Raw genomic sequence first — 452,251 nt, 5'->3', positions numbered from 1 at the left:
CCGAGGAGGAGGTCGAACGCATGATCGGCTGCGACTGGCTGGTCTACCAAGATCTGCCGGACCTGGAGAAGGCGGTCGCGGGGCCGAAGTTCGAAGGCATGACCTTCGACAGCTCCTGCTTCAGCGGCGTGTACGCGACCGGCGTGGACCCGGGCTATTTCGAGGGCCTGCGCCAGCTGCGCTCGGACGACGCCAAGCGCCAGCGCCGGCTCGCGCTCTGAGCCCGGCGCGATGCCGACGCTGTTCGACGCCGCGCGCGAGTGCCTCGACGCGGCCGGCGTCGACGACAAGATCGCGCTGACGCGGCGCCACGCCGCCGCCTTCGCGCGCGGCGAGCTGGCGCTGCCGGAAGACGCCGCTGCGCCCGAACCCATCCGCATGCCCGGACGCCCGCCGCGACCGGCGCTGGTGCATCCGCGCGAGCTGCCGAGGCGCGGATTCGGCAGCGTGGCCGGGCGCGCCGCGTTCGTGCACTCCATTGCCCACATCGAACTCAACGCGGTCGACCTGGCCTGGGACGCGGCCTACCGCTTCCGCGGCCTGCCGAACGCGTTCTACGCCGACTGGGTGCGCATCGCCGACGACGAGGCGCGCCACTTCCTGCTGTTGCGCGAACGGCTGCGGGCGCTGGGCCACGACTATGGCGACTTCGACGCGCACAACGGCCTGTGGGAGATGTGCGAGAAGACTGCGCACGACGGACTGGCGCGCATGGCGCTGGTGCCGCGGGTGCTGGAGGCGCGCGGCCTGGACGTCACCCCTGGCATGATCGTGAAGCTGCGCGCGCTGGGCGAGGACGCGACCGCCGACGTGCTGGAGGTGATCCTGCGCGAGGAGGTCTCGCACGTGGCAGCGGGCAGCCACTGGTTCCGCTGGTATTGCGCGCAGCGCGGGATCGATCCGGAACCGGAGTTCCGCAGGCTGCTCGCCGCGTATGCGCGCGCCGTGCTGCACGGTCCGTTCAACATCGAGGCGCGCAGCGCGGCCGGCTTCAGCGAGGACGAACTGGCGGCGCTGGTGCAGGCCGCGGGGGTGGCTGCGTCCTAGGCGCGCTGCAGCGGCAGCTGGCGCAGGTCGAAACGCCCGCCCGCGGCATGCAGCACCGAACCCTGCGTGTACCAGTCGCCCAGCACGATGCGGCGGCGTTCGCGCCCCCCCACCGTGAGCTCGTGGATGGCAGGGCGGTGGGTGTGGCCGTGGATCATCGTATCCACGCCGTAGCGGGCGAAGGTGTCGTCCACGGTCGCCGGCGTCACGTCGGTGACCGTCTCCATCGTGCCGGCCTGCTGCAGTTCGCCCTGCCGCGCCATGCTGGCCTGGCGCGCCTGCGCGGCGAACGCCAGCCGTGCCTCCAGCGGCTGCGACAGGAAGGCCGCTTGCCAGGCCGGATCGCGCGTCTGCGCACGGAACTGTTGGTAGGCCGTGTCGTCGGTGCACAGCAGGTCGCCGTGGCCGAGCAGGACCGGCTGGCCGTCGAGCAGGATCACCGCCGGATCGGGCAGGATCGTGAACCCCGCGCGTGTTGCGTAGTCGCGGCCGAGCAGGAAGTCGCGGTTGCCGCGCTGGAAATACACCGGCACGCCGTGGCCGGCGAGCGCGCGCAAGCGGTCGGCGACGAAGGCGCCGGTTTCCGAGGGATCGTCGTCGCCGACCCAGGCCTCGAACAGGTCGCCGAGGATGTAGAGCGCGTCGGCGTCGCGCGCCTCGCCATCGAGAAAGCCGCCGAACAGGCGGGTGACGTCCCGGCGCGCGGGATCGAGGTGCAGGTCGGAAATGAAAAGCGTGGCCATGGCGCATTGTAGGGGCGGCGCCCCGCCGCGCGGCCGCCGACACCGGAACCGGCACCGCAATGCCGGTAAAATGACGCGATTCCACGCCCGTCCGAGCCTGTCATGAGCTGCCGTACCCGTTTCGCCCCCAGTCCCACCGGCTACCTGCACATCGGTGGCGCGCGCACCGCGCTGTACTGCTGGCTGGAGGCGCGCCACCGCGGCGGCGAGTTCGTGCTGCGCATCGAGGACACCGACCGCGAGCGCAGTACCCAGGCCGCGATCGACGCCATCCTGGACGCGATGGAGTGGCTGGGCCTGGACTACGACGAAGGCCCGGTCTACCAGACCCAGCGCCTGGACCGTTACCGCGAAGTGGCCGAACAACTCGTCGCCGAGGGCAAGGCGTACTACGCCTACGAGAGCAGGGAAGAGCTCGAGGCCATGCGCGAGGCGGCGATGGCGGCCGGCGACAAGCCGCGCTACAACGGCGCCTGGCGCGACCGCAGCGAGCCCAGGCGCGACGATCCCAACCGGGTCATCCGCTTCAAGAATCCGGTGGACGGCGTGGTGGCCTGGGACGACAAGGTCAAGGGCCGCATCGAGATCGCCAACAGCGAGCTCGACGACCTGGTGATCCTGCGCGCCGACGGCTATGCCACCTACAACTTCGCCGTGGTGGTGGACGACATCGACATGCGCATCACCGACGTGGTGCGCGGCGACGACCACGTCAACAACACCCCGCGCCAGATCAACCTCTACCACGCGCTGGGCGCGCCGGTGCCGGCGTTCTCGCACCTGCCGATGATCCTCGACGAGCACGGCGCCAAGCTCAGCAAGCGCACCGGCGCGGCCGACGTGATGCAGTACCGCGACGCCGGCTACCTGCCGCACGCGCTGCTGAACTACCTGGTGCGCCTGGGCTGGTCGCATGGCGACCAGGAGATCTTCTCGGTTGCCGAAATGCAGCAGCTGTTCGAGCTCAAAGACGTCAACGCCAAGGCCTCGCGCCTGGACCCGGCCAAGCTCGGCTGGCTCAACCAGCAGTATCTCAAGAACGACGATCCGGCCCATGTGGCGAAACACCTGGACTGGCACCTGCGCCAGTGCGGTTACGACCTGGGCAGGGGGCCGGCGGCGGTGGACATCGTGGTCGCGCTGCGCGACCGCGTGCAGACGCTCAAGGACATGGCCGAGCGCGCCGCGGTCTGGTTCGGTCCGCTCGAGCACTACGACGAAGCGGCCGTGGCCAAGCACCTCAAGGCCGGCGCCGATGCGCCGCTGCGCGACGCGCAGACGCGCCTCGCGGCGCTGCCGGCGTGGACGGTGGAGGGCATCGCCGAAGCCCTGCATGCCACCGCCGAGGCGCTGGGCCTGGGCATGGGCAAGGTGGCGCAGCCGATGCGCGTGGCGATCACCGGCACCCAGGTCAGCCCGGACATCTCGCACACCGTCTACCTCGCCGGTCGCGACGAGGCGCTGCGCCGCATCGAGGCCGCGATCGCGCGGGTGCCCGCCGCCGGTTGAGAACCCGGCGCGGCGGAGCCATCATCACTGCATGGGACTGCATGGCCACGACTGCATCGATCCGCACCACCACGTCCATGACGCCCAGGGCTTCGTGGACGCGGTGGAACGCGCCTGCCGCCAGCGCGGCCTGCGGCTGACGCCGATCCGCGCGCGCGTGCTGCGGCTGGTGGCCGGTGCCGGGCGACCGGTCAAGGCCTACGACCTGCTGGACATGGTGCGCTCGGGCGAGGGCGCGGGCGCCGATGCGCCACCGACCGTCTACCGGGCGCTCGATTTCCTGCTGGCCAACGGCTTCATCCACAAGCTGCAGTCGGTCAACGCGTTCGTCGCCTGCCACCATCCGGACAGCGCGCAGCATTCGGTGCCGTTCCTGATCTGCAACCGCTGCCACAACGCCGTCGAACTCGAGGACGCCGATGTGGTGGCGTCCCTGGACGAGCGCGCGCGCGCACTGGGCTTCGTGCCGCAGGCGCAGACGCTGGAAGTGCACGGTCTGTGCGCGCGCTGCGCGCAGCAGGACGGCGCGGCAGGCTGATTCCTGCCGCTGTTGCGGCGCCCCGTTCTAGCGGTTGTCGCGGCCGTCGCTCGATTCATGCCGCATGCGCCGGCGGATGAACAGGGCGGTGCCCAGGGGCAGGCCCAGAATGACCAGGCCGACGGCGATGGTCAGCCAGCCCACCGGTTCGGTCAGCATTTCCCGCAGGATCGGATGCATGCGCGTTTCCCCTCGTGTCGAGACGCGGCCAGTCTCGGCCGCGTGGGCGGAGCCGGCATTGCGTCCGATCAAGGCTCCGGCACGCGCCGGTGCCGGAGACTCGCGGGTTCGCCAGGCGGATGCCGTCAGAAGAACAGGCGCACGCCCGCCGCGATGCTGCGCCCCGGCAGCGGCGCCAGGTCCTTGAGGAAGGAGGTGTGCGGCCGCGCCTGCTCGTCGAGCAGGTTGGTGCCGTCCACGAACACCTCGATCGCGCTGCCGTCGGCGGTGTCGCGGTGCCAGGCCAGATTGGCGGTCACCAGGGTATAGCCCGGCGATTCGGTTTCGTGGGCGGCGACGCGGTCCTGCCGCGCGTGGCGGATGGCGCCGATGCCGGCGCGCCACGCGCCGCCTTCCCAGCGCAGCTCGGCGCCCGCGCGCCACGGTGCGATCCGCGGCAGGTAGCCCGACAGCGGCAGCTGCGCCGTGTAGGCGTGGGCGTGGTCGCCGTGCGGGATGGCGAAGTCCACCTCGCGCACCCCATCGCCGGCGAGGCGGGCGCGCACCGCGTCGCCGAATCCGCGCAGGGTCCAGCGTCCGCTGCCGTTGTCGACCAGGGTCCAGCGCAGGTCCAGCTCGCCACCGGTGAAGCGCGCGTCGGCCTGGGTCCACAGGCGCGCGGTGGCGCCGCCGTCCTCGATGCCGGTGTCGGCGAGGTAGATGAAATCTCGATAGTCCACCGCATACAGCGACGCGCCCAGGGTCAGCGGGCCGCGATGCCAGTGCAGGCCGAGCTCGACGCGGTTGGCGGTTTCGCGGCGCAGCAAGGGGTCGCCGAACTCGTGGCTGCGCGTGGCCACGTGCAGGCCGTCGGAATACAGCTCCTCGGCGGTCGGCGAGCGCTGCGCGCGGTCGAGGCCCAGGGACAGGTGCAGGTCTTCGCCGAAATGCCAGCGCGCCGCGGCCGACAGGCTGGTGGCGTCGACTTCGCGCGAGGCGCCGATCGCCGTCGCCGCGTCCACCTCGATGCGGTTGCGGTCGTGGCGCGCGCCGATTTCCAGGTCGAGCGCGTCGAAGCTGCGCCGGCCGATCCAGAACAGGCCGATGTCGCGCGACTGCGAGTCGGGCACGAAGGCCTCGTCGCCGAGCGCGCGGAAATCGCGCCGCGAGCCCTGCAGGCCGAACGCGCCGTCCCAGCCGGCCCAGTCGCGGTGCACCAGTTCGGCGCGCAGCTCGGCGCTCTCGTTGTCGAACACGGTGCCGACGGCGCGGCCTTCGTACTCGGTGTGGGTGTAGGCGGTATGCGCCAGCTTCACCCGCAAGGTGTCGAACGCGCCCAGGCCGTCGAGGCCGCCGCGCAGTTCGTACCGACGCTGGTCCATGACGATATGCACCGCGTCGTCCTCGCCGGCCTCCCCGTGTTCGTGTTCGTGCCCGTCATCGCCGTCGTGGCCATGTCCCTCGTCGTGTCCGTGCGCGTGGCCGGGCACGCCGTAGCGGCTGTTGTACAGGCTGCTGGCGGCGCCGAGGAAGCCGCGGTCGGCGATCCAGGACAGGCCGAAGGCGGCGCTGTCGGTGCGCACGGCGCTGCCTGGCAGGGTGCCGCGGACGCCTTCCCCTGGCGCGTGGTCGTCCTCGTCGTCGTGGTCCTCGTGGAGGCCCGCGCGTTCCGCGGTGCCCGGGATGTCGTAGTCGCCGGTTTCGCGATGCAGCGCGTCGAGGTGGAACACCAGGCGGCCCGAGGACGAGGTGCCGTCCAGGCGCAGCATGCCGGTACGCTCGTCGTTGCCGCTGCCCGCGCGCAGTTCGGCGCGGCCCTCCAGCGGCGTGGCGCTGGCCCGCTCGGGCACCCGCCCCTCGACCACGTTGACCGCGCCGCCGATCGCGCCGCTGCCGTAGAGCAGGGTGGACGGGCCCTTGAGCACCTCGACCTGGTCGGCCAGGAACGGCTCGATCGAGACGGCGTGGTCGACGCTCACCGTCGAAACGTCGCCGGCGGCCAGGCCGTCGCTGAGCACCTGCACCCGCGCGCCTTCCAGGCCGCGGATGATCGGACGACCCACGCCGGGCCCGAAGTAGGACGACTGCACGCCCGGGAGGCGGTTCACGGTCTCCCCGAGGGTGGAGGCGCGGACTTCGTCCAGGCGGCTGCCGGCCAGCACCTCCACCGGCCGGGTCAGGGTCTCGGCGGTCTGTGGCAGGGGGCTGGCGCGCACCACCAGCGCGTCCAGGTCCTTGACCTCGGCGTGGCGCGGGTCGTTCTGGTCGGCGAGGGCGGGGAGGGCGCACAGGGCGAGAGCGAGGGCGGACGCGAGGCGCCCATGGGCGAGCTTGGTGGACTGCATGTGGGGGAGCTGGCCGGCGATTGGGTAATGTTATACTATTACGTACACGGCCGCCCCGGCTGTCAACCTCCCGGACGTCATGACTCCCCGCCAACGGCACCACCTGCTCGACCGTTTCGGCGCCGCCGGTTCGCTGGCCTGCGCCGCGCACTGCGCGCTGCTGCCGCTGCTGATCGCCGCCCTGCCTTCGCTGGGCATCGCGGTCTGGCTGGGCGACGGCCTGGAGTTCGGTTTCGTGGTGTTCGCCAGCCTGCTTGGCCTCTTCAGCCTGGCCTGGGGCTACCGGCGCCATCGCGCCCTGCGCGCGCTGGGCCTGCTGCTGCCCGGGCTGGCTGTGCTGTGGCTGGGCGTGCTGTACGCGCCCCTGCACGAATCGGTGGTGCCGCACGCGGTCGCGATGACCCTGGGCGGCACCCTGGTCGGGGTGGGGCACCTGGTCAACCTGCGCCTCAACCACAGCCACGTGCACGACGCCAGCTGCGCGCACTGAGCACCGCCGCGGGCGTAGCGACGGGCCCGCGTGATAGACTTCGCCCCCTCGCGCGACCGCGCGGCGGCCCGGGCATCCGCGCCGATTTCCAGAGATTCCAGGAGCAAGACGACGATGGGCAAGGGCGACCGCAAGACCGCCAAGGGCAAGCGCTATTCTTCCAGCTATGGCAACGCGCGCCCCAAGGCCGTGGCCAAGGCCACGGGCAGCGCTGCCGCGCCGGTGGCGAAGACCGCGAAGACCGCGACCAAGACCCCCGTCCGCAAGGCGGTGAAGAAGGTCGTCGCCAAGGGCGAGTAAGCGCGCCCCGCGCGAAATGAAAAGCCCCGCGATGCGGGGCTTTTTTCGTGCCGGCGCTCAGCGTCGCGCCGCGCCCGCTTCCACCTCGCGCCAGACCCGCAGCAGGTTGCCGCCAAGGATCTTGCGCACGTCCGCTTCCGAATGGCCGCGCGACAGCAGGCCGTCGACCAGGTTGGGGAAGTCGGCCACCGAGCGCAGGCCCTGGGCCAGTTCGCCGCCGACGCCGTCGAAATCCGAGCCAAGGCCCACGTGGTCGACGCCGAGCAGGCGCACGCCATGGTCGATCTGGTCGAGCACGGCCGACAGCGGCGTGGTGGGCGTGGGGTGGTCGCGGTCCCAGGCCGCCTCGAACGCGGCGACGTCCTGCGTGGGTTGGCCGGCCGCGGCGAGCTCGGCGTTGCGAGCGTCGAACTCCGCGCGTGCGCGGAACCGCGCCTGCATGTCCGCGGCGGCCTGCGCGTTGACGAAGGCGGTGCCGAACGGCACCTGCACCACGCCGCCGCGCCTGGCGATGGCGAGCGCGAGTTCGTCGCTGATGTTGCGCTCGAAACCCGGGGTGAAGTGGCGGAACGCCGAGTGGCTGGCGATCACCGGCACCGTGCTCAGTTCGATCGCCTGCGCCGCCGCGGCGTCGGAGATGTGCGAGACGTCGACCATGATGCCGAGCCGGTTCATCTCGGCCACCACCTCGCGCCCGAACGGACTCAACCCGTTCCACTGGCGCTCGGCGCCGTAGGACGAGTCGGCCAGGCGGTTGGCCGCGCTGTGCGCCAGGGTGATGTAGCGGATGCCGCGGTCGAAGAAGGCCTGCACCTGCGACAGGTCGTCGCCCAGCGGCGCGCCGTTCTCCATGCCCAGCGGCAGCAGCACGCGTCCGCCCGCGCGCAGGCGCTCGACGTCGGCCGGCGACGTCAGGATGGCGAAGCGGTCGGAATGGCGGTGGACCAGGGCTTCGATGGAGTCGATCTGCGCGTGCGCCGACTGGCGGGCCTTGCCTTCGCTGTCCTCGCGCGCCGAGGTGTAGATCGACATGAAGGCGATATCCAGTCCGCCCTGGCGTGCGCGCGGCCAGTCGAACTCGCGGTCGGGCGCGGCCTCGCCGAGATCGGCCCAGGTCTCCGACAGGATGCCGGGCGCATCGATGTGGGTGTCGACGATGATCGCGTCCTGCGCCAGGGCGGTCGCGCGCCGGATCGCGCCGTCGTCGGCCAGCACGGTGGTACAGGACAGGGCGAGAGCGCAGGCAAGGGTGGTGCGCAGGGTCATGCGGGTCTCCATGGCGTCAGCAAAGTCGTTGTCCGCCGGCGTACACGGCGCGCGCAAGCGATCCGCCGAGCCAGTAGCACAGCCCGGCGGGACGGGCGACGTCCCAGTGCACGAAGTCGGCGCGCAGGCCGGCGCGCAGCACGCCGCGATCGTCCAGCCCGAGCGCGCGGGCGCCGTTGACGGTCGCGCCGCGCAGCGCTTCCTCGGGCGTCAGGCGGAAGTGGGTGCAGGCCAGCTGCATGGCCTGGCGCAGCGAGAGCAGGGGCGAGGTGCCCGGGTTGCAGTCGGTGGCCACCGCCATGGCCACGCCTTGGGCGCGGAACGCGGCGATCGGCGGCAGGGTGGTCTCGCGCAACACGTGGAAGGCCCCGGGCAGCAGCACGGCGACGGTGCCGGACCGGGCCATCGCCGCCACGCCCGCGGGCGAGGTATGTTCGACATGGTCGGCCGACAGCGCGCCGAACTCGGCGGCCAGGGCCGCGCCGCCGCCGTCGCTCAGCTGGTCGGCGTGCAGCTTGACCGCCAGGCCGAGGTCGCGCGCGACCTCGAACACGCGTCGCGTCTGCGCGATGCTGAAGCCGATGCGCTCGGCGAAGGCATCGACCGCGTCGACCAGGCCTTCCTCGTGCAGCCGCGGCAGCCAGTCGCAGACCGCGCCGATGTAGTCGTCCGCGCGGCCGGCGTATTCCGGCGGCAGCGCATGCGCGCCGAGGAAGGTGGTGCGCACCTCGACGCCGAGCGATTGCGCGATGCGCCGCGCGGCGCGCAGCATGCGCCGCTCGCCCTCCAGCTCCAGCCCGTAGCCGGACTTGACCTCGAGCGTGGTCGCGCCGTCGCACAGCAGCGCGCGTGCCCGCGGCAGCGACTGCGCCAGCAGGGTGTCCTCGTCGGCCTCGCGCACGGCGCGTACGGTCGAGACGATGCCGCCGCCGCTGCGCGCGATTTCCTCGTAGCTGGCGCCCTGCAGGCGCTGCTCGAACTCGGCCGCGCGGTCGCCCGCGAACACCAGGTGCGTGTGGCAGTCGACCAGGCCCGGCGTGATCCAGCCGCCGCCGGCGTCGACCACCATGTCGGCCAGCCGCTCCGGCGCGCCGGGCAGGTCCGCGCGACGGCCGACGAACACCAGGCGGCCGTCGCGCCAGCCCAGCGCGCCGTCCTCGATCGCGCCGTACCCCGCGTCGCCCTGCAGGGTCGCCAGGTGCGCGCCGAGCAGCAGGCCGTCCCAGGCCTCAGTCACCGCCGCCACCGTCGCCACCGGCATCGATCCCGCTGGACGCATCCGCCCGGCGGCTGCGCCGCGCGCCCGGCGTGCGCAGCCGCGCACGCGCCTTGGCCAGCACCAGCACCGCCGCCAGCAGGGCCAGGACGAGCACCGCGAAACCTTCGAGCATGCGCACCGCCGTGAATGGAACACGCCAGCGCGGTAGCCTAACCCACTCCCGCCGCAAGCCGCCCGTCGATGTCCAGCCCGTCGCCACTCCCGATCGAAGCCGTTGCCGCGGGCTGGCGCCTGCCCGGCATCGCCAACCTGCACTCGCATGCCTTCCAGCGCGCGATGGCGGGCCTGGCCGAGCGGCAGACGCACCCGTCCGATTCGTTCTGGACGTGGCGCGAGACCATGTACCGGATGGCCGCGCGCTTCGATCCCGACGCGCTGCACGCGGTGGCCTCGCAGCTGTACGTGGAGATGCTCGAGGCCGGCTACACCATCGTGTGCGAATTCCACTACCTGCACCACGCGCCGGACGGCAGTGCCTACGCGACGCCCACGGCCATGTCCGATGCGCTGGTCGCGGCGGCGCGCGAGACCGGCATCCGCTTGACCCTGCTGCCGGTGCTGTACATGACCGGCGGTTTCGACGGACGCGAGCTCAATCCGCGCCAGCGCAGGTTCGGCCACGACGTCGAGGGCTACCTGCGCCTGTTCCACGCGCTGCATGCGCGCCAGGACGCGATGCTGCGCGTCGGCTGCGCCCTGCACAGCCTGCGCGCGGTTCCGGCCGCGGCGATGCAGGCCGTGCTGGCGGCGCTGCCGGCGCAGGCACGCATCCATATCCACATCGCGGAGCAGGTCGGCGAGGTGCAGGACTGCCTGGCCGTGCGCGACCTGCGGCCCGTCGAATGGCTGCTGCGCAACGCCGAGCTCGACGCGCGCTGGACCCTCGTGCATGCCACCCACCTCAACGACGGCGAAGTGCGCGACCTGGCGCGGACGGGCGCGACGGTGGCGATCTGCCCCACCACCGAGGCCAACCTGGGCGATGGCCTGTTCCGCCTGCGCGACTACCTCGATGCGGGCGGCGCCTGGGGCATCGGGTCGGATTCGCACATCTCGGTGTCGCCGGTCGAGGAACTGCGCTGGCTCGAGTACGGCCAGCGCCTGCACACGCGGCGGCGCAACATCACGGTGTCGGCGGGCTCGCCGGGCGTCGGCATGACCCTGCTGCAGGGGACCCTGGCCAGCGCAGCGAATGCCACCGGCTTCGACGCGGTCGACGATGCGATGGTGCTCGACGGCGCGGCGCCGGTCCTGGCCGGCGCCGGCGTCGAGGACGTCGCCGAGCGCTGGATCTTCTCGGGCAACCGTCCACTGGTGCGGGAGGTCCATGTCGGCGGCCGCCGCGTGGTGGAAGACGGGCGGCATCCGCAGCGCGATGCGGTAGCGGCGCGCTACGCCCGGGCGATGCAGGGCTTGTTGCGCGACTGAGGCGCGCGCCCTTGGCCTCGGCGGCCGGGTCGCAGTCGAAGCTTGGGCGTGGCTGACCTGGATCAATGCCGCCGCCCGGCGCCGCCGACAGGCTTGCCCGACCATTCGACGGGAGGCAGGTGATGGATTTCGACATCGCGGTCGTGGGCGCGGGCCCGGCGGGGCTGTGCTTCGCGCGTTCGCTGGCGGGCAGCGGCCTGTCGGTTGCGCTCATCGAGCGGCAGCCGCTGGCGGCGATCGCCGAACCGGCGTTCGACGGTCGCGAGATCGCGCTCACCCATGCCTCGCAGGCGATCCTCGCCAGGCTCGGACTCTGGGACCGGTTCGATCCGGCCGAAGTGTCCGAACTGCGCGATGCGCGCGTCATCAACGGCGCTTCGGACAGCGGCCTGCACGTGAGGGCCTCCGACGGCCGCAGCCGCCCGCTGGGCTGGCTGGTGCCCAACCACCTGATCCGGCGCGCTGCCTACGAGGCCGTCGCGCCGCAGGCGAACCTGGCGCTGCTGGCCGGCCGGGCCGTCACGGCCGCGGTGCGTGGCGACGATGCGGTCGCGCTCACCCTCGACAGCGGCGAGACGTTGCGCGCGCGGCTGCTGGTCGCGGCCGACAGCCGCTTCTCCGGGCTGCGCCGGATGATGGGCATCGGCGCCCGTTCGTACGACCACGGCAAGCGCATGCTGGTTTGCCGGGTCGCGATCGAACGCCCGCACGGCCACGTCGCCTGGGAATGGTTCGGCTATGGGCAGACGCTCGCCCTGCTTCCGCTCAACGGCGACCAGGCCTCGGTGGTGCTCACCCTGGGCCCGCAGGAGATGGCCAGGGTCGAGGCGATGGACGACGCGGCGTTCGGCGCCGAACTCGAGCGGCGCTTCCTCGGACGACTGGGCGGCATCCGCCCGCTGGGCACGCGCCACGTCTATCCGCTGGTCTCGGTGTTCGCCGAGCGCTTCGCCGCGCCGCGCGTGGCGCTGGTGGGCGACGCTGCGGTCGGCATGCATCCGGTCACCGCGCATGGCTTCAACCTCGGCCTGCAGGGACAGGCGACGCTGGCCAGGGGGGTGCTGGAAGCGCATCGCCGCGGCGAGGAGATCGGCGATGCCGCGGTGCTGGCGCGCTATGGGCGGCGGCACCAGCGCGCGGCCTGGCCGATGTATGCAGGCACGCGCCTGGTGGTGCGCGTGTTCACCGACGACCGCGCGCCGGTGCGCGGCCTGCGCGAGGCGATCCTGCGCGTGTCCAACCGCGTGCCACCGCTGCGGCGGGCGATCGCGGCCCGCCTCACCCAGGCCTAGCCGATCGTCAGAACAGCGTGGCCGCGGCCTGGGGGAACAGGTCGAACTCCGCCGGCAGCGCGCCTTCGAGCTTAAGCAGGAACTGCTTGGTCGGGAGGCCGCCGCCAAAACCGGTGAGCGAGCCGTCCGCGCCGATCACGCGGTGGCAGGGCAGCACGATCGGCAGCGGGTTGCGGCCGTTGGCGGCGCCGACGGCGCGCATCGCGCTCGGCCGTCCCACCCGCGCGGCCAGGCCGGCGTAGCTGAGCGTCTGGCCGTAGGGAATCGCCGCCAGCGCGTTCCACACCGACAGCTGGAAGGCAGTGCCCTGCGGCGACAGCGGCAGATCGAAACTGCGCCGCCGGCCGGCGAAATACTCGTCCAGCTGGGCGCGCGCCCGTCGCAGCAGCAGGCTGTCGCCGGCGCGCCAGTCGTCGCCGCGGCGCACCGGGTGGCGGTTGTCGCGGAACTCGATCGCGCGCAGGCCGCGCTCATCGGCGGCGAGGAACAGCGGCCCGACCGGACTGTCGACGATGGTGGTGACCACGTTCATGGCTTGCTCCTCCGTATCGTGGTGGACCGGTCCGCGGCGACCGGCGGCTGTGCCAGCGCGGCTTCGCGCCAGGCGTGAATGACCGCGTAGGCGCGCCACGGGCGCCACGCCTCGGCGCGCCGGGTGAGGTTGAGCGTGCGCAGGCGCAGGTTCGCGTCGTCGTCGCCGGCGAGCTGCTTCTGCAGCACCAGGTCGCCGGCGGGGAATGCGTCCGGATGGCCGAGCCCGCGCATCGCGATGTACTGCGCGGTCCACGGCCCGATGCCGGGCAGGGCGGTCCAGCGCGCAACCATGTCGTCCAGCGTGCGTGCCGGGTCGAAATCCACGCGGCCGTCGAGCAGCGCCCGGGCGATGGCGCGGACGGTCGCGGCGCGGGTCGTGGTCAGCCCGAGGCCGTCGAGATCGCCTTCGGCGAGCCGCTCCGGCGTCGGGAACAGCCGCTCCAGTTCCGGCGCGCCGGTCAGTGCCGGCAACGCCGTGCCGTGGCGCTGGACGATGCGCGCGGTGATCGTGCGCGCGGCCCCCACGCTCACCTGCTGGCCGACCACCGCGCGCACGGCCACCTCGAATCCGTCCCAGGCGCTGGGCAGCCGCAGGCCCGGCCGCTTGCGCAGCAGCGGGCGCAGGCCGGCGTCCGCGCCGAGCACGCCGGCGATCGCCTGCGGGTCCGCGTCCAGGTCGAACATCCTGCGCACGCGTTCGACCACCGCCTGCAGCCGCGCCGGCGGGCAGCCGTGCAGCTGCAGCTCGAGCGCGTGTCCATCGCTGCCCGCGCCACGCGGCCAGGGCGCCACCTGCAGCCAGGCCGGCGCGGCGGCATCGCCGATCACGCGGCGGTAGGCCGTTGCGTCGACGTGCTCCACGCCGGGCAGGGCGCGGCCGCGCAGGAACTCGAGCATCGCCACGAAGTCGTAGGGCGGCCGGTAGTTCAGGCGCAGCGTCAGCACCTGGCCCGCGGCGGCCGCGGGCCGCTGGCGCAGCGCGCTGGGCGCCATGCCGTAGGCCTCGTGGAAGCAGGTGTTGAAGCGGCGCAGGCTGCCGAAGCCGGCGGCCAGCGCGACCTCGGTGATCGGCAGCGCGGTCTCGGTCAGCAGCTGCTTTGCGAACAACAGGCGGCGGGTGCCGTGCACCCCGATCGGCGGTGCGCCCAGGCGGTCGGCGAACAGGCGCCGCAGCTGGCGTTCGCCCACGTGCACGCGGCCGGCGAGGTCGGCGAGCGAGGCATCGGCCAGGAATCCTTCGTCGATCAGCTTGAGCGCACGCGCCAGCGCATCGTCGCCGCGGCGCCAGCCGCCCGCCGACGGCGACAGCTCGGGCCGGCAGCGCAGGCAGGGTCGGAACCCTGCCGCCTCGGCCGCCGCCGCGTTGGGGTAGTAGCGCACATTGTGCGGGCGCGGCGCCGGCGCCGGGCAGGTCGGGCGGCAGTAGATGCCGGTGCTCGAGACCGCGGTGAAGAACAGGCCGTCGAAGCGCGCGTCGCGGCTCAGGCGGGCCTGTTCGCAGATGGCGGGATCGGGCAGGGCGGTCGCGGGCATGGGGGCAGTCTAGCGCCGCCCCCGACCCCGCCACTCGCCGTTTCCGGACATCAATGTCCGGCGCGACGGACCCTGTCCAGACGGTTCATCGACTCTCCCCGGGCAGGCGCTGGCGGGCGGCGTGACCTGTCGCCAGCCGCATGCCTTCGCGTCAGCGGACGGGGCCTGCCTCGCGCAAGGCCGGCAGCAGGGTTGCGGGGTCGCCGTCGCGCGGTGGGTGATCCAGCCCGAGCAGGCGCGCCAGCAGCGGATAGACGTCCACATTGTCGAACGCCGGCAGCTCCACGCCGTTGCGGAACGACGGTCCGCTGGCGATGAAGATCGCCCGCATCTCGGCCGTGGCCGGATCGTAGCCGTGCGAGCCGCGCGTGCCCGCCGGGCGGCGCGCCAGCCAGGCGCGCGGAAGCGCATCCCAGCCCACGTCCATCTGGCAGACGATCGGCGGCACGCGCGGGTGGGCCCCGTAATGCCAGCGCGCCGGCAGTGCCTCGCGCCGCCAGCATTCGTGGTGCGCATGCCGCCCAAGCAGCTGGCGGGCCGCGGCATCCTCGCGGCCGGGCTCGGGGCGGAAGCCGACCACCTGCCCCGACGTCACCATCGTCGCGTTCGCCGGATCGACCATGTCCTCGATCGCGACCACCTGGCCCTCCGGCACCTCCGCCATGCCGTGGTCGGAGACCACGACGATGTCGGTATGGGCGCGCGCGCCGGAGCGCTCCAGCCGCTCGAGCAGCGCGCCGATTGCCGCATCCACCTCGCGCAGCGCCGCATGCAGCTGCGGCGAGCGCGGCCCGTGCGCGTGGGCCGCCGCGTCGGGATGCTCGAAGTACAGCGTGGCGAGGCGCGGCCGCGCGGCGGCGGGTTCGGCCAGCCAGCCCGCCACCGTGTCGATGCGCTCGGCGATCGGCCGGCTCTCGTCGTAGGGATGCCAGCGCCGTGGCCGGACCCCGTGCACCGCCGCCTCGCTGCCGGGCCACGACAGCGTCGCGGTTGGCAGGCCGGCCTTCTCCGCCGACACCCACAGCGGCTCGCCTTCCCACCACGTCGCATCGCCCACCGCCTCGCGGTTCTTGAGCGTGAACCAGCCGCTTCGATCGTCCCACATCGTGTTGTGGACGATGCCGTGGCGGTCCGGACGCAGGCCGGTCACGATCGTGTAGTGGTTGGGGAAGGTGAGGCTGGGATACGAGGGGCGCATCCACGCCGCGCGCACGCCATCGGCGGCCAGACGGTCGAGGTGCGGGGTGCCGCCCTGGCCCAGGAAACCGGGATGCACGCCGTCGAGCGAGACCAGCAGCAGGCTCGTGGCCGGCGCCGGGGCTGGCGAACTCGCGCAGCCCGCGAGCAGGAACAACAGCGGGAACAGCAGACGGCGACAGCGGATCATCGCGCCATCATAGGAAACCGCCACGACCCGTGAAATCTTGACGGATGCGCGCGCGCCTGCATCACCACGCTGACAGCGGTCTGAACCCGCGTGCGGCGTGGCATTGATTGCGCAGTGGCGTGCCTTATGTTGTGCGGTGGCCGTTTCCCGGCCGCGATCCTTCTGGAGGTCCCATGTCCCGTCACCTGCTGGCCGCGCTGCTGGCCGCCGCCACGCTGTCGCTCGCCGTTCCCGCCACCGCGCTGGCGCAGCAAGAGGAGCCGGAAGAGGCCGCCGCTTCGAAGAAGAAGGCCAATCCCGACGAACGGTTCTGCATCCGCGAGACGGGATCGCGCATCACCGCGACCCGCAACCGCGGCAAGAAGGCCGACGAGGAATGCGTGGGCGCCGCCGGGCGCGTGTACACCCGCGAGGAGATCGAGCGCACCGGTTCGGCGGACTTGCGCGATGCGCTGCGCCGGCTGGATCCCTCGATCTTCTGATCGCGACCCGCAGGCGCGCACCAGGACGCCCGGCCCACGCCGGGCGTTTTCGTTCGTTCCCCAGCTGCGGGCTTGCGGACCGCGGCCGTGGTCGGGCCCGGCACCGGTGCACAGGCGCGGAAGGCTTCGCCCCGGCGGCGATGCGGCGTGCGGGACGCGCCTGGCGGCAGGTCCGAGACCAGGCTCCCCAGCCGTCGATGCCGACCGCGATGCCTCGGCGACCGCGCGCCGGCGATCTTCGCCGGGTGCAACCCGTCGCGCATGGCGGGCATACGGCGGAACCGCCGTCACTCGCGCATCACCGCCACGCGCGCGAGCGGTCAGGCGTCGACCTCGAAGTCGCGGGCCGGCACCAGCCAGCCCGCGCACCCCCGCGGCGCGTGAGACCAGGCGATCGCGGACGGTGCGCCGGCGGCGACGGCTCCGGCCGCGTCCGCATCGGCTCAGGTTGGCTGCTTGAGCCCATCGAGCAGTCTCTCCAGCGATTCGCGGTAGAAGGCAGGGAAGCGGCGGTCGTCGTAGCTGAAGCGACCGGCGCGATACAGCGCGATCAGCCCGTGCGAATGCGCCCAGAGGGTCATGGCGATATCCCAGGCGTCGCCCGCGCGCAGCATCTTGGCCTGCTGCGCCTCGACCACGGCATCGTGGACCACGTTGAACGTCGGCGAGCGCCGCGCGCGGAAGTCGTCGGGGAACCGGCGCGCATCCTCGCGGGGCGCCAGGAACGCGTGATCGAACAGGTGTGGATGCGCCAGCGCGTAGTCGAGATAGATCATCTGGACGGCGATCAGCTGGGCCAGCGGATCGCCGCCGGACCTGCGTGCGTCCCAGTGCCGGGCGATCTCGCTGAAGCTGTCGTCGCCGATGCGCTTGAGCAGGGCCTCGCGGCCGGGGAAGTGGCGGTAGATCGCCATCGGCGTGACCCCGACCGCCTCGGCCACGCGTCGCATGCTGACCGCCGCCGGACCTTCGCGCTCAAGCAGCGCGCGGGCGACGGCGAGGATGCGCTGGGCGGTGTGGAGGCGAGCCATGTCTACAGCGTAGACATTGCGTCGCAAATCCTGCAAACCCTGGGGATTGCAGGGTCCCGGTGCGCCTGGCGCGGTGGCATCGCGCCCGCCCAGCCCGCACACTTTCCAGCCGTGTTCCTCGCCCTGGACGATTGGCATGAGCGACCCGCGCCACGACCCCTCCCGCACCATCCGCGCGCCCCGCGGTACCGGGCTGCATTGCCGCAGCTGGCTCACCGAAGCGCCGTTCCGGATGCTGCAGAACAACCTGGACCCGGACGTGGCCGAACGCCCGCAGGACCTGGTGGTTTACGGCGGCATCGGGCGCGCGGCGCGCGACTGGGCCAGCTTCGACGCCATCCTCGACACGCTGCGCACCCTGGGCGACGACGAGACCCTGCTGGTGCAGTCGGGCAAGCCGGTGGGCGTGTTCCCGACCCACCCGGACGCGCCGCGCGTGCTGATCGCCAACTCCAACCTGGTGCCGCACTGGGCGACGTGGGAGCACTTCCACGAATTCGATCGCAAGGGCCTGATGATGTACGGCCAGATGACCGCCGGCTCGTGGATCTACATCGGCTCGCAGGGCATCGTGCAGGGCACCTACGAGACCTTCGTGGAGATGGGTCGCCAGCACTACGGCGGCGACCTGAAGGGGCGCTGGGTCCTCACCGCCGGCCTCGGCGGCATGGGCGGGGCGCAGCCGCTGGCCGCGTCGCTGGCCGGGGCCAGCAGCCTGACCATCGAGTGCCGCCAGGGCAGCATCGACTTCCGCCTGCGCACCCGCTACGTGGACGAGCAGGCGGCCGACCTCGACGACGCGCTGGCGCGGATCGCGAAGTACACCGCGGCGGGCGAGGCCAGGTCGATCGCGCTGCTGGGCAATGCGGCGGAAGTGCTGCCGGAGCTGGTGCGCCGCGGCGTGCGCCCGGACTGCGTGACCGACCAGACCAGCGCGCACGATCCGGTGCACGGCTACCTTCCTGTCGGCTGGACCGTCGAGCAGTGGCTGGAGGCGCAGCAGTCGGACCCCGAGCGCGTGCGCGACGCCGCCAAGAAGTCCATGCGCGTGCACGTCGAGGCCATGCTCGCCTTCCACGCGCAGGGCATCCCGACCGTCGATTACGGCAACAACATCCGCCAGATGGCCAAGGACGAAGGCTGCGCCAACGCCTTCGACTTCCCCGGCTTCGTGCCGGCCTACGTGCGGCCACTGTTCTGCCGCGGCGTCGGCCCGTTCCGCTGGGTGGCGCTGAGCGGCGATCCGGAGGACATCTACCGCACCGACGCCAAAGTCAAGGAACTGATCCCCGACGATGCGCACCTGCATCGCTGGCTGGACATGGCGCGCGAGCGCATCAGCTTCCAGGGCCTGCCGGCGCGCATCTGCTGGGTGGGACTTGGGCTGCGACACAAGCTGGGCCTTGCCTTCAACGAGATGGTGCGCAACGGCGAACTGAAGGCGCCGGTGGTGATCGGCCGCGACCACCTCGACTCGGGCAGCGTGGCCTCGCCCAACCGCGAGACCGAAGCGATGCGCGACGGCAGCGACGCGGTCAGCGACTGGCCGCTGCTCAACGCCATGCTCAACGTCGCCGGCGGCGCCACCTGGGTGAGCCTGCACCACGGCGGCGGCGTGGGCATGGGCTACAGCCAGCACAGCGGCGTGGTGATCGTGTGCGATGGCACGCCCGAAGCCGACCGCCGGATCGAGCGGGTGCTGTGGAACGACCCCGCGACCGGGGTCATGCGCCATGCCGATGCCGGCTACGCGATCGCGAAGGAGTGCGCACGCGAGCAGGGACTGCGTTTGCCGATGCAGTGAGCTCCGGTGCCGGGCGACGCGTGTCGTTCACCCCGGCCCGACGGCGCACCCTCTAGCGTGCGCCCTGCGGCGCCCTCGCGGGCGTGCGCGCTGGCCCGATCGCATTTCAGGAGGTTCCCGGCATGGCCCTGCTAGACGACGTCGGCGCCGCGATCGCGCGGGAGCTGGCGCTGCCGGACGTGGACACGCTGACCACGCTGGTGGTGCGGGTCCTCGTGGCCGCCGTCCTCGGCGGCCTGGTGGGTTGGGAGCGCGAGGCCAAGGGCCGGGCGGCCGGGCTGAAGACCCACATCCTGGTCTCGATCGGATCGGCGCTGTTCGTCCTCGCCCCGCTGCTGGCCGGGATCGGGGCCGACGAGGTGACCCGGGTGATGCAGGGCATCGTCTCCGGGATCGGTTTCCTCGGCGCGGGCGCGATCCTCAAGCTCGACCGCGAGGAACGGATCTCCGGCCTGACCACCGCGGCCGGGGTGTGGATGACCGCCGCCATCGGCATGGCGGCGGGCATGGGCCAGGAGATGGTGGCGCTGATCACCACCGTGGTGGCCCTGCTGGTGGTCGGCGTGCTGCCGCGGCTTGGACACGGGCGCCACGGCGACGCGGCAGGCGGACCCGGACGCGATATCGGTCGCACCTGATCGCCGCGGCTAGCGCTGCAGGCACTCCCGGTAGCGCGCGTCGACGCGCTCGGCGAACCAGGCCGTGGTGAGTTCGCGGGTGATCTTGGGGCTGTCCAGGCGGATGCCCGGGACCAGCGCCCGCGGCAGCGGCGCACCCTCGTGCGCCTCGGCGATGGCGAACACGCGCCGGAACAGTTCACTGTCGTTGAACCCGAGGCGGTCGCCGAGTTCGAGCGCGCGCCGGATCCCGCGCTCGTCCATCCCGAGCTGGGGGCCGAGGCTGCGCACCGCGGCTTCGGTGCGCCCCGGACGATCCAGTGGTGCGCCGGGCAGCAGCAGGTCGCCGTCGAGTTCCAGCGGCAACCCGCTGGCGCGGCTGACCGCCGCCTGGAACGCCGCGTTGCGGCTGGCGTAGCGTCCGGCGTTGTAGTCGGCGAACCGGTGGATCTTGCGCGTGTAGGGGGTCTCGTAGCCGAGCAGGTGCAGGATTCCGAAGTACAGTCCGCCGCGGCGGCTGAAAACCTCGTTGCGGATCGATCCCTCGACCGGCCAGGGATAGCCGGCCGCATTGGCCTCGGCGAACGGGATCGACACCTGCATCGCGCCGCCGGTCTGCACCGGATTCCGCCCGCCGAACAGGCGATCGCCCATCGGCACGCGGCCGATCAGGTCTTCGTAGAGCTCGCTGAGTTCGCGCTCGGTGCGCACGCGCGACAGGCGTTCGCCATAGCTGCGGCCGTCGGTGGACGGCAGCCTGAGCGCGCCGTCGACCAGCACCCGGGGGAGGTGCAGCGCGGCGGCGCGACGGTCGATCTCGCCGCGGGCGATGCGCGGCAGCCCGGCCACCGGCGGGTCGGCCTTGTAGCCCGACTCCTGCTCGATCACCGCCAGCACGGCGCAGATGTTCTCGACGCCGGGCGCGATGCGCTGGGCGCTGAAGGCGACCTGGATATCGCCGGCCCAGCCGGACCGGTCCGGCACTGTCGCCGGAATCCGCCGCTGGATGTCGGCGCGCAGTGCCTGGGGGTCGGGCGCGGGGGTGGTGGGTGCACGCGTGGCGCAGCCGGAGAGCGCAAGCAGGACGGCCAGGGCGCAGGTCCAGCGTTGCTTCCACCAGCCTCCAGCGCCGGCGGCGGAGGCGGATTGCCGGGCGATGCACGCCAGTCCACGCGCCCCGCGCGCGCGCCCATCCCGGCCTTTCCCCGCGAGCGGGGGAAGGTGCAGTTCGCCGGGTGCGCGTTGATCGCGCGTCCGCGCCAGCCGTGCCCCTGCAGCCGCGAAGCGCCTGGCCGCAACAGCCCGTCGGATCCCCGCTTGCGTGCCCGCCGTGGACCACGGATACCTCACCTCGATCTCCTGTCCGGGGCTGCGGGCATGATGGCGCTGGCCCGCTGGACCCACAAGCGGGCGTCGGATGACCCGATGGCGACCGTCGCGCTTGTTCCGGGCATCGCGCGGCGTGTCGCCGCGCGGGGCCATGGCGGGGCCGGGAAGCGTCGTCCTGGCGGCCGCGTGCCGTCGGTCTCACGTGGCCGGCGCGCAGGACGGCATTGCCCGCGCCGGGACGGGCGCGCGATCTAGCGGCCGAGCTCGACCACGCATTCGAACCCGCCGAAGATCATCCGCTTGCCGTCGAAGGGCATGTCGGCCGCCCCAGAGGCCATGCGCGGGTCCTCCATCATCTTCCTGGTGCCGGCGTCGCGCGTGGCCTTGTCCGGCCATTCGATCCAGGAAAACACCACGGCTTCGTCCGGTCCTGCCTGCACGGCGCGGGCGAAATCGGTGAGCTTGCCGGCGGGCACGTCGTCGCCCCAGCCTTCGATCACGCGCGTGGCGCCGCACTCGAGGAACAGCGGATCGAAGCTGCGGGCGTGCTCGATGAAGGCCTGCCGGTTGGCGGTGGCGACCGCGATCACGAATCCGTCGATGTAGGGCATGGGAGGCTCCTGGCTGGAGCGGCGACGCGCTGTCGCCGCGTGAAGGCGGCACGTCGCCCGCCTGTTCCAGGACGACGAAGCGACAGGGCGTAGATCGACAGGAGCCGTACAGCGAAGCCTGGGCCGCGGGATTCATCGCGCGTTGGGTTGCCCGCCGGCCCTCGCCCTACACTGGCATGCCCTTCCGTCGCGTCGCGATGCCGCGCCGCGCCACCCGCGGACGTCCCTCCATGCCCAAGCGTTGGTCCCTCGTATTCCTGGCGTGCCTGCTCCTGCTCGGCTGCCGTGCGCAGGAGGGCCAGGAGGCGGCCACCATGGAGGTCGCCAGTCCGGAGGAGGGCGGTGCGGTGAGCACCGCGCCGGTGCAGGTGGAAGAAGTCGGGCCGCCCGAGGTCGATGCGTCCGAGCCCGTGCCCGACGAGCCGGAAGGCATCGACTGGTCCGGGCTCGACCTCTCCCCCGGCCAGGCCTCGCTGAGCTGCGAGCTGGACTATGCGCGCGAGGGCGACGGCACCCCGCTGGCGGCCTTCGACGAGGAGTCGTTGACCTCGGCGCTCGAGGCCTGCGCGGAACGCGGCGTGATGCGCCTGCGCTATGAGGGCAAGGTCAACGCCGCGTTCGCCGCGATGATGCAGCGCGTGACCCACGTGGCCGAGGCGCTGGAGATCGACAAGCGCGTGCTCGACATCGATTCCAGCGGCGGCATGGTCGAGGACGCGATCCGTGCCGGCGACCGCATCGCCGAGTCGCGCTGGACCGTGTGGGTGCGCGAGGACGCGGTCTGCCACAGCGCCTGCGTGTTCATCCTGGCGGCCGGCGACATGCGCATGGTCAGCGGCCGCATCGGTATCCACCGGATCATCCGCATGAGTTCCACCGCGTCCACGCGCATGGAGCTCAACCGCGAGCTGCGCGTGGTCTACGACCGCGTGCGCGACTACCTCGAGCGCAACGGCGCCGCCACCGCGGTGGCCGACCTGATGATGGCCGTGCCCAACCGCAACCTGCGCCTGCTGACCGGCGAGGAGCTGGGCCTGTACGGGCTGGACGGCATCAATCCGGCCCAGGACGACTTGGACCGGCTGCGGCTGATGCGCAAGTGCGGCGAGGATTTCGTCTCGCGCCGCGACGCCTTCGTGCGCGCCTTCGACGCGCGCTGCAAGACGCGCAACGCCGACCTGGAGATGCTCAACAGCTGCGGGCTGGAGCTGCGCACGGACTACGGATTCCCCGACGAGTCCTGCCCCGCAGAGAGTCCGCTGTCCGAGTTCGACGCCCTGCTGGTGGCGGACAAGCCCGAACACATGGGCCGGCGCGCCCTGACGCCGGTGCAGGACGGCGCGCAGGGGGGGCAGGCCCGGCGCGAGGACGGCGCGGGCGAGGGCGCCGGCGGCGAAGCCGGCGCGCACTGACCGGTCGCCCGGCCGCCGCGTCAGGCGTCGGCCGTGGCGGGCGCCGCCGTGTCCCCGCTGTCGATGAACCCGCCCGACTGGCGGGCCCACAGCTGCGCGTACAGCCCGCCACCGGCGATCAGCCGGGCATGGACCCCCTGTTCGACGATCGCGCCCTGGTCCATCACCACCAGCCGGTCCATCGCGGCGATGGTGGACAGGCGGTGGGCGATGGCGATCACCGTCTTGCCTTCCATCAGCCGGTACAGGTTTTCCTGGATGACGGCCTCGACCTCGGAATCCAGCGCCGAGGTCGCTTCGTCCAGCACCAGGATCGGCGCGTTCTTGAGCAGCACCCGCGCAATGGCGATGCGCTGGCGTTGGCCGCCGGAGAGCTTGACCCCGCGCTCGCCCACGTGCGCGTCGTAGCCGCGGCGGCCTTCGCTGTCGGTCAACTCGAGGATGAACTCGTGGGCGCGGGCCTGGCGCGCCGCCTCGAGCATCTCGGCCTCGCTCGCATCGGGGCGGCCGTAGAGGATGTTCTCGCGCACCGAGCGGTGCAGCAGCGACGTGTCCTGGGTGACCACGCCGATCTGCGCGCGCAGCGTGTCCTGCTGCACGGTGGCGATGTTGGTGCCGTCGATCAGGATGCGCCCGCTCTCGCAGTCGTGGAAGCGCAGCAGCAGGTTGACCAGGGTAGACTTGCCCGCGCCCGAGCGGCCGACCACGCCGATCTTCTCGCCGGGACGCACGTGCAGGTCGAGATGGTCGATCACGCCGCCGGCCTTGCCGTAGTGGAAGCCCACGCCCTCGAAGCGGATGTCGCCGCGCGCGCGCGGCAGTGCCGGGGCGCCCGGGGCGTCGTCCACCGTCGGCGGCAGCGAGATCGAGCCGATGCCGTCGTGCACCGTGCCGATGTTCTCGAACAGCGCCGACAGTTCCCACATGATCCACTGCGACATGCCGAGGATGCGCAGCACCAGGGCCACCGTGACCGCGATGGCGCCGGCGCCCACCGCGCCCTGGTGCCACAGCCACAGGCCGAGCGCCACCGTGGCGAACAGCAGCGCCATGTTCATGGCGTACAGCAGGCTGTAGACGTGGGTGGCCAGGCGCATCTGCGGATAGACGGTGGCCAGGAAGCCGTCCATCGCCTCGCGTGCGTAGGCCTGCTCGCGCCGGGAGTGGGAGAACAGCTTGACCGTGGCGATGTTGGTGTAGCTGTCGACGATGCGCCCGGTCATCGCCGAGCGCGCATCGGCCTGCGCGCGCGAGATCTTCTCCATGCGCGGCACGAAGTGCTTCATCAGCAGCGCGTAGGCCGCGATCCAGGCCGCGAACGGCAGCATCAGGCGCCAGTCGGCGGCGCCGGCGACGGCCAGGGTGCCGACGAAGAACACCAGCACGTAGTTGCCGATGTCGAGCAGCTTGACCACCGTCTCGCGCACCGCCAGCGAGGTCTGCATCAGCTTGGTGGCGATGCGCCCGGCAAACTCGTCCTGGAAGTAGCCCATCGACTGGCGCAGCAGGTAGCGGTGCACGTTCCAGCGGATCCGCATCGGGAAGTTGCCGAGCAGGGTCTGGTGCTGGACCAGCGAGTTCAGCAGCACCATCGCCGGCAGCGCCAGCAGCACCAGCGCGCCCATCCACAGCAGGCGTGCGCCCTCGGCGTCGAGGAACGTGGCCGGGGTGGTGCTGCCGAGGCGGTCGACCAGCGAGCCGACATAGGCGTACAGCGCCAGCTCGGCCACGGCGATGCCGGCCGTGGTCAGCGCCATCAGCAACAGCCAGGACTCGGCGCCGCGCGTGTAGTGGCGGCAGAACGCGTAGAGCGAGCGCGGCGGCTGCGTCGGCGCGTCGGGCGGAAACGGATCGAGCCGGGATTCGAACCAGCGATACATGGCGTGCTGCAGGGCGGGGGAGCCGCCGATTGTCGCCGATCACACGTGGCGGTGCCGCAGGCATCCTTGCTCCGGCCCGTGCAGGCGACAGCAAGACGCGGCCGGAAGGCGCGGTGACGGCGTCGAGCGCCTGCGCGGACTCCCGATGGCCGCGTGTCGCTGCGCCTCCGCCCGGACAATGCGGGCTGCCGCATGGCCGTGGACCGGTCCGAGCTTGGACCGCAAGCGAAGTGCCGTGGCTCAGCGTCCTCCGCCTCCGCCTCCGCCACCACCGCCCCCCGAGAAGCCGCCACCGCCCCCGCCGGAGGAACTGCCGGGCGGCGTCGACGAGGACGCGATCTGCGAGGCCAGGCTGCCGCCGACCGCCCTGGTGAAGCTGCCGACGTCGCCGATCGAGCCACCGGTGCCGTGGTACCAGGCCATCGCCGATGTCGCGGCGGCGGCCGCCGCCGCGCCGACCGCGAGCGTGAACTTGCTTGTCCAGGCGTCTTCGACGTCCAGCGCGACCGCATAGGGCAGCAGCGCTTCGAAGCGGGCGGCGTCGAGCACGGGTTCCGCGCCGTCCGGACGCTCGCCCGGCCCCTGCAGGCGCTGCAGATCCTGCTTCTCCGCCACGCCCAGGTAGCGGTGCAGGCCTTCGATGTGGTCCAGCACGCGCCGTCCTTCCTGCGTGGGGGCGCGCACGAGGAACGCGAACACCACCACCACCGCCAGCATCGCCAGCATCGGCAGGAACGCGAACGGCAGCCCACCGCCGGTCTTGACCCCGAGCACGATGGCGGCGGCGCAGAACAGCACCAGCAGCAGGCACGCAATCGCGCTGCTGCCCGTATTGTTGTGGAACATGCTGCCGCTGAAACGGCGCTCGAGCGCCTTGCTGTGGGCACTGGTGGCGGCCTGCAGCAGCTGCGCGTTGTCCTTGTCCAGGTCCACCGCCTGGTGGCGGGCAAACAGCGTCCGCGCCAGTACCGCCTGGTCGCCGGCAGGTGCCGGGCCGGCCCGTTCCAGCCGCCAGTGGTCGCGCAGCAGGCCCTTGTCGCGCTCGATCCGCAGCGCGCCCGCCACCGCCAGCGACAGCACGTCGGCCGAGAAGCAGCGCGAGTCGTAGCCCATGCGGCGGATGAAGCGCAGCCCAGCCGGACTGATGCCGTCTGGCGGCTGGTAGCGCACGATCACGGTGCCCGGCGGCGGGTCGCGACCGACCTGGTGCCAGCGCACCAGGCAGTAGCCCGACACCACCAGCAGGCCGAGCAGCGCCACCAGCAGCGCGGCGTTGTCGGCAAGCAGCCAGCGCAGCGCCTGCGCGCGCGAGGGTGCCGTGACCACCCCCTTGGGGAAGGTGAGCAGGATGGTCAGGCCTTCGCCCGGCTGCAGCGGCGTCGCCAGCTGCCAGCGGGCCCGGCCCGGCGAGGGCGTGGATGCCGCGAAGCCGGCGCCGCGCGCGCCCTGCTCACCGGTCCAGCCGTCGACCTGGAGCACGGCGACGGGCACCGGCTGCGGCAGGCGGACGTCGACGCTGCCCGCGTCGATCGCGAACGCCCAGCCGGTGCCGATCGCGTTCCAGTACAGCTCGTCATGGCGGTCGAAGAAACCGAGCTGGCGGGTCGTGCGATAGCGCAGGATGTAGCGGTAGGTCGCCGGCACCGGCAGCAGGTCGTCATTGCCGGTGTTGACGCGCACGCCGTTCTGGCGGCGCTCGGTGAACCACGGTTCGGGGCGGCCGTCGCGCAATACCTCGAGCACCTCGAACCCGACCACGACGCGGTTGCCGTGCCGATCGCGGTAGCGGGTCGGGAAGTCGCGGTAGATGCCGCGCCGGACCTGTTCGCCCTCGGCGCGCACGCGGATCTGCTCGGTGACCTCGAGGCTGCCATCGGTGTTGACCGCCACGTCGATGTCGTAGGACTCGATGCGCTCGACCGCATGCAGCGGCAGCGCGCAGGCCGCCAGCAGCGCGCAGGCCGCGGCCAGTCGGAGCAGGGCCCTCACGGCAGCCGCACCCGGACCGGCGCGCGCTGCGCGTCGCCGGCCTCGAAGAAGTCTTCCGGCGCGAACCCGGCGGCGCGCGCGACCAGCAGGTCCGGCACGCGCTGGGTGGCGTCGTTGTAGTCGCGCACCGCGCCGTTGTAGAAGCGGCGCGCGTACTGCAGGTGCTCCTCGACGTCGACGAGGTCGCGCTGCAGCTGCGCGAAATTGCCGCTGGCCTTCAGTTCCGGATAGGCCTCACGCAGCGCGAACAGTCGGCCGATGGCCTGTTCCAGCGCGGCCTCCACCTCCGCCAGCCGCGGCCTGCCCGGTCCGGCGAGCGCCTGCGCGCGAAGTGCGGTCGCGGCCTCCAGCAGCGCCTGCTCGTGGCCCGCATAGGCCTGCACCGCCGCCACCAGCTGCGGCACCAGGTCGTGCCGCCGCAGCAGCTGCACGTCGATGTCGGCCCACGCCGTACGGACCTGGTTGCGCAGGCGCACCAGCCGGTTGAACACCAGCACCGCCCAGGCGGACAGGGCCAGCAGCAGGCACAGCAACAACAGGAACAGGGGGTGCATCCGGTCGGTTCCCCGCAGGTGGTCGGGCAGGACCATGGACGCGGCCGCCCGCCCGGACGTGACAAGGGTAGCGGACCGGCGGGCCATGCGGCGGCGGCGCTCACCGGGGCGGTCGGCGGGTGTCGTACACTCGGCCGCCCGACCCAATCGCAAGGCCCGATCGAACATGAACAGACTGCGCCTGTTGTCGAGCATCGCCGCCCTCGCCCTGTGCGGAAGCGCCCTGGCCCAGCAGCCTGCGCCGCAGCCGGCGCCCGCCGCCCAGCCGGCGATGGAGCAGCTGACGCCGGAGCAGCGGGCGGCATTGGCCAAGCAGGATGCCGACATGGGCCAGGCCGCCCTGCAGGTGATGCAGCTGGTGGACGGCAACCGCATCGGCGAGGTGTGGGACGGCGCGTCGGCCGCGATGAAGCAGATGGTCAACCGCGACGAGTTCATCAAGCAGGTCACCATCGACCGCAATCGCCTCGGCGCCGTGGCCTCGCGCGCCGCGCCCGAGGTGAGCCGCTCGCTGTTCCGCGCCGGCCAGCAGGTGCCCGAAGGGCTCTACATCAACGTCCGTTCGGCGACGCGTTTCGCCAACAGCGCCGAGCCGGTGCGCGAGCTGGTGTCGTTCCGCCTGGACGAGGACCGCGTCTGGCGCGTGTCGGGCTACAGCCTGCGCTGATACCGCGTGCGCCGCGTCCCTGCGGGACGCGGCGCCTGCCGGCCTCCCGACCACTTTCAGACGCCGGGTGGTGGCGCATCGGGCGGCAGCACCTGGCCGTCCACCAGTGCGAACCCCCCGTCGTCGCCGACGCGGTATCGCGCCCGGTAGCCGGGTCCGGCCTCCGCGCCGCGCCCGGTGTCTTCGCGGATCGCGAAGGCCTGGGTGTTCTCGATGTCGTAGTCGCGCCGGTACAGCAGCCCCATCGCGCCCACCAGCAGGTGGTCGACCAGCACGCCGTCGTCGCGGCGGGTGCTGAACAGCACGTCGTGGTGCGCCGGCTCGAGTTCGGTGCCGGTGTCCGCGCGCAGCAGCCAGACGTCGGCGGCGGAGGTCGATCCGATCCGGAACAGCTGCAACCCCTCCGGTGCGAGGCCGCGCAGGTCGGTGGTGCCGTCTTCCTCGTGGTAGGCGAAAACTCTGCGGTAAGCGCGGTCGAAGGCCAGCGGCGACTTCAGCGTGCGTGGACCGAACATCGACAGCACGCAACGGCCCACGTGCGCGTCGCTGCGCGGCGCGTCGTGCGCGTAGGCGAAGCCTTCGCGAAGCGGGAGTTCGAGCGAGACCAGGCTGGTGGGCAGGCAGCCCAGCGAACGCAGGGGCTTCGCTTCGCCGGTCTGCGCGGGCGCGGCCGCATCGGTCGCCGGCCCGCTGCAGGCGGCCAGCAGGCAGGCGAGCAGGCAGGTGGCGGCGGCAGGGCGCGCTCCGGCGCGGAAGACTCCAGGCATGCGTGCGTGGGGGATCGAGCCAGCCGCGATGATACGCCGCGCCTGCGCCCGTTTCGAAGGTGGCGGCGTGTCGCGGCTTCGCGAGGTGCGTCCGCATGGCGCGCGGCGATGCGCGGCCCTAGTCGGCGATGCCTTTCGCCTCGGAGGTGCCGAGCACTTCCGGGTGTGCGATCCGCCTCGGCGGGTGCAGCAACGGATGCGCGAACACCGCTGCCAGCAGCACCGCCACGCCGGCGTAGAACATCGGCGTCAGCTCGTGCTGCTCGCCGAGCAGGAGCATCGCCAGCACGATCGCGTAGACCGGCTCGAGGTTGACCGCCATCTGCGCCGAGAACGCGCTGATGTGGCGCAGCGCCACCAGCGACAGCGCGAACGGGAACAGGGTGCAGGCACCGGCCAGCAGCAACAGCCAGACCAGGTCGCTGACCGTTGGCAGCGCCAGCAGCGGGCCGGCGAACACCGGGAACAGCAGCGGCATCAGCGGTGCGAGCAGGGTCAGCGCCAGCGTGCCCGCGCCGAGTTCGAGCGCGGTGACGGTCAGCGGATCGCCGCGTTCGACCAGGCGCTTGTTGAGCGAGCCGAACATCGCCACGAACAGGGCCGACAGCGCGCCGGCCACGATCCCCGCGCGCATGTCCGCCGAAACACCGCCCGCCACCAGCGCCACGCCGGGCAGCACCAGGATGCCGAGCGCCAGCTCGCGCGGCGAGAACGCCCGTCCCGCGACCCGCGGCTCGATCACGGCGACGAAGACCGGCGCGAGCGCCATGCAGGTGGCGGCGACCGAGGCATTGGCCAGCTTGATCGCGCCGTAGAAGGTCAGCCAGTGCAGCGCGACCAGCACGCCGATGCCGGCATAGGCCAGCAGCAGTCGCCCGTGCATCGCGCGCAGGCCGCGCCACACGCGGGGCACCAGCGCCAGGGCCAGGGTCACCAGGCCCATCCGCCACCACACCAGCGGCAGCGCAGGCAGCGTGATCAGCTTGCCGAGGATGGCGGTGAAGCCCCACAGCAGCACGCACAGGTGGATCTGCCAGTGGGCCTTCGCGGTGGGGCGCATGGGACGGAGGGGCGGGGGAGGGCGGTCAGCATGCCTGCCGGCGCGGCGATCGTCACGGGCCGGATCAGTCGACCGGCTGCGCCACCAGCCAGTCGATCACCCGGCGCACCACCGCGCGCGGGCGGTGGTGCGCCGGATAGGCGATGTAGTAGGCGTAGCGACCGGGCATCGGATCTCCGGGCAGCCTCCGCAGCTGCCCGCTCGCCAGCCAGGGTGCGACGATGCGCTCGCGCGCGAGCGCCGCGCCCAGGCCGAGGGAAGCGGCCCGAAGCATGTCGGTGCTGTCGCTGAAGACGAACTGTTCGTCCAGGCGGCCGCTGCGCACGCCGTTGCTGCGGAACCAGTCGTGCCAGCCCTGGTGGCTGAGGTCGGCGACCAGCGGCAGGCGCAGGATGTCCTCGGGCTTTGCGACCGCATCGAGTCCCCGCATCGTCGGCGCGGCCACCGGAAACAGGGTCTCGTCCATCAGGTGCACCGCCGCCAGGCCGGGCCAGCGCCCCGGACCATGGCGGATGGCGAGATCCGGGCCGGCCTCGTCCAGGCGGGTCAGCGCGATCTCCGTGTCCACGCGCAGGCGCAGGTCCGGATGCGCGCGGGCGAACTCGGGCAGCTTGGGGATCAGCCAGGTATAGGCGAACGAGTGCAGGGTGGTGATGCGCACGGTGCGCGCGTCGTCGCGGCTGCGCAGGTCCTGCATGGCGCCGTCGAGATCGTGGATCGCGTTGTTGGCCACGTCGGCCAGGTGCCGGCCTTCCGCGGTCAGCGACACGCCGCGCGCATGCCGCTGGAACAGCGCCACGCCCATGCGCGCCTCCAGCTTGCGCACGTGGTGGCTGACCGCGCTCGCGGTCAGGTGCAGCTCGTCCGCGGCGTGGGCGAAGTTCTGGTGGCGGGCCGCGGACGCGAAGGCCACCAGGGCGGGCAACAGGTCGGAACGCAGGGTCATGCGAGCCACAAATCCGGTTTGTGCCTTGGCCAAAAAGTATGCGCTTGTGGCGACGGGGCGGACAAGGAGAATTCCGGTTTCCCCCACGGAGATCCGCACCATGTCCTCCCCCAATGTCGCTGCGGCACCGGTGCCGATGCGCGGCGAGGCCGCCTGGCTGACGCCGCTGGAGCTGTGCGTGCTCGGCGCCATCTGGGGCGCCTCGTTCCTGTTCATGCGGGTGGCGGCGCCCGACTTCGGCGCCGCACCGCTGGTCGAGGTGCGGCTCGCGCTAGGTTCGCTGGTGCTGCTGCCGTTCCTGTGGCGTGCGCGCGAGCGGTTCCCGGCGCGGCTGTGGCCGAAGCTTGCGCTGATCGGCGCGATCAACTCGGCGCTGCCGTTCCTGCTGTTCGCCTGGGCCGCGCAGCGTGCGCCCGCCGGCATCGGCGCGATCGCCAACGCGATGACCGTGCTGTTCACCGCGCTGGTCGGCTTCCTGTTCTTCGGCGAGCGTATCGGTACCCGTCGCGCGGTGGCGCTGGTCGCCGGCTTCGTCGGCGTGGTGGTGCTGGCCAGCGGCAAGGTCGCGGGCATGAGCGTGGGCGCCGCCGCGCTCGCCGGCGCAGCCGCGTCGCTGCTGTACGGCCTCGGCATCAACCTGGTGCGGCGCCACCTCGGTGGCCTGCCGCCGGCGGCGGTGGCCTCGGCCACGCTGGGCTGCGCGGCGCTGCTCACCCTGCCGCTGGCGATCGCGACCTGGCCGGCGCAGCCGCTGCCCATGGCCGGCTGGATCTCGGCGGCGATGCTGGGCGTGCTGTGCACCGGGATCGCGTTCGTCATGTACTACCGCCTGATCGCCCGCGTCGGCGCCAGCCGCGCCTCGACCGTGACCTACCTGGTGCCGCTGTTCGGCGTGGCCTGGGCCTGGTGGCTGCTCGACGAGCCGCTGACCTGGACAATGGCGCTGGCCGGCGCGCTGATCCTGGGCAGCGTGGCTTTCAGCCAGGGCGGCCGCCGCTGACTCCCTGCGCCCCGACCCCGCTGCCTTGAGCGGGGGGCGGGGCGGGCTTAGCCTGCGCTGCAGGCCATAACCCGGGAGGACGCGATGCGCTGGATCCGTGCAAGGAAATGGATGGTGGCCGCGCTGCTGGCGGCGACGCCGCCGCTGGCCCATGCGGGTGCACTCGCGATCGTCAACGCGCGCATCCTGCCCGCACCCGACGTCGCGCCCATCGAGCGCGGCACCCTGCTCATCCGCGACGGGCGGATCCACGCGCTGGGCGCCTCGATCGAGCTGCCGGAGGGCGTGGCGCGCATCGATGCGCAAGGCGCGACCGCGGTCGCCGGCTACTGGAACAGCCACGTGCACTTCATCGCGCCGCCGCTGTCGGAGGCCGCGAGCCGCCCGGCCGGAGAACTGGGCGAGGCGCTGTCGGCGCAGTACCTGCGCTGGGGGTTCACCACGGTCTTCGACCTCGCCTCCATGTCAGGCAACGCCATCGCGCTGCGTCGGCGGATCGAGGCGGGCGAGCTGGCCGGGCCAGCCATCCTCACCGTCGACGCGCCGTTCTATCCCGAAGGCGGTACGCCGATCTACGTGCTGGAATTCGAGGGCATGGGCGAGGCCGCGCGCGCCGACGAGGTCGCCACGCCGGTGCAGGCGGGCGAGCGCGCGCGGCGGCAGCTGGCGCAGGGCGCGGACGGGGCGAAGATCTTCGCCGGTGCCATCGTCGGCGGCGACACCGGCGTACTGCCCATGCCCGTTCCGGTCGCGCGCGCCGTGTCCGACGCCACCCATGCCGCCGGCAAGCCGGTGTTCGCCCATCCCACCAACCTCGAAGGGCTGCGCGCGGCGCTGGACGGCGGCGCGGACGTGCTGACCCATCCGGCGCCGCACGTCGGAACCTGGCCGCAGGACCTGCTGCGCGACATGCTGTCGCGCAAGATCGCGCTGGTCCCCACGCTCAGGCTGTTCGAGATCGAGCTGGACAAGGACGGCGCGCCGCCTGCGGTGAAGGCGGAGGTGATCGGAATCGCGCAGCGCCAGGTCGCCGATTACGCGGCCGCAGGCGGCGAGCTGCTGTTCGGCACCGACTCGGGTTACATCGACTGGTACGACACCCGCGACGAGCTGCGGATGATGGGCGAGGCCGGGCTGGACTGGCGGCAGATCCTGGCCAGCCTCACGACGGCGCCGGCGCGGCGCTTCGGCAGCGGTGACCGGCAAGGCCGGCTGGCGCCCGGGCAGGCGGCCGACGTGGTCCTGCTCGATGCCGATCCGCGCGAAGACGTCGCCGGCTTCGCCGCGGTCCGCGCCGTCTATCGCGACGGCCGCCGCGTGTATCCGCCCGCAGGCGCGGACTGACCGGCCGCGCGTCAGCCGCCGGGTCCGGGCATCGCGACGCGCCGCTGCTGCGCGCGTCCCAGCCAGATGCCCAGCGCGGCCCAGACCAGGGCCAGCGGCACCACCACCGCCACCAGCCCGCCCAGTGCGAGGCCCAGCCGCCCCAGTAGACCTTCGGTCTGCGCGCCGACCACGTCGCCGGCGCGATAGACGAAGGTGTCGATGAAGGCCTTGGCCTTGTACTTGTCCTCGCGGCTGATCACGGTGAACAGCGCTTCGCGCGCGGGCCGGGTGAGGCCGCGCTGCACCGCCCGGTTCGTGGCCTCGAGCAGGATCAGCACCGCGAACGAGCCGTAGACCGCCAAACCGATGAATCCCAGCGCGGTCGCCAGCGGCAGCGCGGCCAGCGCGACGGCCAGGCCGAAGCGGCGGATGATGTGGCCGGTGAGCGTGAGCTGCAGTACCAGCACCGCCACCTGGGTCCACATGTCGATGTTGCCGAGCAGTCCGGTGCGCGCGTCCAGGTCGCTTTCGGCCGCCGCCACCATCTGCAGCCGGGTGAAATAGATGAAGGTCGCGACGATGGTCATCGCCAGCACGTAGCCGGCGATGCCCATCAGGTAGGGCGAGGAAAACAAGGCGCGGAAGCCGCCCCAGGCGCTGCCGCCGATGCGGACCTCGCTGTCCCGCGCGTCGGCCGGCGTTTCCCGGGCGTAGGCCGCGTCGCTGCGGATCCGCACCAGAAGCCAGGCCAGGGCCACGGCCAGCAGCAGGAAGGCCGCGGCCACCAGCAGCAGCGCCGGCGTGCCCAGCGGTTCGGCCAGGCGCGAGGCCAGCCAGGGTCCGAAGATCGCACCGAGCGTGCCGCCCACTGCGATCAGCGCGAACAGCCGCTTGCCCTGGTCGCTGCTGAAACGGTCGGCCAGCAGCGCCCAGAACACCATGGTCACGAACAGGTTGAACACGCTGAACCAGACGTAGAACACCTGCCCGCTGCGCGCGCCCACCGCGCCGGGCGCGAACACCAGCAGCGACCAGAACCCCACCAGGCTCAGCGCGAAGAAGGCATAGGTCGCGGTAATGAAGTGCAGCCGCCGCAGACGGCTCACCAGCCAGCCGAACAGCGGATTCACCAGCAGGGTGACCACTGCGGTGCCGATGAACAGCCAGCGCACGCTGTCGATGCCGCGCTCCATGCCCAGCGCGTCGCGCGCCGGGCGCAGCATCATCAGCGCGGTGAGGATGCAGAAGAAGAACAGGCCGGCGACCAGCACCGGCGCCTGCTCGCCGCGGCGCAGGTTGAACAGGTTCCGCAGCGATTCGCGCACGGCCGGCGGCTCAGCCGAACATCGCCACGAGTTCGGCCTGCTGCGCTTCGCTCAGCAGCGGTCCGACCCCGCCCTTGAGGTTGTCGGCCTGGCGCTCGGGCTTGCCGGTCGCCGGGATCACCACGGTCACCGCCGGATGGCTGACGACGAACTTCAGGAACATCTGCGCCCAGGAGTCGACGCCCACCTCGGACGCCCAGCCCGGCAGGGGCTTGCCGCGCGTGGCGGCGAACAGCTTGCCGTCGTCGAAGGCGCGGTTGACCATCACAGCGATGCCCAGGTCCTGCGCCGCGGCGAACACCGTGCCCGCCGCCTGCGGCGCGTTGACCGAGTAGTTGATCTGGACGAAGTCGGGCTTTTCCGCCCGCATCAGGCGCACGGTGTCGGCGTGCCCGCTCTCCAGGTAGTGGGTGATGCCGATGTACCTGGCCTTGCCCTGCGCCTTGAGTTCGCGCGCATACGGCATCGCCTCGGCCATGTTGCGCAGGTTGTGCACCTGCAGCAGCTCGACACGGTCGGTACGCAGGCGGCGCAGCGAATCGGCCCACTGCGCCTCGAGCGCCGCGCGGCTGTCGGCGGCCAGCTTGGTGGCCAGGAAGCAGCGATCGCGCCAGCCGCCTTCGGCGAGCAGGGCGCCAACCACGTCCTCGGCGTTGGAATAGTTGGGCGAGGTGTCGATCACGCTGCCGCCGCCGTCGAAGAACACCTTCACCACGTCCTCGAGCGCCGCGAATTCGGCGGACTCCAGCGGCACCTCGTAGCTGCCGGAGGTGCCGACCCCGATCACCGGGATGCGCTCGCCGCTCGCGGGAATGGCGCGCGACAGCAGGGCGCCGCCCAGCGGCACGATGTCGGCGATCGCGCCGGTGGGCTTGGGCCGCGGCGTGGTCGGGTCGGGGCGGTCCTGGCTGCAGGCGCTGAGCGGCGCGAGCGCGAAGGCGGCGGCGGCGAGGCCGGAGCTGGCGATAAAGTCGCGGCGGCTGGTCATGGCGGATCTCCTGTGCGGGGGCAGGGCGCGGGTGCCCGAGAGGGTAGGCACAAGTTCCGGCACGAATCCAGTGACGGCGGTTGGCCGATGCGCCGCGCCAGTCGGCGCACCGCGATGTTGCGATGCGCAAGGCTGTGGGACGGCGGTGGTACAGGCGCGACGCGAACCTGTACCGGGACGTCGACGCAGCTCCGACTGCGTCAGTCGTCGCGCGCGCCCAGCAGCCGCAGCAGCTCCATCGCAGCAGCCGGATTACGCTCTTTCGCCGCGGAGATGAAAAAGACGAAGACGTCGCGGGCTGGCCCAGGCTGCGCAGGAGCGTCCAGCAGCGGCGGGTCATCCGGTGCGTCGCCGCCGGCCCAGGCGCGGGCGCGCGCCGCCCAGGCGCGCAGTTCCGGCACGGGATATCCAGTGGCGACATCCGCCCGCGCGCGCATCAGCCGGGCATAGACGAAGTCGGCGGTGGCGTCGGCGAAGCTGGGATGCTCGGGCGAGTCGGTGAACACTGTGGCCATGCCGTGGGCCCGGGCGAGGGCGACGTAGCCGGCATCGACGAAACCGCGATCGCGCACGTCCAGCACATGGCGCAGCGGCCGCCCGCGCGCCTGGCGCGGCAGCAGGTCGAGGAACGCGGCGAAGGCGTCGCGGTCGATGCGGACGCCGGCGTCGAACTGCCAGACCAGGGCGGCCAGCCGGTCGTCGAGTTCGGCGATGCCGCCGACGAAATCCTCGACCTGGGCGCCGGTGGCCTGCAGGGCGCGCGACTGGGTGATGCGCTTGGGTGCCTTGGCGGTGAACACGAAGCCAGGCGGCGTCTCGTCGCGCCACTTCGCATAGGTGGCCGGTTTCTGTGCGCCGTAGTAGGTGCCGTTGATCTCGATCGCCGACAGCTGCCGGCTGGCGTATTCCAGCTCGCGCCGCTGCACCAGGCCGGCCGGATAGAAGTTGGCGCGCCAGGGCGCATACGTCCAGCCGCCGATGCCGACGCGGATGCCGTCGACCGCCGGAACGCCCGCGTCGGGCAGGTCGAGGCCGGGGCCGGCGACCGCCTCGCGCGTGCTCATGCCTCGGCTGCCCAGGGATCGTAGCTGCCGAACCACCACAGATGGCCTTCCGGATCGCGACAGGAGTAGCCGCGCCCGCCGTAGCCCTGGTCGGCGATGTCCTGGACCACCCGCGCGCCCGCGGCGGTCGCCCGCGCGTAGTGGGCGTCGACGTCGCGCACGATCACGCAGGGGCTCTGGGTCTCGCGCAGCCCGGTCTCGTCCGGTTGCGCGATCTGCCGCCCCCATTCGCTCCGGTTGTCGGCGGAGCCGAGCATGACCATGCCGCTGCCGAAGGTCAGCTGGGCATGGAGCACAGTGTCGTTCTCGGCATACACCGCATGCTTCTCGAAGCCGAAGGCCTCGCACAGCCAGTCGATCGCCGCCAGCGCGTCGCGGTAGCGCAGGCAGGGGATGATGGTGCTGCCGGTGGTGGAACTCTGGTTCATGCGGTCTCCCTCGATTGCGATGGCGCCGGGTGCGCAGTGCGAAAGCTGCCGCGGCAGCAGACCGGCGTCTTGTAGATTCCGGCACTCATGCCAGCGCCACGTGCCGCGTCCATTCGCCGCGCCGCGCCAGCCAGGCGGTCGGCGTCATGCCGGAGAAGGCGCGGAATTCGTGCACCAGATGGGCCTGGTCGTGGAAGCCGCCATCGGCGGCGATGCCGGCCCAGTCTACCCGGCCATCGGTACGGGCCGCTGCCAGCGCCGCATGGAAGCGCTGCAGGCGCGCGTAGCGCTTGGGCGACAGGCCGACCTGCTCGCGGAACAGGGCGCCGAACCGGCGCGGCGACAGGCCGCAGCAGGCCGCGACGGCGTCGATGCGCTGCACCCCGGGCGCGGCGTCGAGCAGCCGCAGTGCGTGGGTGACGGCCGGATGCCGGGCAGCGCACGCGGCCTGCATGCGCTCACTTGCCCACTGCTCGAGCAGCCGCAGTCGCGCATGGGCGTTGGGCGCCGCGAGCAGGCCCTCGCGCAGGCTCCGCCCCTGGCCCGGCGCAAGCGCGTCCAGGTCGAGATGCGTCTCGGCGATAGCATCCATCCGCTCGCGGAACAGCGGCGCTGCGCCGCCGGGATGGAAGACGATGCCGACCACGCGCACCTGCTCCGCGGTGTCGATCAGGACGCTGCGCGAGGCGGGCGCGTCGAACGCGGCACCGGCGTTGCGCGTGCAGCGCAGGTGTTCGTCGTAGACGCGGGTCTCGTCCTCGTCGAGGTTGATCACCAGCTGCGCGGCCGCCGAGGGCAGGATGCGGTCGTAGGCATGCGCCTGGCGCGGCAGGTCGCAGTCCCAGAGCGAGGCGACCAGGCCTGACAGCGGTGCGGCGGGCGTGACGACCAGCAGTCCCATGTCCAGGCCACGGGGGGAGTGGGGGCCAGCCTACCACCGGGCGGCGCAGGGCCATCATGGCGTTCTCGCCGGCCGTACTGCCCGTTCGCGTCTTCACCGCGGTGTCGCCTGCCCCAGCGTGCGCCGTGCCCTCGCGCATGCTGGTCCGGCCGGGATTGCCAAGCCAGCCGGCGGCTTGCCGGTGAGCCGGGCCCGCGTACGCATCGCGCGCATGCGCGGGCCAGGCGCCTGCCATGGGCATGGCGTCGAGACGCCGTCGGCCTGGCCCGCAAATCCGGCGCGGCACCGCCGAGGGTGCGACGGCGGGCGCGTGCGTGAAGGCGCTACTGGATCGGTTCGTCCAGCAGCAGCTGCCGCGCGAAGCGTACCGGCGGCGCTCCCTGGGCGAGGATGCCGTCGTGGTAGGCCTTCATGTCGAACGCGGCGCCGGCCTTGGCTTCGGCCGCGCGCCGCGCATCGAAGTGTTCCTGCGCGCCGACGAAGTAGGTTGCCAGCTGGGTGGACGACAGCTGCGCGCGCACCCACTTGCCTTCGGCCTCGCTGGCCTGCTGGAAGGTCTGGCGCACCATCAGGTCCATCGCCTGCTCCTTGCTCCAGCCATCGACATGCACGCCCTGGTCGAGGATGGCGTTGCCCACCGAGCGCGCATAGAACTTGAGCTGCATCAGCCGGAACAGCGGATCGCCGTCGAGGTAGCCGGCATCGGCGAGGACGCGCTCGGTGTACACCGCCCAGCCCTCGGCGAACGGACCGGAGCGGAACACGGCGCGCAGCGTGGAGGGGTGGTTGGCCGAGTGCGCGCCTTCCAGGTAGTGGCCGGGCATCGCCTCGTGGATCGACAGCACGTGGATCATGTAGTCGTTGTACTCGCGCAGGAACGAGTCCACCTGCTGGTCGGTCCACTCGTCCGGGATCGGCGAGATCGCGTAGTAGGTGTCCAGTCCCTTGTCGAGCGGGCCCGGCGAGTCGCAGTAGGCCACGGCCACGCCACGCTGGAACTCGGGCATCAGGATGATCTTCACCGGATCGTCGGGCACGGTGACGATGTCCTTCCCGCGCACGAACGCGGTCGCGTGCTCGAGCGTCTGCCGCGCGAAGTCGACCACCTCGTCGCGCGCGGGACGCTGCGCGTAGGCGTATTCCATCGCCGCCTCGATCGCGGCCTGCTTCTGCGCCTCGCTGGGCGCCTCGGGCGTCGGCGGGGCGCCGTCGCGGCCCGCGAGCACCTGCCGCGCCACCGCGTACATCTCGTCGCGTACCCGCGCCAGCTCGGCCTCGGCGCGCGTGCGGATCTCCTGGCGCGACAGCGAAGAATTGAGCGAGTACCGCAGCTGCTGGTCGTAGCGCTCGGCGCCGATGCGGAATTCGCCCCGGGCGTTCGGTGCCAGGGTCTCGTCCAGCCAGCGCTGGTGTGCGTCCACCGCTTCGCGCAGGCCGGCGACGGCGGCTTCCAGGCGGCCGCGTGCAGCGCCCTGCAGCTGGCCCGCATTGGGCGTGATGAAGGTGTCCACCAGCGCCAGCACGCCGCGGTTCTGGCGCGCCACCGTTTCGGCATGGGTGCGCGGCACGCGCGCCGGGTCGAGGTTAGCGCGCGCCTGCGCCAGCAGCCCCGGCAGCTTCTCCATGCGCGCGGTCGCCGCCTCGAGGCGCGCGGGCAGCGGTGCGAACTCGCGCGCCATCAGGCTGTAGATGGCGCCTCCGGCCAGGCTGCTGTAGACCAGCGGGTCCCAGGCCCAGGCCTGGAACTCGCGGCTGTTCCAGAGCGCGGATTCGAGCTGGTTGCGCAGGATCCGCGCGTCGACCTGGTGCTCGCGCGACAGCGCCGCCAGGTCGATGGACTCCAGTTCGGCGAGGTAACGCTGGTTGAACGCGTCGGCACGGGCGCGACCGGCTTCCGAAAGGTCGTCCAGTTCGGCGTCGAAGCGGTGGTCGCCGATGCCGGTGGCCGCCACCGGCGACAGCGCCATGGCCTCGTCGAGATAGCGGCGCGACAGGCCGGCGAACGCGGCGTCGGCCTGCGACTGCACCTGCGCGCCGGCCCGTCCGGTGTCGCTGGCGGCCGGGGCCTCGCCTCCGTACATGACCAGCATGGCGGCGGACAGGGCGGCGGCGAGCAGGGAAGGGCGCATGGCGTCGGAGGCATCGAAGGGAGGCGTGCAGCATAGCGCCGCGGGTTGGCGGGCGGCGCGTGGGCAGGTTCGGTCCGGCGACCCGTGCCGGAAGTCATGTCCGCCCGGCCGGCGATGCCGACTATGCTGCAACGGTTGTCCGGACAGTGGAGCGGTGGTGATGCAGCGACGTGGATTCCTGGCCCTCGGCGGCCTCGTGGCCGGTAGCGCGATGCTGCCGCCGCTGCTGATGGGACGCGCCATCGCGGCCGAGCAGCTGCTGGAGGCCATCGACCCGGCAAGGAAGAAGCGGCTGGCCGATGCCGCCCTGCAGGCCGCGACCGACGCCGGCGCCAGCTACTGCGACGTGCGCATCGGCCGCTACCTGCGCCAGTCGCTGCTGACCCGCGAGCACCGCGTGGAGAACGTGGCCAACGAGGAATCCGTCGGCGTGGGCGTGCGCGTGATCGCGGGCGACGCCTGGGGCTTTGCCGCCACCAGCCGGCTGGAGCCGGATGCAGTGGCGGCCGCCGCGCGCCAGGCCGTGGCGATCGCGCGAGCCAACGCCCGCATCCAGTCCGAGCCGGTGCGGCTGGCGCCCGCGCCGGGTGTGGGCGAGGTGGCCTGGCGCGCGCCGATCGCGCGCAACGGCATGGAGGTGCCGATCCGCGACAAGCTCGACCTGCTACTTTCGGTCAACGCCGCCGCGCTGGAAGCCGGCGCGAGCTTCGTCAACTCGCGCATGTTCCTGGTCAACGAGCAGAAGTACTTCGCGTCTACCGACGGCTCCTACATCGACCAGGACGTGCACCGGATCTGGGTGCCGTTCACCGTGACCGCGATCGACCAGGCCAGCGGCAAGTTCCGCACCCGCGACGGCCTGTCCGCGCCGATGGGCATGGGCTACGAATACCTCGACCCCGATCCGTCGCAGCGCTTCGAGCTGCCGGGTGGGGTAGTGGCCTACGGCAGCGCCTACGACATGCGTGCCGACGCCGTCGCCGCCGCCCGCCATGCGCGCGAGAAGCTCAAGGCGCCCTCGGTCAAGCCCGGCCGCTACGACCTGGTCATCGACCCGAGCAACCTGTTCCTGACCATCCACGAGAACGTCGGTCACCCGTTGGAGCTCGACCGCGTGCTCGGCTACGAGGCCAACTACGCCGGCACCAGTTTCGCCACGCTCGACAAGCGCGGCGAGTTCCGCTGGGGCAGCGACATCGTGAGCTTCGTCGCCGACCGCACCCGCCCGGGCAGCCTGGGCGCGGTGGGCTACGACGACGAAGGCGTGAAGTGCAAGCGCTGGGACCTGGTGCGCGACGGCATCCTGGTCGACTACCAGTCGATCCGCGACCAGGCCCATATCCTGGGCAAGACCGAGTCGGACGGCTGCTGCTATGCCGACTCCTGGTCGAGCGTGCAGTTCCAGCGCATGCCCAATGTCTCGCTCTCGCCCGGGAAAACGCCGCTGACGGTGCCGGAGATGATCTCCGGCGTGGAGAACGGCCTGTACATCCACGGCCGCGGTTCCTACTCGATCGACCAGCAGCGCTACAACGCGCAGTTCGGCGGCCAGCTGTTCTTCGCCATCCGCAACGGCGAGGTGCAGGAACTGGTGGAGGATGGGGCCTACCAGATCCGCACGCCCGAGTTCTGGAACGCCTGTTCGGGCATCTGCGACGAGCGCGATTTCCGCCTGGGCGGCTCGTTCTTCGACGGCAAGGGGCAGCCTTCGCAGGTCTCGGCGGTGTCGCACGGCGCGAGCACGGCGCGCTTCGACGGCCAGAACGTGATCAATACCGCACGTTCGCTGGGCTAGGCCCGGCGGAGGATGGTCGCTGCACGGCGGGCGGCGCGCCGACCCGTGCCGAAAGTCATTTGCACCTTCGACGCCGCGGCGTCGAGAATCGGGGTTCCACCGGCGCCGCGCGCTGCCGGAAGCCGGAGCGGCAGCGCTGCGGACACACAACGGAGAGACGGCCTTGCAACGACGTGATTTCCTGGCCCTTGGTGGCCTCGGCATGGGCAGCCTGGCGCTGCCGTCCTGGCTCGGCAAGGCGATCGCCGCCGAGCAGCTGGTCAGCACGCTCGACGTGTCGATCAAGAAGCAGCTCGCCGACGCGGCGCTGCAGGCGGCGCGCTCGTCCGGCGCCAGCTACTGCGACGTGCGCATCGGCCGCTACCTGCGCCAGTTCGTGATGACCCGCGAGGACAAGGTCCAGAACGTGGTCAACACCGAATCCACCGGCGTCGGCGTCCGGGTGATCGCCGACGGCGCCTGGGGCTTCGCCGCCACCAACGGCCTGACCAGCGACTCGGTGGCCGAGGCCGCGCGTCGCGCCACCGCCATCGCCAAGGCCAACGCCAGGGTGCAGACCGCGCCGGTCCAGCTGGCGCCCGCGCCCGCCCATGGCGAGGTGTCCTGGAAGACGCCGATCCGGCGCAACGCGATGGAAGTGCCGGTCAAGGACAAGGTGGACCTGCTGCTGTCGGTCAACGCAGCGGCCACCAACGCCGGCGCCAGCTTCGTCAACTCCACCCTGTTCCTGGTCAACGAGCAGAAGTACTTCGCCTCCACCGACGGTTCCTACATCGACCAGGACGTGCACCGGATCTGGGCGCCGATGACGGTTACCGCCATCGACAAGGCCACCGGCAAGTTCCGCACCCGCGAGGGCCTGTCCGCGCCGATGGGCCTGGGCTACGAGTACCTCGACGGCGATGCCTCGCAGAAGTTCGTCACCCCCAACGGCGTGGTCAACTATGGCCAGTCCTACGACATGCTCGAGGACGCCGTTGCCGCGGCGAAGCAGGCGCAGGAGAAGCTCAAGGCGCCGTCGGTCAAGCCCGGCCGCTACGACCTGGTGCTAGACCCCTCGCACACCTGGCTGACCATCCACGAGAACGTCGGCCATCCGCTGGAGCTCGACCGCGTGCTCGGCTACGAGGCCAACTACGCCGGCACCAGCTTCGCCACGCTCGACAAGCGCGAATCCGGCTTCCGCTACGGCAGCGAGATCGTCAACCTGTTCGCCGACAAGACCCAGCCGGGCAGCCTCGGCGCCGTGGGCTACGACGACGAGGGCGTGAAGACCAAGCGCTGGGACCTGATCAGGGACGGCGTGCTGGTCGACTACCAGACCATCCGCGACCAGGCCCATATCCTCGGCAAGACCGAGTCCGACGGCTGCTGCTACGCCGATTCCTGGTCGAGCGTGCAGTTCCAGCGCATGGCCAACGTCTCGCTGGCGCCGGGCAAGCAGAAGCTCTCGCCGGCGGAGATGATCAAGGACGTCGAGAACGGCATCTACATCATCGGCGACGGCTCGTTCTCGATCGACCAGCAGCGCTACAACGCCCAGTTCGGCGGCCAGCTGTTCTACGAGATCAAGAACGGGCAGATCACGCGGATGCTCGAGGACGTGGCCTACCAGCTGCGTACGCCGGAGTTCTGGGCGGCCTGCTCGGCGATCTGCGACGAGAGCGACTACCGCCTGGGCGGCTCGTTCTTCGACGGCAAGGGCCAGCCGGGCCAGGTCTCGGCGGTCTCGCACGGATCGAGCACGGCGCGTTTCAACGGCATCAACGTCATCAACACCGCGCGTTCGCTCGGCTGACGGCACAGGAGACCCTAGTACATGAGCATCTTCACCGAAGCCGAAGCCAAGGCCATCCTCGACAAGGTCATCGCCCTGTCGAAGGCCGACGAGTGCACCGCGGTGCTCTCGGGCAGCAACAACGGCAACATCCGCTTCGCCCTGAACAACGTATCCACCAGCGGCATCGTGGACAACGTCGAACTGGGCGTGTCGGTCGCGTTCGGCAAGCGCGTGGGCACCGCCACGATCAACGAGTTCGACGACGCCTCGCTGGAACGGGTGGTGCGCCGCGCCGAGGACCTCGCCAGGCTGGCGCCGGAGAACCCGGAATTCATGCCGGCGATCGGCAAGCAGTCCTACACCGCCACCAGCACCTACAGCGAGGCGACCGCGGCGATCACGCCGGAATACCGCGCCCAGGTCGCGGCCGACTCCATCGCCCCGTGCCGTTCGAGCGGGCTGGTGGCAGCGGGCTTCCTGGAGGACAGCCGCAGCTTCACCGCGATCGCCAACAGCAACGGCAATTTCGGCTACCAGACTGCGACCAGCGCCGACTACACCTGCACCGTCCGCACCGAGGACGGCCGCGGCTCGGGCTGGGTGGGGCGCAACGTCACCGACATCTCGCAGTTCAGCGCCGAGCGCGACATCGCCATCGCCATCCGCAAGGCGCGCGACTCGGCCGACGCCAAGGCGCTGGAGCCGGGCAAGTACACCGTGATCCTGGAGCCGCACGCGGCGGCCGGCCTGATCTCCTTCATGATGTTCTTCTTCGATGCGCGCCAGGCCGACGAGGGCCGCAGCTTCCTGTCGAAGAAGGGCGGCGGCAACAAGCTCGGCGAGCAGGTCTACGACCCGCGCGTCAACATCTGGGCCGATCCGAACGACCCGGACGTGCCGGTGATGCCCTGGGACGACGAGGGCATGGCGCGCAAGCGCATGCCTGTCATCCAGGACGGCAAGGTCGCCAACATGCTGTATTCGCGCTACTGGGCGCAGCAGCAGGGCAAGGAAGCGGTGGCCACGCCGGGCAACCTGATCATGTCCGGCGGCACCAAGTCCACCGCCGACCTGGTCCGCGAGACCGAGCGCGGCATCCTGGTCACGCGCACCTGGTACATCCGCATGGTCGATCCGCAGACCGTGCTGCTCACCGGCCTGACCCGCGACGGCACGTTCTACATCGAGAACGGACAGATCCGCCATCCGATCAAGAACTTCCGCTTCAACGAATCGCCGGTGATCATGCTCAACAACATCGACGAGCTGGGCAAGCCGGTGCGGGTGAGCGGCGACGAGTCGCGCTTCGCGATGATGATCCCGCCGATGCGGCTGCGCGATTTCACCTTCACGTCGCTGTCCGACGCGGTGTGACCAGTCGCCGTACCCGCTTTGCTCCCTCCCCCGCGCGCGGGGGAGGGCCGGGGTTGGTGCGGGCCCACGGCCGATGAACCGGGCCCAGTTCCTGCGCCGGGGCCTGGGCCTGCTGGCGGGCGCCTGGCTCGCTTCGCGATCCGGCACGCCCGCGGCTGCGAATGCGGCCAGCTACGACTTCTGGTTCACCCGCCTGAAATACGACTCTGGCGACTGGGACGTGGACGAGCGGATGCCGTCCAACCTGATCACCTCGCTGATCGACTACACCGGCCTGCGGGTGGATCCGAAGGAGCACGTGGTCGAACTGGCCGACCCGAAGATGCTCTCGGCGCCGTTCTGCTATCTCGCCGGGCACAAGCTGGTCGAGTTCAACCCGGCCGAGCGGCGCAACTTCGAGCGCTATGTGCGCAACGGCGGCTTCGTCTTCGTCGACGACTGCAACCACGACATCGACGGCCTGTTCGCCAAATCGTTCGAATCGCAGATGGCGTCGATCTTCGGGCCACGGGCGCTGGCGAAGCTGCCCAACCGGCATCCGATCTACAGCAGCTTCTTCCGCTTCCCCGACGGGCCGCCGGCCACCAGCTTCGAACTCAACGGCTGGGGCGACGACCTGGTGCACGACTATCTGAAGGGCATCAGCATCGACGGCCGGCTTGGCGTGCTCTACAGCAACAAGGACTACGGCTGCGAGTGGGACTACGACTGGCGCAACAAGCGCTTCCTGGCCGAGGACAACACCAAGTTCGCGGTCAACATCGTGGTCTATGCGTTGACGGCATGAGCATGGCGTTGTCGACTCTCGTTGGCTCCTGCCGTCATGGGGCTCCGATCGTTCTCCCGCTGAGGGCTTTTGCATCTGGACTTCGGACCGACGCCGCGCCCTGCGGGCCGAGGATCGCTCTCCGCTCGGTCAGGGCCGCTTCGCGGTCCGGCCCAGCGCAGCGCGCTGGGCGCTCGGGTGGATGCGCGGCATGCCGCGCAAGCGATCCACGCTCACCCTGCCCCGACTCGCGCGCAAGACATCCATGTTTTGCTTGTCGCGACCCCCGACCGTCAGGACGCGGCTCGCCGGGCCTGTCGGCTCGGCGCTTCGGCGTGGAGTGGATGCCTGGTGCTGATGATCGAAGCGAGCATGGCAAGAAGCCCGCGGCCGTCCCGGGCCGGGGGTTGCGGAGAGCAGCGCATGGATGCGCTGCGGCGGCGAGTCAGCCATGGATGGCTGACCGAGCCGAGGAGCGACCCCCGGCTCGGGACGGCTTCGTTCCGCAAGCCCGGGTCCGACCTGCGTTCCCGCCAGCTCGCTTCAAGCGCGGCTGGCGCTCCGTCGAAGACGGCATTTTTCTCCGACACGATGACCGTGCGAGCCAGTTGGACAGACGGCTTTTCGGCCGTGGATCCACAGCACGAGCTTCCGCCTCGCGGTAGAACAGGCGTTGCTCCCCACCTTCCCGTCAGCCATCGCTCTTGACCACGATTTGCCCATGACCTCCCTCACCGAATCCGACATCCAGTCCCGCGTCGCACGCCTGGGCGACCTGCGCGCCGCCATCGCCACCGCGATCGTCGGACAGCACGACGTCGTGGAGCAGCTGCTCACCGGCCTGCTCGCCGGCGGCCACTGCCTGCTCGAGGGCGTGCCCGGCCTGGGCAAGACCCTGCTGGTGCGCACGCTGGGCCAGGCGCTGGAGCTGCAGTTCCGGCGCGTACAGTTCACCCCCGACCTGATGCCCAGCGACCTGCTCGGCACCGAGCTGCTGGAGGAAGACCACGGCACCGGCCGGCGCGCGTTCCGCTTCCAGCAGGGCCCGGTGTTCACCAACCTGCTGCTGGCCGACGAACTTAACCGTACCCCGCCCAAGACCCAGGCCGCCCTGCTGGAGGCGATGCAGGAGCACACGGTGAGCTTCGCCGGCGTGACCCATGCATTGCCGGCGCCGTTCTTCGTCCTGGCCACGCAGAACCCGATCGAACAGGCGGGCACGTACCCGTTGCCAGAAGCGCAGCTCGACCGCTTCCTGCTGCATATCGCGCTCGACTATCCGGGCGAGGACGAGGAGCGCGCGATCATCGCCCAGACCACCGGCGCCGCGACCGCGCAGGTGCCGCGCGTGATGGGCGGCGAGGACGTGCTGGCGCTGCAGGCCCTGGTGCGTCAGGTGCACGTGGGCGACGACCTGCTGGCCTGGATCACCCGCATCGTGCGCGCCACGCGCCCCGGCGAGGGCGCGCCGCAGGTGGTGCGCGACTACGTGAAGTGGGGCGCCGGGCCGCGCGCCGGACAGTCGCTGGTGCTGGCGGCCAAGGCGCGCGCGCTGCTGCACGGCCGCCTGGCCGCGACCCGCGAGGACGTGCAGGCCCTGGCCGCGCCGGTGCTGCGCCACCGCCTGCTGCTTTCGTTCGCCGCCGAGGCCGAAGGCAAGCGCCCGGACGAGGTGATCGCCGCGCTGCTGCGCGACGTTCCGCACCCGGGCGCCTGAGCAGGCGCGCACGCATGTCGTTCGATCCCGTCGATCCGGGGCTGCGCGCGCAGCTGCGCGGGCTGCGCATCGCCTCGCGCCGCGCCAGCGCGCTGCGCGGCGGCGGCCAGCACCGCAGTCGCGACAAGGGCACCGGGCTGGAGTTCTCCCAGTACCGTGGCTATGAGCCGGGCGACGAACCGCGCCGCATCGACTGGAAACTGTACGCACGCAGCGACCGCTTCTTCGTGCGCGAGGCCGAACGCGACAGCCCGCTTGCGGTGTGGGTCGTGCTCGATGCCAGCGCGTCGATGGGCCAGGCCGACGAGACGCGTCCGGACTACACCCGGCTGGACGCCGCGCGCGTTCTGGCGGCGTGCATCGCCGAGGTGGCGCTGCGCCAGGGCGATCGCGCCGGGCTGGTCGCGCTGCGCGAAGACGCGCTGTCGCTGGTGCCCGTGGCGGCCGGCAGCCGGCAGCGCGAGCGCCTGCTGTTCGAGCTCGACCGGCTGCGGCCGGCCGGCGGCGTTCCCGGCGAGGCGCGGCTGCGTCCGCTGTGGGAGCGCGTCGCCGCCGACGACCTCGTGGTCGTGATCGGCGATTTCCTCGATCCGGCCGTGCCGACGCTGGCGGCGCGCCTGGCCGCCGCGCGCCGCGAAGTACTGGCGATCCAGATCCTGGCCGTGGCCGAGCGCGATTTCCCGTTCGACGACGGACGCCGCTTCATCGACCCCGAGACCGGAGAGGCGCTGCCGGGGGATGCGCGCGCGCTGCGCGCCGGCTTCCTGGCGCGCTTCGGCGAGGCCCAACGCGCGCTGCAGGCGCGCTTTGCCGAGGCCGGCATCCGCAGCGTGGTGCATGTGCTCGACGAATCGCCGCTGCGCCCGCTGCGTGCACTGTTCGCCAGCGGTCCTGGCGGGGGCGAAGCATGAACCCCATCCTGCTCGCGCCCGCGGCGCTGGCCGCGCTGGCCGCTCTGGCGCTGCCGCTGCTGATCCACCTGGCGCGGCGCCAGCAGCAGCGCCCGACCGTGTTCGCCGCGCTGCGCTGGCTGCGCGCGCAACCGAAGCCGCGCCGCCGCCTGCGCTTCGACGAGCCCTGGCTGCTGGCGCTGCGCCTGCTGCTGCTGGCCTTGCTGGCGCTGTTCCTGGCACGGCCGGCGCTGCTTGGCGTGAGCGACCTCCGACCGCGGCTGCTGGTCGTGCCGGGCGTGGACGCGGCGGCGATTGCCGAGGCCCGCGCGGACGCCGCGGTCGACGCGCGCTGGCTGGCACCGGGATTCCCAGCGCTCGACCAGCCGCAGCCGGAGGGTCGCGTTCCAGTCGCCAGCCTGCTGCGGGAGTTCGACGCCGACCTGGCCCCCGGCGCGCCGCTCGCGGTGCTGGTGCCGCAGCGGCTGGTGGGCGCCGACGGCGGCCGCCTGCGGCTGACGCGCGAGGTCGACTGGCGCATCGCGGCCGGCGGCGCGTGGCCCGAAGCGATGACGATTCCCGCGCCATCGATGGCGATCCGGCACGACGCCGCGCATCGCGAGGACGCCGCTTACATGCGCGCGCTCGCGCGCGCCTGGCAGGACGAGCCTAATGCGCCGGTCGATGTCGCAGACGCGGCGAGCCCACCCTCGGGCGAGGTCGATCTGGTGGCCTGGCTGCGCGAGGATCCGCCGCCGCCCGACCTGCTGGCGTGGGTGGAGCAGGGAGGACAGCTGCTGCTGCCCGCCGGTGCGTCGTGGCCCGTGGAGACCGATGGCGTCGCGGTCTGGCGCGACGCGGCCGGCGCGCCGCTGCTGCGGGCGGCCGCGCATGGCGAGGGCAGGGTGCTGCGGTTCACGCGGCCGCTTGCGCCGGCCGCGATGCCGCAGTTGCTCGATCCGACCTTGCCGCAGGTGCTGCGCGACGTGCTGCAGCCGCTGCCGGCGCCAACGGCGGTCGCGGCGGCCGACTACGCGCCGGAGGCGGGCGCGCCGGCGCCCGCGCCCGAGCCCCGGGACCTGCGCCCCTGGTTCGCGCTCGCCATCGCGCTGCTGTTCCTGCTGGAACGCTGGCTGGCCAGCGGTCGCCGGCGCGGAGCGATGGCGTGAGCGCGCGCGCCGCGCTCGATACGCTGCTGTCGCGCGTGCGCCGCCGTGCACTGCTGGCGGCGCTGGCGCAGTGGTCGCCGCTGGCCTTGGCGCTGGCGACGCTGTGCTGGCGCTTCGCGGGCGCAGCGGTCGCTGCAGCCGCGGGGGCGATCGGGCTGGTTGCGGTCGCTGCGCTGGCGCTGTGGCGGCAGCGCCGCTTCGACCAGGCCTGGCTGGTGGCGCGCCTGGATAGTACGCGCCGCGATCTCGAGGACAGCAGCGGTCTGCTGTGGCAGCACGACGCCGCGCTGTCGCCGCTGCAGCGCCTGCAGCGTGCGCGGCTGGAGCAGCGCCTGGACGCGCGGCCCGCGCCGGACCTCCGGCCATCGTGGCCGGCGCGCCCGATTGCGATCGCCTGGTCGCTGGCCATCGCGGCCTGCGCGCTCGCGGTGCTGTGGCCCGAAGCCCCGCCCTCGTCGACGCCGGGGCCAGCCGCGCGGGCAACCGTGGCCGCACCGGGCGTGCCGCAGCTGCAGGCGCAGGCGCTGCAGGTGCGCCCGCCGGCCTATACCGGCCTGCCGGAGGCGATGCTGCAGACGCTCGACGCGGAGGCCGCCGCCGGCAGCCGCCTGCGCTGGCGGCTGCGCTACGGGCCGCAGCCCGACGGTGTCGAACTGGTGTTCCACGATGGCAGGCGCCTGCCCCTGCAGCGCGAGGACGGGGAGTGGACCGCCGAACTCGTGCTGGAGGACTCCACCCTGTATCGCGTGGTGCCGGCAGGCGTGGCAGGCGCCGAGTCCTCGCCGCTGTACCGGCTCGATGCGGTCCCCGACCTGCCGCCGCGCGTGCGCGTGCTGGCGCCCGAGCGCGGCGTCACCCTGCGCGCGCCGGGCGGGGATGCCTGGATGCTGGCGTTCGAGGCACAGGACGATCATGGCGTCGCGCCGAACGCGCGCCTGCTGCTGACGCGCACCGAGGGCAGCGGCGAGAACATCCGTTTCCACGAACACGTGCGCATGCTGCAGGGCAGGGGCGACGCGCGCAGCCGGCGCTTCGAACTGCGGCTGCGGCCCTCCGAATTCGGCCTGCAGCGCGGCGAAGACCTGGTCGCCCGGCTGGAGGTGCTGGACAACCGCGCGCCGCAGCCGCAGCTGGCGCGCAGCGCCAGCGTGATCCTGCGCTGGCCGCCCGAACCGGTACTGGGCGCCGAAGGCCTGGACGGCCTCGCGAAGCAGATCCTGCCGGCGTACTTCCGCAGCCAGCGCCAGATCATCATCGATGCCGAGGCGCTGCTGCGCGAACGCCCAAGGCTGGCCTCCAGCGAGTTCGAGCGCCGCTCGGACATGCTCGGGGTCGACCAGCGCCTGTTGCGCCTGCGCTACGGACAGTTCCTGGGCGAAGAGAGCGAGGGCGGTCGCGCACCACCCACCAGCGACCTGCCGACCAGCGACGCGGCGAGCACCGCGTCCGGTGGGCATGGCGAAGACGACGGGCATGACCACGAACACGACCATGATGCCCCCACCGCGCCTGCGACCGGCGGCTTCGGCAACGTCGGCGACGTGCTCGAGGAATTCGGCCACACCCACGACATCGCAGAGGCCGCGACCCTGCTCGATCCGGAAACCAGGGAAATCCTGCGCAAGGCGCTGCGCGAGATGTGGCAGTCCGAACTGCACCTGCGCCAGGCCGCGCCCGACCAGGCCTTGCCCTATGCCAACCGCGCGCTGGAACTGATCAAGCAGGTGCAGCAGGCCGAACGCATCTACCTGCAGCGCGTCGGCACGCAGCTGCCGCCGATCGACGAGACGCGACGCCTGGGGGGCGATCGCACCGGCCTGGGCAACCGTCCGCTGCCGCCGCTGCCGGGGATCGCCGGCGAGGAGGCGTTGGTCGCGGCCTGGCGTTCGCTCGACGGCCCCGGCGCGGAGGCGCTGCCGGCCACGCTCGACGCGCTGCAGGCGTGGACGCAGGCCAATCGCGACCGGCTGGAAGATCCGCTGGCCTGGATCGCGGCGATCGATGCGCTGCGCCAGCAACCCGGCTGCGCGGACTGCCGCGACGCGCTGCGTGGCCTGGTCTGGGGCGCGCTGCCGCGCCCGGCCGGCGCATTCGGCCGGTCCGATGGCGACGCCCTGGGCCGACGCTACCTCGATGCGCTGCACGACGCGCAGGACACGCCATGACCCTGCCGCACTACGTCGCGCTCCTGCTTGCGATCGCCGCCGCCGTCGCTGCGCTGCGGCTATGGCGCGCGCATCGCGCCGATCCCCGGCGCCCGCGCGCCTGGCGCCTGGCGACCCTGCTCGCCCTGCAGCCGCTGCTGGCGGCCGCGCTGTACTTCGGCCTCTTCCCGCTGGAGCGTGCGCTCGATCCGGCCGAGCTGGTGGTGCTGACCGAGGGCGCGGACGCGGCCGCGGCGATGCGCAGCGGGGGCGTGGCGGTGGCTCTCCCGGAAGTCGCGGAGGTGGGCGGGCTCGAACGCGCGCCAGACCTGGCCAGCGCGTTGCGCAGGCACCCGGCCACCGCCCGCATCCGGGTCCTGGGCGCGGGCCTGGTGGCGCGCGACCGCGATGCCGCGGCAGGTATCCCGATCGCGTTCGATCCGCCGCCGCTGCCGGCCGGCCTGGTGCAGCTGTCGCTGCCGGAGCGGATCGTGCGCGGCGCCGGTTTCGACATCGCCGGCCGCATCGAGGGCGTCGCCGATGCCAGCGTCGCGCTGCACGATCCGGCCGGTCGCCGGGTCGACGCCACGGCGCTGGACGAGGATGGCGGGTTCGTGCTGCACGGCATCGCGCTGGAAGCGGGGCCGGCGCACTTCGAGCTGCGCGTGTCCGGCGGCGACGGGGCGCCGGTGGCGCAGTCCGCGGTGCCGCTGTGGATCGATGCGCCCGCCTCGCCGAAGGTCCTGCTGCTGGCGGGCGCGCCGGGCCCGGAAACGCGTGCGCTGCGGCGCTGGCTGGCCGACGCCGGCGCACAGGCGCAGGCGCGCGTTGCGCTGGGTGGTGGCCTGCAGCTCGGCAGCGCGTCACTGGATGCGAAGGACCTGGCCGGGGCCGACCTGCTGGTGGTCGATGCGCGCGCCTGGTCGGGACTCGGCGATTCCGGCCGCGCGCGCGTGCTTGCGGCGGTGCGCGAGGGCCTCGGGCTGCTGCTGCGCGCGGACACGCCGCTGGCGCAGGCGAGCCTGCGCGGACTGCGTGCGCCGGGCTTCCCGATCGAAGGCGGCAACGGCAGCGCGCCCTGGTCGTTGCCGCCGGCGCGCGTGGACGACGAGCAGGCGCTGCGGGCGCGCCTGGGCAGCGGCAGCCGCGATGCGCCCTTCGACCTCGCGCAGGCGCAGGCGCGGCCGCCCGCGCTCACCCGGCGCAGCTGGCGCGTGGGCGGTGCGCAGGCGGTGGCCTTCGCGTCCGCGGCCGACAGCCCTGCCGGCTGGTGGCGTGGCGAGGGCCGCGGCCGCATCGGGTTGTGGACCCTGCTCGATACCTATGTGCTGCCGCTGCACGGGCGGGGCGACCTGTTCGACGCATTGTGGAGTCCCACGCTGGCAACGCTCGCACGTGCGCGGCCCGATGCGCTGCCGGTGGTCGACGCCTGGGCGCGCGCCGGCGAACGCCTGCGCATCTGCGGCTGGCAGCAGGGCGCGACGGTCGAAGGCCCCGACGGCGCTGTGGTCCAGCCGATCGTCGATCCGCACAGCGGCGAGCGTCGCTGCGTGGGCCTGTGGCCCAGGCGCGCGGGCTGGTACCGGCTGCGGCTGGATTCGGCCGAACGCGGGTTCCATGTGGCGGACGCGGACGAGGCGCCAGCGCTGCGCCTGGCGACGCTGCGCGAGGCGACGCTGGCGCTGGCCGCGGCCGCTCCGCGGGCGCCCGCGGGACAGGGCGGGGCGCGTGCCGCGGTGCGCGGTCCGGCCTGGCCCTGGCTGCTGGGGTGGCTGCTGCTGGCCGGCCTGGCCTGGTGGCTGGAGCGCTCACGCCTGGGCCTGGCGGGAGCAGCGAGGAAGAACGACGCCGGACGGGCCGCGGCGGACGCCGGCGACTGAGGTCGATGCCCCAACGCGCGGCATGCCATCGCAGCGTCCAAGGCGCGAGTCGCCAGGCGACGGTACGGCAGGGCAGGGCGGCGACACGCGCCTGCGCGGGCTGCCGACGCGCCCGCTGGCGCATGGCGCGCATGCGATGCCGGCGCCCGGGTAGTACCCTCGCCACTTCCCCGGAAGGAGTCGATGCCATGGCGCGTTACCAGGGCAGCTGCCACTGCGGCAGGATCGCGTTCGAGGTCGAAGGCGAGATCGGACAGGTCTACGACTGCAACTGCTCGATGTGCAGGCGGCGCGGCGGATTGCTCGCGGCGTTCCCGCGCGATGCGCTCACGCTGAAGACGCCCGAGGCGCAGCTGTCGACCTACCGGTTCAACCGCGAGGCGGTCGCGCACCATTTCTGTGCGAACTGCGGCGTCGCGCCCTTCAGCGAGGGCAAGGGCTCCGACGGCGCGGCGATGACGATGGTCAACGTGCGCTGCCTGGCGGACGTCGACCTCGCGGGGCTGGACGTGGTGCCGGTGGACGGCGCCAGCTACTGAAGCGGCGCGTCAGGCCGGCGCGATCGCGCTGCGCGTGCCGCGCACCACGGTCACGGTGCAGTCGGCTTCGGCGACCACGCGTGCCGACACGCTTCCCAGGATGCGGCGCATGCCGGTGACGCCGCGCGCGCCCATGAGCAGGTGGTCGATGCCGTTGCCGCGTGCGAACGCCACGAGCGCCTCGGCGACGTCGCTCGATTCGAGCACGTGGAAGGTGATGCGGTGGTCGGGCAGGCGCAGCGCGCGTGCCCAGTGGCGCATCGCGACGAGGCGCTTGACGTGGCGGTTGCGGCCGGCCTCGTCGAGGTTGCTGTCCATGCCCACGCGCGCGGTGCGCATCACCGTCACGCAGGCCAGGCGCGCCCCGGGCGAGGTATGCACGATGCGCTGCACCACGTCGTTGAGCGCGGCATCGAGTCCGGCATCGCCCTGGCGCGTGTCCAGGGCCACCATCACCAGCGGCGCGTCGCGCGCGGCGTGCGCCGGCCCCGACTCCGCCGTGGCCGGCTCGCGGCCGAGCGCGCGCAGCCAGCGCCGCGCCACCTGCAGTCGCCCGTCGCGGCGCGCGCGCTCCGCGCGCTCGGTCAGCGGCACCTGCTCGGGATGGGCGAGGTCGAAGGCGAGCTGGGCCGCGCTGGGATGGCGCGCGTCGGGATCGACCTCCAGGCAGCGCAGCACGATCTCCTGGAACCAGCGCGGCAGGTCCGGCAGCAGCGCGCGCGGCGGTGCCGGGTCCTGGTAAAGCCGCCGGCGCAGGCCGCGCTGGCTGGTCGGGTTGCCGAACGGCCGTTGACCGGTGGCGAGGTGGTAGAGGCTGACGCCCAGCGCGAACAGGTCGCTGCGCGGATCGTCGCGCACGCCGAGTACCTGTTCGGGCGAGATGTAGGGCGCGGTGCCGAGCGGGATCCGGAACTGCTCGCTCAGCAGGTCGGGCAACTGGGCGTGGTGCGACAGGCCGAAGTCGATCAGCACGATCCGCTCGACGCCCGTGGCGGGGTCCACGTGCCGCATCAGGTTGCTGGGCTTGATGTCCAGGTGCACCACGTGCTGGCGGTGCAGGTCCTCCAGCGCGGTCGCGGCCAGCGCGCCCAGCGCCGCGACGCGGTCCACCGGCAGCGGCGCTTCGTCGAGCAGGCCGCGCAGGGTATCGCCGGGCACCTGCTCCATCACCAGCCAGGGCTGGTCGCCGTCGTCGCCGCTGGCGACGAAGCGCGGCACGTGCGGTCCGGAGAGCGCCGGCATCAGCATGCGCTCGACCTCGAAGCCCACCAGCTTGGCCACGTCCTCGCCATAGCCCAGGTGCGGCAGCTTCATCAGCAGCGGGAACGACTGCCGCGGATGCGAGACCCGCCACAGCGTGGCCATGCCGCCCTCGTGCAGCGGCGCGAGCAGGGTGTAGCCACCGATCGACTGTCCCGGCTGCAGCTTCATCTCAGGCTCCCGACAGCAGGCGAGTGGCGAAGATCCGCGGCAGGCCCGCCGCGACGATCTTCGCCGCCGCGCGCTCGTGGTCGTAGGGCACGCGCAGGAAGGTAAGGGTGGCGGCGTCGGTGTCGTACACCGCGCAGGCCGCGGCCGGGTCGCCGTCGCGCGGCTGGCCGCAGCTGCCGGGAATCGCCAGCCAGCGCCGGGCGCCGGGCAGCGGCACCGGGCGCCCTGCGATGGGCTGGAAATGGCCGGCGGGGCCGGGCTGGGCGTAGTACAGCGCCGGGCGATGCTCGTGGCCGCAGAAGGTCAGCCGCTGCGGCGTCGCCTCCAGGCTGCGGCTGGCCGTCGCGCGGCTGGAGACATAGCCCCATTCGCCCGGCGACCAGGCATTGGCGTGCACGTAGAGCCGATCGTCCTCCTGCACCTGCAGCGGCAGGCTGCCGAGGAAGGCGAGCTGGTCCGCATCGAGCTGCCGACGCGTCCAGGCGATGGCGTCGCGCGCCTCGGCCACCATGTGCGGCGAGGCGGCGTGCGCGACGGCCTGGTCGTGGTTGCCGAGCACGGCCACCGCGCCGTCCGCGACATGCGCGCGCACCGTGTCCAGCACCCAGGCCGGATCCGCGCCATAGCCGACGAGATCGCCGAGGAACACATGGCGGCCGCAGCCTTCGCGGGCCAGCGCGCCCAGGCAGGCCTCGGTCGCCTCGCGGTTGGCGTGCAGGTCGGCGAGCAGGGCGATGCGCATGGATGGGGGATCCTCCCGCCGCCCATGCTAGTGGCTGGCCACGCCCCGCGGTATGCGGCCAAGGTGGAAGGCGCGCACGTTGCTCCCGTGGCCCCGAGGGGCCAGACTCGGGACACCGTCCGCAACGCCGAGGATCCCGCCATGACCACGCGCCGCGATTGCCTGAAGTTCTCGATGGCCGCCGCCCTGGCGACCCTGCTGCCGCAGGGCCGTCTGCTGGCCGCCGACGACGCCCCGCTGCTGACGCGACCGATCCCGTCGTCGGGCGAGCAGCTGCCGCTGATCGGGCTGGGCAGTTCGGCCACGTTCTCGCAGGTCGCGCGCGGCGAGGACGCCTCCGCGCTGCGCGACGTGCTGCAGGCGCTGGTGGCGGGCGGCGGCAGCGTGTTCGATACCGCACCGGCCTACGGCGCATCGGAGGAGGTGGCCGGCGCGCTGGCGCGCGAGCTGGGCATCACCGACCGCCTGTTCTGGGCGACCAAGGTCAACGTCGCCGGCCGCGGCGAGGACGCGAAGGCCGACCCGGCGAAGGCGCGCGAGCAGATCGAGGCCTCGTTAAAGCACCTCGGCAAGGAGCGGCTGGACCTGGTGCAGGTGCACAACCTCGCCGACGTGCCGACCCACCTGGGCGTGTTGCGCGAACTCAAGGCGCAGGGGCGGGTGCGCTATGTCGGCGTCACCTCCACCAGCAAGCCCGCCTACTCCCGCCTCATCGACACGATGCGCAACGAGGAGATCGACTTCATCGGCGTGGACTACGCGGTCGACAACCGCGACGTGGAGGAGACCATCCTGCCGCTGGCGCAGGAGCGGAAGATCGGCGTGCTGGTCTACCTGCCGTTCGGCCGCACACGGCTGTGGAGCCGCATCGGCGAGCGTTCGCTGCCGGAATGGGCCGCGGAATTCGACGCCCACTCGTGGGCGCAGTTCATGCTCAAGTACGTGGCCGCGCATCCGGCGGTCACCTGCATCACGCCCGCCACCAGCAAGGCGCGCAACATGACCGACAACCTGGGGGCGGCGCGCGGACGCTTGCCCGACGCGGAACAGCGCGCGCGCATGGCCGCGTACATCGACGCGCTGCCGGCCGCCGGCTGATCCGGCGGCGGGACGCGTCACTCCTGTTCGTCGTCCTCGATCTCGACGAAGGCATCGAGTTCGAAGGCCAGCGCCTCGACCGCGTCGCGGACCTTGCGGGCGGTGGACGGGTTGGGAATCTCCACCTCGATCTCGTGGGTTTCCGCGCCGCGCGCGTCGTGCAGGCCGGCCGAACTCGAATCGGGGTCGTCCATGTGCGGCATCAGGTCGGCCACTTCCTCGACGTGCTCGATTCCCTCCAGGCTCTGCAGCAGGTTCATGATCGCGCGGACGTTGTCTTCGGAACTGACGATGCGGAGGCGGAGCTGGGCCATCGTGGCTTCTCGGGCGTTGGGGGCGTGGGCAGACTAGGCAGCGCCCGGCCAACGCCGCGTGAGGAAGCCCGCCGCGTCGTCAGCCTGCGTCCTCGCCCGGCGTGCGTACCGGGATTGCGATATTGCACAGGTCGATGTGGCCGGCCGGGCGGTGGTAGAAGTCGTCGCTGCGGTTGCGGCGCGATTCGACCAGGGCGTCGAAGGTCGGCGTGTCGGTGCGCAGCACTTCGATGCGCTCGCGCTGCGCCTCGGGAAGTTGGGAGGCCAGCGTGATCGACACGATCGGCGTGCGCTGGGCAGGATCCTCGTAGATGCCCAGCGGCGGCGGCCCGCGGCGGATCGCGCTGAGCAGTTCCATGCCGCGCAGCACGCGGCCGACCACGGTGATGTTGCGGTCGAGCTGGCGCGGCGACTGCCCGGTCACCACGTAGAGTTCGGCGCCCAGGCTGCTGTCGGGCGCGATGTCGCGGCCGGCGCCGACCGCGCCGTAGCAGTGCGCCATCCAGGCGCGGCCGTCGGCGCCCTCGCGCGCGGCGGGGAAGCCGTCGGCGAAGCCCACCTGCGCGGCCCAGCCGTCGGGATCCGGCAGGGCGTGGAAGGGCAGGCCGGCCGCGGCCCGTTCGAACTCGGCGGGTAGCGCCGTCTTCGCCGAGCCCAGGGGTTTCGCCTTCGCCGGGTCGTCGGCGTCGGCATCGCCGAACTGGACCACGAAGTTGTCGTGCGAGCGGTAGATGCTGGTGCCGTTCCAGAATCCCTCGGCCGCCAGGGTGCGGATGTTGGCCACGTGCGCGGGGGCGAACGCCGGCGCCAGCTCGATCACTACCCGTCCGCCCTCCAGGTCCATGTACAGCGTGTTGTCGGGCGCCGGCGTGCGCCAGTCGGACGGCTGCGAAGCATCGAGCACCTGCTGCGTGGTCGGCGGCCGGGCGGGTCCTTGCGGCCCTGCGGCGGCCAGCGGCGGCACGCCGCCGGCGGCGACGGCGAGGAGGATGGCGCGGGAAAGGAGTCGGCGCATGCGGGGGTCCGGTCGGTGGATCGACCGATTGTGGTCGCCGGAGAGGCCATGGACTAATGGCACATTCGCTATAGCGAAGTTCGCAATAGTCTGCCTGCAGTAGCGGGAGAGACGCATGGGCGGGGGCGAACCGAACGACGAAGCGCAGCTGCGCAAGTTCCAGAAGGAACTGAGCGCGGGCACGGTGTCGCTGGCGCTGCTGGCCGTGCTGGGCGCCTCGGGCGAGCCGATGTACGGCTACCAGATCGCCAAGACCCTGGAACGCTCGGGCGAGGGCGTGCTGAGCGGCAAGCAGAGCGCGCTCTATCCGGTGCTGCGCAACCTGCAGGCCGCCGGCCTGCTCGACAGCTTCGTCGAGCCGTCCGATGCCGGACCGCCCCGGCGCTACTACCGCATTACGAGCGCGGGGCGGACGGCCCTGCGCGACTGGGCCGCCGCGTGGCGCGCGACCCGGGACTCCGTCGACGCCGTCCTGGAGGGACACAGCGAATGAACAGCGAACGCCTGCCGACCACCATCCCGGAATACCTGGCGCACCTGCGGCGTTCGCTGGCGGGCGCCGATCCGGCCCTGGTCCAGGACGCGCTCTACGACGCCGAGGAATACCTGCGCTCGGAGCTGGCCGAGAACCCCGGCAGGAGCGAGGCGGAGGTGATCGCCGCGGTGGCCTCGAGCTACGGCGCGCCGGACGAGGTCGCTGACATTTACCGCGACACCGAGGTCAAGGTGCAGACCGCGCTGCGCGCCCCGCCGCCGCGTCCGCGCGGCTCCGCGCTCGGGCGCTTCTTCGGCGTCTTCGCCGACCCACGCGCCTACGCCTCGTTGTTCTACATGCTGCTGTCGCTGGCGACCGGCGTCTTCTTCTTCACCTGGGTTGTGGCGGGCTTTTCCGTATCGCTTGGTCTGTCGATCACCATCATCGGCGTGCCCCTGCTGATCCTGTTCTTCGGCTCGGTGCGGGTGCTCTCGCTGGTGGAAGGCCGCATCGTCGAGGTGATGCTGGGCGAGCGCATGCCGCGGCGGCCGCTGTACACCGCGCGCGGACGCAGCGTCTGGCAGCGCATCGGCGACATGTTCACCGACCCGCGCACCTGGAGCACGATGCTGTACTTCGTGCTGATGCTGCCGCTGGGCGTGGCCTACTTCAGCGTCACGATCGGCCTGTTGTCGATCGCGCTGTCGCTGATCCTGAGCCCGCTCGCCCTGTTGCCGGGAGTGCACCTGAACGTCTGGCTGTTCGGCCTGGACATCCCGGAGCAGGCGCCGTGGCTGCTGCCGTTCCTGGCCGTGATCGGCGCGCTCGTGCTGGCGGTGACCCTGCACATCGCACGCGGGATCGGCCGCATGCACGGCCTGTTCGCCAAGCATCTGCTGGTGAAGACGGCGCAGTTCACGTGACCCCTGGCCGGGCGGCCTGGCCTGCCGCGGCGCTTGCCGCAGGGCAGAGCGCGAGGCGGTCGTGGCACTCGAGACGAGGAGCACGATGATGGCAGGACCGTTTGGGCTGGCCGCGCACGGGCAGGGTTTGATGTTGTGGCTGCTGCTCGCTCCGTGGCTGGCGTGGGCCTCGGCTCCGGAGTTCCCGTTCGCCGTCGCGGCTCCGGGCGGCGACGAGGCGAACGCCGAGCGCGTTGCCATGCTGTCGCGCGACGTGCTCGATGCCGTCCGGCGTGGCGCGGTCGATGTGCCTCCGGCCGGCCTTGCGCATCTGCAGATCGCGTCCGGCCGGACGGCGGACACGGCGCAGGCGGTCGCCGCAGTCATGCGGCAGCTGGCGGCTGGCGGCGATGCCGAGCGGGCGCGGCGCTGGACGCCGTACCTCCTGTACGCACAGGCGGGCACCATGCGCGGGCAGTTCGACGATGCCTATGCGGATGCGTTCCGCGCGTACTTCGGCGGGCTGGAAGATCTCGAGGCGCAGCGCACCGCCTACTGGTTCGCGGCGGATGTGGAGGGCGCGAGGGCGGGCCTGCGCGCTGCACTGGCATCGCTCCACGGGAGAACCCGCATCGGACTGGAAGAGGCGGTGGGGCTGGCGCGCAGGCAGGCGTTTGTCGCCACCTTTGGTGCCGCGACGACGCTTGCACCGGCCCTGGTTGCAGCCGACGAGGACGAGCGCTATCTGATCGACGAAGGCGTGCTGGTCCGGACGCCGCACGGCGCGACGCTGTCGGCAGTGGTCGCGCGGGGCCGCGGGCTGCAGATGCCGCAACCGGCGGCAATGCTGTTCACCATCTACACCGATCCCGATGCCAATCGCGCCATCGCGGTGGAAGCCGCCGCGCGTGGCTATGCCGGGGTGGTCGTCGATGCGCGTGGCAAGCGTCTCGGCACCGATGCGATCCGGCCCTACGAGGCCGAGGCCGATGATGCCGCCGCCGCGGTGGAGTGGATCGCCCGCCAGCCCTGGAGCGACGGCCGCGTCGGCATGTATGGTGGCAGCTACTCCGGGTTCGCGGCGTGGGCGGCGACCAAGCGCATGCCCCCGGCGCTGAAGACGATCGTGCCCTACGCGGCGGCCATTCCGGGCCTCGGCCTGCCGATGGAGAACAACGTATTCCTCAGCGCCAACTACGCCTGGCCGTTCTACGTTGCCAACGATCGCCTGCTCGATACCGCAACCTACTTCGACCGCGAGCGCTGGCAGCGGCTACCGGAAGCCTGGTATGCCAGCAAGCGGCCGTACCGCCAGATCGACCGCGTCGACGGTACGCCCAATCCATGGCTGCAGCGCTGGCTGATGCATCCGGCCTACGATGCGTACTGGCAAGCGATGGTTCCCTACGGCGATGATTTCAGGAGGATCGATATTCCGGTCCTCAGCATCACCGGGTACTACGACGACGCACAGATTTCGGCGCTGCAGTACTTCAGGGAGCATCTGCGTCACCGGCCGGACGCGCGCCACTACCTGGTCATCGGTCCCTACGATCACTTCGGCGCACAGGCAACGATGAAGCCGGGATCGCTGCGGGGCTACGATCTGGATCCGTCCGCGCAGTTCGACACCCGGGAGCTGACGTTCCAGTGGCTCGACCACGTGTTGCGCGGCGGCGAACGCCCGCCGCTTCTGCGCGACCGGGTCAACTACCAGCTGATGGGCGCCGACGCCTGGGGGCATGCGCCCTCGCTCGCGGACGCGGCGGCTGCCGTCACCTTCCACCTGTCGGATGCGCGCGCTGGCAGCTACCGGTTGCTGTCGGAGGCGCCGGTCCAGCGGGCGGCCTGGATGAGCAGGCGCGTCGATCTGGCCGATCGGACGGGCGAGCATGGCGGTTACTATCCGGACCCGATCGTGATCGAGCGGATCGACGTCGACGGAAGCTACGCGTTTGCCAGCGCGCCCTTCGACCGCCCCACCGCGGTGGTCGGCAGTTTCTCCGGTGAGCTGAAGGTGCGCAGCAGCAAGCGCGATTTCGACTTCAGCGTGGTGCTCCATGAGCTGCGGCCTGACGGCAGCGCGATGCAGCTGTCGTATTACGTCGGTCGCGCCAGCCATGCCCGCGACATGACGCGGAGGGAACTGCTGGTGCCGGGCCAGTGGACCACGCTGCCGTTCGAACGCACGCGGATGACGGGGCGCCTTATGCCGGCAGGCAGCCGGCTGCTGGTGGTGGTGGACGTTCTCAAGGACGCCCGGCACCAGGTCAACATGGGCACGGGCAAGGACGTGAGCGACGAGTCCGCGGCGGACGCCGGTGAACCACTGGTGGTGGACTGGCACACGGACAGCGTGATCCGCGTGCCGCTGCGGGACTGAGTGGAGGCGGTGCCGGGCCGCTCAGCGCGGGGCGGCAGCCTTCCTGCGCGATGGGGGCCTGCCGGCGCGGCGTTCGCGCCCGGCCGGCGAGCGCCCGCGTTCCTCCGCCGCATTTGCGGCGATGAAATCGCGCACCTTCGGATAGACCTGCTCGCGCCAGCGCCGGCCGCTGAAGATGCCGTAGTGGCCGGCGCCCTGCACGGTCAAGTGCTGGCGGTCGGCCTGGCCGATGCCGGTGCACAGGTCGTGTGCGGCGCGGGTCTGGCCCAGGCCGGAGATGTCGTCGAGCTCGCCCTCGATGGTCATCAGCGCGGTGCCGGAGATCCTGCCCGGATCCACGCGCTCGCCGCCCACGTCCCACAGTCCGCGCGGCAGCAGGTGTTCCTGGAACACCACGCGGATCGTGTCGAGGTAGTACTCGGCGGGCATGTCGAGCACCGCGTTGTACTCGTCGTAGAAGCGGCGGTGCGACTCGGCGTCGTCGAGGTCGCCCTTGACCAGGTTCTGGTAGAAGTCCCAGTGCGACATGAAGTGGCGCTCGGGATTCATCGCCATGAAACCGGTGTGCTGCAGGAAGCCGGGATAGACGCGGCGACCCGCGCCCGGGTAGTTCTGCGGCACCGGGTGGATGACGTTGTTCTGGAACCACGACAGCGGCCGCTTCGTCGCCAGGTTGTTCACCGAGGTCGGCGACTGGCGGGTATCGATCGGGCCACCCATCATCACCATCGAACGCGGCACCGGCTCGCCGCGCGCGGCCATCAGCGAAATCGCGGCCAGTACCGGGACGGTCGGCTGGCAGACGCTCATCACGTGCAGGTCCTTCGCGCCGATATGGCGGATGAACCCTTCGATGGTGCGCACGTAGTCGTCCAGCGTGAACGGCCCGGCCTCGCGCGGGACCATGCGCGCATCGACCCAGTCGGTGATGTAGACCTTGTGATCGCGCAACATGGTGCGCACGGTGTCGCGCAGCAGGGTCGCGTGGTGGCCCGACAGCGGCGCCACGATCAGCACCGGCGGCTGGCCGCGCATCTCGCCGATGGTGCCGGCGTCGTCGGTGTAGCGCTTGAAGCGCAGCAGGTTGCAGAACGGCGTGGACAGCACCGTCTTCTCGACCACCGGATAGACCTCGCCTTCCCACTCGATGGAGTGGATGTCGAAGGCCGGCTTCTCGTAATCCTTGCCGATGCGATGGACCAGTTCGTTGGCCGCGGCGATGCGCTCGGCGCCGGGCATGCCCGACAGCCAGCTGCCCGGCGTGGAGAACGCGCGTGCGTTGGCTTCCGCCCAATAGGTCAGCGGGGCCATCCAGGAGCGGGTGAGTTCATGGAGCTGGTAGAGGAACATCGGCGTCACGGTCGGCGGCTGCTGCGTCGCAGCATAACCGATGGGCCGGGCGGCGCCGTCAAGGGGCCGAAGGGGAAGGACGCCCGGAGGTCAGGCGCCCGCCGGGGCCAGCTCCAGGGCGGCCGTACTGTCGGCCAGCCCCGGCGCGAGCCAGCAGTGCGACCCCACCTGGCGCAGCCCCAGCGCCTGGAACCGGCGCCGGTAGAAGGCGGCCGGGCGGGCCTGGAACTCGTCCTCGTCGCCCTCGGTCTCGTCCTCGCGGGCGAAGCATTCGAGGAAGGCCACGCCGCCGCACAGTTCCGCCAGGCCGGGCAGGCCGCGGTCGAGCTCCTTCAACGGCAGGTAGTGCATCACGTCGCTGCATACCAGCAGGTCCACCGGCGGGCAGGGACGCAGGCTGGCGAAATCGGAAAAGCGCGCCATGTGCAGGTTGCGCTTCGCGCCATGGCGGGCGATGGCGTACTCGCTGCTGTCGAAGCCCAGGTACCGCGCCTTCGGCCGCAGCCGCAGCAGCGGTGCGCGCCAGGCGCCTTCGCCGCAGCCGATATCGAGCACCGTGCGCAGCGGACGTTCGAGGTGGTACTCGGCCGTGGCCACCGCCAGCGCCACCTTGCGCGCCAGGCGCTGCGCGCCGCCGATGCCGCGGCGGCGGTACCAGGTGTCGAAATAGCGCTGGTCGTAACGTTTGCTCATGGCGCGGGCGGTGAGGAAGCGGCCGCTACAATAGCCCGTGTCACCGCCGCCGTCGCCGCGCGCGCCCATGGAATCCGCATGCAAGCCTATCTCTGGATCAAGTCCGCGCACCTGCTGTTCGTGATGGCCTGGGTGGCGGCGGTGTTCTACCTGCCGCGCATCCTGATCAACCTGGTCGAAGCGGGCGACCAGCCGCTGGTGCGCGACCGGCTGATGCTGATGGGCCGGCGCCTGTACCGCTTCGGCCACGTGATGCTGGGCCTGGCGGTGGTCGCGGGCCTGGTCCTGTGGCTGGGCTACCGGGTGATCCCGGACTTCCCGACCATGGTCGGCGCCGGCAGCGGCTGGCTGCACGCCAAGCTGGCGCTGGTGGCGCTGCTGCTGGCGCATTTCATCGTCGGCGCGCGCTGGCTGCGCCGGGCCGGAGAGCCGGGTGCGCTGCCGACGACGCGCGCGCTGCGGCTGTACAACGAGGTGCCGGTCTTCCTGCTGCTGGCGGTGATCTGGCTGGTGCTGGCGAAGCCGTTCTGACCGCCGGCTCCGGACCGCCGGTCAGGCAGTCGCTCCGGAGACCCGGTCGCGCCCGTCCTGCTTGGCGCGGTACATCGCACCGTCGGCGCGGCGCAGCAGCGAGGCGGGGTCCTCGTCAGCTGCGCACAGGCTGGCCAGACCGATGCTGGCGGTGACCTGCAGGCCCTCGATGCCCAGCGCCTCGCCGGCCTCGCGCACGCGCTGGCGCATGAGTTCGAGTCGTGGCGTCGCCATCGGCAGGTCGACGCCGGGCAGCACCACCAGGAACTCCTCGCCGCCCATCCGCACCACGTCGCCGCGGTCGCGCATCGACGCGGCCAGGGCCTCGGCCACCGCCACCAGCACCTGGTCGCCCACGTGGTGGCCGTGCACGTCGTTGATGCGCTTGAACAGGTCGATGTCGACGAAGCCCACCGTGAGCGGTTCGCCGCTGTCGCGGGCGGACTGGAACAGTTGCTCCAGCCGCGCCAGGCCGCTGCGGCGGTTGGGCAGGCCGGTCAGCTCGTCGGTCGCGGCCAGCACCCGCATCGCATCGTGCTGGCGGCGCAGGTGGCTGAAGCGGCGGGTCAGGGCGTAGCCCATCGCGATCAGGAACCAGGTCACCGCCAGCTGCAGGATCTCGATGCGGTAGGACGCCAGCAGGCGGCTGTCGGCCAGTTCCGCCGCAATGATGGCCAGGAACGGCACGATCGAGACCACGCCCAGGACAGCGCCACGGTCGCCGCGGCGCAGCGACAGGCCGGTGACCGCCAGCAGCGCCAGGCAGGCCATGCCGAAGCCGGTCTCAAGCCCCGCCATCAACGCGCGCAGGCCGGCCGGCGGCAGCAGCGGCACCAGCAGGCCGGCCAACGCTGCCGCGGCCATGGCCCAGGCGACCGCCCGCCGCACCGGTGCAAGCGTGCCGGCCACGCCCGACTGTCGCCAGATGCCGTAAAGCAGGGCCGCGATGCCGAAAGCGGTGAACGCGGCCAGCCACCAGGATTCGTGGTCGCCCACCGGCAGCCACGGCCGCGGGTAGCCGCTCAATCCGCTGAGCACGGCCTGGCCCAGCACCAGGACCAGGCAGGCGGCGGCCTGCAGCACGAAACTGCGGTCGCGCGTGCCGATGAAGCCCATCAGCGCGGACATCGCCAACGCCATCCCGATCGCCATGCAGGACACGCGCACCAGCAGGCGCATCGTGTCCATCTGCTGCACCGGGCTGGGCGCGCCCAGTACCACGGTGGGCCGCCAGTCCGCCTGCAGCGGCTCGGCCCAGGCCACCCGGATCGGCTCGCGGCTACCGGCCGCCGGCACCGCGACCAGTCCCACGCTGGTGCGGAAGCGCGAATCGCGCGTGCGCGCATCGTGCATGCGGCCGCAGACCTCGCGTTCGCCGAGCGCCACCATCACCTCGCCGGCGAACACGTTGAACACGTTGATCGCCTGCGGTACGCCCGGCCATCCGCCGGGGGGCGGCTCGATCCGGTGTTCGCGCAGGCCCTCGCGCATCCGTGGCGTGCAGGCGCGCATCGGCGCCGGCTCGGCCGCCGGGGCGCCGGCCAGCAGGAATTCGCCGGGCACGGCCGGCACCGCGGCCGCGCCGGATGCGGCGCCCAGCCCGGCCAGCAGCAGGCCCAGCGCGATGCGCCAGCGGGACTTGCCTTGCGTTGGGGACGGGGACATCGGTGCTCGCGCGCGAGGGTCGCTGCCGCCTGCCTGGCGGCGCGACCGGAGGATGGAAAACCCGCAGCCCTATCCGATGGCTGCGGCGCTCAGCGTGGGGCGAACGCCGACCGGTCGGGAAGTTCGACCGGGACGCCGTCGGGATTGCAGTAGCCCAGGGCGCACAGCCGGCCCCGCAGGGCCGGGGTCGCCTGGACGATGACGTGGTGGATGACGTGCTGCTCCAGCGTGCCGCGGAACGCCTCGCTGCCTGGACCACGGGCCCAGATCCCGACGTCGTCGCCCCCGTGGGTCTCCGAGGTTAACGGCACCAGGGCCTCCTGCATGAAGTCCGGATCGGCGGTGTCGACCTGCGAGAGGTCCGGACGCCCCTGCGCCGGCTCGAAGGTTCCGGGCCGGTGCAGGTGGCGCTTGGGGCCGGCCGGCTGGCGCGCGCTGGCGCCGGTGTAGCCGGGACCGTTGGCATAGACCAGGGTGGTGTAGGGCAGGCCGAGGGCGTCGCGGGCGTAGTGGTCGGGGTCGTCGTCCTCGCTGACCCGGCCACGAACCTTGCCCAGGATGTCGTTGCCGCGGCGCGGATAGCCGACGAAGTTGAGCGTGTGCGAATGGTCGGCCGTGACCACGATCAGGGTCTCCTCGGGCGAGGTCAGCCCGGCGGCGGCGCGGACCGCGCGCGACATCGCGACGGTCTCGTCCAGGGCGCGGTAGGCGTTGCCCTCGTGGTTGGCGTGGTCGATGCGGCCGCCTTCGACCAGCAGCACGAAGCCCCGGCCATCGCGCGACAGGTGCTCGATGGCGAAGCGGGTCATCTCTTCCAGGTCGGGCTCGCCCTCCGCGCCGCGGTCGCGGTCGTGCTCGTACTGCATGTGGTCGTAGCCGAACAGGCCGAGCACCGCACTGGCCTCGCCGGTCGCGCGCAGCTGGGCGCTGTTCCATACCCAGGTGGCGCCGGGGCGGCGCTGCACCCATTCCTCGGCGAGGTTGCGGCCGTCGCGGCGCTTGCCGGTCCAGTCCGCGTGCTCGGGGTCGGGCTGGGACGCGGGCAGGAATTTCGCGCGGCCGCCGCCCAGCACCACGCTGGGCCCGCGTCCGGCGGGGAAGTCGAGCAGCTGCGCGGCGATGTCGCGGCAGCCGGCCTCCGCGGCCGCGGCGGGAAGCTCGTAGTCGGCCTCCCAGTTGCGGTCCGGCACGTGCGCGTAGGTGGCGGCCGGGGTGGCGTGGGTGAGGCGGGCGGTGCTGACGATGCCCGTGGCCAGGCCGGCGTCGTCGGCAAGCTGCAGCCAGGACACCAGCTGGCGCTCCAGGCTGCCGGCGCAGTCGCTGCGCCCGCCCGCGGACACGCCGATCGCGCCCATGTGCGACTTCACCCCGGTGGCGATCGCGGTCATGGTGCCGGCCGAATCGGGCGTCTGCGAATCGGTGTTGTAGGTCTTGGAGAAGGCGGTGTGCGGGAAGCGCTCCCAGGACAGCAGGTTCTCCTCGCCCGGGCCGCCGGCGCGCTGGCCCTCGAGCACGCGCGCGGCCGCAACCGTGGTCAGGCTCATGCCGTCGCCGAGGAACACGATGACGTTCTTCGCCTTCCCGGCCATGGCGCCGTTGGCCGCGGCATGCGCGGCGCCGCTGCGGTACCACCAATCCGCGGTCTCGCCCTCCGGGCGGCTGATCGGCGGCACTTCCACGTGCCACAGGGCGGGCGCGGAATCGCGTGCGGGGGTGGCGCAGCCGGCGGCCAGCAGGACCGGCAGCGCGGTGGCAAGGAGTGACGTCAGACGGGGCATGGCGGATCCGGTGTGGCGGGGGCGCCGGACGCGACCTGCCCGTGCCGGCCCCGGGGTCGGGGAAGGCGATCGGGAGACGCGACCGGAAACCGCCCATTATGCCGCCGATGCCGCGGCACATGGCGCCTGCGCCTGCCCGCGCCCCGGCGGGCGTCCCGCTTGCGGGGCGCGCTGTTCCAGCGGTCGCATCGCGTCGCGTGGACCGGTCCGCTAAGGTGGCGGCTTCGCCTCCGGCGCCCCCACCTTCACCGATGCCCCCCGTCCGCGCCTGGTTCAAGATCCCCTTCTGGCAGCGCGTGGCCGCCGGCTTCGTGCTGGGCGCCCTGGCCGGCTGGCTGATGGGGCCGGCGGCGCAGACCTGGTTCGGGCCGCTGGGCACGGTCTACGTCAACCTGATCAAGATGATCGCGATCCCGCTGGTGTTCTTCGCGGTGGTCAGCGCGGTCGGCTCGCTGGCGGGGCAGCGCTCGATCGCGGCCCTGGCCGGGCGCACCTTCCTCTGGTTCGCCATCACCGCTGTGCTCGCGGTGGCGGTGGGCCTGGCGTTCGGAGCGGTGTTCAGGCCCGGACTCGGGGTGGACGCGGCCAGCCTGCACGTGGCCGAGAACTACCGTCCGCGCGAGGTGCCGGGTCCGCTGGACGTGCTGTTCAACATCGTCCCGGAAAACCCGTTCCGCGCGCTGGCCGCGCTGGGGGCGGGCAAGAGCGCCGACGGCCAGAACATCATCGTGCCGAGCAACTTCACCATCCTGCAGGTGATCTTCTTCGCCGGCCTCGCCGGGTTCGCCCTGGTGAAGCTGGGCGAGAAGACCGCCGGCCTGCGCTCGCTGGTCGACCAGGGCCGCGAACTGATGATCCAGGTGACGCGCTTCGTGCTCGAAGCCACGCCACTGGGCACCTTCGGCCTGATCGCGGCGCTGGTGGGCAGCTACGGCTTCGGCCAGCTGCTGCCGCTGGGCAAGTTCGTGATCGCGCTGTATGCCGCCTGCGCCTTCCAGATCCTCGTGGTCTACAGCGGCCTGCTGCTGGCGCACGGGCTCAACCCGCTGAAGTTCTTCCGCGGCGCGGCGCCGGCGATGCAGATCGGCTTCGTGGCCTCCAGCAGCTTCGCCGCGCTGCCGCTGTCGCTGAGCTCGGCCACCCACAACCTCGGCGTCGACAAGGACTACGCCAGCTTCGCCGTGCCGCTGGGCGCCAGCATCAAGATGGACGGCTGCGGCGCGATCTACCCGGCGCTGGGCGCGGTGTTCATCGCCCAGTTCATGGGCATCGAACTGTCGGTGGGCCAGTACCTGCTGATCGCCCTGGCCTCGGTGCTGGGCAGCTTCGGCACCGCGGGCGTGCCGGGCACGGCGGTGATCATGGCCACGGTGGTGATCAGCGCCGCGGGGCTGCCGCTGGAGGCGATCGGCATCCTCTACGCCATCGACCGCATCCTCGACATGATGCGCACGATGACCAACGTCACCGGCCAGGTGCTGGTGCCGGTGCTGGTGGCGCGGCAGACCGGGCTGCTCGACCGCGAGGTCTTCGAACGCGCCTCGAGCAACGTCGGCGTGGAGGCCGGGGAGAGCGGCGAGCGCGGCTGAGACCGGCGCAGGACCCGGACCGGCCGCCGCGGCCATGACTTCCGGCCACGGTGCCGGCAGGGCGGCTGGGGTAGGGTGTGGCGTCCTGGTCGGGCCGGAGGTGCCCATGAAGTCGATGCGTGCGGGAATGGTGCTGGGCCTGCTGCTGGCGGCGATGCCTGCCATGGCGGCTGATGACGACGGCTGGGAGATCCCGGTGGCGGTCAGGAAACTGGACAACGGCCTGACCGTGGTGGTGTCCGAGGACCGCAGCTCGCCGGTGGTAGGCGTGAGCGTGGTCTACGGCATCGGCATGCGGCTGGAGCCGCGCAACCGCACAGGCTTCGCGCACCTGTTCGAGCACCTGATGTTCGAAGGCTCGGAGAACGCGCCCGAGGGCATCTTCGACCGCGTGATCACCGGTGGCGGCGGCCGCAACAACGGCTCCACCCGCCCGGACTTCACCAACTACATCGAGATCGCGCCGTCTTCGGCGATCGAGCCGATCCTGTGGCTCGAGGCCGACCGCATGCGCATGCTCGACTTCAACCCGGCCACGCTGAAGAACCAGCAGGACGTGGTGAAGGAGGAGATCCGCGTCAACGTGCAGAACCAGCCCTACGGCGGCTTCATGTGGCTGGACGTGGGCTTCAACGCCTTCCAGAAGTGGGAGAACAACCACGACGGTTACGGCAGTTTCGAAGACCTGGAATCGGCCACGCTCGACGACGTCAAGGCCTTCCATCGCGACTACTACGGCCCCAACAACGCCGTGCTCGGCCTGGCCGGCGATATCTCGCCGGAAGAAGGCTTCGCCCTGGCGCAGAAGTATTTCGGCAGCATCCCGGCGCGCCCGGTACCCGAAGGCCCGGACTTCAGCGAAGGCCTGAACACGCAGGAAAAGCGCCTGGTGCAGCCCGACAAGCTGGCGCAGGTGCCGGCGGTGGCGCTGTCGTGGAAGATGCCCGACCGCGGCAGCCCGGACCAGCCGGCGATGTCGGTGCTCGGCGCGCTGCTCGCCGGTGGCGACGCCTCGCGCCTCTACCAGGGGCTGGTGAAGGGTCGCGAGCTGGCGCTCAACGTCGATTCGCTCTACGGCCTGACCAGCGAGTGGGAGTACAACGGCCCGACCCTGTTCACCGTGTTCGCGCTGTACAAGCCCGACACCGATGCCGATGCGATCGCCGGGGCGGTGGACGAGGAGATCGCGAAGATCGTCGCCGAGGGCGTCGACGACGCCACCCTGGCGCGGGTCAAGACCCAGCTGCTGGCGAACTGGTACAACGGCCTGGAGTCGTTCCTCTCGCGCGCCGACACCCTGGCCAAGCTGCAGCTGCTCTGGGGCGATGCCGATGTCGCCAACCGCATCCCCGGCTGGATCGGGGCGGTGACCTCGGCCGACGTGCAGCGCGCCGCGCGCACCTACCTCACCGCTCCCAACCGCACCGTGATCGACCGCGTGCCCGAAGCGATCCTCGCCGCGCGCACCGCGGCCGCGCCGGCGCAGGAATAAGGAGACGACCATGAAGAACGCAATCAGCCTCCTCGCCCTGTCCGTGTCGTTGGCCGTGTCCGGCGCCACCTTCGCGGGTCCCGCCGCGCCGCTGCCGAAGGATCTGCCGCCGTTCGGCGAGGACAAGCCGCTGCCGGTCGCCCAGATCGAGAAGCGGGTGCTGGGCAACGGCCTGGAAGTGTGGGTGGTGCCGCGCGACGGCATGCCGCACGTGGACTACGTGCTGGCGGTGCGCAACGCCGGATTCGCCGCCGACCCGGCTGGCGCCAACGGTTTCGCCAGCCTGTTCGCCGGCCTGCTCACCGAGGGCACCGCCAAGCGCGATTCGCGCGCCATCGCCGAGACCGCGCAGGGCTACGGCGGCAGCGTCGGCGCAGGCGCCAGCAACGACGGCGTCACGGTCTATGCCGACGCCCTGGCCAGCCATGCCGCGCCGATGCTCGAACTGCTGGCCGAGATCGTGCGCAGCCCTTCGTTCCCCGAAAACGAGGTGCGGCTGGCGCAGGCCAACGCACTGCAGGCGCTCAAGGCCAATGAGGCGCAGCCTTCGTTCAAGGCCAACCGCGCGCTGCTGGCCGCCACCTATGGCGACCATCCCTACGCGCGCACCCAGCCGACCGAGGCCTCGATCGGCGCGGTCACTCCCGACCTGCTGCGCCAGGCCCACGGCCTGCGCTTCCATCCCGACCGCGCGCTGCTGGTGGTCACCGGACGCATCGATGCGCAGGAAGCCTTCCGCCTGGCCGAGGCCGCCTTCGGCGACTGGACGGTGGCCGGCGCGGAACCCCCGGAAACGCCTGCCGCCCGGCGCACCGCGCAGCCAAGCCGGGTGCTGATCCAGCGCGACGGCAGCGTGCAGTCGACCCTGCGCATCGGCCGTCCGGCGATTGCGGCGACCGATCCGGACTACGTGCCGGCGGTGCTGACCGGCACCGTGCTGGGCGGCGGCTTCTCCAGCCGCGTCAACCAGAACCTGCGCGAGGACAAGGGTTACACCTACGGCGCCAGCGCCGGCTTCGCACCGTCGCGCGTGGGCGGCCGCATCCAGGCCGGTGCCGACGTGCGCAACGAGGTCACCGGCGCGGGGCTGGAAGAGTTCTTCAAGGAGTTCACCCGCCTCGCCGCAGAGCCGGTGCCCGAAGAGGAACTGACCGACACCAAGCGCTACGTGGCCGGCGGCTACCTGATCGGCAACCAGATGCAGGGCTCGGTGGCCGCAACACTGGCCAGCAACTGGCTGGTGGGCCTGCCCTCGGATTACCTGGCCAACTACGTCCCCCGCATCCGCGAGGTCAGCGCGGAGCAGGTGCAGGCGATCGCGAAGGAGTACTTCGATCCGAAGGACCAGTCGATCATCGTGGTCGGCGACGCCGCCACCATCGCCGGACAGCTCGAGCCCTACGGCGAGTTCGACGTCCAGCGCTGATCGCGTCGCGCAGCGCCGATGTCACTGCGGGGAGCCGGCCATGGCTCCCCGTTCCGTTTCCGGGTGGACCGCCCCGCATGCGATCGCGGTGCGCGGGCGCCGCCGTCGCGCGGACCCCGGCATCAGCCAGCGTCGCGCCTTGCCGCCCACCAGGCGAAACCGGCCGCGGTGAAGAACATCAGCAGGCTGTACACCGCGGCCGGCACCGACATCGCCGCATTGCCGAGCACGTTGAGCGCGATGAAGATCGCCAGGGTGCCGTTGTGGATGCCGATTTCCATCGCGATCGCCAGCGCCTGTTTCTTCGGCAGCCGCAGCGCCAGCGGCGCCGCGTAGCCCGCGCCCATGCTGGCGAGGTTGAACAGCAGGCAGGCCAGGCCGACCACCGCGAACCAGGCCAGCAGGGTGCTCCAGGCCTGGACCACCGCTGCCACGATCAGCAGCGCCAGCACCAGCACCGACAACAGCCGCACCGGCTTCTCCATCCGGGCCGCGAAACCCGGCGCGAAACGGCGCACGGCCATGCCGATCGCCACCGGCATCACGATGATTACGGCCACCTCGATGATCTTCCGCACCGGCGGCGGCACGTACTGCCCGGCGCTGAGGAAGTATTCGAGCGACAGGTTGAGGATCACCGGCAGGGTGGCCAGGCACAGCAGGCTGTTGATCGCGGTCAGGGTGATGTTGAGCGCCACGTCGCCGTGGGCGAGATGGCTGTAGATGTTGGCGGTGGCGCCGCCCGGCGATGCGGCCAGCAGCATCAGGCCGACCGCCAGCTCCGGAGGCAGCCGGAACGCCAGCGCCAGGCCCAGCGCGACCCACGGCAGCACGCCGGTCTGCAGGAGCAGGCCCACCAGCACCGCGCGCGGGTAGCGCGCCACGCGCCGGAAATCGTCGATGGTCAGGCCCAGCCCCAGGCCGAACATGATCACGCCCAGGGCAAGCGGCAGCAGCAGGGTCGTCAGCAGGGATGCCTGCATCGTGGGGCGCTCCTCGGTGGCGGGTCAGGGCGTGGGCGGAGCGGCGCGCGGCCGGGCAAGGCGCGCGCCCGACCAGGCCGCGGGCAGCGGCAACAGCACGCCCAGTGCCGTCATCCATGCCGGGTGCGGCAGCATGGCCACATTGGCCAGCACGCCGGCCACGATCAGGGCGCCGACGGCGAGCGCCTCCCCGGTGCGGCGACGCCCGGCACGCGTCGCGGTCCAGCCCCCGGCCAGGGCCGCGAGCGTCCAGCCCATCAGCACCCAGGCCTGCTTGGCGGGACTGGCGGAGGCGACGATGCGCGCGAGGTCTTCTTCGGTCTCGAGCGTGACGCCCGGCGGCAGCGGGAACAGCGACATGCCGATGTATTCGAGCAGCAGCATCGTCGCCAGCGCCACCAGCAGGCCGAGCAGCACCGCGAGCGTCGAACGGACCATGCTCCCTCCCCGGAGATCGCCGGCGACGGGCGCGCGGCGGGTGGCCGGATACTAGCATCGGCGCCGAAGTGGCCGGGGGCGCCGGGCGGCAGCGCGCTCGGCACGCCGCCCCGAATGCGTCGGCCGGACACGAGACCGCCCGGCGCCTCTCGCGAGGTTGCCGGGCGGCCGATGGCGGATCGCGGCATCGTGCCGCGGACCCGCGGGACCTTACTCCAGCACCAGCTCCGCACTGCCGGAGAAGGTTTCCATCCGGATTTCGCCGTCGCCGCTGCCATAGGTGTGCTCGAAGCTCGAGCCCGGGCCGAAGCCGGGACGCTGGATGCTGGCCTGGGGCGCGCGCAGGTCGCCGCTGAAGCTCTCGCCGTGGACGCGCGCCGAGAGTGCGCGCGGCAGGCTCAGGCGGATGTCGCCGCTGACCGATTCGGCGTTGATCCTGCCTCCGGCGGCGAGGCCGCCGACGTAGCTGGCGTTGCCCGAGACGCTGGACGTGTCGAGCTTGCGCGCGGGTTCGCCGCGGCTGTCGATACGGATGTCGCCGGACACGGTCTCGGCCGAGATCTCGCCGCTGATCCGGCCGCGCAGCGCGATGTTGCCGCTGACGGTCTCGACATCCACCTTCTGGCTGTTGAGGTTGAGCTGCAGGTTGCCGCTGACGCTGCTGATGTCGGCCTGCCGCGGCGCGCCGACCGCCACGATGTCGCCGCTGACGCTTTCGATCTCCAGCGAACGGCCGGCCACGCCCTGTACGTCGATCTCGACGGCGACGCCCTCGACCTCGAGTTCCGCCAGTTGCGGCACCTGCAGGACCAGCGTGGTGGCTTCGGCGCGGCTGCTGTTGCGCGGATAGCGCACCTTGACCTCCAGGCTCCTGCGGTCGCCTTCGATCTGCAGGCGCTCCACGCCGTCGCCGAGGCTGCCGGTGATGCGCACTTCGTCGCGGTCCCAGGCGCGCACCTCGATGCGCCCCTTCACGTTGGACACGTCGATGCTGCCGCGTGGATCCAGCGGGCGGGTTTCGTTGATGGGCGTGGCGGCGATGGCGGGCGCCGCCGCCAGTGCGGCCAGCAGGCTGAGGGACAGGACTTTCATCGGGGTTCTCCTGGAAGGTGGCGTGCGTCAGGCGCTGGCGAGTTGCCGGGTGAGCGCCAGGCGGCGGGCATGGATGTGCTGCAGCCGCTGCAGCAGGAAGACGGCGTCGGGATCCTGCGCCAGCGCCTCGCGCACGGCGGCGGCGTTGGCGTCGAGTTCGAGCAGGCTGGAATAACCCGGGGTAGCGGGCCGCGGCGCCGGCAGTTCGCGCAGTGCGCCCCGGTATTCGCGGGTCATGGCTTCGGCCACGACCACCAGCGGGGCACCGGTGGCGGGACCGATCATGTCGGACGCAGGTGCCGGGGACACCGCGGCCGGAGCCGGGGGCTGGTCACCGGGACGCAGCTGCCAGCCGAGGCCCAGCGCCAGCGCAAGCACCGCGGCCAGGCACAGCATCCGCGGCAGGCCACGCCAGCGTCCGCTGGAGGACGGTGCGGGTCCCTGCGCCTGCGCCGGCGGTTGCTCGGCCAGGCGTGCCGCGATGCCGGGCCACAGGTCGCGGCCGGGCTCCTGCGCCGCGTGCAGCGCCCGCAGCTGCATGCGCAGCGCCGCGGGCAGGTCGTGTTCGTTGCGGGGGGTGTTCATTCCGAATCTCCAAGCCTGGTGCGCAACAGCCTGCGGGCGCGATGCAGCTGCGCCTTGGAACTGCCGACCGCCATGTCCAGCGCGGTGGCGATCTCTTCGTGGGTCCAGCCCTCGATGTCGTACAGCACCAGCACGGCGCGGGCCCGCGGCGGCAGGCTGTCCACCGCCTGCTGCAGGTCCATCGACAGGGCGGTGCGATGGCCGGCGGTGTCGCCGGTGCCCACCATGTCCAGGGCCTCGTCGTCGGCATCGATCGCCGGACCGGCGCGGCGGGTGCGCAGCTCCATCAGCGCGGTGTTCGCCGCCAGCCGGTGCAGCCAGGTGCCGACCGTGCTTTCGAACCGGAATCCGGGCAGGGCCTGCCAGGCACGGACGAAGGCCTCCTGGGTCAGGTCCTCGGCGCGACTGTGCTGGTGTCCCACCAGCCGCAGGATCACGCCGTGGACCCGGCCGACGTGGCGCCGGTACAGCGCCTCGAACGCGGTCGCGTCGCCGCCGGCGGACGCGCGCGCCAGGGCGTGGTCCACGTCGGCCGCCGTCGCGGCCTCGTCGAGGGATGCATTCATCGTCGCCATCAGCATATCGAGTCCGATGCCGGGACGCGGCGCAGGGTTTAAACGCGCCGCGGCGGCTTCGGCGTCCGCGGCTGGCCGCATAGCGCTCGGGGTCCGGTACGCGGCGGGCGGCGGAAGCGGAACCGTGAACGCGAGGCGCCGCCTTGCACGGGGCCATGTCCGCGCGGTGGGCAGTGCCCAAGTCGCGACGAAGGGCCTTGCAATCGCGACGGCGGTTGCTATCGTGCAATCGATTGCATCCGAGCGGATTCGCGTGTCTGTGCCGGTTGGGAGGCCGGTGGAGCATGGGCATTTCGTCGACCAGGCCCTGTGCGGCCGGCGCACCTCGCGCGCGCGCACCGGTCACCATGATTCATGAACCCGTCTGCCGTGGGTTGCCCTGGCGGCCGCGCGGCGTATCGTCCGGGCCTCGTCGACCCGGTCGCCGGACCGGTGGACGGGCCGGCCGGCCCGTCCGCACGACCCGAACCGCTGCATGGGCTCGCCCGGGAGGCCTGACTTGAAGCACACGATCACCCGGCGCGACGCGCTTCGCGCCACGATGGTGGGCGGGCTGGGACTGGCGACGGCAGGGCTTGTGTCCGCCGCCGATGTCGCCGCGCGGCCGCTCACGGGCAACCTGAAGCATTCCGTGGCGCGCTGGACGTTCGGAAGGATGCCCATCGCCGACCTGTGCCGGACGGTGAAGCAGATCGGCTTTTCCGCCATCGACCTGGTCGGCCCCGATGACTGGCCCACGCTGAAGGCCCATGGCGTGCACAGCTCGATGTGCAACGGCGCCGAACTCGGGCTGGAGAAGGGCTTCGCCGATCGCCGTTTCCACGACGAACTGGTGGCGCGCTATACCCGCCACATCGACCTCGTGGCCGATGCCGGCTATCGCAACCTGATCTGCTTTTCCGGCAACCGCAACGGCATGGACCCGGACGAGGGGATGGCCAACGCGGCCGCCGGCCTCAAGCGGATCCTCGGCCATGCCGGGAAGCGCGGCGTCCGGCTGGTGATGGAACTGCTGAACTCCCGGGTCGACCACCCCGACTATCTCTGCGACCGCTCCACCTGGGGCGTGGCGCTGTGCGAGATGCTGGATTCGGAGCATTTCGGCCTGCTCTACGACATCTACCACATGCAGATCATGGAGGGCGACATCATCGCCACCATCCGCCGCGACCATCGCTGGTTCGTGCATTACCACACCGCGGGCGTGCCGGGCCGGCACGAGATCGGACCGGAGCAGGAACTCAACTATCCGGCGATCTGCCGCGCCATCCGCGACACCGGCTTCGACGGGTTCATCGCCCAGGAATTCATGCCCTCGGCACCCGATCCGGTCGCCTCCCTGCGCGAGGCCATCCGCCTCTGCGACGTGTAAGACAACGCAACCCCAGGAACCAGTCATCCATGGCGAAAAATCATTACGACGCGATCGTCGTCGGCTCGGGCATCAGTGGTGGCTGGGCCGCCAAGGAGCTGGCCGAGAAGGGGCTCAAGGTGCTCATGCTCGAGCGCGGCCGCAACATCGAGCACGTCAAGGATTACGTCAACGCCCACAAGGAAACCTGGGACTACCCGCATCGCAACGTGCCCACCCAGGCGATGAAGGAAGCGCACCCGGTGCTGCGCCGCGACTACCCGCTGTCCGAGAGCACCTACGGGATGTGGGCGGACGAGAAGGAGTGTCCCTACACCGAAACCAAGCGCTTCGACTGGTTCCGCGGCTACCACGTCGGCGGGCGCTCGCTGATGTGGGGCCGGCAGAGCTACCGCTTCTCGCAGATGGACTTCGAGGCCAATGCGCGCGAGGGCATCGCCGTCGACTGGCCGATCCGGTACGAGGACCTCGCGCCCTGGTACGACCACGTCGAGACGTTCGCCGGCATCGCCGGTACCGTCGAAGGCCTGGACGTGCTGCCGGACGGCAAGTTCCTGCCGCCGATCCCGCTCAACGTGGTCGAGAAGGACGTCGCCGCCCGCATCCGCAAGGCCTTCGGCGGCAGCCGCCACATGATCCATTCGCGCACCGCCAACATCACCGAGCCGCGCCCCGAGCAGGGCAGGACCAACTGCCAGTACCGCAACAAGTGCATCCTGGGCTGTCCGTTCGGCGCCTACTTCTCGACCCAGTCGGCGACCCTGCCGGCGGCGATGCAGACCGGCAACCTGACCCTGCGACCGTTCTCGATCGTCAAGGAAGTGCTCTACGACAAGGACCGCAAGCGTGCGCGCGGCGTGGAGATCATCGATGCCGAGAACGGACAGACCTACGAGTACACGGCCAACGTCATCTTCCTCAATGCCTCGACCTTCAATTCCACCTGGGTGCTGATGAACTCGGCCACCGACGTGTGGGAAGGCGGGCTGGGCTCCTCGTCCGGCGAGCTGGGCCACAACGTGATGGACCACCACTTCGAGGTCGGCGCCCAGGGCGTCGTCGACGGCTACGACGACAAGTACTACTCCGGGCGCCGCCCCTGCGGCTTCTACATCCCGCGTTTCCGCAACGTCGGCAACGACCGGCGCGACTACCTGCGCGGGTTCGGCTACCAGGGCGGGGCAGGCCGGGAGGGCTGGTCGCGGGCCGTGGCCGAGCTGGGCATCGGCGCCGGGCTGAAGGAGGCGCTGAGCACGCCGGGCGCCTGGACCATCGGCATGACCGCCTTCGGGGAGATCCTGCCCTACCACGACAACACCATCCGCCTCGACCACAGCGTGCGCGACAAGTGGGGCCTGCCGGTGCTGGCCATGGACGTCTCGATCCGCGACAACGAGCGGGCGATGCGCAAGGACATGGCGGCCGATGCGGCCGAGATGCTGGAGGCGGCGGGCGTGCGCGACGTGCGGACCTACGACGGCAACTACGCGCCGGGCCGGGGCATCCACGAAATGGGCACCGCGCGCATGGGACGCGATCCGAAGACCTCGGTGCTCAACGCGCACAACCAGGTGTGGGACGCGCCCAACGTGTACGTCACCGACGGCGCCTGCATGACCTCGGCCAGCTGCGTCAATCCGTCGCTGACCTACATGGCGCTGACCGCGCGCGCCGCCGACCACGCGGTGCGCGAACTCAAGGCGGGGAACCTGTGATGGAACGTCGTGAACTGCTGAAACTGATCGCATCCGCCACCGGCGTGGCGATGGTCGGGATGCCGGCCTTCGTCCTCGGGCAGGCGCCCGCCGCGCAGGCCGCCGCCGGCTTCACCGCGCAGGACGTGGCGCTGCTGGACGAGATCGCCGAGGCGATCATTCCGCGCACCGACACTCCCGGGGCGAAGGACGCCGGCGTGGGTGCGTTCATGGCGCGATTCGTCGCCGACTGCTACGCCAGCGAGGACCAGGACGCGTTCCGCGCCGGGCTGGTGGATCTCGACCGGCGCGCCGGCGGCAGTTTCCTGTCGTTGCCGCAGGCCGGGCGCCTGCAGCTGCTGACCGGCCTGGACCGCCAGGCGGGCGAGCAGGCCCGCAATGCATGGGTGGCCGCGGATGGTTCGGGCAGCGGCAGCGGCGTGCACTGGTTCACGATGGTCAAGCAGCTGGTCATCTTCAGCTTCTTCACCTCGGAAGTCGGCGCGACCCAGGTGCTGCGCTACGAGCCGGTGCCCGGCCACTACGACGGCGACCTGCCCTACGAGCCGGGTACGCCGGCCTGGGCGACCCGGTGATGCGCGGGCCCTCGTCCCGCACGCGGCGGCGGGTTTCGGCCATGCGCGCGACCCTGCTGGCGACCGGCGTGCTGGCCGGCGCGCTCGCGCTGGCCCACGATCCGACCGCTGACCCGGAAAAGACCGAAGCCTGGACGCCGGTGCCACCGGTCGTGGCCACGCCCGTGGGCGCGGCGCCGTCGGACGCGGTGGTGCTGTTCGACGGCAGCAGCCTGGCGGCCTGGGAGTCGGAGCAGGGCGGCGAGGCCCCCTGGAAGGTCGCCGACGGCGTGGCGACCGTGGTGCCCGGCAGCAGGGGCATCCGCACCCGCCAGTCCTTCTGCGACATCCAGCTGCATATCGAGTGGCGCTCGCCGGCGGACAGTCGCGGCCACGACGGGCAGGACCGCGGCAACAGCGGCGTCTTCCTGCAGGAACGCTACGAACTGCAGGTGCTCGACAGCCACGACAATCCCACCTACGCCAACGGCCAGGCCGCCTCGATCTACAAGCAGGCGATTCCGCTGGTGAACGCCTCGCGCCCGCCGGGCGAGTGGCAGAGCTACGACGTGATCTGGAAGGCGCCGCGCTTCTCCGAAGGTGGCGGGCTGCTTGCCCCGGCTCGCATCACGGTGCTGCACAACGGCGTCCTGGTTCAGGACGACACCGTGATCGCCGGCCGCACCGAGTACCGCGGGGCGCCGAGTTACGAGCCGCACGGCTGCGCGCCGATCGCCCTGCAGGATCACGACTCCGAGGTCAGCTTCCGCAATATCTGGGTGCGGGAGCTGTAGGAACGCGCGAGGTCGGGTCCCCAGGCTGGCGGCATCTGCCGGTGCAGGCGCCGCCCCTGCGTGCGGCAGCGCTCAGCCCACCGGGTAGGCGAATCCGCTCAAGCCGAGTTCCGCCAGCACCTTGTCCAGGTGCTGGTAGGCCTCCGGCGTAGGGCCGGGGTAATCCCCGGCGATCGCCACGTTGCCCAGGTAGCCGATGTCCTCCATGCCTGCGGGCGTGCAGAAGTAGGCGGCCAGGACCAGGTTGCGCAGCCGCGAGAAGGCGCCGGCGATGCGCTGGAACCGCCTTGGGGTCTGTTCGCCGTAGTAGGCGATGTCGTCGATGATCGCCAGCTGCTGCGCCGTCTCCAGCGCGGTGAACGGCCTGGAGAAGCGCAGCGCAGCTTCGTCGTCGAGCCAGGCGAGCGCGGACAGGATCGTCAGCCGGTCGCGCTGCTGGTCGGGATAGGGCGCGCTCACCCATTCGTCGACCACCGACGGCACCTGCACGGCCGACGCCGAGGGCGACTTGCCTTCCGCCGGCACGATGATGTCCGACAGCAGGGCCAGCAGCGACAGCTGGGCCGGCGTCAGCGTCAGCGGCCAGGGCGTGTCCGGCGGAGTCATCAGGTCCGGATCCTTGCCGTAGCCCTCGGCCGTGATCGGCTGGAGATCCAGCTCCGGCCAATGGCCGGCATCGCCATCTGGCCCAGCCGGCGGCGTCGATGCGGCGGCGGGCAAGGCAGGCAGCATGGCGCTGGCCGCCAGTGCGGCCAGCAGCTTCAGCGACTCGCGCCGGGTCAGCCTGTTCGCATAGGCGGGCTCGACGCCGTCGGTTCCGGCAGGCATGGTCTGGTCCTCGCGTGGTGCCCACATCACAGCGCTCCCGCCTTGAGCTGGTCGCCCAGCCAGGCGCTGTTGCGCATCGCCAGCGTCATGATGGTCAGGGTGCAGTTCTTGTGCGGGTTGGAGGCGAACACGCCGCCGTCCATCACGAACAGGTTGGGACAGTCCCAGGTCTGGCCCCACTGGTTGGTCACCGAGTCCTCGGGCGAATCGCCCATCCGGGTGGTGCCCACCTCGTGGATGATCTCGCCGCCCTTCTTGATCGCGTCTTCGGGCGCAGGCAGCTCGCCCACGGTCGCGCCCATCGTCTCCAGGATGGCCTTGGCGGTCTTCAGGCCGTGCGCGACCTGCTTGAGTTCATGCTCCGACCAGCGCCAGTGGAAACGCGGGACGGGAATGCCCCACTTGTCCGTGACCTGCGGGTCGATATCCATGTAGCAATGCTCGTTCGGCAGCATCTCGCCGCGCAGTGCGAAATGCACGTAGGCGCCGTAATGCGCGCGCACCTGCTGCTTCAGCGCGGGGCCGTAGCCCTGCAGGTCGCCGCTCACGTACGCCCCGGGTTCGCCGAAGCGCCCGCCGAGTTCGAAATGGTAGCCGCGCGGGAAATCCAGTTCGCCCCTGGCCTGGGCCTCGTGCCCCCACCACGGAATGAACAGGTGGTTGGCGGTGTGGCCGTCCTCGTTGTAGCGCGGCCGGTCCATCAGCGCCGGGACGAGCGCCGACAGGCCGGCGCCGGTGGAGTCCATCAGGTTGCGGCCGACCTGGCCGCTGGAGTTGGCCAGGCCATCGGGGTGGCGGGCGGTCTTGGAGTTGAGCAGGATGCGCGCCGACTCGCAGGCGCTCGCGGCCAGCACCACCACCTTCGCGTCCAGCCGCCGTTCGGTGCCCGTCTTCTTGTCGATATAGGTCACGCCCGTGACCTGGCCGCCGGCATCCGTGGCCACGGTCCTGACCATGGCGTCGGTGACGATCCGCAGGCGGCCGGTCGCCTGCGCCATCGGCAGCAGCGAGGTGGTGGTCTGGAACGCGGCGCCGATCGAGCAGCCGTAGCCGCAGGGCGTGGCCCAGAAGCAGGGCGCGCGCTCGTCCAGCGGCCGGGTCAGCACGGCCCGGTGCATCGGCACCGCGGCGATGCCGTGCTTCTTCGCCGCGGCGGCGATCAGCAGTTCGGGGATTCGCGGCATCGGGGGCGGTTGCAGCACGCCTTCCGCGGATGGCGGCATGTCGTCCAGGCCGGTGTTGGTGCCGCAGACGCCGATCAGTGCCTCGGTCCTGTCGTACCAGGGCGCGATGTCGCCGTACTCGAAGGGCCAGTCGGCGCCAAGGCCATCGCGGCTCTTGCCCTTGAAGTCGTGCTCGCTGAAGCGCAGCGAATAGCGGCCCCAGTGGTTGGTGCGACCGCCCAGCATGCGGGCCCGCCACCACAGGAATTCGGTGCCTTCGGCGGTGGTGTAGGGCTCGTCCGGCACCTCCCAGCCACCATGGACGGTGGAGTCGTAGAAACCGAAGTCCTTGTCCGGCGTGGACGCGCCCATCAAGGGCGCGTCGGCATTGGGCCGGAACATCGGCGTTTCCGTCCGCGGATCGTAGTGGCGGCCGGCTTCCAGCATCAGCACCTTGTGGCCCTGGCGGGTCAATTCGTACGCGGCCATGGCGCCACCGGCGCCGGAGCCGACGACCAGCACGTCGTGGGCGAAATCGTTCATCGCTTCAGTTCTTTGATCTTGAGGTTCTTGAACCACACCACGTCGCCGTGGTCCTGCAGGCCGATATGGCCGCTCTCGTTGGCGGCGAAGCCGGCCCAGCCGGCGAACTTGCTGGCGGCCACCAGCCGCTTCCACTCGGCGCCGTGGATCTCCACCGATGCCGTCTGCACGCCGTTCTGCCAGATCGTCAGCCGGCCCTGGTCGAGCAGGATGCGCACCCGGTTCCACTCGCCCGCGATCCTGTGCGAGGCCGCGGGCGAGGCGATCATGTCGTAGAGCGAACCGGACAGATGGGTGTCGAGCTTGTTGTCGGGATGGCGCTCGTTGTCCAGGATCTGGATTTCAGGCGCGTGCGAGTAGATGTGCTCGCCGGTTTCGTCGGCCAGGACGAAGATCCCGCTGTTGCCGCCTTCGGCGATCTTCCAGTCCAGGCGGAGGTCGAAATCCCGGTACTTGGCCCTGGTCAGGATGTCGCCGCCGCCCGCGCCGGCCAGCTTGATGGCGCCGTCCTCGACGACCCACTTGTCGCTCAGTCCGTCGCCCTTGAAGTTGCGCCACTGCGACAGGTCCTTGCCGTCGAACAGCAACCGCCAGCCGTCGGCCCGTTCCTGGCTGCTCAGCTGGTTGTCGCCGGCGATGCGTTCGCCGAGGAAGGCAGCGCCCGCCTTGACGACGGCGGCGGCATCGCGCGGAAGGTCGTGCTCGACGATGTACCAGGTCACGCCCGCGTCCGCGGCGGCGGGCAGGATGGCATCCCAGTCGAGCACGCCCTGGCCCACGGCGGTGAAGCCCTGTTCGTTTTCGGCCTGGCCCTCCGGCGCGTTGTCCTTGGCGTGGACCGAGTAGACGCGGCCGGGGAACTTGCCGAGGAACGCCGCCGGATCGCGACCGGCGCGCGCCACCCAGGCCAGGTCCAGTTCGACGGCAAGCGCCGGGCCGGCCGCCTCGAACAGCAGCTCCAGGCCCGTCGTGCCCTCGAAGTCGACCAGCTCGAAGTCGTGGTTGTGGTAGGCCAGCCGCATGCCCATCGACTGCAGGCGCGCGGCCAGCGTGCCCAGCTCGCGGCCCAGCGCGCGCCAGCCGTCCGCGTCGGCCGGCCGCTCGTCCTGCTGCAGCCAGGGCACGACGAGCACGCGGTTGCCGATGGCGCGGTGGAATGCCACTACCTCGTCCAGGTTGTCGCGGAGTTCGGGCAGCGACACATGGGCCGCGATCGCCTCGATCCCGTACCGGTCCAGCAGCCGCTTGAGATCGTCCGCCGTGGCGTCCTGCGTCCCGACCGTCTCCACCGCGCGGATGCCCGCGTCGTGGACGATCTTCAGCTGGTCCTCGAGCGAGCCGGCATTGCGCAGCGTGTACATCTGCACGGCGAGGGGGCGGGCGCCGGCATCGCCCTGTTGCGCGAGGGCCGGCAGGGTGGCGAAGAGCGCGAGCGCAGCGGCCGCAAGCCTGCGCAGGGTGGGGATCGTCATGGTGTCCTCCGGAAGTCGGGTGACGGCGGATGGGAATCCACCCCGCGCGTGTCGCGCTGCAGGCGGGCGGAACCGGCGCGGCCGGCGAGGGATCCCGGCGCGCGGCGGAAGATCAGGCGATCGGCGTCCACGCGCGCGACCGGGCCGAAGCGATGACGCGATCGACGATCAGCGCCGAGCGCAGGCCGTCCTCGAAGGTCGGCAGTCCTTCCGGGCGTTCGCGCGCGATCGCCTGGTAGGTGTCGGCGACGAAGGCCTCGAAACAGTTGGCATAGCCCTGCGCATGGCCGGCGGGCAGCACCGACAGCCGCCGCTGCTCGGCGCTGCCGGCGCCCGGCCCGCGCACGAACACTTCCTCGCGCTGGTCCGGATAGCCCATCCACAGCCGCTCGCAGTCCTCCTGGTCGAAGGCCACGCTGGCCTTCGCGCCGTCGATCTCGAACCACAGGCGGTTGCGGCGCCCCGCCGAGACCTGGCTGACCGTGACCGTCGCCAGCGTGCCGTGGCTGGTCCTGAACATGGCGGCGGCCACGTCCTCGCTGGACACCGCCTGGGTGCCGCCGCCGGCCGCGGGCGTGGTGAAGCTCTTGCCGGTGGCCGCGGCGCGCTCGGCGATCACGGTCTCGAACACCGCGCTGACTTCGGCGAAGCGCTCGCCGCCCACCCATTCCACCAGGTCGCACCAGTGCGAGCCGATGTCGGCGAACACGCGCGAGGCGCCGCCCAGGGCGGGATCCACGCGCCAGTTGTTGCTGGCCGGATCCAGCAGCCAGTCCTGCAGGTAGCTGCCGTGGATCAGCCGCAGCGGGCCGATCTCACCGGCGGCCACGCGCGCACGCGCCTCGCGCACCACCGGGTGGTAGCGATAGACGAACGGGACCGTTGCGACCAGCCCGGTCGACGCGGCCAGCGCCGCAAGGGCACGCGCGTCGTCCAGCGTGGTCGCCAGCGGCTTTTCGCAGACCACGTGCTTGCCGGCATCCAGCGCGGCCTGCGCCATCGGCCGGTGCAGATGGTTGGGCGTGCACACGTGCACGACCTGTACCTGCGGATCGGCGATCGCATCCTCGATCCCCCCGTAGGCGCGCGCCACGCCCCAGGACTGCGCCACTTCCTGCGCACGGGCGGGCGAGGACGCGGCGACGCCGCGCACCACCGCGCCCGCCAGCACCGCCGCGCGGCGGTGCACCGCACCGATCATCCCGGTGCCGACGATGGCGACTCCAAGCGTTCCCATCGCGCCGGCCTCAGTGCGCGGAGGCCGCGGCGGGTGCCCCGGCGCGCCCCTCGCGGAACAGCAGCAGGAAGGCCACCAGCACCACGAAGGCGACCCCGGCCGGGAACAGCCAGATCCGCTCCCAGTCCGGACCGGCCTCGGTGGTGTAGTACTCGACCACCGCGCCGGACAGGAAGGTGCCGATCAGCATGCCCACGCCGTAGGTGGCCAGGGTGATGAAGCCCTGCGCGCTGCTGCGGAATTTCTGCCCGGCGTGCGCGTCGGTGTAGATCTGGCCGGTGACGAAGAAGAAGTCGTAGCAGATGCCGTGCAGCACGATGCCGATCACCAGCAGGGCGAAGCCCGCTTCCGCGTCGCCGAAGGCGAACATCACGTAGCGCAGCACCCACGCCGCCATGCCCACCGCCAGCATCACCTTCACCCCCAGCCGCACGAACAGGAACGGCATGGCCAGCATCAGCAGCACTTCCGACACCTGGCCCAGCGACTGCAGCCCGGCCGCGCCGCGCACGCCCACGTCGTTGAGGAAGGGGTTGGTGAAGTTGTAGTAGAACGACAGCGGGATGCAGATCGCGATCGAGGCCAGGAAGAACACCAGGTAGGCGCGCGACTTGAGCAGGTGCAGCGCCGCATCCAGCCCGAGGATCTCGCCCAGCTTCGCACCCCGCTCGCGCGCCAGCGGCGGCGTGTGCGGCAGGGTCAGCGCGTACAGGCCCAGCACCGCCGAAGCGATCGCGGCCATCTTGAAGGTGAAGTCCAGGCGCTGGGTCTGCTCCCAGCCCAGCCAGCCGATCAGCACGCCGGCGACGATCCAGCCGATGCTGCCGGCCACGCGCACCGGGGGGAACTGCTTCTCCGGCGACTGCATGTGCCGCATCGCGATGCTGGTGGCCAGCGCCAGGGTCGGCATGAACAGCAGCATGTAGCCGAACACGAACCCGGAGAACGTATTGAAGCTGGTGGCCGTCGATGCGCCCCACATCAGCGCCGCGCCGCCCAGGTGCAGCAGGGCGAGGATGCGCTGCGCGGCGAAGTAGCGGTCGGCGATCAGCCCGACCAGGAACGGCGCGACGATCGCGCCGACCGACTGGCTGAGGAACGCCGTCGCCACCTGGCTGGCGCTGGCCTGCAGGGGGCCATTGACCAGGTACGTGCCCAGGGTCACGAACCAGGCGCCCCAGATGAAGAACTGCAGGAACATCATCACGCCAAGGCGCGACATCGTGGCCGTCATTGCATCCCCTCCCAGGGTGGTGCCCGCATCAAGCGGTATGGATTCAAAGCCCCAGCATGCCGCGCAGCGCCTTCGGGTCGGCGCCGCCATCGGCAAAGTCGTCGAACGCGCGTTCGGTCACGCGGATCAGGTGCTCGCGGATGAAGGCCGCGCCCTCGCGCGCGCCGTCCTCCGGGTGCTTCAGGCAGCACTCCCACTCCACGACCGCCCATCCGGGAAAATCGTACTGGGCCAGCTTCGAGAAGATCGCCTTGAAGTCGACCTGCCCGTCTCCGAGCGAGCGGAACCGGCCCGGGCGGTCGATCCAGCCCTGGTAGCCGCCATACACGCCGCTGCGCGCGTCGGCGCGGTACTCGGCGTCCTTGGCGTGGAACATGCCGATGCGCGCGTGGTAGCGGTCGATGAAGCCCAGGTAGTCCATCTGCTGCAGCAGCAGGTGGCTGGGGTCGTAGAGGATCTTCGCGCGCGGGTGGTGGTCGACCGCGTCGAGGAAGCGCTCGAAGGTCGCGCCGTCGTGCAGGTCCTCGCCAGGGTGGATCTCGTAGCACAGGTCGACGCCGCAGTCGTCGAAGGCATCGAGGATCGGGCGCCAGCGGCGGCCGAGTTCGGCAAAGGCCTCGTCCACCAGGCCGGGCGGGCGCTGCGGCCAGGGATAGAGGTAGGGCCAGGCCAGGGCGCCGGAGAAGGTGGCGTGGGCCGTGAGCCCCAGGCGCTGGCTGGCCTTGGCGGCCAGCTTGAGCTGGTCCACCGCCCAGGCCTGCCGGGCGGCCGGATTCCCGCGCAGGCGTTCCGGGGCGAAGCCGTCGAACAGGGCGTCGTAGGCCGGGTGCACGGCCACCAGCTGGCCCTGCAGGTGGGTCGACAGTTCGGTAATCCGGATCCCGTGTCCGGCCAGCATGGCGGCCAGGTCGTCGCAATAGGCTTGGCTCTGCGCCGCCTGGGCGAGGTCGAAGATGTGCGGGGTACTGGTCGGTAACTGGACGCCGCGATACCCGAGTCCCGCGGCCCAGCCCGCGAGGGTGTCCAGCCGGTCGAACGGGGCCCGGTCGCCAATGAACTGGGCCAGGAACAGCGCCGGGCCCTGCAGTGTCCGCATGCCGAACCACCCTGATGCAATCGATTGCATCCGATCCTAGCATGCGATGATCGGGGCACGCGTTGTGCACTGCATCGGACGCTTCGGGGACCGGGACATGGCCACCATCTACGACATCGCCAGGCACGTCGGCGTCTCGGCAGGCACCGTGTCGCGCGCGCTCTCGCGCCCGGAGAAGGTCCTGCCGGACACGCGCAGGCGCATCGAGCAGGCCGCCGCCGCGCTGGGCTATGTGCCCAACGCGTCGGCGCGGACGCTCAAGACCCAGCGCTGCGGCAAGATCCTGATCACGGTGCCGGATATCGGCAACCCGTTCTTCGCACGGATCCTCAAGGGCGCGGAGGAAGCCGCGCAGGCGGCGGGCTACGCGGTCCTGCTCGGCGATACCGAGCACCAGGCCGAGCGGGAGGAGCGCTACGCGCAGATGCTGCCGCGCAACCAGGCCGACGGCATGATCGTGCTCGGCCACCGCCTGCCGCCGACGGCGCGGGAGATCGTCCGCCAGCTCGGCGCCAAGGCACCCGTGGTCAATGGCTGCGAGTTCGATCCGACCCTGGGCATTCCCAGCGTCCACATCGACAACGCGGCCGCGGCGCGTGCGGCGATGGCGCATCTGTACGCGCTGGGGCATGCCAGGATCGCGGTGGTCGGCGGTCCGCCCGACAACCCGCTGCATCGCCAGCGCTTGGAAGGCGCCCGGGCGGCGGCGCTGGCGTACGGCCGGCTGGACTCGCTGGTTCCGGTGCCGGGGGATTTCTCGGTGGAATCGGGCTACCAGGCCGCGAGGCGCGTGCTGGGCGAACACGCCGCGCCGACCGCCGCATTCTGCTTCAGCGACCAGATGGCGCTGGGGGTGCTCGCCGCCTGCAGGGACCTGGGCATCCGCGTGCCGGAGGACTTCTCGGTGGTCGGCTTCGACGACCTGGCCTCCTCGCGCTACCTGAGCCCGCCGCTGACGACGATCAGCCAGCCCATGCACGAGATCGGCGTCCGCGCGGCCAGGCTGTTGCTCGCGATCCTGCGCGCCGAGGACGTCCCCCGCCAGCAGACCCTGGACTTCAGCCTGATGCTCCGGGGATCGACCGCACCGCCGCCAGGGCGCGCCTGACGGCCCGGGAGGGGTCGCGCTCGCCCAAGGGCGACGGCCGCGGGACGGCCGGTGGCGGGCCGAGGGTCGGCGACACCGGCCGCCGCTGGGAAGCAGCGGTGCGGCCATGGGCCCCACGGAACCGGAACGGGCGCGGCTCCCCGGCTAAAATGGGGGATTCCCCGCAAGCGCCGAGCCAGCCGTGAGCCACGCCCCCACCACCATCAAGCAGGACGACCTGGTCCAGTCGATCGCCGACGCCCTCCAGTACATCAGCTACTACCACCCGGTCGACTACATCCGCAATCTCGCCGCCGCCTACGAGCGCGAGGAGTCCCCGGCGGCCAAGGACGCGATGGCGCAGATCCTGATCAACTCGCGCATGTGCGCCGAAGGCCACCGCCCGATCTGCCAGGACACCGGCATCGTCACCGTGTTCCTGGAAGTGGGCATGGACGTGCGCTGGGAGGGCTTCACCGGCTCGCTCGAGGACGCCGTCAACGAGGGCGTGCGCCGCGCCTACAACCACCCGGACAACAAGCTGCGCGCCTCGGTGCTGGCCGATCCGGCCGGCAAGCGCCAGAACACGAAGGACAACACCCCGGCCGTGGTCAACATGAAGATCGTCGCCGGCGACAAGGTGGACGTGATCGTCGCGGCCAAGGGCGGCGGCTCGGAGGCCAAGAGCAAGTTCGCCATGCTCAACCCATCCGATTCGATCGTCGACTGGGTGCTCAAGACCGTGCCGACCATGGGCGCGGGCTGGTGCCCGCCGGGCATGCTCGGCATCGGCATCGGCGGCACCGCCGAGAAGGCGATGCTGCTGGCGAAGGAATCGCTGATGGAGCCGATCGACATCCAGGACCTGATCGCCCGCGGCCCGTCCAACCGCGCCGAGGAACTGCGCCTGGAGCTGTACGAGAAGGTCAACGCGCTCGGCATCGGTGCCCAAGGGCTGGGCGGCCTGACCACGGTGCTCGACATCAAGGTCAAGGACTATCCGACCCACGCGGCCAACCTGCCGGTGGCGATGATCCCCAACTGCGCCGCCACCCGCCATGCGCACTTCACCCTCGACGGCAGCGGCCCGGTTGCGCTGGACCCGCCCTCGCTCGAGGACTGGCCGACGCTGACCTACAACCCGCAGAACGCGCGCCGCGTCGATCTCGACACGATCACCCGCGAGGAAGTCGCCACCTTCAAACCGGGCGAGGTGCTGCTGCTCAACGGCAGGATGCTCACCGGCCGCGACGCCGCGCACAAGCGCATGGTCGACATGCTCAACAGGGGCGAGCCACTGCCGGTCGACCTCAACGGCCGCTTCATCTACTACGTCGGCCCGGTCGACCCTGTGCGCGACGAGGTGGTCGGCCCGGCGGGCCCGACCACGGCCACGCGCATGGACAAGTTCACCGAGCAGGTGCTGGCGCAGACCGGACTGCTGGGCATGATCGGCAAGGCCGAGCGCGGCCCGGCGGCGCGCGAGGCGATCGCCAAGCACAAGTCGGTCTACCTGATGGCGGTCGGCGGCTCGGCCTATCTGGTGTCGAAGGCGATCCGTGCGTCGAAGGTCGTCGGCTTCGCCGACCTGGGCATGGAGGCGATCTACGAGTTCGAGGTCAAGGACATGCCGGTGACCGTCGCGGTCGATTCCACCGGCGAGTCGGTGCACCAGACCGGGCCGAAGCAGTGGCAGGCGCGGATCGGCAAGATCCCGGTGGTCGAGATCGCCTGACGCGCTCGAGCGGAGCCGGCCAGGCGCCGGCTTCGCGCCGCCCCCGCGGGCGGCTCCAGCGTGCGGCGAGTCCTGCGGCAGGCCATACTCGGGCTTCCCGTCCGCAGGGCAGTCCCGCATGAGCGTCATCCTTTACGGTTCCCCGAGCACGGCATCGCTGGTGGTGCACTGGCTGCTGATCGAGCTCGGGATTGCACACGACCTGCGCATGCTCGATTTCGACCGGCGCGAGCAGAAAGCGCCCGACTATCTGGGACTCAACCCGCAGGGCCGGGTGCCGACCCTGGTGATCGACGGCCAGGTGCTGACCGAGTCGGCTGCGATCGCCATGCACCTGGCCGACCTGCATCCCGAAGCCGGACTCGCGCCGGCGGTGGGCACGCCCGAACGCGCGGCCTGGTACCGCTGGATGCTGTTCTGCGCCTATACCCTGATGCCGGCCTACCGGCGCTGGTTCTACCCGCACGAACCGGCGGGCGAGGACCAGATCGCGCAGGTGCAGGCGCGCGCGCTGGCCGAGATCGAGGCCGCCTGGGAGCAGGTGGACGCGCACCTGGCGCACAACGGCCCCTACCTGCTCGGCGACCGCCGCAGCGCCGCGGACTTCGTGCTGACCATGCTGATGCGCTGGTCGCGCAACATGCCGCGGCCCAGCGACAGCTGGCCGGCACTGGCCGAACACGCGCGGCGGATGAAGGCGCTGCCGTCGTTCGCCGAGGTCTATCGCCGCGAGGGGCTCACCGACTGGACCTGACCGCCACGGCCGCGTCGCGCAGGTAGCGGCTCGGTCGACGCGGTCCCTCGTCGCGTCGCCCGCGGCTGCGCCGCCGGCCGCTACACCTGCGAACGCAGCGGGCGGACCAGTTTCTCGGCTATCTTCTGCCGCAGCGGCCGGCGCTTCCAGGTGTCCAGGTCGTACTGGCGGGCCTGCTCGAGGTCGCGCTCGAAGGCCCCGGTCATGCGCGCGGCGAAGTCGCGGTCGTAGACGTTGAGGCTGGCCTCGTCGTTGAGCCGGTACGAGCGGATGTCGAAGTTGGTCGAGCCCACCGACACCAGTTCGCCATCCACCACCAGCAGCTTGACGTGGATCATCGTCGGCCGGTACTCGTGGATCTCGACGCCGCCGGCCAGCAGTTCGCCCCACGAGGCCTTGGACGCGTGGCGCACCGTCTCCGAATCGATGTGCTCGCCAGGAAGCAGGACGCGCACGCGCACGCCGCGCTTGCGCGCGGCCAGCAGGGCCTGGGCGATCAGCGGATCGGGCACGAAGTAGGCCGCGCACAGGTCGATGCTGGTGCAGGCCGCGGCGATCGCGGTCAGGTACATCAGGTGCATGCTCTCGCTGCCGCCGGCGGGCGAGGCGATGAACAGGTGCGCATCCATGTCGCCGGCCGGCTCGAGCGCGGGAAAGTAGTCCTCGCCGTTGAGCAGCTCGCCGGTGGTCTTGATCCAGTTGTCGTTGAATGCCGCCTGCATCTGCGCCACCACCGGGCCTTCGACGCGGAAGTGGGTCTCGCGCCAGTGCTCGGGATCCTGCGCATGGCCGGTCCACTGGTCGGCGATGCCGACGCCGCCAGTGAAGCCGATGCGTCCATCCACCACCAGCAACTTGCGGTGGGTGCGGTTGTTCAGGCGGCTGATGTTGTACCAGCGCAGCGGACGGTAGCGTTCGACCCGCACCCCACCGTCCTGCATCGTCTCCAGCAGCTCGTCGTCCATCTTCAGGCTACCGGCCCAGTCCACCACCAGGTGCACGCGCACGCCCGCCCGGGCGCGCTCGCACAGCGCGTCGGCGAGCTTGCGGCCGATGTCGCCCGACCAGTAGATGTAGGTCTCCATGGTGATGTTCTGGCGGGCGGCGCGGATGGCCTCCAGCATCGCCGGAAAGATCTCGTCGCCGTTGTGCAAGGGCTCGACGCGGTTGCCGTGCAGGATCCCGGGTCCGAGCAGTACCGACATCTCGCGCCGGAACTGCGGGTCGCACACGCCGTGGCGGTGTTCGACCTTGCGCTCGATCTTCTTCTCGGGCGTGGAGAAGTTCATCGCCAGCGCTGCCGCCACGATGGTCGCCACGATCGTCAGTGCGATGGTCCAGCCCATGTCGGGTTCCCGTGTATGCCGCGAGTGGGAGTCAGTCGGCGACCCGCGGCGCGAACCATTCCTGCAGCGAGATGCCGAGGCCCACGTAGGTCGCCTTGTGGTTGTAGTCGATCAGGCTCTCGCCATAGCCGTGGAAGACCTGCAGGCGACCGCGCATCGGCAGCGACTCGTGGATCGGAAAGCCCCAGTCGAATTGCACCGCACCGTGCGAACGGTCGCCGCCGCGCAGGGAGTGGCGCGCCATGAGCGAGAATTCGTTGCGCCCGCGCACGTGCGTGAGGGTGAGGTCGCCGCGGCCGACGTAGTCCTCGATGCCCGGGTTGTCGTCGTCGTCTCCGTCGCTGATGCGGATCCAGGGACGCAGCATCAGCGCCCAGTTGTCCCGGTCCAGACCGATGTTGAACATGATCCGGTTCCAGCTGCGCGAGAGCGGGTCGCCGCGGCCGTTGGACTGGTGGTTGATCCCGACCGCGGCCATGCGCCCGTTCCAGCCGCCGAGGCTGTAGCCGTTGCGGAACACCAGCAGCACCTCCGGCTCGTAGTTGGTCTCGCGGAACGGACGCGACTGCTCCGCGTTGTACACCTGCCAGCGCGAGCTCTGGGTATAGCCCAGCCAGATGTCGCCGTTGTCGCCGAACAGGTTCTCCACCGCCTTGGTCTTGAAGCTGAGCTGGAACTTCGTTTCCAGCGCGTCGAGTCCCTGCGGCGTGGTGACCGTGTTGTCCGGATTGGGCGAGGCGGGCGTGTCGTTGACGTCAGAAGTCCAGAACACCGGCATCAGGTAGACCGGCTTGTAGACGCGGAAGTTGAACAGGCCCAGCTTGGAGTCGCGCGCCAGCTCCCAGCGGCTGTCGAGCAGGGAACCGCGGCCGACGTTGGCCAGTGCCGATTCGTCCGGCTCCTCGTGCGCGAACAGGTTTCGGGCCCCGCGCTCGTCGCGCGCCTTGGCGGCGTCCAGCGCCGCCCGTGCGCGCTCCGCAGCGCCGTCGGCCTGCAGCGGGTCGGGCGCGGCGCGGCCGGCCAGCGCGTCGTAGCAGGCGAGGCGGGCCGCGTCGACCTCGAGCGCCGCGCAGGCCTCCAGGGTGGTCGGCGTCTGCGCCAGGCAGGGGGCTGTGGCCGCGGCCAGAAGGGCCAGGGCGGCGTTACGGGATGCGCGAGGGGTCATGGATTGCCGGTGGGAGGTTCGAGGAGGTTGGTGTCGGCAGCGGCCTCCTGCTGGGCCTGCGCCAGCTGGCGGTCGATGTCGCGGTTGACCGAGGTGTCGGCGATCGCACCGTTGACCGGTTCGACCTGCGCGGAAGGCGCATCGTCGACCGCCGTGCGCACGTTGAGGATGTGGTAGGTGGTGCGCGGCGCTTCGATGCCGGCCTCGGCGAAGGCGGCCTTGACCCGGCGGATGGCCTCGCTGCGCACCTTGCCCAGGTCGCTGCTGCGCTGGTCCACCCAGCCGAAAAAGCGCAGCACGATGCCGCCCGGTCCGTACTCGTGCACCGTCCAGGACGGGCCCGGATCCTGCAGCAGGCCGTCGATGCCGCAGATCTGTTCCAGCGCCAGCGACTGCGCGCTGCGGATCGACTGGGCCAGGTCGATCGGGATGGTGAAGTCGAAACGACGGTTCGGATTGCGCGAGTAGTTGAGGATGATCGCCTTGAACACCAGCGCGTTGGGCAGGCGCAGCTCGTTGCCTTCCATGGTCATCAGCACCGTGGTGCGCGAATGCAGGGCCACCACCTTGCCCTCGTTGCCGTCGATTACCACGTGGTGGCCGGGGGCGAAGGGCTGGCGCAGGCTCAGCAGGATACCGGCCACGTAGTTCTCGGCGATGTCCTTGAACGCGAAGCCCAGCACCAGGCCGACCACGCCGGCCGAGCCCAGCACCGCGGTGACCAGCGCGGTGGCGTTGAGCAGGTTGAGCGCGACCACCACGCCGAACAGCACGATCACCGCGCGCACCACGTTGCGGATCAGCCCGTTCATGTACGGGTTGTCGGTGCGCAGCCGGAGCAGGTGCAGGCGGCGCGAGACGAAGCCGGCGAGCCAGGCCGCGAAGGCGACGATCAACACCGCCACGGCCAGCAGCGGCAGCCATGCGATGAAGGCGGTCAGGCCGGCCGAGAGCTTGTCGAAGGCGAAGTCGAAGCGGCCGCGCAGGTCGGTCTCGGGCGGCGGCAGGGGCTGGGCGAGGTCCGTCGCGGTCGCGCCCCCGGCAGCGGGCTCGTTCGCGGTCGGCGCTGCGGGCGGCGCCTCCTGCATGGCCAGCGCGGGCGCGGCCGCCAGCAGCAGAATCGACAGCAGGAGGGCGAACGCGCGCACGGGGCGCCACGACGGTGCGGGCATGGGGGAGGGGCGTCGGAAAAGCGGCAGTCTAGCCATGCGATGGGAAGGCGGCGTCAATCGGCCCACCAGGCCAGGGCGAAGACGCCGACCATGGCGAAGGCCAGGGTCAGCTTGAGCACGATGCCGACGAAGATCCCGAACCAGGTGCCGATGCCGACGCGCGTGGCGTGGCCGAGGTGGCGGTGCGCGATGCCGCGCCGGTCGATCAGTTCGCCGGCCACCGCGCCCAAGAACGGCCCGGCGAACACGCCGACCAGGCCGAACAGCAGCCCGACCACGGTCCCGACCAACGCCCCGATCATCGCCAGTCGGCTGGCGCCCACCCGTCGGGCGCCCGCGGCGGACGCGAGGAAATCGACGCCGATCGAGACCATGGTGAGGACGGCCAGCACCAGCAGGGTCCAGCCGCCGATCTGCTGGAAGTCGCCGGCCCATGCCGCCAGCAGCATGCCGGCAAACACCAGGGGCAGGCCGGGAATCGCGGGCAGGACCGTTCCGGCGATCCCGACCAGGACCAGCAGCACCGCCAGCGCGTAATAGAGCGATTGGGTATCCATGGAAGCTCCCGTGGCGGCGCAAGCCGCCCCGGCATTCTGGCAAAAAAAGAGGGCCACCCCTCGGGGTGGCCCTCGATGCGGACCGGACGCGACGCCGCGCCATGCGACGTCGGCCCGGATACCTGGATCAATAGGCCCAGGCGCGTCCGTTCTGCACGCGTACGTACGAACCTTCGCGGATGCCGTCGAGGTCGGCCTGGTGCAGCGCGACGGTGCGGCCGTCGTCCATGCGGACGTGGACCGTATAGCCGCTGCGGTTGCCTTCGACGCGGTTCTGGATGGCGTTGCCGGCGATGGCGCCGCCAGCGGCGCCCGCGGCGGTGGCGACATTGCGGCGGCCCTGGCTGTCGGTGTTCTTGCGGGCCAGTTCCTTGGCGGCGACGGCACCGACGATGCCGCCCAGCACCGGTCCGGCGATGTTGGTGCCGGTATCGCGCGAGGCAGCCTGGATCGAGACGACGGTGCCGCAGTCGTAGCAGCGGCCCGACGGCGGGGCGGGGGAGGTCGTGCCATAGCCCGAACCGTAGCCGGGCGAGGTGCTGGCGCAGCCGGCCAGGGCCAGCGTGGCGACGGCGGCGACACAGGTCATGCGGATGTTCATCGGTGACTCCTGGTTTCCGGGGGGCCGGGCCGCGCGTGGCGGCACGGTCGGATACTGGAAGCGCAGCGGTGAACATCGCGGCAACATCGACGTCGCCGAGGCACCGGTGGGCGCGCCGGTGCAGTCGCGGTTCAGCCGCGCGGATCGCGCGGCGTGGACGTCAGCGGAAGTCCTGATGGCAGGCCTTGCAGGCCTCGCCGATCCTGGCGGAGGTCTGCTGCACGCCCTCGCAGCCGACCGCCGGCGCGCCGAGCGCCGCGTCCAGGGTGCCGCGGAACTGCGCCGCATGCTGGACGAAGCGCTGGTCGTCGCGCAGGTCCGGGAAAGCGCGTTCGAAATCGTTGCCCAGGCTGCGCAAGGACTGCAGGTGCGGCAGCGTGTCGGTGGGGCTGCAGCGGTTGGCGCCGGCGTTGTCGCGCATCTGCGCGGTCTGCGCCGCGAGCACGTGCATCAACGCCTCGGGATAGTGGTCGCGCCAGGTCTTGCGCGCCTCCAGGGTGCGCAACAGCATGACCAGCGCCACCACGCCGATGACCAGCCCGAGCAGGAACATGAAGAAATAGCGCGCAGCGGCGGACGGCGGCTTGCGCTCGGGGCGGGTTCCTGGAGGCGTTGCGGACATGGCGTCTGGAGAGGTGTGGACCGGGCGGCGACGATACCACGCGGCCCGCGCGTTTAAACTTGGCGCCATGGACGACACGGTGTGGAACGAGCGGTTCGCGGGCATCGACCGGCTGTACGGGCGCGGCGCGGTCGAGCGCCTGCGCGGCCGGCGCGTGGCCGTCGTCGGGCTGGGCGGCGTGGGGTCCTGGGTCGCCGAGGCGCTGGCGCGCAGTGCGATCGGGCACCTGAGCCTGGTCGATGCCGACGACCTGTGCCTGTCCAACACCAACCGCCAGCTGCCCGCGCTGGCGGGCGCCTACGGCCGCAACAAGGCCGAGGCGATGGCCGAGCGATGCCGCGCGATCAGTCCCGCGATTTCGCTCGACGTGGTGCCGATGTTCCTCACCCCCGCCAACCTGGGCGAACTGCTCGACCAGGGCTTCGACCTGGTGGTGGATGCCTGCGACAGCTTCCGCAGCAAGGTCGAGCTGATCGCCTGGTGCCGGCGACGCAAGCTGCCGGTGGTCACCGTCGGCGCTGCAGGCGGGCGCACCGACCCGACCCAGGTACGCGTGCGCGACCTCTCGCGCACCGAGCACGACGCGATGCTGGCGCTGATCCGCAAGAAGCTGCGCAGCGAGTTCAACTTCCCCAAGAACCGCGACCGTTATTTTGGCGTGCCGGCGATCTACTCGCTGGAGAACGTCAAGTATCCGCAGCCGGACGGCAGCGTCTGCGGCCTGCGGCCTGCGGCCGGTCCGGATGCCGCGCTCAAGCTCGACTGCGGGGTCGGCCTTGGCGCGGCCACCCATATCACCGGCGCTTTCGCCTTCGCCGCGGTGGGCAAGGCATTGGAGATCCTGCTCAAGCCGGGCACGGCCTGAGCCGCTTCGGCGGCCGTGGTCAGGCCGCGGGCAGGGCGAACAGCCGGCGCGCGTTCGCGGTGGTCGCAGCGGCGATCTCCGCCGGGTCGGCGTCGCGCAGGCGCGCGACCGTGTCCAGCACGTTGACCAGCCGCGCCGGCTCGTTGCGCTGGCCGCGATGGTCCGCGTCGGGCTGGTCCGGCGCGTCGGTTTCCAGCAGCAGGAACTCCAGCGGCATCGACGTGGCCAGCCGGCGCAGGCGCCGGGCGCGCTCATAGGTGAGCGGACCGCCGAGACCGACGAGGAAACCCAGCTTCCACAGCTGGCGCGCCTGCTCCTCGCTGCCCGAAAAGCTGTGCACCACCCCGCGCAGCGCGCCGCCGCCGATGCGGCGCAGGGTGGCGATGACGGCATCCACCGCCCGCCTCGCATGCACGATCACCGGCAGCCCGAAGTCCCGGGCCAGGCACAGCTGGCCCTCGAACCAGGCCTGCTGCGCATCGCGATCCAGGTCCTCGACGAAGTAGTCGAGGCCGCACTCGCCGACGGCGACCGGGCGTTCGCGCTCCAGCCACTCGCGCAGGCTGGCGAGATCGCCGTCGCGATGCTGGTCGAGGAACACCGGGTGCAGGCCATAGGCCGGGTACAGACCCGGCGCGGACCGGCAGGTCTCGCGCAGGCCGGGCCAGGCCTGCGCGTGGGTGGCCGGCACGACCTGCTGGCGCACGCCGGCTGCGCGCGCGGCCTCGACGACGGCGGCGCGGTCGGCATCGAACTCGCCGGCGTCCAGATGGCAATGGCTGTCGACGAGCTGCATGGCCCGGCCCGTCAGCGGCGCCGCGCCCGGCCTTGGACCGGCGACTCGACGCCGTGCTTGCGACTCTTCCAGTTGGCCAGCAGCAGGGTGCCGAGGCCCAGCACGATCTCGTCGATGAAAGGGATCGGATCGAACGGCCACAGCACGCTGATCGCGAACGCCGTCGCGGTGAGCTTGAACAGGGCGGGATAACGCAGGCCGCGCGCCCAGTTGAGCAGCGGCAGCAGGAGGGGATTGGCCATGGTGGCACCCGTGGTTCGGAACCGGCGACGCTTAAACGCTAGCACGGGGCCGGATGTGACGGAGTTCATGGCGCCGTCAGATTCGCGGGACGTTTCCGGGCCCTGTTCAGCTTCGAGGTGCTGCAATCTGTCCCGCACATGCAGCGGGCGTGGACCCCGAAGGAGACCCCGAATGAAGAGCAATACTCTCGCCATCGCCCTGGCCGCCCTGCTGGTGGGCGGCGTCGCCATCGGCGCCTACCACAACAGCCGCGATGCCGACCCGTCGGCGCCCGGCGCGGAGGCCGCGGCGGACAAGCTGGAATACGCCGACGTGATCGACGTGGTGCCGGTCACCGAAAAGGAAGAGCTGTTCGCCACCGTGATCGGTTCCGAACCGGTGCGCGAGACGACCACCTCGACCTCGCCGCGCGAAGTCTGCCAGGACGTCGTGGTGCAGGAGCGCCTGCCCGAGCGCGACGGCAACAAGGGCGGCGCGATCGCCGGCGCCGTGATCGGTGGCCTGGTGGGCAATCAGGTCGGCAGCGGCAACGGCCGCAAGCTGGCCACGGTAGCGGGTGCGGTGGGCGGCGGTTTCGCCGGCCGCGAGATCGACCGCCGCCACGTGGGTGGCCGGGTCGTGGAGCGCGTCGACCGCCAGTGCCGCACGGTCCAGGACAGCTCGCAGAGTTCCAGGGTCGTGGCCTACAACGTCACCTATCGCAATCCGGACGGCACCACCGGCACGATGCGCACCGGCGACAAGCCGGGCGACCGCATCTCGCTGGGCACCGAGGACCGGACCGTCGCCTACGACGTGACCTATCGTTACGACGGTCGCAACGACACCATCCGCCTCCTTGAGGACCCGGGCGATCGTCTGCCGGTGATCGACGGCGAGGTGATGGCGCGCGTAGCCCGCGCCGGCGGCGCCGACCGCAGCCTGGCGGGGGACAACCTCCAGTAATCGGCCCGCCACTGCCGGGCCCCTGACACGAACGCCGCGACCCGAGGGTCGCGGCGTTCCGCTTTCTGCGGTGGGCGAAACGGCCTATTCGGCCGCCTGCAGCCGCTGCATGTCGGCCTCGGCGGCGATGTAGCCGAACGCGGGCCAGCCCTGGCCTTCGAGAATCCTGGCCAGCACGGCCTTCGCCTTCTCCGTTTCGCCGTTCACCAGGTAGTAGTTGGCGACGCCGTAGCCCTGGGTGGCGATGTCGGTGGTGTCGTTAGACTCGGGGCTGAGCAGCGTGTCCGCGCTCTCCAGGCCCTTGTACATCAGCAGCCGGCGGTGGTAGCTGTCGTTCTCCAGGATGTCCATCTGCGGCGTGACCTTCTCCAGCAGGGCCGCCGCTTCGTCCTTGCGGCCCAGCCGCATCAGCGACATCCACATCCAGTCGGTGACGGCGACGATCGAGTCGTCGTTGTCGGCGGCCGAGGTCTTGAGCAGTTCCTGGTAGGCATCGAGCGCCTGCGCGTAGTTGCCCTGCAGGTAATGCGCGAGTCCCAGGTGGTACCAGATGTTGTAGGCCAGGGTGGTGCGCGGGATCCCGGCCGGATTGGGCGCGCCGTCGGGTTCGATCTCGTCCGGCTTGCCGGCGATCAGCTGCGCGGCCTTCTCAAAGTCGGCCTGCGCACGCGGGAAGTCGCGCACCGTGATGTAGCGGTGGCCGCGATGGCGGTAGATCCGCGCATCGTCCGGCCAGCGCGCGACGCCCTCGTCGAGGACGGCGATCGCCTCGTTGAAGCGCCACAGGTAGCCGAGGCGGCGCGCGACCCAGATCAGCGCGTCCGGATCGTCCGGGTTGGCGGCCTGGTTGGCGCGGGCTTCGGCCAGGTCGGCTTCCAGTTGCGCCTGGCGCGGCAGGGAGGCAGGCGCCGTCAGCTGCTGCCCGGACAGCGAGGTCACGGTGTTGTCGGCGGCTGGCGCGGCGGCCGGGGCTTCGGCGGCGTCCGCCGTGGGCGGAGCGGGGCTGTCGCTGCTGCAGGCGCAGAGCGCGGCGATGGTGGAGGCGAGGAGCAGCTTGCGGAACATGGTCTCTCCGTGGCCGGTGGATCGGGGCTGCAATGGACCGGCCCTGGTTGGCCCGTCCGCCCTGCAGGGCGGTGTCATCGTAGTGCCTGCCGGGCCGGGAAACCGGGACCGGCGGCAGCGCCGCCACCGCTGGTCTCCGGCGGGCGCATCCGGGCCCTCGGTTATCATGTCGCGATCCGACGGAGGACTTCGATGGCCCTGCAATCCCACGACCTGTACGACGTGCGCTCCCTGCTCAGCGACGAAGAGCGCGCCGTCCAGGACAGCGTTGCCCGCTTCACCGACGAACGCGTGCTGCCGATCATCGGCGCCTGCTTCGACGAGGGCCGTTTCCCGACCGAACTGATTCCCGAGATCGCCGGCCTCGGCCTGCTCGGCGCGACCCTGCCGGCGCAGTACGGCGGCGCCGAGCTCAACTACGTCAGCTACGGCTTGATCTGCCAGGAGCTCGAGCGCGGCGATTCGGGCCTGCGCAGCTTCGCCAGCGTGCAGTCCTCGCTGTGCATGTATCCGATCTACGCCTACGGCACCGAGGAGCAGCGCATGCGCTGGCTGCCGGACATGGCCGCGGGCAAGGTCATCGGCTGCTTCGGCCTGACCGAACCGCACGGTGGTTCCGATCCGGCCAACATGAAGACCCATGCGCGCCGCGACGGCGACGACTGGGTGATCAACGGTTCCAAGATGTGGATCACCAACGGCAACCTCGCCGACATCGCCATCGTCTGGGCGCAGACCGACGAGGGCATCCAGGGCTTCGTGGTCGAGAAGGATTTCGCCGGTTTCAAGGCGCAGGTGGTCAAGCACAAGATGAGCCTGCGCGCCTCGGTGACCAGCGCGCTGTTCTTCGACAACGTGCGCGTGCCCGAGGCCAACCGGCTGCCCAACGTCAAGGGCCTCAAGGGGCCGCTGGGCTGCCTGACCCAGGCGCGCTACGGCATCACCTGGGGTCCGATCGGAGCGGCCATCGCCTGCTTGGACGAGACCCTGGCCTATTCGAAGGAGCGGATCCTGTTCGGCCGTCCGGTGGCCGCCACCCAGAGCGCGCAGATCAAGATGGCCGACTGGGCCCGGCGCATCACCTCCGCGCAGCTGCTGAGCCTGCAGCTCGGCCGCCTCAAGGATGCCGGCAGGATGCAGCCCACCCAGGTCTCGCTGGCCAAGTGGAACAACTGCCGCATGGCGATCGACATCGCGCGCGAGGCGCGCGACCTGCTCGGCGGCGCCGGCATCACCACCGAGCACTGCCCGATCCGCCATGCGCTCAACCTCGAGTCGGTGATCACCTACGAGGGTACCGAGACCGTGCACCAGCTGGTGGTCGGCCGCGAACTCACCGGCATCAACGCGTTCTGATCCATCCAGCGCCCCGCGCCCGCGGGGCGGTTCCCAGGCGAAGGGGTGGCACGCCGTGGCCGATTCCGGTCCAGTGATCGAAACCGAGCGTCTCCTGCTGCGCCTGCCGCGGCTGGATGACTTCGAGCGCTACGCCGAACTGTTCGCGGACGAGGAGGCGAGCCGCCATATCGGCGGCCAGCTGGTGCGCGGGGCGGCCTGGCGGCGTTTCCTGCAGATGCCCGGTGCCTGGGCGCTGCAGGGCTTCGCGATGTTTTCGGTCGTGGAGAAGTCGACCGGACTGTGGCTGGGACAGATGGGGCCGTGGCGGCCCGATGGCTGGCCGGGCAACGAGATCGGTTATGCCTTCCATCCGCAGGCCTGGGGTCGCGGCTATGCGCTCGAATCGGCGGTGGCGGCCATCGACTGGGCCTTCGACACGCTGGGCTGGGACGACATCGTCCACTGCATCTCGCCCGCCAACCTGGCCTCGAAGAAGGTGGCGCAGCGCCTCGGCTCGCGCCTGCTGCGCCAGGGCCGGATCCTGCCGGCGCCAGCCGAAGAGGTGGAGGTCGAGATGTGGGGGCAGTCGCGCGGCGAGTGGCGCGCGCACCGGGACCGCGTCGCATGACCACCATCCACGGCTATTCGCCCTCCGGCAACTGCCACAAGCTGCGCCTGCTGCTGGAGCAGCTGGGCCGGCCCTACCGCTGGATCGAGACCGACAGCAGTCGCGGCGAGACGCGGACGCCGCAGTACCTGGCGCTCAACCCCAACGGCAAGGTGCCGATGCTGGTGCGCGAGGACGGCGGCGTGCTGGTCGAATCCAATGCCATTCTGTACTACCTGGCCGAAGGCAGTGCTTTCCTGTCGGACGATCCCTGGATGCGCGCGCAGGCGCTGTCGTGGATGTTCTTCGAGCAGTACAGCCATGAACCTTTCATCGCGGTAGGGCGCTTCATCTGCGGCTGGACGCCGCTCGACTCGCCCCGCCGGGTCGAACTGCCGTGGCTGCGCGAGCGCGGCCACCAGGCGCTGGCGGTGATGGAGCGCCACCTCGCCGCGCACGAGTGGTTCAGCGGCCCCCGGTACGGCGTCGCCGACATCGCGCTGTACGCCTACACCGGCGTGGCCGAAGACGGCGGGTTCGACCTCGCTCCCTATCCCGCGCTGCGCGCCTGGCTGGGACGGGTGCGCGCCACGCCCGGTTTCCTGCCGATGCCGCCTCCCGCGCCCGAGAACGCCGCGCTGATCGCGGCATCGCGCTGACCCACTCCGACACGCCGGCGCCGCGCCGCCCGTACTGCGAAGACACTGCATGTTCAACACAGTCCCCAATCCGATCCCGGCCCGCATGAAGGGTCTCAACCGCGCCGAGATCTGCGACGTCAACTTCCAGGAGTTCGTGCGCGGCTGGAACGGGCGTCCCGATGCGAAGCCCGCCGACGGCGAGGCGATCCTCGACGGGAGCGCACTGGACGCGCGCGGTTTCCGCGAACTGTTCGAATCGCAGCTGATCAGCCGCCACCTCGACCTGATGGCGCGCGTGCTGAGGGTGCAGAACAAGGTCTTCTACACCATCGGCTCCAGCGGGCACGAAGGCAACGCGATGGTCGCGCGGCTGACGCGGCATACGGATCCGGCCTTCCTGCACTACCGCAGCGGCGGCTTCATGGCCGAGCGCTTCCGCAAGCTGCCGGGCATGGATCCGATCATGGATTCGGCGCTGTCGTTCGCGGCTTCGAAGGAAGACCCGGCCAGCGGCGGCCGGCACAAGGTGTGGGGCAGCAAGCCGCTGTGGGTGCTGCCGCAGACCTCCACCATCGCCTCGCACCTGCCCAAGGCCTTCGGCACCGCGGTGGCGATCGAGCAGGCGCGCCGCATCGGCCATGCGCTGCCGATCCCGGACGACAGCATCGCCATCTGCTCGTTCGGCGACGCTTCGAGCAACCACGCCACCGCGCAGACCGCGTTCAATGCCGCCGCCTGGACGGCCTACCAGAAGCTGCCGGCGCCGGTGCTGTTCGTGTGCGAGGACAACGGCATCGGCATTTCGGTCAAGACGCCCGACGGCTGGGTGGCGCGCAACTTCGCGCAGCGTCCCGACCTCGACTACTTCTACGCCGACGGCCTCGACCTCGCCAGCGGCTACGCCGACGTGCAGCGTGCCGTCGAGCACTGCCGCCGTACGCGCCGCCCGACCTTCCTGCACCTGCGCACCACCCGGATCATGGGGCATGCCGGCACCGACTTCGAGGTCGAGTGGCGCAGCATCGACGAGCTGTGCGCGGTGGAGGCGGCCGATCCGCTGCTGCGTTCGGCCGCGATCGCGCTCGAGTCCGGGCTGATGTCCCGGGACGAGGTGCTGGCGCTGTACGAGGACACCCGCCGCAAGTGTTTCGTCGCGGCCGAGGACGCGGACCGCCGTCCTCGCCTGTCCACGCTGGAAGAGGTGATGGCGCCGCTGGCGCCGTATACACCCGACGCGGTGCGCGCGGAGGCGGAGCGTGTCGACCATGCCGAACGCAGGCCGCAGGTGTTCGGCGGCGAGGCGAAGCTGCCCGAGCGGCTGCCGCCGCGCCACCTGGCCCTGCAGATCAACGCCGCGCTGCACGACCTGTTCGCCAAGTATCCCGACGCCTTGCTGTTCGGCGAGGACGTGGCGCAGAAGGGCGGCGTGTACACCGTCACCAAGGGCCTGCAGAGGGCCTTCGGCCCGCGCCGGGTGTTCAACACGCTCCTGGACGAGACGATCATCCTCGGCCTGGCCCAGGGCTACGCCAACATGGGCATGCTGGCGATTCCGGAGATCCAGTACCTGGCCTACTTCCACAATGCCGGCGACCAGATTCGCGGCGAGGCGGCCAGCCTGCAGTTCTTCAGCAACGGCCAGTACCGCAACCCGATGGTGATGCGCATCGCCTCGCTGGGCTACCAGCGCGGTTTCGGCGGGCACTTCCACAACGACAACTCGATCACCGCGCTGCGCGACATCCCCGGCCTCGTCGTCGGCTGTCCCAGTCGCGGCGACGACGCCGCGACCATGCTGCGCACCCTGGTTGCGCTGGCGAAGGTGGACGGGCGCGTCTGCGCGTTCCTCGAGCCGATCGCGCTGTACATGGCCAAGGACCTGCACGAGCCCGGCGACGGCGGCTGGCTCACCTCTTACCCGCCGCCGGAGCAGGCGATGGTGCTGGGCGAAGAGCGCGTCTACGAGGCCGACGCGACCGACCTGGTGGTCTTCACCTTCGGCAATGGCGTGCCGATGAGCCTGCGGGCCGCGCGGCGCATCGGACAGGCGCACGGCTGGAAGGTGCGCGTGGTCGACCTGCGCTGGCTGGTGCCGCTCAACGAGGCTGCGATCGCGCGCCACGCCGGCGAATGCAGGCGGATCCTCGTGGTCGACGAAGGTCGCCGCAGTGCCGGCGTGGGCGAGGGGATCATCACCGCGATCGTCGAGGCCGGGTTTGGCGACAAGCCGCTGCGGCGCGTGGTCGGCGCGGACACCTTCACCCCGCTGGCCGGGGCCGCGTTCCTGGTGATTCCGTCGGACGACGAGATCGTGGCGGCGGCCAACGCGCTGGCGGGCTGAGGCCTCTGTCCGGCGGCACGCCTCAGCGTGCCAGTCCGCCGAGCAGGGGCAGGGCCGTGCATTCCACGCCGGCGGCCAGCCACGGGCCGGTGGCGTCCAGCGGCATCGCCGCCAGCGCTTCGTTGCCCGCCGCGCTGACGATGCTGCCGACCGCGCGCCCGGGATCGGCCGGTGCGCACACCGGGCCGACGGGGATCGCGGCTTCGGCGCGCAAGCGCACCAGTCCCCGTTTGGCCTGGCCGAGGAAATGGGTGCGCGCGACGATCTCCTGGCCGGGATAGCAGCCCTTCTTCACGCTGTACGCGCGCAGCCGGTCGAGCGAGAGCTGTTGCGGCGTCCACTGCGAGGCCTGGGTGGGGTCCAGGCGCGGCAGGCCGTGGGCCAGGTCGAAGGCGCGCCAGCGGGCCGCGGCCTCGGGACGCTCCGGTGCCGGCGCCGCGGAGACGGCCAGGGTGCGCGGTCCGCCGTCGCCGCCGAAATCGAGCTCCAGCCCGGCGGGCGAGACCGCGCCGGCGAACGCCGCGGCCGCCGCGGTCGCCGGCGCCTCGAACCGCCCGTGGACCGCCAGGCCAGTTTCATGGGCGATGCGCACCTTGCTGCGGAACACGTAGCGCGACAGTTCCGCCACGAACCCCTCCGGATCGGCGTCGGCGAGCAGCAGGAGCAACTGGTCCGGCTGCGCGCGCAGCAGGGCGAACAGGGCGACCAGCCGGCCCTTCGGCGTGAGCCAGCCGTTCCATTGCCAGTGGCCGGGCGCGAGCGCCTCGACGTCGCCCATGAACTGGGCCTGCGCGAAACGGGAGGCGTCCGCACCGTCCAGGCGGATCACGGACCAGCCGTCAATGGCGAAAAAAGCGCCGGAAGCGGGCGTTGGCTTGTCGGACATGGGCGCGGGATTTAAACTTTCGCTGGTGAAAAGCCAGGACATCTTAGGCGAACAAGGCAGCGGCGGCCCTCCGGAGGATCCGCCTGCCGTTGCCGGACCCGCTGCGGCCACGGAGCCGCAGTCGCCCGAGGTGCCGGAGTTCGGTGGCCGCGATGGCCCCGACCCCACCCGGTACGGAGACTGGGAAAAGAACGGCCGCTGCATCGATTTCTGATTCCATGCGGGGCCGGGCCTGATCGGCCAGCCCGATCCAGCCACGCGGCCCCGCCGCCAGCCAGGAGAACCGCCAGCGATGGCAAACCCCAATCGTCCCCTGTCGCCCTTCATGCTGGGGCAGACATACCGTTTCCAGCTCACCTCGGTGATGTCGCTCCTGCATCGCATCACCGGCATCTCGCTGGCGCTCGGCGGCATTTCCCTGGTGTGGTGGCTGATGTCGATCGCCATCGGCGGCGACGCCTACGAGTTCGCGTCGCGCCAGTGGTCCTCGCCGCTCGGAATGCTGTTCCTGTTCGGCTTCACGCTGGCCCTGGTCTACCACCTGCTCAACGGCATCCGGCACCTGCTGTGGGACGCGGGCTGGGGTTACGAGATCCCCAAGGTGTACGCCTCGGGCATCGCGGTGTTCGCGGTCGGCTTCGTGCTGACCGCGCTGATCTGGTACTTCGGCCTGCGGGGTGCGGCATGAGCGGCGGCGGCGAGACCTCGCGCGCGGCGCCGTACCGCACGCCGCTCAAGCGCGCCCGCGGCCTGGGTTCGGGCAAGTCGGGCACCCACCATTTCTGGACGCAGCGGGTCACCGCGATGGTGCTCGCGCCGCTGGCGATCTGGTTCGTCTGGACGCTGGTCACCCTGGTGGGCGTGGACCTGGACACGGCGCGCGCCATCATCGCCCGGCCCTGGAACACCATCATCTTCGCGGTGTTCCTGGTAAGCATGTTCTGGCACGCCAAGCTCGGCCTGCAGATCGTGATCGAGGACTACGTGCACACGCGCTCGCTCGAGATCGCCGCGCACCTCCTCAACAATTTCCTGTGCGGGCTGGGCGCCGTCGCCTCGCTGTATGCGATCGCCCGCATCGCCTTCTCCGCGTGAGCCTGCGATGACCTCCGCCTACAAGATCACCGAACACAACTACGACATGATCGTCGTCGGGGCCGGCGGCGCCGGCCTGCGCGCGACCTTCGGCCTGGCCCACAAGGGCCTCAAGACCGCCTGCATCACCAAGGTCTTCCCGACCCGTTCGCATACCGTGGCGGCGCAGGGCGGCATCTCCGCCGCGCTGGGCAACATGGGCGAGGACGACTGGCGCTTCCACTTCTACGACACCATCAAGGGTTCGGACTGGCTGGGCGACCAGGACGCCATCCAGTACATGTGCCGCGAGGCCATTCCCGCGATCATCGAACTCGAGCACCAGGGCGTGCCGTTCTCGCGCACCGCCGAGGGCAAGATCTACCAGCGTCCGTTCGGCGGCATGACCACGCACTACGGCAAGGGCACCGCGCAGCGCACCTGCGCCGCGGCCGACCGCACCGGACACGCGATCCTGCACACGCTCTACCAGCAGTCGCTGGCGCACCAGGCCGAGTTCTACATCGAGTACTTCGCGCTCGACCTGATCATGGACGAGGAGGGCGTGTGCCGCGGCGTGCTGGCGCTCGACATGGCCGAGGGCACCCTGCACCTGTTCCGCGCCCACGGCGTGGTGCTGGCGACCGGCGGCTACGGCCGCGCCTACTTCTCCGCGACCTCGGCCCATACCTGCACCGGCGACGGCGGCGGCATGGCGCTGCGCGCCGGCCTGGGCCTGCAGGACATGGAGTTCGTGCAGTTCCACCCGACCGGCATCTACGGCGCGGGCTGCCTGATTACCGAGGGCGTGCGTGGCGAGGGCGGCATCCTGCGCAACAGCAACGGCGAGCGCTTCATGGAGCGCTATGCGCCCAACGCCAAGGACCTCGCCTCGCGCGACGTCGTCAGCCGTTCGATGACGATCGAGATCCGCGAGGGCCGCGGCGTCGGCGAGCACAAGGACCACATCCACCTCGACCTGACCCACCTCGACCCGGCCGACATCCACAAGAAGCTGCCGGGCATCGCCGAGAGCGCGAAGATCTTCGCCGGCGTCGACGTGGAGAAGCAGCCGATCCCGGTGATCCCGACCGTCCACTACAACATGGGCGGCATCCCGACCAATTACCACGGCGAAGTGGTGCAGCTGAAGGACGGCAACCCGGACGCGGTGGTTCCCGGCCTGTACGCGATCGGCGAAGCCGCCTGCGTGTCGGTGCACGGCGCCAACCGTCTCGGCTCGAACTCGCTGCTCGACCTGGTGGTGTTCGGCCGCGCAGTGGCCAACCGCTGCGCCGAGACCATCCGTCCCGGCCAGCCGCACAAGCGCCTGGCCGGCGACGCCGCCGACAAGGCGATCGCCAACCTCGACAGGCTGCGCAACGCCAAGGGCGATACACCGACCGCCGTCATCCGCGACAACATGCAGCGCTCGATGCAGGCGCATGCCGCGGTGTTCCGCACCCAGGAGACGCTGGAGGAGGGCGTGAAGCAGATCCGCGACATCCACGCCTCGTTCGCCGACGTCAAGGTCAGCGACCGGTCGCTGGTGTGGAATTCGGACCTGATCGAGACGCTGGAGCTGCAGAACCTGCTGGGCCAGGCGCTGGTGACCATCACCTCGGCCGAGAACCGCAAGGAATCGCGAGGCGCCCATGCCCGCGAGGACTTCCCCGATCGCGACGACGAGACCTGGCACAAGCACACGCTGTGCTGGGCGGACGAGGCTGGCAACACCAGCATCGACTACCGTCCGGTGCACATGTACACGCTCGACGACGAAGTCGAGGTCGTGCCGCCGAAAGCGCGCGTCTACTGATCGGGACCGAACACCATGGCTGAATTCACCCTCCCGAAGAACTCGACGGTCCGCAAGGGTCGCCACTTCAAGGCGCCGGCGGACGCCAAGCGCGTGCGCACCTTCAAGGTGTACCGCTGGAACCCGGACGATGGCCAGAACCCGAGCACCGACACCTACGAGGTCGACCTCGACAAGTGCGGGCCGATGGTCCTGGACGCGCTGATCAAGATCAAGAACGAGATCGACCCGACCCTGACCTTCCGCCGTTCCTGCCGCGAGGGCATCTGCGGTTCGTGCGCGATGAACATCGACGGCACGAACACGCTGGCCTGCACCCGCGCCATCGACGACTGCAAGAAGGCCGAGGTGCCGATCTACCCGCTGCCGCACATGAGCGTGGTCAAGGACCTGGTGCCGGACCTGACCCACTTCTACGCGCAGTACGCCTCGATCAAGCCCTGGCTGCGTACCCAGAGCACGCCGCCGCCGGATCGCGAACGCCTGCAGTCGCCGGCCGACCGCGACAAGCTGGACGGGCTCTACGAGTGCATCCTCTGCGCCTGCTGCAGCACGGCCTGCCCGAGCTACTGGTGGAACGGCGAGCGCTACCTGGGCCCGGCGATCCTGCTGCAGGCCTACCGCTGGATCGTCGACAGCCGCGACGAGGACACCGGCGCGCGCCTGGACGACCTCGAGGATCCGTTCAAGCTCTACCGCTGCCACACCATCATGAACTGCGCGCGCACCTGTCCCAAGGGCCTGAACCCGGCCAAGGCGATCGGTTCGATCAAGCGGCTGATGCTGGAACGCCACGGCTGATGCCGTGGCCCCGCCCCGCCGCGTCGTTCGCGGCGGCCGGGAAGGGCAGGGCGCGACGACCCGCATGAGCGACACGTCCGACGATCCCGGGCTGCGCCGCATCCGCTGGCGCTGCCGCCGCGGCATGCGCGAGCTCGACCAGCTGTTCGAACGCTGGCTCGACCGCGAATGGGCGGTAGCCTCCGACGCCCAGCGCGGTGTTTTCCTACGCCTGCTGGACTGCGAGGACGATAGGCTCTGGCGCTGGTTCATGGGGTACGACACCGCCGCTGATGCCGAACTCGATGCGCTCGTCCGCCAGATGCGCGAACTTCCGCCCGGCTGAGGGCGGCAACGCCAGCATCGACTGGTGGCCCTCGCGCTGGCTCTCCTCCGCGTTGTTCCTGCTCGGCCTGCTGGCCGGCGTCTCCCTGCTGCTGTCGGACCTGCCCGAAGGCGTCGCGTGGCCCGGCGCACTGCTGGCGCCCGGATACGGCTGGTGGGCCGCCCGCCGCGTGCGGCGTTCGCCTGCGCGCAGCTTCGTATTCCGGGGCGAGGCAGTTCCGCTGGTCGACGGCGTGGCTGCCGACGGTTTCGTCCTGCAGTGGCGTGGGCCGCTCGCCTTCGCCCGCTGGCGCGATGCGCGCGGGCGGTGGGTGCATTGCGCCTGGTGGCCGGACACCCTTCCGGCGCCGCGGCGACGTGAACTCCGACTGGCCGCGCCCGGCGGTCGTGATGCCGGGCGCACGGGTTCGATGGCACCATAGGCGGCCCTTCACGCGACAAGACGCCGGACCGATGCCGCCGATGCCGAGACCGCTCCGACATGCCGCCTTCCGGCGCCGCGCCTCCGGCGCGCAGGCAGGCTGAGCGCCACATGTTCAAACCGGTTCCCGTCGCCATCGGCCTGCGCTACCTGCGCGCCAAGCGCCGCAACGGCTTCATCTCCTTCATCTCCCTGGCCTCGATCCTCGGCATCGCGATCGGGGTGATGGTGCTGATCACCACGCTGGCGGTCATGAGCGGCTTCCAGCGCGAGATCAAGGACCGCATGCTCGGCATGGTCGCGCACGCCACGGTCAGCGCCGACGGCCAGACGATGGAGGGATGGCAGCACGCCATCGACGTGGCGAAGCGCGACACGCGCATCTCGGGCGCGGCGCCGTACATCGACACCCAGGCGCTGTTGCGCGGGGCGCGCCAGGAGCCGGCCGCGATCCGCGGCGTTTCACCCGAAGCCGAATCGCAGGTCTCCGACCTGGCCGCATGGATGGTGCAGGGCTCGCTGGACGACCTGGCGCCGGGCGCATTCAACATCGTGCTGGGCAAGGAACTGGCGCAGTGGCTGGGTGCCCGCGTGGGCGACAAGGTGGTGGTCACCACCGACTTCCAGGTCACGCCCATGGGAGCGGTGCCGCAGCTCAAGCGGTTCACCGTCAGCGGCATTTTCGAAGCCGGCTACCAGGACTTCGACCGGCGCCTGGCGGTGGTCAACATCCAGGACGCGCAGCGGCTGATGCGGCTGGGCGATGGCGTGACCGGCGTGCGCCTGAAGCTGCACGACATGGATCGCGCCTGGGACGTCGCCGCCGACCTGGCGCAGGCGCTCGCCGCCGAAAGCCGCAGCTATTACCGGGTCAGCGACTGGAGCATGGAGAACGCCAACATGTTCCGCGCGCTCAAGCTGGAGAAGACCATGATCGGCATCCTGCTGTCGCTGATCATCCTGATGGGCGCGTTCTCGCTGCTCAGCTCGCAGGTGATGCTGGTGACCGACAAGCTGGCCGACATCGCCATCCTGCGCACGCTCGGGCTCACGCCCGGCGGGGTGATGCAGGTGTTCGTGGTGCAGGGCACGCTGATCGGGCTGATCGGCACCATCGCCGGCGTGATCGGCGGCCTGGTGCTGACCTTCAACCTCGAGCACATCCTGCGCGCGATCGAGCGCGCCTTCGACATGGTGCTGATGCCTTCGGACGTGTACTACGTCACCGGGCTGCCGATCGACCTGCAGGCCGGCGACGTGGTGGTGATCGCCGGCGTGGCCATGCTGATGGCCTTCCTGGCCACGATCTACCCTGCCTGGCGCGCGGCGCGCACCGCGCCGGCGGAGGCGCTGCGCTATGAGTGAGGAAACGGCCGTGGCGCAAGCGGATTCCACCGTGATCCGGGCCGAAGCGCTCGGCAAGACCTATGCCGAAGGCAGGATGCGCACGCCGGTGTTCGACGGCCTCGACTTCCGCGTGGAGGCCGGGGAGACCGTGGCCATCCTCGGCGCGTCGGGGGCGGGCAAGAGCACGCTGCTGCACCTGCTGGGGGGGCTGGATACGCCCACTTCCGGCGAGGTCTACGTGGCCGGGCAGAAGATGAGCGCGCTCTCGGACGCCGCGCGCGGCCAGCTGCGCAACCGCGCGCTGGGCTTCGTCTACCAGTTCCACCACCTGCTGCCGGAATTCACCGCGCTGGAGAACGCCATGCTGCCGCTGCTGCTCGGCGGTGCGGCAACCGACGCCGCGGCGGCGCGTGCGCGCGAGCTGCTGGAGGCCGTGGGCCTGGGCCATCGCATCGAACACAAGCCGGGCGAACTCTCGGGCGGCGAGCGCCAGCGCGCCGCGGTCGCGCGGGCACTGGTGAACCGTCCGGCCTGCGTGCTGGGCGACGAGCCGACCGGCAACCTGGACGAACGTACTGCCGGGACCGTGTTCGAGCTGATGCTGGAACTCAACCGCGCCCAGCGCACCAGCCTGGTGCTGGTGACCCACGACCGCAGGCTGGCCCGCAAGCTCGACCGCGTGGTCGAACTGCACGAGGCGCGGCTGCGCGAAGTCGCACCAGACCAGGTCTAGGCGACCGGCCGCGACCGGCGGCCGGTAGAACCTGGAGTGCAAGGGCCGACGCGAAGCGTCGGCGGACCTGCTGTCACCAACCAGCAGGAGACCCGGCCGCGTGGATCGACGCAGGTGGCGAGACACCTGCGTCCATGGGATCAGCGGTTGCCGCCGCGCGGGCCGCGATTGCCACCGCCAGGTCCGCGACCGCCGCCGCCCGGTCCGCGGGCGCTGCCGCCAGGGCCGCGGCCGCCACCGCCCGGACGCGGTCCCTTCGGCCGGTTGTCGCCGCCCGGACGCGGGCCGCGCGGACGCGCCGCGTTCGGGTTGTAGCCCGGCGAGGCATGGTCGGACGGGAAGCTCATCGCGCCGCCCGGATGGCCGTAGGGATGCGCAGCCTGGCCACGGGCGCCCTGGCGCCCCGCGCCCGCGCCGCCGCCGGGACCGCGCTTCTTGCCCGGACCGGGCTTGCGCGGGCCGCGCCCGTCGGCGTTGCGGTGGCCGGCCGGACCGGTGTCCACGCCATCGGGCACATACCAGGTGCGGAACGCCGCGGGGTTGCCGTCCGGCAGCGGCTTGGGCCCCTTGGGCGCGCGCTGCTTGAACGGCTTCTGCGACTGCTTGGCGGCCTGCTCGCCGCTGACGGTCAGGCCACCGTGCGGCTTCTTGCCGCCGCGGCCGCGACGGTCCTCGCGCACGTGGTCGAAGCGGCGCAGCTCGCGGCCTTCGTCGGCGGTATTGTGGCCGTTGACGTAGCCCTGCGGACGCCGGTCGCCGCTCACGTGCACGGTCGACTTGGCGGCCTTGCGCTGGCCGATCACCGGCAGCAGCGTCAGCGCCGGCGGCGGACCTTCCTCGAGCTTGAGCTCCTTGCGCAGCGCGTCGACCTGGGCATCCGGCAGCTCCAGCGACTGGCCGCGCAGCAGGGTCTGCGGCAGCGAGACCTGGCCGTAGCGGACGCGCTTGAGGCGACTCACCTGGCAGCCCTGCGACTCCCACAGGCGGCGCACTTCGCGGTTGCGGCCTTCCTTGAGCAGCACCTGGAACCATTCGTTGGAGTCGGTGCCGCCGATGCGCTTGATCTGGTCGAACTTCGCCGGCCCGTCGTCGAGCGCGACGCCGCGCGCCAGCCGGTCGACGATCTTGTCGGACACGGTTTCCTCGCCCTCGGGGGCGCGCACGCGGCAGACGTACTCGCGCTCGATCTCGTACGAGGGATGCATCATCGCGTTGGCCAGCTCCCCGTCGGTGGTGAGCAGCAGCAGGCCGGTGGTGTTGATGTCGAGGCGGCCGATGGCGATCCAGCGCGCGCCCTTGAGCGCCGGCAGGGATTCGAAGATCGTCGGGCGGCCTTCGGGATCCTCGCGCGTGGTCACTTCGCCTTCGGGCTTGTTGTACATCAGCACGCGCGCCGGTTCGGTCAGTGCGCTCGCGACGAACTGGCGGCCGTCGATCTCGATGCGGTCGCCGCCCTTGACCGACATGCCGGTCTGCGCGACTTCGCCGTTGACCTTGACCAGGCCGTCGGCGATGCGCTGCTCGAGCGCGCGGCGCGAGCCGAGGCCCGCCTGGGCCAGCACCTTGTGCAGGCGCTCCTCCAGGCGTGGGGCGTCGGCAGCCTTGTCTTCGCTGCGCTTGAGGGACAGCTTGCGGCTGCCGGTGGGGGTCTGCTTACTCATGGGTGCTCCGGGTGCTGTCGCCGTCGTCGGCGAGGGCGTGGTTCTGGTCGGCCGCGGCGTCGTCGCCGTCGGGGTGGGGGGTGTCGTGCTGCGGGTCCGCGCCGCCGGCGGCGGCGTCGGAGGGTTCGTTGGCGGCGGCATCGCCGGCCGGGGGCGCCTCGCTGGCGTCGGCGTCGTGCTGGTCCGCATCGTATCCGGCCGGGGAGGATGCTTCGGCGCCGTCGCCGGTGTCCTGCGTATCGCCGCCGTCGTCGGCGTCGTTGGCTGCAATCGCCGGCGCATCGCCGCCATCGGCTTCCGCGGCGGCATCCGTATCGGCATCCGCGTCCGCATTGGCCGCGATGCCGCCCACGGCGCGTTCGCCCTCGAACTCCAGCTGCGGTTCCAGTTCGCCGAAATCCTTGAGTTCGGACAGCGGCGGCAGCTCGTCCAGGCGCTTGAGTCCGAAGTAGTCGAGGAAGGCCTTGGTGGTGCCCAGCAGTTCCGGACGGCCCGGCATGTCGCGGTGGCCGACCACGCGGATCCACTCGCGCTCTTCCAGCGCCTTGATGATGTTGCTGTTGGTGGCCACGCCGCGCACCTGCTCGATCTCGCCGCGGGTGATCGGCTGGCGGTAGGCGATCAGCGCCAGGGTCTCGAGCGTGGCGCGGGTGTAGCGGGTCTGGCGCTCGGCCCACAGGCGCGCCACCCAGGCATGCACGTCGGCGCGCACCTGGTAGCGCCACCCGGAGGCCACTTCCACCAGTTCGATGCCGCGGTCGGCGCAGCCGGCCTGCAGGAACTCGAGTGCGGCCTGGATGCTGCCTTCCGGCGCCGGCTCGTCGAGCGGGAACAGCCCGGACAGCTGGACGGCCGTCAGCGGCTGGCTGGAGGCCAGCAGCGCGGCTTCGACGATGCGGTTGATGAGCGATTGATCCATCGGCAGTAGGTTGCAGGTGGCGGTAGGTGGAGGTGGTGCGTGCCGCGTGTTCGAAGGCCGCCAGGCGGCGGTCGCAGGCGCCGTGACGGCGCTCAGTCCTCCGGACCCCCGGCGGGTTCGTCGAACTCGCTGGAAAACTCCAGCGGCTGGTCGGGCGCGCGGTCCAGGGCCAGCGACTTCACGTAGATCGGCGCCAGCGGCGCTTCCTGCACCACATCGAGCAGCCGCTCCTTGGCCAGCTCGAGGATCGACAGGAAGGTGACCACCACGCCGAGGCGGCCCTCCTCCGGATCGAACAGCGCCTCGAAGCGGTGGAAGGCACCGTCCTCGAGCTTGCCCAGCAGCTCGCCCATGCGCTGGCGCACGCTCAGCGCGTCGCGGCGGATCGCGTGGCTGGTCAGCAGCTCGGCGCGCTTGAGCACGTCGTGCAGCGCCAGCAGCATCTCGCGCAGCTCCACCGGCGGCGGCGTGCGGACCGCCGCGCGGTCGGGCACGAAGGCCGCCACCGGCGCGGTATCGCGCTCCATGCGGGGCAGGGCGTCGATGTCCTCGGCGGCCTGCTTGAAGCGCTCGTACTCCTGCAGGCGCCGCACCAGGTCCGCGCGCGGGTCGTCCTCCTCGCCGTCCTCGCTGACCGGCCGCGGCAGCAGCATCCGCGACTTGATCTCGGCCAGGATCGCGGCCATCACCAGGTACTCGGCCGCCAGTTCGAAGCGCAGCTCCTGCATCACCCCGATGTAGTCCACGTACTGGCGGGTGATTTCCGCCACCGGGATGTCGAGGATGTCCAGGTTCTGCCGCCGGATCAGGTACAGCAGCAGGTCGAGCGGCCCCTCGAACGCCTCGAGGATTACCTCCAGGGCATCGGGCGGGATGTACAGGTCCTGCGGGATCTGCAGCACCGGCTGGCCGTGCACGACCGCCAGCGGCATTTCCTGCTGCTGGGGGTGGGCATGCGCCTGGGCGGCGTTGTCCTGTGCGGGTTGGCTCATGCGGGGTGCGGCCCCCTCCGGGCCGTCTTGCGTGTCGTCTGGCGCCCGGGCCGCGAACGGCCGATGGCTGCGCATGCGGGCGCGCACCGCCGGCATGCGCCGGTCCGGAACACCAGCACCTGGTCAAAGCATCTTGCGATCGGGCCGCCACGCACGGGCCATGCCGGGAGCCGGCAGGAAACCGCGAAGGGGGCGTCGGATCTGGCCGAAGGGCCGCGGCTGTGCGTCCTTGAGCGACGTGAGCGGCGTCCGGCTGTGAAACCTGTCGGCTAGGGTAAGCGCAGGGCGTGCGGGCTGTCCAGCGCGGGGCGCCGCTAGAATCGGCGCCGGTCAGAATGGGATATCCATGCATGTGGTACGCGATCGAGGGATACGACGGCGATTCGGTGCTGGAGCGGCGGCTGGCGGCGCGCGAACGACACCTCGCCCGGCTGCTGGCGCTGCGCGACGCGGGCCGCCTGCTGCTGGCCGGGCCCTGTCCGGCGATCGACGCCGAGGATCCGGGGCCAGCCGGATTCAGCGGCAGCATCGTGATCGCGGAGTTCGAGTCGCTCGAGGCCGCGCGTGCCTGGGCCGATGCCGACCCCTACGTCGAGGCGGGCGTCTACCGGCGCGTGGACGTGCGCCCGTTCCGGCCGGTCCTGCCGCAGCCGGCGACCTGATCCAGGCGATGTTGCGGCGTGCCATGCAGGCCGTGCTGGAAACGTTTACATTCCGCCCGGTCCCCGCTGCCCCCGCATGCCATGACCCGTCCGCGCCCCCCCCAGACGCCCCCCGCAACCTTCCTGGCGGGGCTGCTGGCCGCCGCCCTTGCGGCGCCGCTGGCCTGGGCGGAGCCGCCCCCGCCGCGCACCTCGGCGGGCGACCTGGATGCCGAGCGCGCGTTGGTCGATGCGCTGATGGCGAAGATGACCCTGGCCGAGAAGCTCGGCCAGCTCAACCAGCCCCCTGGCGTGGGCAACAACACCGGCCCGGCGGCGATGGCGGGCAGCGAGGACCAGGTGCGCCAGGGCCAGATCGGCTCCTGGCTCGGCACGCAGGGCGCGGCGCTGACCTGCCGGCTGCAGAAGATCGCGGTCGAGGAATCGCGGCTGGGCATCCCGCTGCTGTTCGCCTACGACGTGATCCACGGCATGCGGACGGTCTTCCCGGTGCCGCTGGGCGAAGCCTCGAGCTTCGATCCTGACGCGGCACGCGAGGCCGCGCGGATCGCCGCGGTGGAGGCCACCGCCCATGGCGTGCACTGGACCTATGCGCCGATGGTCGACGTGGCGCGCGACCCGCGCTGGGGCCGCATCGTCGAGGGCGCCGGCGAGGACCCCTATCTCAACGCGGCGTTCGCGGCGGCCAAGGTGCGTGGTTTCCAGGGCGATGACCTGGCCGCGCCCGACACCATGCTCGCCACCGCCAAGCATTTCGTCGCCTATGGCGCGGCCCAGGGTGGACGCGACTACGACGTGGCCGACATCTCGGAACGCAGCCTGCACGAGGTCTACCTGCCGCCGTTCAAGGCGGCGGTCGATGCGGGCGTGCAGTCGATCATGGCCTCGTTCAACGAAGTCGGCGGGATCCCGATGCACGCCCATGGCCCGCTGATCCAGGGCCTGCTGCGCGGCCAGTGGCGCTGGGACGGCCTGCTCGTGAGCGACTACACCGGCGTGATGGAGCTGATGCCGCACGGCATCGCCGCCGACCGCGAGGCTGCGGGTGCTGCCGGCCTGCGGGCCGGCGTGGACGTGGACATGGTCAGCGCGATCTACCTCAAGGACCTGCCGGCCGCGGTCGAGGCCGGGCGCGTGCCGCTGGCCGAGGTCGACGCTTCCGTACGGCGCGTGCTCAACGCCAAGTTCCGGCTCGGCCTGTTCGACGACCCCTACCGCTACTGCAAGGACGCCGGACGGCAGGAGGCGATGACGCTCACTGCGGAGCACCGCGCGGCGGCGCGGCGCATTGCGCAGAAATCGATGGTGCTGCTGGAGAACGAGGGCGCGGTGCTGCCGCTGTCGAAGTCGGTCGGCACCCTGGCCGTGATCGGACCGTTGGCCGACGAACCCTGGGCGATGCTCGGCAACTGGGTGGGCATCGGCCGCCCCGCGGACGCGGTCACGCCGCTGAAAGCCCTGCGCGCGTCGCTGGGCGACGGTATGCGCCTGCTCGTGGCCAAGGGCAGCGACATCGACGGCGATGACACTGCCGGATTCGACGAGGCGGTACGCGCCGCACGCCAGGCCGATGCGGTGGTCATGTTCCTCGGCGAGCACCCGGAAATGAGCGCCGAGGCCAACAACCGGACCTCGCTCGACCTGCCGGGCGTGCAGGAGCAGCTGGCGCTGGCGGTGGCCGCGACCGGCAAGCCGGTGGTGGCGGTGCTGCTCAACGGACGGCCGCTGTCGACCGGCGCGCTGCAGGGCAAGGTGCCGGCGATCCTGGAAGCCTGGTTCCCTGGCGTCGAGGGCGGCAATGCCATCGTCGACGTGCTGTTCGGCGACGTCGCGCCCTCCGGCAAGCTGCCGGTGACCGTGCCGCGCAACGTCGGCCAGGTGCCGATCTACCACGCGCGGCGCAATACCGGCCGCCCGCCGTCGAAGGACGACAAGTACACCAGCAAGTACCTTGATGTGGACTGGACGCCGCTGTATCCGTTCGGCCACGGCCTGTCGTACACCACGTTCGACCACGGCAAGCCGCAGCTGGCCAGCGCCAGCGTTTCGGCGGCCGAACCGCGCCAGCGTGTGCGCGTACGGGTGACGAACACCGGCAAGCGCGCCGGCACCGAGGTGGTGCAGCTGTACCTGCGCGACGACGTCGCCAGCGTCACCCGGCCGGTGCGCGAACTGCGTGGATTCCGGCGCGTCGAGCTGCAGCCGGGCGAATCGCGCGAGGTCGAATTCGAGCTGGGCTTCGAGGACATGGCGCTGTACGACGCGCGGATGCGGCGGGTGGTCGAGCCGGGCACGTTCACCGTGTTCACGGGCGGCAGCTCGCTGGCGACGCAGTCGGCCACGTTCGAGGTGGTCGCGCAGTAGCGGCGCGGACGGGCAGCGGGGAGGGCAGGATGAGCGTCACCATCAAGGATGTGGCACGGGAGGCGAACGTCTCGGTGGCCACCGTCTCGCGGGCCCTCAACGGGCATCCCAACGTCGCCGAGGACGTGCGCCAGCGGGTGCTGGGCATCGCCGACCGGTTGCGCTACAGCCCGCACCATGCCGCGCGCAGCCTCAGCAGCCGGCGCACCCAGACCATCGGCGTGGTGCTGCCGGACCTGTACGGCGAGTTCTTCTCCGAGCTGATGCGCGGCATCGACCAGGTGGCGCGCGAACGCGGCCTGCACCTGCTGGTGTCCAGCTACCACGGCAACCCGCGCGAGCAGGGCGCCGCACTGCGCACCATGCGCGGCCGCGTCGACGGGCTGCTGCTGATGTCGCCCTTCGTCGCCGGCGCCGAAGCGCTGGCCGCCGACCTGCCGCCGATGCCGGTGGTGCTGATGAATCCCGCGCTGGTGGTGGAAGGCCAGGCGTCGGTGGGCGTGGACAACCATGGCGGCGCGATGGCGATGGTGCGCCATCTGGTCGAGGCCGGGCATCGCAGCATCGCCTTCATCGCCGGACCGGAGGACAACTTCGACGCCGGGGAACGCCTGCGCGGCTATCGCGATGCGCTGTCGCAGCTGTTGCCCGGCGTGGAGCCGCAGGTGCTGCCGGGCGACTTCGGCGAGGCCTCGGGGCATCGGGCGGGACAGGCGCTGCTGGAAGGCCCGCAGCGCCCGGACGCCGTTTTCGCCGCCAACGACATGATGGCGCTGGGCTGCCTGTTCGCCTTCAGCCAGGGCGGTCTGCGGGTCCCCGGCGACATCGCGCTGGCGGGCTTCGACGACATACCGCTTTCGCGCTACGTACACCCGCCCTTAACGACGATGCGGGTCGAGATCGCCGAACTCGGCGCCCGTGCCATCCAGCGCCTGCTGGCGGACGAGCAGGACGGCCCCCATCCGTCCCGCTCCTGCGAACTGCTGCAGCCGAAGCTGGTCGTGCGTGCGTCGAGCCAGGCGGGAGGCAGCGGATGAGGTCATGCTCGCGGCGCCGGTTCCGCTGCCGGAGTTGAAGTGAGGCCTCGTCTTGTCGCGGCCTCGATCCCCCGTTTCGACGACGAATGCAAGCCCTGGGAGGGCAACACGATGAACCGCAAGTCCCGTCACGCATCGCGCAGGCTCGAGCGCAGCCTGCTCAGCTGCGCCCTTGCCGGCTGCATGCTGCTCGCCGCGCCGGCGATGGCCCAGTCCACCGCAGGCACCATCCGAGGCCAGGTGATGGCCGACTCGGCACCCGCCGCCCAGGCGCAGGTGACCGCCGTCAACCTCGCCACCGGCCTGACCCGCAGCGTGCAGACCAACGCCAACGGCAGCTACAACCTTGCCGGCCTGCCGCCGGGCACCTACCGCATCCAGGTCGAGGCGGACGGCCAGGCCAGTTCGCAGAACGTGACGCTGGCGGTCGGGCAGACCGCGACGCTCAACCTGGGGGTCGGCGGCGTGGCCGAGGCCGCGCCGGCCGGCGATGCAGTCGACCTCGACGCGGTAGTGGTGACGGGGACGTCGCTGGTGGAAACCAAAACCTCCGAGATCGCGACCTATGTGTCGCAGCGCCAGATCGAGTCGTTGCCCCAGGCCTCGCGCAACTTCCTTGCCTTCGCCGATGTGGTCCCCGGCGTGACGTTCAACACCGGGGCGGAAGGGTCCACGTCGCTGCGCAGCGGGCCCCAGCTGTCGAACGGCATCAACGTCTTCATCGATGGCGTCGGCCAGAAGGACTACGTGCTCAAGGGCGGCATCACCGGCCAGGATTCGAGCCGCGGCAACCCGTTCCCGCAGCTCGGCATCTCCGAGTACAAGGTCATCACCTCGAACTACAAGGCCGAGTACGACCAGCTCAGCAGCGCCGGCATTACCGCGGTGACGCGATCGGGCACCAACGATTTCACCGGCGACTTCTTCTGGGACCGGACCGGCGACGACTGGCGCAAGGCCACGCCCGCCGAGGACGCCGCCGGCGGCAAAGTCCGGTCGAAGGAAGAGCAGTACGGCATCGCGTTCGGCGGTCCCATCGTGCGCGACATGCTGCACTTCTTCGTGACCTACGAGGCCAAGGAGTACAACTCGCCGCGCACCATCACCCCCGGCCGCCAGTTCGCGATCGAGGACCTGCCGCCGGCGTTCCAGGACGCGGCCCGGCAGCCTGCCGCCGTGCCGTTCCAGGAAGACCTGTACTTCGGCAAGCTCAGCTGGACGCCGGGCGAGGCGCACCTGGTGGAACTCAGCTTCAAGCGGCGGGACGAGGAGGAAGTCACCAACGTCGGCAACGGACCCAACCTGCCCGAGCGCGCGACGCTCAAGACGGGCGAAGAGACCCGCGTGGACCTGCGTTACCAGTTCAACACCGAGAACTGGCTCAACGACGCCCACCTGACCTTCGAAGACGCCAACTTCGCGCCGCGCCCCGCGCTGCTCGCGAACGGCATCCTGTTGTACGTGCCGCGCCAGGGGCAGGAAAGCCAGAACAACCCCGAGATGGAGGAAGTGCTGCGCGCGGGCGGCGGTGGCGATTACCAGAACAAGGGGCAGAAGGGCTATTCCTTCCAGAACGACCTGACCTTCTTCGGTTGGGAGGGCCACACCCTCAAGATGGGCGTGAAGTACAAGCAGATCGACATCACCGCCTTCGAGCAGTCGCCCTACAGTCCCCAGTTCCGCTACGACATCGCGCAGGGCGCGAGCGTGCCGTACTTCGTGGAGTTCACCGCACCCGGCAACGGCAACCCGACCACGGTCGAATCCGACGTCTCCCAGCTCGGCCTCTACATCCAGGACGACTGGGAGGTGACCGACAGGCTGACGCTCAACCTCGGCATCCGCTGGGATTACGAGGAAAACCCCGCCTATGAGGAACACGTCACGCCGGACACGCTGTCGAGCCGGCTGCGCGACTACGTCGCGACGCGGCCCAACATCGACTACGACATCGAGAACTACATCAGCAACGGCCGCAACCGCGATTCGTTCAAGGATGCGTTCGCGCCCAGGCTCGGCTTCTCCTACGACCTGACCGGCGAGCAGCGACACGTGATCTTCGGCGGAGCGGGCAGGTCCTACAACCGCAACCAGTTCGATTACCTGTCCTATGAGCAGTACCGCCTGGCCTTCCAGCGCTACCAGTACTACTTCAACACGCCGGGCCACGACTGCACCGACCCGGAACGGCCGAACAGTCCCTGCATCGCCTGGGATCCTGCCTACCTGACGCCGGGGGCGCTGGAGGACCTGATCGTGCCGGGCACCAATTTCGGTGCCGAGGTGTTCCTGATCAACAACGAGCTCAAGACCCCGTATTCGGACCAGTTCAGCCTCGGCATCCGCAACGCGTTCGAACTGCTGGGCCACGAGTGGAACTCGTCGGTGACGCTGCAGCACATCCTCAGCCACGACGGCATCCTCTACCGCGTGGGCAACCGGCGAGAGGACGGCAGCTTCTACCCGCCGGGCGTCGTGTTCGGCAACGCGCCCGGCGCGGACCTGCCGGGCTACAACCGCTTCTTTCTCGGCGACAACGGGGTCGAGACCCGGCTGAACTCGGTGCTGGTGTCGCTGGACAAGGCCTATACCCAGGATTCGCCGTGGGCGGTGGGCCTGGCGTACACCTACAGCGACGCCAAGGAGAACATCCAGAACTCGGGCAACTTCACCTTCGACTACCCGGATCTGGAGGACGTGGCGTTCATCCGCTCGAACGGGATTCCACGGCACAAGGTGGTGCTGACCAGCATCGGCGACTTCCTGGGGCTGACCCTCTCGGGCAAGCTCACCTGGACCAGTCCGCCCGGCAACACAGGCCTGAACTGCTTCGAAGGATTCGATCCGGGCGCCTGCAACGTCGTCGGCCGGTTCGAGACCTATTACTTCGACGACCAGGACTTCTTCCAGCTCGACCTGGCGGCGCAGAAAGAGTGGGACACCGGCGGCGGCATCCGCTTCCGTATCCGTGGCGACATCCTCAACGTCACCAACGAGCGCAACTACAGCGACTTCGGAAACTGGCGCGGCGTGGGCCTGCAGCCCGATGCGAACTTCGGGCAGCGCACCGGCCTCGGGATCGCGGGGCCGATGCGGACCTTCAAGCTGACCATGGGCTTCAGCTGGTAGGACGGTCACGGGCCGGCCGCGCCGCGGCCGGCCCTTCTTTTCGAGCTTCAGAGAAATCGCTTACACAGGCCTCGCCTTGAAGATCTCCAAGACCGCAATCCTGCGCATCCTCCCGCTGCTGCTCCTGCTCGCCGCCTGCCAGCGCGAGGCGCCGCAGCCGGAAGAACCCGCGGTGGCGCCGCCCAAGCCCGGTCCCATCCCGCAGATCGTGCTGCCCGAGCCCGATCCGCAGGCGCAGGAGCCGCAGGGGCCGCCGGAACTTCCCGCGCTGTTCCGCGACATCGAGCGGCGCACCTTCCAGTTCTTCTGGGACACCACCAACGAGGTCAACGGGCTCACGCCGGACCGCTTTCCGTCGCGGCCGTTCGCGAGCATCGCGTCGGTCGGGTTTTCGCTCACCGCGTACCCGATCGGCATCGAGAACGGGTGGGTCAGCCGCACCCAGGCGGTGGACCGCACCCTGGTCACCCTGCAGTTCCTCGACGGCGCGCGAATGGGGCCGCAGGCGACCGGGCGCAGCGGACACAAGGGCTTCTTCTACCACTTCCTCGACATGCAGACCGGGGCGCGCTACGACTCCTGGGTGGAGCTGTCGAGCGTGGACACCGCGCTGCTGCTGATGGGCGTGCTGTTCGCGCAGTCCTACTACACCGGCGACGACGAACGCGAAGCCGAGATCCGCGACCTCGCCGACCGCATCTATCGCCGCGTGGAGTGGCCCTACCTGCAGCAGCGTCCGCCGCTGATCTCGATGGGCTGGTATCCCGAGCGTGGCTTCATCAGCCACGACTGGCGCGGCTACAACGAGGCCATGCTGGTCTACATCCTGGCGCTGGGCTCGCCCACGCATCCGGTGGAGCCCGAGGCCTGGGACGAGTGGACGCGCACCTACGAAGGCGACTGGGGCGTGTTCCAGGGCCAGGAGTACCTGAGCTTCGGCCCGCACTTCGGCCACCAGTATTCGCACGTGTGGATCGACTTCCGCGGCATCCGCGACGAGTACATGAAGAATCGCGGCATCGACTATTTCGAGAACAGCCGGCGCGCGACCTACGCCCAGCGCGCCTATGCAATCGAGAACCCGATGGGCTGGGAAGACTACGGCCCCAATGTCTGGGGGCTGACCGCCAGCGACGGCCCGCAGCGCACGACGCAGGACTACAAGGGCGAGCAGCGCGAGTTCCGCCACTACAGCGCCCGCGGCGCCGGCCTGTCGGACCGCTTCGACGACGGCACCATCGCGCCCACGGCGGCGATCGCGTCGATCGCGTTCGCGCCCGAGATCGTGATCCCCGCCACCGAGGAGCTCTACGAGCGCTACGGCGAGTACCTGTACTCGAGCTACGGCTTCCTCGACGCGGTGAACCCGAGCTTCAAGTACGACGTGCCGCTCAAGACCGGGCGCCTGATCCCGGGCCGCGGCTGGGTCGCCAGCGATTACATCGGCATCGACCAGGGCCCGATCCTGACCATGATCGCCAACTACCGCAACGACTTCGTGTGGAAGGTGATGCGCGGCAACCCCTACATCCGCAAGGGCCTGGAGCGTGCAGGTTTCACCGGCGGCTGGCTGGCGCCGCCGGGCGAGCCCGTGACCTCCGGCGAGCCCGATCCGGAGGCCGCCGCGGCCAGCGACATCGGCATGGCCCAGTCGCGCGCGCGCGAGGAAGAGGAGAAGGCGCCGGCCGAGCCGCGTGCCTCCGATCCGCCGCCGCAGTAGGCGGTCTGCCAGAATGACCGGCAGTGCAGTCGGCCGGCCGGCGCCGGCCGCGTGCCCTGGATACGGAGCCTGGTGTTCGATGGGATCGCGATGGCCAATCCTGCTTGCGCCGCTGCTGGCGCTGCTGCTCGGCGCCTGCACGCGCGACACGGGCACCACCGTCGTGCGCTTCTGGGCCATGGGACGGGAGGCCGAGGTGGTGGGCGAACTGCTGCGCGACTTCGAGCGCGAGCATCCCGGCATCCGCGTCGAACTGCAGCAGATTCCGTGGACGGCGGCGCATGAGAAGCTGTTGACCGCTTTTGCGGCGGACGGCCTGCCCGACGTCTGCCAGCTGGGCAATACCTGGATCGCCGAGTTCGCCACGCTCGATGCGCTGGAGCCGGTGCAGGGAAGGGTGGACGCTTCGCCGGTGATCGACCAGGACGACTATTTCCCCGGCATCTGGGCGACCAACGTGGTCGACGGGCAGCTGCGCGGTGTGCCCTGGTACGTCGACACGCGCCTGCTGTTCTACCGCAAGGACCTGCTGGCCGAGGCCGGGATCGACACGCCGCCGCGGACCTGGGCGGAGTGGGAACGGGCGATGGAGGCGATCGTGCGCGCGGCCCCCCCGGGGCGCCACGCGGTGCTGCTGCCGGTCAACGAATTCGAGCCGCCGCTGTCGTTCGCCCTGCAGACGGGCGATCCGCTGTTGCGCGAGGACGACGGACGCGGCAACTTCAGCGGTCCGGGCTTCCGCAAGGCGCTCGCGTTCTATGCGCGCATCTTCGAGAACGGCTGGGCGCCGCGCGTGTCGGACACGCAGATCTCCAACGTCTGGGACGAGTTCTTCCGCGGCTCGTACGCGTTCTACCTCTCGGGTCCCTGGAACATCCGCGAGTTCCGGCGGCGGCAGCCGCCGGCGCTGGCCGATGCCTGGGGCACGATGCCGTTGCCCGGTCCGGAGGGTCCAGGCGCGGGCATCGCAGGCGGTACCAGCCTGGTGCTGTTCCGGTCGGGGTCGGACAAGGACGCTGCCTGGCAGCTGGTCGAGTACCTGTCCCGCCCCCGGGTGCAGCAGCGCTTCCATGCCCTGATCGGCGACCTGCCGCCCCGGCGCAGCGCCTGGGACGACCCCGCGCTGGCCCGGGACGCGCTGGCGGCGGCGTTCCGCGACCAGCTCGAGCGTGTGCGGCCCACGCCGCAGGTGCTGGAATGGGAACGTATCGCCCAGGAGATGCGCCTGGCGACCGAGCGCGTCGTGCGCGGCGGACAGTCGCAAGACGCAGCGGTGCGCGAACTGGATTCGCGCGTGGATGCGATCCTGGAAAAGCGCCGCTGGGTGCGCGAGCGGGAGCAGGGTAGGCCGCACGCGGAGGCGGAGGATGCGGCCGTCGTCCGGTCGTCGCCGGAGGCGGACGATGCGACGTGATCTGGCCGCATGGACCTTCGTCGCGCCGGCGTTGCTGGTGCTCGGCCTGTTCTTCGGCCTGCCGGTGGCGTCCGCGCTGCTGCTGAGCCTGACCGATTTCGATCTCTATGCGCTGGCCGATCCGGCGCACCTGCGCTTCGTGGCGCTGGGCAACTACGTCGACCTGCTGCGCACGCCGCTGTTCTGGAAGGCGCTGGGCAATACCGTCTACTTCGTCGCGGTCGGCGTGCCGCTGTCGATCGCGGTGTCGCTGGGCGCGGCGCTGCTGCTCAACTCGCCGCTGGCGCGGATGCGCGCGCTGTTCCGGACCGCGCTGTTCGCGCCCGTGGTGACCACCCTGGTCGCCGTGGCGGTGATCTGGCGCTATCTGTTCCACACCGGCTACGGCCTGGTGAACTGGGCGCTGGGCCACGTGGGCCTCGGACCGGTGGACTGGTTCGGCGATCCGCGCTGGGCGATGCCGACGATCATCATGTTCGCGGTGTGGAAGAACTTCGGCTACAACATGGTGATCTTCCTGGCCGGGCTGCAGGCGATCCCGCAAGACCTGTACGAGGCGGCGCGCATCGACGGCGCCTCGCGCTGGCGGCAACTGCTGCACATCACCCTGCCGCAGCTGGGGCCGGTGCTGCTGGTGGTCGGCGTGATCACGGTGTCGGGCTACTTCCAGCTGTTCGCCGAGCCCTATGTCATGACCCGCGGCGACCCGCTGCAGAGCACGGTCAGCGTGCTGTACTACATGTTCGAGGAAGGCTTCAAATGGTGGACGCTGGGCCGTGCCTCGGCGGTGGCATTCCTGTTGTTCCTGATCATCCTCGGCACGACCGCGCTGCTGCTGCGCGCCGGGCGTCGCAGGGAGATGGTATGAGCCTGGTCGGTCGTACGCGCCGCGAGGCGCTGCAGGTGAACGGCGCGCTGCTGGTGCTGGCCGCGCTCAGCCTGGCGCCGCTGCTGTGGATGCTGTCGGTCTCGCTGATGGCCCGCGGCGAGGCCAGCCACTTCCCGCCGCCGTTCCTGCCGGCGCGGGCCACGCTGGACAGCTATCGCGAACTGTTCGGCAGCACCGGCATCGGTCGCAACTTCGGCAACAGCCTGCTGGTCTCGCTCGCGATCACGGTCCTGTCGCTGCTGCTCAACACCATGGCCGGATACGCCTTCGCCAAGCTGCGCTTCGCCGGCCGCGAGCGCCTGTTCCAGCTGCTGCTCGCCGCCCTGGTCGTGCCTGCGCAGGTGGCGATGCTGCCGCTGTTCCTGCTGATGAAGCAGCTGGGACTGGTCAACAGCTTCTGGGGCGTGATCGTCCCGGCCATGGCCTCGGTGTTCGGCATCTTCCTGGTGCGCCAGTACGCGCGCAGCATTCCCGACGAGCTGATCGAAGCCGCGCGCATCGACGGCGCGGGCGAGCTGCGCATCTTCTTCCAGGTGGTGCTGCCGCTGCTCAAGCCGGTACTGGTGACGCTGGCGACCTTCACTTTCATGGGCGCCTGGAACGATTTCATGTGGCCGCTGATCGTGCTCACCGACCAGGAGCATTACACCTTGCCGGTGGCCCTGGCCGCACTCTCGCGCGAACACATCATGGACGTCGAGCTGATGATGGCGGGCGCGGTGGTGACGGTGCTGCCGGTGCTGGTGTTGTTCCTGGCGCTGCAGCGCTATTACATGCAGGGGCTGCTGCTGGGGAGCGTCAAGGGATGAGCGGGATGGACGCGAGAGACGTGGGCGTGGCGGGGGGACGGGCATGAGCGGTGGGCGACGGATGGCGGCGTCCGGTGTCGTCCGGTGGCTGGCGGCCGCCTTGCTGTGCGCCGCGGGCCCGCTCGCCGCCCAGGCGCTGCCCGACCTGTTTCCTGTCGGCCCCACGCGCCTGCTCGACGGTTTCGAAGACCCGGCACCATGGCGCGTGGTGGCCTCGGACCAGGTCAGCGGCAGCATCCGGCCGGTGCCAGGCGCCGACGGGCAGGCGCTGTGCCTGGATTACGATTTCAACGGCGTGTCGGGACATGTCGGACTGCAGCGCGACCTGCCGATGGTCTATCCCGACAACTACCGTTTCTCGTTCCGACTGCGCGGCGAATCGCCGGACAACGACCTGCAGTTCAAGCTGGTCGATGCCAGCGGCGACAACGTCTGGTGGGTGAACCGGCCGCGCTACCGGTTTCCTCGCCAGTGGACGGAAGTACGCTACCGCAAGCGCCATATCGACAAGGCCTGGGGGCCGGATCCCGATCCGGCTTTGCGCGAAAGCGCGCGGCTCGAGTTCACCGTCTACAACAATGCCGGCGGCCGCGGCAGCGTGTGTTTCGACAGCCTCGCGTTCGAGCCGCTGCCGCCGGAGGATCGCAGCCCGCTGCGGGCCAGCGCCATCGCCACCGCGGGCGATGCGGCGCTTGCGGTGGACGGCCTGACCGCCACCGCCTGGAGCGCGGACGTGTCGCCCGTCGTGCCGCAACGGCTGGTGCTCGACCTGGGAAGCGTGCGCGAGTTCGGCGGGCTGCGCCTGCGCTGGGAGCGCGGGTTGCACGCCTCGCGCTACCGCGTTTCGCTGTCGGAGGATGGCGAGGCGTGGCGCGACGTGCGCCAGGTGGAGCAGGGCGATGGCGGCGACGACTGGCTGGCCCTGCCCGAATCGGAAGCGCGCTACATCGCGCTGGATTTCATCGACGGCCCGGGACGACGCTTCACCCTGGGCGAGGTCGATGTGCGGCCGCTGGCCTTCGGCGCCACCGGCAACGACTTCATCGGGGCGATCGCGGCGCAGTCGCGCAAGGGCCTGTATCCGCGCGGATTCAGCGGCGAGCAGCCGTACTGGACCATCCTCGGGATCGATGGCGGCACCGCGCAGGGCCTGATCGGCGAGGATGGCGCGATCGAGGTCGCGCGCGGCGGTTTCAGCATCGAACCCTTCGTGCTCGTCGATGGCGCGCTCGCCACCTGGCACGACGTGCGCGCCAGGCAGTCGCTGCTCGACGCCTACCTGCCGATCCCGACCGTGCACTGGGCGCGCGAGGATCTTGCCCTGGACGTCACCGCCTTCGCCCACGGCGAGCCCGCCGGCTCGCGCCTGGTCGCGCGCTACCGGCTCTCGAACCCGGGCGGCAGGGCACGCGACTACACCCTCGCGCTGGCGGTGCGGCCGTTCCAGGTCAATCCGCCGAGCCAGTTCCTCAATACCCGGGGCGGCGTCAGCCCGATCCGGACGCTGTCCATCGACGGCGGCACGGTGTCGGTGGACGGACGCGAGCGGGTGTTCGCCAAGCAGCTGCCCGACGCGGCGTTCGCCACCACGTTCGATGCGGGCATGGCGGTCTCGCACCTGGAGGCGCGCGGGCCACCGGCCTCGCGCAGCGTGGTCGACCCGACCGGGCTGGCCTCGGGCGCGCTGCTGTACCGCATGCGCCTGGCGCCCTGGGAGACGCGCACCGTCGAGATCATGGTGCCGCTGACCGGCAGCGCCGCGCTCGCCAGGCGCTGGTGGGATGCAGCGACGCTGCAGGACGAGGTCGCGACCGGCTGGCGTGGGCGGCTCGACCAGGTGTCGCTGCGCGTCCCGGCCAGGGTCCAGCCGCTGGCCGACACGCTGCGCACGTCGCTGGCGCACATGCTGGTCTCGCGGGTGGGACCGCGCCTGCAGCCCGGCACGCGCTCGTATTCGCGCAGCTGGATCCGCGACGGGGCCATGATCTCGGAAGGGCTGCTGCGCATGGGGCGGCCGGAGGTGGTCCGCGAATACCTGGAGTGGTACGCGCCGTACCAGTTCGACAGCGGCAAGGTGCCGTGCTGCGTCGACGATCGCGGCAGCGACCCGGTGCCGGAGAACGACAGCCATGGCCAGCTGATCTTCAACATCGCCGAATACTGGCGCTACACCGGCGACGACGCGTTCCTGGCGCGGATGTGGCCGCACGTGGAGGCCGCGTTCGGCTACATGGAGCAGCTGCGCCTGTCCGAGCGCACGACGGCCAACCGGCGCGTCAATCGCGCCTTCTACGGGATGATGCCGGCCTCGATCAGCCACGAGGGTTATTCGGCCAAGCCGATGCACTCGTACTGGGACAACTTCTGGGCGCTGCGGGGCTACAAGGATGCGGTGCAGGTCGCGCAGGCGCTGGGCCGCGAGGACGATGCCCGGCGCATGGCCGCCGCGCGCGACCAGTTCCACGCCGACCTGATGGACTCGCTGCGCGCCGCCACCCGCGCGCACGGCATCGACTTCCTGCCGGGCGCGGCCGAACTCGGCGACTTCGACCCGACCTCGACGACCATCGCGCTTGCGCCCGGAGGCGAGCAGGCGCGATTGCCGCAGGACCTGCTCCACAACACCTTCGAGCGCTACTGGGGCCATTTCACCGCGCGCCGCGACGGCAGGCTGGACTGGAAGGACTACACGCCCTACGAGTGGCGCAACGTCGGTGCGTTCGTGCGGCTGGGCTGGCGGGGGCGCGCGAAGGAAGCGCTGGACTGGTTCTTCGCCGACCGCGCGCCGCAGGCCTGGAACCAGTGGGGCGAGGTGGTTTCGCGCACGCCGCGCAAACCGTTCTTCCTGGGAGACCTGCCGCACGCCTGGGTGGCCTCGGACTTCGTGCGCGCGGCGCTGGACATGTTCGCCTACGCGCGGGAACGCGACGATGCCCTGGTGCTGGCGGCGGGCGTGCCGGCCGACTGGCTGGACGGCGAGGGCGTCGGCATCTCGGGCCTGCGCACCGCGCAGGGGCCACTGGCCTACCGCCTGCGGCGCGACGCCGACGGCCTGCTGCTGGAGGTCGACGACACCGGCCTGCGAATGCCCGCCGGTGGCCTGGTGCTGCCGTGGCCGCTGGACGGCGCGCCGGGCGGGTCCGTCGTCGAAGCGGGCGAGGCGGAACTCGACGACGGCGAGCTCCGGATCACCGCGCTGCCGGCGCGCGTGCGGGTCGGGCGACAGGACTAGGACGGTGACAGGCATCATCGCAACCGGGTTGCAGGGCATGCGCTGCACGGCGGCTCCGCAGCGAACGACGGCGCTCCTGCCTGGAAGGATCGACGTGCGATCCGCCCCGGCCGGGCGCAGGCACGCAAAGCGGTAGACGCGCATGCACGACCCGCCCGGCCACCCGTTCCCGCTCTGGCCACTGCCGGCGGCGATCGCGCTGCTGTTCACCGGCGCCGCGCACCTCGGCCTGTGGCTGTCGATCCGCCACGGGCATGTGGAGGCCTGTCTTCCGGTCATCGAGGGCTGCACCTCGATCAGCCGCGCCGCGCGCCACGGCCTGGCCAATCATGTGTTCCGCCTGCTGGTGCTGCCCTGCGCGCTGCTGGTGGGGCTGCACTGGTGGCTGGCGGCGCGCCGGCTCGGGAGCCGCTGGCGCGACGTGGCCTGGCTGGGCGGCGTCGCGGCGCTGGCGCTGGCGGTGTACGCCACCTTCCTCGGCACCGATGGCGAGGCCTACCGCTTCCTGCGCCGCTATGGGGTGGTCTGCTTCTTCGGCTTCGGTTACCTGGCGCAGCTGCGCTTCCTGCACGGCGTGGCGGGCGGAAAGCAGCCGGGCGACGGCATCGTGCGCGCGATGGTCGCGGTCAGCGTCCTGATGCTGCTGCTCGGCGTCGCCAGCGTTGCCGCCACCGCGCAGATCGCGGACGACCACTGGAGGGACCGGATCGAGAACGCGCTGGAATGGCAGCTGGGCTGGCTGCTGGCCGCGTGGTACGGACTGCACGCGGCGCTCTGGCGCCGGCAGCGGGTGCGGCTGGCGCCCGCTTGAAGCAGGCGGGTCGTGGCAGTCGCGCGGCGATTGCCGGTCGTGCGATCAGGAACGCGCGGCGGCGATGATCGCGGCCGCCTTCGCGGCGCTCTCGCGGACCTTGGTCCAGTCGCCCGCGGCCAGCCAGTCCTTCGGCACCATCCACGACCCACCGACGCACAGCACGTTCGGCTGGCCGAGGAACTCGGCGGCGTTGGCTTCGCTGATGCCGCCGGTCGGGCACAGCTTCAGTCCGGCCAGCGGGCCGGCCAGGCCCTTGAGCATCGCCAGTCCGCCCACCGCGTTGGCGGGAAACAGCTTGCAGCAGCGGAATCCGTGGGCCATCAGCTGCAGGAACTCGGTGGGCGTGGCGCCGCCGGGCACGGCCGGGATCGACGCGCGCGCCAGCGCTTCGGCCAGCGGGGCCGGGGTGCCGGGCGTGACCAGGAAGTCGGCGCCGGCATCGACCGAGCGTGCGATGTGTTCGGCGGTCAGCACCGTCCCGGCGCCGATCACGATGCCGGGCAGTTCCTTCTTGAGCGCGGCCAGGGTCTCCAGCGCGGCGGGCGTGCGCAGGGTGAGCTCCAGCGAGGTCAGGCCGCCCTCGAGCAGGGCCTCGGCGATGCGGCGGCCCTGGTCGACGCTGTCGGCGGTGATCACGGGCAGGATGCCGGCCTGGCGCAGCAGCTGTTCGGCACGGGTCTGGAGCGATTCGATGGTCATGGGCACGGTCGAAGAAGGGGCGGCGTTCGGGTGTTGCGTCCGGTGGACGACGCGCTCAGGCGTCGCGGAACTCGTGCGGGGCGAGCGCCGCGGCCTGCGGGTCGTCGCCGAGCTGGTATTCCTGGTCGTATTCCCAGGGACCGCCGTCGCGGGCGGGCGGACCGCAGGAAATCGAAAGTGCGCCCTGGTCGGCCGGCGCCACCATCGCCCGGTTGAAGGCGAACAGGTTGCGGCCGATGTCCCAGGCGCAGTGCGAGGTATTGGGCGCGAGTTCGCGCGCGGCCCATTCGGCCGGGTCGACCAGGGCTTCCAGGGTGCCGGCCTCTCCGTCCAGGCGCACGATGTCGCCCTCGCGCAGGCGCGCGATCGGGCCGCCGCGCGCGGCTTCCGGGGTGAGGTGGATGGCGGCCGGAATCTTGCCCGATGCGCCCGACAGGCGGCCGTCGGTCACCAGCGCCACCCGGCGCCCCTGGTTCTGCAGCATGCCCAGCAGCGGCGCCAGCGAATGCAGTTCCGGCATGCCGTTGGCCTTGGGCCCCTGGTAGCGCACCACGGCCACGAAGTCGTGCGGCAGCAGTCCCTGCGCGTGCAGCTTGTTGAGCGTGCGCGGATCGTCGACGACCACGGCGGGCGCTTCGATCGTGCGGTACTCGGGCTTGACCGCCGAGAGCTTGATCAGCGACCGGCCGAGGTTGCCGCGCAGCAGGCGCAGGCCGCCCTGGGCCTCGAACGGCGCGGATGCCGGCCGCACCACGTCCTCGTCGGCGCTGGTGGCGGGAGCGGGCAGGAAGCCCAGCGCGCCGCCGGCGAGGGTGGGCTCGTCGCACCAGGCGCGCATGCCGCCGGGCAGGATGGTCTCGACGTCGTCGTGCATCAGCCCTGCGTCCATCAGTTCGCGGAACACGAAGCCGATGCCGCCCGAGGCCTGGAACCGGTTCACGTCGGCCTCGCCGTTGGGATAGACGCGGGCCAGCAGCGGCACCACCTGCGACAGCGCGTCCATGTCGTCCCAGGTCAGCATGATGCCGGCCGCGCGCGCCACCGCCGGCCAGTGGATGGTGTGGTTGGTCGAGCCGCCGGTGGCCATCAGCGCCACCACGGCGTTGACGATCGCGCGCTCGTCGATCAGGCGGCCGAAGGGGCGGTAGTCGTCGCCCAGCGCGGAGATCTCGAGCGCCCGCTCGGTCGCGGCCAGGGTCAGCGCGTCGCGCAGCCCGGTGCCGGGATTGGCGAACGAACCCGGCAGCTGCACGCCCATCGCCTCCAGCAGCACCTGGTTGGAGTTCGCGGTGCCGTAGAAGGTGCAGGTGCCGGGCGAGTGGTAGGACGCGGCCTCGGCCTCCAGCAGCTCCTCGCGCGTGGCCTCGCCGGCGGCGTAGCGCTCGCGCACCTCGGCCTTCTTCTTGTTCGGGATGCCCGGCGTCATCGGCCCGGCCGGGATGAACACCGCCGGCAGGTGACCGAAGGCCAGCGCGCCGATCAGCAGGCCCGGCACGATCTTGTCGCAGATGCCCAGGTGCACGGTGGTATCGAACATGTCGTGCGAGAGCGCGATCGCGGTGCCCTGGGCGATCACGTCGCGCGAGAACAGCGACAGCTCCATGCCGGCACGGCCTTGGGTGACGCCGTCGCACATCGCCGGCACGCCGCCGGCGACCTGGGCGGTGGCGCCGAGCAGGCTGGCGTGCGCGCGGATCAGCCCGGGATAGGTCTCGTACGGCTGGTGGGCCGACAGCATGTCGTTGTAGGCGGTGACGATGCCGAGGTTGGGCGTCGCGCCGCCGCGCAGGCGCGACTTGTCGGACGGTCCGCAGGCGGCGAAGCCGTGGGCCAGGTTGCCGCAGCTCAGGCGGGTGCGGCTGGGACCAGCCTGGCGCATCGCCTCGATGCCGGCCAGGTAGGCCGCGCGCGAGGCGCGGCTGCGCTGGCGGATGCGTTCGGTGACGGCATGCAGTACGGGATGCAGTGTCATGGGCTTGGGGGCTGTCCCTGGCTGTGGCGCGCGGATCGGCCGATCACGGGCACCAGTGGATGTGCAGCGGCGCGCCCGGGGTGAGGAACGCGGTCCGCGCCGGGTATTCGAGCGGGTCGTCGCCGGCGAGCACGCGCTCGAGCAGCTTGCGCTTGCTCTCGCCCCGGATCAGCAGCAGGCGCGTATGCGCCGGCTCCAGGCCCGCGGGAGTGAGGCTGATGCGGCGCAGGAACTTGCCCGCGCCCGGGCAGCCGGTGGCGTCGACCGCGACGTAGGGCGCGCGCGACTGCAGCGCGCCCTCGAGGTTCTGCATGCGCGGGAACAGCGAGGCGGTGTGGCCATCCTCGCCCATGCCCAGCACGACCACGCCCGGCGGCGTCTGCGCGTGCAGGTTGGCCGCGCTCACCGCTTCCTCAATGCTGCGGCCGGGGCGGGTGATGCTCTCGAAGCGCGCGGCGGCGGCGCGGTCGCGCAGCAGCGATTCGCGGATCAGGCGCGAGTTGCTGTCCGGGTCGTCGGGCAGCAGCCAGCGTTCGTCGACCAGGGCCACGTCGACGCGCTCCCAGTCCAGCGGCGCCTTGGCCAGCGCTTCGTAGACCGGGGCGGGGGTGCTGCCGCCGGACAGCAGCAGGCGCGCGCGCGGCTTGTCCTGCAGGTCGCGGCCGAGCACCGAGGAGATCGCCACCGCCGCGCCCCAGGTCCACTGGGTCAGGGACTCGTAGGCATGCATCTGCACTGGCACGCGCTGCGCTCGGCCGCCTGCCGCGTCTGGCTGCTGCGCGCTCATTGCGGCGCGACCCCGCGCGTTTCGCTGCGGGCGATGGCGGCGGCGCCGAGCAGGCCCGCGTGCGGATGCAACACGGCCATCGACGGCACCCGGGCCATGGCCGGCGAGAACCGGCCCTTGTGCTCGAAGCGCTGGCGGAATCCCGAGTGCTGCAGGGCGTCGAGCACCTTGGGGACCAGGCCGCCGGTGAGGAATACGCCATCCCAGGCGCCGAGGGTCAGGACCAGGTCGCCCGAGACCGCGCCGAACACCGCGCAGAACACGTCGACCGCGCGCATGCAGCGGGGATCGCCGGCCTGCGCGCGCGCGGTCACGTCGGCCGGCTGCAGCGGGCCCGGATCCTCGCCGGCGATCTCGCTCAGCGCGCGGTGGATGTTGACCAGGCCCGGCCCGCAGATCAGGCGTTCATTGGACACGCGGCCGAACTGTGCGGACAGCTGGGCCAGGACCTCGAGTTCCTCGGGCGTCCCGGGTGCGAAACTGGCGTGGCCGCCCTCGGTCTCGAGCGGGAACTGCCGGCCGTCGCGGATCACCAGCGCGCCCACGCCCAGGCCGGTGCCCGGCCCGAGGATGGCGTAGGTGCGGTGCTGCGGTTCGCGCTCCGGCGTCCAGGTGGCGCCGCCGATGGGCACCACGTCGCCGGGCTGGAACAGCGGAATGGCCATCGCCTGGGCGGCGAAATCGTTGACCAGGCTGACGCGCTCGAACCCAAGCTGGGCCTGCGTGCGCCGCCGGCAGATCACCCAGGGATGATTGGTGATGCGCGCCTCGTCGCCGTCCACGCGCCCGGCCACCGCGAACACGCCATGGCGGATGCCCGCTTCGGCCTGGCCGGTCTCGACCAGGTAGTGGCGGGCGGTATCGGCCAGCGAGGGGAAGTCGGCGACGGCGAAGCGCTGCACGCTGTCGACCAGCAGCGGCGAGTCCGCGTCCGGGTCGGCCAGGGCGAAGCGGGCATTGGTGCCGCCGATGTCCGCCAGCAGGATCCGCGTCGCGCTCATCCGCGGCTGCCCGCCTTGCCGACGGTGCGCGGCAGGAAGCCGGCCGCGCCCGCGGGACCCCAGGATCCGGCAGGGTAGTCGTGCACCGGCGTGCCGGCCTGGGCCCAGGCGCTGCTGATACTGTCGATCCAGCGCCACTGCGCCTCGACCTCGTCGTCGCGCACGAACAGGGTCTGGTCGCCCTTGAGCGCGTCGATCATCAGCCGCTCGTAGGCGATGCGGCGCTTGGGCGGCAGCATCGCCAGGTCCAGCGACATCGGCAGCAGTTCGGTTGCGCCCCACTCGGGGGCCGCCAGCGAACCCATCAGGCCCAGTTCGATGGTCTCTTCCGGCTGCAGGCGCATGCGCAGGCTGTTGGGGCGCGCGTTGTCGCGGTCGGGGCGGTCGAACACCCAGTGGGTGACCGGCTTGAAGTTGACCAGCACCTCGGTGGTGCGCGAGGGCATGCGCTTGCCCGTCACCAGGCGGAAGGGCACGCCGGCCCAGCGCCAGTTGTCGATCCATGCGCGCAGGCCGACGAAGGTTTCGACAGCGCTGTCAGCCAAAAAACCTTTCGCGGCCGAGCCTTCGACGACGCCGGCCGTATAGCGGCCGCGGATGCTGTCGTTGGCGACCTCGGCGGCGGTCATCGGACGCAGCGCGCGCAGCACCTTGCGCTTCTCGTCGCGGATGCTGTCGGCATCGAGCGCGGCGGGCGGCTCCATCGCCACCAGCGCCAGCAGCTGCAGCATGTGGTTCTGCACCATGTCGCGCAGCGCGCCGTATCCGGCGTAGTAGCCTTCGCGACCATCGACGCCGGCGGTTTCGGCCACCAGGATGTCGACCGACTCGATGCAGCGGTTGTCCCACACCGCCTCGAGCAGGGTATTGCCGAAGCGCAGCGCCAGCAGGTTCTGCACCGGTGCCTTGCCCAGGTAATGGTCGATGCGGAAGATCCTCGACTCATCCAGCGCCGACTTGAGCGTCGCGTCGATCTCGCGCGCCGAGGCCAGGTCGTGCCCGATCGGCTTCTCCAGTACCAGGCGAGAGGGCGCGTCCAGCAGGCCGGCGGCCTTGAGGCCCAGGCAGGCGGATTCGAACAGGTTCGGCGGTGTCGACAGGTAGCTCACCGCGGGCCGGTCGGCGTAGCGCGAGAGCGTTGCCGCCATGCCGTCGACGTCGTTGAGGTTGAGCGGGTGGTAGCTGATCCGCCCCAGCAAGTTGTCCAGCGCACCGTTGTTGCGCGCCTCGCCGCCGATGCGCTCGCGCAGCCAGGCGCGGAAGCCCTCGTCGTCGTGCTCGGTGCGGCCGATGGCCACCACGCGGAACGACTCGGGCAGCAGCCGGTCGCGCAGCAGATGCAGGAGGGAGGGGAACAGGTAGCGTTGAGCCAGGTCGCCAGTGGCGCCGAACAGCAGGAGTGAGTCGTGCATTGACGCCCGCGTTGCCATCAGTAGGGAAGGGGATCGGACAGGCTTCGCCCGTGGCTCCGAATGATGCCAGAGTACCAGCGTGCGCTGTCCTTCGGGGTCCGCTCGAGCGTCCCGTAGTTGACGTGGATGATACCGAACCGCTTGGAATAGCCCAGCGACCACTCCAGGTTGTCCAGCAGCGACCAGGCCATGTAGCCGCGCACGTCCACGCCGGCGGCGATCGCGTCGTGGATCGCGGCCAGATGCTTTCGTAGGTAATCAATTCGCAAGGGGTCGCGCACGCGCCCTTCCTCGGCCACCGGCGGATCGAAGAAGGCGGCGCCGTTCTCTGTGATGTAGACCGGCAGGTCGCCGTAGGTCCGCTTGAACCAGAGCAGCAGGTCGGTCAGGCCCTGCGGGAACACCTCCCAGCCGGTCTCGGTGTAGGTGCCCAGCGGCTGGCGCACCACCGTCGTGCGCTGCGGGTAGCTGTCGCCGTCGCCGGTGACGCTGCGCGTGTAGTAGTTGATGCCGACGAAATCCAGCGGCTGGCGGATCAGTCCGAAGTCCGCCTCGGGAAAGTCCGGCCAGGCCTCGCCGAAAATGTCCCTGAGTTCGTCCGGATAGCGGCCGAGCAGGGCGGGATGCAGGAACTGCTCGTTCATGTAGGCGTGCGCGCGGCGCACCGCGGCCGCATCGGCCTCCGAATCGCCCGCCGGGTACTTGGGCTCGATGTTGACCACGAGGCCGATCTCGTGCGCGCCCTCGGCGCGGTAGGCCTGCACCGCCGCGCCATGCGCGCGCATCAGGTTGTGCGCGGCGATCGGCGCCTCGAAACGGCTGCGGTGGCCCGGGGCGAGCGCGCCGTGCAGGTAGCCGCCGTCGGTGACCACCCAGGGCTCGTTGAGCGTCACCCATTTCCTGACCCGTCCGTCGAGCGCGCGGTAGAGCACGCGGCCGTACTCGGCGAACCAGTCGGCGCAGTCGCGGTTGAGCCAGCCCCCGCGGTCGTCGAGCGCCGCCGGCATGTCCCAGTGGTAGAGCGTGAGCAGGGGCTCGATGCCGTTGGCGAGCAGCTCGTCGACCAGGCGCGAATAGAAGTCCAGGCCCTTCTGGTTCACCCGTCCGGTGCCCTCGGGCAGGATCCGGGACCACGACACGCTGAAGCGGTAGGCCTGCAGGCCGAGTTCGCGCATCAGCCCCACGTCTTCCTTCCAGCGATGGTAATGATCGCAGGCCACATCGCCGGTATCGCCGTTGAGGGTCATGCCGGGCGTGTGGGCGAAGCGGGTCCAGATGCTGGGGCCGGCACCGTCGGCCAGCGGCGCACCCTCGATCTGGTGCGCGGCGGTGGCGGCGCCCCAGAGGAAGCCCTCGGGGAAGCGGAAGTCCTTGGAGGCAAGGGAGCTCATCGGGTTTCGGCGTCCTGTCAAGTGGCCTGCGCGGCCTGAAAACGATTACATTGCGAGGATAGCGCAAGCGTCGGAAGCGCCGCGTGGAGGCGGTCGCACAGTGCGCGCGTGGCGGGCCTGGCGCGCGGCGGCTGCACGGACGACGGGACCCTACGAGCCGGGAGGAACGAGTGGCGCACGTGCAACTGGAGCAGCTGCGCAAAGTCTATCCGGACGGGCACGTGGCCGTGGCCGGGGCCAGCTTCGAGGTGGCGGACGGCGAGCTGCTGGTGCTGGTCGGGCCATCGGGCTGCGGCAAGAGCACCCTGCTGCGGATGGTGGCCGGGCTGGAGGCGATCACGTCCGGCCACCTGCGCATTGGCGGGCGGCTGGTGAACGACGTGGCGCCCGGCGATCGCGACATCGCCATGGTGTTCCAGAACTATGCGCTGTATCCGCACATGACGGTCGCCGAAAACCTCGGCTTCGCCCTGAAAATGCGGCGCATGCCAGCTGCGGAGATCGCGCGTCGGGTGGCGGATGCGGCGAGGACGCTCGAACTCGATGGCGTCCTCGGAAGACGACCGGCGCAGCTGTCGGGCGGGCAGCGCCAGCGCGTGGCGCTGGGCCGGGCGCTGGTGCGCCAGCCGCAGGTGTTCCTGCTCGACGAGCCACTGTCCAACCTCGACGCGCGCCTGCGCGCCAGCATGCGGGTCGAGATCGCGCGGCTGCACCGCCAGCTCGGCGCGACCATGCTCTACGTCACCCACGACCAGGTCGAGGCGATGACCCTGGGCCAGCGCATCGTGGTGATGCACGAAGGGCAGGTGCAGCAGGTCGACACGCCCCTCGCGCTGTACCGCAACCCCGCCAACCGCTTCGTCGCCACCTTCCTCGGGACGCCGGCCATGAACCTGGTCGGCGGGCGGCTGCTGCGCGAGGACGGCTGGCGGCTCGCGACCGGCGAAGGCAGTGCGCTGCCGCTGCCGGAGGACGTCGCCATCGATGCCGGTCTGGAGGGCCGCGAAGTCCAGCTTGGCGTGCGCCCCGAGCACCTGCTGCAGGGGGCCGCCGCCCGCGGCTTCGATGCGGTCGTCGAGGTGGTGGAGCCCATGGGCAGCGACGTGCACGTGCACGTGCGCGCCGGCGGCACGGCGCTGGTCGCGCGTCTCGCCCCCGAGTCCCTGCCCGAACCCGGGGCCACCGTCCGGCTGCGGATCGCACCTGCGCAGCTGCACCTGTTCGATCCGGCGAGCGGCGTCGCCTTGACGCCGAGGTGACGGCATCTTCATGGCACGGCTGCACCATTCGCGCCATCATGGTGGAATGATGTCCGACGGCCCCCCCTTCCTGCCGCCGCCACCTCCGCTGTCCGAACGCTGGGCGTTGTTCCTCGACGTCGACGGCACGCTGGTGCCGTTCGCAGACGATCCCGAGCAGGTCTACGTGTCGCAACGCCTGGTCGAACGGCTGGGCGCGTTGTCCGCCGCGATGGATGGCGCCCTGGCCCTGGTGAGCGGCCGTCGCGTGGAGATGCTCGACCGCTTGTTCTCTCCGCTGAGGCTGGCGTCCGCGGGCCTGCATGGCCTGCAGCGGCGCCGCGCGGGAGAAGCGCTCGGCGTCCCGCCGGATGCGCCCGCGGCCCTGGAACAGGTGCGGCTGGAAGCGCTGGACCTGGTATCGGCCTGGCCCGGCGCCCTGGTCGAGGACAAGGGCGAGGCCATGGCCCTGCACTGGCGCGCCCGACCCGAGGCCGGGGACGCGCTGCGCGCCTATGCGGCGCGGGCGGTGGAGCGCCTGCCGGGCTACCAGCTGCAGCCTGGCGACATGGTGGTGGAGCTGCGCCCGCACCGGGCCGACAAGGGAACGGCCATCGCGGCGTTCCTGGCGGAGGCGCCCTTCCGCGGGCGCCAGCCGGTGTTCGTGGGCGACGACCTGACCGACGAATACGGCTTCCGCGCGGTCAATGCGCAGCAGGGCATGGGCGTGCTGGTCGGCGATCGCGGCGGCAGCGCCGCGCGGTACCGCCTGCCCGACATCGCCGCGGTGCACGCGTGGCTGGGGGCGGGCGCTTGAACGGAGAACAACGCATGCGACAGACGCTCGACCTCGGCGTGATCGGCAATGGCAGCTTCGGCGCGCTGGTCGATCGCGAGGCGAGGGTGGTGTGGTCCTGCCTGCCGGCCTTCGACGGCGATCCCGCGTTCTGCGCGCTGCTGTCGCCGCGCGAGCACGAGGGCGGCGACCTCGCCATCGAACTGGAAGATTTCGAGCGCAGCGAGCAGCAGTACGTCACCAATACGGCCCTGCTGCGCACGGTGCTCCACGACCGCAATGGCGGGGCGCTGGAAGTGCTGGATTTCGCGCCCCGCTGGAAGCAGAACGGGCGCATCTACCGGCCGGTGTCGATCATCCGCCGGATCACGCCGCTGGCCGGCAGCCCGCGCGTGCGCGTGCGGGCCCGGCCGCTGGCCGACTGGGGCGCGCGCGTGCCCGACTGCACCTGGGGCAGCAACCACATGCGCTGGCTGCTGCCGGGCTTCACCCTGCGCCTGACCACCGACGTGCCGATCCGGTTCGTGCGCGAGCAGACCTCGTTCGTGCTCAACCAGGCGGTCCACCTGGTGTTCGGCCCGGACGAACCCCTGCAGCGCTCGCTGTCGGGCTATGTCGAGGAGGCCATTGGCCGCACCGACGCCTATTGGCGCGAATGGGTGCGCTACCTTTCCATTCCGCTGGACTGGCAGCAGGCCGTGATCCGCAGCGCCATCACCCTCAAGCTGTGCCAGTACGAGGACAGCGGCGCCATCATCGCGGCGATGACCACCTCCATCCCCGAGGCGCCGCATACCACGCGCAACTGGGACTACCGCTACTGCTGGCTGCGCGACGCGGCCTTCGTGGTGCGCGCGCTCAACCGGCTCGGCGCGACGCGCAGCATGGAGGAGTTCCTGCGCTACATCTACAACATCGCCACCCACGACGGCAGCCTGCAGCCGCTGTACGGCATCGACTTCGCCGAGCAGCTGGAGGAGGCCGAGGTCGAGAGCCTGGCCGGCTATCGCGGCATGGGCCCGGTGCGCCGCGGCAACCTGGCCTGGGTACAGAAGCAGCACGACGTTTACGGCAGCGTGGTGCTGGCCTCGACCCAGCTGTTCTTCGACCAGCGCCTGGTGCATCCGGGCGACGCCGCCGCGTTCGCGCGCCTGGAGCCGCTGGGTGAGCGCGCCTGGGCGCTGCACGACCAGCCGGACGCCGGCCTGTGGGAGTTCCGGGGACGCGCCGAGGTGCATACCTACACCGCGGCGATGTGCTGGGCGGCCTGCGACCGGCTGGCCAAGATCGCCGGACTGCTGGGCAGGGAAGACCGCGTCCTGTACTGGCGCGAGCGCGCCGATGCGATCCATGCGCGCGTGATCGAACGCGCATGGCGACCCGAGGCCAACCATTTCAGCGCCTCGTTCGACAGCGACTACCTCGATGCCTCGCTGCTGCTGCTGGCCGACATCGGCTTCCTCGCCCCCGACGACCCGCGTTACGTGGCCACGGTCGACGCCATCGGGCGCGACCTGCGTCGCGGCGATGCGCTGTTCCGCTACGTGGCACCGGACGATTTCGGCGAGCCGGAAACCAGCTTCACCATCTGTACCTTCTGGTACATCGACGCGCTGGCGGCCACCGGCCGCGCCGACGAGGCGCGGGCGATGTTCGAGCGGCTGCTGGCGCGGCGCAACCACCTCGGGCTGCTGTCGGAGGACCTGGCCTTCGACGACGGCGAAGCCTGGGGCAACTTCCCGCAGACCTATTCGCATGTCGGCCTGATCATCGCCGCGATGCGGTTGTCGCGCAGCTGGCAGGAGGCCTCATGAGTCGTCTGGTCGTGGTATCGAATCGCGTGGCGGTGCCCGGCGAGAACCGGGCCGGCGGCCTGGCCGTGGGCCTGGAAGCCGCGCTCGGCGCACGCGGCGGACTGTGGTTCGGCTGGAGCGGCAAGGTGGTGCGCGAGGACAGCGGACGCCTGCACGAGCAGGAGGCCGGCGACGTCAAGTACGTCACCATGGACCTCAACCGCGCCGACCACGACGCCTACTACAACGGCTTCGCCAACCGCACGCTGTGGCCGCTGCTGCATTCGCGCCTGGACCTGGTCGACTACGCCCGCGAGACCCGCGCCGGCTACCGCCGCGTCAACATGCTGTTCGCCGACCGGCTGGCGCCGCTGCTGCGCGACGACGACGTGCTGTGGATCCACGACTACCACCTGATCCCGCTGGCGGCGCTGCTGCGCGACCGCGGCGTGCGCTGCCGGATCGGCTTTTTCCTGCACGTGCCGATGCCCTCGGCCGACCTGGTCTCGGCGCTGCCCGAGCACGGCCGCCTGTTCGGCACTTTCTTCGCCTACGACCTGGTCGGTTTCCAGACGGTGCGCGATGCGGACCGCTTCCGCACCTACGCGCGCATCTTCGGCGGCGCGTCGGTGGACGCCGACGGCGTGGTCAAGCTGCCCGGCGGCGGCTCGGTGGCCGTGGGCGCGTTCCCGATCGGCATCGACGCGCACCGCATTGCCCAGCAGTCGGCCGCGGCCATCAACAAGTCGGCCGTGCGCGCGCTGCGCGAGAGCCTGAGCGGGCGCAGGCTGGCCATCGGCGTCGACCGGCTGGACTACTCCAAGGGCATGCCGGAGCGTTTCCGCGCCTTCGCCCGTTTCCTCGAACGGCATCCGGCCGAACGCGGCAAGCTGACCTTCCTGCAGATCGCGCCGGTCTCGCGCGGCGACGTGGCCGAGTACCAGCACCTGCGCGACCAGCTGGAAGGCATCGCCGGCCACATCAACGGCACCCACGCCGCGCCGGACTGGACCCCGCTGCGCTACGTCAACCGCAACTTTCCGCACCCCACGCTCACCGGCTTCTACCGCCTGGCGTCGGTGGGCCTGGTGACGCCGCTGCGCGATGGCATGAACCTGGTGGCCAAGGAATACGTCGCCGCCCAGGACCCGGACGATCCGGGCGTGCTGGTGCTGTCGATGCTGGCCGGCGCTGCGGCCGAGCTCGACGCCGCGCTGCTGGTCAATCCCTACGACCTCGATGGCGTGGCGGACGCCATCGCCCGCGCCGCGGCCATGCCCCTGGCCGAGCGCCGCGAGCGCTGGGAATCGATGATGCGCCCGATCACCGGCTACGACATCCACGCCTGGTGCCGGGCCTTCCTGGGCAGGCTCACCGGCTCCGCCGGCTGAGGCCGGGCAGGCGGGCGGCCCCGCGACGGGCGGGCGGGGCGCTCGTTATACTCGCGGGTCGGATCGGGATTGGGGTTCGCCCCATTCCATTCGAATCAATGACTTGAGCGTCATTTCTACCTTTTTGCAAGAACCATAGGAGCCGTGCCTGCGGGCGCGGCCGGGGCCCCGAACGCCGCATGCGCCTGTCCACGATCAAGCTCGCCGGATTCAAATCCTTCGTCGACCCCACCACCCTGCACCTGCCGACCAACATGACCGGCGTGGTGGGTCCGAACGGCTGCGGCAAGTCCAACATCATCGACGCGGTGCGCTGGGTGATGGGCGAGAGTTCGGCCAGCCGCCTGCGCGGCGATTCGCTGACCGACGTGATCTTCGCCGGCTCCACCGCGCGCAAGCCGGTCTCGCAGGCGATGGTCGAACTGGTCTTCGACAACTCCGACCACACCGTCGGCGGCGAGTACGCGGCCTTCAACGAGATCTCGGTCAAGCGCACGGTCAGCCGCGACGGCCAGAGCAGCTACTACCTCAACGGCGCGCGCTGCCGCCGCCGCGACATCACCGACCTGTTCCTCGGCACCGGCCTGGGCCCGCGCAGCTACTCGATCATCGAGCAGGGCATGATCTCGCAGGTCATCGACGCCAAGCCCGAGGAGCTGCGCGTCTATCTCGAGGAAGCCGCCGGCATCTCCAAGTACAAGGAGCGCCGCAAGGAGACGGAGACCCGCATCCGCCACACCCGCGAGAACCTCGACCGCCTCAACGACCTGCGCGAGGAGGTGGGCAAGCAGCTCCAGCACCTGGCCCGCCAGGCCCGCCAGGCCGAGCAGTACACCGCCATCCAGGCCGAGCGGAAGATCCGCGACGCGCAGTGGAAGGCGCTGGAATTCCGTGCGCTGGACGCGCAGCTGCAGGCGCTGCGCCAGGGCCTGGCGCAGGAGGAAACCCGCCTGGAGCAGCTGATCGCCGAGCAGCGCGAAGCCGAGCGCGAGCTGGAAACCGGGCGTGTGCGCCGCGACGAGGCCAGCGCCGCGCTCAGCCGGGTGCAGGCCGCGAACTACGAGGTCGGGGGGACGCTGGCGCGGATCGAGCAGCAGATCGCGCACCAGCGCGAGATGGCCGCGCGCCTGCACAAGGCGCGCGAGGAAGCCCGCCAGGCGCTGGAAGAGATCGGCGCCCACATCAGCGGCGACCAGTCGCGGCTCGAGGACCTGCAGGCGGCGATCGCCGATGCGGAGCCGCGGCTCGAGGCGCTGCGCGAGGACGACGAGGTGCGCCAGGAGGCGCTGCGTGCCGCCGAGGAGGCGCTGGCCGACTGGCAGCAGCGCTGGGAGGCGCACAACCGCGAACAGAACGAGGCCTCGCGCGCGGGCGACGTCGAGCGCACGCGCGTGGACTACCTCGACCGGCAGTCGATGGACGCCGACCGGCGCCGCGAGCAGCTCCAGTCCGAGCGCGGCGCGCTGGACCTGGAATCGCTGTCGGAGGCATTCGAGGCCATCGCCCTGCGCCACGAGGAGCAGAAGCTGGCGCTGGATGGGCTCAACGAGCAGCTCGAAGCGCGCAAGCAGGCCGCGCTCGACCTGCAGGACCAGCAGCGCAGCGCCCAGAACGAGCTGTCGGACGTGCGCAAGCAGGCGCAGGAAGCGCGCGGGCGCCTGTCCTCGCTCGAGACCCTGCAGCACGCCGCGCTGGGACAGGAGCAGGGCGCCGCCGTCGAATGGCTGCGCCGCCACGGCCTGGATTCCGCGCGCCGCGTGGGCGAGCAGCTCAGCGTCGAGCCGGGCTGGGAGAACGCGGTCGAGGGCGCACTGGGGCAGCTGATCGAAGGCGTGCTGGTGGAGGCGCCCGAGACCCTGGTCGAGGCCCTGGCCGACCTTGGCGAAGGGCGGCTGGCGCTGGTCGCGGCCGGAACCGGTGAGGACGCATTCGCATCGACCTCGCTGGCGGCGAAGGTGCAGGGCCCGCTGGCCATCCGCCGGATGCTGGCGCGGCTGCACGTGGCCGAGGACCTGTCCGAAGCCGCTGCCCTGCAGGCGCGGCTCGACCCGGGCGAGTCGGTGATCACCCGCGGCGGCGAGCGCCTGGGCAGCGGCTGGGTGCGCGTGGTGCGCTCGGGCGCGGCCAAGCAAGGCGCGCTGCTGCGCGAACGCGAGATCAAACAGCTGCGCGCGGACATCGAGCGGCTGCAGGCGCGCGAGCACGAACTGGAAGCCGCGCTGGCCTCCGGCCGCGAACGCCTGCTTGCCGCCGAGCAGCAGCGCGAGGACGCGCAGCGGCAGCTCTACGCCGCGCACCGCAGCGTGTCCGAGCTGGCCGGGCAGCTGCAGGGCCAGCAGGGGCGGGTGGACAATGCCCGCGCCCGGATCGAGAAGATCGAGGCCGAACTCGGCCAATTGGTCGAGACGATCGACAACAGCGCTGCGCAGGCGCGCGAAGCCCGTTCCCGGCTGGAGGACGCGGTTGCGCGCATGGCCGAGCTCGAGGCCGCGCGCAGCGCACTGGAGGCCGAGCGCCGCAGCCTGGCCGAGGCGCGCGACGCCGCCCGCGCCGCCGCCCGCGAGACCCGCGACGCCGCCCACGCACTGGCGCTCACCCTCGAATCGCAGCGTGCCCAGGTGGTGGCCCTGACCCAGGCGCTGCAGCGCATGGGCGGCCAGCGCGGCCAGCTGGACGCGCGCCTGGGCGAGCTGGCCTCGCAGCTGGCCGACGGCGATGCGCCGGTGGTCGCGCTGGAAGAGCAGCGCCAGGCGGCGCTGGAGCAGCGCGTGATCGCGGAGAAGGACCTGGCCGCGGCGCGTTCGGCGCTGGAAGGCGTGGACAACGAGCTGCGCGTGTTCGAGCGCACCCGCCAGGAGCGCGAGCAGCAGGCCCTGGCGCAACGCGAGGCGATCGCGCAGCGCCGGCTCGACCAGCAGGCGCTGGAGATCAAGGCCGGGCAACTGGCCGAGGCCGTCGTCGAGGCCGGTTTCGCGATGGACGAGACCATCGCCGGCCTGCCCGAGGAGGCCACCGCGCCGGCCTGGGAGAAGATGGTCGTCGACTTCGACGCGAAGCTGCGCCGGCTGGAGCCGGTGAACCTGGCCGCGATCCAGGAGCACGCCGAGGCGGCGCAGCGCAAGGAATACCTCGACGCGCAGGACGCCGACCTGACGACGGCGCTGGAAACGCTGGAGGAGGCGATCCGCAAGATCGACCGCGAGACCCGCGGCCGCTTCAAGGACACCTTCGACCGGGTCAACTCTGGCGTGCAGGAAATCTATCCGCGCCTGTTCGGCGGCGGCCATGCCTATCTCGAACTCACCGGCGACGACCTGCTCGACACCGGCGTGGCGATCATGGCGCGCCCGCCGGGCAAGCGCGTGAGCAACATCTCGCTGCTGTCAGGTGGCGAGAAGGCGATGACCGCGGTGGCGCTGGTGTTCGCGATCTTCCAGCTCAATCCCGCGCCTTTCTGCCTGCTCGACGAGGTGGACGCGCCACTGGACGAGGCCAACGTCGGCCGCTTCACCGCGATGGTCTCGGAGATGAGCCAGCAGGTGCAGTTCCTGTTCGTGACCCACAACAAGGCCACCATGGAAGCCGCGCAGCAGCTCAGTGGCGTTACCATGCGCGAGCCTGGCGTGAGCCGGCTGGTGTCCGTCGACCTGGCCGAAGCCGCGCGCCTGGCGGGCGCGGCGTGAGCCCCCGCACCAGTCCCGGAGGACCTGCATGACCGAACTGCGCATTGGCATCCTGATCGCCGGCCTGATCCTGCTGGCCGCGATCTGGTACTTCGGCACGCGCCCGCGGCAGGGCCGGGGACAGGGACGGCGCCTGCCGCGCGAGGAGCGCGACGAGGCCGGCCGGCTCGAACCCACCCTGGGCGCGCAGATCGAGCGCGAGCTGGCCGGCGCCCCGGAAGCGACCGGCGAGCAGGTGGTGCAGACCGAGATGGAGCTGCTCGACGAGAGCGTCGGCACAGCCTCGCCCAACAGCGAACTGGGCAAGCGCGTCAGCGAGGATTTCGACAAGATCGTGACCCTCTACGTCGCCGCCAGGGCCGGGCAGGTGCTGCGCGGGCCGGACATCGTGGTCGCCGCCGAGAAGGCCGGCCTGACCTACGGGCACATGAACGTGTTCCACCGCCTGGTCGAGAGCCATCCCGAACGCGGGCCGATCTTCAGCGTGGCCAACATCCGCAAGCCCGGCAGCTTCGAGATGGCCAGCATCCAGTCGCTGGAAACGCCGGCGATCGCCTTCTTCCTGACCCTGCCGGCGCCGGTGAGCGCGCTCGACGCCTGGGACGCGATGCTGCCGGCCGCGCAGCGCATGGCCGAACTGCTGGACGGCGTGCTGCTGGACGAGTCGCGCAACGCGCTCGGCCGCCAGCGCATCGCAGGGCTGCGCGACGAGCTGCGCGCCTGGGACCGCGAGCACGAAGTTCCGCCGGTCACGCGCAGTCCGCGCTGGTAAGTCCTGTCCCCGGGCACAGCATGCGCGGTTGACGCCGCTGGCTGGAGGACCGGCCGCGAACCAGATCCTGCCTGCTGGCGCCCAGACCTGTGGGGCCCCGCCGCGAACGGCGGGCCCGCTCCGCAAATGTCCCCCGGAATCCGCCTCGCCGGATTCCTCCTCCTTGATTTGCTGCGCGGGCCCACGCCCGCGGCGGGGCTCGGCTGCGGATCGAGAAAGCGCCCGGCATTCCTGATACCTGCAGGGCAGTGCGTTGCCCGGTTTCCGCTGCGATTGCGGAAGGGGTCCAGATAAGGGCGCCGCGTCGCTGGCGCTCTGTCCCGTCCCGTCCCGCGGGAAAGGAATCCTTGAGGTAGGGAGCCGGGACGGCATCCGTCGCGGCGCCCGAAGATGCGGACGTGACGGACACCCCGCGCACCCGTCCAGGCTGCGCAGGAGTGCGCGCCAAACCATGAGCAAGCCGAGCCTCGCCGCGGCCGGCGGGCTTCCGCAGCGAAATCAAGGAGGAGGCGTCCGCCGCCAGGCGGACGCCGGGGGACATTCGCGGAGGAAACCCGCCGGCTGCGGTGAGGCCCCTCGGGTCGCCGCGTACCAGCGCCAGCGACAGCCGATCGGGGCGTCGCATCGGACGGGTCCAGGGGGGTATCCGCGAAGGAAGCCCGCCGGTCGCGATGAGGCATGTCGGGGGCGCCCTGTGCCAGGCATCCGTGACATCCAGCGCGCGCAGCATCCCGGCGGATGCAGGGAGCGTTCGCAAAGGAAGCCCGCCGATCGCAGTGGGACCCGTCAGGCCGCCACGCACCAGGCGCATGTGACAGCCAAACCCGGCGCCGCATCCTACAATTCCGCACATGCCAGAGCCCGCCGCCACCGCCCGCGTTGCCGAACTGCGCGCGCGCATCGAAGACGCCAACCACCGCTACTACGTCCTCGACGATCCCTCGATCCCGGATGCCGAGTACGACGCGCTGATGCGCGAGCTCGAGGCGCTGGAACAGGCGCATCCCGAACTGGCCAGCGCCGACTCGCCGACCCGCACCGTCGGCGCCCGGCCCGACGGCGGCTTCCCCGAAGTCGCCCACGCCGTTCCCATGCTCTCGCTGGCCAACGCCTTCGAGACCGCAGGAGTGCCGGAGGACGCCGACGACCGCGAACGGTACGCCGAGGTCGCCGATTTCGAACGCCGCATCGAACAGAAGCTGGGCATCGCCGAGCCGGTGTTCTCGGTCGAGCCCAAGCTCGACGGGCTGGCGATCAGCCTGCGCTATGAGGACGGCGTGTTCGTGCAGGGCGCGACCCGCGGCGACGGCAGCACCGGCGAGAACGTCACCGCGAACCTGCGCCAGGTGCGCGCGGTGCCGCTGCGCCTGCGCGCCGGCGACGCACCGCCGCCAGCGGTGCTGGAAGTGCGCGGCGAGATCTACATGCCACGCAAGGCCTTCGAGGCATGGAACGCGGCGGCGCTGGAACGCAACGAGAAGCTCCTGGCCAATCCGCGCAACGGCGCGGCCGGGTCGCTGCGCCAGCTCGATCCCGCGGCCACGCGGCGCCGGCCGCTGGCCTTCTTCGCCTATGGCGTGGGCGAGGTGCGGGGGCTGGAACTGCCCGAGACCCATTCGCAGACCCTGGCCCTGCTGCGCGGCTTCGGCTTCCCGGTGGCGCCCGAGGTCGACACCGCCCAGGGCTTCGACGGCCTGCTGGCCTACTTCCGCCGCATCGGCAAGCTGCGCGATGCGCTTCCCTACGACATCGACGGCGTCGTCTACAAGCTCGACGACTACGACCAGCAGCGCGAGATGGGCTTCGTCTCGCGCGCGCCGCGCTGGGCGCTGGCGCACAAGTTCCCGGCGCAGGAACAGTCGACGGTGCTGCGCGCGATCGAGGTGCAGGTCGGACGCACCGGCGCGATCACGCCGGTCGCACGGCTCGAACCGGTGCAGGTCGCGGGCGTCACCGTCACCAACGCGACGCTGCACAACGCCGACCAGATCGCGCGGCTCGATGCGCGCGAGGGCGACACGGTGATCGTGCGCCGCGCTGGCGACGTGATTCCCGAGATCGTGCGGGTAATCAGGGAACGGCGTCCGGCGGGTGCCGTGCCCTGGACGATGCCGTCGCATTGCCCGGTCTGCGGCTCGGAACTGGTGCGCGAGGAGGGTGCCGCGGCCTGGCGCTGCAGCGGCGGGCTGTCCTGCCCGGCGCAGCGCAAGGAGGCCGTGCGCCACTTCGCCTCGCGCCGCGCGATGGACATCGAAGGCCTGGGCGACCGGCAAGCCGAGGCGCTGGTGGAATTCGGCTTCGTGCATTCGCCGGCCGACCTGTACGCGCTCACGGTCGAGGACCTGGTGCGGATGAAGACCGCGCTCGACACGGGTACGACGGCCGAGCTGTTGGCGGCCGTGTCCGACAGCCGCGGCGCGCTGGCGCTGGATATCGCAGGGCAGAGGGCGCTCGCGGACGAGGCCATGGAGTGGAAGAACGCCGCGTTCCTGCGCCGGCACCTGGCCGTCGACGTGTCCGGCAAGCTGGCCACGCGCTGGGCGGAGAATCTGGTGGCCGGGATCGAGGCGAGCAAGCGCACGACGCTGCCGCGCTTCCTGTTCGCGCTCGGCATCCCGCACCTGGGCGAGACCACGGCCAAGTCGCTGGCGGCGTGGCTGGGCACGCTGGAGTTCGTGCGGACCACACCCGCCGTGCTGCTGCAGGCGCTGCCGGACATCGGCGCGGAAGTCGCGCGCTCGATCGCGACCTTCTTCGAGCAGCCGGGCAATGCTGCCGTGGTCGATGCGCTGCTCGCGGCCGGGGTCGCTCTCACCGACGAGGGCGCGCCCTCGGCCGCGCTGCGCGAACGGCTGGGCCTGGCCCACCTGCTCGGCACGCTGCCGGTCGACAAGCTCGGCGCCAAGAGCGCGGAACGGCTGGCCGAGACCTATGGCACGCTCGACGCGCTGCTGCGCGCCAATGCCAGCGGCTGGGCGGGCGCGGGCGCGTCGAGCGCGGGCGCGGAGAACCTCGCCGCCTACCTTGCCGACGAGGACGCGCTGGCGGAACTGCGCGCCGCCGATGCTGCCATGCGACGCCTTCTGGAGGCCGCGCCGGCCAAAGCCGGACGCGCGGCCGGCCCGCTCGATGGCAGGACCGTGGTGCTGACCGGCAGCCTCTCGGCGATGACCCGCGACGAAGCCGGCGAAAGGCTCGAGGCGCTGGGTGCCAAGGTGGCCGGCAGCGTTTCGAAGAAGACGCAGCTGGTGGTGGCCGGCGAGGCCGCGGGCTCCAAGCTCGCCAAGGCGCAGGAGCTGGGTATCGAAGTCTGGGACGAGGCGCAGCTGCTGGACTTCCTCGGGAAGCATGCGTGAGCGCGCAGATGGCCTTGCGGCCCGTGCAGCCCGACGAGCTGCCGCGGCTGTTCGACATGCTGCGCAGCTTCTATGCCGAAGAGCGCATTCCGCTCGACGAGGGCCGCGTGCGCCGCGGCCTCGACCAGCTGCTCGCCGATCCGGCGCTGGGCGCGCTGCTGTTCGCCGAAGTCGACAGCGCGTGCGTCGGCTATCTCATCCTCGGCTGGTGCTTCAGCATCGAACAGGGCGGCCGCCACGTGCTGGTCGACGAGCTGTACCTGGCGCCGGAGGCGCGGGGGCGCGGGCTCGGCACCGCGATGCTGGCGGCGGCCTGCGACTGGGCGCGGGGGCAGGGCGCCGCGGTCGCACGGCTGGAAGTGAACCACCACAACCCGCGCGCGAGAACGCTCTACCTGCGCAACGGCTTCCGCGACGACCAGCGCGACATCCTCACCCGCGTGCTGGAAGGGGAGTCGGCATGAACCACGCGGCGCTGCGCCTGCGCGCCCGGCTCAACCGGCTGGTGCGCGAGTTCTTCGACGCGCGCGGCGTGCTCGAGGTCGAGACGCCGGTGCTCTCGCGCGCCGGCAACACCGACCCGAACATCGCCTCGTTCCAGCTGGAATTCACCGGCCGCACGGAAGGCGGGCCGCGCACGCGCTGGCTGCGGACCTCGGCCGAGTTCCCGATGAAACGGCTGCTGGCCGAAGGTCTCGGCGACTGCTACGAGCTGGGACGCGTGTTCCGCGACGGCGAGGCCGGCGGCCGCCACAATCCCGAGTTCACCATGCTCGAGTGGTACCGCGTCGGCTGGACGCTGGACCCGCTGATCGACGAGACCGCCACGCTGGTGCGCGCGGCGCTGGGCCTGGTCGGCCGTAGGGCGACGCTGCGCAAGGCCTCGTTTCGCGAGGTCTATCGCGAGGCGCTGGGCCTGGATCCGATGACGGCGTCGGTCGACGAACTGCGCGCGGCCTTCGACGGTGCCATCGACCCGGAAGGCCTCACCCGCGACGACTGGCTCGACCTGCTGATGACCCATCGCATCCAGCCGGCGTTTCCGCAGGACCAGCTGCTGGCGATGTACGACTATCCGGCAAGCCAGTGCGCGCTGGCCAAGGTGGTGCGTCGCGATGAGGTGGACGTGGCCGAGCGGTTCGAGCTCTACCTCGGCCCATTGGAGCTGGCCAACGGCTACCACGAGCTCACCGACGCTGCCGAACAGCGCGCCCGCTTCGAACGCGACCACGCGGTCCGCGCCGCCCGCGGCGCGGTCCAGCCTCCGATCGACGAGGCCCTGCTCGAGGCGCTGGCCTCCGGCATGCCCGGTTGCGCCGGCGTCGCGCTCGGCATCGACCGCCTGCTGATGGCGATGCTGGGCACCGGCGCCATCGCCGACGTGCTGGCCTACGACTTCCACCGCGCCTGAGCCGTCGCCTGCCGCGGCGTAGAATGGCGCCATGAACCAGGTCATCGACTACGCCCGCTACGACCGCATCCGCCCGATCCGCTGGACCGGCGACGCGCTGGAACTGCTGGACCAGCGCAAGCTGCCCTTCGTGGTGGAGTACCTGGCCTGCCGTAGCAGCGACGAAGTGGCCCAAGCCATCCACGCGCTCGCGGTGCGCGGCGCGCCGGCCATCGGGATCTCCGCCGCCTGGGGAGCGGTACTGGCCGCGCGCGAGGTCGAGGCCACCGATGCGGAGGCCGCGGCGCAGGCGCTGGAGCCGGCGCTGCAGCGGCTCAACGCCGCGCGCCCCACTGCCGTCAACCTCGCCTGGGCGCTGGCACGCATGCGCGCCGCGCTGCTGCGCGCGCGGGCGGGCGAGGGCATGGACTGGCGCGCGGCGCTGGAAGCCGAGGCGCGTGCGATCGAGACCGAGGACCTCGCCGCCAACCACGCGATGGGTACGCTGGGCGCTTCGCTGGTCGCGCCGGGCAGCGGCGTGCTGACCCACTGCAATACCGGATCGCTCGCCACCGCCGGTTTCGGCACCGCACTGGGCGTGATCCGCGCCGGCGTCGCCGAGGGTCGCATCGGCAAGGTCTACGCCGGCGAGACGCGTCCCTGGCAGCAGGGCGCGCGCCTGACCGCCTGGGAGCTGCTGCAGGACGGCATCCCGGCCACCCTGATCGCCGACTCCGCCGCCGCGCACCTGATGAAGACCGGCGCGGTGCAGTGGGTGGTGGTCGGCGCCGACCGCATCTGCGCCAACGGCGACACCGCCAACAAGATCGGCACCTACCAGCTGGCGATCGCCGCGCGCCACCATGGCGCGAAGTTCATGGTGGTGGCCCCGTCCTCGACGGTCGACATGGACACTGCCTCGGGCGATCTGATCGAGATCGAGGAACGCGATCCCGCCGAGCTCTACGGCGTCGGCGGCCAGCGCACCGTGGCCGAGGGCGTGCCGGCCTGGAACCCGGTGTTCGACGTGACCCCGGCCTCGCTGATCGATGCGATCGTGACCGAGAAGGGCATCGTCCAGCACCCCGACACCGCGTCGATGCGGGCACTGTTCGCCGCCTGATCCGCGTAGTCGCCGCCCGGTCGCGCGGCGGCGATACGCCATGCGGCCGCGCTCACCCCTTGCGCGCCAGCCGCCAGATCGCCACCGCGCTGAACAGCACGGTGAAGCCGACCGAATAGACGATCGCCATCGCCAGCGGTTCGAACTGGAATTTCTCCACGCCCGCGGCATGCATCGCCAGCTGGATCACGTGGAACTGCGGCCATGCCGGCACCTGCCAGTGCAGCGATTCGGGCAGCGGGAAGAACATGCCCGACAGGTAGCAGCCCGGCAGGTAGACCAGGTTTGCGTAGCCCGGGGCGGCGCTGCCCTTGAACAGGGTGCCGATCATCAGGCCCATCGCGCAGAACGGGATCGCGCACGCGATCAGCACCATGCTCAGCAGGACGATGCGCCCCATGTCCAACTCCAGCCGGCCGGCGAGCAGGGCCGTGGCCAGGATCGGCAGGTAGGCGAGCACGCCGAAGCCCAGGCCGCAGGCGAGCTTGGCCACCAGCCAGCTGCCGATGGGCGCCGGCTGGGCGCGCTTGAGCCGCAGCAGGCCCATTTCGCGCTCCATCGCCAGCGAGGCGCCGATGCCGAACAGCCCCGGCATGCTGACCGCCATCACCGCGAAGGCGGCGAACAGGAAGACGCCGGCCGCGGGATCTTCCGCGGTCGCCTTGCCGGCCACCGCCAGTGCGATCAGGGCGTACAGCGCGACCGGCATCAGCAGTACCGGAAAGGCAAGTCCAGGGTTGCGGAGCATGCGCAGCGCCTCGCAGCGCGCCTCCTCGGCGTAGGCGCGCAGCACGCGTCCCGCGGAGGGTCTCGGCAACGGCAGCGCGGGGGCGATGGTGTTCATGCGGCTTCCTTCGTGAGGGTGTTGAAGGCTTCACCGAGCCCGGCCTCGCGCACTTCCAGCCGCGACAGGGCCGGGTCCTCGGCCAGCAGTCGGCGCACCACGCGCTCGGCATCGACGGCGGTCAGGTGCAGGCGGTCGCGCTCGCGCCGGACCTCCTGTACGCCGGGCCAGCCGGCAACCTCGGCTTCGCCCAGCCGTGTCTCGCAGCTGATCCGGCGCCGCGCGACCAGGGCGCGCATCTCGTCGACGCTGCCCGAGGCGATCAGGCGTCCCCTGGCGACGACGGCCACGCGGTCGGCCAGCGCCTCGGCTTCCTCCAGGTAATGGGTGGTGAGCACGATCGAACAGCCCGTCGCGAGCAGGCCGCGGATGCTGGTCCACAGCGCTTCGCGCGCCTGCACGTCCAGGCCCACGGAAGGCTCGTCGAGAAACAGCACGCGCGGCCGCCCGCAGATGGCGACGGCGAACTGCGCGAGCCGCTTCTGGCCGCCGGAGAGCTTGCCGTAGGCGCGGTCGGCGAACCCGGTCACGCCGGCACGGCGCAGGCATTCGTCGAGGTCGAGCGGATCGGCGTAGTAGCTCGAGGCCAGGCGCACCAGCTCGCGCGGGGTCAGCTCCTTCGGCAGTTCGACGTCCTGCATCATCGCGCCCAGGCCCTGGCGGCGCATGGTGTCCTGCGGTGGGCCGCCGAGCAGGTCGACCGCGCCGGCGTCGGGTTCAAGCAGGCCCAGCCACAGCGAGATGGCCGTGGTCTTGCCGGCGCCATTGGGACCGAGCAGGGCCAGCAGCTCGCCGCGGCGCAGCTGCAGGTCGAAACGGTCCAGCGCGGTCACCCCGCCGAAGCTGCGGGTGATGCCCTGCAGGGCGGCCACGGGCGCTGCGCCATGCGGCTGCGTCGTGCGCGTCCCGCGCGGTGCGGGGGAAGGCGGCATCGGCTGCGGAGCGTCGCCTTTGCCCCGGCGCACGCGACGGCCGTTGAGCAACTGCCCGATCAGGGTCGGCCGCACCAGCCAGTGGTAGCTGGCGAACAGCACGGCGAAGCTGACGGCCAGGATGACGGGGTATTTCAGGCTCCAGTGCAACGGCCAGTGCCCGACCCAGACCTGCAGCGCGGCGACCACCGGCAGGTGCGCGAGGTAGATCCAGTACGAGGCGTCGGCGACATAGCGGCGCACGGGGCTGTAGCCGTCCAGCCAGCGCAGCGCCGCGCCGGTCAGGCCCAGCGCCAGGCCCCAGGCGGCCACGCCGTGCATGAGCGCGAAGCCGGCCTTGGTCAGCACCGCCCCCTCGATCAGCACCAGCGGATTGGCGGGCACGCCATCCGGCGCCATCGGCGTCGCGCGCATGCTCACCAGCATCCAGGCCGCGGCCAGCGCGCCGGCCAACAGGTTCGGCAGCCAGTGGCGTGCCAGCGTCGCCAGTCCGTCGGCGGACCGATGCAGCAGCCAGCCCACGGCGAAGGCGGTGCCGTACGCCACCAGCGGCGCGAGCTGCGGGACCAGGCTCCGGTCGGGCGTGGGAATGCCGGTCCAGTAGAACCAGTTGGACAGCGGCAGCAGGGTGCCGGCGACGGGCAGGGCGAGCACGAACAGGACGACGACCGGCAGCCGCAGTACCGTCGAAACCTGGCGATCGACCATGCTGCGCAGCGCCTGCCCGCGATCGATGCGCGCGACCAGCCCCGCTACCAGCAGCGCCAGCACATAGCACTGCAGCAGCTGGTACAGGAACCACAGGTGGGTGAGCGGAAACGCGCCGGCGACCTTCGGCATCGCCGGCATCTCGGGAATAGTGCCGCCGAACACCTTGGTCAGGCCGGCAACCCAGACCGCCGAAATCAGCGGGAACAGCACTACCCAGCCTGCGACCAGGGGCAGGCCGATGCGCAGGGCGCGGTTCTTCCAGAATCCTGCGGTCCCCAAGCGCCCGTGCAGCAGCCGCGCGAAGTAGCCGGCGATGAGGAAGAACAGCGTCATCCGGAATACATGGGAGACGAAGGCGGCGTCGCCCAGCAAGGCACTGGGCGAACTGTCGTTCATGGCCCACAGCCCGGGCGGCCAGCCCGGCATGAAGGACAGGGCGGCGTGGAAGGCCACGCCGAGCAGGAGCGCGAAACCGCGGACGGCATCGAGCGCGTGCAGGCGCTGCGGGTCGATACGGGACATGACGGCGTCCTTTCAGAGGAAGTCGCGGCGGCGCGCCACGGTGAGCTGCGGCAGGGCGATGGCGAGCACGAGGACCAGCGCCTCGACCAGCAGCACGTTGAACACGGTGCCGTTCCACACTGGCGCGGCGGCGTCGAGATGGTTGCGGATACCCGGCAGGGCGCCGACGACGAACATGAAGACGCTGACCGACATGTTGGTGAGGATGATCGCGGCGGTCATCGCGCCTTCCGAGCGCGCATGCAGCGCCGCGCAGAGCACGATGGCGAAGTTGGCGAGCAGGTAGCCGGACAGCACCACGACGAAGGGCAGCATCCCGTCGGGGACCGCCGGCGAGGCCTGCACCAGGAGCACGGCCGAGAGCGTGGCGGCCAGCCAGGGGAGGGCGAAGGACAGCACAAGGCCGAACGTCTTGGCCAGCACGTACTGCGGAATCGAGACCGGCAGGGCGAGCAGGAACTGCAGCGACTGTTCCTTGCGCTCGTTGGCCACGCCGTAGATCGCGAGCATCACCCCGCCGGCGATCACCGCGGTGATCCAGGCGATCGCGCCGACGTTGAAGGCCACGCCGCCGAAGGCGCAGGCCAGCGCCGAGAGCGCCGCCGCGGCGGCGGTCGCCAGCATCATCCAGCGGTGGACGTGGAGTTCCTTGGCGATGAGCCGGAAGACGATACCGTTCATGGATTGCGCGCTTCCCGGTGATGCATGACGTTGGCGACGAAAATCTCTTCCAGGCTCATGCGCTGGACGCCGCGCGCGGCATCGCCCAGCTGCGCGAGCTGTGCCTCGTCGAAGCGGTTGGTGGTAAGGGTGCGGAAGCGGCCCTCGCCGGACTCGGCCACGATGTGCGGCAGCGGGGGCAGGGTGGCGCCGGGTTCGAGCTGCACCTCGATGCGGCGCCAGCGCTCCAGGAAAGCCTCCTTGTCGCTGCATTCGAGCAGCCGCCCGCGGTCCATGAAGGCGATCCGGTCGGAAATGCGCTCGACGTCCACGGTGTTGTGCGATGAGAACAGGATCGAGCGGCTGTCGTCGCGCAGCACGTCCATGAATTCGGTCAGCAGCTCCTGGCGCGCGACCGGGTCCAGGCCGTTGCCGGGCTCGTCGAGCACCAGCAGCCGGGGCCGCCGCGCCAGCGCCAGCAGCATGGCGGCCTTGACCTGCTCGCCATGCGAGAGCGTGCGCGTCGCCTGCTGCGGATGCAGGTTGAAGCGGCGCAGCAGGGTCGCGGCGTAGTCCGCGTCCCAGCCCGGATAGGCCGAGGACACGAAGGCCATGTGCCAGGCGATGGTCGCGTTCGGGACCAGGCGCATGTCGGCCGAGACGTAGCCGATATCGCGCTTGGCCTCGGCCTGCGCCGATGGCATGGGGTGGCCCAGCACGCGGATCTCGCCCGCATCCGGCGCCAGCATGCCCATGGCCATGCGCAGGATGGTGCTCTTGCCGGCGCCGTTGGGCCCGACCAGGCCCAGTACCTCGCCGGGCTCCAGGTCGAAGGAGATCCCCTGCAGCTGGAAGAAGCGGTAGGCCTTGCTGACGCCCCGCATGCGCAGGTGGGCGGTGGTGCTCATGATGTGCTCCCGGCGCGCAGCGCGCTGCGCAGTCGTGCTTCGAGTTCTTCGTCGGTCATGCCCAGCTGGCGGGCGATGTCGGCGGCCCCGCGCAGGTGCTCGTCGAGCTTCTGCTGCTGCAGTTCGCTCGCCGCGCTTCCGCGGCCGCTGTCGGCCACGAACGAGCCCTTGCCGTGGCGGGTGACGATCACGCCCTCGGACTCCAGGTCGAGGTAGGCGCGCTTGACCGTGATCACGCTGACCCGGATCGCCGCGGCCAGCGCCCGGATCGACGGAAGCTCCTGGCCGGCAGGCCACTCCCCGGACGCGATGCGCGCGCGCACCTGCTCCACGATCTGGAGATACATGGGCCGCGCATCGGTCTGCGAGATGTGGAGGTCAGTGTTCATACTGTGCATATAGTGTATGCACAGTTGGGGCGCGATGGGAAAGTACCGTCTGTCGGGAGACCCGGGTCTTCAGGCCGGCGCGAAGGTCGGGATCGGCCGCAGCGGTGCTCAGCGCTCGCGCCGGCGCCAGTCGAAGTCCGGCCGCTGCAGGCCCAGCACGATGCCGATGGTGGTCGAGGGCAGCAGGACGCAGGCCACGAACAGCAGGGTCTGCGCGCCGCCGATGTCGAACGCGGCCAACAGCCACTGGGTCGCGGTCATCCAGGCCCAGTGGATGCCGATGCAGGTCCACAGCCGGCCCGACAGCGCCCGCGCATAGCCGAGGATCAACCCGAGCCCCGGCACGAACATCCACTGCTGCAGCGAATCCAGCGCGCCGACCGCCCAGGCGAAAGCGACGAATACCGCCAGCTGCGCCAGCAGGGCGGCCCACGCCGGCGCGTGCCGCCCGACCAGGCCCTGGACGTAGCCGCGCAGCCCCAGTTCCTCGGGCAGGGCCTCCGACAGGAGAACGGCCAGGGCGATGCCCGGCAGGAGCAGGGCCGGATTCGTCGCCCCCGGGCGCGGCGACAGCGTCGCCCAGTCCAGCCACAGGCAGAGGGCCACGCCAGCGGCGGCGGGCAGCAGCCACAGTGCGATACCCGCGGCGAAGGCGCGCAGGTTGCTGCCTGCCGCCGCGCTCCATCCCGCCACGCGCCAGGGCAGCCGGTCGTACCGGAGCAGGCCCCAGACCAGCGCGACGACGCCGGCCGACAGCAGCACGCCTTGCGCAATACGTTGCGCGCGCCGGTCGGACACAACCTCGGGCATTCCCAGCGTCAGCCGCCAGAGCACCACCAGGGCGATGGCGAACAGCAACAGGCGCGGAAGCGGGGACGGTGCGCTCGACCTCATCGGGACCGGATGCGGGCGGGTGCGGACAGTGTGGAGCTGCGGGCCGCCCCGCTGTACTGACAGCTGTCAGGCACTGCTGCTGGCGGCCGATCCGGAAACGTATCGCGGACGGCGTCGGAGATCCGGATGGCGAAGGGGCGGGAGCGATGCGGCTGTCGCCGCGCAAGGATCCGCAAGTGGTTGTTTTCGCGCAGGAATATGCTGGCGAAAAGACGGCGTTCGTGATAGCATTCCGCGATTGATTCCGGCGCGGCCGACAGGCCCGCCGTCACGTTTTCCGGGCGGCTGCCGGCAGCCGCGGGGAAGCCCGGCATACACAGGACGCAAGCAACTCGATGACCGATCTCGCGCAGGAAATCATCCCGGTCAACCTCGAAGACGAAATGCGGCGCAGCTACCTCGATTACGCCATGAGCGTGATCGTGGGGCGCGCGCTGCCGGACGTCCGCGACGGCCTCAAGCCCGTGCATCGCCGCGTGCTGCACGCGATGAACGAGCTTGGCGCGCACAGCAACAAGCCGTACTACAAGTCGGCGCGTATCGTCGGTGACGTCATCGGTAAGTACCACCCGCACGGCGACCAGTCGGTGTACGACACCCTGGTGCGCATGGCCCAGCCGTTCTCGCTGCGCTACATGCTGGTGGACGGGCAGGGCAACTTCGGTTCGGTCGACGGCGACTCCGCCGCGGCGATGCGTTACACCGAGGCGCGCATGGCGCGCATCACCCACGAGCTGATGGCGGACATCGACAAGGAAACCGTCGATTTCCAGCCCAACTACGACGAAAAGGAGCTCGAGCCGTCGGTGATGCCGACGCGCTTCCCGAACCTGCTGGTCAACGGCTCGGCCGGCATCGCGGTCGGCATGGCCACCAACATTCCGCCGCACAACCTGTCCGAGGTCGTCGATGCGCTGATCGCGCTGATCGACAACCCGGAGATCGACATCGACGGCCTGATGGAATACATCCCGGGCCCGGATTTCCCCACCGGCGGCATCATCAACGGCGTGGGTGGCATCCACCTGGCCTACCGCACCGGCCGCGGCCGCGTGCGCATCCGCGCCAAGTGCGACGTCGAGGTGGCCGACAACGGCCGCGAGTCGATCATCGTCACCGAGATCCCCTACCAGGTGAACAAGGCGCGGCTGATCGAGAAGATCGCCGAGCTGGTGAAGGAAAAGAAGCTCGAGGGCATCAGCGAGCTGCGCGACGAGTCCGACAAGGACGGCATGCGCATCTACATCGAGATCAAGCGCGGCGACTCGGCCGAGGTCGTGCTCAACAACCTCTACGCCCAGACCCAGCTGGAGTCGGTGTTCGGCATCAACATGGTGGCGCTGGTCGACGGCCGCCCGCAGCTGCTCAACCTGCGCCAGATCCTCGAGGCCTTCGTCCGCCACCGCCGCGAGGTGGTGACCCGCCGGACGATCTTCGAGCTGCGCAAGGCGCGCGCCCGCGCGCACATCCTCGAGGGGCTGACGGTCGCGCTCGCCAACATCGACGAGATGATCGAGCTGATCAAGACCTCGGAGAACCCGGCGGTCGCCAAGGAGCGCATGCTGGCGCGCCTGTGGCAGCCGGGCCTGGTGGGCGCGCTGCTCGAGGCGGCCGGCGCCGAGGCTTCGCGCCCGGAGGACCTGCCCAAGGGCGTCGGCCTGCTGGCCGACGGCTACCAGCTCACCGACACCCAGGCCCAGCAGATCCTGGAGATGCGCCTGCACCGCCTGACCGGCCTGGAGCAGGAAAAGCTCACCGAGGAGTACCGCCAGCTGCTGGAAACCATCCGCGGCCTGATCGAGATCCTCGAGGATCCGGAAGTGCTGCTGGAGGTGATCCGCACCGAACTGCGCAACGTCAAGGAAGAGTTCGGCGACGAACGCCGCAGCGAGATCCGCGCCAGCGAGGAAGACCTCGACATCCTCGACCTGATCGCCCCAGAGGACGTGGTGGTCACGCTCTCGCACGCGGGCTACGCCAAGCGCCAGCCGGTCACCGCCTACCGCGCGCAGAAGCGCGGCGGCCGCGGCCGCAACGCCGCGGCGACCAAGGACGAGGATTTCATCGACCAGCTGTGGCTGGTCAACACCCACGACACCCTGCTGACCTTCACCAGCGCCGGCCGCGTGTTCTGGCTGCCGGTCCACCAGCTGCCCGACGCCGGCCCGAACGCGCGCGGCCGCCCGATCATCAACTGGATCGCGCTGGAGGAAGGCGAGAAGGTGCAGGCGGTGGTGCCTGTGCGCGAGTACGAGCCGGACAAGTTCGTGTTCTTCGCCACCCGCAACGGCACGGTCAAGAAGACGCCGCTCACCGAGTTCGCCTTCCGCCTGGCGCGCGGCAAGATCGCGATCAACCTCGACGAGGGCGACGCCCTGGTCAATGCCGAACTCACCGACGGCAGCCGCGACGTGATGCTGTTCTCCAGCAACGGCAAGGCGGTGCGCTTCGACGAGGGTTCGGTGCGCGCGATGGGCCGTACCGCCACCGGCGTGCGCGGCATCCGCCTGGCCGAGGGCGAGTGCGTGTGCAGCCTGGTCGTGGTCGATGGCGAGGGCGACATCCTCACCGCCAGCGAACGCGGCTATGGCAAGCGCACGCCGCTGGAGGAATACCCGAAGAAGGGCCGCGGCACGCAGGGCGTGATCGCGCTGCAGACCACCGCCCGCAACGGCAAGCTGGTCGGCGCCATCCAGCTGTCCAACCAGCACGAGGTCCTGCTGATCTCCGACGGCGGCACCCTGGTGCGCACGCGCGCCTCGGAGATCTCCCAGGTCGGCCGCAACACCCAGGGCGTGACCCTGATCCGGCTGGGCGAAGGCGAGAGCCTGCAGGCGATCGAGCGCGTGGATGCCTCGCTCGAGGAGGACGACGGTGCAGCCGAGGTTGCCACCGAGGCGGCAGGCGAGGCGCGTCCCGAGGCCTGAGCCCGGTCGCGCATCGGGGTAGGGAAAAAGCCCGCCGATTGGCGGGCTTTTTCTTGATCCGGCGTGCATGGGCCCTTTGCGGCCCCGGGTCGACGCCGCGTCCTGTCGACCGCGAATCGTTTTTCGCTTGGCCAGGGTCGAGTCGCGGTCCGGCCGGCCCAGCGTGCCGGGCGTTCGCGTGGATGCGCGGCGTGCCGCGCATGCCATCCACGCTTACTCTGCCCCGACGCGCGCGCAGAACGGCCGCCGGGACGCGGCTCGCCGCGACCCGCTTGCCGTTGCCTTCGCTCGGGGTTGGCCCATGGCGTCGTGGACTACCGCGCACCTGCTCGGGCGGGCTCGTCGCGAGCCGCCCTGACTATACTTCCCGGCAAACGCACGGAGGGGGCTATGGGACGGATGGCGCGCGTCGGCAGGCGGGCATGGGGACGTGCCGGCCGGGGGCTGGTCCTGGTCGGCTTGCTGCTGCTGGCGCTTGCCGCCTGCAAGCGCAACGAGAGTGGACAGCTGCCTGCGGTCAGCGGCGAGGCGATCCAGGCCCAGCGCCAGCAGGTCGAGGGCTTCGGGCTGGTGCGCGCCTTTCCCGACCAGGGTGGGGACGGGCTCGCCATCGCGCTGGAGTTCTCCCGACCGCTGGTGGGCACGCAGGACTTCGACAGGCTGGTCACCTTCGCCGAGCCGGTCGCCGAGCCCAGCAGCTGGACCCTGGACGATTCGGGGACCGTGCTGCGCTATCCGCACGTCAAGCCCGACCACCACTACACCCTGCGCATCGCCGCCGGACTGACCGCGGCCGACGGCACCCGGCTAACGGCCGCTCTGGAAGAAAAGGTCTATACCGGGGAACTCGAACCGGTGGTCGGCTTCGCCTCGCAGGGCAGCGTGCTGCCTGCCAGGGAATCGCGCGGGCTGCCGGTGGTGTCGGTCAACGTCGCCGAGGTGGACGTCGAGTTCCTGCGCGTGCGCGAGGGCTCGCTGCCGAAATTCTTCTCCGAGTTCCAGCGCGGTGGCCGCCGCGGCAGCTGGGAGCTCGACAGCCGCTGGAACGAGCGCACGCCGCTGGCGCAGATGGCCGAGCCGGTCTACGTCAACCGCTTCGTGCTGGGGGGCGAGCGCAACGAGCGGGTGCTGACCTACCTTCCGCTGCAGGACATCGCCGAACTGCAGCAGCCCGGCCTGTACTTCGCGGTGATGAAGCGCACGGGCTCGTTCGAGGACAGGTTCGAGACCGCCTATTTCACCGTCAGCGACCTGGGCCTGCACGCCCGCGCCTACAAGGACAAGCTGTTCGTCCACACCGCCTCGCTGCACGACGGCGCGGCGGTCGGCAACGCCGAACTGCGGGTGCTCGACGCGCGCGGCGAGACGATCTACAAGGCCACCACCGACGGCAACGGCAACGCGCTGGCCGACTACACCATCGACGCCGCACACGTGCTGGTGGCGAGCCGCGGCAACGACGTGGCGATGCTGCCCTTCAACCAGCCGGCGCTGGACCTGTCGGAGTTCGCGGTGTCCGGGCGCGAGTCGGCCTGGTTCGACGTGTTCGCCTGGTCCGGCCGCGATCTCTACCGCCCCGGCGAGACGGTGCGCGTGTCGGCGCTGCTGCGCGACCACGACGGACGCCCGGTCGCGGCGAAGGACGGCAAGGCGCAGGCGCTGTTCGTGCGGCTCAGGCAGCCCGACGGCAAGCCGTTCTTCGAAACCCGGCTGCAGGCCGGCGCGCTGGGCTACTACAGCTTCGAAAAGCAGGTGCCGGCCGACGCGCCCACCGGCCGCTGGCAGGTGGAGTTCCGCACCGACCCGTCCAGCCGCGAGGCGGTGCAGGGCATGCGCCTGCGCATCGAGGAGTTCCTGCCCGAGCGGATGAAGCTCGATCTGGATGCGGCAAGCGCGGTGCTGCGGCCGGGCCAGCCGCTGCGGCTGCAGGCCACCGGCGCCTACCTGTACGGCGCCCCGGCGGCGGGCAACCGCTTCACCGCACGGCTGGCGGTCTCGGTCGAGCAGCATCCGGTCGACGGCATGCCCGGCTGGTTCTTCGGCGATCCGACCGTACAGCTGCCGAAGGATGCGCGCGACATCATCGACGCGGCGCTGGACGAACGCGGCAGGCTCCAGCAGGACATCGCTTTGCCCGAGGAGGTCAAGCCGACGACCCCGGTGGCGGCGGTGGTGTCTGGCAGCCTCTTCGAAAGCGGCGGCCGCAGCGTCAACCGCAGCCTGCGTCGGGTGCTGTGGCCGGCGCAGGCGCTGGTCGCGGTGCGTCCGTTGTTCGACGACAAGGAAGGCACCGACGCCAACGCCAGTGCGGGCTTCGAACTGCTGCGCGTGGACAGCGCCGGCAAGCCGCGGCCGCTCGCGGGGCTGCAGGTCACCCTGGTGCGCGAACACCGGGACTACCACTGGCGCCACGACGAGGACGGCGGCTGGGAATACGAGTACAGCAGCCGCTTCGAGAACGTGGAGACGCGCGCCGTCGACGCGGGCGCGAGCGCGGTGCGCGTCGACTTTCCTGTGGAGTGGGGCGAATACCGGATCGACGTGCTCGATCCGGAGACGAAGCTGGTCACGCGCTATCCCTTCCGCGCGGGCTGGAGCTGGGGCGACGGCAACCGCGGCCTCGACGCGCGGCCGGACAAGGTCAAGCTGGCGCTCGACCGCACCGCCTACCGCGCCGGCGACCGGATGACGGTGACGGTCACGCCGCCGCATCCGGGCAAGGGCCTGCTGATGGTCGAGAGCGACCGCATGCTGTACGTGCAGGCCATCGACGCGAAGGCCGGCAGCCGCTTCGAGATTCCGGTCACCGCCGACTGGGAGCGCCACGACGTGTACGTGACCGCGCTGGTGTTCCGCGGCGGCAGCGCCACCAGCAAGGTCACGCCGGCGCGCGCGGTGGGCGTGGCGCACGTGCCGATGGACCGGCACGACCGCCGCGTCGCGGTCGGCCTCAAGGTGCCCGGGCGGATCAAGCCGGAAGGCCCGATGCAGGTGGTGCTGAGCGCGCCGCAGCTGGCGGGCAAGGAGGCCTGGGCGACGGTGTCGGCGGTCGACGTCGGCATCCTCAACATCACCCGCTACCCGGTGCCCGATGCGCGCGCGCATTTCTTCGCCCAGCGCCGCCTCGGCGTGGACGCCTGGGACGTGTACGGCCGCGTGATCGAGAGCTTCGAAGGCGGCACCGCGCGCATCCGCTTCGGCGGCGACATGCCGCTGGCGGCGATGCCGCAGGCGCGCCGCCCGACCGCGCGGGTGCAGACGGTCGACCTGTTCTCCGGGCCGGTCCGCCTGGACGCCAGCGGCAACGCCAGGCTGCGCCTGCAGGTGCCCGACTTCAACGGCACCCTGCGCGTGTCGGCGCTGGTGTACTCGGCCGACAGCTACGGCAGCCGCGACGTCGAGACCGTGGCGCGCGCGCCGGTGGTGGCCGAAGCCAGCATGCCGCGCGTGCTGGCGCCGGGCGACCGCGCCACGGTGACGCTGGACCTGACCAACTTCACCGGCAAGGCCGGACGCTTCGACGTGCGCGTCGAGGGCATCGGCCCGCTGGACGTGGGCGAAGGCACGCGCAGCGTCGAGCTGGCGGCGGACGGCAAGACCACGCTCAACTTCCCGCTGGTCGCGCGCACCGGCTACGAGGTGGCGAAGGTGCGGGTGCGCGTGGACGGCAACGGCGCCAGCGTCGACCGTCGCTACGACCTGCCGGTGCGTCCGGCCTGGCCATCCGTGCTGCGCTCGCGCAGCCAGGTGCTGCAGTCGGCGACGCCGGTGAGCCTGGACGCGTCGCTGGCGCAGGGTCTGATGGCGGGTTCGGTGACCGCGCAGTTCACGGTGAGCGCACTGCCGCCGATTCCGTTCGCCAGCGCGATCCGCGGCGCGCTCGACTATCCCTACGGTTGCGCCGAGCAGACCGCCAGCAAGGGCTATGCGGCCCTGCAGCTGGACGAGGCGACGGCGGCGATGCTGGGCATCCGCGACGTCGATGCGTCGAAGCGCCGCCAGTACGTGGAAGGCGCGTTCGGGCGCCTGGCCTCGATGCAGCTGCGTTCGGGACACTTCTCGATGTGGGGCAGCGACGGCTACGTCAATCCGGCGCTGACCCCGTACATCGCCGAGTTCCTGCTCGATGCGCGCGACGCCGGCTTCAACGTGCCCGAGCAGATGCTGCAGAAGGCGCTCGAGCGCCTGGGCGAGGACCTGCTGGCCGGCGGCGAGCAGTTCTACGGCCACGACCATCGCGAACACCTGCGCTTCGCCTACCAGGCGCACGCGGGCTACGTGCTGGCGCGCGTCAACCGCGCGCCGCTGGGCACGCTGCGCGCGCTGTACGACAACGACCGCGGGAAGTCGCTGACCGCGCTGTCGCTGGCCCACCTCGGGCTGGCGCTGTCGCTGCAGGGCGACCGGGCGCGCGGGGACAAGGCGCTGGAACAGGCCTTCGACAAGCCGCCGTCGCGCCCGCGCTACCTGTGGGACTACGGCAGCGACCTGCGCGACCGCGCGCTGATGATCGCGCTCACCCACGAGCGCGACCTCGCCCGCGCCGCCTGGGACGCGAAGGCCACCGACATCGGCCGCGACCTGGATGCGCGCCGCGGCGGCGGGCGCCTGTACCTCAGCACGCAGGAGCAGATCGCGCTGGCGCGGCTGGGCCGGGCGCTGGTGTCGGCCGCGGGCAGGGACGTGTCGGGCACCCTGGTGGAAGGTGGCGTGGGCCAGCCGGTCGCACCGGCGCGCATGGTCGGCCGTACCTACGACGCCACGACCCTGGCCAAGGGCGTGCGCTTCGAGCCGGTGGGCGAACCTCCGCTGTTCGTGACCATCGACGTGGCCGGCGTGCCGGTGGACGCGCCGGCGATGGACGAGAGCCGTGTCCGCGTCCAGCGCACGCTGTACACCACCGAGGGCAAGCCATGGTCGCCGGCGCCGCTGAAGGAGGGGGAGGCGCTGATCGTGGCGCTGTCGCTGACCGCGGACGTGGACATGCGCGACGCCCTGGTCACCGATCTGCTGCCAGCCGGTCTCGAGATCGAGAACTTCAACCTCGGCGACGCGAAGCAATGGGCCGATGTCGTGGTCGATGGCATCACGGTCAGCGACCGCGAGAGCGCCGCCACCGTGCGCCACGAGGAGTTCCGCGACGACCGCTACGTGGCCGCGCTCGACCTGCGTCGCGGCGATACCGCGCGCGTGTTCTACCTCGTGCGCGCAGTCACGCCCGGCAGCTACACCGTCCCGCCCCCGCTGGTGGAAGACATGTACCGTCCCGACATCCGCGGCGTGGGGCGCGCGGCGCCCGCGACGATCACGGTGGTGCAGCCGTGAGCGCGCAGGCGCTCCGTGTCGCGACGCGCTGAGGCTTGGATCGTCTCCCGTGCAGGGGACGGTCGGAGCGGATGATGCGGTCGCGGCCACCAGGACGACCCGGCCACGACGCCAGGCGCGGTGACGCAGGGGCGGGGCAGGGCGGATGCGCCTGAGCCGCGCCGCCGCTCCCGCGCCGTCGGCTGGCCGCAGCCGCTGGCGCCGCCTGCTGCCCTGGCTGCGCTGGGGCACGGTCGCTCTGCTGCTGTCGCTGCTGGCCCTGGACCTGGCCTTCCCGCCGAAGCTGCCCAGCGGCGGCGACACCAGCGTGCTGGTGGTCGCCGCCGACGGCACGCCGCTGCGGGCCTTCGCCGACGCCCAGGGCGTATGGCGCTACCCGGCCGCGCCCGACGCCGTGTCGCCGCTCTACCTGCAGGCCCTGCTGGCGTATGAGGACCGCTGGTTCCGCCGCCACCCCGGGGTCAACCCTGTGGCCATGCTGCGCGCCGCCTGGCAGTGGGCGCGCGGCGGGCGCATCGTTTCCGGCGGCTCCACCCTGAGCATGCAGGTGGCGCGCATCCTCGATCGCGACGCCGGCCCGTCCACGCGCAGCCTGGGCGGCAAGCTGCGCCAAGTGCTGCGCGCACTCCAGCTCGAGGCACGCCTGTCCAAGGACCAGATCCTGCAGCTGTACCTGGAACGCGCGCCATTCGGCGGCACCATCGAGGGCGTGGAGGCGGCCAGCTGGGCCTACCTCGGCAAGCCGTCGGCACGCCTGTCGCACGCCGAGGCGGCGCTGCTGGCGGTGCTGCCGCAGGCGCCGAGCCGGCTGCGGCCCGACCGCCATCCCGAGGCTGCGCAGCGGGCGCGCGACAAGGTGCTCGCGCGCATGGCCGCCCGCGGCATCTGGTCGCGCGACGTGGTCGACGACGCGCGCATCGAGGCGGTGGTCGCGCGCAGCCTGCGCCCGCCGATGTCGGCGGCGCTGCTGGCCCAGCGCCTGCGCGCGGCGCAGCCGCGTCAGGCGCGCATCGTCTCGACCCTCGATGCCGGCCTGCAGCGAACCCTCGAGGAGCGCGTGGCGGCGTACTTCTCCGACCTGCCCGAGCGCACTTCGGCCGCCCTGCTGGTGGTCGACAACGCGACCATGGAAGCGCGCGCCTACGTCGGCTCGCTGGACCTGCTCGACCGGCGGCGCCTGGGGCACGTGGACATGGTGCAGGCCTGGCGTTCGCCCGGCTCCACGCTCAAGCCCTTCCTCTACGGGATGGCGCTGGACGACGGCCTGATCCATTCGGAAAGCCTGCTGGTCGACGCGCCGCAGTCGTTCGGCGGCTACCGGCCGGGCAATTTCGACGCCGCGTTCAACGGCCCCGTCGGCGCGGCCACCGCGCTGCGGCTGTCGCTCAACGTGCCGGCCGTGGACCTGCTCGACCGGGTGGGCCCGGCGCGCTTCGCCGCGCGCCTGGACAATGCCGGGATCGGGCTTCGCTTCCCGCGCGGCGCCACGCCCAACCTGTCGCTGATCCTGGGCGGCACCGGCGCCCGCCTCGAGGACCTGGTGGGCGCGCACGCCGCGCTGCATCGTGCCGGCATCGCCGGACGCGTGCGCTACACGCCCGATGCGCCGGTCGTCGACCGGCGGCTGCTGTCGCCGGGTGCGGCCTGGATCGTGCGCGAGATCCTCGCGTCCAACCCGCGCCCGGGCGAGCGCGAGGGCATGTTCGACCCGGGCGGACGGCCACGCGTGGCATGGAAGACCGGCACCAGCTACGGCTTCCGCGACGCCTGGGCGATCGGCGGTACGCGGCGCCACACGGTGGGCGTGTGGGTCGGCCGGCCCGACGGCACGCCGCTGCCGGGGCAGTACGGCGCGATCACCGCGCTGCCGCTGCTGTTCGAGGTGGTCGACAGCCTGCCGCGCTCACGCGCCGACGCCGTCTCGCCGCCGATGCCCGAGGGCGTGGCGCGGCAGTGGATCTGCTGGCCGCTGGGCACGGCCGCCGAAGCCCAGGACGGAGCGCTGTGCCAGCGCCGTTTCGAAGCCTGGACGCTCGGCGGCGCGGTCCCGCCCACGTTCGCCGAGCGCGACGCGCGCCTGTGGAGCGCGGGCCTGGCGCGGTTCGACGTGGATGCGCGGACGGGACTGCGGCTGTCGCCGGACTGCGCACTCCCGCACCCGCGGCAGCCCGCCGCGGTGGCGCGGTGGCCGGCGCTGGCCTCGCCCTGGCTGCCGGCAGCGGTGCGCCGCGCCTCGCGCCCGCCACCGCTGTCGCCCGACTGCGCCGAGGACGGCCGCGACCTGGCCGAACTGCGTATCGAGGGCCTGGCCGACGGGGCCGCGCTGGCCCGGTCGCCGGGCGAGGCCGGCGGCATCCGCCTGTCGCTGCGTGCGCTGGGCACGGATGCCGAGGTGCAGTGGCTGCTGGACGGACGCTGGATCGCGACCACGCGCGGCGGCAATGCCTTCCAGCACGCCTTCGAAGGCGCGGGGCCGCGCCGCCTGACCGCGCTGGCGGCGACCGGCGCCTGGGCCTCGCTGGAGTTCCGGATCCTGCCCTGAGCCGACTTCAGCCCGGGATCTGCGCCAGCACGTGCTCGGCGCTGGAGACGCGGAACTCGCCCGGCGCCTCGACGAACAGCTGGCGGACCACCCCGTCCTCGGCGTACAGCGCGAAGCGCTTGCTGCGCACGCCCATGCCGTAGCCGCTGGCATCCATCTCCAGGCCCAGCGCACGGGTGAGGTCGGCATTGCCGTCCGAGAGCATGCGCAGGCCCTTGGGCACCGCCAGCTGCTCGCCCCAGGCCTGCATCACGAACGGGTCGTTGACCGCCATGCAGGCCACGTGGATGCCCCGCTCCTGGAAGCGGGGGAACTGCTCGATGAAGCCGGGCAGGTGGCGTTCCGAACAGGTCGGGGTGAACGCGCCGGGCACGGCGAACAGCACCACCCGGCTGCCCTCGAACAGGGTCGGCGTGTCGATCGCCTGCACGCCGTCGTCGATGTACTTGAGCACCACTTCGGGGATGCGGTCGCCGATCTGGATCGTCATGGGAAAGCCTGCCGGGAGGGATGAATGCCGCGCCTATCCTCGCACGCCGGGGCTTGAAAGCCGTCGGGGCGTTCCCAGATTGCGGCCATGGCGGCCCCGGCGCCGCCGCAGACACCAGGAGAAACCGACATGAGCATCGTCCGTTACCGCCAGCGTCCCTCGGAAGTGGCGCTCCAAGACGAGATCAAGCAGGTCTTCGACCGCTTCTTCGGCCAGGAGGACACCGACGCCTCGGCCGTCGTCACCGCGCAGTGGGTGCCGCGGGTCGACATCAAGGAGGAGGCCAGCCGCTTCGTGATCTACGCCGACCTGCCGGGCATCGATCCGCAGGACATCGAAGTGCAGATGGACAAGGGCATCCTCTCGATCAAGGGGGAGCGCAGGAGCGAGTCGACCACCGAGACCGAGCGCTTCTCGCGCGTGGAGCGCCGCTATGGCAGCTTCCACCGCCGCTTCGCGCTGCCCGACAGCGCCGATCCCGATGGCGTGGCCGCCAGCGGCCGCAACGGCGTGCTGGAGATCGTGATCCCCAAGCGCCCCGAAACCACGCCGCGCCGCATCCAGGTGGGCACGTCGGCGACGCATTGATCGCGTCCTTGCGCCGGTAAACTGCGACGGCCCGCGTGCGGGCCGTCGTCGTGGAGCGAGCATGCAGTTCAAGGATTACTACAGCGTCCTGGGCGTGGAGCCCAATGCGGGCGAGGCGGAGATCAAGTCCGCGTATCGCCGGCTGGCGCGCAAGTACCATCCCGACGTCAGCAAGGAAGCGGGCGCCGAGGACAAGTTCAAGGCCGTCAACGAGGCCTACGAGGCGCTGCGCGATCCGGCACGGCGCAAGGCCTACGACCAGCTGCGCGCCGGCGGCTACCGTCCCGGCGACGAGGTGCCGCCGGCGGGCTTCGGCCCCGGCGGCCCGGCCGGCTTCGATTTCGAGGACGTGTTCGCCGGCGGCGGCGCGGGCGGCGGGTTCAGCGATTTCTTCGAGAGCCTGTTCCGCCGCCAGGCCGGCGGCAACGGCGGTCCGCGCGCGCGCGGCGGCGCGGCGGCGGGCGCGGGCGACACGCGCGCCCGCGTGGCCGTGTCGCTGGAGACCGTCTACCGCGGCGACAGCGTGCGCATCTCCGTCGATGGCCGATCCTTCGACGTGCGCGTACCGCCGGGCGTGCGTCCGGGGCAGGTGATCCGGCTGGCGCGGCAGGGCAGCCGCGGCGGCGACCTGCTTCTGGAGATCGAGTACGCAGCCCACCCGGACTTCGAGGTGGACGGCCGCAACATCATCCACGTCCTGCAGCTCGCGCCCTGGGAAGCGGCGCTGGGCGCGAGCGTCAGCGTGCCGACCCTGGGCGGGCGCGTCGAACTGAAGATTCCGCAGGGCTCGGAAGCCGGGCGCAAGCTGCGCCTGCGCGGTCGGGGGCTGCCGGGCGCCGCTGGCGCGCCGGCGGGCGACCAGCTGGTGGAACTCGAAATCCAGGCGCCGGCGCCCGGAAAGAAGGCCCAGCGCGAAGCCTACGAGCGCCTGCGCGACGCCTTCGCGGACGAGTGGCGGCGCTGACTCAGGCCGCGTCGCCGGACGGCGGCGTCTCGCTGCCGTGGCCGATGGTGGAGACGATCGCCTCGGTCAGCTCGGCTTCGCTGAAGGGTTTGGTGAGATAGCCCTGCGCGCCCTGGCGGATGCCCCAGATGCGGTCGGTTTCCTGGTCCTTGGTGGTCACCAGGATCACCGGGATGTGGCTGGTGGCGGGGTCGCGCTTGATCGTGCGCGTGGCCTGGAAGCCGTTGAGGTTGGGCATGACCACGTCCATCAGGACCAGGTCGGGCAGGTATTCCTTCGCCGCGCGCACGCCGGCCGCGCCGTCCTCGGCGGTCACCGCCTCGTGCCCCAGCTTCTCGACGATGCGGCGGATACCCATCAGCTGGGAGGGCGAGTCGTCGACGATGAGGATGCGGGCCATGCGTTTTTCCCCTTTTGGACGGCCGATTGTAGCGGCGGGACGGGCCCCGCCAACGCTCCGGGCTAAGGGAGTGTGACCAGGGTCCTGCCCACCGACCCGCCCGCCAGCATGTCCGAAAACACCTGGGGCAGGCCTTCGAGCGTGGTTTCGCGCGTGCAGATGCGGTCGAGGTAACGCGGTTTCCAGTCGCTGGCCAGCAATTGCCAGATCTCGTCGCGGATGTCGCGCGCGGTGCCCGCGGAGGCCACGCCCAGCAGCGAGACCCCGCGGATGATGAAGGGCATGACCGAGGCCGGCAGGTCGGCGCTGGCGGCCAGCCCGGCGCTGGCGACGTTGCCGTAGGGACGCGTCTGCGCCAGCAGGCTGGTCAGCATCGGCCCGCCGACGTTGTCGAGGCCGCCGCCGAAACGCACCGATTCCATCGGCCGCGTGGTAGACAGCGCGTCGCGGCCCAGCACCTCGCTGGCACCGATGGCGCGCAGGTAGCCGGCCTGCTCGGGCTTGCCGCTGACCGCATGCACGGTGTAGCCGGCGCGGCTGAAGATGTCGACGGCCAGCGAGCCAACGCCGCCGGTGGCGCCGGTCACCGCGAGCGGGCCGAGGTCGGGCGACTGGCGGTTGTCGCGCATGCGCAGCAGGGCGAGCGCGGCGGTGAAGCCTGCGGTGCCCAGCACCATGCTTTCGCGCATCGACAGGCCCAGCGGCAGCGGCACCGCCCACTTCGCCTCGATGCGCGCGTACTGCGAATAGCCGCCGTCGCGGGTCTCGCTCAGGCCCGAACCGGTGACCAGGACCTGGTCGCCCTCGCGGAATTTCGGATCGGTGGAAGCGACCACGTGCCCGGCCAGGTCGATGCCGCCCACCAGCGGGAAGCGGCGGAGGATCTTGCCCTTGCCGGTGCCCGCCAGTGCATCCTTGTAGTTGACCGAGGAGAACGCGACCTTGACCACGATCTCGCCGGGGGACAGATCGTCCAGCGACACCGCTTCGACGCCGCTGCGATAGCCGTTGTCGTCGCTGTGGATACGGTAGGCGTTGAAGCCGTCGGGTAGGGTCATGCTGCGTCCTGTCGTGCCGGGGGGCCGGGCGGGATCACCGGCGGCGCGATGCGGCCGGTCCATCCAACCGCCGCATTGTCACAGGATATCCGTCCGTGGGCCATGCCCATCGGGCACTGGCGCCCGCGCGCAGCCGTGGCAGGAGGGTGGGTCCGGGAGATTGCGCAAGGACGGCAGCCGCGCAGTGCCCTCGCGCTCCGCGCAGGGTTGTGCGCTGCTCCTCGTCCGCGCCCGGATGGAAGACGGGCGCCCGATGACGAACACCTCGCCATGCGCCGGACCCTTACGCAGTGACTTGCGGTGTTTCGCGTCGAGCCGCGCCCCGTTGCCACAGGTGCGCCGCGGATCACGAACGCGTCGCTGCGCGCCGCGAAGCCACCGCAGGGGCTTGCGGATTTCCCGTTCGCGCCCGATGAGCGCGCGTGCGCCCCAATGGCAAGCGCGTCGCTACGCACCATGACTCATCGCAGGGACTTGCGGATTTCCCGTCCGCGCCCGATCAGCGCGCGGGCGCCCCGATGACGAACGCGCCGCCACGCGCCGGACTTACCGCAGGGACTTGCGGTGCTTCTCGTCCGCGCCCGATCAGCGCGCGGGCGCCCCGATGACAAACGCGCCGCCACGCGCCGCCAACTTACCGCAGGGACTTGCGGTGCTTCTCGTCCAGCCACTTCGACGCGCTCGCCGGCGCGTAATTCCGCATCCACGCGAACATCGCGTCGATGTCCTCGCCATGCCACAGGTCGGCGCGCTGCGCGGCGTGCAGGAAGCGCTCCTGCACCATGTGGTCGATCATCGCGACCAGCGGCTGGTAGAAACCGTCGACGTCGAGGAACGCGCAGGGCTTGTCGCCGATGCCGAGCTGGCGCCAGGTCAGCATCTCGAACATCTCGTCGAGCGTGCCGAAGCCGCCGGGCAGGGCGACGAAAGCATCGGCCAGGTCGAACATGCGCATCTTGCGCTCATGCATCGAGCCGACCACCTCGAGCCGGGTCAGGCCCTTGTGCGCGACCTCCCAGTTGACCAGCTGCTCGGGGATCACGCCGACCACCTCGCCGCCGGCCTGCAGCACCGCATCGGCGACGACGCCCATCAGGCCGACATTGCCGCCGCCGTACACCAGCTGCAGGCCTTCACGGGCGATGCGCTCGCCCAGGCGCATGGCGCGCTCGGTATAGACGGGCTTGCCGCCGCTGTTGGAACCGCAGTAGACGCAGATCGAACGCATGTTCGGATATCCGGAACGTTGGGGAGCCCTGGCCTCTGGAACGACGAAGGCCCGGGCGTGCCCGGGCCTTCGGCCGACGCGGTCCGGGCTCAGTTGGCCTTGTGGATCGCGCGCTTGTCGACCGCCATCGCCGCGTCGTGCACCGCTTCCGACAGGGTGGGGTGGGCGTGGCAGATGCGGGCGAGGTCGTCGGCGGAGCCCTTGAACTCCATGGTCAGCACGCCCTCGTGGACCAGCTCGGAGGCATTGGCGCCGATGATGTGCAGGCCCAGCACGCGGTCCGTCTCCGCATGCGCGATCACCTTGACGAAGCCGGTGGGCTCGGCCATGGCGACGGCGCGGCCGACGGCGGCGAACGGGAAGCTGCCGGCCTTGTAGGGCACGCCCTCGGCCTTGAGCTGCTGCTCGGTCTTGCCGACCCAGGCGATCTCCGGGCCGGTGTAGATGACCCAGGGGATGGTGTCGAAGTTGACGTGGCCCGGCAGGCCGGCGATCAGCTCCGCCACGGCGATGCCTTCCTCGAAGCCCTTGTGCGCCAGCATCGGGCCGCGCACGCAGTCGCCGATCGCCCAGACGCCGTCGACCCCGGTGTGGCAGTGCTCGTCGACCACGATCTGGCCGCGCTCGTTGACCTGCACGCCGGTGCCCTCGGCCAGCAGGCCCTTGGTCGCGGCGCGGCGACCGACGGCCACCAGCAGCCTGTCGACGGCGATGGTCTGCTCGCCCTTGCCGTCGGCGAAGGTGACCTGCACTTCCTTCTTCTTGCCCTTGCCGGTGACCTCGGCCTTGGAGACCTTGGCGCCCAGCCGGATGTCCAGGCCCTGCTTCTTGAACTCGCGCGCGGCCAGCTTGGAAACCTCGGCATCGGCGGCGGCCAGGAACTCCGGCATCGCCTCGAGGATGGTGACCTCGGCGCCCAGGCGCTTCCACACGCTGCCGAGCTCGAGGCCGATCACGCCGGCGCCGATCACGGCCAGGCGCTTGGGAACGTCGGTGAAATCGAGCGCGCCGACGTTGTCGACGATGGTCTCGCCGTCGAACTTGGCGAACGGCAGTTCGATCGAATCCGAGCCGGCGGCGATGATGACGTTGGTGCCCTTGAGCTCGACCTCGGAACCGTCGTGCTGCTTCACCTTGACCACGTTGCCCGGCTGCAGCTGGCCGAAACCGTAGTACGGCGTGACCTTGTTGGCCTTGAACAGCATGGCGATGCCGCCGGTGAACTGCTTCACGATGCCGTCCTTGCGGGCGATCATCTTCGGCACGTCCATCGCCGCATCCTTGAAGCTGATGCCGTGCTGGTCGAACTTGTGCAGCATGTTCTCGTACTGGTGCGTCGAGTCCAGCAGCGCCTTGGACGGGACGCAGCCCACGCGCAGGCAGGTGCCGCCCAGCGCCGGCTTGCCGTCCTTGCCCAGCGCGGCGTCGATGCAGGCGGTCTTCATGCCCAGCTGCGCGGCGCGGATCGCGGCGTGGTAGCCGGCGGGGCCGGCACCGATGACGACGACGTCGAATTGTTCAGCCATGTCGGTTCCTTGCTGTTTCCCATCCCCGTGCGCGGGGATGTCGGACGGGGGCCAGGCGTCGGCGCGGCCCCCATCACGAGCCTCCCCCGCAAGCGGGGGAGGGAGGTTGGTTACAGGCCCAGCAGCATCCGGTGCGGGTTCTCGAGCTGGTTCTTGATGTCGACCAGGAACAGCACCGCGTCCTTGCCGTCGATGATGCGGTGGTCGTAGGACAGCGCGATGTACATCATCGGCGCGGCGACGACCTGGCCGTTCTCGACCACGGCGCGATCCTTGATGGCGTGCATGCCCAGGATCGCCGACTGCGGCGGGTTGACGATCGGCGTCGACATCAGCGAGCCGAAGGTGCCGCCGTTGGTGATGGTGAAGGTGCCGCCCTGCAGGTCGTCCAGGCCGAGCTTGCCGTCGCGCGCCTTCTTGGCGTACTCGGCGATGCCCAGTTCGATGTCGGCGAAGGACATGCGCTCGACGTTGCGCAGCACCGGGGTCACCAGGCCCTTGTCGGTCGACACCGCGATCGAGATGTCGGCGTAGCCGTGGTAGATGATGTCGTCGCCGTCGACCGAGGCATTGACCACCGGGTGCTTCTGCAGCGCGTTCGCCGCGGCCTTGGCGAAGAAGCTCATGAAGCCGAGCTTGATGCCGTGGTCCTTCTGGAACTGCTCGCCCAGCTCCTTGCGCAGCGCCATCACCTTGCCCAGGTTGACCTCGTTGAACGAGGTCAGCATGGCGATCGATTCCTTCGACTGCATCAGGCGCTCGGCGATGCGCTTGCGGATGCGGGTCATCGGCACGCGCTCTTCCGGACGGGCGCCGCCGGAGACGCCGCCGGTCCTGCCGGCCGCGTAGTTGACCAGGTCCTCCTTGGTCACCGCGCCGCGGCGGCCGGTGCCCTGCACCTGCGAGGGATCGATGCCTTCCTTCTCGGCGGTGAAGCGCGCGCCTGGCGGCAGCTCACCGGTGTTGCCGGCCGGGGCCGGCCTGGTCGAGGCGGGGGCCTTGGCTTCGGCCTTGGCGGCGTCGGCCTTGGGCTGCACTTCCTCCGCGCCCGCGGCGGGGGCCGGGGCGGCTTCGGCGACGGCGCCTTCCTCGATGATCGCCAGCACCTGCTGGCTGGTCACCGTGTCGCCCTCGGAGAACTTGATCTCCTTGAGCACGCCGTCGACCGGCGAGGGCACCTCGAGCACGACCTTGTCGGTCTCCAGGTCGACCAGGTTCTCGTCGCGGCGGACGGCGTCGCCGGCCTTCTTGTGCCAGCCCGCGATGGTGGCGTCGGACACGGATTCGGGAAGGACCGGAACTTTGACTTCGGTGGCCATGGGCTGGCGTCCTTGATGCGTTGGATTCGGGCGGTGTTATTCGGCGACGATCTGGTTGCCGGGCGGATTGACCAGGGCATCGGCGACCAGGCGCTGCTGTTCCTCGACGTGGTCGGCGAAATGGCCGACGGCGGGCGAGGGCGAGCGGCTGCGGCCGGCGTAGCTCAGCGCCTGGCCCTTGGCCAGGCAGGCCTGCAGGTGGTGCTTGATCTGGTACCACGCGCCCTGGTTCTGCGGCTCTTCCTGGCACCAGATCACGTCGCTGGCCTTGCCGTACTTCTTCAGTTCGGCGGCCAGCAGTTCGCGCGGGAACGGATACAGCTGCTCGATGCGGACCAGGGCGACATCGTCCTGGCCGCGCTTCTGCGCGTCCTCGAGCAGGTCGTAGTAGACCTTGCCCGAGCACAGCACCACGCGCTTGACCTTCCTGGCCTCGGCCGAGGCATCCGGGATCAGGTGCTGGAAGCCGCCGTTGGCCAGTTCGTCCAGCGTGGACACCGCGAGCTTGTGGCGCAGCAGCGACTTCGGGCTCATCACCACCAGCGGCTTGCGCGTGGCCATCTTCAACTGCCGGCGCAGCATGTGGAAGCACTGCGCGGGCGTGGTCGGCACGCAGACCAGCATGTTGTCCAGCGCGCACAGCTGCAGGAAGCGCTCCAGGCGCGCCGAGCTGTGTTCGGGGCCCTGGCCTTCGTAGCCGTGCGGCAGCAGCAGGGTGAGGCCGGAGATGCGGCCCCACTTGGCTTCGCCCGAGGCGATGAACTGGTCGATCACCACCTGCGCGCCGTTGGCGAAGTCGCCGAACTGGCCTTCCCAGATGTCGAGCGTGTTCGGGTCGGTGGTGGAGAAGCCATACTCGAACGCCATCACCGCTTCCTCGCTCAGCAGCGAGTCGATGACCGTCGCCTGCTCCGGCCGCTCGACCAGCTGGCGCAGCGGCATGAAGTAGTTGTCGGTCTTCTGGTCGTGCAGGATCGCGTGGCGGTGGAAGAAGGTGCCGCGGCCGGCGTCCTGGCCGACCAGGCGCAGCCCGTGGCCCTCGGCCAGCAGGGTGGCGTAGGCCAGGTTCTCGGCGAAGCCCCAGTCGCCCGGCAGCTCGCCCGCGCTCATCTTGCGGCGGTCCTCGTAGATCTTGGCCACGCGCGGATGCAGGGTGACGTCGGCCGGGATCTCGTTGATGGTCCTGGCCAGCTCGCCCAGGCGCTCGGCCGGCACGCGCGTGTCGACGCTGTCGGCCAGCGTGCCCGACAGGTACTGCGACCAGTCGATGGTCAGCTCGTAGTCCTCGGGCTTGGAGCCGGCCAGCTCGGTGGTCACCTCGCCGGCGTCGAGCTTGTTGCGGAAGCCGTCGACCAGGGCCTTGGCCTCGTCGGCCGCGATCACGCCGCTCTTCTCCAGCTGCGCGGCATAGAGCTCGCGCGTGGTCGGATGCTTGCGGATGGTCTGGTACATCACCGGCTGGGTCGCCGCCGGCTCGTCGGCCTCGTTGTGCCCGTGGCGGCGGTAGCACACCAGGTCGATGACCACGTCCTTCTTGAACTGCTGGCGGAACTCGTAGGCCAGCTTGGCCACGAACACCACGGCTTCAGGGTTGTCGCCGTTCACGTGGAACACCGGCGCCCCGACCATCTTGGCCACGTCGGTGCAGTACAGCGTGGACCGCGCGTCTTCCTTGTTGCTGGTGGTGAAGCCGACCTGGTTGTTGACCACCACGTGCAGGGTGCCGCCGACGGCGAAGCCGCGCGCCTGCGACATCTGGAACAGCTCCATCACCACGCCCTGGCCGGCGAACGCGGCGTCGCCGTGGATCAGGATCGGCAGCACCTGGCGGCGCTCCTCGTCCTGGCGGCGCTCCTGGCGCGAACGCACCGAGCCGGCGACCACCGGGTCGACGATTTCCAGGTGCGAGGGGTTGAAGGCCAGCGCCAGGTGCACCGGCGCGCCGGGGGTGGCGATGTCGGCCGAGAAGCCCATGTGGTACTTCACGTCGCCCGCATGGGCCAGTTCGTTGTGCTCGAACTTGCCCTCGAACTCGTCGAACAGCGCGCGCGGATTCTTGCCCAGGGTGTTGACCAGGACGTTGAGGCGGCCGCGGTGGGCCATGCCGATCACGATGTCCTTGACCTTTTCCATGCCCGCCTGGCGGACCACGCTGTCGAGCAGCGGGATCAGCGAGTCGCCGCCCTCGAGCGAGAAGCGCTTCTGGCCGACGTACTTGGTGTGCAGGTAGCGCTCCAGCCCCTCGGCGGCGGTCAGCCGCTCGAGCACGCGCTTGCGGGTCTCTGCGCTGAGGTTGTAGTCGCCGCCGGCGGCCTCCAGGCGCTGGTAGAGCCACTGGCGCTGCTCGACCTCCGGGATGTGCATGAACTCGGCGCCGATCGGGCCGGTGTAGGTGGCCTTGAGCCGGGCCAGCAGGTCGCGCAGCTTCATGCGCGGCTGGCCGGCAACGCCACCGGTGCTGAATTCGCCGTCGAGGTCGCGCTCGGACAGGCTGTGGAAATCCAGGCCCAGGTCCGGCGGGTTCATCGGCGGCGACAGCGACAGCGGATCGAGCCTGGCGCCCAGGTGGCCGCGCGAACGGTAGGCGGTGATCAGGCGACCGACGTTGCGCTCGCGCTCGTCGCTGGTGCCGCCGGCGACCACGCCCCGCGCGGCCTGGCGGCCGGCTTCGGCCACGGCGGCGACGACCGGGGAATGGGGGATATCACCGGCCTCCCGCCCCTGGAAGCCGTCGAACCAGGCCTTCCACTTCGGCCCGACGCTGTCGGGAGACACGAGGTACTGCTCGTAGAGGTCCTCGATGTAGGCGGCATTGGCGCCAAGCTGGGAGGACTGCGCAAACTGCTTGAGAAGACTGTCCACGTCGGGCGTCTGGGACTCGGTTGGGTAGGCAAATGGCTGATCCGGAAAGATTTTTGGCTTCCGGAATCGGCGGCATATGGAGCACGCCATTATAGCCACTGGCGTTGCGGCGTTGCATCATGCTTTGGACTGATGGACACGCGCGTTCGGGTCGCGGACAGGCCTTTGCGACGCAGTTCGCCTATTCGCGCCGGCTCAGAGGCCGAGCGCGCGCAGCTCGGTGCAGGGCCGGGCGCGCTCCCAGGCCTCGTCGAAGGCCCGCAGCAGCTGGCGGGTGCGTGCACGGGCGCCATGCTCCGTTTCGCCCTCGAAACGATGGCCGAGCGGGCGCAGGTAGTAGCTGCCGGTATCGCTGGCGACCAGGGCCACCGGGTTCTCGCGGTCCACCGGATCCCCGGCTTCGCGCAGGGCGAACACGCTGGGCAGGCGCTGGCACAGGGCGATCAGCGGCGCCTGCGCGCGCTGCACCGCCATTGCATCCTGCAGCAGGATGCGGACCTGCGGCCCGCCGCCGGCCACGGCGAAGCGCCGCAGGGCCTCGAGCACGCGCGGATGGTCGTACAGGCCCGGGTCGAGGGCGCGGCTGTGGATGGCCAGCTGCCTGCGGGCAGCCGCGACCACCGCGACGGTGGCGACGACGGCCGCCGGGCGGTCCTCCACCGCGACCGGCCGGTCGATCCGGCACTGCATGGCCAGATGGACGATGCCGGCCTCCTCGAAGCGCTCGCCGACCGGGCTGAAGCCGTGCCGGCGGTAGAAATCGATGGCCGTCTCCTGGGCGTGCAGGCCGACCCGCGGCAGCCCGTCCTGGCGGGCGATGCGCAGCAGTGCCTGCAGCAGGGCGCTGCCGACGCCGTGCGCGCGCCAGCCGTCCAGCACGGCCATGCGTCCGATCCGGCCGTCCGGCGCCAGTCGCGCGGTGCCGATCGCCGTGCCGGCCGCATCGCGGGCCAGCACGTGGCGGCAGCGCGGGTCGAGCGCGTCGAGCTCCAGCTCGGCGGGCACGCCCTGTTCGCGGATGAAGACGGCCTCGCGCACCGCGCGCAGCGCCGCCTGGTCCGAACCGTAGTCGGCCTCGACGATCTGGTACGGGCCGGGCGCGCTCACCCCGCGTCCTGGTCCAGCCACTGGAAGTGGCCCGACTGCAGCAGGGCCTGGACCGCGTCCCGGCCCGCGTCCGACAGTGACGCGTACAGCACGCCGTCGATGCGCTCGCTGGCGGCGATGCGCGACGCGTCGGCGGCCGGCATCGACAGGTCCTGGCCGGAGACGTACAGGCGCGCGCCGTCGGCGGCGCGGCGCCAGGCCATGCGTGCATAGGGATGGCGCTGCAGCACGCCGCCGGCGTGCTCGAGCGACCATTCGACCTCGATGCGCGACTGCGCCTGGCCGTCGCCAGCGGCCACGTCGACGTTGCGGTACTGGGTGATGAAGCGCCCGAACCAGTCGCCGAGCCGGTCGGGATCGCGGAAGCGCAATGCGTTCAGCGCGTCGACCACGCGCCGCATCGCCTCCGCGTCGATCTCGTTGGGATCCTCCGCCGGCGCCAGGTCCGGGTCGCCATAGCGCAGGCCCTCGTCCGCGGCCGCGGCGAGGGTGTCGATGTAGTCGCCCATCAGCTCGGCGGCCGAGGGCGCGCGCATGCCCACCGAGAACGTCAGGCAGGGATCCTCGGCCACGCCGTGGTGCGGCACGCCCGGCGGCAGGTAAAGCATGTCGCCCGGTGCCAGCACCCAGTCGTGGCTGGCGTCGAACTGCCGCAGCAGCTTGAGCTCGACGTCGTCGCGGAAATCCAGCGGCGGATCCTCGCCGGCGTCGATCAGCCAGCGGCGGTGGCCCTTGGCCTGCAGCAGGAACACGTCGTACTGGTCGACGTGGGCGCCGACCGAGCCGCCGGTCGCGGCGAAGCTGACCATGATGTCGTCGATGCGCCAGCGCGGGATGAAATCGAAATGGCCGAGCAGGGCGGCGACATCGGCGTCCCACTTGTCCACGTCCTGCACCAGCAGGGTCCAGTCGCGCTCGCCCAGGGTGGGAAACAGTTCCTCCGCGAACGGCCCGGAGCGCACCTGCCAGGCGTCGCCTGCGCGGTCGTGCTGGATCAGGCGCGAGAGCGCGAGTTCCTCGCAGGCCAGGCCGGCCAGGTCTTCAGGCTCGATCGGCGAGACGTAGCCTGGGATCGCGCCGCGTACCAGCAGCGGCCGCTTCTGCCAGTAGTCGCGCAGGAAGCGCGCCGGCGGCATGCCGAGCAACTGGCCGGGCCGGCCCTGTACTTCGATGGGCAGCGGGCGGCTCATGGCGCGGCGCCTTCGCCGGCTTCCCGCGCGAGCCGCCGCTCCAGGCGCGCGGTCCCGGCGTCGGCGTAGGCGCGGCAGGCCTGGGCATCGACCAGCGGCCGCGTCGCGTCCGGCCCCAGCCGCGCCCACAGCCCGCTGGCGGACGGGTGCGGCGTCACCAGGATCCCGCACTCCAGCGAGGCCACGCGGGCGAAGCTCTCGCGCAGGCGCGCGAGCGCGTCGGGGTGGTCGCTGAAGCGGTAGCCATCGGCGGAGACCGCGGTCAGGCTGTCGCCGTAGACCAGCTGCTGGCAGTCCTCGCCATCGCAGGACCGCCAGGTCCAGCTGGTGCCGCCGACCGCGTGGCCGGGAGTGGCGACCGCCCGCAGGCGCAGCGGTCCGACCTCCAGTACGCGGCTTTCGGGCACGGGCTGCGGCGCAGCGACCGGCGCGAAGGGTTCGAGTTCGCCGAACTGCGGATCGCTCTCGTCGCTGGCGCCGCGCCGCAGCGTGGCCATCGCCTCGGGACGCGCGTACACCGGCGCGCCGGTGGCGGCCTGCAGGGCGGCCAGGCTGCCGACATGGTCGAAATGCTCGTGCGAGAACACGATCGCACGCACGTCCTGCGGCGCGAAGCCGAGGCTGCGGATGTTGGCGAGGATCTGCGGGCCGGCGGCCGGCGTGGCCGCGTCGACCAGCACGTGGCCTTCCGGCGAGGTCACCAGCAGGGCGGCGATGCCGCAGGTGCCCACGTACCAGGTGTTGCCGTGGATCCTGAACGGCGTGGCCGGATCGTCCCAGCCCGAGTCGTCGCGACAGGCGGCCGGCGCCGCGGGTGCGGCCGCGGCGGCGGCCGTTGTGTCCGGCGTCGCGGCCTTGCCGTGGGTGCAGGCGGCCAGAAGGAGCGCGGCGGCGTGGAGCGGGGTGATGCGCGGGGTCATGTGGCGATCTCGTCGTAGCCGTTACCGAGGAACTGCAGCAGGCACCAGCCGTGGCCGAAAGGGTCGGCGATCCGCACGATGTGGCCCCAGGCCGCCTCGCGCACGTCGCCGTCGGTTTTTGCGCCGGCGGCCAGCGCGGTCGCGAGCGAAGCGTCGAGGTCCTCGACCACCACGTCCAGGTGCAGCGGCGTCCAGTGGCGCGCGTAATCGCGCGGCTGCGCGGCCGCGCCGGTGCTGCCGGCCGGCTGCTGCAGCAGGTAGACGGGCGCCTCGGCCCCCAGCAGTTCGAGCGCTGTGTCGCCGAGGCGGCGGCCGCGCCGCAGGCCGAAGGCATCGACGTAGAACCGTTCGGCCGCGGCCAGGTCGGGGACGTCGATGTTCAGCAGCAGGCGCATGCTCAGATGCCCGACGCCAGCTCCGCGGCCAGGCCGGTGTAGCTGGCCGGGGTCATGTCCAGCAGGCGCCGGCGGTCGGCCTCGGGCAGGTCCAGCGACTGGATGAACTGGCGCATCGAGTCGGCGGTGATGCCCTGGCCGCGGGTCAGCGCCTTGAGCTGCTCGTAGGGATTGGGCAGCCCGTGGCGGCGCATCACCGTCTGCACGGCCTCGGCCAGCACTTCCCACGAGGCGTCGAGGTCGGCGGCCAGCCGGTCGGGGTTGGCGCCGAGCTTGCCCAGGCCGCGCAGCAGCGCGTCGAAGCCGATCAGGGCGTGGCCGAAGGCGGTGCCGAGCGCGCGCAGCACGGTGGAATCGGTGAGGTCGCGCTGCCAACGGCTCACCGGCAGCTTGGCGGCGAAATGCTCGAGCAGCGCGTTGGCGATGCCGAAATTGCCTTCCGCGTTCTCGAAGTCGATCGGGTTGACCTTGTGCGGCATGGTCGAGCTGCCGACTTCGCCCGCTACCACCGCCTGCTTGAAGTAGCCCAGCGAGATGTAGCCCCAGATGTCGCGGCACAGGTCGATGGCGATGGTGCCGATGCGCTTGTGCGCGTCGCACAGCTCGGCGATGTAGTCGTGCGGTTCGATCTGGGTGGTGTAGGCGTTGAACTCCAGGCCCAGCGATTCGACGAAACGCCGGGCGAACGCCGGCCAGTCGACCTCGGGATAGCTGGCCAGGTGGGCGTTGTAGTTGCCCACCGCGCCGTTGATCTTGCCGCAGATCGCGACCGCGGCCAGCTGCTCGCCCTGGCGCTGCAGGCGCGCCACCACGTTGGCGAGTTCCTTGCCGACCGTGCTCGGCGAGGCGCTCTGGCCATGGGTGCGCGAAAGCATCGGCAGCGCGGCGTGCGCGTGGGCGAGTTCGCGCAGCTTCGCGATCACCTCGTCCAGGCGCGGCAGCAGCACTTCCTGGCGCGCCTGGCCGAGCATCAGCGCGTAGGACAGGTTGTTGATGTCCTCGCTGGTGCAGGCGAAGTGCACGAACTCCAGCGCCTGCGCCAGCGCCGGCTCGGACTGCAGCCGCTCCTTGATGAAGTACTCCACCGCCTTGACGTCGTGGTTGGTGGTGCGCTCGATCTCCTTGACCCGCGCCGCGTCGGCGGTCGAGAACGCCTGCCACAGCCCGCGCAGCGTCGCGACCTGCGCGTCGTCGAAGCCGGGCAGCTCGGCGATGCCGGGTTCGGCCGCCAGCGCGATCAGCCATTCGATCTCGACCCGGACGCGGGCGTGGATCAGTCCGAACTCGGAGAAGATCGGTCGCAGCGCGCCGACTTTGGCGGCATAGCGGCCGTCGAGCGGCGACAGGGCGAGCAGGGCGGCGTCTTGCGGGGAAGTGGCGGACATGTGGGGCGGGCGCGCGAACGGGATGCATATTCTAGAGGCCTTCGCCCGGCGGGGCGCGGGGCCGGTGCCCGTGGCGGGCCGCGACGCGATGCCGGGGCCCCGACCGCCGCTGGCGTATGCTCGGCCGCGCCGGCGGCTTCGCGCGCCGGCCCGTCTTTCGAAGGAGGCAGCACCATGGCCAGGCGCAGGACCAATACGACCGCGGACACCGCGGGCGCGCGCATCGAACACGACAGCATGGGCGAACTGCAGGTGCCTGCCGATGCGCTGTGGGGCGCGCAGACGCAGCGTGCGGTACTCAACTTCCCGGTCTCGGGCCGGCCGATGCCGCGCGGGTTCATCCGCGCCCTGGGCCTGGTCAAGGCCGCCGCGGCCACCGTGAACGGCGCCTTGGGCCTGTTGCCGGAGGCCTCGGCAACGGCGATCCGGCGCGCTGCGCTGGAGGTGGCGCAGGGGCGCCACGACGCGCATTTCCCGGTCGACGTCTATCAGACCGGGTCCGGCACCTCGTCGAACATGAACGCGAACGAGGTCATCGCGCGCCTGGCTTCGACCGCGCGTCGTCGCGTCCATCCCAACGACCACGTCAACCTCGGCCAGAGCTCGAACGACGTGGTGCCCACCGCGATCCGCGTCTCGGCGCAGCTGGCGGTGGTCGAGGACCTGCTGCCGGCCCTGCGCCACCTGCGCAAGACCATCGACGGCCGCGCGCGCGCCTTCGGCAAGGTGGTCAAGACCGGCCGCACCCACCTGATGGACGCGATGCCGCTCACCTTCGCCCAGGAGTTCGGTGCCTGGTCCTCGCAGCTGGCCTCGGCCGAAGGACGGCTCGTCGATGCGCTGGTACGGCTGCGGCGGCTGCCGATCGGTGGCACCGCCATCGGCACCGGCATCAACGCGCACCCGAAGTTCGGCGAGCGGGTGTCGCGCGAGCTGTCGCGGCTGTCGGGCAGCCGTTTCGAGCCGGCGCGCGACCGCTTCGAGGGCATCGCGGCGCAGGACGACGCGGTGGAGCTGTCGGGCCAGCTCAACGCGCTGGCGGTGGCCCTGATCAAGATCGCCAACGACCTGCGCTGGATGAACTCCGGGCCGCTGGCGGGGCTGGGCGAGGTGGAGCTGCCGGCGCTGCAGCCGGGCAGCTCGATCATGCCCGGCAAGGTCAACCCGGTGATCCCCGAAGCCACGGTGATGGCCTGCGCGCAGGTGATCGGCCACCACACCGCGATCACCGTCGCCGGGCAGACCGGCAACTTCCAGCTCAACGTGGCGCTGCCGCTGATCGCCAGCAACCTGCTCGACTCGGTCGGCCTGCTGGCCAGCGTGTCGCGGATGCTGGCCGACAGCACGATCGCCGGGCTCAGGCTGCGCCGCGACAACATCGACGCGGCGCTCGGCCGCAACCCGATCCTGGTGACCGCGCTCAACCCGGTGATCGGCTACGAGAAGGCTGCGGCGATCGCCAAGCGCGCCTACCGCGAGAACCGCCCCGTGTTCGACGTGGCGCTGGAGGACAGCGGCCTGTCCGCGGACCAGCTGCGTCGCCTGCTCGACCCCGCCGCCCTGACCCGCGGCGGGATCCACGATGCAGCCGGCGGTGGTTGAGGCGTCGCACTCCGGCGGGAGCCCGCCGCATTCCTGCCGCGTGCGCGCGGCGCCTAGCGCTGCGCGAACTCCCGGGTGACCTCGTCCAGGCAGTCGTCGATTTCGTCGGCCTGCATCGTGGCGTAGGGGCGGAACTCGGGCACGGTGCCGGCGAGGCGCTGCTGTGCTTCGTACAGGGCGGGCAGGCTCAGGCAGATCTGGCGTACGCCGGGTTCGACGGTCTCGCGGATGGTCTTTTCCATCCGCCGCTCCAGGCTGCCGGTCATTGCGCTGAACATCAGCCGGAACAACCCCTGGTCCACGGCGTCGAGCGCTGCGTTGGCGCTGCGCTCGCCGAGTTCGATCCCGGCGATGGCGACCTCGATGACCTGGCCGCGATAGGCGAGCAGCTCCCGTCGCTGTGCCGCGTCGACGGCGACGGGCCGGCCCGCGAGCAGCAGGTCGCCAGCGGGCGTGATCTCCGCCTTGGGCAGCGGGTCGGCGCGGTCGTCGCCGCGCCCGCGTTTGCCCAGGCGCAGGTCCTGGCCCAGCTCGAGGTTGCCGGTTTCCAGTTCGGCGCGGGCAGCGGCCAGCTCGAGCCGGACCTCGCGCCGCGCCTCGTCCATGTCCGCGCGGATTTCGGCGCCGATGCCGGCAGCGGGACGCTCGTGGGCGAACGTGGCGGGCATGGCCAGCGCGGCGCCCAGCAGCACGGGCAGGATGGCGTGGCGGGAAAGTGCACGGCGCATGGGGCGGTCTCCGGTTCGCGAATCGATCAGCGGCGTGGCACGTCGACCGTGCCGCGTACGCCGCCATGGCTGACGTCGCCGCTGCCCACCGAGGACACGGTGAGGTTGCCGCCGACGCCCTGGACATCGAGGTCGCCCGAACCCACGGAACCCACCCGGACGCTGCCTCCGATGTCGGCCAGCCCGGCATCGCCCGAGCCGATCGAATCGATGGCCACGTTGCCGGTGGCGCGGCGCAGGGTGAAATCGCCCGAACCGATGCTGCCCACCTCGGTGTCGCCGCGCACGTTGCGTGCCTCGATGTCGCCCGAGCCGACCGAGAGCACCTTGAGCGCGCCGGCCTCGTCGATATCGATGTCGCCCGAGCCGACCTTGATCGTGACCTGGCCGAGGGTGCGGCGGATGTCCACGTCGCCCGAGCCCACGTCGGCACTGGCGGCCGCCGCACCCGTCAGCCAGGCGTCGCCCGAGCCGACGTCCAGCTGCACCAGGACGTGTTCGGGCAGGCCGGCCTCGAGGCTGAGGTAGGCGTAGCGGTTGCCGATGCCGAGGCCCCAGCCGCGGTCCTCTCGCGACAGGCGTACGCGCAGCCGCTCGCCATCCCGCTGCTGGGTGACGGTCAGCGCATCCAGGCGCTCCGCGCTCGACGCGCAGGCGCGACCGCTGATCCTGCCGGTCGGCGAGGCGGAGGCGTCGACACGCAACTCGTGCGGGCCGACCTCGAACATCACCGTCTTCACCCCGTCCAGGTCGAGGGCCAGGTCGCGCGGGGCGGAATGGGCGCAGTCGGCCGCGAGAGCGGGCGCGAACGCGGAGGCGAGGACGAGGGCCAGGAGGGGCAGGGGGGGCAGGATCGAATAGGTCATGCGGTGGTCCTTGTACGTGTGATGTCCGCACTGGGATGCGGCGGCACGGGCGATGGTTGAACCCGCGGTCAGTCGGCGCGCGCCGCCGCGGCGTCGGCCTCGGCGGCGGCGGAGGCGTCCGCAGGGGCGCTGCCGTGTTCGGACGCGTCGCGGCAGTCCTCGATGTCGCTGGTTTCCATGCGCGCGTAGGGCGCGAACTCGGGCACCGCGGCCGCCAGCGCATCCTGCGCCGCCAGCAGCGCGGGCAGGTGGTCGCACAGGCGCAGGGCCGAAGCCTCGAGCGCGGCGGCTTCGGCTTCGACGCGCTTCTCCATCTCCTCGGTATCGCCCCGCAGCAGGCTGCCGATGGCGTCGGCGGCCGCGCGCATGCCCAGGTCGGCGCCCTGCACGCCCAGGTCCATGCCGGTCTCGGCCACCGCGAGGATGCCTTCGCGGTATTCGCGGGCCAGCGCCCGGGTGGCCGCATCCATGGCGACAGCGTTCCCGGCCACGATCAGCTGGCCGTCGGGGGCGATTTCGGCCTTGGGCAGGTCGTCCGCGTTGCGGTGGACGCGCTTGCCGTTGATCCGGATATCGGTCGAGCCGTTGAGGCTGAGGTTGCCTTCGTGCAGCTCCTGGCGGGCCTTGTCCATCGCGGCGGCCACCGTGCGGCCCAGCGCGGTCTGCGGCGCGGGCCGGGTGTCGGCCTGCTCTGCCGCCGGCGGAGCGGACGCGGCGGCATCGTCGCGCTGGCAGGCGCCGAGCAGCGGCAGGCAGGCGAGGAGGGCGATGGTGGCGAGTGACTTCATGACGATGGCCTCGGGCTGTCGGGAGTGGATGCGACGCGTGGCGGAAGACTGGTGTGACGGGCGAGGGCGCCGGGCGGGGCTGGTCGGGACGCGATCGCGCTGTCGGGTCGTGTCATCCATGACGGGTGCCAGCAAAGACGGGCGCGGTCTTGTCAACGTGCGTCGTGTCATCGATGGCGGCGCGTCCGTTCTCCGGGATCGTCCGGCCTCCTTTCGTGGCCGGTCGTTCGCGATCGCAGGTGCAGGCTGGTTGGCGGTCGCGCCATCCATGGCGGCACATCGTCTCTCCGGATCCGTCCGGCCCGGCCATCCATGGCCGGGCGTTCGCCGAGGCGAACTGGCGGTAGGCCAGTCCGCGAGCGCTCGGCTCAGCCCTCGTCCCGCCAGCGGCGCAGGCGGATCGAGGCGAGGATCATCGCGGCGCCGGCAGCCACGCCGATCCACAGGTTGGCGCTGGCCAGGTTGCGGTACAGCGAGACGGGGCTGAGCAGCTTCTGCATCGCGGCCGGGCCGTCGCCCATCTCCGACAGGGTCTGCAGGTCCATGTAGGTCAGCGGGAACACGCTGGTCAGGGCGCGCAGCACGATGTCCCGGAAGAACGGCCAGGTCACGTCGTCGAACACGCCCAGGAACTCGAGCCAGCCGACGAAGATGCCGGCGAATACGGGGATCATGATCGCCCACAGGAAGGGCTTGCTCTTCGCCCAGGCCGAGCACAGCATGAGCCAGCCGATGGTCGGCATCGCCCAGAGCGCGTACACCGGCACGCCCAGCAGGTACATCAGCGCGATCTTCAGCGGGCTGGCCGGCCCCCACAGCAGGGTCGCCGGGTTGCCGCCGTAGAACAGCACCACCAGGCTGATCAGCGCCAGGAAGCCGAACAGGGTCGCGATCGCGGCCAGCACCGCCAGCAGCGGCGCGACGATGGTCGCGCTGGCCAGCTTCGACAGCACGGTCTGCGTGTCCGACAGCGGCAGCGACTTCCAGAACAGCACGCTGCGGTCCTTGCGCTCGTCGTACAGCGAGCCCAGGCAGTAGAAGAACAGCACGAAGGCCAGGACGATGAAGGGCCAGCTCGAGGCCATCAGCAGGGTCAGGTCGAGGCCGGCGCCCAGGTGCGCCAGCTCCTCGTGGCCCAGCTTGGAGGTCAGCATCCCCAGGTCCATGCCATTGATCTGGATCCGGGTGCCGTCGTCGAGCGAGATCGCCGCGTCGCCATCGACATGGCGGCTGGCGGCGACCATGGCCAGGACGATGCCCATCGCGGAGAGCAGCAGCGAAACCGCGCCGGCCACGAACGGGGCCCACAGGAAGCCCCCGCGGTTCTCCCAGTACTCGCGCCGGAGCAGCCAGCCGAAGCGGCGGGCAGGAGTGACGTGCGCTGCACCGGCCGGACGCGTGGCCTCGGTCAGGGTGTGAGCGGCGGCGTTCATGCGTAGGTTCCTTTCATCGTGGCGACGAACAGATCGGCCAGTCCCGGGGTGCGGGTCTCGCCGAAGGGCGACAGCGCGGATTGCGACACGCCGTCGAACAGCATCACGGTCTTGCCGAAGGGCAGGGCGCGCTCGTCGATGGGGCGCAGCGCGCGTGCGGCGTCGGCCTGGTCGGCGTTGACCAGCACTTCGACGAAGCGCTCGCCGACATCCTCCATCGGCGCGTCCAGGACCACCTTGCCGTCGCGGATGAACATCACGTCGGTGAGGATGTGCTCGATCTCCTCCACCTGGTGGGTGGTGATGACGATCGTCTTCTGCTCGTCGAAGTAGTCCTCCAGCAAGCGCTGGTAGAACTGCTTGCGGTAGAGGATGTCCAGGCCGAGTGTCGGCTCGTCGAGCACCAGCAGGCGCGCGTCGATGGCCATCACCAGGGCCAGGTGCAGCTGCACGATCATGCCCTTGGACATCTCGCGCACGCGCTGGTTGGGCTTGAGCTGGGTATTGGCCAGGAAACGCTGGCAGCGGGCGCGGTCGAAGCGGGGATGCACTCCGGCGACGAAGTCGATCGCCTCGCGCACGCGCATCCAGCGCGGCAGCACCGCCACGTCGGCGATGAAGCACACGTCGTTCATCAGTTCGTCGCGCTGGCTGCGCGGGTCGCGGCCGAGCACGCTCATCTCGCCCTGGAAGGGGATCAGGCCGAGCATGGCCTTGAGCGCGGTGGTCTTGCCGGCGCCGTTGGGGCCGATCAGGCCGACGATGCGGCCGGCGTCGATATGGAGGCTGGTGCCGTCGAGGGCGAGCTTGCTGCGATAGGCCTTGCGCAGGCCGCGGGCGTGCACCACCGGGAGGGTGTCGGCGATCGCGTTCATCGGGTGCCTCCGGCCGGCAGCGGCTGCAGCAGTTCCTCCAGCGCCAGGCCCAGGCGCTGGATGCGCTCGAGCACCAGCGGCCATTCCTCGCGCAGGAAGCGTTCGCGTTCGTTGACCAGCAGTTTCTTGGCGGCTTCTTCCGTGACGTACATGCCCAGGCCCCTTCGTTTTTCGACCAGCGACTCGTCGGCCAGCTCCTGGTAGGCGCGCGAGACGGTGATCGGATTGAGTTGGTATTCCGCGGCGACCTGCCGTACCGAGGGCAGGGCGTCGCCGGGTTTGAGTTCCCCGTCCAGCATCATCGCGATGACGCGCTCCTTCAGCTGGCGGTAGATGGGAGCGCCGTCGCTCCACTGGATATTGGTCATGGCTCAGCTCCGGCTGCCGTGGCCCGCGCGCGCGAACGAGAAATAGGGAACCGCGACCGCGCGCCGGACGTTGCCGCGGCGCTTGCGCGGCGCGGCTTCCGGCTCGGCGCCGCCGGCGCGGGCGCCGTCGGAACCGGCGGGCTCGCCGGACAGCAGCTCGACGGCGATGGTCTCGGCGGCGGCGGTGGCGATGAAACCGGCCGCCAGGGCCGCCGCGCTCTCGAGCGAGGGCGCGCGGGCGATCTCTTCCTCGAACTGCCGCGCGCGGGCAGCCACACGCGACTCGACCCCGCGCGCGAGCACCTCGTCGGCCAGCGGGTCCTCGGCCTCCTGCCGGGCGTCCTCGCGGGCGTCGGCCAGGTCGCGGGCCTCGGGGATGTGCGGAGTCGCGGCGATCGCCGGCTGCTCCAGACCGCCGGCATGCTCCACGGGGCGGGCGGCGATCAGGCCCAGGGCCAGCACCGTGCCGGTCACCGAGAAAGCCAGTATGGTGTTGCGGAGCTTGCGGTTCATGATGAACGTCCTGCTCTGGTGGATAGGTGTTGTATTCAACTATAACACCAGAACAGGCGGACGCAAGCGGTTTTGCACCCGTTTCCCCCCAACTGAAGTCATGGTCGGGTGCGATTCCCACCTCTCCGGGCGGAAATCCAATGAATTCAATAAGATATGTTCTTGCGACGGCCCTGCTGCTGGCGTCGGCGGCGGCGTCGGCCGGCGACCTGCTGGATCGCAGCTTCCGTCCCCTGACCGGCAAGCAGCCGGTCGAACTGGCCCAGGCCTACGGCGGCCAGGTCCTGCTGATCGTCAATACCGCCAGCAAATGCGGCCTGGCGCCGCAGTTCGAGGGCCTCGAAGCCCTGCATGCGCGCTACAAGGCGCGGGGATTTTCGGTGCTCGGCTTCCCTTCGGGGGATTTCCGTGGCCAGGAGTTCGAGGACGAGAAGAAGATCCAGGAATTTTGCACGCTCACCTATGGGGTCAAGTTCCCGATGTTCGAGCCCGTGCACGTGGTGGGCGAGCAGGCGACGCCGCTGTACCGCGACCTGCTCGCGGCCACGGGCGAGGCGCCGGCCTGGAACTTCCACAAATACCTGGTAGGTCGCGACGGCAAGGTCATCGCCTCGTTCGGGAGCCGGACGCTGCCGGAGGATCCGGAGATCGTGGCCGCGATCGAGCGCGCGCTGAAGGCGCCGGCGCCGGGTGCATGAGCGGCTGAACGCAGCGGGGCGCGATCGGCCCGGGCGATTGCCCGGGCGCTGCGCGGTCGCGACAATAGCCGGCTTGCGCCGCGACCGCGGCAGTCGTTCGGAGTGTTGCTTCCCATGAACCTGGTGATGCGCGGCCTCGCCGCGCTGGGACTGTCTGCGCTGCTCGCATCGGGCACGGCCTTCGCGCTGCAGGCGCCAGATGGCGGCCCGCTGTCGAGCGAGCGGGGGCGGATCAGCTATGTGGTCGGCATGGACGTGGGCGAGTCGATGGTCGCCGCTGCCCCCGACATCGATTTCGGGAGCTTCGAACGCGCGGTCGCCCAGGCCATGGCCGGCCGGCCGCCGCTGCTCAATGAGCAGGAAGCGGCCAGCGTCGGGCAGGCGTTGATGCAGCGCATGGCCGCGCGCAGCGGCCGCCGCGTGCCCGGGATGGCGCCCGGCGCCCAGCCGCCCGCGGTCGACCCGGGCAAGGTCGGGCTGCTGACCGGCCTCAACGTGGGCCGTTCGCTGGCGCCCCTGGCCGAGACCATCGACCTGCCGGTCTTCATGCAGGCGGTGCGCACCGTGGCCCAGGGCGGCGAGCCGCTGCTGGACACCGACCAGGCTTCGCAGGCGCGCAGCGCACTGGAAGAGTATTCGCGCGACAGCGCCCGCCGCCAGGCCGAGGGCAACCGCCAGGCCGGCGCCGAGTTCCTGGCCCGCAACCGCACCGCGCCCGGCGTGTTCGCCACCGGCTCCGGCCTGCAGTACAGCGTGCTGCGCCAGGGTACCGGCGCGCGCCCGCGCCCCGGCGACCGGGTCCGCGTGCACTATCGCGGCACACTGCTCGACGGCACCGAGTTCGACAGCTCCCTGGCCCGCAACGAGCCGGCGGAGTTTGGCCTCAACCAGGTGATCGCCGGCTGGACCGAGGGCCTGACCCTGATGCCGGTGGGCGCGAAGTACAAGTTCTGGATCCCGGGCGAGCTCGCCTACGGCCAGCGCGGCAGCCCGCCCCTGATCGGCCCGAACGCCACCCTGGTGTTCGAGGTCGAACTGCTCGACATCCTCTGAAGGGCGGCCACGCCGCCTGTTCCCCGTACATGTTCCGCATTGGAGTAAGCCGATGAAGGTTTCGAAGCGTTCCACCTCCCTGGTCGTGCTGGGTGCGACCCTGTCGCTGGCGCTGCTCGCCTGCAAGCCGCTGGACAAGGACACCGGCAAGCCGGTCGACGGCGGCGAGGATGCCGACGCCACGACGGCGACGGTGCAGCCGCTGGGCGGCATGAAGACCGAGCGCGAGCAGGTGAGCTATGTCATCGGCATGCAGATCGGCGAGAGCCTGAAGGGCGCCAAGGACGAGGTCGACCTCAACACCCTGTTCAAGGCCGTGCGCGCCACGCTCGACGGCAAGGACCCGCTGCTGAGCCAGGAGGAGGCGATGCAGGTCATGCAGTCCTTCGGCATGCGCATGCAGGCCAAGCAGCTGGCGGAACTGCAGGAGACCGGCAAGCGCAACATCGAGGAAGGCGAGAAGTTCTTCGCCGAGAACGCGAAGAAGGAAGGCGTGCAGGTGACCGAGTCGGGCCTCCAGTACCAGGTGCTCAGCGCCGGCGAGGGCGCGCGCCCGTCCGCCGAGGACAGCGTGCGCGTGCACTACCGCGGCAGCCTGCTCAACGGCGAGGTGTTCGACGACTCCTACGCCCGCGGCGAGCCGGTCGAGTTCGCGCTGGCGCAGGTCGTGCCGGGCTGGCAGGAAGGCCTGCAGCTGATGCCGGTGGGCAGCAAGTATCGCCTGTGGATCCCCGGCAACCTCGGCTACGGCGAGCAGGGCACGCCCGGCGGCCCGATCGGCCCGAACGCCACGCTGGTGTTCGAGGTGGAACTGCTCGACATCGTCAACGCCGCGCGCTGACGCGCGCCGGGCCGGATTCCGGACGCGAAGGATGCAAGTCACGATCTTCGGGACCGGCTACGTCGGCCTGGTGAGCGGCACCTGCCTGGCGGAGGTCGGGCACCGCGTGGTGTGCGTGGACGTGGACCAGGCCAAGATCGACGGCCTGGAACGCGGCGTGGTGCCGATCTACGAGCCCGGGCTGGAGCCGATGGTCCGGGCCAACCACGCCGCGGGCCGTCTGTCGTTCACGACCGACGCGGCGGGCGCGGTCGCCGGCGCCGAGGTGATCTTCATCGCCGTGGGCACGCCGCCGGACGACGACGGCAGCGCCGACGTCCGCCACGTGCTGGAGGCGGCGCGGACCATCGGCCGCCACCTGCAGGCGCCGGCCATCGTGGCCAGCAAGTCGACCGTGCCGGTGGGTACGGCCGACCGGGTCCGCGAGGCCATCGCCGCCGAACTCTCGGCGCGCGGGGTCGGGATCGAGTTCGACGTGGTCTCCAACCCGGAGTTCCTCAAGGAGGGAGCTGCGGTCGAGGACTGCATGCGGCCGGATCGCATCGTGATCGGCAGCGCCAGCGAGGCGTCGATCGCCAGCCTGCGCAGGCTGTACGCGCCATTCAACCGCAACCACGACCGCATCGTGTCCATGGACGTGCGCTCGGCCGAGCTGACCAAGTACGCGGCCAACGCCATGCTCGCGGCCAAGATCAGTTTCATGAACGAGATCGCCGGTATCGCCGAGAAGGTGGGCGCCGACGTCGAGCAGGTGCGCAAGGGCATCGGCTCGGATCCGCGCATCGGCTGGCACTTCATCTATCCCGGCGCCGGCTACGGCGGCTCGTGCTTCCCCAAGGACGTCAAGGCGCTGGCGCGCACGGCCGTGCAGCACGGCCACGAGCCGCTGCTGCTGCATGCGGTCGAGGCGGTGAACGAGCGCCAGAAAGGACACCTGTTCGAGCTGATGCTGCGCCACTACGGCGGGATCGATGCCCTGCGCGGCAAGACCGTGGCGCTGTGGGGACTGGCATTCAAGCCCGATACCGACGACATGCGCGAGGCCTCGAGCCGGCGCCTGCTGCAGCAGCTCTGGGAGGCCGGTGCCCGCGTGCGCGCCTTCGATCCCGAGGCGGTGCGGGAGGCGCGGCGCCTGTTCGGCGAGCGCGACGACCTGGTGCTTTGCGACAGCGACCACGCCGCGCTGCAGGGCGCCGACGCGCTCGCGGTGGTGACCGAGTGGAAGCAGTTCCGCAGCCCCGATTTCGCGGCGCTCCGACGCACGCTGGGCGATGCGGCGATCTTCGACGGCCGCAACCTCTACGACCCGGCCGAGGTCGAGGCCGCCGGCATCGCCTACTGGGGCATCGGCCGCGGCCGGTCCATCAGGGAGTAAGTCCATGTCCGATGCACTCGAACAGCGCGTGGTCGAGCTGGAGATGCGCCTGGCCTTCCAGGAACAGCTGCTTTCCGAACTGAACGACGCGCTGACGCAGATGCGCCTTGAAGCGGTGTCCAACGCGGAGCTGTTGAAGCGCGTGCTGGAAGACCTGAAACTGACCCGTGGCGACGGGCCGGGCGACCCCGCCCTCGAGCCCCCGCCGCCGCATTACTGAGCTTCGTATTCCGATGAGCGATTCACTGCGCGACCAGCTGCTCGGCCTGGGTTTCAAGCCCGCGCCCGCGAGCGAGCGCAAGCCCGCCCCGCAGCGCGGACCGCACAAGGGTGGGGCCGGCAAGGGCGACCCGCAGAAGCACGGGCCGCGTGCCGCCGCGACGCCCGGCGGCAGGCCGCGCAAGCCCGGCAAGCCGGGACGCCCGCGCTCGCAGGAGGACATCGACCTGGCCAAGGCCTATGCGATCCGCGCGCAGAAGGAGAAGGACGAGCGCATCGAGGCCGAACGCCGGCGCCAGGAGGAAGCGCGGCTGCGCCGCGAGGCGCGCGCGAAGCTCGAGGCGTTCCTCAAGGACCGCACGCTCAACGATCCCGAGGCGGAGATCGCGCGGCACTTCCCCTATGGCGGGAAGATCAAGCGCATCTACGTCAATGCCGACCAACTGCGCGCGCTCAACGCGGGCGAGCTCGGGGTGGCCCAGCTCAATGGGCGCTACCTGCTGGTGACCGCGGCCGACCTGGCCGAGGTGGAGTCGATCTTCCCGGCGGCGGTCGCGCTCAAGGTCGATCCCGACGCGCCGGCCGGCGAGGATCCCTACGCGGATCCGAAGTACCAGGTGCCCGACGACCTGGTCTGGTAATCCGCCGCGCCGCATGACCCACGCCATGCCAGCCGCCCCGCGCGACCACCTGGTGTTCGCGCACGCAAACGGTTTCCCCGGTCCGGTGTACGGCGAACTGTTCGAGGCCTGGCGCGGCCGGCTCGAGGTGTCCGCCGTGGACCGTTTCGGCCATGGCGGCGACTATCCCGTCGGGCCGCGCTGGACGGCGCTGGCGCGGCAGCTGTGCGAGCACGTGGACGCGCAGGTCGACCCCCGTGCGCGGCTGTGGCTGGTGGGGCATTCGCTGGGCGGTTACCTGAGCGTCCTGGCAGCGGCCTCCCTCGGGTCGCGCGTCGCCGGCGTGGTCCTGCTCGATTCGCCGCTGATCGGCGGCCTCACCGCGCGACTGGTGCGGCTGGGCCGCCAGGTCGGCTTCGACCGCTACCTGCTGCCGCTGCGCGAGACGGCGAGGCGGCGGCGCCACTGGCCCGACCTCGACGCGGTGCACGCACATTTTGCCGCCAAGCCCACGTTCGCGCGCTGGGACCCGGCGACCCTGCGCCGCTATGTCGAGCACGGCACGGCGACGCGGGAGGACGGCAGCCGTATCCTGCGTTTCGACCACGAGGTGGAGTTGGCGATCTACCGCAGCCTTCCGACCCGCACCGTGGTCGAGGCCGCGTACCGCGCCTTCGCGCCGATCGGCTTCATCGGTGGCACGCGTTCGCGCGAGTTGCGCCAGACCGGAATGCGCGCCACGCGCCAGGTGGTCGGCCCGCACCTGCGCTGGATCGAGGGCGGCCACCTGTTCCCGATGGAGCGCCCGCGCGAAACCGCGGACGCGGTACTGGCGATGCTCGCCGCGCTGGAACAGCGCCGGGCCGAGGCCGCCTGACTCCGGTTTCCGGCCGGGGCGAACGCGTCGCCCGCTACTCCGGGTCGTAGTCGAGGTTGGACGCCAGCCAGCGCTCCACCTGCGCCAGCTCCACGCCCTTGCGCCGCGCGTAGTCCTGGGCCTGCTCCTTCGACACCCGTCCGACCACGAAGTACTGGCTGCGCGGATGGCTGAAGTAGTAGCCGGAGACCGCCGCGGTGGGCAGCATCGCGTAGCTCTCGGTCAGGGTCATGCCGGCATTGCGCTGCGCGTCGAGCAGGCGGAACAGGGTCTGCTTCTCGCTGTGCTCGGGGCAGGCCGGGTAGCCGGGGGCAGGGCGGATGCCGCGGTAGCGCTCGGCGATCAGGGCTTCGTTGTCGAGCGCCTCGTCGGCGGCATAGCCCCAGAACTCGATGCGCACGCGCTGGTGCAGGCGTTCGGCGAAGGCCTCGGCGAGGCGGTCGGCCAGCGCCTTGAGCAGGATGGCGTTGTAGTCGTCGTGGTCGGCCTGGAAGCGCGCCAGGTGCTCCTCGATGCCGATGCCGGCGGTCACCGCGAACATGCCGATCCAGTCCTGCTGGCCGCAGCCCTGCGGCGCAATGAAGTCGGCGAGGCAGAAGTCGGGGCGGTCGACGGGCTTGTCGACCTGCTGGCGCAGGAAGTGCAGCCGCTCCGCGCCACCGTCGTGGCGGACCAGCACGTCGTCGCCCACGCTGGCCGCGGGCCAAAGCCCGAACACGCCGCGCGCGGTCAGCCACTTCTCCGCGATGATGCGCTCGAGCATCGCGCGCGCGTCGCGGTAGAGTTCCGAGGCCTGGCGACCGACCACCTCGTCCTCGAGGATCGCCGGGAACTTGCCGGCCAGTTCCCAGGCCTGGAAGAACGGCGTCCAGTCGATGCAGGCGGCCAGCTCCTCCAGCGGATAGTCGTCGAACACGTGCAGGCCAGGCTGCCTCGGCGCAGGCGGCGTGTAGCCGGCCCAGCCGCCGTCGAACTTCTGGCCGCGCGCCTTCTCCAGCGACACCAGCCGCTTGGCGTCGCCGCGGTTGCGGTGGCGTTCGCGGATCTCGGCGTAATCGGCCTCGTTGGCCGCCACGAAGGAGCCGCGCAGTTCCGGCGAGACCAGCGACTGCGCCACGCCCACCGCGCGCGAGGCGTCCTTGACCCAGATCGTGGGCGACTTGTAGAAGGGATCGATCTTGAGCGCGGTATGCGCCCGCGAGGTGGTAGCGCCTCCGATCATCAGCGGCACCTGCAGCCCTTGGCGCTGCATTTCGCGCGCGACGTGGCTCATCTCCTCCAGCGAGGGCGTGATCAGGCCCGAGACGCCCACCAGGTCGGCGTTCTCGGCGATCGCGGCGTCGATGATCTTCTGCGCCGGCACCATCACGCCGAGGTCGACCACCTCGAAGTTGTTGCAGGCCAGCACCACGCCGACGATGTTCTTGCCGATGTCGTGCACGTCGCCCTTGACCGTGGCCATCACCACCTTGCCGTTGTTCTTCCCGGCATCGCCGGTGCGCAGTTTCTCGGCCTCGATGTACGGCAGCAGGTAGGCCACGGCCTTCTTCATCACGCGCGCCGACTTGACCACCTGCGGCAGGAACATCTTGCCGGCCCCGAACAGGTCGCCGACGATGTTCATGCCTTCCATCAACGGGCCTTCGATGACGTCCAGCGGCCGCGCGCTCTGCCGGCGCGCCTCCTCGGCGTCCTGCTCGGCCCAGGCGTCGATGCCGTGCACCAGCGCGTGCGCCAGGCGCTCGGCGACCGGACGCTCGCGCCAGGACAGGTCTTCGGCCCGCGCCTTGCCCTTGCTGCCCTTGTACTTCTCGGCGTGCTCCAGCAGGCGCTCGGTGGCGTCGCGGCGGCGGTTGAGCACCACGTCCTCCACGCGCTCGCGCAGCTCGGGATCGAGGTCATCGTAGATCGGCATCGCCCCGGCATTGACGATGCCCATGTCCATGCCGGCGCGGATCGCGTGGTAGAGGAACACGCTATGGATCGCCTGGCGCACGGTCTCGTTGCCGCGGAACGAGAACGACACGTTCGACACGCCGCCCGAGACGTGGCAATGGGGGAGGGTCTGGCGGATGATCCGCGTCGCCTCGATGAAGTCGACGGCGTAGTTGTCGTGCTCCTCGATGCCGGTGGCGATGGCGAAGATGTTGGGGTCGAAGATGATGTCTTCGGGCGGGAAGCCGACCTCGTCGACCAGGATCCGGTAGGCGCGGGTGCAGATCTCGACCTTGCGCGCGCAGGTGTCGGCCTGGCCCTGCTCGTCGAACGCCATCACCACCGCGGCCGCGCCGTAGCGCAGGACCTTGCGCGCCTGCTCGACGAAGGCCTGTTCGCCTTCTTTGAGCGAGATCGAATTGACCACGCTCTTGCCCTGCAGGCACTTGAGGCCGGCCTCGATCACGCTCCACTTCGACGAATCGACCATCACCGGGATGCGGGCGATGTCGGGTTCGGACATGATCAGGTTGAGGAAGCGCGTCATCGCCGCTTCCGAATCGATCAGGCCCTCGTCCATGTTGACGTCGAGGATCTGGGCGCCGTTGGCCACCTGCTGGCGCGCCACCTCCACGGCCTCCTCGTAGCGGCCCTCCTTGACCAGCTTGCGGAACTGCGCGCTGCCGGTGACGTTGGTGCGCTCGCCGATGTTGACGAACAGCAGGTCCGGCGTGATCAGCAGCGGCTCGAGGCCGGACAGGCGGGTGTATCGGGGCATGTGGCTCATCGGGAAGCCTCCTTGGCCGGCGCGGGGCGCGGATCCAGGCCGGCGGAACGGTGCGGTGCGGAGGCGACGGTAGGACCGCGGCGGGAGCGCGCGCCGCCGGCGCGCAGGCGGGATGCAGCCGGCCGTCGCGACGGATCGCGCCGGGTCACGCGGCGAGCGCCTGCGTCGCGTGCGGGCGGCGGGGCGGCACGCCGGCGACGGCATCGGCGATGGCGCGGATGTGCTCGGGCGTGGTGCCGCAGCAGCCGCCGACGAGGTTCAGCAGGCCCGACTGCGCGAACTCGCGCAGCACCGACGCCATTTCCTCCGGCGTCTCGTCGTAGCCGCCGAAGGCGTTGGGCAGGCCGGCATTGGGATGGGCGCTGACGTGGCAGTCGGCGACGGTCGCCAGGGTGTCCACGTGCGCGCGCAGGTCCTTCGCGCCCAGCGCGCAGTTCAGGCCCACCGACAGCGGCCGGCCGTGCGCGACCGAGGCGTAGAACGCCTCTGCGGTCTGCCCCGACAGCGTGCGGCCCGAGGCGTCGGTGATCGTGCCGGAGATCATCACCGGCAGGCGCCCGCCGCGCGCGTCGAAGGCCTCCTCGATCGCGTACAGCGCCGCCTTGGCGTTGAGCGTGTCGAAGATGGTCTCGACCATCAAGGCGTCGGCGCCGCCCTCGATCAGGCCCTCGATCGCGTCGCGGTAGGTGTCGCGCAGTTCGTCGAAACTGGTATTGCGGAACCCCGGGTCGTTGACGTCCGGGCTGATCGACGCGGTGCGGCTGGTGGGCCCGAGCACGCCGATCACGAAGCGCGGGCGCCCGTCGCGCGCCGCCACGGCGTCGCAGCAGGCGCGGGCCACCCGTGCCCCCTCGAAATTCAGTTCGCGCACCAGGTGCTCCAGGCCGTAGTCGGCCTGGCTCACCGCGGTGGCATTGAAGGTATTGGTCTCGACCAGGTCGGCACCCGCCTCGAGATAGGCGGTGTGGATGCCGGCGATGAGGTCGGGCCGGGTCAGCAGCAGCAGGTCGTTGTTGCCCTTGAGGTCGCGGCCACCGCCGGCGGGCGTGTCGCGCTGGCTGTCGTAACCGCTGGCGAAGCGCTCGCCGCGGTAGTCGGCCTCGTCCAGGCCGTGGCGCTGGATCATGGTCCCCATCGCGCCGTCGATCACGAGGATGCGGTCGCGCAGCGCGGCCTGGAGCGAGGCGACGCGGTCGGGATGGAGCCAGGGCAGGGCATGCATGGGACTCTCCTGTTCGCTCAGGGCTTGCGGGCGATCATCGAGATCACCTCGAAGTGGGGCGGACGCTTTTCGCGGGTGACCGTTTCGGCATTGAGCAGCTCCAGCCCCGCGCGCGAGACGAAGCGGCGCAGGTCCTTCTCGCCGAAGCCGAGGTTGGTATGGCCATAGGCCTGGACCACGCTCTGGTGTTCGTGCCGGTTCAGGCTCGACAGCAGGAGGCGGCCACCGGGCCGGAGCACGCGGGCGGCGTCGGCCACCGCCTGGGCGGGCCTGTCGGCATAGGTGAGGGCGTGCATCAGCACGACCAGATCGAACTCGGCCTCGCCGAAGGGCAGGGCATGCATGTCGCCCTCCAGAACCTCGACATTGCGGAAGCGGCGCAGGCGCTCGGCGGCAGCCGCGACCACGCGCGGGCTGCTGTCGACGCAGACGTAGCGGTGCGCGTGCGGGGCCAGCAGTTCGGCCAGCACGCCGTCGCCGGAGGCGATGTCGAGCACGTCGCCGGTTTCCAGCAGCGGCAGGGCGCTGCGCGCCAGCGCTTCCCAGGTGCGGCCGGGCGAGTAGTGTCGCTCCATGTCGCCAGCCACCGAATCGGCCCAGTTCTGGTCGGCCGCGCGCATCGCCAGGACGCCGGCCACGCGCTCGGCGTCCTGGCGCAGCAGGGGGTCGTCGGTCCCGGTGGACAGGGCCTGCCACAGCGCACGCTGCGCCGGCTCCAGCGCCTCGTCGTCGAAGCGGTAGTAGGCCGAAACCCCGGCGCGGCGGTCGCGCACCAGCCCGGCCTCCTTGAGTTTGGCCAGATGGGTGGACACGCGCGGTTGCGCCAGCCGGGTGATGGCCGACAGCTCGGCCACGGTCAGCTCCTCGCCCTCCAGCAGCGCCAGCAGGCGCACGCGGGTAGGATCGGCCAGCACCTTGAGCCGGGCCGACCAGGCGTCGAGGTCCATAAATATCTCCATATCGCGATATAGAGATATTGTGAAAGCAGGCCACCGGCCCGTCAAGCCGCGGCGCGGCGAGGCGTGCAGGACACGAACGACCTGCTGCGCATATCCCTGCGCGACAATCTCGATAGGGCGCGACCCGCGCGCCGGGCTACAATAAGGTTTCGCCAGAAACGTTAACGAGGACAGTCGTGGAGTTCGGGTTCAACGAAGAGCAGCTGATGATCCAGGACGTGGCCCGCCGGATCGCGCAGGAGAAGATCGCGCCCAGCGCGGAACACCACGACCGCACCGGCGAGTTTCCGCTGGAGAACATCCGCACCCTCGGCGAGAACGGCCTGATGGGCATCGAGGTGCCCGCCGAGTACGGCGGCGCGGGCATGGACCCGGTGGCCTACGTGCTGGCCATGGTCGAGGTGGCCGCGGCGGATGCCGCGCATTCGACCATCATGTCGGTCAACAACTCGCTGTTCTGCAACGGCATCCTGACCCACGGCAGCGAGGCGCAGAAGCAGAAGTACGTGCGCGCCATCGCCGAAGGAGCCGAGATCGGCGCGTTCGCGCTGACCGAGCCGCAGTCCGGTTCCGACGCCACCGCCATGCGTTGCCGCGCGGTGAAGCAGGCCGACGGCACGTTCGTGGTCAACGGCAAGAAGAGCTGGATCACCTCCGGCCCGGTGGCCAGGTACATCGTGCTGTTCGCGATGACCGAGCCGGACAAGGGCGCGCGCGGCATTACCGCGTTCCTGATCGATACCGCGCGCGAAGGCTTCGGCCGCGGCAAGACCGAGCCCAAGCTCGGCATCCGCGCCTCGGCCACCTGCGAGATCGAGTTCGACGGCTATGTCGTCCAGCCAGACGAGGTGCTGGGCGAGGAAGGCCAGGGCTTCAAGATCGCGATGGGCGTGCTCGACGCCGGCCGCATCGGCATCGCCAGCCAGGCGATCGGCATCGCCCGCGCCGCCTACGAGGCCACGATCGCCTACGTGAAGGACCGCAAGGCCTTCGGCGCGCCGATCGGCACCTTCCAGATGACCCAGGCCAAGATCGCCGACATGAAGTGCAAGCTCGATGCGGCGTACCTGCTGACGCTGCGCGCGGCCTGGCTCAAGGGACAGGGGAAGAAGTTCTCGTCCGAGGCCGCGATCGCCAAGCTCACCGCCTCGGAGAACGCGATGTGGATCGCCCACCAGGCGGTACAGATCCATGGCGGCATGGGCTACTCCAAGGAAATGCCGGTCGAGCGCTACTTCCGCGACGCCAAGATCACCGAGATCTACGAGGGCACGAGCGAGATCCAGCGCCTGGTCATCGCCCGCAACGAGACCGGGCTGCGCTGAGGGCGATCGTGCCGATCCCCGACCCGCGACCACGCGCCGGATCCGCCGGCGCGACCGTCTCGATCCACCTTTCCGGCGGGCCCGTCATGGTGCCCGCCCACCACCCCGGCCCGCGTGAGAACGCGGGCCTTACTCCATCCGGAGCCCGTCCGTCATGACACCCGCAGAACCCGGCAAGACCCCGTCAGGCAAACGCGCAGGCAAGCGAGCCGCGCAGCGCGCGACCAGCGCGCGCGCGCCGGATCGCCAGGCCGGCGTGCTCGCCCCGATCCTCGACGCCATCCATCGGCGCACCGGCGGTGGCGACGGCAACGCCAGCGCTTTCGCCGGCGCCTTCTACCGCCGCATGACCGAGGACGAACTTCCCGTCCACGACGCCGACGGCTGGGCCGCCCTGGCCGAGGACCTGCTCGGCTTCGCCCGCAAGCGCAAGCCGGGCACCGCCCTGGTGCGCCTGTTCAATCCGGTCCGCGACACGCACGGCTGGGAGTCGCCGCGCACGGTGCTGCAGATCGTCAACGACGACATGCCCTTCCTGGTCGACTCGGTGACCATGGCCCTGGCCGAAGCCGGCGTGGGCGTGCACGTGCTCGGCCATCCGGTGATCCAGGTCGCGCGCGACCGCTCCGGGCGCATGACCGGCGTGGGCGAGGGCGAGACCGAGTCGGTGATGCACCTTGAGATCGACCGCCAGACCGCCGACGGGATGGCGAGCATCGAGGCCAGGCTGCGGCAGGTGCTGGACGACGTGCGCGCGATCGTCGCCGACTGGCCGGAGATGCGCGAGCAGATGCAGCAGGTCGCGGGCGAACTCGCCGGGCGGCCGCTGCCGGTCGACGAGGCCGAGCGCGCCGAGGCGCAGGAGTTCCTGCGCTGGGCGGCGAACGACCATTTCACCTTCTTCGGCTACCGCGAGTACCAGCTGCGCAGCGGCGGCGGCGAGGAACTGCTGGTGCCGGTGGAGGGCAGCGGACTGGGCCTGCTGCGCGGCGGCAGCGACGGCAAGGGCCGTCCGCTCAAGTCGCTGGCCGCGCACCGGATCAACGCCGGCGGGGATGGCGAGGTGCTGGTGCTGACCAAGACCAATGCGCGCTCGACCGTGCACCGTCCCGGTTACATGGACTACATCGGCGTGCTCGGCTTCGACGCCAAGGGCCGCGCGGTGTCCGAGCAGCGCTTCCTCGGCCTGTACACCTCGGGCGCGTACAACCGCCGCCCCTGGGACATCCCGCTGGTGCGCGAGCGCTACGAGTACGTGATGACCGAGTCCGGGCTCAAGCCCACCGGCCACAGCGGCAAGGCGCTCAAGCACATCCTCGAGACGCTGCCGCGCGACGAGCTGTTCCAGTGCTCGGAAGAGGAGCTGTACCGCCTCGCCACCGGCGTGCTCGGCCTGCAGGAGCGCGTGCGCAGTCGCCTGTTCCTGCGCCGCGACCGCTACGGCCGCTTCTATTCGGTACTGGTCTACATCCCGCGCGACCGCTTCAGCACGGAAGTGCGGCGGCGCGTGGAAGCGATGCTGCGGCGCATGCTGCATGCCGACCACGTCGACGCGAACGTGGCGATCGGCGAATCGCCGCTCGCCCAGGTGCACCTGATCGTGCGCCCGCGCAGCGGCGAGCAGGTCGAGGTCGACCAGTCGCAGCTGGAGCGCGAGCTGGCGGTGATCGTGCGCAACTGGCAGGACGACCTGCGCGACGAACTGGTCGCGCGCCACGGCGAGGAACTCGGCCTGGCGCTGGCCAGCCGCTACGGCCGCGCGCTGCCGGCCGGCTACATCGAGCAGGCCACGCCGCCGATCGCGGCCGACGACGTCGAGCGCCTGGCGGCACTGGACGACGGCAGCGACATGGAGCTGAGCCTGCAGCAGCTGCCGGCCCCCGCGGCGGGCGAGACCGCGCTGCGCTTCAAGCTCTACCGCAGCGGCGGCGACATCGCGCTGTCCGACGCGCTGCCGATGATGGAAAACCTCGGCCTGCGCGTGGTCACCGAGCACCCATACCGGCTCGAGGCGGGCGAGACGTCGCTGTACATCCAGGACTTCGAGGTCGAGGCGGGTGCGGCCGGGGTCGACGTCGACCAGGTCGGCGGAGACTTCACCGAAGCCTTCGCGCGCCTGTGGCGCGGGGACGCCGAGAACGACGGCCTCAACCGGCTGGTGCTGGGCGCCTCGCTGGACTGGCGCCAGGTCGCGCTGCTGCGCGCCTACGCCAAGTACCTGCTGCAGGTCGGCGTGCCATTCTCGCAGAGCTACATCGAGGACGCGTTCGTCCGCAATCCGCTGATCGCGCGCATGCTGGTCGAGCTGTTCGAGGCACGCTTCGATCCCGACGGCGAAGCCGCGGCCGCCGATGCCGCCCGCCTGGCCGCGCAGCTGCGCGCGCTCGTCGGTGGCGACGATGCACTGCGCGCCGTCCTGCAGCCCGTGGTCGATGCGCGCAGGCTGGATCGCGACGCGCGCGCCGAGGCGGTGCGACGTGCGCTGCGCGCACTGCTGGACAACGTCTCCAGCCTCGACGAGGACCGCATCCTGCGCAGCTTCATGGGCGTGATCGACGCGACCCTGCGCACCAGCTACTACCAGCGCGCCGCCGATGGCGGCTGGAAGGAGACCATCGCGTTCAAGTTCGACCCGGCCCAGGTGCCGGAGCTGCCCAAGCCCAGGCCCTATCGCGAGATCTTCGTGTACGGTCCGCGCATCGAGGGTACCCACCTGCGCTTCGGCCCGGTGGCGCGCGGCGGCCTGCGCTGGTCCGACCGTCGCGAGGACTTCCGCACCGAGGTGCTGGGCCTGGTCAAGGCGCAGATGGTGAAGAACACCGTCATCGTGCCGGTCGGCTCCAAGGGCGGCTTCATCGTCAAGCGGCCACCGGCCGGTGGCGATCGCGACGCGCTGTTCGCCGAGGGCGTGGCCTGCTACAGGCTGTTCATCAGCGGCATGCTCGACATCACCGACAACATCGTCGAGGGCGCCATCGTGCCGCCGCGCGACGTGGTCCGCCACGACCAGGACGATCCCTACCTGGTGGTGGCCGCGGACAAGGGCACGGCGACCTTCTCCGACACCGCCAACGCCATCGCCCGCGAGTACGGCTTCTGGCTCGACGATGCCTTCGCCTCCGGCGGCTCGGTGGGTTACGACCACAAGGGCATGGGCATCACCGCGCGCGGCGCCTGGGAATCGGTCAAGCGCCACTTCCGCGCGATGGGCCGCGACTCGCAGGCGCAGGACTTCACCTGCGTGGGCATCGGCGACATGTCCGGCGACGTGTTCGGCAACGGCATGCTGCTCTCGCGCCACATCCGCCTGGTGGCCGCGTTCGACCATCGCCACATCTTCATCGATCCCAGCCCGGACGCGGCGCGCTCCTATGTCGAGCGCGAGCGCCTGTTCGCGCTGCCGCGCTCGAGCTGGGCGGACTACGACGCGAAGCTGATCTCCAGGGGCGGCGGCGTGTACCCGCGCACGCTCAAGTCGATCGAGATCTCGCCGCAGGCGCGCGAGGCGCTGGGCCTGCCGGAGGGCACCACCTCGATGGCGCCCAACGCGCTGCTCTCGGCCATCCTCAAGGCGCCGGTGGACCTGCTGTGGAACGGCGGCATCGGCACCTACGTCAAGGGCAGCAGCGAGCAGCACGCGGACGTGGGCGACCGCGCCAACAACGCGATCCGCGTCGATGGCCGCGACCTGCGCTGCCGCGCGGTGGGCGAGGGCGGCAACCTGGGCATGACCCAGCTCGGCCGCATCGAGGCCGCGCGCAACGGGGTCCTGCTCAACACCGACTTCATCGACAACTCGGCCGGCGTGGACACCTCCGACCACGAGGTCAACATCAAGATCCTGCTCAACGCCCAGGTGCGCGAGGGCAGGCTGAAGATGGAGGCGCGCAACAAACTGCTGGCCTCGATGACCGACGAGGTCGCGCAGCTGGTGCTGTGGGACAACTACCGCCAGAACCAGGCGATCAGCCTGATGGAGCGGATGAGCCTGACGCGGCTGGGCTCCAAGCAGCACTTCATCCGCACCCTGGAGCAGCAGGGGCTGCTCGACCGCCAGATCGAGTACCTGCCGTCCGATGCCGAGATCGCCGAGCGCAAGAGCCGCGGCGAAGGCCTGACCCGTCCGGAGCTGGCGGTTCTGCTGTCGTACTCCAAGCTGGTCGCCTTCGACGAACTGCTGCGCTCGGACGTGCCCGAGGACCCGTACCTGTCCAAGGAGCTGCAGCGCTACTTCCCCAGGCCCCTGCAGAAGAAGTACGCCGACGCGATGGAGCAGCATCGCCTCAAGCGCGAGATCATCGCCACCGCGGTGACCAACACGATGATCAACCGCATGGGCGCGACCTTCCTGCTGCGCATGCAGGAGGACAGCGGCCGCAGCTACGGCGAGGTCGCCAAGGCCTTCACCATCACCCGCGAGACGCTGGAAGCGCGGGCGCTGTGGCTGGACATCGACGCGCTCGACGGCAAGGTGCCCGAGAGCGTGCAGATCGACGCCCTGCAGGTGATCTGGAACCTGCAGCGCTCGTTCACGCGCTGGCTGCTGTCGCGTCCCGGCGCGATCCCGGACATCACCACGGCGGTGGAGCGCTACCACGGCGGGTTCCGCGACATCCGCGCGGGCGACAGCATCCTGCCGGACTCGCAGCGGCCCGAGTACGAGGCCAGCCTGGCCGACTGGCTGGACAAGGGCGTGCCGGCGGACCTGGCCGGCCAGCTCGCGGCGCTGCCGTACCTGGAACCCTGCGCCGACATCATCGAGCTGGCCACCGAGCGCAAGCGCAGGCCGATCGAAGTGGCGAAGCTGCACTTCCGGGTCGGCGAGGCGCTGCGCGTGCCGTGGCTGGCCCGGCAGATCGACGCGCTCGAGGTGGATGGTCGCTGGCATGCGGTGGCGCGCGGGGTGCTGCGCGAGGAACTCGCCGCGCAGCAGCGCACCATCGTCGGCCAGGTGCTGGAATGCCCGGGCAAGACCGCGGAAGAGAAGGTTCGGCACTGGCTGGAGCGCGACGATCCGTCGCTGCGCTTCACCCTGGCCATGCTGTCGGAGCTGGCCGCGCAGAAGAGCGTCGACTATCCGACCGTTTCGGTCGCGGTCCAGCGGCTGTCGCAGCTGGCCCAGCGCGGCTGAGCCCGATCCCGGCCGCGGCACGGTCCGCGGCCGGGCATCTGATGCTGCCAGGCGCACGCCGGCGCGTGGACTCCCTCCCCCGCACGCGGGGGAGGGCCGGGGTGGGCGCCGACGGTCGCGGCGATCCCGAAGCGCACTTGGGTGCGCACCTCGTCCCGAACTTTCCCGCGGGCGGCGTGCCGCCGCCCCTTGCCTGAATTCGCACACCGGCGCGGTTATGCTCCACGGTCGCCCCGCTGGAGCCGCCGATGAGCACGACGCCCCGCATCGCCTTCCTCGCCAGCCAGACTAGCGACGCGCAGGCGGCGCTGCAGACCCTGTCCGCGCGCCACGGCCAGTGCGAACCGGACGAGGCCGACGTGCTGTGCGCGCTGGGCGGCGACGGCTTCATGCTGCAGACCCTGCATCGGCACGGCAGCCTGGGCAAGCCGGTGTTCGGCATGAAGCTGGGCACGGTCGGCTTCCTGATGAACCAGTACCGCACCGAGGAGCTGCTCGAGCGGCTGGCCGCGGCCGAGCCGGCGGTGCTGCATCCGCTCGAGATGGTGGCGCAGACCGAATCCGGCGCCACGGTCGGTTCGCTGGCCTACAACGAGGTCTCGCTGCTGCGCCAGACGCGCCAGGCCGCGCACCTTTCGATCGAGCTCAACGGCAAGCTGCGCCTGGATGAGCTGATCGCCGACGGGGTGATGGTGGCCACCGCCGCCGGCAGCACCGCCTACAACTATTCCGCGCACGGGCCGATCCTGCCGCTGGGCGCCAACGTGGTGGCATTGACGCCGATCGCCGCTTTCCGGCCCCGCCGCTGGCGTGGCGCGCTGCTCAAGGCCGACACCGAGGTGCGGTTCCGGGTGCTCGACCCCTACAAGCGGCCGGTCAGCGCCACCGCCGACTCGCACGAGGTGCGCGACGTGGTGGAGGTGATGATCCGCGAGTCGCGCGAGCGCACCGTGCGGCTGCTGTTCGATGCCGAGCACAACCTCGAGGAGCGGATCCTCAGCGAGCAGTTCGAGGCCTGACCTGCGCTTGCCCGGCGAGGAGGGCGGGCGCTGCTTGTCCCTTCCGCCGCTTGCGGGGGAAGGTGCCGACGGCGGATGGGGCGCGCGCCGGAGCGCGCATTGAAGATCGCCGCGATCGTTGGCCCCACCCCAACCCTCCCCCGCGAGCGGGGGAGGGAGCTGATCGTCCACCGTTCACCGCGTGCGGGGGAGGCACTGCCTCTCCCTTCCCCCGTTTGCCGGGAAGGTGCGGGCTCTCCCTTCCCCCGCTTGCGAGGCAGGTGCCGGCTCTCCCTTCCCCCGCTTGCGGGGGAAGGTGCCGAAGGCGGATGGGGGCCCGCGCGAAGCGCGGGTGCTGACGGAAGAACCGGCCTGCCCCCATCCCACCCATCGCCCGCGCCAGGAAGGGAGCTCGTCGTCACCCCGTGACCGCGCGTCCGGGGGAGGGAGTGCCCCTCGCGACACGCCGGGACCGGAGATGCCCCCGCGTCTCCCGCCGGTTCTCATCCCTCGCGCCGTGCTCGGGCCATAATCCCCGCATGTCCAGCAAAGAGCCCGTCGCCGTCCTCACCATCGCCATCTCCTCGCGTGCGCTTTTCGACCTGGAGGACAGCCATGCCCTGTTCGAGCGCGAAGGCATCGAGCGCTACGCGGATTTCCAGCGCGAGCGCGAGGACGACGTGCTGGAGCCCGGCATCGCCTTCCCGCTGGTGCGCAAGCTGCTGGCGCTCAACGAAGGCGCGCCACCGGAGGCGCCGCGCGTCGAGGTGATCCTGCTCTCGCGCAATTCGGCCGATACCGGCCTGCGCATCTTCAATTCGATCCAGCACCACGGTCTCGCGATCTCGCGCGCCACCTTCACCTCCGGCGAGCCGACCTGGCCCTACGTGCGTCCCTTCGGCGCCCACCTGTTCCTGTCGGCCAATCCCGACTCGGTGCGCCAGGCGCTGGCCAACGGCGTGGCGGCGGCCAGCATCCTGCCCGAGCGGCCCAAGCCCGGCCGCGCGCCGAACGAACAGATCCGCATCGCCTTCGACGGCGACGCGGTGATCTTCGGCGACGAGGGCGAGCGCGTCTCGCGCGAGGGCGGTATCGCCGCATTCCATGCGCACGAGATCGAACGCGCCCGCGAGCCGCTGTCCGGCGGCCCGTTCCGCGCCTTCCTGTCGGCCCTGCACGACCTGCAGGCCGCTTATCCGGCCGGCGAGGCCGCGCCGATCCGCACCGCCTTGGTCACCGCGCGCTCGGCGCCGGCGCACGAGCGCGTGATCCGCACCCTGCGCGAGTGGGGCGTGCGCCTGGACGAGGCGCTGTTCCTCGGCGGACGCGCGAAAGGGCCGTTCCTCGAGGCTTTTGGCGCCGACATCTTCTTCGACGACTCGCTGCACAACATCGACAGCGCGCGCCAGCACGTGCTGGCGGGGCACGTGCCGCACGGGGTGTCGAACCCCTAGCCGCGTGGGGGTCCGCTTCCGGCCGCCACCGCGCCTGCACCGCGCGCACCGTCGGCGCGGGCGGTCCGCAAGCGCGAGCGGCGCAGGTCCAGCCACAGGCTGTAGGCCGCGGTAAAGGCGGGAAACAGGTTCTGCAGCACGCCCACCGAATCCTGCTTGCTGGAGAACAGGAAGTAGGACAGCGTCATCAGGCTGCCCGCCAGGCTCATCACCCAGAACGCGCGCGGGATGACCGGTTCGCCGGCCTTATGCGCGGCGATGAACTGCACCAGCCAGCGCAGGGCGAACATGCTCGCCCCGGTCAGGCCGATGAGCTTCCACGGCGTCACGTGCAGGCCCGTCCAGGCGAGCGTCGCGATTTCCTGGTTCATGGTGTCCATCGGCGTCCTCGCGGATGAGGGTGGGGTGGGTGGCGGCATTGCCGCGGCGGACCAGCCACATCACGCCGAGCAGGTCGACCGCGCCCACGGCGGCGCGCGAGAGGTTGCCGTACTTCGAGCGGCCCGCCAGCCGCGGGCGATGCCCGACCGGCACGCTCGCCGTTTCCCAGCCGGCCCGCTGCATCAGCGCCGGCAGGTAGCGGTGCATGTGGTCGAAGCCGGGCAGGTCGAGGAAGGCGGCGCGTTCGAACAGCTTGATGCCGCAGCCGGTGTCCGGGGTGTCGTCGCGCAGCAGCGCGGCGCGGATCCGGTTGGCCCAGCGCGAGGCCCAGCGCTTGCTGCCGCTGTCGCGGCGCTCGACCCGCCAGCCGGCGAGCAGCTTCACCCGCGGCGGCATCCGTGCGCGATGCGCCAGCAGCACGGGCAGGTCGGCCGGATCGTTCTGGCCATCGCCGTCGAGCGTGGCGATCCAGCTGCCGCGCGCGGCCTTCACGCCGTTGCGGAGCGCGGCGCTCTGGCCCAGCCGGCGCGCGTGCGCCAGCACGCGCAGCCGCGGCATGTCCCGTGCCTTGGCGCGCAGGACCGCGAGCGTGTCGTCGGTCGAATGGTCGTCCACGCACAGGATCTCGTACTCGCCCAGGCCCTCGATGCGGGCGATCTCGTCGACCAGCGCGGCGATGTTGTCGCGCTCGTTGAACGCGGGGATCACGATCGAAAGGGCCGGTGCCGGGTCGGAGGTGTTCACGTCGTACTCCCTTGCGTGGGGCCGCGCGCGGTGGCCGTGGGCCGGCACGGGGCGAAGATGTCGCGGTCGGACCGGTAGCTGGCGGTGGCTACGTCGAGCGCCCCCAGCAGCGAATGGAACAGGTGGTCGTGAGTGATCGGCTCGGCCGCCCGTCGCGCAAGGCAGCCGGTGTCGATGTGCGTGGCCGCCGCGAAGCCCGGCGACAGCCACGCCACCATCGGCACCTGCAGCTGCACGTCCGGGGCGATCGGCCAGGGCATGCCGTGCAGGTACAGGCCGTTCTCGCCCAGCGATTCGCCGTGGTCGGAGACGTAGACCAGCGCGGCGTCGTAGCTGGACTGCGCGCGCAGCGACTCGATCGCGGAGGCGAGCAGATCGTCGGTGTAGAGCAGCGCGTTGTCGTAGGCGTTGACGATCTGCTCGCGACTGCAGTCGCCGAGGTCCGCCGAGGCGCAGGCCGGCCGGTAGCGCCGGAACGCCGGCGGCGCGCGCTCGTTGTAGTTCGGGCCGTGGTTGCCGAGCATGTGCAGCACCACGACCCGGTCGCGCAGGCCGTCGCCGAGCCACGAAGCCGGGTCGGCGAGCAGGATCCCGTCGCGGCAGCGCAGGCCGCTGCAGTGCGCCGGGTCGTGCGCCGCGTCGAGGCGCTGCACCGGCAGGCCGTCGCACACGCCCTTGCAGCCGGACTGGTTGTCGCGCCAGAGCACCGGGATGCCGGTGCGCGCCAGCACGTGCAGCAGCGATTCGTGCTCGCGGATCGCGCGGGCGTCGTAGTGTTCGCGTCCCTGCAGCGAGAACATGCAGGGCAGCGAGACCTCGGTGCTGCTGCCGCAGGCGGTGACGTGGGTGAAGTTCACCACGCCATCGGTGGCCGCCAGCCGCGGCGTCGTCTGGCGCGCATAGCCCGACAGTCCCCAGTTCGCGGCCCGCGCGGTTTCGCCGACCACCAGCACCAGCAGCCGCGGCTTCGCACCGGCCGCGCGCGGCAGCAGGCGGGCATCGCCGGCGATCTGGAAGCGCGGGCCGCGCTCCTCGCGTTCGGTGGCGACCTTCAACAGCGAGACCACGACGTTGGCCGGCGCCACCAGGTAGCGCGTCTCGCGATGGTTGCGCACCAGGGTGCCGAACTCGCGCGCGGAGCCGATGATGGCGAGGCCGGCGACCAGCGCCACCACCGCGACGAACGCCAGCCGCCGGGCCAGCGCCGCCGACGGGCGCCGCCGCAGCAGCCGCACCCGCCACAGCACGAGCAGCGCGGGCAGCGTGGACGCCAGCGCCGCCAGGGTCCCGTGCGACACGAATTCGGTGGATTCGCGCAGGTCGGTGTGCAGCACGTTTCGCACCATGTCGGCATCGATGTGCACGCCGTACGCGGAGGCGTAGTGCGACGCCAGCGCGGAAGCCACCATCAGCAGCGCCAGCACCGGCTTCGCGAGCCAGCGCCACGCGACCGCGGACAGCAGCATCGCGTTGGCGGCGAACACCAGCACGCCGAGCGAGGCCGTCCAGCCGGCCTGCCGCAGCGGCGCCTCCACGGCGGCGTGCCAGAACGCGGCGTTGTCGAACAGCACGAAGTACAGGCCGGCCAGGGCGATCAGGGTTTCGCCATGCAGGCGCGGGCGCAGCCGCAGCACGGCCCGGGCCCGGTCGCGCCAGGAAGCACCGGCGACCTGCGTCGCGCGCGGATCGCACGCGGCAGTGGCGCGCGTGCCGGTGCGGCCGGCAGGAACCGGAGAGGGCGTGGGAGAAGGGTGGGGCACTGCGGCAAGGGGATGCGGGATGCGCGCATCGTCGGCAGCGCCACGTCGGAGTGCGGTCGGAAGCCTGTCGGAACCGTGTTAACCGGCCGCCGCATCCGCACTGCGTTCAGCCTGGGGGCTGCGGCTCGGGCTCTGGATCCAGCGGCGGCACCCGGCAACCCGCGCGCACCGCCGTGCCCGGCACCAGCCACCAGCTGCGCCGGCTCGAGACGCCCAGCGGCTGCGCCTGCGCGCGGTCCACGCAGGGGCCCAGCGCCTCCTCCAGCACGAACAGCCAGCGCTGGCCGGGCGCCTGCGCAAGCCAGGCCGAGGCGTCGCGCCATTGCGCGTGCCAGGGCCGCTTGAAGCCGAACTCCAGCACCGGCCGGTCCGCCTGCAGCAGGTGCTGCTCGCGCCAGCCGAGCAGCGCCAGCTGCGCATCCGGGCCGATGCGTCGCCCGGCCTCGCGCATGATGGCGCGCCCGGAACTGTCCGCGTCCACCGCCGGCACCAGGCCCACGCCGTATACCGTCCACAGCACGGCCATCGAAAGCACCGTGGCCAGGCCCGCGCGCTGCCGGCCGCAGGCGACGACGCAGGCCCCGACGACGACGCCGAGTGCGGTCAGCCAGCGCCCGAGCGTGGCCAGCGTCGCCGGATCGAGATTGCGCCGCGCCGCCAGTTCGACCAGCCGGTCCGGCGGGCCGAGCCAGGCCTGCAGGCCGAACCCCAGCGCCGCCACCGCGACCAGCGCCAGCCAGCCCACGAGTGCGCGCTGCACGCCCCGCCGCCGCAGGAGGGCGGGCAGCAGCGGGCCTGCCGCCACGCACAGTGCCGGCAGCATGGGCAGGATGTAGACATCGCGCTTGCCGGGGCTGGCGCTGAAGAACAGCAGCACCAGCAGGCTCCAGCCCAGCAGCAGCACCCAGCGCGGATCGCGCCGGCGCAGGCGGCGCCACCAGGCCGGCAGCAGCCACGGCAGCAGCAGCGCGGCGGGCAGCCACAGCGTGGCGATCACCTGCAGGTAGTACCAGGCAGGCTTGAGATGGTGCCAGGCGTTGGCGTAGCGCGTGCCGGTCTGCGTCCACAGGATCTCCGCGGCATAGGCCTGCATCGCCGGATCGTCGCGGGTGCCCAGGGCCCACAGCAGCGGCCCGAGCCACACGCCCACGCCCGCCAGGAAGCCGCCCACGCCGGCCAGCGCGTGCCAGCCCGCGCGCGACGCCGGCGCGACGCCGGCGATGCGCCCGCGCAGCGGCAGCCAAGGCAGGAACACCAGCAGGGGCAGGAAGCCCACGCCCTTGGTCACCGTGCCCAGTCCGGCCGCGAACGTGCCCAGGGCCAGCAATCGCCAGTCGCGCTGCTGCAGCAGGTAGCGCAGCAGCGCCCACAGCGAGAGCGTGGTCATCGCCACCAGCACCATGTCGATCTGCGCGCGCTTGGCCTGCAGCCCGAACTGGATGCACGCCAACAGCGCCAGCGCCGCATGGCGCCCCGCCGCCGGATGCCACAGGCGCCGCGCCAGGTCGCCGGTGAGCCACAGCGCGGCCAGCGCGGCGATCCACGACGGCAGCAGGAACGCGCCGCGCCAGTCGCCGGTGAGCCGCCGGGCGGCGGCCAGCAGCCACATGAACACGGGGGGCTTGTCCGCGTACAGCTCGCTGCCGCGCCGCGGCAGCAGCCAGTCGCCCGACTCGAGCATCCGGCTGGCCGCCAGCACGAAGCGCGGTTCGTCCGCCGGCTGCGGGTCGCGCATGCCGGCGCCGGCCAGCAGCGACGCGGCCAGCAGGAGCATCAACAGCGCGAAGCCAGCGGAGCGCGGGTGGGCAGGCATGAGGCGGGGCGACCGGTTCGGCGCGCATCATGCGCGGCCACGGTCGGAGAATTGTCGGAAAGGCGCGGCTCCGACAGCTTTTCGACGCAGGACATGGCAGTCTGCCCCCGTCCGGCGCCGCCCGCGCCTTGGGGAGCAGCCAGGTGCGATTGCTGGTGGTGGAGGACAACCGCAACCTCACGGCCAACCTCTTCGATTACTTCGAGGCGCGCGGGCACGTGCTCGACGCCGCACCGGACGGCGTCACCGGCCTGCACCTGGCCAGCACCCATGCCTACGACGCGGTGGTGCTGGATTGGATGCTGCCGCGCCTGGACGGGCCGGAGGTGCTGCGCCGGCTGCGCAACGAGCACGGTTCGGACGTGCCGGTGATCATGCTCACCGCGCGCGACGAGCTGCCCGACAAGATCCAGGGCTTCCGTGCCGGCGCGGACGACTACCTCACCAAGCCCTTCGACCTGCCCGAGCTGGAAGTGCGGCTGGAGGCGCTGGTGTCGCGCAGCCAGGGGCGTGGCCGGCGCCACGTGCTCGAGGTGGCCGACCTCCGGCTCGACCTCGACACGCTCGAGGCCACGCGTGGCGGCCGTGCGCTGCACCTGTATCCGGCCTGCCGCAAGCTCCTCGAAGTGCTGATGCAGGCCAGCCCCGCGGCCGTCACGCGCCAGCGCCTGGAGCAGGCGTTGTGGGGCGACGATCCGCCCGATGGCGACATGCTGCGCTCCCACATCTACGAGCTGCGCCGCAGCGTCGACGGTCCGTTCCCCCGCAAGCTGATCCAGACCCTGCCCAGGACCGGCTATCGCATTGCCGAGCCCTCCGGGGAACCCATGCATGGCGCGTAGGCGCAGCCTGCAGCGCAGGCTGACCGGCTGGCTCGCGGGCTACGCGTTGCTGCTCGCCGCCGCGGTGTTCGCGCATGGCGTCCTCGTCAACGAGCACGCCGAGCGCCTGCTCTGGGATGCGTTGCTGCAGATCGAGCTCGAGCAGCACCTGCGCCACCAGCGCGAGCAGCCGGGCTACCGCTGGCGCGACACCGCGACGGTGCAGCTCTACCGCAGCGGCGATCCCGCCATTCCCGGACCGCTGCGCGGCTTGGACGAGGGCGTGCACGACGAGTTGCTGCTGCGCGGCCGGCAGACGGTGGTGCTGGTGCGCGACGTGGACGGCGTGCGCCACACGCTGGTGCTCGACATCACCGACCTGGAGGACCGCGAGTACGCACTGGCCCTGTTCATGATCGGCAGCGCGGTGGTGCTGGTACTGGTGCTGGTGCTGCTGATGGGCTGGAGCCTGCGCCGCGCACTGCGTCCGCTGGCCGGGCTCGCCGCCGACATCGCGCGGCTTGTGCCCGACCGGCCGGGCCAGCAGGTGCGGCCCAGCGCCGATGCCACGGAGGAGTTGCGCGTCATCTCGGGCGCCGTGAACGACTACCTCGCGCGCCACGACCGTTTCATCGAGCGCGAACGCCTGTTCATCGACACCGCCAGCCACGAGCTGCGCACGCCCACCGCGGTGATCACCGGGGCCATCGACCTGGCCCTGCAGCAACCCGGCCTGCCCGATGGCGCGCGCGCGCAGATGCTGCGCGCGCAGCGCACGGCGCGCAGCGTCGAACAGCTGATCTCCCTGCTGCTGGTGCTGGCCAAGGATCCCGGCCGCCTGGCATCGAGCAGCGACAGGATCGAGCTGGACGAGCTGATTCCCGAGATCATCGACGATCACCGCTACCTGATGCAGGGCAAGCAGCTGGCGGTCGACGCCAGCGGCGTCCAGCGCTGCGAAATTCAGGCGCCCATCTCCATCGTCCAGGCCGCCATCGGCAACCTGTTGCGCAACGCCATCGAGAACAGCGACCGGGGCGAGATCCGCGTGGCGCTGTCGGCCGACGCCACCCTGACCATCGACGACCCTGGCCACGGCATGACGCCCGAGGAGATCGCGCGCATCTACGCGCAGATGGCGCGCACGGCCGGCCGCGACGGCGGCGGCCTCGGCCTGGACCTGCTGGCCCGCATCTGCGAACACCTGGGCTGGGAACTGCGTTTCGAGTCGGAGCCCGAGCGCGGGACGCGCACCATCCTGCGGCTGCGCTGAGGCCTGCCGGCAGCCGCTGCGCGCGCCTGTCGTATCCTTCCAGCCGACGCACGACGCGCAGGGCAGGGGAGCCGGGTGCAGGATCGACACACCATGCAGGCCACGGACGACGTGGCCGATGCCTTCATCGCACGCTGGCAGGGCGTGGCCGCCTCCGAGCTGTCCACCTCGCAGAGCTTCCTGATCGACCTGTGCCGCCTGCTCGGCGTGGACGCGCCGCATCCCACGCCCGAACAGGACTACATGTTCGAGCGGCCGATCAGCTTCGCCCATGGCGACGGCAGCACCAGCGCCGGCCGCATCGACCTGTATCGCCGCGGCGCCTTCGTGCTCGAATCCAAGAAGGTCCGCCTGGGCAGCCATACCAAGGGCTTCGACGACGCCCTGCTGCGCGCGCGCAGCCAGGCCGAAGGCTACGCCCGCGCCCTGCCGGCCAGCGAGGGCCGGCCGCCGTTCGTGGTGGTGGTGGATGTCGGCCACCGCATCGAGCTGTATTCGGAATTCAGCCGCTCCGGCGGCACCTACGTCCCGTTCCCCGACCCGCGCAGCCACCGCATCGCGCTCGACGACCTGCGCCGGCCCGCCATCCGCGAGCGCCTGCGCCGGGTCTGGCTGGATCCGCTCTCGCTCGACCCCAGCCGCGAGTCCGCGCGCGTCACCCGCGAGATCGCCGACCGCCTCGCGCGGCTGGCGCGCAGCCTGGAGAAGGGCGCCGACGGCCGGCCCGGCCACGATCCCGAGGCCGTGGCCCGCTTCCTGATGCGCTGCCTGTTCACCATGTTCGCCGAGGACGTGGCGCTGCTGCCGCGCGACAGCCTGCGCGACCTGTTGGCCCGCCATGCCGACCAGCCCGACGTGGCCATGCGCATGCTGGCCCAGCTGTGGCGCGACATGGACGCCGGCGGCTTCTCGGCCGTACTGGCCGGCGACGTGCTGCGCTTCAACGGCAAGCTGTTCAAGCAGCCCGACACCCTGCCGCTTGACCGCGCCCAGATCGGCCTGCTGCTGGAGGCCGCCCGCGCCGACTGGAAGCACGTGGAGCCGGCCATCTTCGGCACCCTGCTCGAGCGCGCGCTCAGCCCGAAGGACCGCCACAAGCTCGGCGCCCACTACACCCCGCGCGCCTACGTCGAGCGCCTGGTGCTGCCCACCGTGATCGAGCCGCTGCGCCGCGAATGGAGCGAGGCCCAGGCCGCCGCCGGCACCCTGGCCGCCGAGGACAAGGCCGATGCCGCCGTGGCGGAACTGCGACGCTTCCACCACCGCCTGTGCAGCGTGCGCGTGCTGGACCCGGCCTGCGGCTCGGGCAACTTCCTGTACGTGACGCTCGAACACCTCAAGCGGCTGGAGGGCGAAGTGCTCAACGCCCTGGACGAGCTGGGCGACCGCCAGACCGGCCTGGCCATCGGCGGCGAGCGCGCCGACGCCACCGCCGGCGAGACGGTGGATCCGCACAACCTGCTGGGCATCGAACTCAATCCGCGCGCGGCGGCGATCGCCGAGGTGGTGCTGTGGATCGGCTACCTGCAGTGGCACTACCGCACCCGCGGCGACGTGCACCCGCCGCAGCCGGTGATCCGCGACTTCCGCAACATCGAGTGCCGCGACGCGGTGCTGGCCTATGACCGCGTGGAGTACGTCACCGATGAACGCGGCGTGCCCGTGACCCGCTGGGACGGCGAAACCATGAAGCCCTCGCCGGTGACCGGCGAACCGGTGCCGGACGAGACCGCGCGAAAGCCGGTGGAGCGTTACGCCAACCCGCGCAAGGCGGCGTGGCCGGAGGCGGATTTCGTGGTGGGGAATCCGCCGTTCATCGGCAACAAGCGCATGCGGACTGCGCTGGGCGATGGTTATGTGGAGGCGTTGCGGGGCGCGTGGCCGGAAGTGCCAGAGTCGGCGGATTTGGTCATGTACTGGTGGCACTTTGCCGCGCAGCTCACGCGCCGGGGGGCGCTGGAGCGGTTCGGCTTCATCACCACAAACTCGATCCGCCAAGCTTTCAACCGACGTGTCATCGAAACCGCGCTGGCCCCGCCCACAGCGAAGGCAAAGGCCTCGTCATCCGCGCGAACGCGGGTATCCAGTGTCGGTGAGGCGGGGGCAATGCTAAGGAGGGAGAGCGGGATCGAGCAACCGCTGTCGCTCGTCTTCGCGATCCCGGATCATCCGTGGGTGGATGCAGTAGATGGCGCAGCTGTGCGAATTGCGATCTCTGTAGCTGCGAACTGCACGGCCGAAGGACAACTCGCGTCTGTGGCTTCCGAAGATCCTACCGACAGTGGTGAGATGGCGGTAACCCTGCGGACCGTCGTGGGTATCTTGCATCCAGACTTAACGGTCGGCGCTAACGTGTCTGGCGCCAGCCCGCTAGCGTCAAATATTGGACTCGCCTGCCCGGGCGTACAGTTGTCTGGCCAAGGATTCTTATTGGAAGAGAGCGACCTCGAAACGCTCTCGGATACTCGATCAAGGGCCTTGGCTCACCCCTTCTTCATCGGGAGCGACTTGGTTAGATCGCGTCGGACGAAGTTCGTGATAGACGCTACCGACCTCTCGGAGTCACAGCTCAGAGATGGGTATCCCGCTGCCTACCAGTGGCTCCTGACACGCGTGAAGCCTGAGCGTGATCAGAACCCAAGAGACTCTTACCGCCGGTACTGGTGGCGGTTTTCTGAGCCGCGACTCCGCTTCCGTCCAGCAGTGCAAGGGATCAACCGCCTAATCGGCACGTGCCGCACCGCCAAGCATCGGGTGTTCTCGTTCTTGGAGCCGGGAGCGGTGAGTGAGACCACAGTTGTGGTCATCGCACTTCATGATGCGGTAAATCTTGGAGTACTCAGCTCAACCGTTCATCAGACGTGGGCACTTGCAGCAGGCGGCCGGCTTGGAGTTGGCAATGATCCGAGGTACCAACACCAGCAGACGTTTAATACCTATCCATTTCCCGATCTCCAAAGTGCCGACAAGTTCGCCGGCCCCATCGGCGTCGCCCTGGTCAACCACGACGGCACCAGCGGCAAAACGCAGACCTACGGTGAATACCCCTCCGACCGCATCCGCGCCCTCGCCGAACAGCTCGACGCCCACCGCAAGCGCCAGCAGGCCGCGCATCCCGGCCTCACCCTGACCGGCATGTACAACGTGCTGGAGAAACTGCGCAGCGGCGAAGCGCTGACCGCGAAGGAACGCACGATCCACGAGCAGGGCCTGGTGTCGGTGCTGCGCCAGCTGCACGACGAACTCGACGCCGCCGTGCTGCACGCCTACGGCTGGGGCGACCTGCTGCCGCTGCTGCGGGTGGCGCACGGCAACGACGCACCCGCCGAAGGGCAGTCCCGCGAGGACGCCAAGCGCGCCTTCGACGAGGCGGTGCTGGAACGGCTGGTGGCCCTCAACGCCGAGCGCGCCGCCGAGGAAGCGCGCGGCCACGTGCGCTGGCTGCGCCCCGACTTCCAGGCCCCCGACGCCCGCCGCGTGCCCGAGCAGCAGGCGCTCGCCACCGGTGACGCGCCGGCCGATGACGAGGCCGAAGCCGCCCCGGCGGCGGCAGTGAAGCCGCAGCCCTGGCCGAAGGACACCGTCGAACAGGTCCGCGCCGTCGCCGACCTGCTCGCCGCCAGCCCGGTGCCGCTGTCGATAGACGACATCGCCGCGCGCTTCACCGCCCGCGGCCCGTGGAAGAAGCGCCTGCCGCGCCTGCTCGACATGCTGGTCGCGCTGGGCCGCGCGCAGGAGCAGGGGGGCCGCTACGGTGCATGACGACCCCGTCGACTTCAGCCAGGTGCGTTTCCGCGACACCGACATCCGCCACATCCCGAGGCGCGAAGAGGTGGGGACACCGTTCTGGCGCATCGTCGGCGCCGTGTTCGTGGCACTGTGCCTGTACGGGATCCTGCAGACGCTGGTCACCATGGCGGTCATCCGCCATGTGGTGCAGGATTTCGAACGGCAGCTGCATGCGCTGCTGTCCGAACCTGCGCCAGCGCCACCTGCGGCTGCGCCCACGTACCGCCATAGGCCCGCGCCGCGTCCCGCCGCGCCCCCGCTCCCGGGTTACGCCGGTCCGGTCGAAGCGCGCAGGGTCGGCTACACGCAGGCCTGCATCGGCGGCTTCGTGTCCAACCGCATCGAAGGCGGCTGGAGCCAGACCCGCCAGCGCTGTCGGGCGACCAGCGAGTAGGCCGGATGCGGCTGGCGCCCGCCCTCGTGCGTTCGAAGGAGAGCGGCCTTGACTGCGCCTGAGACAGAAGCATCCACCCTGCGGGCCGGCGAACTGCGCATCACCCTGCTGGCCGCGCTGGCATGGCGGGCCATGACCGAGATCGTGCGGCGCCGGCACGTCGACTACCGCTTCGAGCTGCTGCAGGTCCACCCCGGCGTTTCCATGGCCGGCCTGCTCCAGATGCACCTGCGGGCAAGGGACGGGACGCGGGAAGCGCAGCTCGACTTCCATCTCGGCGGCTGGCGTTGCGGATGCTGGGAAGCATCGGGCGGCGGGGGTGGCGGGCTGCTGGCGCTGCTCGGCCGCGATCCGGTGGCGGCCATCGATGCCATCGAGCGGGGCGCGGGCCTGCCCGCCTGGGGCGGCAAGAAGCTGCCGCCGTCCTCCGACAGCGTCCGCGCCATGCGCCGCGTGGCCGCCGAACTGGAGCGCGCGGTGTCCAGGCCACGACCCTGGCGCACGACGGCGGCCCTGGTCGGCTGGAGCGAAGACATCGTCTGCGACTGGCACCGGCACTTCATGCCGCCCGTGCAGGCCGGTGCGTGGGGCGCCATCGCCGATCAGGACAGGCAGCGCCTGTCGCAGCTCATCCTCGTCCACGAAGCCCCCGACGAAGCCTGCGTGACCATGCAGGCCTCGCTGCCGGGCGAGGGCCTGATCGTGGATCTGGGCACGGGCAGGGTGGCACGGATCACGGCGTCGGAAGTTTTCGAGGAAGGGAGGAGCGACACATGAGGCCATCGAAGGGTCCGAGCGGCGAACTTGCCGCCTTGCGCAGCCGTGCCATCGAGTTGACGGAGGTCCGTGTCGACGGGCCGACCACCCGGTCGCGCGGTTGGGGCGTCTACAGGCTGCCCGAAGGTGTGGGTGGCACGCGCGCGGCCAGGTACGGAAACCATCCGGTGCGGATGCAGGAACTCCAGCGCGAGTTCGGATCCTGTCGCCTCGAGGCGCTGTTCCTGGCCCGTGAGGATGCGCGGGCACTGGCCACCGCCATGAATGGAGAGCCGGCATGAAGCCCGGCGGGGATGCACGGCTGTTCGACAACGACGAGCCCGCGTACCTGGCCTGGGTGCAGTCGGATCCAGGCGGGTTCGTCGCCAACATGGATCGGGCAGGGTGCGTGCCGCAGTACCCGATGGTCCATCGCGCCACGCATGCGGTGGTGTCCAGTCCCTGGATCGGCAACTTCACCACGGGCGCTTACGTCAAGGTGTGTGCTGGCGAACTGGAGGCGCTGGAAGCGGACCTGCGCAGCCGCTACGGGCGGCCGGTGACGCGCTGCAGGGTCTGCATGCGGTAGTGCGCTGCGGTGGCCGGCTGCTGCGGAAGCGGGGCGTCGGGTTGGTAGAGGGCAGGCAGCGATTCGAAAAGTAGTGCCTGCCGTCGACGGCCAACTGCGACGCGCGTAGGCCGCACGGGGCCGGCCGACGTCCAGGGCAGCCCCGCTGCCGCCGGTCATGGCGGGAGATGTTGCGCGCGAGCTGCAGCTGCTTGCCCGCAATGGCAGGTGGTCTGCGCGCAACTGGCAGGGACCCACGAATGAACAGGAAAGCCTTGCGCGCGACCCGGAAAGGCTTGCGCGCGATCGGAAAAGGCTCGCGCGCAAGCGGAAAGGGCTTGCGCGCAACCGGGAAAGGCTTGCGCACGACCGGAAAAGGCTCGCGCGCAACCGGAAAAGGCTTGCGCGCAACCGCAAAAGACTCGCGCGCGACCGGAAAGGGCTCGCGCGCGACCAGCTGGCGCTTGCGCGCAACCGGCAGACGCTTGCGTGCGACCCGTTCTGGCTTGCGCGACCGCCTGGGACCTGCAGGCAGGCGGACCGCGGCCGTGGCGCAGCCGCGCCGGCTACGTGGGAAAGACGCTGGGCCCCCGCCTGCGCGGGGGTGACGAGCGGTGGGAACCTGCCTGCGCGGGCCGGCTGGCGAGGGGGGAACCCTTCTGTTGGGGCCACGGACGCTGGGCCCCCGCCTGCGCGGGGGTGACGGGCGTGGGAAACCACGGCTCCGTGGGGGCGACGGGCGGTGGATGCCGGCCTCCTGATCCGGTCCATCGCGTCCGCGGGTGCACGGCGGGCGACCGGACTTCGGCCACGCTGTTCGTCCCGGGTGTCCCCATGTCCGTGCAGCTCAAGTCCCACGCCGTCCCGCCGTTAACAGGCACGGGCCTGCGCATGCCGGCCCGCATTCCGTTTGCAGCTGGAGCAGTGATGGAGATCGCGCGTTACCACCGGGACCACGACCGGATCCTCGAACAGATCGACGCGCTGCGGGCGCTGTCGCGCGCGGGCGTGCGCGAGAACGCCGAGCGCATCGGCGAGGCGATCGTGAGCACGGCCAGCCACATCAAGTTCCACCTGGCCGCCGAAGAGCAGGTGCTGTATCCGGCGCTGGAGCGCAGCGGCGATGCGCGCGTGGCGGCGATGGCGGGGCGCTACCGCACGGAGATGCAGGGGCTGTCGGAAGACTTCGCCGGCTTCGTGCAGCGCTGGCGCGTGCCGGCCCGGCTGGCGGCGGATCCCGACGGCTTCCGCGCCGACGCCAATACCGTGCTGCGGGCGCTGTTCGAACGCCTGCAGCGGGAGAACACCGAGCTGTACCCGGCCGCCGAGCAGGCCTGATCGACCGCGCGCCGCCGCGGCGGCCGTGCGGACGGCCGCCGGGCGCGCATCGTCGCGCGCTTTACCCCGGCGGCGCCAGCGCGCCTCCGGGGCGCCCGGCTCAGGCCGTCAGCGCGGCCGGGATGCGGTGCGCGTGGCTGCGGGCGCCGACCACCTCGTGCCAGTTGCTGAGCAGCGGGCCGTCGTCGCCGCCCAGTTCGTCCCAGACCTCCCTGCACAGGCGCCGCAGCCCCGGCAGGCGGCGGTCGCGGAACGACGGCCAGGCCTCGCGCAGCGGCTGCTCGTGCAGGTTGCCGATGCGATAGCGCTGGTCGAAGCCGTGCGACAGCGGGACCACGCTGCCGTCGGCTTCCAGCACCAGCAGGCCCAGCGCTTCTGGCGCCGACGCGGCCGCGTTGCCGCAGGCGTAGAACAGGCCCGGATGCTCGCGCACGTGCTCGCGGTAGACGATGTCCATCTGCAGCTGCATGCGGCAGCCATGCTTGCTGGCGATGGCGATGCCCATCAGGTACACGCGCGCCAGGATGTTCTCGTCCGCGCCGGCATCGGCCAGTTCGCTGCGTGCGCGCCCGCTCATCTCCAGCGGATGCACTTGCAGCAGGCTGGCGCCCTGCGCGGCGGCGTAGTCGGCCACCCAGGGCAGGTGGGTCCAGTCGGTGCGCGTGAGGGTATGGATGAAGCCGAACGCCAGCCCGGCCGCGCGCACGGCATCGAGCCCGCGGTGCAACCGTTCGAATGCGAGGGGATGGCCGCGCACGCGGTTGTGGACCTCCGGCGGCCCGTCGAGGCTGATCGCCAGCACGTCCACCAGCCCGGCCAGCCGCGCGAAGCGGGCGTGGTCGGTGAAGAAGCCGTTGGTGGTGACGGTGGTGCGCATCCCGAGCGATTTCGCGTGGCGCAGCACGGCCTCCAGGCCCGGGTACATCAGCGGCTCGCCGCCGGATACCGAGACGACGGTGTAGCCCAGCGCGGATGCGTCTTCGATCGCCTGGCAGACCAGCGCCGGATCGAGCGACAGCGCCGCCGATGGACCGGAACTGGAATAGCAGTGCGCGCACGAGAGGTTGCATTTGAGCGACGGGTGGATCTGCAGCGTGGCGTTGCCGACGGGGCCGAGGGCCCCGTCGGACGCGGGCAGCATGTCAGGGATGCCCATGCCCGTGCCTCAGAAACCGCGCTGCTGCTGCACGGGCGCGCCGAGGTCGACGTCCACGTGGTAGACCTCTGGCCACGGGATGCCCTTGGGAAACAGGCGCAGGCCCGACAGGCGCGGCGTCTTCGGCAGGATCTGCTGCAGCAGCGGGCCGATGGCATCCAGGCTCACGTCGCCGCTCAGGCGCAGTCCGTCGACGACCGGCGGCTTGCCAAGGGGAAAGCCGCGCAGGTGTTCCAGGCCGCCCTTGTGGATGCTGGCCGCCACCTTCACCAGCTCCGCGAGGTTCTGCTTGTCGAATCCGCCGTAGCGGAGCTGCTCCATCAACGCATCCTCGACCGATGCGTTCTTCTTGGTGTCTTTCATGTGTCCTGCTCCCTCGATGGCCGCGCGGCGCACGCCGGACGGGCACTCCTTCGCCGCCCCCTGGATCCTGCCCGCACGCGGCCGGATCGACATCGGTTGCAATGGGAAGAACGCCGAGGCTTTCGCGGATCGGACAAGCGGTGCGATGGCGACCGGCGTCCACCGCGAACCACATGGACGCGGGCGCCGCCCTGGGACGTGGCTGCATCACGCCGCAAGGCGGGATGCGCGCAACGATGCCCTTGCCCGCCATTGTGACGAGGTGGGGAGCGCGTCCGCCGGCCGTCCTTAGCTGGCCCTTGGCCGCGTTAACCCCGGTCGGGACAGGCCAAGGGAGGCCGGCTTGGCGCAGCGGTTGTCATCGGTAGCCATCGGCGCGACGTCCATGCCGGCCGCATCGCCGGCCCCCGGCTGGGGACCGGGACCGGACTGCCGCGGCAGGATCATCGAACTGGAGGGGCTGCGCGGCATCGCGATCCTGCTCGTCACGATCCATCATTTCTGGCCGGATTCGGGCGCGTTCTTCGCGCAGTGGGCGCCACTGGCGCACCTGGGCTGGATCGGCGTCGACCTGTTCTTCGTGATCAGCGGCTTCCTGATCGGCGGCATCCTGCTCGACACGCGCCGCGACGCGCGTTACTTCGGCAACTTCTATGCGCGCCGGATGCTGCGGATCTTCCCGCTGTACTACCTGCTGGTGCTGTCGATGTTCGCCGTGGTGCCGACCGGCCAGGCGATCCTGCACCAGGTGGCGTACGCCGACACCGGCTTCGTGCGCGAGTCGGGCAGCCCGCTCTGGTACCTGCTGTTCGCCGGCAACATCCGCGAGTCGATCACCGGCGTCGAGCCGGCCTACATGCTCGCGCCGCTGTGGTCGATCTCGATCGAGGAGCAGTTCTACCTGCTGTGCCCGCTGCTGGTCCGCTGGCTCGACCTGGCCGCGCTCAAGCGCGTGCTGGTCGCACTGATGGTGCTGTCGCCCCTGTTCCGGCTGGCGATGTTCGCGCTGTTTCCCGAGAACGAGCGCATCCAGTACCTGTCGACGATCGCGCGGCTGGACAACCTCGGCGTCGGCGTCTGGCTCGCGATCGTCGCCCGTTCGGGCGCGGCCCTGCCGGCGCGGGCGCTGTCGGTGCTGCTGCCCGTGCTGACCGGGGTGGGGGCCGTCATCTTCGCGCTGGGCGGCTTCGACCGCACCGCGTTCTTCTGCCGGGTCTTCGGCTACAGCTTCCTGGCGCTGTACTTCTACGTGGTCGTGGCCTGGGCGCTGCAACGGCGGGGACGCCCCGCGGCGGCTGCGCTGCGGATGCGCTGGCTGGTCTACCTCGGCAGCATCTGCTACGGGCTGTACATCCTGCAGCGGCCTTCGGAAGTGCTGCTGGTGAAGGGGCTGGAGCTGCTGTCGGTAGACATCGAACAGGCCGGACTGGTGTCGTTGCTGGCCAAGACCCTGTTCGCGGTGCTGGTCGCCCACCTGAGCTTCCGCCTGCTCGAATCGCCCATCAACCGGCTCAAGTCGCGCTTCGTGTCCGAACGGCATCCGATGCTGCACGCGCCCAGAACGGCTGCCGCCGCCCCGGGGCCGTCGCCCGCGATGCCCGCCTGTGCGGGCGGGGAGCCACCGACACTGCCGGTCGAACTGGACCAGCCCGGACGTTGACGCGCGCGCCCGCCGCGCCGGCCGCACCGGGCGCGGCGGGGCGGCGCTCACACGTGGATCTGCCTGCCGCCCGCGAACGACCAGTTCTCCCAGGTGGTCTCCCTGAAGACCACCATGACCTGTTCCATGTCCAGTCCCGCCGCTTCCAGCAGCTGGCCGAGCTTCGAGAGGAACTCGCGTTTCACCTTGACGCTCCGGCCCGCGGACAGCAGCACTTCGATCAGCACGAAGTCGTCGCCACGCGGACGCGCCGCGTCGGGATAGGTGGGGTGGAAGCGGAAATCCTCCGCGTCGAGTTCCATCACACGCTGGAACAGGTCGGTCGGCGGCACGCCGATATGCTGCAAGGACGCATGCACGGCATCGAGCACTGCGTCCTTGAATCCGGCCGGCTTCGGCTTCCTGACGGTGACGGTGACCAGCGGCATGGCGACGGCTCGCGGGGAGGGTGGACGACAGGCGCCCGGATGGCGTCATTCTGGATCTGCGCCACGCCAGACGTCACGTCGCCTGCGATCGCACCCGGCTGACCCGCGGCCACCCGGGCGCCCTCGTGCCGCAGCGGGCGGCTACGTCCGCGCGGCCAGCGACAGCGCGCCGAGCACGTCCATCGCCTGTTGCGCCGCCTCGAACGGCACGAACAGGTGGTCGTGGCGGACGCCCGCGACCACGTTGCAGGCGATGCCCGAATCCGCCAGGGCCCGTGAGACCGCCGCGGTCAGTCCGACCGCCGCGAGGTCGGAATGGACTGCCAGCGTGATCCAGGCGGCCAGCAATACGATCGGCAGGCCCAGGGCACGCGATGTCCTCGCGCACGACGATCGACAGGCCTTCCGGCTCGCGGACCGAGGCGACGATCTGGGCTGGATCGAGCGCGACACCGTCCGGCAGCACGAGAAAGGCATAGGCGCCCGGCGCGAGCTCCGGTCGCAGGCCGGCCAGGAGCGTGCGCAGCTCGCGGCCCGCCGCCATCAGGGCGCCTCCGGCGGCAGGCGGATATCCGACAGCCGCCAGCGCAGGCCGTCGCGGGTCAGTACGAAGACGAGCGGCTGGCCGTCGTCGGTGCGCACGGTCGCGGTGAAGCGCGAGGCCGATTCGTAGCGGCGCACCGCATTGCGCCAGGGATCCGGGCGCGCGCGCGCGCCTTCCTCGGTGCGCGCTGGCGGCAGCCCGCTGGCGCGGTTCCATACCTTGCGCCCCTCGATCAGCGCACCGAGTCCGTACGGCGTCACCATCAGGTCGATGGCGCCGCCCGCAAGCTGCTGCGCGACGCCCGCGCCGAGCGCGCCGATCCAGCCCGACTGGCCGTCGAGGCCGAGGCTGCGCGAGAGGCGGTCGCCCGCCTGGTCGCGCAGGCTGGCGCGCAGGCGCGGGAAGTCCACGTGCCGCGCGAGCGCGGCGGCGTTCTCCTCGCGCACCGCCTTGCCGATGGCGTGCATCGTCACGTAGGGCCCGGCGGCCACCCAGCCCAGCAGCGCGGCCAGCAGCAGGACGACGACGGCCAGCCACCGGCGCATCAGAACTCCAGGTCCAGCGAGGCGCACAGGTAGTCCATGAAAGGCGCCAGGGCCTGCAGGTCCTTCTGCAGCGTGGCCAGCAGGCGTGGACCGAGCATCACCCCGTCGTCAATCGGGCGCCATGCGACGAAGTTGCGATGGCGCAGGTCGTCGATGAACTCGAAGTCGGCGGGGAAGCCGCGTGGCGGACGCACCAGCATCTCGTCGCTGTCGAGATCAAAGCGGCGGCGGAACGCCGGTGCATGCGCGGCGGCCTTCCACCCGCCGGGATTGTCGAAGATGAACTGGCGGATCCGGCGCTGCACCGGAGTATCGGGATGCCAGATGCCGCCGCCGAAGAAGCTGCCGCCGGGCTGCAGGTGCAGGTAGAACGAGGGCGCCGGCACCTCGCGGCAGCGCTCGTGGTACAGGCGCGCCCCCTGCCACTGTTTGTAGGGCGCCTTGTCGCTGGCGAAACGCGTGTCGCGCTGGATGCGGAACATCGAGCCGCCGACCTTGCGCGAGTCGGAGCGGAAATGGATGCTCACTTCGGCCAGCGGCCCGCGCAGGTCGTCGAGCAGGCGCTGGAACGGCGCGCGTACGTGCGCCTCGTAGTCGTCCTTGTGCGCCAGGAACCAGGCGCGCTCGTTGTGGCGCGCCAGCGAACGCAGGAACTTCAGGGACTTGTCGGTGAAGTAGGTGCTCATGCCAGGGATGCGTGGAGTTGGCGGCCCCAGCGGTCGAGGTCGTCGAGCAGGGCCAGGCGCGCGGCATCGCCGGCGTGTTCGCCGCGCAGTGTGGCGATGCGGTCGAAATAGGACGTGAAGCCGAATTCGCTGTGCGGGCTGCCGTCGGCGAGGCGCTGGCGGCGATAGTCGGTCCAGCGAAGGCGTTCGGCGGCGTCGAGCGTCCCGGGCCAGTTGCGGGCGCGATAGCGGAACAGCAGTTCGGGCATGCGCGGGTCGCGGAAATCGAAGGCGCGCGCCCCCAGCTGCGCGGGCGCAGTGGCGCGCACTTCGGCGAACAGGCGCTTGTCGCTGTCCTGCAGGAAGCCGTCGTAGAGGGCGGCATCGACATCGACCGCGTCCTGCTCGCGCTGCTGCGCGTACACGCGGCGCAGCTTCTCGGCCAGTTCCGGCCCGGCCTCGCGCAGGCGCGCGGCCCGCGCCTGTGCGGCGTCGGGATCGATCGCGAGGCGGGCGAAGTCCCCGGCACGCAGGTGGTCCCAGCGCACGATCGCGGGGCAGCGGTTGAGGTGGACCTCCTTGAGCGGGATGCGCGCGGCGCCCTCGGGCAACTGGTCGGCGCGCATGTACAGGCGCTGGGCGATGGTCTCCGGATCGAGCTGCAGCAGCGGTTCGGGATCGCAGTCCAGGTCGAACACGATCACCCGGCTGTCGATGCGGGGATGCCTGGCCAGGGGCACGACGGCCGCCGCGCACAGGCGCGTGGCCGGATAGCGCTGCGAAACGTGGAGCACCGGCGTCATCGCCACGGTGTCGAGCAGGGTGGCGACATGGCGCTTGTCGCGCAGCTTCAGCGCGTAGTCCCACAGCCGGGGCTGGGCGCTGCGGAAGCGGCGCGCCAGGCCGATCAGGGCGCGCACGTCCGACAGCGCCTCGTGCGCGTCCCCGGTGCGAACGCCGTTGGCGGTGGCCAGGTGTTCGAGCTTGAACGAGGTGCCCTTTCCGTCGTCGCGCTGCGGCCAGGCGATGCCGTCCGGGCGCAGCGCGCGCATCAGCCGCAGCACGTCGAGCAGGTCCCAGCGGCAGTTGCCGCCGCGCCACTCGCGTTCGTAGGGGTCGTAGAAGTTGCGGTACAGACCGTAGCGCACGAATTCATCGTCGAAGCGCAGCGAGTTGTAGCCCAGGGTGCAGGTCTGGGGCCGCGACATCTCCTCGAAGATGCGGGCGAAGGCCTCGGCTTCGGGCACGCCCTCGGCCAGCGCACGCTGCGGCGGCAGGGCGGTGACCAGGGTGGCGTCGGGCGAGGGCAGCAGGTCGTCGGCGGGGCGGACCAGGAAATCGATCGGCTCGTCGATCTCGTTGAGGTCCTCGTCGGTGCGGATCGCGGCGAACTGGGCGATGCGGGTGCGGCGCGGATCGGCGCCGAAGGTCTCGAGGTCGTAGAACAGGAAGCTGGCGCCCATGGCCCATTGTAGGGCGGCCGGGCGGGTCGTGCCCTCAGTCGGCGATGGGCGACAGCCGCGCCAGCACGTCAGCGTCCAGCGCCGCCCAGTCCACCTCGTCCAGCGAGGCCAGGCCGCGGGTCGCGCGCGCCAGGATGCCGCGCTGGATCTCGCTGCGCGCCAGCGCCAGCGAGTAGGGGATGCGCATGAAGGTGACCATGCTGTAGTGCGGCACGAACCGTCCGGGGTGCCGCTCCTGCAGCTGCAGTTCGAGGGCGCGCTGCAGGCGGTAGCCGTGGTCGTCCACGCGGTCGCGCATCTCGATGTAGTTCTCCAGCGCCATGCGCTGGATGGCGGCGGCATCGGGCATGCGCTGCGCAGCGAAGGCGGCATAGGCGCTGGCCACGTCCGGCGCGGACTGCAGGTGGTCGGCCAGCGCCACGCAGTCCTCGAAGGCGCAGTTCATGCCCTGGCCGTGGAAGGGCACCATCGCGTGCGCCGCGTCGCCCAGCAGCACGGCGCGCTCGTCCAGGTGCCAGCGGTCGAGATAGAGCGTGCCGAGCGTGCCGATGGGGTTCCGGTCGAAATCCTGCTCCAGCAGCGGGATCAGCGGCACCGCGTCGGCGAACTGTTCCTCGAACAGCGCCAGCGCCGCGGCGCCGTCGGGGACCGTCTCGAAGCTCGGGTAGGGCCCCGCGTGCGGCATGAACAGGGTGACGGTGAACGTGCGCTCGTCGTTGGGCAGGGCGATGCACATGTAATGCCCGCGCGGCCAGATGTGCAGCGCGTTGGCCTCGATGCGGAAGCCGCCGCCGGCGCCCGGCGGGATCTCGAGTTCCTTGTAGCCGTGGTCGAGCCACTCGGTGCGCTCGCCCAGGTCGGCGTGGCGCGCCATCTGCAGGCGCAGGGTCGAGCCGGCGCCGTCGGCGCCGACCAGGCTGTGGAAGGGGCGGGTCTGGTCATGGCCGTCGCCGCACACGCGCATCGTGCGCGCGTCGAAGTCCACCGACTCCAGGCGGCGGTCGAAGTGCAGCACGGCGCCCGCGGCTTCGGCGGCCTCGATCAGCACGATGTTGAGTTCGCCGCGGTTGATCGACCAGATCACCTCGCTGTCGTCGCGGCCGTAGCGCTGCAGCTCCGGCTGACCGCCCAGCGGATGCACCATGCGCCCGCGCATCATCACCGCCTGGCGCATCACCCCCGGGTCGGCACCGGCCTGGCGAAGCGCGTGCAGGCCTCGCTCGGCCAGGGCGAGGTTGATCGAACGGCCGCCGGCGTAGCCGTGCACGCGCGGATCGCCGCGGCGCTCGAACACCTCCACTGCCCAGCCGCGCTGGGCGAGCAGGGTGGCCAGCAGGGTGCCGGCCAGCCCGGCGCCGATGATGGTGATGGCGCGCGGATCCCGGCTGCTCATCGCTCGTCCCTCATGCCGACCGCCACCGCTCCACCGCCGTGGCGAAGCGCAGCACGTCGGCGTGGGTGTTGTAGAGCGGGACCGGCGAGATCCGGATCACGTCCGGCTCGCGCCAGTCGCCGACGATGCCCTGGCTGCCAAGGTGCTCGAACAGCGCGCGCCCGGCGTCGCGTCCCGTCAGGCCGCGGCCTTCGAGCACGCGCAGCGACAGCTGGCAGCCGCGCCGGGCGGGATCGCGCGGCGTGAGCACCTGCAGCGTGCCGCGCAGGCGCGCATCGACCAGGGCCTCGAGATAGCCGGTCAGGCGCTCGGAGCGGGCGCGCAGCGCCGTCATGCCGGTGCGCGCGAACAACTCGAGCGATGCGCGCAGCGGCGCCAGGCCCAGGATCGGCGGGTTGCTGAGCTGCCAGCCGTCCGCGCCCGGCGTGGGCACGAACTCCGGCCCCATGCGGAAGCGCGTGGACGGCTCATGGCCCCACCAGCCGGCGAAGCGGGGCCGGCCGGTGCGCGCATGGCGCGCGTGCACGAAGCAGCCGGCAACGGCACCCGGCCCCGCATTCATGTACTTGTAGTGGCACCACACCGCGAAGTCGGCGCCGCTGTCGTGCAGCGCCAGCGGCAGGTTGCCCACCGCATGGGCCAGGTCGAAGCCGGCGACCGCGCCGGCGGCGTGCGCCAGGCGCGCGATCGCGGCGAGGTCGAAGGCCTGGCCGGTGCGGTACTGCACGCCGGGCCACAGCACCAGCGCCAGGCGCGGGCCATGCTCGGCGATGGCGCGCTCGATGGCCTCCATCGACACCGTGCCGTCCTCGCGGTCGGGCTGCACCTCGACCAGCGCCTGCTCCGGCGACAGCCCGTGGAAGCGCAGCTGCGATTCGACCGCGTAGCGGTCGGACGGAAAGCTGCCGGCCTCGACCAGGATCGCGTTGCGCTCCCCCTGCGGCCGGTAGAAGCTGACCATCATCAGGTGCAGGTTGGCGGTGAGCGTGTTCATCGCCACCACCTCGCCCGGCTCGGCGCCGACCACGGCGGCCAGCGGATCGCGCACGAGTGCGTGATAGGACATCCACTGCGCCTGGCCGGTGAAATGGCCCTCCACCGCCTCGGTCGCCCACTTGTCCAGCACCTGCTCGACATGGGCGCGCGCGCCGCGCGGCTGCAGGCCCAGCGAATTGCCGCAGAAATAGGCCTGCTCCGCGTCGCCGTGCCGCGGCACCAGGAATTCGGCGCGCAGGCTGGACAGCGGATCGGCCTCGTCGAGGCGGCGGGCGTGCTGGGCGTCGTACAGGTCGGTCATGCGGGCATTGTAGGAGGACGGGTGCCGGCGGCCGTCGCCGTGCTCAGGCGAAGCGCGAGGCCGGCAGGCCCAGCCATTCCAGCGCGGTGCCGTGGTACAGGCGCGCGCGGTCGGCATCGGGCAGGGCCAGCTGTTCGATGCCCGCGCCCGGTTCCTGCTCGCCGAGCGGGAAGGGGTAGTCGGTACCGAGCATCACCCGGTCCACGCCGCAGGTGTCGATCAGGTAGCGCAGCGCGCGCGGGTCGGCCACCCAGGAGTCGAAGTACATCCGGCGCAGGTAGTCGCGCGGGTTGTGCGGGTTGTCGGTGGCCACCAGGTCCGGCCGCATGTTGAAGCCGTGTTCGATGCGCCCGATCGTGTAGGGGAAGCTGCCGCCGCCGTGCGCCATGCACACCTTCAGTTTCGGCAGGCGCTCCAGCACGCCGCCGAACACCAGGCAGCAGGCCGCGCGCGACTGCTCGGCGGGCATGCCGACCAGCCAGGGCAGCCAGTACTTGGGCATGCTGTCGGCGCCCATCATGTCCCAGGGATGGACCAGAATCGCGGCGCCCAGGTCGGCGGCGGCCTCGAAGAACGGGAACAGTTCCGGGGCGTCCAGGTTCCAGTGGGTGCCGTCCGGACCGGTGACGTGCGAACCGATCTGCACGCCCTGCAGGCCCAGCTGGTCCACGCAACGCTCCAGTTCCTGCACCGCCAGCCGCGGCGACTGCAGCGGCACCGTGCCGAGGCCGGCGTAGTGGCGCGGATGGTCGCGGCAGGTGGCTGCCATGTGGTCGTTGAGCGCCTGGTGCAGCTCCAGCGCATGCTGGGGCCGCGCCCAGTAGCTGAACATCACCGGGACGGTGCTGATCACCTGCACCTGCACGCCGAAGCGCGCGTAGTCGTCGATGCGCTCGCGCGCGTCCCAGGTTCGCGACCAGATCTCGCGGAAGAAGCGCCCGTCCTTGTAGATGCGGTGGCGCCCGTCCTCGGTATGGTGGATCACCGGGAAGCGGGACTCGCCGTACTTGCGGGCCAGGTCCGGCCATTCGCGGGGCAGGTAGTGGGCGTGGATGTCGATCCGGAGCATCGCCCGATTGTAGGCATTGCCGGCGCAGCGGGCGCGCCGCACTGCGGCAACGGCGGGGACTCAGCCGAACAGGCGGTGCACGGTGCGCTTGAGCCAGCCGCCCTGCTGGTGCTCGCGGACGAAGACGTTCAGGTGCTGCTTGACCTGGTCGGCATAGGCCTTGTCGTCGTTGCGGATGTGGTTGAACAGCCAGCGCGAGAGCATGCCCTGCAGCTCGCCGACCACGTCCTCGCCGGCCTCGAAGCGCATCCGCATCTCGCCCACGCGGCGGGCGAACACCTCGTGGACGCGCTTGTGCGCGGCGCAGAAGGGATAGCCCGCCTCCTCCATCAGCTCTTCCTCGAAGGCGAAGTGGGAGAGGGTGTAGTCGACCATTTCGTCGATCACCTCGGTGATCGCGGCGCGGGATCCGGATTTCTCCGCCACGTGCAGGTGGTTGATCATCTCGACGATGCGCTGGTGCTGGCTGTCGATGATGTCGATGCCGGTGTTGAGGCCTTCCTGCCAGATGAGCAGTCCCACGGTGCGTCCCCTGTAACGCGTTGCGTGGGCGGCACTGTGCGGCGCCGGCGGCGCCTCGACATTGATCGCAATCAAGGACCGGGGCGCATCCGGGCGCTCGCGGCCGCGCGCCTCAGGTGATGTCGGCCTGCGAGTCGGCCTGCATCTCGTAGCGGCCGGGGCGCGGGTTGAGGTGGCCGCAGGCCTTGCAGGTGCGCAGCGCGTCGTCGCGATAGAAGGTCTCGAACACGCGGAAGAAGTCCTGCTCGATGTCCTGGAGGTGGAAGAATTCCTCGTACAGCTTGGTGTTGCACTGCACGCAGAACCACATCAGCCCGTCGTCCTCGTGGGCCAGGCGGCGGCGCTCGATGACCAGGCCGATCGAGCCCTCGGCGCGCTGCGGCGAATGCGGCACGCGCGGCGGCAGCAGGAAGGTCTCGCCGGCGCGGATCGGGATGTCGCGTACCCGGCCCTCGTTCTGGATCCGCAGCACCATCTCGCCCTCGAGCTGGTAGAACCACTCCGGGCCTTCCTCGAAGTGGTAGTCGGTGCGGGCGTTGGGGCCGCCGACCACCATCACGATGAATTCGCCGTCGTAGATGCACTTGTTGCCGACCGGCGGTCTGAGCAGGTGGCGGTTGTCCTCGACCCACTGCTGGAAGTTGAGCGGCGCGGGGATCATCGGCAGGACTCCTTCCCGGCGGGGCCGGGCGGCAGGGCGGCGACGCACTTGAGCTCGATCGCGATCGGCGTGGGCAGCGCGTCGATGCCCAGCGTGGTGCGGCACGGTGCGGTGGCCGGGTCGGGGAAGTACTCCGCCCAGACCTCGTTGTAGCCGGTGAAATCGCCGGCCATGTCGGTGAGGTAGACGGTCACGTCGACCAGGTCTTCCCAGCGCGCGCCGCTGGCCTGGAGCACCGCGCGGACGTTGGCGAAGACCGCGCGGGTCTGCGCGGCGATGTCGTGCGACACCAGCCCGCCCTGCGCATCGTGGATATTGCCCGGCACGGCATCGGTGCCCGGCGCGCGCGGGCCGATCCCGGAGAGGAACAGCAGTCCGCCGGCGCGGCGCGCATGCGGATAGCGCCCGACCGGCGCCGGCGCCGCGTCCGCGCGGATGCCGGCGCCCGCCATCAGCGGTCCTCCCGGTCGGTCCGGATCCGCTCCAGCGCCGGCGCGTACTGGTCCGACAGCGACTGCTCGCTGTCCACGTCCAGGCCCAGGTCGTGCACGCGGCCGTCGCGCAGGGTATAGACCCAGCCGTACACGTGGAGCGCCTGGCCGCGCGACCAGGCGTCGCGCACGATCGTGGTCTCGCACACGTTCGCCACCTGCTCGAGCACGTTGAGCTCGCACAGGCGGTCGTGGCGCAGGCCATGCTCCTCGATCGCGGCCAGCACGCCGCTGTGGCGGTTGGCCACGTCCTTGACATGGCGGATCCAGTTGTCGGCCAGGCCGACGCGCATGCCGTCCAGCGCGGCCAGCACGCCGCCGCAGCCGTAGTGGCCCACCACCAGGATGTGTTCGACCTTGAGCACGTCGACCGCGAACTGGATCACCGACAGGCAGTTGAGGTCGGTATGCACCACCACGTTGGCGATATTGCGGTGGACGAACACCTCGCCCGGGGCCATGTCCACGATCTGGTTGGCCGGCACGCGCGAGTCCGAACAGCCGATCCACAGGAACTTGGGCGTCTGCAGCTTCGACAGCCGCTGGAAGAAGGTGGGGTCCTCGGCCTCGATGCGCGAGGCCCAGGCTTCGTTCTTCTGCAGCAGTTCGTCGAGTCGGCTCATCTGGGGTCCACAGGGGAGGGTCCCGCCATTATCGCAAAGCGATGCAGACGTTCCGTGGTTCGGTGAAAAAGCGCATGGCCTCGAGCCCGCCCTCCCGGCCCAGCCCGGACTGCCCGGTGCCGCCGAAGGGCGTGCGCAGGTCGCGCAGCATCCAGCTGTTGATCCAGACGATCCCCACGCGCAGGGCCGCGGCCAGGCGATGGGCGCGGTCCAGGTCGCGCGTCCACAGCGAGGCGGACAGGCCGTAGTCCACGGCGTTGGCCAGCCGCAGCGCCTGGGCCTCGTCGTCGAAGGCCTGCACGGTCGCGACCGGGCCGAAGATCTCGATGCGGTTGGTGTCCGCGTCCGGGCCGAGCCCCTCGATCACGGTGGGTTCGACGAACCAGCCGGGCCGGTCCAGCGCATGCCCGCCGCAGAGCACGCGGCCGCCTTCCTCGCGGGCCCGGGCCAGCGCCGCCACGACCTTGTCGAAGTGGGCCTGCGAGACCAGCGGCCCGAAGCGCGTGTCGGGGTCGACCGGGTCGCCGACGCGCAGCGCGCGCACGCGCTCGACGAAGGCCTCGGTGAACTGGCGCGCGATGCCGCGCTCGACCAGGAGGCGCGAGCCGCACAGGCAGATCTGGCCGCTGTTCTGGAACGCCGATCGCACCAGGGTATCGAGGTGGTCCTGCCAGTCGCTGTCGGCGAACACGATCGTCGCGTTCTTGCCGCCGAGTTCCAGCGACACCTTCTTCAGCTGCGGCGCCGCCAGCGCGGCGATGCGCCTGCCGACGGCGGTACTGCCGGTGAACGAGACCGCACGTACATCCGGGTTCGCGACGATCGCCTCACCAGCCTCCGGGCCTCGGCCGTGGACGATGTTGAGCACGCCGGCCGGCAGCCCGGCCCCTTGGGCCAGTTCGCCGAGCATGGCCGCGCTCAGCGGCGTGACTTCCGACGGCTTGGCCACGACCGCGTTGCCTGCCGCCAGCGCCGGCGCGATCTTCCAGGTCAGCAGGTACAGCGGCAGGTTCCAGGGCGAGATGGTGGCGACCACGCCCAGCGGCTGGCGCAGGGTGTAGTTGAGGCCGGCCTGGCCGTGGTGCGACTCGCTGGCGAACTGGGTGGCGGCGTGGGCGAAGAAGCGCAGGTTGGCCACCGCGCGCGGGATCTCGATTTCGCGCGCCAGCGCGATCGGCTTGCCGGCGTCGCGGGATTCGGCCTGCGCGAACAGTTCGGCCTGCGCTTCCAGCGCGTCTGCCAGCCGCTCCAGGCAGCGCGCCCGGGCGTCGTTGGGCAGCGCGGCCCAGCCCGGCGCGGCGGCGCGGGCGGCGTCGACCGCGGCCTCGACGTCGCGCGCATCGCCATCGGCCACGCTGGCGAAGATGCGGCCGGAGGCCGGCTCGTGCACGTCCAGCCAGCGGCCGGAGGCCGGTTCGCGCGTCTCGCCCCCGATCAGGTGCAGGCAGCGTTTCATCGCCCCAGCTTACTCCGGCAGCCGGGCGCGGGCGTCGCGAGGCTCAGTGCTGGCAGCCGGGGCAGGCGTACATGCGCCGGCCTGCCGCCTGGCTGCGCAGGATTGGCGTGCCGCAGCGGCGGCAGGGCTGGCCTTCGCGGTCGAAGACCTCGAAGCGGAAGCCGCCGGGCGTGTCGGTGAGGTAGTCCTCGCGCATGCCGCGCGCCGGCTCGATGCCGCGGGTGCGATAGCTGCGGCGCGGCACCGCCAGCAGCGCCGCGGCGAGTCGCGTGCGCTCGCCGGGATCCAGGTCGGCCGGCCGCCGGCCAGGCGCGATGCCTGCGTCGAACAGCACTTCGGCGCGCAGATAGTTGCCCATGCCGGCCAGGAACCCCTGGTCGAGCAGCAGTCCATCGAGCCGGCGCCGCGCGAAGGCCGGAGCCTGCAGCCGCGCCTCGACCGTGGCGGCGTCCAGGCCCGGATCGAGTACATCCGGCCCCAGCCCGGCCAGGAACGGATGCCGGACCAGGTCCTCGTCGCGCCACATCGCGATGTCGGAGGCCGAGTAGAGCAGGATCGCGCGCTCGGCGGTCTCCAGTGCCACCCGCAGCGAGCGGGACGTCCGCGGCCGTTCGCCGGCGGCGCAGACCCGCCACACGCCGTAGAGCTGGTTGTGGCTGTAGAGCGTCCAGCCGTGGTCGAAGCGGGTCAGCAAGGCCTTGCCGTGCGGCTGGATCGACACCACCCGGCGCCCCGGCAGATCCTCGGCGAAGCGCTGCAGCGCCGGGAACGCGAACCAGGCCGACACCAGCGGCCGCCCCACCACGGCCTCGGCGAGCCGGTCGGCGGCGCGGCGGATTTCAGGACCTTCGGGCATTGGCAGGGGGATTCGGGGTTGGCGAGCGGTGATTGGTGATTGGTGATTGGTGATTCGAAGAAAAGCGGAGCGTATGTGCCTGTGCTTTCCAATCATCAACGCCCGTCACCCGCCACCCATCCCGATCCCGATCCTCAAATCGACTGCATGCGGCCGCCGTCCACCGCCAGGCTCACGCCGGTGACGTAGGCCGCCGCGGGCGAGCACAGGAAGGCGATCACGCCGCCGGTCTCCTCCGGCCGCGCCATGCGCCCGACCGGCACGCTGGCCAGCATCGACGCCAGCACCTCCTCGCGTGAGCGGCCGCTGGCGGCGCTGCGCTCGCGCAGGATCTGGTCGATGCGGGCGGTGTCGGTATAGCCGGGCAGCACGTTGTTGACCGTGATTCCCCCAGGCGCGAGTTCGCGCGACAGGGTCTTGGCCCAGCTCGCCACCGCGCCGCGGATCGTGTTGGACACGCCCAGGCCGGCGATGGGCTCGTAGACCGAGGTCGAGACCACGTTGACCACGCGTCCCCAACCGGCCGCACGCATGCCCGGCGCCACGGTCTGAACCAGGGCGTGGTTGGCCAGCAGGTGACGGCCGAAGGCATCCAGGAACGCGGCTTCGCCTGCATCGAGCACCGGGCCACCGGGCGGGCCGCCGGTGTTGTTGACCAGGATGTGCACGGGCGCTTCGGCGGCGAGCCCGGCCACGGCCTCGCGCAGCGCCTCGCGCATGGTCACGTCGGCGGCCAGCAGGCGGTGGTGCTGCGCGCCGCCGCGGGGCAGGGCATCGACCACGGCCTGCAGCGCCGCTTCGCGCCGCGCCAGCACGGTGACGTCGGCGCCGAGCAGGGCCAGTTCGCGGGCGGCGGCACGGCCGATGCCTTCGGAGGCGCCGCAGACCAGGGCGTGGCGGCCGGTGAGATCGAGATCCATGGGGTCTCCTGTCAGTCGGTGCGGGTCGCCTCGCGTGCGCGCATCAGGCCGGCGACGGCGCGGCTGCGCGCATCCAGGCCCTCCAGCGCATCGGCGACCGCGGCGCGGTTGGCGGCGGGATGGTTCTGGCTGAGCTTGAACTTCAGCGCGATCCGTTCGGGTTCGAAGCGGAAGCCGACGATGCCGCGCAGCTGCCGGCGGTGGTCCTCGCGGCCGGGCTCGAAGCGCCAGTCCTGCCCGACTCCGGCCTCGAAGCAGTCGCTGAGTCGCGACACCAGGTCGGCCAGCGCCGCCTCGTCCTCGCAGGTCCGCAGTTGGCCGGACAGGTGGGCGACGGCGTAGTTCCACGTCGGCACCCGAGCGGCCGCCTCCTTGTCCGGATACCAGCCCGGCGAGACGTAGGCATGCGGCCCGTGCACGATCATCAGCGCCGGCCCGGCGTGCGCGGCCTGCGGATTGGGCTTCGCCCAGTGGCCTTCGACCAGCACGCGCTCGCCGTCGCGCCGGTAGAGCACGGGCAGGTGGCTGGCGAACGGCGCGCCGTCGGCGTCCGTGGTCACCAGGGTGACGAAGGGATCGGCGGCCAGCAGCGCGTCGAGCTGGGACAGGTCGGTTTCGGCGAAGGCCCGCGGTGCGTACATGGCCCGATCTTAGGGCATCGCACGGCCGGGGCCTCCGGCTGGACTCAGGCCCGCTTGCCCAGCGACTGCACCATGCGCGCGCGCAGCGCGGCCTCGTCGCCATCGGCCGGCGGCGCCAGCTCGGCCAGCGAGAAACCGCGCTCGAGCGCATCGTCCTCGTCCAGGCCGTCGAAGGCGACGAAATCGGCGTCCATCAGCATCGACCGCGCGGTGTCCTCGCTGTCGTAGACCAGGGTGTTGCCGTCGCTGTCGAACACCTCGGCGGTGCCGGCCTCGCGCACCCGCAGGCGCGCCCAGACCACGGTGCGGCCCAGGCTGGCCAGCCACCACTGCTCGAGGACAGGGGGAGGGGAGGATTCGTTCACTTCAGCACCAGGGCCCAGAGCCAGAGGATGGCCGACGCGGCCAGCGCGGCGAGGATGACGAAGGCGGCGATGCGTGCGGGCGTGGCCAGCCCGGTGAACTGCGCGTCGCGCACCTCGCGGTAGCCGCCGCCCAGCAGCCAGCGCAGCGACCTGCGGCCGAGGAAGGGGCCGGGGCCGAGGCCGGCGTGGACCTCCGGGTGGCGGTCGCGCAGGTGCACCAGCGACAACGGCCAGAAGATCACGAACGCGGTCAGGCCGCCGATCGCCACGCCGATGAAGCACAGCGCGGCGAACAGCACGATCGGTTCGGACAGCAGCATCTCAGTACTCCGCGTTGCCCGGCGCGCGCGGGTAGGGGATCGCGTCGCGGATGTTGGACAGGCCGCAGACGTAGACGATCAGGCGCTCGAACCCGAGGCCGAAGCCGGCGTGCGGCACCGTGCCATAGCGGCGGAAGTCGCGGTACCAGGCATAGTGCTCGCGGTCGAGGCCGAACTGGTCCATGCGCGCGTCCAGCACGTCCAGGCGCTCCTCGCGCTGGCTGCCGCCGATGATCTCGCCGATGCCCGGCGCCAGCACGTCCATCGCCGCGACGGTCCGGCCGTCGTCGTTGAGGCGCATGTAGAAGGCCTTGATGTGCTCGGGGTAGTTGGTCACCACCACCGGGCGGCCGACGTGCTGCTCGGTCAGCCAGCGCTCGTGCTCGGTCTGCAGGTCCAGGCCCCATTCGACCGGGAAGTCGAACTTCTGCCCCGACTTCTGCAGCAGCGCCACCGCATCGGAATACTCGATGCGCTCGAACGGCGCGTTGATGAACTTCTCCAGCCGGGTGATCGCGTCCTTCTGCACGCGCTCGGCGATGAAGGCCATGTCGTCGGCGCGCTCGTCCAGCACCGCGCGGAACAGGAACTTGAGGAAGTCCTCGGCCACCCGCGCGTCCTCGGCCAGGTCGGCGAAGGCGATCTCCGGCTCGATCATCCAGAACTCGGCCAGGTGGCGCGTGGTGTGGCTGTTCTCGGCGCGGAAGGTGGGGCCGAAGGTGTAGACCTTGCTCATCGACAGGGCGAAGGCCTCGACGTTGAGCTGGCCGGACACCGACAGGAACACCTCCTTGCCGAAGAAGTCGCGCGAGAAATCCACCTCGCCGCGGTCGTTGCGCGGCAGGTTGGCCAGGTCCAGCGTGGACACGCGGAACATCTGCCCGGCGCCTTCCGCGTCGGAGGTGGTGATGACCGGCGTGTTGATCCAGTAGTAGCCGTGCTGGTGGAAATAGCGGTGCGCGGCCTGCGCCAGGCAGTGGCGGATGCGGGTGACCGCGCCGAACAGGTTGGTGCGCGGGCGCAGGTGCGCCACCTCGCGCAGGAACTCGAGCGAATGCGCCTTGGGCTGGATCGGGTAGGTTTCCGGATCCTCCACCCAGCCGACCACCTCGATCGACTCGGCCTGGATCTCGAAACTCTGGCCCTGGCCCTGCGAGGCCACCAGGGTGCCGCGGGCGATCACCGCGCAGCCGGCTGTCAGGCGCTTCACCTCGTCCTCGTAGTTGGGCAGGGTGGCCGGCGCGACCACCTGGATCGGTGCGAAGCAGGAGCCGTCGCTGACGTTGACGAAGCTCAGCCCGGCCTTGGAATCGCGCCGGGTGCGTACCCAGCCGCGGACCGTGACTTCGCCGCCGGCGGGGATCCTGCCCGCGAGCGCGTGTTCGACGCTGGAAACCGTCATGCCTTGAATCCTGGGGAGAGGGGGCCGATATCGGAACGCACAGTTTAACGCGCCGCCGCGCGCCGACACCGCGCCTGCACCGGCCCCACGCTAGAATCGACGCCATGCCCATCCAGCTCACGCCCGCCGCCTTCGACCGCGTCCGCCAGTTCCTCGACGGCAGCCCGGACGCCATCGGCCTGCGCTTCGGGGTCAAGCGCACCGGCTGTTCGGGCTGGGGCTACGAAGTCGAGCTGGCGCGCGAGGCGCGCGCGGGCGACAGCGTCAGCGAGCAGGACGGCGTGCGCATCTATGTCGACGCCAGCAGCCTGCCGATGGTCGACGGCACCACCATCGACTTCGTCCGCAAGGGCCTGAACCACGAGTTCGTGTTCGACAACCCGCGCGCCGCCGCCGAGTGCGGCTGCGGGGAAAGCTTCACGACCGACGCCGACCGCGTGGCCTGAGCCGGCGGGCCGGGCCCGGCCCGGCCGGGGCCGGCGGCTGCCCTTGCCCGCAAGTGCTTGATCCTCCATAATGCGCGGCTCCCTTCGGCCTGCCGGGGGGAGTCCCTTGCTCCACCGCGGCCGCCAGGCTGTCGGGGGGCTGTCCTGGGCCGCCCGACCGGGCGCCCGATACCCGAAAGGAAACACCGATGCGTCACTACGAAATCGTGTTCCTGGTCCACCCGGACCAGAGCGAACAGGTGCCGGCGATGATCGAGCGTTACAAGACGCTGATCGAGAACGGCAACGGCAAGGTCCACCGTCTCGAGGACTGGGGCCGCCGCCAGCTGGCCTACCCGATCGAGAACCTGGTCAAGGCCCACTACGTGCTGCTCAACATCGAAGCCGGCCAGGACGTGCTCAACGAGCTGGTCGAGGGCTTCCGTTTCAACGACGCCATCCTGCGCCACCTGGTGATGCGCCGCGACGAGGCCGAGACCGAGCAGTCCCTGATCATGAAGAACAAGGACGAGAAGGGCGACAAGCCCGAGCGCACCGAGCGTCGCCGCCGCGACGACGAGGAAACCACGTCCACCGACGGCGACGGCAGCAAGGCCGAATCGACCGAAGCCGCCTGAGGAGCACTCACATGTCCAAGTTCTTCCGCCGCCGCAAGTACTGCAAGTTCACCGCCGAGGGCGTCAAGGAGATCGATTACAAGGATCTCAACACCCTGCGCCAGAACCTCACCGAGAACGGCAAGATCGTGCCGAGCCGCATCACCGGCACCAAGTCGCGCTACCAGCGCCAGCTGGCGCTCGCGGTCAAGCGCGCGCGTTTCCTCGCGCTGATCCCGTACACCGACAACCACAACGTCTGATCGCACGCCCCCAGGGGCGCGTCCCGTCCCCGCCGGGGATGGAGGCGGGGGCCGGCCTGGCCGGCTCCCGCGTCATGTCGATCCGTCCGATTCGGACAGCAAGCCGTTGCGGCGCGTTTCCCGCCGCTAACGAATACGGAGCAAGAAAATGGAACTGATCCTCCTGCAGCGCGTCACCAACCTCGGCAACCTCGGCGACAAGGTCACCGTGAAGCCGGGCTACGGCCGCAACTACCTGGTCCCGCAGGGCAAGGCCGTGCCGGCCACCGCCGCCAACCTGGCCGAGTTCGAGGCCAAGCGCGCCGAATACGAAGCCAAGGCCCAGGCCATCGCCGACGAGGCGCAGGCCCGCCTGGCCAAGCTGGAAGGCGCGAGCGTGACCATCTACGCCAACGCCTCCACCGAGGGCAAGCTGTACGGCTCGGTCGGCCCGCGCGACATCGCCGAGGCCCTGACCAAGGCCGTGGCCCCGGTCGAGAAGTCGGAAGTGGTGATGGGCGAAGGCCCGCTGCGCAACACCGGCGAGTTCGAGGTGGTGATCCACCTGCACGCCGACGCCGAGACCACGGTGAAGGTGGTCGTCGAGCCCGAAGCGGCCTGATCGCCGCCACCGGCTGGACCCGCGACAGGCGCCGCAAGGCGCCTGTCCTGTTTCCGGCCCCGCCGCCCGCGTGGATGCGGGCGCCTTCGCGACGCCCCGGATGCGTCGCGCCGCCTGCGACGCCGGCCGCGCAGGCTTATCCACAGCTTGTTCCGTCGCGTGCCCACAGGCGCGGCCGCTAGGATGACCGGCCGCATGCCGCAGGTGCATGCGCCCGTTGCCAGGAGTGACCCGCCCGATGTCCGCACGCCCCGGCTTCCGCCAGGACCAACGCAGCGAACCCCGCATCGACCAGCTGCGCGTGCCGCCGCAGTCGGTCGAGGCCGAGCAGGCCGTGCTCGGCGGGCTGATGCTGGCGCCGGAAGCCTTCGACCGCGTCGCCGACCTGCTCAACGACAAGGATTTCTACCGGCGCGACCACCAGCTGATCTACCGCGCGATCCGCGAACTCGCCGAGAAGGACCGCCCCTTCGACGCGGTCACGCTCGGCGAGTGGTTCGAATCCAACGGCCTGTCCGAGCAGGTGGCCGGCGGCGCCTACCTGGTGGAACTGGCCAGCACCACACCGTCGGCGGCCAACATCAAGGCCTATGCCGAGATCGTGCGCGACAAGGCGGTGCTGCGGCAGCTGATCGAGATCGGCACCGAGATCGTCAACGACGGCTTCCAGCCCGAGGGCCGCGAAAGCGCCGAGATCCTGGCCAAGGCCGAGCAGCAGGTGTTCGCGATCGCTGAGGCCGGCTCGCGCGGACGCCAGGACTTCACCCCGATCAACAAGGCCATGGCCGAGGCCTTCGACGTGCTGCAGACGCGGCACGCCAACGGCGGCGGCATCACCGGCCTGCCGACCGGCTACACCGAGTTCGACCAGATGACGGCCGGCCTGCAGCCGACCGATCTGATCATCCTGGCCGCGCGCCCGGCCATGGGCAAGACCACCTTCGCGCTCAACATCGCCGAGTACGCGGCGATCAAGACCAAGAAGGCGGTGGCGGTGTTCTCGATGGAAATGTCGGCCAGCCAGCTGGCGCTGCGCCTGATCTCGTCCAACGGGCGGATCAACGCCACCCGCCTGCGCACCGGCCAGCTCGAGGACGAGGACTGGAGCCGCGTGACCAGCGCGATCCGGATGATCAAGGAAACCAAGATCTTCATCGACGACACGCCCGGCCTGTCGCCGGACGTGCTGCGCGCCAAGGCGCGCCGGCTCAAGCGCGAGCACGACCTCGGCCTGATCGTGATCGACTACCTGCAGCTGATGGCCGTGCCGGGCAACAGCGAGAATCGCGCCACCGAGATCTCCGAGATCTCGCGCTCGCTCAAGGGCCTGGCGAAGGAGCTCAACGTCCCGGTGATCGCGCTGTCGCAGCTCAACCGCTCGCTGGAAACGCGTACCGACAAGCGCCCGGTGATGGCCGACCTGCGTGAATCGGGCGCCATCGAGCAGGACGCCGACATCATCATCTTCATCTACCGCGACGAGTACTACAACAAGGAAAACTCGCCCGACAAGGGCCTGGCCGAGATCATCATCGGCAAGCAGCGTAGCGGCCCGACCGGATCGGTGAAGCTGAAGTTCTTCGGCGAGTACACGCGCTTCGACAACCTGGCCCACGATTCGGTCGGCAGCTTCGAGTAGCGGGCCCATGCGCCGGCCACGGCCAGCGCGCGATGATGGGGCATGGCGCCGGCCGCGGATATGATGCGCGGCATGTCGCGCCCGCCCGGCCATCTCCACGTTCCAGCCGCCCCGGACGGCGACCCGGCGCGGCTGCCTTCGCCGGCCGCGGTGGGCCGGCCCAGCCGGATCCTGGTCGACCTCGACGCCATCGCCGCCAACCATCGCGCCATCGCCGACCACGTGCGCGTGCCGGTGATGGCCATCGTCAAGGCGAACGCCTATGGCCACGGCCTGGTGCCGGTTACCCGGCACCTGGAGGCGGCGGGCGCCACGCGGCTGGGGGTGGCCTTCGTGGAGGAGGGCATCGCCCTGCGCCAGGCCGGCGTGACGCTGCCGATCCTGGTGATGGGCGGAATCTTCGGCCCGCAGGTGGCGCAGTTCATCGTCCACGACCTGGAGCTCACCGTGTCCTCGCTGTCCAAGCTCGGGCAGGTCGAGGAAGCGGCACGGACGCTGGGCCGCCGCGCGCGCGTGCACCTGAAGATCGATACCGGGATGGAACGCATCGGCGTGCACGCCGCCTCGGCCGGCGCGCTGGTCGAGGCGGCGGTGCGGTCGCCGTGGTGCGAGACCGTCGGCGTGTACTCGCACCTTGCCTGCGCCGACGATCCCGACTCGCCGATGACCGCGCTGCAGCTGGAGCGTTTCCTGGAGGCCTGCGCGCACTTCGACCGGCTGGGCGCCCCGATGCCGCTGCGCCACCTGGCCAATTCCGGCGGGGTGCTGCACTTCCCCGGGACCTGGCTGGACATGGTGCGTCCCGGCATCCTGCTCTACGGCGTGCTGCCCGATCCGGCCTCGAGGCCGGTGGTCGCGCTGCGGCCGGCGCTGTCGCTGGTCTCGCAGGTGGTGTACTTCAAGGTGGTGCGCGCCGGCAGCACCGTGGGCTACGGTGCAACCTGGACCGCCGCCTCGGATACACGCGTGGTGACCGTGCCGGTGGGCTATGGCGACGGCTGGCCGCGCGCGCTGTCCTCGCGCGGCGAGGTGCTGATCCGGGGCCGGCGCCATCCGCTGGCGGGGCGGGTATGCATGGACCAGTTCATGGTCGACATCGGCGCGCACAGCGCATGGAACGAGGACGAGGTGGTGCTGGTCGGGCGGCAGGGCCCGGAGGCGATCAGCGTCGAGGACGTGGCGCGCTGCGCCGGCACCATTCCCTACGAGATCCTGGTCCAGCTCAACGAACGCATTCCGCGCGAGTATCGCGGCGGCGCCGACTCCGCGCATTGACACCCGACAGGCAGGATCCCGCGACATGGCCAACGCGCTAGTGTGGTTCCGCAACGACCTGCGGCTGGACGACCAGCCGGCCCTGCGCGCCGCGCTCGACGCCGGCCAGGTGCCGGTATGCGTCTACATCCACGCACCGGACGAGGAGGACCCCTGGCGGCCGGGCGCGGCGTCGGACGCATGGCGCCACCGTTCGCTGGCGGCGCTGGACGCCGACCTGCGCGCGCGCGGTTCGCGCCTGCGCATCTTCAGCGGACCCAGCCTGGAGGTGCTGGGCAGCATCGCGGCGGCCTGCGATGCCGAGGCGGTGTACTGGACGCGCCGCTACGAACCGGCCATCGAACGACGCGACGCGCAGATCAAGCGCAGCCTGCGCGAGCAGGGGCTGCGCGTGGAGAGTTTCAACGGGGCGCTGCTGTTCGAACCCTGGACCCTGGCGACGAAGCAGGGCGGGCCATACCGGGTGTTCACGCCGTTCTGGCGGGCGGCGCTGGCCGACTGGCGCGCGCCCGCGCCCTGGAACGCGCCGGCATCGCTGCCCGACCTCGATGGCGATCCCGACGGCATTCCGCTTCCGGCACTGCGCCTGGCGCCGGGGCGCGGCTGGGATGCGCTTTTCTGGGAGCACTGGACGCCGGGCGAAGCGGGTGCGCGCGAGGCGCTGGAGGTGTTCTGCGACGGCGCCCTGCACGGCTACCGCGAACAGCGCGAGCGGCCCGACCGCGTTGGCACCTCGCGCCTGTCGCCGCACCTGCACTTCGGCGAGATCGCGCCCTGGCGCGTGGTTGCCGCGCTGGAGGCGCACCGCCGCGCCGGAACCGGCGCGGAGATCGACGCCTTCATCCGCCAGCTGGGCTGGCGCGAGTTCGCCTGGCACCTGCTGCACTATTTCCCGGCAACGCCGGCGCACAACTTCAATCCGCGCTTCGACGCCTTCGCCTGGGCGCGGCCCGAGCAGCGTCTGCTCGACGCCTGGCGCCATGGCCGCACCGGCGTGCCGATCGTCGACGCGGGCATGCGCGAGCTGTGGCAGACCGGCTGGATGCACAACCGCGTGCGCATGGTCGTGGGCAGCTGGCTGTGCAAGCACATGCGCCAGCACTGGCGCGAAGGCGCGCGCTGGTTCCACGAGACCCTGGTCGACGCCGACCTCGCCAACAACACCCTGGGCTGGCAGTGGGTGGCGGGCACCGGCGCCGACGCCGCGCCGTACTTCCGGGTGTTCAATCCGGTGATCCAGGCGCAGAAGTTCGATCCCGACGGCCGCTACATCGCGCGCTGGCTGCCCGAACTGGCGCCGCTGCCGCCTCCGATACGCCATGCGCCGTGGCGGGACGCGGCACGCGTCCGGAGCGCGGCCCCGGGTTATCCGTTGCAGCCGATGGTCGACCTGGCGCGTGGTCGCGAAGCGGCGCTGGCGGCATACCGGGCGATGGGCGAGGGCGATTGACGGGGCCCGGACAGCGGGTGTCCGGCGTTTCCTGAACGGATTTCAAGGGGGCCCTTCACGTGGCTCGAGTCCGTCACCCACCGTTGTCGTTCAGCATGTTTTTCTGTGCGCCCCATTGATGACGCGGGACAGCCGCCCGCAGGAGACGCCCCATGCGCAACAAGACCGCGATCGCCATTTCGGCCATCCTCGCCGGCTCGATGCTGGCCGGCTGCGCGACGTATACCGGCCAGACCAGCGCGCCCGACGATCCGAACCGCACCCGCAACAACGCCCTGATCGGCGCCGGCATCGGCGCGGTCGCCGGGCTCCTGAGCGGCCGCGACGCCACCGAGCGCCGCCAGCGCGCCATGGTCGGCGCGGGCGTGGGCGGCCTCGCCGGCGGCGCCATTGGTGCCTACCAGGACCGCCAGGAAGCCGAGCTGCGTCGCCAGACCGCCGGCACCGGCATCGAGGTCGACCGCGAAGGCGACACCATCAAGCTCAACCTGCCCGACGGCGTGACCTTCGATTTCAACCGCACCGAGCTCAAGCCGCAGTTCTACCCGGCGCTCAACAACGTCGCCGCGACCCTGCGCGAGTACAACCAGACCATCGTCGAGGTCAGTGGCCACACCGACAACATCGGCACCGCGGCGGTCAACCAGCGCATTTCCGAGCAGCGTGCGCAGAACGTGGCCACCTACCTGATCGGCCAGGGCCTGCAGCGCGAGCGCTTCGAAGTGGCGGGCTTCGGCTTCCGTTTCCCGGTCGCCGACAACTCGACCGAGCAGGGGCGTGCGCTCAACCGGCGCGTCGAGATCCGGATCGTGCCGCTGCAGGGCTGAACCAGCGCGCCGCTTGCCTGGAACGGGGCCGCTGATGCGGCCCCGTTTTCGTTCGGGTCGGCGATGCCGTGGTCCGGGACGCCCGTCGCGTCATCCGTGCCGCTTTGCGCCGCGCCCGGCGGGGTGGTGTACTGACAGGCCTGTCCGGCACTGGCACCCGTCGCCTGGCGCCGGAGCGCATGTCGCTGTTGCCGTCCCGATCCTGCAGCCCGGCCAAGGAGGCCCGCCGTGATCAACCGGACCGCTTCCACCCTCCTGATTGCCAGCGTCCTGCTGCTCGCCGCCTGCACCGCTGACGCGCCTGCCGGCCACACCAGCCCCGCGCCTGCATCGCCCGCGCCACCCGCTTCGGAGAGCGGGGCGACGGACGACGGAGATCAGGGCCAGGCGGGCGGACTCGTCTACCGCGACTCCTACACCCGCGAAGCGCGGCCGCCCGGATATCGCGAGCCGGACGTGATCTACGTGCCCACGCCGCCCACCGTGGTCGACGCGATGCTGGCGCTGGCGCAGGTCGGCGGCGAAGACAGGCTCTACGACCTCGGCTCGGGCGACGGGCGCATCCCGATCGCGGCCGCCAGGCGCTTCGGCACGCGCGGGGTGGGCATCGACATCGATCCCGTGCGCATCCGCGAAGCCGAGGCCAACGCCCGCGCCGCCGGCGTCACCGATCTCGTCCGGTTCCGCCGGGAGGACCTGTTCGAGGCCGATTTCAGCGACGCCACCGTGGTCACCCTGTACCTGCTGCCCGCGCTCAACGAGAGACTGCGTCCGAGGTTGCTGGCCGAACTGGCGCCGGGCACGCGCGTGGTCAGCCACGCCTTCGACATGGGGGAGGAATGGCCACCGGACAGGACGCTGCGCGTGGACAGCAGCGTCGTGCACCTGTGGACGGTTCCGGCGCGTGGAGAGGACGCGGGCCCGGACCCGCGGCCCTAGTCCGAGGCGTCTGCCGGCCGCGGGCAGGCGGGGAGGACGAAGCGGAACGTCGCGCCCTGGTCCACGCCGCCCTCGGCGCGGATGCTGCCGCCATGGCGTTCGACGATGCGCCGGACCGTGGCCAGCCCGATGCCGTGTCCCTCGTATTCGTCGGCGCCATGCAGGCGCTGGAACGGCCGGAACAGCTTGGAGGCGTAGGCCGGCTCGAAGCCCGCGCCGTTGTCTGCCACGGCGAAAGCGGCCATCCCGGCCGGTGCCTCCGTGGTCGGGTCGCGCTCGAACCGGATCCTTGCGGGCGCGCGCCCGGCGGTGAACTTCCAGGCATTGCCGAGCAGGTTCTGCAGCAGGTTGCGCAGCAGGGCCGGGTCTCCGCCAGCGACCAGGCCGGGCGCGATCGACACCTCCACTTCGCGTGCGGGCTCGGCCTGGCGCAGTTCCGCCATCACCTCCTCCGCCAGGCGGCTCAGGTCGACCTCGGCCTGGCGCAGCGGGTCGCGGGCGATGCGCGACAGCTTGAGCAGGGCGTCGATCAGCGCGTCCATCCGGTTGGCCGCGTTGCGGACGCGCGACAGGTAGTCCAGCGCCTCCGGGCCCATGGACGCGCCGAACCGCTCGCCCAGCAGGCGGCTGAAGCCTTCCACCGTGCGCAGTGGCGCGCGCAGGTCGTGCGAAACGCTGTAGGCGAACGACTCCAGCTCGCGGTTGGCCAGGGTCAGCTCGTGGGTGCGCTGTTCCACGCGCGCCTCCAGCGTGCGGTTGAGCATACGGACGGCGCGTTCGGCGCGCAGCCGGTCGGTCGCGTCCTCCACCTGGGCCAGCCCGGCCACGTCGCTGCCCACGTCCCCGGGCACCGGCGAGACCACCACCTGCACCAGGCGGATGTCGCCGTCGCTCCTGCGCAGCTGCAGGGTGGCCGGCGCGATCGGGCTGCCCTCGAGCGCGGCATCGACCTCCGGATCCAGGAATTGCGCCGAGAACCGCGTGCCGGGCAGGCTGCCGGACGCGACGCCCAGGATGCGCGACAGCGCCGGATTCGCCTCGACGATGCGGCCCTCGGCATCGAGCAGGGCGATGCCGGTGCCCGAGTGCAGCATCGCATTGCGCAGGCGCTGCTCGCTGCGCCGGTAGGATTCGCTCATCGTTTCGGCCAGGCGCTCGGCACGCGACTCGGTATGCGCGAGCGCGAGCACCACCGCGAACAGCAGCAGCGACAGGGCCGTGCCGGCGGCGAGCACCGCGTCGCGGTCGGACAGGTCCTGCGCATGCGCCGCCGTGGCGCGCGGCCTGAAATCGATGCGCCACTGCCTTCCGTACAGTTCCAGCACGACGCTGTGGCCAACGTCGGCGCCGGCCTGCCCGGCATAGCCGGGATCCTCGTGCAGCAGCCGCTCGGCGCCGACGTCGCGGCCGGTGTCGACGATGCGGATGAGCTGGCCGGCGCGGTAGGGTTCCAGTGCGCTGTCGACGAACGAGCGCGCATTGAACGGCGCGTACACCCAGCCCGAGATCGCCGTGCGTCGCGCCTGCACGTTGGCCGGCTGGATGCCGTTGGCGTACACGGGCGCCAGCATCAGCAGCCCGTCGTGGCGCTGTCCCGCGTCCTGCAGCAGGTCCACGGGCGCGGTGAGCCGCACCTCGCCGGTGTCGCGCGCGGCCGCCATGGCCTGGTGGCGGAGGGCTTCGGAGAACATGTCGAAACCGATCGCCTCGAGGTTGGGCGGCGTCTGCGGTTCCAGCAGGAGGATCGGCCCGTAGATCTCGCGGGCGCCCTGCGGCCGGATCTGGAACAGGCCCAGGCCTTCGTCGCGCATCGCGAGCTGCAGCGCCTCCAGGTCGCTGCGGCGCAGGTAGGGCACGTAGCCCAGCCCGCGCATGCCCGCGAACTGGCCCTCGATGTCGAGCCCGCCCACGTAGTCGCGCCATTGCCGCCGGGTGGGCCGGGCGACCGACCAGTACAGCGAGACGCCGCCGCGCAGCGCCAGTTCGTAGTGCAGCAGGCGCTGGCGCAGCTGCGCGGCGATGGCCTCGCTGCCGCTGGTGAATTCCGCCTGCAGGACCTTGCGTTCGCGTTCGCCGGCGATCCCGGCGTAATGCCAGACCACCAGCAGCGAGACGATCAGCGTGAGCACCGCCAGCACGTAGCCGCGGCGTACCCGCGGGCGGCGGCCGGTCGACTCCTCTGGACCCGGAAAGGCGTGGGACATGCGTGCAGGATACCGGCTAGGCTGAACGCGGGGCGGGCGACTCCGCCTTGCCCGCCTTGCGTGCCCTCCGGGCGCCCCTATACTGGCCGGGTCGGCGTGATCGACGCTCCCGGGGGTGCACTGGCTTCGACGGGGGTCGCGAAATCGCCTGGCGCATGCCGAGGGGGCAGCTTTCCTCGTAAATCCAGCGGCAAACTCATAGTTGCCAACGACGACAACTACGCTCTCGCCGCTTAAGGCGTAAGCCCCGAACCCACTTGTGCCCGTGCTCGTGGATGTAGGGTCATCATCACGGGAACCAGCCGCGGCGGCCGCCTGTCTGCCGTGGTTGAACTCACAGGCTGGTTCCGGGACGCGCTTCGCACGCCGTGCTGTCCCGGGACGAGATCCAACGGCGGGCTAAGCATGTAGTGCCGGGGATGGAGTGCCTTCGGACGGGGGTTCAATTCCCCCCACCTCCACCAATCCTGGAAAGGCCGGAATCCTCGGATTCCGGCCTTTTCCGTTTCCGGGAACGCGCCGCACGGCTCAGGCGCGGTTGTGCGCGCGCATCACCCGCTGGCGGTCGCGGTTCCAGTCGCGGTCCTTGGCCGCCTGGCGCTTGTCGTGGCTCTGCTTGCCCTTGGCCAGGGCCAGTTCGGCCTTGACCTTGTTGCCCTTCCAGTAGAGCGACAGCGGCACGATGGTGTAGCCCTCGCGCTGCACGCGCCCGATCAGGGTGTCGATCTCGCGCCGGTGCAGCAGCAGCTTGCGGCTGCGGCGGTCGTCGGCGATGACGTGGGTCGAAGCCGAGATCAGCGGCGTGATCTGCGCGCCGATCAGGAACAGCTCGCTGTGCAGCACCACCGCGTAGGCGTCGCCGATGTTGGCGCGGCCGGCGCGGATCGCCTTGAGCTCCCAGCCCTGCAGCGCCAGCCCCGCCTCGAACCGCTGTTCGACGTGGTACTCGTGCCGCGCGCGCTTGTTCAGCGCGATGGTCCGGTCGCCGTTTGCCTTATCCTTGCCGCTCTTCTTGCCCATCCGCCCATTCTCCCCGAAGCAGGTCATCCGCGCGAGCCATGCCCACGATCCAACGCAGCGCCCTGGTGGAACATTCCGTGAGCAGGATGTTTGCGCTGGTCAACGACATCGACGCCTATCCCCGGCGCTTCGCCTGGTGCGAGTCGGCCCAGGTGCTGGAACGGGAGGAGGGCAAGGTGGTGGCCCGGCTGGAGCTCGGGCTTGGCGGCTTCAGGACCTGGTTCACCACGCAGAACACGCTGGCGCCGCCCCACCATATCGAGATGGAGCTGCGCGACGGGCCGTTCAAGCGCCTGCATGGCCGCTGGCAGTTCCATGCATTGGACGAGAGCGCATGCAAGGTGTCGCTGTCGCTGGACTTCGAGCCCCAGAGCCGCCTGATGCTGCCGATGCTGTCGCTGGGAATGCGCGGCCTGGCCGACCGAATGGTCGACGACTTCGTGCGCGTGGCCAACGCGGAGGCCTGAGCGTGCGCGTGCAGGTGGTCCGCGCATGGCCCGGCCGCTTCCAGTCCGAGGAACTGGATCTGCCCGAAGGCGCGAGCGTCGCCGAGGCACTGGCGGCCACGCACCTGCCGCAGGACGGGGTGGCGGGCCTGGCCATCCACGGCGAGCGCGTGGACCCGGGCGCGAGGCTGCGGGACGGCGACCGCATCGAACTGCTGGGGCCGCTACTGGCCGACCCCAAGGACAGCCGGCGGCGGCGCGCGCAGGTACAGGCGGCGCGCCGCGGCCGTTGAGCGGGACAGGATTGGCCAACGAGGGCCGCGGCCAGGCGTTCGCCTCAGCGGCGGCGCTGGTTGCCCTTTTCCTTGGGCAGGTTGCCGAAGCGGCGCATGCGCTCGGACAGCTCCTTGTCCTGCTCGGCGAAGTACTCGCCGTCCCAGCGTGCCAGCGCGTCGTTCTCGAACCACAGCGTGAGGTTCTTGACCTCGGTCGTGCCGCGGCGGTTGACGCGTTCGGTGGCGGTGTAGTCCCAGCGCTGGTGGTGGAACGGATCGGCGATCGACGGCGTGCCGAGCAGGGTCAGGACCTGCTGCTTGCCCATGCCCACCTGCAGCTGCTCGACCGCGGACTGTTCGATCAGGTTGCCCTGGTAGATCGGCTGCTTGTAGAGGATGCCGCAGCCGGCGGTGCCGAGGGCGACCAGGACGACGAACAGGAGGCGGGGAATGCGCATGGAATCGGGTGCCTGCGGACCGGGCGATGGATGGCGCGATGATACACTCACCGGCGCACCGAGGCCGGCGTCCAAGCAGCTGGCGCTAAATCGGCTGTGAACGGAGGCTCCATGGAATCGACTGAACTGCGCAAGGCCGGGTTGAAGGTGACCCATCCGCGGATGCGCATCCTGCAGCTGCTCGAGCAGAAGAATCCGCGCCAGCACATGACCGCGGAGGACATCTACCGCCAGTTGCTCGAACAGGGCGACGAGATCGGCCTGGCCACGGTCTACCGGGTGCTGACCCAGTTCGAGGCCGCGGGCCTGGTGACCAAGCACAACTTCGAGGGCGGGCACGCGCTGTACGAGCTCGACCGCGGCGACCACCACTACCACATGGTCGACATGAGCAGCGGGCTGATCACCGAGTTCGAGAGCCCGGAGATCGTGGAACTGCTCAACAAGATCGCCGGCGAGCACGGTTACGTCCTCGACGAGCACTCGCTGGTGCTCTACGTGCGCCGCAAGCGCTGACCGGCCGCGCCTCGCCTAGGCGTTGGCGCCGCGACCCGTCGGCGGGCGCACGCAGGGAAGCTCCAGCACCAGTTCCACATGCTCCCCGTCGCTGGCGTGGCCGTGCAGGCGGCCGCCATGCGCGGCCGCGATCGCACCGGCGATGACCAGGCCGAAGCCGAGGGTGTCGTCAGGCGGATCGGGGTGCGGCGCCGCGAGCAGCAGGTCGACCAGTTCGTCGGACGCCTCGAGGCAGGCCACCGTGCAGCGCATGCGCAGGCGCCCGCGGCCCGACTCCAGCCGCGCCGCGACCGGGGCCGGCACGCCACGGGCCAGCCGCATGCCCAGCAGCAGCTGGAACATCTGCGCAATGCGAAGGATGTCGCCCTCGAGCAGGACGCCATGGGCGCTCGCGTCCAGTTCGACCCGGGGCGGGGTGGGCAGGCTGCCCGCCAGGTCGGCCACCAGCGACTCGACCTCGACCCGTTCGCGCCGGGTCACTAGCCGACCGGCCTCGGCACGGCCGAAGTCGCTGACCTCACCGATCATCTGGCTCAGGCGGCGGATCTGCTGTTCCAGCAGGTCGAGCAATTCGTCGCGCTGCGCGGCGTCGATCTCCGGATCGCGCAGCAGGTACGTGGCGGTCTGCATCGGCGCCAGCGGTCCGCGCAGGTCATGCGCCACGCGGTCGACCCAGGTATTGCGCAGCGACGGGCTCAGGTGGGCGGCGACAGTCGTGCGGCTCGGCGGCGGCACGCCGGCGAGTGCACCGGACGGACGGCGCCCAGCGTGGGTGGAGGCAGGGGGGAAGCGGCTGGCCATACTGCGGGGGAGGGGGCGTCTTTCAGGGCGCGACGATACGCCTGTGCTCCGCCGGAACGGCTCACCCCGCCGTCACGCGGCGCGACGCACCGCCAGGCACGCGCCCGCCCGGGTTGTCCGGGCCCTGGCCTGCGCTGGTCGTCAGTCGACGGTGCTGGCCAGCAGCCGCTTCGCCGCCGCGCGCGCTTCCTTCGACACCTCGACGCCGCCCAGCATGCGCGCCAGCTCTTCCTGGCGCTCCTTCGCGTCGAGCGGGCGCACGGCCGAGCGGGTCTGGCCGTCGCGGTCGGCCTTGCTGACCAGGTAGTGGGCATGGCCTTGCGCGGCCACCTGCGGCAGGTGGGTCACGCACAGGACCTGGCAGCGCGCGCCCAGCGCCCGGAGCTTCTGGCCGACGATCTCGGCAACCGCGCCGCCGATGCCCGAATCGACTTCGTCGAAGACCATGGTCGGCACCGTGTCCGACCCCAGCGCCGCCACCTCGATCGCCAGCGACACGCGCGACAGTTCGCCGCCCGAGGCCACCCGGCGCAGCGGGCGGGGGGGCTGGCCGGCGTTGGCCGAGACCAGGAATTCCGCGCGCTCGCCGCCCTGCGGGTCGGGCCGGCCGGCGTCGACCGGCTCCAGCGCCACCTCGAACACGCCGCCGCCCATGCCCAGCTCGGCGATCAGGGCGGTGGTGGCGGCCGACAGCCGCGCCGCCGCATCGGCCCGGGCCTGGCCGAGCGCATCGGCCGCCTTGCGCCAGCGCGCGGCCGATGCGTCGATCTCGCCCTGCAGGCCGGCCAGGCGCGTGCCGGCATCGCGCAGGGCCTCGAGTTCGGCGGCGAACCCGGCCTGGCATGCGGCCAGTTCCGCCGGCGCGACGCGGTGCTTGCGCGACAGCTCGTGCAGCCGCGCCAGGGTCGCGTCCAGCGCCTCGAACTGGGCAGGGTCGATCTCGAGTTCCTCGCGCACGCGCTGCAGCAGCAGGCTGGCCTCGTCGAGCTGGATCGCGGCCGAATCGAGCATCGCGTCGACTTCGCCCAGGCGCGGCTCGTGCGCGAGTTCGCGCGACAGGCCGCCGCGCAACTGCTGCAGGCGACGCACCAGCGACGGGCCGTCGTCGCCGGCCAGGCCGTTCAGGGCCTCGTCGCAGGCCGCGATCAGGCCGGCCGCGTGCGCCTGGCGGCGATGGCCGGCGACCAGGGCGTCGATCGCCTCCGGGCGCAGGTCCTCGCGCTCGAGTTCGGCCAGCTGGTGGGTCAGCCAGTCGATGCGCTCGGACACGTCGCCGGTCCGCGACAGCGCGTCGCGCTCGCGCAGCAGCGTGGTCCAGTCCGCGGCGGTCTCGCGCACCGCCGCCAGCTGCGGCTCGTGCCGGCCGAAGGCGTCGAGCAGGGCGAGCTGGCTGGACTTTTCCAGCAGCGCCTGGTGCTCGTGCTGGCCATGGATCTCGACCAGCAGGCCAGCCAGCTGCGCCAGCTGGGCGAGGGTGGCCGGGCGCCCGTTGATCCAGGCCCGCGAGCCACCGTCCGCGCGCAGGGTGCGGCGCAGGGTGCAGGCGCCGCCGTCGTCGAACTCCTGCTCGCGCAGCCATTCCAGCGCGGCCGGCACCGCGGACGGGTCGAACTCGGCGTGCAGCTCGGCGCGCTGGGCGCCATGGCGGACCATGCCGGCGTCGGCGCGCAGCCCGGACAGGAAGCCCAGGGCATCGACCAGCAGCGACTTGCCGGCGCCGGTCTCGCCGGAAATCACGGTCATGCCCGGCCCGAACTCGAGTTCGGATTGCGGGACCACGGCGAAGTCGCGGAGGGTCAGGCGCTTGAGCATGGGCGCGATTGTAGTGCGCGCGTTCGCAGCAGCCGAGACGCAAGCAGGGCCGATCGCATCTCCGCGACGTCTCCCCGAGGCCGGGGCGGCGGGTACCGCGGCCCGGCCGGTCCAGGCCGCCGATGTACCCGGGAAGGGCCGGGGCAGGCGCCCCGTGCTTGCGGCCTCCCCGTCGCGGCGATCTAATCGGGCCATGGCCGCTCCACCGCCCGGCAGCACCCTCGACCCGCGCGCACGCCAGCTGCTGCGCACCCTGATCGCGCGCCACATCCGCGACGGCGAGCCGGTGGGATCGCAGACGCTGGCCCGCCATGCCGGCCTGGACGTCAGCGCGGCCACCATCCGCAACATCCTCGCCGACCTCGAGGAGCAGGGCCTGCTGGCCGCGCCCCACACCTCGGCCGGGCGGGTGCCGACGGCGCAGGGCTACCGGGTATTCGTCGATTCCCTGCTGCAGGTGCAGCCGCTTTCCGGCGGCGAGCTGTCGCGCCTGCGCGGCGAGCTGTCCGCCGGCGGCGGCACCCAGTCGCTGCTGGGCAGCGCGTCGGAACTGGTGTCGGCGATGACCCGTTTCGTCGGCGTGGTCTCGGTGCCGCGGCGCGAGCAGTTCGCCTTTCGCCACATCGATTTCGTGCCCCTGGGCGGGCAGCGGGTGATGGCGATCCTGGTATTCGCCGACCACGACGTGCAGAACCGGATCATCCAGACCCGGCGCCCGTTCGAGGCCGGTGAGCTGGAGCGGGTGGCCAACTACCTGAACGCGCACTTCGCCGGCCGCCCGGTGGCCGAGATCCGCAGCGCGCTGCTGCGCGAACTGCAGGCCGCCCGCGACGAGATGGAGGCGCTGCTGTCCAACACCGTCGAGCTGGCCGAACAGGCCCTGACCCCGGTCGACGACGAGGACATGGTGGTGGCCGGCCAGACCCGGCTGATCGGGGTGCAGGACCTGTCCGACCTCGACCGGTTGCGCGAGCTGTTCGAGGCCTTCGCCCGCAAGCGCGAGATCCTGCAGCTGCTCGAGCGCACCATCAGCGCCCCGGGCGTGCGGATCTTCATCGGCGAGGAGACCGGCCTGGCGCCGCTGGAGGGAGTCTCCCTGGTCACCGCCCCGTACGCCGCGGGCGGCAAGGTGCTGGGGGTGCTGGGGGTGATCGGCCCGACCCGGATGGCCTACGACCGCGTCATCCCGGTGGTCCAGGCGACGGCCGACCTGCTTGGCGCCGCCTTGAATCCGGACCTGCCGGCCCCATAGCTGCGGGGCCGGCGGCCAGCGACCGCCTCCAACAACCCCAGGACATGACGACGGAACCGATGCAGGAGGCCGCGGCAGCGGCCGAAGAAACCAATACCGCGGAAGACCGGATCCAGGCGCTCGAGGCCGAACTCGAGCAGCTGCGCGCGCAGTCGCTGATCGACCGCGCCGACATGGAAAACCAGCGCAAGCGCCTCGAGCGCGACGTGCGCAATGCCTGCCGCTTCGCCAACAAGCAGCTGCTGGGCGACCTGCTGCCGGTCTTCGACAGCCTCGAGGCCGCGCTCAACACCGCCCCCGCCGAGGATCCGCTGCGCGACGGCGTGGTGCTGACCCTGCGCGAGCTGACCCGCGTGTGCGGCAACAACGGCCTGGTCGAGGTCGCGCCCGCGCCCGGCGACGCCTTCGACCCCGAGAAGCACAACGCCATGAGCGCGGTCGAGACCGCCGAGGTCGCCCCCGGCACCGTGTTCCAGGTGTTCCAGAAGGGCTACCAGCTCAACGAGCAGCTGCTGCGCCCGGCCCTGGTGTCCGTCGCCAAGCACGACTGAGCTTGAAGAATCCGCGGCGCGGCGCTTGAAGCGCGGCGCCGCAACCCCAGATACGCAACATCGGCGGCCCGCCGCCACCAGACAAGATTCCAGAGGGAACCCCATCATGGCAAAGATCATCGGCATCGACCTGGGCACGACCAACTCGTGCGTGGCGATCATGGACGGCGGCAAGGCCAAGGTCATCGAGAACAGCGAAGGCGACCGCACCACGCCGTCGGTCGTGGCCTACACCAAGGACGGCGAGGTCCTGGTCGGCGCATCCGCCAAGCGCCAGGCCGTCACCAACCCCAAGAACACCTTCTACGCGGTCAAGCGCCTGATCGGCCGCAAGTTCACCGACGCCGAGGTCAAGAAGGACCTGGGCCTGGTGCCGTACGCGATCGTCGAGCACGACAACGGCGACGCCTGGGTGCAGACCAACGACGGCAAGAAGCTGTCGGCGCAGGAAGTCTCCGCGCGCATCCTCGAGAAGATGAAGAAGACCGCCGAGGACTACCTGGGCGAGAAGGTCACCGAGGCCGTGATCACCGTCCCGGCCTACTTCAACGACTCCCAGCGCCAGGCGACCAAGGACGCCGGCCGCATCGCCGGCCTGGACGTCAAGCGCATCATCAACGAACCGACCGCGGCCGCGCTGGCCTATGGCCTGGACAAGGCCGGCGGCGACCGCAAGATCGCCGTGTACGACCTGGGCGGCGGCACCTTCGACATGTCGATCATCGAGATCGCCGAGGTCGACGGCGAAAAGCAGTTCGAGGTGCTGGCCACCAACGGCGACACCTTCCTGGGCGGCGAGGACTTCGACAAGCGCGTCATCGACTACCTGGTCGAAGAGTTCCAGAAGGACCAGGGTATCGACCTGCGCAAGGATCCGCTGGCACTGCAGCGCCTGAAGGACGCGGCCGAGCGCGCCAAGATCGAGCTCTCCAGCGCCCAGCAGACGGAAGTGAACCTGCCGTACGTGACCGCCGACGCCTCCGGTCCCAAGCACCTCAACATCAAGCTGACCCGGGCCAAGCTCGAGGCGCTGGTGGACGACCTGGTGCGCAAGACCATCGAGCCGTGCAAGGTCGCGCTCAACGACGCGGGCCTGCGCGCCAGCGACATCAGCGAGGTGATCCTGGTCGGTGGCCAGACCCGCATGCCCAAGGTGCAGCAGGCCGTGGCCGAGTTCTTCGGCAAGGAGCCGCGCAAGGACGTCAACCCCGACGAGGCCGTGGCGATCGGTGCGGCGGTGCAGGGCGGCGTGCTGGCCGGCGAGGTCAAGGACGTGCTGCTGCTCGACGTGACCCCGCTCAGCCTGGGCATCGAGACCCTGGGCGGCGTGTTCACCAAGATCATCGAGAAGAACACCACCATCCCGACCAAGGCCTCCCAGACCTTCTCCACCGCCGAGGACAACCAGTCGGCCGTGACCGTGCACGTGCTGCAGGGCGAGCGCGAGCAGGCCCGCTTCAACAAGTCGCTGGCCCGCTTCGACCTCACCGGCATCGAGCCGGCGCCGCGCGGCATGCCGCAGGTGGAGGTGTCGTTCGACATCGACGCCAACGGCATCGTCCACGTCACCGCCAAGGACAAGAAGACCGGCAAGGAGCAGAAGGTCGAGATCAAGGCCGGTTCGGGCCTGTCGGACGACGAGATCCAGCGGATGGTCGCCGACGCCGAGGCGCACCGCGAGGACGACCGCAAGTTCCAGGAGCTGGTCGGCGCGCGCAACCAGGCCGATGCGCTGGTGCATAGCACTCGCACCGCGGTGAAGGAGAACGGCGACAAGGTGCCGGGCGACGTGATCGGCCGGGTCGAGTCGGCCATCGCCGAGGTCGAGACCGCGATGAAGGGCGACGACAAGGGCCAGATCGAGGCCAAGACGCGCGCGCTGGAGGAGGCCGCGCAGTCGCTGTTCGCGGCCGCTGCGGCCGGCCAGCAGCCGGGCGGTGACGGCGCCGCCGGCCCCGGCCCCTCGCAGGGCGCGGACGACGTGGTGGACGCCGAGTTCACCGAGGTCAAGGACGATCAGAAGCCGTGACTGGTGATCGGTGATTCGTGGTCGGAAAAGGCGGAGTTTCGGCTCCGCTTTTTCCGTCACGGGTCGCCAGCCGCTCCTGCTGTTCGGATCACCACTGACGAATCACTGATCACTGCCCCATGTCCAAACGCGATTACTACGAAGTCCTCGGGGTTGCCCGCAACGCCAGCGAGGAGGACCTCAAGAAGGCCTACCGTCGCTGTGCGATGAAGCACCATCCGGACCGTAACCCCGGCGACAAGGCCGCGGAGGCCGCGTTCAAGGAGTGCAAGGAAGCCTACGAGGTGCTGTCGGACGGCGGCAAGCGCCGGATGTACGACCAGCACGGCCATGCCGCGTTCGAGCACGGCATGGGCGGCGGCAACGCCGGCCCGGGCTTCGGCCCCGACATGGGCGATATCTTCGGAGACATCTTCGGCAACATCTTCGGCGGTGGCGGCGCGTCGCGCGGCCCGCGCCGGGGCGCCGACGTCGGTTACGTGATGGAGCTCGACCTCGAGGAAGCGGTCAGCGGCGTCGAGAAGCGCATCGAGATCCCGACCCTGGCCGAATGCGACGAGTGCGACGGCACCGGGTCGGAAGACCGCAAGCTCGAAACCTGCGCCACCTGCCACGGGCGCGGCCAGGTGCGGTTCCAGCGCGGCATCTTCTCGATGCAGCAGCCGTGCCCGCATTGCCATGGCCGCGGCCAGACCATCGCCAATCCCTGCAAGTCCTGCCACGGCAACGGCCGCATCGAGGAAGAGAAGGTGCTGTCGGTCAAGGTGCCGGCGGGCGTCGACAACGGCGACCGGATCCGCCTGGCGGGCGAGGGCGAGGCCGGGCCGGCCGGCGCGCCTCCGGGCGACCTCTACGTCGAAGTACGGGTGCGTCCGCACGCGATCTTCGAACGCGAGGGCGACGACCTGCACTGCGAGGTGCCGATCCGCATCTCCCAGGCCGCGCTCGGCGACACCGTGCGCGTGCCCACGCTCGGCGGCGAGGCGGAGATCCGGATCCCGGCCGAGACCCAGAGCGGCAAGGTGTTCCGGCTGCGCGACAAGGGCGTCAAGTCGGTGCGCAGCCGCGCGCCGGGCGACCTGTACTGCAAGGTGGTGGTGGAAACCCCGGTCAACCTGACCAGCGAGCAGCGCGAGCTGCTGGAACGCTTCGAGGCCACGTTCTCGGGCGACAACGCGCGCCGCCATTCGCCCAAGTCCAGCACCTTCCTCGACGGCGTGAAGGGCTTCTGGGACCGCATGGTGTCCTGAGCGGGCCGGCCTTGCCGGCCACCGGGCGCGCGGCTAGCCTGCGCGCATGACCACCGCCCCCGTCCGACTCCTCATCCACGGCGCCTCCGGGCGCATGGGCCAGGCCCTGCTGCGTCTGGCAGGCGACCAGGCCGGCCTGCAGGTGGTGGCCGCCGTGCAGCGCCGCATCGGCCAACGCGTGGTCGACGGCATCCCGCATTTCGCCGGGAGCGAGCTGCCGGGCGTGCCGGCCTTCGACGCCGCCATCGACTTCAGCCTGCCGGAGGGCTTCGACCCGGTGCTGGCGCTGTGCGCCGCGCGCGGCGCCGCCTTCGTCTCGGGCACGACCGGGATCTCCGACGCGCAGCGGCAGGCGTTGCGCGACGCGTCGCAGCGCATCCCCGTGCTGTGGGCCTCCAACTTCAGCCTGGGCGTGGCGGTGCTGGATGAACTGGTCGAGCGCGCCGCGGCGGCGCTGGACGGCTGGGACTGCGACATCGTCGAGTCGCACCACACGCAGAAGAAGGACGCGCCCTCGGGCACGGCGCTGTCGCTGGGCGAGGCGGCAGCGCGGGGCGGGGCCCAGCCGCGCTACGCCTCGCTGCGCGCTGGCGACATCGTCGGCGAGCACCTGGTGCAGTTCGCGGCGGCCGGCGAGCGCATCGAACTGGTTCATCGTGCAACCAACCGCGACATCTTCGCCCGTGGCGCGCTGGTCGCGGCCGTGCGCCTGGCCGGGCGTCCGGCGGGCCTGTACCGGGTGCGCGACCTGCTCTAGCGCGGCGTGCGACCGCGGCTGCCCGGGCGCCCTGCGGCGCGGTCCCGCGGGCCGTCGCGACGCGAAACCCGCGTCGCGGGTTCATCTGCAGACAGCCTTCCTCTGGCGTCGGGGGCCGCGCGCCGGTATCATTTCCGCTCGCCTGATACCTCACGCCTCCGGACCGGCCAGAAGCCGCTTCGGCGGTTTTTTGCAACCCCACGTAGGCGAAGCCAGTGACCCAATCCGCAATCCTCGTCCTCGAAGACGGCACCGTATTCGAGGGCGTTTCCGTGGGCGCGACCGGCCTGTCGGTCGGAGAGGTGGTGTTCAACACCGCCATGACCGGCTACCAGGAAGTGCTCACGGACCCCTCGTACGCGCGCCAGCTGGTGACGCTGACCTATCCGCACATCGGCAATACCGGCTGTACCGACCAGGACGACGAGGCCGGCACCGTGTGGGCCGCCGGCCTGATCGTGCGCGACGTCCCGCGCCGCCCCAGCAGCTGGCGCAGCCAGGTCGCGCTGCCGCAGTGGCTGCACGACCGTGGCATCGTCGCCATCGCCGGCATCGATACCCGCAAGCTGACCCGCCTGCTGCGCGAGCGCGGCTCGCAGAACGGCGCGCTGATGGCCGGCGAGATCGACGTCGAAAAGGCACTCGAGGCCGCGCGCAAGTTCCCGGGGCTCAAGGGCATGGACCTGGCCAAGGTGGTCACCACCGGCGAGGCCTACGCCTGGAACGAGGGCCGCCTGGACCTCGACAGCGGCGAATTCGTGCGTGCGCAGCCGCGCTACCGCGTGGTCGCCTACGACTACGGCGTCAAGCGCAACATCCTGCGCATGCTGGCCGAGCGCGGCTGCGAGCTGACCGTGGTGCCGGCGCAGACGCCGGCGGCCGAGGTGCTGGCGATGCAGCCCGATGGCGTGTTCCTGTCCAATGGCCCGGGCGATCCGGAGCCCTGCGACTACGCGATCGCCGCGATCCGCGAACTGCTGGCCGCCAGGGTACCGGTCTTCGGCATCTGCCTCGGCCACCAGCTGCTGGCGCTGGCCGCCGGCGCGAAGACGGTGAAGATGGCCAACGGCCACCACGGCGCCAACCACCCGGTGCAGGACCTCGGGACCGGACAGGTGATGATCACCTCGCAGAACCACGGCTTCGCGGTCGACGAGACCAGCCTGCCGGCGAACGTGCGCGTGATCCACCGCTCGCTGTTCGACGGCACCAACCAGGGCATCGAACTGACCGACGCGCCCGCGTTCTCGTTCCAGGGCCACCCGGAAGCCAGCCCGGGGCCGCAGGATGTTTCCCCGCTGTTCGACCGCTTCGTCGCGTCGATGGCCCAGCAGCACGCAGAGAAGCACTGATGCCGAAGCGCAACGACCTCAAGACCATCCTCATCATCGGCGCCGGCCCGATCGTCATCGGCCAGGCCTGCGAGTTCGACTACTCGGGCGCGCAGGCGTGCAAGGCGCTGCGCGAGGAGGGCTACCGGGTGGTGCTGGTCAACAGCAACCCTGCCACGATCATGACCGACCCCGAGATGGCGGACGCGGTCTACATCGAGCCGATCAACTGGCAGACGGTCGAGAAGATCATCGCCAAGGAAAAGCCCGATGCGCTGCTGCCGACCATGGGCGGCCAGACCGCGCTCAACTGCGCGCTCGACCTGGCCGACAACGGCGTGCTGGAGAAGTACGGCGTCGAACTGATCGGCGCCAAGCGCGAGGCCATCCGCATGGCCGAGGACCGCGAACTGTTCCGCGTGGCGATGCAGGAGATCGGCCTGGAATGCCCCAAGGCCGAAGTCGCGCGCAGCTTCGAGCAGGCGCTCGAAATCCAGGCCAAGGTCGGCTATCCGACGATCATCCGCCCGAGCTTCACCCTCGGCGGCAGCGGCGGCGGCATCGCCTACAACCGCGAGGAGTTCGAGGAGATCGTCAAGCGCGGCCTCGAGCTCTCTCCGGTGGGCGAGGTGCTGGTCGAGGAATCGGTGCTGGGCTGGAAGGAGTTCGAGATGGAAGTGGTCCGCGACACCGCGGACAACTGCATCATCGTCTGTTCGATCGAAAACCTCGACCCGATGGGCGTGCACACCGGCGACTCGATCACGGTCGCGCCGGCGCAGACGCTCACCGACAAGGAATACCAGCGCCTGCGCGATGCTTCGCTGGCCGTGCTGCGCAAGATCGGCGTCGACACCGGCGGCTCGAACGTGCAGTTCGGCATCAACGCCCAGACCGGCCGCGTGGTGGTGATCGAGATGAACCCGCGCGTGTCGCGCTCCTCGGCGCTGGCCTCCAAGGCCACGGGCTTCCCCATCGCCAAGGTCGCGGCCAAGCTGGCGGTGGGCTACACGCTCGACGAGCTGAAGAATGAAATCACCGGCGGGAGGACCCCGGCCTCGTTCGAGCCGTCGATCGACTACGTGGTGACCAAGATCCCGCGCTTCGCCTTCGAGAAATTTCCGCAGGCCGACGCGCGACTGACCACCCAGATGAAGTCGGTGGGCGAGGTGATGGCGATGGGCCGCACCTTCCAGGAATCGGTGCAGAAGGCGCTGCGCGGCCTGGAGACCGGCAAGGTCGGCTTCGACCCGACGGGCCTGGACCTGGCCGACGAGACCGACCTGGTCAGCCTGCGCCGCGAGGTCAAGGAAGCCGGCCCCGAGCGCCTGTTCTACCTGGCCGACGCGTTCCGCGCGGGGCTGTCGGTCGACGAGGTGTTCTCGCTGTCCTTCGTCGATCCCTGGTTCCTCGACCAGATCGAGGACATCGTGCGCGCCGAGCAGGAGGTCGCCGCCGCCGGCATCGACGCGCTCGACGGGGCGCGGCTGCGCGAACTCAAGCGCATGGGCTTCTCCGACGCGCGCCTGGCCCAGCTGGTCGGCACCGACGAATCGGCGATCCGTGCGCTGCGACGGGCCCAGGGCGTGCGCCCGGTCTACAAGCGCGTGGATTCGTGCGCGGCGGAGTTCGCCACGACCACCGCCTACATGTACTCGACCTACGAGGACGAGTGCGAGGCCGATCCCAGCGACCGCGAGAAGATCATGATCCTCGGCGGCGGCCCCAACCGCATCGGCCAGGGCATCGAGTTCGACTACTGCTGCGTGCACGCCGCGCTCGCCCTGCGCGAGGACGGGTACGAGACCATCATGGTCAACTGCAACCCGGAGACGGTCTCGACCGACTACGACACCTCCGACCGCCTGTACTTCGAGCCGCTCACGCTCGAGGACGTGCTGGAGATCGTGGAACTGGAGAAGCCCAGGGGCGTGATCGTGCAGTACGGCGGCCAGACCCCGCTCAAGCTGGCGCGCGCGCTGGAGGCCAACGGCGTGCCGATCATCGGCACCTCGCCCGATTCGATCGACCTGGCCGAGGACCGCGAGCGCTTCCAGAAGCTGGTCGACGAGCTGGGCCTGAAGCAGCCGCCCAACCGCACCGCGCGCAGCGCCGAGGAGGCGCAGGTACTGGCGCGCGAGATCGGCTATCCGCTGGTGGTGCGCCCGAGCTACGTGCTCGGCGGCCGCGCGATGGAAGTGGTGCACGCCGATGCGGACCTGGCGCGCTACATGCGCGACGCGGTCAAGGTGTCGAACGATTCGCCGGTGCTGCTCGACCGCTTCCTCGACAACGCGGTGGAAGTGGACGTGGACGTGATCGCCGACAAGGACGGCAACGTGCTGATCGGCGGCGTGATGGAGCACATCGAGGAGGCCGGCGTGCATTCGGGCGACTCGTCGTGCTCGCTGCCGCCGTACTCGCTGCCCGCCGAGGTGCAGGACCGCCTGCGCGAGCAGGTCGTGGCCCTGGCCAAGGCGCTCAACGTGGTCGGGCTGATGAACACCCAGTTCGCCGTGCAGACCGAGGACGACGGCAGCCACACCATCTTCCTGCTGGAAGTGAACCCGCGCGCCTCGCGCACGGTGCCGTTCGTGTCCAAGGCCACGGGGCTGCCGCTGGCCAAGGTCGCGGCGCGCTGCATGGCCGGCAAGACCCTGGCCGGGCAGGGCGCGACCAGGGAGATCGTGCCCGACTACTACTCGGTCAAGGAAGCGATCTTCCCGTTCGCCAAGTTCCAGGGCGTGGATCCGATCCTCGGCCCGGAGATGCGCTCGACCGGCGAGGTGATGGGCGTGGGCCGCAACTTCGGTGCCGCCTTCGCGCGCGCGCAGGAAGCGGCCGGGATCAAGGCGCCGCCGGAAGGCGGCAAGGCCTTCGTCTCGGTGCGCGACCCGGACAAGAAGCGCGTGCTGCCGGTCGCCCGCGACCTGGTGAAGCGCGGCTACGCGATCGTCGCCACCGGCGGCACCGCCAAGTGGCTGCGCGAGCACGGCATCGAGTGCGAGCAGGTCAACAAGGTGATCGAGGGCCGGCCGCACATTGTCGACCTGATCAAGAACGGTGAGATCGCCTACATCGTCAACACCACCGAAGGGCGCCAGGCGATCGCCGACTCGTTCTCGATCCGCCGCGAGGCGCTGCAGCAGCGCGTCACCTATTCCACCACCGTCGCCGGCGCCAGGGCCCTGCTGCATTCGCTGGATTTCCGCGGCAGCGGCCCGGTCTGGGCGCTGCAGGAACTGCACGAAACCCTGCGCGCGGGCGCCTGAGGAGCTGAACACACATGCGAGCACCCATGACCATGGCCGGTGCGCAACGACTGCGCGCCGAACTCGATGAACTCAAGTCGGTCAAGCGGCCGGCGGTGATCGCCGCGATCGCGGAGGCGCGGTCGCACGGCGATCTCAAGGAGAACGCCGAGTACCACGCCGCGCGCGAGCAGCAGGGCTTCATCGAAGGCCGCATCCAGCAGCTGGAAAGCGAGCTCTCGCACGCCGACGTGATTGACGTGTCCAAGCTCGACGTGGGCGACAGGGTCGTGTTCGGCGCCACCGTCACGATCGCCGACGTCGAGACCGACGAGGAGAAGCGCTACCAGATCGTGGGCGACCTCGAGGCCGACATCAAGCTGGGCCTGATCGCGATTTCCTCGCCGGTGGCGCGTGCGCTCATCGGCAAGCACGCCGGCGACAGCATCACGATCGAGGCGCCGGCCGGCGCACGCGAATACGAGATCGTGGACGTCAGCTACGGCGGCTGAGCCGATGGCCTGCGCCACCCTGCTGTTGCCCGAGGCGCGCCGGCTCGGTGCGCCCGCGGCCGACATCGGGGCGGCGCTGGGTCGCGCCGACGTGGCCCGCGGCCTCGGCGAGGGCCGGCGCGCGCAGCTGCAGCGGCACCTGCAGCCGGTGCCCGGCCACTGGCCGGTCGCCGCGCTCACGCGTCAGCTCGACGCCGGCGACGCGGCGGGCGCGCTGTGGCTGCGCGCCGATCCCTGTCGCATCCAGCCCGACATCAACGGCGCGCGCCTGCTCGACCATGGCCCGACCCTGGACCTGGACGCGGGCGACGTGGCGCAGCTGCTGCCGGCCCTGCGCCCGCTGTTCGGCGATGCCGGCATGCCGATCGACGCGCCGATGCCGTGGCGCTGGTACCTGCGGCTGTCGCCGTCGACGCCGCTGCCTGCGTTCACGTCGCCCGAGGATGCGCTGGGTACCGATGTCTTCGACCACCTGGCCGGGGGCGACGCGGGCCGGCGCTGGCGCAGCCTGCTTACCGAGGCGCAGGTCGTGCTGCACAACCATCCCTGGAACGCGCGCCGCATCGCCGCCGGCAAGCGGCCGGTGAATTCGCTGTGGTTCTGGGGCGGCGGCGTGCTGCCCGACGCCGTGCGCTCGACGCATGCGCGGGTGCACGGCGGCGACGACGAGCTCGCTTGCGCCCTCGCGCACGCGGCCGGCAACGCCGCGCCCTTGCCGCGGCAGTTCGAGGCAGGCGAGGGCAGTGCGCTGTTCGACCTGACCGCGATGCGGGACATCGCCACGCTCGAGCACGCCTGGCTGCGCCCGGCCATGGCCGCGCTGCACGCGGGCAGCATCGGGATGCTGGCGCTGGACACGGCCGACGGCGTCGTGTTCGAGCTTCGGCGCGGGCAGCGCTGGCGCTTCTGGCGCAAGCCGCGCGCGGACTTCCAGGCCTGATGTCGCCGCGCATCCGGCGGCGCGAGTGCGGGCCGGTGGACGGCTGGCCGGCCAGCGTGCCGCCGCTGCTGCGGCGCATCTATGCCGCACGCGGCATCGCCGACCCCGCGCACGCGCATCCCCGGCTCGCGCAGCTGCCGCCGCCGGACGCGCTGGGCGGACTGGTGGACGCCGTGCGCCTGCTGGCCGACGCGATCCGCCGCGACACGCGCATCCTCGTGGTCGGCGACTTCGACGCCGACGGCGCCACCGCCTGCGCGGTCGCCGTGCGTGGCCTGCGCATGCTCGGCGCGCGCGACGTGGTCCACGCGGTTCCCAACCGGATGCTGCACGGCTACGGACTGTCGCCGGGCCTGGTCGAGGAACTGGCCGCGCTGCAGCCGGGCCTGCTGGTCACCGTCGACCACGGCGTGGCCTGCCATGCGGGTGTTGCGGCGGCCAAGGGGCGCGGCTGGCCGGTGCTGGTCACCGACCACCACCTGCCGGGCGAGGCGCTGCCGCCGGCCGACGCCATCGTCAATCCCAACCTGCGCGGCGACGCCTTCGCCTGCAAGGCGCTGGCCGGCGTGGGCGTGATCTTCTACGTGCTGCTGGCGCTGCGCGGCCGCCTGCGCGACGAGGGTGCGTTCGACGGCGGGGCGGTGCCCGACCTGTCCGTACTGCTGGACCTGGTCGCGGTCGGTACCGTGGCCGACCTGGTGCCGCTGGACGCCAGCAACCGCGCCCTGGTCGCGGCCGGGCTGCGGAGGCTGCGCGCCGGGCGCGGCTGCGCGGGCCTGCAGGCGCTGATCGAGGTTTCGGGGCGGCGCGCGGAGACCCTGACCGCCGCCGACATCGGCTACGCGGTCGCGCCGCGGCTCAATGCCGCCGGCCGGCTCGAGGACATGTCGCTGGGCATCGAATGCCTGCTCAGCGACGATCCGCGCCAGGCGCGCGAGCTGGCCGGGCGCCTGCACCAGATCAATGCCGAACGGCGCGGCGTGCAGCAGCTGATGGTCGAGGACGCGGAAGCGGCGCTCGCGAGGCTGCCGTCCGCGAGCGGCCAGCCCGCGCTGGCCGCCTGCCTGTTCGACCCGGACTGGCACGCGGGCGTGGTCGGCCTGGTCGCCTCGAAGATGAAGGAGCGGCTGCATCGGCCGGTGATCGCCTTCGCGCCCGCCGAACCCGGCAGCGAGCAGCTGCGCGGTTCGGCCCGTTCGATCCCGGGCCTGCACATCCGCGACGTGCTGGCGGCGGTGGACAGCGCGCATCCCGGCCTGGTCGAGCGCTTCGGCGGCCATGCCATGGCGGCCGGGCTGAGCCTGCGTCGTTCGTCCTTCGACGCGTTCGAGCGCGCGTTCGCCGAGGCGGTGGGCGCAATGCTCGATCCGTCGCTGCTGCAGGCCGAGCTGCTCAGCGACGGCGAGCTGCTGCCGGACGAATTCGACCGCTTCCATGCCGACGCGCTCCGCGACGGCGGCCCGTGGGGACAAGGGTTCCCCGAGCCGCTGTTCGACGGCGTGTTCGACGTGGCCGACTGGCGCGTCGTCGGCGAGCGCCACCTCAAGCTGGTGCTGCGCGGCGAGGGCATCGCGACGCCGATCAATGCGATCCACTTCGGCGGCTGGACCGGCGAGCGCCCCGCCGCGCGCTGCCGTCTCGCCTACCGGCTGGCACCGGACGACTACCGCGGCGGGCAGGCGATCCAGCTGATCGTCGAGCATCTCGCGCCGGCCCTCGATCCTGGCCCGCTCCTGTAGGAACGGGGCAGAGGTAAGAGCAGCCGCAGTCAGTCAGGCCACCTGTGGCACGGCAGCCGGCGCACGTTCCCGGAACCTGAGCCCGAACAGCGGCCGCAGCGGCGGAATGCGGCGGATGAGCTCGTAGCCGGCGAAGCACAGGCCGAAGGTCAGCACCACCAGCAGCGGCCCCTCCAGCAGCGGCGGCAGGTCGAACGGCTTGAGGTTGTGCGCCAGCACCACGGTGATCGTCTGGTGCAGGATGTAGACCGGGAAGATCGCCTGCGACAGGTAGCGCAGGGCAGGGCTGTCGCCGGGCGCCCACTGCCGGGCGAAGCCGAGGATGGCCACGATCGCGCACCACTGGTTCAGGCCCCAGGCGCCGCGCATCGCCAGCCGCAGTCCCTGCGGCGGGGCGATATCGGTGAAGTAGCCGAAGTAGGCGACGATCGCGAGCCAGCTGCCCAGCCACAGCGCCAGCGCCGGCCAGCGCGCGCGCTGGATCGCCTCCCAGACCGCGCTTGAGCGCGCGACGAGGAAGCCGAGCAGGAAGATGCCGAAGTACTGGACGTGGTTGTACCAGTCGTCGACCAGCGCATGCGTCGAGTCGAAGATGCCGATCAGCGCGATCCGGGCGACGGCGAAGAACAGGATCGGCCACAGCAGGAGGCCGCCGGTCGAGGTCAGGGCGCTGGCGAGGCCGGCGGCGAAGGCCTCCAGCCGCCGCGGCGCAAGCTTCAGCAGCAGCCACAGCGCGACGGTGTAGACCCACAGGTAGGCGACGAACCAAAGGTGGTTCCAGGTCGGCACGTCGAGGCAGTCGTCGCCGCGGCAGAAGCCGTCGTCGTTGGCGAGGTAGCGTCCCCAGAACGCGAGGTAGCCGTCGTGGTAGCCGCCCGGCAGCTTCTCGACGACCTCGTAGTACGCCTGCGGCACCACCACCACGAGCATGCCGAAGACCAGCGGAACCAGCAGCCGCCAGGACCTCGCGCCGAGGAACCGTGGCGTACTGCCACGGGCCTCGGCCTCGCGCCGGGCCTTGCCCAGCAGGAACGCGGTCGCCGCGCCCGACACCAGGAACAGCAGCGACAGCCGCCACGGCGAGGTCAGCATCATGAACGGCTGCAGCGCCGGTCCGGCGTAGGGGCTGTTCACGTGCCACTCCCAGGTCACGTAGTACATGCCGACGTGATAGAGCACCAGCAGCATGAAGGCGAGGACGCGGACCCAGTCGAGGTCGAAACGGCGTTGCATGGCGGAGGTTCCGGTTCGGGTGGACGGGGAGGAGGATCCGCGCGGCGGCCTCGGCGCCAAGCCCGAAGTGATCGTACGACCGGTCCCGGGGACGAACCGCGGACCCGCGGGACGAACCGGGGGCGTCAATCCGGTCCCCGTCAGTAGAATGCGCGCATGCAACCCAGCGAGCGGACCGCCTACGAACGCTATCGCCCCTGGCGGCGCTGGGTGGAGATCGGCTTCTTCGCCGCGGTCCTCGTCGTCAACGCCGTAGGCAACACCGTCACCACCTGGATCGACCTCAACCGCTCCGAGCCGGGCCGGGTGCCGATGTGGGAGCCGGCGGTCTGGGAGGGGAGCAGCGCGCTGCTGTGGACCGTGATCATTCCCCTGGTCGCCGTGCTCACCTGGCGCTGGCCCACGCACTGGGACAACTGGCGCCGGCGCCTGCCGCTGCACCTGGTCGCGAGCGTGGCGGTTTCGCTGGTCCACGTGTCGGGCATGGTTGGCCTGCGCGTCCTGGCGTATCGCTGGCAGGGAGCGGACTACGACTTCGGGCCCTGGCCGCGCGAGCTGGGCTACGAATACCTCAAGGACGTGCGCACCTACCTCGGCTTCGTCGTGATCATCGAGGTCTACCGCCTGCTGCTGCGCCGCCTGCAGGGCGAGGCCAGCTTCCTGGCCGCGCCCGACGACGGGCCGCCGGTGGAAGCCGTGGACCGGCCGGACCGGTTCCTCGTGCGCAAGCTCGGCCGTGAGTTCCTGGTCGCGGCCAACGACATCGAATGGCTGCAGGCCTCGGGCAACTACGTCAACCTGCGCGTGCGCGGCCACGACTATCCGCTGCGCAGCACGATTGCCGGGATCGAGGCCCGGCTCGACCCGGCCCGATTCCTGCGCATCCACCGCAGCTATATCGCCAACCTCGACCACCTGGCCTCGATCGAGCCGCTGGACACCGGCGATGCGCGCGTGCACCTGAAGGACGGCACCGCGCTGCCCTGCAGCCGCCGCTACCGCGGCGAACTGCGCGATCGCCTGGGCGAGTCCTGAAGCAGCTGCAGGGGAGCGACCCCGGTCGCGCAGGTGCCCTGCGACGCGTCGGGGCGCAGGCCGTCGCGACTGAAATCGCGCCTGCACGCCGGCGGCCGGCAATTGCTAGAATCACCGGCTGTTTTTTGCCCGGTGTTCCCCACATGATCGAACTCAATCCCGTGCGCCAGCGCATCGCCGACCTGTCCGGTCGGCTGGATGCGCTGAGGGGGTTTCTTTGACTACGATGCCAAGCGCGAGCGGCTCGAGGAAGTAGAGCGCGAACTGGAGAACCCCGACGTCTGGAACGATCCCGACCGCGCCCAGGCGCTGGGCCGGGAACGTTCCCTGCTCGACAAGACCGTCAATGGCATCCGCAACCTGGCCGAGGGCCTGGTGGGCGCGGGCGAACTGCTCGAACTGGCGGAGATGGAGGACGACGAGGACACCGCCCTGGCGGTGGTGGCCGACGTGGACGGCTACCAGAAGGGCGTCGAGCAGCTGGAGTTCCAGCGCATGTTCTCCGGCAAGATGGATTCGGCGAATGCGTTCGTCGACATCCAGGCCGGTGCCGGCGGCACCGAGGCGCAGGACTGGGCCGAGATGCTGCTGCGCATGTACCTGCGCTGGTGCGAGTCGCGCGGCTGGAAGACCGAGCTGATGGAAGCGTCCGGCGGCGACGTCGCCGGGATCAAGTCGGCCACGCTGCGGGTCGAGGGCGACTTCGCCTACGGCTGGCTCAAGACCGAGACCGGCGTGCACCGGCTGGTGCGCAAGTCGCCGTTCGATTCGGACAACCGCCGCCACACAAGCTTCACCTCGGTGTTCGTGTCGCCGGAAGTCGACGACAACATCGACATCGAGATCAATCCGGCCGACCTCAAGACCGACGTCTACCGTTCCTCGGGCGCCGGCGGCCAGCACGTCAACAAGACCGAATCGGCGGTGCGCATCACCCACGTGCCGACCGGCATCGTGGTGGCCTGCCAGACCGGCCGCAGCCAGCACCAGAACCGCGACAACGCGATGAAGATGCTGGCCGCCAAGCTGTACGAACTCGAGATCCAGAAGCGCAACGCCGAGCGCGACGCGGTGGAGGCCACCAAGTCCGACATCGGCTGGGGCAGCCAGATCCGCAACTACGTGCTCGACCAGAGCCGGATCAAGGACCTGCGCACCGGCATCGAGCGCAGCGACACGCAGAAGGTGCTGGACGGCGACCTGGACGAGTTCGTCGAGGCCAGCCTCAAGTCCGGCCTCGAGGCCGGCGCCAAACGCAGCGACGCGGTCTGATCCGGCCGCGCGGCCGCGTGCCGCGTGGCCCCGACGCAGCCGGACGCCGGACGCACCGACGCATTCCGCCCGATACACGCCCATCCCAAGGCCAGAGACGTGACCGAACCCAAGCCCGACAGCCCTCAGCCCGCCGACGAGAACGCCCTGATCGCCGAGCGCCGGACCAAACTGGCCGGGCTGCGCGGGCAGGGCGTGGCCTTTCCGAACGACTTCCGCAGGCGCGACCACGCGCAGGACCTGCAGGACGAATACGCCGACGCCGAGCGCTGGACCGGCGAGGCGCTGGAGGCCGAGGGCCGCCGCGTGGCGCTGGCCGGCCGCATGCTGGCCAAGCGGGTGATGGGGAAGGCCGCGTTCGCCCAGATCCAGGACGTGAGCGGGCGCATCCAGCTGTTCCTGCAGTCGACCGCGCTCGGTACCACTTACGACGCGTTCAAGGGCTGGGACGTGGGCGACATCGTCGCCGTGGAAGGCACGCTGATGCGCACCCGCACCGGCGAACTCTCGGTCAAGGCCGAGAGCCTGCGCCTGCTGACCAAGTCGCTGCGCCCGCTGCCGGACAAGTGGCACGGCCTGGCCGACGTGGAGCAGCGCTACCGCCAGCGCTACGTCGACCTGGTGGTGACGCCGGAGGCGCGCGAGGTGTTCGTCAAGCGCTCGCGCATCATCGCCGCGATCCGCCGCTGGCTCGACGCGCGCCGTTTCCTGGAAGTGGAGACGCCGATGATGCACTACATCGCCGGCGGCGCCACCGCGCGCCCGTTCTGCACGCACCACAACGCGCTCGATCTCGATCTCTACCTGCGCGTCGCGCCCGAGCTCTACCTCAAGCGCCTGGTCGTGGGCGGCTTCGAGCGCGTGTACGAGATCAACCGCAACTTCCGCAACGAAGGGGTGAGCACCCGCCACAACCCCGAGTTCACCATGCTCGAACTCTACGAGGCCTATGTCGCCTACGAAGAGATCATGGACCTCACCGAGGGCCTGATCCGCGACGTGGCGCTGGAGACCCTGGGCACGACCGCGGTGGAGTGGGACGGGCACGCCATCGATCTCGGCCCGGCGTTCCGCCGGTGGAAGCTCGAGGACGCGGTGCGCGAACTCAATCCGCAGATCAGCCAGGCCGACTGCCGCGACCGCGAGGCGCTGGCGCGCCATTGCGCGGCGCTGAAGATCCCGGTCAAGCCCGGTTACGGCTGGGGCAAGCTGCTGCTGGAGATCTTCGAGAAGACGGTGGAGCAGGGGCTGGTGCAGCCGACCTTCATCACCCATTACCCGGTCGAGGTCTCGCCGCTGGCGCGCGAGTCCGACAGCGAGCCGGGCATCACCGACCGCTTCGAGCTGTTCATCGGCGGCAAGGAGATCGCCAACGGTTTCTCCGAACTCAACGATCCCGAGGACCAGGCCGCACGCTTCCGCGCCCAGGTCGAGGCCAAGGACAGCGGCGACGACGAGGCCATGCACTACGACGCCGACTACATCCGCGCGCTCGAAGTCGGCCTGCCGCCGACCGGCGGCCTGGGTGTGGGCATCGACCGCCTGGTGATGCTGCTGACCGGCTCGTCCTCGATCCGCGACGTCCTGCTGTTCCCCTACATGCGCCCGGAGGCGGGGGGCTGAGCGCAGGCCAGCAGGGCATGCGCGACCTGGGTTAACCTGTCTTTGCGTAGTGGCTTGAAGCACAGGCACAGGACGGAAGGATCCGACGTGGGCACGGGACTTGCTAACAATCCATCCATCGGGCAGCTGTCCGGCCCAGCAGGGCGGGAGCGCATGCCTACGGAGCCAGACGTCCCCATGAACATCGTCATCGTCGACGACCAGACCTCCGCCCGCACCATGCTGCGGCATATTCTCGAGGACATCAGTCCCGAGCTGGACGTGCTCGACTTCGGCGATCCGCAGGCGGCGCTGCGCTGGTGCGAGGAGAACCGCCCGGACCTGCTGCTGCTCGACTACCGGATGCCGGTGATCGACGGGCTCGAGTTCGCGCGACGCTTCCGCAAGCCGCTGCTGCACCGCGACGTGCCGATCGTGCTGGTAACCGTCGTGGGCGACGAGCCGATCCGCCAGGCCGCGCTCGACGCCGGCGTCATCGACTTCCTGGTCAAGCCGGTGCGCCCGCGCGAACTGCGGGCGCGCTGCCGCAACCTGCTGCAGCTGCGCCAGCAGTCCGAATCGATCAAGCAGCGCGCCCTGTCGCTGGAGCAGCGCCTGCTCTCGAGCATGCACGAGGTCGAGGAGCGCGAGCGCGAGACCCTGCACCGCCTGGCGCGGGCAATCGAATACCGCGACGCGGGCTCGAGCGCCAACCTGGCGCGACTGGCCGCGGTCGCCGGCCTGATCGCCGAGCAGCTGGGGCTGTTCGAGGACGAGGTGCGGATGATCGAGCTGGCCGCGCCGCTGCACGACATCGGCAAGATCGCCATCCCCGATGCCGTCCTGCTCAAGCCCGGCCCGCTGGATCCGGAGGAGGGCGCGCTGATGCGCGAACATCCGCGCATCGGCCACGAGCTGCTCTCGGGCAGCCAGAACCGCTTCATCCAGCTCAGCGCGGTGATCGCGCTGCGCCACCAGGAGCGCTTCGACGGCAGCGGCTATCCCGACGGGCTGGCCGGCGACGAGATTCCGCTGGAGGCCCGCATCGTGGCCGTGGCCGACGTGTTCGACGCGCTGGTGTCCAAGCGCCCGTACAAGCGGGCCTGGACAGTGGACGAGGCGCTGACCTATATCGGCGACCAGTCGGGCAAGCTGTTCGACCCGGGCTGCGTGGCGGCCCTGCTCAAAAACCGCGATCGCCTCGACGCGATCTGCCAGCGCTTCGCGGCCAAGCCCGCGCCCCCCGAGGCCGCTGCCGACGCCTGATCCGGCGCGCGGCTTCGCAAGCGGGTCGCGATCCGCACGGCGTCCGCGCAGTCAAGCTCGGCGAAGAAGGGCACGCGCGGTCGGCGCGCGCCTGCGCCATCGGGCAGTTTGTGCCGCGCAGGGGCAGATTCTGCCCGGACGCCGCGGCCCCGCTTCAGGCCGCGTCGTCGCGCAGCGCCCTGCGCAGGATCTTGCCGACGTTGGTCTTGGGCAACTCGTCGCGGAACTCGACGTGGCGTGGCTGCTTGTAGCCGGTGAGGTTCTCCCGCGCGTGCGCCTTGACCTGCTCGGCGGTGAGCGCGGGATCCTTCTTGACGATCACCACCTTGACCGCTTCCCCGGAGCGCTCGTCCGGCACGCCCACCGCAGCCACTTCCAGCACGCCGGGCATCATTGCGATCACGTCCTCGATCTCGTTGGGATACACATTGAAGCCCGAGACCAGGATCATGTCCTTCTTGCGGTCGACGATATAGAAGAAGCCCTGTTCGTCCATCTTCGCCATGTCGCCGGTGTGCAGCCATCCGTCGGCGTCGATCGCCGCGGCGGTGTCCTCGGGGCGGTTCCAGTAGCCCTTCATCACCTGCGGGCCGCGCACGCACAGCTCGCCGACCTCGCCCATCGGAAGGACGTTGCCGCCCTCGTCCTTGACGCAGCATTCGGTGGACGGCACCGGCAGGCCGATCGAGCCGTTGTACTCGGCCAGGTTCATCGGGTTGATGCAGGCTGCCGGCGACGTCTCGGTCAGGCCATAAGCCTCGACCAGGGTGACGCCGGTGACCTTCTTCCAGCGCTCGGCCACCGCGCGCTGCACGGCCATGCCGCCACCCAGGGTGGTGTGCAGGGAGGAGAAGTCCACCTCGTCGAAGCCCGGCGTGTTGAGCAGGCCATTGAACAGAGTGTTGACGCCGGTGATGGCGGTGAAGCGCTCGCGCTTGAGTTCCTTGACGAAGCCGGGCATGTCGCGCGGGTTGGTGATCAGGATGTTCTTGGCGCCGAACTTCATGAAGACCAGTCCGTTCGCCGTCAGCGCGAAGATGTGGTACAGCGGCAGGGCGGTGACGATGGCCTCCTCGCCGGGCTCGACCGCGCCGCCCACCCACGCCGACGCCTGCTGCATGTTCGCCACCAGGTTGCGGTGGGTCAGCATCGCGCCCTTGGCCACGCCGGTGGTGCCGCCGGTGTACTGCAGGAAGGCGATGTCCTCGTGGGTGATCGTGATCGGCGGCAGCGGGTGCTTCGCGCCCAGGCGCAGCGTGTCGCGGAACCGGACCGCTCCCGCGATGGCGTATTCGGGCACCATCTTCTTCACGTGGCGCAGCACGAAATTGACGATCGCGCCCTTCGGGAAGCCGAGCAGGTCGCCGAGGCCGGTGGTGATCACCTGCCTGACCTCGGTCTGCGCCACCACGTCCTGCACGGTGCGCGCGAAGTTGTCGAGCACCAGGATCACGCTCGCGCCCGAGTCCACGAGCTGGTGCTTGAGCTCGCGGGCGGTGTACATGGGGTTGACGTTGACCACGGTCAGCCCGGCGCGCAGCACGCCGAAGGTGGCGATGGGGTACTGCAGGCAGTTGGGCATCATGATCGCGACGCGATCGCCCTTCTTGAGCTTCAGTTCGCCCAGCAGGTAGCCGGCGAACTGGCGGCTGAGTTCGTCGATCTCGGCATAGGTCAGCGCCTTGCCCATGTTGGTGAATGCGGGACGGTCGCCGTATTGCCTGATCGACTGCTCCAGCACCGCCGGAATCGACTGGAATTCGTCGACTTCGATTTCAGCGGGTACACCAGCTGGATACTGCGCAAGCCACGGGCGTTCGATCGTCATGCATTCCCCCTTCCACGGACGTTTGGCCGGTATTCTGGGCGATACCGATCAGTATGGATTGGAGCATAGCGCTTGGACGGCTGGCAAGGCGCGGTCCCGCGTCCCGGGCGCATGCGAGGGCCGGCCGCACCGTACAGTAGCGGCCATGGAAAACCGCATCCAGGATCGCCCCCGCCATCGCATGCGCGACCGTGCCGCCTCCGGCAGATGGCTGTTCGTCGCGCTCGCCGTTTCCCTGCTTGCCGCCTGCGCACGCGAAGCGCCCGAGGCTGCCCTGCGCGGCCGCGTGGCCTCGCTGGTCGCAGCCATCGACCGGCGCGAACCTGCTGCGCTGCAGCAGCATCTGGCCCCGGACTTCATCGGCAACGGCGGACTGGACCGCGATGGCGCGCGCCGGCTCGCCGCCGGCCTGGCCCTGCGCCATCGGGAAACCGGGATCGCGATCGGGCCACTGCAGGTGGAGATGGCGCAGGATCACGCCACCGTGCGGACCACCGCGCTGCTGCGCGGCGGCAGTGGCGGCATGCTGCCCGACAGCGCGCAGGCTTACGAGGTGCAGTCGGGCTGGCGGCTCGAAGACGGCGAGTGGATGCTGGCCAGCCTGCGCTGGCAGCCGATGCTCTAGCGCCCGGGCTCGCCTGGCGCCACGGATGTTCTTTGCGCACGCACGGTGCTTTCGCCGGTTACGCGGCTGCGCAGCTGCGCGCTCACGGCGTGCGCCGAAGTGCAAACCAGGACCGCGGCGGATGCCGGGCTGGATGAACCTGTGCGGCTTGCACGCACTGCCGTATGTGCCGGAGCGCCCGGCACGCGGCCGGGAGGGATTGTCGTGGACGCGGCCTGCGCAGAGCTGTTAGCGCGGCCGGCTTGCGCAGGACATCGTGCAACAGGCCGCGGTGGTAGGTGAGGGCGTGCCCGGAGCCATCGCCTCGCGCGCGTCCGAACGCCCTCGCGCCGTGCGCGAGGGCGGGGCTTCCGCCCGGTCCGGAGGCGAACGGGTTACTTGCGCGACGCGAGCTGGCGAAGGACGTAGTGCAACAGGCCACCGTGGCGGAAGTATTCCACTTCCTTCGGCGTCAGCAGCAGCACGTCCACGGAGATGCTGGCCTGGCTGCCGTCCTTGCGCGTGGCCACGATCGTGGCCGCCTTGGCGCGTCCATCGTCGAGGCCGACGACGTCGATCACCTCGGTGCCGTCCAGTCCATGCGTCTGCGCGTTCTCGCCCTCGCGGAACTGCAGCGGCAGCACGCCCATGCCGACCAGGTTGGCGCGGTGGATGCGTTCGAAGCTCTCGGCCACCACTGCCTTGATGCCCAGCAGGTTCGTGCCCTTGGCCGCCCAGTCGCGCGAGGAGCCGGTGCCGTATTCCTTGCCCGCGAACACCACCGTCGGCACGCCGGCCTCGCGGTAGCGCATGGCCGCGTCGTAGATCGACATCTTCTCCGGCGCATCGCTGCCGGCGCCCGGCGGGCCGAAGTACAGGGTGTTGCCGCCTTCCTCGCCGCCGAAGAACAGGTTCTTGATCCGGATGTTGGCGAAGGTGCCGCGCACCATCACGTCGTCGTTGCCGCGGCGGCTGCCGTAGCTGTTGAAGTCGGCCGGCTGCACGCCGCGCGCCTGCAGGAAGCGGCCCGCAGGCGAATCCTTCTTGATGCTGCCGGCGGGCGAGATGTGGTCGGTGGTGATCGAGTCGCCGAAGATGCCCATCACCCGCGCCCCGCGGATGTCATCGATGGCGCCGACGTCCATCGTCATGCCGTCGAAGTAGGGCGGGTTCTTGATGTAGGTGGAGGCGTCGTCCCATGCGTAGAGGTCGCCGTCGGGCGAGTCGATCGAGGCCCAGCGGCTGTCGCCCTTGAACACGTCGGCATAGTTCTGCTTGAACATCTCCGGGCCGATGGTGCGCGCGATGAAGTCCCCGATCTCGCGGTTGCTCGGCCAGATGTCGCGCAGGTAGACCGGATTGCCGTCGCGGTCGTGGCCCAGCGGCTCGCTGGTCAGGTCGATGTCGACCGTGCCCGCCAGCGCGTAGGCCACCACCAGCGGCGGCGAGGCGAGGTAGTTCATCTTGACCTCGGCGTGGATGCGGCCCTCGAAGTTGCGGTTGCCGGACAGCACCGAGGTCACCACCAGGTCGCCGCCGGCGATGGCGCGGCTGACTTCGGGCGGCAGCGGGCCGGAATTGCCGATGCAGGTAGTGCAGCCGTAGCCAACCACGTAGAAGCCGACCTTTTCCAGTTCGCCCAGCAGGCCGGCCTTTTCCAGATAGTCGGTGACCACGCGCGAACCCGGCCCGAGCGAGGTCTTGACCCAGGGCTTGCGGTCCAGCCCCTTCGCGGCGGCGTTGCGGGCCAGCAGGCCGGCGCCGATCATCACCGCCGGGTTGGAGGTGTTGGTGCAGGAGGTGATCGCCGCGATCACCACCGCGCCGTCCTTCAGCCGTACGTTCCGGCCGTCGATGACGGTGTCGTGGAAGCCGCGCTGCAGCAGTTCGTTGCCCACGGCGCCGCCGCCGCCCTCGGCGACATAGTTGGCCACCTCCGGATCGCGCCGGTCCCGGTTCGCGGTCAGCGCGGGCAGGTTCTCCCGGTAGTTGCTGCGCACGTCCTCGAGCAGGACGCGGTCCTGCGGCCGGCGCGGGCCGGCCATCGACGGCCGCACCTCGGCCATGTCCAGGTGCAGCACGCTGCTGTACTCGGCCTCGGGCGCGCCGGGTTCGTGCCACAGGCCCTGCGCGCGGGCGTAGGCCTCGACCAGGGCGATCTGCGCCTCGTCGCGGCCGGACAGGCGCAGGTAGTTCAGCGATTCCTGGTCGATCGGGAAGATGCCGCAGGTCGCGCCGTATTCCGGCGCCATGTTGCCGATCGTGGCGCGGTCGGCCAGCGGCAGGTGCTGCAGGCCGTCGCCGAAGAATTCGACGAACTTGCCCACCACGCCGTGCTTGCGCAGCATCTGGGTGACGGTGAGCACCAGGTCGGTGGCGGTGGCGCCCTCTGGGAGCCTGCCGGTGAGCTTGAAGCCGACCACCTGCGGGATCAGCATCGAGGAAGGCTGGCCCAGCATCGCGGCCTCGGCCTCGATGCCGCCCACGCCCCAGCCGAGCACGCCGATGCCGTTGATCATCGTGGTGTGGCTGTCGGTGCCGAACACGGTGTCGGGGTAGACCCAGGGCTGGCCGTCCTTCTCGCCGGTGAACACCACGCGGGCGAGGTTCTCGAGGTTCACCTGGTGGACGATGCCGGTGTTCGGCGGCACCACCTTGAAGTTGTCGAAGGCCTTCTGGCCCCAGCGCAGGAACCCGTAGCGCTCGCGGTTGCGCTCGAACTCGATGCGACCGTTGAGGTCCAGCGCGTCGGGCTTGCCGAACACGTCGACCTGGACCGAGTGGTCGATCACCAGTTCGGACGGAATCAGCGGGTTGATCTGTTCCGGCCGCCCGCCCAGCCGCACCACCGCATCGCGCATGGCGGCGAGGTCGACCACGCAGGGCACGCCGGTGAAGTCCTGGAGCACCACGCGCGCCGGCATGAAGGCGATCTCGGTGTCGGGCTCGGCGGTCGGGTTCCAGTTCGCCACGGCCTCGATGTGGGCGGGCAGCACGGTCACCCCGTCCTCGTGCCGGAGCAGGTTCTCCAGCAGGATCTTCATCGAATACGGCAGTCGGGCGATCCCGAAGCGCTCGCCGAGGCGGGGCAGGCTGGCGTAGGTCCAGGAACTGCCGCCGACCTCGAGGGTGGCGTGGGTGGAAAAACTGTCGGCCATGTCGGGACTCCTTTGGCGGTTGGCTGCGGCGTCTGCCGTCGAGTCTACGCCGCTTGGCGTGGGCGGCCCGCGAGGGCCGGCGCCTGGCCCGGACCAGTATGCGGTCTGGGGTATGGGGACGGAAGTATGTATAATTCGTCCATACCGTTCCGTGCATGGGAGAGTGCGATGGAAGCCACCGTGGCCGAACGCGGCCAGATCACCCTGCCCAAGGCCGTGCGCGACGCGCTGGGCCTGACCAAGGGCAGCGTGCTCAAGGTCGAACTCGACGGCAGCCGCATCATCCTGCGCAAGAGCGTCGACGACGCCATTTCGCGCGTCCGCGGCAAGTTCGCGCTCGATCCGGGCGGCAGGAAGGACGGATGATCGCGGCGGACGCCCCCGTCCTGGTCGAGCTGCTCACCGATGGGCCCCGCGCCGATGCCGTCGAGGCCAGCCTACGCCAGTGCCTGGCGGCCGGCCGGGTAGTGGTGTGCGACGCGGCATTGGCGCAGCTGTGCGCGCGCCTGCGCAACGGCGCCGACGCGCTGGCGGCCCTGGAAGAGATGGGCGTGCACTTCAGCGCGGTCGAGTCCAAGTCGGCCCTGCGCGCGGGCGAGATGGAGCGGCGCCAGCGCCAGCGTGGCGGCGAGCCGCGGCCGATCGCCGATTTCCTGGTCGGCGCGCACGCGCTGCTGCAGTGCGACGGCCTGGTCACCTTCGACACCGCATTCCATCGCGATTATTTCAAGGGCCTGAAGCTCATCGTCCCCAAGGCCTGATTCCTTCTTTCCCGTCTTTGCAGACCGTTTTTCCTGGAGAACCCCGATGTTGGAAGCCTATCGCCACCACGTCGCCGAGCGCGCTGCCCTCGGCATCCCGCCGCTGCCGCTGAGCGCGCAGCAGACCGCCGACGCGATCGAGCTGGTCAAGAATCCCCCGGCGGGCGAGGAGGCTTTCCTCGTCGACCTGCTGACCAACCGCGTGCCGGCGGGCGTCGACGACGCAGCCAAGGTCAAGGCCTCCTACCTGGCCGCGGTGGCGTTCGGCACCGAGTCGACGCCGCTGATCAGCCGCGAGCGCGCGACCGAGCTGCTCGGCACCATGCTGGGCGGCTACAACGTTGCGCCGCTGATCGAGCTGCTGGACGATGCCGCCGTCGGCGCCATCGCCGCCGAGGGCCTGAAGAAGACCCTGCTGGTGTTCGACGCCTTCCACGACGTGGAGGAGAAGGCCAAGGCCGGCAATGCCAACGCAAAGGCCGTGCTGCACAGCTGGGCCGACGCCGAGTGGTTCACCTCGCGGCCGGAAGTGCCGCAGTCGCTCACCATCACCGTGTTCAAGGTGCCGGGGGAGACCAATACCGACGACCTGTCGCCGGCCCCGGACGCGACCACGCGCCCGGACATCCCGATGCACGCGCTGGCGATGCTGAAGAACAAGCGCCCCGACGCGCCGTTCGTGCCCGAGGAAGACGGCAAGCGCGGCCCGATCCAGGAGATCCTCTCGCTCAAGGGCAAGGGCCACCTGGTCGCCTACGTCGGTGACGTGGTCGGCACCGGTTCGAGCCGCAAGTCGGCTACGAACTCGGTGCTGTGGTGGACCGGCGACGACATCCCGTACATCCCGAACAAGCGCGCCGGCGGCGTCTGCCTGGGCGGCAAGATCGCCCCGATCTTCTACAACACCATGGAAGACGCCGGTGCCCTGCCGATCGAGCTGGACGTCTCGCAGATGAACCACGGCGACGTGGTCGAACTGCGCCCGTACGAGGGCACGGCGCTGAAGGACGGCCAGGTCATCGCCGAGTTTCAGGTCAAGTCCGAGGTGCTGTTCGACGAGGTGCGCGCCGGTGGCCGCATCCCGCTGATCATCGGCCGCGGCCTGACCGCCAAGGCCCGCGAGTCGCTGGGCCTGCCGGCCACCGACCTGTTCCGCCTGCCGCAGCAGCCGGCCGACACCGGCAAGGGCTACTCGCTGGCGCAGAAGATGGTCGGCCGCGCCTGCGGCCTGCCGGAAGGCCAGGGCGTGCGTCCAGGCACCTACTGCGAACCGAAGATGACCTCGGTGGGTTCGCAGGACACCACCGGGCCGATGACCCGCGACGAGCTCAAGGACCTGGCCTGCCTCGGCTTCTCGGCCGACCTGGTGATGCAGTCGTTCTGCCACACCGCCGCCTACCCCAAGCCGGTCGACGTCAAGACCCACCACACCCTGCCGGAGTTCATCTCCACCCGCGGCGGCATCTCGCTGCGTCCGGGCGACGGCGTGATCCACAGCTGGCTCAACCGCATGCTGCTGCCCGACACCGTCGGCACCGGCGGCGACTCGCACACCCGTTTCCCGGTGGGCATCTCGTTCCCGGCCGGTTCCGGCCTGGTCGCGTTCGCCGCGGCCACCGGCGTGATGCCGCTGGACATGCCGGAGTCGGTGCTGGTCCGCTTCAAGGGCCAGATGCAGCCGGGCGTGACCCTGCGCGACCTGGTCAACGCCATCCCGTACTACGCGATCAAGGCCGGCCTGCTGACCGTCGCCAAGCAGGGCAAGAAGAACATTTTCTCCGGCCGCATCCTCGAGATCGAGGGCCTGCCGGACCTGAAGGTGGAGCAGGCGTTCGAGCTGTCCGACGCCTCGGCCGAGCGCTCGGCCGCCGGCTGCACGGTGCGGCTCAACAAGGAGCCGATCATCGAATACCTCACCAGCAACATCACGCTGCTGAAGTGGATGATCGCCGAGGGTTACCAGGACGCGCGTTCGCTGGCCCGCCGGATCGCCAGGATGGAGGAGTGGCTGGCGAACCCGCAGCTGCTCGAGCCCGATGCCGACGCCGAGTACGCCGCGGTGATCGAGATCGATCTGGCCGAGGTGCACGAGCCGCTGCTGGCGTGCCCGAACGACCCGGACGACGTGAAGTCGCTGTCCGACGTCGCCGGGACGAAGATCGACGAGGTCTTCATCGGTTCGTGCATGACCAACATCGGCCACTTCCGTGCGGCGGCCAAACTGCTGGAAGGCAAGCGCGACATCCCGACCCGCCTGTGGGTCGCGCCGCCGACCAAGATGGACGCCTCGGAGCTGACCAAGGAAGGCGTGTACGGCACCTTCGGCACCGCCGGCGCGCGCATGGAGATGCCGGGCTGCTCGCTGTGCATGGGCAACCAGGCCCAGGTGCGGGAGGGCGCGACGGTGTTCTCCACCTCCACCCGCAACTTCCCCAACCGCCTGGGCCGCAACTCCAACGTGTTCCTGGGCTCGGCGGAGCTGGCGGCGATCTGCTCGCGCCTGGGCAAGATCCCGAGCAAGGCCGAGTACATGGCGGACATCGGCGTGATCAACGAGAAGGGCGCCGAGATCTACCGCTACATGAACTTCGACCAGATCGAGGAGTATCGCGAGACGGCCGCCAGCGTCGCCGCCTGACGCGGATGATGCGGATGCGCCGGGTCACGGCGCACCGCATCGCATCGCAAGCCCGGACGGCCGCGAGGATTGCCCTCCGGCCGTCCGTTCATTCGGGCGTCGCGGATCGGCCGATGACGTCGCAGACCGGAAACCACTGCATGACCCGTTCCGACACGCTGGCTCCGGCCGGCCGGATGTTCGCCATCGTCGCCTTCATCGAGGCCGCCACCTGGGCCGGCCTGCTGCTGGGCATGCTGCTCAAGTACGGCACGGGCACCACCGACCTCGGCGTCTGGCTGTTCGGCCGGCTGCACGGCGCGGCCTTCCTGGTCTATGTCGCGGTGGCCGTGGTGGCCGGCGCGAAACTGCGCTGGCCGATGTGGGCGCTGCTGCTGGCCCTGCTGGCGGCGATCCCGCCGCTGGCCACGCTGCCGGTCGAGGCGTGGTTCCGCCGGCGCGGCCTGCTGTCGACGCCGCGTCCCGCCGCTGCTCCGGGGGCGCTCGCCGGCTAGGTCGGTGCCGGTGCCTGCTTCGGGATGAAGACGGTGACCGAGACCAGGGCTGCGATCGCCATCAGCGCGTTGAACACCAGGCCGACCATGCCAGCCTCGCGCACGGCGAGGTTGTCCTGTCGCCCGGAGAACTCGATCGCCGCGCCGACGGGCTCCAGCCCGCTGTCGGTGAGGGCGGTGAAGATGGCAGCCGAGACCGCCACGCCGAACGCCGCGCCCAGCGAGGACGCCATCTTGTAGATCCCGGAACCCGCGCCCGCCTGGTCGCCTGGCCGATGCCCAGCAGGGCGGAATCGTTGCCCTTGAACGCGCCGTCCGAGGGGGACGCGGCCATGGCGTTCACTGCCTGTCCGCCACCAGCCATGGCGATGCCGCCACGACGATCGCTTCCACGCCCCGGTCCAGCGTCGGCTGGAGATCGGGGGCGAAAAAGGGCGAATGGTTGCCGGGCGCGTTCTTCCAGTCGGCGAACCCGCCCAGGCCCCAGTAGGTGTACGGGCAGCCGAATGCGTCCGGAATGATCGAGAAGTCTTCCGACGCCGGCACCGGCCCCATGTCGACCGCGCCGTCTCCGAACCAGTCCTGGAACGCCGCCCGCACCCTGGCGGTGGGCGCATCGTGGTTGGAAGTCAGCGGATACCGGTCGTAATAGCGAAACTCCGGCGGCCGCGGACACCGCGCGGCCTCGCACTCGGCCCGCACGATGCGTTCGATCGCCTCGTGCAAGTGCCGCTCCACGTCCCTGTCGAAGGCGCGGGTGTTGAGCTGCAGGATCGCGGAGTCGGGAATGATGTTGCTCTTGGTGCCGGCATGGAAACTGCCCACGGTCACCACCGCGGTTTCCTTCGGGGCCACCTCGCGGGCCACGATCGTCTGCAGGCGGGTGACCACGGCGGCACCGAGCACGATGGGATCCACGCCGAGGTTGGGCATCGACCCGTGCGAGCCCTTGCCGTGCAGGGTGATCTCGATCGAGGCGGCAGCCGAGAACAGCGGGCCGCTGCGGATGCCCACCGCGCCGCCGGGCAGGGAACCCAGCACGTGCTGGCCGAGGTAGACGTCCGGCTTCGGAACCTTGTCCACGATGCCGGCTGCCACCATCGCCTTCGCGCCGGCGGCGTTCTCCTCGCCGGGCTGGAACACGGCCACGAAGGTGCCGGACCATGCGTCGCGATGCGCATGGAGCGCCTTCGTCGCATCCAGCAGGCAGACGATGTGCACATCATGGCCGCAGGTATGGGCGACGGGCGTCTCCCTGCCGCTGGCCTCGTCGGTCTGCGTCGCCCCCACTGCGGCGTAGTCCTTGCCGGAGCGCTCCGCCATCGGCAGCGCATCGATATCGCCGCGCATCGCCACCACGGGGCCATCGCCGTTGCGCAGGATCGCCACCACGCCGGTGGCACCGACGCGCAACACCTCGTCGATCCCGCCGGAGCGCAGTTCTTCCTCGATGCGCGCGGCGGTCGCGTGTTCCTGCAGCGACAGTTCCGGGTGGCGGTGGAAGTGCTTGTACAGCGCCTCGCGGCTGTCCCGGCTGGACGCCAGGCCGGACAGGATCTTCTTGATCGACATGCGACCCCCGGGGACAGGAAGGCGCCGACTGGCGCGGCCTGGAGCCCGGAGGGTAAGGCTGGCGTCCCGGGCTCGCCGTGAAAATCCGGACGTTCCCCTGCCGCGCGCTCCGGCCTGCGCGTCGGCAACGGAACGGGGCGCGCTCGCCCGGCGGCCGCTCAGGCGGAGGGGGAAGCGGGTGTCCGGCTCAATCCAGCCAGCCCTCGATCGACTGCTGGAGCGCGCGCTTGCGCAGGAACAGGTCCCACACGCTGCCGCCGAGCTGGCGCCACAGCACCGCCGAGCGCAGTGCGGCGAGCAGGATGGCGCGGATCTCGGCCACCACGCCTGCCTGGCCGAGATAGTGCGGATTGCCCTGGACCATGACCTTGGGACGCAGCTGGCTGACCGTTTCGGCGTACAGCGTTCCCAGCGCCGACAGCACTTCGGGATGGCTGGCGCCGAGCTCGTCGGCGCGCGGGCGGATGGCGAGGATGCCTTCGTGCACGCGCCCGGCGACCTCGTCGTCGGACACGAAGCGGCGCTCGAGCTGGGTCACCGCCAGCGCCAGCTTGGGCAACTGCGGATCGTCGCCCTGGCCGGCCAGGAAATCGCGCAGCAGCAGCAGGCCGGGGCGCAGGTTGCGCGCGCCGCCGTAGACCTCTTCGGGCGAGGGCGCATCGATGCGGAACACGCTGTCCAGGCAGGTCGAGAGCACGGCGGCATCGGCCTGGCCGGTCTCGGCGATGCGGCGCACCTGCTTGAGCGCCTGCCCGAGCCCGGCCAGGGCGAGAACGCGATCGTCCATCATGCCGCGGCTCCGCGCAGGCGCTGCTCCAGCGGCGCATCGGTGGCGGCGATGACCGCGCCGCCCAGGCAGGCGTCGCCGTCGTAGAGCACCACGGACTGGCCGGGCGTCACCGCGCGCTGCGGGTTGCGGAACACCACCTCGAGGCTGCCGCTGGATTCGTCGATGCTCACCTGGCAGGGTTCCTCCGGTTGCCGGTAACGGGTCTGGGCCGTGCAGTCGAAGCGGCGCGCCGGCGGCGAACCGCCGATCCAGTGCGCCGGCTCGCTCCACAGCCGCGTCGATCTGAGATGGGGGCTGTCGCTGCCCTGGTCAACCACCAGCACATTGTGCGCGACGTCCTTGCCGACCACGTACCAGGGCGCGGCGTCGAAACCGCGCAGCCCACCCAGCTGCAGGCCTTCGCGCTGGCCCAGGGTGAAATAGAACACGCCGGGATGGCGGCCGACCACGCGCCCGTCCGGGGTCTGCATCTCGCCCTCGCGGGCCGGCAGGTACTGCGACAGGAAGCTGCGGAAATCGCGCTCGCCGATGAAGCAGATGCCGGTGGAATCCTTCTTGGCCGCCGTGGGCAACCCGGTCTCCCGGGCCATGGCACGCACGTCGGCCTTGGCCAGCGCGCCGAGCGGGAATTCGGTGGCGGCCAGCTGGTCCTGGCCCAGCTGGTGCAGGAAATAGGTCTGGTCCTTGGCGCGGTCGGCCGCGCGCAGCAGCCGCCATTGCCCGCCGCGTTGCCCGACGGCCGCGTAATGGCCGGTGGCGATCTTGTCTGCGCCCAGTTCGCGCGCGGCGTCCAGGAAATGTCGGAACTTGATCTCGCGGTTGCACAGCACGTCCGGATTGGGCGTGCGCCCGGCCGCGTATTCGGCGATGAAGTGCTCGAACACGCCGCTCCAGTACTCGGACGAGAAGTCGCGGAAATGGATCGGGATCCCGAGCCGGCCGCACACCGCCACCGCGTCGCGACGGTCGTCCTCGGCGCGGCATTCGCCGCTGCCGTCGTCGGTCCAGTTCTGCATGAACAGCCCGGCGATCGGCGTGCCGGCGTCGCGCAGCAGCAGCGCGGCGACCGAGGAATCGACGCCGCCGGACATGCCGACGATGACCCGTGCACCGCTCATCCCAGGTGCTGCACCAGGGCCAGCGGATGGCGACGGCCGGCCTGGTAGTCGGCGACCACCTGCCACACCAGCGGGCTGCGATGCCGCGCCGCCTCCGCGCGCAGCTCCGGGGGCGCCAGCCACAGCGCCCGCTCGATGCCCTCGTCCAAGGTGCGGGACGGATCGTGCCGCAGTGGTTCGGCGGCGAAGGCGAAGCGCAGGTAGTGGCGGCCGGTCTCCGGCGCCTTCCACTGGTAGGCGCCGATGAAGGCGGTCAGGCGCACGTCCCAGCCGGTCTCCTCCAGGGTCTCGCGCAGGGCCGCTTCCAGCAGGCTCTCGTCCGGCTCCAGGTGCCCGGCCGGCTGGTTCAGCACCAGCTGGCCCTGGACCCGCTCCTCGACGCACAGCAGGCGGCCGTCGTCGACCACCACCGTGGCCACGGTGACGTCGGGTTGCCAGAAGCGTCCTTCGCGATAGGCCATGGGTCAGAGTTCGTCGCGGTCGCCGCTGAACTCGATCTCCTTGTCGTCGGCCACCTGGGCGACGATGTCGATGGCGGCCTCGAGCGCGGCGGCGTCGACGCTGTCGGGCAGCTTGATCACGAAGTAGAGCACGTCGCCGGCGACCTCCCAGGCCCCGAGCTTCTGCTCGCGGCTGTCCTGCAACAGGGCCAGGGCACGGGCGCCGTCGATCCCATCCTGGTCCAGGCGCGCCGCCGGGGCGAACACCTCGCGGATGCGGAAGCCGGCGATGTCCTCGGTGCGGCCGGACACGAAGGCCAGCTGGGTCCGGCCTTCCTCGGCATAGTTGTAGACGACCTTGTAGTCGCCGTCGCCGTCGATCTCGTAGCGCATCCCGCGCGCGTCCAAGCGGGAGGCGACCGAGCTGTCGGCCAGCGCCGGGAGGGCGGGCAGGGCGGCCAGCGCGGCGGCGAACATGAGTGCAATACGGTGTTTCATCCTCGTCCCCCTTGGTTGGACCCCGGATTGTCTCGTGCCGGCCGGCGCCGCGTCCATGCCGGGGCGTACCGGGCAATGGCCGCGGCTCCGTATAATTGCCCGATGACCCGCAAGCATCCCGAACACGAGCATGGCACCGTCGTCGAGACCGGCAAGCCGGAACTGGCGCGTCCGCCGCTGTACTCGGTGCTGCTGCTGAACGACGACTACACCCCGATGGATTTCGTGGTCGACGTGCTGGTGCGGTTTTTCGCCATGGACCTCGAGCGCGCCACCCAGGTGATGCTGCACGTGCACACCCGCGGACGCGGGGTGTGCGGGGTGTTCAGCCGGGAGGTGGCCGAGTCCAAGGTCGCGCAGGTGAACGAATACGCCCGGCTCAACCAGCACCCCTTGCTCTGCACCATGGAAAAGGCCTAAAAGGGGCCGAGGCCGGGGCATGGAAAAGCCCGAACCGCGGCCCCATACAGGCTGCAGTTCCCTGGAGGTTGCCTCCCCATGTTCAGCAAGGATCTCGAGTACAGCATCGGCCAGTGCTACAAGCGCGCCCGCGAGGCGCGTGACGAGTACATGACGGTCGAGCACCTGCTGCTCGCGTTGCTCGACAATCCGTCCGCGGAAGCGGTGCTCAAGGCCACCGGCGCCGACTTCGAACGGCTGCGCGGCGACCTGGAGCAGGCCATCCTGACCTCGGTCTCCAAGCTGCCCGAGGACGACGGCCGCGACACCCAGCCCACGCTGGGCTTCCAGCGCGTGCTGCAGCGCGCCGTCTATCACGTCCAGTCTTCGGGCAAGAAGGAGGTCACCGGCGCCAACGTGCTGGTGGCGATCTTCGGCGAGAAGGACTCGCACGCGGTCTATTTCCTGCACCAGCAGGACGTGACCCGGCTGGACGTCGTCAACTACATGTCGCACGGCATCGCCAAGACCGGCGGAGAGGCGCCCGAGCAGGGCGGCGAGGATGCGGCGGCCCGGGCCGAGGGCGGCGAGGGCGAAGCCAAGGGTGATGCGCTGGCCGAGTTCGCGACGGATCTCAACGCCATGGCCCGCGAGGGCCGCATCGACCCGCTGGTCGGGCGCGCCGAGGAGATCGAGCGCACCATCCAGGTGCTGTGCCGCCGGCGCAAGAACAACCCGCTCTACGTCGGCGAGGCCGGCGTGGGCAAGACCGCCATCGCCGAAGGCCTGGCGCGGCGCATCGTGCACGGCGAGGTCCCGGACGTGCTGGCGGACGCGACCATCTACTCGCTCGACCTGGGCGCGCTGGTGGCCGGCACCAAGTATCGCGGCGATTTCGAGAAGCGCCTGAAGGCGGTGCTGACCGCGATCAAGAAGCACCCGGGCGCGATCCTGTTCATCGACGAGATCCACACCATCATCGGCGCCGGTTCCGCCTCGGGCGGCACGATGGACGCGTCCAACCTGATCAAGCCGGCGCTGGCGTCGGGCGAGCTGCGCTGCATCGGCTCGACCACGTTCCAGGAATACCGCGGCATCTTCGAGAAGGACCGCGCGCTGGCGCGGCGCTTCCAGAAGATCGACATCGTCGAGCCGACCGTCGGCGAGGCCTACGAGATCCTGCGTGGCCTCAAGGCCCGCTACGAGGAGCACCACGACGTCGAATACCAGGACGAGGCGCTGCAGGCGGCGGTCGACCTGTCGGTCAAGCACATCGGCGACCGGCTGCTGCCGGACAAGGCGATCGATGTGATCGACGAGGCCGGCGCGCGGCAGCGGCTGCTGCCGGCCGAGGTGCGCAAGCACCTGATCGACGTCGAGGAGGTCGAGGCGATCGTGGCCAAGATGGCGCGGATCCCGACCAAGCAGGTCAGTGCGTCGGACAAGGACGTGCTCGAGCACCTCGAGCGCAACCTGAAGATGGTGATCTTCGGGCAGGACCCGGCCATCGAGTTGCTGACCTCCGCGATCAAGCTCTCGCGCAGCGGCCTGGGCAACCCGGACAAGCCGATCGGCAACTTCCTGTTCGCCGGCCCGACCGGTGTGGGCAAGACCGAGGTCACCCGCCAGCTCGCGCTGCAGCTGGGCATCGAGCTGGTGCGCTTCGACATGTCCGAGTACATGGAGCCGCATTCGGTCTCGCGCCTGATCGGCGCGCCCCCGGGCTACGTCGGCTTCGACCAGGGCGGCCTGCTGACCGAGAAGATCGTCAAGACCCCGCACTGCGTGCTGCTCCTCGACGAAGTGGAAAAGGCGCATCCGGACATCTTCAACATCCTGCTGCAGGTCATGGACCGCGGCGTGCTGACCGACACCAACGGGCGCGAGGCGAACTTCCGCAATGTGATCCTGGTGATGACCACCAACGCGGGCGCCGCCCAGGCCTCGCGCCGGTCGATCGGCTTCACCCGCCAGGACCACAGCACCGATGCCATGGAAGTGATCCGCAAGGGCTTCACCCCGGAATTCCGCAATCGTCTCGACGCGATCGTGCAGTTCCAGGCGCTGGGCATGGACCACATCCTGCGCGTGGTGGACAAGTTCCTGATCGAGCTGGAAACCCAGCTGCACGAGAAGAACGTGGCCATGACCAGCACCCCGGCGGCCCGCGACTGGCTCGCCGCGCACGGCTTCGATCCGCAGATGGGCGCGCGGCCGATGGCCCGCGTGATCCAGGACAAGGTCAAGCGTCCGCTCGCCGACGAGCTGCTGTTCGGCAAGCTCGCCAAGGGCGGCCGCGTCAGCATCGACGTCAAGGACGACGAGCTGGTGGTGGAGACCTTCGCCGAGCCGGAGAAGCTGCTGCCGGCAACCGTGGAGTAAGGCAGCGCGCCGGTGGACGGAAAAGGCGGCCCGTGGCCGCCTTTTCGATGTCCGCACCCGGCCCGGAACCGGACGATCCGGGGCGGACAGGCACGTCAGCCCTTGCGGCTGGCGATCCAGTGGTCCACGCGCCGCTCGAGAAGGTTCAGCGGCAAAGCGCCGCCGCCCAGGACGGCGTCGTGGAAGCCGCGGATGTCGAAGCGGTCGCCGAGCTCGGCTTCCGCCTTGCGGCGCAGCTCCTGGATGCGCAGCATGCCGATCTTGTAGGCCGTGGCCTGGCCGTGCCAGGTGATGTAGCGCTGGATTTCCGAACGGATCGCCGCCTCCGGCGTGGCCGAGTTGGCGGTGAAATAGTCCACCGCCTGCTGCTCGGTCCAGCCCTTGGCGTGCAGGCCGGTGTCGACCACCAGGCGCACCGCGCGCCACAGCTCCGACGCCAGGCGGCCGTACTCCGAGTAGGGGTCCTCGTAGGTGCCGGGCATCTCCCGCGCCAGCCATTCGGCATACAGCCCCCAGCCTTCCGAATAGGCGGTGGAGCGCGCCTGGGTGCGGAACTCGGGCACGCCGGTCAGTTCCTGCGCGATCGAGATCTGCATGTGGTGGCCCGGCAGCCCCTCGTGGTACGCGATCACCTCCAGCTCCGGCTTCGGCATCGCGTTCATGTCCGACAGGTGGGCGTAGTACACGCCCGGCCGGGAGCCGTCGGCGGTGCCGGGGAAGTAATGCTGTGCCGCGCCGGGCTGCTCGCGGAACGGCTCGACGCGCTTGACCACCAGGTCGGCCTTCGGCAACAGGCCGAAGTACTGCGGCAGCACCTTCTTGATGTTGTCGATGGCGCGGGTGGCATCGTCGATATAGGCCTGCCGGCCTGCGTCGGTGTCGGGATACTTGAACTTCGGATCGGTGGCGATGTGGCGGAAGAAGGCCTTGAGGTCGCCCTCGAAGCCGACCCGCTTCATCACCGCCTCCATCTCGCCGTGGATGCGCGCGACCTCGTCGAGGCCGATCCGGTGCACCGCCTCGGCATCGAGATCGGTGGTGGTGTGCATGCGCAGCTGGTTGGCGTAGTAGGCGGCGCCGTCGCGCTGGGTGCTGCCCACGCCGGAGGGGTTCTCCAGCGCGTTGGCGCGATCGGCCTCGGCCCAGGCGATCAGGGCGTCGTAGGCCGGCTTGATGTTGTCCAGCAGGGCCTGGCGCGCTTCGTCCCTGAGCGCGGCCGCGCGCGCCTCGTCGATCGCGCTGGACTTGACCAGTCCATCGGCCTTGGCCTGCAGGTCGGCCCGCAGCGCCGAATCGGCACCCTCGCCGAAGGGAGCGCCGGTGACGACCGCGCGTGCCTCGGCCAGCACCCCATCGTAGGCGAAGCGCGGCATGCGGTAACCGTCGCCGGCGTTGCGGCGGGCCAACTCCAGCATCTGGCCCATGGCGCGCCTGGCCTCGACGAGGCGCGCGATGTAGGCGCGGTAGTCGGCCTCGTTCGCGACCTTGTGGAAATTGATCAGGAAGGTCGGCAGGAACGACTGCGCCCCCTGCATCTGGTTGAAGACGTAGACGTTGCGGCGGAAGCGGTTGGCCGCCGCCGCGTTCTCGTACTGCAGCTTCCACAGGTCGTAGGAGAGCCTGGCCTCGTCGTCGAGCGCGTCGCGGTCGAACGTGGCTTCCATTTCCTCGACCGTGGCCTTCTGCCAGGCCAGCTGTTCGTCCTGCGCCTGTTCGGACATGTCGTCCAGGCGATCGTAGAGTTCCTTGCGCCCCAGGAAGGTGAGCGCGATCGGGCTGAAGCGCAGCTGCTGCTCGTACTTGGCCTCGAACCAGGCGTTGAGGCGCTGGCTCTCGCCCTGCGCGGCCTCGCTGGCGACGGCTGGCGCAGCGGTCTGCGCGAGCACCGGCGCGGACAGCGCGAGCGCGAGGGACAGCGCGAGGGCGCGGAGGGGGGCGGGCCTGTGCATCGGGCGACTCCGGATGGGATGTCCGAAGCATAGGCGCACGCTGCCGCCTCCGCCATGCGACCGATGGCAGGGGAGGAGCGGAAGAGCCGATGGGGTCCGCGTGGGTGCGCGCTGCGGCGCGCGGGTAGGTTCCGGCGGCGCCGGAACTACTTCATGCGGTAGGTGATGCGACCCTTGGTCAGGTCGTAGGGGGTCATCTCGACCTTGACCTTGTCGCCGGTCAGGATCCGGATGTAGTTCTTGCGCATGCGTCCGGAGATATGCGCAATGATTTCGTGGCCGTTCTCCAGCTTGACCCGGAACATGGTGTTCGGGAGGGTCTCGGAGATCGTGCCTTCGAATTCGATGACGTCGTCTTTCGCCATTCGTCCTGTTGCCGGTGGTTGCGGCGTGCCACTGCCGCGAAAATAAGCGCGGCATTCTGACATGCGCGCCGCCGGGGTGCAAAGCCGGCCCCGGGCCGGGTATTCATGTTCCCAGCGTGCGCAGCGGGATCGTGCCGAATTCCTGCGTCCATGGGCCCGGCGGCACCGGCGCTTCCACCAGCGGCGCGATGGCCTCCAGGAAGCGCTCGCGCGGCATGCGCGCGGCGCCGAGGAACAGCAGGTGCGGGCTTTCCACCTGGGCGTCGACCAGTGGCCAGCAGCGGTCGCGCAGCCAGCCGGCGAGCGCCGCCAGCGCGGCGGTCGATCCGCCGGAGGCGGCGCTGAACATGCTTTCGCCGAAGAACATCCGCCCGACCGCGACCCCGTAGATCCCGCCCACCAGCGGGGCGTCTTCCGCGTCGCTGGCATAGACCTCCACGCTGTGGGCGTGGCCGAGCCGGTGCAGGTGCAGGTAGGCGGCCTGCATCTCCGCGGTGATCCACGTGCCGGCCTGGCCGCGGCGCGGAATCCGGGCGCAGCGCTCGATGATGCCGTCGAAGGCGGTGTCGGCGCGGGCCACCCAGCCCGAGCGGCGCAGGCTGCGACGGAAGCGCGAGGACAGTCGCACGCCATCGGTGCGGAACACCGTACGCGGGTCGGGCGACCACCACAGGATCGGCTGGCCCTCCGAATACCAGGGAAAGATCCCCTGCCGGTAGGCGTTGAGCAGCCGGGTGGGCGACAGGTCGCCGCCGACCGCCAGCAGCCCGTCGGGCAAGCCCGGCATCCGCCCGGGCGCCGGGAAGGGCGCGCCGGGGTCGTCATCCAGCCAGGGAATCTGAAGGCTCACCGCCGCATTGTAGGCGGCGCGATCGCGCCGGCAGCCGCCCTGCCGGCCACCGGATCCTGTCCGCCGCCAGCTCCGCGCGGGCGCGCAGCGGGACGCGGCGCCCCGGACTAGTGCGACCGGAAAGGACCGCGCCGGGCGAGCCACCCGGCGTGCTGGCGGACCGCCGCGCGCTCCTGCGCGCACCAGTCGGCGATGGCCTCGCGGAAGCGCGGGTCGGCGATCCAGTGGCGGCTGCGCACCGGCGTGGGCAGGAAGCCGCGTGCGATCTTGTGCTCGCCCTGCGCGCCGGGTTCGAACGCGCGCAGCCCCTCGCGCAGGCAATACTCGATGCCCTGGTAGTAGCAGGTTTCGAAATGCAGGCCCGGCAGCTGCGCCAGCGCGCCCCAGTAGCGTCCGTACAGCGTGTCGCGACCGCGCAGGCACAGCGCGCCGGCGACCGCCTGGTCCTGTTGCATGGCCAGGACCAGCACCAGTTGCCGGGGCATCGTCCGCGCCAGGTGCCGCAGGAAATCCAGGGTGAGCGCCGGCGAATTACCGTACTCGGCGAAGGTCTGCAGGTAGCACCGGTGCATGGTCGCCAGGTCCGCGGCGCTGGCCTCGTCGCCGTGGACGATGCGGAAGCTCACGCCCGCGCGGACCACCTTCGCCCGCTCCTGGCGGATGTTCTTGCGGTGCTTGTGGTCCATCGCGGCAAGGTAATCCTCGAAGCTCGACCAGCCCGCGTCGTTGCGCCAGTGGTACTGCAGGTCGGCGCGCTCGATCCAGTCGGCGCCGAAACCGCCATCCTCGGCTTCGGGGTGGAAGTTCACGTGCGCCGAAGACAGCCCCAGGCGCCCGGCCTCGTCCGCCAGCGCTCCGGCCAGTGCCGTGCGCAGCGCCGGTTCCGGCGCCAGCAGCCGCGGTCCGGTGACGGGCGAGTAGGGCACCGCGCACAGCAGCTTGGGGAAATAGTCCAACCCATGCTGCGCATAGGCGTGGGCCCAGGCGTGGTCGAAGACGAACTCGCCGTGCGAGTTGTGCTTCAGATACGCCGGCGCCGCCGCCAGCAGCGTCTCGTCCTCCCACAGCGCGACATGGTGCGGGACCCAGCCCCAGTCTTCGCGCAGGCAGCCGGCCTGCTCGAGCCCGGACAGGAAGGCATGGGCGACGAAGGGATTGCCGCCATCGTGCAGGCGATCCCAGGCGTCGGCCGGGATGTCGGCGAGGCGGCGATGGATCCGGACCTCGTCCATGCAGGTCGCCGCGCCCGCCGTGCCGGCGGGCGCCGGTCAGGCGCCCTTGTCCAGGAACCGTTCCGCGTCCAGCGCGGCCATGCAGCCGAAGCCGGCCGAGGTGATCGCCTGGCGGTAGACCTGGTCGGCCACGTCGCCGGCGGCGAACACGCCCTTCACCGAGGTCTCGGTCGCGCCGCCGGCCAGTCCGGAGCGGATGTCCAGGTAGCCGTTGTTCATGGCCAGCTGGCCCTCGAACAGGGCCGTATTCGGCGTGTGGCCGATCGCGACGAAGAAGCCGTGCACGTCGATGTCGCGGGTGCTGCCGTCGAGCACGGACTTCAGGCGCATGCCGGTCACGCCCGCCTCGTTGCCCAGCACCTCGTCCACGGTGTGGTGCCAGACCGGCTCGATCTTGCCGGCCGCGATCTTGGCGAACAGCTTGTCCTGCATGATCTTCTCGGCGCGCAGCGTGTCGCGGCGATGCACCAGGTAGACCTTGCGCGCGATGTTGGACAGGTACAGCGCTTCCTCGACCGCGGTATTGCCGCCGCCGACCACGGCCACGTCCTGGTCCTTGTAGAAGAAGCCGTCGCAGGTGGCGCAGGCGGACACGCCGCGGCCCTTGAACGTTTCCTCCGACTCCAGCCCGAGGTACTTGGCGGTGGCGCCGGTGGCGATGATCAGCGCGTCGCAGGTGTACTCGCCGCTGTCGCCGACCAGGCGGAACGGACGCTGCGACAGGTCGGCGGTGTGGATGTGGTCGAACACCACCTCGGTCTCGAAGCGCTCGGCGTGCGCCTGCATGCGCGCCATCAGGTCCGGCCCCATCAGCCCGTGCGCATCCCCCGGCCAGTTGTCGACCTCGGTCGTGGTCATCAGCTGGCCGCCCATCTGCAGGCCGGTAATGACCACGGGCTTGAGGTTGGCGCGGGCGGCGTAGACGGCGGCGGTCCAGCCGGCGGGGCCGGAGCCGAGGATGATCAGGCGGATGTGCCGGGGCGCGGAAGGGGCCATGTATACTCGCGAAAGGATGGAGTTGCGGCGTAACGAAGCGCATAGCTTGGCGGCGTGGCGGCGGCAACACAAGGCGCGCGCGCCCGCCTGCGGCGGAACGCAGCGTCCAGCCGCGCGGCGCATCCACGCGCCGCGCATCGCAAACCCGTGCAACGCCTGCGCGGGTTTTTTCATGCACGGCCGCGACGGCCGTTGACGGGAGCGACTGCCATGCGCATCGGCGTGCCCAGGGAAACCAAGACGCTCGAGGGCCGGGTGGCGCTCGTGCCCGCCGCCGCCGGCGATCTTGTCCGGCGCGGCCATGAGGTGTGGGTGGAGCAGGGCGCCGGACTGCGCTCGGGGTTCGCCGACGCCGAGTACGCGCGCCTGGGCGTGCGCATCGCCGCCGACGCGGCCCAGCTGTACGACCGCGGCGAGCTGATCGTCAAGGTCAAGGAGCCGATCGGGGGCGACCTCGCGCTGTTGCGTGAACACCACCTGCTGTTCTGCTACCTGCACCTGGCGCCGGAGCCGGTGCTGACCCGGCGCCTGCTGGACATCGGCCTGACCGCGGTGGCCTTCGAGACCGTCGCCCTCGACAGCGGCGAGCTGCCGCTGCTGGCCCCGATGTCGGTGATCGCCGGGCGCATCGCGGTGCAGGTGGGCACCCACTACCTGCACCAGCCGCTCGGCGGCAAGGGCGTGCTGCTGGGCGGGCTGCCGTCCACTGCGCGCGGCAAGGTGGTGGTGTTCGGCGCGGGCCAGGCGGGCGGCGCGGCGGCGGCGCTGGCCGCGGCCGGTGGCGCCGGCGTGGTGGTGTTCGAGAAGCGCCAGGACCGCCGCGACGAGATGATGCGGCTGGGCCACAACGTCACCACGCTCTATCCCTACGACGACCTGGTCGCGCGCGAGGTGGCTTCGGCCGACCTCGTGGTCGGGGCGGTGCTGGTCACCGGGGCGGTGGCGCCGCACGTGCTCAGCCGCGACATGGTGGCGGGGATGGAGGCCGGCAGCGTGCTGGTCGACATCTCGATCGACCAGGGCGGCTGCTTCGAGACCTCGCGGCCCACGACCTGGGCCGAGCCGACCTACGTGGAGGAGGGCGCGATCCACTTCTGCGTCACCAACATGCCCGGCGCGGTGCCCCGGACCTCGTCCCAGGCCATCTGCGCGGCCATCCTGCCCTGGGTGGACCGGCTGGCCTCGGGCGACTGGCGCGACCACCCGCCGCTGCTGCGCGGCATCAACGTCGAAGGCGGGCGGATCGTGCATCCAGCCCTGCAATCGACGGAAGTTTGAATTAAGATCAAGGCATTGTGTCGGTTTGCTAAGGCAGTGGATGACGGTGGCTCGGGCGATTCCTGAACGCGGCAAGCGGCAGCGCGCGACGGCCAGGGAGGCCGCGCCCCCCGATCCGCGTCGCCAGCGCCTGCTGCGCGACATCGCGATGATCCTCATCGCGCCTGTGCTCCTGTACCTGCTGGTCTGCCTGGCCACGCATTCGCCGGACGACCCGGGCTGGTTCGTGGCCTCGGGCGGCGGGGTCGCCACCGAGCTGCACAACGCCGGCGGCCCGGTCGGCGCGCGCATCGCCGACATCCTGCTCGGATTGACCGGCTACGTGGCCTACCTGCTGCCGCTGATCCTGGGCGCGATCGCCTGGATCGCGCTGTTCGGCATGGACTCCGACGGCGACGGCCGCGTCGACTTCGGTCCGGCGCTGCGGCTGGTGGGCATCGTCGGCTTCGTGGTAGCCGGCACCGGCATGCTGTACCTGCGCCTGGGCAACGTCGAAGGCATGCCCCAGGGCGGCGGCGGCATCCTCGGACGCCTGGTCGGCAACTCGCTCGACCGCGGCTTCGGCGCGATCGGCGGCAACCTGTTCCTCCTGGCCCTGCTGCTGGTGTCGGTGACGCTGGCAACCGGGCTGTCGTGGCTGGCGGTCGCCGACCGCATCGGCGGCTGGGTGCTGGCCGCGCCCGAACTGCTGCGTCGTGGCCGCAAGCAGGCGGCCGAGCGCATCGAGGCGCGCGAGCGCCGGGTCGAGCGCGAGGAGGTCCGCAAGGTCGAGACCGAACTGCGCGCGAAGCGCGAGAAGGTGAAGATCGAACCGCCGCCCGCGCCGGTGGTGGAGAAGAGCGAGCGCGCCAGGCGCGAGCAGCAGATCCCGCTGTTCCACGTGGCCGACGGCTCAGGCGTGCCGCCGCTGGCCCTGCTCGACGATCCCAAGCCGCAGCCCAAGGGCTACGACGAGGACACGCTGGAAACGCTGTCGCGGCAGATCGAGTTCAAGCTCAAGGACTTCCGCATCGACGCGCAGGTGGTCGGCGCCTATCCCGGCCCGGTGATCACCCGCTTCGAGATCGAGCCGGCGCCGGGCATCAAGGTCAGCCAGATCAGCTCGCTGGACAAGGACATCGCGCGCGGACTGTCGGTGAAGTCGGTGCGCGTGGTCGACGTGATCCCGGGCAAGTCGGTGATCGGCCTGGAAACGCCGAACACGCACCGCGAAATGATCTACCTGTCCGAACTCCTGCGCTCGAAGGAGTACGACAAGTCGGCCAGCCCGCTCACCCTGGCGCTGGGCAAGGACATCGCCGGCCGCCCGACCGTGGCCGACCTGGCACGCATGCCGCACCTGCTGGTCGCGGGCACCACCGGCTCGGGCAAGTCGGTGGCGGTCAATGCCATGGTGCTGAGCCTGCTGTACAAGGCCTCCGCCAAGGACCTGCGGATGCTGATGATCGACCCGAAGATGCTGGAGCTCAGCGTCTACCAGGGCATCCCGCACCTGCTCGCGCCGGTGGTCACCGACATGAAGGAGGCCGCCAACGGCCTGCGCTGGTGCGTGGCCGAGATGGAGCGGCGCTACAAGCTGATGAGCGCGGTGGGCGTGCGCAACCTGGCCGGCTTCAACAAGAAGGTGCGAGACGCGCAGGAGGCCGGGCAGCCGCTGCTCGACCCGCTGTTCCGCCCCAATCCCGAGTCCAGCGAAGTCGCCGAGCCGCTGGAGACGCTGCCCTTCATCGTCATCTTCATCGACGAATTCGCCGACATGATGATGATCGTCGGCAAGAAGGTGGAAGAACTGATCGCGCGCCTGGCGCAGAAGGCGCGCGCCGCCGGCATCCACCTGATCCTGGCCACGCAGCGGCCGTCGGTGGACGTGATCACCGGCCTGATCAAGGCGAATATCCCGACGCGCATCGCCTTCCAGGTGTCGAGCAAGATCGACTCGCGCACCATCCTCGACCAGTCCGGCGCCGAGACCCTGCTCGGCCACGGCGACATGCTCTACCTGCCGCCCGGCACCGCCATGCCCGAGCGCGTGCACGGCGCCTTCGTCAGCGACGAGGAAGTGCACCGCGTGGTCGAGCACCTCAAGCAGAGCGGCGGCGGACCCGACTACATCGAGGGCGTGCTGGACGAGTCGCAGACGATGTACGACGGCACCAGCGTCGGCGCCACCGGCCTGCCGGAAGCCGGCGGCGGTTCCGGCGACGAATCCGATCCGCTCTACGACGAGGCGGTGAAGATCGTCACCGAGACGCGGCGCGCCTCGATCTCCGGCGTGCAGCGCCGGCTCAAGATCGGCTACAACCGCGCCGCGCGCCTGGTCGAGGCGATGGAAGCGGCGGGCGTGGTGTCCGCGCCCGAGCACAACGGCGACCGCGCCGTGCTGGCGCCGCCGCCGCCGAAGTAGGCGCTCCGAGGGTTCCGCCCGTCGCCCCACGGCAGCCGGTTCCGCGGCCGCTTTGGCGCAGGAGCCTGAACGCGCGCCACCGCTGCGGCGACCGGCCCGCCGCGCGGTTTGCGTCTCTATCGGCACCTGGATGGGCGAAGTGCGTGTTCAGCTTCTTCTTTGCAGACTTGCGCCACCCATTCCCGAGGACGCGTCCATGATCCGCACCCACCGCTGGCTGTTCGCCGCCGTCGCCCTGCTGGCAGGAGTCGCACACGCCGGCGCGCGCGAGCAGCTCGACAGCTTCACCAAGGGGCTGACCGGCCTCGACGGGCAGTTCACCCAGCAGGTGCTGGACGAGTCCGGGCACGTGCGCGAAAGCTCCAGCGGCCGCGTCGCGCTGTCGGCCCCGCGCCTGTTCCGCTGGGAGTACGAGAAGCCCTATCCGCAGCTGATCGTGGCCGACGGCAAGACCGTCTGGGTCTACGACCCTGACCTGGAGCAGGTGAGCCGCCGGCCGCAGGGCAGCGCCGAGCAGGACAGCCCGCTGGCCGCGCTGATCGACCCGGCCCGCCTGGACCGCGACTACCTGGTCGAGGACGCGGGCGAGTCCGATGGGCTGCAGTGGCTGGTGCTGCGCCCGAAGCAGGGGGCGGAGGACGCGCCGTTCCAGAGCGCGCGCCTGGGCATGGGGTCCAGCGGCCTGTCCCGGATGGAAATCGTGGACGCGCTGGGCCAGCGCACCCGGATCAGTTTCAGCGGCTGGAAGCGCAACCCGGGCTTCGAGCGCGGCACCTTCGTGTTCAGCCCGCCCGCGGGCGTGGACGTCGTGGGCGAAGGCTGAGGCACGGGTACCCGGTGGACAGGCGCGCGCCAGCCCGGACCACGAGCGGCATCGTCCACGCAATGGGCGGGCTGCTGCTGGTCGCGGGCCTCGCGATCGGCCCTGTTTCGGCGCAGCCGGCCGCCGTCCCGGCGCGGGTGTCGCCCGCCAGCCCGGCGCCCGCGCCCCGGGCGGCGGCGACGAGCGGCGACGAGACGCTCGACAACGCCGTGGCGGCCGTGGTCGTCGCGGCGCTGGCCGAGCAGATGAACACCGCCTCGATCGAGGCGAGCATCGATTCCTACGAGGTCGCCATCGCCAGCGTGCGCGACCGCACCGTCAGCGGGCAGGGCCGGATGCGGCTGGGCGGGGACGAGGAGTGGATCGGCTTCCGCTACAGCACGGTCTACGACACGACCTTCTCCAGCGCCGGTTATCCGCGCCTGACCATCGGCGGCGTGTCCGCCGGGGAGCGCGAAGTGCCCAACGATGCCGGCCTGGTGCGCGAACTGGAGGACCGGGTCGCGCTGGAGCTCGACCGCCAGTTCACCGGCCGTTCCGCGCGGCTGCAGCTCGACGACATCAGCACGGTGCAGGGCGGCGGCCGGCTGCTGCGCATCAATGCGCAGGGCATCGCCGACTTCGGGCTGGACGGCAGCACCCCGGTGCGGATCGAGGCCCTGTACGACCATGTCGCCGGCGCCTGGCAGCGGGTGAATTACGAACTCGGGGTGGCGGCGCGCTGACCGCGTCCGGTGTCCGCCTGCTGCGGGACAGGGCGGCCCACGGAGGACCGGTGATCCGCGAGGCGGACTAGCGTTGCCGCTCGCGGTCGCGCGGGTTGTCGGCCCGTTCGCGCCCGCCTGCAAATGCGAACAGGCGGACCAGCCGCGCGGCCAAGCGCCTGATGCCTTCCATCGATCGCGCATCGGCCGTCGCCGCGTGTCGCCCTTGCGTGATCGCGCCGGACGCGGGCGCCCGGGCGGGTGAAGCCGAAGTCGGCGACACCGCCGGTCGCCCCACGGGCGCAGGGGCCGCGACCGGAGGCGCCAGCGGGGCGCTCCCGCCACGCCGCAGGCGTTGGCCCGACGCCGGCGCCATGCCGAAGCCGGCGCGCAGCCAGTTGTTGATGGGGCCGGCGGTCAGGCGTGGATCCCAGCGCGCCTTCGACTGCGCGTACATGGCCTCGAGCAGGCCGTCGAACCCATCGAGGCCCAACGACGCGGCGTAGCCCTCCAGGTCGCGCCGTGGGTCGGGAAACGCGGGGGCGGTGGTGGTCGCGCCCTGGTCGCCAGTGGCCGTCCGCCACTGCGACAGTGAAGTGGCCGCACCGTTCAACAGGAACGGCTGCTGCGCCGCGCCGGCGTACCGGTTGCTGCCCGAGAACGCGAAGCCGCCACCCTCCAGCCGGATGGCGGGGTTGTCGCCGGGGTTGTGCACGATGTTGTCGCGGTAGGCGCTGGCGGCGCCGACGGCGAGCCCCACCGCCGGCGAGCTGCGGCTGGCCTGCAGGTTGGCGAGCACGTTGCCGCTGACCACGAGGTCCCGCACGCGCGTGCCGGCGGTCCTCAGTCCCCGGGTGTTGCCGATGCCCGAGCGCTGGTGGACCAGCAGGTTGCGGTCGATTTCGCCGCCCAGCCAGTCCTGGGCCTCGATGCCCCAGGACAGCGATCGGTTGGTGGGGCGCGCGCGACCGATGTCGGTCAGCACGTTGTGCCGGATCACCACGTCCTGGAAGCGGTCGGCCCCGGCCGAATTGCCGCCGATGCTGATGCCGATCTCGCCCTCGGCGTAGAGATTGTCGTCGATCACCACCGCGCGCGAGGGTTCCCCGGTCGAGGCGGTCCACTTGCTGCCGATCGAGGAGGCGCGCAGGAACAGGTTGCGCTGGAACACCACCCCGTTGGCGGAACTGAAGTAGGTGTTGTGGTTGAACATGGTCGCCTGGCCTTCGGCCTGGGCGTTGTTGCCCTCGCGCGACTGGATGCGCCAGCCGTTGTGGTCGAACAGGTTCTCCTGCAGCAGGACGGCCGGCTGCACCGGCTGGCCTGCGCCGACATGGTACATGCCCTGGGCGTGGCCGCCGGTGGCGTAGTTGCCCGAGATGATGCTGCGGCGGACCACGAAGCGGGTGATCGGCGCGTTGCCGCTGCTCGAGCGCGAACCGGTCAGCACGTTGTTGGAGTAGGCGCGGAACACGCAGTCCTCGATCAGCACGTCGCGGACCTGGCGGCGGTCGCCTTCCGGCCGGGTGAACACGCTGATGCCGCTGGAGCCTTCGAAACCGGTGAAGTGCGGCCCCGCGCTGTCGCGGGTGTGGGCCCAGAAGCGGATGCCGACGATGGCCACGTTCACCAGCGAGACGTTGCCGATCCCCTTGTCCGCGCCGGTGCGCAGTTCCGGCCGCGCGCCGCTGCCCCAGGGCGCCACCACCGCGCGTGCTTCGGGCGAGCGGCCGCGGCGGATGTCCAGCCGCTCGTTCCAGACCCGGCCGGCGCGCAGCAGCAGCCAGTCCGGCTGGTCCTCGCGCAGTCCGGCCTGGGCGGCGGCCAGGGTGCGGAAGGCGCGGATGGTGCCGCGCGGCGATTGCGGATCCGTCCCCACCGCCGGATCGCCGGGCAGGTAGATCGCGCCGGTGGCGTCGTTGCCCTGCTGCGAATCGACGTAGACCAGGCGGCTGTCGGAGGCTGGCGACAGGCGGGTCCAGCCCGCCTGGTCCTGCGGCGGCAGGCGGAAGTCGGCCACTCCGATCGGATCGGCGGCCAGCGCGGCGGCCGGGAGCAGCAGGCAGGCCAGCGCCAGCAAGGCCACGAGCGGAAAGGCGGAACGCAGGGAAAGACGCCAGCGGCGCGCGGGCAGGTCGTGCTGGGACATCCGATATCCTCTGGCAGACGGGACGGCCAGGCGCTGCCTGGCGCGGTTCCCCCCCGGCTCCGTGCCGGCCGACCTTACTGCACCGCAGGGGCCCGCGTCACGCTGGGACCGACCCGCGCGGGCGTCGGTCGTCGGGGGCGCGTGCGGGTTCCGCGCGGCAGCTTCAGCCGCCGCTTGCTATGGTGCGCACCCCGGTTCCCGCTCCCCCCGAACGACGTGCCTCGCGCCAGGACCCCATCGCCAGACCCCGGCGGCGACCTGCTCGATACCGACCGCAGCGCGCTGCGACCGCTGGCCGAGCGCATGCGCCCGTGCACCATCGAGGAGATGGTGGGCCAGCGCCGGCTGGTCTCGCCCGGATCGGCGCTGCGCCAGTCGATCGAGACCGGCGCGGTGCATTCGATGGTGCTCTGGGGCCCGCCGGGCTGCGGCAAGACCACGCTGGCCCTGCTGCTGGCCCGCTATGCCGACGCGGATTTCCGCTCGGTCTCGGCGGTGCTGTCGGGGCTGCCCGAAGTGCGCCAGGTGCTGGCCGAGGCCGGGCACCGCTTCGCCGAAGGGCGGCGCACGGTGCTGTTCGTGGACGAGGTGCACCGCTTCAACAAGGCGCAGCAGGATGCCTTCCTGCCGCACATTGAACGCGGCACGATCGTCTTCGTCGGCGCCACCACCGAGAACCCTTCGTTCGAATTGAACTCGGCGCTGCTGTCGCGCTGCCGCGTGCACGTGATGGAGGCGGTGTCGGCCGAGGACATCCAGTCCGCCCTGCAGCGGGCGCTGGAGGACAGCGAACGCGGGCTGGGCGGCCGCGGACTGCGGATCGCAGACGAGCAGCTGCTGCTGATCGCCAGCGCCGCCGACGGCGACGTGCGCCGCGGTCTGACCCTGCTCGAGATCGCCGCCGAGCTGGTGGGCGAGGGCGGCACGATCACCACCGACGTGCTGGACCAGGTGCTGGCCGACCGCACCCGCCGCTTCGACAAGGGCGGCGAGCAGTTCTACGACCAGATCTCGGCGCTCCACAAATCGGTGCGCAGTTCCAATCCCGACGCCGCGCTGTACTGGCTGGCGCGCATGCTCGACGGCGGCTGCGATCCCGTCTACCTGGCGCGGCGCCTGACCCGTATGGCGGTGGAGGACATCGGCCTGGCCGATCCGCGCGCGCTGCAGATGTCGATCGACGCCTGGGACACCTATGAGCGCCTCGGCAGCCCGGAAGGCGAACTGGCGCTGGCCCAGGTGGTGCTCTACCTGGCCAGCACCGCCAAGTCGAATGCCGCCTATGTCGCCTTCAAGGCGGCGCGCCGCGACGTGGCCGAATACGGTACCCAGGAAGTGCCGATGCACCTGCGCAACGCGCCGACGAAGCTGATGAAGCAGCTTGGATACTCGAAGGGCTACCAGTACGACCACGACAGCGAGGGTGGGGTGGCCCTGGACCAGACCGGTTTCCCCGACGCGATGGGCGAGCGCACCTACTACCAGCCGGTGGAGCGGGGCTTGGAGCTCAAGCTCAAGGAAAAGCTCGACGGGCTGCGGGCCGCGCGCGCGGGGCGCCGTCGTCCCGCACGCGGCGGCAAGGAACCGGGCTAGGCGGCCCGTGCAGCGGCACCGCTGCGTTCCGCGCATCGACCTCCCCGTCTTCACCCGGTTCCGGCAAAGATGGCGGTTTGCTGCCAGGGGGTAGGGGATGGCCACCAGACGAAAGCCGGGCAAGTGGACGCTGATCGCCGCCGCCGTGGCGGTGGTGCTCGTACTGGCGTGGGGCGCTTCGCGCCTGCGGGGGCCGGCGCTTCCCGGCTACGAGGTCGTCCGGGGCCCGCTGGTGCAGAACGTGGTGGCGACCGGGCGCGCGGCCGCACTGTCGCGCGTGCAGGTCGGCGCCGAGATCGCCGGCCTGGTGCTGGAGCGTCGGGTGATGGAAGGCGACCGCGTGGCGCCCGGCGACGTGCTGGTGGTGCTGCGCGCGCAGGATCTGGAAGCCCGCCGCGACGAAGCGCGTGCCGCGCTGGCCGCACTGCGCGAGGCCGAGCGGCCGGATGCCGAGGCGCGCCTGCGCCAGGCGCGGGCCGACCTGGCCCAGGCCGAGCGCGACCTCGCGCGGCGGCGCGAACTGGGCGAGCGCCAGCTGGTCGCGCGCGAGGACGTCGAACTGGCCGCGCAAGCCGTGGTGGCCGCGCGCGCCGCGGCCGACCAGGCGCGCATCGCCGTGGCCGCGCTCGACGGGGGCGCGCGCGAGGCGCAGGCGCGCGAGCGCCTGGCGGCGGCCGAGGCCGACGTGGCGCGCGCGGTGATCCGCGCCACCGTCGCAGGCACCGTGCTGGTCCGCAGCGTCGAGCCGGGGGACACCGTCACGCCCGGCCAGGTTCTGCTCGAGATCGCGCGGGACGCGCCCGGCGAGGTGCTGCTGGCGCTGGACGAGAAGAACCTCGACCGGCTCGAGGTGGGGCAGTCGGCGACCTGCATCGCCGACGCCTTCCCCGGGCGACCGTTCGCGGCCACGGTCCACCACGTCGCGCCGGGCGTGGATCCGGCGCGCGGCACCATCGACGTGCGCCTGCGCATCGATCCCGAAGCCGACTTCGTGCGCCCGGACATGACCGTCACCGCCACCATCCTGACCGCTCGCAGCGACGCGGCGATCGCGATCCCCGACGATGCGCTGCTCGACGCGCGGCCCGGCGCGGAGCAGGCCGCCGTGCTGCGCGTACGAGGCGGCAGGGTCGAGCGCGTCCCGGTGCGGCTTGGCCTGCGCGGGCTGGCGATGAGCGAGGTGCTGGAGGGACTCCAGGAAGGAGACCAGGTGGTCGCCGCCGGCGCGCTCGAACCCGATGCGCTGCCCGCGGATGGCGACAGGGTCCGGATCGAACTGCAGGACGCGCCCGAACCCGGCGACGATCGCCAGCGCGGAGAACTGCCGGTGCAGCTCGACTGATCGATGTGGATCGAATCCACCATCGCGATGCGTTTCCTGCGCCACGGCCGGGCGCAGACGCTGCTGATCCTGTTCGGCATCGCCGTCGGCGTGTCGGTGATCGTATTCGTGACCGCGCTGATCGCGGGGCTGCAGGCCAACATCATCGATCGCACCCTCGGCACCCAGTCGCACGTGCGCGTCGAGGCGCCGCGCGAGGTGAACCTAGTCGCGCCGGCGCCGGGCGGCGCGCGCCAGCTGGTGCTGGAGGACCCGCGGCCGCAGGCGCTGCGGCCGATCGACAACTGGCTGCAGGTGCAGGACGTGCTCGACCGCCTGCCGGGCATCACCGCGGTCTCGCCGCTGGTCTCGGGACCGGCCTTCGGCCGACGCGGCGAGGCGGTGCAGTCGGTGGCCCTGGTGGGCGTGGACCTGCCGCGCTACCTGCGGGTGATCCCGCTGGACGAGAACATGGTGGAAGGCCGCCTGGAGGTGGGCTCGGGCAATGCGGTGGTGGGCCGCCAGCTGGCGGAGGACCTCGGGCTGCGGCTGGGCGGCAAGCTGCGCCTGGACACCGGCAACGGACGCGAGGCCGTGGTCAACGTCGCGGGCATCTTCGAGCTGGGCGTGCGCGAGCTCGACGCGCGCTATGTCTATCTCGACCTCAAGCAGGCGCAGTCGCTGCTGTCGCTGCCCGGCGGCGTGACGGTGATCGACGTGACCGTGGAGGAACTGTTCGCCGCCGATCGCACCGCCGCGCGCGTGCGCGGACTCACCGGGCTCAAGGCCGAGAGCTGGATGGAGAGCAACGCCCAGCTGATGAACGCGCTGAGTTCGCAGAGCCTGTCGACGCGCATGATCAGCTTCTTCGTCGCGGTCTCGGTGGCGCTTGGCATCGCCAGCGTGCTGGCAGTCAGCGTGGCCCAGCGCACGCGCGAGATCGGCATCCTGCGGGCCATGGGGACGCGGCGCGCGCAGATGCGGCGCGTGTTCCTGATCCAGGGCGCGGTGCTCGGGCTGGCCGGTTCGCTGATCGGCGCGCTGTGCGGGCTGGGTCTGGTGGCCGCGTTCAACAACTTCGGGCCCAAGCTGTTCACCATCCCGCTGCCGCCCGCCCTGGTGCCGGCGGCGATGGCACTGGCGACGCTGGCCGGCATGGGTGCGGCCTACGTGCCGGCCTCGCGCGCCTCGCGCCTGGATCCGGTGGAGGCGATCCGTGGCTGATTCGCGCGAGGTGCTGCGGCTGGAGGGGCTGCGCAAGTCCTACAACATCGGCCAGCCCAACGAGGTCGAGGTGCTGCACGGCATCGACCTGCGCCTGGACAGCGCCGACTTCGCCGCGCTGGTGGGGCCGTCGGGTTCGGGCAAGAGCACCCTGCTCAACCTGATCGGCCTGCTCGATTCGCCCACCGCCGGCGAGCTGTACCTGCGCGGCGAACCGACCCGCGACATGGACGACGAGGCGCGCACCGCCCTGCGCGGGCGCCACATCGGCTTCGTGTTCCAGTTCCACCACCTGATCGGCGCATTCAGCGCGCTGGAGAACGTGCTGATGCCGTGGATGGTGGCCAACGGCAAGCCGGACCGCGAAGTGACCGACGTCGCGCGCGGGCTGCTGGCCGACGTCGGCCTGGAGAAATACCTCGACCGCCGGCCCGACCAGCTCTCCGGCGGCCAGCAGCAGCGCGTGGCGATCGCACGTGCGCTGGTCACGCGACCGGCCCTGCTGCTGGCCGACGAGCCGACCGGCAACCTCGATACGAAAACGGCGGCGGAGGTGTTCAAGCTGCTGCGCCGTTTCAACGAGTCCCACGGCTGCGCGGTGCTGGTCGTCACCCACGACCCGCGCCTGTCCGACACCTGCGACCGTGCGATCCACCTCGTAGACGGCCGCGTCGTCTCCGACGAGCCCCGGCCTGGTCCCGGCGGCGCGACGTCCGGGGATTGAAAGGGTGCCGGGAGAGGGCCTCGCGCGGGCATTGCCGGGCAAGACCACGCGCAAGCCGGTCGCGCGCGGCGATGCGACCCTGTCCCGGGGAAATCGGACCGGGCGCGGCAGGATCGTGCGGCTGCAACGCCGCAAAACCGTACCTGGCGACAGCGCCTGGAAACGCGAACGCCCCGCTGGAGCGGGGCGTTGGTGGCCTTGCGCGATGGACGCGCGCAGCAAGATGTGGTGGGCGGTGCAGGGTTCGAACCTGCGACCCTCGCCGTGTGAAGGCGATGCTCTACCGCTGAGCTAACCGCCCGGTTCCGGGCTACCGATGGATCGGAGGCCGCCGTCGTTCCCGGAGGAGGACGGTGAAACGGGACGCGAATTCTACGTGGGAGGGCGGGGCCGGAGCAAGCCTCCCGGCACCGGCCGCGATCATGCCGGTGCGCCGCGGCCCATGGCCGGGCCTCAGACGGGATAGGCCTGGATCAGTTCGTCGAGGTGCCGGCGCTCGCCATCGCGCAGGAAGGGAGAGAGCAGCATCATCACCTGGACGATGCCTTCGCGGATCGCCAGGCCTTCGTTGCGGTCGCCGCGGATCGCGGCGTAGTTGAGCCAGAACGTGGCCAGGACCAGCAGGTTGGTGGCGGCCGCGTCCATCTCGGCGGGCGAGGCGCGGATCACGCCGGCCAGCGACAGGCCCTGCATCACCGTGTGCGCGCGATCGTCGGCGCGCTTGAGGATGCGCGCGAAGCGGAGCCGCAGGCGGCGGTTGCGGCTCAGGATCTCCAGCAGGTCGCGGTAGAAGAACCGGTATTCCCAGATGCATTCGAACACCTGGTGGAGCTGGGTCCAGATGTCCTCCAGCCCGGGCAGCCGGCCGTCGGGCGGGGTGAGCACAGCGTCCATGCGCGCTTCATAGCGGCCGAACAGCTGCTCGATGATGTCGTCCTTGTTGCGGAAGTGGTAGTAGAGGTTGCCGGGGCTGATCTCCAGCTCGTCGGCGATGTGGTTGGTGGTAACGGTCGGCTCGCCGCGCGTGTTGAACATCGCGAGCGCGCAATCGAGGATCCGCTGGCGCGTATCGCGGGCCATCGGCGTGCGGCCGCTCAGCCCCTGAGGCTGGCGACGAGGTCGATGTACTGCTGCTGCGCGACGTCGCGCGGGGTGCCCTTGAGCCGGCTCCAGGCCTCGTACTTCGCGGTACCGACGAAGTCGAAGAAACCAGGCTTCTCGCCGCCGATGTCGCCTTCCGAGCCCTGCTTGTAGAGCGCGTACAGGCGCAGCAGCGTCTCGTTGTCGGGGCGCGTGGGCAGCAGCTGCGCCTCCTTCGCCGCCTGTTCGAATGTCAGCCTTCCGCCGGTCATTTCGCCACCCGCATCCAACCGGCGGTCATGACACCACGGCCCCATGGGGTGGTCAACACGCGACGCGCGAGCCAGCTCAGTACGAGCGGCATTGGCGGAAGCGTACCGTCGCTGTGCTTCCCGGCGGCGGGGTGAGCTGGATGCGCGAAGCGGCCAGGTCCTCGTAGCGCTCCACCAGCGGGCAGATGCGCGAGAACGGATCGTCCTGGACCGAGGCGAGGAACACCTGCAGGGTCGATTCGCTGGACCAGGTCGCGCGGTCGACCTCGGGCAGGGTCGAGACCGCGGCCGCCACGTCGGCGCGCTGCTGTTCGATGTCCTGGGCGACGGGGGGCGCGGCCGGCGCTTCCCCGACCGGTTCCTGCGGGGTTGCCGCGGCGGGCGCGGAAGGCGCGTCCGCCGCCGGTGCGGCAGGCGATGCCTGCGCGGCGGCCTGCACGGGCACGCTCGCCCCGGGCGGTGTCGCAGCCGAGGGGTCGGGCGGCGACGGCGGCAGGGCCAGCCACACCGCGACCCCGGCCAGCAGGGCCAGCAGCCAGGACAGCAGGACCCGCTGTCGCGCCGCCTGCAGCGCCTTCGCGCGGATCCCGGCCAGCTGCTCGGCCGGCAGGAAGTCCCGCAGCTGCGGCCACAGCGCAGGGCCGTCGAGCAGTTCGATGCGCTGCAGCGCGGCCACCGGGCGGGCGTCCTCGGTGATGCGGCCCTGGGTGACGAGGAAGCCGCCGGCGGCGCTCTTGAGTTCGATCGCGCGCGCCAGCTCGTTGACGGTCAGCCGGCCCAGCACGAAGGCGCTGCCGTGCTTGCACGAGAGCAGCCAGTGCTCGCCGTCGCGCTCGAGCACGTAGTCGCTGTCGCCGGAGGGATTCTCGGCGTCCACGGCGCGCGCGAAGCCGCGCCGCGCCAGCGCGTCGAGCACCATGTGGATGAAGGTGCGCCACGACACGCCGGACAGGGCCTTGATGCCCGCCTGCGTCTCGTCGCGGCGCAGCTGCACGCCGAGGAAGTGGGCCGTGGCCATGCCGCCGACCAGCAGCGACACGCCGATCGCGATCAGCCAGTTGGACATCGGTTACTTGGGCTCGGGAGGGCGCGCAAAAGGATAACGGAATCGCCCGGTTGCTCCGGGCCCGCAGGCGTGTGTTTCGCGCCCGTGGACGCGACCGCCGTCCCAGATGCGCGCGTGGACGCCAGCGGTCGCCGGTCTGTTCAGGCCGCGACCCCGTCGCCGAAGCGTTCGGCCAGCACGCGGCGGATCTCCGCCTCGATCGGCCCCTTCATCGCCGACAGCAGGAACCCGAGGTTGGCGGTGACGTGGACCTGCCGCGGCTCCAGCGCGATCCGGCCGGTCACGCCGGTGCGCGAGAAATGCAGCGTGTCCTCCTCCCAGTCGCAGGCCACGTCGAAGCGCGCCGACAGGCTCTGCGCCACCTGTTCGACGGCCTGGCGGGCCTGTTCCATCGGAAGCGAGTGCGAGTGGCGGATATCGATACCGGACATGGAGTGCGCCTGCAGGGGAGGATCGCCATTCTGCGCCGGGACGATGAACCGGGCCAAGCATCCGCGCGGTGCGCGCATGCTAGATTGCCGCGCCATGGAGTCCGTGAGATTGCGAATCGGCACCCAGCAGCGCGACGACCGTCCGCTGCCCGTCGGCGTGCACGGCATCGCGCGGACCGGTCCGGGCCGTATCGAAGTGGTGGAAGGCGGCGGCGACTGCCCGCTGCGCCTGTGCGTGGACCGGCGCGGTGTCTGGCTGAACGTCGACACGGGCGCGCCCGGCGTGCACGTGAACGGACGCCACGTCCGGCGCATGGCGATGCTGCGCGCCGGCGACGCGATCTATGTCGACGGCGTCGAACTGCGCCTGGTGTCGGCGCAGCCGGTGCAGGTGCCCCCTGTCGGGGAGGAAGCCGGCCCGGCGGAAGACATGCCGAACCTGCGCGTGGTGCTGCGCGGCGTCGGTGGCCGCTTCCACGGCCGCTGCTTCACCCTCGAGCGGCCGCGCCTGGTGGGCCGGCACGTCGACGCGGACATCCGCATCGACGATCCGGCTTTCGCCGACCGGCATGCGCGCCTGGAGCTGGTGGGCGAGCAGGTGGTGCTGCGCGACCTGGGGTCGGCCGAAGGCAGCGTGGTCAACGGCGAGGCCGTCCGCGATGCCTGGCTCGAAGCCGGCGACCAGGTGGTCTTCGACGGCCACCACCGCTTTGTCGTGGAAGCGCCGCGGCGCAGGCCGCGTGCCCCGGAGGAGGCCGCGACCGGGGCCGTGGCGGAGGAACTGCCCGCACCCGCGCAGGGTCGCGCCAGCCGGCTGCCTTGGCTGCTGCTCGCGGCGGCGGCGCTGGCGCTACTGCTGGCCGCGCTGTTCCTGTTCGGACAGGGCTGAGGCACCGTCCTTCCCTACCGCGGGGCGTGGCGCCGCGCGGGGAGGCGACGCGCCCGGCACCGGTCGCCTGACCCGTTTCCAGGCTCGCCATCCCAGCAGCACGGCCAGGATCGCGGCATAGAGCAGCGGCTCGCGGTAGTCGGATTTCACGATCCACCAGAAGTGCAGCACCGCCAGCACCCCGATCGCGTACACCAGCCGGTGCAACTGCCCCCAGCGGCGGCCCAGCCGGCGCATCCAGCCGCGGGTCGAGGTGATCGCCAAGGGGACCAGCAGCAGCCAGGCGGCGAAGCCGACGGTGATGTAGGGGCGCTTGACGATCTCCTCGAACACCAAGGTCCACCAGCCGCGCAGGTCCAGGACCAGGTAGGCGGCGAAGTGCAGGCTGGCGTAGGCGAAGGCGTACAGGCCCAGCATGCGCCGGAACTGCAGCAGTACCGGTCGGCCGGTGAGCTGGCGCAGCGGGCTGACCGCCAGGGTGAGCAGCAGCAGGCGCAGCGCCCACAGGCCGAGCGCGTGCTCGATCGCCGCGACCGGGTCCGGCCCCAGCGCGTCGATGTCGGCCTCGGTCCAGACCAGGCGGATGCGCCAGGCCAGCAGCGCCATCGGCGCCAGTGCCAGCGCGTGGAGCGCGGCCTTGGCGGCCACCACGCCGCGGTTCGAAACCGCCATCGTCCGCCCCGGCCTCAGGCGCGCCCGCGCAGGTTCAGTACCACCGCTTCAGGTCCATGCCCGCGTACAGCGACGCCACCTGGTCGCCATAGCCGTTGAACATGCGCGTGGGGATCCGGTCGGCGAACAGGCGGTTGCCGGTGCCGGCGATGCGGCGCTCGCTCTTCTGGCTCCAGCGGGGATGGTCGACCTCGGGATTGACGTTGCTGTAGAAGCCGTACTCGCGCGGCTGCAGCCGGTTCCAGGCGGTCGGCGGCATGCGTTCGGTGAAGCGGATTTCCACGATCGACTTGATGCTCTTGAAGCCGTACTTCCACGGCACCACCAGGCGCAGCGGCGCGCCGTTCTGCTGCGGCAGCGGCTTGCCGTACAGGCCGGTGGCCAGGAACGCCAGCGGATGCATGGCCTCGTCGATGCGCAGGCCCTCGCGGTAGGGCCAGTCGATCGACCGGAAGCGCAGGCCGGGCATCTGCGCCGGATCGGCCAGCGTGGTGAACGCGACGTACTTCGCCTTGGACGTGGGCTCGAAGCGGCGCAGCACCGGGGCCAGCGGCACGCCCAGCCATGGAATCACCATCGACCAGCCCTCGACGCAGCGCAGGCGGTAGATGCGTTCTTCCTCGGCAATGCCCTTGAGCAGGTCGTCGAGCGCGATGGTGCCGGCCCTGGCGCATTCGCCGGAAACGGCCACGCTCCAGGGCGAAGTGCGCAGCGTTTTCCGCGCGCGCGAAGGATCGGCCTTGTCGGTGCCGAACTCGTAGAAGTTGTTGTAGCTGGTGACGTCCTCGTAGCGCGTCTGCGCCTCGTCGGTGCGGAATCCCGAACGCGCCTGCGCGGGGGTGACCGTCGCGGTGGAGGGCGGGGCCTCCGCTTCAGCGCATCCGGCGAGCGACAGCAGCGGGGTGCCCGCGAGCGCGCCAAGCAGCCTGCGCCGGTCGCGATAGACGGTTTCATCGGTAACGTCGGACGCGGGGACCGCGAGCACGCTGCGCAGGGACATCGGTGGTTTCCTCCGTAAGCGTGGCTTGGACGCCCGATGGGTGGAAAAGTTGCGGACCGGGCGCAGGATTCGCTGTTGCGCTGCGGCATACTAGACCTCTTCATTCCACCGATCCGTGAAGCACGATGGCGCGCGCATACAACTTCAGCCCCGGTCCCGCGATGCTGCCTGAAGCGGTCCTGCGCCAGGCGCAGGCGGACATGCTCGAATGGGGCGGTGCAGGCGCCTCGATCGTGGAGATGAGCCATCGCGGGCCCGAGTTCCTGCAGGTGGCGCGCCAGGCGGAAGCCGACTTGCGCGAGCTGCTCGCGATCCCGGACGACTACGCCGTGCTGTTCCCGGCCGGCGGGGCGACCACGCAGCAGGCGCTGATCGCGCTCAATTTCGCCGACCCCGGCCAGCGCGTGGACTACGTGGTCAGCGGCCATTGGGGACGCACCGCGCTCAAGCAGCTGGTGTCGGTCGACGTGAACGTCGCCGCCAGCGGCGAGGCCGGTGGTTTCCGCGGCATCCCGGCGCGCGAGGAATGGCGCCTGTCCGACGATGCCGCCTATGTGCACATCACCGCCAACGAGACCATCCACGGCGTGGAGTTCCGGCCCGCGTGGGGCCATGTGCCGCCGGAGACCGGCAAGGTGCCCCTGTTCGCCGATTTCAGCTCCAGCATCGCCTCCGAGCCGATCGACGTATCGAAGTACGGCCTGATCTACGCCGGCGCGCAGAAGAACCTCGGCCCGGTCGGGATCAGCGTGGTGATCGTGCGCCGCGACCTGCTCGAGCGGGCCGGCCAGCCGCGCGCGGACATCTTCGACTACCGCTCCCAGCTCAAGGGCGAGTCGATGCTCAACACGCCGCCGACCTGGAACTGGTATGTGCTGGGGCTGACGGTGCGCTGGATGCTGGACGAAGGCGGCACCGCCGAGTTCGACCGCCGCAGCGACGAGAAGGCGCGGCTGCTGTATGCGGCCATTGACGGTTCGGGCGGCTTCTATCGCAACGACGTCGATGCGAGCGTGCGCTCGCGCATGAACGTGCCTTTCTTCCTGGTCGATCAGGCGTTGGACGCGGCGTTCCTCGACGGTGCGCGCGAGGCCGGGCTGATCGGGCTCAAGGGCCACCGCGTGCTCGGCGGCATGCGCGCCTCGCTCTACAACCCGATGCCGGTGGCCGGCGTGCAGGCCCTGGCCGACTACATGCGGGAGTTCCAGAAGCGCCATGGCTGAGCGCAGCAAGCGTACGCGGACGCCTTCCGCGACCGCCAAGAATCCCGCCAAGGTGAAGGCCAGGGCCGTTGCAGGCAAAGTGGCGCGCGAGGGTGCGGGGAAGGCCGCCGAGCCTGCGCCGCAGGCAGCGGTGGCCGCGCAGGCCTCGGCGCGCACGCGCGGCGAGATGGCGCGGCAGGCCACGCCCGACCTGGCCGCGGTGCGCGCCCAGATCGACGGCATCGACCGCCAGATCCAGGCCCTGATCGCCGAGCGCGCGCTGTGGGCGCACCAGGTCGGCAAGGCCAAGGGCAAGCTGGCCGCGGCGATCGACTACTACCGCCCCGAGCGCGAGGCCCAGGTGCTGCGCCGGGTCGTGGACCGCAACGACGGCCCGCTCAGCGACGAGGTGCTGGTGCGCCTGTTCCGCGAGATCATGTCGGCCTGCCTCGCCCAGCAGGAGCCGCTGAAGATCGGCTACCTCGGGCCGGAAGGCACGTTCTCGCAGCAGGCGGTGCACAAGCACTTCGGCCATTCGGCCAAGGGCCTGCCGCTGGTCAGCATCGAGGAGGTGTTCGACGAAGTGGCCGCGGGCAGCGCCGACTTCGGCGTGGTGCCGGTGGAGAACTCGGGCCAGGGCACGATCCAGTCCACGCTCGACATGTTCCTGACCTCGCCGTTGAAGATCTGCGGCGAGGTCGAGCTGCGCGTGCACCAGTACCTGCTCTCGCGCACTGGCCACATCGAGGACATCGAGCGGGTCTACTCGCACGGCATGTCGCTGGCGCAGTGCAAGAACTGGTTGCGGCAGAACCTGCCGGGCGTGCACAAGGAAGCGGTGTCGAGTAACGCCGAGGCGGTGCGCCGCGCCAAGAAATCCGACGATGCCGCGGCGATCGCGGGGGAGAACGCCGCGCACGTCTACGGCATGAAGGTGGTGGCCGGCCCGATCGAGGACCGCAACGACAACACCACGCGCTTCCTGGTGATCGGCCGTGCCTCGTTCCCGCCGTCCGGCAACGACCGCACCTCGCTGATGGTGTCGATCCGCGACCAGCCCGGTGCGCTCTACCGCATCCTCGAGCCGCTTGCGCGACGCGACATCAGCATGAACCGGATCGAGTCGCGGCCTGCCCACGGCGCGCTGTGGCAGTACGCGTTCTTCATCGACGTCGCCGGCCATGCCGACGAATCGCCGCTGAAGGACGCACTGGCCGAGATCGACGACTTCGCCGGGGACGTGCGCGTGCTCGGCTCGTATCCGGTCGCGGTGCCCTGAGGAGACGCTGGTGCTCGCCGGCACCCGCCGGCGACGGGGTGGCGCGCGTTCGCGATGCGTCGCCATGGATTGAGCTGCAGATGCCTGGAGACGAGACGCGATGAGCAGCGGTACGGGGATGGACTGGATCGCATCGAAGGGCGGGCCGCTGCGCGGCGAGCTCACGGTGCCGGGCGACAAGTCGGTCTCGCACCGCGCGATCATGCTCGCCTCGCTGGCCGACGGCGTGTCGCGCATCGACGGTTTCCTGGAGGGCGAGGACGCGCGCGCCACGGAAGCGATCTTCCGCCGCATGGGCGTCCGCATCGACACGCCGCAGCCGGGCAGCCGCGTCGTGCACGGCGTCGGCATCGACGGCCTGCGCGCGCCCGACGGCCCGCTCGACTGCGGCAACGCCGGCACCGGCATGCGCCTGCTCGCCGGGCTGCTGGCCGGCCAGCCGTTCGACACGGTGCTGGTCGGCGATGCCTCGCTGTCCAAACGCCCGATGCGCCGCGTGACCCTGCCGCTGGCGAGGATGGGCGCGCGCATCGACACCGGCGAAGGCGGCGTGCCGCCATTGCGCATCCATGGTGGCAGCGCGCTGGCCGGTATCGACATCGAGACCGAGGTCGCCAGCGCGCAGGTGAAGTCGGCGCTGCTGCTGGCTGGCCTGTATGCGCGCGGCGCCACCACCGTGCGCGAGCCGCATCCGACCCGCGACTACACCGAACGCATGCTGCAGGCGCTGGGCTGGCCGATCGAGTTCTCGCCCGGCCACGCGCGGCTGGAGGGCGGCCATCGCCTGGCTGCGCGCGACATCGTCGTGCCGGCCGATTTCTCTTCGGCCGCATTCTTCATCGTGGCCGCCAGCCTGGTGCCCGGCTCGGAGCTGACGCTGCGGCGCGTGGGCGTGAATCCGCGCCGGACGGGCCTGCTGCACGTGCTGCGGCTGATGGGCGCGGACATCACCGAAACGCCCGCGGGCGAGCAGGGCGGCGAGCCGGTCAGCGACCTGCGGGTGCGCCACGCGCCGCTCCGCGGCATCGAAGTGCCCGAGGAACACGTCGCCGACATGATCGACGAGTTCCCCGCGCTGTTCGTCGCCGCCGCCTGCGCACAGGGCACGACCGTGGTGCGCGGCGCGGCCGAGCTGCGGGTGAAGGAATCCGATCGCATCGCCACCATGGCCACGGGCCTGCGGGCCATCGGCGCGTCGATCGAGGAGACGCCCGATGGCGCCATCATCCACGGCGGCGATGGCTTCGACGGCGGCGGCGTCGAAAGCCATGGCGACCACCGCATCGCCATGTCGTTCGCGGTGGCCGCGCAGCTGTCGCGGGGCGAGGTCCGCGTCGGCGATATCGCGAACGTCGCGACCTCGTTCCCCGGATTCGAGTCGCTGGCCGCAGGCGCGGGATTCGGCCTGCGGGCAGCCTAGGCCGGGGCGCGGCGCATCAGCTGCGCCGCGCTGCCCGGATCACTGCTGTTCCGCGCGGAACTCCACCGGCACCTGCACGGTCGAGGCGACCGCCTTGCCGTCGCGCATCGCCGGCTGGAAGGTCCAGTCGCGGACGGCGCGCTGGGCGGCGCGATCGAGATCGCGCGAGCCGCTACGCTCGGCGATCTGCACGTCGGTGGGCTTGCCGTCCGCGCCGACGTCCACGCGCAGCAGCACCCGTCCTTCCTCGCCCGCACGCAGGGCGGCGGCCGGGTAATCGGGCTGCACCGGATTGACCGGTTGCGCCGCGCGCTCACGCGGCGCGGCAGGCGCGACGCGCTCGGGCGCGGGCCGCTCGCGGCTGGCCGGCTCGGTGGAGACCGGGGATTCGGACGGCACCGGGGTGGTTTCGCCGATGACAGGCGCGGCGGCATCCCGCGTGCCGCGCCCGACGAAGTACCAGACCGCCGCGATGATCGCCAGCAGCACCAGGATCCAGAGCAACGGGTTCGCGCGCCGCGGCGGGACGCGCCCGTCGGCGTGCGCCGGCGCAACGCGGTCGTGCGTGATGGGGTCGGACATGGACAGGGTCTCCGTCGGTTGACGCGGCCAAAATTCCACGCGCCCCGTGCAGGCGGCGTCGCATCGCCGTCAAGAACGGGTGAGCGTCAGCGTGGCGCGTCGAAGCGGATGCTCTGTTGCACGGTTCCGGGGACGGCGACGCCGTCGCGCATCGCCGGCTCGAAGCGCCAGCGGCGGACGGCCCGGATCGCGGCCTGGTCGAGTGCGCGATGGCGGCTGCTGCTGGCCACCTCGATCCGGTCCGGACGCCCGTCTGCACCCACCTCGATCCGCAACACCACCTCGCCGGACAGCCCCGCACGCAGCGCCGCCGCCGGATACTCGGGAGCCGGAGACGACACCAGGCGCGGTTGGCTCGATGCCGTCCCCGTCACGGGAGCCGGCGCGGGCTGGGGCGGCTGCGCGGCGGTTGCGGCCGCCGGCGTGCCGTGCTGGTCGATGCGCGGGGCTTGCGCAGGCGGGGGCTGGTCGGTCTCCATGCCGCTGGCGGCGCTCTCGCCGGCTGGCAGCGGCGCCGGCAGGGGATCGAAGACCTGGCCGGGCACGCTGCCGGGCTCGCCGCCGGCGCGGTAGAACTCGAACTCGTCGCGCTTGCCCGACAGCACCAGGGCGAACAGCAGCAATCCGGCCAGCACGGCGCCAGCCACCAGCCACCAGGCGCGGCCGGCCGGCAGATAGCGGGCGATGCCGCGGGAGGCGGGGGCGGAAGTGGGGGTCATGGGCTCACGGACTGGCGTTGCATGCGCCCGATTCTGGCACAGCATCGCGAAGCAGGCCGTGCGCGCCGGGGCAGGGTGCGCGCATCTCGGCGATAATCCGTGGCCCACACGCCCGCCGTCCCCGCCATGCTCGATCCCAACCTGCTTCGCAATCATCTTGCCGACACCGCCGAGCGCCTGCGCGAGGCGCGCGGCTTCGAGCTTCCGGTCGAGCGGCTGCAGTCGCTGGAAGCCGAGCGCAAGCAGATCCAGGTGCGCACCCAGGAGCTGCAGAACCTGCGCAACACCCGCAGCAAGGCGATCGGCCAGGCCAAGGCCAAGGGCGAGGACGTGGCGCCGCTGCTGGCCGAGGTGGCCGGACTTGGCGATGAGCTCAAGGCCAGCGAGGCGCGCCTGGACGGGATCCGCGCCGAGCTCGAGGCGATCTCGCTGGGCCTGCCCAACCTGCCCGATCCCTCCGTGCCGCCGGGCGCGGACGAGTCGCAGAACGTCGAGCAGCACCGCTGGGGCACGCCGCGCGCGTTCGACTTCGAGGTCAGGGACCATGTCGAACTCGGCGCCCGCCACGGCTGGCTCGACGGCGACACCGCCGCCAAGCTTTCCGGCGCGCGCTTCACCGTGCTGCGCGGGCAGCTGGCGCGCCTGCACCGCGCGCTCGCGCAGTTCATGCTCGACCTGCACACCGGCGAACACGGCTACGAGGAGACCAACGTCCCGGTCATCGTCAACGCCGACAGCCTCTACGGCACCGGACAGCTGCCGAAGTTCGAGGAGGACATGTTCGCCACCCAGCTCGGCGACAGTCGCCGCTACCTGATCTCGACTTCCGAGATCTCGCTGACCAATACGGTCCGCGACGACATCGTCGAGGCCGATCGCCTGCCGCTGCGCATGACCGCGCATTCGCTGTGCTTCCGCTCCGAGGCCGGCAGCGGCGGACGCGACGTGCGCGGCATGATCCGCCAGCACCAGTTCGAGAAGGTGGAGCTGGTGTCGATCGCGCCGCCGGAGCAGAGTGACGCCGAACTCGAGCGCATGACCCGCGCCGCCGAGACCGTACTGGAGCGGCTGGGCCTGCCGTACCGGCGCATGCTGCTGTGCTCTGGCGACATGGGCTTCGCCGCGCGCAAGACCTACGACCTCGAAGTCTGGCTGCCATCGCAGCAGACCTGGCGCGAAATCTCCTCATGCTCGAACTGCGGCGACTTCCAGGCGCGCCGCATGCAGGCGCGCTGGCGCAACCCGGCCACGGGCAAGCCCGAACCGGTGCATACGCTCAACGGATCGGGCACGGCGGTCGGCCGTGCCCTGATCGCGGTGATGGAGAACTACCAGCAGGCCGACGGTTCGATCGTCGTGCCCGAAGCGCTGCGGCCCTATATGGGCGGGGCCGAGCGCATCGCCTGAGCCTCAGGCCACCCGGGCCAGGGGCTCGGGGAGCGACGCCAGGGCGGCGCCGATCGCCGCCTCGCGGTGCGCGGGCGACAGGCCGACGCCATCGGCCCGCACCGACTCGATGTCGGTAATGCCCATGAACCCGAACACCTGGCGCAGGTAGGGTTCGACGAAGTCGGTCGGCTGCCCCTGGTGCGGGCCGCCGGCCGCCAGCGCCAGCACCAGTCGCTTGCCGCCAGCCAGCCCGACCGGCCCGGACTCGGTGTAGCGGAACGTGCGGCCCGCCACCGCGATGCGGTCGATCCAGGCCTTGAGGGACGAGGGCAGGCTGAAGTTGTACATCGGTGCGCCGATTACCACGACGTCGGCAGCCAGGAACTGCTCCAGCGCGGCCTCGCCGCGGGCGGCGCCGATCTGGTCGCGGCCGGCCAGGACGTCGCCGGACAGATGGGGGAGAGGATCGCGATCGAGGTCCCGGACCTGGACTTCCAGGCCAGGCACCTGCTGGCGCCATCGTGCGACGATGGCGGCGGTAAGCTGGCGGGTGACGGAGTTGTCGGCCAGCACGCTGGCGTCGATCTGCAGCAGTTTCATAGGGGTCCGCTCATGGATTGCACTGAGGGATCCACCTTAATTCGTTGCATTGGTGGAATAAACGAGGTTTAATGCCACGCATTGTTCCAAATAGGAGATTCCCGTGCAGGATCTGAACGATCTGTACTACTTCGCGATGGTGGTGGACCACGGCGGGTTCGCTGCCGCCGAGCGGGCGCTGGGAATCCCCAAATCGCGCCTGAGCCGGCGCATCAGCCAGCTCGAGAACGACCTCGGCGTGCGGCTCCTGCAGCGGTCCACCCGCCGATTCGCCGTGACCGACGTCGGCCAGAGCGTGCACCGCCACGCCCAGTCGATGCTCGCCGAGGCCACCGCCGCGCGCGAAGTCGTGGACCGGCTCAGCGCCGAGCCGCGCGGCGTGGTCAAGGCCAGCGTGCCGGTGGGCGTGGCGCAGCAGTTGATGCCGAAGCTGCTGCCCGAATTCCTGGCCCGCTACCCGGAGGTGCGCGTGCAGATGCACGTCAGCAACCGCCGCGTCGACGTGATCAACGAGGGTTTCGACGTGGCGATCCGCGTGCGCACGCGCTTCGACGACGACGGCAGCCTGGTAATGCGCAGCTTCGGACAGATCCAGGAGCTGCTGGTGGCCAGCCCGGCCTACCTCGATCGCGCCGGACGCCCGAAGGTGCCGGAAGATCTCGCCGGGCACACCACCATGAGCATGGGCGAGGAGGAAGGCCGCCAGCGCTGGGAACTGCAGGGTCGGGACGGCGAGGTGCGGCGCGTCGACCTCAAGCCGCGCGTCGCCGGTTTCGACTTCCCGATGCTGATGGCGCTGGCCAGGCAGGGCCTCGGCGTGACCATGCTGCCCGAGACGATGTGCGCCGAGGCCGTGCGCAGCGGCGAGCTCGAGGTGGTGCTGCCGGACTGGCGCCTGCCGATGGGCGTCGCGCACGCGGTGTTCGCCTCGCGCCGCGGCATGCTGCCGGCGGTGCGCGTGTTCATCGACTACCTTGCCGAGAAGCTGCCGCCGCTGATCGAGGAATCCAGCCTCAACTGCCGCAACTGCGGCAAGGACGAGGAGCTGCCGGCCCCGGCCGCGTCGCCCCGCCGCGCGGCCGGCAACGCCGGGGCGCGTGCGACAATGCGCTGAGCGCACGCCGGCATTCCCGCGCGGGGGAGGTCATTGCCGACCCCGCCTGCGGCGCAGCCGCTGGTCAAACCGCCGAAGACGGCGCGCCAGCGCCGTGGCAGGATACGGCGCGACATCGGAGAGATGGCCGAGTGGTTTAAGGCAGCGGTCTTGAAAACCGCCGAAGGGTCAAACCTTCCGTGGGTTCGAATCCCACTCTCTCCGCCATCACCGCACGGCGATGTCGAAATGGCACACGTCCTCCCGCGTGCCCAGCTTCGAGTACAGCGCCATCGCCGGGGCGTCCGGCGGATCGGCCTGCACATAGACCACCCAGGCCCCGCGATCGCGCGCGATCGCGCGCAGCGCGTCGATCAGGCGCGTGGCGATGCCGCGCCGCCGCCAGGCCTCGTCCACGGCGAGGTCGTAGATCTAGATCTCGCTGCGCGCCTGCTCGAACTTGGGCAGCTCGCAGGCGGCGAGGCCGCCGACGACCGCATCGCCGGCCATGGCGGCCAGCGCGATGAATTGCGGCCCGGCGAGCAGGCGTTCCAGGTAGGCATCGTCGGGCTGAGCGCCGGTGTACTCGTCGAGCATGTCGAACGCGCGGCCCATCATCGCCAGCATCGATCGCATGGGGCCGGTGTCGCTTGCGGCAAGACGCTGGATGCCGGTGTCGGTCGCGGGCATGCGTCCTCCGGTTTTGCCGGGCAATGCGCCGACATACGGTCGCATGGGCCGGCGTCCGGCTTGCGCGTGCTCGGCGCATGGCGCTAGCCTCGCGCAAGCAGTTGTGGTCACGCAAGGGGAACAGGGATGACGATCCGTGTGTTCATGGTCGACGACCATGCACTGGTCCGCGCTGGGATGCGCATGATTCTTTCAGGCGAAACCGACATCGAGGTGGTCGGCGAGGCGGAGAGCGGGGAAGCCGCGCTGCCGCTGATCCGCAAGCTCAAACCCGACGTGGTGCTTTGCGACCTGCACCTGCCCGGCGTCAGCGGGCTCGAGGTTACCGAGCGCCTGGTCAAGGGCGGTCACGCCAGGGTGATCGTGGTGTCGGTGCTGGAGGACGGCCCGATGCCGCGCAAGCTGATCGAGGCGGGCGCGTCGGGCTATGTCGGCAAGGCCGGCGATTCGGCCGAGCTGGTGCGGGCCGTGCGCGATGTCGCGCGCGGGAAGCGCTTCCTCGCCAACGGCATCGCGCAGAAAATGGCCCTGTCGGGCCTCGGCGGGGATGCTTCGCCCTTCGACGAGCTGTCGCCGCGCGAGCTGGAGACCGCGATGCTGCTGGTGCAGGGGCTGCGCCAGGAAGAAATCGCGCGCAGGCTCAACCTCAGCCCGAAGACGATCAACACGCACAAGTCGCGGCTGTTCGCCAAGCTCGGCATCGACGACAGCATTGCGCTGGCGCGGATGGCCAGCCAGTACGGACTGGTCGATCCCTCGCAGGTGATCTGACACCTGCGAGGGCGACCGGGGCGCGGTCAGGCGCTGCGGTTTTCGCCGGATTCTTCCTTGTCCGCATCCTGCGCGGTGGCATCGTCGAGCGACCGCGCGGCTTCGTCGGCCGGCGATGCGTCATCGACCGCCAGCGGCGCCTGCGGCGGCGCGTCGAACAGGCCGGGGGCGCGTTCGTCGACGGCGGGCGCCTGCTCTGCGGCGGGCGCCGCGGCCTGCGCCGGTTCGACGGCCGCGGCTGCAGCCTGCGCGTGGCCGACAGCGGTGGAGCCTGCTTCCGACACCTCGTCCACCGGCGCGACGGCCTGCGCCACGAACGCGGGTTCGGACTCGGGCGCGACAGCGGACGCCGCGTCGTCGGCGACGCCGGCCGCTTCCGGTTCCGGCGACGCGGTGCCGATGGCCACCTGTTCCGGCACGGGATCCGCGTCGGCGACGGCAGCGGCAGGCGCTGCTTCTTCGGCCGGCGTGGCCGGCTCGACAGCCGCTTCGGCGGGCTGCACTGCAACCGGTTCCCGCGCCTGCGGTGCGGCCGGCTGCGCTTCCACGGGCGTCGCTTCGACCGCGGGCGCTGCGATGGCCGGCGCTTCGGCGCGCGGTACCGCGTTCGCCACGATCGCTGCCTCCCGGGCTGGCTGCTGCGCGGGCGCGCCGGGCTCGTCGAACTCGAACTCCGGCTGGGTACGCTGGGGCAGCGACGCCACCGGCGCCTCGGCCTCGTCCTCGCCATCGTCGCCATCCTGCGCGAGATCGTCGTTCAGGCCTTCGGCCATGCCGGCGCCTTCGCCCGCGCCGCGACGCCGACGGCGTCCGCCGCGACGGCCCCGGCGGCGACGGCCGCCGGTTCCATCCTCTCCCGCGGCGCCCTGTTCGCCGTTCGCGGGATTGGCATCCTCGCCCTGCACCGTGGCCACGCCGGCCTCGTCGGACGAGACCGCCTGCGCGGGGATCGCCGCGGCCGCAGCCGCCGCGACCACGGCGGGTGCCGCCGCGACTTCTGGTTTCGGCTCGTGCACCGCGGTTTCCACCGCCGGCGCCGCCACCGTTTTCAGCGGAACCTCGGCCTCGACGGGCTCGGCCGCCCTGGGCTGCTGCTGCCGCGGCTGCTTGGGCTTCTTCGGCGGCTGTGGCTGCTGCGACTGCGGCCGGGCCTGGTCGCCCTGCGCGGGCTTGGCCTGCTGCTGGCCGCGGGCCGGCTGCTGCTGGCGCGCCTCCTTCTGCTGGCCCTGGCCCTGGCCGTTGCCATCGCGGCGGGCGGACTTGCCCTGCCGCTGGTCGCGGTCGCGACGGCCCCGTTCGCCGCGCTCTCCGCGCTCACGATTGCCACGCTCGCCGCGTTCGCCGCGCTGGGCCGGCTGGGACGGGCGCGCAGTTTCCTGCGCGGCGGGCGCTTCGCCGACGAACACCCGGCGCAGCCAGCCCAGCACGCCGCCGGTCGCAACCGGGGTGGCGACCGCGGCGGGGGCGGGCGCAGGCGCAGCGGCGGGGGCGGGCGCCGGTTCCGGCTGCGGTTCGCGCACGGGCGCCGGCTGGGCCGGACGCACGTTGGTCACGGCCGGTGCCGGGATGTTGAGGTTGTTCTTGTTCAGCGCGATGGTGGCGACCCGGCGCGGGGTGCCGCGCTGGTAGCTGGGACGGCTGCTTTCCTCGCCGAGTTCGTTCTCGCGCAGGCGCGTGACCTCGTAGTGCGGCGTGTGCAGCTGCTCGTCGGCCACGATCACGATCGGCGCGTCGTGGCGCTTCTCGATCTCGGCCAGCGCGCTGCGCTTCTCGTTGAGCAGGAAGTTGGCGATGTCCACCGGCGCCTGCACCAGGACCTGGCCGGTGTTGTCCTTCATCGCGTGCTCCTCGGCAACGCGGATGATCGACAGCGACAGCGACTCGATGCTGCGCATGCGGCCGTGGCCCTCGCAGCGCGGGCAGACGATCTGGCTGGATTCCCCGAGCGACGCGCGCAGGCGCTGGCGGCTCATCTCCAGCAGGCCGAACTTGGAGATCCGGCCGAGCTGCACGCGCGCGCGGTCGTACTTGAGCGCGTTCTGCAGCCTGCCCTCGACCTCGCGCTGGTGCTTGCCCGAGTCCATGTCGATGAAGTCGATCACCACCAGGCCGCCCAGGTCGCGCAGGCGCATCTGGCGCGCGACCTCCTCGGCCGCCTCCAGGTTGGTGTTGAACGCGGTGGTCTCGATGTCGCTGCCCTTGGTGGCGCGCGCCGAGTTCACGTCGATCGCGGTCAGGGCCTCGGTCTGGTCGATGACCAGGGCGCCGCCGGAGGGCAGGCGCACGGTGCGCTCGTAGGCGCTCTCGATCTGCGACTCGATCTGGTAGCGGTTGAACAGCGGGACGTCGTCGGTGTAGTGCTTGAGCTTGCGCAGGTTGTGCGGCATCACCTGCTCGACGAACTCCTTCGCCTCCTGGTACATCTCAGGCGTGTCGACCAGGATCTCGCCGATGTCGGCGCGCATGTAGTCGCGAAGCGCCCGGGTGATCAGGCGCGACTCCTGGTAGATCAGGAACGGCGAGGGCTTGCTCAGCGCGGCCTCGGCGATCGCGCGCCAGATCGAGAGCAGGTAGTCCAGGTCCCACTGCAGCTCTTCGGCGTCGCGGCCGACGCCGGCGGTGCGGATGATCACCCCCATGTCCTCGGGGATGGTCAACGCATCCATGGCCTTCTTCAGCTCGGCCCGGTCGTCGCCCTCGATCCGGCGCGAGACGCCGCCGGCGGTGGGCGAGTTCGGCATCAGCACCATGTAGCGGCCGGCCAGCGAGATGAACGTGGTCAGGGCCGCGCCCTTGTTGCCGCGCTCTTCCTTGTCGACCTGGACCACGACTTCCTGGCCTTCGCGCAGGAGCTCCTTGATGTTGCCGGAGCGATGGTCGGCGCCCGCCTGGAAGTAGTCGCGCGAGACTTCCTTGAGCGGCAGGAAGCCGTGGCGGTCGGCGCCGTATTCGACGAAGGCCGCTTCGAGGGAGGGCTCGAGCCGGGTGATGCGGCCCTTGTAGATGTTGGACTTCTTCTGTTCGCGGGACGGCTGTTCGATGTCGATGTCGTACAGGGTCTGGCCGTCGACGATCGCCACGCGCAGTTCTTCGGCCTGCGTGGCGTTGATGAGCATTCGCTTCATGTTTGCGTTTCCTCGCGCTTGCCGCTGCCGCGCTCTTGCGAGCGTGGGCAGGCGCGCGGAACGCCGGGGCGTTTCGCCTGGAGCTTCGGTTGGCCGCCAGCCGCGCAAGCGCAGCGGCGATCCCGGGTTTCCAGCGCTACGACACCACGGCGGACCGCGGGAGCGCTTCAAATCAAGAGTGTTACGGGGCCGGCGGCGCTTCGCGCCGGCCTTTCGGGCCGGCGCTCGCGCCGCACGGGACATGTTCAGCACCGCCGCCTTGGCAACGGGCGATATCCGGGACTGCCGTCCAGCCGCTAACATGGCCGCCCCGAGGGCGGTGGCCGCGTGCTGGCACGGACCTCGCGGAAGGCGGGCTTTCGACCCGTGATCTTCCAGCGAAATCAGCACCTTATCTCGCCCGCCGAGTGTATCAGATAAAGCCCGAGAATGAATGACGCCCGGTTACCCCCCAGCGGCGGCGTGCACATCGTCGCCGTCGACGCCGAGCGCGCCGGCCAGCGCCTCGACAACTTCCTGCTGTCGCAGCTGAAAGGCGCGCCCAAGTCGCTGGTCTACAAGATCGTGCGCAGCGGCCAGGTCCGGGTGAACGGCGGCAGGGCCAAGCCCGAGACCCGGCTCGAGGCCGGCGACCAGGTGCGGGTGCCGCCGGTCCGTCTCGCCGAGCCGGGAGACAAAGGCGCCCCGGCCAAGGGATTGCTGGAGGCCATGGCGGCCAGCATCGTGTTCGAGGACGCCCGCTTGCTGGCGATCAGCAAGCCCTCCGGCGTGGCCAGCCACGGCGGCAGCGGGGTGAACTTCGGCGTGATCGAGACCCTGCGCGCCCTGCGGCCCGGCCAGGAGCTGGAGCTGGTGCACCGGCTCGACCGCGATACCTCCGGGCTGATGGTCATCGCCAAGAAGCGCTCGGCCCTGCGCGAGCTGCAGGCCCTGCTGCGCGAGGACCCGGCGATCCAGGCCAAGGGCATCGAAAAGCGATACCTGGCCCTGCTGGTCGGGCGCATGCCCGACGGGGTGATGAGCGTGGACGCCCCGCTGCACGTGGGCTTGCGCCAGGGCGGCGAGCGCCACGTCCAGGTCAATCCCGAGGGCAAGCCCTCGCTGAGCCACTACCGGGTGCTGGAACGCCGCGGCGGGCATTCCTATTGCGAGGTGCGCATCGAAACCGGGCGCACCCACCAGATCCGCGTGCACGCCCAGCACATCGGCCACCCGGTGGCCGGCGACGACAAGTACGGCGAGCCGGAGGTCAACCGCCGCCTGCGCGACCAGCTCGGCCTGCGCAGGCTGTTCCTGCATGCCGCCTCGCTGGAGTTCGCCCTCGACGGCGGCCGGGTGCCCTATGTGCTCAATGCGCCGCTGGCGCCGGAACTGGTCGAGGTGCTCGACCGGCTGGGCTAGGGGCGCCGGCACCACGCCGCGACAACGGCCGGGGCGCTGTAATGCGGGCATGGATGCGCACGACTCCGAGCGACCTGGCCGGCCCGGCGCGATGCCGCCGGCGACGGTCTGGACCATCGGCCACTCGACGCGGACCTGGGAGGAGTTCCTGGCGCTGTTGGCCGAATCCGGTATCGGGGCGATCGCCGACGTGCGGCGCTATCCGGGCTCGCGCCGTTATCCATGGTTCGCCAGCGAAGCGATGGCCGAGGCGCTGCCGGCCGCCGGCTTCGACTATCTCTGGATCCCGCAGCTGGGCGGGCGGCGCAAGGCGCGGCCCGGCTCGCCGAACGGCGCCTGGCGCAACGCCGCCTTCCGAGGCTACGCCGACCACCTGCCCAGTGCCGAATTCGCGGACGGGCTGGCGCGGGTGCTGGAGAGCGCCGCCGGCCGGCCGACCGCGCTGATGTGCGCCGAGGCGGTGTGGTGGCGCTGCCATCGGCGCCTGGTCAGCGACGTGCTCGTCCACCGCGGCCACCCGGTGATGCATATCCTCGGGCCGGGACAGCGCCAGCCGCATGTGCTGCATCCGGACGCGCGGCCGCAAGGGAACCTGCTGGTGTATCCGCCGGCGCAGGGTGGCTTGTTCGGCGAAGGTGGGGATTGAGCGGCGCAGCGGCCTCGAAAGGGCGTCCTCCGTCCCGCATGGCCCAGCCGGGCGCCGGGCGGGCCGTGGAAGCCGGCTGCAACACGATCCCGATGGCTGCGGGCAGGCCGCAGGCCTGCGCCGCTCAGCGCTTGCGCACGGCGCCCCGCACGGAGACGTGCAGGCTGCCCGGCACGTGCCAGCGCCAGGGATAGTCGACCGCCCGGCTGATGCCGATCCGCGGACCCACCACCGGGTCGTCCGGTGGCGGCGTGCCGTCGCTGACGATGGCGATGCCGCCCGTCCCGGTCACCAGGTCGGCGCCGTCGAGTTTGCGGGTGATGCCGAAGGCCTGCGAGAGCTTGCCCGGGCCGCTGGCCAGGTCCCGGTCGCGGCGCGCGGCGGGGCGCAGCCGGCGCATCTGATCGACGCCAAGCATCGGCTCCGCCGCGCGCAGCAGCACGCCCAGGCCGTCGCCGACCTCGCCGCAGACGGCGTTGCTGCCCCAGTGCATGCCGTAGGTGAAGTAGACATACAGGTGTCCCGCCTCGCCGAACATGGTGGCGTTGCGCGCGGTCATGCCGCGGAACGAATGCGCGGCCGGATCCTCGCTGCCCGCGTATGCTTCGACCTCGACGATGCGCGCGGCGCGGCCGTCGTCGCGCAGCAGGATCTTGTTCAACAGATCGGGTGCGACCTCGGCCGGATGGCGCCGGTAGAAGCTGCGCGGCAGCCGGGTCCAGTGGGGCGGGGTGGCCAGCGCCGTATCCAGGGCCTGCTCCTGTCGAACGATCGCGCGCATGATGCCGCAGCAGGCGCAAGCGGCCGTCAACGCGCGCTGCGGACGACGCGGGCGCATCGCGCACGAGGCTTCGCGACGGGCCGGGCACATCGCCCTCGCGATACCGCGCGGCCGCGCCGCCCGGCTCCGGTTGCATCGGATGCCACAGACCCCTTGCCTGCCGGCCACCGGGATCACTAGAATATGCGGCTCACCTGTCGGGGTGTAGCTCAGCCTGGTAGAGCGCTACGTTCGGGACGTAGAAGTCGCAGGTTCAAATCCTGTCTCCCCGACCATCGATTCAAGCGGAAAGGCCACCGGAAGCGGTGGCCTTTTCCGTTTCCGGGTCCTGCGATCCGCGTTGCGCACCGGCATCGCATGGCGTGGATGCCGCGGCGTCCATACTGCGCTCGGGTCGACCCACAGGACGCGATGAGCGCTCTTCCCGAAGGACACGCGCCGCAGGCGCGCAGCCGACGCCTGGCCTGGCTGGACGCACGGCTGGCCCTGCTGCGCTCGACGCATCGCGTGGCCCTGGGCTGCACCGTCGTGGCGGGCTGGCTGCTGCTGCCCCAGGCCTGGTCCGTTGCGACGATCGCGCAGGCGGTGCTGGTGGAACGCCGGCCGCCGATGGACATCGCCTGGGTCTTCGTCCTGCTGCTGGCAGCGATGCTGGGCAGGGCCGCGCTGCTGCGGCTTGCCGCCGGCAGCGCGGCGGAAGTCGCCGAAGCGGTCAAGCTGCAGCTGCGCGGCGAACTCGCTGCGCGGGCGCTGGCGCAAGGTCCGCTGTGGCTGCGCGGGCGGCGCAAGGGCGCGCTGGTGGAACTGTCGACGACCCAGGTCGAGGCGCTCGACGGCTACTACGCCGGTTATCTGCCGGCGCGCGCGGAAGTGGCGCTGGTGCCGCTGGCACTGCTGGCCGCGGTGTTCGCCGCCGACTGGCTGGCGGGCCTGCTCCTGCTGCTGGCCGCACCGCTGGTGCCGCTATTCCAGATGCTGGTGGGCTGGGGTGCGGAGGCGGCGGGGCGCGGCCAGTTGCTGGCGCTGGCGCGGGCCAGCGCGCATTTCGGCGACCGCCTGCGCGGCCTGGACCTGGTGCGCGTGCACGGCAGCGGCGAGGCCGAACTGGCCCGTGCCGCCGCGGCGGCCGACGAGGTGCGCGACCGCAGCATGCACGTGCTGCGCATCGCCTTCCTGTCCTCGGCCGTGCTCGAGTTCTTCGCATCGGTCAGCGTGGCCTTGGTGGCGATGTACTTCGGCTTCCGCTATCTCGGCCTGGTCGAGATCGGTCCGCCGCTGCCAGCAGGCCTGCTGTGGACCGGCCTGTTCTGCCTGCTGCTGGCCCCGGACTACTTCGGCCCGCTGCGGCGGCTGGCCGCGCACTACCACGACCGCGCGAATGCGCTGGCGGCGGCCGGCCTGATCGAGGAGGCGCTGCCCCCCGACGACGCCGTCGCCGGGACTGTTTCGGCGCCGCCTGCCCCAGTGCCGGCACGTCCGGGAAGCCTCGTTGCCGAGGCGCTGGCCCTGCGGCATCCAGGGGCGTCGCGTCCGGTCTTCGAAGACCTGTCTTTCGCCATCGCACCGGGCGGGCGACTGGCCCTGGTGGGCGCCAGCGGCGCGGGCAAGAGCAGCCTGCTCGAGGCACTGGCCGGATGGGTGCGCCCGGCGCATGGCGACCTGTCGCTGCCGCAAGGCGCCCGTATCGCCCTGGCCCCGCAGCGACCGTGGATCTTCCGCGGCACGCTCGCGGCCAACATCCGGCTGGGTGATCCCGACGCCAGCGACGCCGCCGTGCGTGCCGCGGCGGAAGCCGCGCAGGTGATGGCCTTCGCTGCGTGCCTGCCGCAGGGGCTGGAGACCCTGGTCGGGGAGCGCGGCGTCGGCCTGTCGGGTGGCGAAGCGCGGCGGGTGGCGCTGGCCCGGGCACTGCTGCGCGACCCGGACGTCCTGCTCCTGGACGAACCCACCGCCTTCCTCGATCCCGCGACCGAGGCGCGCCTGCTGGACGCGCTCGCGCAGGCCACGCGCGGCCGGCTGGTGGTGGTCGCCACCCACAGCCCGGCGGTGATGGCCTGGGCCGGGCGCGTCCTGCACCTGCCGGACGGGCGGATGTCGGGCAAGCAAGCGGAGGGCCCGCGATGAGCGCCATCGTCCGCGACACGCTGGCCCGCCACGCGCCGGCCGCGCTGGCGACGGCGGCCCTGCTGCTGGCGACGATGCTGGCCGGCATCGGCCTGCTGGGTGTCTCCGGCGCCTTCCTCACCGGCGCCGCGCTGAGCTTCGGCGTGCTCGGCGGTTACAACCTGTTCCTGCCGTCGGCCGGCATCCGTGCGCTGACCCTGGCACGCATCGTCTGCCGATATGGCGAGAAGATCGTCGGCCACGCGGCCACCCTGCGCATCGCCCGCGACCTGCGCGTCGCGCTGTTTGCGCGCCTGCTGGCGCTTTCGCCGGCGCAGCTGGCCGGCCTGCGCGGCGGCGACGTGCTGGCGCGTCTGCTGGGCGATGTCGATGCGGTGGATGGTGTGCTCGTGCGTGCGCTGGCACCGCTGCTCGCGCTGGCGGCCGCCGCGCTCGCCCTGATCGGCTGGGCCGCGCGGCTCGACCCGGTGTCGGGAGCCTGGATCGCGGGCACCAGCCTCATCGCCGCGGCCCTTGCCAGCTGGCGTGCAGCGGCCGGCCGGCAACGCAGCGAGGCGGCGCTGGCGCGCAAGCGCGCCGGGCTGCGCGCCAGCCTGCACGAACTGTATGACGGCGCCGCCGATCTCGCGGCGATGGATGCCACCGCACGCTGGCTGCAGCGGCTGCCGCTGGAGGCCGCGCAGCTCGGCCAGCGCGAGCGCCGGCAGCGGCTGCGCGCCGCCGACGCGACCGCCATGCTCGGCGCAGCCGGCGCGATCGGCTGGACCGGACTGCTGTGGCTGGCCTGCGACGCTGCGCTGGCGGGGCGGGTGTCGCCGGCGCAGGCGGCCGGGCTGGCGTTCGCCGCGCTGGCCCTGTCCGAACTCACGCCGGCGCTCGCCCTGGCCTGGCAGGCGCTGCAAGGTGCCCGCGCGTCGGCGCATCGGATCGGGGCAGTGGCGGGCCAGGTGCCAGTCGTTGCCGAACCCCGGCGCCCGCAGCCGCTTCCCGCGTCCGGCGAACTGCTGCTGGATGCGGTCGTCTTCGCCTGGCCCGGTGGCCGGCGCGTCCTGGATCGCGCGACGCTGCGCCTCGCACCGGGCGAGCGGGTCGCGATCCGTGGCGACAGCGGCGTGGGCAAGAGCAGCCTCGCGGCGCTGGTGTTGCGTGCGGTCGATCCGGCGGCCGGCGCGCTGCGCTGGAGCGGAGTCGACCTGCGCGAGGCGGCCTTGTCCGACTGGCATGCGCGGCTGGCCTGGTTGCCGCAGGAGGCGCCGGTCTTCGCGGGAACGCTGGCCGACAACCTGCGGCTGGGGAATCCCGCTGCGGATGAGGCTCGCATGCGCGAGGCCCTGGCCTGCGTGCAGCTGGCACCCTGGGTCGAGGCGGTTGGCGGGCTGTCGTGCTGGATCGGCGAGGGCGGGACGACCGTCTCGGCCGGGCAGGCGCGGCGGATCGCGCTGGCGCGCGCCCTGCTGCGCGACGCGCCGCTGCTTGTGCTCGACGAGCCCACCGAAGGCCTGGACCAGGACACCGCCGACGCGGTGATGCGCGGCGTGGCGCAATGGTGCACGGGGCGCAGCGTACTGGTGATCAGCCACGCGCGGCTGCCGGCCGGGGTGGTGGATCGCGAACTGCTGCTGCGCGACGGGACGCTGTACCCGGCCGCCTGAGGCCGCGCCTCAGTGCAGGACGGTCGCCAGCTCGGCCAGTGCGGCGCGGTCGAGGAGTTCCACGTGCTGCGGATCGGGCAGGGCGATCACGCCCTGCTCGCGCAGGCGGGTGAAGCTGCGGCTCACCGTCTCCACGGTCAGGCCCAGGTGGTCGGCGATGTCGCCGCGCCCCATCGGCAGGGCCATGGTCGGCTCGTCGTCGCGGACCTTCATCTGCCTGCGCAGGCGCAGCAGGAAGCTGGCCAGGCGCTCCATCGGCGACAGGCGCGCGAGCAGCAGCATCGAGTCGTGCGCATCGTCGAGTTCGCGGCAGGCGCGTTCGAGCAGGGTGTGTTCGAAGGCCGGGTAGCGGTTGCGCAGGTCCCGCAGCATGTCCAGGTCGAACACGCAGACCCGGCTCGGCACCACCGCCTCGATGCTGTGGCGATGCACCGCCACCTCCGACAGCCCGACGAAGGTGCCCGGCGTGGCGAAACCCACCACCTGCCGGCGCGCGTCGGGCAGTGTGCGGACCAGCCGCAGCATGCCGCCGGTCACGCTGTACGCCTGGCGGCAGGGCTGGCCACTGCGGGCCAGCTCGGCGTTGGCCTGCAGCTCCATCGACGAGGCGTAGCGCTCCAGCGACTCGACCTCGGGTGCGGGCAGCGAGGCGCAGACCGCGAGGTCGCGCACCGCGCAGCGCGCGCAGTCGAGCGGAACGACCGTACGGGTCTGGTGGCGGCAGCGGGCGAGGGCGGGGTTGGACATGCGGGCTCTGTGCACAGGCTCGCCACATGATACCGGCGCGGCGGCCGGTCCCGGAGGTAAAAATGTCCAAGGGCGGGCAATCCCCGGCGGACCATGCCGGGCCTGCGGATGGTCAGGCGGCACCGGCCGGGACGCGCGCACGGGTAGAATGTCGCTCTTTCTCCGCTCCCCGCGACAGGCATGATCAAGCCCAGAACCCCGCCCGGCGTCATGGAACTGCTGCCGCGCGACCAGATCGCGTTCCAGCGCATGCTCGACACCATCCGGCGCATCTTCGAGGGCTTCGGCTTCCTGCCGATCGAGACCCCGGTGTTCGAGCTGTCCGAGGTCCTGTTGACCAAGTCCGGCGGCGAGACCGAACGGCAGGTGTATTTCGCCCAGTCCACCGGCGCGCTGGAGAAGGCCTCCGAGGGCCTGCCCGAGCTGGCGCTGCGCTTCGACCTGACCGTGCCGCTGGCGCGCTACGTCGCCGAGCACGAGCACGAACTGGCCTTCCCTTTCCGCCGCTACCAGATGCAGCGCGTGTACCGCGGCGAGCGCGCCCAGCGCGGCCGCTTCCGCGAGTTCTACCAGTGCGACATCGACGTGATCGGCAAGGACGCGCTGTCCACCCGCCACGATGCGGAAGTGCCGGCGGTGATCAGCGCCGTGTTCGAGGCGCTGGACATCGGCGACTTCACCATCCAGTTCAACCACCGCAAGATGCTGCGCGGCTATTTCGAGGGGCAGGGCATCGCCGACGACGCGCAGGTGCCGGTGCTGCGCGAGATCGACAAGCTCGACAAGCGCGGTGAGGACGCGGTGCGCGCGACCCTGGCCGGCGAGGGCTTCGGGCTGTCGTCCGAGGTCATCGACCGACTGATGGCGTTCTCGCGCGTGCGTTCCACCGGCCATGACGATGCGCTTGAGAAGCTCGACGCGCTCGGCGCCGGCACCCCGCTGTTCGAGGAAGGGCGCGAGGAGCTGCGCGAAGTGCTGCGCCGGCTCAAGGCACTGGGCGTGCCGGAATCGCGCTATGCGATCAACCTGTCGATCGCGCGCGGCCTGGACTACTACACCGGCATCGTCTACGAAACCACGCTCGACGCGCACCCCGGCATCGGCTCGATCTGCTCGGGCGGCCGCTACGACAACCTCGCCAGCCATTACACCAGGTCGAAGCTGCCGGGCGTCGGCATCTCGATCGGCCTGACCCGGCTGTTCTGGCAGCTGCGCGAGGCCGGGCTGGTGCGGACCGCCGACAGCTCGGTCGACGTGCTGGTCACCCTGTTCGACGACGAAGGCCTGGACCACGCGCTGGGCCTGTCGCAGCAGCTGCGCGCGGTGGGCCTGAACGTCGAGACCCAGCTCGAGCCGCGCAAGCTCGGCAAGCAGATGCAGTACGCCGATCGCGCCGGCATCCGCTTCGTCGTGATCCGCGGCGAGGACGAGGCCGCCAAGGGCGTGGTCTCGGTCAAGGACCTGCGCCGCGGCGAACAGTTCGAGGTCGCCGACGCCGACCTGGCGCGCACCCTGCTGGTCGAGCGCGAGCAGTGGCGCGCGCAGGGCGGGCAGTGAGGTGGTGATGGCGAACCCGAAGCCGGCCGCGCACGCATGAAGGCCATCCGTCTCGACGGCAAGTCGCTCACCCGCCAGCAGCTGGTGATGGTGGCCAATGGCGCACCGGTCGAACTGGACCCCGCCGCGCTGCGCGACGTCGCGCGCGCCGCCGATTTCCTCGCAGAGCAGGTGCGGCGCGAAGAGCCGATCTACGGCGTGTCCACCGGCTTCGGCAGCAATGCCGACAAGCTGCTGGGCGCGCATCCGCTGCGCGACGAGCTGCCGGGCGCGGCGAAGTCGGGCCGCTCGCTGCACGAGGAGCTGCAGCACAACCTGATCGTCACGCATGCGGTCTGCGTCGGCGAGCCGCTCGCGGCCGACGTGGTGCGCGCGATGCTGTGCATCCGCATCAATACCCTGCTCAAGGGCCATTCGGGCATCCGCGTGCAGACCCTGCAGGCGCTGGCCGACCTGCTCAACGCCGGCATCGTGCCGGTGGTGCCGGCGCTGGGGTCGGTAGGCGCGTCGGGCGACCTGGCGCCGCTGTCGCACCTGGCGATCGTGCTGCTCGGCGGTGGCGAAGCCTTCTTCGACGGCCGCCGGATGCCCGGCGGCGAGGCGCTGCAGGCCGCTGGCCTGTCGCCGGTGGCGCTGTCGTACAAGGAAGGCCTGGCGCTCAACAACGGCACCGCGCAGATGCTCGCCACCGGCGTGCTCGCGCTGCACCGGCTCGATCGCCTGCTCGACACGGCCGACCTGGCGGCGGCGATGACCATCGACGCCTTCGCCGGTCGCCTGGGCGCGTTCGCCGAGGAAGTGCACGCGCTGCGCCCGCATCCGGGCCAGGTGCACACCGCCGCGCACCTGCGCGAGCTGCTCGACGGTTCGACCCTGGCCGACATTCCCTACCACCTGGTGCCGCGGTTCCGGCCCTGGCTGCCGACCAGCTGGGAGACCGCCGAATCGCGGCAGCTGAGCTTCGACATCGGCTGGGACTGGGTGCCGGCCGACCAGCGCCACGGCCGCGAGAAGTTCTACGCGCGCTTCAAGCCGTTCCGCGGCGGCAAGAAGCACCAGCCGCAGGACAGCTATTCGCTGCGCTGCATCCCGCAGGTGCACGGCGCGGTGCGCGACGCGGTGGAGCACGCGCGGCGCGTGTTCGACATCGAGCTCAACGCGGTCACCGACAATCCGCTGGTGTTCCCGGACCGCCAGGCCGAGCACGTCGAGGAGCAGGTGATTTCCGCCGGCCACTTCCACGGCATGCCGCTGGCGCTGGCGATGAGCGCGGTCAAGGCCGCGATCCCGGTGCTGGCCTCGATCAGCGAGCGCCGCCTCAACAAGCTGGTGGACCCGGCCACCAACGACGGCCTGCCGGCGTTCCTGATCGGCAACGAGGACGGCACCGAGTCGGGCTTCATGATCGTGCAGTACACCGCGGCGGCGATTGTCAACGACCTGGCCACGCGCGCGCACCCGGCCAGCGTCTACTCGATTCCGACCAGCGCCAACGCCGAGGACCATGTGTCCATGGGCACCAACGAGGCGCGCCACGTGCTGGCGATGGCCGACGACCTGGGCAAGGTGCTGGCGCTGGAGCTGTACACCGCCGCGCAGGCGCTGGATCTGCGCGTGGACATGATCAACGCCGCCCGCGACCTGGCGCGGCGCGCGGACGCCGCGACGCTGGCGCGCAAGGTGCATGGCGCGATCGAGGGCAGCGCGCTGCACGGCGTGTTCGTCGAGGAAGTCGAGGCGCTGCGCGCCGAGCTGGCTGCGGCCGAGGCCTTCCATCCGGGCCGGGCGGTCGCGGCGGCCCATGCCGCGATCCGCGAACGCATCCCGTTCCTCGATCGAGACCGCGCGCTCGACGGCGAAGTGGCAGCCGCGGTGGCGATGGTCGCCGACGGCAGCCTGCTCGCGGCGGTGGGGCGTTGAACCTGCCGCTGCCGCTGGGCTGGACCGGGGTCCTGCTGGCCGCGCTGATCGCATTCGTCGTCGGCGTGGCGAGCCTGCTCGCCTGGACCTGGCTGGCGCGGCGCGCAGGCTGGAGCGAAGCGCAGGCGATCGGCTGGGCCTGCGTGACTGCCGTGGTGATCGGGGCGGGGATCGATACCTGGCACCTGTTCCATCTCGGCGTGGTGACCCTGGAGTCGCCGCTGTACGCCAGGATCGCCCTGGCGAAGATCCATGATGCCGACAACGTCGGCACACGCGCGTTCCTGGAATGGTGCGGCGCGCTGGCGGGGGTCGTCGCCGGTTGGACGATGGCCCGGGCGCGCGGCGTGCCCGAGGGCGGCTGAGGCGGCACGACCGACCGGCCACGGCCGGCGCCGCACGGCGCGGATCCAGCGTGCCGGCCGGGCCTTGGCTCCGCCGGATCTCTCGAATCGATGCGGTTGCGCGTGGCGACCCGAGCCGTTGCGGCGCCGCGGGTGCGTGCGCGGTCCCGGCCTATGCCCGGCGTTGCCGCGATTCCGCCGGTTCGACCGCAAGCGACCCCGGCACCGACGGTCGCGCCTGCAACGCCATCTGCGCATTGCGCACCGGTCCGAGCGAAAAACCCGCGACGCCCGGGCGTCGCCGCGCGCGCGACGAACAGCCGCGTCCTGGCGCGTTCAGCTGCCGGTGTTGACTAATGTAATAACACGCTATTACATTATGCCGATCATGAAACAGCGCCTCGAACCACTGTCCGACTCCGACGCCGACGCCTCCTTCCGGGCGCTGGCCAAGGCGCTGGCGGGCCTGGAGCGGGTCGACGAGGTGGCCGCGTTCCTGCGCGACCTCTGCACGCCGGCCGAACTCGAGGCCATGGCGGACCGCTGGCGGGTCGTGCCCCTGCTGCTGCAGGGCCTGCCGTACCGCGAGATCCACGAACGCACCCTGGTGAGCGTGACCACCATCGGCCGGGTCGCGCGCACGCTCGAACACGGCGCCGGCGGCTATGCGGCCGCGGTCAAGCGCCAGTACCCCCGGCTCGCGCCGGGCCACTGAAGGAATCCAAGATGAGCCCCACGGCCGTCCCCGCGGCGCGCGACCGCCTGCGCATCGCCATCCAGAAGTCCGGACGCCTGAGCGATCCGGCGCGGGCATTGCTCGCCTCCTGCGGACTGTCCTGGCGCGAAAGCCGCGACAAGCTGTTCTGCTACGGCGAGACCGCGCCGGTCGACCTGCTGCTGGTGCGCGACGACGATATCCCCGGCCTGCTGGCCGACGGGGTGTGCGACTACGGCATCGTCGGCCGCAACGTGCTTGAAGAGCAGGCCGCCGAGCGCGCCGCCGCCGGCAAGCCCCAGGTGTCGAAGGAAATCCTCCCGCTCGGCTTCGGCGGCTGCCGGCTCGACATCGCGGTGCCGGACGCCTGGGAGTGGGAAGGGCCGCAGCAGCTGCAGGGCAAGCGCATCGCCACCAGCTACCCCGGCCTGCTCGGCAAGTGGCTGGCCGGGCAGGGCGTGGATGCCGGAATCGTGACCTTGTCCGGCTCGGTGGAGATCGCGCCGCGCCTGGGCCAGGCCGACCTGATCTGCGACCTGGTCTCCAGCGGCGCGACGCTCGCGGCCAACCAGCTCAAGCCGGTGCAGACGATCATGCGCAGCGAGGCGGTGCTGGCCGGCCCGGTGCAGCCGTTCGCCGACATCCGCGGCGAGCTCGCACAGCTGCTGCTGCGCCGCCTCGACGGCGTGCTGCGGCTCAAGGACAGCCGGCTGCTGATGTTCCAGGCCCGGCGCAGCGAGGTGCCGGCGCTGCTCGAACTGCTGCCCGATGCCGAACAGCCAACCCTGCTGCAGGTCGACGGCGCCGACACGCTGGCGATGCAGGCGCTGTGCCACGGCGCGATGACCTGGCAGCGGCTGGAGGATCTCAAGCGCGCCGGCGCACGCGGCTTGATGGTGCTGCCGGTCGAAAGGATGCTGGCATGAACGCAGGGCTGGCGCAGCGCCTGGACTGGACCGCGCTGGATGCGGACGCGCGCGCGCGGGCGCTGCTGCGCCCCGTGCAGGCGGTCGCGGCGCAGACGCGCGCCGCGGTGTCCGCATTGATCGAGGACGTGCGCGCCGGTGGCGATGCCGCGCTGCGCGAGATCACGCGGCGCTTCGACGGCGTCGCGCTGGAGCAACTGGAGGTGTCGCCGGCGGAATTCGCTGCGGCCGAGGCCGCGGTGCCGGCGGAGCTGAAGGCCGCGATGCAGGACGCCGCCGGGCGCATCGAGCGTTTCCACCGCGCCGGGATGGTGCAGGGCTACGCCGTCGAGACCGCGCCCGGCGTGCTCTGCGAACGCGTGGTGCGCGCGATCGCGCGGGTCGGCCTGTACGTACCGGCCGGCAGCGCGCCGCTGCCCTCGACCGCGCTGATGCTGGGCGTGCCGGCGCGCCTGGCCGGCTGCCGCGAGGTGGTGATGTGCACGCCTCCGCGCCGCGACGGCACGGCCGACCCGGCCGTGCTGGTGGCCGCGCGGATGACCGGCGTGCACCGGGTGTTCAAGCTCGGCGGCGCGCAGGCGATCGCGGCGATGGCGCTGGGCACGGACAGCGTGCCGCGCTGCGCCAAGCTGTTCGGGCCGGGCAACAGCTATGTCACCGAGGCCAAGCAGCAGGTGGCCCAGGCCGGTGCGGCGGCGATCGACATGCCGGCCGGCCCGTCGGAAGTGCTGGTGATCGCCGACGCGGGCGCCGACGCGGCCTTCGTCGCGGCCGACCTGCTGTCGCAGGCCGAGCATGGCCCGGATTCGCAGGTGCTGCTGCTGAGCGACAGCGCCGACCTGCTCGACCGGGTCGAGCGCGAGCTCGCCACACAGCTGGCGGCGCTGCCGCGCGCCGACATCGCCCGGCAGGCCCTGGCGCAGTCGCGGCTGGTGCGGGTGGAAACGCTGGAACAGGCCTTCGAGATCAGCAACGCCTACGCGCCCGAGCACCTGATCCTGGCGCTGCGCGAACCGCGCGCCTGGCTCGACCGGGTGCAGGCGGCCGGCTCGGTGTTCCTCGGCGACCACACCCCCGAGGCGCTGGGCGATTACTGCAGCGGTACCAACCACGTGCTGCCCACCAACGGTGCGGCGCACGCGACCAGCGGCGTGTCGGTGTCCAGCTACCAGAACTTCGTCAGCGTCCAGTCGGCGAGCGTCGCGGGCATCGCCGGCATCGGCCGCTGCGCGGTGACCCTGGCCGAGGCCGAGGGCCTGGAGGCGCACGCCAACGCCGTGCGCCTGCGCCTGGCGGCAGCGTCGCGGGAGGCGGCATGAGCGTCGAGGCCCCCGGCATCCTCGCCCTGGTGCGCGAGGACCTGCGCGATTTCGCCGGCTACAGCTCGGCGCGCTCGGCGCGCCTGCAGGGCGAGATCTGGCTCAACGCCAACGAATCGGCCTGGGCCAATGCCGCCGACGTCGACGCGGCCTGCCGGCGCTATCCCGATCCGCAGCCCGCGGACCTGCGCGATGCGCTGTGCGCGCTGTACGGCGTGCGCACCGACCAGCTGCTGGTGGGGCGGGGCAGCGACGAGGCCATCGACCTGCTGGTGCGCGCCACCTGCACCCCGGGTCGGGACGCGGTCCTGGTCACGCCGCCGGTGTTCGGCATGTACGCGGTGAGCGCACGGCTGCAGGGTGCGCCCCTGGTCGATGCGCCGCTGCGCGACGATCCGCGCGAGGGGCTGGTGCCCGATTTCGAAGCGATCGAGCGCGCGGCACTGGCGCGCGGGGCCCGCCTGGTGTTCCTGTGCTCGCCGTCGAACCCCGGTGGCGCGGCGATTCCGCTCGATGCCGTCGCCACGCTTGCGCGCCGGCTGGCGGACCACGCCCTGGTGGTGGTCGACGAAGCCTATGGCGAGTTCTCGGACGTTCCCTCGGCCACCTCGCTGCTTGGCGACCTGCCCAACCTGGTCGTCCTGCGGACCCTGTCGAAGGCCCACGCGCTGGCGGCGGCGCGTATCGGCGTGGCGATCGCCGCGCCCGAGCTGATTTCGGTGCTGCGCCGCTGCCAGGCCCCGTACCCAGTGCCGGACCCGGTCGCGCGCCTCGGCGTCGCGGCGCTGTCGCCGGATGCACTGGCCCGGACCCGCGCGCGCATCGACCAGGTGCGCATCGAGCGCGCGCGCCTGTTCGACGCGCTCTCGCGCCTGCGCTGCGTGCGGCGGGTCTATCCTTCGCAGGGCAACTTCCTGCTGGTGCGGTTCGAGGATGCCGATGCCGCGTTCGCCGCGCTGCTGGCGGCCGGCGTCGTGGTGCGCGACCAGCGCGCCGCACCGTCGCTGGGCGACGCGCTCCGCATCACCGTCGGCACGCCTGCGCAGAACGACCGGGTGCTGGAGACGCTCGCCACGTTGGCGGCGGCGCGTCCGGCACCGATTTCCACCGCGGGAGGCGCGGGCTGATGGCCACCAGGATCCTGTTCGTCGATCGCGACGGCACCCTCATCGAGGAGCCGGAGGATTTCCAGATCGACGCCTACCACAAGCTGCGCTTCGTCAAGGACGTGATCCCGGCGATGCTGAAACTGCGCGACGCCGGCTTCGAGTTCGTGATCGTCACCAACCAGGACGGCCTGGGCGGCGAGGCCTATCCGCGCGCCGCGTTCGACGGGCCGAACGACCTGATGCTGCAGGTGTTCGAAAGCCAGGGCATCGTGTTCCGCGAGGTGCTGGTCGACTGCAGCTGGCCGGCCGACAACGCGCCCACGCGCAAGCCGGGCCTGGGGCTGGTGCAGCATTACCTGCGCGACCGTGGCATCGACCTCGACCGCTCGGCGATGGTGGGCGACCGCGAGACCGACATCCAGTTCGCGCGGAACCTCGGCATCCGCGGCTTCCAGCTGCGCACGCAGCAGTTCGGCGGCGAATGGGACTGGACGGGCATCGCGCACGAGCTGGCCGACGCGCCGCGCCGCGCGCAGGTGCAGCGCAATACCCGCGAGACCCGCATCAGCGTCGAGCTGGACCTGGACCGTGCCACCGAGGCGGAAGTATCGACCGGCCTGCCGTTCTTCGACCACATGCTCGACCAGATCGGCAAGCACGGCGGCATCGCGCTCAAGGTGCGCGCCGAAGGCGACCTGCACATCGACGAGCACCACACCATCGAGGACACCGGCATCGCCCTGGGCCAGGCGCTGAAGCAGGCGCTGGGCGACAAGCGCGGCATCGCGCGCTACGGCTTCACCCTGCCGATGGACGAGACGCTGGCGAGCGCGGCGCTTGATTTCGGCGGGCGCCCGTACCTCGTGTTCGACGGGTCGTTCAAGCGCGAGCGGGTGGGCGACATGCCGACCGAACTGGTCGAGCACTTCTTCCGCTCCATCTGCGACGCCGCCGCGCTCAACCTCAACCTGCGGGTCGAGGGGGAGAACGACCACCACAAGGTGGAGGCGCTGTTCAAGGCCTTCGCGCGCGCCCTGCGCATGGCGGTGCGGCGCGAGGGCGCCGACCTGCCCAGCACCAAGGGCGTGCTCTGATGCGCGGCGGTCGCTCGTGAACGTCGTCCTGGTCGACGCCGGCGGCGCCAACCTCGGATCGGTGCGCTGCGCGCTGGAGCGGCTTGGCGTGACGCCGGAACTGACCGCGGATGCCGAGACGATACGGGGCGCGGACCGTGTGATCCTCCCCGGCGTGTCCACCGCCGCGACGGTGATGGGCCGCCTGCGGGCGCTGGGTCTGGTCGACACCCTGCGCGGGCTGCGGCAACCGCTGCTCGGCGTCTGCGTGGGCATGCAGCTGCTGTTCGAGCATTCGGAAGAGGACGACACGTCCTGTCTTGGCCTGCTGCGCGGGCGCGTCAGGCGGATCCCGGGCGGGCCCGGCCTGCGCGTGCCGCACATGGGCTGGAACCGGCTGCAGCTGCATCGCGCCGATCCGCTGCTCGCGGGATTTGGCGACGGCGAGTACGCCTACTTCGTCCACAGCTACGCGGCCGACACCACCGACGACTGCATCGCCGGCACTCGCCATGGCCAGCCCTTCGCCGCCGTCGTCCGGAGAGGCAACGTGATGGGTGCCCAGTTCCATCCCGAGCGCTCGGCCGCTGCCGGCGCGCGGCTGTTGCACAACTTCCTGGCCCTGGAGGCGGCATGAGCACGTTCACCCTGTATCCGGCGATCGACGTGCGCCACGGACGGATCGTGCGCCTGGCCCAGGGCGACTACGCACAGGAAACGCGCTACGGGGACGACCCGCTCGCGCTGGCGCGCGCCTACGCGGAGCAGGGGGCGCGCTGGCTGCACCTGGTCGACCTGGACGCGGCTCGCGCCGGCGGCTACACCCTGCTCGAGCTGGTGCGCGGCATCGTCGAGACGACGGGCCTGCGGGTGCAGACGGGCGGAGGCGTGCGCTCGCGCGACGACGTGCAGCGCATCCTCGACGCCGGCGCCTCGCGCGTGGTGGTCGGCTCGCTGGCGGTGCGCGAGGCGGAGATGGTGGCTGGCTGGATCGGCGAGTTCGGACCCGGGCGCATCACCGTTGCACTGGATACGCGCCAGGATCGCGAAGGCATCTGGCGCCTGCCGGTGCACGGCTGGACCGAAACCGCGGCCGGCACGCTGCAGGAGATGGCGCGACGCTACGCCGGCCAGGGCCTGGTCCACCTGCTGTGCACCGACATCACCCGCGACGGGATGATGACCGGGCCCAACCTGGCGCTGTACCGCCTGCTGGCCGGCGAAGTGCCGGGGCTGGCGCTGCAGGCGTCCGGCGGCGTGCGCGACCTCGCCGACGTGGTTGCGGCGCGCGCGCAGGGTTGCGCCGGCATCGTGCTCGGCCGTTCGCTGCTGGAGGGCCGCCTGCAGCTGCCCGAGGCCCTGGCCGCGTGCGGCGGGGAGCCGGGCTGATGCTGGCCAGGCGCCTGATTCCCTGCCTCGACGTCCGCGACGGGCGCGTGGTCAAGGGCGTGCGCTTCCGCGACCACGTCGACATGGGCGACATCGTCGAACTGGCGCTGCGCTACCGCGACGAGGGCGCCGACGAACTGGTGTTCTACGACATCAGCGCCACGCCGCAGGGGCGCTCGGTGGACCGCGGCTGGGTGGAACGGGTGTCCTCGCGGATCGACATCCCCTTCTGCGTGGCCGGCGGCATCCGCGACGTGGACACCGCGCGCGCGGTGCTGCACGCGGGCGCGGACAAGATCTCGATCAACTCGCCGGCGCTGGAGCGGCCGGCGCTGATTTCCGAACTCGCCGCCGCGTTCGGCGTGCAGTGCGTCGTGGTCGGCATCGACTCGATCCGCGAGGCGGACGGCGAGTGGCGGGTGCGCACCCACACCGGCGATCCGGACCGCATGCGCGCGCCGGCGGTGCGTACGCTCGACTGGGTGGTGGAGGCGCAACGCCTGGGCGCGGGCGAGATCGTGCTCAACTGCATGGACAGCGACGGCGTGCGCCGCGGCTACGACCTGGTGCAGCTGCGCGCGGCGCGGGCGCTGTGCCAGGTGCCGCTGGTGGCCTCGGGCGGCGCGGGCGCAGCGGAGCATTTCCGCGACGCCTTCATCGACGGGGACGTCGATGGCGCGCTGGCCGCCAGCGTGTTCCACAGCGGCAGCATCCGGATTCCGGCGCTGAAGCGGTACCTGAAGGACAACGGCGTGGAGGTGCGCGATGCATGAGACCGAAGGCGCCGGCGCCGACGCGCTGGACTGGGACAAGGGCGACGGCCTGCTGCCGGCGATCGTGCAGGACGCGCGCACCCTGCGCGTGCTGATGCTGGGCTACATGGATCGCGCCGCGTTCGAAGCGACCGTCGCCACGCGGCGCGTGACCTTCTTCAGCCGCAGCAAGGGCCGGCTGTGGACCAAGGGCGAGTCGTCCGGGCACTTCCTCGAACTGGTCTCGCTGGAGGCCGACTGCGACCACGACGCCCTGCTGGTGCTGGCGCATCCGCGGGGACCGACCTGCCACCTGCAACGTGACAGCTGCTTCCCGTCGGCGCCCGGCGCGGGCCTGGCCGAACTGTCGGCCCTGGTCGCGCAGCGCCACCGCGACATGCCCGAGGGCAGCTATACCAGCCGACTGTTCGAAGGCGGCACGCGCCGGATGGCGCAGAAGGTGGGCGAGGAGGGCGTGGAGACCGCGCTGGCCGGCGTTGCCGAGGACGACGACGCCCTGCTGGGCGAAGCGGCCGACCTGGTGTTCCACCTGCTGGTCCTGCTGCGCGCGCGCGGGCTGGGGCTGGAGGACGTGGAGGCGAAGCTCGCCAGCCGGCGGCGCTGAGCCTGCGGCTCAGGCCGCGCTGATCGAGGTCCGCACGCAGTCGCGGCCGTTGGCCTTGGCCGCGTACAGCGCCTTGTCGGCGGTTTCCAGCGCGTCGTCGATGTCGTCCAGGGCATCGGGCGCGACCGTGTGCACGCCGATGCTGGCCGACATCCGCACCTGCACCCCCTGCGCGTCGCAGGGCTCGTCGACCAGCGAGCGGCGCAGCTCCTCGGCCACGGCCACCGCGCCGCGCAGGTCCTGGCTCGGCAGCACCACCACGAATTCCTCGCCGCCGAAGCGGGCCAGCAGCGCATCGTGCGGGCGCAGGACGCGACCGATGCGGCGTGCCGCCCAGCGCAGGCACTCGTCGCCCACCAGGTGGCCGTGGCGGTCGTTGATCGACTTGAAATGGTCCAGGTCGACCATCAGCAGCGACAGCGGCCGGCGCGCTTCGCGGCACTGTTCCAGCATCCGGTCGAAGCCTTCGTGGAAGTAGCTGCGGTTGAACAGGCCGGTCAGCGCGTCGCGGCGGCTGGAGTCGGTCAGCTTCTCGTGCGCGTCCTTGAGCTGCACCAGTGCCTGCTGCAGCTCCTGGGTGCGCCGCGCCACGTTGCGCTCGAGCTGGCGGTTGGCCTCGTCGGTGATGCGCTGGTTCTCCTGGCGCAGCTGCGCGTAGCGGTAACCGAGCGCCACCGACAGCAGCAGCATCTCCAGCGCCGAGCCGATCTGCACGCCGTACTCGGTGGCGAAGTTCTTGGGCAGCGCGCCGAAGGCGAGCAGGGTGAACACCGCGGTGCCCAGCAGGAACATCGACCAGGCCAGCAGCAGCAGCCGCGCCGGCGTATAGCCGCGCCGCAGCACGTGCAGCGTGGTCAGCACGATCCAGGCCACCCCCACCAGCACCGCGCGCGAGGCGATCGGCGTCGACAGCCGGTAGGGCATCCAGACCGACGCCACGCCGAACACCACGAAGAACCCGATCAGCCCGATCGTACCCACGTTGAGCCGCGGCGCACGCTGCGGCAACTCGAGGAAGGTGCGCGCGAACTGCAGCATCGCGATCAGCGCCAGGCAGATCGAGATCGGCACCATGTGGTCGGCCATCCACGGCGAGGCCGGCCACAGGTACTCGAAGCCCAGCCCGTTGAGCGTGAACAGCACCAGTCCGAACGCGGTGATGTGGCACAGGTACCAGAAGTAGCTGCCGTCGCGCAGCGAGATCCACAGCACCAGGTTGTAGAAGAACAGCGCGATCAGGATCCCGTAGTACAGGCCGATCGCCAGCTGGGCGTCGCGGGAAACCTCGGTGAAGGCCGCCTGCGTGTACAGGTGCAGGGGGACCTGCATCGAACTTTCGCTCTGCACGCGGACGAGCAGCTCGACCGGCTGCCCGACCGGCAGGTCCACCATCAGGTTGGGGTGGCGGTAGCGCACGCTGCGCGCCGAGAACGGCACGTGGTCGCCGCCGACATGGTGCACCTGTCGCCCGTCCGGGTAACGCAGGTGGATGTCGAGGCGGTCGCTGAGCGGATACTCCTGCACCAGCAGCCAGCGCTGCTCGCCGGGATTGCGGTTGACGATGGTGGCGTGGAACCAGAACGCGCCGCCGTGGAAGCCGAAGGCGTCCTTGCCGCCGGGGAGCGGGTCGAACCCGCCGTCCGCCACGCGACGCCACGCATCCTCGGGACGGTCCGAGCCGGTGGTGTCGTGGCGATAGGAGATGTAGGGCGAAAGGGCGAACCTGGCCGCCGAGGGCGCGAGTTCCAGCGGGGTCTGCGCGAAGGCGGGCAGGGCCGCGGCAAGCATCAGCAGGGCCAGCATCCACCGCGAGGCCAACCTCATCGGGTACCCGTGCAGGAGTCCATGGCGTTCCATCCGTCGTCCAGTCGGCACAGAGTCCAAACGCTGACGAGCGGCATAATGGGACAAATCCATCGAAAGGGGGAGGCCGGATGCGCCGTCCGTGCCGTGCCGGAACATGGCTGCTGCTCGCGATAGCGCTCGCACCCGCGTGGGCCTGCGAACGCGGTACGGTCTTCGAGGATCTCGACGGCGACGGCCGCCGCGGCGCGCGCGAGCCGGGCCTGGCGGAGGTCCGCGTCTCCGACGGGCTGGAAATCGTTTCCAGCGACAAGGAGGGCCGCTGGCGCCTGTCCGGACGCCCGCACCGGCCGATATTCCTGGTCAAGCCGGCCGGTTTCGCGGTGCGCCCGTCGGGCAATGGCCTGCCCGGGTTCTGGCGTGCGCCCGGCGACAGGGCGTGCGACTTCGCCCTGCAGCGCCGCGAGCCTGCGCAGCAGTTGAAGGTGATCGTGAGCAGCGACCCGCAGGCCGGCAGCCCGCGAGAGGTCGAGTATTACGCCAGGCTGGCCGCGCGCGGCTTCGGCGCGCATCGCGATGCCGCGCTCGGCCTGACCCTGGGTGATGTCGCCAACGACGACCTCTCGCTGTATCCGGCGCTGGTGGAGGCCACGGTGTCGGCCGGACTGCCCTGGCTGCATGCGCCGGGCAACCACGACATCGATCCGGATGCGACCGACGATCCCGGTTCGCTGTCGGGCTTCCGCGGAGTCTTCGGGCCCGACACCTATGCATGGGAGGAAGCCCAGGCCGTATTCGTGATGTTCGACAATGTCGTCGCGCGCCCGGGCGGGCGTCCCGCCTACACCGGTGGGCTGCGCGAGGAACAGTTCGCCTTCATCGAACGCTACCTGGCCGGGCTGGGTCGCGACCGCCTGCTGGTCGTGGGCGCCCACATGCCCTGGTTCGATACGGCCGCGCCGGGCGATCCGCCGACGCTGCGGCTGGCGGACCGCGAGCGCCTGTTCGCCCTGCTGCAGCCATTCCCCAGGGTACTGCTGCTTAGCGGCCACCGGCATGCGCAGCGCATGGTCTTCCATGACGCGACCAGCGGCTGGCATGGCCCGGCGCCGCTGCGCGAGTACAACGTCGGCGCGATGAGCGGGGCCTACTGGTCCGGCGTTGCGGCGGTCGACGGCATCCCGCACGCGACCATGTCCGATGGCACTCCGCGCGGTTTCGGCACCCTGCAGGTTGATGCCGGCGGCGACTACCGCCTGGCCTGGCACCCGACCTCGCTGCCCGACGGTGATCCGGCGCTCACGCCGGCCATGGCGCTGCACGCGCCCCGCGTGTTGCGCAACGGCGCGTATCCGGCCTGGGGCGTGTACGCCAACGTCTTCCTCGGCCATGCGACGACGCGGGTGGAATACCGCGTGGACGGCGGCGACTGGAAGCCGATGCGCTACTGGCCCGCGCCGGATCCGCGCCTGCTGCTGGAGAACGCACGCGACGACCTGGCGCAGGGCCTGCGATCGTTCGACCGCTCCGCCGAAGCCGAACCGTCGACCCACCTGTGGCGTGGGGCGCTGCCGACGCGGCTGGGCGCTGGCGAGCATCGCGTCGAGGTCCGCGCCTTCGCCGACCATGGCGAGGAGCACCGGGCCAGCATCGGCTACCGGCTGGTCGATGCCGACGAGGACGACGCGTTCCAGCCCGAGAGCGCATTGCGCTAGAGCGGGTGCGGATAGGGAAGGCGCGGGCCGCGGGCCAGGCTCGCTTCCCAGGCGTCCAGGCGCGTGGCGATGTCCGCGCCGATCGAGATCTGCGGGTAGGACGGGGCGACGTCCTCCATCGTCTCGCGCCGCGCCACCTGTCGCCTGGCGTACTCGAACGCGCCGACCAGGCCCTCGTCGCGGTTGAGGCCCTCCACCAGCAGGGCGCGCCCGAACCAGGTGGCGCTGCCGCTGTCGCCGCAGCCGAATGACGGGCGGTCGTGGCGCGCGGCGGTGATCACCAGGGTCGACGGATCGGCGAGCGCGGGGATGAAACCGCCCGAGAAGCAGGCCGAGACGATCAGCAGGCGGTGGCGGATGCCCGAGGCGTCGAGCGCTTCGCGCAGCTCGGCAGGCCGCAGCCCGGCATCGACATGGCCCTCGAGCCGCATCGACAGCGCGTGGTCGCGGCTGCCGTGGGTGGTGAGGAACAGGAGCAGCAGGTCCTCCTCCGGATCCATCCGCGCGCCGATGCCCTGCAGCGCGGCACGCAGGTTCTCAAGCGTGGCCAGCGGGCGCGGGTCGCCATCCAGGCTGCGCGGATGGTTGACCAGGGCGAGGGTCCGGCCCGCCGCGCCATAGCGCACGGTGGCCAGTTCCTCGAAGTACAGCGCCTCGTTGCGGAACACATGCTCGTCGCCGTCCCCGGCAACGGCGATGGCGTACAGGTCGGGAGTGCCCGGCACCTGCGCCGGCATCTGCATCAGGCGCGCTTCGATCAGCGCGAGGTCGCGTCGCGCGATCCGTCCGGCCTCGGCATCCGCACCTTCATCGGCCCACGCAGGCGCGAGGAGGGCGGCGCAGGCGAGCAGGGCGGCGCAGGCCGCAGCGGCGATCCGACCTTGGCCGGCGCGCCGCATCCTGCTCACCCGGGCAGCCGGACGCCGTCGAAGCCGGCGACGCGGGGGTGGCCATTGCAGGCATCGCCCTCGCGCGGCTGCGGATAGTCCTGCGCGCGGTCGACCAGCACCGTGCGCAGCCCGGCCTCGCGTGCGGCATCGAGTTCGGCCACCACGTCCGACAGGAACACGATGTCCGCGGGCGGTGCCTGCAGCGCCTCGGCGATGCGCGCGTAGCTGCCGGCCTCGCGCTTGCCGCCGACGGTGGTGTCGAACCAGGCCGAGAACAGTCCGGTCAGGTCGCCCGCGTCGGTATGCGCGAACAGCAGCTTCTGCGCCGGCACCGATCCGGAGGAATACACCGCCAGCCGGTGGCCATCGGCGTGCCAGCGGCGCAGTGCCCCGGTGGCATCCGGATACACCGGCGCGGTGAAGTCGGCGCTGGCGTAGCCGGCTTCCCAGATCATGCCCTGCAGCGCCTTGAGCGCGGTGTGCTTGCGGTCCTCTTCGATCCAGCCCTGCAGGGTCTCGACGATCATCGCGTCCTGGCACAGGCCACCGTTCTCCAGCGCCACCTGGTCCAGCCACCGCCGCACCTCGGGCTCATGCCCGTGCTCGCGCACGAAGCGCGGCAGTTCGCGCCGGGCATAGGGAAACAGCACGTCCTTGACGAAGGAAATGCTGCTGGTGGTGCCTTCGATGTCGGTGAGGATGGTGGTCATGCGGTGCGTCGCGTGTCCTCAGTCGCCGGACCGTTCGTAGCGCGGGAAACGCTGCGCGATGTCGGTGCCGGTGAAGTGGCCGATCCAGCCGTCGGGCTGCTGGAAGAATCGGATCGCGACGAAACTCGGCTCCGGACCCATGTCGAACCAGTGGGTGGTGCCGTCGGGCACGGCGATCAGGTCGTCCTTCACGCATTCGATCTCGTAGACCCGGTCGCCCACGTGCAGGGTGAACAGGCCCGAGCCGTCGACGAAGAAGCGCACCTCGTCTTCCTTGTGGAAGTGTTCGTCGAGGAACTTGCCGCGCAGCTCGTCCTTCTTCGGGTTGTCCGGGCTGATGCTGATGACGTCGACCGTGGTGAAGCCGCGCTCGGCGGAGATCCGGTCGATATCGGCCTTGTACGCGGCCAACACTTCTTCGGGCGGAGCGCCGGCGGACACCGGCTGGCTGGCCTGCCAGCGCTCGAAGTGCACGCCGATCTTCGCCAGCTCGCGGGCGATCTCGTCGCCGTCGTGGCTGGTGAACTCGGGCGCGTCCGGGTGGGCGTCGGAGAAGATGCGGAGTCGGCTCATGGCGGCGGGGTCGCGGGATGGCGGGGTGGGTCAGGCTAGCAGCTGCATCGCCGCGATGGGATGCGCCGGTGGAACGCGGGCGTTCCGGTCCTGCACCGGTTCAACGCGGTCCGGTGAGCCTGCGCAGCTCCAGTTCGCAGCCGAGCAGGAACTCGAAGGCGTCGAGGTGGCGTCGGGCTTCGGCCATGTCCCGGCCCCAGGCATAGAGGCCATGGCCATCGATCAGGTAGCCCCACATCGGCCCCTTGTCGAGCAGGGCATCGACCTGGGCGGCGAGCGTGGGCATGTGCTGGCTGTTGGGCAGCACCGGCACGTCGACCGCGGTTTCGTGGGTCTCGTTGCCGCGGAAGGCCTTGAGCAGTTCGTAACCCTCGAGCCGGATGTGGCCGGCGCCGGAAAACAGGCGCGAGGCCACGGTCTGGTTGTGCGAGTGCGTGTGCAGGATGCAGCCCACGTCCTCGAACCGGCGGTACAGCTGGGTATGCAGCAGGGTCTCGGCGGACGGGCGGTGGTCGCTGCCCACGGCCTTGCCGTCGAAGTCCACCACCATGATGTCGCCTGGCACCAGCCGGCCCTTGTCGCGGCCGGACACGGTGATCGCCGCATGGCGCTCGTCCAGGCGCGAGGAGAAGTTGCTGCTGGTCGCCGGCGTCCAGCCCAGCCGGGCCAGTTCGCGGACGTTGCCGATGATCTCGTCTGCCAGCGCCGCGAGGCGCCCGCCATCGTAGGGAACCTGGTTCATGCGCCGATTCTAGGCGATTGCGGCCCGATCAACCGGCCAGCCGCGGGTCGGACCCGGGATCCGGCGCGACGGGCGCGACCGTGTTCGCCCCCGGCTCCAGCGGCAGGATGCGGAAGCCCACCCAGGCGGCGATGAACGCCAGGCCGAAGTTCACCAGGTTGAAGAAGGCGAACGGCAGGTAGTCCAGGGTCGAGACCCCGAGCGTGGTGGCCATGAAGGCCGCGCAGGTGTTCCAGGGAATCAGCGGGGAGGTGATCGTGCCGCCGTCCTCGAGCGCGCGCGACAGGTTGAGCGGCGACAGCCCGCGGCGCGCGTACTCGGACTGGTACAGCTTGCCGGGCAGCACCAGCGACATGTACTGGTCGGCGGTCAGCACGTTGGTGCCGAAGGCGGTGAGCAGGGTCGAGGCGATCAGCGAGCGCGCCGAGGTCGCCAGCGAGAGCACGCCGCGCACCAGCCGCGTCAGCAGGCCGGTGCGCTCCATGACCGCGCCGAAGCACATTGCGCAGATCACCAGCCACACGGTGTTGAGCATGTTGGACATGCCGCCGCCGCTGAGCAGTTCATCGGCGACCGCGTTGCCGGTGCTGGCCTGGAAGCCGTTGAACAGCGCCGTCCACGCGCCCGCCAGCAGGGCCATCGGGCGCGAGAGCGCGTCGTTGCCGGCCAGCGCGACCACGTTGTCGGGCTGGAAGACCACGGCGAACACGGCACCGACCAGCGCACCGATCAGGATGGTGGGGTAGGCCGGGAACCGCTTGAAGGCCAGCCAGAACACCAGCGCCATCGGCAGCAGCAGGTACCAGGCCGGGTTGAACTGCGCCTCCAGCACCGCCGAGAGCGGTCCGGCCGCCGCCACCTCGCCGCCGGCGCCGTGGTTGAGCAGGCCGACCGCCGTGAACATCGCCAGCGCGATCGCCAGCGACGGCACCGTGGTCCACATCAGGTTGCGGATGTGGCTGAACAGCTCGGCCCCCGCCACCGCGGGCGAGAGGATGGTGGTATCGGACAGCGGCGAGAGCTTGTCGCCGAAGTAGGCGCCCGACACCACCGCACCCGCCGCGACCGGCAGGGACAGGTCCATGCCCTGGGCGATGCCGACCAGAGCCACGCCGACCGTGCCGGCGGTGGTCCACGAGCTGCCGATCGCCAGCGACGTGACCGCACAGATGAGGCAGGCGGCCGGGTAGAAGTAGCTCGGGTGCAGCAGCTTCATGCCGTAGACGATCAGCGTCGGAACCGTGCCGCTGAGCAGCCAGCTGCCGATCAGCGCGCCCACCGCCAGCAGGATCAGGATCGCGCCGACCGAGACCGAGACCCCGCGCACCACCGCCTCCTCGATCTCCTCCCAGCGCAGGCCGTTGCGCAGGCCGATCAGGGCGGCCACGCCGGTCGCCAACAGCAGGGAGATCTGGCTGGCGCCGTACACCGCATCGTCCGCGAACAGGATGATGCCCAGCACCAGCAGCACCACCAGGAACAGCAGCGGGATCAGGGCCTGCAGCATGCTGGGCGCGCGCGGCGTGGTGGTCTTCATGGGGCGCTCTGCAGGTCGGGCGTCGGGGATGGCGATGCAGCCATGGCAGGCGCGGGCCGGTGCGGCCCGCGCATCGGTTCAGCCCGCGCGCGCGGCGGACGCGGCATTGAGCCGGCTGTGGCGATACCCGTACAGGAAGTAGATCACCTGGCCGAGCACGGTCCATGCCACGAAGATCTGCCAGTGCTCGACGAACGACTGCAGGAACAGGAACAGGCAGGCGACCACGCCCAGCGGGCAGATCACCCAGAACGCGGGCACCTTGAACGGGCGCGTCAGGTCGGGGCGGGTGTAGCGCAGCACCAGTACGCCCAGGCAGACGGTGGCGAACGCCAGCAGCGTACCCATCGACACCAGTTCGCCCAGCACGCTCAGCGGCATGAAGCCGGCCAGCAGGCAGGCCACCACGCCGACGATGATCGTGCCGATGTAGGGCGTCTGGTACCTGGCGTGGACGCGTCCGAAGAGCTTCGGCAGCAGGCCGTCGCGCGACATGCTGTAGAAGATGCGCGGCTGCGCCATCAGCATCACCAGGATCACCGAGGACAGGCCGGCGATCGCGCCGATCTCGACCGCGGTCTTGAGCCAGCCGACGCTGGCGCCCGGATCGGCCTTGAGCACTTCCTCCAGCGCGGTGGCGACCGGCTTGGCCGTACTCAGCAGCGAGTAGTGGGTCATGCCGGTGAGCACGGCGCAGACGGCGATGTAGATGATGGTGCAGATCGCGAGCGAGCCGAGGATGCCCTTGGGCATGTCCCGCTGGGGGTTCTTGGCCTCGCCGGCGGCGGTGGAGACCGCGTCGAAGCCGATGTAGGCGAAGAACACGATGGTCGCGGCGCGGAACACGCCGTCCATGCCGAACTGGCCGGGGCCGGTGTTCTCGGGAATGAAGGGCGTCCAGTTGGCCGGGTCCACGTACTGGATGCCGAAGCCCAGGAACGCGGCGATCACCACGACCTTGATCGCCACGATGATCGCATTGACGAAGGCGGACTGGGTGATGCCCACGTAGCACAGGCCGCTGACGGCCGCGACGATCAGCACCGCCGGCAGGTTGATGATGCCTTCGGTGGCGACGAAGGCGCCGTTGGCCCAGGTGATCGGCGCGGTCGCCAGTTCCGCGGGGAAGGGCAGGCCGAGGGTGGAGGTGAGGAAGCTCACCAGGTAGCCCGACCAGCCCACCGCCACCGTGGACGAGGCGAACAGGTACTCCAGTACCAGGCACCAGCCGATGAACCAGGCCACCCATTCGCCCAGCGTGGCGTAGGAATAGGAATAGGCGCTGCCGGACACCGGCATCATCGAGGCGAACTCGGCGTAGCACAGGCCCGCCATGGCGCAGGCGAAGCCGGCCAGCACGAAGCTGAGCATGATCGCGGGACCCGCGTGGTTGGCCGCGGCCTGGCCGGTGAGCACGAAGATGCCCGCGCCGATCACGGCACCGACGCCGAGCAGTACGAGGTGGCGCGCGGTCAGGGTGCGCTTGAGCGTCGCCTCCCCGTGCAGGGAGCCCTCGACCGGTTCGCCGGCATCCACGTGCGGCGCCGGCTCGACCGGCTTGACCCTGAACAGACTCTTCGACATCGATGGTTCCCTGGAGATGGACGGAGCACGCCGCTGGGGGTCGGCCGCGGATCGTTACCGCTGCTACCTTGCCAAACGCCGATCCGGGGCACAAGCGCGTGGATGATGCGCGACAATCCCCGTCCATGACCTATGACACTGTGATCGGGACCGGCGTGTCCGGCCAACGGAGCGAGGCCGATCCGCTGGCCGACGCCCTCCGGCGCTACGCCGATCGCCATCCGGCGCAGGCGCCGGTCGCCGCCGGTTTCGTGGCGCTGCTGGACGATGGCGATGCGGCGTTCCTGCGCGGGCGCCTGGATGGACACTTCACCGCCTCGGCCTGGCTGGTCGACCGCGCCGGCGCCCGCGTCCTGCTCACGCACCACCGCAAGCTCGGTATCTGGGTGCAGCTCGGCGGCCACGCCGACGGCGACCGCGACTTGCGCAGGGTCGCGCTGCGCGAGGCGGAGGAAGAATCCGGCCTTGCCGGACTGCGGGCCGACCCGGAGATCTACGACCTCGACCGGCACTGGATTCCCGGGCACAAGGGCGTGCCGGGGCACTGGCACTACGACGTGCGCTACGTGGTCCGCGCCGGTGCGAGCGAGGCCTTCGTCGTGAGCGAGGAATCGCTGGCGCTGGCCTGGCGCGACATCGGCGCGATCGCCGCGGACGGCGCCGCGGACGCATCGCTGCGGAGGATGGCGCGGCGCTGGCTGGAACGCGGCGGCCGCTAGCGCACGCGGTCAGCGTCGCGCGGCGACCTCGTCGATGTGGCGCAGCAGGTCGGCCGGATCGTCGTACACGCGGAACGCGCCGGAGCGCTCGAGTTCCTCGCGCCCGTAGCCGCCGGAAAGCAGGCCCACGCCCAGCGAGCGGGCGCGCTGCGCGGCCAGCATGTCCCAGATGCTGTCGCCGATCACCAGCGAATGGGCGATGTCCACGCCCAGGCGCTCGGCCGCGGCGAGGAACAGGTCCGGGTCGGGCTTGGCGTAGCGCACCTGGTCGCGGGTGACGACCGGAATCGCCGCCGGATCCACCCCGAGCGCGGCGATGTTGGGCGCAGCGGTTTCCATGCGGCCGCTGGTGGCGATGGCCCAGGGAATGCCTTCGGCGCTGAGGTGGGCCAGCAGTTCGGGCGCGCCGGGCAGCGGGCGGATCGCGCCGGCAGCCGCCTGGCGGTTGTAGGCCTCGGCATGCCAGGCGCGCAGGCGCTCGAGCCGTTCGGGAGTGATGTCGAGCCCGGTCTCGCGCAGCAGGATGTTGGTGAACAGGCCACCGCTCATGCCGATCTTGCGGTGGATGCGCCAGACCGACAGGTCCACGCCCTCGCGGTCCAGCGCTTCCTTCCAGGCCAGCACGTGCTGGTAGACGCTGTCGACGAGGGTGCCGTCGAGGTCGAACAGGAAGGCGGTGGACATGCGGGGCATGGCGCGGCTCCTCTGGCGGGCGGATGGAGGGCGGGACCGCCATCATGCCGGGCCGCATGCGGCGCCGGCGTCAACGCATCGGCGCGCTCAGTAGAGCACGCGCGTGCGCAGGGTGCCCTCGATGCCGTTGAGCGCCGATCGCAGGCGGCCCGTGATCTCGGGCGTGGAGGCGATGTCGATCACCACGTAGCCCACCTTGGCGTCGGTGCGCAGGAACTGGCCGTCGATGTTGACGCCCTCGCGCGAGAACAGTTCGTTGATCCGCGACAGCACGCCAGGCACGTTGCGGTGGATGTGCAGGATGCGATGGCTGCCGGCGTGCTCGGGCAGGGTCACCTCGGGGAAGTTCACCGCCGAGAGCGTGCTGCCGTTGTCGCTGTAGCGCACCAGCTTGGCCGCGACCTCGGTGCCGATGTTGTCCTGCGCTTCCAGCGTGCTGCCGCCGACGTGCGGGGTCAGGATCACGTTGTCGTAGCGGGTAAGCGGCGATTCGAACGCATCGCCGTTGCCCTTGGGCTCGACCGGGAACACGTCCACCGCGGCGCCGCCGACATGGCCCGATTCCAGCGCGGCAGCAAGCGCGTCGATGTCGACCACGGTGCCGCGCGAGGCGTTGATCAGGTGCGCACCGGGTTTCATCCGCGCGATCTGCGCAGCACCGAACATCATCTGGGTGGCGGGGGTTTCCGGCACGTGCAGGGTGACGATGTCGGAACGCTCGAGCAGGTCGTCGAGGCTGGCCGCGGCACGCGCGTTGCCGAGCGAGAGCTTGGTTTCGATGTCGTGGAAGACCACGTGCATGCCCAGCGATTCGGCCAGCACGCCGACCTGGGTGCCGATGTGCCCGTAGCCGATGATGCCCAGGGTCTTGCCGCGCACCTCGTGGCTGCCCAGCGCCGACTTGCTCCACCCGCCGCGATGGCATTCGGCGTTCTTCAGCGGGATCCCGCGCATCAGCATGATCGCCTCCGCCACCACCAGCTCCGCCACGCTGCGGGTGTTGGAGTAGGGCGCGTTGAAGACCGGGATGCCGGCCAGTTCGGCCGCTTCCAGGTCGACCTGGTTGGTGCCGATGCAGAAGCAGCCGATGGTGAGCAGCTTGCGCGCCTCGGCCAGCACGTCGGCGGTGAGCTGGGTGCGCGAGCGGATGCCGACGATGTGGGCGTTGGCCAGCTTCTGCTTCAGCTCGTCGCCCGCCAGCGACTTGGACAGCAGTTCGACCTGCTCGTAGCCGGCCGCCCGGAACACCTCGACCGCGCTCTGGCTGATGCCTTCGAACAGGACGACGCGGATGTCCTGCTTCGGGAACGAGGTCTTCGAGAGCGTCATGCGGGCGGGCATCCGGCGGCGAGGGGAGCCCCGCATTATTCCAGATGACGGCGGGCGTTTCCGCAGTGCAGCAGCGATCATTGCACCGTCGCGCGGAACGCCGGTCCACGTCCAGCGCAACACTGGGAACGCGCTTTTTTGTTGCGCCGGAAACGGTGTCGCCGCGGGCGCCACGTTCAAGGGGCGCATGGACGTGCGCCTGCTGGACGCGTCAGGCCCTGGCTGGCACGCTTGCGCTCCCCACGACGCGCGCTCTTCCCATGACCGATCCGCGCCTGGCCGCGCTCGCGCAGGCCCTGCCCGAACTGCGCCTGCTGACCGACGCCGCCGACCTCGAACACTACGGCCGCGACTGGACCCGGCGCTGGACGCCGGCGCCGCTGGCGATCGCGCTGCCGACCTCGGTGGAGCAGGTGCAGGCGGTCGTGCGCTGGGCGCGCGCGCACGCCGTGGCCATCGTGCCGTCGGGCGGCCGCACCGGACTGTCCGGCGGCGCCGTCGCGGCCAACGGCGAGCTGGTGCTGAGCCTGGAGCGGATGAACCGCGTGCTGGGTTTCGATCCCATCGACCGCAGCCTGACCGTGCAGGCCGGTATCGCGCTGGAGGCGGTGCACAACGCGGCGCGCGAGCACAGGCTGGCGTATCCGGTCGATTTCGCCGCGCGCGGTTCGTGCAGCATCGGCGGCAACATCGCCACCAATGCCGGCGGCATCCGCGTGATCCGCTACGGAAACACCCGCGAATGGGTGGCCGGCCTGAAGGTGGTCGATGGCCGCGGCGAACTGCTCGAGCTCGGCCGCGGCCTGGTCAAGAATTCCAGCGGCTACGACCTGCGCCACCTGATGGTCGCCTCCGAGGGCACCCTGGGCATCATCGTCGAGGCCACGCTGCGGCTGACCGATCCGCCGCCGCCGACCAGCGTGATGCTGCTGGCGCTGCCGGACTTCGCGGCGCTGATGCAGGTCTTCGCCAGCCTGCGCGCACGGCTGCAGCTGGAAGCGTTCGAGTTCTTCACCGATCGCGCCCTGCACCACGTGACCGCGCATGGCGGACAGAATCCGTTTGGCGAGACCTATCCCTATTACGTGGTCACCGAGTTCGCCGCCGGCGAAGCCGGGGAAGCGGCCGCGCTGGCGGCTTTCGAGCACTGCGTGGGCGAGGGCTGGGTGCTGGACGGGGTGATCAGCCAGAGCCAGGCCCAGGCCGCGCAGCTCTGGCGCCTGCGCGAGGGCATCACCGAAAGCCTGGCGCCCTACGTGCCGTACAAGAACGACGTCTCGGTGCGGATCTCGGTCATGCCGGCGTTCCTGGCCGAGGTGCAGGCGCTGCTCACGGAAGGCTATCCGCACTTCGACGTGGTCTGGTTCGGCCACATCGGCGACGGCAACCTGCATATCAACGTCCTCAAGCCGGTCGACATGGCGCAGGCGGATTTCGTCGCCCAATGCGAGCGGGTGACCAGGCTGCTGGCCGAAGCGCTGCAGCGCCACGGCGGCAGCATCTCGGCCGAACACGGCATCGGCCTGGTCAAGAAGGCTTACCTGGGTTCGACCCGCACTGAAGCCGAGTTGGCTCTGCTGCGCGGCATCCGCGGCGTGCTCGATCCGGACGGCCTGCTTAACCCTGGCAAGCTGTTCGACCGGTAGTGAACGACGACGCGCGGCTGCAGGCGCTGGCGCGGCGGATCTTCGCCGCGCAACCGTTCACGCAGATGCTGGGCGCCACGCTGGAAAGTGCCGCGCCCGGAGCCACCCGGATCCACCTGCCGCTGCGCGCCGACCTGCTGCAGCAGCACGGTTTCGCGCACGGCGGTGTGCTGGCCTATCTGGCCGACAATGCGATCACCTTCGCCGGTGGCATGGCCCTGGGCGGCGACGCGCTGACGTCGGAGTTCAAGATCAACTACCTGCGTCCGGCGCAGGGCGAGGCACTGGTGGCGACCGCGAACGCGCTCGCCGCCGGCCGCCGGCAGGCCGTGTGCCGCTGCGAGATCCATGCCCTGCGCGACGGTACGCGGGTCCTGTGCGCGGTGGCGCAGGGCACGGTGCTGCCGGCCGCGCCGACGGAGCGCGGCTGACGCGGGCGCGTTCAGCCGTCGGCGGCGCCGTCGCGATATCCTGCGCGCCGATCGACAGCGGGAAGGTCCCAAGAATGAAGCGATATCTGCTGGCTGCCGCCGTGCTCGCCTGCGCCCTGCCGGCCTGGGCCGGAAGTTTCGCCGGAACCACCGGTGGCGCCACCTCGGCCGGAAGCTCGGCCTCGTCGGGCAGCAGTTCGGGCGACGACAAGGTGGTGCTGGCCGCGCGCGACGATGCGGCGCTGTTCGTCGCCAGCGAAGGGACCATCCGCGGCGTGCGCCTGGAGGCCGCGCTGCGCCAGCTGCGCGAGCGCGATGCCGCCGCGCGCGCAGCCAGCGACCTGGCCCTCGCGCAGGCGATCCTGGCGCGCTGAATCCCGCGGTGGGTCCGATCGCGCGGGCGGCCTGGCTTGCCGGCCTGCTGGCCTGCGCCGCGCCGGCCTCGGCGGCGCTGCGCGTGGCGGTGGACGCGTCCGGCCTGTCGGCCGCCGAAAGCAAGGCCTCGCGCGAACTCGTCGACGACGCGCTGGCGCGGTTGCCGGCGAAGCTCCTGCAGGACCTCGACCGGGACGTGGTCCTGCGCTGGCGCGACGACTTGCCCGAGCGCGTCCACGGCCGCGCGCGCAACGCCAGTGTCGGCCTGGACCGTGCGCTGCTGGCCGGCTGGATCGGGCGCGATCCCCACGTTGCCGGCGATCCCGCCGCGCTCGCTGCCGTGGCGGCGCTGCTGCACGAACTGGCCCACGTCCACGACCGTTCAGCGGAAGGCGGGGTCTCGCGCGATCCCCGCCTGCTCGACCTGGCAGGCTGGCCGGTGCAGCCCCTGCGCCTGGGCCTGCGCACGACCCGCAACGACTTCCGCGACCGCAGCCCGGACGCCTATGAGCTCGTGTCGCCGACCGAGTTCTACGCCGTCAACTTCGAACACTACCTGCTCGATCCCGAATACGCCTGCCGTCGCCCGGCGCTGCACCGGCATTTCGTCGAGCGCCTGGGCGCGCCGCCGGCGCTCCAGCGGCCCGACTGCGGAAAGGCCCTGCCCTTCGTCGCGGCCGGGGACGGCGGGGCGGGACTCGACCTGCTCGGGCTCGATCCCGCGCGCGTGACCGCGGTGGAGTACCTGCTGGCCGAGGCCGACCGTTCGCCCATGAGCCGCTGGGGCCACGGCATGCTGCGGCTGGTGGTGTGCGCGCCCGGCCGCGCGCCGGGGCCCGCCTGCAGGCTCGACCTCGAGCACCACCTGGTGCTCTCGTTCCGCGCCTTCGTCGACGACGTGCAGGTGTCGAACTGGCGTGGACTGACCGGACGCTACCCATCGCGCCTGTTCGTGCTGCCGCTGGCGCAGGTGGTCGACGAATATACCCGCATCGAACTGCGCGGCCTGCGCTCGGTGCCGCTGCGGCTCGCGCCGGCCGAGATCGCCGCCGTGGTCGAGCGCGCCGCGCAGGTGCACTGGAGCTACGACGGGCGCTACTACTTCGTCACCAACAACTGCGCGGTCGAGACCTGGAAGCTGCTCAACGATGCATTGCCGGCGCTGTCGCGGATGCGATTGCGCAGCATCACGCCCAGCGGGCTGCTGCGCCGCCTGCAGCGCGAAGGCATCGCCGACGCATCGGTGCTGGAGGACGATGCCGAGGCGCTGCGCCTGGGCTATCGCTTCGCGTCGCTGTCGCGCTATTTCCAGGACATGTACGCCGCGGCATCGGCCGAACTGGCGCTGCCGGCCGCCGATGCCGAGGCTTGGCTGCGCCTCGAACCTGCACAGCGTCGCGACTGGCTGGACCGGGGCGGGCTGCGGACGTCGGCGGCCCTGCTGGTGCTGGAAGAAGCGGCGCTGCGTCGCGAACAGGCGCAGGCACGGGTGGCGCTCAGGCGGCGCTACTGGCGCGACGCGTCGATGGACGATGCGGTCGCCGGGCTGCTGCAGGCGCTGTGGTCAGATGGCGCCGGCGCGGGAAGACCTGCCGGCCTGCTCGATGCCGGCGGCTATGGACTGCCGCAGCCGCCCGAACTGGACCTGCTGGCCGCGCGTGTGGGCGAGGGCGACGCCCGCCTGCGCGCGGCCCACGGAGCCCTGCACGAAACCGCCCGGGCATGGCTGCCGGAACGGCAGCGCTCGCGCCTGCAGTCGACCGAGGAGAACGTGGCCCGACTCGGCGAACGCCTGCGCGCCCAGGCCGAAGCGCCGCCTGCCTGAGGCAGCGCGTGGCCTCGGTCAGTCGGCGCGACCGCCGAACTCGCCGGTGGTGGTGTTCACCAGCACGCGTTCGCCGTTGACGATGTACTCGGGCACCATGATCTCGATCCCGGTGCTGAGCTTCGCCGGCTTCGGACGCTTGGTCGCGGTGCCGCCCTTGAGCTCCGGCGGGGTGTCGACCACTTCCAGGGCCACGTGCTGCGGCAGCTGCAGCGCCACCGGCTGCTCGTCGATGATCTGCACGTAGGTGCCAGTCAGGCCCTCGGTGATGTAGCCGGCAGCCTCGCCGATGGTGGCCGCCTCGAGGGTATAGGGGGTGTAGTCCTCGTCGTCGAGGAACACGAAGTCCTCGCCGTCCTTGTACGAGAACGTGGCCTGGCGGCGCAGCAGCTCGACCTCGGTCAGCTGGTCCTCGGCGTCGAAGCTCACGTCCGCCTTGTTGCCGCCCGGCACGCTGTACATGATGAAACGGAAGCGCACGTTGCCGCCGCGACCCTGCGGCGAGCTGCGTTCGATATCGCGCACCTGGTAGACGGTGCCGTTGTGTTCGACCACGTTTCCTTTCTTGACGTCGTAGGCTTTCATCGGGACTGGAGGTTCTGGAAGGTGGAAAGCGGCGCCGGCCGGTGGCCTGCGCGTGTGTCGTGCCGGCCGGGCCTTACTTCGGCGCCAGGCGCACCGCGCCGTCGAGGCGGATGGTCTCGCCGTTGAGGTAGCGGTTGCCGAGGATGTACTGCACCAGGTCGGCGAACTCGTCCGGCTGGCCGAGGCGGGCGGGGAAGGGGATCGAGGCGGACAGCGACTTCTGCACGTCCTCGGGCATGCCGTCGACCATCGGGGTCCAGAAGATGCCCGGGGCGATGGTGTTGACGCGGATGCCGAAGCGGGCAAGTTCGCGCGCCATCGGCAGGGTCATGCCCACCACGCCGCCCTTGGAGGCCGAGTAGGCGGCCTGGCCGATCTGGCCCTCGTAAGCGGCCACGCTGGCGGTGTTGACGATCACGCCGCGCTCGCCGTCTTCGCCTGCCTGGTTGTGCTGCATGACGGCGGCCGCGGCCTTGGCCACGTTGAAGCTGCCGACCAGGTTGACCATCACCGTGGTCTGGAACTGCGACAGCGGCATCGGCGCCTCGCGACCGAGCACGCGGCCGGCGCCGATGATGCCGGCGCAGTTCACCGCCACGTTCAGGCCGCCCATCGCCTCGGCGGCCGCGGCCACGTTCGCAGCCACGCCGTCCTCGCTGGTGACGTCGGTGCGCAGGTAGCGGGCCTGCGACTCGCCGAGTTCGGCGATGGCGGCGGCGCCCTTGTCGTCGTTGACGTCGAACAGCGCGACCTGGCCGCCCTCGGCGACGATGCGGCGCGCCACGGCGAGGCCGAGCCCGGACACGCCGCCGGTGACGATGGCGCGGATGGAGGAAGACTGCATGGGCGTTCCCGAAGGCGGAAAGGCGCAATTCTAGCGCGGCGGGCGCGCACGCCGGCCGCGGCCGGCACTGCGGCAAATCGCGTCGGGAATCCCGGGTGCGCGGCGCCGCGCGCCGGAGCCGGGTCAGGACGTGCCGCGCAGCCTACGCGCGAACTCTTCGGGCGGCAGCCCGGGCGCGAACAGGAAACCCTGGCCCACCGGCACGCCCAGTTCAAGCATGAAACGCCGCTGCGCCTCCGACTCGATGCCCTCGGCCACCAGGCCGAGACCCAGGCTGCGCGCGATGCCCGCCACCGCCTGGCAGACCGCCACGTCCGAGTGGTTGTCCGGCACGCCCTCGACGAACAGCTGGCTCAGCTTGAGCCCGTGGATCGGCAGGCGGCGCAGGTAGTTGAGCGCGCTGTAGCCCTCGCCGAAATCGTCGATGGTCAGGATCACGCCCATTTCGCGCAGGATGGCGAAGGTGCGCAGGGTGTCGGGCGCGTCCTCGATCAGCACGCGCTCGGTGAACTCGAGCTCCAGCGCCGAACCGGGCAGCCCGTGTTCGTCGAGCGCCTTGCGGATGGTGTCGGCCAGGTCCTCGACCAGGAACTGCCGGTAGGACACGTTCACCGCCACGCGGATGATGCCCAGGCCCGCGTCGCGCCATTCGGCCGCCTGGCGGCAGGCTTCGCGCAGCACCCAGCGGCCGATGCGGACGATGTCGCCGGTGTTCTCGGCGTGGCCGATGAAGTGGTCGGGCCGCATCTCGCCCAGCTGGTGGTTCTGCCAGCGGATCAGCGCCTCGGCCGCCACGATGGTGCCCTGGCGCAGGTCCACCTGCGGCTGGTAGACGAGGCGGAACTCGTCGTTGTCGGCCGCGCGGCGCAGGTGGGTCTCCATCCGCAGCCGGTTCTGCTGCGACTGCGCCAGTTCGGGCGTGAATTCCTGGCGGCCGTTGCGGATCCGGCGCTTGCTGTCGTACATCGCCGCGTCGGCGTTCTGGATCAGCGTCTGCGGCCGGTCGCCGTCGCGCGGCGCGCGCGCGATGCCGATGCTGGCGGTGATCGCGAACTCCTCCTTCTCGAAGCGGAAGCTTTCGCTGAAGCCGTCCAGGATCGCGTCGGCGATGCGCTCGGGCCGGGACTCGTCGTCGCCGGTGTTGCAGATCACCAGGAACTCGTCGCCGCCGAAGCGCGCGATCAGGCCCTCGGTCCCCGCCGCGCGGCTGATGCGTCGCGCGGCGGCGTTGAGCAGGTCGTCGCCGGCCGCATGGCCCAGCACGTCGTTGACCACCTTGAAGCGGTCCAGGTCGATGTACAGCACCGCGATCGGACCATGCATCGGGTCGCGCATGCGCGTCTCGAGCTCGTGCAGCATCGCGTCGCGGTTGAGCAGGCCGGTCAGCGGGTCGGTGCGGGCGCGGATGCGCAGGGTCTCCTGCTCCTGCTTGCGCTCGGTGATGTCCTGCAGGGTGCCGGTGATGCTGGTGCCTTCGCTGCGGTTGATCTCGGCCTCGCCGATGATGCGCAGCCACAGCGGGCTGCCGTCGGCGTGCTTGGCCTCGACCTCCAGGTCGATCGGCCGGTTGTCGTGGATCGCCTGGTGCAGCGCCTGGTCCATGCGCACGCAGTCGGCTTCCGCGAGCGCGGCGAGCAGGTCGCCGATCGAGCGGACCTCGCGGCCGGCGCCCAGGATGCGCGTGGCTTCCTCGGTCATGTACAGCGCGTCGCGGTCGACCTCCCACTCCCAGCCGCCGATGTGGGCCAGCGACTGCGCGCGGTCGAACAGCGCGCTGTCGCGCTTGAGTTCGGTGACGTCGCTGAAGAACGACAGCACCTGCAGCGGCGTGCGCCCGCCCGGGGCGAACAGCGGCACGCTGCTGATCGAGAGCCAGCGCAGGCGCCGTTCGGGACGGTGGTACAGGCCCAGCACCTGGCTGCCGGTCGCGCGCCCCGTGCGCAGGGTCAGCGTGGGCGGCAGGTCGCTCAGCGCGAGCGGGTGGCCGCCCTCGTCGACCACGGCCCAGTCGGCCGGGCGCAGGTAGGCCTGGAAGTCCTGGTGTTCGTCGGCGCCGAGGATGCGCATCGCCGCCGCGTTGGCCTGGACCAGGTGGCCATGGTCGTCGAACACCACCACGCCCTTGTCGATCACTTCCAGCAGCTGGCCGTAGCGCAGCTCGGCCATGCGCCGGGCGCTGAGGTCGCGCGCCACCGCCACCACGCAGCGGCGGCCGTCGTGCACGAAGCCGGCCGAGTGCACCTCCACCGGGAACCGGGTGCCGTCGCCGCGCTTGTTGGTGACCTCGATGACGTAGGTTTCGCCCCGGTGCAGCACCTCCAGCACCGGACGCATGTGGTCCTTGGGCAGGTCCGGGTTGAGCACCTCGATGGGCTGGCCGACGATGCGCTCGCGCGGCAGCTGGTAGGCCGCCATGCCCGCCCGGTTGAGGTCGAGCACGGTGCCGTCCTCGTCGAGGATGCTGACCGGGTCGGGGACCGCGTCGAACAGCGCGTGGTAGCGCAGGTGGGCGTGCTCGGCCTCGGTTCCCGCGGCTTGCAGGGCCTGCCGCGCGCGTTCGAACAGGTCGCGCGCGGCGTCGGGCATCGCGGGATCGCCGGCGGCGGCCTCGAGCGCGGCCAGCACGTCGGCGCGGCTGCCGGGCGGCGCGTCCTCGCCGGGCGCGGCCTGCGCGTTCATCGTGCCGCCAGTGCCCGCCCGGCCTTGCTGCCGGTCTCGCGGCCGAGCAGGTCCGCCAGCCAGCGGCCGGTGTCGGCCAGCGCGTCCAGGTCGATGCCGGTGTCGATGCCCATGCCGTGGAGCATATACACCACATCCTCGCTGGCGACATTGCCGCTCGCGCCCCTTGCATAGGGGCAGCCGCCGGCGCCGGACACGGCGCTGTCCACCACGCCGACGCCTTCTTCCAGGCAGGCCAGGATGTTGGCCAGCGCCTGGCCCCAGGTGTCGTGGAAATGCACCGCCAGCGCGGCCATCGGCACGGCGCCGGCCACCGCGCGCAGCATGGCGCGCGCCCTGGCCGGCGTGCCCACGCCGATGGTGTCGCCCAGCGAGATTTCGTAGCAGCCCATCGCATGCAGCGCCGCGGCCACCCGTACCACCTCGGCCAGCGGCACCTCGCCCTGGTAGGGGCAGCCCAGCACGGTGGAGACGTATCCGCGGACCTGCACGCCATCGGCGCGGGCGCGTTCGAGCACCGGCGCGAAGCGGGCCAGCGACTCGTCGACGCCGGCATTGGTGTTCTTGCGGTTGAACGCCTCGGAGGCGGCGGTGAACACCGCCACTTCGCGCGCGCCGGCCGCGAGCGCGCGCTCGTAGCCCTGCAGGTTGGGCACCAGCACCGGGTAGGACACGCCCGGCTTTTTCGCGATCCCGGCGAACACTTCGGCTGCGTCGGCCAGCTGCGGAACCCATTTCGGGCTGACGAAACTGGTGGCTTCGATGGTCCGCAGGCCGGTCGCCGACAGGCGGTCGACCAGTTCGATCTTGGCCGCGGTCGGCACCTGGGTCTTTTCGTTCTGCAGGCCGTCGCGTGGACCGACCTCGACGATGCGCACGTGCCGGGTCACCAGGGCTGCTCCCGCGACTGCCCCGCGCGCGGGTCGCAGGGCCTCATTCGCCCGCCTCCAGCAGCACCAGCACGCTGTCGGCCTCGACGAACTCGCCTTCGGCGGCGCGCAGTTCGGCGACCGTCCCGGCACGCGGCGCCTTGAGCGCCAGTTCCATCTTCATCGCCTCGAGCACCGCCAGCTCCTGTCCCGCTTCCACTTTGTCCCCGGCGGCCACGCGCAGCGCCACCACCCGTCCGGGCATCGGCGCGCGCACGCGGTCGTCGCCGGCGGCCTGCGCCGCGGCCTCGTGCCGGTACATCGCCACCGGCGCCAGCGAAAGCCTGCGCGCGCCGTCGTGCACGTCGATCCTGCCCGGGCGCTGCGACACGCGGAAACGCCGCCCCTGCCCATCCAAACGCAGCGACAGGGCGCCCTCGGCCAGGCGCGCGCCCTCGATCGATGCGATGCGCTCGCCGACACGGATGCGATAGCGCCCGCCGTCGCCCTGCGCGTGCAGTTCGATGCGCTCGCCGCGGTGCTGGAAGGCGAGCGGACGTTGTCCGGCATGGCCCAGTCGCCAGCCGTCGGCGATCGCCCACGGCGACGTCGGATCGCTGGACGCCGCGGCCTGCTCGCGCCGGCCCTGCTCCTGCGCCAGCAGGGTGGCGGTGGCGGCCGCCAGCACCAGCTCCTCGGCAGGGGCCTGGACATTGACGAACTCGTCGAGATGGCGGTCGAGGTAGCCGGTGTCGATCCGCCCCTCGACGATCGCAGGGTGCCGCGCCAGCGCCTCGAGGAAGGCGATGTTGGACTTGGGTCCCTCGATCGCGCACTGCGCCAGCGCCTCGCGCAGGCGGGCGAGGGCGGCCGGCCGGTCGCGGTCGTGGACGATCAGCTTGGCGATCATCGGGTCGTAGAAGATGCTGACCGTGTCGCCCTCGACCACGCCCGAGTCGATGCGCACCGACGGCGAGGGCGGCGGCAGCGACAGCCGCTCCAGCCGACCCGAGCCGGGCAGGAAACCCGCCTCCGGATCTTCGGCGTACAGGCGCACTTCCATTGCGTGCCCCTGCTGCGGCACGTCGGCCTGCGCCAGCGGCAACCGGTCGCCGGCCGCGACCCGCAGCTGCCACTCGACCAGGTCGAGCCCGGTGGTCATCTCGGTGACCGGATGCTCCACCTGCAGCCGGGTGTTGATCTCCATGAAGTAGAACCGGCCGGACGGGTCGACGATGAACTCCACGGTCCCGGCATTGGCGTAGTCGATCGCTCGCGCGGCCAGCACCGCGGCCTCGCCCATGGCCGCGCGCAGGGCCGGGGTCAGGAACGGCGAAGGCGCTTCCTCGAACACCTTCTGGTAGCGGCGCTGCGCCGAGCACTCGCGTTCGTTGAGGTGGATGACGTTGCCGTGCGCGTCGCCGAACACCTGGATCTCGATGTGGCGGGGCGATTCGATGTAGCGCTCCAGCAGCACGCGGTCGCGGCCGAAGGCATTGGCCGCCTCGCGCTGGCAGCTCTGCAGGTTGGGCAGGAACTCCTCGGCCGAGCGCACGATGCGCATGCCCTTGCCGCCGCCGCCGTGCGCGGCCTTGATCATCAGCGGAAAGCCGATGCGCGCCGCCTCGCGGGCGAGCAGGTCGGGCGACTGGTCCTCGCCGGTGTAGCCGGGCACCACCGGCACGCCGGCGGCCTGCATCAGCTCCTTGGCGCCGGCCTTGCTGCCCATCTTGCGCATCGACGCGGCCTTGGGCCCGATGAACGCCAGGCCGGCCGCTTCCACCGCATCGGCGAACTCGGCGTTCTCGCTGAGAAAGCCATAGCCCGGGTGGATGGCCTGCGCGCCCGAGTGCAAGGCCGCCTGGACGATGGCGTCGCCGCGCAGGTAGCTCTCGGCCGGGCGGGGTCCGCCGATCGGAACCGCCTCGTCGGCCAGGCGCACGTGTTGGGCATCGGCGTCGGCCTCGGAGAACACGGCGACGGTGCGGATGCCGAGCCGGCGCGCGGTGCGGATGACGCGGCAGGCGATTTCGCCGCGGTTGGCGATCAGGATCGTCTGGAACATCAGCGGGAGGCATCCTCGGGGAGGTGGCAGACGGCTTCGATGTTGTGGCCGTCGGGATCGACCACGAATGCGCCGTAGTAGTCGGCGTGGTAGTGCGGACGCAGGCCGGGCGCGCCGTTGTCGCGGCCGCCGGCGGCGAGCGCGGCCGCATGGAAGGCGTCGACGGCGGCGCGGCTGGCGGCGGTGAAGGCGAAATGCACGGCGCCGCTCGACATGACGCCATCGGTGCCCGCGCCGATCCAGAAGTGCGGTCGCTCTGGCGGGCCGAAACCGCAGCCCTGGTCGCTGCCGCCGGTCTCGGCGGCGGTCAGCTCCATCACCACCGCGAAACCCAGCGGCGCCAGCGCGCGCTCGTAGAACGCGCGGCTGCGTGCGTAGTCGGCCACGCGCAGGCCAAGATGGTCGAGCATGCCTCAGTTCTCCCGCGCCCAGGCAGGCGTGCGCTTGTCGAGGAAAGCGCCCAGGCCTTCCTGGCCCTCGGCCGAGACGCGCAACGCGGCGATCAGGGCGGCATTGGACTGGTCGAGCCGGTCGCGGTCGGGCTGCAGGGCGACCTCGCGCACCAGGCGCTTGGCCGCGGCCGACGCGGCCGGCCCGGCCCTGAGCAGCAGGGCGAGCTGGCGATCCACCGCGGCGTCCAGCGCATCGGCCTCGACCACTTCGTGCAGCAGGCCCATGCGCAGCGCCTGCGCGGCATCGAACATCTCGGCCGTGGCGAACCAGCGTCGCGCCTGCCGTGGCCCGATCGCGGCGACGACGTAGGGCGAGATCACCGCCGGCAGCAGGCCGAGGCGGCTCTCGGTCAGGCCGAACTTCGCGCCGGGCACGCCGATGGCGACGTCGCAGCAGGCCACCAGGCCCACGCCGCCGCCGAAGGCCGCGCCGTGGACGCGGGCGATGGTGGGCTTCGGCAGTTCGTCGAGCGTACGCATCAGGCGGGCCAGCGCCAGGGCATCCTCCCGGTTCTCGGCTTCGCCCGCGGCGGCCATGCCGCGCATCCAGTTGAGGTCCGCGCCGGCGGAGAACGAGGTGCCGGCGCCTTCCAGCACCACCACGCGCACGGCGGGATCGGCGGCAGCGTCCTCGAGCGCAACGGTCAGGCGGGCGATCAGCGCGGCATCGAAGGCGTTGTGCAGCTCCGGCCGCTCCAGGCGCAGCCGCAGCACGGCCCCGATGCGGTGGGTCGACAGCGGTTCGGTCATGGCGTCGTGCGGAGGGTCGGCGGCCCCGCATCATAGCCGCCCCGGTTGCCCCGCTTTGCTCCCTCCCGCGCCCGCGGGGGGAGGGCCGGCGTAAGAACACGCCGCAAGCGGACCCGCCCGCCGATCCATGCCGTCGTCCGGAAAGGCCCGCACCTGCCTGCGGCTTGCGCTAAACTGGACGAGACGCATTCTCATTCCCCATCCATGCTCCCACGCCGCCTGCTGGCGACGCTGCTGTTCAGCGTTGCCCTGATCTGCACCTGTGCCTTCGCTTCGGACGCTTCGGTCGCCACCACCTGGCGCCTGCTCGACTACATCGCGGTGGACTACCGCGAAGCCGTGGCCGACGGCGAGGTGGTCAACCAGCTCGAGTACGACGAGATGCTGGAGTTCTCGGCCACTGCGGCCAGCGCCATCGCGGCCCTGCCGGACACGCCGCAGGCGGCGCAGCTGCAGCGCGACGCGCAGGCCCTGCAGCAGGCGATCGCCGACAAGGCCGCGCCCGATCGCATCGCCGCGCAGGCGCGTGGCCTCGCGGCTTTGCTGGTGCAGGCGCATCCGATTCCGCTGCTGCCGGCGGGTCCGCCCCAGCATGCGCGCGGCGAGTCGCTGTACGCGCAGCTGTGCGCCAACTGCCACGGCGCCGGCGGCGCGGGCGATGGCCCGGCCGGGGCCGGACTGGATCCGCCGCCGATCGATTTCACCGACCGCGAGCGCGCCGACGAGCGCAGCGTGTTCGCGCTCTACCAGGTGATCGAGCAGGGCCTGGAAGGCACCTCGATGGTGAGCTACCGCGGCCTGCCCGCCGAAGACCTCTGGGCGCTGGCCACCTACACCGGTTCGCTCGCCTATCCCGAATCGCTGTCCGCCCGCGGCAAGTCCCTGCTGGAAGGCGACGACGCGCTGCGCGCGCGCTTCGACCTCGAACGCTATGTCGGCCAGACGCCGGCCGATCTGGCGAAGGAGCTGGGTTCGGCCGAGGACGCGGCGGCGATCGTCGCCTACCTGCGCCGCCATCCGGAGGCCACCCGGGCGCAGCAGCTCGAATCGGCCCTGGCCACCTCGCGCGGGCGCCTGCGCGAGGCCATGGCCGCCTACCGCGAAGGCGACGGCAAGCGCGCGCGCGACCTCGCGCTGTCGGCCTACCTCGACGGCTTCGAGCCGGTCGAACCGCTGCTCGCCGCGCGCGACAAACCGCTGATGGTGCGCATCGAAACGGCGATGGCCCAGCTGCGCTCCGGACTGGCGGCCAATGCCGACGCCGACGCGCTGCAGGCCCAGGTCGACCGGCTCGACGGCCTGTTCGCCGAGGCCGAGCAGGTGCTGGGCCAGGACCGCACCTCGGCCACCGCCAGCTTCGTGGCCGCGTTCACCATCCTGCTGCGCGAGGGCCTGGAGGCGCTGCTGATCGTGATCGCGATCGTCGCACTGCTGCGCAAGGCCGAACGCACCGAGATGCTGCCCTGGGTGCACGGCGGCTGGCTGGCGGCGCTGGCGGCGGGCCTGGCGACCTGGGCGCTGGCGACCTGGGTGATCACCATCAGCGGCGCCAGCCGCGAACTGTCCGAGGGCTTCGGCTCGCTGCTGGCGGCCGTCGTGCTGGTCTGGGTCGGCGTGTGGATGCACGGCAAGAGCCAGGCCGACGCGTGGCAGCGCTACGTGCGCGAGCGCCTGGGCCATGCGCTCGGACGCTCTTCGGGAATTTTCCTGCTGGGCCTGGTGTTCGTGGTGGTCTACCGCGAGGTGTTCGAGACCATCCTGTTCTATGCCGCGATCTGGAACCAGGGCAGCCAGGCCAGCGTGGTCGCCGGCGGCGCCACCGCCGCGCTGGCGCTGGTGGCGATCGGCTGGGCGATGATGCGCTACAGCCGCACGCTGCCGATCAGCCAGTTCTTCCGCTACAGCGCGCTGCTGATCGCCGTGCTGGCGGTGGTGCTGATCGGCAAGGCGGTCTCGGCGCTGCAGGAGGCGGGCTACCTGCCGGTGAGCTGGCTCGACGGCTGGCCGCGCGTCGAACTGCTGGGCCTGTACCCGACGCTGGAAGGCGTGGCCGCGCAGCTGCTGGTGGCGGCGATCGTGGTGGCCGGATTCGCACTGGCGGGGCGGTCGGCGCGGAAGCTGGCGCAGGCCTGATCCGCATCGGCGCGGGGCGGCGGCGAAGAGCCGCCGGTTCCCGCCGAACGGCCTCAGCCGGCGGCGGCCAGGCGCGTCGCGCACCTGGCCGCGGTTGTCGCGATAGTGCAGCACGCAGGCGTTGGCTCCCGCGCCGCCGATGCTCGAATACGCCGGCTCCGCATCGGCGGCGCGGAACACGCGCTCCAGTTCGGCCTGCAGCACGTACTCGTGCACCCCGGGCCGCGCGGCACGCGTCGCGGCCTCGTACGCCTGCACGCTGGCGCGGGCGGCCGCCGACGAACGGGCGACCGGCGTGCCCGCATCAGGCGGGCGGGGCGTCCTGACGCAACGGCAGGCGGCGCAAGGCGCGCCGCCTGCTCAGTGCCGCATCCCGCGCTTGGCCGGCTTGGCCGGCCTGCGCATGTCGTTGGTCGGCGTAACCTCCACCGACAGCTGGAAGCTGCGCTCGTCGCCGGGAAACATCGCTCCAACCCCGACGACGTGGCGGGTGATCTCGTTGCCCTCGTCGTCGCGCACGCTCAGCACCACCGAATATTCCCAAGCGCCGCCCTCGGACGGATGCCGGATCATGCCCTCGACCTGCAGGGCGGTGGTGCTGGCCGGGACCGCGCCGGGGCCGGTGCGCGGCGTATCGAAGCGCAGGTAGTGCCGGCACGAGGGGCAGATGCTCGCGCTCTCGAGGATCGTGGTCTTGCAATGCGGGCAGGTGCGCGTGGCACCTGCCAGTCCCGGCTTCGGGGCGGCCACGGGCTCAGCTGGCCGTTTCGCGCGTCTCCGCGTTCTCGGCCTTGGCGTTGCCCTTGCGCGGCGCCGACGCGGTGTCGCTGTTGTCCCAGCCGCACTCCACATGGCCGCGGATGCGCGAGCCGGCGGCGACGGTGAGGGTGCCGGCCTTGATGTCGCCGGTCAGCACCGCCGAATCGAGCAGCTCGACCCTGGAAGCCGAGTCGATGTTGCCGTCGAGTTCGCCGGCCACCACGACCTGCTTGGCCTTGACCCCGCCGTTGAGCTTGGCGCCGTTCTCGATGCGCAGGTTGCCCTGCACGTTGACGTCGCCCTTGAAGCGGCCGGCGATACGGACGTGGCCGCTGCCTTCGATCTTGCCCTCGATGGTCAGGTCGGCGGCGATCAGCGACTCCTTGGCGGCGGGCTCGGCGGCTGCGGCCGGGGCCGGCGCGGGCGAGCGGGGCGGCGCGACTTGGGTCGGGGTGAAATCCGCGACCGCCGGAGCCTCACGCGGCGGCTGCGCTGCCGTCGGCGTGTCGGACGCGAAGGACGGGGTGTCCTTGCGGGCAGTGGCGTTGTTCTGGGGGCTGAAAATGGCCATGTCGCGGGTTCCTCGGGGCTGGACAGGGACCGTTCGGCGCGCGCCGCCGAACGGCGGAAGGGGCCTTGGAGCCTAGCATGTCGACATGGCCTTCACGTTGTGACGCCGCTCACCAAATCCGTTCCCCGGCAGGCACTTGCCGCATCTTGTTGCAGCACTGCCGTCAGCGTGCGGCCTCGTCCGGCAGCCAGGCGCGGTAGCGCCCCGACACATGCAGCAGGGCCATCAGCTGCAGCACGCCGTCGTAATAGCGGTACTGGCCGGCGGGTACGGGCCGTTCCCAGAGTGCGCGAACGAAGTCGAGCCGTCGCGGATGCCCGGCCGCCAGCGAGGCCACTGCGTTCATCGCCACCAGCCCGGCGGTCTGTCCGCCGCCGAGCGGCTGGCCGTCGAGCGTGTACAGGCTTTGGTAGGCATCCAGGCCCTGGCGCTCGAAGAAGGCCTGCAGGCGGTCGGACAGTTCCACCTGGCGCGGGTCGACCCGCCACCAGGACCAGTCCATCGACCAGTTCATCGCGCTGCGCCAGGCGTCGTAGCGGAAATCGGCCGACTCCGGTCGCCACGACGCCGCCCAGGGCGTGGCGTCGAAGTTGCCGTAGTCGGGGGTGAGGCCGGTAGCCGGGTGGGCGGCGGCAGCGAAGTAGTCGCGGCTGACCTGCGCCGCCTCGCGCCAGAACGCGCGGTCGGCCTCGGGGCCGACCCGCGCCCAGACCTCGTAGAAGGCCGGCAGGTGGTAGGAGGCGTCGGTGTGCGCGGCGTTCACCACGTCCGGGGTGAAGCGGACCATCTTCGCGTCGCGGTCGAACAGGTTGACCGCGGTCATCGTGCCGCGGTTGGTCTGGCCGGTGATCGACCCGCGGTGCAGGACGTCGTGCAGCAGGCGGTCGGCCTGGGCGCGGTAGTCGTAGATGCCATCGCCATCGCCCCAGCGCGCCGAGGCGAAGTACAGCGCGGTGATGAAGTACTCCTCGCCGTCGGGCGCGGGCATTTCGTCGATGGGCGTGCCGTCGCGTTTCACCGACCAGGCGAAATAGCCGTGGGCCGGGTGCGCGGGATCGGCGTGCCAGGTATGGGTCTTCGCCCAGTTCCAGATCGCGTCGAACTCGCGCTTACGGTCGAGCTGCACCGCGATCATCATTCCGTAGGACATGCCTTCGGAACGCACGTCGTCGCTGTTCACGTCCAGGATGTAGGCGAGCGGGCCATCGGCATTGCTGCCTGCGTCGTAATAGATGGCTTCCTGGTCCGGGTCGCCGTGGAACAGCTGCCGCCAGGCCGCCTCGATGCGCGCGTCGATATCGGCCTGGGCGTAGCCGGCCTCGGCGAACAGATCGGGATAGTGGCCGGTGGCGACGGCGCCGGCCGGGATCGGCACGGATGCATCATGAGGAGCGCCATCGGCCTGCGGGGTCGACGGGCCCGCACAGGCGGACAAGAGCAGGCAGAGCGGAAACAGCACGCGCGCAGTCAGGGCGCGATTGGACGTCAGGCGCATTCGTCGGGCGTCGGGCGGCGGGACCGGCAAGGTAGCAGATGGCGTCGTCGCGGTCGGGCCCCCGCCCCGACCCCGCAGGCAGGGGAGGGACCCTTGCGCGGCGGCGGATGCATCGCGGTGCTTCGTCTGCGCGTTCTGTTCTGCGTCCCAACGCCAGGTGGGCAGGGGCCTGTGCGCGGCGGCGGACGCGTCGCATGTGCAGGTCGGCACATGTTGCTCTGCTCCACCCTCCCTCCCGCGCCCAAGTGCGTGCGGGAAGGGAGCATCTGTGCCGCGGGAGCATCCCAAGGCCCTGCGTCGGCGCGAACTCTGCCCCCTCCCCGCGTGCGGGGGAGGGTTGGGGTGGGGGCCACCGGCGCGAGACCAGCGATCCCGCGCCCACCTACATCCGGAACACTCCGAACTTCGCCGGCTCGATCGGCGCATTGAGGGAAGCGGAGATGCCGAGCCCCAGCACCCGCCGCGTATCCGCGGGATCGATGATGCCGTCGTCCCACAGCCGCGCCGTGGCGTACCACGGGCTGCCCTGGTGCTCGTACTGCGCCCGGATCGGCGCCTTGAACGCCTCTTCGTCCTCCGCGCTCCAGTCGCCGCCCCTGGCCTCGATGCCGTCGCGGCGCACGGTGGCCAGCACGCTGGCCGCCTGCTCGCCGCCCATCACGCTGATGCGCGCGTTCGGCCACATCCACAGGAAGCGCGCACCGTAGGCGCGGCCGCACATCGCGTAGTTGCCGGCGCCGAAGCTGCCGCCGATCACCACGGTGAATTTCGGCACGGACGAACACGCCACCGCCGTGACCATCTTTGCTCCGTCCCTGGCGATGCCCGCGTTCTCGTACTTGCGACCGACCATGAAGCCGGTGATGTTCTGCAGGAACACCAGCGGGATGCCGCGCTGGTTGCACAGTTCGATGAAGTGCGCGCCCTTGAGCGCGCTCTCGCCGAACAGGATGCCGTTGTTGGCGACGATGCCCACCGGATAGCCGTGCAGGTGGGCGAAGCCGGTCACCAGGGTCTTGCCGTAGCGCGCCTTGAACTCGTCCAGCTCGCTGCCGTCGACGATGCGCGCGATCACCTCGCGGATGTCGAAGGGCCGGCGGGTATCCTTCGGCACGATCCCGTACAGTTCCTCCGCCGCGTACAGCGGCTCGCGCGCGTCGCGCACCGCCACCGGCAGGACCTTGCGCCGGTTGAGGTGGCCGACGATCGAACGCGCGATCTCCAGCGCATGGCGGTCGTCCTCGGCGAAATGGTCGGCCACGCCGGACACCGAGGTGTGCACCTCGGCGCCGCCCAGCGCTTCGGCATCCACCACCTCGCCGGTGGCCGCCTTCACCAGCGGCGGGCCGCCGAGGAAGATCGTGCCCTGTTCCTTGACGATGACGCTCTCGTCGCACATCGCCGGCACATAGGCGCCGCCGGCGGTGCAGCTGCCCATCACCACGGCGATCTGCGGGATGTTCTCCGCCGACAACCGCGCCTGGTTGTAGAAGATCCGGCCGAAGTGTTCCCTGTCGGGAAACACCTCGTCCTGCAGCGGCAGGAAGGCACCGCCCGAATCCACGAGGTAGACGCAGGGCAGCCGGTTCTCCCGCGCGACTTCCTGCGCGCGCAGGTGCTTCTTCACCGTCATCGGGAAATAGGTGCCGCCCTTGACCGTGGCGTCGTTCGCCACGACCACGACCTCCTGTCCCATCACCCTGCCGATGCCGCAGACCATGCCGGCCGCGGGCGCGGCGCCGTCGTACATGTCTTCGGCCGCCAACGGCGCGATCTCCAGGAACGGCGAGCCGGGGTCGAGCAGGGCGGTGATGCGGTCGCGCGCCAGCAGCTTGCCGCGCTCGGTGTGCCGGTTGCGCGCAGCCTCGCCGCCGCCGTCGGCCGCGCGCGCCAGGCGGCGTTCGAGTTCCTCGACCAGGGCCCGGTGGTAGGCGGCGTTGTCGACGAAGTCCTGCGAGCGCGGATCGAGTTGCGAGGTCAGTGCCGGCATGGTGCGGATGGTTTCGGGCGAAAGGGCAGAGGATACGTGAGCGACCGGCGCGCGTCCCCGATGCTGGCGACCCGAAACAAGAAAGGCCCGCGCATGGCGGGCCTTCCGGTACAACCTGTCGCCAGGATCAGTTGCGCGCGGCTTCTTCGGCCTCGGCGGCGGCGTCCTTGACCGCGCCAGCGGCGTCGGCGGCGGCTTCGCGGCTGGCGGCTGCGGCTTCATCGGCGGCGGCTTCGGCGTTGGCCGCGGCCTGCTCGGTGGCGGCCGCGGCGTCGGCTGCGGCTTCCTCGGTCGCGGCGGCGACGTTCTCCGCGGCAGCCTCGGTGGCGGCGGCGGCGTCGGCGGCAGCCTGCTCGGCGGCGGCGGCGTTGGCGGCCGCGTCTTCCTTGGCGCCCTGGGCGGTGTTTTCGCAGGCGGCGAGGGCCAGCACGCTGGCGGCGGCGATGGCAAGAAGCTTGATGTTCAAGGGCATTCTCCGGGTAGGAATGGAAAGGGTCGTCCGGCCCGGGGTCCCCCTGGCCGCGGCGTCATTGTGCAGAACAGAATGTTAAAAAAAGAAAAGCCGCCGGACGGAGCCGGCGGCTTTCTTCGATCGCCTTGCGGCGCCGGACTTACGGGGTCGCTTCTTCAGCAGCGTCCTCGGCGTCCTTGGCAGCGTCTTCCGCAGCCTCGGCCGTGTCGGCGGCGGCGTCGGCGGCCTCGGAGGTCGTGGCGTTGGCGGCGTCGGCAGCGGCGTCGGCAGCAGCGTCGGCGGCGGCAGCGGCGTCGTCGGCAGCAGCCTGGGCGGCGTCGGCGGTCGCGGTGCCGGCGGCCTCGGTCGCGGCGGTGGCGGCGTCGGCAGCGGCGTCGGCGGCGTCGGCAGCGGCGTTCTCAGCCTGCTGCTGGTTGCTGCAGGCAGCCAGGGCGAAACCCAGAGCCAGCGCAAGCAGGGCCTTGTTGATGGTCATATCCGTTCTTCCTCGTCTGAAGTTTGGCAACGCGCAAAGTTGCGCGCCATAACAATGATGACAAGCCCGTTACCGCTGTCAAGCGGGTGGGAGGGGAATTTTCACCAGCGCAGGGTCAAGCGTTCACGTCGATCAGGCCAGCTCGACGGCGATGGCCGTCGCTTCGCCCCCGCCGATGCACAGCGAGGCCACGCCGCGCTTGCCGCCGCGGGCCTTGAGCGCGTAGAGCAGGGTGACCAGCAGGCGCGCGCCGCTGGCGCCGATCGGGTGGCCCAGGGCGGTCGCGCCGCCGTGCACGTTGAGCTTGTCGTGCGGGATGCCGAGCTCGCGGATCGGCGCCATGGCCACGACCGAGAACGCCTCGTTGACCTCGAACACGTCCACGTCCTCCACCGACCAGCCGACCTTGTCGAGCAGGTTGCGGATCGCGCTCACCGGCGCGGTGGTGAACCACTCCGGCTCCTGCGAGAAGGTGGCATGGCCGACGATGCGTGCAATCGGCTCCAGCCCGAGTTTCGCGGCATGTTCGGCGCTGGTCAGCACCGTTGCCGCCGCACCGTCGGAGATGCTGGAGGAACTGGCGGCGGTCACCGTGCCGTCCTTGCGGAAGGCGGCACGCAGGGTCGGGATCTTGGCGACGTCGGACTTGCCCGGCTGCTCGTCGGTGTCGACCTCGACCTCGCCCTTGCGCCCGGCGACCTTGACCGGAACGATCTCGTCCTTGAACGCGCCCGAGGCGATCGCCGCCTGCGCGCGCCTGACCGACTCGATGGTGTAGGCGTCCTGCTCTTCGCGGCTGAAGCCGTACTTGTCGGCGGTGGCCTCGGCGAACACGCCCATCGACTGGCCGTCGTAGGGATTGGTCAACCCGTCCCAGGCCATGTGGTCGACCAGCTTCGCCTCGCCGTAGCGCAGGCCCGGGCGCGCCGAGACCATGTGCGGCGCGTTGGTCATCGACTCCATGCCGCCGGCGACGACCACGCTGGCCGAACCGGCCTTGATCAGGTCGTGGCCCAGCATCACCGCCTTCATGCCCGAGCCGCAGACCTTGTTGATGGTGGTGCAGCCGGTGCCCTTGGGCAGGCCCGCGGCGAGCGCGGCCTGGCGCGCCGGCGCCTGGCCGAGGTTGGCGGGCAGCACGCAGCCCATGATCACTTCCGAGACCTCCTCGCCCTTGACGCCGGCCTGCTCGACCGCGGCGCGGATGGCGGCGGCGCCGAGGGTCGGCGTGGGCACGCCCGTGAACTGGCCGAGCATGGAACCGATGGCGGTGCGCTTGGCACCGACGATGACGACGTCGCTCATGGAAACTCCGTGGACCGCGCGTGGGGAAGCCCGGATTATCGCCCCGGCCGCCGCGGAGCGGCAAACGGACGCAGGTCCGCTGGCGCAGCCTCCCGATTGACGCTATAGAGGCGCGGGGCGCGTCGCCGCGCGAGGACGGGAATCGAAGCGATGCAACAGTCGGTCCGGAAGAAGCACTCCCTGCTTGCGGTTGCGGTGACCGCCGCCTGCGCGCTGTCGGCCTGCGGCGGTGGCGGCGGCAACACCCGCGCCGACCCGCCACCGGTGTCGCCACCACCCACGGCGCCGCCGCCGGCACCGCCGACCGTGCAGGATCCGGATCCCGCCTACAGCCTGCACCTGGCCTGGACCGGGGCCGACGAGGCGCATGCTCACGGCCTCACCGGTGCGGGCACCCGCATCGGCATCGTCGACAGCGGGGTCAACCGCAACCATCCGGCGATGCGCGACGGGCGCGTCGTGGCCAGCTTCACCTACATCGATCCGCGCACCAACAACCTGCAGGTCGACGACGTGGTCGGCCACGGCACGGCCGTCGCGCAGACCGCCGCCGGCAAGCCCTTCGGCCGCTGGCCGGGGGGCATCGCGCCGGGCGCGGAGATCGTGTCCGCCCGCATCATCAGCGACAAGCCGCCGGAAGACGACGGCAGCGGCCGCGGCAACGAGGTCGATGGCGCGCTCGGCCTGGGGCCGATCCACGCCGACCTGATCCGCCAGGGCGTGCGGGTGATGAACAATTCCTGGGGCGGCCTGTACTGGACCAACCCGGCGGCCACCGCCGAGATCGCGGCCGAGTACCGGCCCTTCATCCGCGACAACGGCGGCCTGGTGGTGTTCTCGGCCGGCAATTCCGGCTTCGACGATCCCTCCGACACCGCGGCGCTGCCCAGCCAGCCCGGCACCGGCGGCAGCCTGCCGGCGGCCGACCTGGAGCGTGGCTGGCTGACCGTCGCCGCCCTGGACTCGGCCGATCCCACGCAGCTGGCGTACTACTCGAACGCCTGCGGCCTGGCGATGCGCTACTGCCTGGCCGCGCCGGGCACGGTGGTGGTGACCGGCACCAATGACGCGCCGAGCGCGCCGACCTATGCGCGCTGGACGGGCACCTCGTTCGCCGCGCCCATCGTCTCCGGCGCGGCGGCGCTGGTGTGGGAGGCCTTCCCGTACTTCGACAACGACCTGGTCCGCCAGACCCTGCTGGGCACGGCGACCGACCTGGGCGCGGCCGGCGTCGACGAGGTTTTCGGCTACGGCGCGGTCGACATCGCCGCGGCGGTGCAGGGGCCGGGCCGCTTCGACTGGGGCGACGTGGTCGCCGGGTTCGACACCGTCACCTCGACCTGGGGCAACGCCATCGACGGCGATGGCGGCCTGGTCAAGCGCGGCAGCGGTCGCCTGGTGCTCGGCCACGCCGGCACCATCGGCTATCGCGGCGATACGCGCGTCGAAGCCGGCGTCCTGCAGGTCGACGGCCAGCTCACCCGCTCGCACGTGCAGGTCGGCCGGCAGGGCACGCTGACCGGCGCCGGCACCATCGGCCAGTCGATCCGCAACGCCGGCACGGTGGCCATCGATGCGGACAACCGCCTGGTCGCCGGCGGCGACTATGTGCAGACCGGCACCGGCACGCTGTCGGTGCAGGTCGGGACTGCGCTGCTGGTGGAAGGTGCCGCCACGCTCGAAGGCGGCACGCTGCATGTGTCCGGGATCGCGCCCGGCTATGTCACCCGGGCCAGCGAGCCGGTGCTGACCGCGATCGAAGGCTTGAGCGGCGAGTTCGACCAGCTCACGCAGGCGTCGAGCCTGTTCCTCGACGCCGAGCTGGCCTACGACTACGACCAGTCCATCGTGAGCCTGGAGATCGAGCGGCTGGACGTGGCCTCGGCGGCGCGGCGGCTTGCCGGCGTGTCCAAGGCCGGACTGGCGGCAGCCGAACGCCTGGAGCGCGCCTTCGGCCTGCTCGACGCGCAACCGGCGGCCGCGGAAGCATCGCTGCTGCAGGTGGCGGGCGCGTTCCAGGCGCTGTCGGACGAGGCGAGCGCCGCCGCCGCGCTGGACAGCCTCTCGGGCGAATCGCACTCGCTGGCCACCAGCCTGGGCTTCGACGCCATCGACATGGGCCGCCGGGCGCTGTCCACGCGCCTGGGCCAGCTGCACGACGGGGAGGCGCTGGCCGGTAGCTGGCGCCAGGCGCTGGGGCAGGGCGGCAGTACCGGCATCGCCAGCGGTGGCTATCGCCTCGACGGCTGGGCCATGGGGCAGGACCAGCGCAGCGGCCAACTGGTGTCGGGCTTCTCGTTCGGCGAGATGCGCAGCCACGACTGGCTGGGCGGCAACCGCGACCGCAGCCGCGACCGGCAGACGCATGCGGGCGTGTACCTCGGGCGCATGTCGCACGCGGGCTACGCCGCCGCCAGCCTGTCCACCGGCCGCTTCGACCGCGGCATCGAGCGTCGGCTGTTCGCCGGCGACGCGGCGCGGGCCGGGGTGTTTGCTGCGTATTCGGGGGGGTACACGAGCTTCGACGTCGAGGCGGGGCGCCACCAGCGGCTGGGCGACTGGCAGCTCACGTCCTACCTCGGTGCCAGCCACGTCGGCATGCGCCAGGATGGCTTCGCCGAATGGGGCAGCGGTTTCGCGCTGCAGGCGAAGGCGGCGGACCTGTCGCGCACGCAGGCGATCGCCGGACTGCGCGCAGGCCGCGACTGGCACGGCCTGCGCCTGTCGGCCTGGTCGGAGTGGCAGCAGACGCTGCGCGCCGACGGCTTCGACGTGCAGGCGGGCTTTACCGGGATCGATGCCTGGGCGCCGCTGCCGCTGGCGGATGCGGCGAAGTCGGGTGGGCTGGTCGGCTTCGGCCTGGAGGCGTGGCTGGGGCGCAATGCGCGGCTGATGTTGGACGTGGACCAGCGCTTCGGGCCGCGGGGGAGCGAGCGGGTGGGATCGCTGAGGTACGTGTTGGGGTTCTGACGCGGGAGGGGCGCGCGGTTCGACTCTGCGCTCATGCGGTTTGGTGTGGCCGTGGGTTTGCGGGCTCCGGCGCGCCCCCACCCCAACCCTCCCCCGCAAGCGGGGGAGGGAGTCGAATGCGCGGGGGTCAGTGGTTGCCGGCGAAGAGTTCGCGGCCGATCAGCATGCGGCGGATTTCGTTGGTGCCGGCGCCGATGGCGTAGAGCTTGGCGTCGCGCAGGATGCGGCCGGTGGCGTATTCGTTGATGTAGCCGTTGCCGCCCAGGGTCTGGATCGCTTCCAGCGCCACCTGCACTGCCGCCTCGGACGCGTGCAGCAGGCAGCTGGCCGCATCGATGCGCGAGCGGTGGCCGGCGTCGTAGTCGCGCGCCACCTGGTAGGCGAAGGCGCGCGAGGACTGCAGCGACGTGTACATGTCGGCGATCTTGGCCTGCATGATGCCGAACGCGCCGATGGCCTGGCCGAACTGGCGGCGTTCGCGCACGTAGGGCAGGGCGATGTCGAGCGCGGCCTGCATCAGGCCCAGCGGCCCGCCGGTGAGCACCAGGCGCTCTGTGTTGAGGCCGCTCATCAGCACCTTGACGCCGTTGTTGACCTCGCCAAGCACGTTCCCGTTGGGGATCTCGCAGTTCTCGAACACCAGCTCGCAGGTGTTGGATCCACGCATGCCGAGCTTGTCGAGCTTCTGCGCGGTGGAGAATCCCTTCATGCCCTTCTCGACGATGAAGGCGGTCATGCACTTGCTGCCCAGCTCGCGGCTGGCGGTGCGCATGTAGACCACCAGCACGTCGGCCTCGGGGCCGTTGGTGATCCACATCTTGTTGCCGTTGGCGATCCAGGTATCGCCCTTGAGTTCGGCGCGACAGCTCATCGAGCCGACCACGTCGGAGCCGGCGCCCGGCTCGCTCATCGCCAGGGCGCCCTTCCATTCGCCACTGCAGAGCCTGGGCAGGTACTTCTCGCGCTGCGCCTGGCTGCCGTTGGCGTAGAGGTTGGACACGCAGAGGTTGGAGTGCGCGCCATAGCTCAGGCCGACCGAGCCCGAGGCGCGGGAGATCTCCTCCATCGCCACCAGGTGGGCGAGGTAGCCCATCTCGCTGCCGCCGAATTCTCCCGGGACCGTCATGCCCAGCAGGCCGAGCTCACCCAGCTTGGGCCACAGGTCCTGCGGGAAGGCGTTGTCCTCGTCGATCTTCGCTGCCCGCGGCGCGATCTCGGCCTCGGCAAACCGGCGCACGGCCTCGCGCAGTGAGTCGATGTCCTCGCCGAGGGGGAAGGTCCGCATGCCGTGCTCCCTGTGAATTGGTTTCACATGCTACATCGGCTCGAGTATCGATGCGGTCCCATTGCCCGCGCTGCGCCGGTCTGCCGTACCCGGACTGCGCCCATCCCCCCACGTACGCCTTGCTCCCTCCCCCGCCTGCGGGGGAGGGGTGGGGTGGGGGCCTGCAGGTCGCCGAGTCCTTCAACGTGCGCCTTCGGCCGGCAGGTCGCTCGCTGCTCAAACGCGCGCCTTCGGCGCGCGCCCCCATCCCGGCCTTCCCCCGCCAGCGGGGGAAGGAGAAGTACGTTGCGGCCCTGAAGTACCCGGCATGCTCCCGCGCCGCGCTCCACTCCCTCCCCCGCTTGCGGGGCAGGGTCGGGTGGGGGCCTTCAGGTCGCCGAGTCCTTCAACGTGCGCCTTCGGCCGGCAGGTCGCTTGCTACTCAAACGCGCGCCTTCGGCGCGCGCCTCCATCCCGGCCTTCCCCCGCGAGCGGGGGAAGGAGAAGTACGTTGCGGCCGTGAAGCACCCAGCAAGCTCCCGCGCCGCGCTCCACTCCCTCCCCCGCTTGCGGGGGAGGGTTGGGGTGGGGGCCTGCAGGTCGCCGAGTCCTTCAACGTGCGCCTTCGGCCGGCAGGTCGCTCGCTGCTCAAACGCGCGCCTGCGGCGCGCGCCCCCATCCCGGCCTTCCCCCGCGAGCGGGGGAAGGAGAAGTGCGTTGCGGCCGTGAAGCACCCGGCAAGCGCCTGCGCCACGCTCTACTCCCTCCCCCGCCTGCGGGGGAGGGTTGGGGTGGGGCGGGGAGGTCGCTTGCTACTCAAACGCGCGCCTTCGGCGCGCGCCCCTATCCCGACCTTCCCCCGCAAGCGGGGGAAGGAGCAGGTGCTTCAGGCGGCGACGGGGAGGTCGCCCCGAGTGGGCAGGGCGACGATGTGCCGGATCAGCTCCCGCGCACGCGTCCCTGGAATCGGGGGGTGCCGCGGCCCATCGGCAGCTTGAGCTTGCCGATGGTCTCGATGCGCTCCTCGGCCAGGCGGTCTGCGGCCTGGTAGGTCGGGATGTTGTCGCGGTCGGCGATCTCGAAGATGCGGCCGAGGTTGTGGTAGATCGTGCGCATCATCCGCATGGCGCGCTCGCGGTTGTAGCCGTCGATCTCCAGCGAGATGTTCATCACGCCGCCGGCGTTCACCGCGTAGTCCGGCGCATACAGGATGCCGCGGCGCGTGACTTCGTCGCCGATGGCGTTGGTCGCCAGCTGGTTGTTGGCCGCGCCGCAGATCACCTTGGCCTTCAGCCGCGGCAGCGTCTTCTCGTTGACCGTGCCACCCAGGGCGCAGGGCGAGTACACGTCCACGTCCACGTCGTAGATCTCGTCCAGGCCCACGGCCTCGGCACCCAGCTCGCTCACCGCCTGGTCCACGCGCGCCTGGTTGATGTCGGTGACGAAGATCTTCGCGCCGCGCTCCTTGAGCAGCTTCGCGAACTCCATGCCCACGTGGCCCAGGCCCTGCACGGCGTAGCTGTACTTGCCCACTTCCTCGTCGCCGAACTTGCGGTTCAGCGTGGCCATCAGGCCCTGCAGGGTGCCGTACGCGGTGAACGGCGAAGGATCGCCCGAACCGCCATGCACCTGGTGCACGCCGGTGACGAACTGGGTTTCGCGGTACACGTACTCCATGTCGCTGACGTCGATGCCCACGTCCTCGGCGGTGATGTAACGGCCGCCCTGCGAGTCCACGAACTGGCCGAAGGCGCGGAACAGCGCCTCGGACTTGTCCTTCGACGGGTCGCCGATGATCACCGCCTTGCCGCCGCCCAGGTTCAGGCCGGCCACCGCGTTCTTGTAGGTCATGCCGCGCGACAGGCGCAGCACGTCGTTCAGCGCTTCCTGCTCGCTCGCGTAGGGCCACATCCGCGTGCCGCCCAGCGCCGGCCCCAGCACCGTGTTGTGGATGGCGATGATCGCCTTCAGGCCGACATCGGGGTTGTGGCAGAACACGACCTGCTCATGGCCGTAGGTCCCAAGCTGTTCGAAGATCATCGATAACACTCCGTCGCGGACGCCGCGCAGGGCGCGCGTGTCCCTTGATCAGGTTGGCGAGAAAAAAGGGCTTGCTAGATGTGAAAAAACCCGCGGCGCGGGCTGGTCCTGCTGGATTGGCGCGGCATTCTACGCCCCTCTCCCGGGAAATGCCCGTGCCCTCCGTGAAGGCCGTCCGCTGCCTGCGGAGGTGCGGAAATCCGTACGAAACCGGCTAAAGCTGCGATTCCACCGGCAGCCAGCCGACCACGCGGGCAAGGGTGCGCGGCCACCAGCCGGATTCAGGTTCGCGGTCGAGCACCACCGGCGGGTCCTCGGCGCGGTCGAGCCAGCGCAGTTCGCCGTCGTCCAGGTACACCCAGTAGCTCTGCTCGGCGCCCGCCAGGCGCAGGTACTCGTTGCGCAGCGCCAGCGCCAGCGCCTCGTCTTCGAACAGCACGCCCATCTCGGTATTGAGGTCAATCGAGCGCGGATCGATGTTGAACGAGCCGATGAAGCCGTGCCGGTCGTCGACCACGAACGCCTTGGTATGCAGGCTGGCGCCGCTGCTGCCGAACAGGCTCGAATCCGAACTCGCCTGCGGCCGCATCTCGTACAGCTTCACCCCGGTGCGCAACAGGTCCTTGCGGTAGTTGGCGTAGCCGCCGTGCACCGCCACCACGTCGTTGGCCGCCAGCGAGTTCGTCACCACCCCCACGTGCGCATCGCGCTCGCGCACCAGCGCGGCCAGTGCGGCCACGCCCTCGTCGCCGGGCACGAAGTAGGGCGAGATCAGCAGCGCCTTGCGCTGCGTCCCGCGCACCACCTCGAACAGCTCCGAGACCAGGTACTCGCCGGGCTGGTTGTCCTTCCACTTCAGCGGCGGGTCGGACAGCACGCGGATGCGATCGGTCCAGTACGGCGTAAGCTCCTTGGCGATGTAGGCGCGCACGTTGGGCGAGAGGTCCACGCGGTCGAGGTAGCGCCGCGCCACGCGGCCGTTGGCCTCTTCCTGGATGCCGGCCAGCACCGATTCGAGCTTGCGCCGCGGCTTGCGGTTGAGCTCGGCGATCGGTACCACCGCGTCGCTGTTCCAGAAAGTGTCGAAGATCGCGCTGGCCTGCGGCACCGCCGGGCCGAACAGCAGCACGTCCAGGTCGCGGAAGTTGGTCTGGTTGTGCGCGTCGAAGTACTCGGTGCCCACGTTGCGCCCGCCCACGATCGCCACCTGGTTGTCGGCGATCCAGGCCTTGTTGTGCATGCGGTAGGTGATCGAGAACATGCGCTGCAGCATCTCGATCACGCGCCCCACGCCGTCGCGGTTGCGGAACGGGTTGTACACCCGGATCTCGATGTTCTGGTGCGAATCCAGCGCCAGCAGCGCGGCGTCCTTGCCCGAGGTGTTGATGTCGTCGAGCAGCATGCGCACGCGCACGCCGCGCTCGGCCGCCTTCCAGGCCTCGTACATCAGCAGGTGGCCGGTGAGGTCGTCGTGCCAGATGTAGTACTGCAGGTCCAGGCTGCGCCCGGCCTGGCGCGCCGACATCGCGCGCGCGGCGAAGGCGTCCAGCCCGTCGGGCAGCAGGATCGCCCCGGTCTGGCCCGGATACCGCGCCAGCAGCGGCTCCAGCTCCTGGTCCAGCGCGGTCTGCCCGGGCTTCACCGGCAGCGCGAACCCGGGCAGGCCCGTGGCCGGCGGCATCAGGCGGTCGGCCAGCAGCACGCCGCTGCCCACCAGCAGCGCCAGCGAGAACAGGCCCCACACCGCGATGCGCCTGGCCCGCGACAGCATTCGACAGGATCCCCCGTGGATGTCCGCGGCCATTGTAGGACGGCCCGCGCCGCCGCCGGGTGGCGAGCCTGAACGGACCCGCGGCGCCGGTGGCCTGTGTCCCGCATCGATTGCGTCGCCTTGACGCCCGCTGGCGCCGCCCCCAATGTCCGCGGCCCGCGAAGGGGCCGCCGGCACCATCCGCCGGCGCATGGTGTAGATCCGGTCCACGCGGCCGATATCGACCACCGCGGGACACGCGCCAACCGGCGCAGATGGATATCCACAACTGGGGACAACATGGAACGAATGAAATCGCGCGGCGCGATCGCCGCCATCGTCGTGGGCGCGTGCCTGGCCGGCGGCGTGCAGGCGCAGAACAAGCCCGTGCAGCCGTGGCAACCGCAACAGGGCGAGCAGGATCCGGCCAAGCGCGTGCCGCAGCCCACCGCCGCCGGGCAGGGCGAGGGCACCACGGCGCAGCCGCAGGCCTGGCAGGCCGCACCGGCGCAGGCGCCGGCCTATGCCGCGCCCGACTACGTGACGCCGGATTACGAGCAGGGCCGCGGCGGTGCCTTCATCGGCGTGTCGGCCGGCAAGGGCTGGGTTTACGAGGGCGTGAGCCAGTCCGCGCGCCAGCTCAGCGCCGGCTATCGCTGGCAGGCCGGCCCGGTGGCCCTGCTGGGCGTGGAAGTGGCCGCCGGCAAGCTGTCGGCCGAGACCCATGGCGGCTGGCGCTACGACCCGGTCGATTTCGCCAGCGTCGGCTTCAACGGCCGCTTCAACTTCGGCCGCCATAGCCCCGTCTACGCCCTGGTGCGTGCGGGCTACTGGGCGGCGGACGCCAGCGTGAACGATGGCGCCCAGCGCGCCGACATCGACGGCGGATACGCCGGTGTGGGTCTGGGCGCTGACATCGGCCGGCACTTCAGCCTCGGCCTGACCTTCACCAGCTACGTGTATTTCAATGACGTGTATTGGGACAGTGTCAGCCGCGCCGACACCCTGCTGTTCGGCGGCGAATTCCGCTTCTGAACCCGGCGCTCGCCGGGCCGCGACTGGCCCGGCGTAGCGGAGGCTGACCGCGAAGGGGCAGCGGAAAACTCCGGTTTCCGCTGCAACCATCTAGAATCGGGGTTCACGAGATTCTCGGTGCCCGATCCATGAACCAACCGGCCAGCTCCCCCACCGCCACCGTCGCGCCGGCGTCCACGCCGCTGCGCTTCGTCACCGCCGCCAGTCTGTTCGACGGCCACGACGCGGCGATCAACATCATGCGCCGGCTGATCCAGTCGCAGGGCGCCGAAGTCATCCACCTGGGCCACAACCGATCGGTGGAGGACGTGGTGCGTGCCGCGCTGCAGGAAGACGCCGACGCCATCGCCCTGTCGAGCTACCAGGGCGGCCACGTCGAGTACTTCAAGTACATGGTCGACATGCTGCGCGAGCGCGGCGCCGGCCACATCCGCGTCTTTGGCGGCGGCGGCGGCACGATCACGCCGGAGGAGATCCGCGAACTCGAGGCCTACGGCGTCGAACGCATCTACCACCCCAACGACGGCATGAAGCTGGGCCTGGTGGAGATGATCGAGGACGTGGTGGCGCGCGCGGCGCGGAGCCGTGATTCGGCATTGGTGACTGGTGGTTCGAAAGAGCCAAAGCCCGCGATTGGCGACGAGATCGCCATCGGCCGGATGCTCAGCGCCATCGAGGATGGCGCCATCTCCGAATCCGAGCTCGCCCTGATGCGCAAGGGCTGGGCCAGCCCCCGCGCTTCCCAATCCCCAATCCCCAATCACCCATCACCGATCACGCCAGTGATCGGCATCACAGGCACCGGCGGCGCCGGCAAGTCCTCCGTCACCGACGAACTGCTCAACCGCTTCCTCGCCAGCTTCCCGCAGATGCGCATTGCGGTGATCAGCGTCGATCCCACCCGGCGCCGCAGCGGCGGCGCGCTGCTGGGCGACCGCATCCGCATGAACTCGTTGAGGTCCCACCGCGTCTACATGCGCTCGATGGCCACCCGCCGCCAGAACGTGGCGACGAACGCCGTGCTCCAGGACTGCATCGGCTTCCTCAAGGGCTTGGGCTTCGACCTGGTGATCGTGGAGACCGCCGGCATCGGCCAGAGCGATTCGGAGATCGTCGACCTGGTCGATTTCCCCATGTACGTGATGACCAGCGACTACGGCGCGGCCAGCCAGCTGGAGAAGATCGACATGATCGACTTCGCCGAGCTGATCGTGCTCAACAAGTACGACCGCCGCGGCGCCGAAGACGCCCTGCGCGACGTGCGCAAGCAGTGGAAGCGCAACCGCGTCGCCTTCCAGGTGGCCGACGAGGACGTGCCCGTCTATCCCACCATCGCCAGCCAGTTCAACGACCCCGGCATCAGCTGGATGTTCGCCAACCTGTGCCGGCTGCTGCGCGAGAAGGGGAAATGGGGTCAGGTTCATTCTCCCACCCATTTCGATCAGTCGTTGCGAGGCGAGGGGGAAAATGAACCTGACCCCATTTCTTCCCCCCGCTGCGATTTCAATCCGCAGATCGACACTAGCCTCAAGGAACCCCGCGCCACGGTGCTGATCCCCGGCAGCCGCGTGCGCTACCTGGCCGAGATCGCCGAGCAGGGCAGGGCGATCAACGCCAGCATCGAACGCCAAGCCGAAGCCGCCGACCGCGCCCAGTCCTTCTGGCAGGCCCTGCAGGAGCTCGAGGACCCCAAGCTCCCCAAGGCCCTCGACCTCTACGACAGCGCCGACCTGCACCCGCAGCAGTCCCTTCCCCCGCAAAGCGGGGGAAGTCCCCGCGAAGCGGGGGATGGGGGCCAGGCGTTCGCCGCCGACCGCTCCCTGTTGACCCTGCGCCAACGCTACAACGACGCCGTCCAGTCCCTCTCCAGCGACCACCTGCGCAACCTGCGCGAATGGCCGCAGCGCCTGAAGTCCATCACCGACGAGGTCAACGAATACCAGGTCCGCGGCAAGACCATCCGCGTCGAGAACTACCGCGAATCCCTCAGCCACCAGAAGATCCCCAAGATCGCCGCTCCCACCTACAAGAGCTGGGGCGAGCTGCTCACCTTCCTGGGCAAGGAGAACCTGCCCGGCAGCTACCCCTACACCGGCGGCGTCTACCCCTACCGCCGCAGCGGCGAAGACCCCATCCGCATGTTCGCCGGCGAGGGCACGCCCGAGCGCACCAACCGCCGCTTCCATTACCTGAGCGTCGGCCAGCCGGCCGCGCGCCTGTCCACCGCCTTCGACAGCGTCACCCTCTACGGTGAGGACCCGGCGCCGCGCCCGGACATCTACGGCAAGATCGGCAACTCCGGCGTCAACATCCCCACGCTGGACGACATGAAGAAGCTCTATTCGGGCTTCGACCTGTGCGCGCCGACCACCAGCGTGTCGATGACCATCAACGGCCCGGCGCCGATGATCCTGGCGATGTTCATGAACTGCGCCATCGACCAGCAGGTGGAGAAGTACCTCAAGGCCGATCCCGACCGCTGGGCCGACGCGCAGCGCAGGATCGACGCCTTCTTCGAAGGCCGCGAACGCCCGCGCTACCACGGTGAACTCCCGCCCGGCAACGACGGCCTCGGCCTGGCCCTGCTCGGCATGACCGGCGACCAGCTGGTCGACGCCGAGACCTACGCCCGCATCAAGGCCGAAACCCTCTCCACCGTGCGCGGCACCGTGCAGGCCGACATCCTGAAAGAGGACCAGGCCCAGAACACCTGCATCTTCAGCACCGAGTTCGCCCTGCGCATGATGGGCGACATCCAGCAGTACTTCGTCGACAACGGGGTGCGCAACTTCTATTCGGTGTCGATCTCCGGCTACCACATCGCCGAGGCCGGGGCGAACCCGATCAGCCAGCTCGCCTTCACCCTGAGCAACGGCTTCACCATCGTCGAGTACTACCTGGCGCGCGGCATGAAGATCGACGACTTCGCGCCCAACCTGTCGTTCTTCTTCTCCAACGGCATGGACCCGGAGTACACCGTCATCGGCCGCGTCGCCCGCCGCATCTGGGCGCGCGCCATGCGCGAGCGCTACGGCGCCAATGAGCGCAGCCAGATGATGAAGTACCACATCCAGACCAGCGGCCGCTCCCTGCACGCGCAGGAGATCCAGTTCAACGACATCCGCACCACGCTGCAGGCGCTGTACGCTCTGTTCGACAACTGCAACAGCCTGCACACCAACGCCTACGACGAGGCCATCACCACGCCCACCGAAGAAAGCGTGCGCCGCGCCGTGGCCATCCAGATGATCATCAACAAGGAGCTGGGGCTCAACTTCATCGAGAACCCCTGGCAGGGCAGCTTCGCGGTGGACTACCTCACCGACCTGGTGGAAGAGGCCGTCTACAAGGAGTTCGAGGCCATCAGCGAACGCGGCGGCGTGCTGGGCGCCATGGACACCATGTACCAGCGCGGCAAGATCCAGGAAGAGTCGCTGTACTACGAGCACAGGAAGCACGACGGCAGCTTGCCGTTGGTGGGGGTGAACACCTTCCTGCCCAAGGAGCATGCGGGCGAGGTGACGACGGAGATCGAGCTGATCCGGTCGACTGAAGGGGAGAAGGGGCAGCAGATTTCTAACGTTAGAAGCTGGCAGGCCTCACGCAACCGCCTGGCGCCGGAAGGGGAAACGGCGCACGCGCATGTGGTTGAGGATGAAACCGTTGCCGGCGAAGTGCACGACGGGCACGGGCTGGCGTATCTTCAGGACACGGCGCGGCGGCGGGGGAACGTGTTCGAAGCGCTGGTCGAAGCGGTGAAGACGCACTCATTGGGGCAGATCAGTCATGCCTTGTATGAGGTGGGGGGGGAGTATCGGCGGAATATGTGATTAACGGAGGTCGTTATGGGGGTGGTGCTGACCGTAATGAATATGAAGGGCGGCGTAGGTAAGACCACGGTTGCCATGCATGTGGGAGGGGCTTTAGGTCTTTATAAATGGAAAGATAAAGATGTTCGAAAAGTGCTATTGATTGACTACGACCCGCAATTCAATCTTTCTCAATCGTATCTTGCTTCCGCAGACTATTTTCCGCTTGAAAAATCAAAAAAGACAATCCTTTCAGTTCTTCAGGATGATCCGAAGAAGCTGGATCCGTACAAAATACAGGTTCCCGGCTCAACTAACCCGCCACCCGTCTCTTCTCTGGCAAGAAACATATGGAAGACTGCCTTAGGAGCTAGGCTGGACGTAATACCCTCAACGCTCGATCTGATGTATCTAGCGCTGGGTAAGGCCGATAGCCAGGTAGGCGTCATTGAGGAACGGTTTTCCGCCTTTATTGCCGATTGTAAAAGCCAGTATGATTTGGTCGTGATAGATTGCCATCCGGCTGGGTCACTTATGACAAAGACTGCGCTAGGAAATTCGGATCACGTTCTGATTCCGGTTGTTCCTCAAAAGTACGCAGTTCGCGGCATTGGGTTAATGCTGGATTTCATCAATGCCAAGAAGCACGGTTCGAATGGGCCAAAGCCTCATATACTTTTCAATCGGGTTCCGCGCACTGGGCCGACACCCGAGGAATTGGAGATTCGCTCCAATGCTAAATACAAGCAGTATTGCTTAACCAACACTTTAAAGAACTACTCGGCTTTCTCGGAGCCGCAAGAAGGCAAGGGTTTTGTATGGTTGAGCTCAAAACCATATAGCCAGCAGGCAAAAAGGAACATGCAAGTTGTTTCATATGAGGTTGGCGAAAAGATTGGGGTCTGGTGATGGATAAGCGCCAACAACAGAGAATATATCGAGAGGTCCTGTCTGCGTTGCTGGGATCCAAATTGACGACATCCGACCTCAGACAGCTGTCGGAGATGTTGTTGGACAGCTCGTTCTCTTATCGATTAGGTAGAAATATCTATGAGCTCTCCAAGTCTATCGATCCTCAGTTTTCTATTGACTGGCAGGAAGAGCTGGAGCCAGCGGAGAGTTCAGGAGACGAGGAGTTGGTGAGTCTTGCCTACAGCGTAGTTCAGCGCAGGCGCATGCCGAAACGGGCGCTGATTTCGCTCCTTAATGCCGTCTCAGCGCGGAGTGTTGGAAAGCTGTCTGAAGATATGCCCGCGAGAGCTCTTCTGCAGGTGTTCTTTGCGAAGGCCTCTACTAAGCAAGCTCAAAATTTGCTGAGAGAGCTTGGAATGGAAGTGGGTGAAGATCCCTACCTTGGTGGTATTTCGACAAGATCGCGAGGCTAATCGTGGGCGACCATCTGAAAGCCGCTCTTCGATCGGTCGACTGGACGGGAAATGTTGAGCATCTCTGCTTAGATGATGCAATCGCCGGACGAATAGAGAGATGTAATATGGTTCTCGCGCTGTGGGCGTCTCAGATCGAGAATATAGAAAAGAATAATCCGGCTATGCCATTCTTAAGGGAGATGCAGCGCGGAGGTCATGATGTGGCTTCCTGCATGGCATTGGGATTGTACAAGCCAGCAGCATCCTCAATGCGTTCATTGCTTGAGTGTGCGCTCTACTACACTTATTTTCGTGTGCATCCAGCAGAGTTGCGTTCTCTAATTCTGGATGAAAAGTACTATGTTACGAAGAGCGATATCGTAGAGTTCTTCAAGGCACATGTTCCCGACTATAAGTCTCGTCAGTCCTCGCTGAATTTTGGTGATCGCTTAGAGAGTTGGTATAGCGTGACCTCTGCGGTCGTGCATGGTCAGCTGCCAGGCCTTTGGGCCCCAGTTTCGGGTTCGGGGTTGAAAGACGTTAAGCATAACGAATCTCTACTTGAGATAGTTGTAACTCATTTTGAAACAGCAGTGAAGATTGTTTCAGATCTCTTTCTCTGTGTCCTTGCCCAAGAGATTTGGGCCTTTATTGACAGTGGTGCAAAGAAAGAGCTTATCTCTGGAATGCCGGGGCATGCGAAATCCACTTTGAAGCTCGACATGGCTTGATTTACATGCCGGCCAGGACAGGGGGTGACTGCAGAATGGGGCCGGGTTCACTTATCGTCGTTTGAACACTAGCTATGCCCTAGGAGGGTTCTCATCAAGACCATAGGCCTAGCGGTTTCCTTCGCAGTGCTACTTCTCGTTAGTAGCGCGCTTGGTTTCCTCGGGAAGCCCGCTGAGATGAGCCTGGCGATCATAGCGGGAGCCCTCGGTCTAGCCTTCTCCAACATTGACAAGCTTTCAAGGTTCAAAGGCGCAGGCTTTGAGGCCGAGATGAAGATGGTCGAGGCGATCATCGAGAACCAAACGGAACCAAGCTCCGAGCAGAGGGAAGAGGCTCGAAGAGCCGATGCGATCACCGACATTGAAAGTCGAGTTCTGAATTCTTTACAAAAGCCGGGCTACACCTGGCGCTATGCGAAGACAGTGGCTGGGGAAGTCTCGCGCCCCCTGCGCGAAATCGAATCAACGCTGTCCTCTCTCATGTCTCGCGGTCTGGCCAAGAAAGCGGCCGGTTCAAATGGTGAGATATGGGCCGCAACAGCAGTTGGTAAGAGCGTGCAAGAGCAGCACGAGCTTAAAGCTAGGTGATAGGAAAGAACGGGGCTAAGAACGGGGCCAGGTGTAGTTAATCCGATGCTTCTTCTGCCCTGCGGCGTGGACGATGGGCAGGGCGGGCGGAGGCGAAGCGCCTGGTCTTGGCTTCGGCCTGACGCCAGCGGCCTATGCCAAACAGCTGGCCGAGTCGGCTACAGTAAACCCGGACTCCAGATCAGACCGCTACTGAAAGCGGGGGGACGTCGGGCCCGCTCCCGGCATCGCAGTGCACCCAAAGTCCCGTTCACGGGTCTTTCTTGGCCGGCACCCTGATTCGGCTCGGCGGCCTTCCCGCAAGGCGCCGGTGCGGCAGTTGCGGTCGTCGATGTACTGCACGTAGCCGCGTCTCAACGCCACCATCATGCGCCCAACACCGCCTGCGGCCATCGGCGCTACCAGCAGGTGCATGTGGTTGTTGATCGGATGGCCGCTCGTCATCTAGCACTAGCTGGAGCTATCCGGGGTGTGATTGATAGCACCCCGGATAGTGAAGCAACTCAATTCAAGTAAAGGATGGATCGCCAGAGAATTCCAAAAATGTGAGCTGATTTTCGGGCTTCTGATTGAGGCGTGGCTTCCATTCCAAGCCCGTTCCGGGGAAGTGTTCTGGATAGTCAACAATCTTAAACTTGAAGAGTGAGACCAGGGTGGAAATGACGCTAAGCAATGCGCGGGTGAAGAGGGCAGATATCCAGCCTAGGAGGTCATTTAACCATCCAGGAGCGTCACAGAACCCGAATGTGATTGCGGAGCCAGACTTCAGAGAGAATCGAAAATATACGCCGTCATTGTCGAAAGATGGACGTGCTTGAATGCCGAAATCTTTCAAGCCTAGCTTGATGCAGATGCCCTCACATCGCCAGTCGCCCCAGTTCTTGGGGTCCAAGTCAGGCACGCATCCGCGAACGTAACCCCCGACTTCAGCTGCGGCTTCGACTTGAATTCCGCCCTTTATAACGCTGGCGGACGCAGGGCCAACGGTGTACCACCACCCTGCTTCTGCCTTCACCAAGTGATCTAGTTTCTTTCCGTAGCTGCTCGAGCCAGAGGCCTTAAGTTCGCTCTTTGCTACTGCATCGAACAATCGGTCATTTGCAAGTAGGAGCAAGTTCTTGTCGAACGCTTTTTTTGCAAGCTTCTGGCCAGAACCTGCGGCCTTCTTCTGCGCTTCTACTTCACGGCTCTTTAGCCAGTTTAGTGATTGTGACTTTTCGGGCTTCCATCCATAGAAGTCATCGTCTGTCATTCCCGAAAATTCCTGACGATACTGGTCATTGAACTCATCAAGGAGGCTAGCCACAGCGGTATGTATCTCGGTAACCGCCTGGCTGGGGATGTAGTTGACCTGGGCGCCGACGATCAGATAGTTATCATCGACTGAAAGAAGCGACGGTGAGATTGATGCGCCATCAGAGATCTCAATTGCACGCGGCAGCTCCCATTCGTTGACGAAGTTCGTAAACTGAATGGCAAGCACTTGGTTTACAAGAAAGAGAAAGAGCTTTTCGAGCTTCGTGCACCACTCGTCATTGCTTGAAATCGCGGAAGCAGTCCCTTTCTTATCTTTTTTGTGATTATGTGTGCTAGCTGAAACTGTAGACGTTTTCCCAGTTGACTCGACTGGTTGTGGCAATACCCGTTTCAGTTTGCCTACTATCTCCTTCAATAGTTCTGGTTCTGACTTAGAGAACGCTACCCGGATCGCTTCCAGGCGTATTGCCTTCTTCTCGGACGAGTATTCCTTGAAGTAAATGAGGCATCTGGCGTCAATGGACCAGTTGAAACCAATCGAGAAGTCGACGTCGTTGGTGTGCCCCTTGAACACTGTAATCGTAACTTCCACCTTCTTCCCTGTCAGTTCCACGTTTGGTGGGGCAAAGGCGTCCAGATATGTTTCGGCATTCGTGCTTTTTTTGGCGTCCTTGTAGTGTGATAAGAGGACATTCTTTATTTTTGACTGTGGGATTTGCTTCAGGTTGAAGGTCAAAGCCTCCTGAATTTTGTATCCGACAGTGACGCGAGACTCAAACTCATTGAAATCTACGCCGCCTTTGTACAGATTGGGAACAGATTTGAAGTGTCCTTTTGAGAAGTTATTTAGGAAGTTCTCATGAACTGCAGCCGCTACATCAACGCCGGCGTCTTGAAGCGATTTGTATGGGAATGCCATTGCTCTACTCCCGGGTCATAGTTGCTCCATCTTGGATTACCTCGTTTACATGGTCGATCTGAGCCATAATGCTGGCATCTTCGCTTGAGCAGGTAAGCGGCTGCAATAGTGCTCGGACTGTCATGCAAATCTGGCAACGCTGAATCCCGGGATTTGCGGACACGTAATGGTTGCTTCTTGGCCCGATGCCGCATTCGGGTTTTTCTAGAGACCCGTGCACCTGCCGCGACACCCATCCCCACTGCGCCTCGGCACTGTGCACGGGCCCGGCGCGCGCCGGGCACCCACTCGCATGGAATGCAAAGGAGCCTGCCGTGACCCAGAACCTGCTGTCGCTCACCCTGTCCGACGAGGACGTGGCCGCCGTCAACGCGGCGCTGTCCGACCTCGAATCCCGCCTGTCCGGCCTGCTGGCGCTGGACAACGCCACCCGTCGCTAGATCACCAAGATGGGCGACAAGTCCGAGGCCTTCGTGCGCCAGACCCTGACCGTGCTGGAGCAGAACCCCGACATCGTGCCGCCGGCGCTGGGCCTGCCCGAGGCCCAGGCCGACCTGGCGGCGATGGAGCGCCTGCGCCCGGTGCTCAGCCGCCTGCAGCGGCTGACCGAGCGCGTGTCCGACTCGGAAATGGCGCTGGGCAGCGACCTGATGAACACCGCGCTCGAAGGCTACGGCCTGCTCAAGGTCTCCGGCCGCAACCGCGGCCTGGAAGGCGCCGCCGAAGCCCTGGGCGCCCGCTTCGCGCGCCGCAGTGCCCGTCCAAGCGCCGTGCTGGCCGACTGACGACTAGCGCGCCGGGGCGGAGAGCCCCTCCAGCGTCGCCCCTCCGCCAAGGCCCCGTTCGCGGGGCCTTTTTGCTGGCCGGCGGCCCGGAACAGCCGGCGCGCCGCCCGAATCTTCCCAACGGCCGACGAAATTGGCCCGCCCGCGGGCCTCATTGCTCGGCGGTCGGACCGAACAAGCCCGCCGACGGGGCAATTCGGTCCATCGTCCGCCAGAAACGTCCCGCGTGCGGGGCAAATCAGCCCAACGACGGGCCCCTGAAGCCGGCGCGCCGGGCGATTCACGCGGCGCGCGGGCTTAATCGCCCGGCGAATGGACAAATTTTGTCCAACTACCCGTGGTTGCCGTGTCGGGGAAGCAGTCGGTTGGCCAGCCGCGCGCTTGGCGCACCTGGCGGCCATGCGTGCGCGGGTGTGGCCCCAGAGCCCAGGAAAGTGGTCTTCATCCCTTTCACTGGCGTGTCCCCTGCCATGCCGAAATTGGCATGTTTCAACGCGGTATCCGCATGGCTGGAACCAGGGCGCAGCCGCATGCCGCAGCTATCCTGAGTCGCGCGGGGGCGGTGCCACTGCTTGCGCGGACGGCACCGGCCTGGCGCCGTCCGCACAGCCATTCGAATCCCGGGGGAGACGACGACTGATGGAGCATGAGCAGAAGGTGGACCTGATGCGGCGCAACCTGTTGCTGGGCTCGGCGGCGCTGGGCGCGGCGACATGGATTCCGCCGGTCTTCGCGGCATCCGGTGGCATCGCGGCCACGATCGATGCCGGGGCCACGCGTCCGCCGATTTCGCCGATGATCTACGGCGGCTTCATCGAGCACATCGGCAACCTGATCAACCACAGCCTGTGGAGCGAGACGCTCGACGACCGCAAGTTCTATTACGGCGTCGTGGCGCAGCGCGATGAAAAACCGACCGAAGGACGTGCCGCACGCGCCTACGTCGAGAAGTGGGTGGCCATCGGCCCGGTCGCGGCGATCGCGCTGGATACCGAACGTCCCTACGTGGGCGAGCACAGCCCTGTCGTCACCCTCGAGGGTGCGCAGGAACGCGGGATGGTGCAGCACGGCCTGGCGCTGAAATCCGGTGCCGGCTACGGCGGCCGCATCGTGCTGTGGGCCGATCCCGGCGTGACGGTGACCGTCAGGCTGGTCGCAGGCAACGGCCGCGAGGCGCTCTCGACCCGGCTGCGCGCCTCGTCGGAGTGGGACACGCAGCGTTTCAGCTTCAATCCCGGCGTCGACACCACCGACGCTCGCCTGGAAATCGTCGGCCAGGGCCGCGGCCGCTTCGGCGTGGGTGCGGTGTCGCTGATGCCGGCGGACAACGTGCGCGGGTTCCGCGCCGACACCGTGGCGCTGATGAAGCAGATGAACTGCCACATCCTGCGCATGCCGGGCGGCAACTTCATCTCCGCCCACGACTGGGAGGACAGCGTCGGCGACCCCGACAGGCGCCCGCCCGTCCTGGATCCGGTATGGAAGGCGGTGCAACCCAATGACGTGGGCGTGGACGAGCTGCTGCAGCTGTGCGAACTGATCGAATGCGAGCCGTTCTGGTGCGTGAACACGGGCTTCGGCGACCCACGCTCCGGCGCCCAGCTGCTCGAGTACGTCAACGGCAGCGCCGACACCGAATGGGGCGCGAAGCGCGCGGCCAACGGCCGCAGCCAGCCCTATGGCGTGAAGTACTGGGCGGTGGGCAACGAGATGTACGGCCACTGGCAGTACGGGCACATGGCGCGCGACCAGTACACGGCCAAGCACAACATGTTTGTCGACCTGATGCGCAAGGTGGACCCGGACATCTACATCGTGGCCCCCGGCGGTTTCGTCGACGAGATGACCACCGGGCAGGGCATCTTCATCGCCGGCCAGCCGCAGGTGCACGTGGGTTCCGACCGCGACTGGGCCTACGGCATGTTCAAGAACAGCTGGGGCCGCTTCGATGCACTGGGCACCCACGCCTATCCGCCGGCGAACAAGCGTTTCGACCTGGCCACCGGCAAGCTGGTGGACGTCACCAAGACGCTCAACGAGTGGGCGCACCAGATGCCCGACCGCATCCGGACCATGGTGGACGCCTGGGAGGAGTACAAGAAGCACTTCCCGGAACTGGAGAAGGGCAGCGTCAAGGTGTTCTTCGACGAATGGGCCTTCCATTTCGAGGACGACCTCAAGGGCGCCCTGGCGATCGCCGCCGCGTTCCACGAGTTCTTCCGCCACACCGACTTCATCGCGATGGCCGGCTACACCATGGCGACCGCCTGGCTCAACTTCGACCGCACCCGCTCGCAGATCAGCATCAAGGGGCGGATGTTCCAGTTCTACCAGGAGCGCTTCGGCACCGTGCCGGTGGCGGTCGACGGCAACTCGCCCACGCCCGCGCCGAAGTACCCGGTCGGCGGCGACCAGCCCAGCGTCAATACCGGTGGCCCTACGTATCCGCTGGACGTGTCCGCGGCGCTGACGGCCGACGGCAGGACCCTGGCCGTTGCCGTGGTCAACGCCACCGAGGAGCCGCACAGTTTCTCGCTCGCGCTGCAGGGTTTCCGGCCCAGGGCGGCGGGGCGGTGCTGGAAGTTCACCGGCCCCGGTCCGGATGCGAAGAATCCGCTGGGGGAGCCGGAGCGGGTCGGCGCGACGGAGTCGGCGTTCGACGCCTCGGCCGGTGAGCTGACCGTCGGCCCGGCCAGCGTGGAGATCTACCACTTCGAACGTGCCTGACCCCCGGCTGGCCATGCCCGGGCGCTTGCCCGGGTACGACCGCCGCATCGCTCTGGGTCCGCCCCGGGAGGCACGGGAACGGGGTCGGGATTACCTGATCGTCCGGTTCACGGCGCGGCCAATGTGCCGGCCGACGCCGGCGAAGCGCCGGGGCCTGGCTTCGACGACTACGCGGAAGTCGTCCCGGCCCCATGCGCGTTGCGGCTGCAAGGCATGGAGCAGTGGTGCCCGGCGCCGCCACGAGGGTGGACATTGGCGGACTTCCAGGCCCGGATGGCAAATCTCGCCGGGCCGCCGGGCGAAGCGGGTTGCTGCAAGGCGTCGCTCGCAGCGGTCTGGAAGGATCTCACGCGTTCAGTCCGCAGCGCGGCCTGTCAGGCAATCGGCGGTCGCCTGCACAACGCTGCGCAGGGTCTGCACGTCTCCGGATTCCAGGGCATCGCACACCGTGTCCCAACCCAGACCGACCACTTCCGCGACTGCCCCGATGCCGAATGCCCGGACCACCGTCAGCATGGCATTGCGCAGCAGCACAGCGTCGTCCTCCCGCAGAGCATCGGTGAGGTAAGCAGCGATCGCCTCATCGCTGTCGAGGAAGTACGCCGCGTCGAAAGGGCTGGTCTTGACCTTCATGCGCTGAACCGACGTCGGGACCGGGACGCACAACCGTGACGGATTCTGGTCTCACATGCTGCGACGAAAGCGACGAAAGGGGACGGAGGGAACTAATCCGACTGCCGGCTGCTGCAGGTTGAACGTATCAGGGGTAGCCGAGCACCAGTTCGGTTCAATTCCCTCCGTCTGCTTTCGCCGAGGTTTCCGGCCGCTGCACGGACGACACTGATTGGGACACATGCGCCGGCCCTTCCGGCCTGATTACCTCCTTGCCCTTGCGTCGGACGGTGCTTCGACGGCAGGGTCGAGGTGAGCACGCGTGCTCAGCAAGGCCGGCCTGCCGCAGTTTCGCCCAGCTCGTTGATCGCGTCGTTTTCCACCACACGGGGCGGAGCGGGCATACGCGCGAGCGCGAGCATCGCCCTGCCGACGTGCGCGGTGCTCGTCATCAGGCGCGGCAACCGCCGCACGCCCCATCCCATGACGGGGGCGGCCAGTGCGTAAAACGGTCGCATCCAGGCGTGCGGGCTGCGCTCCCCGTGCGCGGGCTGGATGCCGCCGGGACGCAGCATCACCGTGGCGATGGACAACGCATCCAATGCCGCCTCGGTCTGGCCTTTCACGCGCAGCGGCATGAAGCGGCTCGCGGGGTCTGCGTTCGCGCCGGAAATGTAGATCAGGCGGCCGCCGGGGTTGCGCTGCGCGTAGGCGCGCGCCACGTGCAGGGTGAGGTCGTGGGTGATATGCCGGTAACGGTCCTGCGGGGTACCCAGCGGCGGCGCACCTGCACAGTAGAAGCAGGCGTCGAAGGGGGCCAGGCGATCGAGCACTCCGGAGAGCTCGTCGAACCGTTCGACCACCAGATCCTGCACGCGTGGATCGGCGTGACCGAGCGCGTGGCGCCCAAGCACCGCCACCTGCGAGACGTCCGGGTCCGCCAGCGTTTCCACCAGCACGCCCTGTCCGACCAGCCCGGTGGCGCCTGTCATCAGGATGCGCATGCGAACCTCCAGGGGAGCCATCTGCACGCGAGTCTAGCCTCCGGCGTGTGTGCGGAATGCGCGAGGGTGCGCGAAGGGCAGGGCGGCGGCGCCATGGGCCTGGCTACGAAGGCGTGGTCCAGGTTGGCCTAACCACGCCGACAGGCCATGCTGCACGCTCGACCCGATCTCATCCCGTACCCATGACCCATCGCTTCGCCCATGTCGTCCTGACTTCCGCCCTGATCCTGGGCACCACCGGCTGCGGTGCTTCCCCTGCTCCTGGCGCCGCTGCAGACGCGGCGCGGCCGCAGCCGGACGCGGCACCGGCAGGGCGATCCAAGCCGCCAATCAGCAAGTTCGAGGCCTACACCCGGCGCTTCGAGGGCGAGACCCTGCTCACCCAGAGCCATGCCACCGGCCATGTCGGAGACGTGTTCTTCACCCACTGGAAGGATGGCGGCGAAGCCTCGTTTAAACTGGACGAGCAGGGCAATTTCAGGATCGACTGGATCGGCGGCAACTACAACTACGTCGGCGGGCCGGGCTGGGAGCTCGGCGACCGCAACCGCGTGATCGGCTACCGCCTCGACGAGGACTCGGGCGCGAGCTACGTGACCCTGTACGGCTGGGGCTACGACAAGGACATGGACCCGGCCGATCCCGCCCACCTGGTGGAGTACTACGTCATCCAGCGCGGCGTGCGCACCCCGGGCCAGGGCGGCGAGCAGGGCGTCTCGTTCACCAGCAACGGCGTGGAGTACACCACCTGGCGCACCGTCCGCACGCAGAAGCCGTCGATCAACAACATCGCCACGTTCCACCAGTACTGGAGCGTGCCCACGGAGCAGTTGCCGCTGGGCGTCGATCACGAAATCGTCTTCGCCGACCATGTCGACGCCTGGGAGCGGAACGGCTGGACGCTTCCCGACATGGACAACTTCGACGCCAGCGACGATCCCACCTACCAGGTGTTCGCGGTGGAAGTGTTCCTGGTTGAGAAGGGAGGCGCGGTCTCGGGTCGTGTTTGGGATGGGGGGAGATGATCGGATTGGAGGGAGTGCAATCTGCTTTAAGCGGTCTTGGCCCCCGTCTGGCACTTCGATCGCGGATCGGCTGCCTGCCGTGAAGAAGGAGGGTCAATGCGGCACGCGCTCGACTGTGCGCCAACGCTGTCCGCGCTGACCCCCTTCTTTCGTAGTATGCCGCTAGCGCCAGTCCGGCGCAGGGGAGGGGTCATGAAGAGTTGGATCGTGCGCTGCGTCGCGGTGCTGTCGTTGCCTGCATGCCTATTGGTGGCGCTTCCTGCATCAGCGCAACTAATCCATACCGTTGCCGGCAATGGACAGGGCAATCTTTCCGGCGATGGAGGAAGGGCTGTCGACGCGTCCATTAACGAACCGCAGGGGGTGGCAGTTGGTCTCGATGGAAAGGTCTACATTGCCGATAGCTTTAACCACACGGTTCGCGTTGTCCATCCGGACGGAACCATCGGCAGCGTAGGGGGAATAACCGTGCCATTGGACCTGACCGTGGCTGCGAATGGCACGCTCTACATCACCTCGTTTAATTCCAACATTTACCGCATCTCACCCAACGGAGACGCTGCGCAGTTACTCTCCGGCCGCTACGGCTATTCCGGCGACGGCGGTTTGGCAATCAATGCCAGTGCGCAGTCCCCCCAAGGTATCGCGCTAGATTCATCAGGAAATGTCTACTTCACTGACAGTGGCACGCACCGGGTGCGCCGAATCTCCACCAACGGCATCATCGAAACAGTGGCCGGAAACGGTGTCGCAGGTTCATCCGGCGACGGCGGACCTGCGGTACTCGCCAGCCTGAATTCGCCGTACGATGTCGCGGTTGACAGCCGCGGAAGGCTATACATTGCCGACGTCGTCAACAGCCGAGTACGAGTAGTCGATACCAATGGCGTCATTCAAACGCCTGTTGCCGACAGTTCTGGCGTATGGTTTGTCGAAGTCGATCCGAACGGCTGGATCTATTATGGCGGATACGGTGGTCACGTAGTCAAGCGATACGACGGTCGCAGCCTCCAGAGGCTGGTTGGAACGGGGTCGCCAGGTTATTCGGGCGATGGCCTACCTGCATTGCGGGCTAATCTGTATCGGCCGCGACGCATCGCCTTCGACGCCGCAGGCAGTGCGTATATTGCCGACCAAGGAAATAACCGGATCCGAAAGGTAGTGCTTGATGAAGCCACCACATGGGCGTCGGATTTCGACGGGGACGGAGGGTCGGATGTGCTCCTCCGTCATCAGGCAGAAGGGCGCAATACCATCTGGATGAATGGCTCCAGCCGTACGGTTTGGCCAATGGCTGCAGTGACAAACCTAGACTGGCGTGTCGCGGCGTCAGGCGACTTCGATGGAGATGGGCGGAGCGATGTGCTTTGGCGCAATCATCGCACTGGATCCAATCTGGTTTGGTCTGGCGGAAGCTATCTGGCGCAAAAGCAGCTTGCCCGCGTATCCAACCTGGCGTGGTACGTGGCGGGTGCCGCAGACTTCGATGGCGACGGAAAGGAAGACATCCTCTGGAGAAATGGGGAGACAGGTGCTGGCGCCATCTGGCCCTCTGCTGATGGCGCGTCTTCACGAAATGTTGTGCGCGTTAAGAACCTGGATTGGCGAATCGAAGGTGTCGGCGAGTTCAACAATGATGGAAGGGCTGACATCGTCTGGCGAAACCCCGTCACCGGCGCAAACGTCGTATGGTTCTCAGGGGACTATTCGCGTCAGAGGACGCTGGCTGCAGTCGCGAGTACGTGGTCGATCCAAGGTCTCGGCGACTTCAACGGGGACGGGGAAACCGATGTTGTCTGGCGGCATTCCCAGAACGGTCGAGGTACCATCTGGCTTTCCGGTCGTTACTCCGATCAGCAGCCCCTCGTCCGCATCACCAATCCTGCGTGGTCAATTGTCAAAGTAGGTGATTTCAACGCCGATCGGAAGTCGGATCTGCTTTGGCGCAACCTCGACACTGGCCGGATGGTGATCTGGCGATCTGCAAACTATTCGGATCAGATGGTCGCCGGGAGTCTGCCGGACCTCGGCTGGTTGGTCGGCAGATAGAGCTGGAGAATAGGTCCGTGAGGCTCAGGTGATGGCTGCATTGGTGGCGGAGCCAGCGGTCGGTCCGCCTTCCCGGGCTCGGTTCTTCGCCATCGGTAAAGCAGTCGCCTGTGTCTGCTATGAATGCGGTGGCGCGACGCGTGTCGCGCCCCCGCCGTATCTTCTAGCACCAAGCTCAGCCCCGTCTCGATCCCGGATCGGATTGATCCATTCGACTAAGTGCGCTGTTACGCGGGGCACACTGCCGGTGCCGGTGCCGGTGCCGTCGCAGTTGCTTTTGCTGCCTGCGGCGCGGCTTGTCGCCGGAGATCACGCACCCTAGGTCGCTCCCGTGTCTCTGATCCGGGAGCGTCCGAGTCGCAGTCGCCCGCGAGCTCGTAGTGGGCACCGTTTATCGGCCACACGCACAGCCAAACGGGGCTGTTGCATCGCCGCCTTCCTAACTGGGACCGGAAGGAGCGGGTGCCCTTGTCATGGTCGATGCATCGGAGTGGAGCGGACGATGCGTGCCGTGCCCGGCATAGGAGGCTCCATCCGGGCATAACGACATCGCGCGACCTTCTTCACGTGCGGATAAAGGGTAGGTCCGGACACTCCGTCGGCTGCACACGGAAGCCGCGCCATGGCCAAAGTCGACCTGCCCGCATACGCCGGATCCGCCGATCCCGATCGATACGTGCGCGTGCGTCACCGGCGCGTCGATGTCTCCGGCGTCGACACCTTCTACCGCGAGGCCGGGCCGGACGGCGCGCCCGTGGTCCTGCTGCCGCACGGCTATCCGTGTTCGTCGTTCGAGTTCCGCAATCTCATGCCGCGGCTGGCCGACCGCTGGCGGTTGCTCGCGCCGGACTATCCGGGCATGGGTTACAGCGCGACGCCGGAGGATTTCGAGTACGGCTTCGACGGCTACGCGAGGTTCCTCGACGGCTTCGTGCGCGCGCTCGGCGTCGAGCGGTTCGCGATCTATCTGCACGACTTCGGCTCGGCGGTGGGGGCTAGGCTCGCGATCATGGACCCGTCGCGCGTGGTTGCGCAGGTGATCCAGAACGGGGACATCCCCTACGAGGACGCGCTGGGCCCGAAGTACGCCGACATCGAGGCGACGTGGACGCTGGCGCCCGAGGCCATGCGCGACGCGCTGCGCGGCGCACTGACCGAAGACGCATATCGCGAGGAATTCCTGAACAACGTCGGCCCGGCCCTGCAGGCGCGCATCCCGCCGGACCTGTGGCAGCTGCACTGGTCGCTGACAACGCCCCGTCGGATGGAGGCGATGGTCGACCTGCTCGCCGACCTGAAACCCAACCGGCAGTGGTTCCCCGTGCACCGCCGTTACCTGCGCACGCACCGGCCGCCCACGCTGATCGTGTGGGGGCCGCAGGACCATTACATGCCGGAGCCGTCCGCGCGCGCCTACCTGCGCGACCTGCCGGACGCCGAACTGCACCTGCTGGACGGTGGCCACTGGCTGCTGGAAACCCACCTCGAGCAGGTCGTGGCGCTGATGCGCGGGTTCCTGGGTCGGGTGCACGCGGACTAGTCGCGTGGCGTGCACGCGCAATGGGGGCTGTTTCGCGGCCGGCGAGGCAGGCGCCATTCGAGCCGGCAATCCAGGCGTCGGACATCGGGATCATCGACATTCGCTTCGCACCGGGGCCGCTACGGTCTGCCGTCCATCGCAATTCCGGGGTCCGCCATGCGACTCGAAGGATCCTGCCACTGCGGCAAGGTGCGATTCCGCTGCGAAGCCTATGCGCCTGTGCCGTTCCTGCACTGCTACTGCTCGATCTGCCGCAAGACCGCGGGAGGCGGCGGCAGCGCCGTGAACCTGGGGGCGCGCGCCGCGACGCTGGAGGTGGAGGGACGCGAGTACCTCGGCGTCTACCAGGCCAGGATCCGCGAGGGCGACGGGAGCTGCCGCACCAGCTCCGGCCGGCGGCACTTCTGCACCGGCTGCGGCAGCGCACTGTGGCTGTTCGATCCCGATTGGCCGGACCTGGTCCATCCGCATGCCTCGGCGATCGATACGCCGTTGCCGGTGCCGCCGGAGCGCGTGCACATGCTGCTGGGCTCCAGGGCTGGCTGGGTGAAAGCGCCGGACGGCGACAGCGACAAGCACCTCGATGGCCTGCCCCGAGAGTCGCTGGAGGACTGGCACCGGCGCCACGGCCTGCTGGACGACTGATGCAGCCCGGCGGGGATATGCTGGGCGACGTCAGGGAGAGGAGGCTGCCGCGCCATGATCGCCGGCCGTTGTCTGTGCGGGGCCGTGCAGTACCGGTCGCCGGGCCCGCCGCTGTTCTCGATCGTCTGCCATTGCCGCGACTGCCAGCGCGCCACGGGGAGCGGTGGCGTGCCCGTGCTCGGGGTGCCGCGCTCGTCGTTCGCCTGGTCCGGACCGGTCAGGCAGTGGCGCATGCCGGGAGGCAGCGGCCAGGCGGCCGTGCGCAACTTCTGCGGACAGTGCGGCAGCATGCTGTTCGGAACGCCGGAGTCCGCTCCGGAGATGGTCACGATCTATGCGGGCAGCCTGGACGATCCGGAGTCCTTCGCGCCCACCGACGCGCTGTTCGTGACGCATCGACCGGCGTGGGCGCGGCTGCACGCGCCGCTGCTCGAGCACGCAGGACTGCCGTCGGGCTGAGCGCCGGCGCGTCCGGCAGCAAGGAGCATCCGGTCGCATCCGACCAGCAGGCAACCGCGCCGTCGACGCCAGGCGGCAGGCACGCGCGCCTGTCATGACGCCGAAGCGGAGGCACGACGAGCGTCGCGCCTCCGCGCGTGCTCAACCGCGCACCAGGCTCAGCCCGTACTGGCTCAGGATCGGATTGATCCGGTCGAAGTAGGTACGTCGCTGCGAAGCAGGCAGGCTGCAGTTGCTGTTGCTGCCGGTGGCGCGATTGCCGCCGGAGGTCACGCCCTGCGCCTGGCCGGCGCCGGTGATCCATGAACCGCCGGAATCGCCGCCGCCGGCGCAGGCGTTGGACTGGGTGAGCCCGAACACGGCGCCTTCGGCATAGTTCACGGTAACGTTCTTGGCGGTGATGGTGCCGCAGCGGTAGCCGGTGGTGCGGCCGGAACGGCACAGCGAGGCGCCGGTCGCGGCCTCGGTGCTGCCGCGGACCACCACGTTGCCGCCGCTCCAGTTGCTGACCCAGGGCTGCAGCGTATGCGCGCTGCCGACCTGCACCCAGGCGCGGTCGGTGCCCGGGAAGTTCGACTGCGCGAACGAGCCCACGTTCTGGTTGGACACGCGCACGCTGTTGCCGGCGTTGCCGCAGTGGCCGGCGGTGGCGAAGCCCTTGGTGCTGCCGCGCGTCACCGCGAAGCCGACCGAGCACAGGTACTGGTTGTTGATCACGTACTCGATGCCGCCGCGGATCGTGGCGAACAGCTCCGGCTGGCCGACCATGGTCTCGAAGCGGACGGCGCCCGCATCCGCGCGGCTGCGTGCGACCAGGTCGATGGCCTTGGCCACGGCGTCGGGCGCGACCGCGACAACCACGCTGTTGCTTTGCGGATCCACGTGCCAGGCATGGACCCCCTGCAGCGCAGCCTTGGACCTGGTCGCCTGCCGCACCACGTCGTCGAGCGCGCTCTTGGCCGACTCCAGTGCCGAGAGGCTGTGGCGCACGTTGCGTACCTCGATCTCCGCAGGCAGCGCCGCCTTCGCCGCAGACAGCCCGCTGGCGGCCACCACGTACACGAAGCTGCCATCCTCGCGGCGCTCGATCCAGCTGCCGGCATAGGCGTCGCCCAGCTGCCGCCTGGCGACCGCTTCGTTCTGTTCGGCCAGGCGTTCGGTGCGCAGGTACTGCACGGCTTGCGCCGGCCCGATGCCGAGATCGCGCTCGATCGCGGCCTTCAACGCGGGATCGAACGCGTCGCTTGCCGACAGGGCCGCCGCAGGCAGCATCGCTGCGGCCGTGGCCGCGGCCAGGGTCAACACCATGGTGCGACCATACCTGCGACGGCGGGGGAACAGGAACTCCTTCATGGGCACTCTCCTTGGAACTGCGGATAGGATGGCGATCGCAGGGGCGACCGCTGCACGGCACGTGGGGGAAGGTCGTCGCAACGTTCCCTGTCGCGGCGACGACCCTAGTCAATCCCAATCGCCGATGTGAATTCGTGTCCCGGCTCACAGGCGAAGGCCATGTGCAGCGTTGTCATCGCTAAGCTGCCTGAACGGCGCGGCGGCTAACGCGTACCGGTGGAGCGGATGGCGAGTGGGACGCGGGTGTGCAACCGCGTCGATCGGGGCGCTGCCGCTTCGTCATCGATGCGGGACCACGCGGGAGACGTTCGATGAAGTCCCTTGGACTGGCTTTTGCTTTCGGGAGAAGCTCGCCCGGGAGGACACCGCGAGAAGTCGATGCCTCGTACGCCGCTGCCCGCACCGGATGATCGGATGCGGGCGACCGGCAAGGTGCTGGTCTCGGCCTCGCTCCGTGCGCCCTGCAAATGACGATGTGGCGGCGACTCCGCCGCCAACCACCGATCGGCGACGGCCGTGCAGAATCGAGGACAGGGTGGGCGGAGTGTTCCTCATCGAAGCCGGCCGCCAAGACGGTGCGCTACGCCTCGCCTCGATGCATCCCGCCGCGTTAGCGGTCGGCAGACGATGGCCGGGCCGCGGAGCTGCTTCCGATCAACTTCTAGCCCGGCAGCCCGGGCGTCATGGGCCGACCCGCGAAGCCGGGCCAGGCTCCATGCGAACATGCAGGCGAATCCGGTCCTGCCGGATCGGAATCGTTTCCCGTTGTCAGGCCTGGCGGAAGGCGTGTGGGCGGGTCGGCGAAGTTCCAGCCAGCGGCCGGCTGCCGCTGGCCCGTGAAACGCTCGGAGTCGGGCCAGCAGGACGGCGGACCCTTGCGCTTCGGCGACTCGCCGTCGGCGCGCCTGGCCGCCACGGGCCGGTGTCCCGGCGGCCGCCGTTGCGGATCGACCGCATCGCTTCCGGATCCTTCCTGGCGATCGCCTCCGAACTCCGGCGCGCTACCGGGAACTGCGTTCAGCCAGTTCTGCGAGCAAGCCGCCTGGCGTACAGCCGGCAATGGCGTGGAAGTCCGCGATCAGATGCGCCTGGTCGTAATACCCCGCGTCGGCCGCGATCGTGGACCATGCGACCGACCTGGAGCGCTGCGCCAGGCCGACCGCGCACGTGAAACGCTTCACGCGCGCATAGGTCTTCGGACTCACGCCGGTCGCTTGCCGCAGTACACGACGCAGGTGGCGCTCGCTGACGCCCAGTTCGCGCGCGGTCCCACCGACGCTGACGGCCTGCAGCCTCTCCAGCGCTGTTTCGAGGAACTCGGCCTGGACCACGGAATCGCAGCTGCGCGCGAATCGAGCGCCCAGCGCCTGCTCGAGCAGCGCGACCGCGTCACGCATGTCCCGGGCGGCGGCCAGTTGCTCGCGCAGCCGTGCCGAGGCTGGGTCGCCCCAGAGATCGGACAGCGGGACGGGCGCGCGCCCCAGGTCCCCGGCCGTGGCTCCCAGCGTCGCCTCGTAGCTGCCCGGCCGCAGTCGCACCAGCACGGCGCATTGCCCGCCGCGGATGAATTTCCGATGGACCCGCGTCCTGGGCCCGAGCGCGTGCACGTCCACGCCGCCCGCAGTCGAGGATCCGAAGCGGACGACCACCTGCGCCTCCACCCGGGGAATCGCGGCACGCCGCGCGTCGCGGTGGAACTCCTGCACCGCCGATGCGAGCACCGGGCCCGGGGCGTGGCCCGCAGGTTTCGCGGCGCGAAGGGCGAGGACAGGGTGCATGCACCGATTGTGGTCTGCGCTCGCAACCCGCCGCAAGTTTCGGGCGATGGCCGTTTTTTCCAATTCAACGCGCGGCACGGCGGATATCGTGCATGGCATGAACATTCTGTTGACCGGCGCGACCGGAAAAGTGGGAAGCAGGCTCGCCGGGCGACTGGCGCGGGACGGACATGCGGTGCGCGCCCTGTTGCGGGATCGTGCGCGTGCGGCCGGGCTGCCTGGCCATGGCATCGAACTGGTGGATGGCGACCTGACGGACCCGCGGACACTGCATGCCGCCATGCAAGGCATCGACGCGGTCGTCCATTGCGCTGCGTTCTTCCGCGGCGCCACGCCGGAACAGGCGCACGCGGTCAACGACCTCGGCACGCGCCACCTGGCACAGGCGGCCCGCGAGGCGGGCGTTGCGCGCTTCGTGTTCACGAGCACCGGCCTGGTCTACGGCGCGAACGGCGGGGCGCTCGCACGCGAAGACGACGCCTGCGCGCCCGTCGACGCCTACCCGAGGAGCAAGCTCGAGGCCGAGCGGATGCTGCTGGCGATGGACGCGCTGGATGTGCGCATCCTGCGCCTGCCGTTCGTCTACGGCGACGGCGATCCGCATATCGAAGAAGTGGTGCCGCTCATGCAGGCGTTTCCACCGGCGCAGCGCATGTCGATCGCGCACCATGTGGACGTGGCGCAGGCGGTGATGCTGCTGCTCGCCGAGGCATCGCCGGCGCACCGCATCTACAACCTCACGGATGACGAGGCCCCCGACCTGGCCACGCTGTTCGCGTCGGTCGGCGCGCCGCCCCCCGATGGCAGCGATCCGGACCATGCCCGGGCGTTCGCCGCTGTGCTGGACGGCCGCCGCCTGCGCGACGAGCTCGGCTTCCGGCCCCGCTACCCGCGGCTTGCGGACGCGGTGGCCGCGGGACAGGCGTAGATCCGCCGCGGCCCCGACGGGCCTCGACCGGCGGTCCGCAACTGCGGTCTCTGTCGCACTCCCGCGCGTGCGTCCCGCGGTAGGCTTCGCCGGTCCAGAAACGGGGATAGGGAATGAGAGCCACGGTCGTCGATCTCGTGACGCCGCACCTGCTGCGCGTCGTCGACCTCGCCAGCCAGGCCCAGCGCGGCGCCAACGTGGACTGGCACCTGCGCGATGCGGTCTCCGCGACCGTGCATCAGCTTGCCGACCAGGTCAACGCGTCGGCTCTGCTCGGCGCCTATGTCGACGGTCTGGAATCCGCGGCTGGCCAGGCTCCGAAGGGCCATGTCGTCTACGTGCAGGCCCTGCGCGCCGCCGTGGATACCACGCGCCGGCTCTGGCGCGACGAGCGATAGTCCCTGCCTCCGGAATCCCGGACAGCTGTTACGCCGGAGCTGCCTGCCGGGCACGCCCGCGGCTCCGGACCCGCCGGCGTCCCGCACCGGTTCGAGAATGCCGGGCCGGGCAGGCTGCAGACCATCGATATCCATCACTCGCCGCGCTGGATCCAGACCGACCTGGAGTAGGGCGGTTCCCGCCGCCGGCCCCCTCCGGTGGCGCGCGGCCCGCAGGCCGCTTTCCTGACCGCCCGCGGCCGCGCATCGCGTTGACTTTCCATCGACCTGTTGCGGGAGTAGGCGCATGGCGATCACACGACGCGGGTTCCTGGCGGCGCCTGCCGCGCTGTCCGCGGCGCTGCTGCCGGGCGGGCTGCTGGCGGCGCTCGAGGCCGAGACACCGCCGATCGCGGACCTGTCCAGCTGGGAGTCGGTGCGCGACCAGTTCGCGCTGGACCCGGCGTGGATGCATTTCGCCAGCTTCTTCATCGCCAGCCATCCGGCACCGGTGCAGGCGGCGATCGAGGCCTATCGCCGCGCCATCGACCGTAACCCGTTCCACGTGGTCGAGCACGGCATGTTTTCGGACGGCGCCGACAACATCCACCAGCAGGTCCAGGCCGAAATCGCGCAGTACCTGGGCGCACGACCCCACGAGGTGTGCCTGGCCGGCAACACCACGACGGGCCTGGCGCTGGTGTACCAGGGGCTGCCGCTGCAGGCGGGCGACGAGGTGCTGTGCACCACGCACGACCACTATTCACACCACGAGGCGATCCGGCTGGCCATCCAGCGCAGCGGCGCCAGCATGCGCAAGGTGCCGCTGTTCGAGGATGCCGCCGCGGCCACGGCCGACGCGCTGGTCCACACGCTGCTCAAGGCGGTCGGCCCGCGGACCAGGGTGCTGGGCCTGACCTGGGTGCACTCGAGCAGTGGCATCCGGCTTCCGATCCGCGAGATCGCCGCCGCCCTGCGCGCGCGGGCGGGGCAGCCGGTGCTGCTGGTGGTGGACGGCGTGCACGGCCTGGGCGCGACCGACGAGACCGTCGCGACCATGGGCTGCGACTACTTCTGCGCCGGCACCCACAAATGGATGTTCGCACCGCGCGGCACCGGCCTGGTCTGGGCCAGCGCCGAAAACTGGGCGCGCCTGCGCCCGGTGATCCCGAGCTTCACCGATCTCGACCAGTACACGGCCTGGGAGCGCGATGCGGCGCCGTCCTCGCCGACCACGGCCGACCGCATGAGCCCGGGCGGCTTTCACGCCTACGAGCACCAGTGGGCCGCCGCCGCGGCGTTCCGCATGCATCGGCAGATGGGCCGTGCGCGGGTGGCGGCCCGCATTCGCGAGCTCAACAACCAGTGCAAGGCAGGGCTGGCAGCCAATCGGAAGGTGAGGCTGCACACGCCGATGGCACCGGAACTGTCGGCGGGCCTGGTCTCGTTCGAGGTCGAAGGCCTGGCGCCGGCGGACGTCGTACGGCAGCTGGCGGCAAGGAGGATCGTCGCCAGTACCAGCCCCTACGCCGTCACCTATGCGCGGCTGGCGCCGAGCCTGGTGAATACCGCCGAGGAAGTGGAGCGTGCGGTGCGTGCGGTGCGGGAGATCTCGGGGTAGGGGCGGCGGACACCGGGTGGCGCGTGCCCGGCGCGCAGCGCCGTCTCAGTCCTTGGCCGGCGTCCAGTCGCCCGGCGGCACGGTGTTGACCATCCACGGCACGCCGAAGCGGTCGATGCAGGACCCGAAGCCAGGCGACCAGAAGGTCTCGTCGAACGGCATGACGGCCTTGCCGCCCTCGGACAGCTGCTCGTACCAGCGCCTGGCCTGGTCGATGCTGTCGGTGTGCAGGGTGACGTCGAAGCCGTTCTTCGGCTTGTCGATGTTGGGCGCCCACTGCTGGTCCATGTCGGCGCCCATCAGCGACTGGTCGCCGACGTCGAGCCAACAGTGCATCAGCCAGTCCCTGTGGCGCGCGTCCACCTCCATGTCCCCGGCGGGCATGTCGCCGTACGGAACGGCGGCGGTGATCTTGCCGCCGAGAACCCTGGCGTAGAACTCGAAGGCCTCGCGGCACTGGCCTTGGAAGCTCAGGCTGGGAACGATCTTCATGGCGTCTTCTCCTCGAATGTCCGTGAGTGGTGCGTCGCGGGGTGCGTGGAACGGCCCTGCGACCGGCATCGTCGTTCCGGGCGTCGCGGCCGTGGCGTCCGGCGGGTTCGCTCCGGTGGGCCGGTCGGGCAGAGCGCCAGCGCGTGCGTTCCGGATACACGACGGGCGATGGGCAGCGGGATCGACATCCGGGAGCGTGGTCACCGGCGCAGAGCGAACCGGGCGCGGTCCCAGGGGCGGCCGGGACGATGGGACTGGCTCGGCTACTTCGCGGTGACGCGTCCTTTCGCCGTGGCGGTCCGGCGACCCGGCATGGCAGAAGCGGGCGCCATGGCCGTGGGCGCCTGCCTGCGGACGCGGCCACCAGCCCGGCCGTGCGGTTCGATCCGGTCCGGCGCCGGATCGGGCGGGCCGCCGCGCAGGCGAGGCGCGGTCCCGGGCGTGCCCGCGCCACGACGGACGCGGGGGCGGCCCGGCATCGGCTGCGCTACTTGCGGATGTCGAGCAGTTCCACCTCGAACACCAGCGAGGCTCCGGGCGGGATGACGCGGCCGGCGCCCTCCGATCCGTAGCCCAGGAACGCCGGGATATGCAGCTCGCGCCTGCCGCCACGGCGCATGCCCTCGACGCCTTCGTCCCAGCCGCGGATCACGCGGCCGGTGCCGAGCTTGAACACGAACGGCTGGCCGCGGTCGCGCGAGCTGTCGAACTTCGCGCCGCGCTTGTCCGGCGCCTGCTGGTCGTAGAGCCAGCCGGTGTAGTGCACGCTGACCTCGTCGCCGGCGGTGGCGGGATCGCCCTGGCCGACGGCCACGTCGATGCGCTGCAGGTCGCCCACGTCGCCGCCGGTATAGGGTGGCGGCCCGCCGCAGGCGGCAAGCAGCAGGACGGACAGGAAGGCGGCGTGGCGGAAGCGTCGAGGGACCATGATGGGATGCGCTGGCGGGATGCCACAGGATAGCCCGCGCCGCCCGGCGGACGATGCACCGCCGCGGCAGCGCACGGGTGTGCGCCAGCGCCCGCGGTTACCATCCTTCCGGGACCACCACGGGCGGGACGCCGGAACATGCAATCGTGAGGCGCTGCCATGCCTGCAATTTCTGGATCCCGCTGGGCGGAATCCGGGATGGCGAGTACGAATACTGCTGCGACGAATGCGTCCAGGACGGTCCCGTGTTCCCGCTGGCCCGCCAGCTGCCGGCGGCGGATGTCCATCTGAGGGCGCTGAAGATCCATGGCGGTGGGTGTCCGCTTTGCGCGGGGCGCGGACCGGTGGACGTGCGGACCTCCTACCGGACCTGGTCGGCGGTGGTCCTTACCCACTGGAGCAGTCGCCGACAGATTTCCTGCCGCGGGTGCGGGATCAGGGCGCAGTTGCGCGGGATCGCCTGGAGCGCACTGCTCGGCTGGTGGGGCCTGCCGCTGGGGCCGCTGGTGACGCCGATCCAGATCGTGCGCAACCTCGTCGCCATGCTGGTCCCGGATCCGCAGGCTCCGTCCGCCGCGCTGGCCTGGCAGGCCAGCCTGCTGCTGGCGCAGGAGCGGCTGGCGCAGGCGCGCGGGCCGGGCAGGGCGGCACACGCTGAGCGCTGCAGGCGACCGGACGGCCCCGACAATCCGGCGGCTGCGTCCAGCGCGCCGGCTGTGCTTGAATAGGCCGCTCGGCCGGGATGGGGATTCCGGTCTTTTCCGGCTGACCTGAGAACATGCCGACATCGTGGATCGCGGCCCTCGCGGGCGTACTGGTGCTGGCCGCGGCCGCGGTGGTGGCGGCGCGCCTGCGCCGCGGCAACCGGTCGGAAGCAGGCGCAGGCGCGGCTCGCGCATCGGGCAGCGGGCCCGTGGACGTCGCCGCCGCCGGTGCGGCCGTGCAGGACGAGGACCAGGCGCTGCACGCCACGCCGCCGATGCTCGAGCCTGAAACGGCGATCCTGGCGCAGCTGTGCGCACGCGCCTGTGCCGTCGTGCCCGCCGTGCCGGCCCCGGCCGATGCCACCAGGGCCGCGGTCGAGACCGCCGTCGAAGTGCTCGAGGGCATCCGCGCGCACCCGCGCTACACGCCGCGCCGGCCGCAACTGCTGCCGCAGCTGACCCGGGCGATCAACGATCCCGCGGCCAGCGCACAGTCGATCGCCGCGATCCTGGCGCAGGACCCCGCGCTGGCGGGCAACCTGCTGCGCATCGCCAACAGTGCGCTCTACCGGCGTCGCGGGACGCCGATCGAACAGCTGGAGCGGGCCGTCACCGTGCTGGGAACCGAGGGCCTGCGCCAGACCGTGATGGCGGCCCTGCTGCAGCCGGTGATCGCCGACGACGGCAGCGTCTTCGCGCGATGCGCCGCAGTGCTGTGGGAGCACACGTTGCTGTCGGCCAACTTCGCGATCCGCCCCGGCGCCGATGCGGGGCGCGACGACCTGCATGCCGCCCAGCTGCTGGCGCTGCTCCACGGCCTGGGCCAGGTGATGGTGGTGCAGGTGCTGCGCGATACCTGGAGCCGGCATGGGCAAGGAGATCCGGAGCCATCGCTGCTCGCGTCCCTGCTGGCGGCCTGGTCGCTGCGATGCGCGCGCGTGGTTTCCGCGGAATGGGGACTGTCGGACCGCATGCAGCAGGCGCTCGACAACCTGGCGGCCGATCCGCGCGATGCAGCGCCCGGCAACCTGGAGTTGGCCGTCCGCGCGAGCCGCTCGGCGGCGCTTCGCGCCATGCCCGCCATCGATTGACGTCGCGATTGCGGCATCGGCCGGGCGACCGGTGACGAATGGCCCTGTCGGGCGTCCGGCCGAAGCGCGACATTCGCATCACCCCCGCGCAGGAGCGGACATGGACAGGCCCGTCATCGCGGCAATGCTCATGCTCTTCTGGTCGGTCGCGGCAGCGGCCGAACCCGAGATCCGCACCGATGACGTCGCGCGTTTCTACGCGGTCTACGATGCCCATGGCGGGCGGCCGAGCGCCGCGCAGCTGGAGTCGGAGTACCTCGCGCGCGGCAGCCAGAGCCTGAAGGAGTTCGCGGCGCTGCGCCGCGTGACCGGCGAGCGCATCGCGACGCGAATCGCGGACGAGCCCGGGATCTACGAGAAGGCGCGCGACTGCCTGGCGGTGCTCCCCGGCGTCGAACGGCGACTCGGCGAATCGCTGTCCCGGCTGTCGTCGCTGTACCCGGAAGCGGATTACCCGCCGGTCGCCATCGTGGTGGGTCGCGGCAGGCCGGTCGGCATCGTCAATCCATCGGGCGCCACCATCGGCCTCGAAGCGCTGTGCGCCGCCGACTTCATGCATCCGGACCTCGAGGACCGGTTCGTCTACGTGATCGCCCACGAATACGTGCACACGCAACAGGTAGCCGCGCGCGAGCCGCCCGAACCCGGACACCCCGATGCGACCGTGCTGCGCCGGTCGTTGCTGGAGGGTGCCGCGGAGTTCATCGCCGAACTCGTGGCGGGCGGCGTCAGCAACGCGCGCCACGCCGAATGGGGGCGTGGCCGCGAACTGGAGATCGAGAGCGCATTCGTCCGCGACATGCGCGGCACCGACCTCTCCGCCTGGACCGACAACTACCGTCCCGGATCGGACAAGCCCTACGACCTGGGCTACTGGGTGGGCTACCGCATCGTGAAGGCGTACTACCAGCAGGCGGACGACAAGCGCAAGGCGGTGAAGCGGATCATCGAGATGGACGATCCGGAGGCGTTCCTGGAGGAGAGCGGCTGGACGCCGGGGATGCGGCTGGAATAGGCGCCGGTTGCGCGACGCCCGCGGGCGACCGCCCGGCGGGTCTGTCCATCGCCTGGCCGGTGCATGCACGCGCAGGATTCTGGAGCCTCGCGCGTAACCGTTGCCGCGCGGATGGACCTGTCCATATGACCGGCACACCGCAGCGAGCGTAGTTGCGGTGGCGATCGCGCTGCTTGCGTCGCCGGATGCATGGGTGCCGGATCCATGCAGCTGCGGCGACCCATGCGCTCGCTCGACGAGCCGGCGTTCGACCAGGGCCTGTCCGAAGGTGGCGGGGAATGCCGGGCGATCGGAATCAGGCCCGGTTGCGAAAGGGCGGCGATCGAGCTGCTGGCCGCCTGTCGGGCCGGGCGGTCTGGCGCGAGCTCGATCCCGCCCGGCACGACGGACGGATGCGCGGCCCCGCAGGCCAGTGCGAGTGCCATTGCGCGCTTCGAAATGGGGCGCAAGCCCATGGAGCAGGACCCGCTCGGCTGGAACCCCTGCGTGGACGCGGGCATCGCGTTCCCGCGTCGGGGCAGGGCGGTGTTGCTCCGACGTGCGGGAACGTCTGGCCGTGATCGCCGACCCGACCAGGGCGGGCATACCTCCTTTGAAGGACGGGGATCCGGCCGTGCCGGGTCCGCCGGGCAGTCGCCAATCCGGATGCCGTGGTCGCCCACCCTGGACGGGGTCGACGGGTTGGTCGCCTGTGTCGGGAAGCGGAGGCTTGTGGCAGCTGCCGAGAAAGTCGTGCGCCATGAGAACCCGTCGGACGCCGACGTTCGCTGCTGACCGCTGGCGTTCCCGCACGGGATCGGCCGCACCGTGCGCCGTGACCTCCATGCCTGCTCCGATCCGGCGGGATGGCTGGAAGACGCCGCGTCTCCAGTCCCGACACTTCCCCGCGCCCCGGGTGGGGCTGGGCTATGCTGTGCCGGCGTCAAGGGGAGCCCGATGGGGAGTGGCGGGAACAACAGGCCGCGTGCGGCCGCGATTGCAGGCTGGCTTCGCCTGACGGCCTGCGCCGCATTCGCCGCGCTGCTGGCCGGCTGCGCCTGCGCGCCCGCGATGCGCGGCGACGGACGGGATCCGCCGCCACGCGATGTCTTCGTCGCCCCGGCGCCCGTGGTCCCCGCTTTCGACTACACCTACCGGCCTCCCGCTTCGCCCGGACTGCAGCAGATCCATGCGCGGGTGCGCGATGCGGACCTGCTGCGGCAGTTGCCCGAAGTACAGGCGATCGACGGTCTGTTCGCCCTGCCGCGGCGCGTGCACTACGTCGCCGCCGAATGCGGCGAGTTCGGTGCCTTCTACCGCCCGGTCGAGGCCGAGGTGGTGCTGTGTTACGAAACCCTGCGCACCCTGTACGAACGCGGCCAGGCGCACCAGCGTGCGCTCGGCCTGCCCGACGGGCATCCGTTCCGCTACGTGCGCGCCAACGTGCGCTTCATGCTGCTGCACGAGACCGGACATGCGCTGGTCCAGCTGCTGGACCTGCCGGTGACGGGTCGCCAGGAAGATGCCGTGGACCAGCTGGCGGCGATCCTGATGCTGCGCTTCGCCAGCCTGGAGGAAACGCCCGCGGAGGTGATCGGCAACCTGCGCCTGGCGGCCAACTGGATGCTGTCGCGCAGTACCGGCGCCTACAACCTCGACGCCTACGCCGACGAGCACGCGCTGGGCGAACAGCGCTACTTCAACCTGCAGTGCCTGGTCTACGGCACCGATCCGGAGCGCTTCGCCGGCATGGTCGAGGCCGGCGACCTGACGGCGGCCCGCGCCCGCGTGTGTCCGCGCGAGACGCGGCAGGCCAGCCGGGCCTGGCTGCGCCTGCTGCTGCCGCACCTGGCGCCGGGCAAGGAAGTCTATCTGGACGAAGCGCGCCGTTTTCTCGACCAGCGCGACTGAGCACGCACGGCGTCAGGGGTCGCTTCACGCCCGGGGCCATACAGTGGCCGCTCTTCCCGGTCCCGCGCCGTCATGCACGAAACGCCCCGCAATCCCCGCGACCTGACGGGGCTCGACCTCGACGACATCCTCGGCACCATCAACGCCGAGGTGCGCCAGCGCTTCGGCGAGGGCAGGGTGGCCGACTACATCCCGTCGCTGGCCGACGTGCCCAGGGACCGCTTCGGGATCGCGCTCGCCCTGCTGGACGGGAGCGTCCACGAAGCCGGCAACGCGCGCGAGCGGTTCTCGATCCAGAGCATTTCCAAGGTCTATACCCTGACCTTGGCCCTGGAGGCGATCGGCGACGAATTGTGGAAGCGGGTGGACCGCGAGCCGTCGGGCGATCCGTTCAATTCGCTGATCCAGCTGGAGCACGAGAAGGGCATTCCCCGCAATCCCTTCATGAACGCAGGCGCCCTGGTGACGGCCGACGTGGTGCTGTCGGGCTTCGACGCTCCCGAGCGGACCCTGCTGGAATTCCTGCGCAAGCGCTCGGGCAACCCGGAGGTGGGGACCGATGAGGTCGTGGCCAGGTCCGAACGCGAGAGCGGCTATCGCAACGTGGCGCTGGCCAACTTCATCCGCAGCTTCGGCAACCTCCACAACGATGTGCAGGACGTGCTGGACTTCTATTACCTGCAGTGTTCGCTGCGCATGGACTGCGTGGACCTGGCGCGCAGCGTGCAGTACCTCGCCAACGCCGGCCGCTGCCCCGTGTCCGGCGAGCGGGTGACCAGCGCCGAGGGCACGACCCGCATCAACTCGGTGATGATGACGGCCGGCACCTATGACGCGGCGGGCGATTTCGCCTTCTACGTGGGCCTGCCCGCCAAGAGCGGCGTCGGCGGCGGCATCGTCGCCGTGGTCCCGCACGTGATGGGGCTGTGCGTCTGGTCGCCCGGGCTGGACGAGAAGGGCAACTCGCTGCTCGGCCGCTATGCGCTGCACCGCTTCACCCGGATGACGGGCCTGGCGGTGTTCTGAGCGGGCCGGCGCCTCACTTCTGGCGCGGCGTCTCCAGGCGCGCACCGGCGTCGTGCTGTCCGGCGCGCAGCTGGCGCACGCGCTCGACCAGGGCGCGCGCGGCGTTGCGGCTTTCCTCCAGTAATGCCTGGTCGGCGTCCAGCGCCTCGTGGCTGGTGGCGTAGGGGGCGTAGTAGCCGATGTAGCGATCGAGCTGCGACAGCGCGCCGCCGTCGACCAGGCCCATTCCGCGCAGCCAGTCGGCCAGCGCATGGCGCACGGCCTGCGTGCCCTCGGCGTCGCCATGCACCACCACGGCGAAGGCGCGCCCGGCCAGGTGTTGCGGATAGTCCCAGCCGTCCAGTTCGATCCGCTTGGCGCGTTCGGCGTCCTTCCCCTGCGTGGAGGTAGGGTCGGGATTGCCGCCGTCGGCGCAGACCAGGCGATCGATCATCAGCTTCAGCGGGGAAGTGGCCTGGTTCCAGTGCACCGGCGTCACGATCATCACGCCGTGCGCGGCGGCCCAGCGCGGGTAGATCTCGTTCATCCAGTCGTGGTGCTGTCCCAGGCCATGATTGGGATAGCACGAGCAGGGCCAGTGGCACAGCGGCATCGCGGTGGACACGCAGCCCTTGCAGGGATGGATGACGCGACCGTACTCGGACGTGACCCGGTTGAGCTCGAGCACGTCGCATTCGGCGCCAAGCGCCTGCGCCGCCTCGCGCGCGGCCTCAAGCAGGCGCCAGGTCTTGGACATCTCGCCGGGGCAGGTGTGTTCGCTGCGCGGCGAGGCGCAGACCAGCAGCAGCCGGTCGCACGACCGCGGATCGCGCTGGCGCGCCTGCGCGGAGAGGATGGCATCGCGCGCCGTGCGCCATTCGTCCGACAGCGCGTAGGACGGATCCTCGAAGCCCGGGCCGGCCGGCCGGGTGTGCGGCGCCTTGCGGCCTTCGCGATAGGCCTCCCAGGCCACGGCGGCGAGCGCGTCGATGGCGTCGCGGTGCGCATCGAAGGCCGGATCGACGAAGGCGGTCCGATAGCGGCGCTCGAACTCATCGCGCGACAGCTTTGGATCGGGCTGGCCCTTGCGGGGCGCGGGCGGGACTGGCGGGGTGTCGGACATCGGCGGTGGCTTGACCGAGGGCGATGGGTCATCGGGCGGAACGGCGCTGTCCAATGGCCGCATGCGCTGGACGATGCCTTTGCTCGGGTGAAACCGCCGTGCACCGCCACCGGGATCCGTGCGGCGACACGGACGGCCGCAGCCGCGCGGAACCGACTGCCATCCCGTCGATTGCCCGGCCAGCGGCAGGACAGGCCATGTCCACGCGGCCCGCCCCGCACATGCGCCCGGCACGCGGAACGCGCGGGTGGACATCGCCGCGCATTGCAGGGACAGTTCCGGACTGCCCCGGCGCCGATGCGCCGCTTGCCGAGGTCGATACCGATGAAGTCCGACTCCCTGCTGGCCGCATTGTTCGTCGTCGTGGGCCTTGCCTGCGCGCCAGGCGCCTCCGCCTTCGCGGCCACCGGAGCGGCGCCGCTGCCGCTGGTGCCGGCGCCGCGCGCGGTGGAGGTGCAGCCGGGGGAACTGCGCATCGCCGGCAAGGCCAGGGTGGACGCCGACCCCTCCGCGACGCGTGCGGCAGCGGCGCTGCGGTCGACGCTCGACGCGCTCGGCGTCGTGGAAGATGCGACGGGCACCCGCATTGCGTTGCGCCTCGTGGACGAGTCCGCGCTGGGCGAGGAGGGGTACCGGCTGCTGGTGGGCGACGACATCCGGATCAGCGCCCGGACCGAAGTCGGCCTGCTGCACGGCATCCAGACCCTGCGCCAGCTGCTGCCGGCGCAGGCGGCCAGCGAGGTCGCCTTGCCCCACGTGGCGATCGACGATGCGCCGTCATACCCCTGGCGCGGCCTGTCGCTGGACGTGGCGCGCAGCTTCCTCCCGGTGGCCTACCTGGAAAAGACGATCGACCGGATGTCGCGGTTCAAGCTCAATCGTCTGCACCTGCACCTGACCGACGACCAGGGCTGGCGCATCGAGATCAGGCGCTATCCGAAACTGGTGGAGATCGGCGGCGCCAGCGCGGTGGAAGGCGGCCGCAGCGGCTGGTACACGCAGGACGAGCTGCGCCACCTGGTGGCCTATGCGCAGGCGCGCGGCATCGTCATCGTCCCGGAGATCGACGTGCCCGGCCACGTGCAGGCGGCGCTGGCCTCGTACAACGAACTGGCCTGCGACGACGAGGACAACCTGGCGCCGTACTCCGGCCTGGAGGTGGGCTTCAGCGTGCTGTGCCTGGACAAGCCCGGGGTGGTGTATCCGTTCGTGCAGCAGGTGATGGAGGAGGTACTGGCGATCTTCCCGTCGAAGGAGATCCACATCGGCGGCGACGAGATCAAGCATCCGCTGTACGCAGACTTCGTGGCGCGCGTGGCGGCGATGGTGGAAGGGATGGGGCGCACGCCGATCGCCTGGGAGGAGGGCTCGGTCGCGGACACGAACCCCGGCATGCTGCTGCAGCTGTGGAACGACGGCTACGACATCGCGCCGGCCGTGGCCGAAGGGCACCCGCTGATCCTCTCGCCGTGTTCCTATTTCTATATCGACCACGGCAACTACGCCGGCCAGCCGCAGACCTACGACTGGTGCCGCAAGGAGGGCGTGCCGCTGGCGCGGCTCTACAGCTTCGATCCCGCGCCGTTCGAGACCGCGGTGGGCATCGAGGCGGCCCTGTGGACCGAGCTGGTGCATACCGACGAGGCCGCGGACAACCGCCTGTGGCCGCGCCTGGCCGCGGCCGCCGAGCTGGGGTGGAGCCCTGCCGCTGTGCGTGGCTACGAAGGCTTCGTCCAGCGCATGGGCGCGCTGCGCACGCACCTCGACGCGCTGGGCGTCGGCTACCACCCGGAACCCGACCTGGGATGGGACGACGGCGCGAGCGCGGGCGACTGAATCCGGGGCGGCGCGCGATGGCTGCCTTCCGACGATTCCCGGCACCCGGTCGCCTGCGCGTCGGCCTGTCCGCCTGCCTGTGCCTGGCGCCTTTGCTGCAGGCATCGGCACGCGAGCGCCACGCGGTCGAGACCGCGCCCTGCGACGGTTACCCGCGGCTGGCCATCGGCACGCTGCCGGGGATGTGCGCGGGGCGGGTGGTCGGCCCGGCCGGCGACGACGGGTCGCGCCCGCTGCGCCTGCCGCGTTCGCTGCTGCAGCTCGATGCGACGACCTGGCTGGTCACCGACCTCGGCGCCTGGGAAGGCGCGCGCGGCGCGGTCTGGCGATTGCGCGCGAAGTCCGGGGACGCGGCCTCGGTCGAGCGCCTGCTCGATGGCCTGCACCTGCCGCACGCGATCGCGCGCGGGCCGGACGGCCGGGTGTACGTCGGCGAGATGAGCCGGATCATCCGCTTCGATCCCGAGGCCGGCGACCCGGCGGCCAGCGTCGAAGAGGTGGTGGGCGGGCTGCCGGACAACCGCCTGCATGCGCACCGGCACCCGCTGTCGAAGTTCGTCTTCCTCGCCGACGGCAGCCTGCTGGTCAACGTCGGCGCGCCGAGCGACCAGTGCGCGGGCGATGACGCGCGTACCGCCTCGGGCGACTGCGCGCAGAGCGAAGGCGACGCGGATGCTGCCAGCCTGCGCCTGTACCGGCGCGATGCGGGCGGACGATGGGGACCCGGGTACGAGGTCTTCGCCCGCGGCCTGCGCAATTCGGTGGCGCTGGCGGTGCACGCGTCCGGCACCGTCCTGCAGGCCGAGAACAGCTACGACTTCGAGACGCGCTGGTCGCCGTACGAGGAGATCAACGTGATCGAGGCCGGCCGCCACTACGGTTGGCCCTACTGCGCCGACCTGGTGCAGGCCGCGCCGGCCTGGCCAGAACGCACCGAATGGTGCCGCTCGGACGCGCACGCCGCACCTGCATTGCTGTTGCCGCCGCATGCCGCGCCGCTGGACATGCTCTGGTACCACGGCGCGATGTTCCCCGCGCTGCAGGGCCGGCTGCTGATGAGCTGGCACGGGCACCGCTCGGTCGGCGGGCGCATCGCCAGTTTCGCCGTCGACGCGCGCGGCGTGCCGGTGCCCGATGCACGCCCGCGATTTCCGGTCTACGGGCAGGGCATGCGCGCCTACGGCATGGGACCGGCGGCCACGCCCGTGGTGCTGACGCCGGGCTGGGGCCGCAGCCCCGGCCTGCGGCCGCAGGGTTCGCCGGTGGGCCTGGCCGTGGCGGACGATGGCGCGATCTGGGCCACCGACGATCGCGCCGGGCTGGTGATCCGCTTCGCCCGCGACGAGTGAGGTGGCCCGGGCACGCAGGGCCACGCGCCTTTGCGATACCCTGCGCACCCGTTTTTGTCCGCCGCCGTCCGATGTCGCTGCTCCGTGTCGCGTTGATCCTGCTGGTCGTGGTGGCCAGCACCGTGGTGCACGTCGTGCCCCTGCTGGTCGTGGCCCTGGTCAAGGCCATGCTGCCGTCGCAGCGCCTGCGCCTGGCCTGCAACTCGCTGCTGACCGGCATCGCCGAGAGCTGGATCGCGCTCAACACCTGGCTGCTGGGCCGCTACACCGGCACGCGCGTGGAGGTGAGCGGCGTCGAGGCCGTGCAGCTCGACGGCCATTACCTGGTGCTGGCCAACCACCAGAGCTGGGTCGACATCCTGGTGCTGCAGAAAGTGTTCAACCGCCGCATCCCGCTGCTGCGCTTCTTCCTCAAGCGGCAGCTGTTCTGGGTGCCGCTGCTGGGCCTGGCCTGGTGGGCGCTGGATTTCCCCTTCATGGGCCGCCACACCCGCGCCGAGATCGCCCGCAATCCGGAGCTGGGCCGCCGCGACATGGAGGCCACGCGCCGGGCCTGCGAGAAGTTCCGCTCGATTCCGGTGTCGGTGATGAACTTCGTGGAAGGCACGCGCTTCACCGATGAAAAGCACGCGCGGCAGTCCTCGCCGTACCGCCACCTGCTCAAGCCCAAGGCCGGCGGCGTGGCCTACGTACTCGATGCCATGGGCGATGCGCTGCACGGCCTGCTGGACGTCACCATCGCCTATCCGGGCGGACGTCCGACCATGATCGACCTGATGGCCGGGCGCGTGCCCCTGATCCGCGTGTCGGTGCGCACGCGGGAACTGCCTGCCGCGCTGCTGGCGCAGGGCGAGGACGGCGAGCGCGCCGCCCGGGCCCGCTTCCAGCAATGGATGAACGGCCTGTGGCAGGACAAGGACGCGGAGATGGCGCGCCTGCTGGACGCCCGCTGACGTCCCGCGGTGTCGACGCCCGGCCCCCGCGTTATCGCCATGGACACACGATGGCCGGAGGATGCGATGGCGCACTACCTGATCTATTTCAACCGCGAGTGGGTAGGCGAACGCAGCGAGGCCTGGATCCGCGAGCGCGCGCCGCTGGCGCAGGCCGCCGTCGACGAGATGCGTGCGGCCGGCGTCTGCGTCTACGCCGCCGGACTGGATGACGCAGGCACGTTCAGCGTCTCGCCGGCGGACGACGGCACGGTGGCCTTCGGCGATGGCCGTCATGCTCCGCATGCGCAGTGGCTGGGCGGCTTCACCGTCATCGACGTGGAGGACCTGGCTGCGGCGCGGCGCTGGGCCGCGCGCCTGGCCCGGGCCTGCGGCTGGCCGCAGGAGGTCTGCCGGCTGGTGCCGGAGCTGGAAGACGCCGGGCCGGGAGCCTGACGACGCGTCAGGCGTCGCGCGCCGCCTCCAGCATCGCCTGGAAATCCGCTTCCTCGTACAGGGGCCGGATTTCGATCTCGCTGGGGCCGGGCATCGGATTGGGGCAGCGCTTCACCCACGCGACCGCCTCGTCCATGTCCTCGACCTCCCACAGCCAGTAGCCCGCCACCAGTTCGCGCGTCTCGGTGAAGGGGCCGTCGGTCACCGTGCGACGCGTGCCATCGAAGGCCACGCGCTTGCCGGCCGAGCTCGGCCGAAGCCCGTCGCCGGCCTGCATGATCCCGGCCTCGAGCAGCTGTTCGTTGAACCGGCCCATCGCCTCGAACAGGTCCGCGGTCGGCAGCACGCCGCGCTCGCTGTCTTCCGTTGCTTTCACCAGCACCATCACCCGCATCTCGCGTCTCCTCCTGTGCGGCCACCACGACGGCGGCCTCCATGCGGACGACGGTCGACGGGCCGCCGTTTCGACACCGGCGCCGGCGCATGAGCGCACCTTCACCGTCCGCCGCCTATCCTGCGGACATGCAGCAGCTTGCGCCCGATTTCTGGAACATCCGCGGCCCCCACCGCATCGGCGGCGTGCTGGACGTGGGCACCCACATGTCGGTGGTGCGTCGCCGCAACGGCCGCTTCGTGGTGGTCGACGGTTGCCCGCTCGCCGATGCGCAGCGCGAGGCGCTGCTGGCGCTGACGGGGAAGGGCGCGCTGGTGGAAGCGGTGGTACATGTGCATCCCTTCCACACGCTGCATGTCGAAGACACGCAGCGGCTGTTTCCGGCCGCCACGCTGTACGGCACCGCGCGCCATCGCCGCCAGGCGCCGGCACTCCCCTGGGCGGGCGAGCCGGTGGAAGCCTGGGGCGAAGACCATCCGCTCGCCGACCTGTTCGACCTCTCGGTGCCCGGCGGCGTGGACTTCGTCTGTCCCGACGAGCGCGTGCACGTGGCTTCGGTCCTGGTGCGCGCCCGCGGCAGCGGCATCGTGCATGTCGACGACACCCTCAACGTCCTCGCCGCGCCCGGCGCGCTGCGGCGCCTGCTGCCGCAGTCCGCGCTGCGCATGCATCCCATGCTCGGTCGTGCGCTCAGGCCGCAGGCCGGGGCGGCCGATGCCTACGCGGCGTGGGCCCGCGCGCTCGCGGGGCGCTGGGCCGATACGCATGTGGTCTGCGCCGCGCATTCGGCGGTGCGGAAGCTGCCCGAAGGCGGCTTCGCGCGCGAGATCGAAGCGGCGCTCGGCAAGGTCTCGCGCACCCTGGACCGCCACCGCGCCAGGTACGGCTGACGCCGCGCCGCAGGCAGGCTAGCTCCAGCCGGGGTGCTTCGCGGCCTGTTCGATCCAGGCGGCCACCTCGGGCGCGCGCGCCTCGTCGAGGGAGCGGATCTTCACGTAGCGCGAGCCTTCGCCGAGCGGTGGTGGTGGATCGAACTTCGCGCCCGCGAAAAACACCAGGTTCACCGACACGTCGTAGGCCACCATCTCGATGATCCAGCCGCGGCCGGGCAGGCCGTAGTGGGCCTTCTTCCACTTCACCGCGTACTGCAGGCCGGGGATGGTCTTGCGGATCAGGCCATCGAGATGGGCGACGACCGGCTGCAGGTCCGGCATCGTCTGCTTGAGCCAGGCGCCGACCTCGGCATGGTCGCTGGACGGCTCGGGGGGCTTGCGGGTGGACGTCGCCTTGCGTGCCATCGGCATGTCGCGTTCCTCCTTCGCTGTGTGCGGTTGCGCCTCCATGGGACTTGCAGGTCGCGCAGCAGCCGCGCGGGCAGGCTAGGCCCGCGCGGGCACGGGCGCAAGCCGCGGGTCAGTCCCCGCTTTCGGACTCGCGGACCACGGTCATGTCGCCGCAGCGTTCGCCGCGTGCGAGCTTCCAGCCCGGCTTCAGCGCCAGCGTCCATCCATCGCCCGACAGCGCGCTGCGGTCGGCGGGCAGCGCCACCGTCGCGCGCTTGCGGTCGGCGTGGACCAGGGCCACGCCGCCATCGACCACCAGTTCGCCCCAGGCATCGCCCAGTCGCAGGGTCGGGTACACCGTGCCCACGTCGTCCAGCGCCGCCAGGGTTTGCGGATTGAACTGGAACGAGGGACGCGAGAGCGGCAGCACCAGCACCGGACCCTCGACCAGCTGCTTGCGCCAGGTCTCCTGGCGCGCGCTGCGTTCGCGTTCCCGCGCCTGTTCGGCATCGCGCAGCGTGCCGTCGGGGTCGTAGCGGCGCCCGCGCGCGGCAAGGTCCGCGCCGTCATCCGGGTCGATCCGCAACGCGCTGGCCAGGAGCGCGCCAAGGTCGGCGTCGGTGCCGAGCCGCCCGCGCCAGCCGGGATCGGCGTCATCGAGCAGCAGGCCGTAGGCCGGGCCGCTGGCATAGGCGAACGAACGCACGAAGCTTGGCGCGTCGAGAAAGCGCGCCAGCGCGTACACCGCATAGGCGCGCCGCTGCTCGGCGTGGACCAGCCCGGTGCGCACACCGCTGTATTCGGGCAGGCCTTCGTTGATCTCGAGCGCGGACTCGTCCGCGGCCGCATCGGCGGACACGCGCCTGCGCGCCTGCCGGAATGCCAGCGCATCGGCCACGTGGTCGCGACGCGCGGCAGCCGTATCGGCCAGGAGGGCCCGCGCCAGCGCCCGCCACTCCAGCTGCAGCAGGTAGCGGCCGTCGAAGCCGTCGAGGTGGCGGTTGCCGGCCTCGCCGCGCGCCAGGCCGAGGCCCGGCTGGACGCGGTGGAACATCTCGTGGCCAAGGAACACCCGCAGCAGCGCGGGTTCCATCGGCAGCGGCCAGACCAGCTGTGTCCAGGCCGTGCCCGACCACTCCAGCCGGGTATTGGCCATCATCGTTCCGGCGGGCAGTTCGCCGGTCCAGACGCCATCGCCGGCTTGCAGCACGCCGCCCGGATCGGCCTGGTTGGCGATCACGCGGCGGTCCGCCGGATCGACGATCATGATCGGACCGCACAGCGACTGGCCCCAGAGTGCGCCGGCGTCGCGCTCGCACAGGCTGCGCGCTTCCTGGAAGACGAATCCGGCCATCGCCGGATCGGGCGCGGCCTGCAGCGCAGGCGCGGCGAATACGGCCAGGCCCAGGCAGGCCCGGCACCACACGCGGAACAACGCGACACCCATGGCCTTGCGTCCTGCAGGGAAGGGAGCTCCAGCCTAGCGCGGCGCATGCCGGTTGGCCCCCTGCCGGAATGCATGGACTGCATCCACTTCACGCAGCGGCGGGAACAATGCGTGCGCCCAGTCGGAGAGCCGTCCCGTGCAAAACCCGATCAGTGCGCGTCACGACGCCGCGCAAGCATCGCTGCCCAATACCGCCGCGCTGCGGCTGCGCCTCGGGCGTGCACGATTGCGTGCGGACGCCGCGTTCTCGAGCACCGGGCTGCTGGCGCTGGCCGGCCTTCTGGCCGCCACCCTGCTGTCGACCGCGGCGATCGTCGCGGTCGCCACCCGCAAGCTGCCGGCCGGCGCGATGCCGGCCGGGATGAAACGGCGGCGCTAGCCGGCCGGCTGCGCCTCCGCGGCCAGCGGTTCGCCCGCCAGCTCGGCGATCAGCGCCGCCACGCCGCGCGGATCCTCCTGCTGGGCGACGTGGCCACCGGGGAAGGTGCGGATGGTCCAGCCGCGGGCCTTGGCGTTCTGCCAGCTGCGATCCTTCCGCGCGCGCTCCTCGACCGACTGGTCGGCGGGCACGAAGGCCACGTAGCTCACCGGTAGCGCCAGCGCGGCGGGATTGCGGTAGCGCACCGGCTGGCTGAAGCACTTCACCGAATGCTTGACGCTGTAGGGTGGCTTGTCGCCCGGCTTGACCCACGGCACCTGCATGAAGCCGTCCTTGAACCGCTCCGGATCCTGGCCGCCGCCCTCGAACAGGTCCCAGATCGACTGTCCGTCCCCGGGCACCGCCGCATCCAGGAACACCACGTGCCGGAGCCGCTCGGGGATGCGGTCCATCACCCCGGTGATCACCATGCCGCCGTAGCTGTGGCCGGTCAGTACCACGTCGTGCAGGTCCTCGAACAGGATCAGGTTGACCACGTCGTTGATGTGCGTCTCCAGATCGATCTCGGTGCTGTTGAGGTGCTCGCGCTCGCCCAGGCCGGTGAGGGTGGGGCGGTACACCGTGTGGCCGGCGTCGACCAGGAACTGGCCGGTGCGCTTCCACTCCCAGCCGCCGGCGGTCGCGCCATGGACCATGACGAAGGTCTGCTTCGCGGCCGCGACCGCGGGCAGCAGCAGGCAGGCCGCGCAGAGCAGCAGGGCGAACAGCGGTCGGAGACGAGGGTGCATGGGTCGTTCCTGCAGGGCGCGCCGGGCGCGGAGCGCGACAGCGTGCCACGCGGGCGGGCACCAGGACGGCGCGATTCCATAAAACGATCACGACATTCCGCGACTGGATCGCGCATGCGCGCCTCAGTCCGGTTCGACCGGACCGCGACGCATGGCGAGTCGGGGCGCCGGGCGGTCCGCTGCGCAGCGCCGGGCGACCGGCGTTACGCTGTCCCCATGGACGCGATGCCCCCGAGTCGGCTGCAGCTGCCGCGCGGCCCCTGGTCCAGCGTGCTCGAAGCGCTGTGCGCACGGTTCCCGCAGGTGGACGAAGCGACATGGCGCAGCCGCTTCGCGCGTGGACGCGTGCAGGATGCGCAGGGTCGCCCGATCGACATCGCGGCTGCCTATCGTGCCGGGCTGGAAGTGCGCTACTTCCGCGAGGTGGAGGACGAACGGCCGATCCCCCAGGCCGAGTCCGTGCTGCATGCCGATGACCACCTGGTGGTGGCCTGGAAGCCGCCGTTCCTGCCGGTGGCGCCGACCGGCGCCTACGTGCGCGAGACCCTGCTCACCCGCCTGGTCGCGCGGCTCGGCAACCGGGCGCTGGTCCCGCTGCACCGCATCGATCGCGATACCTCGGGGCTGGTGCTGTTCTCGGCCGACCCGGCCAGCCGCGCGCGCTACCACGCGCTGTTCAGCGGGCGCCGCATCCGCAAGCACTACCTGGCGCTGGCGCCGCCGCTGCCGACGCTGTCGTCTCCATATCGCCATCGCAGCCGGCTCGCGCCCGGCGAGCCGTTCTTCCGCATGCGCGAGGTGCCGGGCGAGGCCAACAGCGAGACCGTGATCGAGCCGATCGACCGCGGCGACGCCAACTGGACCTACCGGCTCGAGCCGGTGACCGGGCGCAAGCACCAGTTGCGCGTGCACATGGCCGCGCTGGGCGTGCCGATCCTGCACGATCGCCTGTATCCCGAGCTGCAGCCGCAGGCACCCGACGATGCGGATCGCCCGCTGCGGCTGTGCGCCCATTCGCTCGCATTCGATGATCCGCTGACCGGCGAACCACGGCGTTTCACCGTCGAGCCGGGCTTCGACGTGCCCTGACCGGCGTGGTGGCATCGACAATCCGGCACCACGATCGTCGCGCACGCGAAGATGCGGCTTCCAGCGGCACGTCGCAGGCCGTGAGACAGGCGCCGGGACACTGACTCCCGGCTCCGGGACAGTCCTGCCGGCACCGCTCCGGTACGATTCCGGGCCTGTCGACGCCTCCGCAAAGGAATGCCGTGACTCCCATCATCTCCATCCGCAACCTGGGCAAGACCTACCAGAGCGGCTTCCAGGCGCTGGGCTCGATCGACCTCGACATCCGCAAGGGCGAGATCCTGGCCCTGCTGGGGCCCAACGGCGCGGGCAAGACCACACTGATCAGCATCGTCTGCGGCATCGTCAATCCCAGCCGAGGCGAGGTGACTGTCGCCGGCTACGACATCGTGCGCGACTACCGCGCGGCGCGCAGCCTGATCGGCCTGGTGCCGCAGGAGCTGTCCACCGACGCGTTCGAGACGGTGTGGGCGACGGTGAAGTTCAGCCGCGGCCTGTTCGGTCGCAAGCCCGATCCGGCCTACCTGGAGAAGGTGCTGCGCGAGCTGTCGCTGTGGGACAAGAAGGACAGCAGGATCATGACCCTGTCCGGCGGCATGAAGCGCCGCGTGCTCATCGCCAAGGCGCTGGCGCATGAGCCGGAGATCCTGTTCCTGGACGAGCCCACCGCCGGCGTGGACGTCGAACTGCGGCGCGACATGTGGGCCTTGGTGCGGCGGCTGCGCGAGGACGGCGTCACCATCATCCTCACCACCCACTACATCGAGGAGGCCGAAGAGATGGCCGACCGCATCGGCGTGATCGACAAGGGCGCGCTGGTGGTGGTGGAGGACAAGCACGTGCTGATGCGCAAGCTCGGCAAGAAGCAGCTCACGCTGACCCTGCCCGCGCCGCTTGCCGCCGTGCCGGCCGGGCTGGCCGGGCTGCCGCTGGAGCTGGCCGACGACGGCCACGCCCTGGTCTACACCTTCGATTCGCAGACCGAGGACACCGGCATCGCCGGGCTGCTGCGCCGGCTGGACGAGCAGGGCATCGAGTTCAGGGACCTGCACTCGAGCGAGAGCTCGCTGGAGGAGATCTTCGTCGGCCTGGTGCACGGCGACCGGGAGGCGCGCGCATGAACTGGCACGCGATCCGCGCCATCTACCGCTTCGAGATGGCCCGCACCTTCCGCACCATCACCCAGTCGATCGCCTCGCCGGTGCTCTCGACGTCGCTGTACTTCGTGGTGTTCGGCGCGGCCATCGGCTCGCGCATGGGCGAGATCGACGGCGTGAGCTACGGGGCCTTCATCATTCCCGGCCTGATCATGCTGTCGCTGCTCAACGAGAGCATCTCCAACGCCTCGTTCGGCATCTACATGCCAAAGTGGGCGGGAACGATCTACGAACTGCTGTCCGCGCCGGTGTCCTGGGTGGAGGTGGTGATCGGCTACGTCGGCGCGGCGGCGACCAAGTCGCTGATGCTGGGCCTGCTGATCCTGGTCACGGCTCGGGTGTTCGTGCCCTACGAGATCGCGCACCCGCTGTGGATGCTGGGCTTCCTGCTGCTCACCGCGGTCAGCTTCAGCCTGTTCGGCTTCATCATCGGGCTGTGGGCCGACGACTTCCAGAAGCTGCAGGTGATCCCGCTGATGGTGGTCACGCCGCTCACCTTCCTCGGCGGCGCGTTCTACTCGATCTCGATGCTGCCGCCGGTGTGGCAGAAGATCACCCTGTTCAACCCGGTGGTCTACCTGATCAGCGGCTTCCGCTGGAGCTTCTACGGCACGGCCGACGTGGACGTGGGCATCAGCATGGCCGCGATCCTGGGCTTCCTGGCGGCCTGCCTCGCGGTGGTGTGGTGGATCTTCCGCAGCGGCTGGAAGCTGCGCAACTGAGGCAGCGATTGCCTGCGACCAGCCGGGAAGGAGCGCGGCGCGCCGGTCACGTCTCGCCCCTGCGACCCTGCCGCGATGGAACCTGGCCCCGGCGGGCTTCCGCCGCCGGTCGCCGCCCGCATACCATCGACCATCGCCGCAGCGGGAATCCCATGAAGGTCGTCCACTCGCCACTGCACCGCCGCCACCAGGGGGGCCTGGAACTGCACCGCGCCGAGCTGGTGCCGAGCTTCGAGTGTCCCGAGCGCGCCGATTACATCCGCGACGCGCTCGCGGAAGCGGGCCACGCGTTCGTCGAGCCACGCCGCTACGATCCAGGCGTCCTGCTCGGTGTGCACGAGGCGGGCCTGGTCGACTTCCTGCGCACCGCGTATGCGCGCTGGCAGGCCGAGGGACGTGGCGGCTCGATGCTGCCCAGCGGTTTTCCCGCGCGCGGCCTGCGTCGCGACCGGGTGCCGGAGGGCATCAACGGCGCGATGGGCTACTACGCGTTCGACGCGGGCAGTCCGATCGTCGAAGGGACCTGGGAGGCCGCGTTCGCGGCCGCGCAGTGCGCGCTGACCGCCGCCGAGCTGGTGGCCGAGGGCGAGCGGGCGGCCTATGCCCTGTGCCGCCCGCCGGGCCACCACGCCGCGCGCGGCAGTTATGGCGGCTACTGCTACCTCAACCATGCGGCGCTGGCCGTGCAGCGGCTGCGCGACCGCGGCATCGGGCGCGTCGCCCTGGTGGACGTGGACTACCACCACGGCAACGGCAGCCAGGACATCTTCTGGGAGCGGAGCGACGTGCTGTTCGTTTCGATCCACGGCACGCCGGACACCGAGTACCCGTACTTCCTCGGCTACGCCGACGAGCGCGGGGCGGGGGCGGGCGAGGGCTTCACGCTCAACCTGCCGCTGCCGCGCGGGACCGGCTGGGACGGGTACGCGCAGGCCCTGGATGTGGCGCTCCAGGCGGTCTCCGATTTCGACGCCGGCGCGCTCGTCGTCTCGCTGGGCGTGGATACCTACGAGGGCGACCCGATCAGCGCCTTCCGCCTGGACGCCGGCTGTTTCCCGATGATCGGCGCCCGGCTGGCGGCCTTGGGCCTGCCCACGGTGCTGGTCCAGGAAGGCGGCTACGCGGTGGCGGAGATCGGGACCAACGTGGCCGGGGTGCTCGGCGCGTTCAAGTAGCGCGCTGCGCCGGCGGCTGCGCGCCCTCGCGCAGGACCGTGCGGTTGCGGCCCGCGTGCTTGGCCTCGTACATCGCCCCATCGGCACGCGCCAGCCAGTCGCTGGCCGATTCCCCGGGCAGGAAGGGAGCGGCGCCGATGGAGATGGTGACCGGCCGTCCCCGGCAGGCCACCTCGCGTTCCACCGCCTGGCGCAGCTTGCCCGCCACTTCGCGCAGGGCATCCACCCCGGCGCCCGGAAGCAGCACGCTGAACTCCTCGCCGCCGGTGCGGAAGAAGCGGTCGTCGGTCCGCGTATTGGCCCGCACCACGTCGGCGACCCGCACCAGCACCTCGTCCCCCGCTTCATGGCCGAAATCGTCGTTGATCGACTTGAAGTGGTCGATGTCGAACACCAGCAGGCCCAGCGGCTGGCCGGAGCGCAGGCTGGCGGTCATCGCGATGCGCAGTTCCACCTCCATGCCGCGACGGTTGCTGGCACCGGTCAGCGGATCGCGCAGGGCGATCGCCTCCAGCTGCAGCCGCTGCATCTGCGCGCGGGAGGCGAACACGAACGAGAACAGGCTCACCACCGTGGCCGTGGCGACGAAGGCGAGCTTGGTCGACAGGCCGGGCAGGGCGGTGTCGCTGAGCGCGATGCCGACGATCGCGAGCGTCGAGATCAGCAGCGAGGTGGCGCGGCCGTTGAGCAGGAAGTTGGCCACCAGCACCGGATAGACCCACAGCACGCCGGAGAAGTCGGCGATATGGGCGACCGCCACGCAGCCGATCGAATAGGTGGCCGCCAGGAAGGTCGCCGCCCCGGCGGTGCGCCCGGTCCGCCATGCGTAGGCGGCGCCGGCGCCGATGCACAGCAGGATCGCCAGGTCCACGATGCCGGTCAGGGGCTGGCCCTGCAGGAAGCGCCGGATCGCGAAGGGCGTCACCCCCAGCGCGGTGATCGCGGCGAACAGGGTGATGAGCGCAAGATGGAAGTCGGACCTGATCCTCTCTTTCACTCGGCTGTTCCGAATCAGCGGACCTAGCGTCCGTCCTCCGGCCGCGCGACTGCCACGGCCTCCCTGCGCGCAGGCTAAGCGGAGCGGATGCGGAGGTGCGTGAACGCGGTCGCACCCGGCGGCCGCGCCCCCGACTGCGTTAACCTGCATCGATGCAGCCCGACCACATCGTTGCCCTGTTCGACCAGCAGGCCGCCGGCTACGACCGCCAGTGGGCCGGGACCGCGCCGATCCGCGACTGCCTCTACCTGCTGCTGGAGCCGCTGCTCGCCGGGTTGCCGGCCGACGCGCGCCTGCTGTGCGTCGGCGCCGGCACCGGGCAGGAGATCGCGCACCTGGCGCGACGTTTCCCGGGCTGGCGCTTCACCGCGGTGGAGCCCTCGGGTGCGATGCTCGAGGCCTGCCGGCAGCGCGCCGCGGCCGAGGGCTTCGCCGACCGCTGCGACGTCCACCACGGCTTCCTGGAATCGCTTCCGGCGGGCGCGCCGTTCGACGCGGCCACCTGCTTCCTGGTCTCGCAGTTCATCGTCGATGCGCGGCAGCGGGCGGACTTCTTCGCCGGGATCGCGGCACGCATGCGCGACGGCGGCCTGCTGGCCAGCTCCGACCTCGCCGCGGACACCTCGTCCGCGGCCTACGAGGTGCTGCTGCCGGCGTGGACGCGGATGATGGCGGCGGCCGACGTGCCTGCCGATGCCATCGCGCGCATCCGCAGGGCCTACGAAACCGACGTGGCCGTGCTGCCGCCCGAACGCGTGGCCGCACTCATCGCGGCAGGCGGATTCGCGCCGCCCGTGCGGTTCTTCCAGGCCGGACTGATCCACGCCTGGATCTCGCGCCGCACGGCGGGGGACTGATTCTTCCGCCTGGCGGGCGCGCCGTGCGCCGGTGCCGCCGGCTCAGGCGGTTGCCGCGGCCGCCACCCGCACGCGCGGGGTGAGCGCAATATTGCTGCGATCGCTCATCAGCTGCAGTTCGCCGTCCTGGATCATCGCGGTCAGCCGCATCCCGCGCTCGAGCAGGCTGGTGATCGCCTCCACGTCCTCCGCCGCCAGGTCGATCACGGTAAGGTTGCGGAAGCGCGCCAGCGTTGACGCGACCTTGCTCCACCAGACCTCCGACGCACCACCGCCGTAGTTGACCACCACGACGTGCCGGGCGCGCGCACAGGCCTTGCGGATGCGGCTTTCGTCGGGCTGTCCGAGGTCGATCCAGCGCTCGATGTCGCCGGTGTAGTCGCGCTGCCACAGGTCCGCGTCCTCGTCGCTGCTGAGGCCGCGGCCGAACTCCAGCCGCTCGTGCGCGTACAGGGCGAAGGCGACCAGCCGCACCATCAGCCGCTGCGGCGTCTCGGACGGATGCTGGGCCAGGGTCAGGTTGTGGCTGGCGTAGTAGTGCCGGTCCATGTCGCTGACCTGCAGCTCCACCTTGTAGATGGTCGAATTGGGAGCCATGGGTCGCGGGTCCGGGGAAAGGGTGCGATTGTACGGGTTGGCGCCTGGCGCGCCTTCGGCGCTGCCCGCGTTCAGCGGTACTCGTCCGAGCCCTGCACCCAGAGGAACGACTGCACGTCGATCATGTCGCGGGGCCTGAGGTCGCGCAGGTCGCGGGCGACCACGCCGGCGAAGTCGAGCAGCGCCGCATACACGTCCCAGGACGGGCGAGACTGGTAGGGCAGTGGGTAACCATAGGCGCGGGCCGCAGCGCGGATGGTGTTGGGCTTCATGAACATGTGCCGGTCGGGCTGGGCGATGAAGCCGAACACCGTCACCAGCGGCCAGGTCAGCACGCGCGTCTGCCTGCGGGGCAGGCCGTCGATGGCCTCGACCCAGCGCTCGAAGCGCCGTTCCGGTCCGCCGCGTCCGTGCAGCCAGTCGTACAGCCCATGAGCGAACCGCTCCGCCCCGTCCGGGCTGCGCAGCGCGTCGCGCAGCGCCATCTTCTCGAACGAGAACAGCATGCTGTGGCGCGAGCGCTGCTCGACCCGCATCGCACGCGAGGCGACCTCCATCGCCTTGCCCTCGCGCAGCAGGCGGCGGAAGGTAGCCTGCGGCAGCGCCTCGCGCCAGCGCCGGTGGGATTCGACCTTGTAGTCGCGTTCCCAGTCCAGGTAGGTCGGGTCGCGGAAGCCGTTGGGGAACTGGCGCAGGAAGCGGCGGCGGCAACGCGCGGCGCCGGGGTATGCGGTCTCATCCTGGTCCGTCTTGTGCGCCATCGGCCCCTGTCTAGCATCGCGGCGCTCACGACCGCGTGCAGGCCCCGCGCGCGGCGCCTGCGAGCGATCATCAAACCGGCAAGCCGCGGGTGCGGATTGCGATGGGTCCGCGCCGCGCGCCGTGCAATCATCCGGCTTGCCTGCATCCCGGGTCGCCGCCGCGCGCCGCCGGCCCGGGCGGCCCTCTGCATGGCGTTCACATCGAGGAGAACCGGATGGACTTTCCGCTGCGCGCGGTCGCCCGCGCCCTTGCACTTTCGCTGCTGGTCGCCACCGCGCCGCTGGCGGCCCGGCAGGACGGTCGCGCCGCGGAGCCCACTTCCGCCGAACAGCTCGCGCAGGCGCTGGTCGCGCAGCTCGACACCGACGAGAAGCTCGCCCAGCTGCTCAACACCGCGCCCGCCATCCCGCGCCTGGGCGTGCCGGCCTACAACTGGTGGACCGAATCGCTGCACGGCGCGATGGGCTCGCTGCCCACGACCAACTTCCCCGAGCCGATCGGGCTGGCGGCCAGCTTCGACGACGGGCTGGTGCAGCGCGTGGCCGGCGTGATCAGCCGCGAGGTGCGCGGCCTGCACGCGCTGGCGCGGCAGACCGGCCGGACCGGCCGCATCGGCACCGGCCTCGATACCTGGTCGCCCAACATCAACATCTTCCGCGACCCGCGCTGGGGCCGCGGCCAGGAAACCTATGGCGAGGATCCGTTCCTCACCGCGCGCATGGGCGTGGCCTACGTGCGCGGCATGCAGGGCGGCGATCCTGAGCGGATCGACGTGGTCGCCACGCCCAAGCACTACGCGGTGCACAGCGGGCCGGAATCGACCCGCCACGAGGCCAACGTGTTCGTCTCGCGACGCGACCTCGAGGACACCTACCTGCCTGCGTTCCGCGCGGCCGTGGTGGAGGGCGGTGCGGCCTCGATCATGTGCGCCTACAACCGCGTCGACGGCCAGCCGGCCTGCGCCAGCGACCTGCTGCTGAAGGACTACCTGCGCGGCGCCTGGGGCTTCAAGGGCTACGTGGTGTCGGACTGCGACGCGGTCACCGACATCCGCAAGCACCACCACTTCGCCCCCGATGCCGCCAGCGCGGTCGCCGCGGCCATGCGCGCCGGCGTGGACAACGAGTGCAACGGCGCCACGCTCACCGATACCGACGGACTGGCCGGGCCTTACCGCGAGGCGCTGGCGCGCGGCCTGCTGACGATGGCCGACATCGATCGCGCCCTGGTGCGGCTGTTCGCCGCGCGCTACCGCACCGGCGATCTGGCCGGGCTGCGCCCGCTGTCCACCGACACCATTTCGCCCGCCGATGTCGGCGCGCCCGCCCACGGCGAACTCGCGCTGGAGGCGGCCGAAAAGAGCCTGGTGCTGCTGAAGAACGACGGCCTGCTGCCGCTGCGCGCCGATGCGCGCATCGCGGTGATCGGCCCGCTCGGCGACGCCACGCGCGTGCTGCGCGGCAACTATTCCTCGCCGCAGTCCGCGCCGCCGGTGTCCGTGCTCGAGGGCCTGCGCCGCGCGATGCCGCGGGCCGAGGTGCGCCATGCCGCCTTCGGCGAGACCTTCACCGATGGCGATCCGGTCCCGACCAGCGCGCTGCGCACGCCCGACGGCGCGCCCGGCCTGCTGGCGCGCTACTACAACGCCGCCGCCGTGCCGCCCGCGCGTTTCGCGCCGGGCGAGCTGGACGCCTGGATCGCGCGCACCGGCTTCGAGGCCGAGCCGGTGGTGACGCGGGTCGAGGCCGACGTCAACTCGCGCAGTCTCGACCTCGCCCAGGTCCGCGACGTGCACCGTGTGGAATGGACCGGCTACCTCGTCCCGCCGGAGACCGGCAGCTACCGCCTCGGCATCGGCGGGTTCAATGGCGAGATGGAATTCGACGGCAAACCCTTCGTCGACCTGCGCGGCGCGTCCTGGAACAGCCTGCCGACCATGCGCACGGTGCGGCTCGAAGGCGGGCGCCGGTACCCGATCAAGGTCACCACCGAGGCGCGCATCCTGACCGGCATCGGCATGCTGTGGAAGCGGGTGTCCGAAACCCCGCTCGAGGACATGCGCGCCGTGGCCACGGACAGCGACGTGCTGGTGGCGGTGGTCGGGCTCACCTCGGACCTCGAGGCCGAGGAAGCGCCGATCGAGGTGCCGGGATTCAAGGGCGGCGACAAGACCTCGCTCGACCTGCTGGCCGACCAGCAGGCCCTGCTCGACGCGGTGCGCGCCACGGGCAAGCCGCTGGTGGTGGTGCTGATGAACGGCAGCCAGGTCAACCTGGCCTGGGCGAAGCAGCACGCCAACGCCATCATCGAAGCCTGGTATCCGGGCCAGTCGGGCGGGCTGGCGGTGGCCAGGGTGCTGTCGGGCGAGACCAGTCCCGCCGGACGCCTGCCGCTGACCTTCTACCGCTCGGTCGACGACCTGCCGCCTTTCGGCGACTACGACATGCGCGGGCGCACCTACCGCTATTTCGAAGGCACGCCTGTCTATCCGTTCGGCCACGGGCTGAGCTACACGCGCTTCGACTACGCACCGCTGCAGCTGGCGCCGGCCCGCGGCGGGGCGGGCGAGGGCCTGCGCGTGCGCACCCGCTTGCGCAACGTCGGCGAGCGCGCCGGCGACGAGGTCGCCCAGCTGTACCTCGACTTCCCCGACGTCGAAGGCGTGCCGCGCATCGCGCTGCGCGGGTTCCGGCGCGTGCCGCTCGCGCCCGGCGAAGAACGCGAGGTCGAGTTCGCGCTCGATCCGCGCGACCTGAGCGCCGTGGATGCCGAGGGCGAGCGCCTGGTGCTCCCCGGGCGCTATCGCGTGTGGGTCGGCTCGGGACAGCCGGGGGACGGCATCGCCGGCCAGTGGGCCGAGTTCAGCGTGGCGCAGGCGCGGCCAGTCGAACGCTGAGCGCGGTCAGAAGCGCTCGCCGACCGGCAGGTAGCGCCAGCTGCCCGCCGGCATCTTGGCCAGCGGGATGCGGCCGATCCGGATGCGGCGGATCGACACCGCCTCGAGGCCCGCCTGCGCGCACATGTCGCGCAGCTGGCCGTCGCGCACCGCCTTGATCGCGAAGCGCAGGCGGGTCTCGTTCTGCCAGCTCACCTTGCAAGGGGGCAGGGGGCGGCCCTGGTAGCGCATGCCGTGGGCGAGTCGGCCGAGCGTCCAGGGTCCGGTCGACCCCGCGACCTCGACCACGTACTCGTGTTCGATCGCGTCGCCGTCCTCGACCAGGCGCCGGCGCACCCGGCCGTCCTGGCTGAACACCATCAGGCCGCTGGCCTCGCGCTCCAGCGGCGCCAGCGGCACCAGCCGCTGGAAATGCAGGCCGAGCAGGCGCACGCCGCTGGCGTCCCCGGTCCAGTGCGTGTCCGGCGCGACCAGTCCGACGGCGGGATGCGGGCCGGACAGCGGATCCACTCCGGCCGGCTTGTGCAGCAGGATCGTCGCCGGCTCGTTGGCCTGCGCGCGCGCGTGCGGATCGATCTCCACCGTTTCCTGGCCGACCAGCCGGGCGGGATCCTCGACCACGCGGCCGTCCACCCGCACCCAGCCGCCCTGCACGTACTGTTCGGCCTCGGCGCGCGAGCAGCGCGCCAGTTCGGCCACGCGCCTGGCCAGTCGTACCGGATCGGACATGTCGTCGTGAGGAGAGGCGGAGGCGCGCAGTGTATCGTTCGCGCACCCTGGCGCGCCGGCGGCGCCGCGCGGCGCACCGGCGCGCCGCTTTCCACAGCCCGAGGTGCCATGAAAATTCCGGCCGGCCTGCAGCCGCTGATCGACGACGGCGTGATCGACGCCGTCCTGCGCCCGCTCAAGAGCGGCAAGGAGGCGGCCGTGTACGTGGTGCGCTCGGGCGACGAGATCCGCTGCGCCAAGGTGTACAAGGACATGGCGCAGCGCAGCTTCCAGCAGCGCGTGCAGTACCAGGAAGGGCGCAAGGTGCGCGGCAGCCGCGAGGCGCGCGCGATCGGCAAGGCCACCCGCTATGGCCGCAGGCAGCAGGAGACGGCCTGGAAGAACGCCGAGGTCGATGCGCTGTACCAGCTGCGCGATGCCGGCGTGCGCGTGCCCGAGCCGCACGGCTATTTCCACGGCGTGCTGGTGATGGAACTGGTGGTCGATGCCGACGGGCATTCGGCACCGCGGCTGGCCGAGGTGGAACT

General features: G+C 70.7%; 396 protein-coding genes, 3 tRNA genes, 1 other RNA gene and 6 pseudogenes (2 of these 406 running past the window's edge). 211 read left to right on the top strand and 195 right to left on the bottom strand.

Annotated elements, in window-relative coordinates:
* Together purF and ACFQ2D_RS04385 are read left to right on the top strand one after the other, a co-directional pair.
* Positions 1-221 carry the 3' portion of an amidophosphoribosyltransferase gene (gene purF, locus ACFQ2D_RS04390; protein ID WP_280940699.1) on the top strand. 1,252 nt of this gene lie to the left of the window's left edge, so the window shows 221 of its 1,473 coding nt (coding positions 1,253-1,473); the start codon falls outside the window, past its left edge; it ends in the stop codon at positions 219-221.
* A 10-nt stretch (positions 222-231) separates the two neighbouring features.
* Positions 232-1,047 carry a ferritin-like domain-containing protein gene (locus ACFQ2D_RS04385; RefSeq protein ID WP_280940700.1) on the top strand — a complete coding sequence of 272 codons (816 nt, stop codon included), beginning with the start codon at positions 232-234 and terminating at the stop codon, positions 1,045-1,047.
* On the opposite strand, the gene lpxH is transcribed toward ACFQ2D_RS04385, so the two are convergent.
* Positions 1,044-1,790, bottom strand: coding sequence for a UDP-2,3-diacylglucosamine diphosphatase (gene lpxH, locus ACFQ2D_RS04380; RefSeq protein WP_280940701.1), 747 nt, complete (start codon positions 1,788-1,790; stop codon positions 1,044-1,046). The two genes, ACFQ2D_RS04385 and lpxH, sit on opposite strands and share 4 nt — an antisense overlap.
* 102 nt (positions 1,791-1,892) lie before the next feature.
* Here lpxH and gltX point away from each other — a divergent pair, with 102 nt between their 5' ends.
* The gene (gltX, locus tag ACFQ2D_RS04375; RefSeq protein WP_280940702.1) at positions 1,893-3,299 is read left to right on the top strand and encodes a glutamate--tRNA ligase; all 1,407 of its coding nucleotides are present in this window, start codon (positions 1,893-1,895) and stop codon (positions 3,297-3,299) included.
* A gap of 31 nt (positions 3,300-3,330) precedes the next feature.
* Complete coding sequence (locus ACFQ2D_RS04370; protein ID WP_280940703.1) at positions 3,331-3,837, top strand: transcriptional repressor; 507 nt, start codon at positions 3,331-3,333, stop codon at positions 3,835-3,837.
* A gap of 27 nt (positions 3,838-3,864) precedes the next feature.
* On the opposite strand, the gene ACFQ2D_RS04365 is transcribed toward ACFQ2D_RS04370, so the two are convergent.
* A complete protein-coding gene (locus tag ACFQ2D_RS04365) occupies positions 3,865-4,017 on the bottom strand; it encodes a hypothetical protein (RefSeq protein ID WP_280940704.1) in 153 nt (50 codons plus the stop codon).
* A 125-nt stretch (positions 4,018-4,142) separates the two neighbouring features.
* Positions 4,143-6,341: a TonB-dependent receptor domain-containing protein gene (locus ACFQ2D_RS04360; protein ID WP_280940705.1), complete on the bottom strand. Its 2,199-nt coding sequence runs from the start codon at positions 6,339-6,341 to the stop codon at positions 4,143-4,145.
* A 79-nt stretch (positions 6,342-6,420) separates the two neighbouring features.
* On the opposite strand from ACFQ2D_RS04360, the gene ACFQ2D_RS04355 reads away from it, so the two are divergent.
* Positions 6,421-6,831: a MerC domain-containing protein gene (locus ACFQ2D_RS04355; RefSeq protein ID WP_280940706.1), complete on the top strand. Its 411-nt coding sequence runs from the start codon at positions 6,421-6,423 to the stop codon at positions 6,829-6,831.
* Positions 6,832-6,945: 114 nt separating this feature from the next.
* Complete coding sequence (locus tag ACFQ2D_RS04350; RefSeq protein WP_280940707.1) at positions 6,946-7,131, top strand: 30S ribosomal protein THX; 186 nt, start codon at positions 6,946-6,948, stop codon at positions 7,129-7,131.
* A gap of 57 nt (positions 7,132-7,188) precedes the next feature.
* On the opposite strand, the gene ACFQ2D_RS04345 is transcribed toward ACFQ2D_RS04350, so the two are convergent.
* The 3 genes from ACFQ2D_RS04345 to ACFQ2D_RS04335 are packed head-to-tail and all read right to left on the bottom strand — an operon-like array spanning position 7,189 to position 9,788.
* Positions 7,189-8,397, bottom strand: coding sequence for a dipeptidase (locus ACFQ2D_RS04345; protein WP_280940708.1), 1,209 nt, complete (start codon positions 8,395-8,397; stop codon positions 7,189-7,191).
* Between the two features lie 16 nt (positions 8,398-8,413).
* Positions 8,414-9,658 (bottom strand): imidazolonepropionase, encoded by a 1,245-nt coding sequence (gene hutI / locus ACFQ2D_RS04340; RefSeq protein WP_386795530.1) that lies wholly within the window; start codon positions 9,656-9,658, stop codon positions 8,414-8,416.
* Positions 9,627-9,788: a hypothetical protein gene (locus ACFQ2D_RS04335; protein WP_280940710.1), complete on the bottom strand. Its 162-nt coding sequence runs from the start codon at positions 9,786-9,788 to the stop codon at positions 9,627-9,629. Before ACFQ2D_RS04335 ends, hutI begins: the two co-directional genes overlap by 32 nt.
* A 68-nt stretch (positions 9,789-9,856) precedes the next feature.
* Here ACFQ2D_RS04335 and ACFQ2D_RS04330 point away from each other — a divergent pair, with 68 nt between their 5' ends.
* Together ACFQ2D_RS04330 and ubiM are read left to right on the top strand one after the other, a co-directional pair.
* Complete coding sequence (locus ACFQ2D_RS04330) at positions 9,857-11,104, top strand: formimidoylglutamate deiminase (RefSeq protein ID WP_280940711.1); 1,248 nt, start codon at positions 9,857-9,859, stop codon at positions 11,102-11,104.
* Between the two features lie 119 nt (positions 11,105-11,223).
* Positions 11,224-12,396 carry a 5-demethoxyubiquinol-8 5-hydroxylase UbiM gene (gene ubiM, locus ACFQ2D_RS04325; RefSeq protein ID WP_280940712.1) on the top strand — a complete coding sequence of 391 codons (1,173 nt, stop codon included), beginning with the start codon at positions 11,224-11,226 and terminating at the stop codon, positions 12,394-12,396.
* Positions 12,397-12,403: 7 nt separating this feature from the next.
* Here ubiM and ACFQ2D_RS04320 read toward each other — a convergent pair whose 3' ends face one another.
* The 3 genes from ACFQ2D_RS04320 to ACFQ2D_RS04310 form a co-directional block, all read right to left on the bottom strand.
* Complete coding sequence (locus tag ACFQ2D_RS04320; RefSeq protein ID WP_280940713.1) at positions 12,404-12,928, bottom strand: methylated-DNA--[protein]-cysteine S-methyltransferase; 525 nt, start codon at positions 12,926-12,928, stop codon at positions 12,404-12,406.
* Positions 12,925-14,463, bottom strand: a complete 1,539-nt coding sequence (locus tag ACFQ2D_RS04315; protein ID WP_280940714.1) for a DNA-3-methyladenine glycosylase 2 — start codon at positions 14,461-14,463, stop codon at positions 12,925-12,927. Before ACFQ2D_RS04315 ends, ACFQ2D_RS04320 begins: the two co-directional genes overlap by 4 nt.
* A 151-nt stretch (positions 14,464-14,614) precedes the next feature.
* Positions 14,615-15,850: an alkaline phosphatase family protein gene (locus ACFQ2D_RS04310; RefSeq protein WP_280940715.1), complete on the bottom strand. Its 1,236-nt coding sequence runs from the start codon at positions 15,848-15,850 to the stop codon at positions 14,615-14,617.
* A gap of 173 nt (positions 15,851-16,023) precedes the next feature.
* On the opposite strand from ACFQ2D_RS04310, the gene ACFQ2D_RS04305 reads away from it, so the two are divergent.
* Entirely contained in the window at positions 16,024-16,332 is a 309-nt protein-coding gene (locus ACFQ2D_RS04305) for a hypothetical protein (RefSeq protein ID WP_280940716.1), read from the top strand.
* Between the two features lie 443 nt (positions 16,333-16,775).
* Here the strand turns inward: ACFQ2D_RS04305 and ACFQ2D_RS04300 are convergent, their stop codons facing one another.
* Positions 16,776-17,363 (bottom strand): TetR/AcrR family transcriptional regulator, encoded by a 588-nt coding sequence (locus tag ACFQ2D_RS04300; protein WP_280940717.1) that lies wholly within the window; start codon positions 17,361-17,363, stop codon positions 16,776-16,778.
* A gap of 136 nt (positions 17,364-17,499) precedes the next feature.
* Here ACFQ2D_RS04300 and hutU point away from each other — a divergent pair, with 136 nt between their 5' ends.
* Together hutU and ACFQ2D_RS04290 are read left to right on the top strand one after the other, a co-directional pair.
* Complete coding sequence (gene hutU / locus ACFQ2D_RS04295; RefSeq protein WP_280940718.1) at positions 17,500-19,167, top strand: urocanate hydratase; 1,668 nt, start codon at positions 17,500-17,502, stop codon at positions 19,165-19,167.
* 122 nt (positions 19,168-19,289) lie between these two features.
* Complete coding sequence (locus ACFQ2D_RS04290; RefSeq protein WP_280940719.1) at positions 19,290-19,805, top strand: MgtC/SapB family protein; 516 nt, start codon at positions 19,290-19,292, stop codon at positions 19,803-19,805.
* A 9-nt stretch (positions 19,806-19,814) separates the two neighbouring features.
* On the opposite strand, the gene ACFQ2D_RS04285 is transcribed toward ACFQ2D_RS04290, so the two are convergent.
* On the bottom strand, positions 19,815-20,876 hold the full coding sequence (locus tag ACFQ2D_RS04285) for a DUF1615 domain-containing protein (protein ID WP_280940960.1): 1,062 nt from the start codon (positions 20,874-20,876) through the stop codon (positions 19,815-19,817).
* A 488-nt stretch (positions 20,877-21,364) separates the two neighbouring features.
* Positions 21,365-21,724, bottom strand: a complete 360-nt coding sequence (locus tag ACFQ2D_RS04280) for a DUF1428 domain-containing protein (protein ID WP_280940720.1) — start codon at positions 21,722-21,724, stop codon at positions 21,365-21,367.
* 230 nt (positions 21,725-21,954) lie between these two features.
* Between ACFQ2D_RS04280 and ACFQ2D_RS04275 the strand changes: the two genes are divergently transcribed.
* Positions 21,955-23,136 carry a hypothetical protein gene (locus tag ACFQ2D_RS04275; protein WP_280940721.1) on the top strand — a complete coding sequence of 394 codons (1,182 nt, stop codon included), beginning with the start codon at positions 21,955-21,957 and terminating at the stop codon, positions 23,134-23,136.
* Positions 23,137-23,156: 20 nt separating this feature from the next.
* On the opposite strand, the gene ACFQ2D_RS04270 is transcribed toward ACFQ2D_RS04275, so the two are convergent.
* From ACFQ2D_RS04270 to ACFQ2D_RS04260, 3 genes are all read right to left on the bottom strand, one after another.
* Positions 23,157-25,016 (bottom strand): ABC transporter ATP-binding protein, encoded by a 1,860-nt coding sequence (locus tag ACFQ2D_RS04270; RefSeq protein ID WP_280940722.1) that lies wholly within the window; start codon positions 25,014-25,016, stop codon positions 23,157-23,159.
* Positions 25,017-25,256: 240 nt separating this feature from the next.
* Complete coding sequence (locus ACFQ2D_RS04265) at positions 25,257-27,005, bottom strand: DUF2207 domain-containing protein (RefSeq protein WP_280940723.1); 1,749 nt, start codon at positions 27,003-27,005, stop codon at positions 25,257-25,259.
* Positions 27,002-27,559 (bottom strand): LemA family protein, encoded by a 558-nt coding sequence (locus ACFQ2D_RS04260; protein WP_280940724.1) that lies wholly within the window; start codon positions 27,557-27,559, stop codon positions 27,002-27,004. Before ACFQ2D_RS04260 ends, ACFQ2D_RS04265 begins: the two co-directional genes overlap by 4 nt.
* 166 nt (positions 27,560-27,725) lie before the next feature.
* On the opposite strand from ACFQ2D_RS04260, the gene ACFQ2D_RS04255 reads away from it, so the two are divergent.
* Complete coding sequence (locus tag ACFQ2D_RS04255) at positions 27,726-28,226, top strand: DUF4019 domain-containing protein (protein ID WP_280940725.1); 501 nt, start codon at positions 27,726-27,728, stop codon at positions 28,224-28,226.
* Between the two features lie 56 nt (positions 28,227-28,282).
* Here ACFQ2D_RS04255 and ACFQ2D_RS04250 read toward each other — a convergent pair whose 3' ends face one another.
* The 3 genes from ACFQ2D_RS04250 to ACFQ2D_RS04240 all read right to left on the bottom strand — a co-directional run bounded on the left by ACFQ2D_RS04250 (position 28,283) and on the right by ACFQ2D_RS04240 (position 30,999).
* Positions 28,283-28,993: a hypothetical protein gene (locus ACFQ2D_RS04250; RefSeq protein ID WP_280940726.1), complete on the bottom strand. Its 711-nt coding sequence runs from the start codon at positions 28,991-28,993 to the stop codon at positions 28,283-28,285.
* A gap of 118 nt (positions 28,994-29,111) precedes the next feature.
* Positions 29,112-30,053, bottom strand: coding sequence for an EamA family transporter (locus ACFQ2D_RS04245; protein ID WP_280940727.1), 942 nt, complete (start codon positions 30,051-30,053; stop codon positions 29,112-29,114).
* Positions 30,054-30,117: 64 nt separating this feature from the next.
* Positions 30,118-30,999, bottom strand: a complete 882-nt coding sequence (locus tag ACFQ2D_RS04240) for a LysR substrate-binding domain-containing protein (RefSeq protein WP_280940728.1) — start codon at positions 30,997-30,999, stop codon at positions 30,118-30,120.
* A gap of 100 nt (positions 31,000-31,099) precedes the next feature.
* On the opposite strand from ACFQ2D_RS04240, the gene ACFQ2D_RS04235 reads away from it, so the two are divergent.
* Entirely contained in the window at positions 31,100-31,999 is a 900-nt protein-coding gene (locus tag ACFQ2D_RS04235) for a DMT family transporter (protein WP_280940729.1), read from the top strand.
* A gap of 84 nt (positions 32,000-32,083) precedes the next feature.
* Positions 32,084-33,343 carry an amidohydrolase family protein gene (locus ACFQ2D_RS04230; RefSeq protein WP_280940730.1) on the top strand — a complete coding sequence of 420 codons (1,260 nt, stop codon included), beginning with the start codon at positions 32,084-32,086 and terminating at the stop codon, positions 33,341-33,343.
* 11 nt (positions 33,344-33,354) lie between these two features.
* Here the strand turns inward: ACFQ2D_RS04230 and ACFQ2D_RS04225 are convergent, their stop codons facing one another.
* The 6 genes from ACFQ2D_RS04225 to ACFQ2D_RS04200 all read right to left on the bottom strand — a co-directional run bounded on the left by ACFQ2D_RS04225 (position 33,355) and on the right by ACFQ2D_RS04200 (position 40,160).
* Positions 33,355-34,650, bottom strand: coding sequence for an NTP/NDP exchange transporter (locus ACFQ2D_RS04225; RefSeq protein ID WP_280940731.1), 1,296 nt, complete (start codon positions 34,648-34,650; stop codon positions 33,355-33,357).
* A gap of 10 nt (positions 34,651-34,660) precedes the next feature.
* The gene (locus ACFQ2D_RS04220; protein ID WP_280940732.1) at positions 34,661-35,638 is read right to left on the bottom strand and encodes an aldo/keto reductase; all 978 of its coding nucleotides are present in this window, start codon (positions 35,636-35,638) and stop codon (positions 34,661-34,663) included.
* A 200-nt stretch (positions 35,639-35,838) separates the two neighbouring features.
* Entirely contained in the window at positions 35,839-36,702 is an 864-nt protein-coding gene (locus ACFQ2D_RS04215; RefSeq protein WP_280940733.1) for a DUF72 domain-containing protein, read from the bottom strand.
* Positions 36,699-37,130 carry a VOC family protein gene (locus ACFQ2D_RS04210; RefSeq protein ID WP_280940734.1) on the bottom strand — a complete coding sequence of 144 codons (432 nt, stop codon included), beginning with the start codon at positions 37,128-37,130 and terminating at the stop codon, positions 36,699-36,701. Before ACFQ2D_RS04210 ends, ACFQ2D_RS04215 begins: the two co-directional genes overlap by 4 nt.
* Positions 37,131-37,215: 85 nt before the next feature.
* A complete protein-coding gene (locus tag ACFQ2D_RS04205; RefSeq protein WP_280940735.1) occupies positions 37,216-38,031 on the bottom strand; it encodes a helix-turn-helix domain-containing protein in 816 nt (271 codons plus the stop codon).
* A gap of 323 nt (positions 38,032-38,354) precedes the next feature.
* Positions 38,355-40,160 carry a DUF885 domain-containing protein gene (locus ACFQ2D_RS04200; protein ID WP_280940736.1) on the bottom strand — a complete coding sequence of 602 codons (1,806 nt, stop codon included), beginning with the start codon at positions 40,158-40,160 and terminating at the stop codon, positions 38,355-38,357.
* Between the two features lie 160 nt (positions 40,161-40,320).
* On the opposite strand from ACFQ2D_RS04200, the gene ACFQ2D_RS04195 reads away from it, so the two are divergent.
* From ACFQ2D_RS04195 to ACFQ2D_RS04150, 10 genes are all read left to right on the top strand, one after another.
* A complete protein-coding gene (locus ACFQ2D_RS04195; protein WP_280940737.1) occupies positions 40,321-41,955 on the top strand; it encodes a TldD/PmbA family protein in 1,635 nt (544 codons plus the stop codon).
* A 163-nt stretch (positions 41,956-42,118) separates the two neighbouring features.
* Complete coding sequence (locus ACFQ2D_RS04190; protein WP_280940738.1) at positions 42,119-43,753, top strand: TldD/PmbA family protein; 1,635 nt, start codon at positions 42,119-42,121, stop codon at positions 43,751-43,753.
* Positions 43,754-43,774: 21 nt separating this feature from the next.
* Positions 43,775-45,109, top strand: coding sequence for a TldD/PmbA family protein (locus ACFQ2D_RS04185; RefSeq protein WP_280940739.1), 1,335 nt, complete (start codon positions 43,775-43,777; stop codon positions 45,107-45,109).
* A 73-nt stretch (positions 45,110-45,182) separates the two neighbouring features.
* The gene (locus ACFQ2D_RS04180) at positions 45,183-45,896 is read left to right on the top strand and encodes a DUF4159 domain-containing protein (protein ID WP_280940740.1); all 714 of its coding nucleotides are present in this window, start codon (positions 45,183-45,185) and stop codon (positions 45,894-45,896) included.
* Positions 45,897-46,596: 700 nt separating this feature from the next.
* A complete protein-coding gene (locus ACFQ2D_RS04175; RefSeq protein ID WP_280940741.1) occupies positions 46,597-47,592 on the top strand; it encodes an AAA family ATPase in 996 nt (331 codons plus the stop codon).
* Between the two features lie 14 nt (positions 47,593-47,606).
* On the top strand, positions 47,607-48,503 hold the full coding sequence (locus tag ACFQ2D_RS04170) for a DUF58 domain-containing protein (RefSeq protein WP_280940742.1): 897 nt from the start codon (positions 47,607-47,609) through the stop codon (positions 48,501-48,503).
* Entirely contained in the window at positions 48,500-49,651 is a 1,152-nt protein-coding gene (locus ACFQ2D_RS04165) for a BatA domain-containing protein (RefSeq protein ID WP_280940743.1), read from the top strand. The genes ACFQ2D_RS04170 and ACFQ2D_RS04165 overlap by 4 nt, the downstream gene beginning before the upstream one ends.
* Entirely contained in the window at positions 49,648-51,816 is a 2,169-nt protein-coding gene (locus ACFQ2D_RS04160; RefSeq protein ID WP_280940744.1) for a hypothetical protein, read from the top strand. Before ACFQ2D_RS04165 ends, ACFQ2D_RS04160 begins: the two co-directional genes overlap by 4 nt.
* Positions 51,813-53,675, top strand: a complete 1,863-nt coding sequence (locus tag ACFQ2D_RS04155; protein ID WP_280940745.1) for a carboxypeptidase regulatory-like domain-containing protein — start codon at positions 51,813-51,815, stop codon at positions 53,673-53,675. The genes ACFQ2D_RS04160 and ACFQ2D_RS04155 overlap by 4 nt, the downstream gene beginning before the upstream one ends.
* A gap of 188 nt (positions 53,676-53,863) precedes the next feature.
* Positions 53,864-54,214, top strand: coding sequence for a GFA family protein (locus ACFQ2D_RS04150; RefSeq protein WP_280940746.1), 351 nt, complete (start codon positions 53,864-53,866; stop codon positions 54,212-54,214).
* Positions 54,215-54,223: 9 nt separating this feature from the next.
* On the opposite strand, the gene ACFQ2D_RS04145 is transcribed toward ACFQ2D_RS04150, so the two are convergent.
* Together ACFQ2D_RS04145 and ACFQ2D_RS04140 are read right to left on the bottom strand one after the other, a co-directional pair.
* On the bottom strand, positions 54,224-55,645 hold the full coding sequence (locus tag ACFQ2D_RS04145; protein WP_280940747.1) for a bifunctional serine/threonine-protein kinase/universal stress protein: 1,422 nt from the start codon (positions 55,643-55,645) through the stop codon (positions 54,224-54,226).
* Position 55,646: 1 nt separating this feature from the next.
* Positions 55,647-56,387 (bottom strand): metallophosphoesterase family protein, encoded by a 741-nt coding sequence (locus ACFQ2D_RS04140; RefSeq protein ID WP_280940748.1) that lies wholly within the window; start codon positions 56,385-56,387, stop codon positions 55,647-55,649.
* A 141-nt stretch (positions 56,388-56,528) separates the two neighbouring features.
* Between ACFQ2D_RS04140 and ACFQ2D_RS04135 the strand changes: the two genes are divergently transcribed.
* Entirely contained in the window at positions 56,529-57,485 is a 957-nt protein-coding gene (locus ACFQ2D_RS04135; protein ID WP_280940749.1) for an aldo/keto reductase, read from the top strand.
* A 17-nt stretch (positions 57,486-57,502) separates the two neighbouring features.
* Here the strand turns inward: ACFQ2D_RS04135 and ACFQ2D_RS04130 are convergent, their stop codons facing one another.
* Positions 57,503-57,799 (bottom strand): hypothetical protein, encoded by a 297-nt coding sequence (locus ACFQ2D_RS04130; RefSeq protein ID WP_280940750.1) that lies wholly within the window; start codon positions 57,797-57,799, stop codon positions 57,503-57,505.
* A gap of 79 nt (positions 57,800-57,878) precedes the next feature.
* A complete protein-coding gene (locus tag ACFQ2D_RS04125; protein WP_280940751.1) occupies positions 57,879-58,814 on the bottom strand; it encodes a peptidylprolyl isomerase in 936 nt (311 codons plus the stop codon).
* Positions 58,815-58,929: 115 nt separating this feature from the next.
* Between ACFQ2D_RS04125 and ACFQ2D_RS04120 the strand changes: the two genes are divergently transcribed.
* The 3 genes from ACFQ2D_RS04120 (at position 58,930) to ACFQ2D_RS04110 (ending at position 62,574) form a co-directional block, all read left to right on the top strand.
* The gene (locus tag ACFQ2D_RS04120) at positions 58,930-59,307 is read left to right on the top strand and encodes a PadR family transcriptional regulator (protein ID WP_280940752.1); all 378 of its coding nucleotides are present in this window, start codon (positions 58,930-58,932) and stop codon (positions 59,305-59,307) included.
* Complete coding sequence (locus tag ACFQ2D_RS04115; protein ID WP_280940753.1) at positions 59,304-60,212, top strand: sensor domain-containing protein; 909 nt, start codon at positions 59,304-59,306, stop codon at positions 60,210-60,212. The genes ACFQ2D_RS04120 and ACFQ2D_RS04115 overlap by 4 nt, the downstream gene beginning before the upstream one ends.
* An 88-nt stretch (positions 60,213-60,300) precedes the next feature.
* Complete coding sequence (locus tag ACFQ2D_RS04110) at positions 60,301-62,574, top strand: CocE/NonD family hydrolase (RefSeq protein WP_386795529.1); 2,274 nt, start codon at positions 60,301-60,303, stop codon at positions 62,572-62,574.
* Between the two features lie 21 nt (positions 62,575-62,595).
* On the opposite strand, the gene ACFQ2D_RS04105 is transcribed toward ACFQ2D_RS04110, so the two are convergent.
* On the bottom strand, positions 62,596-63,924 hold the full coding sequence (locus tag ACFQ2D_RS04105; protein WP_280940961.1) for a polyhydroxyalkanoate depolymerase: 1,329 nt from the start codon (positions 63,922-63,924) through the stop codon (positions 62,596-62,598).
* A 90-nt stretch (positions 63,925-64,014) separates the two neighbouring features.
* Entirely contained in the window at positions 64,015-64,617 is a 603-nt protein-coding gene (locus ACFQ2D_RS04100; RefSeq protein ID WP_280940755.1) for a class I SAM-dependent methyltransferase, read from the bottom strand.
* Positions 64,618-64,695: 78 nt separating this feature from the next.
* Here ACFQ2D_RS04100 and ACFQ2D_RS04095 point away from each other — a divergent pair, with 78 nt between their 5' ends.
* Positions 64,696-65,148 (top strand): CopD family protein, encoded by a 453-nt coding sequence (locus ACFQ2D_RS04095; RefSeq protein WP_280940756.1) that lies wholly within the window; start codon positions 64,696-64,698, stop codon positions 65,146-65,148.
* A 21-nt stretch (positions 65,149-65,169) separates the two neighbouring features.
* Here the strand turns inward: ACFQ2D_RS04095 and ACFQ2D_RS04090 are convergent, their stop codons facing one another.
* A complete protein-coding gene (locus ACFQ2D_RS04090; protein WP_280940757.1) occupies positions 65,170-66,813 on the bottom strand; it encodes a sensor domain-containing diguanylate cyclase in 1,644 nt (547 codons plus the stop codon).
* Positions 66,814-66,902: 89 nt separating this feature from the next.
* Positions 66,903-68,591 (bottom strand): alkaline phosphatase, encoded by a 1,689-nt coding sequence (locus ACFQ2D_RS04085; protein ID WP_280940758.1) that lies wholly within the window; start codon positions 68,589-68,591, stop codon positions 66,903-66,905.
* 251 nt (positions 68,592-68,842) lie between these two features.
* On the opposite strand from ACFQ2D_RS04085, the gene ACFQ2D_RS04080 reads away from it, so the two are divergent.
* The 3 genes from ACFQ2D_RS04080 (at position 68,843) to ACFQ2D_RS04070 (ending at position 73,098) form a co-directional block, all read left to right on the top strand.
* Positions 68,843-70,180 carry a dicarboxylate/amino acid:cation symporter gene (locus ACFQ2D_RS04080; RefSeq protein ID WP_280940759.1) on the top strand — a complete coding sequence of 446 codons (1,338 nt, stop codon included), beginning with the start codon at positions 68,843-68,845 and terminating at the stop codon, positions 70,178-70,180.
* 106 nt (positions 70,181-70,286) lie between these two features.
* The gene (locus ACFQ2D_RS04075; protein ID WP_280940760.1) at positions 70,287-71,672 is read left to right on the top strand and encodes a M16 family metallopeptidase; all 1,386 of its coding nucleotides are present in this window, start codon (positions 70,287-70,289) and stop codon (positions 71,670-71,672) included.
* A gap of 10 nt (positions 71,673-71,682) precedes the next feature.
* Positions 71,683-73,098, top strand: coding sequence for a M16 family metallopeptidase (locus ACFQ2D_RS04070; protein ID WP_280940761.1), 1,416 nt, complete (start codon positions 71,683-71,685; stop codon positions 73,096-73,098).
* Between the two features lie 122 nt (positions 73,099-73,220).
* Here the strand turns inward: ACFQ2D_RS04070 and ACFQ2D_RS04065 are convergent, their stop codons facing one another.
* The 5 genes from ACFQ2D_RS04065 to ACFQ2D_RS04045 all read right to left on the bottom strand — a co-directional run bounded on the left by ACFQ2D_RS04065 (position 73,221) and on the right by ACFQ2D_RS04045 (position 76,777).
* Positions 73,221-74,081 (bottom strand): bile acid:sodium symporter family protein, encoded by an 861-nt coding sequence (locus ACFQ2D_RS04065; protein ID WP_280940762.1) that lies wholly within the window; start codon positions 74,079-74,081, stop codon positions 73,221-73,223.
* 24 nt (positions 74,082-74,105) lie between these two features.
* Positions 74,106-74,519, bottom strand: coding sequence for a hypothetical protein (locus ACFQ2D_RS04060; RefSeq protein ID WP_280940763.1), 414 nt, complete (start codon positions 74,517-74,519; stop codon positions 74,106-74,108).
* A gap of 210 nt (positions 74,520-74,729) precedes the next feature.
* Complete coding sequence (locus tag ACFQ2D_RS04055) at positions 74,730-75,611, bottom strand: DUF4097 family beta strand repeat-containing protein (protein WP_280940764.1); 882 nt, start codon at positions 75,609-75,611, stop codon at positions 74,730-74,732.
* Positions 75,612-75,638: 27 nt separating this feature from the next.
* Positions 75,639-76,196 (bottom strand): hypothetical protein, encoded by a 558-nt coding sequence (locus ACFQ2D_RS04050; protein WP_280940765.1) that lies wholly within the window; start codon positions 76,194-76,196, stop codon positions 75,639-75,641.
* Complete coding sequence (locus tag ACFQ2D_RS04045) at positions 76,193-76,777, bottom strand: RNA polymerase sigma factor (RefSeq protein ID WP_280940766.1); 585 nt, start codon at positions 76,775-76,777, stop codon at positions 76,193-76,195. The genes ACFQ2D_RS04050 and ACFQ2D_RS04045 overlap by 4 nt, the downstream gene beginning before the upstream one ends.
* Positions 76,778-77,312: 535 nt before the next feature.
* Here ACFQ2D_RS04045 and ACFQ2D_RS04040 point away from each other — a divergent pair.
* From ACFQ2D_RS04040 to ACFQ2D_RS04025, 4 genes are read left to right on the top strand one after another with little or no spacing between them, the layout of a single operon-like run.
* Complete coding sequence (locus ACFQ2D_RS04040; RefSeq protein WP_280940962.1) at positions 77,313-78,143, top strand: hydroxypyruvate isomerase family protein; 831 nt, start codon at positions 77,313-77,315, stop codon at positions 78,141-78,143.
* Positions 78,144-78,172: 29 nt separating this feature from the next.
* Positions 78,173-79,858: a GMC oxidoreductase gene (locus ACFQ2D_RS04035; protein WP_280940767.1), complete on the top strand. Its 1,686-nt coding sequence runs from the start codon at positions 78,173-78,175 to the stop codon at positions 79,856-79,858.
* Positions 79,858-80,433, top strand: coding sequence for a gluconate 2-dehydrogenase subunit 3 family protein (locus ACFQ2D_RS04030; RefSeq protein WP_280940768.1), 576 nt, complete (start codon positions 79,858-79,860; stop codon positions 80,431-80,433). Before ACFQ2D_RS04035 ends, ACFQ2D_RS04030 begins: the two co-directional genes overlap by 1 nt.
* Before the next feature lie 41 nt (positions 80,434-80,474).
* Complete coding sequence (locus tag ACFQ2D_RS04025; RefSeq protein WP_280940769.1) at positions 80,475-81,206, top strand: 3-keto-disaccharide hydrolase; 732 nt, start codon at positions 80,475-80,477, stop codon at positions 81,204-81,206.
* 72 nt (positions 81,207-81,278) lie between these two features.
* Here ACFQ2D_RS04025 and ACFQ2D_RS04020 read toward each other — a convergent pair whose 3' ends face one another.
* The 7 genes and pseudogenes from ACFQ2D_RS04020 to ACFQ2D_RS03990 form a co-directional block, all read right to left on the bottom strand.
* Positions 81,279-82,061 (bottom strand): gluconate 2-dehydrogenase subunit 3 family protein, encoded by a 783-nt coding sequence (locus ACFQ2D_RS04020; RefSeq protein WP_386795528.1) that lies wholly within the window; start codon positions 82,059-82,061, stop codon positions 81,279-81,281.
* The gene (locus ACFQ2D_RS04015; protein ID WP_280940771.1) at positions 82,061-83,740 is read right to left on the bottom strand and encodes a GMC family oxidoreductase; all 1,680 of its coding nucleotides are present in this window, start codon (positions 83,738-83,740) and stop codon (positions 82,061-82,063) included. Before ACFQ2D_RS04015 ends, ACFQ2D_RS04020 begins: the two co-directional genes overlap by 1 nt.
* Entirely contained in the window at positions 83,737-84,327 is a 591-nt protein-coding gene (locus ACFQ2D_RS04010) for a 3-keto-disaccharide hydrolase (protein ID WP_280940963.1), read from the bottom strand. The genes ACFQ2D_RS04015 and ACFQ2D_RS04010 overlap by 4 nt, the downstream gene beginning before the upstream one ends.
* Positions 84,328-84,375: 48 nt before the next feature.
* A pseudogene (locus ACFQ2D_RS04005) lies at positions 84,376-85,206 on the bottom strand (sugar phosphate isomerase/epimerase family protein); the annotation flags it as partial.
* Between the two features lie 118 nt (positions 85,207-85,324).
* On the bottom strand, positions 85,325-86,449 hold the full coding sequence (locus ACFQ2D_RS04000) for a Gfo/Idh/MocA family protein (protein WP_280940772.1): 1,125 nt from the start codon (positions 86,447-86,449) through the stop codon (positions 85,325-85,327).
* 10 nt (positions 86,450-86,459) lie between these two features.
* Positions 86,460-87,683, bottom strand: a complete 1,224-nt coding sequence (locus tag ACFQ2D_RS03995) for a nucleoside permease (protein WP_280940773.1) — start codon at positions 87,681-87,683, stop codon at positions 86,460-86,462.
* A gap of 43 nt (positions 87,684-87,726) precedes the next feature.
* Entirely contained in the window at positions 87,727-88,779 is a 1,053-nt protein-coding gene (locus ACFQ2D_RS03990) for a sugar phosphate isomerase/epimerase family protein (RefSeq protein WP_280940774.1), read from the bottom strand.
* A 97-nt stretch (positions 88,780-88,876) separates the two neighbouring features.
* Between ACFQ2D_RS03990 and ACFQ2D_RS03985 the strand changes: the two genes are divergently transcribed.
* The 3 genes from ACFQ2D_RS03985 to ACFQ2D_RS03975 all read left to right on the top strand — a co-directional run bounded on the left by ACFQ2D_RS03985 (position 88,877) and on the right by ACFQ2D_RS03975 (position 92,355).
* Positions 88,877-89,887 carry a LacI family DNA-binding transcriptional regulator gene (locus ACFQ2D_RS03985; RefSeq protein ID WP_280940775.1) on the top strand — a complete coding sequence of 337 codons (1,011 nt, stop codon included), beginning with the start codon at positions 88,877-88,879 and terminating at the stop codon, positions 89,885-89,887.
* A gap of 181 nt (positions 89,888-90,068) precedes the next feature.
* Positions 90,069-91,601, top strand: coding sequence for a fumarate hydratase (locus ACFQ2D_RS03980; RefSeq protein ID WP_280940776.1), 1,533 nt, complete (start codon positions 90,069-90,071; stop codon positions 91,599-91,601).
* 118 nt (positions 91,602-91,719) lie between these two features.
* Entirely contained in the window at positions 91,720-92,355 is a 636-nt protein-coding gene (locus tag ACFQ2D_RS03975) for a glutathione S-transferase family protein (protein ID WP_280940777.1), read from the top strand.
* An 80-nt stretch (positions 92,356-92,435) separates the two neighbouring features.
* Here the strand turns inward: ACFQ2D_RS03975 and ACFQ2D_RS03970 are convergent, their stop codons facing one another.
* From ACFQ2D_RS03970 to ACFQ2D_RS03945, 6 genes are all read right to left on the bottom strand, one after another.
* Complete coding sequence (locus ACFQ2D_RS03970) at positions 92,436-93,701, bottom strand: phospholipase D-like domain-containing protein (protein WP_280940778.1); 1,266 nt, start codon at positions 93,699-93,701, stop codon at positions 92,436-92,438.
* A 31-nt stretch (positions 93,702-93,732) separates the two neighbouring features.
* Complete coding sequence (locus tag ACFQ2D_RS03965) at positions 93,733-94,866, bottom strand: phospholipase A (RefSeq protein ID WP_280940779.1); 1,134 nt, start codon at positions 94,864-94,866, stop codon at positions 93,733-93,735.
* Positions 94,863-96,038 carry a mechanosensitive ion channel family protein gene (locus tag ACFQ2D_RS03960; protein ID WP_280940780.1) on the bottom strand — a complete coding sequence of 392 codons (1,176 nt, stop codon included), beginning with the start codon at positions 96,036-96,038 and terminating at the stop codon, positions 94,863-94,865. The genes ACFQ2D_RS03965 and ACFQ2D_RS03960 overlap by 4 nt, the downstream gene beginning before the upstream one ends.
* Before the next feature lie 53 nt (positions 96,039-96,091).
* A complete protein-coding gene (locus tag ACFQ2D_RS03955; protein WP_280940781.1) occupies positions 96,092-96,595 on the bottom strand; it encodes a DUF456 domain-containing protein in 504 nt (167 codons plus the stop codon).
* Positions 96,596-96,722: 127 nt separating this feature from the next.
* Positions 96,723-97,196, bottom strand: a complete 474-nt coding sequence (locus ACFQ2D_RS03950) for a peptidoglycan-associated outer membrane lipoprotein precursor (protein ID WP_280940782.1) — start codon at positions 97,194-97,196, stop codon at positions 96,723-96,725.
* A gap of 160 nt (positions 97,197-97,356) precedes the next feature.
* A complete protein-coding gene (locus ACFQ2D_RS03945; protein ID WP_280940783.1) occupies positions 97,357-97,818 on the bottom strand; it encodes a hypothetical protein in 462 nt (153 codons plus the stop codon).
* A gap of 67 nt (positions 97,819-97,885) precedes the next feature.
* Here ACFQ2D_RS03945 and ACFQ2D_RS03940 point away from each other — a divergent pair, with 67 nt between their 5' ends.
* Positions 97,886-98,683, top strand: a complete 798-nt coding sequence (locus tag ACFQ2D_RS03940) for a tRNA threonylcarbamoyladenosine dehydratase (RefSeq protein ID WP_280940784.1) — start codon at positions 97,886-97,888, stop codon at positions 98,681-98,683.
* A 19-nt stretch (positions 98,684-98,702) separates the two neighbouring features.
* On the opposite strand, the gene ACFQ2D_RS03935 is transcribed toward ACFQ2D_RS03940, so the two are convergent.
* Complete coding sequence (locus ACFQ2D_RS03935; protein ID WP_280940785.1) at positions 98,703-99,479, bottom strand: TatD family hydrolase; 777 nt, start codon at positions 99,477-99,479, stop codon at positions 98,703-98,705.
* Between the two features lie 11 nt (positions 99,480-99,490).
* Positions 99,491-99,721 (bottom strand): DUF6116 family protein, encoded by a 231-nt coding sequence (locus ACFQ2D_RS03930; RefSeq protein WP_280940786.1) that lies wholly within the window; start codon positions 99,719-99,721, stop codon positions 99,491-99,493.
* A gap of 172 nt (positions 99,722-99,893) precedes the next feature.
* Here ACFQ2D_RS03930 and ACFQ2D_RS03925 point away from each other — a divergent pair, with 172 nt between their 5' ends.
* Entirely contained in the window at positions 99,894-100,667 is a 774-nt protein-coding gene (locus ACFQ2D_RS03925; RefSeq protein ID WP_280940787.1) for a glycine zipper 2TM domain-containing protein, read from the top strand.
* Positions 100,668-100,751: 84 nt separating this feature from the next.
* On the opposite strand, the gene ACFQ2D_RS03920 is transcribed toward ACFQ2D_RS03925, so the two are convergent.
* Positions 100,752-101,732 carry a tetratricopeptide repeat protein gene (locus tag ACFQ2D_RS03920; protein ID WP_280940788.1) on the bottom strand — a complete coding sequence of 327 codons (981 nt, stop codon included), beginning with the start codon at positions 101,730-101,732 and terminating at the stop codon, positions 100,752-100,754.
* A gap of 192 nt (positions 101,733-101,924) precedes the next feature.
* Here ACFQ2D_RS03920 and ACFQ2D_RS03915 point away from each other — a divergent pair, with 192 nt between their 5' ends.
* The 4 genes from ACFQ2D_RS03915 to ACFQ2D_RS03900 are packed head-to-tail and all read left to right on the top strand — an operon-like array spanning position 101,925 to position 106,659.
* A complete protein-coding gene (locus ACFQ2D_RS03915) occupies positions 101,925-103,088 on the top strand; it encodes an acyl-CoA dehydrogenase family protein (RefSeq protein ID WP_280940789.1) in 1,164 nt (387 codons plus the stop codon).
* Between the two features lie 55 nt (positions 103,089-103,143).
* Positions 103,144-103,698, top strand: a complete 555-nt coding sequence (locus ACFQ2D_RS03910) for a GNAT family N-acetyltransferase (RefSeq protein ID WP_386795527.1) — start codon at positions 103,144-103,146, stop codon at positions 103,696-103,698.
* On the top strand, positions 103,695-104,336 hold the full coding sequence (locus ACFQ2D_RS03905) for a glutathione S-transferase family protein (RefSeq protein WP_280940791.1): 642 nt from the start codon (positions 103,695-103,697) through the stop codon (positions 104,334-104,336). Before ACFQ2D_RS03910 ends, ACFQ2D_RS03905 begins: the two co-directional genes overlap by 4 nt.
* Before the next feature lie 49 nt (positions 104,337-104,385).
* Positions 104,386-106,659 (top strand): thiamine pyrophosphate-dependent enzyme, encoded by a 2,274-nt coding sequence (locus ACFQ2D_RS03900; RefSeq protein ID WP_280940792.1) that lies wholly within the window; start codon positions 104,386-104,388, stop codon positions 106,657-106,659.
* 22 nt (positions 106,660-106,681) lie between these two features.
* On the opposite strand, the gene ygfZ is transcribed toward ACFQ2D_RS03900, so the two are convergent.
* Positions 106,682-107,545 carry a CAF17-like 4Fe-4S cluster assembly/insertion protein YgfZ gene (ygfZ, locus tag ACFQ2D_RS03895; protein ID WP_386795526.1) on the bottom strand — a complete coding sequence of 288 codons (864 nt, stop codon included), beginning with the start codon at positions 107,543-107,545 and terminating at the stop codon, positions 106,682-106,684.
* Between ygfZ and ACFQ2D_RS03890 the strand changes: the two genes are divergently transcribed.
* The 9 genes from ACFQ2D_RS03890 to lolD all read left to right on the top strand — a co-directional run bounded on the left by ACFQ2D_RS03890 (position 107,502) and on the right by lolD (position 114,064).
* Positions 107,502-107,759, top strand: coding sequence for a DUF1674 domain-containing protein (locus ACFQ2D_RS03890; protein ID WP_280940794.1), 258 nt, complete (start codon positions 107,502-107,504; stop codon positions 107,757-107,759). The two genes, ygfZ and ACFQ2D_RS03890, sit on opposite strands and share 44 nt — an antisense overlap.
* Positions 107,760-107,837: 78 nt before the next feature.
* A complete protein-coding gene (gene sdhC / locus ACFQ2D_RS03885; RefSeq protein WP_280940795.1) occupies positions 107,838-108,233 on the top strand; it encodes a succinate dehydrogenase, cytochrome b556 subunit in 396 nt (131 codons plus the stop codon).
* Complete coding sequence (sdhD, locus tag ACFQ2D_RS03880) at positions 108,230-108,640, top strand: succinate dehydrogenase, hydrophobic membrane anchor protein (protein WP_280940796.1); 411 nt, start codon at positions 108,230-108,232, stop codon at positions 108,638-108,640. The genes sdhC and sdhD overlap by 4 nt, the downstream gene beginning before the upstream one ends.
* Positions 108,641-108,647: 7 nt before the next feature.
* Entirely contained in the window at positions 108,648-110,438 is a 1,791-nt protein-coding gene (gene sdhA / locus ACFQ2D_RS03875) for a succinate dehydrogenase flavoprotein subunit (RefSeq protein WP_280940797.1), read from the top strand.
* Positions 110,439-110,453: 15 nt separating this feature from the next.
* A complete protein-coding gene (locus ACFQ2D_RS03870; protein WP_280940798.1) occupies positions 110,454-111,239 on the top strand; it encodes a succinate dehydrogenase iron-sulfur subunit in 786 nt (261 codons plus the stop codon).
* A 64-nt stretch (positions 111,240-111,303) separates the two neighbouring features.
* Positions 111,304-111,564: an FAD assembly factor SdhE gene (locus tag ACFQ2D_RS03865; RefSeq protein WP_280940799.1), complete on the top strand. Its 261-nt coding sequence runs from the start codon at positions 111,304-111,306 to the stop codon at positions 111,562-111,564.
* Positions 111,524-111,985 (top strand): hypothetical protein, encoded by a 462-nt coding sequence (locus ACFQ2D_RS03860; protein ID WP_280940800.1) that lies wholly within the window; start codon positions 111,524-111,526, stop codon positions 111,983-111,985. Before ACFQ2D_RS03865 ends, ACFQ2D_RS03860 begins: the two co-directional genes overlap by 41 nt.
* Positions 111,986-112,095: 110 nt before the next feature.
* Positions 112,096-113,349, top strand: coding sequence for a lipoprotein-releasing ABC transporter permease subunit (locus tag ACFQ2D_RS03855; protein ID WP_280940801.1), 1,254 nt, complete (start codon positions 112,096-112,098; stop codon positions 113,347-113,349).
* Between the two features lie 10 nt (positions 113,350-113,359).
* Positions 113,360-114,064 carry a lipoprotein-releasing ABC transporter ATP-binding protein LolD gene (gene lolD, locus ACFQ2D_RS03850; RefSeq protein ID WP_386795525.1) on the top strand — a complete coding sequence of 235 codons (705 nt, stop codon included), beginning with the start codon at positions 113,360-113,362 and terminating at the stop codon, positions 114,062-114,064.
* A 140-nt stretch (positions 114,065-114,204) separates the two neighbouring features.
* On the opposite strand, the gene ACFQ2D_RS03845 is transcribed toward lolD, so the two are convergent.
* The 3 genes from ACFQ2D_RS03845 to ACFQ2D_RS03835 all read right to left on the bottom strand — a co-directional run bounded on the left by ACFQ2D_RS03845 (position 114,205) and on the right by ACFQ2D_RS03835 (position 117,636).
* Positions 114,205-115,725 carry a pseudouridine synthase gene (locus ACFQ2D_RS03845; protein ID WP_280940803.1) on the bottom strand — a complete coding sequence of 507 codons (1,521 nt, stop codon included), beginning with the start codon at positions 115,723-115,725 and terminating at the stop codon, positions 114,205-114,207.
* The gene (gene scpB / locus ACFQ2D_RS03840; protein ID WP_386795524.1) at positions 115,718-116,644 is read right to left on the bottom strand and encodes an SMC-Scp complex subunit ScpB; all 927 of its coding nucleotides are present in this window, start codon (positions 116,642-116,644) and stop codon (positions 115,718-115,720) included. Before scpB ends, ACFQ2D_RS03845 begins: the two co-directional genes overlap by 8 nt.
* Before the next feature lie 92 nt (positions 116,645-116,736).
* The gene (locus ACFQ2D_RS03835) at positions 116,737-117,636 is read right to left on the bottom strand and encodes a segregation and condensation protein A (protein WP_280940804.1); all 900 of its coding nucleotides are present in this window, start codon (positions 117,634-117,636) and stop codon (positions 116,737-116,739) included.
* A gap of 350 nt (positions 117,637-117,986) precedes the next feature.
* Here ACFQ2D_RS03835 and ACFQ2D_RS03830 point away from each other — a divergent pair, with 350 nt between their 5' ends.
* The 10 genes from ACFQ2D_RS03830 (at position 117,987) to ACFQ2D_RS03785 (ending at position 133,703) form a co-directional block, all read left to right on the top strand.
* The gene (locus tag ACFQ2D_RS03830; RefSeq protein WP_280940805.1) at positions 117,987-118,298 is read left to right on the top strand and encodes a YciI family protein; all 312 of its coding nucleotides are present in this window, start codon (positions 117,987-117,989) and stop codon (positions 118,296-118,298) included.
* 81 nt (positions 118,299-118,379) lie between these two features.
* Positions 118,380-120,662 (top strand): glycoside hydrolase family 3 N-terminal domain-containing protein, encoded by a 2,283-nt coding sequence (locus ACFQ2D_RS03825; RefSeq protein WP_280940806.1) that lies wholly within the window; start codon positions 118,380-118,382, stop codon positions 120,660-120,662.
* A 29-nt stretch (positions 120,663-120,691) separates the two neighbouring features.
* Positions 120,692-121,699: a LacI family DNA-binding transcriptional regulator gene (locus ACFQ2D_RS03820; RefSeq protein ID WP_280940807.1), complete on the top strand. Its 1,008-nt coding sequence runs from the start codon at positions 120,692-120,694 to the stop codon at positions 121,697-121,699.
* Between the two features lie 111 nt (positions 121,700-121,810).
* Positions 121,811-124,828 carry a TonB-dependent receptor gene (locus ACFQ2D_RS03815; protein WP_280940964.1) on the top strand — a complete coding sequence of 1,006 codons (3,018 nt, stop codon included), beginning with the start codon at positions 121,811-121,813 and terminating at the stop codon, positions 124,826-124,828.
* Between the two features lie 76 nt (positions 124,829-124,904).
* Positions 124,905-126,548 (top strand): glucoamylase family protein, encoded by a 1,644-nt coding sequence (locus ACFQ2D_RS03810; protein WP_280940808.1) that lies wholly within the window; start codon positions 124,905-124,907, stop codon positions 126,546-126,548.
* Between the two features lie 79 nt (positions 126,549-126,627).
* A complete protein-coding gene (locus tag ACFQ2D_RS03805) occupies positions 126,628-127,962 on the top strand; it encodes a sugar ABC transporter substrate-binding protein (RefSeq protein ID WP_280940809.1) in 1,335 nt (444 codons plus the stop codon).
* On the top strand, positions 127,952-128,830 hold the full coding sequence (locus tag ACFQ2D_RS03800; RefSeq protein WP_280940810.1) for a carbohydrate ABC transporter permease: 879 nt from the start codon (positions 127,952-127,954) through the stop codon (positions 128,828-128,830). Before ACFQ2D_RS03805 ends, ACFQ2D_RS03800 begins: the two co-directional genes overlap by 11 nt.
* Positions 128,827-129,660 (top strand): carbohydrate ABC transporter permease, encoded by an 834-nt coding sequence (locus tag ACFQ2D_RS03795; protein ID WP_280940811.1) that lies wholly within the window; start codon positions 128,827-128,829, stop codon positions 129,658-129,660. Before ACFQ2D_RS03800 ends, ACFQ2D_RS03795 begins: the two co-directional genes overlap by 4 nt.
* A gap of 43 nt (positions 129,661-129,703) precedes the next feature.
* The gene (locus tag ACFQ2D_RS03790) at positions 129,704-132,892 is read left to right on the top strand and encodes a discoidin domain-containing protein (protein WP_386795523.1); all 3,189 of its coding nucleotides are present in this window, start codon (positions 129,704-129,706) and stop codon (positions 132,890-132,892) included.
* Positions 132,893-133,034: 142 nt separating this feature from the next.
* Positions 133,035-133,703, top strand: coding sequence for a hypothetical protein (locus ACFQ2D_RS03785; protein ID WP_280940812.1), 669 nt, complete (start codon positions 133,035-133,037; stop codon positions 133,701-133,703).
* A 45-nt stretch (positions 133,704-133,748) separates the two neighbouring features.
* Here the strand turns inward: ACFQ2D_RS03785 and eda are convergent, their stop codons facing one another.
* Genes eda through ACFQ2D_RS03755 form a run of 6 tightly spaced genes read right to left on the bottom strand, consistent with a single transcriptional unit; the run spans position 133,749 to position 140,968 of the window.
* Entirely contained in the window at positions 133,749-134,405 is a 657-nt protein-coding gene (gene eda / locus ACFQ2D_RS03780; RefSeq protein WP_280940813.1) for a bifunctional 4-hydroxy-2-oxoglutarate aldolase/2-dehydro-3-deoxy-phosphogluconate aldolase, read from the bottom strand.
* Between the two features lie 55 nt (positions 134,406-134,460).
* Entirely contained in the window at positions 134,461-136,377 is a 1,917-nt protein-coding gene (gene edd / locus ACFQ2D_RS03775; protein WP_280940814.1) for a phosphogluconate dehydratase, read from the bottom strand.
* Between the two features lie 43 nt (positions 136,378-136,420).
* Complete coding sequence (gene pgl / locus ACFQ2D_RS03770) at positions 136,421-137,107, bottom strand: 6-phosphogluconolactonase (RefSeq protein ID WP_386795551.1); 687 nt, start codon at positions 137,105-137,107, stop codon at positions 136,421-136,423.
* Between the two features lie 53 nt (positions 137,108-137,160).
* Positions 137,161-138,165 carry a glucokinase gene (gene glk, locus ACFQ2D_RS03765; RefSeq protein ID WP_280940816.1) on the bottom strand — a complete coding sequence of 335 codons (1,005 nt, stop codon included), beginning with the start codon at positions 138,163-138,165 and terminating at the stop codon, positions 137,161-137,163.
* Entirely contained in the window at positions 138,162-139,577 is a 1,416-nt protein-coding gene (gene zwf / locus ACFQ2D_RS03760; RefSeq protein WP_280940817.1) for a glucose-6-phosphate dehydrogenase, read from the bottom strand. The genes glk and zwf overlap by 4 nt, the downstream gene beginning before the upstream one ends.
* 17 nt (positions 139,578-139,594) lie before the next feature.
* A complete protein-coding gene (locus tag ACFQ2D_RS03755; RefSeq protein WP_280940818.1) occupies positions 139,595-140,968 on the bottom strand; it encodes a GH1 family beta-glucosidase in 1,374 nt (457 codons plus the stop codon).
* Between the two features lie 170 nt (positions 140,969-141,138).
* Between ACFQ2D_RS03755 and ACFQ2D_RS03750 the strand changes: the two genes are divergently transcribed.
* From ACFQ2D_RS03750 to mtnA, 10 genes are all read left to right on the top strand, one after another.
* Positions 141,139-142,227, top strand: a complete 1,089-nt coding sequence (locus ACFQ2D_RS03750) for an ABC transporter ATP-binding protein (protein WP_280940819.1) — start codon at positions 141,139-141,141, stop codon at positions 142,225-142,227.
* A 49-nt stretch (positions 142,228-142,276) separates the two neighbouring features.
* Positions 142,277-143,023 (top strand): trehalose-phosphatase, encoded by a 747-nt coding sequence (otsB, locus tag ACFQ2D_RS03745; protein WP_280940820.1) that lies wholly within the window; start codon positions 142,277-142,279, stop codon positions 143,021-143,023.
* A gap of 14 nt (positions 143,024-143,037) precedes the next feature.
* Positions 143,038-144,816 carry a glycoside hydrolase family 15 protein gene (locus ACFQ2D_RS03740; protein WP_280940821.1) on the top strand — a complete coding sequence of 593 codons (1,779 nt, stop codon included), beginning with the start codon at positions 143,038-143,040 and terminating at the stop codon, positions 144,814-144,816.
* Positions 144,813-146,186, top strand: a complete 1,374-nt coding sequence (gene otsA / locus ACFQ2D_RS03735) for an alpha,alpha-trehalose-phosphate synthase (UDP-forming) (RefSeq protein WP_280940822.1) — start codon at positions 144,813-144,815, stop codon at positions 146,184-146,186. The genes ACFQ2D_RS03740 and otsA overlap by 4 nt, the downstream gene beginning before the upstream one ends.
* 179 nt (positions 146,187-146,365) lie before the next feature.
* Positions 146,366-149,869 (top strand): chromosome segregation protein SMC, encoded by a 3,504-nt coding sequence (gene smc / locus ACFQ2D_RS03730; RefSeq protein WP_280940823.1) that lies wholly within the window; start codon positions 146,366-146,368, stop codon positions 149,867-149,869.
* A 28-nt stretch (positions 149,870-149,897) separates the two neighbouring features.
* Positions 149,898-150,641, top strand: coding sequence for a cell division protein ZipA (zipA, locus tag ACFQ2D_RS03725; protein WP_280940824.1), 744 nt, complete (start codon positions 149,898-149,900; stop codon positions 150,639-150,641).
* A gap of 851 nt (positions 150,642-151,492) precedes the next feature.
* The gene (gene ligA / locus ACFQ2D_RS03720) at positions 151,493-153,997 is read left to right on the top strand and encodes an NAD-dependent DNA ligase LigA (RefSeq protein ID WP_280940825.1); all 2,505 of its coding nucleotides are present in this window, start codon (positions 151,493-151,495) and stop codon (positions 153,995-153,997) included.
* Positions 153,994-154,461, top strand: a complete 468-nt coding sequence (locus ACFQ2D_RS03715) for a GNAT family N-acetyltransferase (RefSeq protein WP_280940826.1) — start codon at positions 153,994-153,996, stop codon at positions 154,459-154,461. Before ligA ends, ACFQ2D_RS03715 begins: the two co-directional genes overlap by 4 nt.
* A complete protein-coding gene (gene epmA, locus ACFQ2D_RS03710; protein WP_280940827.1) occupies positions 154,458-155,408 on the top strand; it encodes an EF-P lysine aminoacylase EpmA in 951 nt (316 codons plus the stop codon). Before ACFQ2D_RS03715 ends, epmA begins: the two co-directional genes overlap by 4 nt.
* Before the next feature lie 31 nt (positions 155,409-155,439).
* Positions 155,440-156,510, top strand: a complete 1,071-nt coding sequence (gene mtnA, locus ACFQ2D_RS03705) for an S-methyl-5-thioribose-1-phosphate isomerase (RefSeq protein ID WP_280940828.1) — start codon at positions 155,440-155,442, stop codon at positions 156,508-156,510.
* Between the two features lie 52 nt (positions 156,511-156,562).
* Here the strand turns inward: mtnA and ACFQ2D_RS03700 are convergent, their stop codons facing one another.
* From ACFQ2D_RS03700 to ACFQ2D_RS03670, 7 genes and pseudogenes are all read right to left on the bottom strand, one after another.
* A complete protein-coding gene (locus ACFQ2D_RS03700; RefSeq protein ID WP_280940829.1) occupies positions 156,563-157,354 on the bottom strand; it encodes an ABC transporter permease in 792 nt (263 codons plus the stop codon).
* Positions 157,351-158,286 (bottom strand): ABC transporter ATP-binding protein, encoded by a 936-nt coding sequence (locus ACFQ2D_RS03695; protein ID WP_280940966.1) that lies wholly within the window; start codon positions 158,284-158,286, stop codon positions 157,351-157,353. The genes ACFQ2D_RS03700 and ACFQ2D_RS03695 overlap by 4 nt, the downstream gene beginning before the upstream one ends.
* Before the next feature lie 102 nt (positions 158,287-158,388).
* Positions 158,389-159,519, bottom strand: a pseudogene (locus ACFQ2D_RS03690) (acyltransferase family protein); the annotation flags it as partial.
* Between the two features lie 12 nt (positions 159,520-159,531).
* Entirely contained in the window at positions 159,532-160,200 is a 669-nt protein-coding gene (locus ACFQ2D_RS03685) for an ABC transporter permease (RefSeq protein WP_280940830.1), read from the bottom strand.
* A complete protein-coding gene (locus ACFQ2D_RS03680) occupies positions 160,197-161,087 on the bottom strand; it encodes an ABC transporter ATP-binding protein (protein WP_280940831.1) in 891 nt (296 codons plus the stop codon). Before ACFQ2D_RS03680 ends, ACFQ2D_RS03685 begins: the two co-directional genes overlap by 4 nt.
* Entirely contained in the window at positions 161,084-161,476 is a 393-nt protein-coding gene (locus tag ACFQ2D_RS03675; protein WP_280940832.1) for a GntR family transcriptional regulator, read from the bottom strand. Before ACFQ2D_RS03675 ends, ACFQ2D_RS03680 begins: the two co-directional genes overlap by 4 nt.
* Before the next feature lie 108 nt (positions 161,477-161,584).
* Positions 161,585-162,370 carry a CPBP family intramembrane glutamic endopeptidase gene (locus tag ACFQ2D_RS03670; protein ID WP_280940833.1) on the bottom strand — a complete coding sequence of 262 codons (786 nt, stop codon included), beginning with the start codon at positions 162,368-162,370 and terminating at the stop codon, positions 161,585-161,587.
* A gap of 335 nt (positions 162,371-162,705) precedes the next feature.
* On the opposite strand from ACFQ2D_RS03670, the gene gyrA reads away from it, so the two are divergent.
* From gyrA to pbpC, 3 genes are all read left to right on the top strand, one after another.
* Complete coding sequence (gene gyrA, locus ACFQ2D_RS03665; RefSeq protein WP_280940834.1) at positions 162,706-165,297, top strand: DNA gyrase subunit A; 2,592 nt, start codon at positions 162,706-162,708, stop codon at positions 165,295-165,297.
* A gap of 390 nt (positions 165,298-165,687) precedes the next feature.
* Positions 165,688-170,622, top strand: a complete 4,935-nt coding sequence (locus tag ACFQ2D_RS03660) for an alpha-2-macroglobulin family protein (protein ID WP_280940835.1) — start codon at positions 165,688-165,690, stop codon at positions 170,620-170,622.
* Between the two features lie 145 nt (positions 170,623-170,767).
* Positions 170,768-173,164, top strand: coding sequence for a penicillin-binding protein 1C (gene pbpC, locus ACFQ2D_RS03655; protein ID WP_280940836.1), 2,397 nt, complete (start codon positions 170,768-170,770; stop codon positions 173,162-173,164).
* 7 nt (positions 173,165-173,171) lie between these two features.
* On the opposite strand, the gene ACFQ2D_RS03650 is transcribed toward pbpC, so the two are convergent.
* Complete coding sequence (locus tag ACFQ2D_RS03650; protein WP_280940837.1) at positions 173,172-173,654, bottom strand: peroxiredoxin; 483 nt, start codon at positions 173,652-173,654, stop codon at positions 173,172-173,174.
* A gap of 129 nt (positions 173,655-173,783) precedes the next feature.
* Between ACFQ2D_RS03650 and ACFQ2D_RS03645 the strand changes: the two genes are divergently transcribed.
* Both ACFQ2D_RS03645 and ACFQ2D_RS03640 read left to right on the top strand, forming a co-directional pair.
* Positions 173,784-174,242, top strand: a complete 459-nt coding sequence (locus tag ACFQ2D_RS03645) for an Hsp20/alpha crystallin family protein (RefSeq protein WP_280940838.1) — start codon at positions 173,784-173,786, stop codon at positions 174,240-174,242.
* 61 nt (positions 174,243-174,303) lie between these two features.
* The gene (locus ACFQ2D_RS03640; RefSeq protein WP_280940839.1) at positions 174,304-175,206 is read left to right on the top strand and encodes a DnaJ C-terminal domain-containing protein; all 903 of its coding nucleotides are present in this window, start codon (positions 174,304-174,306) and stop codon (positions 175,204-175,206) included.
* A 1-nt stretch (position 175,207) separates the two neighbouring features.
* Here ACFQ2D_RS03640 and pilH read toward each other — a convergent pair whose 3' ends face one another.
* The 11 genes from pilH to purB all read right to left on the bottom strand — a co-directional run bounded on the left by pilH (position 175,208) and on the right by purB (position 188,596).
* Positions 175,208-175,606 (bottom strand): twitching motility response regulator PilH, encoded by a 399-nt coding sequence (pilH, locus tag ACFQ2D_RS03635; RefSeq protein WP_280940840.1) that lies wholly within the window; start codon positions 175,604-175,606, stop codon positions 175,208-175,210.
* Positions 175,607-175,668: 62 nt separating this feature from the next.
* Positions 175,669-176,664: a YhdH/YhfP family quinone oxidoreductase gene (locus tag ACFQ2D_RS03630; RefSeq protein WP_280940841.1), complete on the bottom strand. Its 996-nt coding sequence runs from the start codon at positions 176,662-176,664 to the stop codon at positions 175,669-175,671.
* A gap of 634 nt (positions 176,665-177,298) precedes the next feature.
* On the bottom strand, positions 177,299-177,892 hold the full coding sequence (locus ACFQ2D_RS03625; protein ID WP_280940842.1) for an LOG family protein: 594 nt from the start codon (positions 177,890-177,892) through the stop codon (positions 177,299-177,301).
* A gap of 89 nt (positions 177,893-177,981) precedes the next feature.
* Positions 177,982-179,418 carry a dihydrolipoyl dehydrogenase gene (gene lpdA, locus ACFQ2D_RS03620; RefSeq protein ID WP_280940843.1) on the bottom strand — a complete coding sequence of 479 codons (1,437 nt, stop codon included), beginning with the start codon at positions 179,416-179,418 and terminating at the stop codon, positions 177,982-177,984.
* Between the two features lie 110 nt (positions 179,419-179,528).
* A complete protein-coding gene (gene sucB, locus ACFQ2D_RS03615) occupies positions 179,529-180,737 on the bottom strand; it encodes a dihydrolipoyllysine-residue succinyltransferase (RefSeq protein WP_280940844.1) in 1,209 nt (402 codons plus the stop codon).
* Positions 180,738-180,773: 36 nt separating this feature from the next.
* Positions 180,774-183,599 carry a 2-oxoglutarate dehydrogenase E1 component gene (locus tag ACFQ2D_RS03610; protein WP_280940845.1) on the bottom strand — a complete coding sequence of 942 codons (2,826 nt, stop codon included), beginning with the start codon at positions 183,597-183,599 and terminating at the stop codon, positions 180,774-180,776.
* A 195-nt stretch (positions 183,600-183,794) separates the two neighbouring features.
* Positions 183,795-184,706: a GNAT family N-acetyltransferase gene (locus ACFQ2D_RS03605; RefSeq protein WP_280940846.1), complete on the bottom strand. Its 912-nt coding sequence runs from the start codon at positions 184,704-184,706 to the stop codon at positions 183,795-183,797.
* A complete protein-coding gene (locus tag ACFQ2D_RS03600) occupies positions 184,703-185,896 on the bottom strand; it encodes a cupin domain-containing protein (protein WP_280940847.1) in 1,194 nt (397 codons plus the stop codon). Before ACFQ2D_RS03600 ends, ACFQ2D_RS03605 begins: the two co-directional genes overlap by 4 nt.
* Positions 185,893-186,816 (bottom strand): subclass B3 metallo-beta-lactamase, encoded by a 924-nt coding sequence (bla, locus tag ACFQ2D_RS03595; RefSeq protein WP_280940848.1) that lies wholly within the window; start codon positions 186,814-186,816, stop codon positions 185,893-185,895. The genes ACFQ2D_RS03600 and bla overlap by 4 nt, the downstream gene beginning before the upstream one ends.
* Positions 186,813-187,211, bottom strand: a complete 399-nt coding sequence (locus tag ACFQ2D_RS03590) for a VOC family protein (protein ID WP_280940849.1) — start codon at positions 187,209-187,211, stop codon at positions 186,813-186,815. Before ACFQ2D_RS03590 ends, bla begins: the two co-directional genes overlap by 4 nt.
* 2 nt (positions 187,212-187,213) lie before the next feature.
* A complete protein-coding gene (gene purB / locus ACFQ2D_RS03585) occupies positions 187,214-188,596 on the bottom strand; it encodes an adenylosuccinate lyase (RefSeq protein WP_280940850.1) in 1,383 nt (460 codons plus the stop codon).
* Positions 188,597-188,770: 174 nt separating this feature from the next.
* On the opposite strand from purB, the gene ACFQ2D_RS03580 reads away from it, so the two are divergent.
* The gene (locus tag ACFQ2D_RS03580; protein ID WP_280940851.1) at positions 188,771-190,198 is read left to right on the top strand and encodes a class II fumarate hydratase; all 1,428 of its coding nucleotides are present in this window, start codon (positions 188,771-188,773) and stop codon (positions 190,196-190,198) included.
* A 53-nt stretch (positions 190,199-190,251) separates the two neighbouring features.
* Here ACFQ2D_RS03580 and ACFQ2D_RS03575 read toward each other — a convergent pair whose 3' ends face one another.
* From ACFQ2D_RS03575 to ACFQ2D_RS03545, 7 genes are all read right to left on the bottom strand, one after another.
* Positions 190,252-190,926 carry a hypothetical protein gene (locus ACFQ2D_RS03575; RefSeq protein ID WP_280940852.1) on the bottom strand — a complete coding sequence of 225 codons (675 nt, stop codon included), beginning with the start codon at positions 190,924-190,926 and terminating at the stop codon, positions 190,252-190,254.
* Between the two features lie 26 nt (positions 190,927-190,952).
* On the bottom strand, positions 190,953-191,792 hold the full coding sequence (locus tag ACFQ2D_RS03570) for a hypothetical protein (RefSeq protein WP_280940853.1): 840 nt from the start codon (positions 191,790-191,792) through the stop codon (positions 190,953-190,955).
* Positions 191,793-191,860: 68 nt separating this feature from the next.
* Positions 191,861-192,580, bottom strand: coding sequence for a hypothetical protein (locus tag ACFQ2D_RS03565; protein WP_280940854.1), 720 nt, complete (start codon positions 192,578-192,580; stop codon positions 191,861-191,863).
* A 368-nt stretch (positions 192,581-192,948) separates the two neighbouring features.
* Positions 192,949-194,013, bottom strand: coding sequence for a hypothetical protein (locus ACFQ2D_RS03560; RefSeq protein ID WP_280940855.1), 1,065 nt, complete (start codon positions 194,011-194,013; stop codon positions 192,949-192,951).
* The gene (locus ACFQ2D_RS03555) at positions 194,010-194,888 is read right to left on the bottom strand and encodes an ABC transporter ATP-binding protein (RefSeq protein WP_280940856.1); all 879 of its coding nucleotides are present in this window, start codon (positions 194,886-194,888) and stop codon (positions 194,010-194,012) included. Before ACFQ2D_RS03555 ends, ACFQ2D_RS03560 begins: the two co-directional genes overlap by 4 nt.
* The gene (locus ACFQ2D_RS03550; protein ID WP_280940857.1) at positions 194,885-195,256 is read right to left on the bottom strand and encodes a GntR family transcriptional regulator; all 372 of its coding nucleotides are present in this window, start codon (positions 195,254-195,256) and stop codon (positions 194,885-194,887) included. The genes ACFQ2D_RS03555 and ACFQ2D_RS03550 overlap by 4 nt, the downstream gene beginning before the upstream one ends.
* A gap of 3 nt (positions 195,257-195,259) precedes the next feature.
* On the bottom strand, positions 195,260-195,769 hold the full coding sequence (locus tag ACFQ2D_RS03545; RefSeq protein WP_280940858.1) for a hypothetical protein: 510 nt from the start codon (positions 195,767-195,769) through the stop codon (positions 195,260-195,262).
* A gap of 140 nt (positions 195,770-195,909) precedes the next feature.
* Here ACFQ2D_RS03545 and ACFQ2D_RS03540 point away from each other — a divergent pair, with 140 nt between their 5' ends.
* The 7 genes from ACFQ2D_RS03540 (at position 195,910) to ACFQ2D_RS03510 (ending at position 201,452) form a co-directional block, all read left to right on the top strand.
* The gene (locus ACFQ2D_RS03540) at positions 195,910-196,467 is read left to right on the top strand and encodes a glutathione peroxidase (protein ID WP_280940859.1); all 558 of its coding nucleotides are present in this window, start codon (positions 195,910-195,912) and stop codon (positions 196,465-196,467) included.
* Positions 196,468-196,581: 114 nt separating this feature from the next.
* A complete protein-coding gene (locus ACFQ2D_RS03535) occupies positions 196,582-197,520 on the top strand; it encodes an FKBP-type peptidyl-prolyl cis-trans isomerase (RefSeq protein WP_280940860.1) in 939 nt (312 codons plus the stop codon).
* A gap of 52 nt (positions 197,521-197,572) precedes the next feature.
* On the top strand, positions 197,573-198,361 hold the full coding sequence (locus ACFQ2D_RS03530) for an FKBP-type peptidyl-prolyl cis-trans isomerase (protein WP_280940861.1): 789 nt from the start codon (positions 197,573-197,575) through the stop codon (positions 198,359-198,361).
* Positions 198,362-198,392: 31 nt separating this feature from the next.
* The gene (locus ACFQ2D_RS03525; RefSeq protein WP_280940862.1) at positions 198,393-199,736 is read left to right on the top strand and encodes a UDP-glucose dehydrogenase family protein; all 1,344 of its coding nucleotides are present in this window, start codon (positions 198,393-198,395) and stop codon (positions 199,734-199,736) included.
* A gap of 4 nt (positions 199,737-199,740) precedes the next feature.
* Positions 199,741-199,956 (top strand): SlyX family protein, encoded by a 216-nt coding sequence (locus ACFQ2D_RS03520; RefSeq protein WP_280940863.1) that lies wholly within the window; start codon positions 199,741-199,743, stop codon positions 199,954-199,956.
* A gap of 13 nt (positions 199,957-199,969) precedes the next feature.
* Positions 199,970-200,596 carry a DUF2058 domain-containing protein gene (locus ACFQ2D_RS03515; RefSeq protein WP_280940864.1) on the top strand — a complete coding sequence of 209 codons (627 nt, stop codon included), beginning with the start codon at positions 199,970-199,972 and terminating at the stop codon, positions 200,594-200,596.
* Between the two features lie 25 nt (positions 200,597-200,621).
* Positions 200,622-201,452: an alpha/beta fold hydrolase gene (locus ACFQ2D_RS03510; protein ID WP_280940865.1), complete on the top strand. Its 831-nt coding sequence runs from the start codon at positions 200,622-200,624 to the stop codon at positions 201,450-201,452.
* Positions 201,453-201,486: 34 nt separating this feature from the next.
* Here ACFQ2D_RS03510 and metH read toward each other — a convergent pair whose 3' ends face one another.
* The 3 genes from metH to ACFQ2D_RS03495 all read right to left on the bottom strand — a co-directional run bounded on the left by metH (position 201,487) and on the right by ACFQ2D_RS03495 (position 206,343).
* Positions 201,487-204,174: a methionine synthase gene (metH, locus tag ACFQ2D_RS03505; RefSeq protein ID WP_280940866.1), complete on the bottom strand. Its 2,688-nt coding sequence runs from the start codon at positions 204,172-204,174 to the stop codon at positions 201,487-201,489.
* 145 nt (positions 204,175-204,319) lie between these two features.
* A complete protein-coding gene (locus ACFQ2D_RS03500; RefSeq protein ID WP_280940867.1) occupies positions 204,320-205,396 on the bottom strand; it encodes a homocysteine S-methyltransferase family protein in 1,077 nt (358 codons plus the stop codon).
* Between the two features lie 17 nt (positions 205,397-205,413).
* Entirely contained in the window at positions 205,414-206,343 is a 930-nt protein-coding gene (locus ACFQ2D_RS03495) for an ArsR/SmtB family transcription factor (protein WP_280940868.1), read from the bottom strand.
* A gap of 188 nt (positions 206,344-206,531) precedes the next feature.
* Here ACFQ2D_RS03495 and ACFQ2D_RS03490 point away from each other — a divergent pair, with 188 nt between their 5' ends.
* From ACFQ2D_RS03490 to ACFQ2D_RS03475, 4 genes are all read left to right on the top strand, one after another.
* Positions 206,532-207,680: an acyl-CoA dehydrogenase family protein gene (locus tag ACFQ2D_RS03490; protein ID WP_280940869.1), complete on the top strand. Its 1,149-nt coding sequence runs from the start codon at positions 206,532-206,534 to the stop codon at positions 207,678-207,680.
* Positions 207,681-207,834: 154 nt separating this feature from the next.
* Positions 207,835-212,811, top strand: a complete 4,977-nt coding sequence (locus ACFQ2D_RS03485) for an NAD-glutamate dehydrogenase (RefSeq protein WP_280940870.1) — start codon at positions 207,835-207,837, stop codon at positions 212,809-212,811.
* A gap of 248 nt (positions 212,812-213,059) precedes the next feature.
* Positions 213,060-213,830, top strand: a complete 771-nt coding sequence (locus tag ACFQ2D_RS03480) for an NAD kinase (RefSeq protein WP_280940871.1) — start codon at positions 213,060-213,062, stop codon at positions 213,828-213,830.
* A gap of 518 nt (positions 213,831-214,348) precedes the next feature.
* Entirely contained in the window at positions 214,349-215,263 is a 915-nt protein-coding gene (locus tag ACFQ2D_RS03475; RefSeq protein ID WP_280940872.1) for a 5'-nucleotidase, read from the top strand.
* Here ACFQ2D_RS03475 and ACFQ2D_RS03470 read toward each other — a convergent pair.
* The 4 genes and pseudogenes from ACFQ2D_RS03470 to ACFQ2D_RS03455 all read right to left on the bottom strand — a co-directional run bounded on the left by ACFQ2D_RS03470 (position 215,260) and on the right by ACFQ2D_RS03455 (position 219,961).
* Complete coding sequence (locus ACFQ2D_RS03470) at positions 215,260-215,643, bottom strand: lipid-A-disaccharide synthase N-terminal domain-containing protein (protein WP_280940873.1); 384 nt, start codon at positions 215,641-215,643, stop codon at positions 215,260-215,262. The two genes, ACFQ2D_RS03475 and ACFQ2D_RS03470, sit on opposite strands and share 4 nt — an antisense overlap.
* 43 nt (positions 215,644-215,686) lie before the next feature.
* Positions 215,687-216,388 (bottom strand): annotated as a pseudogene (locus ACFQ2D_RS03465) (glycosyltransferase family 2 protein); the annotation flags it as partial.
* Entirely contained in the window at positions 216,385-218,022 is a 1,638-nt protein-coding gene (locus tag ACFQ2D_RS03460; RefSeq protein ID WP_280940874.1) for a phosphoethanolamine transferase, read from the bottom strand. The gene ACFQ2D_RS03460 and the pseudogene ACFQ2D_RS03465, both read right to left, overlap by 4 nt.
* A gap of 232 nt (positions 218,023-218,254) precedes the next feature.
* A complete protein-coding gene (locus tag ACFQ2D_RS03455) occupies positions 218,255-219,961 on the bottom strand; it encodes an ArnT family glycosyltransferase (protein WP_280940875.1) in 1,707 nt (568 codons plus the stop codon).
* Between the two features lie 143 nt (positions 219,962-220,104).
* On the opposite strand from ACFQ2D_RS03455, the gene ACFQ2D_RS03450 reads away from it, so the two are divergent.
* From ACFQ2D_RS03450 to ACFQ2D_RS03415, 8 genes are all read left to right on the top strand, one after another.
* Positions 220,105-220,803, top strand: a complete 699-nt coding sequence (locus tag ACFQ2D_RS03450; protein ID WP_280940876.1) for a response regulator transcription factor — start codon at positions 220,105-220,107, stop codon at positions 220,801-220,803.
* The gene (locus tag ACFQ2D_RS03445; protein WP_280940877.1) at positions 220,793-222,055 is read left to right on the top strand and encodes a sensor histidine kinase; all 1,263 of its coding nucleotides are present in this window, start codon (positions 220,793-220,795) and stop codon (positions 222,053-222,055) included. The genes ACFQ2D_RS03450 and ACFQ2D_RS03445 overlap by 11 nt, the downstream gene beginning before the upstream one ends.
* Positions 222,056-222,148: 93 nt before the next feature.
* A complete protein-coding gene (locus ACFQ2D_RS03440; protein ID WP_342457114.1) occupies positions 222,149-225,817 on the top strand; it encodes a class I SAM-dependent DNA methyltransferase in 3,669 nt (1,222 codons plus the stop codon).
* Positions 225,810-226,238, top strand: a complete 429-nt coding sequence (locus tag ACFQ2D_RS03435) for a hypothetical protein (RefSeq protein WP_280940879.1) — start codon at positions 225,810-225,812, stop codon at positions 226,236-226,238. Before ACFQ2D_RS03440 ends, ACFQ2D_RS03435 begins: the two co-directional genes overlap by 8 nt.
* 48 nt (positions 226,239-226,286) lie before the next feature.
* Complete coding sequence (locus tag ACFQ2D_RS03430) at positions 226,287-227,015, top strand: hypothetical protein (RefSeq protein WP_280940880.1); 729 nt, start codon at positions 226,287-226,289, stop codon at positions 227,013-227,015.
* A complete protein-coding gene (locus tag ACFQ2D_RS03425) occupies positions 227,012-227,296 on the top strand; it encodes a hypothetical protein (protein ID WP_280940881.1) in 285 nt (94 codons plus the stop codon). Before ACFQ2D_RS03430 ends, ACFQ2D_RS03425 begins: the two co-directional genes overlap by 4 nt.
* Positions 227,293-227,583: a hypothetical protein gene (locus ACFQ2D_RS03420; protein WP_280940882.1), complete on the top strand. Its 291-nt coding sequence runs from the start codon at positions 227,293-227,295 to the stop codon at positions 227,581-227,583. Before ACFQ2D_RS03425 ends, ACFQ2D_RS03420 begins: the two co-directional genes overlap by 4 nt.
* Positions 227,584-228,489: 906 nt before the next feature.
* Positions 228,490-228,900, top strand: coding sequence for a hemerythrin domain-containing protein (locus ACFQ2D_RS03415; protein ID WP_280940883.1), 411 nt, complete (start codon positions 228,490-228,492; stop codon positions 228,898-228,900).
* A 100-nt stretch (positions 228,901-229,000) separates the two neighbouring features.
* Here the strand turns inward: ACFQ2D_RS03415 and ACFQ2D_RS03410 are convergent, their stop codons facing one another.
* Positions 229,001-230,056, bottom strand: coding sequence for a radical SAM protein (locus ACFQ2D_RS03410; protein WP_280940884.1), 1,056 nt, complete (start codon positions 230,054-230,056; stop codon positions 229,001-229,003).
* Between the two features lie 9 nt (positions 230,057-230,065).
* A complete protein-coding gene (locus ACFQ2D_RS03405; protein ID WP_280940885.1) occupies positions 230,066-230,419 on the bottom strand; it encodes a hypothetical protein in 354 nt (117 codons plus the stop codon).
* Between the two features lie 385 nt (positions 230,420-230,804).
* On the opposite strand from ACFQ2D_RS03405, the gene ACFQ2D_RS03400 reads away from it, so the two are divergent.
* Entirely contained in the window at positions 230,805-232,079 is a 1,275-nt protein-coding gene (locus ACFQ2D_RS03400) for an acyltransferase family protein (protein ID WP_280940886.1), read from the top strand.
* 47 nt (positions 232,080-232,126) lie between these two features.
* Here the strand turns inward: ACFQ2D_RS03400 and ACFQ2D_RS03395 are convergent, their stop codons facing one another.
* From ACFQ2D_RS03395 to asnS, 20 genes and pseudogenes are all read right to left on the bottom strand, one after another.
* Entirely contained in the window at positions 232,127-232,507 is a 381-nt protein-coding gene (locus tag ACFQ2D_RS03395; protein WP_280940887.1) for a tautomerase family protein, read from the bottom strand.
* Between the two features lie 141 nt (positions 232,508-232,648).
* Positions 232,649-232,855: an ACT domain-containing protein gene (locus tag ACFQ2D_RS03390; protein ID WP_280940888.1), complete on the bottom strand. Its 207-nt coding sequence runs from the start codon at positions 232,853-232,855 to the stop codon at positions 232,649-232,651.
* Positions 232,856-232,937: 82 nt separating this feature from the next.
* Positions 232,938-233,051, bottom strand: a pseudogene (locus ACFQ2D_RS03385) (ACT domain-containing protein); the annotation flags it as partial.
* Positions 233,051-233,596 carry a DUF2939 domain-containing protein gene (locus ACFQ2D_RS03380; protein WP_280940889.1) on the bottom strand — a complete coding sequence of 182 codons (546 nt, stop codon included), beginning with the start codon at positions 233,594-233,596 and terminating at the stop codon, positions 233,051-233,053. The gene ACFQ2D_RS03380 and the pseudogene ACFQ2D_RS03385, both read right to left, overlap by 1 nt.
* Positions 233,596-234,282 carry a DUF2461 domain-containing protein gene (locus ACFQ2D_RS03375; protein ID WP_280940890.1) on the bottom strand — a complete coding sequence of 229 codons (687 nt, stop codon included), beginning with the start codon at positions 234,280-234,282 and terminating at the stop codon, positions 233,596-233,598. The genes ACFQ2D_RS03380 and ACFQ2D_RS03375 overlap by 1 nt, the downstream gene beginning before the upstream one ends.
* Positions 234,279-235,724 carry an exodeoxyribonuclease I gene (gene sbcB / locus ACFQ2D_RS03370; RefSeq protein WP_280940891.1) on the bottom strand — a complete coding sequence of 482 codons (1,446 nt, stop codon included), beginning with the start codon at positions 235,722-235,724 and terminating at the stop codon, positions 234,279-234,281. Before sbcB ends, ACFQ2D_RS03375 begins: the two co-directional genes overlap by 4 nt.
* 34 nt (positions 235,725-235,758) lie before the next feature.
* Complete coding sequence (locus ACFQ2D_RS03365; RefSeq protein WP_280940892.1) at positions 235,759-237,117, bottom strand: FAD-dependent oxidoreductase; 1,359 nt, start codon at positions 237,115-237,117, stop codon at positions 235,759-235,761.
* Positions 237,118-237,127: 10 nt separating this feature from the next.
* Positions 237,128-238,414, bottom strand: a complete 1,287-nt coding sequence (kynU, locus tag ACFQ2D_RS03360; protein WP_280940893.1) for a kynureninase — start codon at positions 238,412-238,414, stop codon at positions 237,128-237,130.
* Positions 238,415-238,457: 43 nt separating this feature from the next.
* Positions 238,458-239,483: an amidohydrolase family protein gene (locus ACFQ2D_RS03355; protein WP_280940894.1), complete on the bottom strand. Its 1,026-nt coding sequence runs from the start codon at positions 239,481-239,483 to the stop codon at positions 238,458-238,460.
* 60 nt (positions 239,484-239,543) lie between these two features.
* A complete protein-coding gene (locus ACFQ2D_RS03350; RefSeq protein ID WP_280940895.1) occupies positions 239,544-240,005 on the bottom strand; it encodes a bacteriohemerythrin in 462 nt (153 codons plus the stop codon).
* A 112-nt stretch (positions 240,006-240,117) separates the two neighbouring features.
* Positions 240,118-240,666, bottom strand: a complete 549-nt coding sequence (locus ACFQ2D_RS03345) for a 3-hydroxyanthranilate 3,4-dioxygenase (RefSeq protein WP_280940896.1) — start codon at positions 240,664-240,666, stop codon at positions 240,118-240,120.
* On the bottom strand, positions 240,663-241,118 hold the full coding sequence (locus ACFQ2D_RS03340; RefSeq protein WP_280940897.1) for a RidA family protein: 456 nt from the start codon (positions 241,116-241,118) through the stop codon (positions 240,663-240,665). Before ACFQ2D_RS03340 ends, ACFQ2D_RS03345 begins: the two co-directional genes overlap by 4 nt.
* Positions 241,118-241,780, bottom strand: a complete 663-nt coding sequence (gene can / locus ACFQ2D_RS03335; RefSeq protein ID WP_280940898.1) for a carbonate dehydratase — start codon at positions 241,778-241,780, stop codon at positions 241,118-241,120. The genes ACFQ2D_RS03340 and can overlap by 1 nt, the downstream gene beginning before the upstream one ends.
* A gap of 28 nt (positions 241,781-241,808) precedes the next feature.
* Positions 241,809-243,236 carry an aldehyde dehydrogenase gene (locus ACFQ2D_RS03330; protein ID WP_280940899.1) on the bottom strand — a complete coding sequence of 476 codons (1,428 nt, stop codon included), beginning with the start codon at positions 243,234-243,236 and terminating at the stop codon, positions 241,809-241,811.
* 43 nt (positions 243,237-243,279) lie between these two features.
* The gene (gene nei / locus ACFQ2D_RS03325) at positions 243,280-244,092 is read right to left on the bottom strand and encodes an endonuclease VIII (protein WP_280940900.1); all 813 of its coding nucleotides are present in this window, start codon (positions 244,090-244,092) and stop codon (positions 243,280-243,282) included.
* Positions 244,093-244,226: 134 nt separating this feature from the next.
* A complete protein-coding gene (locus ACFQ2D_RS03320) occupies positions 244,227-245,012 on the bottom strand; it encodes an SDR family oxidoreductase (protein WP_280940901.1) in 786 nt (261 codons plus the stop codon).
* Between the two features lie 11 nt (positions 245,013-245,023).
* Complete coding sequence (locus ACFQ2D_RS03315; RefSeq protein WP_280940902.1) at positions 245,024-245,653, bottom strand: FMN-binding negative transcriptional regulator; 630 nt, start codon at positions 245,651-245,653, stop codon at positions 245,024-245,026.
* 44 nt (positions 245,654-245,697) lie between these two features.
* Positions 245,698-246,018, bottom strand: a complete 321-nt coding sequence (locus ACFQ2D_RS03310; RefSeq protein WP_280940903.1) for a hypothetical protein — start codon at positions 246,016-246,018, stop codon at positions 245,698-245,700.
* Complete coding sequence (locus ACFQ2D_RS03305) at positions 246,015-246,320, bottom strand: hypothetical protein (protein ID WP_280940967.1); 306 nt, start codon at positions 246,318-246,320, stop codon at positions 246,015-246,017. Before ACFQ2D_RS03305 ends, ACFQ2D_RS03310 begins: the two co-directional genes overlap by 4 nt.
* A gap of 19 nt (positions 246,321-246,339) precedes the next feature.
* Entirely contained in the window at positions 246,340-247,740 is a 1,401-nt protein-coding gene (gene asnS / locus ACFQ2D_RS03300; protein WP_280940904.1) for an asparagine--tRNA ligase, read from the bottom strand.
* A gap of 104 nt (positions 247,741-247,844) precedes the next feature.
* Here asnS and ACFQ2D_RS03295 point away from each other — a divergent pair, with 104 nt between their 5' ends.
* The 9 genes from ACFQ2D_RS03295 (at position 247,845) to ACFQ2D_RS03255 (ending at position 255,776) form a co-directional block, all read left to right on the top strand.
* On the top strand, positions 247,845-248,186 hold the full coding sequence (locus ACFQ2D_RS03295) for a HesB/IscA family protein (protein WP_280940905.1): 342 nt from the start codon (positions 247,845-247,847) through the stop codon (positions 248,184-248,186).
* Between the two features lie 188 nt (positions 248,187-248,374).
* On the top strand, positions 248,375-248,803 hold the full coding sequence (rpsF, locus tag ACFQ2D_RS03290; protein ID WP_280940906.1) for a 30S ribosomal protein S6: 429 nt from the start codon (positions 248,375-248,377) through the stop codon (positions 248,801-248,803).
* Between the two features lie 11 nt (positions 248,804-248,814).
* On the top strand, positions 248,815-249,045 hold the full coding sequence (gene rpsR / locus ACFQ2D_RS03285) for a 30S ribosomal protein S18 (protein ID WP_280940907.1): 231 nt from the start codon (positions 248,815-248,817) through the stop codon (positions 249,043-249,045).
* 148 nt (positions 249,046-249,193) lie between these two features.
* Positions 249,194-249,646, top strand: a complete 453-nt coding sequence (gene rplI / locus ACFQ2D_RS03280; RefSeq protein WP_280940908.1) for a 50S ribosomal protein L9 — start codon at positions 249,194-249,196, stop codon at positions 249,644-249,646.
* Between the two features lie 208 nt (positions 249,647-249,854).
* On the top strand, positions 249,855-251,285 hold the full coding sequence (locus ACFQ2D_RS03275; RefSeq protein WP_280940909.1) for a replicative DNA helicase: 1,431 nt from the start codon (positions 249,855-249,857) through the stop codon (positions 251,283-251,285).
* Between the two features lie 72 nt (positions 251,286-251,357).
* Complete coding sequence (gene alr / locus ACFQ2D_RS03270; protein ID WP_280940910.1) at positions 251,358-252,560, top strand: alanine racemase; 1,203 nt, start codon at positions 251,358-251,360, stop codon at positions 252,558-252,560.
* A 25-nt stretch (positions 252,561-252,585) separates the two neighbouring features.
* Positions 252,586-254,010 carry a cryptochrome/photolyase family protein gene (locus ACFQ2D_RS03265; protein ID WP_280940911.1) on the top strand — a complete coding sequence of 475 codons (1,425 nt, stop codon included), beginning with the start codon at positions 252,586-252,588 and terminating at the stop codon, positions 254,008-254,010.
* A 152-nt stretch (positions 254,011-254,162) separates the two neighbouring features.
* Complete coding sequence (locus ACFQ2D_RS03260; RefSeq protein ID WP_386795522.1) at positions 254,163-254,837, top strand: OmpA family protein; 675 nt, start codon at positions 254,163-254,165, stop codon at positions 254,835-254,837.
* 228 nt (positions 254,838-255,065) lie between these two features.
* A complete protein-coding gene (locus tag ACFQ2D_RS03255) occupies positions 255,066-255,776 on the top strand; it encodes an SAM-dependent methyltransferase (protein WP_280940912.1) in 711 nt (236 codons plus the stop codon).
* On the opposite strand, the gene ACFQ2D_RS03250 is transcribed toward ACFQ2D_RS03255, so the two are convergent.
* Positions 255,773-257,980: a CHASE domain-containing protein gene (locus tag ACFQ2D_RS03250; RefSeq protein WP_280940913.1), complete on the bottom strand. Its 2,208-nt coding sequence runs from the start codon at positions 257,978-257,980 to the stop codon at positions 255,773-255,775. The two genes, ACFQ2D_RS03255 and ACFQ2D_RS03250, sit on opposite strands and share 4 nt — an antisense overlap.
* Before the next feature lie 111 nt (positions 257,981-258,091).
* Between ACFQ2D_RS03250 and ssrA the strand changes: the two genes are divergently transcribed.
* Positions 258,092-258,444: a transfer-messenger RNA gene (ssrA, locus tag ACFQ2D_RS03245) on the top strand.
* A 64-nt stretch (positions 258,445-258,508) separates the two neighbouring features.
* On the opposite strand, the gene smpB is transcribed toward ssrA, so the two are convergent.
* The gene (gene smpB / locus ACFQ2D_RS03240; protein ID WP_280940914.1) at positions 258,509-259,000 is read right to left on the bottom strand and encodes an SsrA-binding protein SmpB; all 492 of its coding nucleotides are present in this window, start codon (positions 258,998-259,000) and stop codon (positions 258,509-258,511) included.
* A gap of 38 nt (positions 259,001-259,038) precedes the next feature.
* Here smpB and ACFQ2D_RS03235 point away from each other — a divergent pair, with 38 nt between their 5' ends.
* Both ACFQ2D_RS03235 and ACFQ2D_RS03230 read left to right on the top strand, forming a co-directional pair.
* On the top strand, positions 259,039-259,467 hold the full coding sequence (locus ACFQ2D_RS03235; protein ID WP_280940915.1) for a type II toxin-antitoxin system RatA family toxin: 429 nt from the start codon (positions 259,039-259,041) through the stop codon (positions 259,465-259,467).
* Positions 259,468-259,469: 2 nt separating this feature from the next.
* Entirely contained in the window at positions 259,470-259,739 is a 270-nt protein-coding gene (locus ACFQ2D_RS03230; protein ID WP_280940916.1) for an RnfH family protein, read from the top strand.
* Positions 259,740-259,783: 44 nt separating this feature from the next.
* Here the strand turns inward: ACFQ2D_RS03230 and ACFQ2D_RS03225 are convergent, their stop codons facing one another.
* Positions 259,784-260,173 carry an outer membrane protein assembly factor BamE gene (locus tag ACFQ2D_RS03225; protein ID WP_280940969.1) on the bottom strand — a complete coding sequence of 130 codons (390 nt, stop codon included), beginning with the start codon at positions 260,171-260,173 and terminating at the stop codon, positions 259,784-259,786.
* 117 nt (positions 260,174-260,290) lie between these two features.
* On the opposite strand from ACFQ2D_RS03225, the gene ACFQ2D_RS03220 reads away from it, so the two are divergent.
* Entirely contained in the window at positions 260,291-260,695 is a 405-nt protein-coding gene (locus ACFQ2D_RS03220; RefSeq protein WP_280940917.1) for a Fur family transcriptional regulator, read from the top strand.
* A gap of 15 nt (positions 260,696-260,710) precedes the next feature.
* Here ACFQ2D_RS03220 and ACFQ2D_RS03215 read toward each other — a convergent pair whose 3' ends face one another.
* Together ACFQ2D_RS03215 and recN are read right to left on the bottom strand one after the other, a co-directional pair.
* Complete coding sequence (locus ACFQ2D_RS03215) at positions 260,711-261,430, bottom strand: sensor histidine kinase (protein WP_280940918.1); 720 nt, start codon at positions 261,428-261,430, stop codon at positions 260,711-260,713.
* 207 nt (positions 261,431-261,637) lie between these two features.
* Positions 261,638-263,308 (bottom strand): DNA repair protein RecN, encoded by a 1,671-nt coding sequence (gene recN, locus ACFQ2D_RS03210; RefSeq protein ID WP_280940919.1) that lies wholly within the window; start codon positions 263,306-263,308, stop codon positions 261,638-261,640.
* 193 nt (positions 263,309-263,501) lie between these two features.
* Here recN and hrcA point away from each other — a divergent pair, with 193 nt between their 5' ends.
* From hrcA to recJ, 10 genes are all read left to right on the top strand, one after another.
* The gene (gene hrcA / locus ACFQ2D_RS03205; RefSeq protein ID WP_280940920.1) at positions 263,502-264,560 is read left to right on the top strand and encodes a heat-inducible transcriptional repressor HrcA; all 1,059 of its coding nucleotides are present in this window, start codon (positions 263,502-263,504) and stop codon (positions 264,558-264,560) included.
* Positions 264,561-264,604: 44 nt separating this feature from the next.
* The gene (gene grpE, locus ACFQ2D_RS03200) at positions 264,605-265,111 is read left to right on the top strand and encodes a nucleotide exchange factor GrpE (protein ID WP_280940921.1); all 507 of its coding nucleotides are present in this window, start codon (positions 264,605-264,607) and stop codon (positions 265,109-265,111) included.
* A gap of 106 nt (positions 265,112-265,217) precedes the next feature.
* Positions 265,218-267,140 carry a molecular chaperone DnaK gene (dnaK, locus tag ACFQ2D_RS03195; RefSeq protein ID WP_280940922.1) on the top strand — a complete coding sequence of 641 codons (1,923 nt, stop codon included), beginning with the start codon at positions 265,218-265,220 and terminating at the stop codon, positions 267,138-267,140.
* Positions 267,141-267,259: 119 nt separating this feature from the next.
* Positions 267,260-268,390, top strand: a complete 1,131-nt coding sequence (gene dnaJ / locus ACFQ2D_RS03190; protein WP_280940923.1) for a molecular chaperone DnaJ — start codon at positions 267,260-267,262, stop codon at positions 268,388-268,390.
* 46 nt (positions 268,391-268,436) lie between these two features.
* Positions 268,437-269,147: a 4-hydroxy-tetrahydrodipicolinate reductase gene (gene dapB, locus ACFQ2D_RS03185; protein WP_280940924.1), complete on the top strand. Its 711-nt coding sequence runs from the start codon at positions 268,437-268,439 to the stop codon at positions 269,145-269,147.
* A 215-nt stretch (positions 269,148-269,362) separates the two neighbouring features.
* Positions 269,363-270,499, top strand: a complete 1,137-nt coding sequence (gene carA, locus ACFQ2D_RS03180) for a glutamine-hydrolyzing carbamoyl-phosphate synthase small subunit (RefSeq protein ID WP_280940925.1) — start codon at positions 269,363-269,365, stop codon at positions 270,497-270,499.
* Positions 270,499-273,750, top strand: coding sequence for a carbamoyl-phosphate synthase large subunit (carB, locus tag ACFQ2D_RS03175; protein ID WP_280940926.1), 3,252 nt, complete (start codon positions 270,499-270,501; stop codon positions 273,748-273,750). Before carA ends, carB begins: the two co-directional genes overlap by 1 nt.
* Positions 273,751-273,764: 14 nt before the next feature.
* Positions 273,765-274,241, top strand: coding sequence for a transcription elongation factor GreA (gene greA, locus ACFQ2D_RS03170; protein ID WP_280940927.1), 477 nt, complete (start codon positions 273,765-273,767; stop codon positions 274,239-274,241).
* A gap of 4 nt (positions 274,242-274,245) precedes the next feature.
* On the top strand, positions 274,246-275,181 hold the full coding sequence (locus tag ACFQ2D_RS03165) for a phosphoglycerate mutase (protein WP_280940928.1): 936 nt from the start codon (positions 274,246-274,248) through the stop codon (positions 275,179-275,181).
* The gene (gene recJ, locus ACFQ2D_RS03160; protein WP_280940929.1) at positions 275,181-276,920 is read left to right on the top strand and encodes a single-stranded-DNA-specific exonuclease RecJ; all 1,740 of its coding nucleotides are present in this window, start codon (positions 275,181-275,183) and stop codon (positions 276,918-276,920) included. Before ACFQ2D_RS03165 ends, recJ begins: the two co-directional genes overlap by 1 nt.
* A 33-nt stretch (positions 276,921-276,953) precedes the next feature.
* Here recJ and ACFQ2D_RS03155 read toward each other — a convergent pair whose 3' ends face one another.
* Positions 276,954-278,153 carry an acyltransferase family protein gene (locus ACFQ2D_RS03155; protein WP_280940930.1) on the bottom strand — a complete coding sequence of 400 codons (1,200 nt, stop codon included), beginning with the start codon at positions 278,151-278,153 and terminating at the stop codon, positions 276,954-276,956.
* Between the two features lie 156 nt (positions 278,154-278,309).
* Here ACFQ2D_RS03155 and ACFQ2D_RS03150 point away from each other — a divergent pair, with 156 nt between their 5' ends.
* From ACFQ2D_RS03150 to ACFQ2D_RS03135, 4 genes are all read left to right on the top strand, one after another.
* Entirely contained in the window at positions 278,310-279,188 is an 879-nt protein-coding gene (locus ACFQ2D_RS03150) for a LytTR family DNA-binding domain-containing protein (protein ID WP_280940931.1), read from the top strand.
* Positions 279,189-279,331: 143 nt separating this feature from the next.
* A protein-coding gene (gene prfB, locus ACFQ2D_RS03145; RefSeq protein ID WP_280940932.1) for a peptide chain release factor 2 occupies positions 279,332-280,460 on the top strand; the annotation gives its coding sequence in 2 pieces (ribosomal slippage) (positions 279,332-279,406 and positions 279,408-280,460; 1,128 coding nt in all).
* 99 nt (positions 280,461-280,559) lie between these two features.
* Positions 280,560-282,083, top strand: a complete 1,524-nt coding sequence (gene lysS / locus ACFQ2D_RS03140) for a lysine--tRNA ligase (RefSeq protein ID WP_280940933.1) — start codon at positions 280,560-280,562, stop codon at positions 282,081-282,083.
* A 177-nt stretch (positions 282,084-282,260) separates the two neighbouring features.
* Complete coding sequence (locus tag ACFQ2D_RS03135; RefSeq protein WP_280940934.1) at positions 282,261-283,328, top strand: response regulator; 1,068 nt, start codon at positions 282,261-282,263, stop codon at positions 283,326-283,328.
* 154 nt (positions 283,329-283,482) lie between these two features.
* On the opposite strand, the gene ACFQ2D_RS03130 is transcribed toward ACFQ2D_RS03135, so the two are convergent.
* Positions 283,483-285,156 (bottom strand): long-chain fatty acid--CoA ligase, encoded by a 1,674-nt coding sequence (locus tag ACFQ2D_RS03130; RefSeq protein ID WP_280940935.1) that lies wholly within the window; start codon positions 285,154-285,156, stop codon positions 283,483-283,485.
* Positions 285,157-285,337: 181 nt separating this feature from the next.
* Here ACFQ2D_RS03130 and ACFQ2D_RS03125 point away from each other — a divergent pair, with 181 nt between their 5' ends.
* Positions 285,338-285,781, top strand: coding sequence for a nuclear transport factor 2 family protein (locus ACFQ2D_RS03125; RefSeq protein WP_386795521.1), 444 nt, complete (start codon positions 285,338-285,340; stop codon positions 285,779-285,781).
* A gap of 374 nt (positions 285,782-286,155) precedes the next feature.
* On the opposite strand, the gene acnA is transcribed toward ACFQ2D_RS03125, so the two are convergent.
* The gene (acnA, locus tag ACFQ2D_RS03120; protein WP_280940937.1) at positions 286,156-288,918 is read right to left on the bottom strand and encodes an aconitate hydratase AcnA; all 2,763 of its coding nucleotides are present in this window, start codon (positions 288,916-288,918) and stop codon (positions 286,156-286,158) included.
* A gap of 168 nt (positions 288,919-289,086) precedes the next feature.
* Here acnA and ACFQ2D_RS03115 point away from each other — a divergent pair, with 168 nt between their 5' ends.
* The 4 genes from ACFQ2D_RS03115 (at position 289,087) to ACFQ2D_RS03100 (ending at position 292,811) form a co-directional block, all read left to right on the top strand.
* Positions 289,087-289,284, top strand: a complete 198-nt coding sequence (locus tag ACFQ2D_RS03115; protein ID WP_280940938.1) for an AbrB/MazE/SpoVT family DNA-binding domain-containing protein — start codon at positions 289,087-289,089, stop codon at positions 289,282-289,284.
* Entirely contained in the window at positions 289,281-289,679 is a 399-nt protein-coding gene (locus tag ACFQ2D_RS03110; protein ID WP_280940939.1) for a type II toxin-antitoxin system VapC family toxin, read from the top strand. Before ACFQ2D_RS03115 ends, ACFQ2D_RS03110 begins: the two co-directional genes overlap by 4 nt.
* 46 nt (positions 289,680-289,725) lie before the next feature.
* Positions 289,726-292,317, top strand: a complete 2,592-nt coding sequence (acnB, locus tag ACFQ2D_RS03105) for a bifunctional aconitate hydratase 2/2-methylisocitrate dehydratase (RefSeq protein ID WP_280940940.1) — start codon at positions 289,726-289,728, stop codon at positions 292,315-292,317.
* A 140-nt stretch (positions 292,318-292,457) separates the two neighbouring features.
* Positions 292,458-292,811: a DUF3817 domain-containing protein gene (locus tag ACFQ2D_RS03100; RefSeq protein ID WP_280940941.1), complete on the top strand. Its 354-nt coding sequence runs from the start codon at positions 292,458-292,460 to the stop codon at positions 292,809-292,811.
* Here the strand turns inward: ACFQ2D_RS03100 and ACFQ2D_RS03095 are convergent.
* The 6 genes from ACFQ2D_RS03095 to ACFQ2D_RS03070 all read right to left on the bottom strand — a co-directional run bounded on the left by ACFQ2D_RS03095 (position 292,808) and on the right by ACFQ2D_RS03070 (position 297,229).
* Entirely contained in the window at positions 292,808-293,044 is a 237-nt protein-coding gene (locus ACFQ2D_RS03095) for a hypothetical protein (RefSeq protein ID WP_280940942.1), read from the bottom strand. The two genes, ACFQ2D_RS03100 and ACFQ2D_RS03095, sit on opposite strands and share 4 nt — an antisense overlap.
* A 106-nt stretch (positions 293,045-293,150) precedes the next feature.
* Positions 293,151-294,383 carry an amidohydrolase gene (locus tag ACFQ2D_RS03090; RefSeq protein WP_280940943.1) on the bottom strand — a complete coding sequence of 411 codons (1,233 nt, stop codon included), beginning with the start codon at positions 294,381-294,383 and terminating at the stop codon, positions 293,151-293,153.
* Positions 294,384-294,570: 187 nt separating this feature from the next.
* Complete coding sequence (hflD, locus tag ACFQ2D_RS03085; RefSeq protein ID WP_280940944.1) at positions 294,571-295,170, bottom strand: high frequency lysogenization protein HflD; 600 nt, start codon at positions 295,168-295,170, stop codon at positions 294,571-294,573.
* The gene (mnmA, locus tag ACFQ2D_RS03080) at positions 295,170-296,291 is read right to left on the bottom strand and encodes a tRNA 2-thiouridine(34) synthase MnmA (RefSeq protein ID WP_280940945.1); all 1,122 of its coding nucleotides are present in this window, start codon (positions 296,289-296,291) and stop codon (positions 295,170-295,172) included. The genes hflD and mnmA overlap by 1 nt, the downstream gene beginning before the upstream one ends.
* Complete coding sequence (locus tag ACFQ2D_RS03075) at positions 296,288-296,752, bottom strand: NUDIX hydrolase (protein WP_280940946.1); 465 nt, start codon at positions 296,750-296,752, stop codon at positions 296,288-296,290. Before ACFQ2D_RS03075 ends, mnmA begins: the two co-directional genes overlap by 4 nt.
* A gap of 3 nt (positions 296,753-296,755) precedes the next feature.
* On the bottom strand, positions 296,756-297,229 hold the full coding sequence (locus ACFQ2D_RS03070; RefSeq protein ID WP_280940947.1) for a hypothetical protein: 474 nt from the start codon (positions 297,227-297,229) through the stop codon (positions 296,756-296,758).
* 102 nt (positions 297,230-297,331) lie between these two features.
* Between ACFQ2D_RS03070 and clpS the strand changes: the two genes are divergently transcribed.
* On the top strand, positions 297,332-297,649 hold the full coding sequence (gene clpS / locus ACFQ2D_RS03065) for an ATP-dependent Clp protease adapter ClpS (RefSeq protein ID WP_280940948.1): 318 nt from the start codon (positions 297,332-297,334) through the stop codon (positions 297,647-297,649).
* Between the two features lie 78 nt (positions 297,650-297,727).
* Positions 297,728-300,010, top strand: a complete 2,283-nt coding sequence (gene clpA / locus ACFQ2D_RS03060) for an ATP-dependent Clp protease ATP-binding subunit ClpA (RefSeq protein WP_280940949.1) — start codon at positions 297,728-297,730, stop codon at positions 300,008-300,010.
* A gap of 95 nt (positions 300,011-300,105) precedes the next feature.
* On the opposite strand, the gene ACFQ2D_RS03055 is transcribed toward clpA, so the two are convergent.
* From ACFQ2D_RS03055 to trxB, 5 genes are all read right to left on the bottom strand, one after another.
* Complete coding sequence (locus ACFQ2D_RS03055; RefSeq protein ID WP_280940950.1) at positions 300,106-301,959, bottom strand: DUF885 domain-containing protein; 1,854 nt, start codon at positions 301,957-301,959, stop codon at positions 300,106-300,108.
* Between the two features lie 146 nt (positions 301,960-302,105).
* Positions 302,106-302,324, bottom strand: coding sequence for a translation initiation factor IF-1 (gene infA / locus ACFQ2D_RS03050; RefSeq protein WP_112926214.1), 219 nt, complete (start codon positions 302,322-302,324; stop codon positions 302,106-302,108).
* A 103-nt stretch (positions 302,325-302,427) separates the two neighbouring features.
* Positions 302,428-303,174, bottom strand: coding sequence for a leucyl/phenylalanyl-tRNA--protein transferase (aat, locus tag ACFQ2D_RS03045; RefSeq protein WP_280940951.1), 747 nt, complete (start codon positions 303,172-303,174; stop codon positions 302,428-302,430).
* Between the two features lie 107 nt (positions 303,175-303,281).
* On the bottom strand, positions 303,282-304,406 hold the full coding sequence (locus ACFQ2D_RS03040) for a GNAT family N-acetyltransferase (protein ID WP_280940952.1): 1,125 nt from the start codon (positions 304,404-304,406) through the stop codon (positions 303,282-303,284).
* Between the two features lie 36 nt (positions 304,407-304,442).
* Entirely contained in the window at positions 304,443-305,402 is a 960-nt protein-coding gene (gene trxB / locus ACFQ2D_RS03035; RefSeq protein ID WP_280940953.1) for a thioredoxin-disulfide reductase, read from the bottom strand.
* 210 nt (positions 305,403-305,612) lie between these two features.
* Here trxB and ACFQ2D_RS03030 point away from each other — a divergent pair, with 210 nt between their 5' ends.
* From ACFQ2D_RS03030 to ACFQ2D_RS03015, 4 genes are all read left to right on the top strand, one after another.
* The gene (locus tag ACFQ2D_RS03030) at positions 305,613-306,680 is read left to right on the top strand and encodes an alanine dehydrogenase (RefSeq protein WP_280940954.1); all 1,068 of its coding nucleotides are present in this window, start codon (positions 305,613-305,615) and stop codon (positions 306,678-306,680) included.
* Positions 306,681-306,726: 46 nt separating this feature from the next.
* Positions 306,727-309,084, top strand: a complete 2,358-nt coding sequence (locus ACFQ2D_RS03025) for a DNA translocase FtsK (RefSeq protein WP_280940970.1) — start codon at positions 306,727-306,729, stop codon at positions 309,082-309,084.
* Between the two features lie 196 nt (positions 309,085-309,280).
* Positions 309,281-309,907 carry an outer membrane lipoprotein chaperone LolA gene (gene lolA, locus ACFQ2D_RS03020; protein WP_280940955.1) on the top strand — a complete coding sequence of 209 codons (627 nt, stop codon included), beginning with the start codon at positions 309,281-309,283 and terminating at the stop codon, positions 309,905-309,907.
* A 62-nt stretch (positions 309,908-309,969) separates the two neighbouring features.
* Positions 309,970-310,632: a hypothetical protein gene (locus tag ACFQ2D_RS03015; RefSeq protein ID WP_280940956.1), complete on the top strand. Its 663-nt coding sequence runs from the start codon at positions 309,970-309,972 to the stop codon at positions 310,630-310,632.
* Positions 310,633-310,699: 67 nt separating this feature from the next.
* Here ACFQ2D_RS03015 and ACFQ2D_RS03010 read toward each other — a convergent pair whose 3' ends face one another.
* On the bottom strand, positions 310,700-312,760 hold the full coding sequence (locus tag ACFQ2D_RS03010; protein ID WP_280940957.1) for a hypothetical protein: 2,061 nt from the start codon (positions 312,758-312,760) through the stop codon (positions 310,700-310,702).
* 216 nt (positions 312,761-312,976) lie between these two features.
* On the opposite strand from ACFQ2D_RS03010, the gene ACFQ2D_RS03005 reads away from it, so the two are divergent.
* The 4 genes from ACFQ2D_RS03005 to ACFQ2D_RS02990 all read left to right on the top strand — a co-directional run bounded on the left by ACFQ2D_RS03005 (position 312,977) and on the right by ACFQ2D_RS02990 (position 317,622).
* Entirely contained in the window at positions 312,977-314,353 is a 1,377-nt protein-coding gene (locus tag ACFQ2D_RS03005; RefSeq protein WP_280940958.1) for a replication-associated recombination protein A, read from the top strand.
* Positions 314,354-314,450: 97 nt separating this feature from the next.
* Positions 314,451-315,695 (top strand): efflux RND transporter periplasmic adaptor subunit, encoded by a 1,245-nt coding sequence (locus tag ACFQ2D_RS03000; protein ID WP_386795520.1) that lies wholly within the window; start codon positions 314,451-314,453, stop codon positions 315,693-315,695.
* A 3-nt stretch (positions 315,696-315,698) separates the two neighbouring features.
* A complete protein-coding gene (locus tag ACFQ2D_RS02995) occupies positions 315,699-316,898 on the top strand; it encodes an ABC transporter permease (protein WP_280940972.1) in 1,200 nt (399 codons plus the stop codon).
* Positions 316,891-317,622 carry an ABC transporter ATP-binding protein gene (locus tag ACFQ2D_RS02990; protein WP_280940973.1) on the top strand — a complete coding sequence of 244 codons (732 nt, stop codon included), beginning with the start codon at positions 316,891-316,893 and terminating at the stop codon, positions 317,620-317,622. Before ACFQ2D_RS02995 ends, ACFQ2D_RS02990 begins: the two co-directional genes overlap by 8 nt.
* Before the next feature lie 226 nt (positions 317,623-317,848).
* Here ACFQ2D_RS02990 and ACFQ2D_RS02985 read toward each other — a convergent pair.
* The 5 genes from ACFQ2D_RS02985 to ACFQ2D_RS02965 form a co-directional block, all read right to left on the bottom strand.
* Positions 317,849-317,923, bottom strand: a tRNA-Val gene (locus ACFQ2D_RS02985).
* A gap of 152 nt (positions 317,924-318,075) precedes the next feature.
* Positions 318,076-318,702, bottom strand: coding sequence for a TetR/AcrR family transcriptional regulator (locus ACFQ2D_RS02980; RefSeq protein ID WP_280940974.1), 627 nt, complete (start codon positions 318,700-318,702; stop codon positions 318,076-318,078).
* A gap of 14 nt (positions 318,703-318,716) precedes the next feature.
* Positions 318,717-318,974 (bottom strand): acyl-CoA-binding protein, encoded by a 258-nt coding sequence (locus tag ACFQ2D_RS02975; RefSeq protein WP_280940975.1) that lies wholly within the window; start codon positions 318,972-318,974, stop codon positions 318,717-318,719.
* A gap of 76 nt (positions 318,975-319,050) precedes the next feature.
* The gene (locus ACFQ2D_RS02970) at positions 319,051-320,040 is read right to left on the bottom strand and encodes a restriction endonuclease (RefSeq protein WP_280940976.1); all 990 of its coding nucleotides are present in this window, start codon (positions 320,038-320,040) and stop codon (positions 319,051-319,053) included.
* A 140-nt stretch (positions 320,041-320,180) separates the two neighbouring features.
* Positions 320,181-320,471 (bottom strand): polyhydroxyalkanoic acid system family protein, encoded by a 291-nt coding sequence (locus tag ACFQ2D_RS02965; RefSeq protein WP_280940977.1) that lies wholly within the window; start codon positions 320,469-320,471, stop codon positions 320,181-320,183.
* A gap of 94 nt (positions 320,472-320,565) precedes the next feature.
* Between ACFQ2D_RS02965 and ACFQ2D_RS02960 the strand changes: the two genes are divergently transcribed.
* The gene (locus tag ACFQ2D_RS02960; RefSeq protein ID WP_280940978.1) at positions 320,566-321,360 is read left to right on the top strand and encodes an FHA domain-containing protein; all 795 of its coding nucleotides are present in this window, start codon (positions 320,566-320,568) and stop codon (positions 321,358-321,360) included.
* On the opposite strand, the gene ACFQ2D_RS02955 is transcribed toward ACFQ2D_RS02960, so the two are convergent.
* Both ACFQ2D_RS02955 and msrP read right to left on the bottom strand, forming a co-directional pair.
* Positions 321,322-322,032 (bottom strand): protein-methionine-sulfoxide reductase heme-binding subunit MsrQ, encoded by a 711-nt coding sequence (locus ACFQ2D_RS02955; RefSeq protein ID WP_280940979.1) that lies wholly within the window; start codon positions 322,030-322,032, stop codon positions 321,322-321,324. The two genes, ACFQ2D_RS02960 and ACFQ2D_RS02955, sit on opposite strands and share 39 nt — an antisense overlap.
* A gap of 34 nt (positions 322,033-322,066) precedes the next feature.
* Positions 322,067-323,032 (bottom strand): protein-methionine-sulfoxide reductase catalytic subunit MsrP, encoded by a 966-nt coding sequence (msrP, locus tag ACFQ2D_RS02950; protein WP_280940980.1) that lies wholly within the window; start codon positions 323,030-323,032, stop codon positions 322,067-322,069.
* A 125-nt stretch (positions 323,033-323,157) separates the two neighbouring features.
* Between msrP and serC the strand changes: the two genes are divergently transcribed.
* The 3 genes from serC to aroA all read left to right on the top strand — a co-directional run bounded on the left by serC (position 323,158) and on the right by aroA (position 326,933).
* A complete protein-coding gene (gene serC / locus ACFQ2D_RS02945; protein ID WP_280940981.1) occupies positions 323,158-324,255 on the top strand; it encodes a phosphoserine transaminase in 1,098 nt (365 codons plus the stop codon).
* Complete coding sequence (pheA, locus tag ACFQ2D_RS02940) at positions 324,248-325,513, top strand: prephenate dehydratase (protein WP_386795519.1); 1,266 nt, start codon at positions 324,248-324,250, stop codon at positions 325,511-325,513. Before serC ends, pheA begins: the two co-directional genes overlap by 8 nt.
* A gap of 100 nt (positions 325,514-325,613) precedes the next feature.
* Positions 325,614-326,933 carry a 3-phosphoshikimate 1-carboxyvinyltransferase gene (aroA, locus tag ACFQ2D_RS02935; protein WP_280940982.1) on the top strand — a complete coding sequence of 440 codons (1,320 nt, stop codon included), beginning with the start codon at positions 325,614-325,616 and terminating at the stop codon, positions 326,931-326,933.
* A 39-nt stretch (positions 326,934-326,972) separates the two neighbouring features.
* Here the strand turns inward: aroA and ACFQ2D_RS02930 are convergent, their stop codons facing one another.
* The gene (locus ACFQ2D_RS02930; RefSeq protein WP_280940983.1) at positions 326,973-327,515 is read right to left on the bottom strand and encodes an energy transducer TonB; all 543 of its coding nucleotides are present in this window, start codon (positions 327,513-327,515) and stop codon (positions 326,973-326,975) included.
* An 86-nt stretch (positions 327,516-327,601) separates the two neighbouring features.
* Positions 327,602-328,234 carry an energy transducer TonB gene (locus ACFQ2D_RS02925; RefSeq protein ID WP_280940984.1) on the bottom strand — a complete coding sequence of 211 codons (633 nt, stop codon included), beginning with the start codon at positions 328,232-328,234 and terminating at the stop codon, positions 327,602-327,604.
* 126 nt (positions 328,235-328,360) lie between these two features.
* Between ACFQ2D_RS02925 and serS the strand changes: the two genes are divergently transcribed.
* The gene (gene serS / locus ACFQ2D_RS02920; RefSeq protein ID WP_280941039.1) at positions 328,361-329,641 is read left to right on the top strand and encodes a serine--tRNA ligase; all 1,281 of its coding nucleotides are present in this window, start codon (positions 328,361-328,363) and stop codon (positions 329,639-329,641) included.
* A gap of 3 nt (positions 329,642-329,644) precedes the next feature.
* Here the strand turns inward: serS and ACFQ2D_RS02915 are convergent, their stop codons facing one another.
* The gene (locus tag ACFQ2D_RS02915) at positions 329,645-330,223 is read right to left on the bottom strand and encodes an FMN-dependent NADH-azoreductase (RefSeq protein WP_280940985.1); all 579 of its coding nucleotides are present in this window, start codon (positions 330,221-330,223) and stop codon (positions 329,645-329,647) included.
* Between the two features lie 103 nt (positions 330,224-330,326).
* Here ACFQ2D_RS02915 and ACFQ2D_RS02910 point away from each other — a divergent pair, with 103 nt between their 5' ends.
* Positions 330,327-331,337 carry a LysR family transcriptional regulator gene (locus tag ACFQ2D_RS02910; protein WP_280940986.1) on the top strand — a complete coding sequence of 337 codons (1,011 nt, stop codon included), beginning with the start codon at positions 330,327-330,329 and terminating at the stop codon, positions 331,335-331,337.
* Positions 331,338-331,454: 117 nt separating this feature from the next.
* Positions 331,455-331,544: transfer RNA gene (locus tag ACFQ2D_RS02900), tRNA-Ser, on the top strand.
* On the opposite strand, the pseudogene ACFQ2D_RS02895 reads toward ACFQ2D_RS02900, so the two are convergent.
* Positions 331,545-332,006, bottom strand: a pseudogene (locus ACFQ2D_RS02895) (AAC(3)-I family aminoglycoside N-acetyltransferase).
* A gap of 126 nt (positions 332,007-332,132) precedes the next feature.
* On the opposite strand from ACFQ2D_RS02895, the gene ACFQ2D_RS02890 reads away from it, so the two are divergent.
* Positions 332,133-332,777, top strand: a complete 645-nt coding sequence (locus ACFQ2D_RS02890; protein WP_280940989.1) for a response regulator — start codon at positions 332,133-332,135, stop codon at positions 332,775-332,777.
* 26 nt (positions 332,778-332,803) lie between these two features.
* Here the strand turns inward: ACFQ2D_RS02890 and ACFQ2D_RS02885 are convergent, their stop codons facing one another.
* Positions 332,804-335,902, bottom strand: a complete 3,099-nt coding sequence (locus ACFQ2D_RS02885; protein ID WP_280940990.1) for an Rne/Rng family ribonuclease — start codon at positions 335,900-335,902, stop codon at positions 332,804-332,806.
* Positions 335,903-336,331: 429 nt separating this feature from the next.
* Between ACFQ2D_RS02885 and ACFQ2D_RS02880 the strand changes: the two genes are divergently transcribed.
* Both ACFQ2D_RS02880 and ACFQ2D_RS02875 read left to right on the top strand, forming a co-directional pair.
* Positions 336,332-337,303 carry an RluA family pseudouridine synthase gene (locus ACFQ2D_RS02880; RefSeq protein ID WP_280940991.1) on the top strand — a complete coding sequence of 324 codons (972 nt, stop codon included), beginning with the start codon at positions 336,332-336,334 and terminating at the stop codon, positions 337,301-337,303.
* Positions 337,304-337,352: 49 nt separating this feature from the next.
* Positions 337,353-337,949, top strand: a complete 597-nt coding sequence (locus ACFQ2D_RS02875; protein WP_280940992.1) for a DUF488 domain-containing protein — start codon at positions 337,353-337,355, stop codon at positions 337,947-337,949.
* A 124-nt stretch (positions 337,950-338,073) separates the two neighbouring features.
* On the opposite strand, the gene ACFQ2D_RS02870 is transcribed toward ACFQ2D_RS02875, so the two are convergent.
* Complete coding sequence (locus ACFQ2D_RS02870; RefSeq protein WP_280940993.1) at positions 338,074-338,730, bottom strand: DNA-3-methyladenine glycosylase; 657 nt, start codon at positions 338,728-338,730, stop codon at positions 338,074-338,076.
* Between the two features lie 198 nt (positions 338,731-338,928).
* On the opposite strand from ACFQ2D_RS02870, the gene ACFQ2D_RS02865 reads away from it, so the two are divergent.
* From ACFQ2D_RS02865 to cydC, 3 genes are all read left to right on the top strand, one after another.
* Positions 338,929-339,005, top strand: a tRNA-Pro gene (locus tag ACFQ2D_RS02865).
* Between the two features lie 136 nt (positions 339,006-339,141).
* Positions 339,142-340,854, top strand: coding sequence for a thiol reductant ABC exporter subunit CydD (gene cydD / locus ACFQ2D_RS02860; protein ID WP_280940994.1), 1,713 nt, complete (start codon positions 339,142-339,144; stop codon positions 340,852-340,854).
* Positions 340,851-342,506, top strand: coding sequence for a thiol reductant ABC exporter subunit CydC (cydC, locus tag ACFQ2D_RS02855; protein WP_280940995.1), 1,656 nt, complete (start codon positions 340,851-340,853; stop codon positions 342,504-342,506). Before cydD ends, cydC begins: the two co-directional genes overlap by 4 nt.
* A 9-nt stretch (positions 342,507-342,515) precedes the next feature.
* Here cydC and ACFQ2D_RS02850 read toward each other — a convergent pair whose 3' ends face one another.
* Positions 342,516-343,253, bottom strand: a complete 738-nt coding sequence (locus ACFQ2D_RS02850; protein ID WP_280940996.1) for a Crp/Fnr family transcriptional regulator — start codon at positions 343,251-343,253, stop codon at positions 342,516-342,518.
* Between the two features lie 180 nt (positions 343,254-343,433).
* Between ACFQ2D_RS02850 and hisS the strand changes: the two genes are divergently transcribed.
* The 12 genes from hisS to hisIE all read left to right on the top strand — a co-directional run bounded on the left by hisS (position 343,434) and on the right by hisIE (position 354,982).
* Positions 343,434-344,810 carry a histidine--tRNA ligase gene (gene hisS, locus ACFQ2D_RS02845; protein WP_280940997.1) on the top strand — a complete coding sequence of 459 codons (1,377 nt, stop codon included), beginning with the start codon at positions 343,434-343,436 and terminating at the stop codon, positions 344,808-344,810.
* A 36-nt stretch (positions 344,811-344,846) separates the two neighbouring features.
* Positions 344,847-346,730, top strand: coding sequence for an HAL/PAL/TAL family ammonia-lyase (locus tag ACFQ2D_RS02840; protein ID WP_280940998.1), 1,884 nt, complete (start codon positions 344,847-344,849; stop codon positions 346,728-346,730).
* The gene (locus ACFQ2D_RS02835) at positions 346,727-347,095 is read left to right on the top strand and encodes a hypothetical protein (protein ID WP_280940999.1); all 369 of its coding nucleotides are present in this window, start codon (positions 346,727-346,729) and stop codon (positions 347,093-347,095) included. Before ACFQ2D_RS02840 ends, ACFQ2D_RS02835 begins: the two co-directional genes overlap by 4 nt.
* Positions 347,096-347,462: 367 nt before the next feature.
* On the top strand, positions 347,463-347,789 hold the full coding sequence (locus ACFQ2D_RS02830) for a YerC/YecD family TrpR-related protein (RefSeq protein ID WP_280941000.1): 327 nt from the start codon (positions 347,463-347,465) through the stop codon (positions 347,787-347,789).
* A gap of 11 nt (positions 347,790-347,800) precedes the next feature.
* A complete protein-coding gene (gene hisG, locus ACFQ2D_RS02825; protein ID WP_280941001.1) occupies positions 347,801-348,715 on the top strand; it encodes an ATP phosphoribosyltransferase in 915 nt (304 codons plus the stop codon).
* A complete protein-coding gene (gene hisD, locus ACFQ2D_RS02820; protein WP_280941002.1) occupies positions 348,712-350,034 on the top strand; it encodes a histidinol dehydrogenase in 1,323 nt (440 codons plus the stop codon). Before hisG ends, hisD begins: the two co-directional genes overlap by 4 nt.
* Positions 350,031-351,161 carry a histidinol-phosphate transaminase gene (gene hisC / locus ACFQ2D_RS02815; RefSeq protein WP_280941003.1) on the top strand — a complete coding sequence of 377 codons (1,131 nt, stop codon included), beginning with the start codon at positions 350,031-350,033 and terminating at the stop codon, positions 351,159-351,161. Before hisD ends, hisC begins: the two co-directional genes overlap by 4 nt.
* A complete protein-coding gene (gene hisB, locus ACFQ2D_RS02810; RefSeq protein ID WP_280941004.1) occupies positions 351,161-352,237 on the top strand; it encodes a bifunctional histidinol-phosphatase/imidazoleglycerol-phosphate dehydratase HisB in 1,077 nt (358 codons plus the stop codon). The genes hisC and hisB overlap by 1 nt, the downstream gene beginning before the upstream one ends.
* 16 nt (positions 352,238-352,253) lie before the next feature.
* Positions 352,254-352,853: an imidazole glycerol phosphate synthase subunit HisH gene (hisH, locus tag ACFQ2D_RS02805; RefSeq protein ID WP_280941005.1), complete on the top strand. Its 600-nt coding sequence runs from the start codon at positions 352,254-352,256 to the stop codon at positions 352,851-352,853.
* Positions 352,850-353,605, top strand: a complete 756-nt coding sequence (gene hisA, locus ACFQ2D_RS02800; RefSeq protein ID WP_280941006.1) for a 1-(5-phosphoribosyl)-5-[(5-phosphoribosylamino)methylideneamino]imidazole-4-carboxamide isomerase — start codon at positions 352,850-352,852, stop codon at positions 353,603-353,605. Before hisH ends, hisA begins: the two co-directional genes overlap by 4 nt.
* The gene (hisF, locus tag ACFQ2D_RS02795; protein ID WP_280941007.1) at positions 353,605-354,378 is read left to right on the top strand and encodes an imidazole glycerol phosphate synthase subunit HisF; all 774 of its coding nucleotides are present in this window, start codon (positions 353,605-353,607) and stop codon (positions 354,376-354,378) included. The genes hisA and hisF overlap by 1 nt, the downstream gene beginning before the upstream one ends.
* Entirely contained in the window at positions 354,371-354,982 is a 612-nt protein-coding gene (hisIE, locus tag ACFQ2D_RS02790; RefSeq protein ID WP_280941008.1) for a bifunctional phosphoribosyl-AMP cyclohydrolase/phosphoribosyl-ATP diphosphatase HisIE, read from the top strand. The genes hisF and hisIE overlap by 8 nt, the downstream gene beginning before the upstream one ends.
* Before the next feature lie 9 nt (positions 354,983-354,991).
* Here hisIE and ACFQ2D_RS02785 read toward each other — a convergent pair whose 3' ends face one another.
* Positions 354,992-356,806, bottom strand: coding sequence for a sensor domain-containing diguanylate cyclase (locus ACFQ2D_RS02785; RefSeq protein WP_280941009.1), 1,815 nt, complete (start codon positions 356,804-356,806; stop codon positions 354,992-354,994).
* 110 nt (positions 356,807-356,916) lie between these two features.
* On the opposite strand from ACFQ2D_RS02785, the gene ACFQ2D_RS02780 reads away from it, so the two are divergent.
* The gene (locus ACFQ2D_RS02780) at positions 356,917-358,500 is read left to right on the top strand and encodes a calcineurin-like phosphoesterase C-terminal domain-containing protein (RefSeq protein ID WP_280941010.1); all 1,584 of its coding nucleotides are present in this window, start codon (positions 356,917-356,919) and stop codon (positions 358,498-358,500) included.
* On the opposite strand, the gene ACFQ2D_RS02775 is transcribed toward ACFQ2D_RS02780, so the two are convergent.
* From ACFQ2D_RS02775 to ACFQ2D_RS02750, 6 genes are all read right to left on the bottom strand, one after another.
* On the bottom strand, positions 358,497-359,399 hold the full coding sequence (locus tag ACFQ2D_RS02775) for a C13 family peptidase (protein WP_280941040.1): 903 nt from the start codon (positions 359,397-359,399) through the stop codon (positions 358,497-358,499). The two genes, ACFQ2D_RS02780 and ACFQ2D_RS02775, sit on opposite strands and share 4 nt — an antisense overlap.
* Positions 359,400-359,404: 5 nt before the next feature.
* Complete coding sequence (gene mtnC / locus ACFQ2D_RS02770) at positions 359,405-360,100, bottom strand: acireductone synthase (RefSeq protein WP_280941011.1); 696 nt, start codon at positions 360,098-360,100, stop codon at positions 359,405-359,407.
* Positions 360,101-360,118: 18 nt separating this feature from the next.
* Positions 360,119-360,673, bottom strand: a complete 555-nt coding sequence (locus tag ACFQ2D_RS02765) for a 1,2-dihydroxy-3-keto-5-methylthiopentene dioxygenase (RefSeq protein WP_280941012.1) — start codon at positions 360,671-360,673, stop codon at positions 360,119-360,121.
* A 100-nt stretch (positions 360,674-360,773) separates the two neighbouring features.
* On the bottom strand, positions 360,774-361,415 hold the full coding sequence (locus tag ACFQ2D_RS02760) for a methylthioribulose 1-phosphate dehydratase (RefSeq protein WP_280941013.1): 642 nt from the start codon (positions 361,413-361,415) through the stop codon (positions 360,774-360,776).
* A 28-nt stretch (positions 361,416-361,443) separates the two neighbouring features.
* A complete protein-coding gene (gene nhaC, locus ACFQ2D_RS02755; RefSeq protein ID WP_280941014.1) occupies positions 361,444-362,952 on the bottom strand; it encodes a Na+/H+ antiporter NhaC in 1,509 nt (502 codons plus the stop codon).
* A 78-nt stretch (positions 362,953-363,030) separates the two neighbouring features.
* Positions 363,031-364,536 carry an amino acid permease gene (locus ACFQ2D_RS02750; protein WP_280941015.1) on the bottom strand — a complete coding sequence of 502 codons (1,506 nt, stop codon included), beginning with the start codon at positions 364,534-364,536 and terminating at the stop codon, positions 363,031-363,033.
* A 125-nt stretch (positions 364,537-364,661) separates the two neighbouring features.
* On the opposite strand from ACFQ2D_RS02750, the gene ACFQ2D_RS02745 reads away from it, so the two are divergent.
* Entirely contained in the window at positions 364,662-365,255 is a 594-nt protein-coding gene (locus ACFQ2D_RS02745; protein ID WP_386795518.1) for an NUDIX hydrolase, read from the top strand.
* Between the two features lie 9 nt (positions 365,256-365,264).
* On the opposite strand, the gene ACFQ2D_RS02740 is transcribed toward ACFQ2D_RS02745, so the two are convergent.
* Both ACFQ2D_RS02740 and serA read right to left on the bottom strand, forming a co-directional pair.
* Positions 365,265-365,948, bottom strand: coding sequence for an HAD family hydrolase (locus ACFQ2D_RS02740; protein ID WP_280941016.1), 684 nt, complete (start codon positions 365,946-365,948; stop codon positions 365,265-365,267).
* Between the two features lie 87 nt (positions 365,949-366,035).
* Positions 366,036-367,277: a phosphoglycerate dehydrogenase gene (gene serA / locus ACFQ2D_RS02735; protein ID WP_280941017.1), complete on the bottom strand. Its 1,242-nt coding sequence runs from the start codon at positions 367,275-367,277 to the stop codon at positions 366,036-366,038.
* A 260-nt stretch (positions 367,278-367,537) separates the two neighbouring features.
* Between serA and ACFQ2D_RS02730 the strand changes: the two genes are divergently transcribed.
* The 4 genes from ACFQ2D_RS02730 to ACFQ2D_RS02715 all read left to right on the top strand — a co-directional run bounded on the left by ACFQ2D_RS02730 (position 367,538) and on the right by ACFQ2D_RS02715 (position 371,554).
* Positions 367,538-368,923: an FAD-binding oxidoreductase gene (locus ACFQ2D_RS02730; protein WP_280941018.1), complete on the top strand. Its 1,386-nt coding sequence runs from the start codon at positions 367,538-367,540 to the stop codon at positions 368,921-368,923.
* Positions 368,923-369,354, top strand: a complete 432-nt coding sequence (locus ACFQ2D_RS02725; protein WP_280941019.1) for a PaaI family thioesterase — start codon at positions 368,923-368,925, stop codon at positions 369,352-369,354. The genes ACFQ2D_RS02730 and ACFQ2D_RS02725 overlap by 1 nt, the downstream gene beginning before the upstream one ends.
* Before the next feature lie 74 nt (positions 369,355-369,428).
* Positions 369,429-369,728, top strand: a complete 300-nt coding sequence (locus ACFQ2D_RS02720) for a DUF2388 domain-containing protein (protein ID WP_280941020.1) — start codon at positions 369,429-369,431, stop codon at positions 369,726-369,728.
* An 8-nt stretch (positions 369,729-369,736) separates the two neighbouring features.
* Entirely contained in the window at positions 369,737-371,554 is a 1,818-nt protein-coding gene (locus tag ACFQ2D_RS02715; RefSeq protein ID WP_280941021.1) for a DUF7844 domain-containing protein, read from the top strand.
* 18 nt (positions 371,555-371,572) lie between these two features.
* Here the strand turns inward: ACFQ2D_RS02715 and yeiP are convergent, their stop codons facing one another.
* The 7 genes from yeiP to ACFQ2D_RS02680 all read right to left on the bottom strand — a co-directional run bounded on the left by yeiP (position 371,573) and on the right by ACFQ2D_RS02680 (position 379,798).
* Complete coding sequence (yeiP, locus tag ACFQ2D_RS02710; protein ID WP_280941022.1) at positions 371,573-372,139, bottom strand: elongation factor P-like protein YeiP; 567 nt, start codon at positions 372,137-372,139, stop codon at positions 371,573-371,575.
* 73 nt (positions 372,140-372,212) lie between these two features.
* Positions 372,213-372,983: an SDR family NAD(P)-dependent oxidoreductase gene (locus tag ACFQ2D_RS02705; RefSeq protein ID WP_280941023.1), complete on the bottom strand. Its 771-nt coding sequence runs from the start codon at positions 372,981-372,983 to the stop codon at positions 372,213-372,215.
* Positions 372,984-373,106: 123 nt separating this feature from the next.
* Positions 373,107-375,662, bottom strand: coding sequence for a sensor domain-containing protein (locus ACFQ2D_RS02700; RefSeq protein WP_280941024.1), 2,556 nt, complete (start codon positions 375,660-375,662; stop codon positions 373,107-373,109).
* Positions 375,659-376,552: a hydroxymethylglutaryl-CoA lyase gene (locus ACFQ2D_RS02695; RefSeq protein WP_280941025.1), complete on the bottom strand. Its 894-nt coding sequence runs from the start codon at positions 376,550-376,552 to the stop codon at positions 375,659-375,661. The genes ACFQ2D_RS02700 and ACFQ2D_RS02695 overlap by 4 nt, the downstream gene beginning before the upstream one ends.
* Positions 376,553-376,595: 43 nt before the next feature.
* A complete protein-coding gene (locus ACFQ2D_RS02690; RefSeq protein WP_280941026.1) occupies positions 376,596-378,596 on the bottom strand; it encodes an acetyl/propionyl/methylcrotonyl-CoA carboxylase subunit alpha in 2,001 nt (666 codons plus the stop codon).
* The gene (locus ACFQ2D_RS02685) at positions 378,596-379,006 is read right to left on the bottom strand and encodes a VOC family protein (RefSeq protein WP_280941027.1); all 411 of its coding nucleotides are present in this window, start codon (positions 379,004-379,006) and stop codon (positions 378,596-378,598) included. Before ACFQ2D_RS02685 ends, ACFQ2D_RS02690 begins: the two co-directional genes overlap by 1 nt.
* A 3-nt stretch (positions 379,007-379,009) precedes the next feature.
* Entirely contained in the window at positions 379,010-379,798 is a 789-nt protein-coding gene (locus ACFQ2D_RS02680; protein ID WP_280941028.1) for an enoyl-CoA hydratase-related protein, read from the bottom strand.
* A gap of 204 nt (positions 379,799-380,002) precedes the next feature.
* On the opposite strand from ACFQ2D_RS02680, the gene ACFQ2D_RS02675 reads away from it, so the two are divergent.
* Complete coding sequence (locus ACFQ2D_RS02675) at positions 380,003-381,931, top strand: FTR1 family protein (RefSeq protein ID WP_280941029.1); 1,929 nt, start codon at positions 380,003-380,005, stop codon at positions 381,929-381,931.
* An 18-nt stretch (positions 381,932-381,949) separates the two neighbouring features.
* Here ACFQ2D_RS02675 and ACFQ2D_RS02670 read toward each other — a convergent pair.
* From ACFQ2D_RS02670 to ACFQ2D_RS02635, 8 genes and pseudogenes are all read right to left on the bottom strand, one after another.
* A pseudogene (locus ACFQ2D_RS02670) lies at positions 381,950-382,222 on the bottom strand (M24 family metallopeptidase); the annotation flags it as partial.
* Between the two features lie 69 nt (positions 382,223-382,291).
* Positions 382,292-382,681: a hypothetical protein gene (locus tag ACFQ2D_RS02665; protein WP_280941030.1), complete on the bottom strand. Its 390-nt coding sequence runs from the start codon at positions 382,679-382,681 to the stop codon at positions 382,292-382,294.
* 4 nt (positions 382,682-382,685) lie between these two features.
* Entirely contained in the window at positions 382,686-383,261 is a 576-nt protein-coding gene (locus ACFQ2D_RS02660; protein WP_386795517.1) for a bactofilin family protein, read from the bottom strand.
* Positions 383,262-383,424: 163 nt separating this feature from the next.
* The gene (locus ACFQ2D_RS02655) at positions 383,425-384,636 is read right to left on the bottom strand and encodes a glycosyl hydrolase family 8 (protein WP_280941031.1); all 1,212 of its coding nucleotides are present in this window, start codon (positions 384,634-384,636) and stop codon (positions 383,425-383,427) included.
* Positions 384,637-385,138: 502 nt separating this feature from the next.
* A complete protein-coding gene (locus ACFQ2D_RS02650) occupies positions 385,139-386,746 on the bottom strand; it encodes a carboxyl transferase domain-containing protein (RefSeq protein WP_280941032.1) in 1,608 nt (535 codons plus the stop codon).
* Positions 386,747-386,873: 127 nt separating this feature from the next.
* The gene (locus ACFQ2D_RS02645; RefSeq protein ID WP_280941033.1) at positions 386,874-387,212 is read right to left on the bottom strand and encodes a hypothetical protein; all 339 of its coding nucleotides are present in this window, start codon (positions 387,210-387,212) and stop codon (positions 386,874-386,876) included.
* Positions 387,213-387,357: 145 nt separating this feature from the next.
* Positions 387,358-387,693 carry a hypothetical protein gene (locus tag ACFQ2D_RS02640; protein ID WP_386795516.1) on the bottom strand — a complete coding sequence of 112 codons (336 nt, stop codon included), beginning with the start codon at positions 387,691-387,693 and terminating at the stop codon, positions 387,358-387,360.
* Between the two features lie 132 nt (positions 387,694-387,825).
* Positions 387,826-388,998: a thiolase family protein gene (locus ACFQ2D_RS02635; RefSeq protein ID WP_280941035.1), complete on the bottom strand. Its 1,173-nt coding sequence runs from the start codon at positions 388,996-388,998 to the stop codon at positions 387,826-387,828.
* 150 nt (positions 388,999-389,148) lie between these two features.
* Here ACFQ2D_RS02635 and ACFQ2D_RS02630 point away from each other — a divergent pair, with 150 nt between their 5' ends.
* Positions 389,149-391,968 (top strand): autotransporter serine protease, encoded by a 2,820-nt coding sequence (locus tag ACFQ2D_RS02630; protein WP_280941036.1) that lies wholly within the window; start codon positions 389,149-389,151, stop codon positions 391,966-391,968.
* A 127-nt stretch (positions 391,969-392,095) separates the two neighbouring features.
* Here the strand turns inward: ACFQ2D_RS02630 and ACFQ2D_RS02625 are convergent, their stop codons facing one another.
* The 3 genes from ACFQ2D_RS02625 to ACFQ2D_RS02615 form a co-directional block, all read right to left on the bottom strand.
* Positions 392,096-393,253: an isovaleryl-CoA dehydrogenase gene (locus tag ACFQ2D_RS02625; RefSeq protein WP_280941037.1), complete on the bottom strand. Its 1,158-nt coding sequence runs from the start codon at positions 393,251-393,253 to the stop codon at positions 392,096-392,098.
* 918 nt (positions 393,254-394,171) lie between these two features.
* Positions 394,172-395,272, bottom strand: coding sequence for a Glu/Leu/Phe/Val dehydrogenase dimerization domain-containing protein (locus tag ACFQ2D_RS02620; RefSeq protein WP_280942042.1), 1,101 nt, complete (start codon positions 395,270-395,272; stop codon positions 394,172-394,174).
* 214 nt (positions 395,273-395,486) lie between these two features.
* On the bottom strand, positions 395,487-397,043 hold the full coding sequence (locus ACFQ2D_RS02615) for a phospholipase D family protein (protein ID WP_280942041.1): 1,557 nt from the start codon (positions 397,041-397,043) through the stop codon (positions 395,487-395,489).
* A 288-nt stretch (positions 397,044-397,331) separates the two neighbouring features.
* Here ACFQ2D_RS02615 and ACFQ2D_RS02610 point away from each other — a divergent pair, with 288 nt between their 5' ends.
* From ACFQ2D_RS02610 to ACFQ2D_RS02585, 6 genes are all read left to right on the top strand, one after another.
* A complete protein-coding gene (locus ACFQ2D_RS02610; protein ID WP_280942040.1) occupies positions 397,332-398,057 on the top strand; it encodes an outer membrane beta-barrel protein in 726 nt (241 codons plus the stop codon).
* Between the two features lie 128 nt (positions 398,058-398,185).
* Positions 398,186-401,887: a methylmalonyl-CoA mutase family protein gene (locus tag ACFQ2D_RS02605; RefSeq protein ID WP_280942039.1), complete on the top strand. Its 3,702-nt coding sequence runs from the start codon at positions 398,186-398,188 to the stop codon at positions 401,885-401,887.
* Between the two features lie 15 nt (positions 401,888-401,902).
* On the top strand, positions 401,903-402,775 hold the full coding sequence (locus tag ACFQ2D_RS02600) for a ParA family protein (RefSeq protein ID WP_280942038.1): 873 nt from the start codon (positions 401,903-401,905) through the stop codon (positions 402,773-402,775).
* A 101-nt stretch (positions 402,776-402,876) separates the two neighbouring features.
* Positions 402,877-403,251 carry a hypothetical protein gene (locus ACFQ2D_RS02595; RefSeq protein ID WP_280942037.1) on the top strand — a complete coding sequence of 125 codons (375 nt, stop codon included), beginning with the start codon at positions 402,877-402,879 and terminating at the stop codon, positions 403,249-403,251.
* Between the two features lie 2 nt (positions 403,252-403,253).
* A complete protein-coding gene (locus ACFQ2D_RS02590) occupies positions 403,254-403,964 on the top strand; it encodes a hypothetical protein (protein WP_280942036.1) in 711 nt (236 codons plus the stop codon).
* Between the two features lie 177 nt (positions 403,965-404,141).
* A complete protein-coding gene (locus ACFQ2D_RS02585) occupies positions 404,142-404,552 on the top strand; it encodes a hypothetical protein (RefSeq protein ID WP_280942035.1) in 411 nt (136 codons plus the stop codon).
* Between the two features lie 508 nt (positions 404,553-405,060).
* On the opposite strand, the gene ACFQ2D_RS02580 is transcribed toward ACFQ2D_RS02585, so the two are convergent.
* A complete protein-coding gene (locus ACFQ2D_RS02580) occupies positions 405,061-406,728 on the bottom strand; it encodes a hypothetical protein (protein WP_280942034.1) in 1,668 nt (555 codons plus the stop codon).
* Positions 406,729-407,042: 314 nt separating this feature from the next.
* On the opposite strand from ACFQ2D_RS02580, the gene ACFQ2D_RS02575 reads away from it, so the two are divergent.
* The 3 genes from ACFQ2D_RS02575 (at position 407,043) to ACFQ2D_RS02565 (ending at position 410,240) form a co-directional block, all read left to right on the top strand.
* On the top strand, positions 407,043-407,168 hold the full coding sequence (locus tag ACFQ2D_RS02575; protein ID WP_280942033.1) for a hypothetical protein: 126 nt from the start codon (positions 407,043-407,045) through the stop codon (positions 407,166-407,168).
* 9 nt (positions 407,169-407,177) lie between these two features.
* Complete coding sequence (locus ACFQ2D_RS02570; RefSeq protein WP_280942032.1) at positions 407,178-407,513, top strand: hypothetical protein; 336 nt, start codon at positions 407,178-407,180, stop codon at positions 407,511-407,513.
* 639 nt (positions 407,514-408,152) lie between these two features.
* On the top strand, positions 408,153-410,240 hold the full coding sequence (locus ACFQ2D_RS02565; protein WP_280942031.1) for an alpha-L-arabinofuranosidase: 2,088 nt from the start codon (positions 408,153-408,155) through the stop codon (positions 410,238-410,240).
* Between the two features lie 354 nt (positions 410,241-410,594).
* Here the strand turns inward: ACFQ2D_RS02565 and ACFQ2D_RS02560 are convergent, their stop codons facing one another.
* Both ACFQ2D_RS02560 and ACFQ2D_RS02555 read right to left on the bottom strand, forming a co-directional pair.
* Positions 410,595-410,873 (bottom strand): helix-turn-helix domain-containing transcriptional regulator, encoded by a 279-nt coding sequence (locus ACFQ2D_RS02560; RefSeq protein ID WP_280942030.1) that lies wholly within the window; start codon positions 410,871-410,873, stop codon positions 410,595-410,597.
* Positions 410,874-411,178: 305 nt separating this feature from the next.
* Entirely contained in the window at positions 411,179-411,856 is a 678-nt protein-coding gene (locus tag ACFQ2D_RS02555) for an oxidoreductase (RefSeq protein WP_280942029.1), read from the bottom strand.
* Between the two features lie 182 nt (positions 411,857-412,038).
* On the opposite strand from ACFQ2D_RS02555, the gene ACFQ2D_RS02550 reads away from it, so the two are divergent.
* The 5 genes from ACFQ2D_RS02550 to ACFQ2D_RS02530 all read left to right on the top strand — a co-directional run bounded on the left by ACFQ2D_RS02550 (position 412,039) and on the right by ACFQ2D_RS02530 (position 417,574).
* On the top strand, positions 412,039-412,881 hold the full coding sequence (locus ACFQ2D_RS02550) for a glycoside hydrolase family 11 protein (protein ID WP_280942028.1): 843 nt from the start codon (positions 412,039-412,041) through the stop codon (positions 412,879-412,881).
* A gap of 192 nt (positions 412,882-413,073) precedes the next feature.
* Complete coding sequence (locus tag ACFQ2D_RS02545) at positions 413,074-414,930, top strand: NHL domain-containing protein (protein ID WP_280942027.1); 1,857 nt, start codon at positions 413,074-413,076, stop codon at positions 414,928-414,930.
* 622 nt (positions 414,931-415,552) lie between these two features.
* Positions 415,553-416,470 carry an alpha/beta fold hydrolase gene (locus ACFQ2D_RS02540; protein WP_280942026.1) on the top strand — a complete coding sequence of 306 codons (918 nt, stop codon included), beginning with the start codon at positions 415,553-415,555 and terminating at the stop codon, positions 416,468-416,470.
* A gap of 156 nt (positions 416,471-416,626) precedes the next feature.
* A complete protein-coding gene (locus tag ACFQ2D_RS02535; protein WP_280942025.1) occupies positions 416,627-417,115 on the top strand; it encodes a GFA family protein in 489 nt (162 codons plus the stop codon).
* 54 nt (positions 417,116-417,169) lie between these two features.
* Positions 417,170-417,574 carry a GFA family protein gene (locus tag ACFQ2D_RS02530; RefSeq protein ID WP_280942024.1) on the top strand — a complete coding sequence of 135 codons (405 nt, stop codon included), beginning with the start codon at positions 417,170-417,172 and terminating at the stop codon, positions 417,572-417,574.
* A gap of 141 nt (positions 417,575-417,715) precedes the next feature.
* Here the strand turns inward: ACFQ2D_RS02530 and ACFQ2D_RS02525 are convergent, their stop codons facing one another.
* Positions 417,716-418,927, bottom strand: coding sequence for a S1 family peptidase (locus ACFQ2D_RS02525; protein ID WP_280942023.1), 1,212 nt, complete (start codon positions 418,925-418,927; stop codon positions 417,716-417,718).
* Between the two features lie 1,001 nt (positions 418,928-419,928).
* Positions 419,929-420,705: a helix-turn-helix domain-containing protein gene (locus tag ACFQ2D_RS02520; RefSeq protein WP_280942022.1), complete on the bottom strand. Its 777-nt coding sequence runs from the start codon at positions 420,703-420,705 to the stop codon at positions 419,929-419,931.
* On the opposite strand from ACFQ2D_RS02520, the gene ACFQ2D_RS02515 reads away from it, so the two are divergent.
* The 3 genes from ACFQ2D_RS02515 (at position 420,704) to ACFQ2D_RS02505 (ending at position 423,631) form a co-directional block, all read left to right on the top strand.
* Entirely contained in the window at positions 420,704-421,633 is a 930-nt protein-coding gene (locus tag ACFQ2D_RS02515) for an NAD-dependent epimerase/dehydratase family protein (RefSeq protein ID WP_280942021.1), read from the top strand. The two genes, ACFQ2D_RS02520 and ACFQ2D_RS02515, sit on opposite strands and share 2 nt — an antisense overlap.
* A gap of 113 nt (positions 421,634-421,746) precedes the next feature.
* Positions 421,747-422,031, top strand: a complete 285-nt coding sequence (locus ACFQ2D_RS02510; protein WP_280942020.1) for a hypothetical protein — start codon at positions 421,747-421,749, stop codon at positions 422,029-422,031.
* Between the two features lie 286 nt (positions 422,032-422,317).
* Positions 422,318-423,631: an aminotransferase class V-fold PLP-dependent enzyme gene (locus tag ACFQ2D_RS02505; protein WP_280942019.1), complete on the top strand. Its 1,314-nt coding sequence runs from the start codon at positions 422,318-422,320 to the stop codon at positions 423,629-423,631.
* 45 nt (positions 423,632-423,676) lie between these two features.
* Here the strand turns inward: ACFQ2D_RS02505 and ACFQ2D_RS02500 are convergent, their stop codons facing one another.
* Together ACFQ2D_RS02500 and ACFQ2D_RS02495 are read right to left on the bottom strand one after the other, a co-directional pair.
* Positions 423,677-424,123, bottom strand: coding sequence for a VOC family protein (locus ACFQ2D_RS02500; protein ID WP_280942018.1), 447 nt, complete (start codon positions 424,121-424,123; stop codon positions 423,677-423,679).
* Positions 424,124-424,610: 487 nt separating this feature from the next.
* Entirely contained in the window at positions 424,611-425,051 is a 441-nt protein-coding gene (locus ACFQ2D_RS02495; protein ID WP_280942017.1) for an FKBP-type peptidyl-prolyl cis-trans isomerase, read from the bottom strand.
* Between the two features lie 245 nt (positions 425,052-425,296).
* Here ACFQ2D_RS02495 and ACFQ2D_RS02490 point away from each other — a divergent pair, with 245 nt between their 5' ends.
* The 5 genes from ACFQ2D_RS02490 (at position 425,297) to ACFQ2D_RS02470 (ending at position 430,777) form a co-directional block, all read left to right on the top strand.
* The gene (locus ACFQ2D_RS02490) at positions 425,297-425,779 is read left to right on the top strand and encodes a hypothetical protein (protein WP_280942016.1); all 483 of its coding nucleotides are present in this window, start codon (positions 425,297-425,299) and stop codon (positions 425,777-425,779) included.
* Between the two features lie 50 nt (positions 425,780-425,829).
* A complete protein-coding gene (locus tag ACFQ2D_RS02485) occupies positions 425,830-426,846 on the top strand; it encodes an HDOD domain-containing protein (protein WP_280942015.1) in 1,017 nt (338 codons plus the stop codon).
* A gap of 100 nt (positions 426,847-426,946) precedes the next feature.
* Positions 426,947-427,861, top strand: coding sequence for a DUF2268 domain-containing putative Zn-dependent protease (locus ACFQ2D_RS02480; protein ID WP_280942014.1), 915 nt, complete (start codon positions 426,947-426,949; stop codon positions 427,859-427,861).
* 1,107 nt (positions 427,862-428,968) lie between these two features.
* Positions 428,969-429,751: a DUF4344 domain-containing metallopeptidase gene (locus ACFQ2D_RS02475; RefSeq protein WP_280942013.1), complete on the top strand. Its 783-nt coding sequence runs from the start codon at positions 428,969-428,971 to the stop codon at positions 429,749-429,751.
* 72 nt (positions 429,752-429,823) lie between these two features.
* On the top strand, positions 429,824-430,777 hold the full coding sequence (locus tag ACFQ2D_RS02470; protein WP_280942012.1) for a glutaminase: 954 nt from the start codon (positions 429,824-429,826) through the stop codon (positions 430,775-430,777).
* 13 nt (positions 430,778-430,790) lie between these two features.
* Here the strand turns inward: ACFQ2D_RS02470 and ACFQ2D_RS02465 are convergent, their stop codons facing one another.
* Positions 430,791-431,879: a flavodoxin family protein gene (locus ACFQ2D_RS02465; protein WP_280942011.1), complete on the bottom strand. Its 1,089-nt coding sequence runs from the start codon at positions 431,877-431,879 to the stop codon at positions 430,791-430,793.
* 324 nt (positions 431,880-432,203) lie between these two features.
* On the opposite strand from ACFQ2D_RS02465, the gene ACFQ2D_RS02460 reads away from it, so the two are divergent.
* The 4 genes from ACFQ2D_RS02460 (at position 432,204) to ACFQ2D_RS02445 (ending at position 436,452) form a co-directional block, all read left to right on the top strand.
* Positions 432,204-433,715 carry a beta-N-acetylhexosaminidase gene (locus ACFQ2D_RS02460; RefSeq protein WP_280942010.1) on the top strand — a complete coding sequence of 504 codons (1,512 nt, stop codon included), beginning with the start codon at positions 432,204-432,206 and terminating at the stop codon, positions 433,713-433,715.
* Between the two features lie 17 nt (positions 433,716-433,732).
* Positions 433,733-435,064, top strand: coding sequence for a PQQ-dependent sugar dehydrogenase (locus tag ACFQ2D_RS02455; RefSeq protein ID WP_280942009.1), 1,332 nt, complete (start codon positions 433,733-433,735; stop codon positions 435,062-435,064).
* 71 nt (positions 435,065-435,135) lie between these two features.
* Complete coding sequence (locus ACFQ2D_RS02450) at positions 435,136-436,017, top strand: acyltransferase (RefSeq protein ID WP_280942008.1); 882 nt, start codon at positions 435,136-435,138, stop codon at positions 436,015-436,017.
* Positions 436,018-436,056: 39 nt separating this feature from the next.
* Positions 436,057-436,452, top strand: coding sequence for a YciI family protein (locus ACFQ2D_RS02445; protein WP_386795515.1), 396 nt, complete (start codon positions 436,057-436,059; stop codon positions 436,450-436,452).
* Between the two features lie 7 nt (positions 436,453-436,459).
* On the opposite strand, the gene ACFQ2D_RS02440 is transcribed toward ACFQ2D_RS02445, so the two are convergent.
* On the bottom strand, positions 436,460-436,846 hold the full coding sequence (locus tag ACFQ2D_RS02440) for a YciI family protein (RefSeq protein ID WP_280942006.1): 387 nt from the start codon (positions 436,844-436,846) through the stop codon (positions 436,460-436,462).
* Positions 436,847-436,935: 89 nt separating this feature from the next.
* Here ACFQ2D_RS02440 and ACFQ2D_RS02435 point away from each other — a divergent pair, with 89 nt between their 5' ends.
* The gene (locus ACFQ2D_RS02435; protein WP_280942005.1) at positions 436,936-437,736 is read left to right on the top strand and encodes a hypothetical protein; all 801 of its coding nucleotides are present in this window, start codon (positions 436,936-436,938) and stop codon (positions 437,734-437,736) included.
* Between the two features lie 18 nt (positions 437,737-437,754).
* On the opposite strand, the gene ACFQ2D_RS02430 is transcribed toward ACFQ2D_RS02435, so the two are convergent.
* Together ACFQ2D_RS02430 and ACFQ2D_RS02425 are read right to left on the bottom strand one after the other, a co-directional pair.
* Positions 437,755-438,150: a DUF1801 domain-containing protein gene (locus ACFQ2D_RS02430; protein ID WP_280942004.1), complete on the bottom strand. Its 396-nt coding sequence runs from the start codon at positions 438,148-438,150 to the stop codon at positions 437,755-437,757.
* A gap of 109 nt (positions 438,151-438,259) precedes the next feature.
* A complete protein-coding gene (locus ACFQ2D_RS02425) occupies positions 438,260-439,576 on the bottom strand; it encodes a hypothetical protein (RefSeq protein WP_280942003.1) in 1,317 nt (438 codons plus the stop codon).
* A gap of 136 nt (positions 439,577-439,712) precedes the next feature.
* On the opposite strand from ACFQ2D_RS02425, the gene ACFQ2D_RS02420 reads away from it, so the two are divergent.
* The gene (locus tag ACFQ2D_RS02420) at positions 439,713-439,955 is read left to right on the top strand and encodes a hypothetical protein (protein ID WP_280942002.1); all 243 of its coding nucleotides are present in this window, start codon (positions 439,713-439,715) and stop codon (positions 439,953-439,955) included.
* Here the strand turns inward: ACFQ2D_RS02420 and ACFQ2D_RS02415 are convergent.
* Positions 439,952-440,743 (bottom strand): alpha/beta fold hydrolase, encoded by a 792-nt coding sequence (locus tag ACFQ2D_RS02415; RefSeq protein ID WP_280942001.1) that lies wholly within the window; start codon positions 440,741-440,743, stop codon positions 439,952-439,954. The genes ACFQ2D_RS02420 and ACFQ2D_RS02415 overlap by 4 nt on opposite strands.
* A gap of 216 nt (positions 440,744-440,959) precedes the next feature.
* On the opposite strand from ACFQ2D_RS02415, the gene ACFQ2D_RS02410 reads away from it, so the two are divergent.
* The 4 genes from ACFQ2D_RS02410 (at position 440,960) to ACFQ2D_RS02395 (ending at position 444,886) form a co-directional block, all read left to right on the top strand.
* The gene (locus tag ACFQ2D_RS02410; protein ID WP_280942000.1) at positions 440,960-441,832 is read left to right on the top strand and encodes a pseudouridine synthase; all 873 of its coding nucleotides are present in this window, start codon (positions 440,960-440,962) and stop codon (positions 441,830-441,832) included.
* Between the two features lie 182 nt (positions 441,833-442,014).
* Positions 442,015-442,953, top strand: a complete 939-nt coding sequence (locus ACFQ2D_RS02405) for an ABC transporter ATP-binding protein (protein ID WP_280941999.1) — start codon at positions 442,015-442,017, stop codon at positions 442,951-442,953.
* Positions 442,950-443,711: an ABC transporter permease gene (locus ACFQ2D_RS02400; RefSeq protein ID WP_280941998.1), complete on the top strand. Its 762-nt coding sequence runs from the start codon at positions 442,950-442,952 to the stop codon at positions 443,709-443,711. Before ACFQ2D_RS02405 ends, ACFQ2D_RS02400 begins: the two co-directional genes overlap by 4 nt.
* Before the next feature lie 152 nt (positions 443,712-443,863).
* A complete protein-coding gene (locus ACFQ2D_RS02395; protein ID WP_280941996.1) occupies positions 443,864-444,886 on the top strand; it encodes a histone deacetylase family protein in 1,023 nt (340 codons plus the stop codon).
* Here the strand turns inward: ACFQ2D_RS02395 and ACFQ2D_RS02390 are convergent.
* A complete protein-coding gene (locus ACFQ2D_RS02390; protein ID WP_280941995.1) occupies positions 444,879-445,883 on the bottom strand; it encodes a GGDEF domain-containing protein in 1,005 nt (334 codons plus the stop codon). The genes ACFQ2D_RS02395 and ACFQ2D_RS02390 overlap by 8 nt on opposite strands.
* A 152-nt stretch (positions 445,884-446,035) precedes the next feature.
* On the opposite strand from ACFQ2D_RS02390, the gene ACFQ2D_RS02385 reads away from it, so the two are divergent.
* Entirely contained in the window at positions 446,036-446,740 is a 705-nt protein-coding gene (locus ACFQ2D_RS02385) for a class I SAM-dependent methyltransferase (protein ID WP_280941994.1), read from the top strand.
* A 42-nt stretch (positions 446,741-446,782) separates the two neighbouring features.
* On the opposite strand, the gene ACFQ2D_RS02380 is transcribed toward ACFQ2D_RS02385, so the two are convergent.
* Positions 446,783-447,337 (bottom strand): YaeQ family protein, encoded by a 555-nt coding sequence (locus tag ACFQ2D_RS02380; RefSeq protein ID WP_280941993.1) that lies wholly within the window; start codon positions 447,335-447,337, stop codon positions 446,783-446,785.
* Positions 447,338-447,408: 71 nt separating this feature from the next.
* Positions 447,409-448,098 carry a hypothetical protein gene (locus tag ACFQ2D_RS02375; protein WP_280941992.1) on the bottom strand — a complete coding sequence of 230 codons (690 nt, stop codon included), beginning with the start codon at positions 448,096-448,098 and terminating at the stop codon, positions 447,409-447,411.
* A gap of 215 nt (positions 448,099-448,313) precedes the next feature.
* Here ACFQ2D_RS02375 and ACFQ2D_RS02370 point away from each other — a divergent pair, with 215 nt between their 5' ends.
* The gene (locus tag ACFQ2D_RS02370; protein WP_280941991.1) at positions 448,314-450,995 is read left to right on the top strand and encodes a glycoside hydrolase family 3 C-terminal domain-containing protein; all 2,682 of its coding nucleotides are present in this window, start codon (positions 448,314-448,316) and stop codon (positions 450,993-450,995) included.
* Between the two features lie 6 nt (positions 450,996-451,001).
* Here ACFQ2D_RS02370 and ACFQ2D_RS02365 read toward each other — a convergent pair whose 3' ends face one another.
* The gene (locus ACFQ2D_RS02365) at positions 451,002-451,724 is read right to left on the bottom strand and encodes an RNA pseudouridine synthase (protein ID WP_280941990.1); all 723 of its coding nucleotides are present in this window, start codon (positions 451,722-451,724) and stop codon (positions 451,002-451,004) included.
* Positions 451,725-451,832: 108 nt separating this feature from the next.
* Here ACFQ2D_RS02365 and ACFQ2D_RS02360 point away from each other — a divergent pair, with 108 nt between their 5' ends.
* Positions 451,833-452,251: the start of a PA4780 family RIO1-like protein kinase gene (locus tag ACFQ2D_RS02360; RefSeq protein ID WP_280941989.1), read on the top strand. It continues 442 nt past the right edge of the window; only the first 419 of its 861 coding nucleotides appear in the window; it begins with the start codon at positions 451,833-451,835; its stop codon lies off the right edge, out of view.

The sequence above is a fragment of the Luteimonas composti genome, from assembly GCF_042678665.1.
GTDB lineage: Bacteria > Pseudomonadota > Gammaproteobacteria > Xanthomonadales > Xanthomonadaceae > Luteimonas > Luteimonas composti.
This window is presented reverse-complemented; position numbering and strand designations above follow the sequence as displayed.

Bases quoted from the DNA above. Each gene is read 5' to 3' on its own strand.
- smpB (WP_280940914.1), bottom strand. From the start codon at position 259,000: ATGGGCAAGAAGAGCGGCAAGGATAAGGCAAACGGCGACCGGACCATC.
- ACFQ2D_RS02680 (WP_280941028.1), bottom strand. From the start codon at position 379,798: ATGACCGAACCGCTGTCGACCCACCGCATCGGGGCCGTGCTGCGGCTG.
- ACFQ2D_RS02430 (WP_280942004.1), bottom strand. From the start codon at position 438,150: ATGCCGATGGCACGCAAGGCGACGTCCACCCGCAAGCCCCCCGAGCCG.
- nei (WP_280940900.1), bottom strand. From the start codon at position 244,092: ATGCCCGAAGGTCCTGAAATCCGCCGCGCCGCCGACCGGCTCGCCGAG.
- ACFQ2D_RS02700 (WP_280941024.1), bottom strand. From the start codon at position 375,662: ATGAACGCGCAGGCCGCGCCCGGCGAGGACGCGCCGCCCGGCAGCCGC.
- ACFQ2D_RS03905 (WP_280940791.1), top strand. From the start codon at position 103,695: ATGACCACCATCCACGGCTATTCGCCCTCCGGCAACTGCCACAAGCTG.
- ACFQ2D_RS04140 (WP_280940748.1), bottom strand. From the start codon at position 56,387: ATGCGCATCGCCCTGCTCGCCGACCTGCACGCCAACCGCGAGGCGACC.
- ACFQ2D_RS02485 (WP_280942015.1), top strand. From the start codon at position 425,830: ATGCCGACATCGTGGATCGCGGCCCTCGCGGGCGTACTGGTGCTGGCC.
- ACFQ2D_RS03575 (WP_280940852.1), bottom strand. From the start codon at position 190,926: ATGCGCCGTGCACTTTCCCGCCACGCCATCCTGCCCGTGCTGCTGGGC.
- ACFQ2D_RS02425 (WP_280942003.1), bottom strand. From the start codon at position 439,576: ATGGGTGTCGCGTTGTTCCGCGTGTGGTGCCGGGCCTGCCTGGGCCTG.
- ACFQ2D_RS03915 (WP_280940789.1), top strand. From the start codon at position 101,925: ATGGCCCTGCAATCCCACGACCTGTACGACGTGCGCTCCCTGCTCAGC.
- ACFQ2D_RS03660 (WP_280940835.1), top strand. From the start codon at position 165,688: ATGGGACGGATGGCGCGCGTCGGCAGGCGGGCATGGGGACGTGCCGGC.
- pbpC (WP_280940836.1), top strand. From the start codon at position 170,768: ATGCGCCTGAGCCGCGCCGCCGCTCCCGCGCCGTCGGCTGGCCGCAGC.
- ACFQ2D_RS04155 (WP_280940745.1), top strand. From the start codon at position 51,813: ATGACCCTGCCGCACTACGTCGCGCTCCTGCTTGCGATCGCCGCCGCC.
- ACFQ2D_RS02980 (WP_280940974.1), bottom strand. From the start codon at position 318,702: ATGGCCCGCGATACGCGCCAGCGGATCCTCGATTGCGCGCTCGCGATG.
- ACFQ2D_RS03125 (WP_386795521.1), top strand. From the start codon at position 285,338: ATGCGCGACCGTGCCGCCTCCGGCAGATGGCTGTTCGTCGCGCTCGCC.
- ACFQ2D_RS03095 (WP_280940942.1), bottom strand. From the start codon at position 293,044: ATGGCGTCCTCGCTGGGCGCGGCGTTCGGCGTGGCGGTCTCGGCTGCC.
- ACFQ2D_RS02410 (WP_280942000.1), top strand. From the start codon at position 440,960: ATGGACGCGATGCCCCCGAGTCGGCTGCAGCTGCCGCGCGGCCCCTGG.
- acnB (WP_280940940.1), top strand. From the start codon at position 289,726: ATGTTGGAAGCCTATCGCCACCACGTCGCCGAGCGCGCTGCCCTCGGC.
- ACFQ2D_RS04195 (WP_280940737.1), top strand. From the start codon at position 40,321: ATGCAGCGACGTGGATTCCTGGCCCTCGGCGGCCTCGTGGCCGGTAGC.
- hisF (WP_280941007.1), top strand. From the start codon at position 353,605: ATGCTGGCCAGGCGCCTGATTCCCTGCCTCGACGTCCGCGACGGGCGC.
- ACFQ2D_RS04120 (WP_280940752.1), top strand. From the start codon at position 58,930: ATGGGCGGGGGCGAACCGAACGACGAAGCGCAGCTGCGCAAGTTCCAG.
- ACFQ2D_RS02630 (WP_280941036.1), top strand. From the start codon at position 389,149: ATGCAACAGTCGGTCCGGAAGAAGCACTCCCTGCTTGCGGTTGCGGTG.
- serA (WP_280941017.1), bottom strand. From the start codon at position 367,277: ATGACGCTCTCGAAGACCTCGTTCCCGAAGCAGGACATCCGCGTCGTC.
- ACFQ2D_RS03640 (WP_280940839.1), top strand. From the start codon at position 174,304: ATGCAGTTCAAGGATTACTACAGCGTCCTGGGCGTGGAGCCCAATGCG.
- ACFQ2D_RS02705 (WP_280941023.1), bottom strand. From the start codon at position 372,983: ATGCAGTCTTCCTCCATCCGCGCCATCGTCACCGGCGGCGTGTCCGGG.
- ACFQ2D_RS03525 (WP_280940862.1), top strand. From the start codon at position 198,393: ATGCAAGTCACGATCTTCGGGACCGGCTACGTCGGCCTGGTGAGCGGC.
- ACFQ2D_RS04150 (WP_280940746.1), top strand. From the start codon at position 53,864: ATGGCGCGTTACCAGGGCAGCTGCCACTGCGGCAGGATCGCGTTCGAG.
- ACFQ2D_RS02400 (WP_280941998.1), top strand. From the start codon at position 442,950: ATGAACTGGCACGCGATCCGCGCCATCTACCGCTTCGAGATGGCCCGC.
- ACFQ2D_RS03090 (WP_280940943.1), bottom strand. From the start codon at position 294,383: ATGTCGATCAAGAAGATCCTGTCCGGCCTGGCGTCCAGCCGGGACAGC.
- serS (WP_280941039.1), top strand. From the start codon at position 328,361: ATGCTCGATCCCAACCTGCTTCGCAATCATCTTGCCGACACCGCCGAG.
- clpA (WP_280940949.1), top strand. From the start codon at position 297,728: ATGTTCAGCAAGGATCTCGAGTACAGCATCGGCCAGTGCTACAAGCGC.
- ACFQ2D_RS03540 (WP_280940859.1), top strand. From the start codon at position 195,910: ATGAATTCAATAAGATATGTTCTTGCGACGGCCCTGCTGCTGGCGTCG.
- ACFQ2D_RS03565 (WP_280940854.1), bottom strand. From the start codon at position 192,580: ATGAAGTCACTCGCCACCATCGCCCTCCTCGCCTGCCTGCCGCTGCTC.
- ACFQ2D_RS03535 (WP_280940860.1), top strand. From the start codon at position 196,582: ATGAACCTGGTGATGCGCGGCCTCGCCGCGCTGGGACTGTCTGCGCTG.
- ACFQ2D_RS03600 (WP_280940847.1), bottom strand. From the start codon at position 185,896: ATGAGCCGCCCGCTGCCCATCGAAGTACAGGGCCGGCCCGGCCAGTTG.
- ACFQ2D_RS03075 (WP_280940946.1), bottom strand. From the start codon at position 296,752: ATGGCCTATCGCGAAGGACGCTTCTGGCAACCCGACGTCACCGTGGCC.
- ACFQ2D_RS03985 (WP_280940775.1), top strand. From the start codon at position 88,877: ATGGCCACCATCTACGACATCGCCAGGCACGTCGGCGTCTCGGCAGGC.
- ACFQ2D_RS04145 (WP_280940747.1), bottom strand. From the start codon at position 55,645: ATGAAGCTGCAGCCGGGACAGTCGATCGGTGGCTACACCCTGCTCGCG.
- ACFQ2D_RS04280 (WP_280940720.1), bottom strand. From the start codon at position 21,724: ATGCCCTACATCGACGGATTCGTGATCGCGGTCGCCACCGCCAACCGG.
- ACFQ2D_RS03970 (WP_280940778.1), bottom strand. From the start codon at position 93,701: ATGGGCTGGACCATCGCACTGACGATCGTGGCGACCATCGTGGCGGCA.
- sucB (WP_280940844.1), bottom strand. From the start codon at position 180,737: ATGGCCACCGAAGTCAAAGTTCCGGTCCTTCCCGAATCCGTGTCCGAC.
- infA (WP_112926214.1), bottom strand. From the start codon at position 302,324: ATGGCGAAAGACGACGTCATCGAATTCGAAGGCACGATCTCCGAGACC.
- ACFQ2D_RS04075 (WP_280940760.1), top strand. From the start codon at position 70,287: ATGAAGTCGATGCGTGCGGGAATGGTGCTGGGCCTGCTGCTGGCGGCG.
- ACFQ2D_RS03165 (WP_280940928.1), top strand. From the start codon at position 274,246: ATGGCCTGCGCCACCCTGCTGTTGCCCGAGGCGCGCCGGCTCGGTGCG.
- ACFQ2D_RS03510 (WP_280940865.1), top strand. From the start codon at position 200,622: ATGCCAGCCGCCCCGCGCGACCACCTGGTGTTCGCGCACGCAAACGGT.
- ACFQ2D_RS04300 (WP_280940717.1), bottom strand. From the start codon at position 17,363: ATGGCTCGCCTCCACACCGCCCAGCGCATCCTCGCCGTCGCCCGCGCG.
- grpE (WP_280940921.1), top strand. From the start codon at position 264,605: ATGACGACGGAACCGATGCAGGAGGCCGCGGCAGCGGCCGAAGAAACC.
- ACFQ2D_RS02615 (WP_280942041.1), bottom strand. From the start codon at position 397,043: ATGCTGTCGCGGGCCAGGCGCATCGCGGTGTGGGGCCTGTTCTCGCTG.
- ACFQ2D_RS03545 (WP_280940858.1), bottom strand. From the start codon at position 195,769: ATGAACCGCAAGCTCCGCAACACCATACTGGCTTTCTCGGTGACCGGC.
- ACFQ2D_RS03560 (WP_280940855.1), bottom strand. From the start codon at position 194,013: ATGAACGCCGCCGCTCACACCCTGACCGAGGCCACGCGTCCGGCCGGT.
- ACFQ2D_RS03900 (WP_280940792.1), top strand. From the start codon at position 104,386: ATGTTCAACACAGTCCCCAATCCGATCCCGGCCCGCATGAAGGGTCTC.
- pgl (WP_386795551.1), bottom strand. From the start codon at position 137,107: ATGCATGCCTACGAGTCCCTGACCCAGTGGACCTGGGGCGCGGCGGTG.
- mtnC (WP_280941011.1), bottom strand. From the start codon at position 360,100: ATGACCACCATCCTCACCGACATCGAAGGCACCACCAGCAGCATTTCC.
- ACFQ2D_RS03675 (WP_280940832.1), bottom strand. From the start codon at position 161,476: ATGAACACTGACCTCCACATCTCGCAGACCGATGCGCGGCCCATGTAT.
- ACFQ2D_RS03135 (WP_280940934.1), top strand. From the start codon at position 282,261: ATGAACATCGTCATCGTCGACGACCAGACCTCCGCCCGCACCATGCTG.
- sdhD (WP_280940796.1), top strand. From the start codon at position 108,230: ATGAGCGGCGGCGGCGAGACCTCGCGCGCGGCGCCGTACCGCACGCCG.
- ACFQ2D_RS04240 (WP_280940728.1), bottom strand. From the start codon at position 30,999: ATGACCCTGCGTTCCGACCTGTTGCCCGCCCTGGTGGCCTTCGCGTCC.
- trxB (WP_280940953.1), bottom strand. From the start codon at position 305,402: ATGGCCCCTTCCGCGCCCCGGCACATCCGCCTGATCATCCTCGGCTCC.
- ACFQ2D_RS04250 (WP_280940726.1), bottom strand. From the start codon at position 28,993: ATGCCTGGAGTCTTCCGCGCCGGAGCGCGCCCTGCCGCCGCCACCTGC.
- ACFQ2D_RS02955 (WP_280940979.1), bottom strand. From the start codon at position 322,032: ATGGCGGTTTCGAACCGCGGCGTGGTGGCCGCCAAGGCCGCGCTCCAC.
- ACFQ2D_RS04365 (WP_280940704.1), bottom strand. From the start codon at position 4,017: ATGCATCCGATCCTGCGGGAAATGCTGACCGAACCGGTGGGCTGGCTG.
- ACFQ2D_RS03950 (WP_280940782.1), bottom strand. From the start codon at position 97,196: ATGAACATCCGCATGACCTGTGTCGCCGCCGTCGCCACGCTGGCCCTG.
- ACFQ2D_RS02780 (WP_280941010.1), top strand. From the start codon at position 356,917: ATGCGCCGTCCGTGCCGTGCCGGAACATGGCTGCTGCTCGCGATAGCG.
- alr (WP_280940910.1), top strand. From the start codon at position 251,358: ATGTCGCGCCCGCCCGGCCATCTCCACGTTCCAGCCGCCCCGGACGGC.
- hisB (WP_280941004.1), top strand. From the start codon at position 351,161: ATGGCCACCAGGATCCTGTTCGTCGATCGCGACGGCACCCTCATCGAG.
- ACFQ2D_RS03470 (WP_280940873.1), bottom strand. From the start codon at position 215,643: ATGGACACCATGAACCAGGAAATCGCGACGCTCGCCTGGACGGGCCTG.
- ACFQ2D_RS03815 (WP_280940964.1), top strand. From the start codon at position 121,811: ATGAACCGCAAGTCCCGTCACGCATCGCGCAGGCTCGAGCGCAGCCTG.
- purB (WP_280940850.1), bottom strand. From the start codon at position 188,596: ATGTCCGCCACTTCCCCGCAAGACGCCGCCCTGCTCGCCCTGTCGCCG.
- ACFQ2D_RS03100 (WP_280940941.1), top strand. From the start codon at position 292,458: ATGACCCGTTCCGACACGCTGGCTCCGGCCGGCCGGATGTTCGCCATC.
- ACFQ2D_RS03695 (WP_280940966.1), bottom strand. From the start codon at position 158,286: ATGCCGCCTTCCCCCGCACCGCGCGGGACGCGCACGACGCAGCCGCAT.
- lolA (WP_280940955.1), top strand. From the start codon at position 309,281: ATGATCCGCACCCACCGCTGGCTGTTCGCCGCCGTCGCCCTGCTGGCA.
- ACFQ2D_RS02970 (WP_280940976.1), bottom strand. From the start codon at position 320,040: ATGTCCAACTGGCTGATCGCGATCGGCGTGTCGCTGCTGGTCGGCGGC.
- ACFQ2D_RS02775 (WP_280941040.1), bottom strand. From the start codon at position 359,399: ATGCGGCGCGCCGGCCAAGGTCGGATCGCCGCTGCGGCCTGCGCCGCC.
- ACFQ2D_RS04030 (WP_280940768.1), top strand. From the start codon at position 79,858: ATGGAACGTCGTGAACTGCTGAAACTGATCGCATCCGCCACCGGCGTG.
- ACFQ2D_RS04290 (WP_280940719.1), top strand. From the start codon at position 19,290: ATGGCCCTGCTAGACGACGTCGGCGCCGCGATCGCGCGGGAGCTGGCG.
- ACFQ2D_RS04135 (WP_280940749.1), top strand. From the start codon at position 56,529: ATGACCACGCGCCGCGATTGCCTGAAGTTCTCGATGGCCGCCGCCCTG.
- ligA (WP_280940825.1), top strand. From the start codon at position 151,493: ATGCCAGAGCCCGCCGCCACCGCCCGCGTTGCCGAACTGCGCGCGCGC.
- rpsF (WP_280940906.1), top strand. From the start codon at position 248,375: ATGCGTCACTACGAAATCGTGTTCCTGGTCCACCCGGACCAGAGCGAA.
- ACFQ2D_RS04095 (WP_280940756.1), top strand. From the start codon at position 64,696: ATGCAAGCCTATCTCTGGATCAAGTCCGCGCACCTGCTGTTCGTGATG.
- ACFQ2D_RS04315 (WP_280940714.1), bottom strand. From the start codon at position 14,463: ATGCCCGCGACCGCCCTGCCCGATCCCGCCATCTGCGAACAGGCCCGC.
- ACFQ2D_RS03295 (WP_280940905.1), top strand. From the start codon at position 247,845: ATGCCCATCCAGCTCACGCCCGCCGCCTTCGACCGCGTCCGCCAGTTC.
- ACFQ2D_RS04260 (WP_280940724.1), bottom strand. From the start codon at position 27,559: ATGCACCCCCTGTTCCTGTTGTTGCTGTGCCTGCTGCTGGCCCTGTCC.
- ACFQ2D_RS02890 (WP_280940989.1), top strand. From the start codon at position 332,133: ATGACGATCCGTGTGTTCATGGTCGACGACCATGCACTGGTCCGCGCT.
- ACFQ2D_RS03825 (WP_280940806.1), top strand. From the start codon at position 118,380: ATGACCCGTCCGCGCCCCCCCCAGACGCCCCCCGCAACCTTCCTGGCG.
- ACFQ2D_RS04330 (WP_280940711.1), top strand. From the start codon at position 9,857: ATGTCCAGCCCGTCGCCACTCCCGATCGAAGCCGTTGCCGCGGGCTGG.
- ACFQ2D_RS04000 (WP_280940772.1), bottom strand. From the start codon at position 86,449: ATGGGAACGCTTGGAGTCGCCATCGTCGGCACCGGGATGATCGGTGCG.
- ACFQ2D_RS03150 (WP_280940931.1), top strand. From the start codon at position 278,310: ATGCAACCCAGCGAGCGGACCGCCTACGAACGCTATCGCCCCTGGCGG.
- ACFQ2D_RS03855 (WP_280940801.1), top strand. From the start codon at position 112,096: ATGTTCAAACCGGTTCCCGTCGCCATCGGCCTGCGCTACCTGCGCGCC.
- ACFQ2D_RS02545 (WP_280942027.1), top strand. From the start codon at position 413,074: ATGAAGAGTTGGATCGTGCGCTGCGTCGCGGTGCTGTCGTTGCCTGCA.
- ACFQ2D_RS02375 (WP_280941992.1), bottom strand. From the start codon at position 448,098: ATGGCGCACAAGACGGACCAGGATGAGACCGCATACCCCGGCGCCGCG.
- hisS (WP_280940997.1), top strand. From the start codon at position 343,434: ATGATCAAGCCCAGAACCCCGCCCGGCGTCATGGAACTGCTGCCGCGC.
- ACFQ2D_RS02570 (WP_280942032.1), top strand. From the start codon at position 407,178: ATGGGCGACAAGTCCGAGGCCTTCGTGCGCCAGACCCTGACCGTGCTG.
- ACFQ2D_RS02555 (WP_280942029.1), bottom strand. From the start codon at position 411,856: ATGCGCATCCTGATGACAGGCGCCACCGGGCTGGTCGGACAGGGCGTG.
- ACFQ2D_RS02395 (WP_280941996.1), top strand. From the start codon at position 443,864: ATGAAGGTCGTCCACTCGCCACTGCACCGCCGCCACCAGGGGGGCCTG.
- ACFQ2D_RS02385 (WP_280941994.1), top strand. From the start codon at position 446,036: ATGCAGCCCGACCACATCGTTGCCCTGTTCGACCAGCAGGCCGCCGGC.
- ACFQ2D_RS04345 (WP_280940708.1), bottom strand. From the start codon at position 8,397: ATGACCCTGCGCACCACCCTTGCCTGCGCTCTCGCCCTGTCCTGTACC.
- ACFQ2D_RS04360 (WP_280940705.1), bottom strand. From the start codon at position 6,341: ATGCAGTCCACCAAGCTCGCCCATGGGCGCCTCGCGTCCGCCCTCGCT.
- ACFQ2D_RS02915 (WP_280940985.1), bottom strand. From the start codon at position 330,223: ATGAAACTGCTGCAGATCGACGCCAGCGTGCTGGCCGACAACTCCGTC.
- ACFQ2D_RS02660 (WP_386795517.1), bottom strand. From the start codon at position 383,261: ATGGCCATTTTCAGCCCCCAGAACAACGCCACTGCCCGCAAGGACACC.
- epmA (WP_280940827.1), top strand. From the start codon at position 154,458: ATGAACCACGCGGCGCTGCGCCTGCGCGCCCGGCTCAACCGGCTGGTG.
- ACFQ2D_RS04355 (WP_280940706.1), top strand. From the start codon at position 6,421: ATGACTCCCCGCCAACGGCACCACCTGCTCGACCGTTTCGGCGCCGCC.
- ACFQ2D_RS03930 (WP_280940786.1), bottom strand. From the start codon at position 99,721: ATGGCCAATCCCCTCCTGCTGCCGCTGCTCAACTGGGCGCGCGGCCTG.
- ACFQ2D_RS03345 (WP_280940896.1), bottom strand. From the start codon at position 240,666: ATGATCCCCGCGCCGCTCAACTTCCAGCAGTGGGTCGAGGACAACCGC.
- pheA (WP_386795519.1), top strand. From the start codon at position 324,248: ATGGCTGAGCGCAGCAAGCGTACGCGGACGCCTTCCGCGACCGCCAAG.
- ACFQ2D_RS03485 (WP_280940870.1), top strand. From the start codon at position 207,835: ATGACACCCGCAGAACCCGGCAAGACCCCGTCAGGCAAACGCGCAGGC.
- ACFQ2D_RS02455 (WP_280942009.1), top strand. From the start codon at position 433,733: ATGGCTGCCTTCCGACGATTCCCGGCACCCGGTCGCCTGCGCGTCGGC.
- ACFQ2D_RS04370 (WP_280940703.1), top strand. From the start codon at position 3,331: ATGGGACTGCATGGCCACGACTGCATCGATCCGCACCACCACGTCCAT.
- ACFQ2D_RS02465 (WP_280942011.1), bottom strand. From the start codon at position 431,879: ATGTCCGACACCCCGCCAGTCCCGCCCGCGCCCCGCAAGGGCCAGCCC.
- recN (WP_280940919.1), bottom strand. From the start codon at position 263,308: ATGCTCAAGCGCCTGACCCTCCGCGACTTCGCCGTGGTCCCGCAATCC.
- yeiP (WP_280941022.1), bottom strand. From the start codon at position 372,139: ATGAAAGCCTACGACGTCAAGAAAGGAAACGTGGTCGAACACAACGGC.
- ACFQ2D_RS02365 (WP_280941990.1), bottom strand. From the start codon at position 451,724: ATGTCCGATCCGGTACGACTGGCCAGGCGCGTGGCCGAACTGGCGCGC.
- ACFQ2D_RS04205 (WP_280940735.1), bottom strand. From the start codon at position 38,031: ATGGGACTGCTGGTCGTCACGCCCGCCGCACCGCTGTCAGGCCTGGTC.
- ACFQ2D_RS03475 (WP_280940872.1), top strand. From the start codon at position 214,349: ATGTCCAGCAAAGAGCCCGTCGCCGTCCTCACCATCGCCATCTCCTCG.
- ACFQ2D_RS03700 (WP_280940829.1), bottom strand. From the start codon at position 157,354: ATGAACACCATCGCCCCCGCGCTGCCGTTGCCGAGACCCTCCGCGGGA.
- ACFQ2D_RS02995 (WP_280940972.1), top strand. From the start codon at position 315,699: ATGTGGATCGAATCCACCATCGCGATGCGTTTCCTGCGCCACGGCCGG.
- ACFQ2D_RS03275 (WP_280940909.1), top strand. From the start codon at position 249,855: ATGCGCCCGTTGCCAGGAGTGACCCGCCCGATGTCCGCACGCCCCGGC.
- ACFQ2D_RS02585 (WP_280942035.1), top strand. From the start codon at position 404,142: ATGAGCCTGGCGATCATAGCGGGAGCCCTCGGTCTAGCCTTCTCCAAC.
- ACFQ2D_RS03425 (WP_280940881.1), top strand. From the start codon at position 227,012: ATGAGGCCATCGAAGGGTCCGAGCGGCGAACTTGCCGCCTTGCGCAGC.
- ACFQ2D_RS04165 (WP_280940743.1), top strand. From the start codon at position 48,500: ATGAACCCCATCCTGCTCGCGCCCGCGGCGCTGGCCGCGCTGGCCGCT.
- ACFQ2D_RS04220 (WP_280940732.1), bottom strand. From the start codon at position 35,638: ATGACCAGCCGCCGCGACTTTATCGCCAGCTCCGGCCTCGCCGCCGCC.
- ACFQ2D_RS03380 (WP_280940889.1), bottom strand. From the start codon at position 233,596: ATGCGCCGGTGGCTGGCCGTCGTCGTCCTGCTGCTGGCCGCGCTGCTG.
- ACFQ2D_RS02520 (WP_280942022.1), bottom strand. From the start codon at position 420,705: ATGCACCCTGTCCTCGCCCTTCGCGCCGCGAAACCTGCGGGCCACGCC.
- ACFQ2D_RS03445 (WP_280940877.1), top strand. From the start codon at position 220,793: ATGGCGCGTAGGCGCAGCCTGCAGCGCAGGCTGACCGGCTGGCTCGCG.
- ACFQ2D_RS03015 (WP_280940956.1), top strand. From the start codon at position 309,970: ATGGGCGGGCTGCTGCTGGTCGCGGGCCTCGCGATCGGCCCTGTTTCG.
- ACFQ2D_RS03550 (WP_280940857.1), bottom strand. From the start codon at position 195,256: ATGACCAATATCCAGTGGAGCGACGGCGCTCCCATCTACCGCCAGCTG.
- ACFQ2D_RS03935 (WP_280940785.1), bottom strand. From the start codon at position 99,479: ATGCAGCTCGTCGACAGCCATTGCCATCTGGACGCCGGCGAGTTCGAT.
- ACFQ2D_RS04275 (WP_280940721.1), top strand. From the start codon at position 21,955: ATGCCCAAGCGTTGGTCCCTCGTATTCCTGGCGTGCCTGCTCCTGCTC.
- ACFQ2D_RS03410 (WP_280940884.1), bottom strand. From the start codon at position 230,056: ATGGGCATCCCTGACATGCTGCCCGCGTCCGACGGGGCCCTCGGCCCC.
- ACFQ2D_RS03265 (WP_280940911.1), top strand. From the start codon at position 252,586: ATGGCCAACGCGCTAGTGTGGTTCCGCAACGACCTGCGGCTGGACGAC.
- ACFQ2D_RS02540 (WP_280942026.1), top strand. From the start codon at position 415,553: ATGGCCAAAGTCGACCTGCCCGCATACGCCGGATCCGCCGATCCCGAT.
- ACFQ2D_RS03785 (WP_280940812.1), top strand. From the start codon at position 133,035: ATGCACGACCCGCCCGGCCACCCGTTCCCGCTCTGGCCACTGCCGGCG.
- smc (WP_280940823.1), top strand. From the start codon at position 146,366: ATGCGCCTGTCCACGATCAAGCTCGCCGGATTCAAATCCTTCGTCGAC.
- glk (WP_280940816.1), bottom strand. From the start codon at position 138,165: ATGAGCGCGACGCGGATCCTGCTGGCGGACATCGGCGGCACCAATGCC.
- ACFQ2D_RS03865 (WP_280940799.1), top strand. From the start codon at position 111,304: ATGAGCGACACGTCCGACGATCCCGGGCTGCGCCGCATCCGCTGGCGC.
- ACFQ2D_RS03820 (WP_280940807.1), top strand. From the start codon at position 120,692: ATGAGCGTCACCATCAAGGATGTGGCACGGGAGGCGAACGTCTCGGTG.
- ACFQ2D_RS03415 (WP_280940883.1), top strand. From the start codon at position 228,490: ATGGAGATCGCGCGTTACCACCGGGACCACGACCGGATCCTCGAACAG.
- carB (WP_280940926.1), top strand. From the start codon at position 270,499: ATGCCGAAGCGCAACGACCTCAAGACCATCCTCATCATCGGCGCCGGC.
- lpdA (WP_280940843.1), bottom strand. From the start codon at position 179,418: ATGGCTGAACAATTCGACGTCGTCGTCATCGGTGCCGGCCCCGCCGGC.
- ACFQ2D_RS02505 (WP_280942019.1), top strand. From the start codon at position 422,318: ATGGCGATCACACGACGCGGGTTCCTGGCGGCGCCTGCCGCGCTGTCC.
- hisA (WP_280941006.1), top strand. From the start codon at position 352,850: ATGAGCACGTTCACCCTGTATCCGGCGATCGACGTGCGCCACGGACGG.
- ACFQ2D_RS03235 (WP_280940915.1), top strand. From the start codon at position 259,039: ATGCCCACGATCCAACGCAGCGCCCTGGTGGAACATTCCGTGAGCAGG.
- ACFQ2D_RS03220 (WP_280940917.1), top strand. From the start codon at position 260,291: ATGGAATCGACTGAACTGCGCAAGGCCGGGTTGAAGGTGACCCATCCG.
- ACFQ2D_RS04125 (WP_280940751.1), bottom strand. From the start codon at position 58,814: ATGCGCCGACTCCTTTCCCGCGCCATCCTCCTCGCCGTCGCCGCCGGC.
- ACFQ2D_RS04180 (WP_280940740.1), top strand. From the start codon at position 45,183: ATGAACCGGGCCCAGTTCCTGCGCCGGGGCCTGGGCCTGCTGGCGGGC.
- ACFQ2D_RS02975 (WP_280940975.1), bottom strand. From the start codon at position 318,974: ATGACCGGCGGAAGGCTGACATTCGAACAGGCGGCGAAGGAGGCGCAG.
- gltX (WP_280940702.1), top strand. From the start codon at position 1,893: ATGAGCTGCCGTACCCGTTTCGCCCCCAGTCCCACCGGCTACCTGCAC.
- ACFQ2D_RS02785 (WP_280941009.1), bottom strand. From the start codon at position 356,806: ATGAGGTTGGCCTCGCGGTGGATGCTGGCCCTGCTGATGCTTGCCGCG.
- ACFQ2D_RS02875 (WP_280940992.1), top strand. From the start codon at position 337,353: ATGGATGCGCACGACTCCGAGCGACCTGGCCGGCCCGGCGCGATGCCG.
- ACFQ2D_RS04320 (WP_280940713.1), bottom strand. From the start codon at position 12,928: ATGAACGTGGTCACCACCATCGTCGACAGTCCGGTCGGGCCGCTGTTC.
- ACFQ2D_RS03530 (WP_280940861.1), top strand. From the start codon at position 197,573: ATGAAGGTTTCGAAGCGTTCCACCTCCCTGGTCGTGCTGGGTGCGACC.
- ACFQ2D_RS03330 (WP_280940899.1), bottom strand. From the start codon at position 243,236: ATGAAACGCTGCCTGCACCTGATCGGGGGCGAGACGCGCGAACCGGCC.
- acnA (WP_280940937.1), bottom strand. From the start codon at position 288,918: ATGGCCGACAGTTTTTCCACCCACGCCACCCTCGAGGTCGGCGGCAGT.
- metH (WP_280940866.1), bottom strand. From the start codon at position 204,174: ATGAGCCACATGCCCCGATACACCCGCCTGTCCGGCCTCGAGCCGCTG.
- ACFQ2D_RS04175 (WP_280940741.1), top strand. From the start codon at position 46,597: ATGACCTCCCTCACCGAATCCGACATCCAGTCCCGCGTCGCACGCCTG.
- ACFQ2D_RS03630 (WP_280940841.1), bottom strand. From the start codon at position 176,664: ATGACCCTACCCGACGGCTTCAACGCCTACCGTATCCACAGCGACGAC.
- ACFQ2D_RS03590 (WP_280940849.1), bottom strand. From the start codon at position 187,211: ATGCGCCTGCTGCTGAACATCGACGTCCCCGACCTGGCCGCGGCCGAA.
- ACFQ2D_RS04105 (WP_280940961.1), bottom strand. From the start codon at position 63,924: ATGTTCCTCTACCAGCTCCATGAACTCACCCGCTCCTGGATGGCCCCG.
- ACFQ2D_RS02435 (WP_280942005.1), top strand. From the start codon at position 436,936: ATGAGCGCACCTTCACCGTCCGCCGCCTATCCTGCGGACATGCAGCAG.
- ACFQ2D_RS02440 (WP_280942006.1), bottom strand. From the start codon at position 436,846: ATGCGGGTGATGGTGCTGGTGAAAGCAACGGAAGACAGCGAGCGCGGC.
- ACFQ2D_RS02380 (WP_280941993.1), bottom strand. From the start codon at position 447,337: ATGGCTCCCAATTCGACCATCTACAAGGTGGAGCTGCAGGTCAGCGAC.
- ACFQ2D_RS02415 (WP_280942001.1), bottom strand. From the start codon at position 440,743: ATGCACCCTCGTCTCCGACCGCTGTTCGCCCTGCTGCTCTGCGCGGCC.
- ACFQ2D_RS03520 (WP_280940863.1), top strand. From the start codon at position 199,741: ATGTCCGATGCACTCGAACAGCGCGTGGTCGAGCTGGAGATGCGCCTG.
- ACFQ2D_RS02525 (WP_280942023.1), bottom strand. From the start codon at position 418,927: ATGAAGGAGTTCCTGTTCCCCCGCCGTCGCAGGTATGGTCGCACCATG.
- ACFQ2D_RS03940 (WP_280940784.1), top strand. From the start codon at position 97,886: ATGGACGACACGGTGTGGAACGAGCGGTTCGCGGGCATCGACCGGCTG.
- ACFQ2D_RS03375 (WP_280940890.1), bottom strand. From the start codon at position 234,282: ATGAGCACCTACTTCACCGACAAGTCCCTGAAGTTCCTGCGTTCGCTG.
- ACFQ2D_RS03625 (WP_280940842.1), bottom strand. From the start codon at position 177,892: ATGCGTTCGATCTGCGTCTACTGCGGTTCCAACAGCGGCGGCAAGCCC.
- ACFQ2D_RS04310 (WP_280940715.1), bottom strand. From the start codon at position 15,850: ATGATCCGCTGTCGCCGTCTGCTGTTCCCGCTGTTGTTCCTGCTCGCG.
- ACFQ2D_RS03500 (WP_280940867.1), bottom strand. From the start codon at position 205,396: ATGCATGCCCTGCCCTGGCTCCATCCCGACCGCGTCGCCTCGCTCCAG.
- ACFQ2D_RS02965 (WP_280940977.1), bottom strand. From the start codon at position 320,471: ATGTCCGGTATCGATATCCGCCACTCGCACTCGCTTCCGATGGAACAG.
- ACFQ2D_RS04210 (WP_280940734.1), bottom strand. From the start codon at position 37,130: ATGAACCAGAGTTCCACCACCGGCAGCACCATCATCCCCTGCCTGCGC.
- ACFQ2D_RS04335 (WP_280940710.1), bottom strand. From the start codon at position 9,788: ATGCTCGAAGGTTTCGCGGTGCTCGTCCTGGCCCTGCTGGCGGCGGTG.
- ACFQ2D_RS02635 (WP_280941035.1), bottom strand. From the start codon at position 388,998: ATGAGCGACGTCGTCATCGTCGGTGCCAAGCGCACCGCCATCGGTTCC.
- ACFQ2D_RS03155 (WP_280940930.1), bottom strand. From the start codon at position 278,153: ATGCAACGCCGTTTCGACCTCGACTGGGTCCGCGTCCTCGCCTTCATG.
- ACFQ2D_RS04060 (WP_280940763.1), bottom strand. From the start codon at position 74,519: ATGGTCCGTTCGACGCTCGCGGTGCTGCTCGGCCTGCTGGTGGCGCTG.
- ACFQ2D_RS03495 (WP_280940868.1), bottom strand. From the start codon at position 206,343: ATGGACCTCGACGCCTGGTCGGCCCGGCTCAAGGTGCTGGCCGATCCT.
- ACFQ2D_RS04185 (WP_280940739.1), top strand. From the start codon at position 43,775: ATGAGCATCTTCACCGAAGCCGAAGCCAAGGCCATCCTCGACAAGGTC.
- hflD (WP_280940944.1), bottom strand. From the start codon at position 295,170: ATGGACGATCGCGTTCTCGCCCTGGCCGGGCTCGGGCAGGCGCTCAAG.
- ACFQ2D_RS03110 (WP_280940939.1), top strand. From the start codon at position 289,281: ATGATCGCGGCGGACGCCCCCGTCCTGGTCGAGCTGCTCACCGATGGG.
- dnaK (WP_280940922.1), top strand. From the start codon at position 265,218: ATGGCAAAGATCATCGGCATCGACCTGGGCACGACCAACTCGTGCGTG.
- ACFQ2D_RS03845 (WP_280940803.1), bottom strand. From the start codon at position 115,725: ATGAGTAAGCAGACCCCCACCGGCAGCCGCAAGCTGTCCCTCAAGCGC.
- ACFQ2D_RS03000 (WP_386795520.1), top strand. From the start codon at position 314,451: ATGGCCACCAGACGAAAGCCGGGCAAGTGGACGCTGATCGCCGCCGCC.
- ACFQ2D_RS03040 (WP_280940952.1), bottom strand. From the start codon at position 304,406: ATGGACGAGGTCCGGATCCATCGCCGCCTCGCCGACATCCCGGCCGAC.
- ACFQ2D_RS03070 (WP_280940947.1), bottom strand. From the start codon at position 297,229: ATGAAACACCGTATTGCACTCATGTTCGCCGCCGCGCTGGCCGCCCTG.
- mnmA (WP_280940945.1), bottom strand. From the start codon at position 296,291: ATGAGCGGTGCACGGGTCATCGTCGGCATGTCCGGCGGCGTCGATTCC.
- clpS (WP_280940948.1), top strand. From the start codon at position 297,332: ATGACCCGCAAGCATCCCGAACACGAGCATGGCACCGTCGTCGAGACC.
- sdhA (WP_280940797.1), top strand. From the start codon at position 108,648: ATGACCTCCGCCTACAAGATCACCGAACACAACTACGACATGATCGTC.
- ACFQ2D_RS03250 (WP_280940913.1), bottom strand. From the start codon at position 257,980: ATGTCCCACGCCTTTCCGGGTCCAGAGGAGTCGACCGGCCGCCGCCCG.
- ACFQ2D_RS03890 (WP_280940794.1), top strand. From the start codon at position 107,502: ATGGCGAAAAAAGCGCCGGAAGCGGGCGTTGGCTTGTCGGACATGGGC.
- ACFQ2D_RS02685 (WP_280941027.1), bottom strand. From the start codon at position 379,006: ATGCTCGACCATCTTGGCCTGCGCGTGGCCGACTACGCACGCAGCCGC.
- scpB (WP_386795524.1), bottom strand. From the start codon at position 116,644: ATGGATCAATCGCTCATCAACCGCATCGTCGAAGCCGCGCTGCTGGCC.
- asnS (WP_280940904.1), bottom strand. From the start codon at position 247,740: ATGACGGTTTCCAGCGTCGAACACGCGCTCGCGGGCAGGATCCCCGCC.
- ACFQ2D_RS03400 (WP_280940886.1), top strand. From the start codon at position 230,805: ATGCCGGCCGCATCGCCGGCCCCCGGCTGGGGACCGGGACCGGACTGC.
- nhaC (WP_280941014.1), bottom strand. From the start codon at position 362,952: ATGAAGACCACCACGCCGCGCGCGCCCAGCATGCTGCAGGCCCTGATC.
- mtnA (WP_280940828.1), top strand. From the start codon at position 155,440: ATGAACCAGGTCATCGACTACGCCCGCTACGACCGCATCCGCCCGATC.
- ACFQ2D_RS03365 (WP_280940892.1), bottom strand. From the start codon at position 237,117: ATGAGCAGCCGGGATCCGCGCGCCATCACCATCATCGGCGCCGGGCTG.
- ACFQ2D_RS02530 (WP_280942024.1), top strand. From the start codon at position 417,170: ATGATCGCCGGCCGTTGTCTGTGCGGGGCCGTGCAGTACCGGTCGCCG.
- ACFQ2D_RS04235 (WP_280940729.1), top strand. From the start codon at position 31,100: ATGTCCTCCCCCAATGTCGCTGCGGCACCGGTGCCGATGCGCGGCGAG.
- ACFQ2D_RS02625 (WP_280941037.1), bottom strand. From the start codon at position 393,253: ATGCGGACCTTCCCCCTCGGCGAGGACATCGACTCACTGCGCGAGGCC.
- ACFQ2D_RS02765 (WP_280941012.1), bottom strand. From the start codon at position 360,673: ATGAGCCGACTCCGCATCTTCTCCGACGCCCACCCGGACGCGCCCGAG.
- ygfZ (WP_386795526.1), bottom strand. From the start codon at position 107,545: ATGTCCGACAAGCCAACGCCCGCTTCCGGCGCTTTTTTCGCCATTGAC.
- hutU (WP_280940718.1), top strand. From the start codon at position 17,500: ATGAGCGACCCGCGCCACGACCCCTCCCGCACCATCCGCGCGCCCCGC.
- ACFQ2D_RS02495 (WP_280942017.1), bottom strand. From the start codon at position 425,051: ATGGTCCCTCGACGCTTCCGCCACGCCGCCTTCCTGTCCGTCCTGCTG.
- ACFQ2D_RS02880 (WP_280940991.1), top strand. From the start codon at position 336,332: ATGAATGACGCCCGGTTACCCCCCAGCGGCGGCGTGCACATCGTCGCC.
- ACFQ2D_RS04215 (WP_280940733.1), bottom strand. From the start codon at position 36,702: ATGAGCACGCGCGAGGCGGTCGCCGGCCCCGGCCTCGACCTGCCCGAC.
- recJ (WP_280940929.1), top strand. From the start codon at position 275,181: ATGTCGCCGCGCATCCGGCGGCGCGAGTGCGGGCCGGTGGACGGCTGG.
- ACFQ2D_RS04200 (WP_280940736.1), bottom strand. From the start codon at position 40,160: ATGCGCCCTTCCCTGCTCGCCGCCGCCCTGTCCGCCGCCATGCTGGTC.
- ACFQ2D_RS02480 (WP_280942014.1), top strand. From the start codon at position 426,947: ATGGACAGGCCCGTCATCGCGGCAATGCTCATGCTCTTCTGGTCGGTC.
- rpsR (WP_280940907.1), top strand. From the start codon at position 248,815: ATGTCCAAGTTCTTCCGCCGCCGCAAGTACTGCAAGTTCACCGCCGAG.
- lpxH (WP_280940701.1), bottom strand. From the start codon at position 1,790: ATGGCCACGCTTTTCATTTCCGACCTGCACCTCGATCCCGCGCGCCGG.
- ACFQ2D_RS04065 (WP_280940762.1), bottom strand. From the start codon at position 74,081: ATGCAGGCATCCCTGCTGACGACCCTGCTGCTGCCGCTTGCCCTGGGC.
- ACFQ2D_RS04085 (WP_280940758.1), bottom strand. From the start codon at position 68,591: ATGCCCCGTCTGACGTCACTCCTTGCCACCGCGCTGCCGGTCCTGCTG.
- ACFQ2D_RS04100 (WP_280940755.1), bottom strand. From the start codon at position 64,617: ATGAGCAAACGTTACGACCAGCGCTATTTCGACACCTGGTACCGCCGC.
- ACFQ2D_RS03650 (WP_280940837.1), bottom strand. From the start codon at position 173,654: ATGACGATCCAGATCGGCGACCGCATCCCCGAAGTGGTGCTCAAGTAC.
- ACFQ2D_RS02850 (WP_280940996.1), bottom strand. From the start codon at position 343,253: ATGTCCAACCCCGCCCTCGCCCGCTGCCGCCACCAGACCCGTACGGTC.
- ACFQ2D_RS03480 (WP_280940871.1), top strand. From the start codon at position 213,060: ATGAGCACGACGCCCCGCATCGCCTTCCTCGCCAGCCAGACTAGCGAC.
- ACFQ2D_RS02460 (WP_280942010.1), top strand. From the start codon at position 432,204: ATGAAGTCCGACTCCCTGCTGGCCGCATTGTTCGTCGTCGTGGGCCTT.
- msrP (WP_280940980.1), bottom strand. From the start codon at position 323,032: ATGTCCCTGCGCAGCGTGCTCGCGGTCCCCGCGTCCGACGTTACCGAT.
- ACFQ2D_RS02760 (WP_280941013.1), bottom strand. From the start codon at position 361,415: ATGAACCAGGTTCCCTACGATGGCGGGCGCCTCGCGGCGCTGGCAGAC.
- ACFQ2D_RS02620 (WP_280942042.1), bottom strand. From the start codon at position 395,272: ATGATCTTCGAACAGCTTGGGACCTACGGCCATGAGCAGGTCGTGTTC.
- ACFQ2D_RS02870 (WP_280940993.1), bottom strand. From the start codon at position 338,730: ATGCGCGCGATCGTTCGACAGGAGCAGGCCCTGGATACGGCGCTGGCC.
- ACFQ2D_RS02605 (WP_280942039.1), top strand. From the start codon at position 398,186: ATGAACCAACCGGCCAGCTCCCCCACCGCCACCGTCGCGCCGGCGTCC.
- ACFQ2D_RS03965 (WP_280940779.1), bottom strand. From the start codon at position 94,866: ATGACCCCTCGCGCATCCCGTAACGCCGCCCTGGCCCTTCTGGCCGCG.
- ACFQ2D_RS04245 (WP_280940727.1), bottom strand. From the start codon at position 30,053: ATGCGCCCCACCGCGAAGGCCCACTGGCAGATCCACCTGTGCGTGCTG.
- sdhC (WP_280940795.1), top strand. From the start codon at position 107,838: ATGGCAAACCCCAATCGTCCCCTGTCGCCCTTCATGCTGGGGCAGACA.
- zipA (WP_280940824.1), top strand. From the start codon at position 149,898: ATGACCGAACTGCGCATTGGCATCCTGATCGCCGGCCTGATCCTGCTG.
- ACFQ2D_RS02500 (WP_280942018.1), bottom strand. From the start codon at position 424,123: ATGAAGATCGTTCCCAGCCTGAGCTTCCAAGGCCAGTGCCGCGAGGCC.
- ACFQ2D_RS03315 (WP_280940902.1), bottom strand. From the start codon at position 245,653: ATGTACGCACCGCGGGCCTTCGCCGAAACCGACCTGTCCCAGCTCGAC.
- ACFQ2D_RS02610 (WP_280942040.1), top strand. From the start codon at position 397,332: ATGAAATCGCGCGGCGCGATCGCCGCCATCGTCGTGGGCGCGTGCCTG.
- ACFQ2D_RS04350 (WP_280940707.1), top strand. From the start codon at position 6,946: ATGGGCAAGGGCGACCGCAAGACCGCCAAGGGCAAGCGCTATTCTTCC.
- ACFQ2D_RS03570 (WP_280940853.1), bottom strand. From the start codon at position 191,792: ATGACCTATTCGATCCTGCCCCCCCTGCCCCTCCTGGCCCTCGTCCTC.
- ACFQ2D_RS02510 (WP_280942020.1), top strand. From the start codon at position 421,747: ATGAGAGCCACGGTCGTCGATCTCGTGACGCCGCACCTGCTGCGCGTC.
- ACFQ2D_RS03580 (WP_280940851.1), top strand. From the start codon at position 188,771: ATGGCCAGGCGCAGGACCAATACGACCGCGGACACCGCGGGCGCGCGC.
- ACFQ2D_RS02925 (WP_280940984.1), bottom strand. From the start codon at position 328,234: ATGACCCCCACTTCCGCCCCCGCCTCCCGCGGCATCGCCCGCTATCTG.
- ACFQ2D_RS03320 (WP_280940901.1), bottom strand. From the start codon at position 245,012: ATGGATCTCGATCTCACCGGCCGCCACGCCCTGGTCTGCGGCGCCTCC.
- bla (WP_280940848.1), bottom strand. From the start codon at position 186,816: ATGACCCCGCGCATCACCCCGCTCCACGCCGCCGCGCTCCTTCTGGCC.
- ACFQ2D_RS04305 (WP_280940716.1), top strand. From the start codon at position 16,024: ATGTCCCGTCACCTGCTGGCCGCGCTGCTGGCCGCCGCCACGCTGTCG.
- ACFQ2D_RS03645 (WP_280940838.1), top strand. From the start codon at position 173,784: ATGAGCATCGTCCGTTACCGCCAGCGTCCCTCGGAAGTGGCGCTCCAA.
- hisIE (WP_280941008.1), top strand. From the start codon at position 354,371: ATGCATGAGACCGAAGGCGCCGGCGCCGACGCGCTGGACTGGGACAAG.
- ACFQ2D_RS02640 (WP_386795516.1), bottom strand. From the start codon at position 387,693: ATGACCATCAACAAGGCCCTGCTTGCGCTGGCTCTGGGTTTCGCCCTG.
- ACFQ2D_RS03920 (WP_280940788.1), bottom strand. From the start codon at position 101,732: ATGTTCCGCAAGCTGCTCCTCGCCTCCACCATCGCCGCGCTCTGCGCC.
- ACFQ2D_RS03925 (WP_280940787.1), top strand. From the start codon at position 99,894: ATGAAGAGCAATACTCTCGCCATCGCCCTGGCCGCCCTGCTGGTGGGC.
- ACFQ2D_RS03755 (WP_280940818.1), bottom strand. From the start codon at position 140,968: ATGAGCTCCCTTGCCTCCAAGGACTTCCGCTTCCCCGAGGGCTTCCTC.
- ACFQ2D_RS02720 (WP_280941020.1), top strand. From the start codon at position 369,429: ATGAAGCGATATCTGCTGGCTGCCGCCGTGCTCGCCTGCGCCCTGCCG.
- ACFQ2D_RS03795 (WP_280940811.1), top strand. From the start codon at position 128,827: ATGAGCCTGGTCGGTCGTACGCGCCGCGAGGCGCTGCAGGTGAACGGC.
- ACFQ2D_RS03960 (WP_280940780.1), bottom strand. From the start codon at position 96,038: ATGCCCGCACCGTCGTGGCGCCCCGTGCGCGCGTTCGCCCTCCTGCTG.
- pilH (WP_280940840.1), bottom strand. From the start codon at position 175,606: ATGGCCCGCATCCTCATCGTCGACGACTCGCCCTCCCAGCTGATGGGT.
- cydD (WP_280940994.1), top strand. From the start codon at position 339,142: ATGAGCGCTCTTCCCGAAGGACACGCGCCGCAGGCGCGCAGCCGACGC.
- greA (WP_280940927.1), top strand. From the start codon at position 273,765: ATGCGAGCACCCATGACCATGGCCGGTGCGCAACGACTGCGCGCCGAA.
- ACFQ2D_RS03555 (WP_280940856.1), bottom strand. From the start codon at position 194,888: ATGAACGCGATCGCCGACACCCTCCCGGTGGTGCACGCCCGCGGCCTG.
- ACFQ2D_RS03790 (WP_386795523.1), top strand. From the start codon at position 129,704: ATGAGCGGTGGGCGACGGATGGCGGCGTCCGGTGTCGTCCGGTGGCTG.
- ACFQ2D_RS02675 (WP_280941029.1), top strand. From the start codon at position 380,003: ATGCTCCCACGCCGCCTGCTGGCGACGCTGCTGTTCAGCGTTGCCCTG.
- ACFQ2D_RS02515 (WP_280942021.1), top strand. From the start codon at position 420,704: ATGCACCGATTGTGGTCTGCGCTCGCAACCCGCCGCAAGTTTCGGGCG.
- hutI (WP_386795530.1), bottom strand. From the start codon at position 9,658: ATGCCGGTGGCGACGGTGGCGGCGGTGACTGAGGCCTGGGACGGCCTG.
- hisD (WP_280941002.1), top strand. From the start codon at position 348,712: ATGAACGCAGGGCTGGCGCAGCGCCTGGACTGGACCGCGCTGGATGCG.
- ACFQ2D_RS03340 (WP_280940897.1), bottom strand. From the start codon at position 241,118: ATGGCGGGCGCCGGCATCCGCGCGGACGCGGCGCCGGCGCCGGTCGGG.
- ACFQ2D_RS04050 (WP_280940765.1), bottom strand. From the start codon at position 76,196: ATGAACACCCCCCGCAACGAACACGACCTGCCCGCGGCGCTGCGCATG.
- ACFQ2D_RS03870 (WP_280940798.1), top strand. From the start codon at position 110,454: ATGGCTGAATTCACCCTCCCGAAGAACTCGACGGTCCGCAAGGGTCGC.
- ACFQ2D_RS03115 (WP_280940938.1), top strand. From the start codon at position 289,087: ATGGAAGCCACCGTGGCCGAACGCGGCCAGATCACCCTGCCCAAGGCC.
- ACFQ2D_RS02580 (WP_280942034.1), bottom strand. From the start codon at position 406,728: ATGGCATTCCCATACAAATCGCTTCAAGACGCCGGCGTTGATGTAGCG.
- ACFQ2D_RS02445 (WP_386795515.1), top strand. From the start codon at position 436,057: ATGGACACACGATGGCCGGAGGATGCGATGGCGCACTACCTGATCTAT.
- ACFQ2D_RS03835 (WP_280940804.1), bottom strand. From the start codon at position 117,636: ATGAGCCAACCCGCACAGGACAACGCCGCCCAGGCGCATGCCCACCCC.
- serC (WP_280940981.1), top strand. From the start codon at position 323,158: ATGGCGCGCGCATACAACTTCAGCCCCGGTCCCGCGATGCTGCCTGAA.
- ACFQ2D_RS04025 (WP_280940769.1), top strand. From the start codon at position 80,475: ATGCGCGCGACCCTGCTGGCGACCGGCGTGCTGGCCGGCGCGCTCGCG.
- ACFQ2D_RS02560 (WP_280942030.1), bottom strand. From the start codon at position 410,873: ATGAAGGTCAAGACCAGCCCTTTCGACGCGGCGTACTTCCTCGACAGC.
- ACFQ2D_RS04130 (WP_280940750.1), bottom strand. From the start codon at position 57,799: ATGGCCCAGCTCCGCCTCCGCATCGTCAGTTCCGAAGACAACGTCCGC.
- ACFQ2D_RS04230 (WP_280940730.1), top strand. From the start codon at position 32,084: ATGCGCTGGATCCGTGCAAGGAAATGGATGGTGGCCGCGCTGCTGGCG.
- ACFQ2D_RS03945 (WP_280940783.1), bottom strand. From the start codon at position 97,818: ATGTCCGCAACGCCTCCAGGAACCCGCCCCGAGCGCAAGCCGCCGTCC.
- ACFQ2D_RS03030 (WP_280940954.1), top strand. From the start codon at position 305,613: ATGCGCATCGGCGTGCCCAGGGAAACCAAGACGCTCGAGGGCCGGGTG.
- ACFQ2D_RS03260 (WP_386795522.1), top strand. From the start codon at position 254,163: ATGCGCAACAAGACCGCGATCGCCATTTCGGCCATCCTCGCCGGCTCG.
- ACFQ2D_RS04045 (WP_280940766.1), bottom strand. From the start codon at position 76,777: ATGCTGATGGCGACGATGAATGCATCCCTCGACGAGGCCGCGACGGCG.
- ACFQ2D_RS03955 (WP_280940781.1), bottom strand. From the start codon at position 96,595: ATGGATACCCAATCGCTCTATTACGCGCTGGCGGTGCTGCTGGTCCTG.
- ACFQ2D_RS04035 (WP_280940767.1), top strand. From the start codon at position 78,173: ATGGCGAAAAATCATTACGACGCGATCGTCGTCGGCTCGGGCATCAGT.
- ACFQ2D_RS02930 (WP_280940983.1), bottom strand. From the start codon at position 327,515: ATGTCCGACCCCATCACGCACGACCGCGTTGCGCCGGCGCACGCCGAC.
- ACFQ2D_RS03990 (WP_280940774.1), bottom strand. From the start codon at position 88,779: ATGCGGACACTGCAGGGCCCGGCGCTGTTCCTGGCCCAGTTCATTGGC.
- ACFQ2D_RS03515 (WP_280940864.1), top strand. From the start codon at position 199,970: ATGAGCGATTCACTGCGCGACCAGCTGCTCGGCCTGGGTTTCAAGCCC.
- ACFQ2D_RS04015 (WP_280940771.1), bottom strand. From the start codon at position 83,740: ATGAACGATTTCGCCCACGACGTGCTGGTCGTCGGCTCCGGCGCCGGT.
- ACFQ2D_RS04110 (WP_386795529.1), top strand. From the start codon at position 60,301: ATGGCAGGACCGTTTGGGCTGGCCGCGCACGGGCAGGGTTTGATGTTG.
- ACFQ2D_RS03130 (WP_280940935.1), bottom strand. From the start codon at position 285,156: ATGACGATCGAACGCCCGTGGCTTGCGCAGTATCCAGCTGGTGTACCC.
- otsA (WP_280940822.1), top strand. From the start codon at position 144,813: ATGAGTCGTCTGGTCGTGGTATCGAATCGCGTGGCGGTGCCCGGCGAG.
- ACFQ2D_RS04385 (WP_280940700.1), top strand. From the start codon at position 232: ATGCCGACGCTGTTCGACGCCGCGCGCGAGTGCCTCGACGCGGCCGGC.
- ACFQ2D_RS02650 (WP_280941032.1), bottom strand. From the start codon at position 386,746: ATGCCGGCACTGACCTCGCAACTCGATCCGCGCTCGCAGGACTTCGTC.
- ACFQ2D_RS03405 (WP_280940885.1), bottom strand. From the start codon at position 230,419: ATGAAAGACACCAAGAAGAACGCATCGGTCGAGGATGCGTTGATGGAG.
- cydC (WP_280940995.1), top strand. From the start codon at position 340,851: ATGAGCGCCATCGTCCGCGACACGCTGGCCCGCCACGCGCCGGCCGCG.
- ACFQ2D_RS03860 (WP_280940800.1), top strand. From the start codon at position 111,524: ATGCGCTCGTCCGCCAGATGCGCGAACTTCCGCCCGGCTGAGGGCGGC.
- zwf (WP_280940817.1), bottom strand. From the start codon at position 139,577: ATGCACGACTCACTCCTGCTGTTCGGCGCCACTGGCGACCTGGCTCAA.
- ACFQ2D_RS03055 (WP_280940950.1), bottom strand. From the start codon at position 301,959: ATGCACAGGCCCGCCCCCCTCCGCGCCCTCGCGCTGTCCCTCGCGCTC.
- ACFQ2D_RS03800 (WP_280940810.1), top strand. From the start codon at position 127,952: ATGCGACGTGATCTGGCCGCATGGACCTTCGTCGCGCCGGCGTTGCTG.
- ACFQ2D_RS02450 (WP_280942008.1), top strand. From the start codon at position 435,136: ATGTCGCTGCTCCGTGTCGCGTTGATCCTGCTGGTCGTGGTGGCCAGC.
- kynU (WP_280940893.1), bottom strand. From the start codon at position 238,414: ATGACCGACCTGTACGACGCCCAGCACGCCCGCCGCCTCGACGAGGCC.
- ACFQ2D_RS02535 (WP_280942025.1), top strand. From the start codon at position 416,627: ATGCGACTCGAAGGATCCTGCCACTGCGGCAAGGTGCGATTCCGCTGC.
- ACFQ2D_RS02745 (WP_386795518.1), top strand. From the start codon at position 364,662: ATGACCTATGACACTGTGATCGGGACCGGCGTGTCCGGCCAACGGAGC.
- ACFQ2D_RS03455 (WP_280940875.1), bottom strand. From the start codon at position 219,961: ATGCCTGCCCACCCGCGCTCCGCTGGCTTCGCGCTGTTGATGCTCCTG.
- ACFQ2D_RS02730 (WP_280941018.1), top strand. From the start codon at position 367,538: ATGACCGATCCGCGCCTGGCCGCGCTCGCGCAGGCCCTGCCCGAACTG.
- ACFQ2D_RS03685 (WP_280940830.1), bottom strand. From the start codon at position 160,200: ATGAACGGTATCGTCTTCCGGCTCATCGCCAAGGAACTCCACGTCCAC.
- ACFQ2D_RS03395 (WP_280940887.1), bottom strand. From the start codon at position 232,507: ATGCCGCTGGTCACCGTCACCGTCAGGAAGCCGAAGCCGGCCGGATTC.
- ACFQ2D_RS04090 (WP_280940757.1), bottom strand. From the start codon at position 66,813: ATGTCCCCGTCCCCAACGCAAGGCAAGTCCCGCTGGCGCATCGCGCTG.
- ACFQ2D_RS03995 (WP_280940773.1), bottom strand. From the start codon at position 87,683: ATGACGGCCACGATGTCGCGCCTTGGCGTGATGATGTTCCTGCAGTTC.
- ACFQ2D_RS02840 (WP_280940998.1), top strand. From the start codon at position 344,847: ATGAAGGCCATCCGTCTCGACGGCAAGTCGCTCACCCGCCAGCAGCTG.
- ACFQ2D_RS04040 (WP_280940962.1), top strand. From the start codon at position 77,313: ATGGTGGGCGGGCTGGGACTGGCGACGGCAGGGCTTGTGTCCGCCGCC.
- ACFQ2D_RS02885 (WP_280940990.1), bottom strand. From the start codon at position 335,902: ATGAAGCGAATGCTCATCAACGCCACGCAGGCCGAAGAACTGCGCGTG.
- ACFQ2D_RS02370 (WP_280941991.1), top strand. From the start codon at position 448,314: ATGGACTTTCCGCTGCGCGCGGTCGCCCGCGCCCTTGCACTTTCGCTG.
- ACFQ2D_RS02470 (WP_280942012.1), top strand. From the start codon at position 429,824: ATGCACGAAACGCCCCGCAATCCCCGCGACCTGACGGGGCTCGACCTC.
- ACFQ2D_RS02600 (WP_280942038.1), top strand. From the start codon at position 401,903: ATGGGGGTGGTGCTGACCGTAATGAATATGAAGGGCGGCGTAGGTAAG.
- ACFQ2D_RS02690 (WP_280941026.1), bottom strand. From the start codon at position 378,596: ATGTTCCAGACGATCCTGATCGCCAACCGCGGCGAAATCGCCTGCCGC.
- sbcB (WP_280940891.1), bottom strand. From the start codon at position 235,724: ATGGGCGCCAGCTTCCTGTTCTACGACCTCGAGACCTTCGGCGCCGAT.
- dnaJ (WP_280940923.1), top strand. From the start codon at position 267,260: ATGTCCAAACGCGATTACTACGAAGTCCTCGGGGTTGCCCGCAACGCC.
- ACFQ2D_RS03830 (WP_280940805.1), top strand. From the start codon at position 117,987: ATGTGGTACGCGATCGAGGGATACGACGGCGATTCGGTGCTGGAGCGG.
- rplI (WP_280940908.1), top strand. From the start codon at position 249,194: ATGGAACTGATCCTCCTGCAGCGCGTCACCAACCTCGGCAACCTCGGC.
- ACFQ2D_RS02960 (WP_280940978.1), top strand. From the start codon at position 320,566: ATGGAGTCCGTGAGATTGCGAATCGGCACCCAGCAGCGCGACGACCGT.
- ACFQ2D_RS04020 (WP_386795528.1), bottom strand. From the start codon at position 82,061: ATGTGGGCACCACGCGAGGACCAGACCATGCCTGCCGGAACCGACGGC.
- ACFQ2D_RS03010 (WP_280940957.1), bottom strand. From the start codon at position 312,760: ATGTCCCAGCACGACCTGCCCGCGCGCCGCTGGCGTCTTTCCCTGCGT.
- ACFQ2D_RS02740 (WP_280941016.1), bottom strand. From the start codon at position 365,948: ATGCCCCGCATGTCCACCGCCTTCCTGTTCGACCTCGACGGCACCCTC.
- ACFQ2D_RS04115 (WP_280940753.1), top strand. From the start codon at position 59,304: ATGAACAGCGAACGCCTGCCGACCACCATCCCGGAATACCTGGCGCAC.
- aroA (WP_280940982.1), top strand. From the start codon at position 325,614: ATGAGCAGCGGTACGGGGATGGACTGGATCGCATCGAAGGGCGGGCCG.
- otsB (WP_280940820.1), top strand. From the start codon at position 142,277: ATGTCCGACGGCCCCCCCTTCCTGCCGCCGCCACCTCCGCTGTCCGAA.
- dapB (WP_280940924.1), top strand. From the start codon at position 268,437: ATGACCACCGCCCCCGTCCGACTCCTCATCCACGGCGCCTCCGGGCGC.
- hisG (WP_280941001.1), top strand. From the start codon at position 347,801: ATGAGCCCCACGGCCGTCCCCGCGGCGCGCGACCGCCTGCGCATCGCC.
- ACFQ2D_RS04080 (WP_280940759.1), top strand. From the start codon at position 68,843: ATGCCCCCCGTCCGCGCCTGGTTCAAGATCCCCTTCTGGCAGCGCGTG.
- ACFQ2D_RS04055 (WP_280940764.1), bottom strand. From the start codon at position 75,611: ATGAAAGTCCTGTCCCTCAGCCTGCTGGCCGCACTGGCGGCGGCGCCC.
- ACFQ2D_RS03355 (WP_280940894.1), bottom strand. From the start codon at position 239,483: ATGCTCCGGATCGACATCCACGCCCACTACCTGCCCCGCGAATGGCCG.
- ACFQ2D_RS02565 (WP_280942031.1), top strand. From the start codon at position 408,153: ATGGAGCATGAGCAGAAGGTGGACCTGATGCGGCGCAACCTGTTGCTG.
- ACFQ2D_RS03420 (WP_280940882.1), top strand. From the start codon at position 227,293: ATGAAGCCCGGCGGGGATGCACGGCTGTTCGACAACGACGAGCCCGCG.
- ACFQ2D_RS02830 (WP_280941000.1), top strand. From the start codon at position 347,463: ATGAAACAGCGCCTCGAACCACTGTCCGACTCCGACGCCGACGCCTCC.
- ACFQ2D_RS03670 (WP_280940833.1), bottom strand. From the start codon at position 162,370: ATGAGGTCGAGCGCACCGTCCCCGCTTCCGCGCCTGTTGCTGTTCGCC.
- ACFQ2D_RS04270 (WP_280940722.1), bottom strand. From the start codon at position 25,016: ATGTATCGCTGGTTCGAATCCCGGCTCGATCCGTTTCCGCCCGACGCG.
- ACFQ2D_RS02550 (WP_280942028.1), top strand. From the start codon at position 412,039: ATGACCCATCGCTTCGCCCATGTCGTCCTGACTTCCGCCCTGATCCTG.
- edd (WP_280940814.1), bottom strand. From the start codon at position 136,377: ATGACACTGCATCCCGTACTGCATGCCGTCACCGAACGCATCCGCCAG.
- hisC (WP_280941003.1), top strand. From the start codon at position 350,031: ATGAGCGTCGAGGCCCCCGGCATCCTCGCCCTGGTGCGCGAGGACCTG.
- ACFQ2D_RS02750 (WP_280941015.1), bottom strand. From the start codon at position 364,536: ATGTCGAAGAGTCTGTTCAGGGTCAAGCCGGTCGAGCCGGCGCCGCAC.
- ACFQ2D_RS04255 (WP_280940725.1), top strand. From the start codon at position 27,726: ATGAACAGACTGCGCCTGTTGTCGAGCATCGCCGCCCTCGCCCTGTGC.
- ACFQ2D_RS04170 (WP_280940742.1), top strand. From the start codon at position 47,607: ATGTCGTTCGATCCCGTCGATCCGGGGCTGCGCGCGCAGCTGCGCGGG.
- ACFQ2D_RS03680 (WP_280940831.1), bottom strand. From the start codon at position 161,087: ATGAGCACCACCGCCCACCTGCGCATGCGGGGCGTCAGCAAGGCCTAC.
- can (WP_280940898.1), bottom strand. From the start codon at position 241,780: ATGAGCCGACTCGACGAACTGCTGCAGAAGAACGAAGCCTGGGCCTCG.
- ACFQ2D_RS03740 (WP_280940821.1), top strand. From the start codon at position 143,038: ATGCGACAGACGCTCGACCTCGGCGTGATCGGCAATGGCAGCTTCGGC.
- ACFQ2D_RS03805 (WP_280940809.1), top strand. From the start codon at position 126,628: ATGGGATCGCGATGGCCAATCCTGCTTGCGCCGCTGCTGGCGCTGCTG.
- ACFQ2D_RS03440 (WP_342457114.1), top strand. From the start codon at position 222,149: ATGCAGGCCACGGACGACGTGGCCGATGCCTTCATCGCACGCTGGCAG.
- gyrA (WP_280940834.1), top strand. From the start codon at position 162,706: ATGACCGATCTCGCGCAGGAAATCATCCCGGTCAACCTCGAAGACGAA.
- ACFQ2D_RS03975 (WP_280940777.1), top strand. From the start codon at position 91,720: ATGAGCGTCATCCTTTACGGTTCCCCGAGCACGGCATCGCTGGTGGTG.
- eda (WP_280940813.1), bottom strand. From the start codon at position 134,405: ATGACCATCGAATCGCTCCAGACCCGTGCCGAACAGCTGCTGCGCCAG.
- ACFQ2D_RS04070 (WP_280940761.1), top strand. From the start codon at position 71,683: ATGAAGAACGCAATCAGCCTCCTCGCCCTGTCCGTGTCGTTGGCCGTG.
- hrcA (WP_280940920.1), top strand. From the start codon at position 263,502: ATGGCCGCTCCACCGCCCGGCAGCACCCTCGACCCGCGCGCACGCCAG.